330 protein-coding genes, 5 tRNA genes, 1 other RNA gene, 3 pseudogenes and 2 riboswitches (1 of these 341 running past the window's edge) are annotated in these 415,111 nt (G+C 42.8%); of the genes and pseudogenes, 167 read left to right on the forward strand and 172 right to left on the reverse strand.

From position 1 onward, the window contains the following. The 4 genes from IP510_RS05870 to IP510_RS05885 all read right to left on the reverse strand — a co-directional run. Window positions 1-1,049, reverse strand: partial view of a hypothetical protein gene (locus IP510_RS05870; RefSeq protein ID WP_194363847.1) — the 5' portion only. Its footprint begins 391 nt before the window's first position; only the first 1,049 of its 1,440 coding nucleotides appear in the window; it begins with the start codon at window positions 1,047-1,049; its stop codon lies beyond the left edge, outside the window. Window positions 1,050-1,055: 6 nt separating this feature from the next. Then, entirely contained in the window at window positions 1,056-2,225 is a 1,170-nt protein-coding gene (locus IP510_RS05875; protein ID WP_194363848.1) for a hypothetical protein, read from the reverse strand. Further along, window positions 2,222-2,545, reverse strand: coding sequence for a hypothetical protein (locus IP510_RS05880; protein ID WP_194363849.1), 324 nt, complete (start codon window positions 2,543-2,545; stop codon window positions 2,222-2,224). The genes IP510_RS05875 and IP510_RS05880 overlap by 4 nt, the downstream gene beginning before the upstream one ends. A 656-nt stretch (window positions 2,546-3,201) precedes the next feature. Next, window positions 3,202-4,590: a GntP family permease gene (locus tag IP510_RS05885; protein ID WP_194363850.1), complete on the reverse strand. Its 1,389-nt coding sequence runs from the start codon at window positions 4,588-4,590 to the stop codon at window positions 3,202-3,204. A gap of 855 nt (window positions 4,591-5,445) precedes the next feature. On the opposite strand from IP510_RS05885, the gene IP510_RS05890 reads away from it, so the two are divergent. The 6 genes from IP510_RS05890 to IP510_RS05915 all read left to right on the forward strand — a co-directional run bounded on the left by IP510_RS05890 (window position 5,446) and on the right by IP510_RS05915 (window position 15,658). Then, window positions 5,446-6,993, forward strand: a complete 1,548-nt coding sequence (locus IP510_RS05890; RefSeq protein ID WP_194363851.1) for a type I restriction-modification system subunit M — start codon at window positions 5,446-5,448, stop codon at window positions 6,991-6,993. Continuing rightward, window positions 6,983-8,245, forward strand: a complete 1,263-nt coding sequence (locus tag IP510_RS05895) for a restriction endonuclease subunit S (protein WP_194363852.1) — start codon at window positions 6,983-6,985, stop codon at window positions 8,243-8,245. Before IP510_RS05890 ends, IP510_RS05895 begins: the two co-directional genes overlap by 11 nt. Then, the gene (locus IP510_RS05900) at window positions 8,242-9,372 is read left to right on the forward strand and encodes an MBL fold metallo-hydrolase (RefSeq protein ID WP_194363853.1); all 1,131 of its coding nucleotides are present in this window, start codon (window positions 8,242-8,244) and stop codon (window positions 9,370-9,372) included. The genes IP510_RS05895 and IP510_RS05900 overlap by 4 nt, the downstream gene beginning before the upstream one ends. Before the next feature lie 158 nt (window positions 9,373-9,530). Next, window positions 9,531-12,854, forward strand: coding sequence for a type I restriction endonuclease subunit R (locus IP510_RS05905; RefSeq protein WP_194363854.1), 3,324 nt, complete (start codon window positions 9,531-9,533; stop codon window positions 12,852-12,854). Window positions 12,855-12,882: 28 nt separating this feature from the next. Then, window positions 12,883-13,707 (forward strand): M48 family metallopeptidase, encoded by an 825-nt coding sequence (locus IP510_RS05910; RefSeq protein WP_194363855.1) that lies wholly within the window; start codon window positions 12,883-12,885, stop codon window positions 13,705-13,707. A gap of 106 nt (window positions 13,708-13,813) precedes the next feature. Next, complete coding sequence (locus IP510_RS05915; protein WP_194363856.1) at window positions 13,814-15,658, forward strand: DUF262 domain-containing protein; 1,845 nt, start codon at window positions 13,814-13,816, stop codon at window positions 15,656-15,658. 133 nt (window positions 15,659-15,791) lie between these two features. Here IP510_RS05915 and IP510_RS05920 read toward each other — a convergent pair whose 3' ends face one another. Together IP510_RS05920 and IP510_RS05925 are read right to left on the reverse strand one after the other, a co-directional pair. Next, a complete protein-coding gene (locus IP510_RS05920; protein WP_194363857.1) occupies window positions 15,792-16,691 on the reverse strand; it encodes an SMP-30/gluconolactonase/LRE family protein in 900 nt (299 codons plus the stop codon). A 49-nt stretch (window positions 16,692-16,740) separates the two neighbouring features. After that, entirely contained in the window at window positions 16,741-17,904 is a 1,164-nt protein-coding gene (locus IP510_RS05925; protein ID WP_194363858.1) for an iron-containing alcohol dehydrogenase, read from the reverse strand. A 504-nt stretch (window positions 17,905-18,408) separates the two neighbouring features. Here IP510_RS05925 and IP510_RS05930 point away from each other — a divergent pair. Then, window positions 18,409-19,455 (forward strand): TRAP transporter substrate-binding protein, encoded by a 1,047-nt coding sequence (locus IP510_RS05930; protein ID WP_194363859.1) that lies wholly within the window; start codon window positions 18,409-18,411, stop codon window positions 19,453-19,455. A 125-nt stretch (window positions 19,456-19,580) separates the two neighbouring features. Here the strand turns inward: IP510_RS05930 and IP510_RS05935 are convergent, their stop codons facing one another. The 4 genes from IP510_RS05935 to IP510_RS05950 are packed head-to-tail and all read right to left on the reverse strand — an operon-like array spanning window position 19,581 to window position 21,628. After that, window positions 19,581-19,901: a hypothetical protein gene (locus IP510_RS05935; protein WP_194363860.1), complete on the reverse strand. Its 321-nt coding sequence runs from the start codon at window positions 19,899-19,901 to the stop codon at window positions 19,581-19,583. 10 nt (window positions 19,902-19,911) lie between these two features. Next, window positions 19,912-20,202 (reverse strand): hypothetical protein, encoded by a 291-nt coding sequence (locus IP510_RS05940; protein WP_194363861.1) that lies wholly within the window; start codon window positions 20,200-20,202, stop codon window positions 19,912-19,914. Then, complete coding sequence (locus IP510_RS05945; RefSeq protein ID WP_194363862.1) at window positions 20,199-21,401, reverse strand: site-specific integrase; 1,203 nt, start codon at window positions 21,399-21,401, stop codon at window positions 20,199-20,201. Before IP510_RS05945 ends, IP510_RS05940 begins: the two co-directional genes overlap by 4 nt. A gap of 11 nt (window positions 21,402-21,412) precedes the next feature. Continuing rightward, the gene (locus IP510_RS05950) at window positions 21,413-21,628 is read right to left on the reverse strand and encodes a hypothetical protein (protein WP_045447035.1); all 216 of its coding nucleotides are present in this window, start codon (window positions 21,626-21,628) and stop codon (window positions 21,413-21,415) included. Window positions 21,629-21,778: 150 nt separating this feature from the next. Here IP510_RS05950 and IP510_RS05955 point away from each other — a divergent pair, with 150 nt between their 5' ends. Then, a complete protein-coding gene (locus IP510_RS05955) occupies window positions 21,779-22,003 on the forward strand; it encodes a helix-turn-helix domain-containing protein (protein WP_020443849.1) in 225 nt (74 codons plus the stop codon). A gap of 242 nt (window positions 22,004-22,245) precedes the next feature. On the opposite strand, the gene IP510_RS05960 is transcribed toward IP510_RS05955, so the two are convergent. Continuing rightward, window positions 22,246-22,322: transfer RNA gene (locus IP510_RS05960), tRNA-Val, on the reverse strand. Between the two features lie 300 nt (window positions 22,323-22,622). Here IP510_RS05960 and IP510_RS05965 point away from each other — a divergent pair. Then, complete coding sequence (locus tag IP510_RS05965) at window positions 22,623-23,600, forward strand: glutathione S-transferase family protein (protein WP_194363863.1); 978 nt, start codon at window positions 22,623-22,625, stop codon at window positions 23,598-23,600. Window positions 23,601-23,716: 116 nt separating this feature from the next. On the opposite strand, the gene hemB is transcribed toward IP510_RS05965, so the two are convergent. The 5 genes from hemB to IP510_RS05990 all read right to left on the reverse strand — a co-directional run bounded on the left by hemB (window position 23,717) and on the right by IP510_RS05990 (window position 33,400). Beyond that, complete coding sequence (gene hemB, locus IP510_RS05970; protein WP_194363864.1) at window positions 23,717-24,724, reverse strand: porphobilinogen synthase; 1,008 nt, start codon at window positions 24,722-24,724, stop codon at window positions 23,717-23,719. Between the two features lie 368 nt (window positions 24,725-25,092). Continuing rightward, window positions 25,093-26,907: an efflux transporter outer membrane subunit gene (locus IP510_RS05975; protein ID WP_194363865.1), complete on the reverse strand. Its 1,815-nt coding sequence runs from the start codon at window positions 26,905-26,907 to the stop codon at window positions 25,093-25,095. Beyond that, complete coding sequence (locus tag IP510_RS05980) at window positions 26,904-30,128, reverse strand: efflux RND transporter permease subunit (protein WP_194363866.1); 3,225 nt, start codon at window positions 30,126-30,128, stop codon at window positions 26,904-26,906. The genes IP510_RS05975 and IP510_RS05980 overlap by 4 nt, the downstream gene beginning before the upstream one ends. 35 nt (window positions 30,129-30,163) lie before the next feature. Next, the gene (locus tag IP510_RS05985) at window positions 30,164-31,564 is read right to left on the reverse strand and encodes an efflux RND transporter periplasmic adaptor subunit (RefSeq protein ID WP_194363867.1); all 1,401 of its coding nucleotides are present in this window, start codon (window positions 31,562-31,564) and stop codon (window positions 30,164-30,166) included. Window positions 31,565-32,374: 810 nt separating this feature from the next. Further along, window positions 32,375-33,400 carry a polyprenyl synthetase family protein gene (locus tag IP510_RS05990; protein WP_194363868.1) on the reverse strand — a complete coding sequence of 342 codons (1,026 nt, stop codon included), beginning with the start codon at window positions 33,398-33,400 and terminating at the stop codon, window positions 32,375-32,377. Window positions 33,401-33,946: 546 nt separating this feature from the next. Between IP510_RS05990 and rplU the strand changes: the two genes are divergently transcribed. The 3 genes from rplU to lolA all read left to right on the forward strand — a co-directional run bounded on the left by rplU (window position 33,947) and on the right by lolA (window position 35,715). Continuing rightward, window positions 33,947-34,258 (forward strand): 50S ribosomal protein L21, encoded by a 312-nt coding sequence (rplU, locus tag IP510_RS05995; protein WP_194363869.1) that lies wholly within the window; start codon window positions 33,947-33,949, stop codon window positions 34,256-34,258. 91 nt (window positions 34,259-34,349) lie between these two features. Continuing rightward, window positions 34,350-34,607, forward strand: a complete 258-nt coding sequence (gene rpmA / locus IP510_RS06000) for a 50S ribosomal protein L27 (protein WP_021813611.1) — start codon at window positions 34,350-34,352, stop codon at window positions 34,605-34,607. A gap of 421 nt (window positions 34,608-35,028) precedes the next feature. Beyond that, window positions 35,029-35,715: an outer membrane lipoprotein chaperone LolA gene (gene lolA, locus IP510_RS06005; RefSeq protein WP_413786467.1), complete on the forward strand. Its 687-nt coding sequence runs from the start codon at window positions 35,029-35,031 to the stop codon at window positions 35,713-35,715. 125 nt (window positions 35,716-35,840) lie between these two features. Here the strand turns inward: lolA and scpB are convergent, their stop codons facing one another. The 8 genes from scpB to mrdA form a co-directional block, all read right to left on the reverse strand. Continuing rightward, on the reverse strand, window positions 35,841-36,386 hold the full coding sequence (scpB, locus tag IP510_RS06010; RefSeq protein ID WP_227669571.1) for an SMC-Scp complex subunit ScpB: 546 nt from the start codon (window positions 36,384-36,386) through the stop codon (window positions 35,841-35,843). Between the two features lie 136 nt (window positions 36,387-36,522). Continuing rightward, window positions 36,523-37,386, reverse strand: coding sequence for a segregation and condensation protein A (locus IP510_RS06015; RefSeq protein ID WP_194363871.1), 864 nt, complete (start codon window positions 37,384-37,386; stop codon window positions 36,523-36,525). A 28-nt stretch (window positions 37,387-37,414) separates the two neighbouring features. Next, the gene (locus tag IP510_RS06020) at window positions 37,415-38,500 is read right to left on the reverse strand and encodes a tryptophan--tRNA ligase (RefSeq protein WP_194363872.1); all 1,086 of its coding nucleotides are present in this window, start codon (window positions 38,498-38,500) and stop codon (window positions 37,415-37,417) included. A gap of 123 nt (window positions 38,501-38,623) precedes the next feature. Further along, window positions 38,624-39,709 (reverse strand): lysophospholipid acyltransferase family protein, encoded by a 1,086-nt coding sequence (locus IP510_RS06025; protein WP_194363873.1) that lies wholly within the window; start codon window positions 39,707-39,709, stop codon window positions 38,624-38,626. A 334-nt stretch (window positions 39,710-40,043) separates the two neighbouring features. Further along, on the reverse strand, window positions 40,044-40,430 hold the full coding sequence (gene rpsI / locus IP510_RS06030) for a 30S ribosomal protein S9 (protein ID WP_194363874.1): 387 nt from the start codon (window positions 40,428-40,430) through the stop codon (window positions 40,044-40,046). Between the two features lie 10 nt (window positions 40,431-40,440). Next, window positions 40,441-40,869: a 50S ribosomal protein L13 gene (gene rplM, locus IP510_RS06035; RefSeq protein ID WP_194363875.1), complete on the reverse strand. Its 429-nt coding sequence runs from the start codon at window positions 40,867-40,869 to the stop codon at window positions 40,441-40,443. Window positions 40,870-41,079: 210 nt separating this feature from the next. Further along, window positions 41,080-41,766: a 16S rRNA (guanine(966)-N(2))-methyltransferase RsmD gene (rsmD, locus tag IP510_RS06040; RefSeq protein WP_194364155.1), complete on the reverse strand. Its 687-nt coding sequence runs from the start codon at window positions 41,764-41,766 to the stop codon at window positions 41,080-41,082. 204 nt (window positions 41,767-41,970) lie between these two features. Next, on the reverse strand, window positions 41,971-43,956 hold the full coding sequence (gene mrdA, locus IP510_RS06045; RefSeq protein ID WP_194363876.1) for a penicillin-binding protein 2: 1,986 nt from the start codon (window positions 43,954-43,956) through the stop codon (window positions 41,971-41,973). A gap of 504 nt (window positions 43,957-44,460) precedes the next feature. On the opposite strand from mrdA, the gene IP510_RS06050 reads away from it, so the two are divergent. The 6 genes from IP510_RS06050 (at window position 44,461) to adk (ending at window position 51,726) form a co-directional block, all read left to right on the forward strand. Next, entirely contained in the window at window positions 44,461-45,795 is a 1,335-nt protein-coding gene (locus tag IP510_RS06050) for a hypothetical protein (RefSeq protein ID WP_194363877.1), read from the forward strand. Window positions 45,796-46,142: 347 nt separating this feature from the next. After that, on the forward strand, window positions 46,143-48,173 hold the full coding sequence (locus IP510_RS06055; protein WP_194363878.1) for a heme lyase CcmF/NrfE family subunit: 2,031 nt from the start codon (window positions 46,143-46,145) through the stop codon (window positions 48,171-48,173). A 1-nt stretch (window position 48,174) separates the two neighbouring features. After that, the gene (locus IP510_RS06060) at window positions 48,175-48,822 is read left to right on the forward strand and encodes a DsbE family thiol:disulfide interchange protein (RefSeq protein WP_194363879.1); all 648 of its coding nucleotides are present in this window, start codon (window positions 48,175-48,177) and stop codon (window positions 48,820-48,822) included. After that, the gene (locus IP510_RS06065; protein ID WP_194363880.1) at window positions 48,819-49,379 is read left to right on the forward strand and encodes a cytochrome c-type biogenesis protein; all 561 of its coding nucleotides are present in this window, start codon (window positions 48,819-48,821) and stop codon (window positions 49,377-49,379) included. The genes IP510_RS06060 and IP510_RS06065 overlap by 4 nt, the downstream gene beginning before the upstream one ends. Further along, window positions 49,376-50,656, forward strand: a complete 1,281-nt coding sequence (gene ccmI / locus IP510_RS06070; RefSeq protein WP_194363881.1) for a c-type cytochrome biogenesis protein CcmI — start codon at window positions 49,376-49,378, stop codon at window positions 50,654-50,656. Before IP510_RS06065 ends, ccmI begins: the two co-directional genes overlap by 4 nt. Before the next feature lie 413 nt (window positions 50,657-51,069). Continuing rightward, a complete protein-coding gene (adk, locus tag IP510_RS06075; RefSeq protein ID WP_194363882.1) occupies window positions 51,070-51,726 on the forward strand; it encodes an adenylate kinase in 657 nt (218 codons plus the stop codon). 212 nt (window positions 51,727-51,938) lie between these two features. Here the strand turns inward: adk and secB are convergent, their stop codons facing one another. The 4 genes from secB to rsgA all read right to left on the reverse strand — a co-directional run bounded on the left by secB (window position 51,939) and on the right by rsgA (window position 54,912). After that, window positions 51,939-52,394 carry a protein-export chaperone SecB gene (gene secB, locus IP510_RS06080; protein ID WP_194364156.1) on the reverse strand — a complete coding sequence of 152 codons (456 nt, stop codon included), beginning with the start codon at window positions 52,392-52,394 and terminating at the stop codon, window positions 51,939-51,941. Window positions 52,395-52,582: 188 nt separating this feature from the next. Continuing rightward, window positions 52,583-52,846, reverse strand: a complete 264-nt coding sequence (grxC, locus tag IP510_RS06085; protein ID WP_194363883.1) for a glutaredoxin 3 — start codon at window positions 52,844-52,846, stop codon at window positions 52,583-52,585. Window positions 52,847-53,144: 298 nt separating this feature from the next. Further along, window positions 53,145-53,600, reverse strand: a complete 456-nt coding sequence (locus IP510_RS06090; RefSeq protein WP_194363884.1) for a rhodanese-like domain-containing protein — start codon at window positions 53,598-53,600, stop codon at window positions 53,145-53,147. Between the two features lie 208 nt (window positions 53,601-53,808). Continuing rightward, window positions 53,809-54,912, reverse strand: coding sequence for a ribosome small subunit-dependent GTPase A (gene rsgA, locus IP510_RS06095; RefSeq protein ID WP_194363885.1), 1,104 nt, complete (start codon window positions 54,910-54,912; stop codon window positions 53,809-53,811). A gap of 218 nt (window positions 54,913-55,130) precedes the next feature. On the opposite strand from rsgA, the gene orn reads away from it, so the two are divergent. After that, window positions 55,131-55,718 (forward strand): oligoribonuclease, encoded by a 588-nt coding sequence (gene orn, locus IP510_RS06100; RefSeq protein WP_194363886.1) that lies wholly within the window; start codon window positions 55,131-55,133, stop codon window positions 55,716-55,718. Window positions 55,719-55,886: 168 nt separating this feature from the next. On the opposite strand, the gene IP510_RS06105 is transcribed toward orn, so the two are convergent. Then, window positions 55,887-56,762 carry a UDP-2,3-diacylglucosamine diphosphatase gene (locus tag IP510_RS06105; RefSeq protein ID WP_194363887.1) on the reverse strand — a complete coding sequence of 292 codons (876 nt, stop codon included), beginning with the start codon at window positions 56,760-56,762 and terminating at the stop codon, window positions 55,887-55,889. 83 nt (window positions 56,763-56,845) lie between these two features. Beyond that, entirely contained in the window at window positions 56,846-57,361 is a 516-nt protein-coding gene (locus IP510_RS06110; protein ID WP_194363888.1) for a peptidylprolyl isomerase, read from the reverse strand. Window positions 57,362-57,668: 307 nt separating this feature from the next. On the opposite strand from IP510_RS06110, the gene IP510_RS06115 reads away from it, so the two are divergent. The 5 genes from IP510_RS06115 to IP510_RS06135 all read left to right on the forward strand — a co-directional run bounded on the left by IP510_RS06115 (window position 57,669) and on the right by IP510_RS06135 (window position 63,482). Next, window positions 57,669-59,408: a glutamine--tRNA ligase/YqeY domain fusion protein gene (locus IP510_RS06115; RefSeq protein WP_194363889.1), complete on the forward strand. Its 1,740-nt coding sequence runs from the start codon at window positions 57,669-57,671 to the stop codon at window positions 59,406-59,408. 159 nt (window positions 59,409-59,567) lie between these two features. Next, window positions 59,568-60,320: a phospholipase D family protein gene (locus tag IP510_RS06120; RefSeq protein WP_194363890.1), complete on the forward strand. Its 753-nt coding sequence runs from the start codon at window positions 59,568-59,570 to the stop codon at window positions 60,318-60,320. Between the two features lie 242 nt (window positions 60,321-60,562). Further along, window positions 60,563-61,201, forward strand: a complete 639-nt coding sequence (locus IP510_RS06125; protein ID WP_194363891.1) for a peroxiredoxin — start codon at window positions 60,563-60,565, stop codon at window positions 61,199-61,201. Window positions 61,202-61,431: 230 nt separating this feature from the next. Then, window positions 61,432-62,094 carry a glutathione S-transferase family protein gene (locus IP510_RS06130; protein WP_194363892.1) on the forward strand — a complete coding sequence of 221 codons (663 nt, stop codon included), beginning with the start codon at window positions 61,432-61,434 and terminating at the stop codon, window positions 62,092-62,094. A gap of 434 nt (window positions 62,095-62,528) precedes the next feature. Further along, window positions 62,529-63,482: an META domain-containing protein gene (locus tag IP510_RS06135; protein ID WP_227669539.1), complete on the forward strand. Its 954-nt coding sequence runs from the start codon at window positions 62,529-62,531 to the stop codon at window positions 63,480-63,482. A 105-nt stretch (window positions 63,483-63,587) separates the two neighbouring features. Here IP510_RS06135 and ruvC read toward each other — a convergent pair whose 3' ends face one another. Next, on the reverse strand, window positions 63,588-64,172 hold the full coding sequence (gene ruvC, locus IP510_RS06140; RefSeq protein ID WP_068034835.1) for a crossover junction endodeoxyribonuclease RuvC: 585 nt from the start codon (window positions 64,170-64,172) through the stop codon (window positions 63,588-63,590). 153 nt (window positions 64,173-64,325) lie between these two features. Here ruvC and IP510_RS06145 point away from each other — a divergent pair, with 153 nt between their 5' ends. Continuing rightward, window positions 64,326-64,946, forward strand: coding sequence for an FxsA family protein (locus IP510_RS06145; protein WP_194363893.1), 621 nt, complete (start codon window positions 64,326-64,328; stop codon window positions 64,944-64,946). Between the two features lie 110 nt (window positions 64,947-65,056). Here IP510_RS06145 and ssrS read toward each other — a convergent pair. Continuing rightward, window positions 65,057-65,252, reverse strand: a non-coding RNA gene (gene ssrS / locus IP510_RS06150) — 6S RNA. A 247-nt stretch (window positions 65,253-65,499) separates the two neighbouring features. Between ssrS and gpmI the strand changes: the two genes are divergently transcribed. Beyond that, window positions 65,500-67,179 carry a 2,3-bisphosphoglycerate-independent phosphoglycerate mutase gene (gpmI, locus tag IP510_RS06155; protein ID WP_194363894.1) on the forward strand — a complete coding sequence of 560 codons (1,680 nt, stop codon included), beginning with the start codon at window positions 65,500-65,502 and terminating at the stop codon, window positions 67,177-67,179. 458 nt (window positions 67,180-67,637) lie between these two features. Beyond that, the gene (locus IP510_RS06160) at window positions 67,638-69,083 is read left to right on the forward strand and encodes a S41 family peptidase (RefSeq protein WP_194363895.1); all 1,446 of its coding nucleotides are present in this window, start codon (window positions 67,638-67,640) and stop codon (window positions 69,081-69,083) included. Between the two features lie 209 nt (window positions 69,084-69,292). On the opposite strand, the gene IP510_RS06165 is transcribed toward IP510_RS06160, so the two are convergent. The 3 genes from IP510_RS06165 to IP510_RS06175 form a co-directional block, all read right to left on the reverse strand. After that, on the reverse strand, window positions 69,293-71,002 hold the full coding sequence (locus tag IP510_RS06165; RefSeq protein ID WP_194363896.1) for a sigma-54-dependent transcriptional regulator: 1,710 nt from the start codon (window positions 71,000-71,002) through the stop codon (window positions 69,293-69,295). A gap of 132 nt (window positions 71,003-71,134) precedes the next feature. Beyond that, window positions 71,135-72,901: a sensor histidine kinase gene (locus IP510_RS06170; protein ID WP_194363897.1), complete on the reverse strand. Its 1,767-nt coding sequence runs from the start codon at window positions 72,899-72,901 to the stop codon at window positions 71,135-71,137. A gap of 37 nt (window positions 72,902-72,938) precedes the next feature. Next, window positions 72,939-73,574, reverse strand: a complete 636-nt coding sequence (locus tag IP510_RS06175; protein WP_194363898.1) for a response regulator — start codon at window positions 73,572-73,574, stop codon at window positions 72,939-72,941. Between the two features lie 469 nt (window positions 73,575-74,043). Between IP510_RS06175 and IP510_RS06180 the strand changes: the two genes are divergently transcribed. Beyond that, complete coding sequence (locus tag IP510_RS06180) at window positions 74,044-75,126, forward strand: serine hydrolase (RefSeq protein WP_194363899.1); 1,083 nt, start codon at window positions 74,044-74,046, stop codon at window positions 75,124-75,126. A 103-nt stretch (window positions 75,127-75,229) separates the two neighbouring features. Next, entirely contained in the window at window positions 75,230-75,898 is a 669-nt protein-coding gene (locus IP510_RS06185; protein ID WP_194363900.1) for a thiamine phosphate synthase, read from the forward strand. A 27-nt stretch (window positions 75,899-75,925) separates the two neighbouring features. Here the strand turns inward: IP510_RS06185 and IP510_RS06190 are convergent, their stop codons facing one another. After that, complete coding sequence (locus IP510_RS06190; RefSeq protein ID WP_194363901.1) at window positions 75,926-76,255, reverse strand: TraR/DksA family transcriptional regulator; 330 nt, start codon at window positions 76,253-76,255, stop codon at window positions 75,926-75,928. Window positions 76,256-76,676: 421 nt separating this feature from the next. Here IP510_RS06190 and IP510_RS06195 point away from each other — a divergent pair, with 421 nt between their 5' ends. The 5 genes from IP510_RS06195 to ruvB all read left to right on the forward strand — a co-directional run bounded on the left by IP510_RS06195 (window position 76,677) and on the right by ruvB (window position 81,890). After that, on the forward strand, window positions 76,677-77,891 hold the full coding sequence (locus IP510_RS06195; RefSeq protein ID WP_194363902.1) for a phosphoglycerate kinase: 1,215 nt from the start codon (window positions 76,677-76,679) through the stop codon (window positions 77,889-77,891). Between the two features lie 253 nt (window positions 77,892-78,144). Further along, window positions 78,145-78,531, forward strand: coding sequence for a hypothetical protein (locus IP510_RS06200; RefSeq protein ID WP_194363903.1), 387 nt, complete (start codon window positions 78,145-78,147; stop codon window positions 78,529-78,531). 427 nt (window positions 78,532-78,958) lie between these two features. Then, window positions 78,959-79,993 (forward strand): class II fructose-bisphosphate aldolase, encoded by a 1,035-nt coding sequence (gene fba, locus IP510_RS06205; RefSeq protein WP_194363904.1) that lies wholly within the window; start codon window positions 78,959-78,961, stop codon window positions 79,991-79,993. 117 nt (window positions 79,994-80,110) lie between these two features. Next, window positions 80,111-80,734 carry a Holliday junction branch migration protein RuvA gene (gene ruvA, locus IP510_RS06210; RefSeq protein ID WP_194363905.1) on the forward strand — a complete coding sequence of 208 codons (624 nt, stop codon included), beginning with the start codon at window positions 80,111-80,113 and terminating at the stop codon, window positions 80,732-80,734. Window positions 80,735-80,909: 175 nt separating this feature from the next. Continuing rightward, entirely contained in the window at window positions 80,910-81,890 is a 981-nt protein-coding gene (gene ruvB / locus IP510_RS06215; RefSeq protein ID WP_194364158.1) for a Holliday junction branch migration DNA helicase RuvB, read from the forward strand. Between the two features lie 242 nt (window positions 81,891-82,132). Here ruvB and IP510_RS06220 read toward each other — a convergent pair whose 3' ends face one another. From IP510_RS06220 to IP510_RS06235, 4 genes are all read right to left on the reverse strand, one after another. Beyond that, window positions 82,133-83,794 carry an ABC1 kinase family protein gene (locus IP510_RS06220; protein ID WP_194363906.1) on the reverse strand — a complete coding sequence of 554 codons (1,662 nt, stop codon included), beginning with the start codon at window positions 83,792-83,794 and terminating at the stop codon, window positions 82,133-82,135. 118 nt (window positions 83,795-83,912) lie between these two features. Further along, entirely contained in the window at window positions 83,913-84,617 is a 705-nt protein-coding gene (locus tag IP510_RS06225; RefSeq protein WP_194363907.1) for an SCP2 domain-containing protein, read from the reverse strand. A 102-nt stretch (window positions 84,618-84,719) separates the two neighbouring features. Then, window positions 84,720-85,814 carry a bifunctional demethylmenaquinone methyltransferase/2-methoxy-6-polyprenyl-1,4-benzoquinol methylase UbiE gene (ubiE, locus tag IP510_RS06230; RefSeq protein WP_194363908.1) on the reverse strand — a complete coding sequence of 365 codons (1,095 nt, stop codon included), beginning with the start codon at window positions 85,812-85,814 and terminating at the stop codon, window positions 84,720-84,722. 96 nt (window positions 85,815-85,910) lie between these two features. Then, window positions 85,911-86,624, reverse strand: coding sequence for an FFLEELY motif protein (locus IP510_RS06235; RefSeq protein ID WP_194363909.1), 714 nt, complete (start codon window positions 86,622-86,624; stop codon window positions 85,911-85,913). 277 nt (window positions 86,625-86,901) lie between these two features. Here IP510_RS06235 and IP510_RS06240 point away from each other — a divergent pair, with 277 nt between their 5' ends. Together IP510_RS06240 and IP510_RS06245 are read left to right on the forward strand one after the other, a co-directional pair. Next, entirely contained in the window at window positions 86,902-88,623 is a 1,722-nt protein-coding gene (locus IP510_RS06240) for an ATPase (RefSeq protein WP_194363910.1), read from the forward strand. A 527-nt stretch (window positions 88,624-89,150) separates the two neighbouring features. Beyond that, window positions 89,151-90,758: an inorganic phosphate transporter gene (locus IP510_RS06245; RefSeq protein WP_194363911.1), complete on the forward strand. Its 1,608-nt coding sequence runs from the start codon at window positions 89,151-89,153 to the stop codon at window positions 90,756-90,758. Between the two features lie 93 nt (window positions 90,759-90,851). On the opposite strand, the gene IP510_RS06250 is transcribed toward IP510_RS06245, so the two are convergent. After that, window positions 90,852-92,492: an aminotransferase class I/II-fold pyridoxal phosphate-dependent enzyme gene (locus IP510_RS06250; protein ID WP_194363912.1), complete on the reverse strand. Its 1,641-nt coding sequence runs from the start codon at window positions 92,490-92,492 to the stop codon at window positions 90,852-90,854. Between the two features lie 462 nt (window positions 92,493-92,954). On the opposite strand from IP510_RS06250, the gene msrB reads away from it, so the two are divergent. From msrB to IP510_RS06290, 8 genes are all read left to right on the forward strand, one after another. Continuing rightward, window positions 92,955-93,380, forward strand: a complete 426-nt coding sequence (msrB, locus tag IP510_RS06255) for a peptide-methionine (R)-S-oxide reductase MsrB (protein WP_194363913.1) — start codon at window positions 92,955-92,957, stop codon at window positions 93,378-93,380. Between the two features lie 137 nt (window positions 93,381-93,517). Beyond that, window positions 93,518-94,003: a glutathione peroxidase gene (locus tag IP510_RS06260; protein WP_194363914.1), complete on the forward strand. Its 486-nt coding sequence runs from the start codon at window positions 93,518-93,520 to the stop codon at window positions 94,001-94,003. 213 nt (window positions 94,004-94,216) lie between these two features. Next, window positions 94,217-94,292, forward strand: a tRNA-Val gene (locus IP510_RS06265). Window positions 94,293-94,329: 37 nt separating this feature from the next. Beyond that, a tRNA-Asp gene (locus IP510_RS06270) sits at window positions 94,330-94,406 on the forward strand. A 205-nt stretch (window positions 94,407-94,611) separates the two neighbouring features. Next, complete coding sequence (locus tag IP510_RS06275; RefSeq protein WP_194363915.1) at window positions 94,612-94,974, forward strand: ArsR/SmtB family transcription factor; 363 nt, start codon at window positions 94,612-94,614, stop codon at window positions 94,972-94,974. Between the two features lie 44 nt (window positions 94,975-95,018). Next, window positions 95,019-95,426 (forward strand): arsenate reductase (glutaredoxin), encoded by a 408-nt coding sequence (gene arsC, locus IP510_RS06280; protein WP_194363916.1) that lies wholly within the window; start codon window positions 95,019-95,021, stop codon window positions 95,424-95,426. Next, window positions 95,413-96,186 carry an arsenical resistance protein ArsH gene (gene arsH / locus IP510_RS06285; RefSeq protein ID WP_227669540.1) on the forward strand — a complete coding sequence of 258 codons (774 nt, stop codon included), beginning with the start codon at window positions 95,413-95,415 and terminating at the stop codon, window positions 96,184-96,186. The genes arsC and arsH overlap by 14 nt, the downstream gene beginning before the upstream one ends. Window positions 96,187-96,253: 67 nt before the next feature. Next, on the forward strand, window positions 96,254-97,561 hold the full coding sequence (locus IP510_RS06290; protein ID WP_194363917.1) for an arsenic transporter: 1,308 nt from the start codon (window positions 96,254-96,256) through the stop codon (window positions 97,559-97,561). Window positions 97,562-97,792: 231 nt separating this feature from the next. Here IP510_RS06290 and IP510_RS06295 read toward each other — a convergent pair. Further along, window positions 97,793-97,868: transfer RNA gene (locus tag IP510_RS06295), tRNA-Asn, on the reverse strand. A 240-nt stretch (window positions 97,869-98,108) separates the two neighbouring features. Further along, window positions 98,109-99,311, reverse strand: a complete 1,203-nt coding sequence (locus IP510_RS06300; protein WP_194363918.1) for a pyridoxal phosphate-dependent aminotransferase — start codon at window positions 99,309-99,311, stop codon at window positions 98,109-98,111. A gap of 640 nt (window positions 99,312-99,951) precedes the next feature. Between IP510_RS06300 and IP510_RS06305 the strand changes: the two genes are divergently transcribed. The 4 genes from IP510_RS06305 to IP510_RS06320 all read left to right on the forward strand — a co-directional run bounded on the left by IP510_RS06305 (window position 99,952) and on the right by IP510_RS06320 (window position 105,012). Further along, window positions 99,952-100,689 (forward strand): SDR family NAD(P)-dependent oxidoreductase, encoded by a 738-nt coding sequence (locus IP510_RS06305; RefSeq protein WP_194363919.1) that lies wholly within the window; start codon window positions 99,952-99,954, stop codon window positions 100,687-100,689. 57 nt (window positions 100,690-100,746) lie between these two features. Next, window positions 100,747-102,486 carry an NAD(P)/FAD-dependent oxidoreductase gene (locus tag IP510_RS06310; RefSeq protein ID WP_194363920.1) on the forward strand — a complete coding sequence of 580 codons (1,740 nt, stop codon included), beginning with the start codon at window positions 100,747-100,749 and terminating at the stop codon, window positions 102,484-102,486. Next, a complete protein-coding gene (locus IP510_RS06315; RefSeq protein WP_194363921.1) occupies window positions 102,476-103,495 on the forward strand; it encodes a DUF1365 domain-containing protein in 1,020 nt (339 codons plus the stop codon). The genes IP510_RS06310 and IP510_RS06315 overlap by 11 nt, the downstream gene beginning before the upstream one ends. Window positions 103,496-103,629: 134 nt before the next feature. Next, window positions 103,630-105,012: an SAM-dependent methyltransferase gene (locus tag IP510_RS06320; protein WP_194363922.1), complete on the forward strand. Its 1,383-nt coding sequence runs from the start codon at window positions 103,630-103,632 to the stop codon at window positions 105,010-105,012. 159 nt (window positions 105,013-105,171) lie between these two features. Here the strand turns inward: IP510_RS06320 and IP510_RS06325 are convergent, their stop codons facing one another. Beyond that, complete coding sequence (locus IP510_RS06325) at window positions 105,172-106,359, reverse strand: MFS transporter (RefSeq protein WP_194363923.1); 1,188 nt, start codon at window positions 106,357-106,359, stop codon at window positions 105,172-105,174. Between the two features lie 108 nt (window positions 106,360-106,467). On the opposite strand from IP510_RS06325, the gene IP510_RS06330 reads away from it, so the two are divergent. The 4 genes from IP510_RS06330 to IP510_RS06345 all read left to right on the forward strand — a co-directional run bounded on the left by IP510_RS06330 (window position 106,468) and on the right by IP510_RS06345 (window position 109,907). Then, the gene (locus IP510_RS06330) at window positions 106,468-107,352 is read left to right on the forward strand and encodes a LysR family transcriptional regulator (protein WP_265087567.1); all 885 of its coding nucleotides are present in this window, start codon (window positions 106,468-106,470) and stop codon (window positions 107,350-107,352) included. Between the two features lie 38 nt (window positions 107,353-107,390). Beyond that, window positions 107,391-107,801 carry a DUF2177 family protein gene (locus IP510_RS06335; RefSeq protein WP_194363925.1) on the forward strand — a complete coding sequence of 137 codons (411 nt, stop codon included), beginning with the start codon at window positions 107,391-107,393 and terminating at the stop codon, window positions 107,799-107,801. Between the two features lie 197 nt (window positions 107,802-107,998). Next, on the forward strand, window positions 107,999-108,559 hold the full coding sequence (locus IP510_RS06340) for an acyl-CoA thioesterase (RefSeq protein WP_194363926.1): 561 nt from the start codon (window positions 107,999-108,001) through the stop codon (window positions 108,557-108,559). Window positions 108,560-108,818: 259 nt separating this feature from the next. Then, window positions 108,819-109,907: a cation diffusion facilitator family transporter gene (locus IP510_RS06345; RefSeq protein ID WP_194363927.1), complete on the forward strand. Its 1,089-nt coding sequence runs from the start codon at window positions 108,819-108,821 to the stop codon at window positions 109,905-109,907. Between the two features lie 169 nt (window positions 109,908-110,076). Here the strand turns inward: IP510_RS06345 and dps are convergent, their stop codons facing one another. Beyond that, window positions 110,077-110,559 carry a DNA starvation/stationary phase protection protein Dps gene (gene dps / locus IP510_RS06350; protein WP_194363928.1) on the reverse strand — a complete coding sequence of 161 codons (483 nt, stop codon included), beginning with the start codon at window positions 110,557-110,559 and terminating at the stop codon, window positions 110,077-110,079. A gap of 390 nt (window positions 110,560-110,949) precedes the next feature. Between dps and uvrB the strand changes: the two genes are divergently transcribed. The 3 genes from uvrB to IP510_RS06365 all read left to right on the forward strand — a co-directional run bounded on the left by uvrB (window position 110,950) and on the right by IP510_RS06365 (window position 115,067). Then, window positions 110,950-113,061: an excinuclease ABC subunit UvrB gene (gene uvrB / locus IP510_RS06355; RefSeq protein ID WP_194363929.1), complete on the forward strand. Its 2,112-nt coding sequence runs from the start codon at window positions 110,950-110,952 to the stop codon at window positions 113,059-113,061. Window positions 113,062-113,363: 302 nt separating this feature from the next. Further along, window positions 113,364-114,416, forward strand: coding sequence for a histidinol-phosphate transaminase (locus IP510_RS06360; RefSeq protein ID WP_320154181.1), 1,053 nt, complete (start codon window positions 113,364-113,366; stop codon window positions 114,414-114,416). Window positions 114,417-114,689: 273 nt separating this feature from the next. Then, window positions 114,690-115,067: a hypothetical protein gene (locus tag IP510_RS06365; RefSeq protein ID WP_194363930.1), complete on the forward strand. Its 378-nt coding sequence runs from the start codon at window positions 114,690-114,692 to the stop codon at window positions 115,065-115,067. Between the two features lie 162 nt (window positions 115,068-115,229). Here the strand turns inward: IP510_RS06365 and IP510_RS06370 are convergent, their stop codons facing one another. Further along, window positions 115,230-115,628: a hypothetical protein gene (locus IP510_RS06370; protein WP_194363931.1), complete on the reverse strand. Its 399-nt coding sequence runs from the start codon at window positions 115,626-115,628 to the stop codon at window positions 115,230-115,232. 164 nt (window positions 115,629-115,792) lie between these two features. Continuing rightward, a complete protein-coding gene (locus tag IP510_RS06375; RefSeq protein ID WP_194363932.1) occupies window positions 115,793-116,308 on the reverse strand; it encodes a hypothetical protein in 516 nt (171 codons plus the stop codon). A gap of 316 nt (window positions 116,309-116,624) precedes the next feature. Here IP510_RS06375 and recJ point away from each other — a divergent pair, with 316 nt between their 5' ends. Further along, window positions 116,625-118,466, forward strand: coding sequence for a single-stranded-DNA-specific exonuclease RecJ (gene recJ, locus IP510_RS06380; protein ID WP_194363933.1), 1,842 nt, complete (start codon window positions 116,625-116,627; stop codon window positions 118,464-118,466). A gap of 108 nt (window positions 118,467-118,574) precedes the next feature. Here recJ and IP510_RS06385 read toward each other — a convergent pair whose 3' ends face one another. The 6 genes from IP510_RS06385 to IP510_RS06410 form a co-directional block, all read right to left on the reverse strand. Continuing rightward, complete coding sequence (locus tag IP510_RS06385) at window positions 118,575-119,240, reverse strand: trimeric intracellular cation channel family protein (RefSeq protein ID WP_194363934.1); 666 nt, start codon at window positions 119,238-119,240, stop codon at window positions 118,575-118,577. A 90-nt stretch (window positions 119,241-119,330) separates the two neighbouring features. Then, a complete protein-coding gene (locus tag IP510_RS06390; protein ID WP_194363935.1) occupies window positions 119,331-119,966 on the reverse strand; it encodes a trimeric intracellular cation channel family protein in 636 nt (211 codons plus the stop codon). A gap of 90 nt (window positions 119,967-120,056) precedes the next feature. Further along, window positions 120,057-121,202 carry a multidrug resistance efflux transporter family protein gene (locus IP510_RS06395; RefSeq protein ID WP_194363936.1) on the reverse strand — a complete coding sequence of 382 codons (1,146 nt, stop codon included), beginning with the start codon at window positions 121,200-121,202 and terminating at the stop codon, window positions 120,057-120,059. Between the two features lie 61 nt (window positions 121,203-121,263). Continuing rightward, the gene (locus IP510_RS06400; protein ID WP_194363937.1) at window positions 121,264-122,010 is read right to left on the reverse strand and encodes a radical SAM protein; all 747 of its coding nucleotides are present in this window, start codon (window positions 122,008-122,010) and stop codon (window positions 121,264-121,266) included. A gap of 241 nt (window positions 122,011-122,251) precedes the next feature. Then, window positions 122,252-123,073, reverse strand: coding sequence for a 2,3,4,5-tetrahydropyridine-2,6-dicarboxylate N-succinyltransferase (dapD, locus tag IP510_RS06405; RefSeq protein WP_194363938.1), 822 nt, complete (start codon window positions 123,071-123,073; stop codon window positions 122,252-122,254). A gap of 222 nt (window positions 123,074-123,295) precedes the next feature. Beyond that, window positions 123,296-124,240: an alpha/beta fold hydrolase gene (locus IP510_RS06410; protein ID WP_194363939.1), complete on the reverse strand. Its 945-nt coding sequence runs from the start codon at window positions 124,238-124,240 to the stop codon at window positions 123,296-123,298. Between the two features lie 660 nt (window positions 124,241-124,900). Here IP510_RS06410 and IP510_RS06415 point away from each other — a divergent pair. The 6 genes from IP510_RS06415 (at window position 124,901) to IP510_RS06440 (ending at window position 131,022) form a co-directional block, all read left to right on the forward strand. Next, window positions 124,901-126,073, forward strand: coding sequence for an FAD-dependent oxidoreductase (locus IP510_RS06415; RefSeq protein WP_194363940.1), 1,173 nt, complete (start codon window positions 124,901-124,903; stop codon window positions 126,071-126,073). 243 nt (window positions 126,074-126,316) lie between these two features. After that, the gene (arsS, locus tag IP510_RS06420; RefSeq protein ID WP_194363941.1) at window positions 126,317-127,312 is read left to right on the forward strand and encodes an arsenosugar biosynthesis radical SAM (seleno)protein ArsS; all 996 of its coding nucleotides are present in this window, start codon (window positions 126,317-126,319) and stop codon (window positions 127,310-127,312) included. A 125-nt stretch (window positions 127,313-127,437) separates the two neighbouring features. Continuing rightward, window positions 127,438-128,259, forward strand: coding sequence for a DUF547 domain-containing protein (locus tag IP510_RS06425; RefSeq protein WP_194363942.1), 822 nt, complete (start codon window positions 127,438-127,440; stop codon window positions 128,257-128,259). Between the two features lie 70 nt (window positions 128,260-128,329). Beyond that, the gene (locus IP510_RS06430) at window positions 128,330-129,049 is read left to right on the forward strand and encodes a TIGR04283 family arsenosugar biosynthesis glycosyltransferase (RefSeq protein WP_194363943.1); all 720 of its coding nucleotides are present in this window, start codon (window positions 128,330-128,332) and stop codon (window positions 129,047-129,049) included. Between the two features lie 111 nt (window positions 129,050-129,160). Continuing rightward, window positions 129,161-129,829 carry a TIGR04282 family arsenosugar biosynthesis glycosyltransferase gene (locus tag IP510_RS06435; protein WP_194363944.1) on the forward strand — a complete coding sequence of 223 codons (669 nt, stop codon included), beginning with the start codon at window positions 129,161-129,163 and terminating at the stop codon, window positions 129,827-129,829. Between the two features lie 149 nt (window positions 129,830-129,978). Next, window positions 129,979-131,022 carry a methyltransferase domain-containing protein gene (locus IP510_RS06440; RefSeq protein WP_194363945.1) on the forward strand — a complete coding sequence of 348 codons (1,044 nt, stop codon included), beginning with the start codon at window positions 129,979-129,981 and terminating at the stop codon, window positions 131,020-131,022. A gap of 173 nt (window positions 131,023-131,195) precedes the next feature. Here the strand turns inward: IP510_RS06440 and mtnP are convergent, their stop codons facing one another. Next, window positions 131,196-132,098 (reverse strand): S-methyl-5'-thioadenosine phosphorylase, encoded by a 903-nt coding sequence (gene mtnP, locus IP510_RS06445; protein ID WP_194363946.1) that lies wholly within the window; start codon window positions 132,096-132,098, stop codon window positions 131,196-131,198. Window positions 132,099-132,631: 533 nt separating this feature from the next. Here mtnP and IP510_RS06450 point away from each other — a divergent pair. Genes IP510_RS06450 through IP510_RS06460 form a run of 3 tightly spaced genes read left to right on the forward strand, consistent with a single transcriptional unit; the run spans window position 132,632 to window position 136,218 of the window. After that, window positions 132,632-133,666, forward strand: a complete 1,035-nt coding sequence (locus tag IP510_RS06450; RefSeq protein WP_194363947.1) for a TAXI family TRAP transporter solute-binding subunit — start codon at window positions 132,632-132,634, stop codon at window positions 133,664-133,666. Beyond that, window positions 133,644-134,204, forward strand: a complete 561-nt coding sequence (locus IP510_RS06455) for a DUF1850 domain-containing protein (protein WP_194363948.1) — start codon at window positions 133,644-133,646, stop codon at window positions 134,202-134,204. The genes IP510_RS06450 and IP510_RS06455 overlap by 23 nt, the downstream gene beginning before the upstream one ends. Continuing rightward, window positions 134,176-136,218, forward strand: a complete 2,043-nt coding sequence (locus IP510_RS06460) for a TRAP transporter permease (RefSeq protein WP_413786468.1) — start codon at window positions 134,176-134,178, stop codon at window positions 136,216-136,218. The genes IP510_RS06455 and IP510_RS06460 overlap by 29 nt, the downstream gene beginning before the upstream one ends. A 109-nt stretch (window positions 136,219-136,327) precedes the next feature. Here IP510_RS06460 and IP510_RS06465 read toward each other — a convergent pair whose 3' ends face one another. From IP510_RS06465 to IP510_RS06475, 3 genes are all read right to left on the reverse strand, one after another. Continuing rightward, complete coding sequence (locus IP510_RS06465; RefSeq protein ID WP_194363949.1) at window positions 136,328-137,209, reverse strand: IS982 family transposase; 882 nt, start codon at window positions 137,207-137,209, stop codon at window positions 136,328-136,330. 307 nt (window positions 137,210-137,516) lie between these two features. Further along, on the reverse strand, window positions 137,517-138,560 hold the full coding sequence (gene lipA / locus IP510_RS06470; RefSeq protein ID WP_194363950.1) for a lipoyl synthase: 1,044 nt from the start codon (window positions 138,558-138,560) through the stop codon (window positions 137,517-137,519). 148 nt (window positions 138,561-138,708) lie between these two features. Further along, a complete protein-coding gene (locus IP510_RS06475) occupies window positions 138,709-139,104 on the reverse strand; it encodes a carboxymuconolactone decarboxylase family protein (protein ID WP_194363951.1) in 396 nt (131 codons plus the stop codon). A 335-nt stretch (window positions 139,105-139,439) separates the two neighbouring features. On the opposite strand from IP510_RS06475, the gene acnB reads away from it, so the two are divergent. From acnB to IP510_RS06490, 3 genes are all read left to right on the forward strand, one after another. Next, a complete protein-coding gene (gene acnB / locus IP510_RS06480) occupies window positions 139,440-142,043 on the forward strand; it encodes a bifunctional aconitate hydratase 2/2-methylisocitrate dehydratase (RefSeq protein ID WP_194363952.1) in 2,604 nt (867 codons plus the stop codon). Between the two features lie 188 nt (window positions 142,044-142,231). Continuing rightward, window positions 142,232-142,672, forward strand: coding sequence for a DUF805 domain-containing protein (locus tag IP510_RS06485; protein WP_227669541.1), 441 nt, complete (start codon window positions 142,232-142,234; stop codon window positions 142,670-142,672). Between the two features lie 192 nt (window positions 142,673-142,864). Continuing rightward, window positions 142,865-143,308 carry a PACE efflux transporter gene (locus IP510_RS06490; protein ID WP_227669542.1) on the forward strand — a complete coding sequence of 148 codons (444 nt, stop codon included), beginning with the start codon at window positions 142,865-142,867 and terminating at the stop codon, window positions 143,306-143,308. Window positions 143,309-143,440: 132 nt separating this feature from the next. Here the strand turns inward: IP510_RS06490 and IP510_RS06495 are convergent, their stop codons facing one another. Beyond that, window positions 143,441-144,238, reverse strand: coding sequence for an enoyl-CoA hydratase/isomerase family protein (locus IP510_RS06495; protein WP_194363954.1), 798 nt, complete (start codon window positions 144,236-144,238; stop codon window positions 143,441-143,443). A 357-nt stretch (window positions 144,239-144,595) separates the two neighbouring features. Between IP510_RS06495 and IP510_RS06500 the strand changes: the two genes are divergently transcribed. Further along, complete coding sequence (locus IP510_RS06500) at window positions 144,596-145,408, forward strand: alpha/beta fold hydrolase (RefSeq protein WP_194363955.1); 813 nt, start codon at window positions 144,596-144,598, stop codon at window positions 145,406-145,408. A 128-nt stretch (window positions 145,409-145,536) separates the two neighbouring features. Here the strand turns inward: IP510_RS06500 and IP510_RS06505 are convergent, their stop codons facing one another. The 5 genes from IP510_RS06505 to IP510_RS06525 form a co-directional block, all read right to left on the reverse strand. After that, window positions 145,537-146,601: an HpcH/HpaI aldolase/citrate lyase family protein gene (locus tag IP510_RS06505; RefSeq protein WP_194363956.1), complete on the reverse strand. Its 1,065-nt coding sequence runs from the start codon at window positions 146,599-146,601 to the stop codon at window positions 145,537-145,539. A gap of 70 nt (window positions 146,602-146,671) precedes the next feature. Continuing rightward, entirely contained in the window at window positions 146,672-147,853 is a 1,182-nt protein-coding gene (locus IP510_RS06510) for a cysteine protease StiP domain-containing protein (RefSeq protein WP_194363957.1), read from the reverse strand. A 70-nt stretch (window positions 147,854-147,923) separates the two neighbouring features. After that, window positions 147,924-148,754, reverse strand: a complete 831-nt coding sequence (locus IP510_RS06515) for an HAD hydrolase family protein (protein WP_194363958.1) — start codon at window positions 148,752-148,754, stop codon at window positions 147,924-147,926. A gap of 42 nt (window positions 148,755-148,796) precedes the next feature. Next, on the reverse strand, window positions 148,797-150,101 hold the full coding sequence (locus IP510_RS06520; protein WP_194363959.1) for a phosphoribosyltransferase domain-containing protein: 1,305 nt from the start codon (window positions 150,099-150,101) through the stop codon (window positions 148,797-148,799). Window positions 150,102-150,144: 43 nt separating this feature from the next. Further along, on the reverse strand, window positions 150,145-151,383 hold the full coding sequence (locus IP510_RS06525) for a S1 family peptidase (RefSeq protein WP_194363960.1): 1,239 nt from the start codon (window positions 151,381-151,383) through the stop codon (window positions 150,145-150,147). An 824-nt stretch (window positions 151,384-152,207) separates the two neighbouring features. Here IP510_RS06525 and IP510_RS06530 point away from each other — a divergent pair. Both IP510_RS06530 and IP510_RS06535 read left to right on the forward strand, forming a co-directional pair. Then, window positions 152,208-152,921 carry a hypothetical protein gene (locus IP510_RS06530; protein ID WP_194363961.1) on the forward strand — a complete coding sequence of 238 codons (714 nt, stop codon included), beginning with the start codon at window positions 152,208-152,210 and terminating at the stop codon, window positions 152,919-152,921. Window positions 152,922-153,153: 232 nt separating this feature from the next. Further along, window positions 153,154-153,894 carry an MHYT domain-containing protein gene (locus IP510_RS06535; RefSeq protein ID WP_194363962.1) on the forward strand — a complete coding sequence of 247 codons (741 nt, stop codon included), beginning with the start codon at window positions 153,154-153,156 and terminating at the stop codon, window positions 153,892-153,894. Window positions 153,895-154,020: 126 nt separating this feature from the next. Here IP510_RS06535 and IP510_RS06540 read toward each other — a convergent pair whose 3' ends face one another. Beyond that, the gene (locus tag IP510_RS06540; RefSeq protein ID WP_194363963.1) at window positions 154,021-155,160 is read right to left on the reverse strand and encodes an ATP-grasp domain-containing protein; all 1,140 of its coding nucleotides are present in this window, start codon (window positions 155,158-155,160) and stop codon (window positions 154,021-154,023) included. Between the two features lie 285 nt (window positions 155,161-155,445). On the opposite strand from IP510_RS06540, the gene IP510_RS06545 reads away from it, so the two are divergent. After that, window positions 155,446-156,738, forward strand: a complete 1,293-nt coding sequence (locus IP510_RS06545; protein ID WP_194363964.1) for a TerD family protein — start codon at window positions 155,446-155,448, stop codon at window positions 156,736-156,738. Between the two features lie 124 nt (window positions 156,739-156,862). On the opposite strand, the gene IP510_RS06550 is transcribed toward IP510_RS06545, so the two are convergent. The 12 genes from IP510_RS06550 to queC form a co-directional block, all read right to left on the reverse strand. Continuing rightward, window positions 156,863-157,471: a TerD family protein gene (locus IP510_RS06550; protein WP_194363965.1), complete on the reverse strand. Its 609-nt coding sequence runs from the start codon at window positions 157,469-157,471 to the stop codon at window positions 156,863-156,865. 46 nt (window positions 157,472-157,517) lie between these two features. After that, entirely contained in the window at window positions 157,518-158,270 is a 753-nt protein-coding gene (locus tag IP510_RS06555) for a TIGR00266 family protein (RefSeq protein WP_194363966.1), read from the reverse strand. A gap of 203 nt (window positions 158,271-158,473) precedes the next feature. Next, window positions 158,474-159,049, reverse strand: coding sequence for a TerD family protein (locus IP510_RS06560; RefSeq protein ID WP_110922674.1), 576 nt, complete (start codon window positions 159,047-159,049; stop codon window positions 158,474-158,476). 476 nt (window positions 159,050-159,525) lie between these two features. Continuing rightward, a complete protein-coding gene (locus IP510_RS06565) occupies window positions 159,526-160,455 on the reverse strand; it encodes a glutaminase (protein ID WP_227669543.1) in 930 nt (309 codons plus the stop codon). A gap of 275 nt (window positions 160,456-160,730) precedes the next feature. Further along, window positions 160,731-161,792, reverse strand: a complete 1,062-nt coding sequence (locus tag IP510_RS06570) for a DUF475 domain-containing protein (RefSeq protein ID WP_194363967.1) — start codon at window positions 161,790-161,792, stop codon at window positions 160,731-160,733. Between the two features lie 227 nt (window positions 161,793-162,019). Beyond that, window positions 162,020-162,595, reverse strand: coding sequence for a TerD family protein (locus tag IP510_RS06575; protein WP_194363968.1), 576 nt, complete (start codon window positions 162,593-162,595; stop codon window positions 162,020-162,022). A gap of 246 nt (window positions 162,596-162,841) precedes the next feature. Continuing rightward, a complete protein-coding gene (rlmKL, locus tag IP510_RS06580) occupies window positions 162,842-165,148 on the reverse strand; it encodes a bifunctional 23S rRNA (guanine(2069)-N(7))-methyltransferase RlmK/23S rRNA (guanine(2445)-N(2))-methyltransferase RlmL (RefSeq protein WP_194363969.1) in 2,307 nt (768 codons plus the stop codon). Between the two features lie 142 nt (window positions 165,149-165,290). After that, window positions 165,291-166,475, reverse strand: a complete 1,185-nt coding sequence (locus tag IP510_RS06585; protein ID WP_194363970.1) for a mechanosensitive ion channel family protein — start codon at window positions 166,473-166,475, stop codon at window positions 165,291-165,293. Between the two features lie 143 nt (window positions 166,476-166,618). Next, window positions 166,619-168,109 carry a dihydrolipoyl dehydrogenase gene (locus tag IP510_RS06590; RefSeq protein WP_194363971.1) on the reverse strand — a complete coding sequence of 497 codons (1,491 nt, stop codon included), beginning with the start codon at window positions 168,107-168,109 and terminating at the stop codon, window positions 166,619-166,621. Window positions 168,110-168,242: 133 nt separating this feature from the next. Beyond that, on the reverse strand, window positions 168,243-168,740 hold the full coding sequence (locus IP510_RS06595; RefSeq protein WP_194363972.1) for a peroxiredoxin: 498 nt from the start codon (window positions 168,738-168,740) through the stop codon (window positions 168,243-168,245). A 167-nt stretch (window positions 168,741-168,907) separates the two neighbouring features. Next, complete coding sequence (locus IP510_RS06600) at window positions 168,908-169,237, reverse strand: hypothetical protein (protein WP_194363973.1); 330 nt, start codon at window positions 169,235-169,237, stop codon at window positions 168,908-168,910. A gap of 254 nt (window positions 169,238-169,491) precedes the next feature. After that, window positions 169,492-170,259, reverse strand: coding sequence for a 7-cyano-7-deazaguanine synthase QueC (queC, locus tag IP510_RS06605; protein ID WP_265087572.1), 768 nt, complete (start codon window positions 170,257-170,259; stop codon window positions 169,492-169,494). A gap of 313 nt (window positions 170,260-170,572) precedes the next feature. Here queC and ttcA point away from each other — a divergent pair, with 313 nt between their 5' ends. Further along, window positions 170,573-171,739: a tRNA 2-thiocytidine(32) synthetase TtcA gene (ttcA, locus tag IP510_RS06610; protein WP_194363975.1), complete on the forward strand. Its 1,167-nt coding sequence runs from the start codon at window positions 170,573-170,575 to the stop codon at window positions 171,737-171,739. 135 nt (window positions 171,740-171,874) lie between these two features. Here the strand turns inward: ttcA and IP510_RS06615 are convergent, their stop codons facing one another. The 6 genes from IP510_RS06615 to ccoN form a co-directional block, all read right to left on the reverse strand. After that, window positions 171,875-172,456 carry a FixH family protein gene (locus tag IP510_RS06615; RefSeq protein ID WP_194363976.1) on the reverse strand — a complete coding sequence of 194 codons (582 nt, stop codon included), beginning with the start codon at window positions 172,454-172,456 and terminating at the stop codon, window positions 171,875-171,877. Window positions 172,457-172,640: 184 nt separating this feature from the next. Then, on the reverse strand, window positions 172,641-174,050 hold the full coding sequence (ccoG, locus tag IP510_RS06620; protein WP_194363977.1) for a cytochrome c oxidase accessory protein CcoG: 1,410 nt from the start codon (window positions 174,048-174,050) through the stop codon (window positions 172,641-172,643). A 721-nt stretch (window positions 174,051-174,771) separates the two neighbouring features. Continuing rightward, window positions 174,772-175,920, reverse strand: coding sequence for a cytochrome-c oxidase, cbb3-type subunit III (gene ccoP, locus IP510_RS06625; protein WP_194363978.1), 1,149 nt, complete (start codon window positions 175,918-175,920; stop codon window positions 174,772-174,774). Continuing rightward, window positions 175,920-176,099, reverse strand: coding sequence for a CcoQ/FixQ family Cbb3-type cytochrome c oxidase assembly chaperone (locus IP510_RS06630; protein ID WP_057760804.1), 180 nt, complete (start codon window positions 176,097-176,099; stop codon window positions 175,920-175,922). Before IP510_RS06630 ends, ccoP begins: the two co-directional genes overlap by 1 nt. Then, a complete protein-coding gene (ccoO, locus tag IP510_RS06635) occupies window positions 176,099-176,737 on the reverse strand; it encodes a cytochrome-c oxidase, cbb3-type subunit II (protein ID WP_194363979.1) in 639 nt (212 codons plus the stop codon). Before ccoO ends, IP510_RS06630 begins: the two co-directional genes overlap by 1 nt. 9 nt (window positions 176,738-176,746) lie before the next feature. After that, entirely contained in the window at window positions 176,747-178,228 is a 1,482-nt protein-coding gene (ccoN, locus tag IP510_RS06640) for a cytochrome-c oxidase, cbb3-type subunit I (protein WP_194363980.1), read from the reverse strand. Between the two features lie 812 nt (window positions 178,229-179,040). Here ccoN and IP510_RS06645 point away from each other — a divergent pair. Continuing rightward, window positions 179,041-179,430, forward strand: coding sequence for an SCP2 sterol-binding domain-containing protein (locus IP510_RS06645; protein WP_194363981.1), 390 nt, complete (start codon window positions 179,041-179,043; stop codon window positions 179,428-179,430). Window positions 179,431-179,573: 143 nt separating this feature from the next. Here IP510_RS06645 and IP510_RS06650 read toward each other — a convergent pair whose 3' ends face one another. Further along, window positions 179,574-180,548 (reverse strand): hypothetical protein, encoded by a 975-nt coding sequence (locus IP510_RS06650; protein ID WP_194363982.1) that lies wholly within the window; start codon window positions 180,546-180,548, stop codon window positions 179,574-179,576. Window positions 180,549-180,999: 451 nt separating this feature from the next. Here IP510_RS06650 and IP510_RS06655 point away from each other — a divergent pair, with 451 nt between their 5' ends. From IP510_RS06655 to IP510_RS06665, 3 genes are all read left to right on the forward strand, one after another. After that, window positions 181,000-182,235 (forward strand): lipoprotein-releasing ABC transporter permease subunit, encoded by a 1,236-nt coding sequence (locus IP510_RS06655; RefSeq protein WP_194363983.1) that lies wholly within the window; start codon window positions 181,000-181,002, stop codon window positions 182,233-182,235. 45 nt (window positions 182,236-182,280) lie between these two features. Continuing rightward, window positions 182,281-182,961: a lipoprotein-releasing ABC transporter ATP-binding protein LolD gene (lolD, locus tag IP510_RS06660; protein ID WP_194363984.1), complete on the forward strand. Its 681-nt coding sequence runs from the start codon at window positions 182,281-182,283 to the stop codon at window positions 182,959-182,961. Window positions 182,962-183,397: 436 nt separating this feature from the next. Next, a complete protein-coding gene (locus IP510_RS06665; RefSeq protein WP_194363985.1) occupies window positions 183,398-183,703 on the forward strand; it encodes a hypothetical protein in 306 nt (101 codons plus the stop codon). 82 nt (window positions 183,704-183,785) lie between these two features. Here the strand turns inward: IP510_RS06665 and IP510_RS06670 are convergent, their stop codons facing one another. Continuing rightward, on the reverse strand, window positions 183,786-184,361 hold the full coding sequence (locus IP510_RS06670) for a DUF2062 domain-containing protein (protein ID WP_320154182.1): 576 nt from the start codon (window positions 184,359-184,361) through the stop codon (window positions 183,786-183,788). A 479-nt stretch (window positions 184,362-184,840) separates the two neighbouring features. On the opposite strand from IP510_RS06670, the gene IP510_RS06675 reads away from it, so the two are divergent. The 4 genes from IP510_RS06675 (at window position 184,841) to IP510_RS06690 (ending at window position 191,141) form a co-directional block, all read left to right on the forward strand. Continuing rightward, on the forward strand, window positions 184,841-187,828 hold the full coding sequence (locus IP510_RS06675; protein ID WP_320154183.1) for a ComEC/Rec2 family competence protein: 2,988 nt from the start codon (window positions 184,841-184,843) through the stop codon (window positions 187,826-187,828). A 182-nt stretch (window positions 187,829-188,010) separates the two neighbouring features. Next, entirely contained in the window at window positions 188,011-189,066 is a 1,056-nt protein-coding gene (gene sppA / locus IP510_RS06680) for a signal peptide peptidase SppA (RefSeq protein ID WP_194363987.1), read from the forward strand. A 327-nt stretch (window positions 189,067-189,393) separates the two neighbouring features. Then, window positions 189,394-190,284: an alpha/beta fold hydrolase gene (locus IP510_RS06685; protein WP_194363988.1), complete on the forward strand. Its 891-nt coding sequence runs from the start codon at window positions 189,394-189,396 to the stop codon at window positions 190,282-190,284. A 68-nt stretch (window positions 190,285-190,352) separates the two neighbouring features. Beyond that, the gene (locus tag IP510_RS06690; protein WP_227669544.1) at window positions 190,353-191,141 is read left to right on the forward strand and encodes a CPBP family intramembrane glutamic endopeptidase; all 789 of its coding nucleotides are present in this window, start codon (window positions 190,353-190,355) and stop codon (window positions 191,139-191,141) included. 212 nt (window positions 191,142-191,353) lie between these two features. On the opposite strand, the gene dusA is transcribed toward IP510_RS06690, so the two are convergent. The 3 genes from dusA to IP510_RS06705 form a co-directional block, all read right to left on the reverse strand. Further along, window positions 191,354-192,325, reverse strand: a complete 972-nt coding sequence (dusA, locus tag IP510_RS06695) for a tRNA dihydrouridine(20/20a) synthase DusA (protein WP_194363989.1) — start codon at window positions 192,323-192,325, stop codon at window positions 191,354-191,356. Between the two features lie 107 nt (window positions 192,326-192,432). Continuing rightward, window positions 192,433-193,737, reverse strand: a complete 1,305-nt coding sequence (locus tag IP510_RS06700; protein WP_194363990.1) for an MFS transporter — start codon at window positions 193,735-193,737, stop codon at window positions 192,433-192,435. A 426-nt stretch (window positions 193,738-194,163) separates the two neighbouring features. Beyond that, window positions 194,164-195,780 (reverse strand): phospholipase D family protein, encoded by a 1,617-nt coding sequence (locus IP510_RS06705; RefSeq protein ID WP_194363991.1) that lies wholly within the window; start codon window positions 195,778-195,780, stop codon window positions 194,164-194,166. A 434-nt stretch (window positions 195,781-196,214) separates the two neighbouring features. Here IP510_RS06705 and IP510_RS06710 point away from each other — a divergent pair, with 434 nt between their 5' ends. The 4 genes from IP510_RS06710 to IP510_RS06725 all read left to right on the forward strand — a co-directional run bounded on the left by IP510_RS06710 (window position 196,215) and on the right by IP510_RS06725 (window position 200,113). Further along, window positions 196,215-197,507 carry an O-succinylhomoserine sulfhydrylase gene (locus IP510_RS06710; RefSeq protein WP_194363992.1) on the forward strand — a complete coding sequence of 431 codons (1,293 nt, stop codon included), beginning with the start codon at window positions 196,215-196,217 and terminating at the stop codon, window positions 197,505-197,507. Between the two features lie 80 nt (window positions 197,508-197,587). Next, entirely contained in the window at window positions 197,588-197,917 is a 330-nt protein-coding gene (locus IP510_RS06715; RefSeq protein WP_194363993.1) for a YbaB/EbfC family nucleoid-associated protein, read from the forward strand. A gap of 117 nt (window positions 197,918-198,034) precedes the next feature. Then, on the forward strand, window positions 198,035-198,628 hold the full coding sequence (gene recR / locus IP510_RS06720; protein ID WP_194363994.1) for a recombination mediator RecR: 594 nt from the start codon (window positions 198,035-198,037) through the stop codon (window positions 198,626-198,628). 135 nt (window positions 198,629-198,763) lie between these two features. Continuing rightward, the gene (locus tag IP510_RS06725) at window positions 198,764-200,113 is read left to right on the forward strand and encodes a ribonuclease D (RefSeq protein WP_320154184.1); all 1,350 of its coding nucleotides are present in this window, start codon (window positions 198,764-198,766) and stop codon (window positions 200,111-200,113) included. Between the two features lie 68 nt (window positions 200,114-200,181). Here IP510_RS06725 and IP510_RS06730 read toward each other — a convergent pair whose 3' ends face one another. From IP510_RS06730 to gcvT, 5 genes are all read right to left on the reverse strand, one after another. Then, window positions 200,182-200,856 carry an esterase/lipase family protein gene (locus IP510_RS06730; RefSeq protein WP_194363995.1) on the reverse strand — a complete coding sequence of 225 codons (675 nt, stop codon included), beginning with the start codon at window positions 200,854-200,856 and terminating at the stop codon, window positions 200,182-200,184. Between the two features lie 260 nt (window positions 200,857-201,116). Then, window positions 201,117-204,014: an aminomethyl-transferring glycine dehydrogenase gene (gene gcvP / locus IP510_RS06735; RefSeq protein WP_194363996.1), complete on the reverse strand. Its 2,898-nt coding sequence runs from the start codon at window positions 204,012-204,014 to the stop codon at window positions 201,117-201,119. A gap of 159 nt (window positions 204,015-204,173) precedes the next feature. After that, complete coding sequence (locus IP510_RS06740) at window positions 204,174-204,932, reverse strand: nitroreductase family protein (RefSeq protein WP_194363997.1); 759 nt, start codon at window positions 204,930-204,932, stop codon at window positions 204,174-204,176. Window positions 204,933-205,376: 444 nt separating this feature from the next. After that, window positions 205,377-205,757, reverse strand: coding sequence for a glycine cleavage system protein GcvH (gene gcvH, locus IP510_RS06745; RefSeq protein ID WP_194363998.1), 381 nt, complete (start codon window positions 205,755-205,757; stop codon window positions 205,377-205,379). A gap of 69 nt (window positions 205,758-205,826) precedes the next feature. Then, complete coding sequence (gene gcvT, locus IP510_RS06750; RefSeq protein ID WP_194363999.1) at window positions 205,827-207,020, reverse strand: glycine cleavage system aminomethyltransferase GcvT; 1,194 nt, start codon at window positions 207,018-207,020, stop codon at window positions 205,827-205,829. A 168-nt stretch (window positions 207,021-207,188) separates the two neighbouring features. After that, a riboswitch (glycine riboswitch) is annotated at window positions 207,189-207,337 on the reverse strand. A 56-nt stretch (window positions 207,338-207,393) separates the two neighbouring features. Continuing rightward, window positions 207,394-207,532, reverse strand: a riboswitch (glycine riboswitch). A gap of 247 nt (window positions 207,533-207,779) precedes the next feature. Here gcvT and IP510_RS06755 point away from each other — a divergent pair. The 5 genes from IP510_RS06755 (at window position 207,780) to IP510_RS06775 (ending at window position 213,122) form a co-directional block, all read left to right on the forward strand. After that, a complete protein-coding gene (locus IP510_RS06755; RefSeq protein WP_194364000.1) occupies window positions 207,780-208,100 on the forward strand; it encodes a YcgL domain-containing protein in 321 nt (106 codons plus the stop codon). Between the two features lie 378 nt (window positions 208,101-208,478). Then, on the forward strand, window positions 208,479-209,078 hold the full coding sequence (locus tag IP510_RS06760; protein WP_194364001.1) for a hypothetical protein: 600 nt from the start codon (window positions 208,479-208,481) through the stop codon (window positions 209,076-209,078). Window positions 209,079-209,368: 290 nt separating this feature from the next. Next, complete coding sequence (locus tag IP510_RS06765; protein ID WP_194364002.1) at window positions 209,369-210,232, forward strand: AAA family ATPase; 864 nt, start codon at window positions 209,369-209,371, stop codon at window positions 210,230-210,232. Window positions 210,233-210,337: 105 nt separating this feature from the next. Further along, window positions 210,338-211,561: a vWA domain-containing protein gene (locus IP510_RS06770; protein ID WP_194364003.1), complete on the forward strand. Its 1,224-nt coding sequence runs from the start codon at window positions 210,338-210,340 to the stop codon at window positions 211,559-211,561. 364 nt (window positions 211,562-211,925) lie between these two features. Continuing rightward, window positions 211,926-213,122 (forward strand): globin domain-containing protein, encoded by a 1,197-nt coding sequence (locus IP510_RS06775; protein ID WP_194364004.1) that lies wholly within the window; start codon window positions 211,926-211,928, stop codon window positions 213,120-213,122. A 217-nt stretch (window positions 213,123-213,339) separates the two neighbouring features. Here the strand turns inward: IP510_RS06775 and IP510_RS06780 are convergent, their stop codons facing one another. The 8 genes from IP510_RS06780 to IP510_RS06815 form a co-directional block, all read right to left on the reverse strand. Beyond that, on the reverse strand, window positions 213,340-214,152 hold the full coding sequence (locus IP510_RS06780) for a phosphodiester glycosidase family protein (RefSeq protein ID WP_194364005.1): 813 nt from the start codon (window positions 214,150-214,152) through the stop codon (window positions 213,340-213,342). Window positions 214,153-214,245: 93 nt separating this feature from the next. Continuing rightward, complete coding sequence (locus tag IP510_RS06785; RefSeq protein WP_194364006.1) at window positions 214,246-216,060, reverse strand: FMN-binding glutamate synthase family protein; 1,815 nt, start codon at window positions 216,058-216,060, stop codon at window positions 214,246-214,248. 204 nt (window positions 216,061-216,264) lie between these two features. Continuing rightward, window positions 216,265-217,389, reverse strand: coding sequence for an RNA 3'-terminal phosphate cyclase (gene rtcA, locus IP510_RS06790; RefSeq protein WP_194364007.1), 1,125 nt, complete (start codon window positions 217,387-217,389; stop codon window positions 216,265-216,267). A 182-nt stretch (window positions 217,390-217,571) separates the two neighbouring features. Then, entirely contained in the window at window positions 217,572-217,796 is a 225-nt protein-coding gene (locus tag IP510_RS06795; RefSeq protein ID WP_194364008.1) for a hypothetical protein, read from the reverse strand. Window positions 217,797-218,269: 473 nt separating this feature from the next. Next, window positions 218,270-218,728, reverse strand: coding sequence for a DIP1984 family protein (locus tag IP510_RS06800; protein ID WP_194364009.1), 459 nt, complete (start codon window positions 218,726-218,728; stop codon window positions 218,270-218,272). A 21-nt stretch (window positions 218,729-218,749) separates the two neighbouring features. Beyond that, window positions 218,750-219,112: a hypothetical protein gene (locus tag IP510_RS06805; RefSeq protein WP_194364010.1), complete on the reverse strand. Its 363-nt coding sequence runs from the start codon at window positions 219,110-219,112 to the stop codon at window positions 218,750-218,752. 278 nt (window positions 219,113-219,390) lie between these two features. Then, on the reverse strand, window positions 219,391-219,978 hold the full coding sequence (locus tag IP510_RS06810) for a hypothetical protein (protein ID WP_194364011.1): 588 nt from the start codon (window positions 219,976-219,978) through the stop codon (window positions 219,391-219,393). A 20-nt stretch (window positions 219,979-219,998) separates the two neighbouring features. Further along, a complete protein-coding gene (locus IP510_RS06815) occupies window positions 219,999-221,231 on the reverse strand; it encodes an RtcB family protein (protein ID WP_194364012.1) in 1,233 nt (410 codons plus the stop codon). Window positions 221,232-221,527: 296 nt separating this feature from the next. On the opposite strand from IP510_RS06815, the gene rtcR reads away from it, so the two are divergent. Next, window positions 221,528-223,246, forward strand: coding sequence for an RNA repair transcriptional activator RtcR (gene rtcR / locus IP510_RS06820; RefSeq protein ID WP_194364013.1), 1,719 nt, complete (start codon window positions 221,528-221,530; stop codon window positions 223,244-223,246). A gap of 73 nt (window positions 223,247-223,319) precedes the next feature. Here rtcR and IP510_RS06825 read toward each other — a convergent pair whose 3' ends face one another. Then, window positions 223,320-224,147, reverse strand: a complete 828-nt coding sequence (locus IP510_RS06825; RefSeq protein ID WP_194364014.1) for an IclR family transcriptional regulator — start codon at window positions 224,145-224,147, stop codon at window positions 223,320-223,322. A 176-nt stretch (window positions 224,148-224,323) separates the two neighbouring features. Between IP510_RS06825 and IP510_RS06830 the strand changes: the two genes are divergently transcribed. The 3 genes from IP510_RS06830 (at window position 224,324) to IP510_RS06840 (ending at window position 228,088) form a co-directional block, all read left to right on the forward strand. Beyond that, entirely contained in the window at window positions 224,324-225,508 is a 1,185-nt protein-coding gene (locus tag IP510_RS06830; protein ID WP_194364015.1) for an acyl-CoA dehydrogenase, read from the forward strand. 196 nt (window positions 225,509-225,704) lie between these two features. Beyond that, a complete protein-coding gene (locus IP510_RS06835; RefSeq protein WP_194364016.1) occupies window positions 225,705-226,925 on the forward strand; it encodes a CaiB/BaiF CoA transferase family protein in 1,221 nt (406 codons plus the stop codon). A 116-nt stretch (window positions 226,926-227,041) separates the two neighbouring features. Continuing rightward, window positions 227,042-228,088: a histone deacetylase family protein gene (locus tag IP510_RS06840; protein WP_194364017.1), complete on the forward strand. Its 1,047-nt coding sequence runs from the start codon at window positions 227,042-227,044 to the stop codon at window positions 228,086-228,088. Window positions 228,089-228,173: 85 nt separating this feature from the next. On the opposite strand, the gene IP510_RS06845 is transcribed toward IP510_RS06840, so the two are convergent. Then, window positions 228,174-228,938, reverse strand: coding sequence for an IclR family transcriptional regulator (locus IP510_RS06845; protein ID WP_194364018.1), 765 nt, complete (start codon window positions 228,936-228,938; stop codon window positions 228,174-228,176). A 230-nt stretch (window positions 228,939-229,168) separates the two neighbouring features. Between IP510_RS06845 and IP510_RS06850 the strand changes: the two genes are divergently transcribed. The 3 genes from IP510_RS06850 to IP510_RS06860 all read left to right on the forward strand — a co-directional run bounded on the left by IP510_RS06850 (window position 229,169) and on the right by IP510_RS06860 (window position 233,850). Then, window positions 229,169-230,632 (forward strand): NAD-dependent succinate-semialdehyde dehydrogenase, encoded by a 1,464-nt coding sequence (locus tag IP510_RS06850; RefSeq protein ID WP_194364019.1) that lies wholly within the window; start codon window positions 229,169-229,171, stop codon window positions 230,630-230,632. A gap of 186 nt (window positions 230,633-230,818) precedes the next feature. Beyond that, window positions 230,819-232,081, forward strand: coding sequence for a 4-aminobutyrate--2-oxoglutarate transaminase (gabT, locus tag IP510_RS06855; protein WP_194364020.1), 1,263 nt, complete (start codon window positions 230,819-230,821; stop codon window positions 232,079-232,081). Window positions 232,082-232,407: 326 nt separating this feature from the next. Further along, window positions 232,408-233,850, forward strand: coding sequence for an APC family permease (locus tag IP510_RS06860; RefSeq protein WP_194364021.1), 1,443 nt, complete (start codon window positions 232,408-232,410; stop codon window positions 233,848-233,850). 664 nt (window positions 233,851-234,514) lie between these two features. On the opposite strand, the gene IP510_RS06865 is transcribed toward IP510_RS06860, so the two are convergent. The 6 genes from IP510_RS06865 to IP510_RS06890 form a co-directional block, all read right to left on the reverse strand. Further along, window positions 234,515-235,888: an NAD-dependent succinate-semialdehyde dehydrogenase gene (locus IP510_RS06865; RefSeq protein WP_194364022.1), complete on the reverse strand. Its 1,374-nt coding sequence runs from the start codon at window positions 235,886-235,888 to the stop codon at window positions 234,515-234,517. A gap of 128 nt (window positions 235,889-236,016) precedes the next feature. Beyond that, window positions 236,017-237,123, reverse strand: coding sequence for an agmatine deiminase (aguA, locus tag IP510_RS06870; protein WP_194364023.1), 1,107 nt, complete (start codon window positions 237,121-237,123; stop codon window positions 236,017-236,019). 49 nt (window positions 237,124-237,172) lie between these two features. After that, a complete protein-coding gene (gene aguB, locus IP510_RS06875) occupies window positions 237,173-238,042 on the reverse strand; it encodes an N-carbamoylputrescine amidase (RefSeq protein ID WP_194364024.1) in 870 nt (289 codons plus the stop codon). Between the two features lie 161 nt (window positions 238,043-238,203). Then, window positions 238,204-239,697, reverse strand: coding sequence for a Na+/H+ antiporter NhaC family protein (locus tag IP510_RS06880; protein ID WP_194364025.1), 1,494 nt, complete (start codon window positions 239,695-239,697; stop codon window positions 238,204-238,206). A 173-nt stretch (window positions 239,698-239,870) separates the two neighbouring features. After that, window positions 239,871-241,202 carry an NAD(P)/FAD-dependent oxidoreductase gene (locus IP510_RS06885; RefSeq protein WP_227669547.1) on the reverse strand — a complete coding sequence of 444 codons (1,332 nt, stop codon included), beginning with the start codon at window positions 241,200-241,202 and terminating at the stop codon, window positions 239,871-239,873. A gap of 1 nt (window position 241,203) precedes the next feature. Next, window positions 241,204-242,547, reverse strand: coding sequence for a glutamine synthetase family protein (locus tag IP510_RS06890; protein ID WP_194364027.1), 1,344 nt, complete (start codon window positions 242,545-242,547; stop codon window positions 241,204-241,206). A gap of 455 nt (window positions 242,548-243,002) precedes the next feature. On the opposite strand from IP510_RS06890, the gene IP510_RS06895 reads away from it, so the two are divergent. Further along, entirely contained in the window at window positions 243,003-243,743 is a 741-nt protein-coding gene (locus IP510_RS06895; protein ID WP_194364028.1) for a gamma-glutamyl-gamma-aminobutyrate hydrolase family protein, read from the forward strand. After that, a complete protein-coding gene (locus IP510_RS06900) occupies window positions 243,718-244,455 on the forward strand; it encodes a cupin domain-containing protein (protein WP_194364029.1) in 738 nt (245 codons plus the stop codon). Before IP510_RS06895 ends, IP510_RS06900 begins: the two co-directional genes overlap by 26 nt. 123 nt (window positions 244,456-244,578) lie before the next feature. Here the strand turns inward: IP510_RS06900 and IP510_RS06905 are convergent, their stop codons facing one another. The 8 genes from IP510_RS06905 to carA all read right to left on the reverse strand — a co-directional run bounded on the left by IP510_RS06905 (window position 244,579) and on the right by carA (window position 256,320). Then, window positions 244,579-245,910 carry a glycosyltransferase gene (locus tag IP510_RS06905; RefSeq protein ID WP_194364030.1) on the reverse strand — a complete coding sequence of 444 codons (1,332 nt, stop codon included), beginning with the start codon at window positions 245,908-245,910 and terminating at the stop codon, window positions 244,579-244,581. A gap of 153 nt (window positions 245,911-246,063) precedes the next feature. Further along, entirely contained in the window at window positions 246,064-246,936 is an 873-nt protein-coding gene (locus IP510_RS06910; protein WP_194364031.1) for a TIGR03915 family putative DNA repair protein, read from the reverse strand. A 73-nt stretch (window positions 246,937-247,009) separates the two neighbouring features. Further along, the gene (locus IP510_RS06915; RefSeq protein ID WP_194364032.1) at window positions 247,010-248,278 is read right to left on the reverse strand and encodes a putative DNA modification/repair radical SAM protein; all 1,269 of its coding nucleotides are present in this window, start codon (window positions 248,276-248,278) and stop codon (window positions 247,010-247,012) included. 253 nt (window positions 248,279-248,531) lie between these two features. Continuing rightward, window positions 248,532-249,113, reverse strand: a complete 582-nt coding sequence (locus IP510_RS06920) for a hypothetical protein (RefSeq protein WP_194364033.1) — start codon at window positions 249,111-249,113, stop codon at window positions 248,532-248,534. A gap of 202 nt (window positions 249,114-249,315) precedes the next feature. Continuing rightward, the gene (locus tag IP510_RS06925; protein ID WP_194364034.1) at window positions 249,316-250,227 is read right to left on the reverse strand and encodes a hypothetical protein; all 912 of its coding nucleotides are present in this window, start codon (window positions 250,225-250,227) and stop codon (window positions 249,316-249,318) included. A gap of 575 nt (window positions 250,228-250,802) precedes the next feature. Beyond that, complete coding sequence (gene greA, locus IP510_RS06930; RefSeq protein ID WP_194364035.1) at window positions 250,803-251,279, reverse strand: transcription elongation factor GreA; 477 nt, start codon at window positions 251,277-251,279, stop codon at window positions 250,803-250,805. A gap of 376 nt (window positions 251,280-251,655) precedes the next feature. Then, window positions 251,656-254,925, reverse strand: coding sequence for a carbamoyl-phosphate synthase large subunit (carB, locus tag IP510_RS06935; protein ID WP_194364036.1), 3,270 nt, complete (start codon window positions 254,923-254,925; stop codon window positions 251,656-251,658). Between the two features lie 153 nt (window positions 254,926-255,078). Next, the gene (gene carA / locus IP510_RS06940; protein WP_194364037.1) at window positions 255,079-256,320 is read right to left on the reverse strand and encodes a glutamine-hydrolyzing carbamoyl-phosphate synthase small subunit; all 1,242 of its coding nucleotides are present in this window, start codon (window positions 256,318-256,320) and stop codon (window positions 255,079-255,081) included. Window positions 256,321-256,810: 490 nt separating this feature from the next. Here carA and IP510_RS06945 point away from each other — a divergent pair, with 490 nt between their 5' ends. From IP510_RS06945 to IP510_RS07000, 12 genes are all read left to right on the forward strand, one after another. After that, window positions 256,811-257,347, forward strand: a complete 537-nt coding sequence (locus tag IP510_RS06945; protein ID WP_194364038.1) for a gamma carbonic anhydrase family protein — start codon at window positions 256,811-256,813, stop codon at window positions 257,345-257,347. A 159-nt stretch (window positions 257,348-257,506) separates the two neighbouring features. Then, window positions 257,507-258,208, forward strand: coding sequence for an HAD family hydrolase (locus IP510_RS06950; protein ID WP_194364039.1), 702 nt, complete (start codon window positions 257,507-257,509; stop codon window positions 258,206-258,208). A gap of 125 nt (window positions 258,209-258,333) precedes the next feature. Next, a protein-coding gene (prfB, locus tag IP510_RS06955; protein ID WP_197177230.1) for a peptide chain release factor 2 occupies window positions 258,334-259,429 on the forward strand; the annotation gives its coding sequence in 2 pieces (ribosomal slippage) (window positions 258,334-258,405 and window positions 258,407-259,429; 1,095 coding nt in all). Window positions 259,430-259,490: 61 nt separating this feature from the next. Continuing rightward, a complete protein-coding gene (locus IP510_RS06960) occupies window positions 259,491-259,775 on the forward strand; it encodes a pyrimidine/purine nucleoside phosphorylase (RefSeq protein ID WP_057760713.1) in 285 nt (94 codons plus the stop codon). Window positions 259,776-259,985: 210 nt separating this feature from the next. Next, window positions 259,986-261,116 (forward strand): DNA topoisomerase IB, encoded by a 1,131-nt coding sequence (locus tag IP510_RS06965; protein WP_194364040.1) that lies wholly within the window; start codon window positions 259,986-259,988, stop codon window positions 261,114-261,116. 304 nt (window positions 261,117-261,420) lie between these two features. Beyond that, the gene (locus IP510_RS06970; protein WP_194364041.1) at window positions 261,421-263,136 is read left to right on the forward strand and encodes an AMP-binding protein; all 1,716 of its coding nucleotides are present in this window, start codon (window positions 261,421-261,423) and stop codon (window positions 263,134-263,136) included. 72 nt (window positions 263,137-263,208) lie between these two features. Then, a complete protein-coding gene (locus IP510_RS06975) occupies window positions 263,209-264,000 on the forward strand; it encodes an SDR family NAD(P)-dependent oxidoreductase (RefSeq protein ID WP_194364042.1) in 792 nt (263 codons plus the stop codon). Window positions 264,001-264,156: 156 nt separating this feature from the next. Then, on the forward strand, window positions 264,157-264,693 hold the full coding sequence (locus IP510_RS06980) for a L,D-transpeptidase family protein (RefSeq protein WP_194364043.1): 537 nt from the start codon (window positions 264,157-264,159) through the stop codon (window positions 264,691-264,693). A gap of 296 nt (window positions 264,694-264,989) precedes the next feature. After that, complete coding sequence (gene clpB / locus IP510_RS06985; protein WP_194364044.1) at window positions 264,990-267,587, forward strand: ATP-dependent chaperone ClpB; 2,598 nt, start codon at window positions 264,990-264,992, stop codon at window positions 267,585-267,587. Between the two features lie 209 nt (window positions 267,588-267,796). Next, the gene (locus IP510_RS06990; protein ID WP_194364168.1) at window positions 267,797-269,062 is read left to right on the forward strand and encodes a PQQ-dependent sugar dehydrogenase; all 1,266 of its coding nucleotides are present in this window, start codon (window positions 267,797-267,799) and stop codon (window positions 269,060-269,062) included. Window positions 269,063-269,241: 179 nt separating this feature from the next. Continuing rightward, window positions 269,242-270,885 carry a BCCT family transporter gene (locus tag IP510_RS06995; RefSeq protein WP_194364045.1) on the forward strand — a complete coding sequence of 548 codons (1,644 nt, stop codon included), beginning with the start codon at window positions 269,242-269,244 and terminating at the stop codon, window positions 270,883-270,885. Between the two features lie 242 nt (window positions 270,886-271,127). After that, the gene (locus tag IP510_RS07000) at window positions 271,128-272,780 is read left to right on the forward strand and encodes a BCCT family transporter (protein WP_194364046.1); all 1,653 of its coding nucleotides are present in this window, start codon (window positions 271,128-271,130) and stop codon (window positions 272,778-272,780) included. 103 nt (window positions 272,781-272,883) lie between these two features. Here IP510_RS07000 and IP510_RS07005 read toward each other — a convergent pair whose 3' ends face one another. The 8 genes from IP510_RS07005 to dnaQ all read right to left on the reverse strand — a co-directional run bounded on the left by IP510_RS07005 (window position 272,884) and on the right by dnaQ (window position 282,070). Then, complete coding sequence (locus tag IP510_RS07005) at window positions 272,884-273,240, reverse strand: hypothetical protein (RefSeq protein ID WP_194364047.1); 357 nt, start codon at window positions 273,238-273,240, stop codon at window positions 272,884-272,886. A gap of 237 nt (window positions 273,241-273,477) precedes the next feature. Next, on the reverse strand, window positions 273,478-273,837 hold the full coding sequence (locus IP510_RS07010; protein WP_194364048.1) for a DUF3144 domain-containing protein: 360 nt from the start codon (window positions 273,835-273,837) through the stop codon (window positions 273,478-273,480). Window positions 273,838-273,914: 77 nt separating this feature from the next. Further along, on the reverse strand, window positions 273,915-275,081 hold the full coding sequence (metK, locus tag IP510_RS07015) for a methionine adenosyltransferase (RefSeq protein ID WP_194364049.1): 1,167 nt from the start codon (window positions 275,079-275,081) through the stop codon (window positions 273,915-273,917). A 447-nt stretch (window positions 275,082-275,528) separates the two neighbouring features. Continuing rightward, complete coding sequence (gene nth, locus IP510_RS07020; protein WP_194364050.1) at window positions 275,529-276,224, reverse strand: endonuclease III; 696 nt, start codon at window positions 276,222-276,224, stop codon at window positions 275,529-275,531. 109 nt (window positions 276,225-276,333) lie between these two features. After that, window positions 276,334-277,176, reverse strand: coding sequence for an RnfABCDGE type electron transport complex subunit B (locus tag IP510_RS07025; RefSeq protein WP_194364051.1), 843 nt, complete (start codon window positions 277,174-277,176; stop codon window positions 276,334-276,336). Between the two features lie 361 nt (window positions 277,177-277,537). Beyond that, window positions 277,538-278,509: an NAD(+) diphosphatase gene (gene nudC / locus IP510_RS07030; RefSeq protein ID WP_194364052.1), complete on the reverse strand. Its 972-nt coding sequence runs from the start codon at window positions 278,507-278,509 to the stop codon at window positions 277,538-277,540. An 82-nt stretch (window positions 278,510-278,591) separates the two neighbouring features. Continuing rightward, window positions 278,592-280,274, reverse strand: a complete 1,683-nt coding sequence (locus IP510_RS07035; protein WP_194364053.1) for a hypothetical protein — start codon at window positions 280,272-280,274, stop codon at window positions 278,592-278,594. 149 nt (window positions 280,275-280,423) lie between these two features. After that, window positions 280,424-282,070 (reverse strand): DNA polymerase III subunit epsilon, encoded by a 1,647-nt coding sequence (dnaQ, locus tag IP510_RS07040; RefSeq protein ID WP_194364054.1) that lies wholly within the window; start codon window positions 282,068-282,070, stop codon window positions 280,424-280,426. A gap of 282 nt (window positions 282,071-282,352) precedes the next feature. Here dnaQ and IP510_RS07045 point away from each other — a divergent pair, with 282 nt between their 5' ends. Next, the gene (locus IP510_RS07045; protein ID WP_227669548.1) at window positions 282,353-282,898 is read left to right on the forward strand and encodes a hypothetical protein; all 546 of its coding nucleotides are present in this window, start codon (window positions 282,353-282,355) and stop codon (window positions 282,896-282,898) included. Window positions 282,899-283,006: 108 nt separating this feature from the next. Beyond that, a complete protein-coding gene (locus tag IP510_RS07050) occupies window positions 283,007-283,312 on the forward strand; it encodes a hypothetical protein (RefSeq protein WP_194364055.1) in 306 nt (101 codons plus the stop codon). A gap of 110 nt (window positions 283,313-283,422) precedes the next feature. Here the strand turns inward: IP510_RS07050 and IP510_RS07055 are convergent, their stop codons facing one another. Continuing rightward, entirely contained in the window at window positions 283,423-283,902 is a 480-nt protein-coding gene (locus tag IP510_RS07055; RefSeq protein ID WP_194364056.1) for a YkvA family protein, read from the reverse strand. Window positions 283,903-284,104: 202 nt separating this feature from the next. On the opposite strand from IP510_RS07055, the gene IP510_RS07060 reads away from it, so the two are divergent. After that, complete coding sequence (locus IP510_RS07060) at window positions 284,105-285,382, forward strand: LD-carboxypeptidase (RefSeq protein WP_194364057.1); 1,278 nt, start codon at window positions 284,105-284,107, stop codon at window positions 285,380-285,382. A 33-nt stretch (window positions 285,383-285,415) separates the two neighbouring features. Here the strand turns inward: IP510_RS07060 and IP510_RS13895 are convergent, their stop codons facing one another. Next, window positions 285,416-286,438, reverse strand: a complete 1,023-nt coding sequence (locus tag IP510_RS13895; RefSeq protein ID WP_194364058.1) for a GlxA family transcriptional regulator — start codon at window positions 286,436-286,438, stop codon at window positions 285,416-285,418. 182 nt (window positions 286,439-286,620) lie between these two features. On the opposite strand from IP510_RS13895, the gene IP510_RS07070 reads away from it, so the two are divergent. From IP510_RS07070 to arfB, 9 genes are all read left to right on the forward strand, one after another. Then, window positions 286,621-288,426: an acyl-CoA dehydrogenase gene (locus IP510_RS07070; protein ID WP_194364059.1), complete on the forward strand. Its 1,806-nt coding sequence runs from the start codon at window positions 286,621-286,623 to the stop codon at window positions 288,424-288,426. 22 nt (window positions 288,427-288,448) lie between these two features. Continuing rightward, the gene (locus IP510_RS07075; protein ID WP_194364060.1) at window positions 288,449-289,456 is read left to right on the forward strand and encodes an NADP-dependent oxidoreductase; all 1,008 of its coding nucleotides are present in this window, start codon (window positions 288,449-288,451) and stop codon (window positions 289,454-289,456) included. Window positions 289,457-289,459: 3 nt separating this feature from the next. Then, on the forward strand, window positions 289,460-290,242 hold the full coding sequence (locus IP510_RS07080; protein WP_194364061.1) for an SDR family NAD(P)-dependent oxidoreductase: 783 nt from the start codon (window positions 289,460-289,462) through the stop codon (window positions 290,240-290,242). 161 nt (window positions 290,243-290,403) lie between these two features. Next, window positions 290,404-291,168: an SDR family oxidoreductase gene (locus tag IP510_RS07085; protein ID WP_265087568.1), complete on the forward strand. Its 765-nt coding sequence runs from the start codon at window positions 290,404-290,406 to the stop codon at window positions 291,166-291,168. A 222-nt stretch (window positions 291,169-291,390) separates the two neighbouring features. Beyond that, window positions 291,391-292,233 (forward strand): HpcH/HpaI aldolase/citrate lyase family protein, encoded by an 843-nt coding sequence (locus IP510_RS07090; protein ID WP_194364063.1) that lies wholly within the window; start codon window positions 291,391-291,393, stop codon window positions 292,231-292,233. A gap of 242 nt (window positions 292,234-292,475) precedes the next feature. Next, window positions 292,476-293,672, forward strand: coding sequence for an efflux RND transporter periplasmic adaptor subunit (locus tag IP510_RS07095; RefSeq protein ID WP_194364064.1), 1,197 nt, complete (start codon window positions 292,476-292,478; stop codon window positions 293,670-293,672). Continuing rightward, on the forward strand, window positions 293,669-294,892 hold the full coding sequence (locus IP510_RS07100) for an ABC transporter permease (protein WP_194364065.1): 1,224 nt from the start codon (window positions 293,669-293,671) through the stop codon (window positions 294,890-294,892). The genes IP510_RS07095 and IP510_RS07100 overlap by 4 nt, the downstream gene beginning before the upstream one ends. Further along, window positions 294,885-295,610, forward strand: a complete 726-nt coding sequence (locus tag IP510_RS07105) for an ABC transporter ATP-binding protein (protein WP_194364066.1) — start codon at window positions 294,885-294,887, stop codon at window positions 295,608-295,610. The genes IP510_RS07100 and IP510_RS07105 overlap by 8 nt, the downstream gene beginning before the upstream one ends. A gap of 279 nt (window positions 295,611-295,889) precedes the next feature. Further along, complete coding sequence (gene arfB / locus IP510_RS07110; RefSeq protein ID WP_194364067.1) at window positions 295,890-296,303, forward strand: alternative ribosome rescue aminoacyl-tRNA hydrolase ArfB; 414 nt, start codon at window positions 295,890-295,892, stop codon at window positions 296,301-296,303. Window positions 296,304-296,449: 146 nt separating this feature from the next. On the opposite strand, the gene IP510_RS07115 is transcribed toward arfB, so the two are convergent. The 3 genes from IP510_RS07115 to IP510_RS07125 all read right to left on the reverse strand — a co-directional run bounded on the left by IP510_RS07115 (window position 296,450) and on the right by IP510_RS07125 (window position 301,487). Then, window positions 296,450-298,315: an autotransporter domain-containing protein gene (locus IP510_RS07115; protein WP_194364068.1), complete on the reverse strand. Its 1,866-nt coding sequence runs from the start codon at window positions 298,313-298,315 to the stop codon at window positions 296,450-296,452. Window positions 298,316-298,653: 338 nt separating this feature from the next. After that, a complete protein-coding gene (locus IP510_RS07120) occupies window positions 298,654-299,931 on the reverse strand; it encodes a YbfB/YjiJ family MFS transporter (RefSeq protein WP_194364069.1) in 1,278 nt (425 codons plus the stop codon). A 356-nt stretch (window positions 299,932-300,287) separates the two neighbouring features. Further along, complete coding sequence (locus IP510_RS07125) at window positions 300,288-301,487, reverse strand: sugar transporter (protein WP_194364070.1); 1,200 nt, start codon at window positions 301,485-301,487, stop codon at window positions 300,288-300,290. Between the two features lie 444 nt (window positions 301,488-301,931). Between IP510_RS07125 and IP510_RS07130 the strand changes: the two genes are divergently transcribed. From IP510_RS07130 to IP510_RS07155, 6 genes are all read left to right on the forward strand, one after another. Further along, entirely contained in the window at window positions 301,932-302,534 is a 603-nt protein-coding gene (locus IP510_RS07130) for a hypothetical protein (RefSeq protein ID WP_194364071.1), read from the forward strand. A gap of 518 nt (window positions 302,535-303,052) precedes the next feature. Beyond that, window positions 303,053-303,967 carry a hypothetical protein gene (locus IP510_RS07135; protein WP_194364072.1) on the forward strand — a complete coding sequence of 305 codons (915 nt, stop codon included), beginning with the start codon at window positions 303,053-303,055 and terminating at the stop codon, window positions 303,965-303,967. A 56-nt stretch (window positions 303,968-304,023) separates the two neighbouring features. Then, on the forward strand, window positions 304,024-304,608 hold the full coding sequence (locus IP510_RS07140) for a YqiA/YcfP family alpha/beta fold hydrolase (RefSeq protein WP_194364073.1): 585 nt from the start codon (window positions 304,024-304,026) through the stop codon (window positions 304,606-304,608). A gap of 97 nt (window positions 304,609-304,705) precedes the next feature. After that, window positions 304,706-305,338, forward strand: a complete 633-nt coding sequence (locus tag IP510_RS07145; protein ID WP_194364074.1) for a TetR/AcrR family transcriptional regulator — start codon at window positions 304,706-304,708, stop codon at window positions 305,336-305,338. Window positions 305,339-305,416: 78 nt separating this feature from the next. Continuing rightward, window positions 305,417-306,400 carry an MDR family oxidoreductase gene (locus tag IP510_RS07150; protein ID WP_194364075.1) on the forward strand — a complete coding sequence of 328 codons (984 nt, stop codon included), beginning with the start codon at window positions 305,417-305,419 and terminating at the stop codon, window positions 306,398-306,400. 401 nt (window positions 306,401-306,801) lie between these two features. Beyond that, entirely contained in the window at window positions 306,802-307,437 is a 636-nt protein-coding gene (locus IP510_RS07155) for a hypothetical protein (RefSeq protein ID WP_194364076.1), read from the forward strand. Window positions 307,438-307,675: 238 nt separating this feature from the next. On the opposite strand, the gene IP510_RS07160 is transcribed toward IP510_RS07155, so the two are convergent. Beyond that, window positions 307,676-308,314 (reverse strand): TetR/AcrR family transcriptional regulator, encoded by a 639-nt coding sequence (locus IP510_RS07160; RefSeq protein WP_194364077.1) that lies wholly within the window; start codon window positions 308,312-308,314, stop codon window positions 307,676-307,678. A gap of 380 nt (window positions 308,315-308,694) precedes the next feature. On the opposite strand from IP510_RS07160, the gene IP510_RS07165 reads away from it, so the two are divergent. From IP510_RS07165 to IP510_RS07190, 6 genes are all read left to right on the forward strand, one after another. Further along, on the forward strand, window positions 308,695-309,846 hold the full coding sequence (locus IP510_RS07165; RefSeq protein ID WP_194364078.1) for an acyl-CoA dehydrogenase family protein: 1,152 nt from the start codon (window positions 308,695-308,697) through the stop codon (window positions 309,844-309,846). Window positions 309,847-309,951: 105 nt separating this feature from the next. Continuing rightward, entirely contained in the window at window positions 309,952-311,160 is a 1,209-nt protein-coding gene (locus tag IP510_RS07170) for an acetyl-CoA C-acetyltransferase (protein ID WP_194364079.1), read from the forward strand. Window positions 311,161-311,229: 69 nt separating this feature from the next. After that, window positions 311,230-313,419 carry a 3-hydroxyacyl-CoA dehydrogenase NAD-binding domain-containing protein gene (locus IP510_RS07175; protein ID WP_227669550.1) on the forward strand — a complete coding sequence of 730 codons (2,190 nt, stop codon included), beginning with the start codon at window positions 311,230-311,232 and terminating at the stop codon, window positions 313,417-313,419. Next, window positions 313,412-314,539, forward strand: a complete 1,128-nt coding sequence (locus IP510_RS07180) for a CaiB/BaiF CoA transferase family protein (protein ID WP_194364080.1) — start codon at window positions 313,412-313,414, stop codon at window positions 314,537-314,539. Before IP510_RS07175 ends, IP510_RS07180 begins: the two co-directional genes overlap by 8 nt. A 241-nt stretch (window positions 314,540-314,780) precedes the next feature. Beyond that, the gene (locus IP510_RS07185) at window positions 314,781-315,482 is read left to right on the forward strand and encodes a hypothetical protein (RefSeq protein ID WP_194364081.1); all 702 of its coding nucleotides are present in this window, start codon (window positions 314,781-314,783) and stop codon (window positions 315,480-315,482) included. 103 nt (window positions 315,483-315,585) lie between these two features. Further along, window positions 315,586-316,029, forward strand: a complete 444-nt coding sequence (locus tag IP510_RS07190; protein WP_194364082.1) for an SRPBCC family protein — start codon at window positions 315,586-315,588, stop codon at window positions 316,027-316,029. Window positions 316,030-316,116: 87 nt separating this feature from the next. Here the strand turns inward: IP510_RS07190 and IP510_RS07195 are convergent, their stop codons facing one another. The 3 genes from IP510_RS07195 to IP510_RS07205 all read right to left on the reverse strand — a co-directional run bounded on the left by IP510_RS07195 (window position 316,117) and on the right by IP510_RS07205 (window position 319,333). Then, window positions 316,117-316,428, reverse strand: coding sequence for a DUF1244 domain-containing protein (locus IP510_RS07195; RefSeq protein ID WP_194364083.1), 312 nt, complete (start codon window positions 316,426-316,428; stop codon window positions 316,117-316,119). 225 nt (window positions 316,429-316,653) lie between these two features. Further along, window positions 316,654-317,940 carry an aminotransferase class V-fold PLP-dependent enzyme gene (locus IP510_RS07200; protein WP_194364084.1) on the reverse strand — a complete coding sequence of 429 codons (1,287 nt, stop codon included), beginning with the start codon at window positions 317,938-317,940 and terminating at the stop codon, window positions 316,654-316,656. Window positions 317,941-318,061: 121 nt separating this feature from the next. Further along, window positions 318,062-319,333, reverse strand: a complete 1,272-nt coding sequence (locus IP510_RS07205; RefSeq protein ID WP_194364085.1) for a dicarboxylate/amino acid:cation symporter — start codon at window positions 319,331-319,333, stop codon at window positions 318,062-318,064. Between the two features lie 166 nt (window positions 319,334-319,499). On the opposite strand from IP510_RS07205, the gene IP510_RS07210 reads away from it, so the two are divergent. Then, window positions 319,500-320,039 (forward strand): LysR family transcriptional regulator, encoded by a 540-nt coding sequence (locus IP510_RS07210; RefSeq protein ID WP_194364086.1) that lies wholly within the window; start codon window positions 319,500-319,502, stop codon window positions 320,037-320,039. Between the two features lie 314 nt (window positions 320,040-320,353). On the opposite strand, the gene IP510_RS07215 is transcribed toward IP510_RS07210, so the two are convergent. The 11 genes and pseudogenes from IP510_RS07215 to IP510_RS13945 form a co-directional block, all read right to left on the reverse strand. After that, window positions 320,354-323,803: a tyrosine-type recombinase/integrase gene (locus IP510_RS07215; protein WP_194364087.1), complete on the reverse strand. Its 3,450-nt coding sequence runs from the start codon at window positions 323,801-323,803 to the stop codon at window positions 320,354-320,356. Window positions 323,804-323,809: 6 nt separating this feature from the next. Beyond that, window positions 323,810-326,185: a hypothetical protein gene (locus IP510_RS07220; protein WP_194364088.1), complete on the reverse strand. Its 2,376-nt coding sequence runs from the start codon at window positions 326,183-326,185 to the stop codon at window positions 323,810-323,812. Between the two features lie 1,262 nt (window positions 326,186-327,447). Continuing rightward, on the reverse strand, window positions 327,448-328,149 hold the full coding sequence (locus IP510_RS07225) for a HEPN domain-containing protein (protein ID WP_265087569.1): 702 nt from the start codon (window positions 328,147-328,149) through the stop codon (window positions 327,448-327,450). 14 nt (window positions 328,150-328,163) lie between these two features. After that, window positions 328,164-328,535 carry a DUF6985 domain-containing protein gene (locus IP510_RS07230; protein WP_194364089.1) on the reverse strand — a complete coding sequence of 124 codons (372 nt, stop codon included), beginning with the start codon at window positions 328,533-328,535 and terminating at the stop codon, window positions 328,164-328,166. Between the two features lie 14 nt (window positions 328,536-328,549). After that, window positions 328,550-329,176: an HNH endonuclease gene (locus tag IP510_RS07235; RefSeq protein ID WP_194364090.1), complete on the reverse strand. Its 627-nt coding sequence runs from the start codon at window positions 329,174-329,176 to the stop codon at window positions 328,550-328,552. Further along, window positions 329,173-332,421, reverse strand: a complete 3,249-nt coding sequence (locus tag IP510_RS07240; protein ID WP_194364091.1) for a helicase HerA domain-containing protein — start codon at window positions 332,419-332,421, stop codon at window positions 329,173-329,175. Before IP510_RS07240 ends, IP510_RS07235 begins: the two co-directional genes overlap by 4 nt. A gap of 20 nt (window positions 332,422-332,441) precedes the next feature. Beyond that, window positions 332,442-333,422 carry a hypothetical protein gene (locus IP510_RS07245; RefSeq protein WP_194364092.1) on the reverse strand — a complete coding sequence of 327 codons (981 nt, stop codon included), beginning with the start codon at window positions 333,420-333,422 and terminating at the stop codon, window positions 332,442-332,444. Between the two features lie 17 nt (window positions 333,423-333,439). Continuing rightward, window positions 333,440-335,740, reverse strand: a complete 2,301-nt coding sequence (locus IP510_RS07250; protein WP_194364093.1) for a dynamin family protein — start codon at window positions 335,738-335,740, stop codon at window positions 333,440-333,442. Between the two features lie 17 nt (window positions 335,741-335,757). Next, window positions 335,758-336,750: a dynamin family protein gene (locus IP510_RS07255; RefSeq protein ID WP_194364094.1), complete on the reverse strand. Its 993-nt coding sequence runs from the start codon at window positions 336,748-336,750 to the stop codon at window positions 335,758-335,760. Between the two features lie 3 nt (window positions 336,751-336,753). Next, window positions 336,754-337,659 carry a helix-turn-helix transcriptional regulator gene (locus IP510_RS07260; protein ID WP_194364095.1) on the reverse strand — a complete coding sequence of 302 codons (906 nt, stop codon included), beginning with the start codon at window positions 337,657-337,659 and terminating at the stop codon, window positions 336,754-336,756. A 480-nt stretch (window positions 337,660-338,139) separates the two neighbouring features. Then, window positions 338,140-338,321: pseudogene (locus tag IP510_RS13945) on the reverse strand (IS3 family transposase); the annotation flags it as partial. Between the two features lie 318 nt (window positions 338,322-338,639). Between IP510_RS13945 and IP510_RS07265 the strand changes: the two are divergent. The 3 genes from IP510_RS07265 to mcrC all read left to right on the forward strand — a co-directional run bounded on the left by IP510_RS07265 (window position 338,640) and on the right by mcrC (window position 343,407). Further along, window positions 338,640-339,701, forward strand: a complete 1,062-nt coding sequence (locus IP510_RS07265) for an HNH endonuclease (protein WP_194364096.1) — start codon at window positions 338,640-338,642, stop codon at window positions 339,699-339,701. 153 nt (window positions 339,702-339,854) lie between these two features. Further along, window positions 339,855-342,284, forward strand: coding sequence for an AAA family ATPase (locus IP510_RS07270; protein WP_320154185.1), 2,430 nt, complete (start codon window positions 339,855-339,857; stop codon window positions 342,282-342,284). Window positions 342,285-342,288: 4 nt separating this feature from the next. Continuing rightward, window positions 342,289-343,407, forward strand: coding sequence for a 5-methylcytosine-specific restriction endonuclease system specificity protein McrC (mcrC, locus tag IP510_RS07275; protein WP_194364097.1), 1,119 nt, complete (start codon window positions 342,289-342,291; stop codon window positions 343,405-343,407). Between the two features lie 149 nt (window positions 343,408-343,556). Here mcrC and IP510_RS13745 read toward each other — a convergent pair whose 3' ends face one another. The 4 genes from IP510_RS13745 to IP510_RS07290 all read right to left on the reverse strand — a co-directional run bounded on the left by IP510_RS13745 (window position 343,557) and on the right by IP510_RS07290 (window position 346,587). Then, window positions 343,557-343,796 carry a hypothetical protein gene (locus IP510_RS13745; RefSeq protein WP_227669552.1) on the reverse strand — a complete coding sequence of 80 codons (240 nt, stop codon included), beginning with the start codon at window positions 343,794-343,796 and terminating at the stop codon, window positions 343,557-343,559. Then, window positions 343,771-344,040, reverse strand: a complete 270-nt coding sequence (locus tag IP510_RS13750; RefSeq protein ID WP_320154186.1) for a hypothetical protein — start codon at window positions 344,038-344,040, stop codon at window positions 343,771-343,773. Before IP510_RS13750 ends, IP510_RS13745 begins: the two co-directional genes overlap by 26 nt. Before the next feature lie 278 nt (window positions 344,041-344,318). Continuing rightward, window positions 344,319-344,702, reverse strand: a complete 384-nt coding sequence (locus tag IP510_RS07285) for a hypothetical protein (protein ID WP_194364098.1) — start codon at window positions 344,700-344,702, stop codon at window positions 344,319-344,321. Beyond that, a complete protein-coding gene (locus tag IP510_RS07290) occupies window positions 344,695-346,587 on the reverse strand; it encodes a leucine-rich repeat domain-containing protein (RefSeq protein ID WP_194364099.1) in 1,893 nt (630 codons plus the stop codon). Before IP510_RS07290 ends, IP510_RS07285 begins: the two co-directional genes overlap by 8 nt. Window positions 346,588-346,950: 363 nt before the next feature. Between IP510_RS07290 and IP510_RS07295 the strand changes: the two genes are divergently transcribed. From IP510_RS07295 to IP510_RS07350, 12 genes are all read left to right on the forward strand, one after another. Continuing rightward, the gene (locus IP510_RS07295; protein ID WP_194364100.1) at window positions 346,951-350,505 is read left to right on the forward strand and encodes a TM0106 family RecB-like putative nuclease; all 3,555 of its coding nucleotides are present in this window, start codon (window positions 346,951-346,953) and stop codon (window positions 350,503-350,505) included. A 399-nt stretch (window positions 350,506-350,904) separates the two neighbouring features. Then, the gene (locus tag IP510_RS07300) at window positions 350,905-351,912 is read left to right on the forward strand and encodes a WG repeat-containing protein (protein ID WP_194364101.1); all 1,008 of its coding nucleotides are present in this window, start codon (window positions 350,905-350,907) and stop codon (window positions 351,910-351,912) included. 116 nt (window positions 351,913-352,028) lie between these two features. Beyond that, window positions 352,029-352,550, forward strand: a complete 522-nt coding sequence (locus tag IP510_RS07305) for a hypothetical protein (protein ID WP_194364102.1) — start codon at window positions 352,029-352,031, stop codon at window positions 352,548-352,550. Window positions 352,551-352,763: 213 nt separating this feature from the next. After that, window positions 352,764-353,066, forward strand: coding sequence for a hypothetical protein (locus tag IP510_RS07310; RefSeq protein ID WP_227669555.1), 303 nt, complete (start codon window positions 352,764-352,766; stop codon window positions 353,064-353,066). 179 nt (window positions 353,067-353,245) lie between these two features. After that, the gene (locus tag IP510_RS07315; RefSeq protein ID WP_194364103.1) at window positions 353,246-353,923 is read left to right on the forward strand and encodes a hypothetical protein; all 678 of its coding nucleotides are present in this window, start codon (window positions 353,246-353,248) and stop codon (window positions 353,921-353,923) included. Window positions 353,924-354,012: 89 nt separating this feature from the next. Beyond that, a complete protein-coding gene (locus IP510_RS07320; RefSeq protein ID WP_194364104.1) occupies window positions 354,013-354,465 on the forward strand; it encodes a DUF1810 domain-containing protein in 453 nt (150 codons plus the stop codon). A gap of 201 nt (window positions 354,466-354,666) precedes the next feature. Then, window positions 354,667-355,281, forward strand: a complete 615-nt coding sequence (locus IP510_RS07325; protein WP_194364105.1) for a hypothetical protein — start codon at window positions 354,667-354,669, stop codon at window positions 355,279-355,281. A gap of 136 nt (window positions 355,282-355,417) precedes the next feature. Further along, complete coding sequence (locus tag IP510_RS07330; protein ID WP_194364106.1) at window positions 355,418-356,914, forward strand: DUF262 domain-containing protein; 1,497 nt, start codon at window positions 355,418-355,420, stop codon at window positions 356,912-356,914. Between the two features lie 17 nt (window positions 356,915-356,931). After that, entirely contained in the window at window positions 356,932-358,974 is a 2,043-nt protein-coding gene (locus tag IP510_RS07335) for a DUF262 domain-containing protein (RefSeq protein ID WP_194364107.1), read from the forward strand. A 71-nt stretch (window positions 358,975-359,045) separates the two neighbouring features. Beyond that, entirely contained in the window at window positions 359,046-362,585 is a 3,540-nt protein-coding gene (locus IP510_RS07340) for a helicase-related protein (protein WP_194364108.1), read from the forward strand. A 22-nt stretch (window positions 362,586-362,607) separates the two neighbouring features. Then, entirely contained in the window at window positions 362,608-365,532 is a 2,925-nt protein-coding gene (locus IP510_RS07345) for a DUF1156 domain-containing protein (protein ID WP_194364109.1), read from the forward strand. A 132-nt stretch (window positions 365,533-365,664) separates the two neighbouring features. Continuing rightward, entirely contained in the window at window positions 365,665-368,514 is a 2,850-nt protein-coding gene (locus IP510_RS07350; RefSeq protein WP_194364110.1) for an ATP-binding protein, read from the forward strand. A gap of 157 nt (window positions 368,515-368,671) precedes the next feature. Here IP510_RS07350 and IP510_RS07355 read toward each other — a convergent pair whose 3' ends face one another. Genes IP510_RS07355 through IP510_RS07370 form a run of 4 tightly spaced genes read right to left on the reverse strand, consistent with a single transcriptional unit; the run spans window position 368,672 to window position 370,779 of the window. Next, a complete protein-coding gene (locus tag IP510_RS07355) occupies window positions 368,672-368,992 on the reverse strand; it encodes a hypothetical protein (RefSeq protein ID WP_227669558.1) in 321 nt (106 codons plus the stop codon). Window positions 368,993-369,002: 10 nt separating this feature from the next. Then, complete coding sequence (locus IP510_RS07360; RefSeq protein ID WP_194364111.1) at window positions 369,003-369,296, reverse strand: hypothetical protein; 294 nt, start codon at window positions 369,294-369,296, stop codon at window positions 369,003-369,005. Further along, the gene (locus IP510_RS07365) at window positions 369,293-370,537 is read right to left on the reverse strand and encodes an Arm DNA-binding domain-containing protein (RefSeq protein WP_194364112.1); all 1,245 of its coding nucleotides are present in this window, start codon (window positions 370,535-370,537) and stop codon (window positions 369,293-369,295) included. The genes IP510_RS07360 and IP510_RS07365 overlap by 4 nt, the downstream gene beginning before the upstream one ends. A 26-nt stretch (window positions 370,538-370,563) precedes the next feature. Then, window positions 370,564-370,779, reverse strand: coding sequence for a hypothetical protein (locus tag IP510_RS07370; protein ID WP_021815097.1), 216 nt, complete (start codon window positions 370,777-370,779; stop codon window positions 370,564-370,566). 122 nt (window positions 370,780-370,901) lie between these two features. Here IP510_RS07370 and IP510_RS07375 point away from each other — a divergent pair, with 122 nt between their 5' ends. Then, window positions 370,902-371,132, forward strand: coding sequence for a helix-turn-helix domain-containing protein (locus IP510_RS07375; RefSeq protein ID WP_194364113.1), 231 nt, complete (start codon window positions 370,902-370,904; stop codon window positions 371,130-371,132). A 476-nt stretch (window positions 371,133-371,608) separates the two neighbouring features. Here IP510_RS07375 and IP510_RS07380 read toward each other — a convergent pair. After that, window positions 371,609-371,683: transfer RNA gene (locus IP510_RS07380), tRNA-Gly, on the reverse strand. Between the two features lie 261 nt (window positions 371,684-371,944). Between IP510_RS07380 and IP510_RS07385 the strand changes: the two genes are divergently transcribed. From IP510_RS07385 to IP510_RS07395, 3 genes are all read left to right on the forward strand, one after another. Next, window positions 371,945-373,615 carry an alpha-keto acid decarboxylase family protein gene (locus IP510_RS07385; RefSeq protein ID WP_194364114.1) on the forward strand — a complete coding sequence of 557 codons (1,671 nt, stop codon included), beginning with the start codon at window positions 371,945-371,947 and terminating at the stop codon, window positions 373,613-373,615. A gap of 207 nt (window positions 373,616-373,822) precedes the next feature. Further along, entirely contained in the window at window positions 373,823-374,158 is a 336-nt protein-coding gene (locus IP510_RS07390; RefSeq protein ID WP_320154187.1) for a GlpM family protein, read from the forward strand. A 308-nt stretch (window positions 374,159-374,466) separates the two neighbouring features. Continuing rightward, on the forward strand, window positions 374,467-376,260 hold the full coding sequence (locus tag IP510_RS07395; RefSeq protein WP_194364115.1) for a potassium/proton antiporter: 1,794 nt from the start codon (window positions 374,467-374,469) through the stop codon (window positions 376,258-376,260). Window positions 376,261-376,294: 34 nt separating this feature from the next. Here the strand turns inward: IP510_RS07395 and IP510_RS07400 are convergent, their stop codons facing one another. Continuing rightward, on the reverse strand, window positions 376,295-377,197 hold the full coding sequence (locus tag IP510_RS07400) for a LysR family transcriptional regulator (RefSeq protein WP_227669559.1): 903 nt from the start codon (window positions 377,195-377,197) through the stop codon (window positions 376,295-376,297). A gap of 184 nt (window positions 377,198-377,381) precedes the next feature. Here IP510_RS07400 and speB point away from each other — a divergent pair, with 184 nt between their 5' ends. The 9 genes from speB (at window position 377,382) to IP510_RS07445 (ending at window position 389,040) form a co-directional block, all read left to right on the forward strand. Continuing rightward, a complete protein-coding gene (speB, locus tag IP510_RS07405) occupies window positions 377,382-378,350 on the forward strand; it encodes an agmatinase (RefSeq protein WP_194364116.1) in 969 nt (322 codons plus the stop codon). A 137-nt stretch (window positions 378,351-378,487) separates the two neighbouring features. Continuing rightward, entirely contained in the window at window positions 378,488-379,834 is a 1,347-nt protein-coding gene (locus IP510_RS07410) for a purine-cytosine permease family protein (protein ID WP_194364117.1), read from the forward strand. Then, the gene (locus IP510_RS07415; RefSeq protein WP_194364118.1) at window positions 379,831-380,631 is read left to right on the forward strand and encodes a carbon-nitrogen hydrolase family protein; all 801 of its coding nucleotides are present in this window, start codon (window positions 379,831-379,833) and stop codon (window positions 380,629-380,631) included. Before IP510_RS07410 ends, IP510_RS07415 begins: the two co-directional genes overlap by 4 nt. Then, entirely contained in the window at window positions 380,628-381,371 is a 744-nt protein-coding gene (locus IP510_RS07420; protein WP_194364119.1) for an MBL fold metallo-hydrolase, read from the forward strand. The genes IP510_RS07415 and IP510_RS07420 overlap by 4 nt, the downstream gene beginning before the upstream one ends. 92 nt (window positions 381,372-381,463) lie before the next feature. Further along, entirely contained in the window at window positions 381,464-383,176 is a 1,713-nt protein-coding gene (locus tag IP510_RS07425) for a 5-guanidino-2-oxopentanoate decarboxylase (RefSeq protein ID WP_227669560.1), read from the forward strand. Window positions 383,177-383,229: 53 nt separating this feature from the next. Next, window positions 383,230-385,086, forward strand: coding sequence for a D-lactate dehydrogenase (gene dld / locus IP510_RS07430; protein ID WP_194364120.1), 1,857 nt, complete (start codon window positions 383,230-383,232; stop codon window positions 385,084-385,086). Next, window positions 385,067-386,473: a YjiH family protein gene (locus IP510_RS07435; protein ID WP_194364121.1), complete on the forward strand. Its 1,407-nt coding sequence runs from the start codon at window positions 385,067-385,069 to the stop codon at window positions 386,471-386,473. The genes dld and IP510_RS07435 overlap by 20 nt, the downstream gene beginning before the upstream one ends. A gap of 187 nt (window positions 386,474-386,660) precedes the next feature. Next, the gene (locus IP510_RS07440; protein ID WP_227669562.1) at window positions 386,661-388,205 is read left to right on the forward strand and encodes an aldehyde dehydrogenase family protein; all 1,545 of its coding nucleotides are present in this window, start codon (window positions 386,661-386,663) and stop codon (window positions 388,203-388,205) included. 223 nt (window positions 388,206-388,428) lie between these two features. Continuing rightward, window positions 388,429-389,040 carry a TetR/AcrR family transcriptional regulator gene (locus tag IP510_RS07445; protein WP_194364122.1) on the forward strand — a complete coding sequence of 204 codons (612 nt, stop codon included), beginning with the start codon at window positions 388,429-388,431 and terminating at the stop codon, window positions 389,038-389,040. A 112-nt stretch (window positions 389,041-389,152) separates the two neighbouring features. Here IP510_RS07445 and IP510_RS07450 read toward each other — a convergent pair whose 3' ends face one another. From IP510_RS07450 to IP510_RS07480, 7 genes are all read right to left on the reverse strand, one after another. Beyond that, window positions 389,153-389,782, reverse strand: coding sequence for a CDP-alcohol phosphatidyltransferase family protein (locus tag IP510_RS07450; protein WP_194364123.1), 630 nt, complete (start codon window positions 389,780-389,782; stop codon window positions 389,153-389,155). Window positions 389,783-389,853: 71 nt separating this feature from the next. Continuing rightward, a complete protein-coding gene (locus IP510_RS07455; RefSeq protein ID WP_194364124.1) occupies window positions 389,854-390,486 on the reverse strand; it encodes an ATP-binding cassette domain-containing protein in 633 nt (210 codons plus the stop codon). A 79-nt stretch (window positions 390,487-390,565) separates the two neighbouring features. Next, window positions 390,566-392,329, reverse strand: a complete 1,764-nt coding sequence (locus tag IP510_RS07460) for an ABC transporter permease (protein WP_194364125.1) — start codon at window positions 392,327-392,329, stop codon at window positions 390,566-390,568. After that, window positions 392,326-393,624 (reverse strand): ABC transporter substrate-binding protein, encoded by a 1,299-nt coding sequence (locus IP510_RS07465; protein WP_194364126.1) that lies wholly within the window; start codon window positions 393,622-393,624, stop codon window positions 392,326-392,328. Before IP510_RS07465 ends, IP510_RS07460 begins: the two co-directional genes overlap by 4 nt. A 168-nt stretch (window positions 393,625-393,792) precedes the next feature. Then, on the reverse strand, window positions 393,793-395,946 hold the full coding sequence (locus IP510_RS07470; RefSeq protein ID WP_194364127.1) for an FAD-dependent oxidoreductase: 2,154 nt from the start codon (window positions 395,944-395,946) through the stop codon (window positions 393,793-393,795). Between the two features lie 243 nt (window positions 395,947-396,189). Beyond that, window positions 396,190-396,594 carry a hypothetical protein gene (locus IP510_RS07475; RefSeq protein WP_194364128.1) on the reverse strand — a complete coding sequence of 135 codons (405 nt, stop codon included), beginning with the start codon at window positions 396,592-396,594 and terminating at the stop codon, window positions 396,190-396,192. A gap of 445 nt (window positions 396,595-397,039) precedes the next feature. After that, window positions 397,040-398,287 (reverse strand): sugar transferase, encoded by a 1,248-nt coding sequence (locus IP510_RS07480; protein ID WP_227669564.1) that lies wholly within the window; start codon window positions 398,285-398,287, stop codon window positions 397,040-397,042. A gap of 660 nt (window positions 398,288-398,947) precedes the next feature. Here IP510_RS07480 and IP510_RS07485 point away from each other — a divergent pair. Together IP510_RS07485 and IP510_RS13755 are read left to right on the forward strand one after the other, a co-directional pair. Next, the gene (locus IP510_RS07485) at window positions 398,948-399,496 is read left to right on the forward strand and encodes a serine acetyltransferase (protein ID WP_194364129.1); all 549 of its coding nucleotides are present in this window, start codon (window positions 398,948-398,950) and stop codon (window positions 399,494-399,496) included. Between the two features lie 315 nt (window positions 399,497-399,811). Beyond that, a pseudogene (locus IP510_RS13755) lies at window positions 399,812-399,960 on the forward strand (IS5/IS1182 family transposase); the annotation flags it as partial. Window positions 399,961-400,028: 68 nt separating this feature from the next. Here IP510_RS13755 and IP510_RS07490 read toward each other — a convergent pair. The 11 genes from IP510_RS07490 to IP510_RS07540 form a co-directional block, all read right to left on the reverse strand. Continuing rightward, entirely contained in the window at window positions 400,029-401,153 is a 1,125-nt protein-coding gene (locus tag IP510_RS07490; RefSeq protein WP_194364130.1) for a glycosyltransferase family 4 protein, read from the reverse strand. A 32-nt stretch (window positions 401,154-401,185) separates the two neighbouring features. After that, the gene (locus tag IP510_RS07495) at window positions 401,186-402,355 is read right to left on the reverse strand and encodes a hypothetical protein (protein ID WP_194364131.1); all 1,170 of its coding nucleotides are present in this window, start codon (window positions 402,353-402,355) and stop codon (window positions 401,186-401,188) included. Between the two features lie 114 nt (window positions 402,356-402,469). Then, complete coding sequence (locus IP510_RS07500; protein ID WP_194364132.1) at window positions 402,470-403,558, reverse strand: glycosyltransferase; 1,089 nt, start codon at window positions 403,556-403,558, stop codon at window positions 402,470-402,472. Window positions 403,559-403,589: 31 nt separating this feature from the next. Further along, window positions 403,590-404,663, reverse strand: coding sequence for a glycosyltransferase family 4 protein (locus IP510_RS07505; RefSeq protein ID WP_194364133.1), 1,074 nt, complete (start codon window positions 404,661-404,663; stop codon window positions 403,590-403,592). A 34-nt stretch (window positions 404,664-404,697) separates the two neighbouring features. Further along, window positions 404,698-405,723, reverse strand: a complete 1,026-nt coding sequence (locus IP510_RS07510; protein ID WP_194364134.1) for a glycosyltransferase family 2 protein — start codon at window positions 405,721-405,723, stop codon at window positions 404,698-404,700. Window positions 405,724-405,834: 111 nt separating this feature from the next. Continuing rightward, window positions 405,835-406,884 carry a polysaccharide pyruvyl transferase family protein gene (locus IP510_RS07515; protein ID WP_194364135.1) on the reverse strand — a complete coding sequence of 350 codons (1,050 nt, stop codon included), beginning with the start codon at window positions 406,882-406,884 and terminating at the stop codon, window positions 405,835-405,837. 63 nt (window positions 406,885-406,947) lie between these two features. Continuing rightward, window positions 406,948-408,312 carry a Coenzyme F420 hydrogenase/dehydrogenase, beta subunit C-terminal domain gene (locus IP510_RS07520; protein WP_194364136.1) on the reverse strand — a complete coding sequence of 455 codons (1,365 nt, stop codon included), beginning with the start codon at window positions 408,310-408,312 and terminating at the stop codon, window positions 406,948-406,950. Between the two features lie 4 nt (window positions 408,313-408,316). Then, the gene (locus tag IP510_RS07525) at window positions 408,317-409,777 is read right to left on the reverse strand and encodes a lipopolysaccharide biosynthesis protein (protein ID WP_227669565.1); all 1,461 of its coding nucleotides are present in this window, start codon (window positions 409,775-409,777) and stop codon (window positions 408,317-408,319) included. Window positions 409,778-410,150: 373 nt separating this feature from the next. Then, window positions 410,151-412,382 carry a polysaccharide biosynthesis tyrosine autokinase gene (locus tag IP510_RS07530; RefSeq protein WP_194364137.1) on the reverse strand — a complete coding sequence of 744 codons (2,232 nt, stop codon included), beginning with the start codon at window positions 412,380-412,382 and terminating at the stop codon, window positions 410,151-410,153. Between the two features lie 13 nt (window positions 412,383-412,395). Further along, complete coding sequence (locus IP510_RS07535) at window positions 412,396-412,839, reverse strand: low molecular weight phosphotyrosine protein phosphatase (protein WP_194364138.1); 444 nt, start codon at window positions 412,837-412,839, stop codon at window positions 412,396-412,398. Between the two features lie 14 nt (window positions 412,840-412,853). Further along, window positions 412,854-413,942 carry a polysaccharide biosynthesis/export family protein gene (locus tag IP510_RS07540; protein WP_194364139.1) on the reverse strand — a complete coding sequence of 363 codons (1,089 nt, stop codon included), beginning with the start codon at window positions 413,940-413,942 and terminating at the stop codon, window positions 412,854-412,856. Window positions 413,943-414,493: 551 nt separating this feature from the next. Here IP510_RS07540 and IP510_RS07545 point away from each other — a divergent pair. Then, window positions 414,494-415,111, forward strand: a pseudogene (locus IP510_RS07545) (RNA-guided endonuclease TnpB family protein); the annotation flags it as partial.

Below are 415,111 nucleotides of genomic sequence, written 5' to 3' on the forward strand. Positions count from 1 at the left end.
CCTAAACGGATATTATCAATGATAGCGCTGACTTCATGATGACCTTGGTGTTTTGCCTGATAATTAATCAAATACGCTCTATAGTCTGTTAGATGGCGTATAAGTGTAGGGCATAGTGGAATGAGACGATCACTCTTAACTTTCTTAACTGGCTTGTCATTGATGAGCAGCCAACCCATATCAAGATCGATATCGTACATCTTGCCAAGACCATTATTTGGTCGCACGCCCGTTAAAAGGCAAAAGACAAACCATACAAAAATACTGGTTCTATTAAAGTGCTCCTCATCGTTTGAACTTTGATCAGTCCAGTACTTTATCTCATTTACGATGTCGCAAACTGTTTCAATCTTTAGCGAAAACCTTGACCCTACTGTATATTTGCGCCAAGCGGTGATATAAGTCAGGTCAAAATTGCTATTGCTATTAAATATGTTCAGTGCTGATTTATAGTGAGCCATAAGTGCTTCGCTAGTGTGGCTACTATAGTACATTGCAGGAGCATGGGACGCAGGCGTGCGACAGATGATATCGGCGATATGTGCATGACAATCAGGTGTATAACGAGAGAGCACGACATGTAGTGCAGTCTCTATACGATTGACGGACAGGTACGGCAATCCAAGGCTGCTACGTAAGGTGGCAAGATAAGCCGTAAAATCTTCTTTTAATGGCAACTCGCAAGCAAATAAATCATCTATCAGCCACACCGGCAGTGGAACTTTGATGGTATCAGAAGTATTTTCATAATCATTTTCGAGCAATGTTTGGCTTGTGGACTTTTCGGTAATACCTAAGCTGTGTTCGATGTAATACTTTTTACCTTTAATTTTGAAAATATCAGGATGACCGATATAGCCGGGTATTAGTAAGGATTTAACTGGCAGTCCAGTAATCATAGATAACAGTAAAATACCCGCACAGGTTTTATCAGTCTCTGTTTCTGGTAAGGTGCTGGCGTCTTGGTTGAGCGCAGCAAATAACGCTTGATAGCCGGCAAGGGAGAGTAAGCGCGTGTTAGAGTTAAGCGCAAGATTGCGCTGAGACATGTAGTTTTACTGTAGTGATAAATCTATAGTTTGGAGCGGTATAGAGTGTTTGATTAACGGGTCTGGATATTCGCCATAGCTGACATAGGGTGCTTCATAGTGGTCAATACGCTCTTCAAAGCTGGTGGTTAACCCTTCATGGCTTTCAGTATTAGCATCTAAAAATGCAAGATCTATGGCGATATCGCTGTGTTCTATATCATCACGTGTGTAACCCCATGCATTATTGCTGAGTGTAGTAGTGTTCCAGTTGTGACTCGTTGCAGTAGAGTCTAAGGGCAATCTCGATGTGTTATCTGCTAAGTTGATAGCTGTAATTTTAATATGTTTAGGGGGTTTCTTATACTTGGGTTTAGGCTTGCGTAACGTATGCGCATTTTTGTAGGCGGTCGTTATTTTTTCTATTTGGCTCAGTTTATCTTTTGCCACTTTCTTTTCTTCGGCATGAGTAGCTTGCTTATCATTTAACAATTCATATGCACTTTTTTGCTGCTCTAATAGAACAGTGAAAATGGTGTATATGCTTTCCACATTCATGGTCATTTGAGGTAGATCGGGTAGTTCACGCCAAATCCATGTTCGTCTGGAAGATCCTGAAAACTGAGCCTGTTTGAATTGCATCAGTATATTTTTGGTTTGCTGTTTTGGCCAGTGCTGCGTCAGCAGTACGCTTGTGTGCATTGCTATGGCTAGCCAAATTAACCGTTTCTGTAGGTAGTCATGCTGATGTTCATTGATAGAATGTTGCATGAGAATGAGCAATTGCATGATGAGTGGTTTTTTTGCTAATTCTGATCTACTAATAGTCATAGAAAGCTGAGGGACTGGCCTTCTTTGTAATACCTGTAATATTAATCTTAGTAGATTTTGGGGATTATCATCTGGTTGGCTATAGCTATTGTGTACTGCTAAAGTGATCTCAGATATGGCAGTCGATACCGCTTCTGGATATATAAAATTTTGGTCATTATCAATTTTTTTAATAATTTCTGTTAATGCTTTCAGATTAAGCCCACGCTCTTCATGATTATTCTCAGTATTCTCAGTATTCTCAGTATTCTCAGTATTCTCAGTATTCTCAGTATTCTCAGTATTCTCAGTATTCTCAGTATTCTCAGTATTCTCAGTATTCTCAGTATTCTCAGTGTTCTCAGTATTCTCAGCATTCTCAGTCATAAAACACCCTCAGAAGGTCGCTTGTAATAAGTTTGTTCATTTATCTTTATAAGCCGACAAAATGTAGTAATAGCAAAAATATTTTTGCCAAATAATTTTTGATTTATTTCTTGATCCAAGACCTCGTTTAGCTGCGTGTAAATGAGCTTGATATCTATTTTTTTATTGTATTTTGCGATAAGACCAATAAGCTCGTAAAAACTGATGTCAAAATTAAACTGATTCTTTGATATATATTTCACGGCTACTTCTTTTCTTAATACATCAAAATCAATATAAGGGCTTTTTGCTATATGAAATAGCTCAAAGTTATTGAGCAAGAACTACTTTTCCTCCTCTTTTATAAAGCAGGTAAGTTTTGAGCAAGCATTACTTTGCTCAAGTTCGATAGCCTGGCTATTCAGAAGTGGTCTGATATGGCAGGTATAAATATCAAACAGACTAATGATTTTTGGATATACAAGCACGTTGAGTGTTTGTAGCTTAGCGATCGATAGTGATTTCATATCTTTCCCACTAAGATATCGAGTTGATGACTTGGTCGTTATATCCCGTGTATTGACCTCCACTAATAATTTACGAGTATTAGCAAACAATTGAAAGCCAATTTGTGAGGTTTTGAGGCAAAAACTTAAATTAAGCGACAGCTGATGACGTCTTACTACGCTTATGAGCTTTTGTAGACAAAACTGATGACAATTCTATTCATAGACCGAAAATCTCAATGTTAAGAATTTAGAGGGTATTTATGATGAGATAAGAAAACTAGGAGACTTTACTAAACTGGTAAGAAAAGTGTTTTATATGGCTTTGAGACACCATGTTGCTTTGATTTTTGTGATGCTATTTGCCAGCTATCAAGTGATAGTGCGTGCTATTCATTAGTACTTATTGATAGAGCTTTATCGGAAAGAGTAGTTGTAGCTAAGACGTATGGCAAACGTCCATAGCTACATAGACAGGAAATCGCATCTTTCTAAAAAGATCCGAATAGGGTACCGAGTATGATGACTAGAGTGAGAGCAATTAATGGAATGACCACAGCAGTCGCAAATATATCTTTATAAGACTCTCTATGAGTCAAACCACAAATAGTTAGCATTGTTATTATTGCCCCATTATGTGGTAATGAATCCAAACCGCCGGAAGCCAAAGAAGCAATACGATGCATTAATTCGGGGTCAATATTATATTGTTCTGCCAATTGCATATAGCTTGCACCCATAATTTCTAATGCTATACCCAAACCACCTGAAGCTGACCCAGTAATACCTGCTAAAACGTTAACCATAATTGCTTCTGATATGAGAGGGTTTCCAGGCGCAATTCCCATGAGAGACTGTTTGATAATAGCGAAACCTGCAAGAGTTGCAATCACGGAGCCATAGCCTACTTCTGAAGCTGTATTAAAAATAGGCAGTAAAGATCCGGTAGCACCTTTGTTTAAACTTTCTGCCACACTATCTATTCTTTTGAAACTCGAAGCAATAACAAACACACAAGCTAAAAACAACGATAAAATAATGGCCCATATACCAATAACTGAGCTCAAGGCTACGCCACCAAACTTTTCGTCAGCTAAGTAACTGTTGTTCCATAACGGTATTATAATTTTTGAAAAAGCATAGTTGCCTATTATCACAATGAGAATAGGCGATAATGCGAGCCAAAAATTGGGTATGTCGATACCTGAGTAAGGCTCTTTTTCATTTAACGTATGATTTCCATAACCTTCATTATTTGCACTTGCAATACGCGTTTGGCGATTCATCCACAACATACCTCCGCCTAGCATGACTATCGAGGCAATAATGCCTAAACCAGGAGCTGCAAATGCATCGGTCTCAAAATAAGGCATCGGTATAACATTATGAATGGCAGGTGAACCTGGCAATGCTGTCATGGTCAAGGTTAGAGCGCCAATACAAATGGCTCCAGGTATTAATCTTTTAGGTATGTTCGTCTGCTTAAATAAGGCGGCAGCAATGGGATATATTGCGAAAGTAACGACAAAGGCTGATACACCTCCATAAGTCAAGATTGAACATGCTAAGACGACGGCTAACAAAGCATGTTTGTCTCCCAGTTTATCCACTATATTGCGTGCGATGCTATAGGCGTAACCAGAGTCTTCCATCAACTTGCCAAAAATCGCACCTAAGATAAATAGCGGGAAATATTTCACAGCAAAGCCGCCAAGCCCCTGCATAAATACTTCAGTATAAATCCCCATGGTTTGACTGCTATCACCACTTAAAACAACAGCTAAGATAGCGAGTAGGGGCGCTAAAACTAATACGCTAACCCCTCTATAAGCAAAATATATTAAGAGTGACAAAGACAAAAAAATTGCAAAAATACTCATAGTTTAAATTCCCTTCCATGGAAAAATACGCTGTAAAATTATACTGTATGCATCAGATAATGCTTCTTATAAACAAAACTTAGTCTAGTTATTATTAAATAATACTTTCTAGAGTCTTCTCAGTAGTTGATATTTAGACGATGAAATATCGTCATGAATGTCGAATAAATAAAAGCACCTTATGCCATAGCGTAAAGGATCACTGATAGCTAACCATTTCGTAGATAGAGCATTAGAGTTAATGCCTAGCGTATTCACAGCGATATATACGACTCGACTTATTCTCGATATCAAAACGTACTCATAGCATCAAATACACATAACTATGGCTTATAGCTCAAGTTAATACTATTTGATCGGTACCTGAAGAGTTTTGGCTTATAAGAGTGAACTGACTGAATGGTTGTTCATAATAGCTATCCTTAGCATGAATGAAATATGACAAATACAACTGCTATAACAATATGATGTGTGAACACCGTGGGGTTAGCAATTGCTTAAATACAGTTTTATATAAAACGATACATAATGTATCGAGTTAAAATCTAACAGAGATATAAACAAATATCAACTATTAAACTTAACAGTCATTAGATGATCTCAGTGGTTTACTCTGAAAAATAAGACAGTATTATACTGAAACGATCATAGAGACAAATTTGATAAACTGATGATGCAGTGATGAGTGTGCTATGAGTAAGAACAAGCAAAGCGGTAGCTTGGTATTTCCAGTACCGCTACTTTGATAAAGTCTAATAATTAAAAGCCCATCATTTTAAGATATCAACTATATACCCTGCTATCATTACACCACTATAATAACCAGCAATTTTCCAGCGCGTTAAGGAATAACAAATGCCCGACAGTACCGCTAGCCATATTACCCAAATCAATCAAGACGATATCAATAAAGCCGTATGGAACGCCTGCGATACCTTTCGCGGGGTCATCAGCGCCGATACCTATAAAGACTTTATCTTGACCATGCTATTTTTAAAGTATTTATCTGATGTTTACCGCGATGAGTACAACAAGCTGGTCGAGCAGTTTGGCGGTTCTGGTAACGAGAATCCAGAACTGATCCATGCCATGATGTCCAAGCAGCGTTTTGTTTTGCCTAAGGGCGCAAGCTTTTGGGATCTATATGAGCAGCGTCATCAGCCGGGCAATGGTCAACGTATTGACGAGGCGCTACACGCGATTGAAGAAGCCAACGGTACTAAGCTCAAAAACGTTTTCCAAGATATCAGCTTTAATACTGATAAACTCGGTCAAGAAAAGCAAAAGAACGAGCTACTCCGCCACTTGTTAGAAGATTTTGGCAAAGACATCCTTAATCTAAGCGTTGAGCGTGTTGGTAGCCTCGATGTGATTGGTAATGCGTATGAGTTCTTAATCAAGCATTTTGCTGCTAGTAGTGGGGCGACGGCTGGCGAGTTCTATACGCCGCCTGAAGTGTCCAATTTGCTAGCGACTATCCTTGAGCCTGTTGAGGGCGATCAAATCTGTGACCCTGCGTGTGGTTCGGGTTCGCTACTCATCAAGTGCGGGGCTATGGTACGCAAAAACTCAAATTCCAAGAAGTATGCGCTATACGGTCAAGAAGCCATTGGCTCGACATGGGCACTGGCCAAGATGAATATGTTCCTACACGGTGAGGACAACCACCGTATCGAGTGGGGCGATACCATCCGTAATCCGCTGCTACTCGATAAGGACGGCAAGCACTTATTACAGTTCGATGTGGTGACTGCCAATCCGCCGTTTTCACTGGATAAATGGGGTCATGAAGATGCCAGCAGCGATCCCTATGGTCGCTTCCATCGCGGTGTACCGCCCAAGACCAAGGGCGACTATGCCTTTATCAGTCATATGATTGAAACGCTTAAGAACGACACTGGTCGTATGGGTGTGGTCGTACCGCATGGCGTGCTATTCCGTAGCTCTAGTGAAGGCAAAATCCGTCAGCAGCTCATCGAAGAAAACCTGCTCGACACGGTGATTGGTTTACCCGAAAAGCTGTTCTTTGGGACAGGGATTCCTGCTGCTATTTTGCTGTTTAAAAAGAATAAAACCGATGACACGGTGTTATTCATCGATGCTAGCAATGAGTTCAAGTCAGGTAAAAATCAAAACCAGCTCACTGAAGATAATATTAATAAAATCATTGAGACGTATAAGGCGCGGGAAAGCGTCGATAAATACGCTTACCTTGCAACCTTCGATGAGATAGCCGAAAACGACTTTAACCTAAACATTCCGCGCTATGTCGATACCTTTGAAGAAGAGGCGGAGATTGATTTGGATGCGGTGCGTGCTGAGCGTCTTGAATTAAAGGCTGAATTCGATGCACTAGAAACTGAGATGACAGGGTTTTTAAAGGAGCTGGGTTATGGTGCCTAATGGGTGGGAGGTAAAAAAGCTAGAGGATGTTGTATCTAAGACGAGAAAAATAACATACGGAATAGTTGTGCCAGGTCCTTATGAACCTAACGGGAATTTAATGATTCGTGCGAAAGACTATTCTTTTGGATGGCAGCCTATAGAGAGCATCTATCGTGTTTCCGACAAAATGCACCAGTCTTATAAAAGATCTCAAGTTCGAAAAGGAGATGTACTACTAACTATAGTTGGTAGTATTGGAAATACAGCTATAGTGCCTGAAGATTTAGAAGGTGCAAATATAACGCAACAGACAGCTAGACTCTCTTTTGATGAACACGATGCTAATTTTTTCTACTCGGTAATGAGCTCAGAAACTGGTAAAAAAGAAATTTATCGTTATGCAAAATCTGGTGTACAACCTTCTTTAAATTTGGCTGATATTGCTAAATTCAAAGTACCAGTTCCACCCTTTCCAGAGCAACAAAAAATCGCCAAAATTTTATCGACTTGGGATAAAGCGATTAGCATCACCGAGCGTTTAATTGACAATAGTACCCAGCAGAAAAAAGCCTTAATGCAGCAACTTCTGACGGGTAAAAAGCGGTTGCTTGATGAGTCGGGCAAATGGTTTGAGGGTGAGTGGGAAGTGGTAAAATTGCAGTCTGTTCTAGATCTAATGAGAAGTGGACTTTCACGTAAATTAGAAAACGATAATGTAGGGATTGCTGTAATTAGATCAAATAATATGGGTTCAAAATACACTAGTAACGTAGATTTAAAATATTGGTATTTAGATGATCCTCAAGGTGCCAATGTATCTAACTACATACTTGATGATGGCGATCTTTTAGTAAACTTTATCAACAGTTTAAGTCAAATTGGTAAAGCTTGTATATACAGAAAAAATCTAGACGTAGATGCGATTTACACTACAAACATTTTACGTATTAAACCCAATACTGATAAAGTTGATCCTATCTACCTATATCTGCTTACTCAAACTGCTAATTATGATTCATACATTACTTCAATCACCAAACCTGCTGTCAATCAGGCAAGCTTTACTACTAAAGAGTTTGGGAATCTAGAATTTAATTTACCACCACTCAAAGAACAACAAAAAATCGCCACCGTGTTAACCAATGCCGATAAAGAAATCGAGTTGCTTGAGCAGCAATTGGCTGATTTGCAGCAAGAAAAAAAAGCGTTGATGCAAGTGTTGTTAACGGGTAAGAAGCGGGTAGTGGTTGATGGGGATAATTTAGCATGATTCGAACGTTCCATCCTGTTGGACAAGGTGCTTTCTATTCAGAACGCCATATCAACTTTAATATTGTGTATGACTGTGGAACCACTTCTCCAAGGAGGGCAAGACGTGTAGTTGAAAAAGCATTTAAAGATGAAGTAGTAGACATTCTTTTTATATCACATTTTGACAGCGACCATATTTCATCCATACCTGATTTAAAAAAATCAGTAAAACAGATCAGAATTGTTGTTCTACCACTATTAAACAACCAACAAAAGAATTTGTTATTAAACTTCTATAACGAGTTCTCAGCAGATTTAAAAAGTATAATTAATAACCCTGAATCTTATTTTGGCTCTAATACTACTGTCATTAGAGTTCTACCAGCAGCTGTTGCTTACGACATAGAAAGACGGTTTGAACCTCTTGACTTAAGAGAGCTAATAAATAACGATCCAAACGAATCAATTGAAATTGAAAGTGGCACTCCTTTAACTATTCCATGTACTGTTAACGGGCAAACAATAAAATGGGCTTTTATTCCTTATAATTATGAAGATAAAGTACGCAGGATTGTGATAGATAGAGAGCTAAATAAAGCAGGAATTAGTACTAGTATATTGATGAGTAATCCGAACTATGCTCTTAGCAATTTGGAAGACCTTGTCATTCGCAAGCAAAAGACAATGCATACCATCTACGATAAATTAAAAGGAAAAATTAATCAGAATTCTATGTTGTTGTATTCTGGTCCAGATTTACCTAATGATCTGAACGACTGTAAACCTTATCATACCTGTCATTATAGAAGCTTCTCCTCTAATTTAAACTATTACCATACTTGTCTTTGTATGTCTGGTTGTATATATACAGGTGATAGCGACTTCAAATGTTTTAAATTGAAAGATATCTATAAAGGGTATGTCAATAATGTCGATATCGTTCAAGTACCTCATCATGGGTCAAAGCACAATTTCGATTTGCAAGCACTTGAAGGTTTCAGTAACGCGATTTGTCCCATTTCTCATAGCACTAATAATCGTGATAAACATCCTCATGCAGAAGTTGTGAAGAAACTAACTATAAACGGCTTTCATGTCATTTCCGTTAATGAGAATAGAAATTCTGAATTTAGACAATTTATTTAGTTGGTCACTCTACTTGTCTAGTGGAGTAACAAGAGATCTGCCCAAAATTGCTTGCTCTGAAGATAAACAAGCAGATACAGCGTAGTATTAGATTTGCTACTCTGATGACACAATATTAAATACTCAATTGCTTACCCTATTACTCAATGAGTTCGGCTATGAATATTAACTCCAGCATCAACTTTGCAGAAGAGTTCAGCTCAAAAATCCCTGCTTTAACTTTACTCACCACGCTGGGCTACGAATTTATTCCACCCAGTCAATGCAATGCCATGCGCTCAAAAACAGTGTCTAATAAAGCCACTAATCAAGTGGTGCTATTGCCAATCATGCGTGCATTTTTAGCCGAGCAAACTTTTACGTTTGAAGGTAAGGCGCATCATTTATCAGACAGTGCTATTGATAAAATCATGCACGAGCTAAATCCTGCCATGAACTTAGGGATGCAGGCTGCAAATGAAGCGCTATATAACGCCATGCTGTATGGCGTGACCGTAACAGAGTTTATCGACGGCAAAAAAACTTCCCAAACTATCGCTCTGATAGATTGGAATAATATCGATAATAATAGCTTTCACGTTACTGAAGAGTTGGTCGTGCTCAATAGCGAGGGTACGAGTAGTCGTAGGCCTGATATCGTCTGCTTTGTAAATGGGCTGCCGCTAGCAGTGATCGAAGCCAAACGCCCTGACTCCAGTAGAGAGTGGCAATCGACCAATGCTCAAGCAGTGTCCCAGCATATTCGCAATCAAAAGCCGAAAGAAATCCCGCATCTATTTGCCTATAGCCAGTTATTACTGGCGGTCAATGGTAATGATGGGTTGTATGCCACCTGCGGTACGCCTGAGAAGTTTTGGGCAAAATGGGTCGAAGAAGAGATCTCTGAGCCTGAGTTTCATCGTTTAAAGAACCAAGCGCTCAGGCCTAAGCAAATTGAGAATTTGTTTGCTCATCGTCCTACCTCTATCAAAGGTGAATATAAATCATTGATTGCTGGCGGTGATCTAGCCGTCACCGACCAAGACCGCTTAATCATCAGTCTTTTGCAGCCCCAGCGTCTGCTTGAGATGACGCGCATGTTTACTTTGTTTGATAAAAAGGCTGGCAAAATTGTTGCTCGTTATCAGCAAGTCTTTGGTATCAAAGCCTTGATTGAACGTATCAGCACTTTTGACGGCTCTGATGGTAAGTCGGGTAGTCGGCAAGGCGGTGTCATTTGGCATACCACAGGTAGTGGTAAGTCCTTTACGATGGTTTTCTTCTCCAAAGCACTTATTTGGTTAGAGGAGCTCGCCAAGTGCCGTGTCATTATCGTCACCGACCGTGTTGATCTTGAAACTCAGCTTAGTAAAACCTTTGCTTCTGGTGGTGTGCTTAGTGATCGCGACAAAATGGATGCGATGGCAACTTCTGGTCGCCGCCTAGCGCAGCAAATCGGGCATGGTAATGAACGCGTTATCTTCTCTATTATTAATAAGTTTGGCTCAGCCGTTAAGTATGATGAATGTTATAACGACAGTCCAAACATCATCGTCATGGTCGATGAAGGTCACCGTAGCCAAAATGGTGAGAATAATATTCGCATGGCGCAAGCCCTGCCAAACGCGGCTTTTATTGCCTTTACGGGTACGCCATTGCTCAAGGATGACAAGACCGAAAACAAATTCGGTAGCATCATTCACTCTTATACCATGCAGCAAGCGGTCAAAGATAAGACCGTTACCCCACTGTTATACGAAGAGCGTATCCCTGAGCTCAATACCAATGACCAAGCTATTGATGCTTGGTTTGACCGTATTACCCAAAAGCTTACTGATGATCAAAAAACTGACCTCAAACGTAAGTTCTCCCAAAAAGGTCAAATCTATCAGGTTGAAGGTCGTATTGAGCTGATCGCTCATGACATCTCTGATCACTTCCAAAACTTTAAACAGCAGCACCTTAAAGGTCAACTGGCTTGTGATTCTAAAGCCTCAGCTATCCGCTATAAGATGGCGTTAGATAAGATTGGTAAAGTGACCTCAGTGGTCGCTATGTCACCACCTGATACCCGTGAAGGGCATGACACCGTCGATGGTGAGTCAAAAGACATTGTCCAGAATTGGTGGCAAGATAATGTCGCCAATCAGTATGGTGGTGACGAAAAAGCCTATACCAAAGCCATTATAGAAGCCTTTAGTCAAGACGATGGTCCGGATATTATGATTGTCGTTGATAAGCTATTAACGGGCTTTGATGAGCCAAAGAATACCGTGCTGTATATCGATAAACCCCTAAAGCAGCACAACCTCATTCAAGCGATTGCACGGGTAAACCGCTTGCATGAAAAGAAACGCTTTGGTTATCTGATTGACTATCGTGGCATCTTAAAAGAGCTGGATATCACCATTGAGAAATACCAAGACTTAGCCGAGCGTACACAAGGTGGCTTCGATATCGAAGACCTTAAAGGTCTGTATAACGCGATGGATACTGAGTATAAGCAGCTACCCAGACTGCATAGCGAGCTGTGGGCGATATTCTCATCAGTGAAGAATAAACAGGATGGGCAGGCGTTAAGACAAGTGCTTGCACCAAAAATGCAGGAGATAGATGGTAGGGTAGTCGATACCAAGCTCAAAGAACGTGATGATTTCTATGCGGCTTTGACCACATTTTCTAACGCCATGAAAATTGCGTTGCAATCGGCGTCTTTCTTTGAAGATAAATCATTTGATAGCAAGCGTGATCGCTACAAAGCCGATCTAAAAGCCTTTATCAATCTACGTAAGCAAGTGCGCGAGGATGCTGATGAAACCATCGATTACGATGAGTATGAAGCAGATATTCGCAGCTTACTCGATAAGCATATTGCAGGGCTTGAGGTGAAAGAAGCAAAGGGCGTTTATCTAGTCGATAACTTAGGTAAGCTGGGAGAAAATGTTAAGCCTGAAGCGATGAGTGACGATGAAGCACGCAACCAAACCGATAAAATCACTGGTCGTGTCACTAAGATGATTGAGCAGGATTTGGCTGATGACCCTTATGCCCAAGAGTATTTTTCTAAATTGCTCAAGCAAGCGATTGCTGATGCTAAAGCCATGTTCGATGCACCCGTGAAGCAATACATGATGTTTGCTGACTTTGAGCAAGCCGTCAAAGACCGTGATGTCGCTGATGTGCCGAATGCGTTTATCGATGATAGTGGTAAGTTAAACAAACATGCCCAGGCGTATTTTGGTCTGTTTAAGCACTTATTTGATATTGATTTCTTGGTAGATAAAGATTTAGATAACGACAAGCTAGTCGCTTACGCCTTTGAGATTGATAATATCGTTAAAACAGCAGTGGCTGAGTATTCTATTAATCCAGCAGAAATTGAGAATGCTATTAGTGTCAAATTGCTGCCGATGTTATTTATGGATTTGGGTATCGATAAAGCGCAACAGCTCATCGAGGAAGTGCTAAAGATTACCCGTCTTGGACTTTCGAGAGACAAGTAGCCTAAGAGCAGCAAGAGGGTAGTAGGTAATGACTGAGAATGGTGTGTTTTATTATGGTCAAGATAAAATTGACTATGAAGTTGTGCGTAAAGAAGTAACTTATAAAGAAAAGATAAAACAGCTTGAAAGCGATCAGCTGATTGCTAAAAAGACCAAGCCTCGAAAAGTGGTTATCAAGGTACATCCTGATCAGCGTGTGGTTGTGACCGCACCTGTCGATGCTACCGATGAGGTGATTTATGATGCGATAATGAAACGTGCTCGCTGGATATGGCAAAGCCTACAGGACTTTGCCAAGCAACAAGATCATGTATTGCCCAAGCGCTATGTCAGCGGTGAGACCCAATTTTATCTGGGTCGTCGTTACGTGTTAAAAGTGATAACCAATATAGAAACTGCCAATGTAATACATAGCACTGTGAAGCTTAGTCGCGGTAAGTTAAATATAGAATTGTCTGAAGTCGATTCTACATTAAATAGTGAAGAACGAACTGCTATCGTCAAAAGCCTAATTGATGAATGGTATAAAAATAAAGCCAAGCTTATCTTTATAGAACGCCTAGAGGTGGTATTACCTAAAGCAGCGTGGGTAACTGGTACGCCAGCTTTCAGACTGTTAGTTATGAAGAAGCAGTGGGGCAGCTGCTCTACTAAAGGCAATCTAATCCTTAATCCTCATTTGGTTAAAGCACCAAAGGAATGCATCGATTACGTGATACTACATGAGCTGTGTCATATCGCTGAGCACAACCATAGCGAGCACTTCTGGCGGTTACTAATGCAAGTAATGCCGAACTGGAAAGAGGTAAAAGCGAGGCTTGATGGAATGGCTGAGCTTTATTTGAATGAGTGAGCATAGACAGTGTAATGATATACAGTGATAGAAATCTAGATTTAATTTGATATTGTTAGAGCAGAGTGCAACTAATACACTTAAAACTTAATTAAAAGGGATTATTATGGGAAAAAGTCATACTGAAACAGCTAGTTGGACTGTAGCAAACTTAGTAAGTGCAATAACAGACAACTCAAATAATAAAAAAGTTTTGATACCTAAGTTTCAAAGAAACTTAGTATGGCGCCCACACCAAAAAAAAGCTTTCATCGACTCTATTAAGAAAGGTTTCCCCGTTGGAGCGCTTCTTTTATTTGACGCAGGGGCAAGAGATAATATTGTAACCTACAGTCTCATTGATGGTCTGCAGAGAGCGACTACACTAAAGCAATATTCAGAAAAGCCGACAAGCAGTCTATTTTTTGATGATACGAATATTGATTTTAAACTGCTAAAAGATCTGAAAGATGCAATAGATAAAGAAAATTTAGAACTAGATCAATTATCGATGACTATCGTAAGCTGGGTAACCAATCTAAGCGGCTTTCAAGAGTCAGAAGGGTTTAGCTCGTTTGATTTAGTGAGTCATCTAGATGAAAGTTTAGATTTGAATATGGATATGGAAAAGGCAAAAAAGCTACAAAGGAAGATGATATCTTTTATAAAAAAGATAAAAGATGATGCCGATATAAGCTCATTTAATATACCTCTATTGATCTATAGTGGTCCTGACGATAACTTACCAATAATTTTTGAAAGACTCAACTCTAAGGGTACGCAGCTAAGTAAATACCAAATTTATGCTGCGGCATGGAACGACGCACCTTTTGGAATATCAAATACAAAGATAATCGATAAGATTCAGGCGAAATACGAGTCTCTGATTACCGAGGGTTATGAAGTTGATAACTATGATTCAGATACTTTTAATACTTCGAAATTTTCTTGCTTTGAATATATTTTTGGGTTTGGGAAGCTTCTTACAGAAGATTATCCTTTATTGTTTTCAGCTAGCTCTAAAGAGGCACAAGAAGACTCTATAGGTTTCAATATAGTTAATTTATGTTTGGGGAAAGCTTTTAATGAGATGAGAACACTGCCTAAGGATTTTTCAAAATATAAAATCGAAGATTTAGAGACATGTATTTTAGATGCTATTGATTTTGTGAATAACTGTCTAAAAACTCAGCTAGCTTTGAAAATGAATAACAAAAAAACTCCACCTGTTATTCATACTGAAATGCAAATTGTTTCGATGATTGGAAAAGCTTTTCACTCTAAATATGATGAAAATCTCAAAGTTAGAGATTCTTGGAAAGCAAATGGAGTTAAGCTAAAAGAAAATTTAAAGTTTCACTATCTTTTTGATATTTTAAAAGAATCATGGAAGGGTTCAGGAGATACAAAGGCGTATAATGCGATTCATGATGATCATTACTATAAGCCAGTTGATAGAAAGCAGTGGGAAAGTGTGTTTGAAGACTGGTTAGCTAGTGACTTACAAAAAAGAGAAACTAAAAGAATAACTATCAAGCCACAAAGTACATTGTTTTTAAAATATATTTATGTTCGCGTCCTACCAGTAGAACATCAAACATCAGAGCTAACGTTCGATATCGAACATTTAGTTCCTGTAGATAGACTGAAAAAAATTGCGCTAGGGGAAGGAGAAGGGCTTCCAATTAGTGCCTTTCCTAACTTGTGCTTATTGGCCTCAGAGCTTAACAGAAAAAAAGCCGACAAAACCTTCTATGAGTATTATGTAAACTCTGTAGACAATCAAGAGATGACTGATGAGCAAGCGAATAAGCAGATTAATAGTATTGAACAGTATTCCTTTACTACGCGAAATGATCTTGATTTTGTAAAGAATGGTCAATCATTTAATTCTGAAACTTATGAGGAGTTTCTAACAAACAGGTTTAGGCTACTGACGGAAAAATTCTTTGATCTTTATGATATATATTAAACGTCCATTCCTAAAAGTTCCAATAAAAACATATTGAACTCTGTTCAAAAAAAATAAAATGTCAGTTATATACTAATTAAAATAACCCGCATCAGGCGGGTTATTTTAAGTTCAGTTCTGAAAAACTTTCTAATTATGGCGTACCTGCATGCCCCACCTTAACTTGCACAGCTAACATACGTCCTTTAGTTTCTGCCTTGCGAGAGGCCTCATCCCAGTCTGGAGCCGCGCACATAAATAGTGTCTTACCATCTTGTCCACCAAGAGTAACCGCAAAGATACCATCAGGTGCAGTATCGATAGTTTCTAAAATTTCACCACCCTCTGCTATGCGTACCGCTCGCTGATTTATGGTATCTGCGATCCACACAGCACCCTCGGCATCCAAGGTCAAACCATCAGGTAATATGCTAGCATTTTCTATACGTAGACCAAGATTTGGCTCATCACCTAATTCTCCAAAATTAGCAAAGTCACGCTTTTCTCCGAGGCTACCATCCTCCTTGATATCAAACTGCGTGACTTTATTACCAAATAGCTCGTTAACGATCAATGTTTTCTGATCTGCAGAGATAACCATCCCATTTGGAAATGCCAATCCTTCAGCGACAACCTGTGAGCTTCCATCAGGCTTAACCAACACAAGCCCTGTGTTTTCATGGTCAGCGCCACCCATCAAATCAAAACCAAAGTTGCCGACATAAGCATTACCATTGGCTGAAACCACCATGTCATTTGCATGACCACCGCAATGCTCCCAAATATCAGCGTGAACGACCAAGTTACCATCATTTTCTAGTCGTAAGACTTTGCGGTCTTTCATCGACACAACCAGCAAACGCCCATCAGGCAACCATCCTAAACCGGAAGGTTGCTGTTCAACATGGATGATTTTCTCTGCTACTCCTTCATTGTTAACTCGATAAACGCCTTGAGTATAGAAATCGACAAACCATAGCGCATTTTGATACCAGCGAGGTCCTTCTAAATAGTGAAAGCCATCAACAGCAACTTTTATTTCATATTTCGACATAATCATCTTCCTTGATTGATAGACAAAATTATTTAAACAATATTTCTTATCAGGCTATTTCTTCATATATTGCAGTGACTTCCTCTAAAGTCATATCTTTGGGATTGGTCGCGATTAGTCGTGCATAGGTATTGATAACTATGTCGGCTAAGGCAGGAATATCGTTCTTTGTAATATCCAATTCACTCAAATGGTATTTAAGACCACTGTTTTCCAAAAACATTTTTAGTTGACTAATAAATGAAGTCGCTGCGTCTAAATCTGTCATTCCAGCTGTCTGAGTAGGCATGACAGCACGAGCAAGCTCTGCGTATAGAGGAGCAGCTTCTGATAAGTTAAATGTGAAAACACCACACATGACGAGTGCATTAGCATGTCCATGTGGAATGTGGAAGTTAATACTAAGAGGGTAGGAGAGCCCGTGAACAGCGGCTACAGAGGCATTGACGAAGGCGATGCCTGCCAGTGTGGAACCTAACAGCATATCGGCACGAGCATCAATATCGTCACCTTGGTTTAACACTTTTTCAAAATTATTCCAAAGCATCTGTAAGCCTTTTAGGGCTAGTGCATCTGAAATAGGATTCTTTTTAGTACGACTTGTATAGGCCTCAATACAATGCACCATGGCATCAAGCGCGGTTGCTGCAGTGATATGACGTGGTAATTTTAGTGTCAGTGTTGCATCTAAAATGGCGACGTCAGGTAAGATTTTAGGAGTATAAATAGCTTTTTTACTGCCATCTTTTGCGGTAATCACGGAGACAAAGGTAGACTCTGCACCCGTACCAGCAGTGGTCGGTATGGCAAATAGCGGCAGTTTTTTGAACCCACTAATATCTCTATCTAAAATATCGTTAACGGACTGAAAGTCGTTTGGATACAAAGCGACAATCTTCGCTGTATCAATAGAGCTTCCGCCCCCTAAGCCAATGATCAAGTCACATTGATTGTCTCTTGCACGCTCAATAGCGCTTTCAACAATTTCAATGGGCGGGTCTGCAACGACACTATCGAACACAACGACATTAACACCGGCTTCCTGTAAGGATTGCTGAGCGATATCGACATAGCCTAATTCGGAGATACCAGCATCTGTAATAATGATGGCTGATGTTGCAGAATATTGTTTTGCTAAAACACCTAGCTTTTGGCGCATGCTGTCAGCTTCGCTGACAATATGACCATTAGTATAAAATTCAATCCCTGTCATTTTATTCTTCCTTGATATAGGCGCACTTAGATATTGTTTTCTTAAATTCAATCAATGCCATAGTAAGAATGCTTTTATATCGATTAGACTCTTATAAGGCATCAATGCATTTTAATGGTACTAGGTACCTATTTATCTTATTAAACTTCTTTATCTCCAATGCATTTTTTATAAGAAAATCGCTTGTAGTGGGTGACTAAAATAACGCGTTAAAAGAATCTGGATATCAGAAAAATTATGCAACGTCTAAATTTCTTAGATCACCTAACTAGCCGATGTTTGTAAGATATTACATTAGCATAAACATCAGAGAATAGTCATTAAATGATTTGACAGCTATCACTTTAGTTGATAATTTCAGGTGAGTATTTAAGTACACGTTAAGTATATATTGACCTACCTATGTGCAACCATTACTAATGGTGTATTTAACTTACTCGTCAAATACTATAAAAACGTAAGTTAAATTAATGAACTTATGACTACTATCAAAAGGAATTGATAATGAAATTAGCACCCATTTTTTCGATAAGTGTGCTAGCCGCGATGGGCCTTTTAGGTTGTTCAAATCAATCTAGTAATGGTACGACTTCCTCAGAAGAGATAACTGTTTTACGTTTCTCACATTTCTATCCTGCAACCTCTGATATTAATGAGGAGATTTTTGAACCTTGGGCAAAAAAAATCGAAGCTGACTCGGGTGGGCGTCTCAAAGTTGAAGTATATCCTTCGGCCACCATTAGTAAAGCGGATACAGCTTATGAGTCTGCTGTAAAAGGAACCATTGATATTGGCTCACAAGTACAAGGTTATACAAGTGGTCGATTCCCACTATCTCAGATTGCAGAGCTTCCAGGGTTATCTAACTCATCAACACAAACAGGCTGTATGCTACAAACCCTTTATGATAACGGTACGATTGCTGATGAGTATGAGGATTCACACTTGCTCTTTATGTTTGCCACAGGTCCTGGAACCTTGCATAGTACCGACAAATTGATAAGAACTCCTGAGGATATGAGAGGTATGCGTATTCGTAGGCCCTCAGCAGTTGCAGGTGATATCATAGAGAGTATGGGAGCCTCCCCGGTTGGGCTACCTGCCAATGACATATATACTTCTTTACAGCGTGGAGTCGTTGATGGATTGAGCTTTCCATGGGAAGCTATGGAAACTTTCAAACTAAATGAGTTGACGAAGTATCATACCAATATGCCATTTTATAGTTCTGCTTTGATGGTCACTATGAATAGTGATAAGTATGAAAGTCTGCCAGAAGATTTAAAACAAGTTATTGATGACAATTCAGGTATGGCCCTTAGCAAAAAAGTAGGGGCTATGTGGGATAAGACTTATTCGACACAGCTACAAGCAGCCATCGATCAAGGAGACGAAGTTGTCGATATTCTAGACCCACTCAATGACCCAGACTGGAAAGGTCCACTTGAAAAAGGTACAAAGAAATATCTTGATGATGTAGAGTCTTTAGGACTAGATGCTTACGGGGTCTATGATAAGGCTAAAGAAGCTAGCGTAGTCTGTAAAGTGTAATCTTATAAAAATTTTAGTTAAAATATAGCTGAACTGACTAAACTGAAAAAGCCTCAACTTATGAGCTGAGGCTTTTTCTATTTTTCTGATTCAAATCTAGCAGGTACTCATCACTATCTAAAGCTCTACCTACCTAAGACAAGCTGTCCACCAGAAAAGCTGATACACCCGTCACAGAACCAAGAATTTAAACGTCTTGCATAAGGTACATCTGCTGGGACATCTAATTGATAGGGACGACCACAGTACTCACAGTGTATGTCATCTAAATAAACCTGACATTTTGCAAGCGTAGCAAATAATGCATCAAGCTCCATGTCGTGGTCGCAACAAAGTATTTTCAAATGCGCTATATAATCACTAGGGGACACATAAGACCAATACTCATGGCACAAATGCTTTGCTGTATCCTCTAGAGCTAAATCAAAGACGAAGTTCATACTCATAATATCCTCCTTAGTATCCATAGCCAGTTTGTGGTAAAAGTCCGTAAAGCTCACTCTGTAGCTGACTACACATATCATCAACGGCATAGCCGAGATTAGCGTCTAAGCGCTTCTGAACCCATATGCGCAGCGCCATATGATTATCAAAGCAACTATCCACATTTAAGAAACGAGCCAAACCACTACCTGACTGAATACAGAGCTCACAAATGAGATAATTAGCAATATTATCTGCGCCATTACTGACATAGCCACTAGGCTTAAACGTTGCATGCAGCTTATCGTAATCAATCATTTTCATCGTGACGTCTCCTTGTCAGTAGATACCTGAGCAATCTGACTGCGATTGACCAATGCTTCAAATGCACTACCATCCTGCCTAGTCATATTCGGTACGTAACGGCTATACGTGTTGAATAGCATCTTAGTCGTAGAGTGTCCCATTTGGCTGGCTATCCACTCAGGACTTTCGCCAGCAGCTAACCATAACGTCGCTGCAGTATGACGGCTCTGATAGGCATTACGCTTCTTGAGACCCAAGATCTTAAGAGTAGGGTGCCAAACACGCTTATTCACGTTGTTATAGTCAAGTGGTTCACCTGTATGCGCGCAAAACACATAGTCAGATCGCTTATAAGTGATCGTCTGTTGTTCCTTCAGAGCATCATAGACCCAAGGTGACATTTGAATCGCACGGTAAGATTCCTGAGTCTTAGGAGGAACAATCTTGCCTTTGACATAAGCTTGTTTGATCACAATCTCACGTCGATCAAAGTCAATGTTCTCCCATGTCAAACCATCAATCTCACTCGTACGCATCCCTGTGAAAAATCGTACCAGATAATAATTGCGATAGTCTGTTCTCACACCATTAATAAACGTCCAAACCTCATTCAGTGTGAATGGTTGAATATCCGTTTTAGGTTGCTTGAGCGCATTGATATCGTAATAAGGGTTGTCAAACTGATAGCGTTTAGCCGCTTCTTTTAGTATCATACCTAAAGGTACCATGATCGAATTGATGCGTGCCGCTGACAGATGTTTGTTAGCTTTTCCGTACGTTACTTTGGCGAGCGATGAACGGAAGGCTAATACATCTGTCTTTTTTATGAGATGAATGGGCTTAGTCCCAAACTTAACAATCAAGTACATATCAATAATCTCCTTTATTTTGCGCTTATAAGTATCACGCCATTCAATTTCTTTTTCAGAAAACCATAATTTTGCAAACTGCTCAAAGGAAGGTGAATTAGTGTTGATACATTCCTTGCGATCGTTCAACGCTACCATTTCTGCCGCTTTATCACTTTTTGGAAAGTACTTAGCGTAGTTGAATAAACCTAGGATGATTTCTGCTTCCATTTTCTCAATCACTTTTTCAAGCTTTTTGCGATTCGCTGGCGTGTCCGTCAGGTTTGTCGTCTCCCGACAGCGTATACCCATATAATAAAAATCGACGAATAGCATATTGCTACCTCTGCGGGTTCTAATACTAGCCATCCTATTTCTCCTTATTGTAGTGCCATGGCGTTGATGCTACCGGCGATGCCAGTGCGCATATCTTTTTCAATCTCTTCCCAAATGTACAAAATCTTACGACCACCGAACGGGCGTATATAATGAATGCCCTCGATAAGCACACTATCCTTGAGCTCATTACGGATAGTACGAGGGTTATATTTGATGAGCTCAGAAAGCTCTTGGGTAGTTAGGTAGGTATGTGACATAATAAATTCCTTGTAAGCCAATTAAATAACTAGGTTGTTTTATCAAAATAACAAATAATTCTATAAAAGTAATTTGTTATTCGATAGAAGTACTTTACTAGCTATCGTTAGTCGATACAAGTACTTTTTTAGTCTATTAAGGAATTATTAATGATTTTATGTAATTTACCAGTGCTACTAGCTGAACGACGTATGAAGGTTGCAGATCTAATAAGAATGACAGGAATTAGCAAGTCGACAGTGCACAAGATATATAACGAACAGACTTCAAGAATAGATTTTGACACTATGGATAAAATTTGTGAGGCACTAGATATTGAAGTAGGTGATTTATTTACTTATGTACCTAACGAGCCACTAGATAAAGAGAAGTAAATTAATTTTAAAGTGATTTTAGATAATCTAGGGTAGAGGTCGAAAGTGCTACTCTGAAAGAAAGGCAAAATAGAGAGCAGGCGCAACTTAGGCACAATTTAGGCACACACGTTTTTTGATGACGTTTGCGGAAAGTGAGAAAAGAGGAAATTTGCATCGACGTATAGTTTCCTTTTTCGCTACAGCCCATATATTACAGACAAAAAAAGCCCCAATCGTGAGATTGGGGCTTTCTAAATATTTGGTAGGCATAAGCAGACTCGAACTGCTGACCTCTACCATGTCAAGGTAGCGCTCTAACCAACTGAGCTATACGCCTATTTAGGTTGAGCATTTTAGCAAGTTTCTCAGACTTTGCAAGTCTTTTTTATCGTAATTCTAATTTATTATCATAATATTTGGTATTGAGATTTATATTAAGGCTTTTCGTGTATTTTTTCTAAACATTTAATTTAATTGGTGTAGTTTTTCTTGTTAATAAGAGAGCGAACTTTAATGGATAAGAGCCTATAACTGGTATGATATCTCTCTAACTGAAGTGAGAGTCATAATAATAATGACTTAGAGTCAGTCATGCCTAACAGCGTTGAATAGAAACGAGACATAGTCGGAGAATAATATGGGCTTATTGGTCGATGGACAGTGGCAGGACAAATGGTATGACACAAAAGCCAATGGTGGCCGCTTTCAACGTGAGGATGCCGGTTTTAGGAACTGGGTGACCGTGGATGGCAATGCAGGACCAACAGGTATTGAGGGTTTTAAAGCCGAACCTGACCGTTACCATCTATATGTGTCGCTCGCCTGTCCTTGGGCGCATCGTGCTTTGATTTATCGTAAGCTCAAAGGTTTGGAGGATATCATCCCGATATCTGTAGTGCATCCCTTTATGGCAGAGTATGGTTGGACATTTGCAGCGGGCGAAGGTGTGGTTACCGATCCGAATATCCATGCAGACTATGCCTATGAGCTCTATACCAAGGCCAAGCCAGATTATACAGGGCGCGTCACGGTACCTATTTTATGGGACAAGAAGACCAATACGATCGTTAGTAATGAGTCGTCAGAAATCATCCGTATGTTTAATTCAGCTTTTGATGAGGTTGGCGCAGTAGCAGGTAATTTTGTACCATCAGAGCTGTTGAGCAACATCGACGATATCAATACCTTTGTCTATTCTACGATTAATAATGGGGTGTACAAAACTGGATTTTCAACCACACAAGAGGCCTACGAAGAGGCAGTGGTTGAATTGTTTGCAGCGCTAGATACACTTGAAGGTCGCTTAGCAACTCAGCGTTATTTGGTGGGTAATACGATCACTGAGGCCGATTGGCGACTGTTTACCACTTTGGTACGTTTCGACGCCGTTTATGTTGGGCATTTTAAATGTAATCTGCGTCGTATTGTTGATTATCCAAATCTTTGGGGCTATCTACGTGATTTATACCAAGTGCCTGGCATCGCTGAGACGGTGAATATGGTGCACATCAAGCAGCATTATTACACCAGTCACGCCAGTATAAATCCTACGCGTATCGTCCCTGTCGGCCCTGTGATTGATTTTACGACAGCGCATGATCGTGCTCAGTTATAGATGTTTTCTATACATACAACTAAAAACTGTTCATTATAAAAGAATAGCATCATAAAAAAGCCCCAGCTACTCATAAGCAGTTGGGGCTTTTTGACGACATGACAGGTAGTTCAATATTAAGCGTTGTTTAGCTGACGGGCAGCTTCTAGTGCAAAGTAGGTCAAGATACCATCAGCACCTGCACGGCGGAAACCAATCAAAGACTCTAAAATGACTGCATCACTGAGCCAGCCGTTTTGAATAGCTGCCATATGCATGGCGTATTCACCAGATACTTGATAGGCAAAGGTTGGCACGCCAAAAGTGTCTTTAACTTCACGAATCAAATCAAGATACGGCTGACCGGGTTTAATCATGACCATATCAGCGCCTTCATTGATGTCCATGGCCACTTCATGCAATGCTTCAGCACGATTGCCAAAATCCATCTGATATTGCTTTTTGTGTCCGCCTTTTAGGTTGCCAGCACTACCGACAGCATCACGGAACGGGCCGTAGTAAGCAGAAGCATATTTGGCAGAGTAGGCCATGATAGCCGTATTGACAAAACCTTCGGCTTCAAACGCATCACGCATGGCTTTGATACGTCCATCCATCATGTCACTAGGGGAGATGATATCAGCGCCAGCACGAGCATGTACGAGTGCCTGCTTGACCAATACTTCGATAGTCGCATCATTGATGACGTAACCGCTGTCATCGAGTAGACCATCTTGACCGTGTGAGGTATAAGGGTCTAGCGCCACATCAGTCATTACCACCATTTCTGGTACGGCGTCTTTAACCGCTTTTATCGTACGTGCAGTCAGGGCGTTTTCGTCATAAGCAGCTCTGCCGTCCGGTGTCTTTAGTGAGTTATCAATGACAGGGAAAATGTCGATGGTCGTGACACCCTCTGCTAATAGCTCTTTGGCATGTTTAATCAGTAGGTCAATTGATAGACGCTCGACACCTGGCATACTAGCGATGGTTTCGCGCTGATTTTGGCCTTCTAGTACAAAAACGGGTGCGATAAAGTGCTTAGGATGTAGCTCCACTTCACGAATCATGGCACGTACATTGTCGTTATAACGCAGACGGCGCAGGCGAGTGGCAGGGTATTGGCGATTAAAGGTATAGCTCATATGAATTCCTTACTGTTTTTTAATAGTTATGGTGTTGCTTGGTAGAGATGTCGCTATTGATAAGTTGATTCTACAGGGCACTGACTACTGTGTATTAACAGTCATATATTTATAGACAATGTAGTTAAAAAACACGGATGTATAAACGGCTTCTATGTAAACAGATGAGGGCTATACTATACCCAAAAGCGGTGATAAAAACCAAAAAGCCCTACCACGTTCAGCTGGTAGGGCAAGTTGTACTTATCGACTGTCAATATAATGACACCGTGATATCACAAAGTAGTAGTTTCATAAGTGATGATTTCATAAGTGATGATTTCATAACTTCATGAATGACGACTCAATCAACCACAAACCATAAACCCTTATGGCTCAACAATCTGTGTAACAGGAACCGCTTCGACCGTATTGTCATCATAGCGAGTCTCTTCAGTCATCACACCCACTGCTGCATCTTTTCTACCATCATCGTTAACATCAACGATAGCAGTCGGTTTGAAAGTCGTGGTTTCGACCCCTTGCGATTGCTTAATGGCGACAGCCTCTTGCGTAGAGGTCACACGTGCTGAACCCGCTGCCTTGATCGCATTTGTGGCCTTGGTTTTGGCACTCGTCACAGAGCCTGTGACAATTTGAGCCAAATTGCTATGCTGCGGCACAGGGATAGCTGTTGGTACATCCAGATTGGCACCACCACCTAACGCTTGGTATAGCTCGATTTGGCTGACGATTTTTTGTAGCTCTAAATCCAAGATGCCTTGTTGCGTAGAAAACAACGAGCGCTGAGCATCAAGCACGTCTAAGTAATTATCAAGACCCGCTTTAAAACGTGCATCAGCTATTTGATAGGTCTGCTCAAAATTATCTTGCAAGCGGTACTGAGCTTCTAACTGCTCGCCAAGCGTGGCACGGGTGGCCAGTACGTCTGACACTTCACGGAAAGCCGTCTGGATAGAGGCTTCGTAACTTGTCAGCGTTTGGTCACGCTCGATCTGAGCCACGTCGTAATTGGCATCTAGACGTCCTGCATCAAAAATCGGCACGCTAACGCTTGGGCCAAACGACCAACCAACAGAACCATTTTTAAACAAATCATTCAAACTGCCGCTACTGACACCCACGCTACTGGTCAAACTAATAGAGGGGAAGTAAGAGGCGCGTGCCACTTCGATATTGGCACCAGCCGCTTTTAGGCTATATTCTGCTTGTAGCACGTCAGGACGGTAGCGTAGCAGCTCACTTGGCAGACCTGCATTAAAGATCTGCTGATTGGTGATATTGCTGACTGCAGGCGTTGGAATTAGCTCGCTTGGAATCGGACCACCGACCAAGTATTGCAGTGCATTTCGTGCCTTTAAGATACTGCTTTGAGCACGCAATACGGCAAGCTTGGCATTTTCAAGCGACGCACTGGCTTGCAGTGATGGCAGCTTAGGATCAATACCTGCTTCAAAACGCTTGTTTGCGATAAATAACGAACGTTCACGACTCTCAACGGTTGCCTCAGCCAGCTTTAGCTGAGCCAAGCTATAACTTAGATTGGCATAGCTTTGTGAGATATTGCTGACCAGACTGATTTGGGTCGCGTCTTTGGCTGCGGTGGTTGCCAAAAAGTTCTGTAGTGCTTGATCTTTTAGGCTAGATATTTTACCCCAAAAATCTAGCTCGTAATTGGCAAGACCTAGGTTGACGTTGTAGCTACTGCTAGCATTTCGATCCGTACGATTCTGCGCTTGGCGTGTATAACCTGCACTGCCATTGATGGCTGGCAGGTCATTGATATCGGTGATTTGATACTGCGCACGCGCCTTCTCAATCGCTAGACGAGCACTTTCAAAGTCTTTGTTGTTCTCAAGACCCAAGGCGATGAGGCCTTTGAGGCGTTCGTCATTATAAAAGCTCTGCCAGCGTTGACTGGCAATACTTGGCTGTTCGACTGAGCTGACCGTTTCTTTGTCAAATGCGCCATAACTCTGCTGCATTGCAATGTTAGGCTCAACTAGGACAGGACGCATATCCGCTTTTGGGATCGTGTTACAAGCGGCCATACTCATCGCAAGAGCGGTTAGTCCTAGCAAACGACCGCTGTTTCTGCGAATCCGAGATAATGCGGGTTGAGCAAGGGTCGCTGTCATAGCGACCGGTGATGCGTTAGAAGTAATTGTTTTTTGAGCACTCATTGTGTGTTGTCTCCAAGGCTTGCAGGCTGATAACTCTCAGAAGTCGTTGGGTGTGAGTCAGGCGTATCGCCACCGTCTCTGTCATTTGGCTTGTTATTGTCGTATTTGTGCGGGAACGCACTACGTACCCAGACGTAGAACATTGGGATAAAAAAGATACCCAATAGCGTTGCGGTTACCACACCGCCAATCACACTGGTACCGATAGCATTTTGACTGCCTGAACCTGGACCATTTGCCAAGAATAATGGCACAACACCTAACCCAAAGGCAAGTGAGGTCATAATAATCGGACGTAAGCGCTGGCGTGCCGCAGTCATGACAGCTTCTCTTAGACTGTAGCCTTCCTCTTGATGCTCTTTTGCAAACTCAATAATCAAGATGGCATTTTTGGCGGACAGACCGACAACAGTCAATAGACCAACTTGCAGGTAAACATCGTTGGCAAAACCGCGTAGCCACGTAAATATCACCGCACCCAGTACCCCAAGTGGTATCACTAGTAGAACAGAGACGGGGATAGACCAACTCTCATAGAGCGCTGCTAGACACAAGAATACCACTAGGATTGAAAGCGCATAAAGCATCGGCGCCTGGGCACCTGACTTTTGCTCTTCTAGCGACATACCTGTCCACTCGTAACTGATACCCTCAGGGAGCTTGTCTATCATCGCCTCCATCGAGCTCATTGCATCACCAGTACTCAGGCCTGGCGCAGCGCTACCTTGGATATTCATGGATGGTAAGCTGTTGTAGCGAGTGAGACGCGGTGAGCCTGATTGCCATTCACTGCTAGAAAACGCATCGAACGGAATCATACTATTCATGTCATTTCGTACATACCATTTGCCGATATCATCAGGATTGGTACGGCTGCTCGCTTCACCTTGTACATAGACGCGCTTAATACGGCCACGGTCGATGAAATCATTGACGTAGCTTGAGCCCCACGCAGTAGAGATGACACTGTTGATACTACTTAGCGACAAGCCATAAGCGGCGGCTTGCTCTTGATTGATATTGATTTTTAATTGTGGAGAGTCTTCTTGACCATTAGGACGGACACCGGCGACTTGGTCGTTCTGTCCGGCCATACCCAGCAGCATATTACGGGCTTCAAGTAGCCCATCGTGTCCGAGGTTACCGCTATCTTGGAGCATTAAATCAAAACCACTGGCATTACCAAGCTCAGTAATGGCAGGTGGTACAATCGCAAAGACTTGTGCTTCGTTTAACTGGGTAAAGAAATACCCCATTGCTCGTCCAGCCACCGCTTGGGCGGTATTTTCATCACCAGAGCGTTCCTCCCAGTCTGATAAACGAACAAACGCCAGCCCCATGTTTTGTCCTTGTCCGGCAAAACTAAAGCCTGCAATGGTAAAGACAGAAGCGATGTTGTCTGTTTCTTGGGTGTCGTAATAGTTTCTGACTTTATCCAGTACGTCTTGGGTTTCGTCTAATGTAGAACCAGCAGGCAACTGAACCAAGGTAAACATAATACCTTGATCTTCTTCTGGCAAGAATGAACCAGGAATGCGTAAGAATACAACCGCCATGATACCGATGATGGCTGCATAACCAATCATATATAGCCATTTAAAACGAATACTTTTACCAACGAAGTTTTCGTAAGAGCGGCTAAGTTTAAAGAAACCACGGTTGAACCAGCCAAAGAAACCTTTTTGCTTTTCAGTACTGCTTTTTTCATGGCTCTTGCCACGTTTGAGCAGTGTCACACATAGAGCAGGGGTGAACACCAATGCGACCATGGCTGATAGCACCATACTGGTAATCAAAGTGATCGAGAACTGGCGATAAATCACACCTGTTGAGCCGCCAAAGAAGGCCATCGGTACAAAAACTGCAGATAGAATCAGCGCAATACCAATAACGATCTTACTGATCTCACCCATGGATTTGGTGGTCGCGTCTTTGATAGAAATATCAGGATCTTCTTCCAATATTCGCTCGACGTTTTCTACCACAACGATTGCATCATCGACCAGTAGACCAATGGACAATACCATAGCAAACATGGTCAGTACGTTGATACTAAAGCCTGCAATATACAGCACGGCAAACGTACCGAGTAGCACGACAGGTACCGCAAGCGTTGGAATAATCGTGGCACGCCAGTTCTGTAAGAAAATGAACATGACGATGAATACTAAGACAATGGCTTCGATCAGCGTATGTACCACCTGCTCGATAGACAAGCGTACGAAAGGCGTGGTGTCATAAGGAACGACTGAGGCAAGACCCGTTGGGAAGTTCTTTTCAAGCTCTGCCATACGCGCGCCAACGGCCTCGCGAGTTTCTAACGCATTGGCACCGCCAGCAAGTGAGATACCCAAACCAGCTGCTTCTTGTCCATTATACAAAGACAAAACACTGTAATTTTCACTACCGATCTCGACTCTAGCCACATCGCCTAAGCGTACTTGCGCACCAGAGGTGTCTGTTTTTAACAGAATATTTTTGAACTCTTCAGGGGTTTGTAGATAGCTTTGAACGGTAACGGTCGCGTTGATGACCTGTTGGTCGGTATCAGCAGGGGCTTGTCCTAACTGACCCGCAGATACTTGAGCGTTTTGTGCTTGTATCGCACCAACGACATCCGACGGCACCATGTTGTAGCTACGTAAGCGCGAAGGGTCAAGCCAAACACGCATCGCGTAAGTAGAACCAAAGACCTGAACATCACCCACACCTTCTACACGACTGATTGAGTCAAGGATATTGGAGTTAATGTAATCGGCAATATCACTACGATCCATACTGCCATCTTCAGAGATGAATGCCTGAACCATCATAAAGCTACTAGATGATTTATTGACGTTGACACCTTGACGCTGTACCGATTCAGGTAAGGCACTCATTGCCGCTTGTAATTTGTTCTGTACTTGTACCTGAGCGGTATCGGAATCTGTACCGTTTTCAAAGGTCAGCGTCACTGACGCACTACCGTTTGATGAGCTCGATGATGACATGTACATCAGGCCATCAAGCCCTTTCATACGTTGCTCGATAACCTGAATGACTGAGTTTTCAACGGTTTTTGCATTAGCACCAGGATAGTTTGCACTGACCGAAATCGTCGGTGGTGCAATACGTGGATACTGTTCAATCGGCAGATTAAGAACCGATAACACCCCGATGAGCATGACCAATATAGCCAGCACCCATGCAAAAATAGGGCGATTAATAAAAAAACGTGACATAGTATATCCCTAAGTCTTCCTGTCTTTGAATGGAATTAGTTAGCAGCGGCTTCTGTTGATTTTGCGTTAGAAGTCTCATTACCAGCTGGCTTTTTATCCACGGTCTTTGCCGCTTGTTGCGGTGTTTTAGCATTAGGCACAGCTTTTGCAGAGGGTGCTGGATTTGCGCTTTCTAATGGCTTTGCGACCACTTCTTGCTCAGGTTTGACCTTAGATCCGCCAATGATAACCACCTTGTCACCAGCTTTTAAGCCATCAGTGACCACCCATTGTCCGTCATACGTACCATTAATGGTGACTGGACGAACTTGAATTTTGTTGTTTTCATCAACGATATAAACTTGTGTCTCACTCTTAGGCGTACGTGTGACCGCGCTCTGTGGCACGAGGGCTGCATTGGTAATCACGCTCTGTGTCAGACGTGCAGTGACATACATACCGGGCAGCAAGATATTGTTGCTGTTTGGAAAAATAGCACGCAAGGTGACAGCGCCAGTTGACGCATCAACCTTGGCTTCAGACAAAGCAAGCTTGCCGCGTACGGGATAGACTGAGCCATCCTCTAACACCAATTCCACAGAGTTCATACCTGCCTGAGCGCTACCATCAGCAATCTGCTGACGCAGTTTCAACAGCTCAGATGAGGACTGACTGATATCGACATAGATAGGATCTAGGCGTGAGATGGTTACCAGTGGATCAGCTTGACCAGCGCTAACCAGCGTACCAGCGGTCACGCTAGAGCGATCGGTTCGACCAGTAAGAGGCGCACGTACGATAGTACGATTAAGATCCAAGGTGCTGGCATCTAGGCCTGACTTTGCCGTTTGAATACCAGCTTTGGCGCTTTCGATACCGGCTTGTGTCTGTCCAACCGCCGCCGCAGCGCTCTGAACAGCCGCTTGTGCAGTACGAACGGTCGTTTGTGCTTGATCATATTGCTGTTTTGAGATGGCGTCGATGCTGACTAAGCCTTGCAAACGCTGCAAATCGTTTTGTGCTTGTGCTAGCGAGGCTTGACGACTTACCATTTCAGCTTTTGCACTGGCATTGTTGGCCAGTGATGTTTGATAGTTGGCCTCTGCCTGCTGTACTGATGCCTGTCCGCTTGTGACAGAAGACGCATAGTTGTCGGTATTAATACGGTACAGTGGCTGTCCTTTTTTGACGTTGCTTCCTTCACGGAACAACACCTCGTCAATCACCCCATTGACCTGTGGGCGGACATCAGCAGTTTGATAGGCTGCTGTACGTCCAGAAAAAGTCTGTACTTGAGGGACGGTCTCAAAAGTGACGGTCTGAACGTTGACAACTGCAGGAGGCATTTGCTGCTGCGCGGCCTGCTCACCAGCCGCGTCATCGTTTTTGTCACAGCCAACCAGTACCGCTGTAGATAGTACAGATGCTATTACAAGCGCAAGATAAGAATGCTTCATCAAGGTCCTCGGCAATATATAAATAATGACTGTATAAAAAGTGAATCAATAAATTTTGATGTATTGAATATGAAATTTCTATATATAGGCTTTACTTAGACTAAGCGCCAATAACCTCTCTGCCAAGTGCATTTTTGAATAAATGAACTTGGTAGAGAGACGATAATAGGGTATCTAATACTGATATATTAAAGACCCATGCATCAAACACCAATGCGGTATTTTTTAGCAGCGAAGTTGTAGATAAAACCCAAAGTATATTCGTAAATTTGGTGACGTATTATAAACTATTGGGGTAACCCCACAGTCAAGCGATTTAAGAGAGAGGGATTGCGAAGAGACAGCCATATTACATTTTACGGATACAAAAAATACCGCTATGGTAAGTGTCGCGTTAGCTAACAGCTAATAGAAGGCTCTACAAGATACTGTTACCACTTAGTGTAAATTTTTGTTATTTTTATAAAACCCTAGGTGTATAAAGGTCTTTAAGTAGTAAGAATAGTGGTTTGTCAACAAAATGACAATTTTAGCAACCCCTAATTACAGCCATAAAAAGTAACTGTCCGCAAGTCTCTATTAAACGTGATCAAGCATCATCCGAACGTCAGAAAAACACTTACACGATTATAGTACTGCACGGATTTATGAAACTTAAAGAAAGGTAACGATTTAGCTGAAAAATTAGTCTTTGAAGGGCTGGTTTTTTGGTTGTTGACTTTTCATATGATAATCACTAAAAAATGCTACTAAAAAAATGTTGTTAGAAAAGGAGCCGTCTGATCAATAATAAAGACGACCCCTATTTAATTATACTAAGCGTGCACTGGCAAGCTCTGTCAGTTGATATAGACCTTGACGGTAGCGGTTGTCCGGCAAGCTGCTAAGTGCTTGCTGTGCCAGCTTGGTTTCGTCGAGCGCGCGCTGTTTGCAATAGTCTAATGAGCCTGACTTGTTGACCAGCTCGATAAGCTGAGCTGCATTTGGTGTTTTACCTGTTTGCACCGCAATACGGAGCTGCTCATAGCCTTCGGTATCACTGTCTTTTAGTAACTCAAGCGCTTTGATGGTAGGTAACGTAGGCTTGCCTTCTGCCAGATCATCCCCGAGGTTTTTGCCCATCACATCGCTATCACCACTATAATCAAGCACATCATCAATGATTTGAAAAGCATTGCCAAAGTGCTGACCAAAATCACCCAATGCCGCCATGTGCTCTGTTTTATCTTGCAAAATAGCAGCGCCTTGGGTTGCCATCATAAACAGTCGTGAGGTTTTGCCATCGATAATGCGTAAATAATCTTCTTCCGTCGCGGCAGGGTTATGCTGATGCTGTAGCTGTAACACTTCGCCTTCGGCAATGTCACAGGTGCCGTCTGAGAACACTTGCAACAACGGTAAGCTTTGAAAGCCAACCAATAGATTGAACGCACGGGCGATCAGATAATCACCGACCAGTACGGCAGTAGCGTTGTCCCAAGTGGCATTGGCCGTTGGCTTACCACGGCGCTGTCCTGATTCATCAATCACATCGTCATGGACTAAGGTTGCGGTATGTAGCATCTCGGTAATCGCGGCTAGATGCATCGCTTGTTCTGATGGATTGTCATCAAACATGCGAGCACACAACAGCGTGATGAGCGGGCGCATGCGCTTGCCGCCAGCATTAATCACATGCTGAGAGACGCTCATAACGAGTTGTACTTTTGAGTTGAGACTGCCGAATACTTGCTTGTCCATGACCTCAAAGTCATTCGCCACGATACCTTGGATATCAGCATAGCTAGGAGTTGATGGAGATTTGGAAGGGGTGTTATCTAAAGAGATACTGGTCATAATAAGTAGTCATATTAATAATGATAAGGAAAGTTTTTATTGCCTTCACTATGAGCATGCATAAGGAAAGCATTATTTTACTTATGATAGCATAGCTATATCTCGAAATTGTGCGTTAAAACGTCTCATAAATAAAATGAGCGTCTCCTTTTGATAGATATTATTGCTGATAAATCATAACGCAGGCATGACATAGAATGACCAATTAACTAATGGAATAGACTGCTTAATAAATGAGTGATAAAAGGCTGTAAGTAACTGATTGCATAAGTTATAATAGCCCCTGTTGGGCACAGGCTACTATTTTTATTGACTGTTTTATATGTGCTGATGTAGATCGTCATCGATGGCGTCTCTATCATTTATCATATAAGTAGCAGTAATTATGATGCTTCTTTAGATAACCACCTTACAAAAACGAGATGAGCGGCTTGCTTTTTTGAGCAAAAAGCCGTAAAATCTTGCCTTTAATTTTTCCCTGTCGTGTTCGTCGTAAAAGCGTTGGTATAATATCATCCACGGCACACGGGTTAAACGGAGTCATATATGTACGCAGTAATCAAAACTGGTGGTAAACAGCACCGTGTAGTCGTCGATGAATTGCTTAAAGTAGAATTACTAAAAGCAGAAAAAGGCGAAACAATCAAATTTGAAGACGTATTGATGGTTGTTGACGGCGATAACGTCAAAATCGGTCAGCCTGTTGTTGATGGCGCTAGCGTTGAAGTTGAAGTTGTTGAGCATGGTCGCGGCGAAAAAATCCGTATCGTCAAGCACAACCGTCGTAAGCATTATCACAAAGAACAAGGTCACCGCCAATGGTACACCTTGTTAAAAATCAAAGCCATTAATGCCTAATTACCCATTTAGCAATTTTTGCTAAACAGTGCACTAAATGCTTAAGAGTTATCGCATCAGCGGTAAGTCAAATTAACAAGGAGATTTTCTCATGGCACATAAAAAAGCTGCCGGTTCGAGCCGTAACGGTCGTGATTCAAACCCAAAAATGCTAGGCGTAAAAATCTTTGGTGGCCAAGCTATCACAGCTGGTAACATCATCGTTCGTCAACGTGGTACAGAATTCCACGCAGGCGAAGGCGTTGGCATGGGTCGTGACCATACTTTATTTGCACTGAATGATGGTGTTGTAAAGTTTGCGACCAAAGGCAAATTTAACCGTCGTTATGTGACGGTTGAAAACGCATAATTATCTATTTAAATCATTTTCTTCTTTGAATAAAGTGATTGGATAATTAAAAAAGCCCCTGCTGCCTTATGGTAGTAGGGGTTTTTTATGTTTATAAGGTTATTCTTTTTATAGATAATGCTTAATATTGGTACTGTCAAATAGTTAGTATGTCAAAGCGTCCCCTCTCTGTGATAGCTGTTGGTATATATGCAAATTGCTATTGTGTAACGGCATTGGTTACAAGCGTGTATGGCAGCCGTAGTAAAGATTGCAAATCGTGACTAGGCGCGTAATAAAAAAACTGGCACACTGTTGCCATTGCTGATGGTTACCAGTTTTAGCTTGGTAAGGTCAGTATTTATAGAAAACAAAAATTTCAATAGAACATTTTATTTTTAGCAACAACTTTAAAGCGATTATGCTTTTTTAGAGAGGATTTATGATGAACTTATCTACGAAAAAATCAACCAAACAAAAAATGATGAGTGGTGCGCTAGCGGGTGTATTGATGACATCGCTTGGTGTGGCAGCGCCTATGATGGCATTGACCCAGTCTGCTACAGCAGCCCCAGCGGACAATATCACCGCAGCCACACGTTTGAATAAACTGCTGACCAATACGAAAAGCATGACGGCCAATTTTAGCCAAACGACCAAAGGCGCAAGTAGTGGTACGTTTAGCGGCTCTATGAGTGTCCAACGTCCAAACAATTTCCGCTGGGAAACCAAATCACCATCAGAGCAGCTCATTATTGCCAACGGCAACTCTATGTGGGTCTATGACAAAGATCTAGAGCAAGCAACCAAGCAAAATGTAGACAGCCAAGTAGGTAATACGCCAGCGCTATTATTGTCAGGCGACCCAAGTAAACTTGATAAAAACTTTAAGATTACCCAGCCATACGACAACAAAAACTACTATGTGCTGTATCCAAAATCAGACAGTGCCAGTTTTAAGAGCTTATCAATGAGCTTTAGTGGTGGTAAGCCTGTCATGATGGTACTAAACGATACACTTGGTCAAACGACTTCTATCAAGTTTAGTGGTATTAAGCTCAATCCAAGTATCAGCAGCAGCCAGTTTAAATTTACGCCGCCTAAAGGGGTTGATGTTATTAATCAGTAGAGACATGCTAGAGCATATCTTCATATTACTGATTTAATGACGTGATTTAATAAAAAGGACAGATCCTATGCGGTCTGTCCTTTTTTGTGAGATAAGATTTATGTTAGTAGAGGCTGTAACAGTATCTATGGCAATGCTCTGATAGCGTCCATGTTTGGCAGCGGTGGTAACTCATCTAAATGACTGAGCCCAAATGCATCTAAGAATTGCGGCGTGGTATGCAGCAGTGCAGGGCGACCTAAGGTATCTTTATAGCCTTTCTCAATGATCCAGCCTTTATCAAACAGTTGCCGCAATATATTACTCGATAGCGTGACACCGCGTACTTGTTCGATATCACCTCGTGTCACCGGCTGTTTGTAAGCAATGACGCTTAGCGTTTCAAGCAGGGCTTGGCTAAGACGCTCTTGACGCTGCGGGAATATACGCTGAATCAATCGACTATAGTCATCTGCTATTTGCAAACGATAGCCACTGGCAGTCTCATGTAGATGGAGTACACCTGCATCTAGGCGTTGCTGTAGTAGCGTTAATGCCTGCTGCAACTCTTTGGTAGACAGTGACAAGTGCTTTTTTAAGGCCTGGGCAGTGAGCGGCGCTTCTGAGGCATGCAATAGCACTTCAATATGCTTGCTGATGTTCTCTAAATGCTGAAGCTGCCCATCGGTCAATGAGAGTAGTGCTGCTGATGGTGATGCCTGTTTTTCATGACGTTGCTTTGAGTTATATGTATCTGTCATTAGAAGGCGGCTCTTTTTAGATTGTGGTATGTATCAATATTTATATCAGTAAGTACGCTACTGATGATTAGGCAAGCCACTGTAAAGTGAGTGTTGAGGCTTCATTGTCTGAGCTAAGAGCGCCGATTTCATTAGTGTTATCACTACTATCTACATCAGTATATCGGTCTGCTTCAAGGCTGATCACACCAACCAATTGCCGCTTGATTAGCTCAAGCACTGCCACGAAACTCACGACCACACCAATTTTACCTTGTGCTTTATCTAGCAACTCATAAAAGGAGCGCGTACCCTGAGTACTCAGTTGCCGACTGATGTTGGCAATTCGATCAGCAAGTGGTACAGCATCAATCTTAATAGTATGCATTTGATAGTCAGGCTGTAGTTGCATCTTAAACAAGCTATCAATCAGCAGATTGGCCGAGTAGTTTGGTAATTCTGCATTCATGATGTCTTGGCTGGGCATGCTGACCATCGCTAAGAACACATCGCGTTCTAAACGTACTAGATCATCTAAGCGCTGACTAACCACTTTAATTTGCGCATAGGCTTCTAAGCGCTCAATCAACTCTGCTTTTGGGTCGCGCTCATCGGTCGGTGTTTCAGGAGCTGGCAATAGTAGCTCTGTCTTGATGGCAATGAGTGTTGATGCCATCAGCAGATAATCACCTGCCAATTCAAAATGCTCGGTATCCAATTCGCTGATATAGGCTAAGTACTGCTCAGTGATTGGTAAAATTGGCATTTGTGTCAAATCAACATTGTTCTTTTTGACCAAGTACAGCAGAAAATCCAACGGCCCTGCAAATTGCTCTAACCAAATTGCAAAGGCTTGCGGTGGCACATACAGGTCATCTGGCAGGTGATGTACTGGTGTCTGATAGATGCGCAATGACATATCATGAGCACTGTCAACAGATACCGGTTTCATACTTGAAAAATGACTCGTATCCAATGAATTATTTAAGTTTGGCAAGCGGACGAATACCAATAGCGCGGCGAGTCTTGTCTAATTGCTTACGGCTATGGCGACGGGCTTTATCTGCGCCCATCTGCAAGATTTCTTCCAGCTCTTTTGGATTGGCCATGAGTTCCTCATAACGTGCACGGAATGGGGCAATCTCATCATTTATTTTATCAAATAGTGCTTGCTTAGCGTCTCCCCAACCAATACCAGCGGCAAACTTCTCACGCATATCAGCAATCTCTTCTTGGGTGGCAAAGGCTTTATAAATCTCAAAGATGGCTGAGTCATCAGGATCTTTTGGCTCATCAGGCAGCTGAGAGTTGGTGACGATTTTCATAATGGCTTTGTGCATTTGTTTCTCAGCACTCACTTGCGGATTTGAATCACCAAATAGGGGAATGGTGTTGCTATAGCTCTTACTCATCTTACGACCATCGAGCCCCGTTAATAGCGGGATATTATCGTCAACGACCGCTGAAGGGAGAGTAAAGAGCGTTTTGTAACGGTGATTGAACGTACCAGCGATATCACGCGCCATTTCAATGTGCTGAATTTGATCACGACCAACAGGGACGTGCGTGGCATTGAACATCAAGATATCCGCGGCCATCAGTACAGGATAGCCGAATAGCCCCATGTTGATACCTTGGTCAGCATCGACATCTTCTTTTTCCATATTGATATCGACAGCCGCCTTGTAAGCATGGGCACGGTTCATCAGTCCCTTGGCACATGAGCAATTTAACACCCAAGCCAGCTCTGGAATCTCAGGCACATCTGATTGACGATAAAAAGTCACACGCTCAGGGTCGAGACCGCATGCGATCCAAGTCGCGGCAATGGCTTTAGTCGATTCATGAATGATCGCAGGATCATAGCAGCCAATAATGCCATGATAGTCTGCCAAAAAGAAAAACGCTTCATCATCACTATTTTGAATAGCTTGGATGGCAGGACGTATTGCACCAACATAGTTACCCAAATGTAGCGTACCTGTTGGCTTGATGCCCGTCAAAATGCGTTTAACTGGGGCTGAGATATCAGAAGCTTGCTTGTCAGAGGTGCTGTTAGTACTCATGGAAAATCCGTTATTTGGTTTATCAAATTATTATAAGTTCGTTGCTATTTATACGCTATTTAAGGCACTAAATATTAGCTGCAAAGTATAGCAAAATTTACCAGTATTTTTGGGAATAAAGCGCTACTTATAAATATTGCTGCGACCGTTTGGCCCATGTTTAAAGCGACGATGAAACCACATCCACTGGGTGGGATCGATACGAATCAGCCCTTCTAGTACTTCATTGACCCGAGTGGCATCAGCGACCTCGTCATTGCTAGGATACTGATCTAACTCTGGCGTAATCGTTAGATGATAATGTGGACGCTTACCACGTGGCAGATTGTCAGGTGTCTGACGGTAGGTATGTAGTGCCATAATAGCAGGCGGATGTGTCTTGCTACCCAGCTTTGCCATACGACGAGATGCAGTAATCGTTGCTGCAGGCACGCCAAAGAATGGTGCCATGACGCCTTGCTTTAGACCGTAGTCCTGATCAGGAGAGTACCAAATAACGTGTCCTGCCTTAATAGAGGTCACCAAGTTTCGCATGTCTCGGCTGGAGATTTGCTTACCAAATATGTTGGTACGACCATTATAGATAAACCAATCAAGTAAAGGATTGTTTTGCGTGCGATACATACAGTCTACAGGGAAAAACTGCGCACATAGTAATCCGCCCAAATCGAGCATCGTATAGTGTGCACCTAGCAGGATAACTGGACGCTGCTCATTTTGCGCATTGACGAGATGCTGTAGTCCCGAAATAGAAACCGTGCGGGTAAACACATTGGGACGAAACCAAGCACACAAGGTTTCAAACACGCCAATGCCTTGATTGACAAAGACTTGCTTGGCCATCAATTCGCGTTCAGCTTCTGGCTTTTCTGGGAAAGCCAGTTTGAGGTTGATTAGCGTGTCGCGTCTGCGAGAGCCTGCAGCACTATAAATCAAAATACCAAGCTTGCGACCTAACCAGAACTGCCAACGTAGCGGCAGATATATCAGCGGCAGCATGACCAAAAACAGTAACCAAATGCCCCAGTATTTAGGAGATAAAAAATGCCACTGAAAAGGCTTGTGATCTGCCTGAGCAGTACGTTTTTGATTCTGCGTAATCGTTGGAGTGCCAGCTGGTATGGCAGGCGACCTATGAGACTGCTGTTTCTTTGGTGGCACGCCATCGGTAGATGGCTTGCTTGGGTCGTATTGTTCAGGCGCTTTCATAATATCCTTCTACAGCATTGTCTATAACATCGCGGCTAATGATAAAAAGTTATCAATATGATGGGGTAGCGTCAAACGCTTTGCAAGTTAGAATGTGATGGGCTATTGACTGTACCGTACTGATTAATAGCACTCAGCATAAGAAGATAGGATGTGATGAACATTCGACCATCGCATTGCTAGAGACTATTAAGCATAAAAAACTTAGACATAAAAAAACCTTATAAGCTGTGACCAGCTTATAAGGTTTTGCAAAACTGTACTCTTATTCAGTATTGCTGCATTGGCTCCGAGAAAAAGCACACAGCAGCAAAGAAATAAGAGAACGTTTTGATTAACGTTTTGAGAACTGTGGACGTTTACGTGCTTTACGTAGACCCAGTTTCTTACGTTCAACTTGACGTGAATCACGAGTAACAAAACCAGCTGCTTTTAGGGCAGGCTTCAAAGTTTCGTCAGCTTCGATCAATGCACGTGTGATGCCGTGGCGGATTGCGCCAGCTTGACCACTAATACCACCACCTGCAACAGTTACATATAAGTCATATGCGTTGCCAGAGTTTAGTAGTTCTAATGGCTGACGAACAACCATGCGTGAAGTTTCACGGCTGAAGTATTCGTCAAGCGGCTTGCCGTTAACGACGATGCTACCAGTACCTTTTGATAAAAAGACACGAGCAGTAGAAGTCTTACGACGACCAGTTCCGTAATTGCGTTCCATAAGTGTATCCTTAGATGTCTAGTGCTTTAGGTTGCTGTGCTTCATGTGGATGATCAGTACCCGCATAAAGTTTTAGCTTCTTGATCATCGCATAGCCAAGAGGGCCCTTTGGAAGCATACCCTTAACTGCTTTGTGTAGAACATCTTCAGGCTTATGTGCAAGCAACTTACTGAAGTTGGTTTCTTTGATACCACCTGGGTAGCCACTGTGACGATAGTACTTTTTGTCTTGCGCTTTTTTACCCGTTACCGTGATTTTGTCAGCGTTGATGACAACAATGAAGTCACCAGTGTCAACGTGCGGCGTAAAAGAAGGCTTATGCTTGCCACGTAAGCGACTAGCGATTTGAGTGGCTAAGCGACCAAGGGTTTTGCCGTCAGCATCTACGACATACCAGTCATGGGTCACTTCAGCTGGTTTTGCACTAAGTGTTTTCATGATAAAACCTTAAAATTAGAATTCGTTGAGAGTTTAGCTGGGAACGGGGCTCTCAAAAAACAGACTGCACATTATAAGCAGTAGCGCCTACGCTTGCAAGCTGCATTGGGGTTTATTTTCGCCTTATATACATTAAACTGCAGCGTTGGCCAGTTTTTAGCGGTTCTAAACATTTATAAAAGTCGTTAACGGCTTTCATTAACTAGGCAATTATGACGATGATAGGCGATAAAGTCCAGCAACAACTTGTCCGACTTTGGTTTGCTTCAAGCATTCAAAGCGGATTATTTGCTGGGTAGTGCCTGATTGGGTACCTAGATTTTTATTAAGCGTCTCTTCCAATTGCTGCAGCTGCGTGGCCAAATCCTTGTCCGCTTCTAGATAAATGAGCGTGTTTGCATCCACTAAATCATGAGTAATCAAGGTGGTTAAAATAGGCTGCCATAAATCCTGAGCATAAGGTGGATCGATGAACACAATGTCAAAATGACGCGGTGTTAGCTGTTCTTGAGCTAATACCTGTTCGGCAGTACCAACCATGATTTGATAAGCCGTCTCATCGAGCCGTAGTTGTTCAGCACTCTGATGTAACATCTTGGCTTGTGCATTATTTACTTCAATAAAAGTTGTGTGCGCAGCGCCGCGAGACAATGCTTCAAACCCTAATACGCCACTGCCAGCACAGCTATCGAGCACATGGGCACCATGAATATCAGCCAACAGCCAGTTAAATAAAGTTTCACGCAGGCGATCTGGTGTGGGACGCAAGCCATCTGCATCGATAAAACTCACGACACGACGTTTGAACTGCCCACCGATGATACGCACGTCACCTGCCGCTGCTTTTTTGGCGGTAGTGCCATGCTTCGTTGTGCGCCCGTTTGCAGTACCCTTCATGCTTGCGGTTTTTCTCATGATCGTGTCTCGCTCACTTTTTATTACTTATTTTATATTGCTTGACCATGGCTTCTGAGATAACGCTACTTATGTGGTTTCATGCTAGCGCCTCTCAAACTATTTCAATATCTTTAGCTCGGATCAGTAACATTAGTTCAATATCGGTAAATAGAGTTAGTTAGATATCGTGATTATTCAGCACTATTATTCAGCAATGTCTTCTTGCTTTGTTGCTTCTGCAGATTTTTTCTCTTCTAATGCTTTGGCCTCTTTGTCTCGTATGGCATCCCGCAAGGCTTTGTCAAAGGCTTTCTGACGTTTGATAACTTTTAGCTCATCAGCAGAAGGTGGCAGGATAGGGTCGGTTTTGCGCTGCAACATCCAATAGTCAAATAGGGCGCGACCAATAGGGGCGGCAACGGCACTACCACCACCGCCATTTTCGACCAAGACGGCAAGCGCAATCTCGGGGTCTTCTACTGGTGCAAAACCATTGAACCATGCATGATCCCAGTGGCGCTTATCGATCGCTGATTTGTCATAGCGTTTGCCCTGAGCGATAGACTTCACCTGTGCCGTCCCTGTTTTGCCAGCGATACGATAGCGCGGCGTATATATACCGCGCCCTGTACCCTCTTTTACCACGCTCTCCATGGCATCATGCATGCGTAGCCAGTCAGAGGGTTTGCCGTTATAGTTAATTTTGCCATCTGGTTTGGTAATGACTTTAACCTCTGCGGCCCCATCGCTGCTTTTTAATAAATGCGGAGTGATATGATGGCCTTTATTGGCTGTCATGGCGGTTGCATTAGCAATCTGTAGCGGCGTCGCCAAAAAGTAACCCTGCCCAATACTGACGGAGATGGTTTCACCTGGTAGCCAACCCTTACCGTAAGTGTCTTTTTTCCACTGTGGTGATGGCATAATCCCTGATTTTTCGTTAGGCAGATCGATACCTGTTTTTTCACCAAAGCCAAACTGCACCATCCAGTCGTGTAAGCGTTGGATGCCCATCTCATAAGCCAGTTTATAATAATAAGTATCGACCGACATCGCGATAGATTTCTTTAAATTTACCGTGCCGTGACCACCGCGTTTCCAGTCACGGAATCGATGCGAGTCCCCAGGCAAGCTAAAATAGCCTGGATCATAAATGGTAGTATCCCAGTTGCGTAGACCATAATGAATACCGCCCAAACCCTCAAATGGTTTGATGGTAGAGCCCGGTGGGTAAGTGCCTTGCAGGGCACGGTTGTATAGAGGCTGATCAAGATCTTCACGCAGACCGTCATAGTCTTTGAATGAGATGCCAGATATAAAGGGGTTGGGGTCATAGCTTGGGTTACTAACAAACGCTAGTACATCGCCGTTTTTGGGATCTATCGCTACAATCGCGCCGCGCCGACCATCCAGCTGCTGCTGTGCGATCGTCTGTAAACCGTAATCTAGGCTCAATGTGATGTCATTGCCAGCGGTTGGCGGCTTGGTATCTAATTGACGTAATATATTGCCATGAGCATCGGTTTCAACAGATTGATAGCCTGGCTGCCCAAGCAAGATGTCCTCATAGTAGTCTTCGATACCGATTTTACCGATCAGATCTGTACCAGCATAACGGTCTTTATCAATGCGCTTGGACTCTTTATCGTTAATACGGCCGACGTAACCGATGACATGAGCAAACAGCTCATCATAAGGGTAGTCACGTGTCAGCTTACTCTGAATAGAGACACCGCGAAAAAAAGGCTTACGCTCACTAAACTGCGCCAATTGTGCATCGGTCAAGTCAATTTTTATGGTCACGGGATCGTTTTTATTTTTGCTCAGCCGCGCCAAAATATCGGTGATGTCTTCTTCTGTCAAGTCAAAGATAGGGGCGAGCAGATGCAGTGTGCGCTCAGGATTATCGATTTCGTCAGGACTCATCATGGCAGTAAACACAGGCTGATTGTCCGCCAGTATCACGCCATTACGATCATAGATATAGCCACGGCTAGGTGGGGCAGATATCAGTTTAATACGATTGTTGTCTGCTTGCGTGGTGTATTTATCATGAGCATACACCTGCAAATAACCGTAACGCGTTATCAAGCCGCCCAAACCAAGCAATATGACTATGCCAAAAATAATAATACGATTGGTAAAAACACTATTGGCTTGTTCGGTGTTGGGAGTTAACGGTTTATTCATAGAAAGTCAGCGCCCAAACGGTCAGTAGACATGAGTAAATAAAAAAATAGAGGGATGGTTGAGTCAACCAAAGTGCGGCGAGTTTAAAGGATAAATCAAAGGCTTTCAATAACATAGGGTGATTTGAGTCAAAAAGGACAGCATCAGCTTACACACACTAGCGCTTTGTGGCCTCACTACAAATTATAACAGAACAAATGAGAGGGCGCAGTAAGTAGGTTGCTATTTTATACGCCAGTATAGATCGTCGCAGGAGTAGGTGTATTGGAACTTTGCCATAAAGTAGCCATATAGAAAGCACTGATAAAATAGGCACCTGAGTCACAGATGACCATAGCTGTCTAGGCATTACTACAGGGTGCTAATAAATGGCAAAGTATGCTAAAATCAGGCGATTTATTTTATCGTGGTTATTACGAGCAGAGCGTCAATTTGAAACGTTCTAATTTTGCTAAGCACATTTGATTAGCAACGACCATCAACTTGTCAGGGACTAGTTAAGTCATGGACGTAAATTCATTGTGGCAGACGATAGCTGAACACCCAGAGTTTTTCGCCATGCTAACCATTCCACCAGTGACGGCATTCGTCACTTGGATACATGTGTGGATGGCGCTTAAAATGCTGTTTTACCCTGTTAAGTTTTGGGGCATCCGTATTCCTAACTTTCCGTTTTTTGGATTACCGGGTATTGGGTGGCAGGGTATCGTCCCGCGTAAGGCTGGTAAGATATCTGGTGTGATCGTTGATCAGACGCTCTCAAAGCTTGGCTCGCTCGATGAGTTCTTTCAGGCGATGGAGCCTGAGCAAATGGCGATATTTGTCACCGATACCGTGGACAAAAATCTCGAGCCATTGATTGATGAAATTATGCTTGACCACTCACCAGCACTGTGGGGCAACTTGCCTTATGCGTTAAAGCGCCGCGTCTATGCCCAAGCGCATAAAGAGCTGCCTAGCATCATGCAGTCGCTAGTGATAGATTTGACCCACCATGTCGAAGATTTGGTCGATATGCGCAAAATGATCGTCAATACGATGGAAAAAGACCGTCGCTTGATGGTCAATATGTTTTTAAAAGTTGGTCAAAAAGAAATTGATTTTATTTGGCATATCAGTGCATTGATTGGTCTGATATTCGGTATTATCCAAATGTTTATATTTTTGGTGGTGCCGCAGCATTGGACCGTGCCGTTTTTTGCGGCTATTTGGGGATTTCTCACCAACTGGATTGCGATTTGGATGGTTTTTAATCCAGTTGAGCCGCATTTTATCCCTTATTTAAAGTTGTTTACGGTACAGAGTCGTTTCCCCTTTATCAAGCCAGTGATGCCGCATATCGCACGATATCGTTTGCAGGGCGGCTTTATGAAGCGCCAAGAGGAAGTCTCTGAGGTTTTCGCTGAAATCGTCGTACGAGATTTGGTCACTTTAGAGAACATCATGAATGAGATGATGTATGGTGATAAAGCCGCGCAAACCCGTGAGTTGATGAAGTCGCATTTGTACGACGTGCTAGAGTCGCCAGTGATCAGTACCACGCTACGTGTCGGACTGGGCCGGCGTGACTATGGTCAACTGAAGAACACCATCATTGATAAATCGATTGTTGCAACGATGGTGCCATTACGTGATCCTGAGCTAAATGAGAGCCGAGCCAGCAAGATATTTGGTTTGTTCCGCGATAGGATACGTGCGTTGACACCCAATGAGTTTCAGAACCTGTTGCGTCCAGCCTTTCGTGAAGACGAGATGACCTTGATTGTATTGGGCGGCTTGACAGGGTTTTTGGCAGGTTGGTTGCATTTGGTATTGGTGTTTTTTCCTTCAATGCAATGAGGCATTAATCGCCCTTTATTATCGCTTAATTTTACATTGCCGTTTTTTTAGTTTAATACCGTTAGTCGATGACTATTTAACATTGTTGAACGCTGTCGAGCACATTAGTATTAGCACCTCCCTGTCAGTATCATCATTACCCCTGACAGACAAGCAGTTTGTATCAGTTATTCGTATTGATATATCACCATGATAGTAGCGGGTTTTGGGTGCTTCTATAGCCATTGAAACCTCAGTTTTTAATCGTAAACTTATGACCGCATAAAGGACTATTTAGCGTTTACCAGTGGCTCGCAATGCCATCGGTGAGCCTTTAATTGTATCCAAGGTAAACAAGGTTAGACCGTATGTTAATCACAGAATTGGGTTATTTTGCTTTGCTGGCCGCTTTTATATTGGCGATCTTGCAGGTAGTACTACCAACCGTTGGCGTCATGCGTGACCACGTGGCTTGGCAGCGTTTGGCACCAAGCCTAGCATGGGCGCAGTTTGCAGCAATGATTACCTCATTTGCTGCACTGATGGCAGGTTTTTATTACAATGATTTTAGTCTCGTCTATGTCACTCAGCATTCCAACACGCTATTGCCTTGGTATTACAAGCTGTCAGCGACGTGGGGCGGGCATGAAGGATCATTGCTGCTATGGATGACCATCATGGCCACTTGGTGTGCGCTGGTCTCTTATTTTAGCCGTGGTCTACCGTTGTCTATGCGCGCACGCGTGCTGGTGATATTGGCAGGCGTGCAGATGATGATGCTGGCGATGCTGATCTTTACTTCATCGCCCTTTGATCGCACGTTGCCCAATCTACCTGTGGATGGGGCTGATCTAAACCCTGTGCTACAAGATTTTGGTCTTATTATTCACCCACCGATGCTCTATATGGGTTATGTGGGCTTGGTTGTGCCCTTTGCTTTTTGTATGGCGGCACTGTGGGAAGGGCGTTTGGATGCGGTATGGACCCGCTGGTCGCGTCCATGGGCGCTAGCTGCTTGGGGCTTCTTGACAGTTGGTATCGCACTTGGCTCATGGTGGGCTTATTATGAGCTTGGCTGGGGCGGCTGGTGGTTCTGGGATCCAGTAGAGAACGCCTCACTGATGCCGTGGCTGGCAGGTACGGCATTGCTACATTCGATGGCGGTCACCGAAAAGCGCGGGGTATTCAAGGCATGGACGATCATGCTGGCAATCTTTGCTTTTGCACTCAGTTTGCTGGGTACATTCCTAGTACGCTCAGGCGTTATCACCTCCGTGCATTCATTTGCAGCTGACCCAACCCGTGGTCTAGTCATTTTAGCCATACTTGGTGTAATTATCGGCGGTGGTCTATTGATGTTCGCGGTACGCGGCTGGCGTTTGACGGTTGAGAGTCAGTATCGACTGATTTCACGCGAGTCATTCTTAGTGATTAACAACGTCATTATCTTGATTGCAACTTTGGTGGTACTGCTCGGTACGCTATATCCTATTATTGCTGACTCCTTTAACTTGGGTCAGGTATCAGTTGGCCCTCCTTATTTTAATGCGCTGTTTGTTCCTTTAACATGGCTGCTGCTAGTGGCAATGGGTATGGGTTCCAACATCCGCTGGAAAAAAGACAGTCGACCATTACTAGGCGTCGGCATGGTCATTGCGGCGAGCAGTTTGGTATTGGCTGCAATCATTGCCTACTTTACCAGCCCGTCAGCCATGCTCAATATTGGCGTGACCTTGGCGATTAGTTTTTGGGTGTTGCTATGGATGGTGGTCGATTTCAAAGACAAAACCAAAAATGCACCAAGCCGACTGAGGGGCCTACGTCAATTGCATCTCAGCTATTGGGGTCAACAGACTGCCCATATCGGTGTCATCGTGGCAGTCATTGGTATCGCCTTTACGAGCACGTTGAGTATTGAGCGAGATGTAGCGCTAGGGCCAAATGACAGTGTCAATGTCCAAGGCTACGATTTTACGATTAAAGGCTTTAGTGAAGTCAAAGGCAGTAACTTTGATGCCACACAAGCAGAAGTCACGGTCAGCAAAAACGGTCAAGATGTGACTACCTTGCATCCTGAAAAACGCAACTATATTATCAGCATGATGCCGATGACCGAGGCGGCGATTGATGCCAGTCTCATGCGTGATGTCTATGTGGCCCTTGGTGAGCCAATTGCTGAAGACAGCAACCAGTGGGCGTTCCGTATCTACGTCAAACCACTGATTCGCTGGATATGGCTAGGTGCCCTTATTATGGCGTTTGGTGCATTGCTCAGCATGCTAGACCATCGCTATCGTATCAAAAAAACCAAAACACCAGCACAAATCGCTGCCAAAAAAACAGGTTTTGCTACCGCTGAAGATTTGGATACGTCAGTTACAAAGATAGGGGAACGTTAATATGACGACCTCAAACAACACGCCTGATAAGGAAGCGAGTGGTCATACTCAGGTCAAACGCAAAAAGTCACTGAAAATTGGATTTTTGATTCCCTTAGTGATTTTTATTGGTTTGCTTGCCATGCTATATATGCGTTTGGGTAAGCCGACTGATATCGTGACCAATACTGCGCTTGAACGTCCTGTCCCTGCGTTTGAGCTGCCGCTATTGTCAGACACCAGTCGTATCATGACCAATGATAATTTGCCTGATAAGCCGTTTTTGATGAATATTTGGGGCTCATGGTGTCCCACTTGTATCATCGAGCATCCTTTTTTGATGAAGCTTGAGGAGCGCGGTGTCAACTTGGTGGGCATCAATTATAAAGATGAGATTGGGGATGCCTTTGGATACTTGAACCGAGGCGGTGATCCGTTTTCGATGTCTATTCAAGACTTATCTGGTCAGTTTGCGCTCGATTTGGGTCTGACGGGTGCACCTGAGACATTCATTGTCGATGGAGAAGGGATTATTCGTCAGCATATTATTGGTGAGATCAATGAGAGCAATTGGCAAAGTCGTATCGCGCCTTGCTTAATGGTACTCAATGATGCTAGTAGCAATAACGTCAGTCCAGATCCGAGTCAGGTTGCGGAGGCTTGTCAATGATAGCCAATCAAATGAAATCGTTAGCGGTAAAGCTCGCAAGCCTCATCATCGCCTGTCTATTTAGTGTGGCCAGTTTTGCAGCGATTGATGTCTATGATTTTGACTCTGTGCAACAAGAGGCGCAGTATCGTGGCCTTATCGAAGAGCTGCGCTGTCCCAAATGCCAAAATCAAAATCTGGCAGGGTCTGATGCTCCTATTGCTCAAGACTTAAAACAAAAAACCTATGACCTAATAAAAGAGGGTCGTAGTGATGGCGAGATTCGAGCCTACATGCAGGAACGCTACGGTGACTTTATCAGTTATAAGCCGCCTGTACGTCCCTCAACATGGATCCTGTGGTTCTTCCCGCCATTGTTGCTCATCTTTCTATTAGTCGGGTGGTTTTGGCAAAGCAAACGACGTCAGCTGGTCGCTAGTGGCGCAAGCGGAGGCAAGATAGATAGCCCATCAGAAGCACTGTCTGTCGCCGAAAAAGCCGAACTTGATCGTCTATTATCACGTGCTGATAACGATACAGATGATCACGATATTACCAGCCTTGGGGGCAAAAAATGACCATATTTTCTACTATTGGCTTATTCATTGCGTTAAGCTTACTCATGGCTTTAGTGCTCGCTATGATTGCGATCGTACCGTGGCTAAGAGCCCCGCGCACGCATAGCAAGTCTGTCGACAATCAGTTGTTAGACATCAATGTGGCTGTGTTTCGTGAGCGGCTAGCAGAGCTAAAAACAGATAAAGACAGTGGTATCATTGATGACAATCACTATGACAACCAAAAGCTTGAGCTGGAACGCCAGCTATTAGATGCTCAGCGTGAAGTTGCGCCAATGGTCACACCAGGTATCAAAAGCCGTTTGATTATCATGGTCTGGGTACCAGTGCTGGCAGCAATGGCATACCTCATGGTTGGCAATCGTACGCCGGTGTTTGAGTTGTGGGCGGCTGAGGACAAAGTCGGTCAAGTGGCTGATGATTTATTAACGGGTAAAATTGATCAGCCACCGGCTTGGGCCATCGAAGATGGTAATCAACTGATCAGTGCCATGCAGACCAATGTCTATCGCCATGCAGACGATTACAATCGCTGGATGCGCCTCTCAGAGCTTTTCTTATCATTAGAAGCCACCGATTCGGCGCTAGAGGCACTGTCACGTGCTTATCGTCTGTCACCTGACAACGAAGAGATTGCCACGACGTATGCACAGATCAGCTTCTTTGCCAATAAAGGCCAGCTAGATGCCAATACACGCCGCGTATTAGAAGACGTACTGGCTAAGAACCCAGCTCATGAAGGCGCGCAAATGCTGATGGCAATGGGTGAAGCACGTGCCAGTAACTTTGACCAAGCACAGGGCTGGATCAAGCGCTTACGTGATAGTATCTCTGCCAAACCAGGCGATCACACGCAGGCATTGTCAAGCCTAGATGAGCTGAGTGCTAATGTGACGGTTCAGAAGCAGCAAGCCTCTGAAGGCGTCGAGGTAACGGTTAAAATTGATGCAAGTTTATTACCCTTGGTCAGACCTGATGATGTACTGTTTGTGGCCATTCGTGATGTCAACGGTGGTCCGCCATTTGCTGCCAAACGCTTGCCGATTACTGCTATTAAGCAAGGTGAAGTTGTTATTAGCCTAAGTGATCTGGATGCGATGATGCCAGAGCGTACGCTGGGATCTGCTCGCTCAGATAAAGTACAATTAGCGGTCATCGCCCGTATCAGTCATAGTGGAACAGCGAGCGCTGAGTCAGGAGATCTGTCAGGCAATCCTGTCGTGATTAGTGCTGACCAAACTCAGGCCAATGTTGAGATTAATCAACAAATCCCATAGTATGGCTATAGCCAACTTGCTATAAAAGAGTGACGGCGTTACCCTTGAATGAAGTATGAACTCTGCATTCGGTTGATGCTTCATTCTTTTAAATGTGACCGACCACAGGCTTATTGGTTTGTTGCTGATATAGTCAGTTCGAAATAAAATTAATGTACCGATAGTACAGTATTAATTTTGAAGTGACCCAACGACACAACACATGATATTAATAGCCTTGATGCCATTGATTTCATTGCTAAGAGCATCAAGGCGCAACTGCGTTATATGAACAGGTAAGTCATAGACACACACTGCAGCAATAATTAAAATACTTGAGGTTTGCAAAGCCACAAGGTAAGGTAGCCTTGCAAACAACCAATCCCTAAGTTTTATTAATCCCTAAAATCCTATCTATTGAGGAGACTCGTATAATGATGCGTATTATTTTGCTAGGTCCACCAGGCGCCGGTAAAGGTACCCAAGCCCAGTTTATTTCTAAAGAATATGATATTCCGCAGATCTCAACTGGCGATATGCTGCGTGCAGCAATCCAAGAAGGCAGCGAGCTTGGCAAAAAAGCCAAAGATATCATGAACGCTGGTGGTCTGGTTTCTGATGATCTCATTATCAACCTAGTGAAAGAGCGTATCGCTAAGCCTGATTGTGTCAATGGTTGTATTTTTGACGGTTTCCCGCGTACGATTCCACAGGCGCAAGCGCTTGCAGATGCTGACGTTGCAATCAATCACGTGGTAGAAATCAGCGTACCTGATGATGAAATTGTCAACCGTCTCTCTGGTCGTCGCCAACATCCAGGCTCAGGCCGTGTATATCATGTTCATCACAATCCACCAAAGGTCGACGGTATTGATGACGTGACTGGTGAAGCATTAATCCAACGTGAAGATGACAAAGAATCGACCATTCGTGACCGTTTAGCGACGTATCATGAGCAGACATCAGCGCTCGTTGGTTTCTATCAAGACAAAGCTAGCAAAGGTGCTGATGCGCCTAAGTATGACAAGTTTGATGGCACGCAAGGCATTGATGATGTTAAGCAGCAAATCTTGTCTGCACTAAAAGGCTAATGATTGATTGTAGATAGCCTATTAGACATAAAAAAACCCTGTTTATTAGCAGGGTTTTTTTATGCTTAATTTAAAAGCTGTCAAGAGACTCTCGGGTTGAAGCCAAATAACACTCAAATAGCAGCCACAAAAAAACCGCCTACTTATAAAAAGTAAACGGCTTTTTATCAAAACATGCTATTTATAACGCTAGCATACTTATGATTTAAAACTTATGCATTACCTTCAGCATCGATTTGCGCTTGCTGTTGGCTCTGTGCGTAAGCTTGGTCAAAGTTGACAGGGGCTAATAGCAATTGCGGGAAGCTACCACGTGTCACGATGTCACTGATGACTTCACGAGCGTATGGGAATAGCACGTTCGGGCAATATGCACCTAAGATTTGACCGATTTGGTCTTCTGGAATGTCTTTTAGCAAGAAAATACCTGCTTGATGCACTTCAGCGATAAATGCTGCTTCATCAGCATTCTTTGCAGTCACGCTGACGGTCAAGATGACTTGATAGTGATCATCATCCAGTTTTTCTGCATTGCTAGACAAGTTGATATCCAGCTCTGGGTTCCACTCTTTGGTGAATACGCTAGCGCCTGGTACTTCAAGTGATAAATCTTTTACGTAGATACGCTCTAGTGCCAATTGTGGTTGTGCTTGTTCTTCAGCCATGATAAATCCTCTAAAATCGAATCAAATAATTGGGAAAAGGTCACTTTAATCAAAGGTCATTGTAATATAAATAGAGACTATTTTTCGATATTGTCTCGATATTTTTTAGCTTGATGTCTTTGGATGACTTCCATGCTCGCTACTGTCTGTCTTTGTATAAACAAAGACAGACAGTAAAGCAAGGTAGCAGATTAACCTGCCAATAGCTCGTCAAGTTTGCCCTGCTGGTTCATTTGATTGAGTTCATCAAAACCACCAACGAAGGTATCGCCAACGAAGATTTGCGGCACAGTGCGATAGTTATTGGTTTTGGCCATCAGTGCTTGGCGCTCTTCACGGCTCATGTCATGCATGCCGATTTCTTCATAATCAACGCCTTTGGTTTTTAATAGTTGTTTGGCGTTTGAGCAGTATGGGCAGATTGGCGTGGTATAAACTTTAACAGAAACAGTCATGATAAATCCTTATTTATAAATGTGTGCGATAACAGCGAGATTATAGATATAGTCTGTTATCAATCAATAGAGTGCAACGGTATTCGGTGATGCTCATTACTAAAGTGGGGATGGCCATGGCAAATTCAAGACGTCTTAACTTAAAACGTTTTATAGCATAAAAAAAGACACCTTATAAGAAGGTGTCTTTTTTGGTGTCGTCAATGAGCCAGTAGCAATATAAGCTGAGTATCTTGTATAAGCACTTAAATCAAACACTTTATAGAAGACGTTTCATTCAAGCACTTATATCGATTCGCTATTTGCTTAGACTTGGTTTTGTCTTACCTTTGGTTTTCGACTTGGCGTCTTTGATACCCACCAATGGCATACCAGCGCCTTGCCAGCCGCCAATACCGCCCTCTAGGCGATAGACTTCAGCTTTGCCAATCATCTGAATGGCAGCGCCTGCTTGCACGCCCATGTCGCAGATGATGATTACTGGATGCTCAATCGCGCGAATTTCTTCTAAGCGGTCTTTGAGGTCAGTAAAAGGTATGTTGCGGCTGCCTTGAATATAGCCTGATTCAAACTTCTTTTTCGCACGGATGTCAATCAGCTGCGCGTTTTGAGAGTTGACCATCATGCCAAGGGTGTTGGGCGATATTTTTCTGCCGCTACGTTTGTTCTCAATAGTAAAGAACAGTATCGCAAGTACGGCCAATATACCAAATAAAAACGGGTGGTTGCCCACAAATTCCAGCGCACGATCCAAACCATACCTCCAAAAAATAAGTGTTCTGTTAAGCTGAACAGACAGCCTAACGATATCGAACAAGGCGCTATTATACCGATAAGGTCATCTATAGTAAACGGGCGATAACTTAGCAGCAATTTTACCTATGAGTCTCATAAAAATATCGACTAAAAAGCATCTGCTAACAGGCCGCGATTCATTCAGGCGGACACGAATAGAGCAAATATTAATAGGGCTTAGTATCAGCCTCTTCTCTCAATGTAACGAGATTTTCGACGCGCCGCTGCAATACCGTGCCAGCGGCTACCGCTTCCCATAGCGCACAGCCTTTGCTGTTGTGAGTATGGCGACAGTCACGGAACTGGCAGTAACCTGCTAGCGGTGCTAGCTCGACGAAGCCCGATATAATGTCATCTGGACTCAAGTGCCAAATACCGTACTCACGGATACCGGGGGTGTCGACGATGCCACCTTGGGTCAAGTCGTCTGGGTTAAACGGTAATAAACGGCTGGTGGTGGTGGTATGCTGACCGAGCTTCGAGTTTTCAGAGATGATATTTACCACTTGACCAGATTCTGGCAGTAGCGCATTGATTAGACTGCTCTTGCCAACACCAGACTGTCCTGCAAAGATAACCAGCTTTTTATCTATGTAGCGTTTTAGCTCATCTAGTCCTTCTTGCTCATCACTATCCGCGACATTTTCAGGACAATCAACAGAGGTTAAGACGCTCTCGTAGCCCAGTGCGGCATATTGTGCCAATAGCTCATTGGTATCGACGCCGTTTTCTTGCGCCAGTAAATCGGCTTTATTCAGCACCAATAATGGCTTCACATTAGCAAGATGACAAACCACTAGATAGCGATCAATCAGTGTGGGGGCAGCAGCAGGCAGTGGTGCAAAGACAATGGCTAAAATATCGACGTTGGCGGCGACTGGTTTGAGCTTATGATAGCGGTCAGGGCGAGAGACGAGAGAGGTGCGCGGTTTGACGGACTCGATACGGCCAAAGCCTGTATTGGAATCAGCATTCCAGCGCACTTGGTCGCCTGCCGCTAGCATTGGCAGGTTGGTACGCACATGACAACGCCAAATATCACCCAGCTCAAGCGTTTGCCAAAACGGCTCAGGATCATCAGGCCCAATCTCTGGCTGCTCAGGTATCACTGCAGGCAAACTGGTGACTTGCACCTCTAGTTGCTTACCGTAATGCGCCATGACCACACCATCCATCAAGCTGTCGTCGATACTGTCTTGACTTAATAATTGCTGCTTGTCAATGCGACGAATCTGTTGTTTAGTCAGTTTGCGCTGCCGGATTAATGCCATGGGTTTTTGACCTATTATAAAAATATTGCTAAGTGTAGCGTGAAAATTTGCTAACATACAGCCTAAAGCGCCTGTGACAGGCAGTGGTTTTGTAATGTTTTAGATGTCGGCGAGATTTTAGCCACTCATTAACGCTTATCATACTGTCTGAGCACCATACTTTTGCGCCATATGTTTTTCTAAAACTGTCTCACAATTTATTGACCATAGGATATTTTATGACCACCGGTGACCATCCCAATAAGATTAAAATCAGAAATCAAGGCAAAAAAGGGCTGGTGTGGATTGATTTAGAAATGACCGGACTTGATACCTTAAACGATGAGATTATCGAGATTGCTACTGTTGTCACTGACGAAGATTTAAATGTGCTTGCCGAAGGTCCTGTTTTTGCGATCAAAGTATCGGATCAAGTCCTAAATAAGATGGATGATTGGAATACCAAGCAACATGGCCAGTCAGGACTGGTCGACCGTGTGCGCCGTAGTACGGTGACTTTGGCAGAAGCGGAAGCGGAAACCATCAAATTCCTGAATAAATGGGTCGATAGCGGTAAGTCGCCTATGTGTGGCAACTCTATCTGTCAAGATCGCCGGTTTATGGCGCGCCAAATGCCAGAGCTTGAGCGCTTCTTCCATTATCGCAATCTGGATGTGTCGTCGATTAAAGAGCTGTGTTTTCGCTGGCGTCCTGATATCTTAAGAAACTTTGAAAAAGGTGGCAGTCATTTAGCATTGGATGATATTCGCGATTCAATCCGTGAGCTTAAGCACTATCGTCAGCACTTTTTTAAATTGATTGTTTAAATTAATTGTTTAAATTTAGAGTCGAGTTAGAAAAGGTTTAGATGGCAAAGCTGTATGAGTCTCTACTATGACAAACGCAAAAAGGGTCTGTTGAACTGTCAACAGACCCTTTTTGCGTTCAAACAATATTATTTAAAATATCTTATGTTAAAAACAGCCAAACGCTATTTATCTGGTAAGCATTTTAAATTCAAACAGCTCAAACTGAGCGTCGTTATTGTCTAAACCGTCATCTGCTGTCACAGCGCCAATCACAGCGCTTACCTTTGGCTGGCGAGTATCTTTATCTAATAAGCGCCAGTCGCCAAGCACATAGCGTTTTTTATCAGCGGTCGCTTGATGTATGTCTGGACGATGGGTATGTCCGTGTAATAGCGCATCGCTCGCCGTGATGGCTTGACGTACGGCTTTATCGTTCACATCCATGATGTGCGCCGCTTTATTGGCATTGTTCTGCTGACTGCGTTGACGCATGTTGTCTGCGATAGCCAAGCGCTTTTCTAGAGATTTATTGAGCAGGTACCACTGGGTCAAACGGTTACGCATGACTTTGCGGAAAAACTGATACTTTTTATCATCGGTGCATAACGCATCGCCGTGTTCCAAGCGGTAGCTCTGCGTTCCGACAGTCAAGGTGTATGGCTCATAAATCAGCTCACCACCGAACAGATTACAAAACGGCTGACCTAAGAGAAAATCACGATTGCCATGCATGACCAGTATCTCGCACCCATTGATGCGTAACTGCTTGAGCTTTATGATAAGCGGTGTCAGCCAATGCGCTTTTTGTTCACCCTCTGGCTGCTCGTCCTCTGACCCTTTCTCTTTTAATAGGGAAAGATACATATCATCGCCCAGCCATACCTCAAACCAATCACCTAAGATGAATAAGCGTTTGAGCGCTGGCAAGGCGAGACAGTCATCTAGCAGCGCCAAAAAAGCCTGCACTAAGGCAGGCTCTTCAGGTGATAAATGCAAATCGCTAATCAATACCTGCCGCACCTGATGCGGGCGGGTCGTGATTAAATGATTAAAACTTTGCATTTATTGGTGTCCTTATCATGGTTGCTACCTTGGTAACGCTATGTACCTAGGTAGCTGTGGCAATGCTCTTTTAGAAACAATCGTTATTCAGAAACGATGGTCGCTGAAGTGATCACGACTGGCTCTTTTGGCACATCAGCATGCATACCGAAACGACCTGTTGGTACGCCGCGCATTTTTTCGATAACGTCCATACCGCTAGTGACTTTACCAAACACGGTGTAACCCCAACCTTGCATGTTTTTGCCAGTGTGGTTTAGGAAGTCATTGTCTTTTACATTGATAAAAAACTGGCTAGTCGCTGAATGCGGATCTTGCGTACGTGCCATCGCAATCGTACCTTTATCATTCTTTAGGCCGTTGTCCGCTTCGTTTTCAACAGGTGCGTTGGTTGGTTTTTCATTCATCTCAGCGTCCATTCCACCGCCTTGAATCATGAAACCATCAATGATGCGATGGAAAATGGTACCGTCATACTGACCAGATTTTACATAGTTCAAAAAGTTTTCGACAGTCTTTGGTGCCTTTTCTTCGTTGAGTTCGATAACGATCGCACCCATATTGGTTTCAAGTTCTACTACTGGTGGCATGTCTACCATGGGATATTCCTCTTTGATTGCAGCGCCTTAAATGACACTGTCAAGTGGTGGGTAAAAAGTTGATGGATAAAAAGTTACGGGTAGTCTAACGGCTTTTTTATCCCGTGTCATGTATCAGGCTGTTAATGCGTTTGTGAAACCTGATAGAATAACGCAACTTTACCCATTTCTGACGAATTTTGATGATGCGGTCGCACTGTCTGAGTTTTTAATATTTCCATTTTATTTTAATACTTTAGTTTGAATGTCTCGTGCTACGTGATGGCATGTAGCATGAGCTGACAATTTGCGTTAGGAGCAATGCCCGATGAGTGAACACTCAAGCAATAATGCACAAAAAGACGAACCAAAAAACGATTTTATCCGTAATATCATTCGTGATGATGTCAGTGCGCAAAAATACCCACAAATTGTCACGCGCTTTCCCCCTGAGCCAAATGGCTACTTGCACTTAGGTCACGTAAAGTCTATCTGCCTAAACTTTGGGGTGGCCAAAGAGTTCGGCGGTGTGTGCAACCTGCGTTTTGATGACACCAACCCGACTGCCGAAAAGCAAGATTTCATCGATAATATCGAAAACGATGTCAAATGGCTTGGTTTTGAGTGGGCAGGGGATGCGCATCATGCCTCAGGTTACTTTGATCAGTTGCATGCATGGGCAATCCAATTGATTAAGCAAGGTGATGCGTATGTGGATTTACAGTCAGCTGAGCAAATCAAAGAAAACCGTGGCTCATTTACTGAAGCTGGTACTTCGTCTCCGCAGCGTGATGCTAGTGTCGAAGAAAACCTAGCACTTTTCAATGATATGAAAGAGGGCAAGTACGCGGAAGGCAAGGCTATTTTGCGCGCCAAGATTGATATGGCAAGCCCAAACATGAATCTGCGTGACCCTGTCATCTACCGTGTTATGCATCAATCGCATCATCAAACGGGCGACAAATGGTGCATCTATCCGATGTATGACTTTGCGCATCCGCTCTCTGACGCGCTAGAAGGGATTACCCACTCGCTGTGTACGCTTGAGTTTGAAGATCATCGTCCATTCTATGATTGGGTTATCGCAAAAATAGGCTTTGATGTGCCGCCGCATCAGTACGAGTTTAGCCGCTTGAACGTTGATCACACATTGACCAGCAAGCGTAAGCTCAAGCAATTGGTCGATGAAAATATCGTGAGCGGTTGGGATGATCCACGTATGCCGACCGTTGCTGGTATGCGTCGCCGTGGTTATACGCCAGAGGGTTTGCGTGATTTTTGTGAGCGTGTGGGTGTGACCAAAGCCGATAGCGTGGTTGATTTTCGCTTATTGGAATTTAGCGTTCGTCAGTCTTTAGAGACGACAACGGGTCGCGGCATGGCAGTCTTAAAGCCACTAAAAGTGACCATTACGAACTTTGCAGAAGCGGTTAGCAGCTGGGAATCTGAAAAAGCGGATAGCGTTATTGCGCGCTTTGATGATACGACGCAGACGCTTTGGTTGACTCAGCCGAATCATCCTAACGTCGATATGGGCGAGCGTGAAATTCCATTCACTGAGACAATCTATATCGACCAAGGCGATTACGAGATTGAGCCGCCAGCAGGATATAAGCGCTTGTCACCAGAAAAGCCAGAAATCCGCCTGCGCAATACTTATGTGCTTGCAGTGACCGAGCATGTTACTGACGACGCTGGTAATGTCGTTGAGCTAAAAGCAACGATTGACCCAACTACTTTGGGTCAAAATCCTGAAGGTCGCAAGGTGAAAGGTGTGATTCACTGGGTATCGGCCAGTCAAGGCGTCCCAGCGACCGTGCGCATGTATGAGCAGCTATTTAGCGTTGAAGACCCAAGTAGCGTCGCTGACGTCCATCAGGCGTTAAATCCAAACTCATTGACTGAGTTAAATGCTGTGGTTGAGCCGTCGCTAGTCAATGCGGACGCTGGCACGCGCTTCCAGTTCGAGCGTGAAGGCTACTTCATCTCTGACAGTGAAGATCATAGCACTGACAAACCTGTATTTAACCAAATCGTTAGCTTGCGTGACAGCTATAAGCCTACTTAATCTATACTGATTTGGTATAGAAGTATCATTGTTCAAACGAATGTTTTGACATAATACTGAACAATAGTAGTTTGCAAATAAGCCCATTTCTAGTACGCTAGGGATGGGCTTTTTTATGCAACTCTAAAGTGGTTGGTAGTGATCTTTGAGGGAATGACAATGGCAAAATTTCTAAACAGTAGTGGCACGACCTATCATTTAGAAGAGTTGATTAAAAATGCTTCTGATAGGCTAATCATTATTAGTCCGTATTTAAAGCTTAATGAACGTATTAAAGAGCTACTAGAAGACCGTAACCGTCTGAAAATTGATATTAGAATTGTCTATGGCAAAAATGACCTGCATCCTGAAGAGATAAATTGGCTCAAGAATCTGACCTTTATTCGCACCAGCTTTTGTAAAAACCTGCACGCTAAATGCTACCTCAATGAAAATGAATGCATTATCACCAGTTTGAACCTTTACGAGTTTAGCCAAGTCAATAACAACGAGATGGGCGTACTCATTTATCGTAATGACGATGCCAAACTTTATGCCGACACTTATGAAGAAGCGCAACGCATTATTCGTATCAGTGATGAAGTCAGAATGTCCCTTGAGAAAGTAACCGAAACTGAGAGTAAGCCTGAACATAATGTTAAAGCAGCAAACATTGCGACTCATTCGACAGTGACGTCGACTACGCCTACGACAGAAGCCGCACCTAACTATTCTAAGCTGACCACAGCCAAGCTTGCTAAAGAGTTGGGCTTTAAAACTCAAGAGTTAAATGATAAGTTACTTGCAGCAGGTTATTTAGAAGCGCAAGATGGTGAGCTGGTATTGACGGATGCTGGACGTACAGCTGGTGGTACTAGCAAAAAGGGTAAGTTCGGCGAGTTTTGTCTATGGGATGCAGGTATGGTGGTCTAGTTATTGATTCAAACTACTGGTTTCCCAAAGCAACTTTTATCAAAGTATCTGTTCATCTACTTAGAGGTAAATGGAATAACCGCATTACAATCCGTCACAAGACATTCATAACCAGTTTGATAAGATAAAGTCAGTTTTACGGATGTGCTTTGCTTTTTTATGGTGAGCACGTCGATGATAATAATAGAGCGCGAGGCCACAGGTCGATACAAGCGTTCATCAACATAGCTAAGGAATAAAGCATGGCACATTTACGTTTAGGTGATACCGCACCGAATTTTGACGCGGCAACCACAGAAGGTGATATCAATTTCCATGAGTGGGCAGGCGATCATTGGGTGGTATTTTTTTCGCATCCAGCAGACTTTACCCCCGTATGTACCACTGAGCTTGGCCGCGCAGCCGCCCTCAATGGCGAGTTCCAAAAGCGCAATGTCAAGCCGATTTGTATCTCTGTTGATAGCTTAGAAGACCACAAAGCATGGGCGAGTGATATCGGTGAGACCCAAGGGACAGAGATGAATTTTCCAATCATCGCTGATCCAAATAAAAAAGTCGCTGAATTGTATGACATGATGCACCCAAATGCCGATAGCACGCATACCGTACGCAGTGTCTTTATCATTGATCCAAATAAGAAAGTTCGCCTAACGCTCACATACCCTGCTAGCTGTGGCCGTAACTTTGATGAAATTATCCGTGTCATTGATGCGATGCAATTATCAGATGAGTACAACATCGCGACGCCAGTAGATTGGAAAGACGGTGATGATGTCATCATTCCACCAAGTGTCAAAAACGAAGATATCGCCGCGAAGTATCCTAAAGGTTATACCGAGGTGAAGCCTTATCTACGTACCACACCTGCACCAAACAAGTAAGCTGAGTGATCTTATTGTCCTTTAGCTAAAAATAAAAGCCCTGTAACGTGACGTTATGGGGTTTTTTGCTATGAAGGTAAAAAGTCATCAATTATATTTAGGTAATATCGTTTTTGAATGATATATTTTCGATAAGCATTATTTATTATAAGAAAATAGCCATAAAAACGAACCGCTATAAAAACCAACTGCACTGAGTCAATGCTTAATCATCTTACAAGGAGTTTGCCATGAAAAAATTATACGTCACTCGTACGGCACCGAACCCACGCAAAGCACTAATTTTATTAGCATCAAAAGGAATCGATGTTGATGATATGGACGACATTGATGTCATTGATATTGATTTCGCCGCTAATGAGCAAAATTCAGATGAGTTCACTGCAATGAACCCAATGCGTACTGTGCCCGTTTTAAAATTGTCTGATGGTACTGTACTCAATGATTCACAGGCCGTTTGCGAATACCTCGACCGCGTTTATGGCGAGCGCTCGGTGATGGGTAATGATGTCATACAACGCGCGCAAGTCTGCTCTATGCGCCGAATCGCTGAGTTTGAAGTATTGTACAACTTGATGCTGGCATTCCAGCACAGTAACCCAGCCAAAGCCCAACGTGTTGAGCAAGTACCAGAGTTCGTTGCACCCTCTATCGCTCGTGCTGTCAAGGCACTGTCCTATTTTGAGACAGTACTAGAAGGCCATGAGTATTTGGTGGGCGAGCAATTAAGCTTTGCTGACATCGTATTGTACTTGGGATTGGATTTTGGCAAAGTATTGAAAGTCAATCCGAATGAGCAAGGTGAAAACTTGGCCCGTTTTTATCAAATGATGAATGAGCGTTTCAGTATCAAAAATATGGCAAAAGCCAAACCTGCCGTAGCCAACGATTAAATAGATAAATAGACAGACAGCTGGCAAGATTGACTCATCTTTAGAGGATGACTTGTCACAGACAATATCAAGGGGAGCTAACACTTTATGTTGGCTCTCCTTTTTTATTGATGACATAGCATAGCTAACCAATAGATAGATACAGTCAGAGAATTGCTAAACGGCTACGGCGTTATTCTCCCTAGATTTACTACTTGTACAATCTTTGGCCAGCTGCCTTGTATCCACTTTAGACTTCTTTGACTATACCTTTTGAAATATAATAAAACTCAACATTTTATTACATAAGGTAATAGCGTCAAGGTTATAGTGGTTAGTCTATCTCCATTACACTAATGATAATCCAAAGCAGTCATTTGAGAGATGAAAGCAAAGCAAGTATGAGAAACAAGCAACAGAGAAAAGTGATACACGCTTACTAAGAGGTACATCATATGGTAGGTAGAGCCAAACAATCAGCAATGACCCTGTTTTTATTGCCAAGCGTATTGATAGCAAGTTTGATGCTAAGCGCTTGTCAAAAAGAAACAGTACCTGAATCATTATCTAGCGAAGATGACGCATCAGGTATCACTGACCCTAGTGATGTGGTGGCTAGCGAAAGCTTGGCATCTAATGTGAGTCCTGTAACAATTGCAGTTGATTCGACCGAAATCACGTCTGAGAGAAAAATGATAACGATTTTGTCTCAACATCGCTGGACATTGACGAGTGCGATGGATGCGAACCATAATTCTATGGCTGATTTTACAAATATTAAAGATCAGGTAACGCTTGCATTTAACCAATATCAAGGGCAAGACACGCTAAGTTTTAGCGTAGGTTGTAACTTGATTAGTGCAGCCTATCAGCTACAAGGTCAAACTGTGACTATTGAGGATGGCATGAGTACCAAAATGTCTTGTGGCGATCTTGATAAAGCCGAAAACACTTTGAATACGTTGATGGTAGGCAGCAGTGAAATAAAAGTTGAGCAAGGTGAGCATCCAGTATTGACACAGCTTACCAGTAACAATGTCACTTTGGTTTGGAATGGTAGACTGACCTCTCAAGAAAAATACAATAGTAAGGGCGAGACGGTGTTTTTGGCAGTCAGCCTCAAAAAAATCGCTTGTGAAGAGCATGGCAACCAGCAGTGCTTACAAATTAGACCCGTCACCTATAACGATCAAGGCATCAAAATTCATGAAGGAGAATGGCGACTGTTTGCTGGTGAAATTGACGGCTATCAGCATGATAATAGGCATGAAGAAGTGTTACGCGTGCAGCGCTATCAGCTAGATAATGGCAATTTATTAGCCATCGATGAGTCATCAGTAGATGATACCGATGATAAACAGTATGCTTATGTATTAGACGCTGTTATTGAAAGCGAAGTCGCAGAGTGATTTGCTATCATTTAGCATTTTAAAGATTGAAAACTACCATGATTGTTCTCACAAAAAAATACGCGTTCAATAGCGCGTGTTTTTTATTGCCTATCTATTCCAATTTTAGCGTAGGTTACCCAAATCTTCCTCAGTCAAACGCCAGCGTCCCTTTTTCTTAGAACCACCGCGTCCTCGCATAGAGCTGTTGAGTAGTAGTTTATTCATGGAATGGCTTGAGTGTGCGTGACAAATGGCACAGGCCAGACCGTCGGCCGCATCCTGTTGGGGTACAACGTCTAGTGAGAGTATCCGGCAGACCATCTCCTGTACTTGCTCTTTAGCCGCCGCACCATAGCCGCATACCGCTTGCTTAATCTGACGAGCCGTATATTCTGATACTTCTAAATCCAATGCCACCATGGCTGCAATCGCAGCACCCCGTGCTTGCCCAAGCTTAAGCGCAGAATCAGGATTTTCTGCCATAAATACTTGCTCAATTGCCGTATAAATGGGTTCGTCAGCATATTTTAAATGGTGCTGTGTGATGCGCGTTAAGCCATTAAAAATACGCTTGAGACGTTCAGGCATCTCTTTGGTATCTGTGCGAATCGTCCCAGCATCGATGTAGGTGAGCTTATCTCCCGTCTGCTGCACGATGCCATAACCCGTCATGCGTGATCCTGGGTCAATCCCGATAATAATTGCCATAGTATTCCATCTTGCTTACATTTTGTTTTATGGCTTAAAAATTAGCCTTAAGTTTGATAGTATAGCAACCAATCCCCATATACATCATATGTTAGCCATTTTAATTTGCATGGCGCTCAATTTATTGGTTTTTATTTTATAGGACGACACTTTATGGGTCAGATAGTTGGTATAGCCATCGTTTGGTTTATTATCGAGATGCTACTGTGGTATTTGCTTGCTCAATTCATGAGTGGCTGGTGGGTGTTCATGTGGTTTATTATCGCTGCCGTCATTGGTATCTCACTCATACGTAAGGGCATGGCATCGCTCAATCCAATGGCCCAGCAGATGAAAGCGGGTGGCATGATGAATCCTGCGATGCGTCCGCCAGAGACGACCATGATTAAGAGCATCGCGATGGCTGCCGCGGGTATTTTATTACTGATCCCTGGAGTGCTCAGTGATCTGCTCGCACTGTTGGTGATATTGCCACCAGTACAAAAGAAGCTAAAAGATTTTGCCAATAATTACGTCATGAACAATCAACAAAAAATGATGGAAATGATGGCAAAGCAGATGGGTGGAAAAATGGGCGGTCAAAATCCATTTGGTGGCATGGGTGGACAAAACCCATTTGGCGGCGCAAATGGTATGAATAGTCAAAATCCGTTTGGTCAGCAGCAACAAAACCCATTTGGTGATGTGTTCAAACAACATACCACGGTTGATGGCACTGCCAAAAATATTCCTAAAGATGTCAAGAAAATTACGAAGTCTGCCAATGATGAGTAGTCAATAACTCAAATAGCAGACATAAAAAAAGCCCCTTTCGTCAATGACAGAAGGGGCTTTTTAGTGGCGGTAAACATATTGATTATAGGCAATATAGTTACAAACCGAATGAAACAACCGAAGTGCCGCTGTAAGATGGTGACCCATGAACCGTGAAGTTCAGGGCGGATGCGTCATTACCTCTGCAGGTTTCCTGATACACCGCAAGCGGTGCAGGCATACACAATGAGACAATAGGTACCACATCCTGGTAAAGCATTATCGGCTCAGGGAATAAACATCTACTAGCCAACACTTCAGAATATAATTATCTTAACCAATGAAATGAGTGATTGCAAGTATGATTTACAGATTAATACGTAGCGTCACTTATCAGCAGTGTTGGTAGTGCGCTGATTATAGCTATCATGGTATTGCTGCTCTATTGAATCATTCCTATATAAGTGAAAGATTGTCAGTTTTTCAGCTATTTTGAGATTTGTGTTAATATAGAGGGCTTTCGATATCCCAATACAGCACGATAGGCGTTCATTCACGTGAGGAGCGGTAATATATGACCAGTACCAAGCAAGCATCAGAATCTATTAATGATACTCAAGCGCAGCACAGCACTAGCAGTAACAGTGCTAGTAACGATAACAATAGCGCACAGAACAAGAAAACACCGCACGTCTTAATGATTTTGGACGGCTTTGGTCATCGTGAAGAAGATAAAGACAATGCCATTGCGGCGGCAAACATGCCAAATTTAGACAAGATTTATCAGCAGTATCCTCATGGACTTATTTCTGCCTCAGGGGAAGACGTGGGTCTGCCAGATGGTCAGTTTGGTAATTCAGAAGTCGGCCACATGAACTTGGGCGCTGGCCGTGTCCTTTATCAAGACTCTACTCGTATCTCAAGCGAGGTTGTCAATCGTGAGTTTTATAAAAATGAGGCACTGGTCAATGCCGTAAAAGCCGCCAATAAGTTGGGCGGCAATGTGCATATTATGGGTCTGCTCTCTGATGGCGGTGTGCATTCGCACCAAGATCATATTGAAGCGATGTGTCATTCAGCACTCGTCCATGGTGCCAAGAACGTCTTTATCCATTGTTTTTTAGATGGTCGTGACACACCGCCTAAATCGGCTGATAAATATATCAATCGTTTGCGTGAGCACATCAACAAGCTCAATGCACACTATGAAGGTGGACGCGTACAGATTGCCAGTATTATTGGTCGCTATTATGCGATGGATCGAGACAACCGCTGGGATCGAGTACAAAAAGCTTATGAGTTGATCACTGAGGGCAAAGCTGATCGCTTGTCAACTCGAGCAGATGGTGCGGTTCAAGCCGCTTATAAAGCGCGTGAGACAGATGAATTTATCAGTCCAACGACCGTGATTGGTCGTGATGAAGTGCCATATACTGTTGAAGACAATGACGCACTGATATTTATGAATTTTCGTGCTGACCGTGCTCGTGAGTTGGCTCAAGCCTTTGTTTTGCCAGACCATGAGTTTTCAGGATTTGCTCGCCAGAAGCAACCGAAACTTGCGGCATTTGTGATGCTGACTAAGTATTCAGATGTCTTAGCGGATAATGCAAAAACCAGCATTGCTTATTATCCGACGTCTTTGACCAATACATTGGGAGAGTACCTACAGGATCAAGGCAAAACACAGCTACGTATCGCCGAGACTGAAAAATATGCGCATGTGACGTTTTTCTTTAGCGGCGGCCGTGAGGAAGAGTATAAAGGCGAGACACGCATCTTAGTGCCTTCTCCTGATGTTGCCACTTATGATTTGCAGCCTGAAATGAGCGCGCCGGAAGTGACTGATAAACTGGTCGCTGCGATTGAGTCTGGTAAATACGATGTGCTCGTGGTGAATTACGCAAACGGTGATATGGTCGGACATACGGGTATTTTTGATGCTGCAGTAAAAGCAGTAGAAGCTTTAGATGTGTGTGTGGGCCGCATCGAATCAGCGGTGCGAGCCGCCGGTGGCGATATGCTGATCACCGCAGATCACGGCAACTGCGAACAGATGCAAGACTATGAAAGCGGTCAAGTACATACACAGCATACAACCGAGCATGTGCCGCTGATTTATGTGGGTGAGCAAAAACTGCACGTGCGTCAGGGTGGTAAGCTGAGTGATATTGCGCCAACCATTTTAGCGCTTATGAATATCGATGCGCCTGCTGAGATGACTGGAAAGACGCTATTGCTTCCAATGTCGTAATTTGGCTCTCTATGGTCAGAGTAGGTTGGAATGAAAAATAAAAAGGAAGCGATATGAATTATCGCTTCCTTTTTTGTGGTACATTTTATATCGCTATTTCCTCATTGGGCTTATCAAGTATTTCGATGGGCATTATAATGAGGCATGGCCACTCGGTCGCTTTACATGTTACGTATATTGAAGCGACAATATATAATTATAATATAGTCAATCCTCTATAAAAGAGTGACAGCGTTAACCTCATTTGAGGTATCAAAGTTACCTCTGCGCTTGGTTGCCTTGACTCTCTTTTAAGCTGAATCAACTATAGTCAGAGAACTACTAAACGGCTACAGCGTTACTCTCCCTAGATGTACTATTTGTACAATCTTCAGTCGGCTGCCTTGTACCCATTTTAGATTTCTTTGACTATACAATAACCATTACTTCATATTTCTTATTATTTAAATGAGTTTTTTATGTCTTTTATCTGCGTCAAGCGCTCAACGGTCTCTATAGTGACGATACTCTGTCAGCCTGCTTTATTCATTAGCCTGCTTGGCATCAGTGCGCTTGCGATGCATGCCCATGCGGCGACTTCTACAGAGGCCGCTAGCCCTACAGATGGTTTGCAGCTTATTAGCTTGAATGCCGATGAGATCGCTGCAGAGGAGAATGATGACAGCTTATCAGACATCGCAGATATGCTGGATGTCGCTGATGAGCCTGATGATTCAATAGACAGCATCGCCGATGAAAGCGCGTTAACCGATGATGCTAATGAGATTGACACCAGTATTCCAGCAGAAGTGGCACAAGTATCATTGAATGCGATTTCTCCTGAAACGCTCAAGACTTTTGTGGCAGTGGTGGATTTAGTACGCCGTCAGTATGTAGATGCGGTCAATGATGAAGAGCTGTTCAACAATGCAATGAGTGGTATGTTGACCAAGCTTGACAGCCATGCTGAGTTTTTGGATGCAGAGGCTTATGAGAATTTGCGCGCTTTTACAGAGGGTGACGTAGGCGATATCGGTATCAAGGTTGCTTATCAGCCAAGGGATGGATACTGGATCATTACAGACGTTATCGATGACTCACCTGCGGACAAAAAAGGTATCGCTGTTGGTGATTACTTACACCAAGTTGATGAGTTCAAGCTTGATGAGGAACGACAAGTGAATGATGTCGAGCAGCTGTTAACAGGTATTGCTGGGACACAAGTCGACATCGTGACTTCTAAAGCTGGCCGACGTAAGCATACGACCACATTACAGCGAAATAACAGTCATCCTCAGCTTGTTGAGACCAAACTTGTCGACGGCATTGCCATTATTAAACTGCCCGCCTTTCAAAACAATAGCCGTGAAAGAGTGCTAGAGGGTCTGATTAATCTTGATGCGCCTGTGTCAGGTATCTTATTAGACATGCGCGATAACCCAGGTGGCGTACTGACATCAGCGGTGAGTGTCGCCAGTTTGTTTATGAGCGATACGGATGTGGTGCAAGTACAAGCACGTCAGAGTAAAGCGCGCGTGCTATCCACCCAAGGCACTGCGATACTCAAACCGCTACCCGTGGTGGTGTTACAGAACCGCTATTCAGCATCAGCAGCAGAGGTATTATCTAGTAGTTTACAGGCACAAAAACGCGCAATAATCGTCGGTGAAGTCAGTTACGGTAAAGGGTCGGTGCAGTCAGTGATACCACTAAATGATGAGCAAGCGGTCAAACTGACGGTTGCCAACTATGTGACAGCGACAGGCAAACAGATTGATGGTATCGGTGTCACGCCTGATGTGACCTTATCAGGTAGTGAGAGCACGTGGGAGCAGCAGGCGTTAGACTTGTTAAAAGCGCGTGCCCTTGATTCAGGTATTCGATTTATTCGTAAGGCCACGACTATTGATCCGACTGTCAAGTAGCGCATGGCTCACTATCAAAACCGTATTATGACAAATAAGTAGTCGTAGTTTGATGGACAAGATAGTTAAGGGAGCGCTGGCAGGTTTAAACGTAGTGAATAACTCAACAGACCTTAACCTTGTTAATCTGTCTATCAAAAGAGCCTGAATACTATCTCTAGTAATCAGGCTTTTTTTTATTATTCAAATTTTCAATCAAAAGATGGCCATCAAGTTTGATCTTCATCAATATCTAGTTTTTTCATACGGTAGCGCAGAGAGCGAAAAGTGGTTCCTAGCAATTCAGCTGCTTGGGTTTTGTTCCAACCAGTCTGCTTAAGGGCAGTGATGATCAGTTGTTTTTCTTGCTCTTGTAAATAATGTTCTAATCCTTTGGGTGGAAGTTGACCATCTGACAGCTCTTGTAGATTGAGGGTATCATCGACTGCGAATGGAGCCGTTTCAACGGTTGGCTCTTTGTCATCCACCGTTATTGGCTTGGTTGATGCTTCTGAAACATTAGCGTGCGTAGAGGATGAGCGCTGCATCATTGAAGGGTAGTGGTTGGTATTGGTCCGATAGGGATGTAAATTGGTGGTTCTTTGGTTCATATGCGCGCTCATTGCATCGCTGGCAGATTGACTACTGAGAGGATGTGCTGATTGAGAGCTGCTCTGATGGTTTAGGTTTTCTATACTAGGGTCAGCTGGTTGCGTCTGATGAATGGGCGTGACTTCGTTTTGGGGTTGTGGGTTTTCATGCGGTTGCTCAATATCAGCAAGTCCCAACTGACTGACATCAATCTGAGAGGTCTCAGCAAGGGTCACTGCACGTTCCAGCAAGTTTCGAAGCTCACGCACATTGCCAGCAAAGTCGTGACGTTGTAGACGCTCACACGCTTCATGCGTCAACGAGGGCGTTGCATCAAGTTGCCACTCAGCAGCAATCATGGTCAAAAAATGCTCTGCTAAAACAGGTATGTCATCACGGCGTGCATTGAGAGTAGGCAGTTTTAGCTCAATGACATTGATGCGATAATACAAGTCTTGTCGAAATGCAGCATCTTGTACCAGTTGATTCAAATCTTTGTGAGTGGCGGACAAGATACGAATGTCGACGGGTATTTCTTTGGTGTCACCAATGGCTCGAACGGTTTTTTCTTGGATAGCACGCAGTAGTTTAACTTGCATCGCCAATGGCAAATCTGCTACTTCATCTAAAAATAACGTACCACCATTGGCTTGCTGAAACAGTCCTTGTTTGTCAGTAACTGCGCCTGTAAAACTGCCTTTTTTGTGACCAAAAAACTCAGACTCTACTAGCTCAGAGGGTATCGCGCCACAATTGACAGGTACAAAGCTACCATCTCGTCGCGGGCTCAGATCATGAATCAGTCTGGCAACAACTTCCTTACCCGTACCTGAGGCCCCTGATAAAAAAACAGGTGCCTGTGACCGTGCCAGCTTTAAGATAGTGTTTTTGAGTGGGTGCATCACAGCGGAGTTGCCAATCAGCCTAGTGTCTAACATTTTTTGCTCAGGAGAGCATTCGGGCGTGGCTTCTTCATTGTTGTCTTGATGCATAACTTTTAGAGCATTTTCGACTAACTGACGTAAGCGTGGTAGCTCAAGCGGTTTGTTGACAAAGTCAAAAGCCCCAATTTTTAGAGCTTCTATGGCCAGATCCATACTACCATGGGCCGTAATGACAGCGATTGGTGTGTTAGAGCTACTGCTAACCTCTTTGACCAATTCCAAACCTGAGCCATCAGGCAGATTTAGATCGGTCAGACAGAAATCATACTCATTATCCTGCCAGTATGATCTTGCCTGTGACAAAGTATAGGCCACATCACTCTTGATGCCCATTTTGGTCAACGTGATTTGCATCAATCTGCACAGATCTACTTCATCGTCGACGACTAGCGCACGTGTTGTCATACATCATCTCATTATGTTCGATGGTTACAAAATATTGGTACTCAGGGTAGGGCCTGTCATCCATTTACTATAGCAGCACATAATAAAACCCCATCCTGAGTTTTTAAAAATAGCTATATATCAATTAAAAACTCACTCTGATATTTGAGCGTTGTTTTTAGAGTTGACGGCAGGTACCACTAAACGAAAGCAGGATTTTGGATGTTCAGGGATATAGAGTAAGCGTGCTTGATTGGCCTCACAAAATGCCTGTGACAAATACAGTCCCAGCCCTGTACCTGCTTTGTCTGTGGTAAAAAATGGGTCAAATAAATAGGGCAGGTCAGCCTCGCTCACACCATGACCATTATCCAATACATCGATTATAACATCGTTGTCTGCACAGTAAATGTCCATCTCTACGTAGGCATGAGGATGGGCATAGCTGCTGTAACGCAGTCCATTATTGATGAGATTGATTAATATCTGTTCTAGTTGATGCGTGTCAAATGATATAGTTGGCTGGGTCTTGACGCGTAGAAAAATATCATGACCTTGGAAATGATTGTCCAAAAACTCTGGTAGCCACTGCGCCAAAACAATGGACTGCTGAGTGGCGGTTTGCTGGCGCGACAGTTTCAAAATGTCTTCAATAATGCGGTTTACCCGTTTTGTCTGTGAGAATATCATCTCATAAAGCTCATGATTGCCAGCCAGATCAACAGACATGCTGCTTGCCAATAGACCGTCATCTGTTGTGCTTTGTACATCGGCTTGTACGATATCTTCCATCAACAGCTGACTGGCTTGAGAGATGGCTGCTAAGGGGTTTCTAATTTCATGAGCGATACTGGCCGTTAACTGTCCCAAAGAGGCCAGTTTCAGTTGCTGAGCGCTGGCTTGTTCACGGCGCAAATCTTCTAATAGGATTAACTTGCTATCGTCCTTTAGTGGAATAATCTGTACACGTAATTTACCGAATATAGAAGCGTTGGCTATCGCAGGCACATCGTAGGTGAAGGTACGCGACTGTCCTGTCGCAACAGACAAACAGGCTTTGAACAGCTGCGAATGTTGCTGGGTAAGCTGCTGTTCAAAGTGAGATAAAAGCGTGCTTTGCGTGTCGTCTAACACGTCATCTGCATTATTAAACGTACTACGAGTGGCTCGCAGTGGACTGAGTGAAATACTGAGTAATTGGTGAGCGGCCAGATTTGCTAAGACGATATGATGTCGATCAATGACAATGACTCCATTGACCATCTGAGTAATGACTTCTTGATTGATGACATTCAGTCGCTCCACTTCTTTGGCATGGTTGGCCGCGACTTTTTCTAGCTGTACTAAGCGTTGTGAGATCGACCAGCTCAAGCCGCCAACGGCCAGAAAACTGGCTGACATTAATAAGGCATCACCCAAGTTGTTTAAGCTCATGCTATTGGCAATGGCATAAAAAAACTGCTGATAGATAACAAAAATGATCGCAAGCAAGGTAATGACAAGCGCTTGTGAGCTATGCAATAACATAAAGCTTGCGGCAACCACCACCATATATAGCATAGTCAGCTGCAAATCGGGCGCACCTGCTGTATAGAGTAACAAACTTAATATGATGACGTCTAAGACCAGTCCAACTGCTAGCTGACGCCGCATCTGAGTTCTAACCACATAGAACAGACCGAGCAAAATCAAGCTTAAGAGTACATAAAAGCTCAGAGTCGTCTGCTGCAAAAAACTCGGCAAAGATGCGCTACTATCAGCACGTGCTGCAATGTATAGCATGAGCATCGAAAACAGGCTAACGACGAATCGATAACTGCTATAGATGATACCTAGCTTGCGTAATTGCGGCAGCGATAGAGTGTCATCATGATGTGCATAACGAATAATGGCAGAGACAAGGCTGCTAGCAGGCTTCATAGATTGACCATAATAATAGGGTGATGACCAAGCCGATTTATGGCTGAATCAAGCCATGACGAATGGCCAGATGTGTTAGTTTGACATCACTATCAACCCCGACTTTTTCGTAGATACGGTAGCGATAAGTATTGATGGTTTTCACACTAACGAACAGCTGATCGGCGATTTGTTGAGGGCTTTGACAGTTGACAACCATCATGGCCACTTGTTTTTCTCTATCGCTTAATAAGTCAAAAGGAGAATTAGCATTATCAGAGAGTAAGACATCGGCCAGCTGTTCTGCGACATCTTGACTAAAATAACGCCCTCCTTGATAAATCTTGTTGACCGCGCGTATCATCTCATCGAGCGGCGTGCCCTTAGTGATATAACCATTTACCCCTGCCTTAATCAGCATTGAAGGGTAAGGCTGTGCAGACATGCTACTGACCGCCAAGATCTTAATACCCATATCAAGTTGAATCAAACGTTTAGTGGCCTCAAGCCCGCCAATATTAGGCATGTTGACGTCAAGTAATACCACATCAGGACGCAGTTGTTTGGCCATCTTGATCGCCATATCGCCACTATCAGCCTCGCCAACTACTTCGATATCAGCACTGTCTGACAGCATACGGCTGATGCCCATTCGCACCAAATCATGATCGTCAACCACCAATACTTTAATCATAACCATACTCTTTATTATTGTTTGTCAGAATGAATGTTTTATAACTATTAAATGAAATATAAAAAATGTTTAAGCCATCGCAAAACTAAGATACTAAGTATTAATGGTCAGTATATCTGCATACATCGCTTGCAGACTATCCATATTCAGTGCGAAACAGAGTCAGTAATACACTTACAATTACTTGCGACCAGTGTCCATAACATACCAACAAGCATAGCGTTCAACGTTAATTTATATTGCTACGATGTAAATCAATGTTTCTATAACATCAAGTGGTTGTAGCAAAGTTTGAACGACACTAAAAAAAACCGTTAAATCAGTTTGATAGATTAAACTTAAATGTAAACCATGATACACTAAAAATACAAAAACTCTATGTGAGTACTTACAAACACACCTATAAACGCTACGTACGTTCTTGGCGTCAGTCACTGTAACTGGCGTAATAGCGACAGCAGGAGACATTATGAAGCAACTACCATTAACCAAACAGCAATTAATCGCTGCTATGATTTCATTGAGTTTGGGCAGTGTTGCACAAGCGGCACTTACTATTAATGGTAGCGCTGATACAGGCTCTAGCGCCCGTATGAGTTGGGGCGGTGCTGATAGCTTGTCTGAAGCTCGCAACATCATGTATACGTCCAGCGGCTCTGCTATAAAGAAAGTCGATAATGGCTTTGGTACGACCAATATCACAAATACGACCAGCTTTGGTAGCAGTAACAATACCAACAGTAATCGCTATAACACGACCTATCGTGGTGCTTTTGGTAGCAGCGATATGATTCCTATCAGCACGGACTCTCGTAGTGTCGCTGTGATTGATGCGGAAACTGGTGAATCGATCTATGAAAAAGACGCTGATATCGCACGTCCCATGGCCAGTATCACCAAAGTAATGACTGCCATGGTCGTGCTTGATGCTGGTCTTGATATGCGCGAAGAGATTACTTTGGATCCAGAAGATTTTGTCGGTCCTAAGCGTGCCAGCTCGAACCTAAAATCTGGCGATCGCATGAACCGCGCTGAAATTTTATTGATGGCGTTGATGAAGTCTGAAAATCCAGCTGCAAAGAGCCTAGCGCGTAATTATCCAGGTGGTTATGATGCCTTTATGCGTGCCATGAACCGAAAAGCACGAGACTTGGGCATGAATACGGCATTTTTTGGTGATCCAACAGGCTTAGATAAGCGCAACGTTGCCTCATCAAATGACTTGGTAAAAATGGTACGTGCAGCCGGTAACTATGATGTGATTCGTCGTTTTTCGACGACCAAGAGCTATGACTTCTTTGTTTCAAACTACTCAAGTGGTAACCGTACTTACAAAGCCAACAATACCAGCTCGTTGGTTCGTGATGGCAGTTACCCAATTGGTATCTCAAAGACTGGTTTTATCAATGAAGCAGGGCGTTGCGTGGTGATGGAGACCCGTGTGAATAACCGTCCAGCAATTATTGTGATTTTAGGCGCAAACAGCTCAGCGACACGATGGGGCGATGCCAAAAATATTCTAAACAGTTTGGCCACTCGTCGTACGGTATAAGTTTGATGCTTTAAATATCTTGCTATTTCGAATATATGAAAAGCCGTTATATTATATAACGGCTTTTTTATTGTGTTGAACTTAATAAATCAGGACATACATTATGACTCAGTCACCAATCGCATTTACTGCACCGAAGCTCTATCTGCTAACCAACGATGACGATTTTGCTGTTTTGTATCAAAAACTGAATACGGCGCTAGCAACCGGACTGATTGCGCTCTTGCAAATTCGGCGTAAAAAAACGCTTGCTCTACCAAATGGCGCATCGACGCTTTTTAAGGAAGCAGAGCAAATTACCAAATTGGCCAAAATGTATAATGTGCCAGTGGTCATCAATGATGATATCGAGCTGGCGGCAAAGCTTGGTGTTGGTGTGCATTTAGGCCAGACGGACGGACAGATAAATGATGCGTTGCAAGTGCTTGCGCCGCATCAAATCATTGGTCGTACTTGTCATGAGGATGTTGAGCTAATAAGAGCCGCAAAAAACGATGGTGCAAGCTATGCTGCGATGGGCGCTATATTTGCCTCTACCACCAAACCAAATGCCGATACAATCTCGCGCCAGCAGCTCATCGAAGGATGTCAACAAGGCATACCGATATGTGTGATAGGAGGATTAACGGCAGAAAACGTCTTAGAGCTGGCAGGCTTACCAATTGCACTGATCGCCGTCGTGGGAGATATTATGGATTTGCCAGTTGAGAAAATAGCTCAGCGCTGTGATGAATGGCAGCAGGCGTTGTCCAAATGGAATACGCCTGCTTAAGACGTGCTTTTAAAGGAGGATGACGCTTTATTCGGCATGTTCCATACACAAGGTAGCATAGGGTAATGCTTCTAGGCGTTGCTCTTCGATTTGCTTGCCGCATACTTCACATTCACCGTAAGTACCACTTTCAAGACGACTCAAAGCATTTTCGACATAAATTAGACTCTGGCGTGCCTCGGCCATTAAGTTTTTGCGCATGTCATTTTGACGATAAGATATGGCTTGATCTTCCCAGTGCTCATTGAGATCATCTTGTGGGTTTTGGATGTGATCTTCGATTTTGTCAATACGTGACTCATATTCATCTTTGAGTGTTAATAGGTTTTGCTTAGCAGTGTCTAAATTGATACTCATTGTGTTCTCCTAAAGGATTATTTTTATTGTCAACGCATCTATCATAAAGAGCCTGACTGCTGAGTACCACCACGAAATGTTACTGTTTATTGAATCATCGCAACGCTTTTAACTATAATCGTTTCATTGAAATCAGGGTCTAGAAATATCGGCTCAATACAGCATTCTTGCTAAAATTTTGGCAGGTTGTTTATGAGCCTGTGATAGAAAGCTGATAGAATACACCGCCGCTGATTTCTAGTCACTTATTTGATCCAGTAACGTGCGTGGATCATTAGTATGAGAGCACAGTGATAAAAATAGTAAAAGTGAAGCGTAATAAGCCCAATTGTCAAAATACATATGGTAGATGATCGTTAGGTCATATCAATCATAATAGCAATCGTCAATTAACAGATATAGTGATGCATAGGAGCAGGTAATGAATTTTTTGCGTATGAGTGAGCTGAGCTTGACCGATAAAGTGGTATTAATCAGAGAAGACTTAAACGTACCTATCAAAAACGGCAAGGTCACGAGCGATGCTCGCCTACAAGCCAGTCTACCTACGATCAAAATGGCACTGGAAAAAGGTGCGGCTGTCATTGTGTGCTCACATCTAGGACGCCCAACAGAAGGTAATCCTGAAGCCATATACTCATTGGCACCAGTCGCTGATTATTTGACGGACAAATTAGGCTCGCAATTGTCAACACCTGTACGCCTTAATACTGACTATCTGACGCAAGGTGCCGCTGTAAAATCTGGTGAAGTGGTATTGCTAGAAAACGTACGCTTTAATGATGGTGAAAAGAAAAACGATGCGACTTTAGCGAAAAAATATGCTGATTTGTGCGATGTCTTTGTGATGGATGCTTTTGGAACGGCTCACCGTGCGCAGGCTTCGACAGAAGGTGTCACCCAAGCGATGCGTCAAGCAGATAAGACGGTTTGTGCAGGACCGTTATTGGCCGCTGAGCTTGATGCTTTAAGCCTTGCCCTTGAAACACCCGCACAGCCAATGATTGCCATCGTTGGTGGATCGAAAGTGTCTACCAAGTTAGAAGTGTTACATAGCTTGGCTGAAGTCTGTACGCAGATTATCGTTGGTGGCGGTATTGCCAATACTTTCTTAGCAGCGCAAGGACATAGCGTCGGTGCCTCATTATACGAAGCAGATTTGCTCGATACGGCGCGTGACATCATGACCAAGACTGAAATCTTATTGCCTGAGTATGTCGTCGTTGCTGATAAAGGTGATATCGATTTTGCTGATTTTACGGGTTCTTTGCAAAAGGCGGCGGCAACGATCAAGTCTGTTGATGCGATTGGTGACAATGACATGATATTGGATATTGCACCAGAGAGCGCAACACAGCTTGCTGATGCAATTATCAATGCAAAAACCATCTTGTGGAATGGTCCAGTGGGTGTTTTTGAGGTCGATGCTTTTGGTCAAGGCACACAAATACTGGCAACTGCTGTCAAAAATAGCGACGGGTTTTCGATCGCTGGTGGCGGTGATACGTTGGCGGCTATTGATAAATATCAAGTTGCGGATGGCGTCAGTTATATGTCAACAGGCGGCGGTGCATTTTTAGAGTTCGTTGAAGGTAAAGTACTCCCTGCAGTCGCAGCTCTGCAAACCAATGCCTAAATATCTAACAATATTCAAGATTTTGGTAACATTAGACGTACAACTAACCTTTGGTATCTCAGGTAGTCTGTGGAAGTAATGTTTTGACTGGCATTTTGCTGAATTTATTTGGTGAGCAAAAAGTGGTGGTCATTGATTATTAAGCGTTAATTATTTGTTTATATACTGAAAATTATTATTGCATGTCCTATTCGCACTCTATAAAATAGCGCGACCATGTATTTTGACATGCATTCTTTACGAGAGGTTTATTATGTTAAAACGTCATTTATTACTGGCCAGCTTACTTGCTGGTACTTTTGCAATCACTGCATGTAGCCAACAAACAGAAGAAAACACTGAAGCTGCTGTTGAGTCTGCGGGCGACGATGCCGCTGCTAACGCTGATGCTGCTGCCGCTGAAACAGACGCCGCTGCTGCTGAAGCTGAAGCTGCTGCTCAAGACGCTGGTGCTGAAATTGCTGAAGGCGCTGACACTGCTGGTGCTGCTGCAACCGACGCTCTAGCAAACACTGGTGATGCTATTGCTGAAGGCACTAACACTGCCGTTGAAGGCACTGCTTCAGCCGTTGCTGACGGTGCTGCTGCTGTTGCTGATGGCGCAAATGATGTTGCAGTTGATGCAGAGCAACAGTATTAAGCTATACAATGACTAAGCACTATAATGGCTGATTTATTGGGGCGCTATCGATAGCGTACCTTTACGAGTAGTCATTGTTAGTGCTTTATAAGCCTCAAAATACTAAAAAAGCCTTGGTGATTACCAAGGCTTTTTGCGTTATATGTTTTGGTAAAACCAATTAGATAGTCTGTTCGATAAAGACTAATATATAGACTAAATTTGAGCGATAAGACTGTATAGACTGACAAATAGTCAGGCAACTGCTACGAAGATCACGTAATATTTGCTATAATTGACACATAATAATTACAACCAAATCAATTCAGCCATCACGAACCTATATACCATCAGTATGGCTGGGTAGATGTTGACGTGATTATTATTATTATGTATGCCTTTTAAGCATTTTTTAAATACCATTCAAAATCCAATCAGAGAGCGTTTTATGGCCTTAATATCATTACGTCAACTTCTAGATCATGCCGCTGAACACAGCTACGGTGTTCCTGCTTATAACGTCAATAACTTAGAGCAAATGCGTGCAATCATGATGGCGGCGGATGCTTGTGACTCACCTGTTATTGTTCAAGCCAGTGCAGGAGCGCGTAGTTATGCAGGGTCAGCATTTTTGCGTCACTTGATTATTGCTGCTATCGAAGAATGGCCACATATCCCAGTGGTGATGCATCAAGATCATGGTATGTCAGCCGCTATTTGCCAACGCTCAATCCAGCTCGGTTTTTCATCAGTGATGATGGATGGCTCACTTGGTGAAGATGGCAAAACACCAATGGATTATGATTACAATGCGAACGTCACTCGTGAAGTGGTCAAGATGGCTCACGCTTGCGGCGTGTCTGTCGAAGGTGAGATTGGCTGTTTGGGTAGCCTTGAGACAGGCATGGCAGGCGAAGAAGATGGCTCTGGCGCTGAAGGCGTACTAGACCACGAGCAACTATTGACCAGCGCTGATGAAGCTGAGCAGTTCGTAAAAGATACCAATGTTGATGCGCTTGCGATTGCGATTGGTACCAGTCATGGTGCTTATAAGTTTACGCGTCCACCGACAGGCGACATTTTGTCTATTGAGCGTGTAAAAGAGATCCATGCACGCATTCCTAACACCCATTTGGTGATGCATGGTTCGTCATCAGTACCGCAAGAGTGGCTAAAAGTCATCAATGAAAATGGCGGCAATATTGGTGAGACCTATGGTGTGCCAGTTGAGCAGATCGTAGAAGCAATCAAGCACGGTGTTCGTAAAGTCAATATCGATACGGATCTGCGTCTAGCATCGACAGGCGCTATTCGTAAGTTTCTTGCAGAGAATCCGAGCGAATTTGACCCACGTAAATACTTTAAAGCCTCTATGGTCGCGATGTCAGATATCTGTACCAATCGTTTTGAAGCATTCGGTTCGGCAGGTCAAGCGCACAAAATTCGCCCAATTAGCCTAGAAGGTATGGTGAATTTTTACTAGCTCGCCACTAATTTAAGCGATATTGATAGTGAAGCTATGCTGATATAGTTCAGTTATATGTCGTGTAATGGTAGCGAGTGTCATTTTTATAATAATCCCTATAAGAGGTAGCAAGCGATGATTGGATTGATTACTGGGCAGGTGCAGTACTTGATGGCACCGACGGCCTGTATCATGACCACCTCTGGCGTAGGGTATGATATCGAGCTACCATTGCCGTCATTTTGCCAACTACAGCTGAACGAGCAGGCGAGTATCTGGACGCACTTTCATGTGCGTGAAGATGCACAATTGCTTTATGGTTTTATCGACCGTAAAGAGCGCGATGTCTTTCGCCAATTGATCAAGATCAATGGTGTTGGGGCAAAAATGGCATTGGCTATGCTGTCTGCAATGTCAGCGGCTGAGCTAAAAATGCATGTCGAGCAAGACTCAGAAACGGCATTGACTCGCATACCAGGTATTGGTAAAAAAACAGCGCAGCGTTTGCTGATTGAGCTAAAAGATAAGCTAAAAAACATCGAGGTTGATAATAGCTCGCTTGAGCTGACGCCTCAGATGGTAACGGTTTCTCATGAAGGCAGTATCATTGCCGAAGTAGAGGGCGCGCTTATCAGCCTGGGCTACAAAGAAAAAGAAGCGCAGCTAGCGATTAAAGCGGCCAAGAGTAAAGGCGATACTTTCGCTGATACTCAAGGCTTATTAAAAGCCACGTTACAGCAGTTATCAACGTTTAAGTAGTTTTGGCTGCTGATGCTATTAATAATTGCATCAATACATATCGAACAGATAAGCGACATTAAGTGTCGCTTATTTTCGTTTTAGCATCTGCTTAATGAGGTTTTGCATGACTTATGCGCAGCGTTTGGTTATGCTATTTGTTACCTAAACTTTTAATATAATGATAAATTCTATGATGCAAGATCGCTTAATTAACCCGCTAGAAGGCGCAAGTGATGCGCCTGATGCCAATATTCGACCAGCATTGTTGGCTGAATATATTGGTCAGCCGGTCGTACGTGAGCAGATGGAGGTGTTCATTGGGGCTGCTAGAGGCCGAAATGAACCGCTGGATCACACGCTGATATTTGGTCCACCAGGACTGGGGAAAACCACACTGGCAAATATCATTGCTCGTGAAATGGGCGGCAATCTGCGCTCGACTTCAGGACCTGTGCTTGAACGTCCAGGTGATCTGGCAGCCATGCTGACGAACTTAGAAGAGGGCGATGTACTTTTTATCGATGAAATTCATCGCTTGAGCTCAGTTATTGAAGAGATTCTTTATCCAGCGATGGAGGATTTCCAATTGGATATTATGATTGGTGAAGGTCCTTCTGCGCGTTCGATCAAGCTTGATTTACCGCCATTTACTTTGGTGGCAGCAACGACCAGAGCAGGACTATTGACCTCACCCTTACGTGATCGATTCGGTATCGTGCAGCGCCTTGAGTTTTATAATATTGCTGATCTGACGACGATTGTCAGTCGGGCAGCACGCTTGATGCGCGTGCCCATGAGTGAAGATGGTGCGATTGAGATTGCCCGCCGTGCACGTGGTACACCAAGGATTGCCAACCGTTTATTGCGCCGTGTGCGTGACTATGCTGAAGTGAGAGGCGACGGTAGCATCAATGGTGCGATTGCAGGTAGTGCACTAGATATGTTAGCAGTGGATAGACGAGGGCTTGATCACTTAGACAGACGTTATATCGAGATATTACAAGAGCGCTTCGATGGTGGTCCTGCTGGTGTTGAAGCAGTGGCAGCGGCAATGGCTGAGGATCGAGGCACGCTTGAAGATGTGATCGAGCCGTATCTGATTCAGCAAGGCTATGTACTGCGTACTGCTCGCGGTCGCGTATTGACCCAAATGGCGATTGATCAGATGTTATAGTATTCAGTATTCAGTATTCAGTATTCAGTCAAAAAGAAGCCCCTGCTTTTAATCAAAAGCAGGGGCTTCTTTTTGACTCTATAGCTTTAATTTTATTTTCGGATACTGGTTGCTATCGTATGATAAGGAAGCCGTTAAAGCTTCAATTGTGAACGACCATAAAAATGCGCTCAAGCATGTTGATAAGCCTTTAATACAGGCGACTGCTAGGCGTTTAAGCTAACACCTTTAAGCCAACACCTTTAAGCCAAAATTCGCCAAACCACAACTAAGATAGCTAAAATATAAAAGATAGGTGATAGCCAACCGACGACTTGCGTCGCGATAGCAATGAAAATAGCGAATCCTGCCAATGCTAACCAATCGCGGCGACGGTCATTTAGCATGTCGGCGCGTATTTGCTGTATTTCGCGCAGTTGACTGTCTTGACGAGAGCCTTGTGAAGCAAGGCTTTGTAGCCCTTGATCCAGTAGTTTGGGGATATCAGTGGTAGCCAATAGCATTTCAGGTAATTGCTGGCGTAGCTGCTGCAGGTTACGCATAGGATCTAACTGCTCTTTGATCCAACTACTCAAAATCGGTTTGGCCAGTGACCAGATATCTAGATCAGGATATAAATCGCGGCCGAGTCCTTCTACATGTACCAAAGTTTTGAGCAAGAGCATCAGCTGCGGCGGGATACTCATATGATGCCTGCGAGCAATGTCCAAAATTTGCATGAGCACGCCTGCAAAATCAATGTCATTAATTGATTTTTGTAGCATGGGGCCAACGGTGCGTTTCATATCACGCATCAGAGCATGCTTATCGGCATTGGGTGGTATCCATCCTGCACGGCTCACGATATCGACCACTGCAGTAAAGTTATTATTCATCACCGCCAGTAGCATCCGCGCCACGATGAGCTGATCGTCTTTTGATAGTGTGCCCATGATGGCGCAATCAAGCCCGATATAACGTGGCTCATGACCCAAATCAACCGCTGCCATACCTGCATGCAGTGTTTGCACAGGTGGCGTCTCTATGAACACGTTACCCGGATGCATATCGGCATGAAAAAAGTTATCACGAAAGACTTGGGTAAAAAATATCGTTAAGCCTTTTTTTGCAAGTGCTGCACGGTCATAACCTAACTGATCAAACATCTCAACTTGAGAGATAGGCAAACCTTGGATGCGCTCCATGACCATCACATTTTTGGCCGCATCATAGACTTCAGGCACATACATCAATGCCGAACCTAAGAAGTTATTACGCATCTGCGTCGTGTTGTCAGCTTCAAGCGTCAAATCCAGCTCATTAAGCATGACTTGGCGATAGTCTTCGACAATATCGATAATATGCACAGCACGCGCCGCTTCAATACGCGCGGATGCCCAGCTTGCCAATTCGCGTAGCAGCTCAAAATCAGCCACAATCACAGTACGGATATCAGGACGAACCACTTTTACGACCACTTCACGTCCGTCATGCAAGGCTGCGGTATGTACCTGTGCAATAGACGCAGCTGCTAGTGGTTTGATATCGAATCGAGCAAACAATGTGTCGATAGACTGACCGAGACCATGTTTAGGGTGCTGAATCTGAGCGACAGCGATATCAGCGTCAAAAGGCTTTACTTTGTCTTGTAATTGAACCAACTGAGCGATAATCTCAGGCGGTACCAAGTCGCGACGCGTTGAGAGGAGTTGGCCTAATTTTAAAAACAGTGTGCCCATATCTTCAAGTGCGTACTTGATGGCATTTGGTTGGTGTTTCTTACCCCATGCTGCAGGATGCGACCGAATCAAACGCGCTAAAGGTTGTAGCTGCGGTGCTTCTTCGACAGAAAAATGGGTATCAATACGATACGTCGCGGCAATACGCCAAAGTTCAAGTAGACGGGCACGGTGGGATAGTAGCATGAGATTAGGTACTCTGGACAAAAACGAAAATAGGGTAGACGCTGTGTTTAAGCATAGGTAGCACTATCAGTAATAGTGTTTGCCTATGATTAATCAAATACGCTACTAATAAAGCAGATTACTGATGAAACGCATTGTTGAGAAAACGGGCCTGCTCTTCTTTGATAGCAGAAAGCTTGGCTTCTTCACGTTCAACATCAGCACGCAGTTTTAGGAGTTGCTGTTTGAGGTCATTTACTTCAGCGACTTCAGTAGGATCAGGTGTGCTGTTACCTGCCACATCATTGGCCCAATCACTGACATCATCAAAAGCACGTTTGGCACTATGACGCCAACTGCCTTTGAGATGCGAGATGAGCAGATGCAACTGGCTAGCCATTGGTTTGCCAATAAAAGGCTCAAGTTGACCTGCCACATCAGGGTCAAAGCCTGCCACCAGCTGTTTTAGCTGCATCAGTACTTTGTAATCACCCTCGATTGGCAAATTACCCTCCGCGCCGCGCATCAGGTTGAGCAGTTGAGCGGGATTGTCTACGGTGATGGTACAGTCCGGACGGCTATGACCCAAGCGGGCGCGCTCCATACTGGCTTTTTGGCGTTCATTCATCTGGCCACTTGGCTCAAACACGCTCTCCGTTGTAACGGGTTCAAAGCGTAAACGCTCGTGAGTGAATAGTACATCTAAATGAATATCAGGCAGTCCCATATTGAGACGCAACACTTTACCCGCCAGCGGTGCAAGGCCCACTTTGGTAATCTCATCACTAGCAATGGCAATGTTAATCAGCTTTTCGGCACTAGCCAATAGTAAGACAGTCAGCATAAAGCTCTCGCATCGTAAAATGAGCGCCTCTGCATTAGCAGCATCAGCGCATGGGTTATGAGGTATTAAGGTTAGGTCTAATATGGCCTTGCTAATGATGCATTATGCTTTAAAGCCACGATGTACAGCGACGATACCAGCAGTTAAGTTATGATAATCACAGTTCTCAAAACCTGCTTGTTGCATCATCTGTTTGAGCGTCTGTTGATCAGGGTGCATACGAATCGACTCCGCCAAGTATTGATAACTTTCAGAATCATTGGCAATCAGTTTACCCATCACTGGCAACGCGGTAAATGAATACAAGTCATAGGCTTTAGATAGTGGCTCAAATATCGGCTTTGAGAATTCTAAAATCAATAGACGGCCACCTGGCTTTAGGACGCGGTACATGGATTTGAGCGCCGCATCTTTGTCCGTGACATTACGCAGACCAAAGCTAATGGTGACCAAATCAAAGCTGTTATCGTCAAATGGTGCCAATGTCTCAGCATTCGCCAATACAAAATCGACGTTGTTACAGCCTGCATTGATCAGGCGCTCACGGCCCACTTCTAGCATGGCTGCATTGATATCGGATAATACTACATGACCATTTCTACCGACTTCGCGGCTAAACACTTTGGCCAAATCACCTGTACCACCAGCGATATCGAGTACATGCTGTCCTGCACGCACACCTGACAGGCTAATGGCATAGCGCTTCCACAGACGATGAATACCAAATGACATCAAGTCGTTCATGATGTCGTATTTCTTAGCAACAGAAGTAAAGACATCGGCCACACGAGCTTGTTTTTCGGCTTTATTGACCGTTTTATAGCCAAAATGCGTTTCTTCGGCACCATCAGTTTCTAGCGTATGGGGATTATTGATGTCATCACGCTGGTTAAATAGCGCTTGTTTGATGTTTTGCGCAGCACTATTAGTAGAAGTATTGTTTTCACTGCTGTTTGGCATAGTGGTCTGTTGGCCTTGCGGCGTTCCGGTTGGTAGGTCTTGAACTTTGGTAAAGTCGTTGTTGCTAGTAGATTGACCATCATCTGTATGAGATGCCGCTGTCTGAGCACGTAATATTTGCGCGCTGATTTGCTGATTGTGGGCGATACTGTCTTTGACCAGCTTGTCTTGCAGATGGCCATTGGTCGTCACTGAATGTTCAGAGTTAGCAGTGTTGTTACTTGAAGTGTCGGTCATTGCATTGTCCTAGAATTTGTTTTTTATGATTGTCTGTATCAGGTGGTGTGCAAGCTGTTTTATCAGCCGAGCAAACCATAGTATAAGGTATTGACCCTATGATACATCAAACACTACTGGCTTACTGCCATTATCCGTATCATGAACTTGGTCAATAATCATCAGCTCACGCTCACAAAACGGTTCGATGAAATCGCTGACACTTTTGAGCGGCTTCATGGCCTTAAAGCCTGCATCCATAAAATCATAAAGTGGCTGATAGCCATGACGGTAGGCCGTGCTCTTCGCTAATGCAAAGGCTTTTTTGAGCATAAACGAGTTTAAGTGTTTGTCCGTGCGATAGCAGACATCCTTTAGATTGGCAATTTGTACTCGGCGCTCTTTTTTTTCATTGACCGCACGGTAGGCAGCTAGCATGTTGTCTTCATCTACTGGCAAGTTTTGGTCAAGTAGCCACTGCGCCAAATGCAGATCCAACTCAATCGCATAAATCGCTGCTTGTATACCCATGCTTCCCGCCTCTAACGCAGACTCTTTGGCAAGACGTTCTAGCTTTTTGGCTTTTGGGAGAATACGTGCCAATTGCTCGGCCAACAGTTTGAACTCTTCACCACCATATAATTGTGTGAGAAAATATTCTGCCATCAGCTGATTTTTTGGTTGTTCAAATAAGGCACGATGCGTTTTTTTAAGTCGTGCTTGTTGCCATGATTGTACGTCTTTGAGCTTGGTGTTTAGCTCGTCATCTTGATGATGTGGCAAGGCCCAAAAACGAGTCAAATGCTGTTGTAAATCAGCTAAAGCAGTCATGGCAGTAAATCCTATAGAAGTAGATTATTTTTTGAATTAAAGGGTAATTGGCTAAAGTCACTTGATGTACTGGACAGTGTAATAGATTTTTGATTATCTATCCTAATAAGTGTGCAAAATGGTGTTCACCATAAAAGAAAATAAATAAGAATACAAATGCCAAACTGTTACATAGCACTATTATTTACTCGATTGGCTCAGTGCTATGATTAAACGATAGCCAAACAGCTCCATAACCGCTGTTAACTCAACAACAATTACTATGGTGAGTGCAATTATGTCTCAAAAAAATGATACTACTGAACCAAAGGTACCACAAGGGGTGAGTGCACAATTTAGTGAGCAAGTCGTTGAGCGGCGTTTAGTGCCCAATCCGCTCAGTCAGTTTTCGATGGATGAGAACGCCCTAAGACTGGCACTGGTCACCGCACAGTATGCCCTTCGAGCCACTCGCCAACAAACCCCAACAGCCACGCCAAAGACACTAAACAAGCCAACAGGGCTTCTCGTGCTCGTCAATGGTATGGAGCAGGCGGGTAAGGGTATGGCGGTTAAGCAGCTGAGGGAATGGGTCGATCCGAGACTGCTTAAAGTTGAGGCAACCATTGGCCATTCACCGCTAAGTTATCAGCCTATTTGGCAAACCCATACCAGTGAGTTGCCGCGTCACGGTGAGGTAATGGTGTACTTTGGCAATTGGTATGCGGACTTGCTATACAATGTCATGCGACTAGCAACGTCGGATAATAAAAAAGCCAAGAATCAGCCAAAAAATAACAAACAGGTTGATGCGTCCGCATTGCCTAGTGTCAAATGGCAGGACTATCTGCATCAGCAATTAAATGAGCTAAAAGCGTTTGAGAAAGACCTTGCAGCCAATCAAACAAAACTACTGAAATGCTGGTTCCATGTCGATATAGAGATGTTGTGCCGCCGTCTAAAAGACACTGAAGCAGACCCACAGTTTTTGTATCAAATTGACTGGAACAACAAGCAAGTGATTGAAACCTTTAACGAAGTGGCTGCAACACTGCTACAGACGCAGGATGATTGGGTTATCATTGATGGCGACGATAAGTCAACGGCAGCGGATAACTTTTGTCACGAGGTTTTATATGCAATGCAAACAGCATTGGCAAGCAGTGAAATAGCAGCTCATGACACTACAAAAAATCATGCTAAGTCTAAAAATAAGAACAAGCGTAAAGGTAAGTTCAAAGCTGAAAAGTCTGAATCACAATCACAAAAAGACGTGTTTGAGCCTGTACCGATACCTAAGCAACTAACCTCTATTGATGACGCTAAAATAAGTAAGTCCGACTATCGCAAAGCGCTAGCAGAGAAACAAGCGCACCTCGCTGAGCTGTTACGTGCACGTGACGGCCATCATGTGGTCTTTGCTTTTGAGGGCATGGATGCCGCTGGCAAAGGTGGCGCAATCAAAAGGTTGGTGGCGCCGCTCGATCCACGCGAGTATCAGATTTACAATATTGGTGCCCCCATGTTATATGAGACGCAGCATCCTTATCTATGGCGCTTTTGGACAAAGTTGCCTGATGAGCAAACGAATCATATCAGCCGTATCGCTATTTTTGATCGTACGTGGTATGGGCGAGTGCTGGTTGAGCGTGTTGAAGGGTTTGCAACTGATGATGAATGGCAACGCGCTTATGCTGAGATCAATCGTTTTGAAGCAGACTTGGCTGATGCAGGGACAATCGTCATAAAATACTGGCTGGCTATTGATAAAAAAGAACAACTCAAACGCTTTAAATCTCGACAAGCGACACCGCACAAACAATTTAAATTGACTGATGATGATTGGCGCAACCGTGACAAATGGTCGGACTATGTGCAATCTGCCGCTGACATGCTCGCACGTACAGACACAAAGACAGCGCCATGGTGTATAATTGCGACCAACGAAAAATACCAAGCACGCTTGGATGTTTTGGATCATGCTATTGAGCAGCTATCGTTATTGTCTAAAACGATTTGATTTGCTTCATCAAACGAATAGGATGAGCAACATAAACGTGCGGTTACAAATTTTGTAATATCATCATGCATTGTGTGCTTATATTTAATATAATAGGCGCATCGTGGTCTTTTGACGCAACCGATTATCCTAACAGATAGCGGTTGTATTGTTTGATGCAGAAGTATATAAAAATATTGCTGTGTAGACCAATACTAGCAACCTGAAATAATCGTAACACCATAAAGTCGTGAAGCCGCAAGATGCTGTAATCAGATGATTTGGCAATATGACTTGCGGCTTTGTGATATGTGAAATGACGTATTTTAGTAAAGAGCATATATCGACAGCTTAAATCAAACGTCAAATAGTGACGCTTGACTGTGGATACGATAGCAAACAAACATTAAAAGCTCCATTGTTTAAGAAGCATGTTGCGCATTTATATAGTGTTATTTCAGTGTGAGATGTCGACATCCATATTGATAACTGCGCAATGTCATCAATCGCCTATAATTTCAATCAGCTTACGCAGGACGTATTAACGTATGGGTATTAGCAGCAGTTCTACAGAGCCAACCAAATCAGTCGGCTCTATGAGAATAAATCTATTTTTTGCCATTTTATTGATTGCGATGACCAGCTACTTTTTGTGGTGGGGTCTAGATTACACCATGCGTCAGCAAACGACGCTGTTTATTGTAGCGACCGCTTTTGGTGTCTTTATGGCATTCAATATCGGTGGTAACGATGTCGCCAACTCCTTTGGTACGTCAGTGGGTGCAGGGACGTTGACTATTCCGCAAGCATTGGGTATCGCCGCGATATTTGAAGTGTCAGGTGCTGTGCTGGCAGGTGGTGAAGTAACCGATACTATCCGAAGCGGCATTGTCGATCTAGATGGCCTCTCAGTCGAGCCCAATCAGTTTATTTATGTCATGCTCTCAGCACTCATTGCTGCTGCATTTTGGCTGTTATTTGCCACCAAAAAAGGTCTGCCGGTTTCGACCACACACGCGATTATCGGTGGCGTGGTTGGTAGCTCCATTGTATTAGGTATCACCTTAGGTGGTACTGAAATGGCGCTATCAACTGTGAATTGGGGTAAGATTGGCACTATCGCCATCTCTTGGGTTCTATCACCGCTACTAGGCGGCGTCTTGTCCTATTTGCTATATGGACAGATTAAGAAAAATATCATTGAGTATAATGATAAAACAGAAGCGCACATTGCCACGCTAAAAGACAATAAAAAGACGCTAAAACACTCGCATAAAGAGTATCTAGACGCTCTAACTGAGTCTGAGCAGTTGTCTTATACATCAGCGATGTTACGCGACCAAGAAATTTACAAAGATGATGATTGTGTTGTTGAAGATTTAGAGACTGACTATTACAAAGAGCTGTATGAGATTGAGAACGAACGCAGCAATCTCGATACTCTAAAAGCACTGAAGCAATGGGTGCCTATGATTGCAGCTATGGGCGGTGCCGTCATGGCCTCTCTGGTTGTCTTTAAAGGTCTAAAAAACGTCAATAATGGTATGACGACGCTGCAAGGCTTCTTAATCATGGGGATGATTGCAGCGCTAGTATGGCTGGCAACCTATATTTATACTAAGAGTATCCGCGGCAAGCATAAAGAAGATTTGACCAAAGCCACCTTTATTATGTTTAGCTGGATGCAGGTCTTTACGGCATCAGCGTTTGCTTTTAGTCATGGCTCGAACGATATTGCCAATGCGGTTGGTCCTTTTGCAGCAATTATGGATGTTATTCGTACCAATAGCATCTCGACCGAAGCAGCAGTACCACCTGCGGTCATGTTGACCTTTGGCGTCGCATTGATTGTGGGTCTTTGGTTCATCGGTAAAGAAGTGATTCAGACCGTTGGTACCAATCTGGCGAAAATGCATCCAGCTTCTGGATTCTCGGCTGAGCTGGCTGCTGCGGCTGTCGTGATGGGCGCATCAACGATGGGTCTGCCTGTATCAAGCACACATACTTTGGTAGGTGCAGTACTGGGCATTGGTATCGTCAATAGAGATACTAACTGGAAGCTTATGAAACCAATTGGTCTAGCATGGGTTATTACCCTTCCTGCGGCAGCCTCAATGTCTGCAATTAGCTATCTGATATTGGTAAATATTTTTTAAGCTATAGACTCCATTAATAAAGCTTATCTTAGCATCATAAAAAACGCTTATCAGCATCATGCCGATAAGCGTTTTTTAATGACGTATGACGATTTATTCGGTACCAAACTGCTTACGTTTTTTCGCAAAAAATCTGTCCAATCTATCCATCGCATTTTCTAGGTCAAGCAAGTTAGGAAGAAAGACCAAACGAAAATGATCGGGTTTGTCCCAGTTAAACCCTGTGCCTTGTACCATCAATACGTTTTCATCAATCAGTAAATCCATCATAAAGTCCATATCATCGGTGATAGGATAAACGGCTGGATCCATCTTTGGGAAACAATAAAACGCACCTTGAGGCATGGTACAAGAAATACCTTTGATAGCATTAAGGCGTGAGACTGCCATTTCGCGCTGCTTGTATAGACGACCTGTTTCGGAGGTTAAGTCTTGCATACTCTGATGCCCACCCATCGCTGTTTGGATAGCATACTGTCCTTGCACGTTAGAGCAAAGACGCATAGAGGCGAGCATATCCAAGCCTTCGATAAAGTCAGCGGCATGCTGTTTGCGACCAGATACCATCATCCAACCTGAGCGAAACCCTGCGATACGGTGTGACTTTGACAAGCCATTGTAAGAGAGCACCAGCACCTCATCAGTCAAGGTACTCATCGGTGTATGTACATTATCATCATAGAGAATACGGTCGTAAATTTCATCAGCCATGATGATTAAGTCGTGCTCTTTCGCGACTTCAATGATTTGTTTTAGTAATTCATCACTATAAAGCGAGCCTGTCGGGTTATTGGGATTGATAACCACGATGCCCTTTGTTTTGCTCGTAATTTTAGATTTGATGTCTTCGATATCAGGGTGCCAGTTGTCTTCTTCATTGCATCGATAATGCACAGCAGTACCGCCCGCGAGATTGGCCGCAGCCGTCCAAAGTGGATAGTCTGGCATCGGAATCAGCACTTCATCACCATCATTCATCAGTGCCTGCATCGTCATGACAATCAGCTCAGAGACACCATTGCCCAAATAGACGTCACGTACATCAACAGCCGACAGTAACCCCTTTGACTGGTAATACTGCAAAATGGCTTTGCGCGCCGAAAAAATCCCCTGCGAGTCCGAATATCCAGTCGCTTCAGATAAGTTCATAGCCACATCACGCAAGATCTCATGAGGCGCTTCTAAACCAAAAGGCGCTGGATTGCCTACGTTCAATTTCAGTATACGTTTGCCCTCTGCTTCCATTTTATTGGCAGTCTGCAATAGGGGGCCACGAATGTCATAGCAGACGTTTTGCAACTTGTCAGATTTTTTTATGGTCTTCATAGTGTCACTACTTATCGGGTTGTGTTGGGTGTTTTTGCCAGTATCATTGAGGTTTATTGATGGTGTTTTGGCCTGATTTTCTGATTGTTCGGCTACGGTTGTGGCTGTAGCACCTCGCTGGTCTTTATCTTGAGATAAAAAGCTAGGCTTAGATGATATGTCATCAGAGTTTTCATTCTGTAGCTCACCTCGCAGCAAATAGCCTTCGCTACAGCCCAAAATACGAGCAAGCGTTGGTAATTTAGATGAGACAATACCATTGGTACCACGCTCCCAGTTCGAGATTGCACCGCGGCTGACCTTTGCACCTGCTGCGGTCATTGCTTGTGCTAACTGCTCAGCAGTCAGTCCTTTTTTACGGCGTAACTGTACCAGCCGTTCTGCTTGAGTGCTGCTGTCATCAGCCATGATTGTTCAAGCCTTTGTTAAAAAGTGGATTTGCGAAAGAAAAAATATAAACCAGCACTATTTTTATGGAATGGTAATGCAAGATATTATTGCATTATTAGTATGATTACAAGTGGGTATAAAATTATTTATATTCGTGAAAGCAAGGATAACTTGCATTATTGTTGGTTTTAACCATTACTCCCTCTATATTGGGTTTTCGTGATGATAATTGTTATCTAAATACATGTTTACCTACCAAAATTACATCTTTACCCATTCTGTTTTTGAGATAATTTGATATATTTTATGCAGATGAAATTCTATTTAACGACATGCTTATTCCAAAATACAGGCAGCATTACACTCATATGCCTTGAATAGTGCGCTAGTAATCAACAGATAGGGCACGTCGTTTTCATAATAGTGTGGCGATAAACAGTGACAGAGATTAGATAATAAATACTCGAATAAGGATAAACCATGCAAGACAATCAACTAAGTAAAGAAGAGATTAGCCAGTTAACAGAAGCTGATTGGAAAGAGCGATTGAGTGCTGACGAATACCATGTACTGCGTGAGAAGGGCACAGAGCGCCCGTTCACTGGTGTTTATAACGATGCGACTGATGATGGTGTATACCGCTGTAAAGGTTGCGGCGCTAGCTTGTTTGACTCGAGCAATAAATTTGATGCTAGCTGTGGTTGGCCGAGCTTCGACCAAGGTATCGATAATAGCGCAATCGAAGAGCATGTCGATAACTCGCTAGGCATGACACGCACAGAAGTGACCTGCAGTAACTGCGGTGCGCATTTGGGTCATGTATTCCCTGATGGGCCAAGTGAAACGACTGGCATGCGCTATTGCATCAACTCAGTATCTATTGATTTAGATAAAACTGAGAAGTAAGTGGTTTAGGTAGTATTATAAGTATGAGAGGGAAGTACAAAGTGCTTCCTTTTCAATAGTGTTTATTATGTATATGATTAAAAAAAAGTATTGCACAAAAACCTAAAACAATAAAAACCTCAATTTAAGGATAAATAATGAGTACTATCTACGATTTTACCGCTGAGCGCATGGATGGCAGTTCGCAAGCATTTTCAGATTACCAAGATAAAGTATTATTAATCGTTAATACCGCAAGTAAATGTGGGTTTACACCGCAGTTTGAAGGCTTAGAGTCACTATATGAACAGTATAAGGATCAAGGACTGGTAGTTGTCGGTTTTCCTTGTAACCAATTTGGTAGCCAAGACCCAGGTAGCAATGACGAGATTGGTGCGTTTTGCCAAAAGAACTATGGTGTCAGCTTTCCGATGATGGCAAAGACTGATGTCAATGGTGCGAATGCTCATCCTATCTACGAATGGCTCAAAGAGCAAAAGGGTGGCGTGCTGACAGATGGTATCAAATGGAATTTCACCAAGTTCCTAGTCGACAGCAAAGGCCAGGTCATCGACCGTTATGCACCAACGACTAAGCCGGAAGCCATTAAAAGTGATATCGAGCAAGCGCTAGCCAATAAATGAGCATGAAGTCTAAAGATAGTGAATATTTCTAAAAATATAAAATCAATAAAAACATATGCTTGTCATAATAGTGAATAAAATATTAAAGAAAGTGGTAAATACTGTTTGACACGCATCTGTAAACCTATATAATACACACCCACAGCAGCAGAGCTTAGTGACAAACCTAAGAGCTCAGTTGATGTTGAATAAATTGCCTAGCAATTGTTCGAAGGGTGATTAGCTCAGTTGGTAGAGCGTCTGCCTTACACGCAGAATGTCGGCGGTTCGAATCCGTCATCACCCACCACTTCTTAGCAAGTGGCTAAACAAGCTAAGAGACCTAAGCAGCGGTAGTTCAGTTGGTTAGAATACCGGCCTGTCACGCCGGGGGTCGCGGGTTCGAGTCCCGTCCGCTGCGCCATATTTAAAACGAATTTAGACTTTCGAGTCTAAGCAAGTTTCGCCTCAAACATTAGATTGTTTGGGGTTTTTTTGTGTTTGCTTATTTTTCATACGATTGTCTAAGACTTGTATCGCTTAGCCTCAGGACCTTTGCTTTATAAATAGTCCTAATTATTTTAGTGCTAAGTGTTGAATTATTTTTATATGTCTATATTATTAGACATATGGAAATAATTAATGCTATCGCAAGCTTTGCTGCGCTCTCTCAAGATACTCGTCTAAAGGCTTTCAAACTGCTAGTCAGCCATGAGCCTGAAGGCCTACCTGCGGGCGAAATAGCTCGTCAGCTCTCTGTCCCTCATAACACAATGTCAGCCCATCTATCGGTGCTGTCACGGGCAGGGTGGGTGGTCTCACAGCGTCATAGCCGACAGATTATCTATCGTGCTTCGCTCTCACATATGGATAACGTCATTCAGTTCCTGCTGCAAGATTGCTGTGCGGGACATCCAGAATTGTGTGCGTCACTCATGGATAGCCTGAGCGGCTGCGAAGTAAATGAGTCTGCTGAGCAAGGTAATGGTTAAACCAATTATCAATTCAATAAATACATAAAATAGGTATAAATACTATGAAGCCATTAATCTTTCATAATCCTAAATGCGGTACATCTCGCAACACACTTGCTATTATTAAAGCATCAGGTGAAGAGCCAGAAGTGGTGGAATACCTGAAAAATCCACCAACCCGCGATCGTTTAGTTGAGCTATTGGCACAAATGCAGATTTCGCCTAGAGAGCTATTAAGAAGCAAAGAAGCTATCAACGATGAGCTTGGTCTGGATAATCCTGAAATTTCTGACGATCAAATTATCGATGCCATGATTGCGCATCCTATTTTAATCAATCGTCCTATCGTGGTGACGGACAAAGGCGCTGCTCTATGCCGTCCGTCAGAGCGTGTGTTTGAACTACTAGCAAATCCAGTAAGTAGCTTCACCAAAGAAGACGGCGAGGTTATTACTCATGACAAACACTGAGGTTGACCAAGCGTTGGTAGTTGAGCCATCTGCTTTACTTTCACCTGACTTCGATGATTTGCCCAATATTGATATAGATAATCTCCAGCCTATCGATATTGAGTCTTTGGTTGCGCCAAATGACTCACGTCATCCGCCGAAAATATTAGTGCTATACGGTTCTGTCCGTGCGCGCTCGTTTTCTAGATTGGCCGCTGAAGAGTCGAGCCGGTTGCTACGTTGGTATGGTTGTGAAGTAAAAATGTTTGATCCATCCGGTTTGCCGTTGCCTGACGATGTAGACTCAGAACATCCCAAAGTACAAGAATTGAGGGAGCTGGCACAGTGGTCAGAAGGCATGCTGTGGGTGAGTCCAGAGCGTCACGGCAGTATCACCAGTATCATGAAAGCGCAAATCGACTGGATACCGCTTTCACTAGGTGGCGTGCGTCCAACTCAAGGTAAGACACTAGCGCTGATGCAAGTCAGCGGCGGTAGTCAGAGCTTTAATACGGTTAATCAGATGCGTATTCTTGGGCGTTGGATGCGGATGATTACTATCCCTAATCAATCTTCGATACCCAAAGCGTTCTTAGAGTTCAACGACGACAATCGCATGGATATGTCTCCGTTGTATCTGCGCCTTGTCGATGTCTGTGAGGAGCTAGTGAAGTTTACTTGGCTCACACGCGGACGTTCAGACTATCTCACTGATCGCTATTCAGAACGCGTTGAGAGTGCTGAAGAAGTATCGAGCCGCGTCAATAAAAAATCGATCTAACCCTCTAATCGATCTAATTCCCTATATTAAATCGGCTGAATAAAGTCAGCTTAAGTAAGGTTGTACAATGCTTGCATTTGCTATTTTTGTGGTCACTTTAGTCTTAGTTATATGGCAACCTAAAGGATTGGGCATCGGTTGGAGCGCCATGGGGGGCGCCTTAATCGCGTTAGCGCTTGGCGTCGTGCAGCTGTCAGATGTGGGTATCGTTTGGGATATTGTCTGGGATGCGACCTTTACTTTTGTGGCGCTGATCATCATCTCTCTTATCTTAGATAGGGCAGGTTTTTTCGGCTGGGCAGCATTGCATGTGGCACGCCTTGGCAATGGGCAAGGCCGTCTACTATTTCCAATGATTGTCGTGCTCGGCGCCTTTATTTCTGCATTTTTTGCCAATGATGGCGCTGCACTACTATTGACCCCAATTGTCATCGCTATCTTGCTGCGTCTGAATTTTTCGCCACCATCAGCTCTAGCGTTTATCATAGCGACTGGTTTTATCGCTGATACGGCAAGCCTGCCATTAGTCACCTCAAATTTAGTCAACATTGTCAGTGCCAATTATTTCGATATTGGCTTTGGTCGTTATGCGGCGGTGATGGTACCAGTCAATATCGTGTCTGTCTTAGCGACGCTATTGGTGTTGTGGATTGTCTATGCACGTCATATTCCAAAAACCTACTCGACTAGCGAGCTAAGCGCTCCAGAGTCTGCTATTACCGATCCATTAGTCTTTCGAGCTGCTTTTCCACTATTAGGCTTGCTACTGGTCGCCTATTTTGCAACAGAGCCGTTAGGACTACCTATTTCACTGGTCACGGGCATCGCTGCTGTTGTACTAATGGCAATCGCTGGTCGTATATGGCAAGGCGGTCGTGGTGCGGTGGTCTCGGTAAGTGACGTAGTACGTAAAGCACCTTGGCAAATCGTCCTGTTTTCAATCGGGATGTATTTGGTGGTTTATGGTTTGGGCAATGCAGGTCTCACCGACTATAGCGCGCAAGTACTTAACTGGTTGGGTCAACAAGGCGCTGTCATTGCTACCGTCGGAACTGGGTTCTTGTCCGCTATAGTCGCTTCTGTTATGAATAATATGCCAGCGACTTTAGTCGGCGCGCTTGCTATTGATCAAGCACAAGTGCCTACTGCAACGCGAGAGCTGATGATTTATGCCAATGTCATTGGTAATGACTTGGGACCTAAGTTTACGCCGATTGGTAGTCTGGCTACTTTACTATGGCTACATGTGTTGGCAGAGAAGGACTACAAAATTAGCTGGGGGCAGTATATTAAGATTGGATTAGTGATTACACCGCCAGTGTTGTTAGTGACCTTATTAGCATTGGTGTTCTGGTTGCCACTGTTGCCAAGTTAACTGATGAAAAACTTACTACAGTAATATTCTATGGTGACAATGATATTTACTTTTAAATATCATTGTCACCATCAAGTATGAGACAAAATAGTTGTAAGCGTTTATCAAAATGGCAACGGTAATAAATAATATTAAATGAGACACATAAAAAAACCCCCATCAAAGTGATGAGGGTTTTGGCAAATGCCATAATTGAATTAATCATAATTCAAAAAATTTACTACTAAAATGTGGCTCTCCAACCTGGGCTCGAACCAGGGACACACGGATTAACAGTCCGTTGCTCTACCAACTGAGCTATTGGAGAATAAGCTATAAGTACTTGAGACCTTACAACGAGCCTTAACAGTCTCTAACGAGTTCTTGCTAAGTGGGGCGTATTCTAACAAAGATAAAAAATACGTCAAGCCTTTTTTTTGGGTTTTACGCATTTTTTGTGAAAAAAACAGGTAAGTGCTTGTTTTATTAAGCACAAAAAAGACGCCTCATTTAAGGCGTCTTTTGTTAATAGCATCAGATGAGGACACGCCCTAATACAGTTTATACGTTATTCAGCCACGTCTAACTCAGCAACTGCTTGCTCGATACGTGACAAGGCATCTTTTAGGGTAGCTTCATCGGTCGCGTAAGAGATCCGCATATAGCCGCCAAGACCAAAGGCATCACCCGGTACAACGGCAACGCCTACTTTATCTAACAACCATTCTGAAAACTCAGTACAGGATGATAAACCAGCGGCTTTGATCAGTGGCACAATGTTTGGATACACATAGAATGCGCCATCTGGACGCAAGCAAGTGATGCCTTTGATTGCATTTAAGCCATCGACTACAAGATCACAACGCTTCTCGAAAGCTTCTACCATTGGCTCTAGGATGCTTTGGTCACCGCTAATGGCTGCTTCTGCTGCCACTTGGCTGATAGAGGTTGGGCATGAGGTTGACTGTGATTGTACTTTTTTCATCGCGCCGATTAGCTTAGCAGGGCCGCCCGCATAGCCGATGCGCCAGCCTGTCATCGCATACGCTTTAGACACTCCGTTTAAGATGATGGCGCGATCTTTTAGCTCAGGAGCAGCATTCAAGATATTGTAGAACTTATCACCCGTCCAGCGAATGTGCTCATACATATCGTCTGAGGCTACATACACGTGTGGATGCTTTTTGAGTACTTTAGCCAGTGCTTTTAGCTCATCTAAGGTATAAATCATACCCGTTGGGTTAGAGGGACTGTTTAACACCAGCATTTTGGTTTTGTCAGTAATGGCGGCTTCTAACTGCTCAGGAGTGATTTTGAAGTCTTGCTCAGCTGGGCATTTGACGATGACTGGCACGCCTTCTGCGATGATAACCATGTCAGGATAGCTGACCCAGTAGGGGGCTGGAATGATGACTTCATCACCAGGATTGATAAAGGCTTGGGCAAGATTAAAGAAAGACTGTTTGCCACCGACCGATACGAGAATCTCATTTGGCTCATAGCTGATATTGTTGTCACGCTTGAACTTCTCAATGATGGCGGCTTTTAGCTCTGGTGTACCATCGACAGCGGTGTATTTTGTGAATCCGTTATTAATAGCATCGATGGCGGCTTTTTTGATATGTTCTGGGGTGTCAAAATCAGGTTCGCCAGCGCCCAAACCAATAATATCTTTACCAGCCGCTTTTAGCTCTTTTGCTTTATTAGTAATGGCTAGAGTCGGTGATGGCTTGATGTTATTAACGCGGTCAGATAATTGCAACTCGCTCATGAGAGCTCCTTTTTATATGGGAGAGGGGATATAAAATGTCTACTATTCATTGTATAACTATAGTCAATCCTCTATAAAAGAGTTACAGCGTTAACCTCACTTGAGGTATCACATATACATCTGCGCTCGGTTGCCTTGTCTCTCTTTTAAACTGAATCAACTATATTAACGGTATCACGTCTTGACGGTCATCAGTGCACACTGCAGATAGCACGAAAACAAACAGCCATTTATGGGTATCAAAGCCATTTTATGACCAATGATGCGCTGTTAACGGTTTGTGTGACTGATTTTTCATTGTAGCATGTGCTTAGTGGACTGTCTTATGGTGCAAGCCACCAAAATGGAAACATAAGCGGTGTGAGTGTCCATTTAAGCAAAAGCGTGGAAGGTTGCAGAATTTGATATCGTTAATAAATACGGCCAATTGCGAAGTCACAACAATAAACCTGTCACCGACCACTATAATTATTTAGATTTGTTAAATAAAATGGCTTATCGCTTAATGAAATACGACCAATGGTATCTGTAAAAAATAACAATAATAAATAGTTGCTATCAAAGGTCTAAGGTTTCACTAAGCGCTCAGTTTAAGACCATTCATTCTATATTATAACAATACTCAAAAAGGATATTTACAATGACAGACTCATCTAAGAAGCAACATATTCTCATTACGGGTGCAACATCTGGTATCGGTAACCAATTAGCAAAAGATTATTTGCTGGCAGAGCATCATGTATATGCTGTCGGCCGTGATGATGAGGCATTGGCTGAACTCAAATCGCTAGGTGCAGAAACAATTGATTTGGACTTAATGGATCGAGACAAGGTCATTGCAGCTTTTGAGACATTAGAACATGTTGATTTGGCAATTTGCGGGGCTGGTATGTGCGAGTATTTAGACATGCCGAATTTTGATAGCAGTGCGTTTATGAAAGTGATGTCCGTCAATATGGGCACATTATCGCACGCCATCGAAGGGGTATTACCAAAGTTAATCGCCTCAAAAGGTCGTTTGGTTGGTATCGGATCAGCTTCTGCTTATGTGCCTTTTGCTCGTGCTGAGGCTTATGGCAGCTCAAAAGCGGCGATTCATTACTTGATGAAGACCTTACAGATTAGCCTTGCTCCGCACGATGTGTCAGTTAGCTTAGTCGTGCCGGGTTTTGTCGAAACGCCAATGACCAAACAGAATGACTTCCCTATGCCATTTATCCAGACGACAGCGCAGGCAAGCCAAGCCATACGTGATGGTATTGAGAGTGGTCATGACGTGATCGAATTCCCTAAAAAGCTGACTGTGCCATTAAAGGCGTTGGGGGCGTTGCCTGATCTGGTCTGGCAGCAAGTCAGCGAAAAGCTCAATAAAAAATAATTTATCAGCATTAATAGACCTGTCATTTATCATAAAAATACCAAAGGAAATGCTTTTATGCCGTTTACTCGTTTCAAGCGTGCAAACCGTCAAACGACTGCCAATAATGAGATTACCAATAGTGAGACTGCGATAGACTACAAGCAAACCACAGACCAAAAGCGTATCGCCATCATTGGCTCAGGTGTTTCAGGATTAACCTGTGCGCATTATTTAGGCGCGCAGCATGAGGTAACGGTTTTTGAAGCGGACGATTATATCGGTGGGCATGTAAACACGATTGATGTGACCTTACAAGACGGCAAAAAAGCCAAGAGTGGCAAGACAGAAGGCAGTGCGATAGATACAGGATTTATTGTTTTTAACGAACGTACTTATCCTAACTTTTTCCGGTTGCTGCATGAGTTGCAAGTGCCGTTTCAGGCAACGGATATGAGCTTTTCTGTGAAAAATACTGCCCGTAAGTTTGAATATAATGGTCATACGCTCAACACGTTGTTGTCTCAGCGCAAAAACGTGCTATACCCAAGATTTTGGCGATTTCTCAAAGATGTATTGCAGTTTAACAAGCACATCAAGCAGCTGCGCCAAGACTATGATATAGCACGGGCAGAAGGACAAGACGTCAGTGGGTTTACTGAGCAGACCTTAGGTGACTATCTCACACAGCAGAAGTACGGTCAGCTGTTCACCGATAACTATCTGCTGCCGATGGTGTCGGCCATTTGGTCAACCAGTCTCGATGAAGTGCAAGATTTTCCATTGGTATTTTTTGCACAGTTCTTTGACAATCATGGCCTGCTCGATGTGGTCAATCGTCCGCAGTGGTTTACGATCAAAGGCGGCTCAAAACAGTATGTCAATAGACTGATTCCGCGCTTTATCAAAGCGGGCGGTAAGGTGCGAGTCAACAGCCATGTACAATCTGTGGTTCGTGATGGCAAGCAAGTGATTTTGACAGTGCAAGACAAAGATAGTGCTGGCAATCGTGTTGAGACGCTTGTGTTTGACGAAGTGGTTTTTGCGTGTCATGCAGACACGGCGCTCAAAATTTTAGCAGATGCCAGTACTGAAGAGTCTGAGGTACTCAGTCATTTCCGCTTCACCAAAAACACAGCCGTACTGCATACTGATACCAGCGTGCTACCCAAAAAACCATTGGCATGGGCAAGCTGGAATTATCTGATAGATGAATCGGACTCAGGCAGTGTTAAGGGTAAGGAACAAGCAGCTGGAAACAGACAGATACCTGCAAAGCCAGTGCTGACTTATCATATGAATATTCTGCAACGCTTGACCAAAAAGCACAATTATTTGGTGACACTGAATCCAGCTGTAGACAATAAAGGCGTTGATGATAAACAGATAGTTAAAAGTATCGATTATAGTCATCCAGTGTTTGATCTAGCGATGATTGACGCTCAAACAAAATGGGCGAGTATCTCCGGCAACGGTTTGCATACGCATTTCTGCGGGGCTTATTGGTTCAATGGTTTTCATGAAGATGGCGTACGGAGCGGTCTACGAGTGTGTCAGGCGCTCGGACATGACATTGCGATAAAGGACGAAGTGGATCCGGCGCATCTGCCTGATGCCGATAGCGCGCATACGCCATTTCGCTATAAGGACTTACCAATAAAAGCCGATACAAAATCGCGTCAACTCAATAACCGTCAAGTGACGATGGCAATGACCAACCAAGAGCTCGTTGAGTATGCTGAGCGCTTGCAGAATACGGCTATCGATACCAATCAAAAGAAAAAACGCAGTTTGTTCGGTCGTCGTCATGCCAAATAAAACAGCGGCTCAATCCTCTAGTCCTATGCCGAATCATGAGCTCGCTGACGAAGCTGTATTGTCACATCAGTTATTTGAGGGCACGACGTGGCACAGTCGGCTACTGCCTAGCGTGAACAAGTTTGTTTACCCTTATCGTTATTGGGGTGTCAACATCAGCGCATTGGCTGCAGGACAGGCGCTGCCCGAAATAACTACCACAGCCTTGGGCGAGAGCAGCGTCATAAAAAAATGGTCATTGAAAAATATACTACCAAAGACGCTGTTAGTGAAAGGCTTGCCGCTGTTTTCGGTAAAGAAAAAGGCATTGCAACGATTTTGTCCTGATGACTATTTGCAAGGAATACGCCTGGATAAATCAAATAGCCTAAGCGATGACGGTGGTATAAAGATTGATGTGACTCAGAGCGATTTGCCGTCTGTTCAGGCATTGAACCATCGCCTTAAACAAGCATTTAACCAACATGCAGGTAGTGTGCCGACAGGGGATATGTTGGGTCTACTCGTATGCCGTAATATTGGTGTGTACTTCAGCCCAGTCAATTTCTACTTAGGATTTGACGAGCAGCAGACACCCACTCATTTATTGGCTGAGGTGTCCAATACGCCATGGGACAAACGTCATTATTATGGGTTTTTGCTAGATGGCGCTGAGACGGAATTTTGTCATGACAAAGACTTTCATGTGTCGCCTTTTAATCCTATTGACCAGCTATATCGCTGGCAAGTTAAGGTTAGTCAACAATCAGATAACTGTTTGAAAGTTCGTATTGCCATTAACATCAGTGATGAGCGCGGCGAAGTGCTAAAAACGGGCATCAAGATATCAGGCGTGCCGATGACTGATACTACTGTGCGCAAAAGCTTGCGTCAGAATCCACTGATGAACATGACATCTGTGACTCGTATCTATTGGCATGCTTTTAAACTCTACGCCATCAAAAAAGTTCCTTATATCAATTACGATGAAAAGCTGGCCGACAGTCAGCAGAAAAATACCGATGCGTAACAAGCTAGTGTTTGATCATTGAGAATACAGAACTAAAAATGTAAACCCAGAAATAGAAATACATAAATAACAAGTTGCCAGAATTTTTATCTTTCACCCAAAATATAAAGCACTTAGACAAGGACAATCATACGATGTCAGCAAGACCGACCGACCGAGCACCCGTCACCACATTAGCAAAGCTAACCGCCCGCGTGAGTAAAGCTGTGAATCAAAGCACTGTATTGCAGCCAGTGAGCAATAGTGCGAGCCATGTGGCTAGAAAACTGATATTTCGGGCGTTACATCACATTCAATTTGGTAGTCTTACGCTAATTGAAACATTTGGCAAGCAAGCTCCTAAGACCAGTAGCTTTGGTCCTGTGGCGGATAGTGTCATCAGTAGCTCGGCTGTGGGTCGCCATTCGCTACATGTGACGTTGCAGATTCACGATAGCGCTGTCTATCGCCAACTATTACTTGGTGGCTCTATCGCGCTTGCTGACAGTTATATCAATGGCGAATGGGATACGGATGATCTGACAGGGCTGATTCGACTGGCAGCTCGTAACTTAGCAGTATTGAATAAGTTAGAGAACCGTTTTGCTGGCGTGAGCAAAGCCTTTGAAAAAGCCAAGCATCAGCTGCGTAGTAATGATAAATCTGGCTCAAAATCAAACATCCTAGCGCATTATGATCTCGGCAATGAGATGTACGAGCGCTTTTTAGATGAAACGATGATGTACTCTTCTGCAGTGTACAAGACACCTGATGTGACCTTGAGTGACGCGCAGCAGCACAAACTGTCGCTGATATGCCAACGACTACAGCTCAGTGCTGAGGATAACGTAATTGAGATTGGCACAGGTTGGGGCGGTTTTGCGATTTATGCAGCCAAGCATTATGGCTGTCATGTCACCACGACCACCATCTCTGATGCGCAGTATGATGAGGCGCAGCGCCGAGTCGAAGCAGCTGGACTGTCTGACAAGATTACGCTGCTCAAGCAAGATTACCGTGAGCTGACAGGGCAGTACGATAAACTGGTCAGTATTGAGATGATTGAAGCCGTTGGTCATGAGTATCTACCGACATTCTTTGCTAAGTGTAATAGCTTACTCAAGCCAACAGGGCTGATGGTATTACAAGCAATCACCTTCAACGACCAAAACTATCAAGACTATGTAGGGTCGGTCGATTTTATCCAAACCCATATATTCCCAGGTGGTTGTCTTCTCTCAAACCAAGAGCTGACCACACAATTTACCGAACAGACAGACATGGTCGTCAAGCAGTTGCATGACTATGGTTTTGATTATGCCTACACACTGCGTGATTGGCGCACCGCTTTTATGAAGCAGCGCACTGAGATTAAAGACCTTGGCTACGATGAGGCCTTTGTCCGCTTATGGGAGTTTTACTTTTGCTACTGTGAAGGGGGATTCTTGGAGCGTACCATTGGCGTGGTACAAGTGACCGCAGTGAAGCCTGATAACATCGATACGCTACATTTTTCTGATTTGCCAGCGGCTGTCTAACTATTAGGCCGTTTAGATCATTGATTTTATGTCAATAAGCAGAGCAGGGCGAGACGACTGCTCTGTTGGCATCTGGGTTTTCGATGCTCGTATATCAGTGGCTGTATATTTAGTACTACTATATTCACGGTCTCTATTTTTAACACTTGTTTTCAGTAATTATGCTTGGTTAGCCGCTATTTGATGTGCTGCACGTTTGTCTAACATACCTGAATAACGCGTAACGACGAGTGCCAATAGACAGATAACAGCACCTATCCACGCGGTGTCTTGCAGTGACATGTTTTCAACCACGCTGCCACCGATGATAGAACCCAATGCGATACCGATATTAAATGCAGCAATGTTTAGACCAGAGGCGACGTCGACGGCGTTTGGGGTATATTTTTCAGCTTGCTTGACCACGTAGATTTGTAGGCCAGGTACGTTACCAAAGGCAAATGCACCCCAGACCAGAATCGTCAGCACTGCGGTAACTTTGGATTGCATGGTAAAGGTAAAGATTAGCAAAACAATGCTCAGCGCGCTAAAGATAATGCTAAGCGCACTAATAGGGCCGCGTTTATCTGCAAGTTTGCCACCCCAGATATTGCCGATAGCAACGGATACGCCATATACCATCATGATAAGGGCAACAGCAGACGGTGCAAATTTGGTTTGCTGCTCTAGAATAGGCGCAAGGTAAGTAAATGCGGTAAAAGTACCACCATAGCCAAGGATAGTCATGAGATAAACCAGTAGTAATTGTGGTTTTACAATGACCTGTAATTGCTCTTTGAACGATGCAGGTATAGATTGTTTGAGGTTTTTTGGTACCAATAGTGCGCTGCCAATCAAAGCGATTAAACCCAAGACCGACACGACTAAAAACGTAGCGCGCCAACCGAAATGCTGTCCAATCCACGTGCCAAGGGGTACACCAGTGACAAGTGCAACGGTAAGTCCGGTAAACATAATGGCAATTGCGCTGGCTTCTTTTTCTTTACTGACAAGACTAGTGGCAATCATGGAACCAATAGAGAAAAATACGCCGTGTGCCAGACCGGTTAAAATACGCGCCAGTATTAAGGTTTCATAACTGGGTGCTTGCCATGCTACCAAATTACCGATAACGAACAGACCCATCAGGCTCATGAGTACGGCTTTGCGATTCCAGCGGCCAGTGAGTGCTGTGAGTACGGGTGCACCAATGGCCACACCCAGAGCATAAAGACTGACTAGCAGCCCAGCTGACGGCAAGCTCACGCCCAAATCGGTGGCAATGGTTGGCACCAGTCCAACAATGACAAATTCGGTTGTCCCGATTGCAAATGCGCTTAAGGTAAGCGCCCATAAAGCGAGTGGCATAATGACATCCTGATAATTAAATGATGTGCGCAGTTTGACGGATTTATAGTTTGCAAAAAACAGCATAAATGACAAAATATATTTGTCGATTTTGTAAAGGTTAAGATGATGGGGCATGCTAAAACAGAAGATATAGAGATATTTTTGACCGTGGTAGACACGGGTAGCTTTACGGGCGCTGCCAATTTATTGAATCAGCAGGTTGCCAAAGTCTCTCGTGCTGTATCTAGGCTCGAAGACACGCTGCAATGTACGCTGCTCAATAGAACGACACGGCGATTGGAGTTGACGGAGGAAGGGCATGTTTTTATTAGATATGCGCGTGAAAGTTTAAATACCTTATATACGGGTGAAGAGGCGATCAAGCTGCTAAAACAAGCGCCGAGCGGGCACCTACGTATTGATGCTGCCAGCCCGTTTGTGTTGCATCAACTGACGCCCTTGGTCGGCGAGTTTTTGTCGCACTATCCACACATTACACTTGACCTAACCTCTCATGACAATATCATCGATTTGCTTGAGCACAAGACCGATCTGGCCATTAGGATTGGCGACTTAAAAGACTCAAACCTGCACGCGCGTTTGTTGGGACAAAGTAAGCTGCGATTGGTCGCCAGTCCTGATTATTTGTCGCGATATGAGGTTTTAACTCAGATAGAGGGTTTAGCCACTCACAAATTGATTGGTTTTAACGATGCCTCCAAGTTGAATAAGTGGCCTTTGATAAAGTCTGTCATGCTTGATTTCCACATGACAGCCAGTAGCGGCGAGACTTTGCGTCAGCTCTGTTTGTCTCACCAAGGTATTGCCTTGCTCTCGCATTTTATGATTGGTGCTGATTTGGCATCAGGAGGACTCATTGAAGTGTTGCCTGAAGCAATTGTCAGACCGAACCATCGTGAATCGATACAGGCGGTATATTACAAAAACAGTGCCATATCATCACGCATTCTGGCATTTTTGGACTTTATTCAACCACGCCTGACGCTATAACTTTTACTCATTGCGCTTATTTTATTAAGGATATCATTATGGGTTACGTTTTTATTTATCTCGCCGCTGTGGTTATCTTTTTGGGTGTCGATGCCGTTTGGCTGACGACCATGAAAGGAGCCTTTTATGAGTCACGTATCGGGCATCTATTGGCTGATGAGCCAAATATGATGGCTGCCGGCGTGTTCTATATGTTTTACATATTGGCACTCTGCATATTGATTTTATATCCACAAATCAAAGCAGGCGCATCTGTTGGTCATATTTTCTTGCTTGGTGGTTTGATTGGACTGATGGCATATGGAACGTATGACTTTACTAACTTGGCACTGTATAAAGGCTTTACCTTAGATACGGCGTTGGTAGATTTTGTTTGGGGCGGTGTTTTGACAGGTTCAGTGAGCGCGATTGTCGCATGGTTGGCTTATCGTTTTCACTGGTTGAGTTAAAATGATATGGCAGGTATAAAGCGCTTCAATTTATACTGTATTCCCTTAAGCGTCTCTTATTTGTATAGCCTTGATTACACAACCTAGACTATTTACTGACAGAGGTCTGTTTGTGCTATCCCATTACCTGCTGTATAAATGACATATATCATTAAAAGTCTTAAGACCCAATAAGCCCAAACCATCAAGGGATCGTTATGCCGCAATACAATACCAGCTCATCCGCTCAAAAAGCTCCTTTAAACAGTGAGCTATATATGTCAATACTCATGACGCCCGATATGGCAAACTTCATTGGCAATGTGCATGGTGGTGATTTGCTTAAGATGCTTGATCAGGTTGCTTATGCCTGTGCCAGCCGGTATAGCGGTAACTATGTGGTGACACTGTCTGTCGACCAAGTGATGTTTCGAGAGCCTATTTATGTGGGAGAGCTAGTGACCTTTGCTGCCAGTGTCAACTATGTGGGAAATACGTCTATGGAGATTGGCATTCGTGTTGAAGCAGAAGACGTTCGTGCTCGCACAGTGCGCCATACCAATAGCTGCTACTTTACGATGGTCGCTATCGATGATAAGGGCAAGCCAACAGCAGTGCCACCACTTGAGATTAAAAATGATCTGCAACAGTGCCGTGCTGATGCTGCGCTAGAGCGCAAAAACTTGCGTATGCAAAGCTCACATCGTCCAAGCTGCGACTTTGGCGGCATGATTAACGATATAGATAAAAAGGAAGATGCTGAACAAAAAAGTCAGTAGTCTAATTACAGTTGCTATCAATGGCACTATGTAAGGCCTGACTAAAATAAGGCTGAGCCAACATAGAGCATATCTGAGAGCATTTATTTACAGTCAACCTATGTCATATAGTCAGTCTAATATTAAAAAGAGACAGCGAAACTGGGATACATTTTTTGCGTCTGCGTAGGCAAAGCACACTGCGGTCGCTTGTCTTTATCCAATGTACCTGTTTTATTTGAAATTGACTGTATGCACCTGTTCCTTTAGTGAGTCTGGTATGAGCTTAAAACCATCGATTGCCAATCCGCAGCATCATCTAACGCCCTCCCATGGCACCTCCGCGCCTCGTGCGCGTGGGGCTGGCCAGACTGATAGTAGTAGCTCTGTTCTTACTCATGGACCTGACCAAGACCAAAAAAATAGTGACGACGACCATTCAGGTTCGCTTGTTACCGTGCTCATTGCGGTTGGTGCCAATTTTATCATCGCGATTGCCAAGACGGTCGCTGCCTTTATGACCGGTTCGGCCTCTATGATTGCTGAAGCAGCACACTCATGGGCGGACACAGGCAATGGTACCTTGCTGATTGTCGCAGAAAAAAAATCTATCAAACCTGCTGATAAAAGTCACCCGCTAGGCTACGGTAAAGAGTCTTATGTTTGGTCAATGATTGCTGCTTTTGGTGTATTTACCGCCGGCTCCATTGTGTCCATTTATACGGGTATTAAAGAATGGAATGCTGCTGAATCTGAGACCAATTACACGATTGGTTTTATTGTCTTAGCAGTGGCATTTGTGCTCGAAGGGTTTTCGTTGATCCAAGCGTATAGACAGAGCAAAAAACATGGTGAAGCGCTTGATATTAGCGCGCTTGGGTATGTTATGGACACTTCCAACCCGACACTGCGAGGTGTGTTTTTTGAAGATTTGGCCGCTGTTATTGGCTTGGTGATTGCGGCCATGGCAATGGGCATGCATGCTTATACAGGAGAGCCGTATTGGGATGCGCTTGGCTCGATTATTGTCGGCTTGCTACTTGGTGTGGTCGCGATATTTTTGATCAGTCGCAACCGAGATTTTTTGATAGGATATCGGGTAACTGAGCGCATGCATAATTATGTCTTGGAGGAGCTGCTCAATCACCCAGATATCGATAGTGTGTCCTATCTACATCTAGAATGGGTGGGCCCCAAAAAGATATTTATGGTGGCGGCAGTAGATATTGCTGGTAATCAAAAAGAGGCACATATTGCTCAAAAATTTGAAGAGATAGAGAATCTGTTTCGTAGTAACCCCACGTTTCAAGAAGCCATTTTGACACTGTCTGTACCCAATGCGGATATTTTGACTTTGTCAGATGTCTAAATGAAGTAATGGTTAATCAGAAAATCCAAAAACGCGGTCAAGGCAGTTTGCTATTCAGCATAGTGTTGCCTGTCAATGCTTCCTAATCCAAAGCACAAAAAAGCCGTCAATAATGACGGCTTTTTTTATGTCATCCTACTATCTGAGGATGCATCATCTTGTACTACTATTATTTACTTGGGGCGTTAGCACCGATGAACCATGCATCTTTGTCAATGATACGGCTAGCTTCCGTAAATAAATCAGCAGTATCTTCATCACCTGCATCGCCAGCAGAAGCGATTGCTTCGCGCAACGTTTCAGCTACTTTCTTGTAACGGCTGGTCAACTCGCGGACGTGTTGATCGACTTCAGTGATATCTGTTGGATAATCGTCTAGGATAGACTCTTTTACCACACGACTGGCTAGACCATTCGGCTGACCGCCCAAAATGACAATACGTTCGGCAATAGTATCTGACACTTCAAGGATTCGATCTGACGTGTCATCTAATAACTGATGTACACCGATGAAACCAGTACCTTGCAAGTTCCAATGACACTGCTTACCATCTAAGGTTAAATCAATCACATTTGCCAAATTCGCATTTAACAGGTCAATCATTTTTTTGGCGATGTCGTCTGAAATTCCACTTGCGTAACGTTCTCTCATATCTTACTCCATTTTCTATTATTGAATATTTGATTTGTTCTTATTTGACATTCTATATATGAACTACTTGTTGATTCGTTATGAATGATAGCAGCTTAAATCACTGTTGAAACCCTTGAGTGTTAGGCTTTATGAGGTGGTCGTGTAAAGAGTTTGTTAACCATGAAAAGCTTTGTAAATATAGCCAAAATCCTGTGAGTTTTTTATAACTGTCTTAGACTTTTTGCCAAAACAGGCGTATACAATATCGGTCTTATGCACCTCTATATAAGCTAAAACTGGTACCCGTTAGCATCGTATCCAGCTCATGATTGTCCTTTAAAAACCATCATTCAGACCCCATATTGTTTTAAACCTTACCTCATTATAAGAATTAGGAAGAAAGCCATTATGCGTATGCCTGAACCGCGCTCATCGCGTCAGTTAAATCAATTGGCCACTCAGCTCCAAGGCGAAGCTGAAATTAGTGGTGTCAACGCGTCAGGGACGCAAATATCGAGTCGTGCCTTTGAGATGGTCACAGATTTTGAGCCAGCAGGCGATCAGCCGCAAGCGATCAAAAAACTGGTCAACGGTATCAATTCTGGTATGGATGAGCAGTTGCTCTTGGGTGTGACCGGTTCTGGTAAGACGTATACCATGGCGAAGGTCATCGCTGAAACTCAGCGCCCAACAATTATCATGGCGCATAACAAAACGCTTGCCGCGCAGCTATACGGTGAGTTCAAATCATTCTTCCCTAACAACGCGGTTGAATACTTTGTCAGTTATTATGATTATTACCAGCCTGAGGCTTACGTTGCAGCGAGTGATACTTTTATTGAAAAAGACAGCGCCATCAACGATCATATCGATCAGATGCGTCTCTCAGCCACGCGTGCCTTACTAGAGCGTCGTGATGCGATTATCGTGGCGTCAGTATCTTGTATCTATGGTTTGGGTGATCCTGAAAGCTATTTAAAAATGCTATTGCATGTGGTCGTAGGCGATAAAATAGATCGTACGGCGACGATTAAGCGCCTAGTTGAAATGCAGTATATGCGTAACGAGTTGGATTTTGGCCGTGGTACGTATCGTTTGCGTGGTGAGCTGCTAGATATCTATCCGGCTGAGTCTGAGCAATTGGCCGTACGTGTGCATTTATTTGACAATGAAGTGGAGAAGATCACTTGGTTCGATCCATTAACGGGTAAGACCGTGCGTAGCGTGCCACGTATTACCATTTATCCAAAATCGCACTATGTGACGCCGCGTAATAAGCTAGAAGCGGCCAGTCACACCATTCGTGCGGAGCTAGAGCCACGATTGGAATATTTCCGCGAGAATAACAAGCTGATTGAAGCACAGCGCCTCAAAGAGCGTACTCAATATGATCTTGAGATGATTCAGCAGCTCGGCTACTGTAACGGTATCGAAAACTACTCACAGCATCTGTCTGGTCGCCCGTCAGGGGAAGCGCCACCGACCTTGTTCGATTATATTCCAGAGGACGCTTTGCTGTTCCTTGATGAGTCGCACGTGACCGTCTCGCAGATTGGCGCGATGTATAAAGGCGATAGATCACGTAAAGAAAACTTAGTCAATTACGGTTTCCGCCTACCAAGCGCAATGAACAACCGCCCGATGAAGTTTGAAGAGTGGGAGCGTATCAAACCAAAAACCATTTATGTGAGTGCCACGCCAGCCTTATATGAATTAGAGCATAGCGAGCAAGTCGTTGAGCAGGTTGTACGTCCGACTGGTTTGATTGATCCTGAAATTGAGATACGTCCCGTATTGACGCAAGTCGATGATGTGTTATCGGAGATTACCAAACGCCGCGAAAAAGATGAGCGTGTATTGATTACCACGTTGACCAAGCGCATGTCAGAAGATTTGACCAGCTACCTAAAAGAATACGATGTCAAAGTGGCATATTTGCATTCTGATATCGATACTGTCGAGCGTATGCAAATCATTCACGAGCTACGAACTGGCGTGCATGATGTACTGGTCGGTATTAACTTGCTGCGTGAGGGTTTGGATATGCCTGAGGTGTCGTTGGTTGCGATATTTGATGCCGATAAAGAGGGTTTCTTGCGTTCTGAGCGTGCTTTGATTCAGACCATTGGACGCGCCGCGCGTCATATCAATGGTAAAGCCATACTATATGCAGATCGCATCACCAACAGTATGCAAAAAGCGATAGACGAGACGGACCGTCGCCGTGAAAAACAAGTGGCGTTTAACCTTGAGCACAATATTACGCCGAAAGGTGCGCGCCGTAGTATCACGGATAAAATCGATACGGGTGACGATCAGAATGCCAATGACAATCAAGTGATTCCAATCAAGAGTAATCTGCCTGATGTCGATATTAGCATCTTACGTAGTCCTGATTTGCTTGCCAAAGAAATCAGCCGTCTTGAGAAGCTCATGAAACAGATGTCTCGTGACTTGAAGTTTGAAGATGCAGCTAAGACGCGTGACAAAGTATTAGAGTTAAAAGCGCATTTAATCTAAGGTATGATTTGGCTTTTATTCGATGTTAGAAAAGATGAGTTACATATTCTGTAGCTCATTTTTTTGTGCGTCATTTGATATCAGAATCCTTGTAATAATGATCGATGCCACTTACCATATCAGCACTTATGAAAATGAGTCTCTCCATCCATAAATCATATCATTCCAAATAACGAGAGCAGTGATAAACAGTCGTAAGAACTTTCAGTCAAAAGCACTTTGTCTAATAAACTTGGCAAGTCTAACACTGACACTGCGAATTCAATATTTGGTATGGGTACTAACTAGGCGTATTATTCACTGTGCTTACCAATAATTTAATAGAATTAAACTCTAACGAAAACTCACTGGGCATGGCAAAATCTGCCAAGCAAGCAGTCATAGAGTCTTTAGACATCGGTTTTCGTTATCCAGATGACCAGCGTGCAGCGCTGATTACCAAAGTTGCGGATATAAACGGCGTGACAGAGAACCAAATTTCACTAGTCAGTGGCTCTAGTGAAAACATCCGTACGGTCATTCAGATGCTACAAAACCAAGCATTAATATCAGGTAAAAAGTTCCAAGTCATCGTGCCGCATCCAACCTTTGCTTATACTGAGTTGTATGCCACCTCCATCGATGTACCTGTGGTAAAAGTACCGCTAACAGATGAGAGCTATGCCTTTGACTTGCAAAGTATGCAAAAAGTAGCTGCTGACTTCGATGGTATTAGCTTGCTTTATTTCTGCAACCCAAATAACCCAACGGCGACGATTACTGATACCAAGATATTGAAAGACTGGGTAGAGCGCGCGCCAGACAATCACTATTTCTTACTAGATGAAGCTTATTCAGAGTACGTGACAGACCCGAGCTTTGAGAGTGGTGTTACTTGGATAAAAAAGCCGCATTCAGGCAATATCGTTGTGGTGCGGACATTTTCAAAATTGTGCGCCCTCGCTGGCATGCGTGTCGGTTATGCAGTCGCTAGCCCTAAAATGATTGCTAAACTAGAGGCATTTATATCAATTGATAATATCAATTTGTCGGGTGCTGTGGCAGCGTTAGCGACCTTAGATGATGAAGATTTTTTGGCATTGAGCTTGAAAACTGCCAACCAGTCCCGCCAGATGGTCGAGCAGACATTAGATGAGCTTGGTCTACGTTACTTACCATCGCAGGCTAGCTTTATATTCCATGAGATAAAAGGCGATGTGCAGACCTATATCGATAGAATGCGTGAGCATGGTATTGCGGTCGGTCGTGAGTTTGCGCCTATTACTGGTTTCAATCGCTTGACGCTTGGCAGACCTGATGAAATGGCAGTATTCGTTGAGGTACTCAAGTCATTTCGTGAGAAAGGCTGGGTTTAATCAAGCTAGATAAGACGGTTCGATAATATAAAGGGGAAGTTGCTGATTGGCAGCTTCCTTTTTTAATCACTTGCGTTTGAGGTCTCATGTTAGCCTGTCATTTTTACCAACACTAAACGCAGTTTTACATATCGTACCTTAAAAAATCTATTCCTATCTTATAGGATACGTGAACAAAACAAGCATCATTACGCACGCAAAAAAGTACTGAACAATAATCATAAAATTAAGCGTGCTAACGTATCTCATAATTCTAAAGCTAGGGAAGTAACTATGTTCGACATCAAATCATTTTTTAAACGAGAAGTAGAAAAAAAGCTCATCAATGTCGATGACTATATTTTTATGCCGGAGCGCATAGAGATGGAGCTTGAAGGTGGTTTATTGAACTGTGTGTTAAATAGCGATGGGCGCGTGGATATTTTTTATAGTAAGCAAGGTGTGACTGAAGTCGGTTCAGCTTCTCGTAAGCATCCATTTACTGCATTTGAGACAGAGTTATATCATGGTGTATACGATGATGTGATCAATGACTTGACCAAAGAAGTAGATAAAATCATTGATAGCTCTTCTAAGTATTTTCGCCGAGGTAGAGTGTTACCTGTTACAGCGGCCTTATCTTCATCGCCATCTGGTACGGGTAAGTTATAAATCAGTCTGCCCAACCAAATTTATTAAATGACAGAGGCCAATATCTGGCGATAAAAATTTTGGCAATAATTGGCAATAGAAAGTAAGCCAATAGAAAGGGTGCGTTATCTATAACGCACCCTTTTTATTGGTTTACTGATTCTGTTTAGATAACAACTGAATCTATTTGGCAAAACTTGTATAGCAACTCTGGATAGATTTTGCGACGACTTGCGCCACCAATTGGGTGCGGTAGCTTGAGTCAATCGCAGCATTACCTAATTCGACGAGAGTGACCTGCTGAGGTGCTTGCTCACTGACACAACCGCAAACGTTGGTTTTGACAGATTCTTGCTGTGTTTCAGTCATCGCCACACTAGCAACACGCCAAGCAGTTTGTTTTTCGATTTCGCTACGACATTGGTTGTCGATCGCAGCTTTAAATACGTTCATACCGATACCACTTGCGGTCGTTATAGCTGTATTAGCGCTAGTACCAGCAGTCGTACCAGTACCTGTTGATGTACAGCCAGCGAGCGCAAGAGTGGCAAGCATAGCAGTCGAAACGAGAAGTTTTTTCATGTATTAGTCCTTTAATGGGTTATCGGCTCTGCATTTTATCAGTAAAACATATCAATAACACCACTAACCAACACGCTACTTTTCTATTCAAAGGGCGGTCCATAAAAAGAGCTGACCAAAACAGCGTCTTGGCCAGCTCTTTGCGTGTGTATCTGCTTATTTTTCTAAACGTTTTTGCCGTGTTCTTTTTGCTGAATATTTTTTGCGAGTTTATAGCATTCATTGATATGGTCAGTGGCAATTTTCTTAAAAATCGTGTAACCCATGGTTGCTGCGACCAGTTGACCACCCAATGGAATGAACTTTGTCACTTGCTTGGCTGCGATACGACCACCAAAGCCTTGAATGGTTTTTTTAACAATACCACGTGTCGCCATTAGACCCGCAAAATCGACAGTACGGTCTTTAACAGCACTCCAATGAACTTCACGTGATTCTAGATTGATGGCAGACTGGCGGTCTTCAATCAAACCAAATCGTTCACTAATCTCAGGAATCAATTGAGTCAACATGCCAGCATCAACCGCCACATCAAAGAAAGGTACAGGAATGATAGCAACACCAGCAGATACTCTGGCACGTTTTTTTACCATTCCAAGGCATTCTTTTCGGACTTGCTCAAGATCTAAGCTAGGATCGATAGTGTTTGGTAGTTTTTCAGCAGCTGGTGTGGTTTTCATAAAGAATCCTTATAAATAATTAACATGTAAACAATGAAAAGTTCAATAAATAGCAAGTCTCTCAGTTGCCTACTATTTTATGGATTTCTGAGAGCCATACAATCATTGCTTTGTAGCAAAATGCAGAAAATTAGGGTACCTATGCATCCTTTTTGTAAATAAAGGGCTGTATGCAATAGGTATGTACTAAGGGCGTTATTCATTAAAGGTGCTTATTAAACTAAGGATTCTTCAGAATGAATACAACATGGAATGATGTACAGAGATGTTATAGATTGCCGTTGTGGCACTCAGTTAAAGCCAGTAGAATACACCCATGCTAAATTTAACCCCCCGTTATACCAGCACTCGCATCGACGAGTTGCCTACCGCGTTGCAACCACTTGCCGCCCAATCATTGACCCTCGCTCGCCTATACGCGGGGCGAGGTATCACTGTGCCTGATGAGCTTGAGACCAGTCTATCGGGTCTATTACCGGCTGAGGCGCTGCACGGTGTCACAGAAGCAGTGCGTCTATTGGACGTCGCTATCGATGAAGGGCAGCGTATTCTGATCGTTGGCGACTTTGACTGTGACGGTGCAACCAGTACCGCACTGATGATGCGTGCACTCACAAAAATGGGGGCGGTCGTTAACTTCCTAGTGCCAGACCGCTTTAAGTACGGTTATGGTCTGACACCAGAGATTGTAGAGTTAGGCATTAAAACCTATCAACCGGATATGATAGTGACGGTAGATAATGGTATCTCAAGTCATGAAGGTGTGGCTCGCGCCCAAGCGGATGGTATCACTGTGATCATCACTGATCATCATCTCACAACCAAAGAGACGCCACCTGCGGAAGCCGTGGTTAATCCGAATCAACTCGCTTGCGATTTTGCTAGTAAGGCACTGGTTGGAGTAGGAGTGGCGTTCTACGTGCTTGGACGTCTAGCCAAGCTACGCCGAGAGGCTGGTAAGTCTACTGTACAAGTCAGCCAATATTTAGATCTAGTGGCGCTTGGAACCATTGCCGATGTCGGGGTATTGGATAAGAACAACCGCATTTTAGTCCATCATGGGCTGTCGGCAATTCGTCAAGGCCGCTGCTGCATGGGGATATTGGCGCTGCTTGAGCAAGCAGGTCGCGATCCTAAGCAGTTGCATGCACAGGATTTTGGTTTTGTTTTAGGGCCACGTATCAATGCTGCTGGGCGTATGGACAATATGCGTATTGGTATTGAGTGCTTGTTGACAGAAGACTGGAGCACGGCACAGCGATTGGCCCAAGAGCTTGAGCAGCTCAATCGTACACGCCGTCAGGTAGAAGGCGAGATGCGGACGCAAGCAGACAGCATTGTGGCCGCGTTGGCAGCGGGGACGGATAATGATACAGATGAGAGTAGCGATATCATTATTCAAAGTAAGCCTGAAAATAAGGCTGTTAATGGTGCTGATGCTAATAGTGCCAAGCCCAGTGTTGCTAAAAGAAGCATTATTTTGTATCAGGATGACTGGCATCAGGGTGTCATCGGCATCGTCGCTGGTCGATTAAAAGAAAGCCACTATTTGCCTAGCATCGTTTTTGCACCAGCAGATACTGAGCGCACCGATGAAGATAGTGCCATTAAAGGCTCTGCACGTTCTATCGCTGGCGTGCATATTCGTGATGCGATTGAACAAGTGGCCGAGCGTTATCCTGAGTTGATTACTCACTTTGGTGGACATGCGATGGCAGCAGGTTTAACGATTAAGCGTGGTAACTTTGAGAGGTTTGTCACGGCATTTAATGAAGTCATGGCGCAGATGGATGATGAGGTATTTGCTGAGCAGAAATTCACAGATGGGCATTTGCAAGCGAGTGACTTTAGCTTATGGTTCGCTGAACACTTGGCGGATGCCAGTATCTGGGGTCATGGTTTTGCACCGCCGATATTTGATGGTGTCTTTGAAGTATTAAGTTTTAAAGTATTAAAGGATAAACACCTGAAACTCTCGCTGCGTTATCCCGATGTTCAGTATCCGATTGAGGCAATTTGCTTTAACTTTGACAATGATGCATGGGATTACCGTGCCAAAAAAGTGCATGTACTGTTTCAGCTAGATATCAATGAATGGAACGGTAAGCAAAGCTTACAGCTAATGGTAAAAGACTTAGCTGTGGTAGAGCAAGGATAAACAATAGAGTTGAGAAAGCAGAGTTAAGAAAGTAGGACTAAAAGTGAGCAGGCTCAGTGCGTGCAAACTTGAGCGCACTGATATTGATGACTCGTCCTAGATTTACGCTCAGTATTTCCACTCAAGCGTCGGGAACTGCCAGTCATAGCGAATAGCGAGCATACGCAACGTAAAGATCGTCGCCATCGTGGATATATCTGCAATCCAGTCTGTCACGCCTAAATTGGTCAGCGCAAAGTAGAGAATACCACCAGTTAGTGCTGCTGTGATATAAATTTCCTGCTGTAGGACTAATGGAATCTCATTGCAAATCATGTCTCGAATGATACCACCAACGATGATGGTAATCACACCAAGCAATAAAGCCACGGGTACATTGGCACCCATGCTATCAGCGACTTTAATACCGATTAACGTAAAGGCAGATAGGCCAATAGTATCTGATAGTTTGAGAAACTTATCAACGCGTCTAGAGTTGGGATGAAAGAATATCTGCATGACCAATGATGACAGGGTAATAACTGTCAAATAGCTCATATCGACCATCCAAAATAGTGGATGACGATCTAAAATCACATCGCGTACCGTCCCGCCACCGATGGCAGTCACGATAGACACGAGTAGGCAGCCAAACACATCAAAGTTTTTGTGTTTGGCTAATATCGTGCCTGACACACTACAAGCGATGATACCAATCATGTCAAAAACGTATATCAAAGAGCGTGGGTCAAACGTAGTAATCAGTACTGTAGGATCCACAGAGAGGGCCAACATGACAAAGTCTCACAAATTTTCAATGGTTATCAATTGATAAGGTAAGGGCTAATACAAAACCTAAAAATTCGATTAGCCATGATTTCTATCTTAAGCAACTAAGCGGATAGAAGGCAAGTGCCAGTCGAATCTAAGGGCTAGCATACGCACGAAAAAGATAACAAAGAGCATAATAAACTCATTGACCCCAGCACTTACCCCAAAGTACTGTAACACCAGATAAGTGACTGATCCTGCAACGCTGGCCGTGATGTAAATCTCTCGCTGTAGCACCAGTGGTATCTCATTACAGATGATATCCCGTAGCAGCCCACCAAGAATTGCAGTCCATACGCCCATCATCACAGCGATAAGGGGTGCCATGTCTTGTGTCAACGCAATTTTAAAACCAATCACACTAAATGCCGCGAGGCCAATGGCATCAAAGAGTTTGAGCGCATTATCGATCTTATGATACAGATGAAAAAATATTTGTAAAATAAGGGATGTCACAGTGATGACAATCACATAATTGAGGTCGGTCATCCAAAATAATGGATGACGATCCAGCGCCATATCTCGTAGTGTACCGCCGCCAATCGCATTGACCATCGCCACTAAGATACAGCCCGAAATATCGAAGCCTTTATGTTGAGCAAGTAGCGTACCTGCTATCGCGCACGCAATTACGCCCACCATATCTAACAAGTACAATAAAATATCAGGAAAAATTAAAGCATGAGCCATGGTTGTATTACCAAATCTAAATCATCAAAAATAGTAGAATGTTAAATAGCTGAATATAAAACCGCTGGTCATCAAATAGCGGGACATACCCTAACCGTCTTTTGCAAATAGGATCAACCCTACAATAATCAGACCAATACCGAACAATCCCATCGCTGATGGTAGGGTGTTATTGAGCAGTATCATACCGCCAATCAAAGCAAAGATTACCTCACTGGCTTGCGTGGCATCGACACCAGCGACTTCGCTTGAGGTTTCTGCCTTTTCACGGGCATATAAGAAAATACTAGTGGCTGCCACACCTGCCAATAAAGCAACCAGCAGCGTATTAAATACTTGCTTCGTCTCGGGCAATTCAGGATGAACGATCAAACCCAACACTAGCCAAAACGGCACACTGCCCAATGTCATGAGCCATACCTTGTTAAAGGCATTTTGCAGTAAGGTGGTTTGGATAGCGGGAATTTTTGCAATTAAGCCTTGCAGTAGAGAAGGGGTTGGTGCGGCTAAGACAGCATCTGTCGTATGAGCAATACTGATGGAGTCGGCCGGATAGTGAGTATCAATAGCGGATAAAGGCGGCAGCTCAGTTTCCGCCATCTGGCCAGTTGCTTGAGAGGTCGCTTGCGTCGGCGCAGGTGATTCAGTACTTTTCTGCTTGGCATTATAAGAGACCTGCCAAACCAATTGGTTACCAATGGGGTAGCTAAAGGCTGCTACCAACGCAGGCAAAGCACCGTAAAGCAGCATGTCTTTCATAGGGACGGCATCAGCACCCAATACAGAGGCGGCATGTATACCTTCACTAATATTAACCAGCACCACACCGAAAAACACCAATAGTGCATAAGCGATGAATTTCTTATCAAACCGCTGGCCAAATACTATTAAGACGAGCAGACTTGCGACAACGGTAAACATAAAGGTAGCCGCAACGACCCAGCCCGCAGCATGATCAGCCGCGTAGCATATGCCTGTATAGAAAACACCAAAGCCAATACTACCGGTAATGCACCAGAACCCCCAATGTTGACGAAAGATAGTGAGCAGCTCTCTAATACGTCCAAAGCCATGTTGCATAACGATAATGGCGGTGAGAATCAACCACATAAATAAATAGCGAAGGCTGGCTGACCAAAACCAATGTCCACCAGCCGCACTCATCAGCTCATTTAGGATAAACGTCGAGCTAAAAAATGCGCCCGATAATAACCCTAATAAAATGAGTTTGATCATAACTCTATCCTTACACTTGCTTCGCTAGTTATTTAAAGTGTCTATTTACACTTTTATATTGCTATTTGCCCTTGGCATCCGCCCAAATAATTTTGTGCAACTGTAATTGGAAGCGTACAGGTAGCGCATCCACCAACATCCACTCTGCAAGCTCACGTGCTAGTACCGGTACTTCAGGGCTAGGTAAGTTTTTACTAGCATCTTCACTGATGTCATCTGCGACGTTGAACATCGGAGAAAACCATACCGTACCAACTAACTCGTGTAGCTTATGTTTGGTTAACATAGCTTTTGCCCAGTCATAATCAGCGCGGTTCATGATGACAAACTTGATTTGATCGTGCTGAGTCAAATAGTCAAGATTTGACCATAGGTTTTTGTCGACTTCACCTGAGCTTGGTGTTTTGAGATCCATCACCTTACTGACGGCTGGCGGTACATTTTCTACCGTGAGCGCCCCTGCAGTTTCAAGCGAGATTTCATAATCATCGCTTAGCAGTCGCTTCATTAGTTCAATGGCATTTGGCTGGGCTAACGGTTCACCGCCAGTCAGACAAATGCGCTTGCACGGGTGGCTTTTGATGGTGGTGATAATAGCCTCGAGCGACAGGCGCTCACCACCTGTGAATGCGTATTCAGTATCGCAATACACGCAGCGTAACGGGCAACCGGTCAGGCGCACAAATATCGTTGGCAAGCCTGAGGTGATGGCTTCCCCTTGCAAGGAGTAAAAAATCTCTGTCAGGCGTAGACCCGCTTCAGGATCAGTGACAGGGATGGCGGCTGTGCGTAATAGTGATTCACTCATAATATGTCAAATACAGTTAAAGATTGATAAGGCGATTAGGCATCTATCAATCGTAATAAAAAGGCGGGTTCTGATATGGGGATTTTGCGTTTGGATAAAGCCAAACCAAAAAAAGGGATTATAACGCACCACCCTCTATTAAGCTGTAAAAAAGACGCTGAAGTTTTCTTCAGCGTCTTTAATAAAGAGGATCTGTCGCTGTCCGTACTGTTTGGGTACGAGACTATAAGTATTAGAAATACTAGGCTAAGCGTAATAGTTCATTTACTGATGTTTTTGCACGAGTTTGCGCATCTACTTTTTTCACGATGATAGCAGCATACAAGCTGTGTGTGCCATCTTCTGACGGTAAGCTACCTGGTACGACTACTGAGCCAGCTGGTACACGGCCACGATGAATCTCGCCAGTTTCGCGATCATAAATGCGGGTAGATTGACCGATGAACACACCCATAGAGATGACAGAACCTTCTTCAACGATTACGCCTTCAACGATTTCAGAGCGCGCACCGATGAAGCAGTTGTCTTCGATGATGGTCGGGTTGGCTTGCAATGGCTCTAATACACCGCCGATACCAACGCCGCCTGATAGATGGACGTTTTTACCGATTTGGGCACATGACCCAACGGTCGCCCATGTATCAACCATAGCGCCTTGATCAACGTAAGCACCGATATTGACATACGATGGCATCAATACCGCACCAGCTGCGATGAACGAGCCTTTACGAGCAACGGCTGGTGGTACAACGCGTACGCCAGCTTCTTTAAACTGCGCTTCTGTCCAATCAGCAAATTTAGTTGGCACTTTGTCATAGAACTGCACATGCTCACCAGCGGCTTGAACATAGTTGTCGTTCAGACGGAAAGATAGTAAGACTGCCTTTTTCGCCCATTGGTTGACGACCCACTCGCCATCTTTCTTTTCAGCAACACGTAGGCTACCGTTATCTAGTTGCTCAAGCACCTGCTCGACAGCATCACGTACGTCTTGCGGCATAGTGCTTGGGCTATATTCGTTACGGTTTTCAAAAGCTTGTTCGATGGTTTGTTGTAATGACATAAAAAATCCTAACGTTAGTTAAAGGTAATTAAAAAATAAATCGTACTTATAGTTAAATGTTTGCTTAGTTTCAGTTAAATACTTGCTTAAATTTGGACTGAAAAATTACTTGCCGTATTGTCGCTAATTTGACCGCTTTTAGCAAATAAGTTCAGTGTCTCATTATGTCTGTATTATAAAAAATATGAATAGGACTGCTTAAAATGACTCATGCATCGTGGTCTAAGCGTCCGGCGTCGTACTTTTTATCCATGCTAACAGGTCTTGATAGACAACTTTATGGTCTGTTTCATGCAGTACTTCGTGACGCATATTGAGATAAAGCTGAATATCGACTCGGCTAAATTTTTGCTTGTTCAAGCGCGAGACAATCTTACGGATGCCTTTACCCATTTCACCAATCGGATCCTCCTCTCCGCTCACGAATAGCATCGGAAAATCTTTGGCAATCGTTGTCGCCCAGCCCTTGTTTAGCCCTGTATTCATTAAGGTAAATAATGTCATAAAGCCATTGTTAGTAAAGTCAAAGCCCGTTTTTGGGTCGGCTTCATAAGCTGTAATATTGGCCGTGTTTTCACTTAACCAAGCAAACTGTGATGAGGAATCTCGGTCAGACAGCTGACTATTAAGCACTTTATTCATTACGTTGGAAAACACCGTATTTGGCTGTCTTGGCGCCACTTTTGCTAGCAACTTATTAATAGGCAATAAAACCTTGGTTAACGGGTTTGCATCCGCAGTACCCATCAATATCGCCCCTGAAAAATTACGCGCGTGATGCTTGAGCACATTGCGTACGATGAAAGAGCCCATAGAGTGTCCCAGCACAAAGTGCGGTACATTAGGATGACGCGATTTTAGGCTATCGGCCATGACGATCACGTCTTTTAGCAATGACTGTACAGGATGCTCATCTCCAAAAAACCCCAGATCAGCCTCAGTCTTTACGGTTTGCCCATGACCCAAATGATCATAAGTTGCCACCGCGATGCCGTTGTCTGCCAAAAACTGTGCAAAGTCGCTATAGCGCCCACTATGCTCTGCCATGCCATGTACAATCAATAACGTGGCACTGATATCAACGCCTGCATCGCTTGGTTCAAAAAATTTATGGTGCAAGTAGTGAGTATTGTCGGAGGAGAGAATATGGTCGTTACTGGTACTCATGTAGTATTCCTTGACGGGTTTTCAGTCGTTATAATTTTGATGAATAAAATCTGATGAATAAAAAGACAGTGTATCTGAAACATGCTAATAGCCACTATAAATGATATGTCAAAAAATTAAATAATTATAGGGCTTCAAAGAGTCTATTTCATTGAACATGAGTGCATTTTACCTGCTTTTGCTAGGTTAGGTGACCCACACAGGCAGATTATTTTTAATGGTATAGTCAGTCTTCTATAAAAGAGTTACCACGTTGACCTCGCTTGCAGTATCACTTGTACCTCTGAGCTTAGTTGCATTGAGTTGCATTGACGCTCCTTTAAACTGAATAATCTGTCTAAAAGATTAAGCGATTTTTAGACAGTTAATTTTAGATGGCTAGAGGTATGTAGATGCTAATAGACAACATGCCTGCTTTAATACCGTAAATAGTATCGAGACTGAGCAATTAAGTGGCATTGTTTGCGCTATTAATGCTGTCAGCGCACGTTTACAACAGAGCAATCTTAAAGCTGTTTCATTTGTATGGTATTTTTCTATAGAACACCAAAGCGCGGCTTTAATCGTTTAAGTGATTAAAGCCGCGCTTATCTATAAAAACCAGCACAGCTTCTTTTCTATATTAAACTGACTATACCACTGACTGATACAAGATAACCTATGAAACGTATGTCGAAAAAAACACTATTATTAGCAGGAGCAGGGCATGCTCATATCGGACTGCTGCGCCGACTCAGTGCTGATCGCTCAAAAAACAACGCATCGAATGCATTGATAGATACGGACATTCATCTAATTAGTGAGCAACCTCACACGCTTTATTCTGGAATGCTGCCTGGCTGGATGGCAGGGCATTATCAGCTTGATGAAATCAGTATCGACACAAAGTCGCTGTGCTTGCGAGCTGGCGTGCGTTTCATCCAGCAGTCAATTATCAATATAACGGCCGCATCGAATACTGTAGAGACAAGCGGCAATGAGCGTTTTGATTATGATGTGCTGTCCCTAAATACGGGTGCCGATACAGACTTACGCGGGTTAAGCCAAGCATATGATGACATGAGCAACGATACCCGTGATGACATGAGCAATGACGTCATTGCTATCCGGCCATTATCGACATTTACTCTGCAATGGCAGCAGATTTTAGCTGATGCTCGCCAGTCTGAGCAGTATCGACTGGCTGTCGTTGGGGCAGGTGCTGCCGCTACTGAATTGGTGATGGCGGCACAGGTTGCCTTACAGAAAATCAATAACAATCATCAAGTGACACTGGTCTGCGGTGAGAATCTGCTATCAGGGTTTGTGCCGAGTTTTCGGCAGCGAGTGATCAAGCAGTTGCACCGCCACAGCATTACTATCATTGAGGCACGCGCGACAGCATATCGTGATGGTAAGTTGTCAACCTCTAATGACTCGTTTCCGGTGGATGCGGTTATCGCCGCCACTGGCGTGAGGGGCGCGGCATGGACAGTGTCAACGGATTTAGAAACGGTAGATAATGGGTTTGTCGCGGTTAATAGCCAGCAGCAGAGTGTCTCGCACCCCAATGTATTTGCAGTAGGGGATGTGGCAACACGAGTAGACCAATATGTCGCTCACTCAGGTGTCCATGCGGTGCATGGCGGCGCGATAGAAGCAGGTAATATACTGGCTTACCTCCAAAGTAAGATGCTGACAGAGTATCAACCAAAAACACATACGCTGTATTTATTATCTTGCGGTGATAAGTATGCCATTGGCAGCTGGGGGAGTGTGAGCCTACAAGGGCGCTGGGTGTGGTATCTCAAACGTCAAATCGACAAGCGTTTTGTAACATCTTGCGCAGCATAATGTTTAATTTTCATAATTATAAAATGCCCAATATTTTATTTGTCACTGTTCATTCACAATCAGGTAGTATTAGTTAGATAATATGTAAAGTTAAGAATTTTGAAGTATGATACTTTAAGTGACCTAACAGTAAAAAAGCCATTGCTTACGTTGAAGCGTTTACATTGCAATAATGCTTATCTACACGCTGTCTCTACATTGTTATTTTTTTTAGCTGTACAACTAAAAGGATTTTGTACCACTATGAAATCGACTATCGAACTACTTGAGCATACGGACTTTCCTGCTATTAAACGCCAACAATTGACCATATTGCAGGTCAATATGGGTTACTTGTGCAATATGTCGTGCGTACACTGTCATGTGGCGGCCAGTCCTTATCGAACTGAAATGATGTCACGAGAGTTGGTTGAGCTGATACCTAAAGTGCTACAAGCGCAAAATATCGACACGCTTGACCTGACGGGTGGCGCACCTGAGATGCATGAGGACTTTAAGTATTTAGTAAAAGCGGCTCGCGCACTTGGCGTCACAGTAATCGATCGCTGCAATCTGACCATTCTCATGGAGGAGGGTTATGAGGACATGGCGCAGTTTTTGGCAGACAATCAAGTAGAGGTGGTGGCCTCTTTGCCATGCTATTCGCTAGAAAATGTAGACAAACAGCGTGGCAAAGGCGCGTTCGATGACAGTATATTGGGATTGCAAAAGCTCAATAGCTTGGGCTATGGTAAGCCTGACTCAAGCCTGACACTGAACTTGGTCTTCAACCCGCAAGGTGCCACACTGCCGCCCAATCAGCAGCAGTTGGAAGCCGATTATAAGCGGGAGCTAAAAGAGCATTTCGACGTCGAGTTTAATCAACTGTTTGCACTGACTAATATGCCGATTCAGCGTTTTGGTGCGGTGTTACTAGCCAAAGATCAATTCCATCCTTATATGACACTGCTCAAGGACAACTATGTCGCTGCCAATGTAGCTGGGGTTATGTGCCGATCAACCATTAGCGTCAATTGGTTGGGTGAGCTATTTGACTGTGATTTTAATCAGCAGCTTGAGATACCTGTACCCAATAAGTCGCGTCGACATCTAAGCGATCTGTTGACCCAGAACCCTTCTGGCGATGATATTGCTATTGCTGATCATTGTTATGGCTGCACCGCAGGACAGGGCAGTAGCTGCGGTGGCGCGTTAGAGGACGAGAAGGTAGAACACCTAGCAGAAGATACGGTTGTCTAATCATTTATCTCAAATTATCAGACATCCAACATTAGCGACAAATAAACAGTTTTCGCCAGTAAGTACTATGAAAGCCAACAAAAACGAAATAGCCAAACATCATCGATTCAAATGGAGCCAATCTTATGCCAGTGTCTAACTTTTCAGTCAAAAACTTAGTGGTACAGCCAGTACTCGCAACAGCAATTCTATTATCCAGTGTGGCCGCTTATGCTGATTTTAACCATCAAAGCTGGGACAGTTTGCTTAACAAGCACGTCACCATGACCAATGGCGGCAAAGCCTCAGTGGTCAACTATGCTGGCATGAAAGCAGATAGTAGCAAGCTCACAAGCTATTTGGACGCCACGAGCAAGGTGTCTCAGTCTGAATTTAATCGTTGGAACAAAAACGAGCAGTTGGCATTTTTAATCAATGTCTACAATGCGGGTACCGTTGATCTGGTATTGACTAAATATCCTAATATCAAATCTATCAAAGACATTGGTGGGACATTCGGCTCACCATGGAAGCAAAAGTTTATTCCGTTATTGGGCAAGACTCGTTCATTAGATGAGATCGAGCACACCTTAATTCGTGGCTCTAAGCGTTACAACGATCCGCGCATTCACTTCGCCGTTAACTGCGCCAGTATTGGCTGCCCTGCATTACAAGATGATGCTTTCACTGGCAAAGGTTTGGACGGGCAATTAGAGCAAGCCACCTCGAAATTTTTGGCAGACAGTAGCCGTAATCGTCTAAAAGGTAATACGCTGAGTGTATCGCCAATCTTCAAATGGTACAAAGAAGACTTTGCGACCAATTGGCGTAGTACCAACGATTTAGAAGGATTTTTAGGTCGTTACTCTTCATCATTGGGATTGAGCAAAGCCCAAACCGCTGACTTGAAGCAAGGCAAAATCAAAATCAGTTATACCGATTACAATTGGAACTTAAATAAAAAGTAAATCTAGAATTTGGTCGATACAGGTGCTGGTCTTTATCAAAGACAGGCGAAAATGATGATGACTCATCACAATGGTGCATTTATTGAACATCTCTATCATCATTCCATTGCTAAATGAAGCGGACAATATATCGCAGCTCATTGCTCATATTAACAGTCACCATCCACCACCGTTGCAGGTGATAATGGTGGATGGTGGCTCGACGGATGATTCAGTTGGTATTGCTAGACGTTTATTAAACGATTTATCAAGTGTGGCGCAGACTGCTATAGATTGGCATGTTATAGAATCCATAGCTGGGCGTGCACGGCAAATGAATGCAGGTGCCATGTTAGCAACAGGTGATGTTCTATTGTTTTTACATGCCGATACCCAGTTGCCAATTGATGCGATAGATAACATTCAGCAGGCAATGATTCAGTATGACTGGGGACGTTTCGATGTGCGTCTGAATAGCCGTGATCCATTATTAAAAATCGTTGGGCTAATGATAAATCAGCGCTCACGTCTAGTAAGTATAGCCACTGGCGATCAAGCAATTTTTATCAAAAAATCTGTGTTCGGACAGCTTGGCGGTTATGCCGACCAGCCATTGATGGAAGATGTTGAGCTCTGTAAGCGGCTCAAGCGAATTGCCCGACCTGCTTGCTTAAAGAGTAAAGTAACAACATCAGCTCGGCGTTGGCAGCAACATGGTACGTGGCGGACGATTTTCTTGATGTGGTATTTGCGCTTTGATTATTGGCGTGGCGTATCCCCTGAAGTATTAAGGCAGCGCTACTATCGTTGAATCCAAATGACTTCGATACTATACATTTGCACTCGGTTTTCTTGACTCTTGTTTAAACTGAATCAACTATATAAACATTAATACCCCTTTAGATTAAGGATGCGCCCTAGCATGACTGAGCATTCAAGTCCTCACACAACCCGTACGATAACTAATGCACAACACCCAGACACCTGTGTCATTTTGTTTGCCAAATATCCAGCGCGTGATATGGCAAAAACTCGCTTGCAACCAGCCCTAGGCGTAGAGGGTGCTGCGATTATGGCAAGGCAATTGCTGTTGCATAGTGTCGAGCAAGCCGTCGCTACGGATTTTGTCGTTGAGCTATGTGTCAGTCCAGCAGCGACAGAGCATTGCTGGCAAACCCTTAATTTGCCTGACTCACTGCAGTGGTCGACTCAAGCGGATGGCGACTTGGGCACGCGTTTAATCACAGCAAGTCAAGATGCCCTGAAAAGATACCAAAGAGTCGTATTGATAGGGTCTGACTGTCCCAGTCTGACGGCAGAGCGTATTCAAACTGCGGTACAGCAGCTCGATAACTATGATGCGGTTATGATTCCAGCGACTGATGGTGGCTATGTGCTACTCGGGTTTAAGCAAGTTGATGGCAGTCTGTTTTCGGATATTATTTGGAGTACAGCTAGCGTGGCCGCTGTGACCCAGCAGCGTGTGGCGGATTTGGGCTGGACATTGGCATTGTTAGCACCGTTACATGACATTGATGAGCCTCAGGATTTAGAGCATCTACCATCAGATTGGCTTAAGTTTTATCAATAGTTATGACATACGAACGACTAGATGACAGTACGAATGATTAGGTGATAGTCAGCACATGCTTATCATGGATGTATTTATACCGTATCGCTTTATTTTTATGATGTTTACTCAGATTTTAACCAGGTTTTACTCTCAATAAGGATATTGTTATGCATGACGTTGTGCAAAATTACTATGGTAAAGAGTTACAAGGTACTGCCGACCTAAAAACCTCAGCGTGTTGTGATGTGAGCAATATGCCAGAGTGGCTCAAACCATTATTGGCCAATATTCACGATGAAGTATTGAGTCGCTATTATGGCTGCGGGTTAGTATGTCCTGCACTGCTTGAGGGTTGTAGGATTTTGGACTTGGGCAGTGGTTCAGGCCGTGATGTCTATGCATTGGCGCAATTGGTGGGCGAGAGTGGGCATGTGGTCGGTGTCGATATGACCGATGAGCAGCTGGCCGTAGCCAAAGAGCATCAGCAATATCACATCGATAAGTTTGGTTATGACAATGTGACTTTTTTGCATGGCTATATCGAAAAGCTAGATGAGCTGGATCTTGAAGATGGCAGTTTTGATATTATTGTCTCAAACTGCGTCATCAATCTCTCACCTGACAAAGCAGCAGTCATGGCCAGTGTGCAGCGTTTGCTTAAGCCTGGTGGCGAGTTTTATTTTTCTGATGTGTATGCTGATCGCCGTATTCCGCAACATCTGATAGATGATCCGGTCCTGTATGGCGAGTGCTTGAGTGGCGCATTGTACTGGAAAGATTTTACCCGTTTGTCACGAGATGCAGGGTTTTTAGACGTACGTTTGGTTGAGGATCGTCCGCTTGAGATTACTGATCCTGCTTTGGCGGCAAAAATTGGCGATATCCAGTTTTTCTCTGCCACTTATCGTTTGTTTAAGATTGCAGCGCTCGAAGATGCTTGCGAAGATCATGGTCAAGCGGTTATATACAAAGGCTCTATTGCACAGTCACCGCATCGTTTTGATCTCGATAAGCATCATGCTATTGAGGCTGGTCGAGTATTTCCAGTCTGTGGCAACACGTTTAGGATGCTAAAAGAATCTCGCTTTGCACCACATTTTGAGTTCATCGGTGATGACAGTCGTCACTATGGTATTTTTGCCGGCTGCGGTGAGCTGATGCCATTTAACAAGTCTGTGATACCAACCTCTGGATTAGGCGGTTGTTGTTAAAACTAGAGGTAGATAATGGGTTTGCATTCAAGATATAGAGATTAAAATCAGAAAAGGCCATTAATTCACTTAATGGCCTTTTTTATGAGTCATTCGTTGTTGATGTTTGTATATTGGCAGACGCTATAGAAATAGCATTTTACTGTTTAATAGATTGATTTTCGGTTAAATACTCATTTATCGACATGTTTAGGAAGTAATGCCGCCAATCGAGTTTTGGTTGCGTCATCCATCATATCTACCGATGTCACCAGTGCCTGAGCAAGCGCATCATGTGCAATTGAGTCAGGTGATTCAGCGGCAATCAAAGCGACCGCTTCCTTAATCACTTTTTGAGCATTGTCTGCATTTTTCATAAGATTTTTTATCGCATAGTCTGCACTGACGGCTTCTTCAGTCGGATGCCAACAATCAAAATCTGTCACCAGTGCTAAGGTCGCATAGGCAATACTGGCTTCACGTGCCAATTTGGCTTCTGGCATATTGGTCATACCGATGATGTCTGCCTGCATCTGACGATACCACTGGGACTCTGCACGGGTTGAGAACTGTGGCCCTTCAATACAGACATAGGTCGCTTTTGGGTGACTGGTGCCTTCTGCAATATCTGCATTGTCATAGGCACGCGTCAAGATTTCTGCGAGGGCAGGACAAAGCGGGTCGGCCATTGATACATGAGCGACTGCGCCCGCGCCAAAGAAAGTACTCACTCGCTGCTTGGTCATATCAATCATTTGATCTGGAATGACCATATCTAGTGGCTTAAGCGATTCTCGTAGAGAGCCTACTGCTGACACGGACACGATGTAGCGCACCCCAAGCGTTTTTAACGCATAAATATTGGCACGATAAGGCACTTCAGACGGCGTCAGTCTATGACCTTGACCATGCCGCGTCAAAAAAGCAACAGTCACACCTGCTAACTCACCAAGGACAATATCATCAGAGGGGCTGCCAAAGGGCGTGTCAATAGTAATATGACGCTTGTTGATGAGCGCATCCATTTGATACAACCCGCTGCCGCCAATGATGGCGATATCCGCAGAGAGTGATGCTTGTTTTGTAGGGGTTGTCATGAGTGTTATCCAATTTTAGTCGTCAGAGACAACCTTGCTAATATAGAAGAACTTTTTTTTATTGAAGCTGATAAAGGCATAAAGAAAATATCTTAAAATCATACCTCAGACAAAATATAGCAGAAGTTGAGTGATAATAGAAAGCAATCAAAAATAAGTATTTGGTCAGGTTTCATACATTATCTATAACGATATTTTGTCAAAGTAAAAATAGACGCTGCATCAAACATGCAAGATGTGTAATAGATGTTTGTTGTGATAAAGGTTTACAACCCCTTCAAACTCTGCTTAAATAATTAATAATCGAAACTAAGTTCCACTTGGCGGAACTCTATATATATTCAATTATCAGTAATAAAACGTTGGTATGTCCTTAAACGGCTTTGGATATAAGGTATTGAAAGTAAAAGAGAAACCAGTCTACGGTTTATTTTTTGCAAAAATTGCTATATTATTACTCGTCTGTAACGTATTTATGTATAAATACGAATATTATTAAATGTATTAAATCGATTACTTCAAGGATGAATTCAATGATCAGTTCTTTAAAATCCCCATTACTTTTGTCAGCGATGCTGAGTGTCACACTAGGCCTTACCGCATGCTCGTCACCAAGCTCAGAGAGTAGCGATGCCGCTGCTACAGATAGTACTGCAACGGATAGCGCAGCGACTGACACTGCTGCTGATAAGCTAGATACCAAATTTCTTACCATCGCGACCGGCGGTGCATCAGGCCCTTACAACATCATCGGTACGTCATTGTCTGAAGTCTATGTCAAAACCTTTGGGGTTAACTCAAAGACGCAAACCACGGGTGCTTCAGTTGAAAACGTCAATCTATTGACCCAAGGCAAAGTGGACATGGTATTGGCGCTTAGTGACGTGGTCACAGATGCTGTTGAAGGCAAAAACAACTTTGAGAAGCCAATCACTAACATTCAACAGATTGCTGTTCTGTACCCTAATGTCGTGCAAATCGTAACGACGAAAAAATCTGGCATCAAAAATATTGAAGATTTAAAAGGCAAGCGTATTGCTGTTGGTGATCAAGGCTCTGGAACAGAGGTAAATGCTCGTACCTTGCTAGAAGGGTTCGGCATTACATATGATGATGTGACAGTCGATTACCTAGGCTTTGCAGAAGCGGCAGATGGCATGAAAGCGGGTAAAATTGAAGCAGCATTCTTTAGTAGTGGCCTACCAAATTCATCTTTGATGGAGTTAGAGCAAGGCTTAGATTTACAGATTGTCACGATCAACCAAGACAAGCTAAAAGAAATCATCGCGACCAAGCCTTATTTCAAAACTTTTGAGATTCCTGTTGGCACCTATGGTAACGAAGCTGCTATTCCAACTGCTGCAATCATGAATGCGCTATTGGTCAGCTCTGACTTGTCTGAAGCTGATGGTTACAAATTAACCAAAGCGTTATTTGATAATTTAGAGGGTCTAAAAACCGCTCACCAAGCAGCCAACGACATCAGCCTAGCAACCGCTCGTGAAGGCATGGTCGCTCCAATCCATCCTGGTGCTAAAAAATACTATGACGAACAAGCAGCCAAGTAATTCATTAGGGCTAACAGCTGGCGCGGCATTGATTGCCGCGCTGGTTTTTTTTACGTTATGGATGGGCACCGCTTATCAATCTGTTGTCGAAGTACGAGTTGTGGGTTTAGAAGGAGACGATAAGGTATGCTACTTTGTCGAACCTGACTTTCAACTGCGCTGGATACATTCTGTAGAAAAGCAGTGGTGGGAGGAGCAGTACCAGCGTATTGACGAAAGCGGTACGGAAAAAGGTACATTGCTACTGACCACCACGTATTTTGAAGCATTTGGTGCAGGTACTCCTTCTACCGAAACGCTTGCCCCTATACAAAAGCCTGGCTATTTGGGCTATCAAATTAACGAAAAATTGCCAAATCTCAACTGGGTTGTCTCTCGACTGACCAAAGGTGAGATTGATTATGGCAACCATCGTTTTTTGATTCACCAGTGGGTGCCAGACTATTCTGAAGTAATAATCATGCCGAAAATGTATGGTTTCATTGATAGATTTAACAAGGACTTTTGTCATGACCTCCCAAGTGACGGATCACGGTAGCGTAACTACCATGCCAGACGCTCATGTTGATACAGACGCTGAAGCGGCGGCGAACAACAAAGCGGTATTGGAAAAATATGACCGAGAGTCAATCACGCGTCATATTACCCAAGGACCAGTGAAATATTTGATTGCTGGGGTTTGTATACTCTATTCGCTATTTCACCTTTATATCACCTTTAATCCAATGCCAGCATTGCTACAACGCTCTGTACACGTGGGCGTTGGTTTCGCATTGATATTCTTGATCTTCCCTGCTAGCAAAAAAAGTAGCCGAAAAAGTGTGGCATGGTATGACTGGATTTGGTTTGCGCTGTCGCTATCTGGCATGGGCTATCTGATTTATGAATATCAAGATATTGTGACCTCACGTGGCGGCATGGCAAATCAAGTCGATGTGATATTTTCACTGATTACTGTGGTCTGCGTGTTAGAGGGCAGTCGCCGTATCACAGGTTGGATTTTGCCAATATTGGCAGGGATATTCTTGGCTTATCCCTTTGTCAGTCATTTGGATTTTATGCCAGATAGGCTGCTGACTCGTCCTTATGACATGGGTGATATCTTTGGTCAATTATTCTTAAAAACTGAAGGCTTATACTCTGTTGCGATTGGCGCATCGGTCACGTTTATTTTCCTATTCATTCTCTTTGGCGCGTTCTTAGCACGCTCGGGAATGGGACAGCTGTTCAATGATTTGGCACTAGCCATCGCCGGTCATAAAAAGGGCGGGCCTGCAAAAGTAGCGGTCATCTCTAGTGGCTTTATGGGCAGTATCAACGGCTCTGCATTATCGAATGTGGTCAGTACCGGTGCCTTCACCATTCCGTTGATGAAAAAGGTTGGCTATCACAAAGATTTTGCCGGTGCAGTTGAGGCAAGTGCCTCAGTTGGCGGGCAGATATTACCACCGATTATGGGCGCGAGTGCGTTCATCATGGCGGAGACAACAGGATTGCCTTATAGCACGATTGCATTGGCCGCGTTACTGCCTGCGATTTTGTACTATCTTGGTGTGATTGCACAGGTGCATTTTCGCGCTGGACGCCGTGATCTAAAAGGCATCGCCAAAGAAAACTTGCCAGCGGTAAAAGAAGTATTAAAAGCCCGTGGTCATATGCTACTACCGATTGTGTTTTTGGTTTTCTTATTAATCAAAAATGTCCCTGTCGGTTATGCAGCGGCTTATACCATTGGGTTCACCGTTGTGATCAGTATGTTACGTGCTGAGACTCGCATGGGGTTGTCTGATATCTTAGGCGCACTAGAGGATGGCGCTCGCCAGTCACTAGCGGTAATGGCGGCTTGTGCGGTCGTCGGTATTATCATTGGGGTGGTTAGTCTGACCAGCTTTGGTACAGTGATGACATCCTCTATTGTGACATTAGGTGCAGGGTCGTTATTCTTTACGCTCATCTTAACCATGTTAGCATCGATGGTTTTGGGCATGGGTCTACCTTCTATTCCTGCCTATATCATTACGGCGACGATGGCAGCACCTGCCCTAGCTGGCTTTGATATTCCGATTTTATCAGCGCACATGTTTGTTTTCTACTTTGGTATCTTTGCAAATATCACACCGCCTGTCTGTCTAGCAGCCTTTGCGGGTGCGGGTATCTCTGGCGGCGATCCGATGAAGACAGGGTTCTTGTCACTCAAACTGGCACTTGCCGGATTCATCGTACCGTTTATGTTTATCTATAACCCAACGATGTTGATGATTGATCCAACAGGTTTGGCAGTCACAGCGAAAGAGTTCCCATTACCCCCTATTGTAGATATTATCACCGTGGTCGTGACGTCAATCACTGGTGTGATTGCACTCAGCGCTGCGCTTGAGGGATATTTTAGAGGTAATATGAATACTGTGACTCGTATTATCTTAACGATTGGTGCGTTGTTATTGATTTATCCTGAGATGATGACAGGTATCGTTGGAGGCGCTATTGTTCTTGGTATTGCAGTATTTAATATTAAGACGAGTGAAGCACCGAAACCGACTGTTAGTGTGTAGCTGTGAATATCTAGTACCAACCACAAATTATATGAGTAGCTGTGTCGAACAAGTTTATTCTAAATAACCCCAGTTCGGGATAAGCCGATCTGTAAATCATTGATACTATTTATAATGTGGCGACTTGCCTTTGCTGAGTCATGTTTTTAATAGTGGGTTTATAGGGAAACCAGCAATAAGCAATCAAACCTGACAGCAAGTTTGTGATAAAACCCGTGACACTACGATGGCGTGAATGCTCAATCTGACACAAGTTTTTCAGCTCCCCAAACACCGTCTCAACCGAAGAGCGATGATTGAGTAGCACCTCATCCATAGGCTCAAGTACTTGCGGTTTCATATTACACCGCATTTTGGTTATCAGCTTAGTATCACTATTATTTGTAAGCCACGCGCCTAGTGCTTTACTGATATAGCCTCTATCACCGAATAGCTTACCAAACAAAGGCGTTGCCATATCCTTAACAGGTGCTCTATCATCAGTATTACCCGCAGTGACTTTGACGGAGACCAGCTCACCTTTATGATTGATAATGGCGTGTAGCTTAAAACCGTAAAACCAACCCATGCTACTTTTACCTCGGGTTGCAAGTCCTTCAAAGACTTTATGACGGTAAATACGCTTGTTATGACAAACCGCTATCTTGGTTGAATCAATATAACTGATACCCGTACAGTCGCCCATCATGCTTTGCAAGTAGCTACATAAAGGCATGACACTACGCGGCACAAGCTCTATAAATCGCGAGTAGCTCGGCAGATTTGGAAACTCCCGTTTCATCATGCCAAGCATGTGATGGTAGTAAAACGCCTTAAACTGTCGATAACGTAATTGATGAAACAGTATCAAGACCGTCATTATTTCTGCTACACTTATCTTGCATGCTCTTAATCTTTGGTGTCCCGTTGCGATTAAGTGAGCCTCAAACTTAGGTTTGAATTGTTGATAAAAGTCGTCAATATGGCAGTATAGTTCGGTTAGGTTGTCCATGTAAGAAGTCCTTTTTGCTTAAGTGGTCTTGGTAAACTTACTTTAGCAACTTCGGACTTCTTTTTTTATCTTTTTTTTGAGCGCTTATCCCGAACTGGGGTTAAATAAGTAATACTACTACTTGTTTTCATGGCTACTCAAATTTTTGTGAATGGATATAAACGTAGAATGTCTAAGTTTTACACTTAAACATAGATATCTTTTACATTGATACTTTAAATCAGTCATAAAAAAGGGTGAATAACAAATTTGTTATTCACCCTTTTTGTATGCTTAGCGAATACTTTATATCCGCTGTATGGTCAGATTAGCAGCCCAATTTACCTTCTGCTGCTAATGCTTTTTTGCTACGGATAGGTGCAGGGCAGTCTTCGCCGTAGTACTGACGATCGGCAAAGTAGCTTGAGCGTACCATTGGGCCTGCCCAAATATTAAAGAAGCCGATTTTTTTGCCATAGTCCATATAACGTTGGAATTCATCTGGATGGACATAACGATCGACAGGCGCATGGTTTTTGCTAGGTTGTAGATACTGACCAACCGTGATCATATCCACATTATGTGCCTTTAAATCATCAAGCAGCGCATAAATCTCTTCTTCGGTCTCACCAAGGCCAACCATAAAGCCGCATTTGGTCGCGATATCAGGACGGCGCTCTTTATATAGCTTGAGTAAATCAAGTGAATGCTGGTAATCAGAACCCGGACGGAATGCTTTATACAGACGTGGCACCGTTTCGATATTGTGGTTAAACACATCGGGCGGCGTTTCCGTTAGCAAATCTAACGCAACATCCATACGACCACGGAAATCAGGTACCAATATTTCAATTAAGCAGTTCGGGCTAAGCGCTCTAGATTCATTGAGTACTTCGACGAAATGCGCTGCGCCGCCATCTTTGAGATCATCACGATCGACAGAAGTGATAACAGCATATTTGAGTTGTAAGCCCAAGATGGTTTCAGCAGTATGGCGTGGCTCATCAGCATCTAGCTCATTTGGACGACCATGGCCGACATCACAGAACGGGCAGCGACGCGTACAGATATCGCCCATAATCATAAAGGTCGCCGTACCATCAGCGAAGCACTGCGGCAGGTTAGGGCAGGCGGCTTCTTCACAGACCGTATAGAGCTTTTGCTCACGCAGCGTTGACTTGATACGAGCCACTTCAGCAGGTGATGACATTTTTACCCGAATCCAATCTGGCTTTTTCTTAGCCTCAATGGTGGGAATCACTTTAATTGGGATACGGGCAACTTTGTCATAGCCTCGCAGCTTTTCGCCTTGAATGGCTTTTTTTGGTTTGGCTTTAGCAGCAGGTACATGCGTTTGTACGGCAGTTGTCATAATGGAATTATCTCTTAACCCTTTATACTATAAGGGTTTATGGAATTATCAGAATGTTTTATTAATGGCGATATTATAGCAGAAATTTGGCAGTCAATTTTGGAACAATATCGTTAAGATTACTACGACTTGTCTCTTTACCATAGTTTTAAATATCTATGTTAATCTCTAACTCATTCAGTATATCTATAGCGGCGCGAAACGCTTCTTGGGTGGCGGGTGCACCGCAGTAGGGCAAGCTATGCATCAATACTTCTCGAATCTCAGCGACACTGGCACCATTATTAATCGCGCCTCGAATATGGCCTTTTAACTCAGTTGGGCTTTTTTGGGCAATCAAAAAAGCGATAGTGATTAATGATCGATATTTGCGCGGCAGTACTGAGTCATCTTGCCATGTGCTGCCCCAAGCGTGTTCAATGATCCAGTCTTGTAGCGGCTGGGTAAATCCTGTGGCAGCATCAAGTGAGCGCTTCACGTGTGCCTCACCCATGACCTCAGTGCGTACTTTTAGCCCATTGTCATAGTTGGTGCTATCGTCCATATCGGCATCCTTAGTATTTATTGAAGGTATCTCTTACAGAGTTGCATAACAGTCATATGGTGACTGTATGCTCATAAAGCAAGTAATCATTATTAACAATAATCAATGGGACATCACTGATAATGGGGCATGCAACGCTATTGTAGAGGGCACTATTTTTATAATAAATGTTCGATATGGCCTTACTATCCGCCTTTTACTGGCTGAGCCATTAACATTTAGAGCGTTTTAAGCTATGATTGCACCAATAATTATTCCCTATAGTATATCGACGCAGGCAGTCATGCTGACTACCCACGTAATGTGCTAAACCCCAACTAACGAGGACGACTATTGTGTTAGAAGCTTATCGTAAACATGTCGAAGAACGTGCTGAGCTAGGAACGGTTCCGCTACCACTGAACGAAAAACAAGTAGTAGAGTTGGTTGAACTCCTAAAAACGCCACCTACAGGTGAAGATGCGTTTTTGATGAACCTGCTAGAGAACCGTATCCCTGCTGGTGTTGATCAAGCAGCATATGTTAAAGCAGCATTTTTGGCCGCTATCTTGAAAGGTGAAACCTCATCACCACTTATCAGTAAGCAAAAAGCGGTTCAAATCCTAGGTACTATGCAAGGTGGCTACAACGTTCAACCATTGGTTGCAGCACTAGATGACGCGGAAGTAGCACAAGACGCTGCTGAAGCATTGAAAAAGACGTTGCTAGTATTTGACGCGTTCAATGACGTGACTGAAAAAGCAGAAGCGGGCAACACTATTGCAAAAGAAGTGGTTCAGTCTTGGGCTGACGCAGAATGGTTCTTGAACCGTGCTGAAGTACCGAAAAAGACCACGTATACGACATTCAAAATCACTGGTGAGACCAACACCGATGACTTGTCACCTGCGCAAGATGCGTGGAGCCGTCCTGATATTCCATTGCATTCACTAGCCATGCACAAAAACTCTCGTGACGGCATCACTGCTGATGACGAAGGCGTTGTGGGCCCAATGAAGCAGATCGAAGAACTGAAAAAAATAGGCCATCAATTGGCGTATGTTGGTGATGTCGTCGGTACGGGTTCTAGCCGTAAGTCTGCAACCAACTCAGTACTTTGGTTAATGGGCGATGATATCCCTAACGTGCCAAACAAACGTGGTGGCGGTCTGGTATTGGGTAACAACATTGCGCCTATCTTCTTTAACACGATGGAAGATTCTGGTGCATTACCAATCGAAAAAGTGAATGTTGATAATCTAAACATGGGTGATGTGTTTGACATCTATCCGTACGAAGGCAAAATCACTAAGCATGATTCTGATGAAGTACTATCAACTTTCGAGTTAAACTCGCCAACATTGCTTGATGAAGTACGTGCTGGTGGCCGTATTCCATTGATCGTTGGTCGTGGTTTGACTAACCGTGCTCGTGAGTACATGGGTCTTGGACATTCAGATATCTTTGCTAAGCCAGAAGAGCCAGCGGATACTGGTAAAGGCTTCACGCTAGCACAGAAAATGGTTGGTAAAGCTTGTGGCCTGACAGGCGTACGTCCAGGTATGTACTGTGAGCCTAAGATGACTACTGTCGGCTCTCAGGATACGACTGGTCCGATGACGCGTGATGAGCTAAAAGACTTGGCATGTTTGGGTTTCCAAGCGGATCTCGTGATGCAGTCATTCTGTCATACTGCTGCTTATCCAAAGCCAGTTGACGTTGAAACTCAGCACACACTACCTGACTTTATCATGAACCGTGGCGGCGTCAGCTTGCGTCCAGGTGATGGTATCATTCACTCATGGTTGAACCGTATGCTACTTCCAGATACTGTTGGTACTGGTGGTGACTCGCATACTCGTTTCCCAATGGGTATCTCGTTCCCAGCGGGTTCTGGTTTGGTTGCTTTCGCAGCTGCGACTGGTGTGATGCCACTTGATATGCCTGAATCTGTCCGTGTTCGTTTTGTTGGTGAGCGTCAAGCTGGTATCACGCTACGTGACCTAGTACATGCGATCCCTTATCAAGCGATCAAAGAAGGGTACTTGACTGTTGATAAGAAAGGTAAAATCAACGAGTTCAACGGCCGTATTCTTGAGATTGAAGGTCTAGAAGATTTGACTGCTGAGCAAGCGTTTGAATTGTCTGATGCCTCAGCTGAGCGTAGTGCTGCTGGTTGTACCATCACGCTATCTGAAGCGTCAGTGACTGAGTATCTAAACTCAAACATCACGCTGCTTAAGTGGATGATCTCAGAAGGCTATGGCGATGCACGTACGATCAGCCGCCGCGTTGAGCAAATGCAAGAGTGGCTAGCGAATCCAAGCCTATTGCGTGCTGATGCTGATGCTGAATACGCGATTGACATCACGATTGATATGTCAGATATCAAAGAGCCTATCCTTTGCTGCCCGAACGATCCAGATGATGCTAAGACACTAGCAGATGTGGCTGGCGATACCATTGATGAAGTATTCATTGGTTCATGTATGACCAACATTGGTCATTTCCGTGCCGCTGGTAAATTGCTACAAGACGTACCAGCAGGAAGCCTGAAGACTCGTCTATGGATTGCACCGCCTACTAAGATGGATGCACGCCAGTTAATGGAAGAAGGCTACTACAACATCTATGCTCAAGCCGGTGCTCGTACTGAGATGCCAGGTTGTTCACTATGCATGGGTAACCAGGCACGTATCGCACCGAAGTCTACTGCGGTATCGACCTCAACCCGTAACTTCCCGAACCGTTTGGGTCAAGGCGCTAACGTATACCTAGCATCAGCTGAGCTTGCTGCTGTTGCTGCAGTACTTGGTAAATTGCCTACCAACGAAGAGTATCAGCAGTATGCTGGCATGCTAGACAGCATGGGTGAGGAAGTGTATCAATACATGAACTTCGACCGTATGTCAGACTATACTGAAGAAGCAGACAAAATTAACGTTGCTCAATTGAGCTAATGTTGGTTAAAGCTTAAGTGCATTGTTTCTAAGTTTTAAAAAACCCCGTATCGTCATGATGCGGGGTTTTTTGTATAAAATTAAAAAGCGAGTAGTTATTTACAAACTTTTATTGAGTATCTATACTCAACGTTGTGGCTGTTCAACTGTACGATTTTTAATAAGCGAGAGTTTTGAGGACAAATATTATGGAACGTAAAGTTATGCTTGATAAAGCGACACCGCCACCATTACCCAACTCCGTTAGGGCTAATAATAGTGCTGAGGCAAACTATGGCATCATTGACTGGTTTAAAAAGTGCTTACGCAATTATGTGAATTTTTCGGGTCGTGCTCGCCGCAAAGAGTATTGGTACTTTTTTCTAGTACAGATGGGTGTGGTCATCGTTGCTATGTTGTTAGATGCCATCATATTCAGCTCAGAGACAGGTTTATTTTATATAGTCGCGGTGCTTGGTTTATTTTTGCCTGGTCTGGCTGTGACTATCCGCCGCTTACATGACACTAGCCGCTCAGGATGGTGGTTTTTGATAGGTGTGGTGCCACTGATAGGCTCTATTATATTACTGGTATTTTTAGCGAGTGACACCAAGCCTGAAACCAATAAATGGGGTCTGCCAGCAAAATAGTATGTCTTAAAAGAGGCGCTAATCGTTAATAAGAATGCTTACACCTGTTTACAAATGTGCTCACTGATTTTTTACGCGATTTTCTGTATAATATAGGAGCAGGCGGAAACCGTGGCTCTGCACTATATTTATCTTTTCTATCTCGGGACGGACCGATACTTTGATATGCACTTAAGTGCTTTGGAGTCTTGGTTGATTACTTTATCACCGTTCAAACGTCGTATTGTCTATGTGATTGCATTTGAGATTATCGCAATTATTTCTTCTACCTTTGTGCTCATGAAGCTAAGCAATAGTGATGCGTCGGACTCTCTGCCTGTCGCTTTGATGGTATCTCTGGCAGCGATTATTTGGAACTTCTTATATAATACTGCTTTTGAGACTTGGGAGGATCGTCGACAAATAGCAGAGCGCACGCTGCTTATTCGTAGTGTTCATGCATTGATATTTGAAGTCGGTTTGGTTTTGATCTGCTTGCCGTTATATATGGTTTGGTATCATGTAGGTTTGCTTCAAGCATTTATGATGGAAGCGGCTTTACTGGTATTTTTCTTGATTTATAACTTTGTGTTTACCTTTATCTTTGACAAGATATTTACTTTACCTTATCACTATAAGACCGCATCTACCGCTTAGCTAATATCTGTCTTTTAATGAATAATGATGATGTTGACCACAAAAAAGCTGCCTATCTATGGGCAGCTTTTTCGATGATGCTATTCAATAGCAGCGGGGCAGTTATTCAAATTTATTATGCTACAGCATTATTTACTTACCTTGATAAACAGGTTTACGCTTCGCTATGAACGCGCTAACCCCTTCTATAAAGTCATCAGTTTTTGCCATTATCGTCTGTTGTTCTACTTCCGTATCTAGCGCTGCGCTCAAACCAGCGAAAGCATGCACATTGAAGCTCTCTTTCATAGCGGCCAACGCTTTGCCTGGTAATTGGCTCAATCGTAGCGCCAATGCTTGTACGGTGGCATCTAGCTCGTCAGCACTAACCACGTTGTTCACCAGATTTAAGCGCGCCATATCTTCTGCTTTTAGCTTATCACCCAGCATCACAAGTTCAGTGGCTTTTGCGGCCCCAACCAATTGATTCAACAAATAAATACCGCCAGCATCTGGTACTAAACCAATATTGACAAAGGCTTGCACAAACTTTGCATTGTCTGCTGCAATACGAAAGTCACAAGTGAGTGCTAAGTTCATACCAGCACCTGCCACAGCGCCTTCTAACTTGGCAATAATCGGTTTATGGATCTGACGTAGCTTTAAGCTGACTTCTCCTGCGCCTTCTACCATACCTCTCAATTTGGTTGAAACAATGTCCTTATCTAAGCCTTCAGACAGCATCTCTTTGATATCACCGCCGCTTGAAAAATTACCACCAGTGCCTTGTAAAATAATCACTCGTACTTGGTCATCAGCCGCTGCTTTATCGAGCGCTATCAATACGTTGTTTTTTAGGGGGGTACCAAAAGCATTCAGGCTTTTTGGATCGTTAAAAGTAATGGTCGCGATGTGCTGGTCAACTTGATATCCGACTATAGGCTGTGACATCTGAGATTTCCTTATTTTAAATGACTGTTTTAATATCTTGTATCAATGAGAATGGTACGAAATAAAGGTAAAAATGATTCAATGCCAATTACTATAGCAGCTTGCTAGGATTATAAAAGTGCATTTTATGAGCGCTTAAGACACATCTAAATGCTGGTCAGTTTTTTAGACTTGTAATAAAAAATGAATAGTAAAATAACCATGACTAAGTGGACAAAAATTTTGTATGAATAAAACGACTGGTACGTAAAAAGGTTACTCACTAAACCATTGTTGGACTATGCTAGTATTCTAAGGGTAGCATCAGAAACTATCTGATACAGCGCTTAATGTATTTAACCAAACAAGGATGTGGTTATGCCAACTATTAATGTCAATAATGCTGATATCTACTATGAAGACAGCGCACCAAATAACACGCAAAAACCGGTTATCGTGTTTGCCCATGGTCTGCTGTGGAGCTCGCAGATGTATGACAAGCAAGTAGAGTATTTTCAAACAGACTATCGCTGCATTGCTTTTGATTTTCGTGGGCAGGGTCAGTCACAGATTACCAAGTCTGGCTATGATATGGAGACGTTGACCGAAGATACGCTTGGATTGCTTACCGCACTTGATATTGATAAATGTCATTTTGTTGGATTGTCAATGGGCGGATTTGTCGCGCAGCGTATTGCGCTTAAGCGACCTGAGCTTCTGCTGTCTTTGACGCTTTTGGAGACATCTTCTGACCCTGAAGATCCAAAAAATATACCCCAGTATCGCAAGCTTGTAAAAGCCATTCGCTGGCTTGGCATGAAGCGTGTGAGCAATAAAGTCATGTCGATTATGTTTGGCAGTACCTTCTTGGCTGACAAACAGCGTAAATCTGATCGCAAGCAGTGGCTCACGGTGCTTCAAAGCAATCGTAAGGGTGGCGTCGTCAAGGCAACAGCGGGTGTCATTGAGCGAACAGGTACTTATGAGCAGCTGGGTAATATTACCACGCCAACACTCATCGTCGTGGGTGATGAAGATGCAGCAACGCCTTATGCCAAGTCTGAGCGTATGCACTTTGCCATTGCTGGATCTAAGCTTGCCATTATCAAGGGTGCTGGCCATACGTCGACAGTGGAAGAGCCTGCTCAAGTAAATAAAGTGCTCAGTCAGTTTTTAGAAAGTTGTGCTTAATGTAAGGAGTGTTGGACATTCACATATAGACACTGCTGATTGCTAAAGCTGTTATCTATATAAAAAAGCCGCTATCTTTTATTAATAGCGGCTTTTCACGTAGTGTGAATAGATTAAATAGCTGACTGCTACATTCGTGAGCTGTACTGGCTATGACCGTCATCAATCGTTCCAAATGCTTCGGCACGGTTGACGATTTCGGTTGCCCACGCACGATGCGTCGCAGGTTCTAACATCGTATTGTTATACTTAAATACCGCTTTGGCCTCAGAGTGTAGGATCGCTTGCGCCTCGTCTAACGTACTTAGTGGCACGCAGTAGGCTTGCTGTACCAATGCGATTTGGCTGGGGTGAATGACGGTTTTGCCCACCAGACCTAAGCTGACATCTCGGTTTAGCTCTTGCATAAAGAGTGTCGGCTGATCCAAATACTCAAATACGGGCGCGGTGAGATAAAAACCATGCGGTACAAAGCAGCCAAGTAGCTGATAGGCAAGGGTGCCGATAGGCGTGTCATAGACAATGCTATTCTTCGGGCGACGCAAGCGCAGCGCGGCAAATAAATCATTACCACCGATACGTAGCGCAAACACTGGCTGACTAAAGGCTTCTTTAAAAGCGATGGCCAGCTCTTGATTGTGATGCGGATTGAATAGGGCAGCCGTTTCAAGCGTAGGCATCAACAGATGGTCGATTCTCAGGTTCTGACAGGCCATTCGCCAATTGGATAAGCTGTACATATCGACTTTTGGCATGACAAAGCCATCAATCAGATCGATATGGGCATAATCAGCCAGTTGCTGTAGCATCATCGGACTACGCGGACGTACAAAGACCAGCGGGCGCGTTGGATGCTGGGCGTGAATGGCAGCGGCTCTAGATGGGTCATTGATGCTATTGACATGCTCAGCCCACGTATCGAGCAGCGTGCGCAAGCGCTCAAGCGCTAGCTCAACATCCTCATGACTGACCGCATCTTCTAGACAAATAATAATACTATTGATCGTCGGTAGCTTGTCTCGCTTGATCACTTGCCAAATATCTTGGCGAGTGGCAGGCATATATAGGCTAGCACCTAACTGATATGGATGGTGCGTGTGCGGTCTGACCATCGCATGACGCTCAGTGATCAGATGTGTATAAGACTGGGTATCATGGTAAAACTCTGACTCGTGGTTTTTTATATCGGACATAATCGGCATCATAAATAGAGGGATGAAGGGCAAGCGTTCAATAATGCTAGATGTATCAATGCTAAAGGCATTAACTGTCTTTGGAGCGTTGCTTGATAAGCGTGATGGCTTGATAGGGAAGTATTTTATCACCTAATACACTGATTGTGATGTTTCGTTGTGCACATAAATGACGCAGTAGTATGGTATCGGGATGATCAGCAGTAGCGAGCAATATACGCTCTGGATCACGGCGTAATATGGCTCGCGTTGCCTCGGCAATCGTTGGCTTAATCCGATTGCGATTGGTGATGCCGTAGTCTGCTGCGAGGGCATCTATCAAGGCTGCTGTCTGATAGCGCGGCTGCTGATAGGTTGGCAGCCGCTCTGGCAGAATAGCCAATGAACGCCTCGCTGCATCGATATGATCGATAAATGCTAAGCTATGATCTGTGTCTAATAAATCATCATAAAAGACACTGCGATGCAGGCCTGATGAGGGCTCTGTATATAAGCTGCGCGAAATCAGTCCTGATACCGTACTATTTAACAAACCCGATGGGATCAACCAGTCTTCTTCACTAGCAGCCAGCCAAGCAACGCCAGCTGGATCAGCAAGGGTCAGTAGGGGAATGACATCAGCACCTTGGTGAAAAATATTGGCAAAATTAACATGAGTCGTGTCGCTAAATGTCTCTAGACTACGAGCCAGCTCTTTATAAATCGCACCTTTACCTGTCCAGCCATCGACGAATACAATCGGACTGTCTGGATAAGCATTCAATAGCATTTGCAAAGCCACTGGGTCAAGGCCACGATCACGAATGATACTGATACCGTAATGTATGCTTGGTAGAGAGTAGCCCCTATCTGTATCAGTCAGCGCACGCTGCAACAACACCCCAATCGGTAGGCCTGCTCGCACTAAGCTCACTAAAATTAATGGATGCTCATCATTTACTTTACGCTGGAAAACATGATGTAGCGTATGTGCCAAATGAGCGATATCAGTTGCGGCTCTCTCAGTACCTTGCTCTAGTGCCTGCGTGTATAGCTGCTCATGCATGGCAGTAGGTGCTTGCTCTAGTGTCAACATATCAGAGTAATGACGTTGTCCACTTTGAATAAGCGCTTCTTTTTGACTAACGGGCACATCGGCAACGGCGTCTTTATCGACCATATCGAGTAGGACAATCACATCGCTTGCAAGGTAGCTGCCTGAGCCATAGTTTTTTAGAGTAGCTTTTTTTGTCTGTATATTAGGTAAAGTCATAGTATGAATAATAGCACTCGTGATGATAACAGTGGGATTGCGTGGCTATGCTATGGTTTAAACGGATGGTTTAGCCTGACGATTTAGACTGGTATTGCTCATGCAGTTGACCGTGATTAGGCATACCGTACCAGTCTAGCAGTTGCAAAAATGGCAAGTCAGCTAAACTGTCACCGAAGCCAAAACTGGGACGCTGATGGTCTAAATGATTCTCTAATAAAAACTGCACGGCATGTTGCTTATGCACAGCATGGGGCAATATCGCCAAATTATTGGCATTCACATGCACATAAAAATCTTGATCAAAATCACGTATCAATGTTGGCAGTTTTGCTGCTAGATCCACTAATGCTTGATGGTCTTTTTGTGCATGTTTAATCGCCAAATAAATCGTTAATTCTTCATCCACAGAACCATTGTTAAAGCTGTCGAGATGCGGCGTAAATACTAAGTGGCTCTGCTCACTCTTACTGTGATTGGTAAACAGTTGACTGAGTTGATTTAATTTATCCTGCAATGGTGCAAGCTTGCGATACATCCGCTGCTGCCATTCGCTTAAGAGCTGCCCATTAGAAGTCAAAATAATCGCACCATGGGTCAATACTTGCCAGCTATCAAAGGGCAGCTTCACGCGTTTGATTTCACTACGGTCACGTGCCGTCACCACTATCAGCTCAGTGCTAGCAAGTAACCAATTAAAAAGGGTTGCTTGGCGCCGACTCATAAAGCTTAACGGCTCGCCTTGTTTATTGACCGTTGCACACACTAAGTTTTCAGACTCAGTAGTGGGTAAATCCCACGCATCAATTTTACGTTGGGTTTGGAATAGAGTATCGTCTAAATCCATGAGTGCATAAGGTTTTATAATATCTGGGCTGGGCTTAAAAAATGGGGTAGTCATGACATCGTCCATACATAATAGGGTTAAAAATTAAAGAGCAATTTAAAGTGTAGGACTTACTAACAATACATTATCCAAACCTCGCCACATAGCATCCACACTATCAGCGCCCGTCTCCACGCACAGCACAATCAAGTCCCATTCTGTTGGATCGACATTATAAGCAAAATTGGTCATACCAAGCCCATAATTATCGCTAAAGCTCAGCATCGTAGTGATGGCACCGCCAAGCGCAATCGGTGAACGGGTTAACGCGCTAAAATTAACAATAGAATCCATGTTGGAGTTGAGTTTTTCAGACTCTACCTCAAGCCATTCAGCCAATAAAAATGGCAACCAAACAAACTCATTACTACCCAACACCAAGATTCTTTTTGGCAACTGAGTAATATCAAAGCTTTCTTGGCCATCAAGACGCATAAGTGCAGCCTGAAAACTCGAAAGATAGTTATCAAACCCATCTATACTATTAAGCGTTGGAAATCGGCCCCAATTGCCAGTATTGCCAAGCGCTTGACTGCCAGCTGCAGTAGTATCAACTGATGGCATCGTAATGGGTTCAGGGTTGGGTGTATCTGTCCACTGCCATGCGCCAGACAGTAAATGATGACGATGAAACTCAATACCAGTGAGGCGATCTGACATTTTTGCAGGCTTAACGCCATCTGCTTGCTGGTTTTTATTTTCTTGATCTAATGACCAATCAACCAAAGTCGTCAGATGCACTTGCTCTAACTGAGTGAGTCCTGCATTGCGTAAGGCGGTGACGACATTGACGCAGGTATTGCCTGTTGAGGCTTCATCATCAACCATAATCAGCGTTTTGCTGGCCAGTAGCTGCTCCTGAGTCACAGCATCTTGACTTTGATAAATCAAATGCTGGCTGGCATGACTGTGGTCTTCACAAAAAGTCGTCAGCAAAGCGTCAGCACCATTAGCATCACTACTTTCATCGTGCTGTGCATGACGAGTAGAGTTCAATAGCAGGGCGTGTGGATAGCGTGTTTGTAGGGCTTGATGGACACCAGCAGATAGACCGACAGCAGTCTCTGCCATACCAATGACCAAAACTGGCTCAGGTAAATCGCTAGGGACTAAATCGGCTAAGTCAGTAAATGCATGTCGCATGGTGCTGGGTGCGACGGGAATATGACGCCCTAGTACTTTTGAGACAAACAAAAACGCACGTTTTGGGTTAATACGCTGCGCAAATCCAAGCAGATCTTCTAGTTGATAATGGTCATCCTGTTCTAGGCCATTTTTGGTCGTTGCTGAATTGGTCTGATAAGTTAGGTCTAGTTTGCCACGGGGTAGAGTGATGGTCGTGCTGTGTTGCTCATTTAACATTTATATTCCTTGGCGCTTTTAATTTTATATAGGCATAGATTTCTCAACCCTGACAGCCAACCAACCATAAGGCACTGCGACTTTGCTTGCTTAGCTGCGGTGTAGTCAGAGGCATAGTCAGAGAGCTAGCGCTTGACGGCTCAGTCATGTTTTCCAAACTGATTCCAGCGCTTGCTAATAGGGCAGATAATAACTGAAATTTCACCGCATAGTTCATATTTTGTGCATGTTCATGATTCAGGCTAGCCGTCACCATACCGATAACCTCGCCAGTCGGCAATAATAAAGGGCTGCCGCTAGAACCGGGCTGAATAGGTGCAGTAAATTGCATATAACGGATATCATCATTTAAGCCTGTTAGCCCTGAGATGCAACCTTGCGTCACTTGTAGCTGACTACTTAGCCCTGACAAGGGAAATCCCAACGTGGTAACAGTCTCACCCAAGATATCGCTACATCGTTGCACCAACGTGAGGTAACTAGGCAGAGGGTCATTGACTCTGATAATGGCAGAATCACTACCGATATCGCTGAGCACGACTTGTGCTTCAAGATCGGGTTGGCCTTGCTGACGTATACCAATCATCTGAGCCGACTCAATCACATGATAGCAAGTCAGCAGATGGTACGAATCAATAGCGAAGGCCGTTCCGGTCCACGTTTCACCTGCATTGACCTGACGAGGAGGGCGAGCTTCATTATTTGGGTGAGTGCGTTGCTGTTGCTGCGCTGCTTGTATACGTGCGTGCGTATCAGGATGACGAACATCCAGACTGACTTGTACGCGCTGCTCAAGGCTCGCCAGACCTTGGGTTGAGCATTCCCCAAGCGCTCGACATTTTAGCTGTCCATTACGTTGGTATATCTCCAATATAATAGCAGCTTTGACATGACGCTCATTTGCCGTAAAGTCATAGCGCAGCTTACCGTCATCTAGTATTAGACAGACATCTTTTAGCGCTATCGAGGGCGAGTGGGTACTTGGGTCGCTATAAACATAAGCGATAAGCTGTAAAAACATAACACCTTGTTTTTCAAATAACTCCGTTAGGTCGAACTGCCATGTGCTGGGACTGCCTGCATTGTCTATCTTAGCCCACGCTTTAGGCTCATGCAGATACGCAGGACTACACACGGCCTTGCGATTTGCATCTAAAGGCAAACATAATAATCCAAGCTGTTGACCAAACTTAAGCTCATTATTTGTAGAAAAATCGACCGAGCATTGCGCGCTTGTAAGAACCGTGTTGGCACCTAATGCCAATGTCGTATGTGTGCTCATTAGTCCTCTTCAAATCACTTTTCACGTGATTATAGTTATTTTATTATTTTCTCAATATTAGCCTGTGCTTACCGTTTAATCGATGATTATTTAATAATGAGGACATGGGTGAACCTCATTGAGAAGGTCTATTTGGCTCTTGTAATTGGTTCCAATTTAACCTGCTCTACGGTTTGAGATTGTATAAGCTTTAAAGTGGTAAACACTAAGTAGGTAGGATAAAGTGAGTAGCCGTATGAATAAGCCGCGCAAAAAATCGCATAAATTTTTTACACTCTAAATTTCACATTATTTTGAGTTAACTAAGTAAACATTTTTTTACTAATTTACCACCTATCGGACAATGCAACCACCTATCGGACAATGTTTGGTAACATCTTGCTAGAAGGGACAAATCTAGCGATAATGTAGCCAATATCCACCACTGTTTGATGTTTTTATTGTCATTTGTGAGCAGTATGCGAACCAAGCTTTAGCAGCCTCTTTAAGTACTGTGATTTTTTGCCAATCGATTGAACGACTGGCCATATATTTATTGAATAATAAAAACTACTGGCAAGAGTATGGATGGTCTTTTTAGATGGTCAGTAATTATTGCACAGCTAGATTCAAAAACTATTGATAAAAATGTGTTCTACTTCGCAAATATAACAAATTTGATGTTTTCAAATACGGTGTTTCTAACAGTTATTAAATAATAACCCATATAAATAATAACTTATCTATCAAAACAACCTTAAAAACTTTGTCCATATTCATTATTTGGTCTATCGCAGTGGCTTAGTATATCTATGCTTAGCACTAATTTAGTAAAGGAGTGACCTTTGAAATTCTCTTGTGCACTAGAAACGTCTTCTGAACGCATTCGTTTGGTGAATGTTATCTCGCCACTTATTAAAGCCGGCTATCAACTGATTTCTCAGAAACAAGAGTCTTCCGAAAACGGTGGTAATATCATCCGTGTGGTTGCCAAAAGCCAAGAACCTAAGACGCAAGCAGATCTCATCGAAGACTTGTCTTCCATTGAGGGATGTACCCTCTTTAATCTAGAAATCGATGAAGACGACAATGCAGCCTCATCATCAGTACCAGCAAAAAAGGTGCTAGATGAAAAAAGCGTGTTGTCAGCCATTGGCGCCTATTATCCTAAAATCGCAGATATCGTCAGTCAGTATGAGGCCAGTTTGCCTGCTGATCGACGTATGACAGCATTACATGAGTTGGGACGTAAGGTTGGGGGCGGTATCTATCAACGTGACTATGCGCTTGGTAGCCCATTAAAAATGCCTAAGACGATCAGTCGTGAGCTTGTGCCAGCACTAAAAGGGCTTTCTAAAGTTAAAGCCAAAGACAATATCATCTATTTAATTAAATGCCCATTCTGTAAGTCGTCAGACCATAATCACTCAGGATGTCATTTTGTTGTGGGCTATATAGAAGGCTTCTTAGCAAGCAATCCTGCCGTAGACATGATTCAGGTCGAAGAGACTAATTGTGGTGCTGGCAGTACCAATATTTGTGAATTTACCATCCGCTAAAAAATAAATCATAGACTCTCTAACGTCTATCAAAAATGAACGAGTGTGCAAGGCATCGCGGTGCGCCCCAAACAGTATAGTCAATCCTCTATAAAAGAGCTACAGCGTTAATCTCGCTTGAAGTATCGTACATACATCTGCACTCAATTGCCTTGTATCTCTTTTAAATTGAATCAACTATATTGCGACGCTCAATTTTATTACGTTTTTATGGAATATATAAGGCAAAAAAATGATCGAAGTTGAATACAACCTACTACTGGTACTAGTCTCATACGCCATCGCAGTATTTGGCTCTTATGTTGGCCTAAACCTTGCCATTCGAGTGCCGTCTGCAAAGCCGGGAACTGACCTATACTTTTGGGTTGCACTATCTTCTATCGCGATTGGCGGTGCTATTTGGTCGATGCACTATATTGGTATGATGGCAGTCGATATGAAAATGCCGGTCACCTACGATTTAGGTTTGACCATTGTTTCAATGCTGCTAGCCGTTTGTTTTGTCGCGGTCGGTATCGTGATCGTTGGACGCGGTGAATCAAGCATTGGCAAGCTGTTGGGTGGTGGTGTTTTGGCTGGACTTGGTGTTGCAGCCATGCATTACACTGGTATGGCATCAATGCAAATGGACGCAACCATGTCGTACAACATACCACTTCTGATTGCCTCAATCATTATCGCTATTGTGGCTGCGATCGCAGCGCTCTGGTTGGCATTCAATCTACGTGGCACGTTACAGCGTTTTGGTAGTGCGTTCATCATGGGTATTGCTGTTTGCGGTATGCATTACACTGGTATGGCGGCTATGGAAATGACGATGACTGATTATGTGATGTCTATGGACTACACACACGCAGGTGCCATTTCTTCATCGATTATGATTTTTATCGGCTCAGCGCTTGTATTAAGTTTACTATGGGTCATTGCCTCTAAAAATGCACCTAAGCAATCAAACCTTGTATTTGGTGAGTAGGTATCAGTGTTTGTTTTCTAATGATGTTAGCAAATGTCTTAAAAAAGGCTTTTAGATCATAATCTAAAAGCCTTTTTTGTGCCTGACAATATCGGTTATTCGTGAGGTGTATGCTCACTTATTTACTTACTCAGCAGCGTCTTCAATTTTGACACTCATCATAATAGAGCGTACTTGGCAGGCTGTTATTTTCTGAATACTTGCGTCTAAGCTGGGTTTGTCTGTCAGGCCTAGCCAATAAGAAAAACCAGCTTGTGTCAAATCCAAACCGCTGTGAGAGGTATAGCCGATGCCGCCTGATGGTCGACTATTGATCTCAAGGACACGGTGTTGACCGTCATCGTCAGCTTTGGTTTGTACGCTGACAATACCATCACAGCCAAAGGCCTTAATTAATGGAATCACAACCTCCATAACAGAATGCTCATAGCCGATATGTTGGATTTTGCCCGTTTTATGGCGTGTGATGGCGGCCAGTACTTCCCCATATTGACAGACCACATCGATGGAGTATTCTTGTCCTGATAGGTAAGGCATCAACAGCATTGGAATAGGGCTCTCGTGTACCATTTGGCTGTTAGCGTAGGCATTCACAAACTGCGCGGTATTAATTTTTTTCTCTTCTGTGAAGTATAAGTGCTCAAAGCTATCGTAATGCTCGCCACATTCTTTACCGGAGTCTAATCGCCAAAATCCTTGTGCGAAAATCCCGACGACAGGTTTGACGCATAGAGGCTGATGCCCGTGCTCAGCCAGTAATGCTTCAAGCTCAGCGGTATTGTCAAAACGCCATGCATCCGCGACCGGAATATTATGCTGGTGACACTGCTGCATAAAGGCAAACTTATCATCGATTGACTCAAGGGCGGCGACGCTAGTAGCACCTGTCAACAAACGGATACCAGCCGCATTGAACTTTTCGCGGTGCGCTTCATAGTCAATACCATTGCGCCCAGTCAATAGTACTTTTACATTGTTCGTTTTGGCGTGCTCTAATACGAATTGCCAGCGTGGCATAACCGTCTTGCTTGTCTTTTGCGTATCATCCTCTATGGCCGCTTCAGACGGCTCGTAATACATCACGTCAGCAAATTCAAAAATCTCAGGTCTGTTATGACGGTGCGAAGCAATGACATCAAAAGGCTCGTCCGATTTACCCTTTAAGGCCTGTAAGCTCTCTAACATATCGCGCTGGCTGGATTGACCTTCAGCTAACCAAGCAGCGACTGGTGCCGAGTGCAAGCTATCGTTGGTAGGGTTGTTCATAATTTTCTCAGCATTAACATGGTTTATAGGGAATCGGGTCAGTTTATATGGTTATCATAGCGCTAGTGGCAATATGTCAAAGCAAATTTTTAACAACAGACATTATATACAAATGGCACAGGTTATAAATGCCTCTGACAAAATAGTCATCAGTATTTATACAAGTTTTTTTATGGCTTATAACGCAGTTGCTCGATTTAAAATTCTCATGATATCCATGCTACTATACAACGATAGTCAATCTAACAATCACAACGACATAATAAATAATACAGAGGATTTATGATGAGCCAAGCCCAATCTCAACCGTTAGTAGCAGGGGCTAATGCACCACTGCCGGTGGACAATATCAGCATTCGCATCTTAAGCCAAAACGCCATTGATTGTGCTGCGTATCGTCTGACAACAGATGGCAAAGTGCGCGGTGATGGGGACATGATATTTTATGGGCAGACACGCAGCGATGATGGCAGCGTCAGCTTTCGTGGGCATGATAGCGATGGGTTTTTTGATATCAATCTATCAGCACAGCCTGCGAGTATTGAAAAAGTCGCCCTAGCATTCTCCAGTGCGCAAACATTGGCGCAAGTCGGTGATGTGGATGTACAGGTATTGCAAGGCAGTCAGGTATTGATGACTTGTCAGCTCAGTGGCACAGGGCGTAATGAAAAAGCCATTATCTTGGCGGAATGTTATCGTCGGCAGGGCAGCTGGAAGTTTCGATTTATTGCCCAAGGGTTCGAGGGCGGGTTAAAACCTTTGTCTGAGCACTTTGGGGTCGAGATCGCTGATGACACACCAGCCCAAAGCCAGCCACAGAGTCAAGCTCAAAATCCACCACCTGTTCAGGCTCAACCGATCAATACGCAGCGACCTATTAATACACAAAAAGCAGGTAGCACTGCTCAGGCGAGCACACCGCCGCCGATTCCTGTCAGTCCTTCGATTAATCTTAGTAAAGTCACCTTAACCAAAAACCAATCTAGCATCAATCTGAAAAAGCGTGACGACTTTGGTAAAATCTCAGTCAACCTAAACTGGAATCAGCGACCGGATAGCGATAAGCCTGTTGCCAAAAAAGGCATATTAGGCGACCTGTTTAAGCAGCATCAAGCGGGTGGTATCGATCTGGATATCGGTGCCATGATTCATCTAAAAAACGGTGAAAAAACGCTTATCCAAGCACTAGGCAATCGTTTTGGTAGCTTACCCTCTGCACCTTATGTTTGCTTGCGTGCTGATGATAGAACGGGGCAAGTCAGTGGTGGTGAGTGGCTCGATATCAATGGTCAGCAGTGGTCACAGATTGAGGAAGTGTTTATCTTTGCTTTCATTTACGAGGGTGCGCCGAATTGGGCGAAAACCGATGGGGTAGTGACCATTCATGTGCCCGAGCAACCACCGATTGAGACACGTCTGACGGAAGGTGCTGGTAACTTGCCGATGTGTGCTATTGCGCGCCTAGTCAATCAGCAAGGCAGTATCAATGTTGAACGTATCAATCAATACTATAAAGGTCATCAAGAAATGGACAAAGCATTTAACTGGGGCTTTAGCTGGAAGCGTGGTAGCAAGTAACAGTCGATTGTACTAATAGATAAAGTATTATTTTTACAAACTGTCTATAAAAACAGCCCGCCTATGAGTAATAGGCAGGCTGTTTTTTATAGGGTTTTACGCTATCTGCTATTATTCAAATAGTTTAGGCATGCGGTGTGATGGCAGGCATTAAGTCATGGAAGGTGCGACCAGACGCAGTCTCACCAATGGCATGCATTTTCCATTCATTGTTATGACGATAGACTTTTGCCATGACCATAGCAGTGTGTCCACCTTGTGCCGACAAATTATAACGTGCCACTTCGCTATTATTATTAGCATTAACGATACGGCAGAATGCGTTTTCTACGGTTTCAAACGTTTGACCTGTAAAGCTGTTGACTGTGAACACCAGTGAAACCACACTGGCAGGTACTTTTGAGAGGTCAACATTAATGACTTCATCATCACCATCGCCATCACCAGTACGGTTATCACCTGTGTGAACGATGCTGCCATCTTTTGATTTGAGCTGACTGAACCAAATCGCATCGACAGCTTGTTTATTGGCATCGAACATGATGCATGAGGCGTCTAAGTCAATTGAATCGCCGCCACTACCGCCGCCGAACAGCTTACCCAAAAACCCGCCTTTTTTGTTTTGTGGCCCTTGAGCAACGTCCCAGCCTAGACCCAATTTGACTTGAGTAAGCTCGCCGCCAGCTTCTTTGGTTAGTGATATTTTCTGACCCTTTTGTAGACTAACTGCCATGTGAGTGTCCTTATAATAATAGTGAGTAAAATAGTTCGAAAAAGTGCTATAAGATATTATTCAAAAAGCCGCCACCGCCGCCGCGTCCACCAGAGCTACTACCTAAAACGCTCTGTATCCAGCCTTGATAACTGTCACGATTACGCGAGCAAATGATGACTTTTCCGGTACCTGAGAAATTTAAAACCATGCCTTCACCACTGGTGACGGAATTGATGATATTGCTCATGATGCCTTTTTTTTTGCTGGTTGAAACGGACAGTTTGTACTCAAGGGTTGAATCCCAGCAGACGACATGACCATTATCAATAATGACGTCTTTGTCTGGTGTGACATCAATCTCAAACAGTGAACCAAAGCCAGATACCACGACTTGACCTTGTCCTTGTGTCTGCATGACCATAAAGCCACCAGTATCACCAAATACTGCACCGCCTAGGTTGCGCTGAATATTGGCTCTGATATCGACACCCGTCTGTGCCGCGACAAATGCACCATCGCTGAGTGTATATTGCTGCTTGCCGACATCGATGATTTGCATATCGCCATCTAGCGTAGGTGCGAGCAGACAGTCACCTTCACCATGAGTCGCTTCAATCTGTTGTTGAAACAGGGATTCATCATTGGCAAAACGGCGCATCAGAGATTGCATCAGACCACCTTGCAACTTCCCTTTCAGCTCAAGATTGGACTCCATCATCACCATCGCATTGGCTTCACAATAGATTGAATCGCCTTTTTTGAGATTACAATGCAAAAAAGGTTCAATAGTACCAATTAAACTGAAGGTCGCGGCCATGGGCTGTACATCCTTATTCTAATATCTTTGGTTAACGCTTTTATAGTATGTATCTCTACGTTCTTTATAATTTTTTATTGAGCGTCCAATTAAATGTAAAGCCATCAAATGCGTTAAAGGGGCACACTTGATGGCTTTTTAGATCATAACCAGACGTCTGGCTATGATAATTGGCTTGCTAAACGTTTACGTTGGATCAAACGTTAAACATTTACGCCATAAGAACCGGCTAATGGTCCAAGACCACCACTGAAGCCTTGACCAACAGCACGGAATTTCCAATCACCGCTGTGACGATATAACTCACCAAAGATCATGGCCGTTTCAGTGCTGCCGTCTTCTGATAGGTCATAGCGTGCAATTTCACTGCCGCCATTGTCATTGACGATACGGATATAAGCTTCACCTACTTGACCAAAGTTTTGATTACGGGCTTGGCCTTCATAAATGATGGCGCAAAGTGCTACTTTGTTAACGTCAGCTGGAATGCTCGCTAGGTTCACTTTGATCGCTTCATCATCACCATCACCCTCGCCAGTACGGTTGTCGCCTGTGTGCTCGACCGCGCCATTATCTGACTTTAAGTTATTGAAAAAGATAAAGTCTTGATCATTGCGAACCTTGCCTGCTTCATTGACCAAAAAGCCAATCGCATCTAAGTCAAACTCTTGACCGTCAGTGGCACGTGGATCCCAGCCTAGACCGACTGTTATATTGGTTAAACCTGGCGCTTCTTTTGATAAGTTTACGTTGCCGCCTTTCGTTAAGCTAATAGCCATACAAATATCCTTTGGATTAATAGTTAAGTGGATTGATTTACGAAAAATGAAATAAAAGTTGTGCAGTGACTGATATCACAGAGAAAAATGGCAAAAAACTTACCTGTACGCCATACCCTGCATATCATTAGGTTTTACTATACTAAGCGTTTGCTCACTAAGCAAGGCGTATTTTGTGCGCTTACTATATGCTTACCAAGGGACATAGTTCTTGAGCATCTTTGATGGTTTTTAATCAACTTAGCAATAGTCGTTAAGGTATTGTTATGAAAACGTAAATTATTTGACGATTGAAAATGTTGGATAGAAACGCTTAAAGGTAGAGTGGGTAGCAGAGAAGTATTATGACCAAATAGATGGCCTTAAACTAAAAGGGTCACACCAAATATATTGATATGACCTGTTATCAGATTGATAATTTTTAAAAGTAATACTGTGCTGAGTAATCAATCGAGCAAGGCATCTAGAGTCTATCTCTAATCTCCAAAAACCGACCAGCCAGTTTCTTGTACAAACCGCTCTAATGCTCTTGTACCAAGCTTAGAGTTGCCTATATGATCCAGTCCTGGCGACCATACAGCGATTGAACCCTCACCTGGTGCGATCGTTAAAATACCACCGCCAACTCCGCTTTTTCCTGGTAGGCCGACACGATAGGCAAACTCACCAGAGCCATCGTAGTGACCACACATCATCATCAACGAATTAATCCGTCGAGAGCGCTGTGCATTAATCACCCTGACGCCTGTGTGCTCATTAATACCATTGGAAACTAGATAAAGACCAGCTTGGGCCAGCTGTTGGCAATTCATCGCGATTGAGCATTGATGAAAATAAGTTCCCAATACTTTGTCCACGTCATGCTTTAGACGACCAAAGGATTTCATGAAATAGGCGAGCGACGCGTTTCGATCTTTGTGCGCCATTTCGGACGCTGCTACCTTGTGATCAAAACTGATCGAATCATCATCAGCAATAAAACGAACAAATTGCAGTATCTCACCCAATGTCTCTTTTGGCTCATGTCCCATCATAATCGCATCTACCACTGCAATGGCACCTGCATTGATAAAGGGATTACGTGGTCTGCCAGACTCATGTTCTAGCATCATGATTGAGTTAAAAGGGTCGCCGGATGGCTCGCGGCCAACGTGTGTCCAGAGCGCATTACCCAACTTACCAAGGCCAATGGTCAAGGTAAAGACCTTAGAGATACTTTGGATCGAAAACAGTGTACTAGCATCACCTGCTGTATAGACCTGCCCATCTGGTGTCGCAACAGCAATCCCAAACTGGTTCGGATCGACATGGGCCAGTTGCGGAATGTAGTCCGCCACTTTTCCGCGGTCTGTTTCATTTGCCATCTCTGTAGCAATATCATCAAGAATTTTTTGTATATTAATCATGTATTCGTATTTTTAAGGTGTTGTTAGAGGGTAGGGATTTTAACTGAATAAAAGGGGATAGTAATCATCGAATTGTATTTTAATGATGGGTCAGTATCATATACCTATGAATGCCTCATATATTTATAACTTGTCGCTTTAACGTGTCGCCTTAACTAGGGGCCTGTTTAAATATCAAACAGGCCCTAGGCTATAAAAAAAGCAGGTCACATCTGATGATATGACCTGCTCATAACTATGATTGGATACAGAAGACGTAATACTGACGGTGTTTTTTAAGTCAGTTTTGCAGCTTCAGCTTTACGATGCTGTAGTGACGCTAGTAGCGCCCAGCCAATAAAGGCAATACCAATCAAACCAGTAATCACTTCTGGTACATGGAACTTCACAGACAGCAACATGATGAGTGCCAATGCACCGATGGCATAATGCGCGCCATGCTCAAGATAAATGAACTCGTCAAGCGTGCCTTTGTCTACCAAGAAAATAGTCATCGAACGTACGAACATCGCACCAATTGCTAGACCCAGCATGATGACAATGACGTCATTGGTAATCGCAAATGCGCCAATCACACCATCGAAACTGAATGAAGCATCTAGAACTTCTAAGTATAAGAAACCAATGATACCGCCTTTCATGATAGCACTGGTCGCAGCTGCGCCATTTCCTTCGTTTTCTAGGTCTTCTTCGAGATCACCTTCAAGCATGCCAGATACGACCTGTACACCAAGGTAAACTAAGATACCCCAAACACCAGCAATTAAGACAGCACTTGATTGTTCAGCACTGGCCCACGATACCGCGATCATCAAGACAATAAGGGCTACAAATACGCTCATGGCATCGACTTTACCTAGCTTGGCTAAACGGCTCTCTAACCAGTCAAACCAATGCACTTCTTTATCATCAAAGATAAAGTTTAAGAAAACCAGCAATAAGAAAATACCACCAAATGCTGAGATTTCTGCATGGTGTGCCATTAGTCTTGCTGAGTATTCTTTAGGATCGTTCAATGCCAAATCTATCACTTGCATCATACCAAGGTCGGCAGTAACAGCGACGATGACAATAGGGAAGACCAATCGCATACCAAATACGGCGATTAAGATACCAACCGTTAAAAATATCTTTTTCCAAAATTCATCCCAGCCCTTAAGGACTGAGGCATTAACCACCGCATTATCAAAGGATAACGAAATCTCCATGACGGCCAAAATAGCAGTAATGGATAGCGTGGTTATCAAGCCACCCATACCGCCATGTGAATATCCCCACCATGCCGCTACTGCTAAGGCAATCGCGGTGAAGATAAAGTCTAAATAAAAATGTCTCATGACACATCCTGTCTGGTTGCGTAAAGCTAAGGTCTACCTAGTATAGGTATGAACCATAAAAAAGTGGTTATTGCTAACCACTTTTTATGCATAATTTTAAACGAAACGTAGCGCATTACTAGTCATTTGGACATTAAAATTGTGACTATTTGCAACGATACAGACGCGACGTTTTGAATGTGGTAATTGGGGTCTGTACGAGTCCAATTATCACAAAAAACAGTGCCTTAGATATCAACACCGTACTGCTGACACATCGCTTGCAGGCCGCCTGAATAGCCTTGACCTACTGCGCGGAATTTCCACTCTCCATTGTGGCGATATACTTCACCAAACACCATGGCAGTCTCAACAGAATAATCTTCTGCCAGATCAAAACGCACGACTTCAGTACCTGTTTCTTCATTAACGACACGGATAAAGGCATTGGCCACTTGACCAAAGTTTTGGCTACGAGCTGCTGCATCATGGATAGTAACCGTCACGACAATTTTGTCGACATCAGCAGGTACTTGGGTGAGATTTACCTTAACCAATTCATCATCACCATCACCTTCGCCAGTACGGTTGTCACCAGTATGCTCGACCGCGCCATTATCAGATTTAAGCTGATTGTAGAAGATAAAGTCATGATCACCGCGCACTTTACCTGCGCCACTTAGCAAGAAAACACTGGCATCAAGATCAAACTCAGCACCAGAGGTCGCGCGCTCATCCCAACCCAGTCCAATCAGCAGCTTGGTTAGGTTTGGATCCGTTTTGGTTAGCGATAAATTACCGCCTTTATTAAGTGATAAAGCCATGATGTTATCCTTGTTATTAGACATTAGAGGTTTTATTGAATAAAAGGCGATAGGTTTACGCTATAACTGCGTAAATCCATCGCCTAGTAATGCCCTATCATAACAACAAAAAATGACCCAATCAAAGCCGATTGGGTCATTATTGTGTTTCATCGTCATTGGGCAAAAAACCCAAATTTTGAGAAGCTAGACTGCTGAGATGAATTTCTCTATTTGTCTAGCATTCTTGTATCGATAAGCGCTTGATTACAGGCTTTGACGGTGACGAATCTCAAAACTTTGATGGATTGGTTTTTTGATATTAAAATCAAAACCAATCGTTTTTTGGGTGATATCAACGATATCGTAGCGTTCGATCAACTGCTCATCTAGCTCAAAGCGCGTAAAGTTGTTAGAGAAATACAGAACACCATCTGACGTTAGACGGTTCATTGCACGGTTGATGATGGCAGCATGATCACGCTGTACATCAAAGGTACCTTGAAACTTCTTAGAGTTTGAGAAAGTCGGTGGATCAATAAAAATAATATCGAACTGCTCGGTATTTTCTTTGATCCATTCAAAAATATCCGCCGCGACGAATTGATATTTATTGCGGCTGACATCTAGGCCATTAAGCACAAAGTTTTGCTTGCCCCAATCTAGATAGTTCTGTGACAAATCAACGCTGGTCACTTTTTTGGCACCAGCAAGGGCTGCATGCACACTCGCCGTACAAGTATAAGCAAATAGGTTCAATACCGACTTAGCGCGACTATTGTCTTTGATACGAGCACGCATATTACGATGGTCAATGAACAGACCCGTATCTAAATAATCGGTAAAGTTGACATAAAAATACGCACCGTCTTCACGCGCAACATGAAACTTGCCACGTTTTTCAGTGGTATTCTGCTTGCTATACTGATCGTTACCAGACTGGCGAGCACGCGTTTTGATAAAGATTTGTTCACGATTGATATTGAACACTTCACGAATACCCATCAATGCCAAATTAAAGCGTTTTTTGGCAGTCTCAGGTGGGATAGTCTTTGGTGGCGCGTACTCTTGTACATGAGCGTAATCACCATATAAATCAATCGCAACCTTAAAATCAGGTAAGTCAGCATCATAAACACGAATGTTACTTACATTGTCTTTTTTAGCCAGTTTTTTCAGCTTAGCAAGGTTTTTTTGTAGACGGTTGATAAAGTCTTGTCCATCTTCTACGTCGATCTCGTTCTTCTCAAAGCGACTAACGAGGTTGCCCGTTTGCCCAGCGATAAGTGTTCCATAGCGGAAATAAACGGTGATAGCACCATTATGACAGCGCAACGTCTTTGGTTCTTTAATCGGTAGAATATCTACTTGTTCGACATGAGAGGCCAGTATGCCAAGCATAGGGTCAATGCCACTACCGGCAAAGCTGTCTTGCAAGATAAGCCCAATCGCTTGATACAACGGTTTGATCATTTCCTCATCACCCAAACGCTCACCATAAGGTGGGTTGGTGATGACTAAAGGATTGCTCAATCGACCATCACTAACCAAGGGTTTGAGCACACCACTGAGTTGATCAAGCGCACGATGTTCAATATCGAGTAGTGGTAGTAGGTCTTGCAGCCCTGCTGCGATCAGGTTTTTCTCTGTGGCAATAATCGCGCCATTATCAGCATCAAAGCCCAACATAAGCGGCAGAGTATCTGGCTGCTCATTGGCAATCTCTAATGCATCACGAAAACGCGTTTGAGCATCATCGATCATCTCTTGCCATAGCACATCATCATGATGCTGCCATTGGTAAAAGCCAAATTGATTGGCAGCTTTGTCGATACCAACCGCATAATCGCAATGCATCAGTAGTGCTTCGATAAGGAATGTTCCAGAGCCACACATAGGATCGATCAACGCATTATAGTAAGGTGCGTCGCCTGCTTCGTTTTTCTTGTGCCAACCCGCGCTATAAAGTAGGGCGGCCGCCAAGTTTTCTTTTAATGGCGCTTCTGTCATGGCCACGCGATAACCGCGGCGATGCAAACTGGTACCTGATAAATCTAAATATAGCTCGGCTTGCTTGTCGTTGATCGTCGCAAAAATAGAGAAGTCTGGGTTTTTACTATCGACGTTCGGGCGGCTGTCGTAAACTTCGTTAAACGTATCGGCAATCGCATCTTTAATACGTAGCATGGCAAACTGCTGACTGACGGCGACACGCTTATCGACAGATAGACGGATAGCAAAGGTCTGCTCTAAGCTGAATTGCTCAGTCCAATTGACTGATTTTGCCAAACCATAAAGCTGCTCTGCCACGTCGTATTCAGCATTGATATTTTTGCGTTTAATCAGCATCAAGACCCGTGAGGCCACACGTGACCACAAGCAAATCTTATATAGAACAGGCAAGTCTCCAGTCACGGCCAGACGGCCTGTGCTTTTGATTTCGCTATCAATGCCAAAACTGGTCAGCTCAGTCTGCAGTGGTGCCTCAAGCCCATCGGCACAGGTAATAATAAGGTCAAGCGACAACGCTGGTGAAGCTGCTGTTAGAGATGCGGGCGCGGTTTGTTCGGTCATACGGGTACCTGTGGGCTAAATTGACAAAAAAGCAAATAATGAGATAAACGGTGTAACCGGTAATTTTACCATAATTCACGGTAGGATGGTTCAAAGTGGCCGTGTTTAAGATGGGATAGCCGAATAATCAGAAATAGCGTCTCTACTTGTCTTTTGCTAGCGGTAACTCATCTGTTACGATTTGAGTGGTGGTTGCAAAAGGTTTGGTGGCGATAGGGTAATCGACATCCTTTGGCATCAGCAGCCGCATATGGGGATAGGGCGTAGAGATATTGGCCGCATCAAATGCAATTTTTATTTCTTCCTGCAATACTTCTTTAATTTTGGGTATACGGGCAACGGCTGCTGGTTTGACCCAAAAACGTACGATAAAAAATACGCCATATTCTCCGATTTCTGCCACGGTCGCTGAGGTCTCAGGACGATTAAGCACCGCGTCAGTATCGCTGAGCACTTGCAAAATCTCATTACGAGCCGTTTCGATATCATCTTCGAATGCAATGCGCACACGAATATCAAAACGTATAAAGTTTTTGGACGTTAGGTTAATGACTTCAGAGGAGGCAACGTTAGAGTTTGGGATAATGACAGTGATGTTGTCTCGAGTGAGAATATGAGTGGTGCGCAGAGCGATAAGCACCACGCGCCCCTCATTGTCATTGATATGAATCCAATCACCGACCTGAAAGGACTGCTCAAGCAAGATAGTAATACCAGCGATAAAGTTGGCAAGGGTTGATTGAGCGGCGAAACCCACTGCCAAACCAACAATACCCAAACCTGCGACTAAGGATACGATGTCAAAGCCAAATTGTGCCATGACGCTGGCCAGCCCAAGTACCAACAGGAGAACAGACAAAATGTTCTTGAGTAGCTGCTCTATTGAAGCATTTAAGCCATAGTGCTGTAGGACTTTATGAATAATTTGTCCTGACGAAGCCCACAGTACGTAATAAATACCCGCCCAAGTGCTGGCCTTGGCTGTGGCCTTAATGGTTTCTGGTTCAAAGTTTATCTGACTCATGATAGCGATTAAGCTCGCCACTATCCAAATGTAGCGTAATACTGAGCGGGCGATCTTGGTACGGCGCTCGTTTAGGCGAATTTTTGCCCGACTGTGTTTGAGGATATAGTTGGCCAACCAATAAAAAAATCCCAATACGGCAAGTAGTATCAGGATTTTGATACCAGTACTCGCCAGCTCTACTGCTTGAGAAGACCAGTTCATCGACTCTTCATCTATAGAGCCGCCCAGAGACAGATATAAACTGGTGTGCAAATCGCGAATGATTTCTCTAAAAAAGTCAGTAATACTAGCGATTGCCATGTTTGCATCCAGGTAAGCGGTGTTTACATAAATTGATTGGTACGAACAGTTTAATCATAAACAACCTCAAGTTATCATTGCAATGATTGCGTCAAACTAACCATGATAACTTGAATAGGCAGATATTACTCAGCATCTATCTGCTATGAATTATCTTCCTGAGCATCTTGAGACTGAAAAGGTATCTCCATTTTATATTGGACGTCACGTAATGCCGTACGTAGACCCTCTAGTATCGTTGGATGATAAAAAGGCGTATCGAGCAGCGCCTTAACACACAAGTCATTGGTGATGGCAGTTGCAATAATATGTCCGATGTATTCGGCATCAGGACCTACCATGCTAGCCCCTAAGATTCTGTCGGTTTTTTTGCAGCCATAAATGTGCAACAATCCACAATTGACGCCCATCACGCGACTACGTCCTTGATTGTCAAAGCTGGCACTGCCAATGACAAACTCTAAGCTTGAGTCCTGCTGGATATCTGGCAAAGATCTGCCAATATTGACGATTTGAGGTGAACAAAACACAATAGAAAAAGGAGTGGCAGGCGGCCTGATATAGGCAGCTTCTGTATTCTCACAGACCATATTGCCTGCACTATAGCCTTCATCGCTCGCCACATGCAATAATGGAATGTTGGCATTGGCATCACCAACGATATAGACGTTTAAGTCGCCAATTTGACCTGTCTTTTTACTTAAGTCTTTCGGGCGGTTCTTATCGTCTAGCTCGACCCCTAAGTTTTCGATACCTAACTGCTTAATATTGTTGCGACGACCAGTAGCCACTAAGACATATTCACCTTGCCATTGCTGAGACTCACCAGCACTGTCTTCATACTCAACAAAGGCAATTTCATTACCTTCATTCTTCTTTGTGCCAACATCGGTAATCTTACTGCCCAAGTGCATGGTCAGCTCGTGACTGAAGCAGTCGATGGCTTTGTTATTGATGTCATCATCTTTGAGCCCAGCGACACGCTTGGCACGATTGAATATTGTGACGTCCACACCCAACCGCGTAAATGCCTGTGCAAGCTCCAAACCAATAGCCCCAGCACCGATGACGGCCATGGATTTTGGTAAATCTGGAAGCTCAAATACCGTGTCAGAGGTCAGCGTAGTATCACCAAGCTTGTCCGCCCAACCCTCTGGCATAAATGGCGAGCTGCCTGTGGCGACGATGATTTGCTCAGCGTCAATCAACTCGTCATTGACTTCGATTAAACCTTGCTGATTGATATGAGCACGACCATCGATTTTTTTGTGATCAGGCCAGCTATCTACTTGTTTTTTGATATAGCTGGCAAAATGATCGCGTTCATCACGCACGCGCCCCATCACTTGCTTACCGTCGATTTTTGCTGTGGCATGAATACCAAACTCACTAGAATTATTGGCATCGTGTGCACGATCAGCCGCTGCAATCAGTAGCTTACTTGGCATACAGCCTACAGCGATACAAGTAGTGGTCCAAAAACCTTCATTAATAATAACGACATCGTCTTTGATTTTGCTTGCTTGGCGAAATGCATTTTGACCAGCAGTACCAGCACCGATAACGGCAACAGATACTTTGCGCGTGATTTTTTGCTGCGTATCGTCAGTAGTAGTGCTAGGTTGTTTGTTCATATTATTCTCTAATAGGGGAAGGATTATAGTCAGTAATAGACTGAGTTCTTAGCTCATATTTTTTATTTAATTTTTATGGTTCTGATGACGGATAATGATTTAGTGATAGAGCCAATAACCAAGGCTCCAATAATTAAGGCGCTAATATGGTTAGTAAGCGACTGGTATAGTCTTTGGCACGTAGGTTGCGCTGTGCATGAGTCAGTGTGCCATCTTTATCAAATACGAATGCCGAACGGACCAGTCCCAAGCTAACCTTTCCATACATGTTTTTTTCTTTGATCACCTCAAAGTGCTGACAGAGCGTTTCATCAGTGTCACTCACCAGCGGAATCTGTAAGTCATACTTGTCGATGAATTTTTTGTGAGACTCAACACTGTCACGAGAGACGCCAACGATGTCGTAGCCTAACTCATCAAAATCATGAAGATGAGCGGTAAATTCTGTTGCCTGTGTGGTGCAGCCCGGTGTGTTGTCTTTTGGGTAAAAATAGAGAATAAGACCTTTATTTGTATTGGCGACCATCTCTTTTAAGCTGATGTCATCGTGAATAAAACTGCCAGCAATCTTGCGTACAATGCTCACTGGAAAATCAGGCAGGTGAAGGGTTTCCGTCGTTGGCTTTGCCATGGTAAAGTCCTTGTTGATTTTGGTGTTATTGGTTTTAGTATTATTGATAGTGTGCTTATTATAGGCAGATTAATAGCAATAAATAATCACTTTTACATTTTGCGCATTCATTGACAACAAAAAAGACTGGCAATGGCCAGTCTTTTGTATATCAAGTCAGTAATCAGTTAAGCAGGCTTGGTCGGTTGCTTAAGATCCAAACCATCTGTACATTGTTGCAATTCCTTTTGCATCGACTTTACATAAGGCAGACCAGAGGGATCTTTTTTGTCTTTAGCATAGCTCTCGATCTCCCACATTTGACCGATGGTCATTTTGCTGCGGACGCCAATAGTACAATTACACAGTTTGGTCGCATCGCCTTTGTCAGCCACTTTATATTTGACCGCGCCATTCACGCAAGTATTGATATTGTCTTGTTTGATATCGGTCGCATTGGCTTGTGGTATCGCAAAGATGGCCGCTAAGGCTAGGGGTAATATTGGCAAAAGCTTCATAAATGTCCTCTTACAGATGGCGTCAGTTTGTAAATTTTAGTCAATAATCAAGTTATTCACATAAGAATAACTAGGATACGTCTTCATTTTAAAAATATTTAGGACAGGGCCTAGCCTAGTTATTTATGCTTTGGGGTAGACATAATCGTTCATACAATACCAAGTATACGGATTAAAATACAATGGTGACGTGCTGTATTAATGCAAGCGCATGTTGCGCAAATGTTGATTGTATTCACCGCCCAATAATCAGTCTATCCTGCTTGATAGTGAGTAGGGTCAGTGACACCAACTTGAGCGAATCCTTGACGGCGTAGCGAACAGCTGTCACAAACACCGCAAGCAAGACCGTTTGCATCTGCCTGATAACAAGAGATGGTCTGACCATAATCAACGCCTAGTGACAGACCAAGCTCAATGGTTTGAGCCTTTGATAACTGTTGTAATGGGGTTTGGATCGATAGGCGATGGCCTGTGACGCCCGCTTTTGTGGCGAGATTGGCCATGTGCTCAAACGCTGCAATGTACTCTGGACGACAGTCAGGGTAGCCTGAGTAATCGACTGAGCTGACCCCAATTACGATATGGTTGGCATCAGCTACTTCTGCGACGGCTAGCGCATACGATAAAAATATGGTGTTGCGGGCAGGGACATACGTGTTTGGAATGGCGTCATTATCGATTTCGTCGCGATTTTTGCTAGGGAATTTATCCGAATCTCCATCTGGTACGATCATGCTGTGATCGGTCAGCGATGAGCCACCAAGTTGTGCGATGTCAATATCAATAATTCTATGGTTGACCCCTGCGGTATCGGCGATAGTTTTTGCCGCGACCAGCTCACTGTTATGGCGCTGCCCGTAGTTAAAGCTTACGGCGGTTACCGATGCATAGCGCGCTTTTGCCCAATACAAACAAGTCACCGAATCGAGACCACCTGATAACAGCACAACGGCATTTTGATTTTTATTAAGGATATCAAGGTCAGCATTGGAGGTTTGGTTGGTAGAGGTGTTTTGCATAGTTATGTTTGTCATAGTGATATCTATTATTGGTTTACGAAAACGGCTATTTTAGCAAAAATACTGCTATTACAGAACCATGAAGCGCCCAATCAAGCGTCACTAAAGTGACAAAGCGCATTTTAGGGGCTATTTTTTTATCAAACGCTATGTGCCAAAAAATAAATAACGTATTTCGCTCATCTTTTCAAACTGTTAGCAATATTTGTTATAATCGCAGCGTTTAAAGCGCCAGTCAGGTGACGTCATGGGCGATGCTTTATTGCAGACCGCTTTATAGTAAAACCACCCTTATAAAGATATTGAGTAACTTATGACCGCAGCAACTTTATTTACGCCAACCTCAACCGATCAATCAAATGAAGCTTCTACTAATACGGGTATCGATAGTCTTGTCTTAGAAGCTAACAATAGTACTGAAAATTATCAGTATGACGATACCGCTGAAGATGGTAGCCATCTAGATAGCCTTATTGATCATTCTGCTGAGACAGATGCTCCGACGGATTTTGGCAAACTACAAAAAAAGTTGCGTCGCCAAGTCTCTTGGGCGATTCGGGATTTTAATATGATCGAAGATGGCGATGTGGTGATGGTCTGTGTCTCAGGTGGCAAAGACAGCTATACCTTGCTGGATATTTTATTATTATTAAAACGTATTGCCCCCATTCATTTTGACATCGTCGCGGTCAATCTCGATCAAAAGCAGCCAGGCTATCCTGAAGATATCTTGCCTGCTTATCTTAATGAACAAGGGATTGCTCACTATATCTTAGAAAAAGACACCTATAGCATTGTCAAAAGTGTGGTACCAGAGGGCAAAACCTATTGCTCGGCGTGCTCACGTCTGCGCCGCGGCTCGTTGTATGGTTTTGCCAAGCAAATTGGCGCGACCAAAATCGCTCTTGGACATCATCGTGATGACATGCTTGCGACGTTCTTTTTGAATCTATTTCATGGCGGCACACTTAAATCTATGCCGCCCAAATTGCTGAGTGATGACAAGCAAAATATGCTGATTCGCCCATTGGCTTATGTCGAAGAAAAAGACATCATCGAATATGCCAAATTGAAAGCATTCCCAATCATTCCTTGTAACTTATGTGGCAGTCAGACCAATCTACAGCGAGCCATCATCAATGACATGCTACGCGAATGGGATAATGCGCATCCACAGCGTTTGGCCTCTATCTTTAAAGCGATGCAAAACGTGGCCCCATCACAGTTGGCTGACCGTGAGTTGTTTGATTTTGAAACGCTTAGTCTTGATCGTGATGACAATGAGCGTTTGTTTGAAGGCGACAATATTCAAGCAGGGCAGACAGATGATCTTGCTGAAATGGGTTTGCCAGTATCACCCAAGACACAAACCTTTAATCCAAAATTTGCAAGTGATAAGCCGTATGCGCTCGCATCAGAAGATGCCGAGAGCAATGAACGTAGCGCTAAAAAGATACCAACGATCAATCCGGTTATTTAACGTTTTGTGTTTGCGTGTTTTATGATTGAGTGCTTTGTGAGTTAATACTCATTGTACGAACAATAAAAAACCAGCCATTCTGTCATGAATGGCTGGTTTTTTTGAGTCTCAATATTAGGGCATAGCCTAACAAAGTTAGCTTTTAGCAAACACAGGCAGTGGATTAAAGCTAACCTCTGAGCGTGGCAGTTTTGCCACATCTTGCATGCGCCAGTCTTCTTTACCATCGTTACTGACTTGCAAATAGTATTTGGCTCTTACCGAATCGAGCTCTACTTGCGCGCTGTACTTATTGCCCTCGACATGTTTCAAAACGACGTCATGGTCTTTTTTGACATCCGTGGCGTGTGAGATAGAGAGATCTAGCGTATCAGGATAAGTCAGCGGCGTACCATTTAGTAGCTTGCCTGACTGTAGGCTTTGCTCAGGATAATTCAAATAAAACACAATATCACCACTATCTGAAAATTGCATTTTGCCATGCAAGTCTAAGTCGTAAGTCAGCTTGTCACGTGACACGTCATGATAGAGCGTTTTGCCATCCATATACCAGTCGTCTCGTACCACGCTATCACGAATTTGATAAGAGTAATAAACGAAATATATACAGGCAATGACCACAAATGCGGGCATGCCAATCACAAAGATAACCACCATATAGTTCTTGTACCATGGCTGAGTATCTTGATGCTTAAAGTTCGGTGCTGGAGTAGACATAACATACCTATTAATCAAATAATTATTCAGCAGATACCGTTCAGAATATATTTATTCGAGAAGTATCTACAAACGGTAATCTGATGGCAGAATGCTATCAGTTTAAGGATAAATACTCATCCAATAGCCTGTAGCGACTGAAGCCAAGCCACTGATTTCTAATAAGCCACTGACTTCTAAAAATTTACTGACCTTGGGTGGTAAAGACATTTTGTTTACTGACTTTGTATTTACCATCTTCACTGGTCACATTCAACGTCACAGGAGTTTGACCAAACTCAATCGTATCAGGATTACCATAGATACTCACCGGCATATCAAAACTTTCACCTGCCTCTAAAGGCACATCATTGAAACGCAGCTCTAGACTGAGGCCTTTTTGCGGTGCCAGCGTGATTTTATAGGCGTGAGGCTCTTGGGTTTTATTGGTCAGCTTGACGATATAGCTGTTCTCAATCATGCCTTGGCTGTTGATAGAGGATAACTGGTTGCGGTCGCGGCGAATATCAATCTCTAGTGGCACGCGATCTGTTAAAGCATATATAACACCGCCGCATAGCACCAATAATAATGCCAAATAGGCAAATAAGCGGGGACGTAATAACCGACTGGGTTCTTTTTCTGCCAGTTGACGTTCGGTCGTATAGCGAATGAGCCCGCGCGCATAGCCGACTTTGTCCATCACCTCATTACAGGCATCAATACAAGCGGCACACTGAATACAGGCCACTTGTAATCCATCGCGAATATCGATACCAGTGGGGCAGACCTGCACACACATGGTACATTCAATACAGTCACCTAGATGCTCAGGGTTCGTGCCTTTTTTACGAGTACCGCGTGGCTCACCGCGCTCATAATCATAAGAGACGATCAGCGTGTCTTTATCAAACATCACGCTCTGAAAACGACCATAAGGACAGATCTGTACACACATCTGCTCACGCATGTATCCCGCATTGGCATAAGTGGCAAAGGTAAAGATAAACATCGAGACCCATACCCATGTTGGCCAGTCAGGCACAGGAATCATCCCCACTGTCTGCCAACTATGGTAAAGCGAATCTGTCCCTGCCACATAACTGACAAAGGTCGCAGCGGTAATGATAGAGAGCAGCAACCAAATAGAATATACCGTCGTGCGCTTAAATGCTTTGCTCGCACTCATCGGTTCTTTATCAAATTTCATACGCTTATTGCGATCACCAATCACCCATTTTTCGACATATTGGTACAGATGCGTCCAAATCGTTTGTGGACAAGCATAACCGCACCATACACGACCTGCATATACAGTGACCATAAACAACGTAAATGCTGCAATCAGAGCAAATGCTGCTATAAAATAAAAGTCCTGCGTCAAAAATGTCATGCCAAAGATATAGTAATGCTGGGATGGCACATCAAACCATATTGCTTGTCTGTCGTTATAGCGTAGCCATGGTAAAAGCAAAAAAGCAGCCAAAAGCGCATACATCGTGATGACGCGAATATTTTGATAAAAACCTGTCACAAACCTTGGGTGTATACGATGCTTGGTCGCATCAAGATCAATCTGCTGTACAGGTATTTTATTGGATGGTTGTGCTGACATAAACGTGCCTCTTTAAAAAAAGAATCAGTCTGCTGGCATGATGAACAAACATCTTTTATGATCAGATGTATGAGTGTGTGATGTTATCAATGTCAGTAATTAGTGGATAAGGGATTGAGCACAGTGTGAGCCGATCCACCTACTACAGAATACTTAGTTCTATTTGCTAATCATGAGTTTTAAATCACCGATAGAGCGCTATCAAAGCCATTTAAATCTGTTATTAGCAGTCTATTTTAAAACACAGTTATTCTAACATTCTCCCTACTAATAATGGGGGAATGCATGCGAAAAACAATTGATATGATAAAGTATTTTCGCGTGTTTATAATATTCGTTGTTCGTAAAGCTAGGGTCTGTTTGATATTCAAATATTAGGGCTGCTGATCGCTAAAATTGCACCAAACTAGGCGCAAACCGACGATAATGTCGAGACCTTAGCTAGATTTGTAACAACGTTTGGGGTGATTTTAGCATCAGCCTTTCAGGGCAGTACTCTTTTCTGCCAATATATGGCGAAATTGTTTAACCTAGAATGACTAGGCATCAAAAATTTCACTGCATGTTGTCTAAAAAATAGTCACTGCCAGCGTCACATTTGAATATCAAACAGACCCTACATATGAATAAAAGAAAAAGGGAGAACTGTAATGACAGTTCTCCCTTTATCAAATCTCATCCATATATAGCACAGTCGTAGTAATTTAGAATTAGCCGCCGCTTAGTTAGCAGTCGCTTCTTCAGTTGCTACTGGTTGAACCGCAGCAGCTGTTACAGCTGGTGCTTCAGCCGATTTGCCAGTTCTGTCCGATAGTGAGTAGATATAAGCAGCAAGTAGCATAATACGCTCATTACCTAGCTTAGTTTCCCACTGTGGCATTACGCCTGCACGACCATAACGTAATGTATTGCGTACTGTCTCACGCTCACCGCCATATAACCAGATATTATCGGTTAGATTTGGTGCGCCTGCTGAGATCATACCTTTGCCGTTTTCAGAGTGACACAATGCACAATTCTGTTTAAAGATGGCTGCACCTTGGTTTACTAGGGTTTGATCCAGCTTACCATTGCTCTTGCTACCATTATTAGCAGATAGTGACAGCACATATTCTGACGCTGCACGCACACCATCTTCACCGATCTGATCACGCCAAGCAGGCATACCGCCGACACGACCATTATGCAATGTGGTCAAAATGTTGGTGGCTTCGCCGCCATGTAACCAATCATTGTCGGTCAGGTTAGGGTAGCCAGTAGCACCTTTGGCGTTAGAGCCGTGACACACCGCACAGTTCTGTAAGAACAAACGGCTACCCACTTTTAGCGCATTTGGATTTTCAGACAGTTTTTCGACATAAGGAGCAAGTTCTGCCACTTTACCATCGATTTGAGTCTGTAAATCTGCTGGTGGGTTTTCACTACGACGCATGGTCGCTTGTAGCTCATTTAGCGTACCAAGTGTCGCCGTTGCGCCTGCTGCATTAGCTTTCACAAGAATACTTTTTTCAAAGTTATCTGTGAATACTTTGTTATTGCTTTCAAGATCACTGAACAGCTCGTTTTTAGAGGTCCAAGGGACAGTTTCCCCATCGACTTCTACGGTTGCGATACCTTCCCAATGCTTCGGAAACATAGCTGGGAAAAATATCCAATAAGCGACGCCCCAAACGATTGAACCAAAAAATATCACCAACCACCATTTAGGAAGTGGTTTGTCGTATTCTCGGATGCCGTCATATTCATGACCAGTCGTACCGTCTTCTTCTAAGCTTGGCTTGTATTTTATTACAAACAGCAGAACACCAAGAATAAAAAGCCAGCAGCCGATACTGATTAGCGTGATCCAAGAACTCCAAAAAAATGTCATCATTTATCCTTATTGCGCTGCTCTTCAGACAGAGATTTTATATCCTCGTCATCAAGCGCAAGTTGTGCATCTTCTTCGAAGCGTTTTTTGTTTTTTGGCGAATACGCCCACCATGCAACGCCTACGAAGGCAATAAAGGCAGAAACGGTCGCAATTGTTTGTAATTCACCAATACCCATTAGCGCTGTCCTTCCATTGCGGTACCCAGCTGCTGTAAATAAGCAACCAAAGCATCAAGCTCTGTGGCACCTAGGACAGCATCAGGAGCGCCTTCGATGTCTGCTTCAGTATAAGGGACACCAAAGCGATCGCGGAATAGGCGCATTTTGTCTTGAATGTTTTCGCCATCCACTTCGTTTTCAGCAAGCCAAGGGAAACCGGGCATTACTGATTCTGGTACGAGTGAACGTGGATTGATCAAATGTTGCTTTTGCCAATCTTCAGAATAGCGACCGCCAACACGTGCTAAATCAGGTCCAGTACGTTTCGAACCCCATAAAAATGGATGATCCCACGTAGACTCAGCAGCACGCGAATAGGGTCCATAACGTTCAACTTCTGCACGTAGTGGGCGAACCATTTGAGTATGACAAACATGACACCCTTCACGGATGTAAATATCACGACCTTCAAACTCAAGCGCTGTCCAAGGCTCCATTGCTGGAAGTGGCGCATTCACACCACCATCTTCAGGACCCTTGTTATCATATATCAATGGTACGATTTCAACGAGCGTTGCAAAACTAATAGCAATCACGATACCAATGACTAACAGGCCTGTATTTTTTTCAATAATTTCATGCGGTGTACCAGCCATGATCGCTCCTTATACGTTAGCTGTCGAAGGTTTTTCGACACTAGGTTCATGATCCGTTGGATCAGCGACATCTACAGGCTTACCTTCTGGCATCTTGAGTGTTTTATAGCAGTTATAAGCCATAATAAACATACCCGACACATACAAGAAGCCACCAAAAGCACGGCCAATATATGGGAAATGCGAGAATTCAACAGTATCAACGAAGCTATATACCAAAGTACCGTCTGGGTTCGTCGCAAGCCACATCATGCCTTGGCCAATACCTGAGATCCACATAGAAACGATATAGAAAATCGTTCCTGCAGTTGCAAGCCAAAAATGCGTGGTGATTAAGCTGATAGAGTACATCTTTGGTTTGTTATAAATACGAGGTAATAGTACATACAAAGAACCAATCGTGATCATACCAACCCAGCCAAGCGCACCTGAGTGTACGTGACCAATAGTCCAATCGGTATTGTGCGATAGCGCATTGACTGTCTTAATAGACATCATTGGGCCTTCGAACGTCGACATGGCATAGAACGATAGTGCAACAATCATAAAGCGAATGATCGGATCGGTACGTAACTTATCCCAACTGCCTGATAACGTTAGTACACCGTTGATCATACCACCCCAAGAAGGTGCAAATAGGATGATTGAGAATACCATTGCTAATGACTGCGTCCAATCTGGAAGCGCTGAATAATGCAAATGGTGACCACCAGCCCACATGTATGAAGCAATCAATGCCCAAAAGTGAACGATAGACAAACGGTAAGAATAAATAGGGCGGCCAATCTGTACTGGAACGAAGTAATACATCATTCCAAGGAAAGCTGCCGTTAGATAAAAACCTACTGCGTTATGACCATACCACCACTGCACCATGGCATCAGTTGCGCCGCCAAATAGCGAATACGACTTAAAGGCACTAACAGGAATCGCCATACTGTTTACGATATGTAGTAGTGCAATCGTAATGATGAAAGCGGCGAAAAACCAGTTAGCCACATAGATATGTGAGGTTTTACGTTTGATGAGCGTACCAAAAAAGACGATGGCATAAGAGATCCAGACCAACGCGATTAAGATATCGATAGGCCACTCAAGCTCAGCGTATTCTTTACTTGAAGTCAAACCTAGTGGTAAGGTAATGACAGCAGAAACGATCACTGCTTGCCAACCCCAAAAGGTGAACCAAGCCAAATACGGTGCGAACAGGCGTGTTTTACAGGTACGCTGAACGATATAGTAAGACGTTGCGAACAGGGCAGAACCACCGAACGCAAAAATCACCGCATTGGTATGCAGTGGTCTCAAACGACTAAAAGTCAGCCATGGAATGTCAAAGTTGAGTGCTGGCCATGCTAACTGTGAAGCAATGAACACACCAAGACTCATGCCGACGATGCCCCATACTACGGCCATGGTCGTAAAGAATCTTATGACTGTAATTTCATACTCACGGTCATTAGGGTTGGTTGCTGTGTTTTGTAAACTCATTGGATGATTCCTTTACAGCCCGAATTATCAACAGAATTAACCAATAATCCACACAATCTTCATTTGAGATCTCAATTATAGCCATGTATAAGCTGATAATTATCGTGGCACATATTGCTTTTTGGTCTGTTATCACCGTGATGTCATTAACTGTTAATCTAAGCTTTTGCTATGTATCAGTAAACACCAATAAATAGAAGTAAGCGCTTTATGCGCTATGCTCAAAGCCAATTGACAGTAGGATTGTTAATATATCATCAAGGTAAATAAGAAGACGCGCCGTTTTTGGACATCAAACATCTAATGAGGCTAAATATGTATCTTAATTATTACGAAGAAATCTGTACTAATGAAGATAGATACCCTTATCTATAGGGCTATAAAACGCACTAACTATAGATGGATGCTAGCGGCAGCTGACAAAAAACATGTTTATGTAATGTTTGGTTAAAACTCCCGACTCTGTTTAAGGGTATTGTAACGCAATCCTAATAAAATATCATCAGAACTATGCGGCAAAATACAAACTCTTTGGTATAAATGTGAGCAGGCAACTTATTATTGCGGTGCCACTCCTGTATTTTATACACAATGTTGTCACTATTCTAGCTGCTCGTTTCAAACCCTTACGGTAAAAGCCAACTTGTAAAGGAGTTTTGTAACAGAGCTATTGCTTGGCCTATAAATAGATTTTACTTATTATCAGGTCGACCCTTATAATGACCTTCGAGCTAGGGATACCCCAATAGACCAATCACTGGTATATTGACGAGTAGTGTCCGTCCAATAAAATACCAATTAAGGGTAATAAGATGGCAGTTTTTTTGAGCAATGAATGGTTTGAGCAAGTAGAAACAATGGGTAATGAAGCGGGCGAATTGAATCTGCCGCCAGCACTTGCCAATATGATCGTGAACCTAAAAGTCTCTGATGCTGAACAAGACATCGAAGCCAATTTCACCAATGGCTTGTTGCATCGCGGTTTAAATGATGCGGCAACGACTACCTTGTTGCTTGACCGCAGTATTCTGCAGTCTATCATCACAGATTTTGATACCAATCAGATCATGGGTGCCTTTATGAGCGGTAAAATCCGCGTCGAAGGCGATATGTCACAGTTGATGGCGGTACAGACTGCTCGCCCAAGTGCTGAGCAAAAAGAACTGTATACCCGTATCAAATCCATGACCACAATGGCTTAATTGATACTTAGTCGACAGTTTGGTGCATGTGTCATGCATGACAGTCGCTGAATTAATAAGTTCATGAAATGTAAAAAGCCTCTAATATAAATTAGAGGCTTTTTACATTTCATGACTGTGACAGCTAGATAGCCGTTATTTAATTAGCTGGCTTTTGATGACTGTGAAACGGTTTTTTGATTTTCTTTATATATGGCCGCCTGTAGCCAGACATTGGCTTGTACATAATCATGCACGTTAATACTGGCAGTCTCTGCAGTATTAAGCGCGCCAATACGCACAACAAACGGATCTGCATCTTGCTCGCGTAGCGTCACGACATCAAACAAAATAATAGACTTGCCATTGAATACGGTTTCTTGTTTGCCAAGCACCTGACCTTGGCACCATGCTTCGTCCTCTTGACCCAAGGTATCACCAAACAAGTACGCACACATGTGACCCAAATTGATTTCAATAGGTGCCATTTGCTCTTTGGTTTCAGATTTCCATTTGGCTATCTGCTCTTGTAAATCGTCTGGGATATTTCCGTCATTCGCCGCAACAATATCATTAAAGGCACGGTGATAGCGGATAGATTCTTGATCCTCCACCATGATGACCTCGTTTTGTTCACTGAGCTTAATCTCGTGCGCCCATGCGCTGAAGTTCACGTAATAATAGGCGTCACGCTGATATAAGTGGCGATTGGCCGTATAAAGCTGATCAAATGCATAAATGATACTGCCATCAGCCGTACGTAAGCGTAAAACGGCATCATGAGAGTTGTCATTGGCAATGACACGCTCAATTTTGCAATTGAGTCCATAAGGGCTGTCCACACAAGGGTAGGCATTAATAAAGCATTCAGGCTTACCATCTTTCATCGCCAGTACTTGATTGATGTGGCATGGTTGATCTTCTGACAGCAACAAGCAGCTGTCTTGCGCGCTCACATTATTGTTGAGACCTTTAGGCATTGCTGCGACTTCAATCATTTTTTGTAGCCATTCTGGCACATCATGACTCATGTCATCGGTCAGGATACGCCAGTGATCAGCGTGACCGGCAGACTGCTCATCGGTCAGCGTGATCTTGGTCGGCGCTTGAATGTTTTTATATTGATAGTTTATGGTCATGAAAATACTCAAAATTAAGTCAGCTTGGGGTTTTAATCTAATACGGCGGTCGCTTATGCATTATCCAATACGCTGAGCGCTTGGTGTATGAGGGTCAGCAGCCTAGCTCGCAAAAGATCAGAAACCGCAATGAGGGGTTAATGACAATTGTCTTTAGCCTATAATATATAGGTATTGACACACCTAATAGCAAGACCCCTATAAAAAATAATAACAACAAAACCCAGTTTTTTGGTGAATAATACGCTCAGTTTTAGCTAATGACTGGCACATATCCGCCAAATTGTGTCAAACTAGCTCCCTTTTGATGGCCGTTTTTGGCTCGTCTGAACCCCTGTTTTTGTGTTCGATTTATATGTGCGTAAGGCAAGCGCAGGCTTGTGATGCATTTGTTGCTGCTCGTTTTGTAGCCTATATAAAGTCGCACGTAGATAAGATAAAGAGTTTGAATATGTTTCGTCCTTTAGCGTTATTTATTGGCTTACGATACACCCGAGCAGAGCGCAGTAATGGCTTTATCTCATTTATATCACTCATCTCAATGATTGGTCTGACGCTTGGGGTTGCCGTATTGATTACGGTGCTATCGGTGATGAATGGTTTTGATCGTGAATTAAAAACTCGTATTTTGGGCATGGTGCCGCAGGCGACTGTGGTCTCAAGCGAGATCATCAGTGATTGGGAACAATTGGCTGATAAGATTAAAGAAGATCCAGAAGTGGCGGCGGTTGCCCCTTTTATCCAATTGCAAGGGATGCTGACATCAAACGGTCAGGTCGCAGGGATTATGGTGACAGGTGTCGAGCCTGAGTACGAAAAAAATGTCTCTATCATCAATGAGCATATGGTTGAAGGTAGCATTGATACCTTGAAAAGCGGTGATTTCAGCATTGTGTTAGGCGAGGAGATGGTACAGTCTTTAGGCTTGCAGATAGGGGACAAGGTAACTTTAGTGTTGCCAGAAGCGTCACCATCACCTGCAGGTGTGATACCACGGTTCAAGCGTTTTACCTTAACCGGTATCTTTACCATCAGCCCAGAAGTTGATAGCCTCATGGCGTTTATCCCGATGGGTGATGCAGCAAAACTGCTGCGTTTGCCAGAAGGAGCGCAGGGCGTACGTATGAAGCTCAATGATATCTTCACAGCGCCAGTGGCTGCAGAGAAAGCGGCTGCCATTGCACCTCAGCAGTTGTATCCTAATGATTGGACGCAAACGCATGGCAATCTATTTGGTGCGATTCAAATGGAAAAAGCCATGGTCGGCTTGCTATTGTTTTTGATTATCTTAGTGGCTGCTTTTAACATTGTCTCAAGCCTTGTAATGCTCGTTACTGATAAAAAATCCGATATTGCGATTTTGAAAACCTTTGGTGCTTCTCCTCGATTGATTACCCAAGTGTTTATGGTTCAAGGTGTGGTCATCGGTGTCATCGGTACGGTTGCTGGCACGATATTGGGTGTGATATTTGCCCTCACGGTCAGTGATATTTTGGGTTTTATCAATCAAGTCTTTAACCTGAACCTATTTGATGCGTATTTTGTGAATTATTTGCCGTCAGAGCTGCGTTTGTTAGATGTGGTATTGATTACGGGTGCGTCGTTTGTACTGAGCTTTTTGGCCACTATTTACCCAGCACGCCGAGCGGCTAAGATTCAGCCTGCCCAAACACTACGTTATGAGTAATCCCAAACGCCTAAATATCGAAATAAATAAAATAAAGGAAGCGCTATGTCTGCCATTTTAAAGGCGACCAATATCAATAAGATATATGATGAAGGGGCGGTCAGTACACAGGTATTGACGGGCCTTGATATTACGGTTAATGCTGGTGAGCGTATTGCCATCGTTGGCACCAGTGGTTCAGGAAAAAGTACCTTGCTGCACTTGCTTGGCGGACTGGATACGCCAACGAGCGGTGAAGTCTGGTTGCATGGTCAATTATTAAACAGCATGAATGAGACTGAACGAGGTGCCATGCGTAACAAGCACTTGGGTTTTATTTATCAGTTTCACCATTTGTTAGCAGAGTTCACGGCTATCGAGAACGTTGCAATGCCTCTGCTCATGCGTCCAGAAGTATCGACGAAAGACGCCCGTAAGCAAGCCATTGAGATTTTGGAAAACGTTGGTCTTGAGCATCGATTGATGCATAGACCTGGTGAGTTATCAGGCGGTGAGCGCCAGCGTGTCGCCATTGCACGTGCGCTAGTGACCAAACCATCGCTTATTTTGGCAGATGAGCCGACGGGTAACTTGGATTATGACAACGCACAAAGTGTTTTTGGTCTGTTGTCAGAACTACAAAACACCATGCAAACGGCGCTATTGATGGTGACCCATGATCGCAATTTGGCAGCGCTTGCTGATCGTCAGTTATTGCTGCGTAATGGTCATTGGGCACAGTATTAACAATTTTGTGTACAGAGAATATAAGGCTGACGTAAATGCTGTTTATTAGCGCTTATGATGTCTTTTCTGATGAAGTGTATTGTTGTATGATTAGGGCGTGTTGAACATTCAAATGTGGTGCTGGCAGTGACTATTTTTTAGACAATATGCAGTGAAATTTTTGAAGCCTAGTCATTCTAGGTTAAACAATTTCGCCATATATTGGCAAAAAATAGTACTGCCCTGAAAGGCTGATGCTAAAATCACCCCAAACGTTGTTGCAAGCTTAGCTAAGGTCTCGACATTATCGTCGGTTTGCGCCTAGTTTGGTGCAATTTTAGCAATCAGCATCCCTAATATTTGAATGTTCAACACGCCCTAAGTAAATATGCCATAGCAACAGATATATAGGCGGCTATCAATTGGCCGCCATGTCCACTTTATAGGAACACATGCAATGACTGCAGATGAAAATCCAATCGCCGCTTTTGGCAGTGCTGAAGAAGGTGATGAGCCATTAAAGCCATATATCGATCCGAGCCTGTTTGAAACCATTGATAGACAGTCGCAAATGGATCTGCTTGCACCTGTATTTGACGCCATTACTTTGGCTGGGGTTGATTTTGATCTGAAGGTTCAAGACAGTGCCACTGGCAAGCGATACACCTTATGTAAAAACGATAAAGTTATCGAAATTGTACCGATGGATATGGATTTTACTGACAAGGTATTGGCTGCGATAGAAAAAAACAAAGAAATATGACTTGTATAGGCGTGTCTGAGATATTCAGTCAGAGCGTCGATTGCTAGTTTTAGACACTTAACCACATCAAAGCCTGATCCTATCAAGAAGTAGGCGGTTCAACCGAAGATTTTTTCTGGCGCTTTTGCCAACTTGCGACAGTTCTATAACGCCAAACAGCCTTAAATACCAGTCCGCAAATAATACTCGTCACCACTGCCAAAATCGTCAATCCAATACAAAATGCGGCAATCGAGACAGTGCCGCGATAGGTAATAAATGGATTGGCACCATTTGACAATACCCATAAACTAAAGTCAGCAATCATCCTGCCGATGAGTCGCAAACTGATCATTGGTGCATCTAAAATCTTTGCACCAATATAGTATCCGGCATAAAAAATAGGCAAGCTGGTAAGCGGATTGGTAATCCACGTCAGACCAAGTGCCATCGGGACATTGGCTCGAAAAATAAGCGAGCCAATCAAGGCCAGTAACATCTGTCCTGGTAATGGGAAAAATGCACTAAGCACACCAATATAGACCGCTTTATTTAGGCTGTGACGATTGAAATGCCATAATCGTGGATCTGCCAAATGCGGTGCAAATAATTTTAAGGTGCGACTTTCTAGGACTTTTTCTGGTGTAGGAAGTAAATCTTTTAGACGTTTTTTGGGCACAAGATTGCCTTTAATCATTAACGATAGCCCGCTCAATCAGTTTGATGGACTGCTATAGAGTAATATGATGAATAAAAATGGTGAATAACGATAGATAGGATACTGATGTCAGACAATCAGCCTCTCAATATCTGTCATCAGTATAGGGCAATATAAATATAAATGCTATTGAACGATGTGCCAGTTATTGTTATTGATAGGGTGCTGTATTCATGCTTATATCTATAATCAAAATATTAAAATCTAGGGTGTGTCATCAATTAACACATGAATACATTTAGTGGCTTTAAAATGGCTAAATTTTGCTAAACATCGTCAGTAATTTTTTCAATATGTTCATATTAACGGCCATTTCTTCCTTGTTTATCTACAATTTTTCTCATTTTAAGCCTCACAATTTAATTGATGACACGCCTTAGCTGACTCGTTATAAAGTTGATACCGTCTTATGTCGTTAAACCATCAAGCAAGGAGTGCTGGTGTACTGGTTAATTGGCAGCCTAATAATTATCATTATGATGGGCGTTTTGGCAGTCGCAGACGATGCGTTGGTGCCAGTCGACCTGTTTTTATTAGACATGGTCAGTGTCTCTAAACTCTCTCTGCTACTCATCGTATTAGCTGTTATTCTGATGGTCAGCGCTCAATTTAATTCTCCACCAGTAGTCATTCAAAAAGTCGTCAAAGACCACGCCACATACCTGCCTTATAACAATAACCTTTCCTTACGCATCATCAAGTATTTACTGTTTGCTATTTTGACGATCGCATTGGTAATCGGTAGTGCGTTACAAGCCTTGGTCAGCCATCAACAGGCAGAATCTGCCAAAATCATCGACCCAATACGAGTACAAGCCTTGGTTCGTATTGAGGGAGTAAGTGACAGTGTTTATGATACCAGTACAGATAGTGGCTATCGACAAGTTGCCGTGGTCACAAACTTATCACCATTGATCGCTGAGTTAGATGCTCAAGACTTGGCGGAGAGTACGGCAAACCATCTAGAAAATAAGCAAAATAGCCTAAGCAGTCATACTCTGAGTAGTAATCGCAATATCGAATATCGGGTACTGCTCAATGCTTATCCAAAACCATCATCAAGTGGTGACTCACTAGCAGCATTGAATGACCTACAGCCCGGAGATCAATTGTTTATGAGCTTGGCGCTGACACCATTGGCGAGCTCTGAGCAAGTACTGAACAATCCTTCTGGGTTTGACAGCTATCGATGGCTACGAGGTCGCCACATTGATGGTGCGGCTAATATATTGGCGGTCAGTACGTCGACCGTGAGTTATGAGGCGTTGCCAAAGCAAGTAGTGACCTCTCAATCGTATCTGCAACGCTTCCGTACTTATATTGACCGAGGCCGTTGGCAGCTGCGTCAGCATTTTTATAAAAACTGGTCGCTACATTCTACCGCGAAGCAGCAAGCAAAAGCGGTCACATTGAGCTTGCTTACTGGTGATCGCAGTTTAATCAGCCGTGATACCAAAGACTTATACCAGTTGGCAGGTATCTCGCATTTACTGGCTATTTCAGGGACTCATGTGCTGTTTTTGGCCATTGTTATGGCAGGTACTGCGGTGCTGTTCTTTGATAGATTTTGTCCAATAGTTTATCGCTATATTCCGCGCTGGCAAGTGCGATGGTGGGTCATGATTGGGGCGGCTTTTATTTATGCGCTATTCACAGGGTTTGATGTGCCGGCTGCACGGACGGCTTGGATGTTACTGGCGATAGGTTTGGTTAGATTGACAATGTTGCCTACCAGTACCATGAAGGTATTATTGGTATTGGCCATACTGATGGCATGGCGTGATCCTTATGTGTTATGGCAAGCAGGATACTGGTTGTCCTTTATCGCAGTGGCGCTATTGCTCAAATACGAGGATACCTCCTATCAGCAGGATACTACTGCATTAGTACCACGCCCTGTCACTTTAGGCACGAATAGCAATAATGTCCGTACCAAACACACCATATTTAACCGCGCTTGGCAAGTTGTGAGACGCATCGCCAAATTACAGTTTTGGCTATTTATTACGTTACTACCAATCACATTGCTCTTATTTGGCAAAGCATCGCTATGGGGTCTTGTGATCAACCTATTTGCCATCGGTTTGTTTGGATGGGTGATTGTGCCGTTGAATTTATTGGCAGGGCTGTGTTATCTGCTATCCCCTGTGATAGCGGATAGTATCTGGATGTTGGTCATTGCAATCGTTGGCGCTTTGCATGAGTTAATTGCATGGCTAACATCGTTGTCATTACTGTCAGATGCTTGGCTGTATATACCAGTCAATATGGCCATCGTGTTCATGGTGTTTTTGTTTATGCTGCCTTGGCTATTACCGCGAGGTTTTATCAGTCGATGGCTGGCGCTGACGCCTTTGACGCTGTTAATAATGACGGTGTACGCTAACCAACAGTCGCTCACAACCGTACCGACTTTATATGTCTTGCCTACTGGGGACTCGTATATTAGTGCTTCATTATTACAATATCCTATTGCTCATAATGCGGCTCGATCAGGCATAAATAATCGTCAAAAAAGCACCCATTGGCTATTTTTGGCAGATCATAGACCAACAACCGCGCGCACGATGACCAGTAGCCTGACAGCAGATACGTTGTCTGCAACTTTAGAACAGCAACTGGGCAGTTTATCAGTCAATCATTTAGACGGTATCATTGTACAAAGTAACAGTACCGGACTGACGGATACGCTTAATACTAACGATCAACGCGTTGAGTCTGATATCGGAACGTCCGAATTATTGCCAATGACCGTGGCTCAGTTAAGTCAGCAATTACCTGTCAGTCAATACTGGCAAGCGGGACGCTCTGATAGATGGTCTATACTGCAGCAAGCCTATCAAGTCACCAGTAAAGCCGATAGGGCATCAAGTATCAGTGCCCAGCGCTGCGATCAGGATAAAATATGGCAATTGCCTAGTGGCGGCTTGGCGATAAAGGTGTTGACGGGCTGGAGTACTATTAATGATGCCAGTGTCTGGGACTGCAGTATCGCTATCGATACTGATTTGCCCATACAAGTGCTAAGGTATAACGCAGCAAACCCTCTGAAGTCATCCGATATGACAACTCAGATGGATATGGAACATGCACGTTTGGCAGATGCCAAGCTGAAGAGCAGTCAAGAGACCGAGCATCAAGAAATTCCTGCAGTATCACGGCTCATACTAAATATCGATACCCATCAGCGGGTTTGGCAGATGTGGGCGTTACTGTGCTCGGATGAAGGGTTTAATAAGATCATCGCCTCAAACCAAACGACATGGCTTGGTCATAGTACCTCACATATAACCGCTGATATAATGCGTCATAAAAATATTAATAACGTCATAACCTTGGATGATAAACCTTTAGATGCAGCATCATCTCTAAATAAGCATGACGATGTGGCCAATACCAATACCAATACCAATATCAAAAGTCCTTAAAATATCGCTCATCCAATCTGCGTTACAATATGGTGATATTTCACAGTTATACTATTGAACCCTTATTAAAATACCACCATACTTAGCAGCCTATTAATACCGGTGATTGATACCGTCAGAAAGCCTCTGACTGTTTTTATCATCTTTTATTGTTTTAGATTGTTTCTGACTTAGGAAGTTATATGCCCAACTGGCCACCAGACCCTAACAAACGTCCCGATAATTCGGCCAATCAGCCAACGCAAATGCAGCAACCAAACTCGCCGAGTGGACAAGAATGGAAGGTGCTCGAAAACACCTTATTGGCTAGTGTGGTTGAGCAGCGCCGCGCTCGTCGCTGGAGCATCTTTTTTAAACTACTGACCTTTGGTTATATCTTGTTGATATTTTTGACCCTTGGTCGTGGGTGCAGTAGTTCGCCGACGGGTATGGACGCGGTCGATACCAGCGAGCCGCATTTGGCCGTGGTTGAACTGCAAGGCGTCATCAGTAGTGACGATGTGGCCAATGCCTATGATGTCAATGAAGCACTGAGAGACGCTTTTGCAAACAGTAACTCAAAAGCGGTGGCGCTAGATATTAACTCACCTGGTGGTTCACCGGTACAGTCTGATGAAATTTGGCAGACAATGATGGAGTTGCGCAAAGAGTACCCAGATAAAAAACTGTACGCGGTTATCGGTGATATCGGTGCTTCAGGTGCTTATTATATCGCGTCTGCTGCAGATGAGATTTATGTCAATCCATCAAGTTTGGTTGGCTCTATTGGGGTCATTATGCCAAGCTATAACGTCAAGGGCTTAATGGATAAAATTGGCGTAGAAGATCGTACTATCACTGCGGGTGAATACAAAGACATCTTGAGCTTGTCACGTCCATTGACTGACTACGAAGAAAACCATGTTGAAAAGGTGTTGGCGAATACGCATAAGCATTTCATCAACGCTGTCAAAGAAGGTCGCGGCGACCGTCTGAAAAATCCTGAACAAAACAAACTGTTTTCAGGACTGTTTTGGACAGGTGAGCAATCTATCGAGCTAGGGTTGGCTGATAAAAAGGGTAGTATTACTAGCCTTAGCAAGCAGCTGGAGCTGGATACAATCATTAGTTATAGTCCGAACGATCCGTTCCAATCGTTTATGGATCGTTTTGCCGTGCAACTGGGTGCAGGCATTGGCTCTAGCGTTAGTCTTGATGGTTTTTTACCACAAGAAGAAGGTAACGTAAAGATGCGTTAAGCGTTTAATGTTTTAGATATACTGTGTATGATTGTTGGGGCTGAGCATATAATTGTGCTCAGCCTTAATTGTATGTAATGCTAAATAAAATCCTTGTTTAAGACTATAGTCAGCGAACTACTAAACCGCTACGGTGTTACCCTCCCTAGAGGTACTATATGTACAATCTGCGGTCGGCTGCCTTGTAGCTGTTTTAGACTTCTTTGACTATAAGTCGCTATCAATGCCGCGATAGTTATGAATTTTGCTATATTAGCGATGTTTGGCTGAATGATGCTACAGCCCCAAAAATAATATATAACATAAACTATTCTACGAGAGCCTGTTATGAGTGATGAAGTAAATTTGCAGACCTTTGCTGCACTACCTGTCTCTAAAATAACCAATAAGCCTGTGCTTCATTTTGCTCATGCCAATGGAATGCCAAGTGCTGTCTACGAGCCATTTTTTGAAGGTTTGTCAGAGTTTTTTACGATTGAGTATATCGCGATGCTGGGCGACACGCCAGGCTATCCCGTAGATGACCATTGGCGCAGTCTGACTAAACAAGTCATCGATAGCGTAAAAAGTGCCTGCGAGAAGCATGGTGTTGCGCAGGTGGTAGGGGTAGGTCATTCGCTGGGCGCTATGTGTACCTTGCAGGCCACGTATCGTCAGCCTGAACTGTTTGCTCAAGCAGTGCTCATGGATCCACCTTGGCTGTATGGCAAGGTCAGTTTGACGTGGCATTTAGCAAAGACAGCAGACAGATTACCCCTCATGAACAATCGTCTGATGGATAAACTGTCACCCGCTGGCGTGTCCAAGCATCGCCGCGATGTATGGGATAGCCGCGCAGACGCGTATGAGAAAATGCGTCATAAGGGGTTTTTCAAAAACTTTGACGAGCGCAGTTTTCAAGGGTATATCGATCACGGCTTGCATGAGCGTGCGGATGGCAAAGTGACATTGGCTATTCCTAAAGCCAGTGAAGTCGCTGTGTTCCGTACCAATCCTTCTTGGTATTGGCTGGCACCAAATCGAGGGCCCAAAGTACCTGTTACATTGATTATTGGTCAAGATAGTATCTTTTTAAAGCGCCGCTTTCCGCAGCAAATCAAGTCACGTTTGGGTATTCCTTATGAAACGCATGAAGGGGGCCATATGTTCCCACTTGAGCATCCACAGTCTGTCTCAACGCAGGTGCTAGGATTGATCAAGCAGCAACTGTCGAAATAAAAGCAACATATCATTAGTCATGCTCGTAATGGATATGAGCTGCCAGAGTATTTTTAAGTGATACCCTTATGCCAAAAAACGTAACTGCTCCATCTGATATGACTGCCTCACCTAAGTCTCCGCCCATCTTTTCACGCTTGGGTACATTTCTGCTAACAGTAGGGATGGTGTTTGCATTTTTTGTCAGTCAGTTGATAGGCATCTATGTCGCGGGCAAGCTAGTATTACCTGCTACCCAAAACGCATCGATAGGGAATATATTCTTTTTTGGCGGTAATGATGGAACGGTTGTGAGCCTCTCCATAATGGTAGGTTGCGTGCTGCTGTTGGCAGCCAGCATTTTTATCATTCGCTTAAAAGGCGGCGATTGGCGGCAATATTTGGCAATAAAGCCGTTTTCACTGTCGGTGGGTATGGGAATGCTTGGGCTGTTATTGATCTTTATGATTGTCAGTCAGGTGCTCACGTATCTGCTGGATATGACGCCGCTGGACTTTGTAGATCCTCTCTATCAGTCAGTCAGCTCGGTATGGCTATTGGTTTTTGCGATGGTCATCGTTGCACCCATTTATGAAGAGGTGGTCTTTCGCGGTATATTATGGTCAGCCATTGCAGAACAGTTCACAGCACCATCATATTCAGCGAATTATGGTGCGATAGTTGCGAGTATGATAACGAGTTTGATATTTGCCATTATTCATGTGCAGTACGGCATTTATGAAATCAGTACCATCGTTGTGTTGGCATTGATATTTTGCTACGCACGTATTAAGTCCGGCTCGCTACTACTGCCAATCGTGTTACACATCGTCAATAACGGTGCAGCGATGTGGCAGTATGTCGCGCAAGCAGCCTAAGGTTTGAATATCAAACAGACCCTAACTAAGATACATGCCAATATGATGATTGGCATATGAATTCTGTCAAGCCAGCTATAGTCGATTCAATTTAAAAATAGTACAAGGCAACCGAGCGTAGATGTATATTTAATACTTCAAGCGAGTTTAACGCAGTAATACTTTTATAGTGGAATGACTATACATGTAGCCAATAATAGATAGAGATTGGGCTAGGCATCAGGATTGAGCGCCAACACTTCATCGGCCGCTCGTTTAACATCATCAAGCGTTAGTTGAGGTTTACCACTCAACGCTTGTCGCCATTTGCGCGCACCCGTCAGCCCTTGAAACAGTCCTAAGTAGTGTCTCGTCATCGTGGGTAGCGCTTCGCCTTTCTCGATTTGCTTTTGTATATAAGGATAAAGCCGCGCCAAAATGTCCGAGCGTTTGGGTATTGCCTCGCCCCATAAGCTGTTGGCTTCTGCTAGCAGGTAAGGGTTGTGATAAAACGCGCGCCCAATCATCACGCCATCGACATGCTGCAAGTGTGTTTTGATGTCTTCAATCGTATCAATTCCGCCATTGATTTCGATATCCAGTTCAGGAAAGTCCTGTTTTAAACGGTACACATCCTCATAACGTAGCGGCGGTATTTCGCGATTTTGCTTTGGGCTCAGCCCTTGCAGCCATGCGGTACGCGCATGTACGGTGAATCGCGTACAGCCAGCGTCTGCCACTGTCTGCACAAAATCCACCATAAACTCATAGCTATCAAAATCATCAATACCAATACGATGCTTTACGGTCACTGGTATGTCGACGGCGGCTTGCATATGCTTGACCAAATCAGCAACGGTCTTAGGCTCTGCCATCAGACAGGCACCTATTTTGTTATGCTGTACGCGATCCGAGGGGCAACCAACATTAATGTTGACTTCATCATAGCCATATTTCTGAGCAAACTCGGTGCACTGTGTCATCTCATCAATATCAGCGCCGCCAAGCTGCAAGACAAGTGGGTGCTCAAGCGTATCAAAGCGCAAGTGCCGTGCGCGATTACCATGAATCAATGCACCAGTGCTGATCATCTCGGTATATAAATACGTATGCGGGTTAAACAGTCGCGCAAAGTAGCGATAGTCTGTTGTAGTCCAGTCGATCATAGGAGCGACTGAGAGGCGTTTGTTGGTCATATCAACCATGGTTATTGAGCCTTAATATTCGTGTCTTAAATAAATGGATAAGGTGCAATGGATGAGCGATACCATTGCACCTTAGTGTCAATCATTGTACGTATACCGTCTGATATTTATGTGACGACGTGATCAATCTTTTTGAATTCAGGAAGATTATAAAAATACATGCCCATAATGATACCGATAAAGCCAATAAACACAATGTAGAGTGCAGGTGAAAAGCTGATCAATGTGGTGGCATAGCCAAGTCCAAAAGGTATCAGTACTCCAACGACACCGTAAGTAATATTATAGCAAAAAGCGATACCCGTCAGTCGTACATTGGTGGGAAACAATTGTACTAAGATGGCTGGCACCATACCGACGATACCTGAACAGAATCCTAAAAGCGCATACATGATCAAGATATAATCGCCGCCTGCTTGCAGATGATAAAAGAAGGCTAGTATTTGGGCGATTAAGAGAGTAGAGCCAATGACCAGTATTTTGCCAAAATTTTCGTGGTTAGAGATCATTCCATAAAATATGCAGCCGATAATCATGAATACGATACCCAAGCTATGGGAAAAACCAAATAAATCACTGTCTAAGGTAAAGTTAAGCTCTATCAGATCCGGTAGTAGTAGTACGATGACAGAAGTCACGCTGGATATCACCAAAGTGAGTACCATGCCCACAAATATACTGTGCTTACAGCGTTTAAAAAGCATGGTGAGCGGTTGGCGTGCCGCTTTGCCAAGCTTAGGCTTATCTAATGCAAGGAAAAATGGTGTCTCTCCAACCAGTCGCCAGAACGCTAGTGGCAAAAAGCTCAATACCGCAGCAACCAAAAACGGTAAACGCCAGCCATAATCAGCCAACTGTACCGACGTCATAAAGCTAGACAGCCACATAAAAAATGCATTAGAGAAGAGCACACCTACCAAAAAGCTGGCCGTCACGTAGCTACAGGCCACCGACAGATACTGCCGAGGTACGTGCTCTGCGACAAACACCCAAGACAAGGGCACATAAAGACCAAATGCCATGCCCTGTATGATTCTGAGTAAAATAAACAAAATGGGTGCAATAACGCCCCACTGCGCATAAGTTGGCAACGCCGCCATGGCGAGCAAACTACAAGCGGTTACGAGTATGCTGAACAATAGTGTCGGTTTTCGACCAATGATATCGCCATATCGACCAAATAAAATACCACCAAAGGGACGAGCCAAATAACCGACGACAAACAGCCCCAACCCTTGTAGCTTAGCCACATTTGGATCGGTATCAATAGGAAAAAACGCGGCCGACACGATATCTGCAATGTACAAATAAATCAAAAAATCAAAAAACACCACAGCACTGATAGAGCTAATAAACAGTACCGTGTTTTTGTCTTTGGTCGACATTAACGCATATTGAGAACGAGATGGCATAATAGATTACGTATCCACAGAGTAAAGTGGTCATTAAATCGGTGGCCGCTTGGACAACCGATCATGATAAAAAACTGGCAAATCATTCGGTTATAAAGAATGACTTGCCAAAACAATAGGTCTAGAAATAGTAAATTTTGGTGTTTTAGACTGAAGTATGTCCGAGAAACGGTTGACGTACTCAGTTCAATACGTGCAACTCAACACTTCCAATTTAATATAATCAGGACAAGAAGATCTGTGCACTATAAAAAGGAAAACAAGGTAAGTTTCCAGCAGTCTTTAGCAATATAGATACAGCATGCAAAAAACGTACCGTATTCGCATGCCGTCGCAAAATCTCTGATTAAATAAGTGTTATTCGCTTAAGTAGTGTTATTAATAGGGATAGCGTTTTGTCATTAAGGATATGGCAGGTTAATGGGGTTATAGTAACCAGTCAATTGGCAGCCAAGACATAATGGTCAGCCAAACATGGTCACTTATACCGACTTTAGGTTCTGAGTCATAGACGACTTCTTTGTCATTTTCCATGGTGTGCCATTGCAAGCTGCCATCATCTAATAGCTTGACCTCGTACGCTTGATTCAACAAATCATCGCTTAAAGCACCATGTAGCTGTTTGGCAAGTTCATCATCATTGATAATGACACCCATTTCAGTATTGATGTTAGCAGAGCGAGGGTCAACGTTGTATGAGCCAATAAACACTTGATAGTCATCAACGGCAAACGTTTTTGCATGCAAGCTGGTCGATGACTGACTACGTGCGCGCCACAGCTTATTATCACGTTTTTCTTCAGCAGCGGTTGATTTTAGCTCGTATATTTTGACACCTGAGCGCAACAGATTCGGTCGCCATTGGCTATAGCCAGAATGCACAGCGGTGACATCGGTTGCATCAAATGAGTTGGTCAAAATCTTGATATCGACACCCGATTCAGCCAGTTTTACCAAGGTATCGACGCCATCTTTGGTCGGTACAAAATAGGATGAGATAATCGTTAGTTTCTTGGTTGGACTACCGAGCAACGTCCGCAATTGGTGTACCAAGTTGCTGTCGGTAGGGACGCTTTTGCTCAGTTTGCCGACGTCATCACTCAAGAACTGCATATCCGTCCAGCGAAAGGGTACCCGTTTATTGATCAGATCACTGTCTATCGTAGAGTCTTTGATGGCCGCTTTATAGACTGTCAAGCTACTACCTTCATTGTTTTCTTCATCAAGCCCCAGCTTGTCCAATGCGGCTGGAAAATTAAGGGTCACATCCTTATCAACTTTGGCCAATGTCTCAATATCAAACGACAAAGAAGATGACCAATAACTGTCAAAGCTGTTGTCAATATCGGCGACCACTTTACCGATTAGCAGCACATCCAAATCTGCAAACTGGCTACTTTGGTCATTACTTAGGTATTCATTGCCAATGTTGCGACCACCAATGATGGTAATCTGCTTATCAAAGGTCATGCTCTTGTTGTGCATCCGGCGATTGATTCGTGGCAACCCTGTGACGTAATTCAACGTCGGAATTTTACGATGCATCAGCGGATTAATAATGCGTACAGCGATATTAGGATGACTGGCAAAACGTAGTAGGTGCTGGTCAAACTTGGCACTGTTATTAAAATCATCCAACAATAAACGCACGATAACACCGCGCTCAGCGGCATCCCATAAGTCTTTTAAGAGCAGTTGACCGGCCTGATCATTATGCCAAATATAATACTGTGCATCGATATTGCGCGTGGCCATATCAGTCAAGATACTACGAGCGGCAAACGCGTTGGCGCCAGTCACTATCGGATGATAACCTGACAAATCGGGGTGGATATCACTCTGAGCACTGATGGCGGACACCAGATCCGTCTGAATCGTCTCACTATTATCGTTTTGATATAGCTCATGTACACGTTCTGATAACGCTTGGCTTTCAGGCAGATGCGGCTGCTTGGGCAAGCTTTGGCATGCACTCAAGGCCAAGGTCAGCCCTAGTGTTAGACTCAATAATAAGTGGCTTGATTCTAGACTGAACAGTGACATAACAAATTTACCTTAGTGAGCCTAAACATACTGATAAACAACTTATTAAAGGGTTTGCGCAATTTTCAAACATGACAATGGTGACGGTTCTACCCTAATATCAATTAAGGCTGCGTCCAAATCGTCGCTAGCTTAACAGCTGTTGTGATATCTGCCTATTATAAATACGTTATTTTTGTTAGGTTTTACTCACGAAACCATTGTTTTTTAAGTAGTGTTTAAATATATATGTGGAGAAATTTAATCGTTAGCATTTGGGGTTTTTAGGTATGCAAAAATAATATTTAGGTGCTATCTGAAACCAGCTGTGCGGAATAAGTCGACATGATATGATAACGCTGAGGAATTCGGTCGATAATCAGAAGAATAAGCAGTCATTTTACCTTAATTAAAATACCATCCAATAACATATTAACCAAAGTAACGGAACGTTTATGAGTCAGTCGCAAAACCACGATGAGAATAGTTTGAACCAAAAAAAATCAAACGATGGGTTAGATTCAAACTGGCGCAACGATGCGCTAGATTTAGATCTGGACTATGGCATGCAAACCATTGCAGTGCGGGCAGGTCAACATCGCACGGATGAGGGCGAACACTCAGAAGCTATTTTTACCACCAGCTCTTATGTTTACACTTCAGCTGCCGATGCCGCCGCGCATTTCAATGGAGAGAAGACGGGCAATGTCTACTCTCGTCATACCAATCCAAGCGTGCGCACCTTTGAGCGTCGTTTGGCCGCACTAGAGAACGGCGCGCGTGCGGTGGCAACTGCTTCTGGTATGGGTGCAATTTTGACCATGTGCTTGGCATATCTCAAATCAGGCGACCATCTGCTCGCAGCCAACCAGTTATTTGGCTCATCTATCGGTCTGTTCAACAACTATATGGCCAAATTCGGTGTTGAAGTCAGCTATGTTGATTGCTTCGACAATGACGCATGGGCCAATGCGGTTCAACCGAATACCAAGGTGATCTATTGTGAAAGTCCAAGTAATCCATTGGCGCAGATTTGCGATATTGGTTATCTGAGTCAGCTATGCAAAGCAAATGATATATTACTCGTCGTCGATAACTGCTTTGCGACACCAGCCTTGCAGCGCCCATTAGACTTGGGTGCGGATGTGGTGATTCACTCTGCGACCAAATACTTGGATGGACAGGGTCGAGTGCTGGGCGGTGCGTTAGTTGGCAGTGATGAGCTGATGCAAGAAGCGTTTACTGTTGTGCGCTCAGGCGGTATCAGCATGAGTCCGTTTAATGCTTGGGTATTTACCAAGGGGCTTGAAACACTTAAATTACGTATGCAAGCACACTGTCAAAATGCCAATCAAGTCGCAGAATTCTTGGTCAATCACCCTAATGTGAGCACGGTACATTTCTCCGGCCTGAGTGACCATCCTGCGCACGAGCTTGCCACACGTCAGCATCATATGAAAGGTGGCTATGGTGCTATCATGGGTTTTGAAGTTAAGCCATCTGCTAGCCTTGACTCAAAAGCGGCTGCGTGGCACGTGATTGACTCAACTCGAATGGTTTCTATCACCAATAATTTGGGTGATGCCAAAACCACGATTACCCATCCTGCGACGACCACTCACTTTCGCCTGACTGCTGAGGCTAGAGCAGAAGCTGGCGTCAAAGATGGTCTGATTCGTCTGTCGGTAGGTCTAGAAGATGTAGACGATATTATCAAAGACTTAGCACGTGGTTTAGACAGTTTGTAAAGATAGCGGTATAATGCCGTCAGTATTTTATTTTAAACTTTAAAGTATCCCATTTATTATTATAAGACAAAGAGGCAACTATGAACATTCAAGCATTGATGCAACAAGCACAAACGATGCAAAAGAAAGTAGAAGCAAACGTTGAAAATGCCAAAAAAGAGCTAAGCAACAAAGAAGTGCATGCAGAATCGGGTAGTGGTCTGGTCAGAGTTACCATGACCGGTCGCCATGTGGTCAAGCGTTTGACTATTGATCCAAGCTTGCTCGAAGATGAGCCAGATATGATCGAAGACTTAATTGCTGCTGCGATCAATGATGCGGTTCGTCAAGCGGATGCACTATACGAAGAAACCATGGCTGGCGCGACTTCAGGCATGGGTCTGCCACCAGGTATGCAGGGCATGTTCTAAGCGTTAAATACTTCATACTGAAGACAAAAATGGGGTTGTTATCGACACGATACGACCCCATTTTTATAGCTACGATTTATAAATTCAGTTAGATAAAGTCAACTAAAGGAAGCTACTTTGCTTACAGCCAAATTTGATCAGCTTGTCAAACAGCTGCGTATCTTGCCTGGTGTCGGTCAAAAAAGTGCCCAACGAATGGCATTGCATCTACTCAGCAAAAAACGCCCGCAAGGACTGTCACTGGCCCAAGCGCTTGATGATGCCATGCGTGATATTGTTGAATGTCAGCGTTGTCATAGCTTCAGCGATGATGCGGTTTGTCCACTATGCCAAGACCCTAGGCGTGATGACACTTTATTATGTGTGGTCGAGACCGCAGCAGATGTGATGGCGATTGAGCAAACCGCTGGCTATCGCGGCCGTTACTTTGTGCTGGGCGGGCATTTATCGCCGATTGACGGTATCAGTGCTGACGACTTAAATATTGATCAGCTGGTCTGGCGAGTCAAGCAAGAGCCTGTGGAGGAGTTGATATTGGCCACAGGGACGACCGTTGAGGGGCAGACCACCGCTCACTTTATCCGTGAGGCAGTGAGTCGTCATGTCAATAAAGTGACACGTCTGGCGCAAGGCGTGCCGATGGGCGGCGAGCTTGAGTATCTTGATAGTATGACGCTTGGTCAAGCCATGCAAAATCGCTCTTTCTTATAATCTCTTTATATTCTACTTATCTCATCAAAGTGTCGACCACTTTATTGCCTGAAATTGCTATAATTGTTTTCCCTCTTTATTTTATTAAGACGCCGTTTAGCGTTTTATTTTTTCTATTTATGCAGGTATCTGCCCGTGTCCAACAACACTTCAAACGCTACAGCTTATTCAAACCCTTCTGATATCAATGATGGTCTATTACAGGAAGTAGCCAATACTGAGTTAATGTCAGCATCACCATCAGAGCCAGACGTTCATACGCCTGATATTGCGGCGCTTGATCTTGATGTAATTGATATCGATGCATTATTGGATATTGCTGATGACGTTGCTATTACTTGGGTACGTAAGCAAAGTGAACTGGCTGAGGTCATCGATGCCTTGGCCACTTGCGGACGAGTGGCATTGGATACTGAGTTTATCAAGCGCGATACCTATTATCCACGTTTGGCACTCGTACAGTTGAATACAGGTGACCATGTTTATTTATTAGACGCCCCGCAGCTGCAATTGGCTGAGCTGTGGGAAGCGCTACGCAAAGTAGATGTGGCGATTTGGCATGCTTGTGGTGAGGATTTAGGGATTTTTTATCTGCTGTCTGGTTGTCCACCGCTGACCAACATTTTCGATACGCAGATTGCATTGTCTTACTTAACAGGACAGTTGCAAATGGGCTATCAGCAGGCATTGGCAGATCAGCTAGATATGCATATTGATAAAGAGCAGAGCCAGTCTGACTGGCTCCAGCGTCCCTTATCAGAAGAGCAAGAGCAGTATGCGATCGATGACGTGCGTTATTTGCCAGCGTTGTATCTTAGCATCGAGCACGCCCTGAAATCGCAAGGGCTATACGATTATGTATGGGCTGATTGTCAGCTTTATGCCAGTGATTTATATAACACGCAGCATATTGAAGATGAAGCGGTATACCTGACGATGGCAGATTACCGCTACAACTCACAAGAAATGGCAATACTAAAAGACGTTGCCACATGGCGTGAGGAGTTGGCGCGCGCGACCAACCAGCCGCGTACGTTTGTGATTAAAAAGCAAGCCGTCCGTGAGATTGTTACCGAAAAGCCAAACAGCATGCGCGAGTTGTCAAATAAAACGACCATGCACCGTAGTATGCTACGAGTCTATGGTGAAGAGTTGCTTAAGATCGTCAGAGAAGCCAAAGCGTTGCCATCTGCTGAGCATCCTGCTTGTCTGTTGCCGCCATATCGATCAAAAAACAAAATACTCTCAAAAGCGGTGCAGCAGGCGATTGATGATCATGCACAAACGATCGGCGTACCTGCCAGCGTGTTAATGCGCAAAAAATGGCTAGGACAACTGTATGAAGTTGTGGCTTTTGATAAAGATATCAGCGAACTACCGCAAGGACTCAAAGGCTGGCGCAATGATTGGGTGATTCAAACCTTAATTCCAGTCATTAATAAACACAAAACCGAGCTACAGCAGGGTATGGGCATCCATGCTTGATAAGGCAAAGATCAATAAGATAACACTCGATAAGAGTGAGCACCTCTGTCTAAGCGTCTTTTCAGGTTTTAGCGTTTAAATCGTCCATGTTCTAAAAAGTATCTGGTCTGCTCAGCGACCTCTGGGTTCACGAGCATCCCAGTATGCGAGGCGAGTAGGACGATATGGTCCGCTGCGGCCTCAATCTTGGTTTCCTCTATATACACGGTCCCGTCATGCACAAGCTGCTCGTTAAGGGGTGGCTTGTCAGATTTGCGCAGCTTGCTATTATGATATTGCAAAAACAGCTGACCCATACCATAAGGACGGTTGCCTGCAATCACGCCTAGCGTAATATGAGCTGGTAAGGGCGCAACGGTTCCATCCAAAGCATCGACATAGGATCGACCTACGACAGCAGGAGTCAGTCGCCAGATATAATCGGCACAGACACTGCCTACGTGCGGTGTCCCTAGGGTCACACAACGTCCAATTTGCCATTTAGGATACTGAGCGACGAAATCACGAATAATCAAACCGCCTAAGCTGTGTCCGACCAGATCTATGGGCTGATCTGGGTGATGGTTGTTTTCTAGCCAATCATTTAGACGTGCGCTATTGGTTTTGATACCATCACGCATACTACGGTAGCCAAACTGATGAGTATCAAATCCTGCTGCTTGCAGGCGCTTAGCCAATGGCCGCATAATCCATGCGGTTTGATGCAGGCCATGTATCAGAATGACGCGAGTTTTTGGTGGCATAGCTGCTCCGACATAGTGAAATTGATTTTGTAATTTTGGTAAATGCTATAGTCAAAGAAGTCTAAAATGGATACAAGGCAGCCGACCGAAGATTGTACCAGTAGTACCTCTAGGGAGGGTAGCACTGTAGCCATTGAGTGGTTCTCTGAATATATCAGTGTTTAGGTATGCTATTTAACACTATACATAAAATAAAACCTCCAAGTCAGCTGCTGACTTGGAGGTTTTTTATTACAGAAAATAACTATCGAAAATGATGATTACAGATAGTTTTCGATACTTGGGCAAGAGCACATTAGATTCTTATCACCGTACGCATCATCGACACGTGCCACGCTTGGCCAGAACTTGTTTGCACGGATATAAGGCAGTGGGAATGCAGCCGTATCACGGCTGTACGGATGCGCCCATTCGCTACTAGTGATCATAGCAGCCGTATGTGGCGCATTGACCAATGGATTGTCTTCTAGCGTCCAACCATTCTCGCCAGCTTTTGCTTTCATCGCTTCTGCTTTGATAGACTTTAGCGCACTGATAAAGCGATCCAACTCTTCTTTTGACTCAGACTCTGTTGGCTCAATCATAAGCGTACCAGCAACTGGGAAACTCATAGTTGGTGAATGGAAACCATAATCCATCAAGCGCTTGGCGATATCGCTTTCACTGATGCCAGTCTCTTCTTTTAGTGGACGAATATCGATGATACATTCGTGAGCCACACGGCCGTTTTTGCCAGCATATAGGACAGGGTAATGGCCTTTTAACTCAGCAGCGACGTAGTTGGCGTTCAATAATGCCAATTCAGTGGCTTTTAATAGACCATCGCGGCCCATCATAGCAATGTACATCCATGAGATAGGCAAAATGCTCGCTGAGCCATAAGGTGCTGCTGATACGGCTGAGCAGTCTTTTTGTGCATTATGCACAGGGCTTAGCGTATGGTTGGCCATAAATGGTGCCAAATGCGCCTTCATGCCGATAGGACCCATACCTGGGCCACCGCCGCCATGCGGAATACAGAAAGTCTTGTGCAAGTTCATGTGAAGTACATCAGCGCCAACGTCTGCAGGCTGCATCATGCCTACCTGAGCGTTCATGTTCGCGCCGTCCATATAGACCTGACCACCATGCTTGTGGGTCAAATCACAGATATGACGGATGCCTTCTTCAAACACGCCATGCGTCGATGGATAGGTAATCATCAAAGCACCCAAACGCTCGCTGTGCTCTTCACATTTAGCGGTCAAATCATCGATATCTACGTTGCCGTTTTCATCGGTTTTGACCACGACTACTTTCATGCCCATCATCATGGCAGTCGCTGGGTTAGTACCATGCGCCGACATTGGAATCAAGCAAACATCACGATCGGTCTCACCCAATGACTCATGATAGCGACGGATGGCAAGCAGACCAGCATACTCACCAGAAGCACCAGAGTTTGGCTGCATAGACACATCATCGAAACCAGTAATGGCTTTGAGTTGGTCTTGTAAGCTATCAATCATGGCGATATAACCGGTGACCTGATCACGCGGTGCAAAAGGATGCACATTGGCGAATTCAGGCCAAGTGATGGGTAGCATCTCACTGGTGGCGTTGAGCTTCATGGTGCAGCTGCCCAGTGAAATCATGCTGCGGTTCATCGCTAGATCTTTGTCTTCAAGCGACTTTAGATAGCGCAGCATCTCGTGCTCGGTGTGATGCGAGTTGAATACAGGATGGCTCAAAATATCGTCAGTACGCAAATGCGCGCTATCGAGTGAGATACGAGCGGTTTCAGGCAAGTCATGTGACTTATTGACGAACAATTGAGTCAAGGTGTTGAAGTCTTGCTGATCACTGGTTTCACTAAAAGCGACGCTCAATTTGGTTTCGCTTATACGCCACAAGTTGTAGCCAACATTGTCTGCATTTTTGAAGATTTGTGTGGCAAGCTTTTCTGAACCACAATCAACCACAACTGTATCAAAGAATTGATCGTGTACCACATTCAAGCTGCTGTCATTGGCTGCGGTGATGGCATCAGCAAAGGCAGTTGCAAAGGCATGGATACGAGTCGCGATACGTTTGACACCGCTTGGGCCATGGTATACAGCGTACATACCAGCGAGGTTCGCTAGCAATACCTGTGACGTACAGATGTTTGAGTTGGCTTTTTCGCGGCGGATATGCTGCTCACGAGTTTGTAGTGCCATACGTAGGGCAGTATTGCCTTGCGAGTCTTTTGACACACCAATGATACGACCAGGTGCTGAGCGTTTGGCTTTGTCAGAGAACGCAAAGTAGGCGGCATGTGGACCACCAAAGCCCATTGGGATACCGAAACGCTGCGTACTACCTAGCGCCACATCGGCACCCATATCGGCTGGTGATTTCAATAGCACCAAGCTCATGATATCACTGACAACGCTCACGTAGGTTTTGTTTGCTTTTACGGCAGCGATAACGTCTGTTAAATCTTTAACATCGCCTTCTGCGCCGACATACTGAAACAGCGCACCGAAATAGTCACCAGATTTGGCGGTTTCAAAATCACCAACGATGACTTCCCAACCAAAGTATTTGGCACGAGTATTGATAACATCTAGCGTCTGCGGATAGACACGCTCATCAACGAAATACTGCGTTGATTTGCTTTTGCTCACACGCTTTGACATCGCCATGGCTTCTGCCGCTGCCGTGGCTTCGTCAAGTAGTGACGCACCAGCCAACTCAAGACCAGTCAGGTCGATACAGACTTGTTGGAAGTTCAGCAATGCTTCTAGACGACCTTGCGCGATTTCAGCTTGATAAGGCGTATAAGCGGTATACCAGCCTGGATTTTCAAGGACGTTGCGCTGAATGACAGCAGGCATACGCACAGGCGAGTAGCCTTGACCGATATAGCTTTTGTTAACAGTGATGTCGTCTGCCATCGTACGCAGTTTGGCAAGTGCTGCATGCTCACTCATTGCCAATGGCAAATCCAATTCTTTGTGCAAACGTACTGGCTCAGGTACCGTGTCATTGATAAAGCTTTGCATGTCCTTATAACCAACGGCACTGAGTAGGTCAGCTTGCTTGGTGTCATTTGAACCTAAATGGCGATAGACAAATTCAGCTTCGTTGAACAAGCCTTGAAAGGTATCAAACGATGGGTTTTGAGAGATAGTCATGACAATCCTTGGTTAGGGGAGTAATAAAAAAATAGCTATAGCCAATCCTCTATGAATTAGATACGGTGTCAGTCTCGTTTAGTCTACTATTTGTAGTACTTTCACTCGGCTTCCTTGTATTTAAATCATATTGAACCGACTATAAAATAATAGAGTGCGTTATACGTAATGTACAAACTGTGTCTGATCAAAGCGGAATTGGCTGTTATAAACACCGTTATCAGCACGTTCGCCAGCACCAATCATCATAATGATATGTTGATCGCTGCCTAACTTTAGCAATCGCTTCATGGCAGGCTCATCGAAGCCGCCCATGGCACAGCTGTCAAAACCATGAGCACGTAGTGCTAGCATCAGGTTTTCGGCGGCAAGCGAGGTGTTATTGGTTGCCCAGTTTTTGGTATCTTCAAAGGTATAGTAAGGCGATTTTATTGGGCCTTTTACCCGTCTAACCACTTGCGTCGCGCCCCATTTTGCGGCCGAAACCACATTGGCCGGTCCTCGCAAAAAGTCCATCGTGACGACTTTGGTGTAGTAGTCTTTCACTTTCTTTGGCACTGGCTGGTCAGGGTATTCGCGCAGTACTTGCTGGGCGTGATCTTGCCAAACATCGGTACGAGCAACGATTGCGATTAAGCGTGCTGCTGTTTTTGCAGCGTTTTGATTCATGCAGTTTTTGATGGCACGTTTGCGATTGTCAGCATCATCGATAACATAAAACTCCCACGGCTGTAGGTTGCTAGAGTTCGGCGCTAGCATAGCCAAACGCAGACAGTCTGCTAGCACATCGTCAGGTATTGGCGTATCAGTGAAGCGGCGTACTGAGCGGCGCGACTCTACAATATCGCGAAACGCTTGAAGCTGCGGCGTATGAGTGGGCGTGGCAACGCTGTCTGTATTATCGGTGTTGGTGGTCATATTGGGATCCATGCTGGGAGTTGGGTTATCGGTATGAGATCGTGTTTTCAGATTCACTATGACAAATGCCTGTTTAATAGGCTTTGCACCAGTGGTGACGATTCAATGTGACAACGCTTGAGAGCAATAACATCGGGCGATAATGATTGGTGACGGTCTATATATAAAGCTGCTTTCAAATAATAAGCGTATCCAATGAGCAGATGCTTTTGATAAGAAAGGGTTTTCAAATAGGGGGTATGGATACCAGTCAGTACCAGTATCCAAAATAATTAGTTAGGTCTCATATCTTATAAGCGCGAGTGTCTTACCAGTGCTAATTTCTTACAAATACTAGTGCAGCGGCAAATAGCGATGTACTTTGATTATCGCTATTCGCTATTCGCTATTCGCTATTCGCTATTCGCTATTCGCTATTCGCTATTCGCTGAGAGCATGCTTAGCTTATAGGTCGCTTTCGTACTCATCAGCTGTCAACAGTGCTTCGTAGTCAGCGATGTTGTCAGGCTTCATTCTAAAGAACCAACCTTCGCCGTATGGGTCAGAGTTGATGATTTCAGGATCGTCTTCTAGGCCTTCATTGATAGCAACCACTTCACCTGAGATCGGTGCATAAACGTCAGAAGCCGCTTTTACTGATTCAACAACAGAGATTTCGTCATCGACAGCGATGATGTCGCCCACATCTGGCAATTCAACGAATACCACATCACCCAATAGGTCTTGAGCATGGTCTGTGATACCAACAGTGATCGTACCGTCGTCTTCTAAGCGTAACCACTCGTGGCTGGCAATATATTTTAGATCTGCTGGGATGTTGCTCATGGTCTCTCTCCTAAGTGATAGAGGTTAATTAACAAAAGTAATGGAAGCCAATAATAGAATTTATAGTGCCTACGAGTCAAACTGCTGTTTGCCATTACGGACAAAAGGCAGCTTAAGTACGCGTACGTCAACGAATTTACCTTTGCCGCGTAGATCGACCTGTACATTATCATCGTCTGATAAGCTGGCAGGAACACGGGCAATCGCGATTGAGTTTTTTAGGCTAGGAGAGAATGTACCACTGGTGATAATGCCAGTTTGTTCATTGTCTGTGCCTTGATTGATGGTGACCGTCATGCCTTCACGTAACACGCCGCGTGTCGTCAATAGCAGACCCACTTGCTTCATAGCCGTGTTGTCATCTTTTGACTGCTTACGTTTGCTGACTAGGGCTTCGCGGCCGACAAACTCGCGCTCGTCTTTAAGTGCAAGCGTCCAGCCCATGTTGCACTCATAAGGACTGATGGTTTCGTCCATGTCATGACCATACAGGTTCATACCCGCTTCCATACGCAAGGTATCACGTGCGCCAAGACCAGCAGGTTTGATGCCATTCTCTTTTAATTGCTCAAAGAAAGCAGGCGCATCATCGGCATGCATAATGACTTCGACACCATCTTCACCAGTATAACCAGTACGAGCCACGAACCAATCAGTGCCTTCGATATCGGTCAAGTCAGCCCCAACGAAAGGCTTAAGTGCTGCCAAGGTGTCGGCCCAGCTTGGTTTGGCTTGAGCCAGTTTTGCAATAGCATTTGGACCTTGCACGGCAAGCATAGCAAGCTCAGGACGCTCGGTAATCTCAATATCAAAGCCTTCAGCGACTTTGTTAAACTGTGTTAAGTCTTTATCACGAGTGGCTGCGTTAGAGACGATGCGGTATTCGGTTTCATCAGCATTGGTCAGATATACGATCAAATCATCGATGACACCGCCTTGCTCATTGAGCATACCAGAGTACAGTGCTTTACCAGGTGTGGTGAGTTTGTTGACATCGTTGGCGAGCAGTTTCTGTAGCCATGCTTTGGTATCAGCGCCTTTGATATCGGTCACAACCATATGTGAGACATCAAACATACCCGCATCTGTGCGTACGGCTTCGTGCTCTTCGATTTGTGAGCCGTAATGAATCGGCAATTCCCAACCAGAGAAGTCGACCAGCTTGCCCTCACTATCAATGTGAGACTGGTAAAAAGGGGTGCGCTGAGGGGCTTGGCTTTGCTCGTTTTGAGAAGTGATGTCTTGAGAATGGGTATCAGTCATAACAAATCCTTATGTGTACATCAGTGGTACTCGGTAGAGTAGGCCTTGATGCGCAACGTAAAAGTAGCGAGAAGCAATATTGCAAGGTGCAAATATTACATCAAAGGGTGACACAGAAAACAAAGATGAAGACATGAGCCAAACGGACGCTAAACGTCGGTTTGGGCAGTAGCCCTATCTGTCCTGTGACCTGAGATTTTCAACACGAATCATCATTAATGGGCAGTTGTATGAGCCCTACAGCTGATGATAGCGTATTTTCTCCCCTTCGGTGGGTAAGACGTCGTCCGTGCTTACCACTCTCCAGATTTGTTATGCCTTATGTTTGAAGATGTAGTGCGCTATAGGCATCATACGACCAAACAAAAATGACATGCGTTTTTCAGTCCTTTTACCTGAGCGATTGGCAGGGTGGATGCGCCTTCGGTGGCTTGTAGCAATTGATGTTTTTGTATGACCAATGCGGTTTAATACAAAATCTATGCTTACAAACGCTCTCCTGAAAAACGCTTTTATTATGAAAGGTTCAAAGCGCTTTTACAAGTCATCAACGCCATTAAAATAAATAAATTTGGCAAAAATAACGTTTTGCTAGGATAGTCCGCTAAATAAGATGTATTTTATAATAGTATTTTCTCTCTTAATCAGCATGTCACCTGCATTTTTTGACAAAAATTACGATAGCAAAACGCAAAGCGACTACTGGTATTTGCGTGAAATATGCTAACCTACGGCCATAGTTTCTGATAGGTGATTTTTATGCATTGTGATATTTATAAGTTTCCCAAACATGACGATATGTACGTCTATATCGCTCGTCCCGATTATCCTAATGATACCGATGAGATCAAGGACTGGCTTGGCGTGTTACCAAAAGACTTTCGTGCAGGCTTAGGTCGTAGCAAGTTTGTCATGCATCTGGATTTGGCGACAACGGCTACGCTTGCTCGTGTCAATAAGGAAGAGGTACTGGCCAAGCTACAATCACAAGGCTACTTTGTGCAGATGCCGCCGCAGGATGTCATGCGCCGCCAAGCTGAGCTACGCGCCCGTGAAGCGCAAGATAATATTTACGACTAGTAGCGCTATAGCCGAATCATTAGGTTTATATAGGGTGTGTGGCAAGTTGGTTTTGAGCGTTGTTGATAGACTGAGAAAGACGCTATAGTTGATTCAGTTTAAAAGACAGTCAAGGCAACCGAGTGTAGATGTATAGGTGATACTTCAAGTGAGGTTAACGCTGTCCTTCTTTTATAGAGGATTGACTATATAACACATTTGGTCACATGCATTTAGGCATAGAGTCATGATAAACTGGCAGTCACGAAATCCATATAGAGACGTGCGTCATGTGCGCGTCGATGATGTATTCGGTCTTATTTGAGTGCTGTAAAACGTACCCTATGCCGCTTGGCACACAACGTGTCACCGATGACAAACGCAGGTAATTAAATACGCATGGACTGGTTAAAAAATATCTTACACAGCTTACCGTTAGAATCTATCAGTGACATTCTCGGTGAGATTGCCATTTGGTGGGGCCAAATGGTAAAGGATGTCCCACCTGCCGATCTGCCAATGTATGCTTATCTTGGCGGCGCTATTTTGGTATTGGTCTTATGGGTGCTGGTCGCTCGAGTATTGCCCAAGCCGCTAGGCGGAATGAGTTGGATGATTCTGTTTGCAGTGTTATTGGCACCCGGTACGGCGCTTGGTGATCCAAGTGAGCTGGCACCAGCCAGTATCAGCGTGGTTTACGGCATTATGATGAAAGACTATGCTGGCGCTATAGCCAGTATGTTGCCTATCTTGGTGGTATTGGTCGCAGGCTTGTTTGTCGGGTTTGTATGGCAGCTGATACGTAGCGCATTTGCTTCTAGCTTAGACAAAGCCCGTAGCCGCAGCGCAGAAGATACACAAGCAACGTTGCAAATGACGACAGGTAGTTATTTACCAGAAGGCGCTAGCGTAACCGAACAGCCTGAAACCAATGTGAGCTTAAAAAAAGAAAGTACATTGGCCAAAAATCCTAAGAATGATATGTCTAACAAGCAGTAAAAAATTCTAAGTATTTAGAAAATACCGTTATCTTAATAGATCTTAATACTCAAATAAAAAGACACCAATGCGTGTCTTTTTTTATGTCGAAAGGTTTATCCACTATATAAAAAACTGGGGGTTGTTCGCCATACATAACATTTGTTAATAATGGCGAACGCATGAGTATTTTGGCAATGCCTCAGGCTGTGCTAATCTAATTTGATAACCAGCTATTTCTAGATGATTACTTCGCCTGTTTGTGACCTATTTATCTATAACAATAACTCAACCATAACTGAGATTTGACTATGAGTACGACTGACACGACTAAAAAAAGCTTCACTGGCACACAAAGCTATATTGCCACAGATGATTTACAACTGGCAGTCAATGCCGCTATTACGTTGCAAAAGCCGCTACTGATCAAAGGTGAGCCGGGCACCGGTAAGACATTACTGGCCGAAGAAGTTGCCGAGAGTTTAGGTATGCCGCTCATCACGTGGCACGTCAAATCGACGACTAAGGCTGAGCAGGGTCTGTATGAATATGATGCAGTGTCACGCCTGCGGGATTCGCAGTTGGGCGATGATAAGGTCTATGACATTGCCAACTATATCAAACCAGGTAAGCTATGGGATGCGTTTACCAGTAAAGAGCGTACGGTACTATTGATTGATGAGATTGACAAAGCAGATATCGAGTTTCCAAACGATCTGCTGCATGAGCTAGATAAAATGTCGTTTTATGTGTATGAAACGGGCGAAACCATCACCGCAGCGCAGCGCCCAGTGGTGATCATTACATCGAATAATGAAAAAGAGTTGCCGGATGCATTTTTGCGTCGTTGTTTCTTCCATTATATTGACTTCCCAGAAGAAGAAACCATGCGTCAAATCATTGAGGTGCATTTTCCTGATATCCAAGAAAAACTGGTCAATAACGCACTCGATATCTTTTATAAGCTGCGTAATATTCAAGGTCTTAAAAAGCCACCATCAACGTCTGAATTGGTCGATTGGTTAACGCTATTACTCGCTGACGATATGGCGCAAGAAGAGCTAGAAGAAAATCTGCGTGGTGAAAAGTCTATTCCACCACTATATGGTGCGCTGCTTAAAAACGAGGCCGATGTGAGTCTATTGCAGCGCTTTGCCAATATGATGCGTCGCTAGCCTGTCAGCATTAGAGGGCAACTCAACTGCCTTGTCATCATGGCTTGAGCCTATCAATACTAGGCTCAGTCATAACCCAATCAGCCAATAAGTGATGCGACTCTTATGTTTATTAAACTGTTTTATACCTTGCGTACTTACGGCGTGCCAGTCAGTACGCGTGAGCTGCTTGATCTAAATGCTGCGCTTGAGCAGGGTTTGATGATGCAGCCGCACCCAGAAGACCCAAGCCTGACCACCTTTGCCAGTCGCGAAGACATGTATCGATTGATTCGGCTATGTATGGTCAAAGATGAGCGCCATTTTGATAAATTTGATCGTGCGATGGCGGATTATTTCGAAGGTGCCGACAGTTTGGATATGGAGGAGCTATTGGCTAAGCTGACGGACGTGCCTAAGGAATGGTTGGATTTAAAGCTTGATCCGAAAAACTTAACAGAAGAGCAGCGTCGACTACTCAAAAAATATGGCTCGCTAGAGGAGCTGATGAAGGCTTTAGAAGAGCGTCTGAAAGAGCAAAAGGAGCGTCATCAAGGTGGCAGCAAATGGGTTGGCACAGGTGGCACATCACCATTTGGTGCCTATGGCGATCATCCAGAAGGCGTTCGGGTCGGTGGCGAGTCACGTAAGCGCAGCGCTGCCAAAGTCTGGGAGCAGCGTAAGTATCGCAATTTAGACGACGATAGTCAGCTTGGTACGCGTCAAATTCAGATGGCGCTACGCAATCTACGCCAGTTTGCACGTACTGGCAGTGCTGATGAGCTTGATATCAAAGAGACCATTAGGCGTACAGCGAAGAAAGGCGTGCTCGATATACATATGCAGGCGGAGCGCCGCAACCGTGTGAAAGTGCTGATGCTGTTTGATGTGGGCGGTAGTATGGACGTCCATGTCGAAGCGCTTGAAAAACTATTTTCTGCGGCAAAAAATGAGTTTAAAACCTTAGAGTTCTTTTATTTTCACAACTGTCTTTATGATTATGTGTGGAAAGACAATAACCGTCGTCATAGCGCACCGATGCCAACGTATGAGCTGCTGAATAAGTATGGGCGGGAGTATCGAGTTATATTTGTGGGTGATGCATCAATGTCGCCATATGAGTTGATGACGGTGGGCGGCAGTGTCGAGTATATGAATAACGAGGCGGGTATCGTATGGCTGAAACGGGTACTGGATCATTTTGATAAAGTCGCTTGGCTCAATCCGGAAAATCCTACATATTGGCAATATACTCAAACCATCGTTGAAATCAAAAAACTCGTGGATAACAAGATGTATCCGATGACCTTGCATGGCGTGGAAGAGATGACCAGTTACTTGGCACGATAGTTTTGACGTTTATGCTATAGTCAGTCCTCTATAAACTAGATATGGTGTCAGTCTCGTTTAGTCTACTACTTGTAGTACTTTCACTCGCCTTCCGTGTATCCAAATTATATTGAATCGACTATCACTTATAAAATCTATTAGTTCTGATTGAATCCTTATGAAAGCAGCCGTTATGACAACATAATGGCTGCTTTTTTTTGTTTAAAAATAAGCAGTATGACAATTCGGCATTGGTATGCTGAGTAAAACATGATAAGATTCATTTAAAATGAATCTTATAGGTGTTCTTATTTAAGATGTTTACTTAAAGATTCTTATCTCCTGTTTTTTAATATATCCATTCGACCACACACTGAGAAATAACATGGCTTCATCAAAAACATTAGAAATCGTCACCGCAACTGTGCCCGTACTTGAACAACATGGCGTTGCGATTACCACTGTATTTTATAAAAATATGTTTAATGAGCATCCTGAGCTGTTAGATATTTTTAATGAGACCAATCAAAAATTGGGACGTCAGCAGACGGCATTGGCTATGACGGTATTGGCCGCTGCTAAGCATTTAGATAAATTGGCTACGCTATTGCCGCAAGTGACCCAGATTAGCCATAAACATAGAGCGTTACAGATATTGCCTGAGCATTATCCTATCGTAGGTAAGCATTTGATCGGTGCGATAAAAGAAGTGCTAGGAGAGGCAGCCACTGACGACATCATTACCGCTTGGAAGGAAGCTTATGATGAGATCGCCTCGGTATTTATTCAGATTGAACATGGCATGTATAAAGAGGCGATGTGGAAAAGTTTCGCGCCTTTTAAAGTGATCGAAAAGGTAGCGGCTGCTACGGATATCGCAGCTTTTACAGTAGTGCCAGTGAACGATAATGAAGATAGTAATCAAGATATTGACCTGAGTAAATTGAAGTTAACCGCTGGTCAGTATATTACGGTGAAAACAGATCCGGCAGACAGCGACCATATTGCGCTGCGTCATTATTCTTTATACTCTGCCAGTACCGATGCAGGTATTCAGTTTGCTGTTCGACGTGATAACCGTAATGAGCATCATGGGTTGGTCTCTAACTATATGCATGATCAATTAGAAGTGGGTGACACGGTTTTATTGTCGGCTCCAGCTGGTGACTTCGCGCTTAATCAAGATTTGGTACAGCAGAATGAAATTCCATTGGTATTGATGAGTGCTGGGGTCGGGGTTACGCCTGTGCTGTCTATGTTAGAGGCGCAGGTACTGGCCAATCCTAAACGACCTATTATCTGGGTTTATGCGTGCCAAAATGCCACACATCATGCTTTTTCTGATCAGGTAGAGGCATTACTCGCAAAGGCTGAGAGCGTAGAAAAACATATCTTTTACTTTGAATCAGGACAGTTGTTAGATGCTGCATGGCTTGAAACATTGCCTAAGCCTGCTGATATCTATGTATGCGGATCAATGCCATTTATGGAAAGTATGATTGATGGGTTAGTGGGATTAGATCATGGTGTCGATAGCGTTCACTATGAACCGTTTGGCCCTAAAATGAGCTTGGGCGGTTAAGTTTTTAACATATAGTTGGTGAACTACTAAACCGCTACGGCGTTACCTATCCTTAGATGTACTACTTGTATAATCTGCAGTCGGCTACCTTGTACCCATTTTAGAGTTCTTTGACTATAATATTAAAAATAAACGTTTATAAAAAAGCACTTAGCGTGAAATAATCATGCTAAGTGCTTTTTTAATCTTAGTTGACAATAAATAGTATCAGGGCACATTACTCTTTATTTTCAACCACACCAATCATGACGCCCATCTCTTTTTTATCCTGCTTATCGATGCTAGGCGCATATAATGCCGACGCAATCCCACCATCTAAAAACAGTGCATTCGGGCAGTTTAAATTGTCTCTAAATAGGGATGCAAACTGATAAAACGTGACTGGTTCATCGCTATTGACGAACTGTATCGTGCCATCATCACACACGCCTGCACCATTACGAATCTTGAGTGAGGTGCTATCAGGTTTGAATTGTGGATGTATCTCATTATTAATGACCAGCATAGGGCCTGATTGAGTGGCATACCAGGGCTGCGCTTTGTCCTCTGACAGTAACTCACTCAAAGCATTACTTTCCGTAATCTGTACCTTGCCAGCTTTATCCCACCACATGACCCCATTAGGTAACAGATGAAAATTGCCACCACCTTCTTTTAAATTTAATGACTTGATCTCTTTACCTTCGATAACCGTATAGCCAATCGGTGCGTATTTTTGATTGTACATCCCAGCATTCATCGCAAAGTTGAGTGTCTTATCTGTTGGTAATGTTGACAACAACGCATCAAAGGTAAGCATGGGCTGACTACTATCAGATGACTGCCAAAATAACTTTAATGCGTAGCGTTCATCAGTCAATGCTTCCGCTGTAATTCGGCACGCACTGTAAGAAAATGGCATATTCTGAGACTGGCACGACCAGCTGTCTGTATCGCTGCTAGCCGTGTCAGTATTTGATTGCTGGCAAGCGCTAAGGCTTAGCACAAGCACTATCGTTGATAGAGCTAAGGTAAAAAGGGAACTTGGCATTAATCACGCGTCTTTTAACATAGAGGTTATTTAAAGGTTGCTACTGCTTGCTGCTTAATCGCATCTTTATCAATCATTCTCGAGGACTGTTTTTTAGTCACTCGTCGGTGGAAAATCACGGAATGTATTATTGACGTTACCGATCATGATACCAGTAGTATTATTGTTTACTTTATCGTCCGTTGCTTGATCACCTGCTTTTAAAGTTGGCGCTTCGGTTTGTTTACCTGTATCTCGCGAGTCTTTGTTGTAGGCAATCAGCGCATCATTATCGGCAAGGAAGCTATCCGCTGTCGACATCACCCACATCTGATTGAACACGTCTGCCCGGGCACTTTGATCAAGTAAGGCGCCTCTATCTGTAAAGTAAAAGAACTTCGACAGTAGTTTGATTTGTCCATCGTCTAAGCGGCGTGCGATGTGATAAGGCTGTAGTTGACTTGGATGCTGTAAACCAACTGCGCCTACGATGCTAGCAAGCGATTTTAGCGTGTTTTTATGGAAGCTGGCAACGCGCTCGGCTTTACTTGGGACATCAAGCGCTTTTTGGCGATATGGATCTTGGGTAGCGACACCTGTTGGGCAAGTGTTGGTATGACAAGAGCGCGACTGGATACAACCGACCGCAAACATAAAGCCACGTGCTGAGTTACACCAGTCTGCACCCAAAGCAATCATACGAGCAATATCAAAACCAGAGACGATTTTGCCACTTACGCCAAGCATAACCTTGTCACGAATACCTGCACCGACTAAAGTGTTATGAACCAATAGAAAGCCATCAACCATCGGCATGCCGACATTATCCATAAACTCGACAGGTGCGGCACCAGTACCACCCTCAGCACCATCAATGACGATAAAATCAGGATAGTTATCCGTCTCTATCATGGCTTTGACAATCGCCATAAACTGCCACGGCTGACCAATACAAAGTTTAAAACCAACAGGCTTGCCACCAGATAGTTCACGTAACTGCTGCCAAAACGCCACGAGCTCACGCGGGGTACTAAATGCAGTATGCGAAGAGGGTGAGATGCAGTCTTGACCAAGTGGTACTTGACGCGTGTCAGCAATCTCTTGGGTGATTTTACTAGAGGGTAGGACACCGCCTTTACCTGGCTTAGCGCCTTGCGATAGTTTGATTTCGATCATTTTTACTTGTGGATCAACGGCTTTTTCTGCAAAGGATTGTGCATCAAAATCACCATTGGCATCGCGGCAACCGAAATAACCCGTACCCAACTCCCAAATTAAATCACCGCCAAATTTTCGATGATGAGGGCTGATCGCACCTTCGCCCGTATCATGCGTAAACCCGCCTATTTTCGCGCCTTGATTCAGCGCCATAATAGCGTTGGCAGACAAGCTACCAAAGCTCATGGCAGAGATATTAAATACCGACATATCATGTGGCTGTGTGCAACGCTCACCGCCCACCATGATACGAAAATCTTTGTTTTCTAGCGGCGCACTGATGGCCGATTGCAAAAACCATTCTTTGCCATGCGTATATAAATTATCTAGCGTCCCAAAGGCATTGGTATCACTGACGTTCTTAGCACGCTGATAAACAAGGGCTCGCTGCTGACGTGAGAATGGCACTTGTTCTTTGTCATCCTCTAACAAGTATTGACGAATCTCAGGACGAAAGTCCTCTAACACGTAGCGGATGTGACCTGCAACTGGATAGTTGCTCAATATGGCATGCTTGGTTTGAATCAAGTCATAAATACCCAAACCAACCCCAAATCCACCAATGAGAATCAACCACCAGTTCAGCAATAATAGCCCTGCTAAAAACAGCAATATTGCGGCAGCAAAGGTGCTGTAGCGTAATAAAACACCTGTTAGATAAGGCGAATTGTTGGTAGGTTCGGGATTCAGATTGGTACGAGATTGGGGCATAGCGAGGCTCGGTAATAAAACATGAAAATTAAAAAACGCGGTAATTATATATAACAGATAAAAAGAATATGTCTCAAGCATCCATACGTATGATGTCGACGACAGATAATATTTATCTTAACTTATAATTAACGCGCATATTGTACGGTTATGATATCACGGCTTAGAGGGAATTGAGTAAGGTGTGCTTATGCCATGGCTTTCTCAACAAATCACCCGCACCAAAGTTTTCTGCTCATCAATGGTTTCAAACTTAATGTCAACGGACAAAAACTGCTCAATCAGCCATGCTTGGGTCTCGGTATGTTGGCTGATGATTCGTGCCGTAAATTCGCCACCACCAGATAACGCCAGTGGCAACAACAACTGGTCTGTTAAGTACTCATCGACCAGCGCATTGGTTTTAAAGAGATAACGTTTGACCAAACCTGCTAAGCGATGGCCCATTTTCTCAGCTGAGCTGCGTTTTTCACCCAACAGCGTAAATATTTCGTGATGCAGATGATCGCCACATTCATGAGTAACCTGTGCATAGCACGTATTGCCTTCACCGATACCGTCCAGCTTATTGGCTTTGGTGGTAATAAGTGCGCCATCTACTCCGCTTTCAAGCAGTACGGCTTTAGCGCTGGCAATCTCGCGTTTGCCAATGTCATATTCCAAATTTAGGACACTGGCTACTAATGCGATATTTGTTAACGCTCCACGTTCGGTTAGGTGTAGTGGCTTGGAATCAGCACGGCGCATAAACGGTGTAATGGTTGCTTTAATCACGCCGCCACCAATGGGCGCAAAGCCTGCTTGCACACATTTAATATCAATTTTCATGCCTAATTTCGTTAAAGCAGGGACGAATGCGTGTTGCAAAAAGTCCGTGGTTGGCGCTAATGGATTATGCGTACCGCCTTTTATACTCACGGTTGAATGAACGTTTTGATCTGTATTGGCAAAAAGCAGGGCAGGGAGTAGCGTTTGTAACACAAGACTGGTACTGCCAGCTGAACCAATATTAAAGTTATAGTCACCTGATTTGATAACATTAGGGGCAAAGCGAAACGATGTGCTGCCCAACGCTGCACCTGTCACAGCGGCATTTGATATTTGCTGCGAGGCTTGTACGCACATCAGGTGTTGACGCATCAACCCAGGTTTGGCTCGCCCAGCGCGGATATTGGTCATTTCGATGGGTATGCCTGTCAGCATCGATAATGAGAGAGCGGTACGAATGATTTGTCCGCCACCTTCGCCAGTGCTGCCATCTATTTTTAGGGTCGCGCGCTTGGTGCTCGTAGTATGGGCACTGGCATTACTGGCGCTTTGGTTGGGCATAAAGCTCATTGGTACACTCTCAAAGTTTAATTTTTTGTAAAGCGGGATATGATTATTTTATCGTGCGTGCTTAAGTTGCTATCAATTATTATCAAATAAAAGAGCCTAAAAAATATGGTATGACGCATATTTTTTAGGCCCTGTTGATCAATCAATCAAAGTTTAGCTTTAGATATCAACGTTTAGCTGTTGAATTTTTTCGCTAATAACTCTTTGATAAATGTCACGACGGCTGCGCTGTGCTCAGAGTTTTTGATTTCATCTAATAGCTCAGCTTTTGACATGCTTTGGTATCTCTGTATGTCTTCGCTGCTGATGTTTTTTGCGCTGTCGATCAAGCCTGATAGGCCATTGTCATCGTTATCACCGCCTGTTACAGCGCCTAACATATCGTTCATATTTAACATCGGTATTTCCTCATATAAAAGTAATTATCAAATGCTTCAATGTGAAAATCATTATAAATCTGTGCCGTGGTCACATACCACGCACATCTTAGTCTACCGTATCTATATTCGTTTAGGGGTATTAAAGTCGCCCTTTTTAGATAATGATTATGCGTCGGGAAGATGGGTTTTAATCAAGATTTCTCCATGGCTTATGATCAATGGCTTTAAAAATAAGATTGAAACCGACTGTCAGTGTCTGGTGATAAGGTCTAAATAGTGTGGTGTAACAAGTGACGAGTAGAGGCATGAATAGTAAAAAAGACGTTTGCCCGCAACGCCAAGTAGCCACTGCAGTATTTGTTCAACCCCCTGTTGTGGAGTGCGGGGTCTTAACACTCGCCCAGTCGGTTCCAAAAGGGTGTTCTATAGTTATTTCACTATAAAAGTAGTCATTTAAAAGTAGTCATTTAAAAGTAGTGATTTAAAAGGAACTATTCTGCTAAATCGATTTGCCAGTTATTGGACTGAATTACAATATTGATTTGACGCAGTTTCATGGCAATATCGTCCGCTTGCTTCTGTAAACCAACCACTGACACCATGACATTATATTTAATCTCACGATGGCTATAACGGTCTGTTTCGGTATGCGTGGCAGCTATGGCATCGATCAATAGTTTATGGCGCATCTCTAAGGTATCGCGCTCTACCAACAGCGTTAGCATCGATTGACCGTTATCCGTCTTAGCAATCGCGTTGGTACAGTGAATGCGTTCAATCAGGTTTGACAGCTCAGCGATGATTTGGCTGGCATCAACCATCAATGCGTTTGGGTCCTCAGATGGCGTATCGCCTTCTTGGACTTTAATATTGGCGTTAATACGGCCCTTTAGTTGAGCCAACTTCTTTTGCATATCGCTACGGATAAGTAGGGCTTCTGCGAGTTTCATTTTGGTTCTCTCTTATTATAATCAGGATTCAATATCGCCCCAAAAATCAATATGATTTGGCGTATCGATTATTGGAAATTTATCTGACAATTCAAAACGAAATTCATGAGAAAAATAGTGTGCTAAATCGTATCCATAGTAAATGATGTCTGTCTGATAAATAGAAAAGACAGGGTTACCAGTTTTATGTAGTTCACTAGGAATGTATCGGTGCGAGTAAATGGGTATCATTTTAGGATAAGTCTCATAATAAATTTTAGCGACCATAATATTTTTATTAAGATCATTAGACTTTTCACCCCATTCTTCCATCCAGAATGCATTATGTTCTATATCAAACACTATGCCACTAAATGGCCAATCTATTCTTTTACGAATATCCATGGCCTCAATTTTTGACTGTAAACCTAGTCGCCAGTTAACAAAACCATTAGATATGGGCAGCTCTTTTTGTAAAAAATATTGTAAATCAGGAGGAAACCTTAAATTGAATTTACTTTCAATTTGTTGAACTTCTTCATCAGATAGCCCATGTTCAAATTTGACTTTTTTGCTTTAAGTTTTCGTATAATTTCTATAGTTTGAGCATGTTTCATGATGTTTGCTTCCAATTTTAAAAGCTGATTTCAAAATAATTAAATGAGGCACTTATTACCAATCTTTTAATCTTCCCAATAAAAAAGCCCATCGTAATAAGAGAGATAATTATCAACCAGCACAGAAGGTATTTTTTCAGCTATTTCCAATGATGTAGTCAGTGCAAGTGTATTCAAACGAATTAAGCCTTTGCGAGTCAAAATTTTTTCTACTTTCTGAGCAAGATTCTTCACCGCACTATTGGTCAAGTTATCTAGCATTTTACGGCTTGGTAGATAATGAGAACACATTGAAGGGTCATGAATAGGCCATGACTTTGAACCTTGCATAAAGACATAGTAAGGTAGCATTCGATGAAATAGAATTATAAGCCCTTCATAGCTCTCAAGACTTTCGAGAGGATCACTAGTAAAGTCAGAAGTCTGCTGGTAAAACCATGCATCACAGTAAGAGGCATAACCTGAACCATAATGATCTACTTCTAGTTGAAATAGAGTTTGAGTATGACTTTTTATCTCTTCACAGAGGCCTCTATAATAACCTTCTATCGTAGACTCTTCTCCTGTATTGAAAGGATGCCCGTGCCAAACAATCTCTTTTTTTTCAACATGAATTTGGTGGATCAAATCATATAGATTAATAGTTTGTTTCATAATAATCTCCTTTTAAAAGTTTAACCCTTCACACACACCACCTGACGCAAAGTATGTACCACTTCTACCAAATCACTTTGCGCTTGCATTACGTCATCAATATTTTTATAAGCCGCTGGAATCTCATCAATCACATCCGCGTCCTTTCGGCATTCTACGCCCGCAGTCTGCGCAATTTGATCGGCGACCGTAAATACCTTTTTGGCTTCAGTACGTGACATGATACGACCTGCGCCATGCGAGCAAGAGCAAAACGATTCTTCGTTCCCTTTACCGCGCACGATGAATGATTTGGCACCCATTGACCCCGGAATAATGCCGTATTCACCAACGCGGGCACGGACAGCGCCTTTACGGGTCACAAATACTTCTTCGCCGTAATGTTGTTCTTTTTCTACATAGTTATGATGACAGTTCACCGCTTTTACGGCTGCATCAAACGGCTTATGTATGATTTGGCGTAGCGCTTTGATGGCTTTTTCCATCATGATTTCGCGGTTTTTAAAGGCAAAACGCTGCGCCCAGCCAACGGCAAACCAATAATCATCGAAATGCTCTGTACCCTCGGCAAAGTAGGCCAAATCTTTATCTGGCAAGTTGATAAACCACTTGCGCATGTCCTCACGTGCCAGCTCAATAAAGTAGCGACCGATGGCATTACCCACACCGCGTGAGCCTGAGTGCAGCATGATCCAAACTTGGTTGGTCTCATCAAGGCACACCTCGACGAAATGGTTTCCCGTACCCAGCGTACCCAAATGATTGAGGTTGTTGGTGTTTTTAAGCTTAGGGTGCTTTTGGGTTATATAGTTAAAGTCATCAACCAGCGTTCCCCAACCGTTCATTACGGTATCATCAGGGTTTGCCCATGCGCCGATATCGCGGCGTGACCCGCGACCACGCGTTTTACTACGACCATGTGGAATCGCTTTTTCCAGTTCGGTACGCAGACCGAGCAAGCTATCTGGCAAATCGTTCGCGGTTAGGGTGGTTTGCACTGCCATCATCCCGCAGCCGATATCGACGCCAACGGCAGCCGGAATAATCGCTTCTTTGGTTGGCAATACCGTACCGATAGTCGCGCCAATACCAACATGCACATCGGGCATCACCGCAAGCCATTTATATACAAACGGCATCTTTGAGGCTTTGATCAATTGATCGTGTGCTTTTGGATCAACAGGCACGCCCTTAGTCCAAAGTCTAATAGGCGTTCCACCGTCTTGAATGATGTTATGAGTAGTTGGTTGCATGTTATGTTCCTTAGCATTCCAAAGTTTGTTTATTATGAAAGACAATTCTTACTTTATATAATGCTAAGGGCGTGCCAAGTTTTTAATATGCTCAAAATTTAATCGTAAGTATTTGATATTAATGATTTAAGTAATATTATTTTTATACATTTAAAGTAGGTTAGTAAAAACATTGAAAAATAAATTTATAAAATATTCTATTGGTATAGTATTTATTCTATATATTAATATTTTTATCCTATAATGCTCATACTAAATTTTCGTACACGCACCAATATTTTGGATGATTGAACCTTATGTCTAACAAAACCGCCGTCATCGGCTTCCTCGGCACCACTTTAGATAATGGCTTTAATGATAAGCGTTGGCAAAGATGGCGACCAACCGTCAGTTTGGGTCTGCATGACGAGCTGCTCGTTGATGAGCTGCATATCTTATATAGCAAGCGCGATAAACGGCTGTTTAAAATAATTGTCGATGACGTGGCACAAGTTAGTCCGAACACTACCGTTATTGGTCATCATGTGGCGTTGACCAGTCCGTGGGATTTTGCCGACGTTTATGCTGAGCTGTATGACTTTGCCGCAGGGTTTGATTTTCAGGACAATACCGATTACTTGCTGCATCTGACCACAGGTACGCACGTGGCGCAGATTTGCTGGTTTTTATTGGTAGAGGCGGGCTTTATTCCTGCAGATTTGATTCAGACATCGCCTTGCCCAAGACCTGACCAAGCCGATCCGCAAGGTCGCTATCAAGTGATTGATTTGGACGTCTCGCGCTATGATGGCTTGCGCGAGCGTTTTGAAGCAGAAAAACAGCAACATTGGCAAACCTTGCAAGCTAATCTAATCACCCAAAATGCCGCTTATCAAAAGCTCATCTCCGATATCGAAAAGGTCGCCACCCGCTCAACCGCACCCATACTACTGATGGGCGCAACAGGGGCAGGCAAGTCACAATTAGCAGGCCAAATCTACGCGCTCAAAAAAGCCAAAGTTAGCAGTACGCAAGGCAAAAACACGCTTGATGCGTTCGTCGAGGTAAACTGCGCCACGCTGCGTGGTGACACTGCCATGAGTGTATTATTCGGTCATGTCAAAGGCGCATTTACGGGCGCTGCGTCGAGTCGTGATGGGCTACTAAAATCAGCCGATGGTGGCTTATTATTCTTAGATGAAATCGGTGAGTTGGGGCTTGATGAGCAAGCGATGCTATTAACCGCACTGGAGGAGCAGCGCTTTTATCCGCTCGGTAGTGATACGCCGATTAGCGTGTCGTTTCAGCTAATGGCAGGCACCAATAAAGACTTGCGGCAAGCGGTCGCTAATGGCGAGTTTCGGGCAGATTTATTTGCGCGTCTTAATACATGGACGTTCTTTTTGCCATCACTCAAAGATAGGCTAGAGGATTTACCTGCCAATATCGACTATGAATTGGCGCGTTTGGGTAGCGAGCAACAGCAGCAATATCGATTTACGTCAGAAGCAAGGCAATTGTATGAAGCTTTTGCGATGAGTGCGGATGCGACATGGCAAGGGAACTTTCGTGATTTGACGGCCAGTATGATTCGTCTGACCACGCTGGCTGAGAGTAAAGTGATTCGCAATGATGATGTACAAGCGGAGATTGAGCGCTTAACGCATCTTTGGGAATTGCCTGATCGTTTAAATGGATTGAATAGGTTAGGTAGTGATAGTAAAGGCAATAACGCGAATAAAAATAGCCTAAGTAATAACAGCCTCGATACTACTTTAGATAGTGAAACCATCGAGAAGGGTAGTCATTATATTTTAATAAAATATCTCGATGAAGATATGCTGACAACTATTGATCCGTTTGATGCGGTGCAACTGGCGTATGTGATTGAGATTTGTATTAACCATAAAAACCAAGCAGCAGCAGGCCGCTATCTATATGCGAATTCGCGCGATAAGCTAAAAAGCCCGAACGATAGCGATAGATTGCGTAAATATCTGCTAAAGTTTGGGCTTAGGTTTGATGAGTTAAAATGAAGTATCTTCCATAAGATAAAACCCATCAACTAAGTCAAGATACTTATACTATAGTTTTATGGTTTATTCTCTTTTAAACGCCCGAACCAATCCGCTCCGCCAACGCCTGCAATTTTGGCACTATCATGGCAGCATAGTCATCCGCTTCCCAGTTGGCACTTGGCACGCTGGCATTGAGCGAGTATGTATATTGTCCAGTCGCAACATCAAACACGCCAATGGCGACTGCCAATATGTCAGTAGAGAATTCCCCATCAGACACGGTATAGCCGTATTTTTCATAATGCTCTGCCGCGCTGTCTAGGGCAGTTTGTGCATCGTTATATTCTTCAACAGACAAATTCTCTTGGAGATTACTAATGATGACCGCCTGTCTCGCTTGCGTACTTACCGCATAAAAAGCACGTCCAATGGCAGTGCGTGCGATAGGTACAGCGGAGCCAACTTGTAAGTTGACCGATAGGCGTGCAGGGCTACGGCAGCAGGCGTGATAGCGCATTTCCCCTTCAACTTCGGTTGCCAAATTCACGGATACTTCATTTTCGCTAGCGAACTGTCGCAGTAAAGGTTCAGCCGTTGCGACCATATCGTGACGACTCCATGCAGTCGCACTGAGACGTACAGCACTACTGCCCAATTGATACTGTCCGTGCTCAGTGACACGTAAAAACCCAAGCGTGGTTAAAGTATGGATCAGCCGAGTAATGGTTGCTTTTGGCAGATCTGTCATTTGACACAGTTGCTGATGGGTGAGCCTATCATCATGTTCAAATGCTGCGAGTATCGTCAGTCCACGACCCAGTGCTGTGACGAACTGTCGGTCGTTATCTTCCTTGCTCTGGCTCATAATTCCATGTATGCGTTCGAGTAGCGGAGTAGCTGTTGATAAGGGTTTCGTCATTTTATACTCATCTTTTTTGGATAAAGGTTTACAGCGCGGCGAAAGTTTGCTTAAATGGTTTTAAATTATGAAACTAAGTTTCGCACAGCGGAATAATGAAGTCAATGACTTGTTAGACCAAATGATGTATCAAACACTATTCGTCAGTCAGGATGACTGATACCAAGGAGATCCACATGGCAACATCTACCAGCCCACGCTTTGATTGGGAAGATCCTTTCTTATTACGTGACCAGCTCACTGAAGAAGAACGCATGGTCACCGACAGCGCCCGTCAGTTTTTTCAAAAAGAGCTGATGCCTGGCATTGTTGAGGCCAATCGCAACGAGAATTTTGATCGTAATATCATGCGTCAAATGGGTGAAATGGGTCTGCTTGGTGTCACGATTGAGGGCTATGGCTGTGCTGGCTTATCAAGTGTTGCCTATGGTCTGATTGCTAAGGAAGTGGAAGCCGTTGATTCGGGCTACCGTTCAGCAATGAGTGTGCAGTCAAGCTTGGTCATGCATCCTATTTGGGCATACGGTACTGAAGAGCAGAGAGAGCGTTATTTGCCTAAGCTTGCTTCGGGTGAGTATGTTGGCTGCTTTGGTTTGACTGAGCCAGACTCTGGGTCAGATCCTTCATCGATGTCGACTCGTGCGCGCGCTGTGGATGGCGGTTATGAGTTGACGGGTAATAAAATGTGGATCACCAACAGTCCTATCGCTGACGTGTTTGTCGTGTGGGCAAAAGATGATGCTGGCGAGATTCGAGGTCTTGTTTTAGACAAAGGTATGAAAGGCTTATCAGCACCGAAAATCGAAGGCAAGTTCTCACTACGTGCGTCAGTCACGGGTGAGATTGTCATGGACAAAGTATTCGTTCCTGAGGCCAATGCTTTCCCAGATATCCGTGGTCTAAAAGGGCCATTTGGCTGCTTAAATAAAGCCCGTTATGGTATCGCTTGGGGTTCGATGGGTGCGGCTGAATTCTGCTGGAAAGCGGCTCGTCAATACACGCTCGATCGTAAGCAGTTTGGTCGTCCGCTAGCGGCAACGCAGTTGGTACAGTTGAAGCTTGCCAATATGCAAACTGAAATCACCTTAGGTTTACAAGCAGCGCTACGCGTGGGTCGTTTGATGGATGAAGACAATGCAGCGCCTGAAATGATCTCACTCATTAAACGTAATAACTGCGGTAAGGCACTGGATATCGCTCGTATCGCCCGTGATATGCATGGCGGCAACGGTATCTCTGATGAGTTCCATATCATCCGTCACGTCATGAACTTAGAGGCTGTTAACACTTATGAAGGTACGCATGATATCCACGCGCTTATCTTAGGCCGTGCGCAGACAGGCATTCAAGCGTTCTTTTAAACTGAATTTAAGTTAAATGTTCAGATTTAGCACATGCCCTAACGTACGTTATTGTTTGGCTTTTTACGAAGCATATATAAGCAGTAGCGTACGTTTTTCAGTTGTTCTTCATGATTTAACGGTTAAATAGCTAAATCATGAAGAACAATTTTATAATTAAAAAATCAAAAAATACGCGACACAATAAGGGATGATTATGACAGTCGATAGCAATACCGATAATGACGTGGCCAAAGGCGCATTGCATGGTATCAAGGTGCTTGATTTGTCGAGAGTGTTGGCAGGGCCTTCTTGTACGCAAGTGTTAGCTGATCTTGGTGCCGAAGTCATCAAAGTTGAGCGTCCTCATATCGGTGATGAGACGCGTCATTGGGCACCGCCAACATTCAGTGATGACACCTCCGCTTATTACGCTACGATTAACCGCAATAAAAAATCGCTGACGGTAGATATCACCACGCCTAAAGGACAAGACATCATTAAGCAGCTAATTGCTGAGAGTGATATTTTGGTTGAGAACTTTAAAGTCGGTGGCCTGAAAAAATACGGCTTAGACTATGACAGCCTAAAACAGTCCAATCCGCGGCTGATTTATGCGTCGTTGACGGGGTTTGGGCAGACAGGACCAGATGCCGCGCGCCCCGGTTATGATTATATTATCCAAGGATTGTCAGGGCTGATGAGTATCACGGGTCCTAGTGATGGCGAACCGCACAAAGTTGGCGTCGCAGTCGTCGATTTGTTTGCAGGTTTACAGTTGACGATAGGTATACAAGCGGCACTGCTGGCACGTCAAAATACTGGACTTGGACAACATGTCGATGTGGCATTGCTTGATAGTGCACTTGCCATGCTAGCCAATGTCGGTATGAACCATTTGGCTTCAGATAAGATACCGCCAAGACTGGGCAATCAGCATCCTAATATCGTGCCGTATCAAGTGTTTGCAGGTCAGGGTGAACAGCACTTTATCTTAGCCTGTGGGAATGACAGTCAGTTTGCCAAGCTATGTCATGTGTTGAATGCTGATTGGCATACCGATGAGCGTTTTACGACCAATCCACAACGCGTTGCCAATCGCGAATTGTTGTGCAGCGATCTGACTAAGCATTTTGCTAATCAGCCACGCGCCTATTGGCTAAAGGTTTTAGATCAAGCAGGCATTCCATGCGGCGCTATTCATAACGTGGCTGAAGCCTTGGCCATGCCGCAAGCGCAAGCCCGTGAGATGATCGTTAATTTCACCGAGCAAGACAGTCCGGTAAGAGCACTTGGCAATCCTATTAAGTTGTCCGCATCACCGGTCACTTACCGTACGCCACCACCACAATTGAGCGAACATACTGACAGTACGCTGGCAAATTTAGGCTATGATAAGGCTACGATAGCCAAGCTAAAAGCCGATGGGATTATTTAAAGCAATGCTTGCAGCCGTATATTTACAGTGATAAAAGCTAAAAATAAAAGCTAGGAAATAGAATTTTTCAAACAAAAAATCTAAAACCAAGTAGTCTCAAACAAGGAATGTGACGCATGAAAATCTATAGTCATGAAAACCTAAACCTGCACAGACCACTCCCTTATTTTTCTTATGGAAAGATGCATGAGCCGTTAGAAGTACCAGAGCGCATGGTTGAGTTTTTAAAAGCGCCAGCAGCGTTAGGCTTAGAGGTGACCGCAGCGACCGATATTGGCATTGGGCCAATATTAGCGGTACATGATTTTGGTTATGTTGAGTTTCTCAAGCATGGCTATGATGACTGGATGGCAGTTGAGGAAGACTTGGGCGCGCAGGTGCAGACGGGAATTTTTGTGCCGTATGATAATCCTGGTATTGGCATCATGGCAAAAGCTGCGAAGTATCAAGCGGATGACAGTGCGCCCATCAGCGAGCATTCTTGGACGTCTATCTATTGGTCGGCACAGACTGCGCTCAATGCAGCTGAAGCACTGTTAAATGATGAGAAGCCAGAGACAGAGCGTGCCGACAGTCATATACAGCTTTGCTTTTCACGGCCGCCTGGTCATCATGCTCGAAAAAGTGCTGCGGGTGGATTTTGTTATCTGAATAACGCCGCCATCATCGCTGAACATCTACGCCAGAAATACGCAAAGATAGCCATTATTGATACGGATATGCACCATGGACAGGGTATCCAAGAGATATTTTACGACCGTAAAGACGTGCTTTATACTTCAGTACATGGTGATCCTGTTAACTTTTATCCAGCAGTGACTGGCCATGCATTTGAAAAAGGTATAGGCGAAGGTGGGGGCTACAATATCAATTTCCCGATGCCACATGGCACCGATGAAGCGGGCTTTTTTGAATATGTTGATAAGTCTATTGAGGCAATGACACTATTTGACCCTGATGTGATAGTTCATGTCTTGGGGTTTGATGTTTATGAGAATGACCCAGAAGCGAGATGCGCCGTGAGTACGGAAGGCTTCAAGGTGTTGGCACAGAGGATGAAAGCGCTAAACAAGCCATTGATTGTTTTAGTTGAGGGTGGTTATTACATTCAAAAGCTCAATGATAATTTGCAAGCATTTTTATCGGGGCTCATTGCAGAGTAGCGCTGAAATTATTAAAAGCTCATCAGCGTTAGAGAGCAAGAAAATTGGTTGCAGGGTTCGTCGTAACAGACCCTGCATCTACTGCTTATGAATGAGTAATTAACCCCAAACGCTGCTCAATTTGCTCTGCCAACTCAATTAAGACCGCACTCACTTCCTCGCGTTTGCTTTCATACTCTCCTTGTAAAAAACTCACCGCCATACCAGCAATCGCAACACCTGATGCATTACGAATATAGGTCCCTAAGCAATACATGCCATCACGTAATTGCCCATCATCGAGAGACACTCGGCTTTCTTGTATCGCTGCAAGCTCAGTGGCCAAATCGGTAAAATTATTGACCCCATGCTGGGTCATCGGCGTCGGAAATGCATCTTTATACAATGATTTAATACTGTCCATCGACAACGTCGATAGCATGGCTTTGCCTGTCGCCGAAAATACGGCAGGTACGCGAACGCCTGCACGAAAAGTAAAGCCAAGCGGCGCAGGGGACTCATGGCATGCCAAAAATACCACTTCGCCCAAATCAAGTTTTGACAAGGTCACCGTGTGCTGAAGAAGTACCGGATACTGCACAATCAAATCTTTAAACAACTGCACCACGCCTTGCTGCTGCTCGTACTTGCCTGCCCAATACATCAAATATGAACCCAAATAAAAACGGCTTTCAGGGTCTTTATAAATGACATGTTTGCCAAGTAAGCTTTGTAAAATATTATGAGTGGAACTACGAGGCAGCCCAAGCTCTTTTGCGATATGAGCCGCTGTCAGAGGCTGTGAGCTATCGGTAATCAAGTCCAAAATCTGAAACGTTTTGTCTAGCGCAGGTACGGCAGTCGAGCTCATAAGTAACCTATAAAAGTAAATAAAATGAAATAAAAGAAAGAAGTACAAGATAATTTTTAAAATAATGAGATTAAGGGTTGCAAATCGCGTCATATCGTTCTTATAATGACGTCTCGTATATAGAATACGTGTTCATTATATTGAACAAAAAATAAATTATCAATAATTATTTATGACTTACTATTTTATCCATTCTTATAAATAAACCCTACATGACAAGGAGCGTCAACATGTCACACGCGCTGCAGTTATCAAATCCAGATTTACTCAAACAATCTTGCTTCATCAAAGACGGCTGGCATGCTGCTAGTGATGAAGCTTCGCTCGATGTAAACAATCCTTTTAATGGCGAGCTCATTGGTACTGTACCCAGCCTCACCACAGAAGATGTCAACGAAGCTGTTGCTTATGCTCATGACGTTCAAGCAGACTGGGCAGCAAAAACCGCCAAAGAGCGTGCAGAGTTATTGCAAAAGTGGGCTGATCTGATCGATGCCAACAAAGAAGACTTGGCCATCATCATGACTGCTGAGCAAGGTAAGCCGCTGACTGAGTCACGCGGTGAAGTAGGCTACGCCAACAGCTTTATCCGCTGGTTTGCCGAAGAAGGCAAGCGCGTCTATGGTGATGTGATTCCTGCTAATAGCGCGCAGCTACGTCATGTCGTTCTTAAGCAGCCGGTCGGTGTTTGTGCCGCTATCACGCCTTGGAACTTCCCAGCCGCGATGATCACGCGCAAAGTTGCTCCTGCACTAGCAGCAGGCTGTACGATTATCGTCAAACCTGCTACCGAGACACCATACTCTGCATTGGCACTGGGTGTATTGGCAGAACAAGCGGGTATTCCAGCTGGTGTTATTCAAGTCGTCACTGGTAAGTCTTCTGTCATCGGCGACATCTTAACGGGTGATGCACGCATTCATAAGCTGTCATTTACAGGCTCTACAGAAGTAGGCCGTACGCTGATGGCACAATGCGCGCCGACTATTAAGAAGTTATCGTTAGAGCTGGGTGGCAATGCGCCATTTATCGTCTTTGATGATGCCGATCTAGAAAAAGCCGCTACTGGCCTAATCGCTTCTAAATATCGTAATGCTGGTCAGACTTGTGTCTGCGCCAACCGCGTATATGTTCAAGACAGTATCAAAGATAAATTCTTAGAGATCTTTGTCAAAAAAGTCGCTGAGCTAAAAGTGGGTAATGGCTTAGAAGAAGGCGTCGATATCGGTCCTCTTATCAACAAAAAAGCGTTAGATAAAGTACAAGCCTTGCTAAAAGACGCGCTAGATAAAGGTGCAAAGCTGGTCACTGGTGGTAGTGTCAATGACGCATCAGAGCTGACTTATAACCCAACGGTTATCACAGATATTAGCAGTGAGATGGACATCGCTTCTGAAGAAATCTTCGGACCGATTGCGACCATCTTTACCTTCAAAGATGAAGCAGAAGTTATCCGTGCTGCTAACGATACTATCTATGGCTTGGCCGCTTACTTCTATAGTAGTGACTATGCACGTTCATGGCGCGTCACCGAAGGTCTTGAGTACGGCATCATCGGCCACAACACGGGTTTGATTTCTACAGAAGTTGCCCCATTTGGCGGTGTGAAGCAGTCTGGCTTTGGCCGCGAAGGCTCAAAATACGGCATCGAAGACTACATCACGACCAAATACTGGTGCTCTGATATCACTTGATAGCCGCAACGTAATTAGTTGGCTACCTAGTCAGAAAAGCAAAAACTAGCGCAAATTTTTAGATATCTGTGGTGTTTTAAGTCAAACAAGCACCATTTGATATCTACTGAGTATAAAGATAAACATCAAATAAACCGCCAATCCCTAGATGGCACTTATGTTACGAACAAAGAAAAGGACATTCCCATGACGACTACCAACCAATCATTACTTGAGCGCCGCAAAGCTGTTTTACCAACAGGACTTGGGGTTGCCTTTCCTATCTTTGCAGAAAGAGCAAAGAACTCAGAAATCTGGGACATCGAAGGCAAGCGTTATATCGACTTCGTCGGTGGTATCTCAGTATTGAACACCGGTCATAGCCATCCAAAAATCACCCAACGTGTGCATGAGCAGCTAGACAAGTTTACGCATACTGCGGCACAAATGATCAACTATGAGTGCTATGTAGATTTGGCTGAAAAGCTGTGTGAAAAAGCGCCTATTACTGGTCCGACAAAAGCGTTCTTTTTGACCACTGGCGCAGAAGCGGTCGAAAACTGCATCAAGATTGCTCGTGCTAAAACCCGTCGTCCAGGCATTATCTCTTTCGTTGGCGGCTGGCATGGTCGTACCATGATGTGTATGAGCTTGACTGGTAAAGTATTGCCATACAAAAAGAACTTTGGCCCGATGCCAGGACCTGTGTTCCATGCATTGTTCCCTGCAGAAGAATTGAACGTAACAGAAGCACAAGCGCTACATAGCCTTGACATGATTTTCCAAGCGGACATCGACCCTAGTGAAGTCGCTGCAATGATCATCGAGCCAGTCCAAGGTGAAGGCGGTTTCCATCAAGTAACGCCATCATTTGCCAAAGCGCTACGCGACATCTGTGATGAGCATGGCATCGTGCTTATTTTTGATGAAGTACAGTGTGGTTTCGCCAGAACCGGTACGCTATTTGCGGGTGAGCAGTTAGGTGTGGAGCCTGACCTTATGACGACTGCCAAGAGTTTAGCAGGCGGATATCCTATCTCTGCGGTCATCGGCCGTGCTGATATCATGGATGCCCCGCAAGTAGGCGGCTTGGGCGGTACTTACTCTGGTAATCCACTAGCCTGTGTGGCTGCACTCGCTGTCATGGAAGTCATTGAAGAAGAAAACTTGCTTGAGCGTAGTGTTGTGATTGGTGATACCATCGCCGCGTTCTTAAAAGGCTTAGACCTAAGCAGCATCGGTCATATTCGTTATAAAGGCGCTATGCTAGCGTTTGAATTGATCGATAGCGAAGGCAAACCTGATGCAGCCGCTGCAAACAATCTAAAAGCCAAATCATTTGAGCAAGGTTTGCTACTAGCGTCTTGTGGCATGTATGGCAACGCCATTCGTGTGATGGTGCCATTGACGGTTGAAGATGAAATCTTACAAGAAGGCCTTGATATCATTGGCGGCATATTAACTGCTTAATTTGAACAGCGATATTTTAAAGGCAGTGATTTAAAAGCAATGGTAAGCCTGTCCTGATAGTACTTAAGAGTACTTACTCTGAGTGATTGAATGAATAACGGCGCCTTGCATGACAAGACGCCGTTATTTTTTTGAGCTGGCTTTTTATTGTGACCTATATACAGGGTCAGTACAGGGAATGAATAAAGCGATTTAAGCCCATTCATAGGTGTGCCCTATGAATGGGTAAGTACGGAAAATAACGATAATGGGCTATGCCCGAACACACTAAAGCCAGTTTAGTTTTGACGGATTAATCTGGGTGACACATAGACAAGGAGTAAGTTATGTCTGGACTAAAAAAATCGCTAGGGATGTTTGATATTATAGCCTTAGCATTTGGTGCTATGGTAGGTTGGGGTTGGGTAGTACTGGCTGGCGGCTGGATCTTATCTGCTGGTACATGGGGCGCGATGTTAGCGTTCTTTCTAGGTGGTTTGGCAGTGATACTGATAGGTGTGACTTATGCTGAGCTTGCGTCATCAATGCCCATCACAGGGGGTGAGCATACTTATACCCACCGAGCGTTAGGGGTAAATGTCTCATTTATCTGCTCATGGAGTATTCTATTTGGTTATTTTTCAGTAGTCGCATTTGAGGCAGTCGCATTGCCGACGGTGGTTGAGTATTTTATTCCCAATTATAACCAAGGTTATCTCTGGACGATAGCTGGCTGGGATGTCTATGCCACTTGGGTTGGTGTGGGGATGCTAGGGTCAGTGATTGTGACATGGCTGAATATACGAGGCATGGAAGTCAGTGCATGGTTCCAAAAAACAGCGGTTGTAGGGATCTTGTTTGTCGGTATATTGCTATTCATTGGTGCAGCATTATATAATCCTGCAACATCGACTGCGATACAAGCCCCAGCGTTTATTGGTGGTGCTGCTGGTGTGATGGCAGTTATCGTGATGGTTCCCTTTATGTTCGTCGGCTTTGATGTGATTCCACAGGCAGCTGAAGAGATTGATTTAACCCGTCCTAATATCGGCAAATTCCTAATCGTATCAATAACGATTGCAGTACTTTGGTACATCGCAGTGGCGTGGAGTGTCGGTACCACATTGCCATTGATTCAAGCAGAAAACTCTACGTTGGCGACCGCTGATGCAATGACCAATGCGTGGCATGGTAAATGGGCTGGTATTTTACTGGTTATCGGTGGTGTATTAGGTATTTTATCAAGCTGGAATGCGTTCTTGATTGGTGGTAGTCGTCTACTATATGCAATGTCAAAAGCGCATATGTTGCCAGCATTTTTAAGCAAATTACATCCAAAATATAACACACCTGTTAATGCGATTTTATTGATTGGTGGTCTAGCAACGCTTGCGCCATTATTTGGTCGCAAAATGCTCGTGTGGATTGTTGATGCTGGTGGCTTTGGTATCGTCATTGCTTATACTTGTGTTGCTATCTCTTTCTTAGTACTGCGCTACCGTGAGCCTGATATGGTACGTCCATTCAAGATACCTGCAGGTAAACTGGTGGGTATGATCACGATCGCACTAAGCTTTGGCTTATTGGCACTATACATGCCAGGTATGCCTTCTGCGCTGACCGCTATCGAGTGGTGGATTTTCTTTGGTTGGACGGTATTAGGTGTGGCGCTATATGGTTATGCAACCATTAAGTACCCTGGCAAAAGTGAAGCCATCATGGCAGAAGAATTGCGCGAGTTAAAAATCGTGAATCAGCTGTGGTTAAAAGAAAATCCCTATAAAAAATAGCATTATTTTGGACAATGAATTGTTTATAAAAAAGCCTAACGTAAAACGTTAGGCTTTTTCGTTGTCTTTGTTCTGTTCGAGAATGAGTTAATAATCAGCCAGCATAATATTCGTATATTGACATTTAATAATAAAGAGGTAAAATAAATAACTTTTGTTTGCTATTATCATTATTGTGGAAGTGGACTGTATGATCAGAAGTGGGGATAAACTAAAATGTACCTGTGGCAACGATTTTTTTGTGGAAGGTTCGGTTTACACTGTCGGCAATATTATAAGCAATAAGTTTTTTCAAATAAATATTGGTGCAAACGACGAGTATTGGTATGCAACAAAAGACAGTGAAGGGATATACGTTCGCTTCAATGAAGAAAACCATCTAGTCAATGATGCTTTTTTCGCTTTAGAAAAATCTCAGTACTAGCTTTTTATTGAGAAAGCTATGAGATTCAAGTGCCAGATGATTGATTGAAGCATTGCGACTGGCTGACACCATGACCAATGAGCAGCAAGACATTTTTCTAGACTTTGGCAGTGTACTCGACATCGCATCATCTAGCTATATAAAGACAATTTAGCATGAAAATAATGCATAAGAATTTTCCAATAAAAAAGGCCTAATATTCGATACTAGGCCTTTTTTTGGAGTAAATCAATAATAGGATTAAGATTTATCACGAATCAGCTTGTAGTTTAAGAACTCAGTGATACCTAGTGTACCAAGCTCGCGACCAAAGCCTGAGCGCTTGACCCCGCCAAATGGGGTATTTGCTTCACTACCAGACGGCGCATTGATAGTGACCATACCCACTTCTAGTTTGTCCGCAATTTCAGCAGCCAGTGCTGCATCTTGTGTCTGAATAGAAGCACCTAGACCAAAGGGTACGTCGTTGGCAATCTTGATAGCGTGTTCGATGTCATTTGCTTTGTAAATCACAGCCACCGGACCAAACAGCTCTTCACGGTACACATCCATTGATTCAGTCACATCTGTCAGAACAGCAGGCGCAAACCAAGCACCCGGCTTGTCTTTTACCATGCCGCCCTCTACGAGCACGGTTGCCCCTGCTTGAATGGCACTATCTAGCTGCGCTTGTAGATTGACGGCAGCGGCTTTTGAGGACATGGGACCCATAAATGTATCTTCGTTAAGAGGATCGGTCAAGGTGATGCCATTTACCACAGCGGTGAAGCCCTCAACAAACTTGTCATAGACAGACTCAATGATAATCAAGCGTTTAGCAGCGTTACAGGCTTGTCCTGTATTACCAAAACGACCAGAGATGGCGCCTTGAATGGCTTGTTCGATATCAGCATCGGCTGCGACGATAAAGGCATCTGAACCACCCAATTCTAGCACGACTTTTTTGAGTGCGCCGCCAGCTTCTTTTGCCACTGCTTGTCCAGCGCGTTCAGAACCTGTTAACGAAATACCTTGTACGCGTGTATCGTTAATGATGGTCGCTGATTGCTCATTGGTGGCAAAAATATTGTTATAAACGCCCTCAGGTACGCCCGCATCTTTGAAAATATCGACGATGATTTCTGCTGTCTTAGGGCACTGCGGCGCGTGTTTTAGAATAATGGTATTACCTGCCATAAAGTTTGGCGCGACAAAACGAGCTACTTGGTAATGCGGATAGTTCCACGGCATGATGCCTAATAGGGCGCCCACAGGATGTTTCTCTACCGAGGCTGATCCGCTATCAACATCAATGGTGCTAGGCGCTAGTAGCTGTTCAGCATTGTCTGCATAGTAGCGATAGATATCAGCCACCAGACCGATCTCGCCTTTCGCTTGTGCAACTGGTTTGCCCATCTCATTGGCGACGATACGGGATAGCTCGTCTTGGCGCTCAAGATAGCTGTCGGCGATTTTGTGCAGTAGTGCGCTGCGCTCATTTAATGAAACGTGACGCCAGTCTTGATAGGCATTGTCAGCCTTCTCAATCACTTGCTGAATTTCTTGCTCAGTGGCGGTCGGGTAAGTGGCTTCTACTTCACCAGTGGCTGGGTTGTTAACTTGATAATCGCTCATAATCTGTCCTGTAGTTTAAAATATTATTGGGTTCAAAATCCGTTTTGGGTTGTTATTGATACTACATGGTTCTAGTCAGTATTGCTGTTATGACAAGTGCGTTGTCATCATAAGTATTTTTTAAGACATTACTTTTTCATTGCTGCTGGCTGCTGCTGAGTAATACAGTGAATATTGCCACCACCAAACACAATCTCTCTCGTTCGTACTCCCACTACCTGATGCTGAGGAAAGATTTTTTCAAGCTGCTCGATAGCGAGAGCATCATTTATATCATCATATTGCGGTACAATGACAGCGTCATTACAAATTAAAAAGTTGGCGTAGGAGGCGATACAAATATCGTCCGTATTACGAGACTTGGCATCGCCAGACTGGGTAATATCAGCATTGTCAGGCAAGGTGACAGGATGCTTGGTACAACACAGTTTATGCACTTTTAACTGCCGGCCTTTTGCATCAGTCATCTCTGAAAGCTGCTGATACGCCTTTTGCGTGGCTTCATAAAATGGATGCTCAGTATCATCCGTAAATAAGCAGACCACTTCGCCAGGTCGCGCAAAGCAAGCAATATCATCAATGTGCCCAGTGGTTTCATCGGGATCGATACCGTCATCAACCCACAGCACTTTTTCGACATTGAGATACGATTTCAGCATATCTTCGATTTGTGCTTCATTTAAGTGAGGGTTGCGCCCAGGACTGAGCAAGCACATACGGGTGGTCAATACGGTACCTTCACCATCGACATGAAACGCACCGCCTTCCAACACAAAATCGTCAGTACGATAGCGCTCAATATTCAAATGTTCGCACAGTCTCTCAGCGAGCTTGTCATCATCATCCCAAGGCGTATAAAGACCATCGTAATCGCCGCCCCATGCATTAAATGTCCAATCGCAAGCACGTATATCACCGGCATCATTGATTAAGAATGTCGGAACGGTATCACGCGCCCACGCATCATTGCTTGGCATGGCTATCACATCGATATTATCGGGCAGTTGCGCACGGCAACTATCAAAATCATCAGCGTTGACCAAGACACCAACCTCACTGAACTGTCTGATGGCAGTAGCAACATCTGCATAGGCTGCTTGCGCGGGGACGGCTTTCTGTCGCCAATTGTCTTCTCGATACGGCCATACCATCCAGACTTTTTGTATAGGTGCAAATTCTGCAGGCATATAAAAGCCATCTTGTTTGGGAGTTGAACCTGTCAGTAATCTGGACATAAAGTCACCTTATTGCACTCAAGCAGTTATAGAAATAGGAAGAATGGAGTTAGCCGTGCGTGAGCAATGTGCCATACATTGATGGACGACGGTCACGGAACACACCCCATTGACGACGCTGTTCCGCTAGTGCATCCAGATCAAACGTGGCCATGATAAATTCGCTTTTATCGGTTGAGGCTTCTTGTATAATTTCGCCGCGCCCATCAGTGATAAACGAACTGCCATAAAACTGCATCGTGCTGTCGTTACCATTTTGGCTGATGGTTTCTTCGCCAATACGGTTGGAGGCGATAACCGGCATGAGGTTAGCCGCAGAGTGTCCTTGCATACAGCGCTGCCAGTGGCCAGTTGAGTTAATGTTTAGGGTTGGCTCATCACCAATCGCGGTCGGATATAGCAGCATCTCTGCACCCATCAATGCCATGCTACGTGCGCATTCAGGGAACCATTGATCCCAGCAAATACCCACACCAATTTTTCCGTACTTAGTGTTCCAAACTTTAAAGCCAGTGTCACCAGGCGTAAAGTAGAATTTCTCTGCGTAAGGGATGCCATCTGGAATGTGCGTCTTACGGTAGGTGCCCAGTATTTCGCCATCGGCATCAATAATGGTCACGCTATTAAACAAGGTGTTGCCTGATTTTTCATAAAAGCTGATAGGCAGTACCACTTCAAGCGACTTTGCCAGCTCTTTGAAATGATTGATGGCCGTATTGTGCTCGACTTCGGTAGCCAAGTTGAAATATTCAAAATCATGTACTTGGCAAAAATAAGGGGTTTCGAATAACTCTTGTAGCAAGATAATGTTGGCACCAGCTTTCGCAGCTTTAGTGACCAATGCGGTTGCTTTATCGATGTTTTCTTGTTTGTCCCAAGTGCAGGCTATTTGAGTGCTGGCAACAGTAACGGATCGCATGGTGTAGCTCCTTGATTATAATTTATCTTTTGTATGAATAAAATAAAGCGTCACAAAAGTGAGGTTTGGTCATAGTAACGGCTTAAATAGTGATGTATTTAAACCGTATTGTGGTTAAGAAGTTATTTAGCAGTAGCAGCTTCTTTACTCACTATCTAGCGTTAAGCCATCATGAAACCAAGTCCTAAGAAGGTAGCAACCGATAGCACAGCACCAAGCATCGCATAAGGGAACTGCGTGAAGGCATGCTGCATGGGTGAACAACCAGCACCTTGTGCGGCTAATAGTGATGAATCACTAAAGAAGCAAGCATGACTACCAAATGAAGAGGCTGATAATAAAGCACCGATGACCAATGGCGTGCTAACACCTAGCGCGGCTGCTACTGGGAATACAATCGGCATGGCAAGGACGTATAGGCCCCAGCTTGATGAGGTCGCAAAAGTTAAGAAAGCCATGACAGCGAAAATAACAGCAGGGAAGATAATAATCGTCATGTGCGGTGAGATAGCGTCAATGACATACATGGTCATACCAAGCTCGTCGTTAATGGCTTTCAAAAAGAAACCACCAATAACGGTCGATAATGGATACAACATGACCTTAAAGCCTGTAAAAATCGACTCTACTTGCGTCTCAAAACTCAAAAGACCTTGTGCCCAATAGACCATAACGGTCACAAAACAGGTAAGCAATGCGCCTCTTAATAAATCCACTTCAAAGTAAATAGTTGAGACGATAAGCAAAATCATTGGGAATGCAAAGTTAAAAATATTGGCTTTGAACGATAACGTGCGTTTGGCTTTGACATTTGAAACCAATTGTTCATCGACAAAGTCTTCTGGAACAGGATTCCCTTCTTTCGCGCGTTTCTCTGCACGCTTCATCGGACCCCAGTCGCCTAAGATACCGTAAGCCACCAAAAACACGATAAGTAGGGCAAACCAAGCATAAGCCATAAAAGGGATAGAGCTGATATAAAGAGACATACCAGCGCCGTCTGCTGCCACGCCGTTTTCTTCTAGTAGGCCTGAAAAGTAGACTGCCCATGTAGAGATAGGAACGATTACACACATAGGTGCAGCAGTAGAATCGACAATATAGGCGAGTTTTTCACGTGATACGCCATAAGTATCCGTGAGCTTTTTCACTGATGTCGAAACGGCCAAACAGTTTAGATAGTCATCAATGAAGACCACAACGCCCAATGCAAAAGTCGCCAGTAACGACTGTCTACGTGATTTAATGATTCTTTTGAGCCATTCACTAAAGCCATCTAAGCAACCACTCACTTCGAGCAACTGAATCAGACCACCCATGAGACCACAAACGAGCACGATCCAAATAATGGTTTCGTTACCGAGTACGGCTGAGATATTATCTGCAAAAGGAGAGACCAGATCGAATGGGTTGAGCATCACAAGACCAGCAACACAGCCTGCGATCATTGACTCAAAGGGACGTCTCGACACGATAGCAATGATGAGTACTAGCATGGTCGGTAGTAGGGAGAGGATACCCCAAGATTCTGATGGATCTCGGGTGGATGATAACCAGACAAAGGCAAGATAGATGGCTATTCCCACTACGACAGTGAGAAAAACTCGCTTGTTGTGATACTGTCCTTCGACAGCATCCTTGAGCTTCATGTTCATGGTGACGTTCCTTGTGTGACATTATGGCTTATATAGAGAAGATCCTGTTTTAAGATAATGATCGATAGGAAGTGCGAGTGGACTTCCTATTGAGTTAGTAATAACAATCTGTTGCATGAATAGCTTCAAAGTCTTGCTTATCATTAAGCAGAAAATTGAAGCCATCACATTATTTATAAGCCAGTCGTGTCTTTTAGCGCATACCACCATGAGCCCATCATGGAGTAGGGCACGCGTAGCGCGCGGCCACCTGGGAAAGGAATCCATGGGATTTGTGCAAAGGTGTCGAACTCTTTGGTATTGCCATTGATTGCATCAGCCAATATCTGTCCGAATAGATGTGAGCCTGTCACGCCATGACCACTATAACCATGGGCAAAATATACGCGATCATGTAGCTTGCCCATTTGCGGTACGCGTGAAAACGACAAGGCAAAGTTACCACTCCATGCATAGTCGATTTTGACATCACGCAGCTCTGGGAAAATCTTATTCATGTTTGGTCTGATTTTGGCAGTGATATCAGAGGGATCTTGACCACCGTAGACCGTACCACCACCAAACAACATGCGTTTATCTGCTGAGAGGCGATAGTAATCAAGGATATAGCGAACATCTTCGACACAGACGTCAGTTGGGAGCAGCTTATCTGCTAAGTCACCTAATGGTTCGGTGGCGATAATTTGCGTCGATACGGGCATGACTCGGTCAGTCAGCTTAGGAATGACTTTGTTTAAGTACGCATTACCGCACATAACGGCTTGCTTACAAGTGACCGTGCCAAACTCAGTGATGACCTTGATATGGTCGTCAGCATATTCAACATCAACGACTAGCGTGTTTTCATAAATAGTACCGCCACGTGATTCAATGGCAGCGGCTTCGCCAAGTGCAAGATTTAGCGGATGGAAATGTCCACCTGAGTGATCGATAACCCCGCCTACATAGGCCTCTGACTTGATATGCTCTTGCATGCCGTATTTGTCTAGCATTTCGCGATCATGCATACCATGGCTTTCCCACAGTGCATGCGTTTTCTGCAAGTCTCTTAACTGCCCGTTGTTTAAGGCAGCAAAGATATTCTTTTCTTTCAAATCGCAGCTGATGTCGTAGTCTTGGATTAGTCGACGAATGATTTTGCCACCACGTGTGACGAGCTGACCGACAAAATCGGCGTTTTGTTGACCATAAGAGCTTTTGATTTTTTCTAAGCTGGCATTTAGACCGTTGACAATCTGACCACCATTGCGGCCCGATGCACCCCAACCAATCTGTGCGCCTTCCAGCACGACCACTTCGTGATCTGTCTCCATGAGATGCAGCGCCGTTGATAGGCCACTATAGCCACCACCCACCACGCAAATCTCAACATGAATATCATTTTCTAGCCTTGGTCTATCTGGTTTAGGATTACGACTGGCAGCATAGTAGCTATCAGGATACTGTCCTTTGTCTGAATAATGCGGGATATTGCGCGTGTTGTTAGACGGCTTGCTATTTGACATATTAGACATCCTGTAAATAGGTGAGGTATTCAAGGTTGGTGACTTGCTGAGAGAAGCGTTTGGCTTCTTGTTTTTTAACCGCAATCAGCAGTTCAATCATCTCGCTTGGGAATAGTGCATCAATGACGTCACTGTTTTCAAACTGCCGAATGGCTGATAGCCAATCTAACGGTAAGGTTTTGAGATCTTCTTCGTTATAAGTAATGCTATTGATGGGCTCGGGCGCCTCTAACTTGTTTTCAATGCCATATAACATGCCTGCCAATACTGCGCTACAGACTAAGTAAGGATTGGCATCAGCACCTGACACACGGTGCTCGATACGGCGTGCTTTTGAGTCCCCACCAGGGATACGTACAGCGGCAGTACGGTTCTCATAACCCCATGACACATTGTTTGGTGCCAAGGTACCGGGTGCAAAACGGCGATAAGAGTTCACGTGTGGCGCAAACAATAAGGTGCAATCTGACATGGTTTTTAATAGTCCAGCAACGGCATGACGCAGCATATCTGAGCCTTCCGCTGAGCCATCATCAAAGACATTGTTGCCGTCTTTGTCTAATAAGCTGCAATGTACATGAAAGCCATTACCTGATTGTAGGCCGAACGGTTTTGCCATAAAGGTCGCGGTGAGCTTGCGACGAGTGGCCACTGCTTTGACCACTTGCTTAAACAAAATCGCATCGTCGGCGGCTTTTAGTGGGTCATCTACGTGTAGTAGGTTAATCTCAAACTGGCCACAGCCATTTTCAGCCAAAGCGGCATCGACAGGAATGTCGAGCTTTTTGCACTGGGCGTAGACTTCGTCTAAAAACTCATCGAATTGCAATAAGTCATTGATGCTTAGAATAGAGGTTTTGTTTAATCTCAGACCGCTCTTGGGGCGAATAGGTGGTTTTGGCGTCTCGCCTTCTGTGTAGTCAACCAAATAAAACTCAAGCTCAGTCGCCATCACTGGTGTCAAACCAAGCGCTTTGAATTTTTTGCTGATAAAGTCTAAAACGTGTCTGGCATCACCGTAATACGGCTCATTGTCTTCGGTATAGAGCCAGATAGGTAGGAGTGAGGAAGGTGCGCTGGTGTTCAGAAGTGGATAAGCGGCACGACCAGTAGGGCGAGCAATGGCATCGATATCACCATTACACTGAGAGGATTCAATCACGTCAGCACCCCAGATGTCGACACCCAAAATAGACAATGGCAGTCGTATCGCTCCGTCTTTTGCCTTCTCCATTTGATTGGCGGGGATGCGCTTACCACGAAGTAAGCCATTGATATCACCTGCTGCCACATAAACGTACTCTGTGTCGTTTGCAGATTCGCCCATTCCATTGGTTATCGTCATGTCTATTCTTCCTATGAATTTGTAGAATTACTGGGTTTGTTGCTGCTGCTACGTTTTGGATGTTGTGTCTAAATTTTCTATTAGTGGCATTTATAACTAACACTTGAAAGATAAGCATTTGATAAATGACTGGTTGAATAGGGCATGTTTTTATTTTTTGTCAACGATATTAGTGACTTATAGTCTGTACTCTCAAGCGTTTTTACTAAGCCTAAAAGTTAAACTCTGTTTAGTATCATTGCTGATGACTTTTAATATATGGATGAAAACTATAATTGTCAATTTTTATTTAAAATTATATTAAAACAACTCAAATACAGCTTTTTAATACAAATACCGATATTAATGAAGTTTATAGTTTACATTTTGTGAGACCTTGTGTTAAATTTTAGCTAAATAAGGGATTAGACAACATAGACGGCCTAGGTCTATTTGCTATAACAAGAGAAAATGATATGAAAAATTCCAAACCTATTATTGCTATTGTGTCTTGTCATAAGATGGTTGACGGACAGCCCGCACAGGCGGTATATCAAAAATACATCGATGCTGTAAATTTCTATGGCGGTAACCCTATACTGCTGCCAAACACAGCTGCCGATAGCGAAAACTTTGATGCACTGCTCGAAATGGCGGATGGGATTTTATTGACGGGCAGTTACAGCAATGTCGCACCAATGCGTTATGGCGCGACGCATACCGAAGCCAAACAAGATCTAGGCCGTGATGAGCTAAGCTTCAAATTGTTGGCTTATGCAGACAGAACAGGGACTCCGCTATTGGCCGTTTGCCGAGGCTTACAAGAGATGAATGTGTATTTCGAGGGGACGTTGCATCCTGACTGGCGTGAGGTAGAAGGGTTTTATGAGCCACATCTGGAAGACAATACCCAACCGCTTGAGGTGCAGTATCAGCCAGTACATGACGTTATCATTCAACCCAAGGGTAGGCTGGCGGCGTTCGGTGAAACATGGCACGTCAACTCACTACATAAGCAGGCCATCAACAAAGTTGGCACACGTCTATTTGTCGAAGCGTTAGCACGCGATGGCTTGGTAGAGGCTATCAGCTTATTACAACATCCATTTATGATTGGTGTACAATGGCATCCTGAGTTAAATTATGCGCAAGACAGCTTGTCCAAATTTCTATTCACGGAATTTATTCACCATGCCAGAGAACCACAAACCGAATAGCACGACTAAAAGTAAGGCAGAAACTGCTGTCACTGATATTGAGAATGATGTTGATAGTGTCGATGACAAAAAGGTAGCTGATATTGAAATAGACGATATCGATGATGATGAACTGAATGATTCTGAAACAGCGTCAACTTCTGAAGCAGATGAATCGTTGAAGGAAGACATTGGTAAAAAGATTAACCAGCTGCGTTTAGCAAAAGGTTACTCACAACGTAAGCTGGCAAAACTGTCAGGATTGACGAACACGTCTATCAGCTCGATCGAGCGCAACAAGGTCAGTCCAGCGGTCAATACGTTAAAGGCGATTTTGACAGTATTGGGTTCTGATCTGACCACGTTCTTTAGTGACGAGTGGAAAGAACCAAAGGCTAGAGTGATCGTAACGCCAAAAGATCTATTAGAGCTTAATGAACCCAATAGCAAAGTGTCGCTAAAGCAGGTCTATAACTGTAGCACTACCAGAAACTTGGGGTTTTTGATCGAGACCTATCAGCCTAACAGCTCAACCGAAGAAAAAATCGCTCATGAGGGTGAGGAGATTGGTACGGTCATCGAGGGCAAGATTATTATCCGTATTGAAGATAGCACCTATTTGCTCAACCAAGGTGATAGCTATGTGATTGATACCATTCAGCCGCATACCTTTATCAATCCTACCGATAGTATCACTCGTATTGTCAGTGCACACACACCGACGACTTATTAAACCTAAGCTTGGCTTCGGAGTGTGGGTATATTAAAGTTCTAAATCGTTAACAAAAAAGGCGACTTCAATGAGAAGTGGCCTTTTTTTTGATTATAAAGTTAGGTATCGAATGAAAGGCTTAGCTTATGGCTGTTGATTATTTTCAGTTTTTTCAGTTGTATCTATTGTATCCGCTGTCTTAGGTTTTTCTTTAATGAGCTTTATGTTTGGATTTTTAGCAACAGGCTCGATATTTTTCACAGCGACGTTTAGGGCAGGCTTCGCCGCTTTTTTAAGGCTTTTTTGGATTCTGCGCACGGCCAATGCATCGGCCTGTGCTTGCTCTTGTGCCAATGCCATGTCATTCAAGTTTTGATAGGCCTCAAGCGTTTTGTCAATCATTTCACGCATTGTGAATTTATTTGTCATCTCAGGCCGAGTCACACTCTCTAGCTGGTTTTTGACCGCTTTACAAAGTGAGCTGGCATTGTGTTTTTTGACCAGTCCTTGTGGATAGAGTGGTTGCAGAATTTCACTAAAGGCGGCCTGATCCCAGCCGATCACTGGCGTACCTAGATGGATGGCTTGCAGCGCATTAATACCGATGGATTCAGGTTCATTGGCGAGCGCCATCACAATATTGGCCGCTGATAGCCACTCACGCATATCATTGCGTTTGCTACCCACATAAGTGATACGCTCAGCGAGTCCCAAACTATTGCTACGCTGACGGAAGTCTTCGTGAGCGACATCACCATCTTTATAATCATCATCCATAATAATGACATGAATATTTGGGAACTGTTCTTGCAGATTGCCTAAGATGTCAATGAGCCACTCTTGGCCATACTCATTGCCAATGACGGTTGGGAATATCAGCCATTTTTTATGCTCAAGCTCAGGGTACTCAGCAAAGGTATGACGCAGCCAATAGACAGAAGGGTTATGCCGATAAGGGTAGCGCCGAGTATCGATACCGCGATAGATACGCGTAATGACTTTGGGGTCAGCATCTTCAAGGCGCAGGCCTTTTTTTAGATATTGAGTGACGCTGTCTGACACGGTGATAATCGTATCGACATTGAGTAGCGCTTGGGAGTATTTATTAATGGGATAAAAACCATACATGGTCGAGACGATTTTTGGCAGACGCTTGACGCGGGCACGGCGCAGTGCCAAATGCAATATCCATGCAGGGGTGCGCGAGTGTACATGAATGACATCCGGCTCATATTTTTCGATCAGATGCCGCAGCGATGAGACCTGTAGCAACGACAGCCAAGATTTTTTGTTCATGTATAGCTGATGGTAGTGATTACCGTCACGCTTTAGGCGTCTGACCAAATCATTATTTTCATCGGCGCTAGACACAATAATGGAGGTGTGGCCGTTTTTGACCAATGCGCGCCCAAGATGAAAAATGCCGCGCTCGGATTCATCATGCTTCAAAGACGACAGTAGGCGCATAATTTTCATAATAGCGAGGGTCACCAGTTAATATTATCAAGCTGCTATTGTCAGTGAAAAGCGATTAAAACTCAACCATCAAGATAAAAAGAGGAGACAAGGACTGGGGTTTTTTGAAGACACAGCAATAAGCACATTCAATGGCAAAATCGATAGAGTGTGTTAGCGACGTTTTTGTAGGTGTTCGGCATTGGGCAATACTTGCTTTTCACTTAAGTATTTCCAATAGCGCTGCGGTAGGTACTGTTTATGCAGCTTGGGGTTTTTGCGCTCTTTGATATTGACGTTGGTAAAATACCCTTGCCAAAACTTCTGATAACGCTGCTCATCAGGACTGTGAATACTGGCAGGATTACGGAGTACCGCGTCATCAAGATCAGTGATGGTTTGCAGTGCAGCAGGACGCGTAGGTGTGCTAGTACTCTTATCATAATAAATGCCATAGCCGCGAGTCAGATCGTAGATGGCCCAATGCTGATCTTGATAACGCTGACGAAAATGCTCCCCAATGAGTGGTAACACATTGAAGTCCGGTTCAACACGCGCAAAATAAATATCATCAGTGGTATGCTCAAAACGTACAAATGCCTCCATACGGTGCTTCTCGCGACCGACAGATTTGACTGTCTGCACCAGCTCAAGCACGTCCAAATTACCCAAATCCTGCATGATTTGGCGATTGGGATAGTCGATGGCGTATTTGACCAACCGAAACAATGTCGTGCCGATATCGTCCTTCTCTGATAAAAATCCCCACAAGATATTGCGCATACCTGAACGACCCAGCAGCGTATTTAGCTTTACCAAGACGCGCTCGGCTTGTTCTGCATCAGTGACTACGTTAGTTGCTTGGGCAATCAATGAGGGCACATAACAATCTTGCGCCGTGAGCTTTAGCGCCATATCGTCTTGTAGTTTGTTGGCATAAACATAAAATACCGCACTCAGCCAACCCTCAAAGCTAGGCTCATACAGGATGATACTAGGCGTTAACTGACCGACAGTGTAAGCGTTGTTTCGGATAAGTTCTGACATGTTTTATCCTACATTTCTATACTAGACACAGGTGTGAGGTGGCAAAGTTTTTAGTATGTTTTTAAGCGTCATTTTAAAACAAAGCCAGCTGCCCGCTACGCTGATCTTTAAACTTGGTCTGCGTTTGCGCCAGTACATATTGACGAAAATTATCGCGAGTCAAATGGGCAAGATGCTCGTTTTTACCCGTCGTTGCGATAAAGTATTTGGCACGGTTAACTGCTGCGCCCATCTTTTTTAAATGGTATAGCGTCAACTGATTAAACTTGCGCGCTTTGACGATTTTTTTAGCCGTCTTTGTACCGATACCTGGGATACGCACGATCATCTCATAAGTCGCTGTCTGGATATTAACTGGGAAATGCTCACGATGGCGTATCGCCCAAGCAAGCTTTGGGTCGCAATCTAAGTCCAAAAAAGGCGACTCCGGCTCGACAATCTCGTGCGCACCAAAACCATAAAAACGCATTAACCAATCTGCTTGATATAGACGATTCTCTCGCACCATCGGCACCGGTGTGCCAATCGCTGGGAGGCGACTGTCAGAGAGCATCGGCACGTAGCCTGAGTAGTAGACGCGCTTGAGATCATAGGTTTTGTAGAAGTGGCTCGATAGCTGAATCACTTGCAAATCAGTCTCATTGCTGGCGCCCACTATCATTTGACTGGTTTGACCGGCTGGCGTGAACTTAGGCGCTTTTTTGTGGGTTTTACGACTCTCACGGATGGTGATAATTTCTTCTTTTACCGTTTCCATCGGCGCTTTTAATTGGTCATGCGATTTTTCTGGCGCGAGCAAAGCGAGTCCTGATTTGGTCGGAATCTCGATATTGACGCTCAAACGGTCAGCATATAACCCTGCTTCTAGCAGCAGTTCTTTTGAGGCGCCGGGTATGGTTTTTAGATGAATATACCCATTGAAGCGCTCACGGGTGCGTAAGAGTTTGGCGACTTCGACCAGTCGTTCCATCGTATAGTCGCCACTCTTGAAGATACCAGAGCTGAGGAATAACCCCTCAATGTAGTTACGGCGGTAAAACTGCATGGTCAAATCAACCACTTCTTCGACACTGAATGCAGCGCGTGGGGTATCATTGCTTTTACGCGAGGTGCAATAAGCACAGTCATAAATACAATGATTGGTCAAAAGAATTTTTAGCAAGCTGACGCAGCGCCCATCTTCGGTATAGCTGTGACAGATACCCGTTGCTGAGGCATCGCCTAGACCGCCGCCTTGGTTTTTGCGAGTACCAGCGGAGGATGAGCAGGAGACATCATACTTGGCAGCATCGGCCAAGATATTGAGTTTGCCCTGTAATCTTTCATAATTGATGTTTGCCATAAGTCGCGTATTACCAATGAATGAACAGGGTGTTATTTTATCAAAATACACAGTAAGCTATTGTATTTATTGATTAAATATAAATAATAAACGACAACTGTTGTCGCCCGATCTATATGATTTCAGGATAGATGTGATGAGGGTTTTTAGAAGTGAGTTAGGACAATCTATTAAGAAGACAGGGTGTTTTAAGAAAAGCCAACGCTGTCAGTATTAGATAGCGGGTCACTGTTTAACATATGACTGTCTAAACCTATAACGATATAAATATTTGCTCGGCTAATAATCCCATGACTAAACCGCCAATTATAAATGCACCACCAAGTAGCATCAGTGGAATAGATAGTATCGTTAGCACCTGTGATTGGCTTTCTCTAATTTCAATAGAGTATTGGCTCAAATCAATATCTGCCAAAGGTATGGCACCTCCTATCATCGCTTGCAATCTAAAAGTGCTCGAACCCGATATTAGCTCTAATTCGTAATGACCAACGTCAGCTCTAAAGATAAATAGCTCCATGTTGCCAGTGGCAAAATTATTTGAGCGCGGAGATAGGAGTGAGCTGTGAAGTTTGCTTTCTTTATTGGTAGACGTATTTATAATGTGAGGGCGAAACTGTGCAAGTGGCGTTCTTTTAGACAGAGGGCCTTTGTGCCAAACGGCATAAGCCCCTGATTTTGAGACCGTAAAACGCCCTATATTAACCCGATACGGCAGCGTGAATAGTACATCGCCATTGAATGCGTTTCTTAATAGTTTAATCGCTCTAAACAAGACAAATAGGCCTATCGGAATCAGGCAGAATAGCAGTACTCTAATAGACAATATGCTCATGGTTCGTTTTACGCAGATATTGAGTTTGCGATAATTTTATAATAAAAAGGATGCCTAGAGTATGACTATCTAAAAAGTGAGTTTTTTAAGGATAAAATGCGGGCAGGTGTTGATCAGAAAAAGGTCTTGCCAACTATTAAACCAGAGGGCAAGACCTTTTATCAAATTCAATAGTTTTTAAGTTTCAAACTCAGAATTATTTTTACTGAACTTTGGCGCGTATGACCACCGTTTGAGCACTATTGGCATTAATATTTGCCAAGTCCCACTTAAGTCCAGAGTAACTTTCTTGCACCATCACGGTATTGCCAACTTGACCGATGGTCTGATAGGTGTCGCCGCCCATGGTCGCAAACGTCGGTAATGAGCTGTTTAACGACACCATTTGTACACCACTTGGTAGTGATACGATGGCATTTACACTGCTGACAGGTTGCGCTGTGATGTTGGTATAGGTGGTGTGATATTCAATGATGTCACCAGGGGCGATATGATTGGCAGGTACGGCCACTTCACGTCCATCGGCATTTTTTAGAATTTTCATGACTTTGGTATTTGCATTGACGACACCAGGTGTACTAAAAGTAGGGGACAACTGTAAGGTATCTAAAGTCGTCGTCGTGATTTGATTGGTTACAGGCTGGCTTGTGATGACAGTCGTTGGTGCGTTCATCACAGGTAACTGAGTAGCTGCTGCGACAGGAAGTACTTGCGTCACGGTGCTGATAGGGGTAGTAATCACGTCTACTTTGGTGACACTATTGGTCGCCCGATTGGTCACTGGCACGCTAGTGACAGTCGTACTACCTTGAGTGACGACAGTATTGTTTATACCATTACTGACACCTTGACGAACGACATATCGTGGCACAGTGGTCGTTTGGGTCACCGCATAGGGCATGCCATCTTGCATCGTGATACCGTTTGGCGTCGCAGTAATAGTGGCTGTTTTGCCATCAGAGTATTGCTCGACCACAGTGGTGCTACCACCAGCCGATGCGCTAACGGCAATCTCGGGCGCTGCGTGAGCTGAAGAGGCCGCAAGTATCATGCCCGTTAATATGGCAGATAATGTAGTATGCAGTGCTGTCGGCTTATAAAACATCATGGTCATAAAATATTCCTCAAAAATAGCAGTAAGTGAAACGACAAAAATACAACGGTAGATATAAAAAATCCCCGCTAGATGACACCAAAAAGCATGCCACATAACGGGGGTATCAGTACTGACAATAGCTAGTGTTTATGATCAGATAATCATTATTTTGAGTAAAAGTGCGACAGAATTAACTGACATCAAATCGTCTAATCTTAAAGATTTTTGGCAGCAAGTTATTTCTTACCAAAGCCCCGTTGCACTAAAAACTAAAACGATTATGCGCCAAAACAAATCATGTATAAAAGCAGCATTGTGTAACCAGAACGGTATAATTGCTACCAATACGTAATACCGATTTTATCCAACAGATTAAGGGCTTAGGCGATCAGTTGTATCTATCACTGTTAACATCATTGCCGTTTTCAAAATATTAGCTGATTAAGACAGCTGTCATTTAGAGAAGCAATTGTTCAAAGTTGCCGCTATTTAGAGAGTCTCTTATCTATAACGCTATGATGTAAAAGGCTACTTATCAAACTGTCTATTATTAAGAACATCAAGTTTATAAAAGATCAAAACAGCACATTCTACTAATCGTAGATCACTTTCATGACTTCGTATTCGACCACACCTTTTGGCGTCTCGATACGTACTTCATCGCCTTCAAACTTGCCAATCAGACCACGAGCGATCGGTGAGTTGACTGAGATTTTGCCAGCTTTAAAGTCAGCCTCATCATCGCCAACGATTTTGTACTGTTTTTCTTCTTCGGTGTCCATGTTTTCGATCACGACACTGACGCCAAACACGATACGGCCTTCTTTGGTCAATGTCGCAGGGTCTATGACCTGTGCGCCACCAAGCTTGGCTTCGATATCGCGAATACGTGCTTCACAAAACCCTTGTTGCTCACGGGCAGCATGGTATTCAGCGTTTTCTTTTAGATCGCCGTGTTCACGTGCTTCAGCAATCGATGCGGTGATGCGTGGACGATCGATGCTTTTTAACTGTTTTAATTCGGCTTCTAAAGCCGCGTGTCCTTGCGGAGTCATTGGGTAACGTTGCATGTTTTTTCCTTAAGCCAATAACACCACACCACCTCCTACTCTTAGTGAATAGTGAGATGGTGTCAGTATTGTTGCAATGGGTATGAATATAAAAAGAATGATAATTAAGATGGCGAAATGAACAAATGGGTTGCCATGAATCAGCAGGCCTCACCTTAATACAAAAATAGACGCATATAATCTTACGTAATAAAAAGCATAGTCGCAGTTTAGCCACTATGCTTTTTGGGTCTGTCAGGTTTGAGTCTATTACAGTAAAGGTGTCGCAGATTTTGCATCACTGAATCACAAATAAACAGTGATGCTTGAATCGGCGTTTAGGCAAGCCTAATGGTTATGCCTAATCTACTGAAATTATTCAATCAAGTCAATAGAACTACGCAATAGTCTTTGCTTGTTCATGTAAGTCTTGTAGTTTATAGACTTCAAATGGCAATTCAATCGCATAAGACTTACAGATGGCATCAGCCGCACCTAAAGTGGTGACGTAGAAAACTTTGCCTTGTAGCGCGCTACGGCGGATAGAGAATGAATCCTCTTGCGCCTGTTTGCCTTCTGTCGTATTGATAATCAAATCAATGTTGCCGTTCTTTAAAGCATCGACGATATGCGGGCGACCTTCGGTTACTTTGTTGATTTGCTTGCACTCAATACCAGCGTCGCTCAGTACTTTTTGCGTACCCGTGGTTGAGACGATGTTAAAACCAAAGTCAGCAAGCTGGCGAGCGATAGGGGCAATTTGCGCTTTGTCACTGTCACGAACTGAGATAAAGACCGTTTTGATCTCACCTTCAATTGGTAAGCCTGGCAAGCGCTCGTTACTACCGATAATGGCTTTGTAGAATGCTTCACCAAAGGTTTTGCCCACGCCCATGACTTCGCCGGTTGACTTCATCTCAGGACTCAAGATAGGGTCAACACCAGGGAACTTAGCAAATGGGAATACCGCTTCTTTGACCGCATAGAATGCAGGAACGATCTCAGTGGTAAAGCCTTGGTCTTTGAGCGAGGTGCCAGCCATACAGCGAGCAGCAATCTGTGCCAATGACGTGCCAATACATTTAGAGACAAATGGCACGGTACGTGCGGCACGTGGGTTGACCTCAAGAATATAGACGGTTTCGCCTTTTACAGCGAACTGTACGTTCATCAGGCCAATCACGCCTAGCTCTTTTGCCATGGCAACCGTTTGGGCGCGCATGACATCACAAAGCTCATCAGATAACGAGTAAGGCGGCAATGAACAGGCTGAGTCACCTGAGTGAACGCCAGCTTGTTCGATATGCTGCATGATACCGCCAATCACCACATCGGTGCCATCACTCACGCAGTCAACATCGACTTCGATAGCGTCATCTAAGAAGCGATCTAGTAGGACAGGTGCTTCGTTAGAGGCTTGTACCGCAGTACGTAGGTAATGTCTTAGCTCGTCTTCGTTATAGACGATTTCCATCGCGCGGCCACCTAAGACATACGATGGGCGTACGACCAATGGATAACCAACGTCTTTTGCTTTGACCAAACCATCTTCTAAGCTAGTCGCTAGCGCATTGGTTGGTTGAACCAAGTTCAATTGCTGAATCATGTGCTGGAAGCGTTCACGGTCTTCTGCACGGTCAATCGCATCAGGGCTAGTACCAATGATTTTGACCCCAGCGGCTTCTAGAGCGCGAGCCAGTTTCAATGGGGTTTGACCACCAAACTGTACGATCACACCATCAGGGTTTTCGATACGGACGATTTCTAGCACGTCTTCTAGCGTGATTGGCTCAAAGTAGAGACGGTCAGAGGTATCATAATCGGTTGAAACCGTTTCAGGGTTACAGTTGACCATGATGGTCTCGTAGCCGTCTTCACGCATTGCAAGGGCAGCGTGTACACAGCAATAGTCAAATTCGATGCCTTGACCGATACGGTTAGGACCGCCACCGATGACCATGATCTTTTTGTTATTGGTTGGGTTGGCTTCACATTCGCTGTCGTACGTTGAGTACATATAAGCGGTGCTGGTGGCGAATTCTGCTGCACAGGTATCCACACGCTTATAGACTGGATAAACGTTTAGATCCCAACGTTTTTTGCGTAGCTGTTTCTGAGAGACACCAAGCAATTTGGCCAAACGCAAATCTGACAAACCTTTACGTTTAAAGCTACGTAAGTTTTTCTCGTTCAGTCCACCAAAACCAAGTGATTTCACAGTGGCTTCTGTTTTAACAATGTCTTCTATTTGTACCAAGAACCACGGGTCAATCTTGGTGAAATTGAACACTTCATCGACACTCATACCGATGCGGAAGGCATCTGCAATATAATAAATGCGTTCAGGGGTTGGAATGGTTAAACGATTAACAATCTCGCTGCGTGCTTTGTCAGTACTAAGATTACCGTCTTTGATAGCGGCAAAGTCAATTTGCTCATCAAAACCATCATTGCCAGTTTCCATACCGCGTAATGCTTTTTGCATGGACTCTTGGAAGTTACGACCAATCGCCATAACTTCACCAACTGACTTCATTTGTGTTGATAGCACATTATCTGCTTGAGCGAATTTCTCAAAGTTAAAACGAGGAATCTTGGTCACGACATAATCAAGCGCAGGCTCAAAGCTAGCTGGCGTTTTGCCACCAGTGATATCGTTTTGCAACTCATCTAGGGTATAACCAATCGCCAGTTTGGCCGCGATTTTGGCAATCGGGAAGCCAGTGGCTTTTGAGGCTAGGGCAGACGAGCGTGATACACGTGGGTTCATCTCGATGACGACCATGCGGCCCGTATCAGGGTTGATGCCGAACTGGACGTTTGAGCCACCCGTTTCTACACCAATCTCACGTAGGACTGCTAATGACGCATTACGCATGATTTGATATTCTTTATCCGTCAGGGTTTGTGCTGGCGCAACGGTGATTGAATCGCCTGTATGCACACCCATTGGGTCAAAGTTTTCGATGGCACAGATGATGATACAGTTGTCGTTTTTGTCACGAACCACTTCCATCTCATACTCTTTCCAACCGATTAATGACTCATCAATAAGCAATTGATGGTTAGGAGACAAGTCAAAACCGCGCTCACAGATTTCAATGAACTCATCGCGGTTATAGGCGATACCGCCGCCTGAACCACCCATCGTGAATGAAGGACGAATGATACACGGATAGCCCATTTTTTCTTGAGTCGCAAACGCTTCTTCCATGGTTTCAGCCGTTTCAGCGCGTGGGCACTCAAGACCGATACGCTTCATGGCTTTATCAAACAAGTTGCGGTCTTCTGCCATCTCGATTGAGTCTTTGGTCGCGCCAATCAACTCGCAGTTATACTTGGTCAATACACCATGCTTATCTAAATCTAATGCACAGTTTAGCGCGGTCTGTCCGCCCATCGTTGGCAAGATAGCATCAGGACGCTCTTTGGCAATGATTTGCTCAACCGTCTGCCAAGTAATCGGCTCGATATAGGTCGCGTCAGCCATGACAGGGTCAGTCATGATGGTCGCAGGGTTTGAGTTGACCAAGATGACACGGTAGCCTTCTTCTTTTAGTGCTTTACACGCCTGTGCGCCTGAATAGTCAAACTCACACGCTTGGCCGATGACGATAGGGCCTGCGCCAATGATAAGAATGCTTTTTATGTCGGTACGTTTTGGCATAATTAGAGCTACCTTCGTTTGGGTGATAATTTGAGTAATCTTTATTTTTGATAACGCTCGTGGCGTTTTATGCTTACCGTGCTTTATTTAATGCCGCTTGAACCGCTATGGGCAATTCAAGCGTTTACTTATTATTTAATTATGATCAACCATTTACGCTTGGGCAGTTTTAGACTGTGCCATCATATCCGCAAACTTATCAAACAATGGCGCGCAGTCATGTGGGCCAGGGCTGGCTTCTGGGTGACCTTGGAAGCTAAATACAGGCTTATTGGTCAGCTCGATACCTTGGTTGGTACCATCAAATAATGAACGGTGAGTAGATTTAACGTTGTCAGGTAGGGTGTCTTCATCAACCGCGAAACCATGGTTTTGACTGGTGATCATCACCGTACCGGTCGCTAGATCTTGTACTGGATGGTTGGCACCATGATGGCCAGTTTTCATTTTGATGGTATCTGCACCGCTAGCCAGACCAATCAGTTGATGGCCTAAGCAGATGCCAAACGTTGGCACATCAGTTTGTTCAATGATGTGACGTACCGCATCGATAGCGTAATCACAGGCAGCAGGGTCGCCAGGGCCGTTTGATAAGAAGATGCCATCTGGGTTTAACGCTAGCACATCCGCGATAGGGGTCTGTGCTGGCACGACAGTTACGTGACAACCGCGGTCGACGAGCATGCGTAAGATGTTGGTCTTGCTACCGAAGTCATAAGCGACGACGTTGTATTTAGAATCGATGTGAGTGCCGAGTTGCTTAAAGAAGCCGCCAGTACCGCTATCATGACTGCCAGGAATATCACGGTTGAGTAGGGTGTCTGACAAATCCCATGTGCCCGCTGTCCATTCGAATTTTTCTTTAGTACAGCACTCTTTTGCCAAGTCCATACCCTTGAGGCCTGCAAACCCTTGTGCCAGCTCAATCGCTTTTTGCTCATCAGCAGCGCTGATTGTCTCGCCATCTGAGGCGGTCATGATACAGCCGTTCTGTGCACCTTTATCACGTAATAGGCGAGTCAACTGACGCGTATCAATTTCAGCGATGGCCACTGTCTCGTTACGTTGTAGATAGTCGCTAAGTGACTCTGAGTTACGAAAGTTAGAGGTTGCCATGGTGGCGTCACGGATAATAAGACCGTCTGCCCATACTTTGTGGCCGTTGCCAGATTCGGTGTCCTCACTATTGGTGCCTGTATTACCGATATGAGGGTAAGTCAAAGTCACCAGCTGGCGGGCATAACTTGGATCGGTTAGGATTTCTTGATACCCTGTCATGGCTGTGTTAAATACCACTTCACCAATACGATGACCTAGGCTGCCGATACTGACACCGCGAAAGATTGTACCGTCTGCTAGTGCCAAAATTGCTTGTATTTCTGCCGATGAATTCAAGGATTGCCTCCGCTGTTATTGGTGAGTGCCATCATGTTTTGTTGGTCTAAAATTGCTCCGTATCCTTTTATTTACGGCATTTGACTATTGTCATATAAAGGTAGTAAAAGGGCGATACACAAAAATTTTCCACAAAAAAGCGAGAAGACATTATTGATGAAAACTACAAAACCCACTAGATAGTGAATAGGTAACTTGCATCATGTCCGCTCGCTTAGGCACAGATTTTGCGTATTATATACAAAATAGACAGTTATAGCTAGCCGATTTACTGGATTAATAGTCATTTCATGGCTAATAACAAGGACTTTATAAAGATACTTACGTTATAAAAATAGCCTAAGCAGATATAAGCTACCTTTTCTTTTATCAAATTCGACATCGAGCGTATATTAATAGCGCTGGATTTTCACAGTTGGCTTTGCCACAATGGACAGCGCAGCACTAAACCCAATTTTTATAACTATAATGAAGATGACAAGGAATCGTTATGATTTATCAGTATTTAGACAAAACCCCTGAGTTTGCTGTGCCATTCAACGGTTGGGTGGCAGATTCAGCGCAAGTGATGGGCGATGTATATTTAGGTCATCAAGCCAATGTGTGGTTTGGTGCGGTGATACGCGGTGACAATGATCGTATTCATATCGGTGACTATAGTAATGTCCAAGAGAATAGCGTGATTCATACCGATGCAGGTGTCAAGGTGACCATTGGTAATTACGTCACTATCGGCCATCTGGCTATGCTACACGGTTGTGAGATTGGTGATAATAGTTTGATTGGTATTGGTGCTGTAGTACTCAATAATGCCAAGATCGGTAAAAATTGCCTGATAGGGGCGAAAGCCTTGATTACTGAAGGTCAGGTTATCCCAGATAACTCGCTGGTGATGGGCGCGCCTGCAAAAGTGGTCAAGACGCTAACAGATGAGCAAGCCGCTATGCTAAAAATGTCAGCGCTACATTATGCTGAGCGTTGCCAAAAATTCAAAACAGGCTTAACAGAAATAGCGATGCCTGACTAAGGGTAAGTACACGAGCTAATTTTAAATAGATAGACTATAGGGTGCGCGCTGTATTTAATTGATGTGCTATTTAAATGATGTACTCATCCTTAATACACAACTGTACCCAGTTTTATTAAACGATTCATATTTTTTTGCAACTAACGATAAGGTCTCATCATGCAGGCAAATCAAGCACAAACACAACAAAAGCAACTGGCATTATTTGATTTAGATCATACCTTACTTGATGTCGATAGTGATTATCTCTGGGGCGAGTATATCGTAAAGCATGACCTTGTCGATGAGGCGCAGTACCGCACTGCCAATCAGAAGTTTTATAATGACTATATCGAAGGCACACTAGACGCGACAGAGTACAATGAGTTTGTCGCACAGTTTTTGAGCAGTTTGCCGCTTGATAGACTTGATGAGCTAAGAGAAGACTATATCAAAAGCGAAATCGAGCCACATATTCGCCCAAAAGCGATGGAAGTGTTGTGTCAGCACATTGAGCAAGGACACGAAGTCGTGATTATTTCTGCGACCAATGATTTTGTGGTCTCTGCCATTGCCAAACGTTTTGGTATAGAAGCCGCCAATGTGTTATCAACACCGCTCGAGATAAAAGACAATCGCTATACAGGTGAGTTAGCGGACAAGCCCAATTTTAAAGAAGGTAAGATATATCATCTAGACAAATGGGTGAATAAGCAGCAGTTAGCTGGTGTTACCTTTGAAAAAACGTATGCGTATTCAGATTCTAAGAACGACATCCCATTGCTCGAATGGGCAGATGTGGCCGTTTGCGTGTCACCTGATGACGCGCTGCATGCGCATGCTCTGGCGCATCGCTGGGCAGTAGAAGATTGGTCAATATAGGCTGTCCAATCCAGTAATAGTAGCAACATTAGCAATAGCGATAATTAGCGAACCATTTAGCCTCAATCTCATTTAAAATAGCGCCACATTCGTTATTTATTTTTATTAGAAAAACAGGAATATTTATGGAAATCAATCCGTATCAAGAACAGATTAAAGATTTATCAGAGCGTGGGCAGGATTTGCGGAGGTATCTTTGACTTCGATGGTAAGCAAGAGCGCTTAGAAGAAGTCAATTTGGAGTTAGAAAACCCAGAGCTATGGAACGATCCAGAGCGTGCGACCAAGATTAACAAAGAAAAAAGCCATCTTGATGGTGTCATCGATGTAGTGGTCTCTCTTGAAACTACGCTAGAAGATGCATCTGCTATGCTAGAGCTGGCGGTAGAGGAAGACGATGAGTCATTGCTCGCCGATGTGCAGACTGAGCTGGACAATGCTGAAAAACGTGTGGCTGACCTAGAGTTCCGCCGTATGTTCAGCGGTGAGATGGACCCAAACAACTGCTACCTAGATATTCAGTCGGGTAGTGGTGGTACTGAAGCGCAAGATTGGGCAGAGATGCTACTTCGCATGTATACACGCTGGGCAGAAGCACATGGCTTCAAAGTAGACGTGATTGAAGTGTCGTCTGGTAGTGTGGCTGGTATTAAGTCGGCAACGATTGAGATCAAAGGCGACTATGCGTTTGGTTGGTTGCGTACCGAGATTGGCGTTCACCGTTTAGTGCGTAAATCACCATTTGATAGTAATAATGGTCGTCATACCTCGTTTGCTGCGGTGTTTGTCTCGCCTGAAATCGATGACAACGTCGAGATTGATATCAATCCAGCAGATTTGCGTATCGATACCTATCGCTCATCTGGGGCTGGTGGTCAGCACGTAAACACGACAGATTCTGCGGTACGTATTACTCATGAACCATCGGGCGTAGTAGTGACCTGTCAGAATGAGCGTAGTCAACATGGTAACAAGGCCACGGCGATGAAGATGCTACGTGCTAAGCTCTATGAGCTAGAAATGCAAAAACGTATGGAATCACAGCAAGCAGTTGAAGATGGTAAATCTGATGTCGGCTGGGGCAGTCAAATTCGCTCGTACGTGCTTGATGACTCACGTATCAAAGACTTGCGTACCGGTGTTGAGACCTTTAACACGGGTGCTGTGCTAGATGGTGACCTTGATCAGTTTATTGAAGCGAGTCTAAAAGCAGGATTGTAAGCAGCAGTTTTAAACAAGCAGCCGTTTTAAAATAGTAATCAATATTTAATTAAGGAAAATTATGCCAAGCGTTAATAATTATTTTGATGATAAAGTGACTTCTATTGCCTTTCAAACGGCTACTAAGCCTGCGACTGTCGGTGTCATGGAAATTGGTGAGTATGAGTTTGGCACCAGCGAATTCGAAACCATGAGTGTGGTGAGCGGTGCATTGACGGTCAAGCTACCAGAAAGTGATGAGTGGCAAACCTTTAACGCTGGCGAGCAGTTTACCGTTGAAGCCAACCAAAAGTTCCAAGTAAAAGTAGACGTCGAAACTGCTTATCTATGTGTATACGGTAAATAACGACTTCTAAGTTATAGCAATATCAAAACGAAAAACGCCAAGTATTTTATGCTTGGCGTTTTTTGTGTGTCATATTTCAGATGAATTTTAATCTACTATCCTGAAAATTATGTTTTACACAGCATTACACTTTGTCTGTGCCAAATAAACAGCAAAAATTATTGTCATTAACTATGCTAAAACCATGAATTCTCAAAGGTGTATGACTTTATGGCAAAGGTAAAAGTAAAGACAAGCGAGCAGGCGAGTACAAGAGATGTGCGCCATGATTATGAGCATCTCGCACGCCGTGCCAATTTACGTTATGTGAGTGACGACGAACCAGGCTACGAGCGCAGACGTTGGGGTCGCGGCTTTACTTATCGTGATGCGACGGGCAAAACCATAAAAGACAAAGCGCTGCGTCAGCGTTTTGATGCGTTGGTGATACCGCCTATGTGGTCAGAGGTGTGGATATGCCAAGATGAAAAAGGCCATCTGCAATCGACCGGAAGAGACGAGAAATCTCGTAAGCAATACTTGTATCATCCGTCATGGAACAATATTCGTGACCAAGCAAAGTTTGATGCGATGATAGGATTTGCAGAAGTGCTACCCAACCTACGCGCACAAGTCGAGATAGATTTAGAGACTGAATCCCTGTCACGTACCAATGTTTTGGCAGCCATCGTCAAATTGCTTGAGACGACACTGATTCGTATCGGTAACAGTCGCTACGCCAAGCAAAATAAAAGCTATGGCCTGAGTACGCTACGCAGCAAGCATGTCAGTGAAACCGACAATGGACTGGCGTTTGATTTCGTCGGAAAAAGCGCAAAAGAGCATCATATTGAGCTACAAGACGAGCGTTTGATTGATATCGTGCAGGCATGTTCTGAGCTGCCAGGCTATCAGATATTCAAATATCTAGATGACAACGGACATAAGCAAGTCGTCGACAGTAGCGATATCAATGACTACTTACGCATGCATACGTGCGGCATGGACTGTGAAAGCAAGCTATACAGCGCAAAGGATTTTCGCACATGGATGGCGAGTGTGCTTGCGGCAAGCTACCTATATGACGAACTACAAACGTCTGCAGGCGCTAGCATACTAGATAGTGCACCAGAAAGCACTGAGCGACAGCAATTAGTTACTGATATGGTAAAAAGTGTGGCAGCAGAGCTGGGTAACACGCCGACCGTATGCCGTGCCTCTTATATTCACCCCATTGTCATTGAGCGTTTTTTGGCAGGGCAGTTTTTTGAGACTTACAAACAAGCACGCCGCGGTCGAACCAAGAAATACCAAAGCTGTGAAGAGAAAGCATTGTTAGTGTTTTTAAGGGCTGATGTTTAAGGGTGAGGTTTTAGATAGTAATAGTAGAGTGCTAGTTCTTCAACAAAAAGTCAAAAACTTGCTATGAAACATTGGTTATTGTAGATGTTCATATTGGCTTGTAGCGAATTAATGATAATTAGTTATAGATTGTCTTTATTTCTATAAAATAAAAATGATACGTTATGTATTGAAATAAACGTAAAAATGCGTTACTAATAGAACATGATAAGTACGAATCTATGAAACGGTCTATAGGATGTGACCGTTTTACAATCATAAATACCATTTTACCAGTTACCTGCTATTGCTAAAGGATTAGCTTATGAACACCGCCTCTCAAACTCCTATGAATATTGATACAGACACTACCGTCACACCAAAAAACTATACCGATTACTATAATAATTTTGATATGAATGCACTGCTGTCAGAAATTTTTGGCGAGCAGGTGGACGATCGTTTAAATGCTTATATGGCTTGTTGTGGTCGTCACGTACGTGATGGCCGCGCTGACAATGCCGCGCTAGTACACGAAGATACCGTAGGAAATATAACGCGCATGAGTTTTGGTGAGCTTGACAAAGCAAGTGCCCAAATCGCTAACTTGCTACAGTCGTATGGGGTAAAAGCAGGAGATAAGGTAGCGACGATGCTACCGCGCACGCCAGAGCTGCTAACCGTTGTATTGGCGACATGGCGTATCGGAGCGGTATATCAGCCGCTATTTACCGCATTTGGCTATGATTCAATCAAATATCGGATGGACAAAGCCGATACCAAAGTCGTTTTTACTAATTTAGAAAATCGCAGCAAGTTTGAAGATTTGGCTGAGCAAACCAAAATGGTATTGGTCGGCAGTATAGAAGATGCTCAGACATGGGGTGACGATCACTATATCCAGTCCATGGCAGCACAGTCGCAAACGATCGAACCCGTGATGCTCGATACTGATGCGCCATTTTTGCAAATGTTTACCTCTGGTACGGTTGGTAAATCAAAAGGTGTCAGTGTTCCATTGGCCGCATTACCTGCTTTTTACCTATATATGCGTTATGCCATCGACCTACGCGAAGATGATCAATATTGGAACATGGCAGATCCAGGCTGGGCATATGGCTTGTACTATGCCATCACAGGGCCATTGCTACTGGGCATCACCACTTATTTTAATGAAGCAGGATTCGATGCGACCCATACCCGTGAATTTATGGTACGTCATAAGATTACCAATTTGGCCTCTTCACCAACTGCGTTTCGAATGATGAAATCTAGCGGCGTGTTTGATAGTGTTAATGAAGAGACTCATAACGATACCAATGCCAAGCTGTCTTTACGCTGTGCCAACTCGGCAGGAGAGACACTGAATACTGAAGTGGTCAACTGGGTCGAAACCTATCTAGAATGCCAAGTCAAAGACCAATATGGGCAAACAGAAACTGGCATGACTTGCTGTGCACATCATGCACTGGCGCATGAATGTCCTGTTGGCTCGATGGGTATGGCACTACCAGGTCATACGCTAGTCGTACTAGATGATGATATGAATGTGTTGCCAGATGGTGAGCAAGGGCAGTTAGCGGTCGTGGTCAGTCAGTCACCTGCGTTTTATTTCCGTGGTTATAGCTGGAATGAAAAACAAGCCTTTGTAGATGATTACTATCTGACAGGCGACGTGGTTGAGCGTCATAGTGATGGCAGCTACTGGTTCTCAGGACGCGATGATGACATCATTATTACCGCAGGTTACCGTGTAGGGCCTACTGATGTCGAAAACACTGTATTAGAGCATGACGCAGTAGCAGAGTCTGCGGCAGTAGGCGTGCCAGACGAAGTGCGCGGCCATACCATCAAGTCTTATGTGGTACTAAAAGATGGCATTGAAGGCAGTGAGCAAATCGCCAAAGAAATCCAAGAGCTAGTACGCAAACGCCTATCCACTCATGCGTATCCACGCGAGGTTGAGTTTGTGACCGAGTTACCAAAAACGCCAAGTGGTAAGATTCAACGCTTTTTGCTGCGTAGTCTGTCTGCTACATAAATGAGTTGGTAAAGCATCCATAAATTTAATAGAAAAATATCTAATAAGAAGCAAAAATTTAAAGGAATAATCATGCAAGTTAAAGAAAACAGCTTTTTGGTCACAGGCGGTGCATCGGGTTTGGGTGAGTCAGTGGCTCGCGCGATTGTAGGTCAAGGCGGTAACGTCGTTATCGCTGATTTAAATGAATCAGCAGGGCAAGCACTAGTCGCTGAGCTAGGTGATGGCGCACGTTTTGTGCGCTGTGATATTACTAACGGTGATGAAGTGCAATCAGCGGTTAAAATGGCAGAATCAGCTTTTGGCGGCCTACAAGGTTCAATCAACTGTGCTGGTATCGTAGTGGTACAAAAGCTGCTAGATCGTGATAACAATCCAGCAGACCTTGAGGCATTTAGCCGCGGGGTCAATATCAATCTGGTCGGTTCATTTAACGTCGCCCGCTTGGTCGCTGCTAGCATTGCCAAGCGCATAGCTAATGATAGCAAGGCAGGCGACCATGTAGAGAAGAATGTAGATCAAGGTATTATTATTAATACAGCCTCTATCGCGGCCTTTGACGGTCAAGTAGGTCAAGCCAGCTATTCTTCATCCAAGGCAGGCGTGGTTGGTCTGACCTTGCCACTTGCTCGCGAGCTGGCACGTCATGGCATCCGCGTGATGACTATCGCACCAGGTGTCTTTGCTACGCCGATGATGGACAGTATTCCTGAAAAGGCACGCGAACAATTAGAAGCAGGCGTGCCATATCCTAAACGTTTGGGCGATCCCAATGAGTTTGCCAAATTGGTGACTCATATCATCGATAATGCTTATCTAAATGGTGAAGTTATTCGCTTAGATGGTGCGATTCGCATGGTGTAACAGTCTCGTGAGTGATTCATCACTTTTGCACAAAACGTATCTACAGAATCTGGCATAGTACTTTGATACATATGATTAATGACAAAAAATTAATTATGGGAATCAAAGCCTATGCTATTTTTTTATAAAAAATCTTACTCATCAAATGAGCAGCGTATGCCTTGGCTGCCTATTACTATTGTTCTTAGTCTTGCTGCCATTGTCAGCACCAGCGCTATTGCTTATGTCAAAAGCACCTCAAAACCCAAGAATCCTATTCCTCCTTCTATAGTGATTGATCGAGTCTTCGTCGACAAATCAGATCGTGTCTTAAAACTGATGAGCGATGGTAAAGCCATTAAGTCGTATCGTATTGCGCTAGGGGGTAGTCCAGTGGGTCATAAGCAACAAGAAGGTGATCAGCGTACGCCAGTTGGAGTTTATACACTAGATTATAAGAATGAAAATTCCATTGCCCATCGTTCTATTCATATCAGCTATCCCAATACTGCTGACAAAGCATATGCTAAAAAACTAGGAGTCAGTGCAGGCGGAGACATTATGATTCATGGGCAAATGAACGGCTTTGGATACTTGGCATTATTTAACCAACGACGCGATTGGACAGATGGTTGTATCGCTGTCACTAATGACGAGATGGATGAAATAATGGCAGCGGTGACACTTGGCACTCCTATTAGAATCGTGGAGTAACACCGTTAAGTTTATGACAAATAAGTGCATTGCTCATTACTATTTTCGGCAGAAATTTATCATTTGTTTACACCAATAAGGGGCTTTATTACCCTCTTGATTTATTTTATCTATGATTAATAGCCTATTTAAATATTATTAATAATAAATATCATTGTTTTAAGTAAGGTTTTATTTGGTAATCTTCTTGAAATAGGTGTATATATACCTTATATAGATGACAGATAACAGTGGCACTAGACTAAGAGAGGTCTTAGAGGGGCGACTGAAAATACTAATTATAAAAGGATATAGACATGAGATTTGAGAAGTTTACTCAAAAATTGCAATCCGCCATCCAAGAAGCACAGAGCCTAGCATTAGGTCGCGATCATACGGGTATCGATCCTGTGCATTTGCTTGCAGTATTACTACAAGATGAGTCAAATTTATCTATCTGCCAACAAGCAGGTGCTTCTATTCCAGCGTTAAAAAATGGCGTTGCAAAAGCATTGGACAATCAAGCGACCATTTCGGAGCCGACAGGTGACGTCAACCTAAACCCAAACTCGGTAAAAATCTTGAACTTGGCAGATCGTCAGGCGCAAAAAGAAGGCGATGATTTTATCGCGACTGAATGGGTCATGTTGGCACTTGCTGAGCAGGGTGAAACCAAAAAGATATTTGAAAGTGCAGGCGTAACGGCTAGCAAACTAAAAGCTGTGATTGAGCAGCTGCGTGGCGATGATACGGTGAATAACCAAAACGCAGAAGATCAGCGTGATGCACTCAACAAATATACGATCAACCTGACTGAACAAGCGGAGCTTGGCAAGCTAGATCCAGTGATTGGCCGTGACGAAGAGATTCGCCGTACCATTCAGGTGCTGTCACGCCGTACCAAGAATAACCCTGTGCTCATCGGTGAGCCGGGTGTCGGTAAGACGGCTATCGTTGAAGGCTTGGCGCAAAAAATCATCAATGGTGACGTGCCAGAAGGTCTGCGCCGTAAAGAAGTGCTGTCGTTAGACTTAGGCGCACTGATTGCAGGGGCGAAATTCCGCGGTGAGTTTGAAGAGCGCCTCAAAAGCGTATTGAGTGACTTGGCCAAGCAAGAAGGCAACGTCATTTTATTCATCGATGAGCTGCATACGATGGTCGGGGCAGGTAAATCTGAAGGCGCGATGGATGCTGGCAATATGCTAAAACCTGCACTAGCACGTGGTGAGCTGCATTGTGTCGGAGCGACGACATTAGATGAGTACCGCAAGTATATTGAAAAAGATGCGGCACTTGAGCGTCGTTTTCAAAAAGTACTGGTCGATGAGCCAACGGTTGAAGACACCATTGCGATATTACGTGGTCTCAAAGAGCGATACGAGCTGCATCACGGCGTCGATATTCAAGACAGTGCGATCATCGCTGCTGCGCGAATGAGCCATCGCTATATCACTGATCGCAAGTTGCCAGATAAGGCGATTGACTTAATTGATGAAGCAGCCAGTCGCTTGCGTATGGAGATGGACAGCAAGCCTGAAGCACTGGGTAAGCTCGACAGTCGTTTGATTCAGTTAAAAATGCAGCGTGAAGTACTCAAAAATGAAGAAGATGCTGGCGCGCAAGCAGAGCGTAAAGTACTGAATGCGCAAATTGAAGAGCTTGAAAAAGAGTACGCTGATCTCAATGAAATTTGGCAAGCAGAGAAAGCACTGGTCAAAGGCAGTCAGCAGCTAAAAGACGAGCTAGATAAAGCCCGTATTGCCTATGACAAAGCCAGCCGCGAAGGCGATTATGAGACTATGAGCAAGCTGCAATATGAAACCATCCCGCAGCTAGAGCGCCGTATCACTGAATCTGACTTGGCAGAACAAAAAGAGCAGACAGGCGAAGGTAGCGGTATCAAATTGCTACGTAACAAGGTGACAGACAACGAAATCGCAGAAGTGGTTGCGGCCGCGACTGGTATTCCAGTCAATAAAATGATGCAGGGCGAGCGTGAAAAAATGCTAGCAATGGAAGAAAAACTCCATGAGCGCGTCATCGGTCAAAACGAAGCGGTCGAAGCGGTGGCCAATGCAGTACGTCGTAGCCGTGCTGGCTTGTCTGATCCCAATCGTCCTTCTGGTTCGTTCTTGTTCTTGGGGCCTACAGGGGTCGGTAAAACTGAGCTGACTAAGTCACTGGCAAACTTCTTATTTGACTCTGAAGATGCGATCGTACGTATCGACATGAGTGAATATATGGAAAAACACAGTGTCAGCCGTTTGGTAGGCGCGCCTCCAGGTTATGTCGGTTACGAAGAAGGTGGCACGCTGACTGAGGCGGTACGCCGTAAGCCGTATAGTGTCATACTGTTTGATGAGGTGGAAAAAGCGCATCCTGATGTGTTCAATATCTTATTGCAAGTATTGGACGATGGTCGTCTAACCGACTCACAAGGTCGTGTCGTTGATTTCAAGAATACTGTGATTATCATGACCAGTAACTTGGGTTCGCATAAGATTCAAGAAATGGTTGGCGAAAGCTACGAGGATATCAAAGTGGAGGTAATGGATTCTGTTGGGCAGCATTTCCGTCCAGAGTTCGTCAACCGTATTGATGAAATTGTGGTTTTCCATCCGCTTGGTATGTCGCAGATGGCAGGTATTGCTGATATTCAGTTGGATCGTTTGCGTCAACGTATCCAAGAGCGTGAAATGGATATAGAGCTGTCAGTAGATGCGATGAATAAATTGGTTGCCGTGGGTTATGATCCTGTTTATGGCGCGCGTCCACTCAAACGGGCCATTCAACAAGAGATCGAAAACCCATTATCATTGAAACTATTAGCAGGTGATTTTGTCGCTGGCGATATCATCAAAGTCGACGTTGGCGCAGACGATAGATTGTCTTTTAATAAGCTTAGAATGAGCTAATCAATATCACTTTGAGGTCTGTGTGACCTAATGATACTCTTAAAATCAGCCTCTTATCTGCAAGCGTAGATAAGGGGTTTCTCATTTGAGAAAGCGCGTTTTACGCTATTATTCTTTTACCATTTAAATATCTCTTAAATATCAAGACTATGCTATAAATAAATGGACGACTAATCATATAAGTGCAAACTGGATAAAGAGGAAAGATGATGACGATCTATATTGAACGTGTAAGCCTCCCCTTAACATCGCCGTTAATAATCGCGGCTCTATTGTTCAGCACCTCGGCTTGCTCCAATCCTTCGACAGTGAACACCAGCAACGAAACCGTAGAATACAAAGAAGCGCAGGCCTCTGACGCCGATGTGCAGATAAGTGATGCTCAAGTCAGCATAGACAAACCTGACTTTACGACCAAAGCGGTTGCTACCTTTGATGAGCCTTGGGCCATGACGGCGCTACCCAGTACAGATGGCAAAGCGCCAAAATTACTGGTGACACAAAAAACGGGTGAGCTGTTCATTGTGGATACAGCAACAGGTAATAAGACAAAAATCGAAGGCGTTCCTACAGTGGCTTACGGTGGTCAAGGCGGCTTAGGAGACATCATCGTGTCGCCAGATTTTGCTACGTCTAATACCGTCTATCTTAGCTACGTGGAAGCAGGAACGGGAGATGATAGTAATAAATTTGGGGCTAAAGTCATCAAGGCAACACTTTCAGGATTAGAGACAGCCACGCCCACGTTACAAGCTATTACGCCAATCTGGGAGCAGTCTCCAAAAGTAAAAGGGCAAGGGCATTACAGTCATCGTCTCTTATTTTCACCTGATGGGCAATATTTATACATCAGTTCAGGCGAGCGCCAAGAAAAAACCCCAGCTCAAGATATGAGTGTCAATTTGGGTAAAATCATACGTCTAAATGCTGACGGGTCTATTCCAGCAGACAATCCATTTTCGAATGATACAAATGACATTGCCAAGCAGTTTTGGACGATAGGTCATCGTAATATATTGGGCATGGCATTCGATGATAGCGGTAAGTTATGGGCGCACGAGATGGGTCCAAGAGGCGGAGATGAGTTTAATTTGATTGAAAAAGGCAAAAATTACGGCTGGCCACTCGTGTCCAATGGTCGCAATTACTCAGGTCTCGATATTCCTGATCATGATACAAAGCCAGAGTTTGTGGCACCCAAAATTACTTGGACACCTGTCATATCCCCATCTGCTATGAGCATCTATACGGCTGGTACTCATAATGATTTTCCGAGCTGGCAAGGCAATGCGCTTATCAGTGGCTTATCGTCTAAGGCGCTTATCGTAGTGGGCATAAGCGACGACAATATCGCCGCTGAGCGTTACCGTTATGACATGGGTGAGCGTGTACGCAGTGTGCTAGCAGTAGATGGACAAGTGTGGACACTTGAAGACGGTAATGATGCAAAATTGCTCAGATTATTGCCTAAATAACATCGAAACAATATCGAAATAACATCGAATTAACGACGTATTTACCTACCTGTATATTTAATTATTTTAATAAAACTATTCAAATCTTTTAGAGTAAATTAATAGTTTTATTTTGTAATATATTGATAGTTAATGGCTATTTTGTTAAGGTAATGTTCCTTAAGATTTGAGACTTGCACATGGAAGAAGTAAAAGTAGGCAGATTAGGACCTTTTCCACGGGTGAGTAAACCTGTGTTTATTACATCGTCACTGCTGATTGTTGGATTTATTATTTTCGGTGCACTTTTCACCGAAACAGCAGGGGCTGTCTTTAGTTTTTTACAGAATTTTATTACCGATAAGTTCGGTTGGCTATTTATTATATTAGTCAACGCAGCACTCGCGCTTTGTATCTACCTAGCAATGAGTCGCTATGGCGACATTCGGTTAGGCAAACAAACAGAACGACCGCAGTACAATCTGTTTTCGTGGATTGGCATGTTATTCTCTGCCGGCATCGGTATTGGTTTGGTCTATTGGGGTACAGCGGAGCCGTTGTATCACTTCATGGCACCACCGATGGGCGAGGCCGAAACGGTTGAAGCTGCCAAACAAGCAATGAATATCTCGTTCATGCATTGGGGTCTACACGCTTGGGCGCTTTATACTATCGTGGCCTTGTCGTTGGCTTATTTCCACTTTCGCCGTGGCCTGCCATTGTCGATTCGATCGACCTTATATCCTATATTAGGTAAAAAGATTTATGGCGGTTGGGGACACACGGTCGATGTCTTGGCCGTATTTGGTACGATGTTTGGTGTGGTCACCTCGCTCGGTCTTGGGGTTATGCAGATCAATGCTGGACTAGAAAAATTGTTTGGTACGCCTAACAGTCTTACTGTACAGTTTGGTTTGATTGCCTTTATCACCGCACTGGCTGCTGCCTCTGTAATGATGGGTTTGGATAAGGGTATCAAGCGCCTTAGTGACGTCAATATTGGTTTTACCATTGTCTTATTGGCGTTTATGGTGATCTTGGGGCCAACGCTCTTTATTTTCGATAGCTTTATTGAAAACATTGGTAACTATCTGACAGTGATCGTGCCACTAGGTACATGGGGCGAGTCTTATAGCGGTACAGACTGGCAGAGTGGTTGGACGATATTTTATTGGGCATGGTGGGTTAGCTGGGCACCATTCGTTGGTATCTTTATTGCTCGTATCTCTCGTGGCCGTACCATTCGCGAATTCACACTTGGGGTGTTATTGATCCCAATGTTGATTTTATTCTTTTGGTTCACCACCTTCGGCGGCGTTGCTATCCACATGGAGCTTGCCTCTGCTGTGTCAGGCATCAGCCCAGGATTGGTAGAAGCGGTACAAGCAGATACTGGTAGTGCCATCTTCAAGTTAGTTGAGTACTATCCATTAGCAAAACCGATCACACTACTGATCGTCGTTATGATTATGCTGTGGTTTGTAACCTCATCAGATTCGGCCAGTTTTGTGATTGACATGCTGACAGCTGGTGGAGATACCAATCCACCAAAAATCCAGCGCTTGTTTTGGGCAACCACAGAAGGTGTTATCGCTGCTATCTTACTAGCGGCTGGTGGGCTCTCTGCCCTGCAGGCTGCTGCTATTGTCGCAGGACTACCGTTTGCCTTAGTCATATTTGTGATGATGTATGCGCTGTTACGTGGTCTGAGCCGTGATCGCTTGATTCTATATCGAGCGCAGCAGAGCTTTATTACAGATGAATCAGCCGATCACAATTCGGCAGACGAGTTCGTTGATGAGCATCTACTCAAAGGACCCCCTAAGATTGTCAAAGGTGACTGAAAAGTAAGCCAAAGTAAGACAGTTACTTAAGCTTTTAGTAAAAGAAGCCCCAATTTATTTTAAATTGGGGCTTCTTTATTGGATAAAGATATTTAGATTTATTCAGTACAAATTCGAATTTTTGAAAATTATTACCGAAGTGTTACTACCATTTCTATACATTTAGCAGTGTTTACAAGGTGTTATATTTGATAATTCGTTCATACCTTGGTATGGTTACGCACTTTTTTGGGGATATACCTATGGATCATGTGAAAGTTGGCCGATTAGGCCCTTTTCCGCGGGTAAGTAAACCTGTATTTTTAACGTCAGCGATTTTGATTCTTGCATTCATTATTTTTGGCGCATTATTCAATGAACAAGCGGAAGTAGTGTTTAACCAAGCCAAAGCATTTGTCTCTTTGCGCTTTGGTTGGTTCTTTATTGTCGTGGTCAATTTAACGTTGGTCATGAGTATTTATATGATATTTAGCCGTTATGGCGATATCAGGCTCGGTCATCAAAATGAGCGGCCAGAGTATAACTTGGTCTCTTGGATTGGGATGTTGTTCTCAGCAGGCATTGGTATTGGGCTGCTTTATTGGGGTACCGCTGAGCCGCTATATCACTTCATGGCGCCGCCACTGGGCGAAGCGGAGACAGTCGCTGCTGCCAAGCAAGCAATGAATATCTCGTTTTTGCATTATGGTCTACATGTTTGGGCACTCTATGGCATGGTTGCGCTGTCGCTCGCGTACTTTCATTACCGAGTGGGTTTGCCACTGGCCATACGCTCAACGCTGTATCCTATACTGGGCAAAAAAATCTATGGTGGTTGGGGTCATACGGTGGATACGCTCGCCGTATTCGGTACGATGTTTGGGGTAGTGACCACGTTAGGTCTTGGTGTCTTACAGATTAACTCAGGCCTCGAGACGTTATTTGGTGTACCCAATAATATTACGGTGCAGATTATTTTGATTGGCTTTATCACCATGCTAGCAGGGTTGTCTCTGTTTATGGGTCTGGATAAAGGCATTAAGCGTCTGAGTGATACCAATATATTGTTCACTGTGATATTGCTCAGTTTTGTGATTATCTTTGGGCCGACGCAATTTATTTTTAATAGCTTTGTAGAAAACATCGGCAACTATTTACATGAAATTGTACCCTTGGGTCTTTGGACTGAGTCTTATAGAGGTGAGGAAAACTGGCAAGCCTCATGGACGATTTTTTATTGGGCATGGTGGATCAGCTGGTCACCATTCGTTGGGGTGTTTGTTGCGCGTATTTCTCGTGGCCGTACCATTCGTGAGTTCATACTAGGTGTATTATTAATTCCTATCACGATCTTGTTTTTGTGGTTTACCGCCTTTGGTGGTTCTGCGGTAAATATGGAACTGATGGCTGCGGCAGATCCTAATCTCGTTAGTCCAGGTCTGATCGAAGCCGTCAAAGCAGATACAGGCAGTGCTATCTTTAAGCTTATGGAGTCTTATCCACTGACAGATGCGGTCAATCTGCTTATTGTCGTCATGATTGTACTGTGGTTTGTCACGTCATCAGATTCAGCCAGTTTTGTCATCGACATGCTGACCTCAGGTGGTGATACCAATCCACCGAAGATTCAGCGTTTGTTTTGGGCAGGTGCTGAAGGTGTTATCGCTGCGGTACTATTGGCAGCAGGTGGTTTGAGTGCATTACAAGCCGCCTCTATCGTGTCAGGTTTTCCTTTTGCCATTGTAATCGTCGTGATGATGTATTCGCTATTGCGTGGATTGAGTCGAGATCGTTTGATTCTGTATCGCAATCAGCAATGGTTCACCACTGAGGAGTCAGCAGAGCACAATTCTGCCAATGAGTTCCGTGATGAAGATTTGCTAAAAGGTCCACCCGCACTTGAGAAAGATGCTTAAGCGCTAGAGTTTATTTTTAGCTAAAAGAAATACCCAGCTTGTCATAGGCTGGGTATTTTTATGGATGCTCAAAACCTATTTGGTAATAACACAGCTTAATAGCTTAACGACATTCACCTTTTGCATAACCAATGGCTTCAGGGGTATTACAGGCTGAGCAAGCATTACTAGCAGTTTGATAGCTAATAATTGCTCCGACCTTTGTCTTCACACAGACCGGCTCATACTGTGCTGTACAGATATTGTTGGCGGGGTTAGTAGATGGACATTGAGTGAGAGCATCTTCAAATTGCTGGGTGATATCAGGACTGGGTGGGGTAGGTGATTGACCAGACGTGCCCATATCAGACATAGAGCTACAGCCAGTCAATAGTAGAACTAAAGTGAGTATGAGTGATGATGGTCTGAGCGAAGATTGGTTAAGCACGGAAAGTTGTGGATTGAATAGAGTTTGTTTCATAATAAAATATCCTTATGAATTAGTAGTATACGATAGCACTATACTATCGCTGATAGATTTTGCTATTAAATTGATGAGATATTTATCTACTCATAATATCTAATCTAAAGCCATTTACCCAATCCTCTTCCATAAAAAACCCAAGCTCAATTAAGCTTGGGTTTTTGTTTGCTTCTATTAGAAGCTGTTTTGCAGATAAGGTCTCTAACAGAATGTATCTACATTGACGAAAGTCGCTTATTTAGCTGATTTATCGTCTTGGTTTAGCTGTACATACTTATCGAAGTTCTGTGCATAGTCAGTCAAATTATCGCTAAGCATTTGGCGGTATTGTTTGACATAAAACTCGACGATGTCATCTTTTTCTTTGGCAAAGTCATCGCCTTGCACAAAACCAATAGAAGCCACTGATGCGCTGTAGCGTGCTGCTGCATACAGTAATGAAGCGCCTACTTGTCCTGAATGTGCTTCAGGGCTCAACTGGCTATTTGCCATGCCAATGATGGCATCAGCACGTTGGTAAAATGCTTGCATTTCAGGAGTGATTTCGATGTTAGTATCGATATTTTCGTCTTGAGTGTTGATGTCTTGAGACATAAGCTATTCCTAATAATAAGTTTCAGTAATTTTAATATATAAATAGGGTTTGCACGCGTTTTGTAGAGTAATACCGTTTATAAACCAGCATCCGCTTTTAAGATATCGGCTTTGTCTGTTTTTTCCCAAGTAAAGGCAGTCTCTGAGCCTGGACGACCAAAATGTCCAAAGGTAGCGGTCTGCTGATACATAGGCTGCAATAAGTTAAGCATACGAGTGATGCCATAAGGACGCAAATCAAAATGCGTACGAATCAGGCGAATGATCTCATCGTTGCTAATTTTGCTGGTGCCAAACGTATTGACTGAGATAGAGGTGGGTTCAGCGACACCGATGGCGTAGCTTACTTGTACTTCACAGCGATCAGCAAGTCCTGCGGCCACGATATTTTTGGCAACATAACGTACAGCATAAGCAGCACTGCGATCCACTTTTGATGGATCTTTACCACTGAATGCACCGCCGCCATGACGCGCCATACCACCGTAAGTGTCAACGATGATTTTGCGACCCGTCAGGCCTGCATCACCAACCGGACCACCAATCACAAACTTGCCCGTTGGGTTGATGTGGTAGCGAGTACCTGCATGCAATAGCTCAGATGGTAGTACTTGCTTGATGATAGATTCCATCACCGCTTCTTGCAAATCTGACTGCGAGATACTTGGGTCATGCTGCGTTGATAATACTACTGCATCAATCGCTACTGGTTTATTACCATCATATTTTAGGGTTACTTGAGCTTTGGCATCTGGGCGTAACCATGGCAGATCTCCTGCACGGCGTAGCTCAGACTGACGCTCCATCAAACGATGCGCATATTCGATAGGCGCTGGCATTAATACTTCAGTTTCGTTACTGGCATAACCAAACATAAGACCTTGATCGCCTGCACCTTGCTCTTCAGGATCGCTACGATCGACACCTTGGGCGATTTCAGGCGATTGCTTACCTAGCATGTTGATGACGGCACAGGTTTCGCCATCAAACCCTAAGTCTGAATGGTGATAACCAATACCGTTTACAGTATCGCGAACCAGACGCTCCAAATCGATATTTGCAGTTGTGGTAATCTCACCTGCGAGTATGACCGCACCAGTCTTGACCAACGTTTCGCAGGCGACACGTGCATTCAAGTCTTCATGTAAGATAGCATCAAGGATAGCATCTGAGATTTGGTCAGCCATTTTATCAGGATGGCCTTCGCTTACAGATTCTGAGGTAAATAAGTTGTATTCACGCATAATGGGATCGCTTAATTGAATCAATCAGGGTAGGAAAAGCATCACGTCTTGGATGCTACTTTAATTAATGTCAGCCGCGCATTCACACGGCAGATAATCGATACTTCTTAATACTAAAAATCGGTTTTGAGCAGGATTCTTGGTCATCACTTTAGTGAAACATGAGCATGGTTAGCCATCAAATCGTCCAATATAGGACGCCACTGACAAGCCCTGATGGCTGTGTTTATGGGCAGCCAAATCAAGGTTGTCTCTAATAAGTTACGGCGAATGTGCAGATGACCTTATTAGAAGCATGGTAATAGCCACAATCTCTTAACACAAAAATAGGGTTATTCTACCTTGAAATACCATAAAACTCTAGTGAGCTGCACTTGCTTGGGTATAAGAAATGTGCAACATGCCTTGTTTCAATTGGCTGTGCCATTTATTAAAATCAGCAATAGGCTATAACTCTAAAAATGTCGCCTTGTCTTTGAACATGCATTCTTCATAGACAGGGCAAGCGCCGCATTTAGGCGTGCGTGCTTGGCAGGTATAACGACCGTGCAAAATGAGATAATGATGGGCATCTACGATGAAGTCATCTGGTATACGTTCGACCAGTTTATTTTCAACGATCAACACGTTTTTACCCGTAGCAAGCCCCGTACGATTCCCCACGCGAAAGATATGGGTGTCAACCGCCATGGTTGGCTGACCAAAAGCCGTGTTCAAAACAACATTGGCAGTCTTGCGCCCAACACCAGCCAGTGACTCTAGGTCTTTGCGATTATCGGGGACGGTGCTGTTAAATTTTTCAATCAAATCATGACAGGTCTTGATGACGTTTTTGGCCTTGGCATTGTATAAGCCAATGTTCTTAATATAAGACTTTAGACCATCTTCGCCTAATGCCAGTATCGCCTCTGGTGTGTTGGCCACTGGATACAATTGCTGGGTGGCAATATTGACGCTCACATCGGTCGCCTGAGCAGATAAAATCACTGCGATTAGCAGCTCAAAATTGCTTTTATAGTTTAATTCAGTGACTGGCTCGTCAATCGTTGCAGCTAGCTTCTCAAAAAAAGGCCGCACATCGCGATTGGGCATGCGTCTAGAGGGCGGCGTGTCTGCTGTTTTGTGTTTGACCGTTTTACTCATGGGATTTTGACTATTATTTTAGTGATTGGTTATACAAAATTATGCGCTTGCAATTACTCTTTTAGCTACTCAGTTATCAAAAAATCAATCATGTAAGTAGTCATTACTATCAAAGAGCTATCTGCAAAGACTCAAGCTCTGCTTTTAACGTTTCCAGCTCTATCTGTTTTTGCTCATTGGCACGGACACTTAACTGCTTCTCTAACTTTTTGATTTTGGTACGCAGCTTGGCGGTAGCAATGGTATTTTTTGCTTGTGCTTCACTGATGTTTAGAGATTGGCTAGCCGCATTGTTTAGTTTGGCTTCTACCATACTGACCACAGGTCTGCTGTTACTAGTGTCCGCTAACTGCTCTGTGACACGTCTGAGATGCGTATGATAGCGCTGTTTTAAATCCTCTTGCTCTGCGATTCGTGCAGGCATGGATATCTCGCGCTCTATTGTGACCAAATCAATACAGTCAACAGGACAGGGCGCGATACATAACTCGCAGCCAGTGCACAAGTCCGTAAAAATAGTATGCATATGCTTGCCAGTACCAATGATAGCATCGACTGGACAAGCAGGAATGCATTTGGTACAGCCGATACAGTCGTCCTCACGGATAACGGCACGAACCTCGGTAGGTCGCTCAGATGTGATATCTATTGGCCATTGAGAGGGTGCTGCAGGGAGTATCATATCAGCATCTATACCCATAATCTGAGCAATAGCATCCGTCACTGGTTGACCACCAGGTACGCATTTATTATAAGGCTCGTCATCCAGTACGATAGCCGCTGCATAGGGCAGGCAGCCATCTGGATGCTCACACAAACCGCACTGCGTCTGCGGTAGACACGCATCAATTTGTGAGATTTTCGTCTGTACATCGATAGGTAGCGTCTCGATGTGCAGGGCATCAAACAAGATAGGCAGGTTGACTAGGCGTATATTGGTACTACTTTGCATGTAATTAAAGACCTTGGTACCAATGGTAAAGTTGGTATGAGTGTGAGCAGTTTTTTATAAAAGAGTGATAGCGTTACTCTTGATGGAAGTATCGGATGGATATCAATATAAAGTTGCTAATACAAAATTGCTTTGACGCTTTTTATGAAAAGTCAGCTATATAGTAAGTGTAGACATAAGATGCTAAGACATCAGGCGCTAATATATCAGTACGGCTAATTGAGGCGCTAATTTTAAAGGGATAAGCGCAAAATCACAACGTCGATGTGATGTATGGTTCAATGATATTGAAATGTTAAGGGTTGGCAAGATATTTTATAGTTTGCGGTATCTCCATATCTTGCCATATCCGTATACGTCACTACACCTCAATACCATGTTCCCTCGCGACCTGCGCAATCAGCTCATGAGCGATGCTACCTTTCGGTGGTATTTTGGGCAAATTAGAGAGATCAAAAAATGCGGCATGCGACAGCTCTTCTTCTTCAATGACAATATCACCGCCGGCGTAAGCGGCGCGAAACCCTAGCATTAAGTTGGAGGGGAAAGGCCACGGCTGACTACTCACGTAGCGGATATCCGACACACTAATATTGACCTCTTCGGCAACTTCACGAACAACGGCATGCTCTAGACTCTCACCAACTTCCACAAAACCTGCAATCAGACCGTACATGGGCGGCATTTTCTGCTGCCCATGACGGTGATGATGTGCTAGCAAAATTTGCATATCACCCGTTGCTGGATTGGGTCTGGTAATGGCAGTAATGACACAAGGCTGCACACGCGGATACTGATGTAGCTGACATACTGGACAGACCATAGCACGCTCTGAGCGAGCGGCATGAACGGCAGGACTGCCACAGCGACTACAAAATTGTGTGTCTGCTTGCCAGCGTAATAACTGGATGGCTTGACTGATTTGATCTGACAATGCCACAGGCATCTGGATCATCAGCTGACGATAATGGAGAAATGCATTGCCATGGATTGCGTCATCACTGCTTTCATCAATAGTAGGTAACGGTACATGGTGAGCGCGCGCATAGTCATAAGTCATGGCATTGGTCGCTTGTGCAATGCCAGCGTTTGCCATGTCATCTTGCGCTATCTCATTTTTCGCTATATCACTAGTATCACCCGTCTCGCTAAGCTCATTGGCTAGCCAATGACTCGGCGGTAGGCTCTCATGTAGCGCCACATAACCAAGTTGATAGGACGGCTCATCTACGTTGCTATTGTCTTGTGGACATTGGATACGTAATGGCCACCAGCCATCTGAGGTTTGATGACATAAGATTGTGTCACCATCAAATACAAAGGTATGGGCCATACGTAAAATTCCAAACAGTCGAGGTAAAGTCTATACCGATTTAGATACAGACCTATTTACAGTAAATTGAATTAATGAATAATTATGCAGTAAGCAAATGACTTAAGCTCTGCTGACCGACATCAAGCGCTTGTTTACTGACTGGGCGATTGTGCTCAAACCCATCTAAATGATGATCCACCGCCATCATGACATCAGCGATACAGGCCAGCGTATTGTCTTCAATACGTCGTCCACCTTCGATACGTTGCTCGATATAGTTGGCCAGTTGACTGAGCATGCTGGCAGGGGTTGGCAGTTGTAAAAACCGTACCGCGCCCGCCACTTGGCGCATCATGCTAGGTATGTTTTGAATATTGAGCATATCTCGTTCAGGTTCTGCCAGATAATCATTGATAGCTTGCTCTGCACTGGCAATAGCGCTACGGCTTTCTTGGATAAGAGTGTCATTGGCAGTGTTGAGCTGATGCAATGAGATATGCGGATTGTTCAGTGGCAAATAGATCGCACCCGGCGTGTGCATCTCCGCCATGGCAATAGTGGCGTTTTCTGCATGCATTAAGGCCAATAACAAATGATCGAAATCGTCAGGTGAGGGTGCTTTCCAATGTTTGACAGCCTCGGCCCCAGTATCCAGACTATCGGCTGCATTTGTGAGCCCCAATAGACGCAGCGCTGAACCAAGCTCAGTCAGCTCTGTGATGATTTGTGTGGTCTGCAGTTCAATAGGATGGATAGAATCGCCGCGTGCATAGCTGTCTACGTTTTCCTTAATGATATTGATTTGGTCTTGAATAATAACGTTTAAAGTATCAGTCAATTCGCGATTTGGGCCAAACAGAAATCGCTTCATTTGTTCGAGCTGCGGGCCTTCTAAGTGATTGTTTGCATACTGCTCCCGTAGCTGCTCTGCCTCTGCGGTATCACGCTGACAAGCAAAACTCACCAAATCAGCAAAGCGAGTGTCCATTACTGGCAAGTAGCTTTGGAACTGCTGCTCTAAATATATAAGGGTATGCTTTTGGCGTAAGTTTAGCGGAAAAACGGCTGCGATATCAGTGACGGCTGCTGTGGCGGCCTGCCAAAATAGGCTACTGGTATTCGAGGCAATTAGGGCACAAGCCGCGCTCATGGCATCGAGTTTTTTCTGATCACCTGAATCAACCTGGCCATCGCTATTGAGTAGGGCAACGCCCAAGCCGCTACGATAGGCAAAGGTTAGCAGCTCGGTGTCTAGATTAAGCGCACTCAATGGCTCAAAGTTTTGTTCAGGATTGGCAATGATGACACTACTACTACCAAATGCTGAAAAGTAGTCTGTGGTGATAGGGGTGGTTTGACTGTGGGCATTTAGCTTGTTGATCACAGGTATCAATAGGCTTGGTTCAACTGACTCCGTCAGCAGTACAAACTCGACATAGCGATCCAAGGTCATGATGGCTTCTGACAAATCCATGATTAAGTCGGTGTCATTATTATCGCCGTTTTCATAGAGACGTTGCAGGCCATTGGCAATAGCCGTATTTAACGATTCTGCGCCAACCAATGCAATCAATTCAAAAATACAAGATAGCTGTCTTAATACTTCAATAGAATCTAATAATAAAGGCGCTTGATGGCTATCATCATTGAACTCGCTCAAATGAATTTCAGTGTCTTTGAGTGTTGCCTTAACCTCATCATGCAATAAATGTAGTGAGGGTAAGTTAAAATCAGTAACACTAAGCGTTGGTGCAGTTAATTTCATTTGCGCAGACTGATCCATAAGTATTCTTCCATAATGTACTAATGACAATAGCAGTGGTTTAAATGATGACTCAAAGAGCGTTTATTAGTGATGTTTTAACGCTTTATAAAACAATAATCAAGACTATATTATATAAGGGTTAGTATAGTGTCCAAATTATAAAGGGATTACATATGGGTTTTAAGCTCAGGATAATTGTCTACTAGCGCAGCATACCAGCTTTGATTGGCAGTCTCATCCGATGTCGATGCTAGCAATAGATTCGCCAAACTAGCAAAACTGGCATGAGCCGTCTGCCCACCATCGGCCTGCGTGTCCTCTTCGATAGCGAGCGTGACTTGTCCACCCGTCATCGCCAGATAGACTTCTGCTAAAATCTCTGAATCGAGTAAGGCCCCATGAAAGGTACGATCTTGCTTACCAACGTTTAAGCGCCGCACTAACGCATCAAGGGTGTTTTTCTGTCCAGGATATTGCTGCTTTGCCATGACTAGGGAGTCAGTCACTTTTACACGCTGGGCAAAATCGTTCAGACCGACTTTAGCAAACTCCATGTTCAAAAAGTTCATATCAAACGTGGCATTGTGAGCGATAACCTCGGCACCGTCCATAAAGTCGTACAAAGACTGAGCGACCTGATCAAAGGTCGGTTTATCAGCCAAAAATGCCTCTGAGATACCATGAATACGAATAACCTCTTCATCCATACCGCGCTGCGGGTTGATATAGACGTGCAGTTTTTCACCTGTAAATTTACGCCCGACCATCTCGACGATACCGACTTCTACGATACGATCGCCTTTTAGGGCATCAAGTCCTGTGGTCTCGGTATCCATAATAAGCTGACGATTTGTCTCGTGACGATGGATAGGTTTTGGTAATAGGGGCGTAAAGTAGGGGTTGGCACGGCTGGTATCACCATCGAACTTAGGGGTGTCCGATTCTAAGTCTGCAATATTGCTATGTATGTTGGTATCGGTCATAAAGGTTTGAACCTCTGATAGTTCTGTATGATTCATTGGTGTGCTACTGTCATTAGAATTGGTTGGTACAGCCGCATTGGTCTTAGTGGTATTGTCGATTTTGTTATCAGTCTCATCTATTACGGAGTACGTTTCTAGTGACTCGTCATCACGCTCATCATTATGTTCATCTTCATGGTCACTTTCGTCATCGATTATATCGAGCCCTAGCGGATCGAACTTTAACCAATCATCATTAGAGGTGTCTGGTGCTTTAGCAGTCATTAGGGTGACTTTTTTTTTAGCGATGTCTGATTCGTTTACTGCCGAATGGCCACTGTTCGATGTAACGCCTAAGTTTGCCAGCTCGTCCGCTTTTTCGTTGCCTGCATGCCCTGCGTGGCCTTTGACCCAATGCCAATCGACATCGCGCTGTTGACAGAGCGCATCTAAGCGTTGCCACAAGTCTTGATTGGCGACTGGTTTTTTGCTGGCCGTTTTCCAGCCTCTTTTTTTCCAGCCCTCGATCCACTCAGTGATGCCTTTTTTGACATAACTGGAATCGGTCCAAATCTCAAGATTGTGCTCATGCGGGCTATGAGTCAGCGCTTGTATCGCGCCCATGAGCTCCATACGATTGTTGGTGGTTTCTTTATCACCGCCATACATATCTTGTGTGCTGCCATCACTAAATATCAGGTGCGCGCCCCAGCCACCCGCGCCAGGATTGCCTTTGCAAGCACCGTCAGTATAGGCCACTGTAGTATTGGTTTTTGCGGCTAACGGATCAACACCATTATCTTGTGCGTAACCTTTATGGGTATGTGATGCTGGATGACGATTTTCTGACATAAAAATGTATGGACCTGATAAATGAAGGATATAGAGTGACGCGCGAGCATCTTGCATATACGGTTTGAACACCGAGAATGCCGCTGTGAGTATAACAAATCTATCGCAGATATGGGCAGTCGTGACGCACAAAGTCGCAAAACCGTTTAGGGCAGTTTATAACGTCGTAGTCACGGACTGGTTTTCTGTTAAAATAGCCCTCATAACAAGTCTTCGGACGTTAATATCTATAGCAATACCTACCATAAAATCTCTAACGCATGACTGCAGGATAACCCTATTATGTCCTTACGCTCAAATGTCCTCCATAAAAAAATGACGTATCTGATGCTTGGTGTGACGGCCAGTAGCGCGATATTTTTGAGCGCTTGCAACGATACCAGTAGCACTCAAGTAAATACTGAAGTGGCAGATTTATCTGTGTTTGCGGGTTGTTATACCGTGAGCCCAGATGAGCCTGCACAGATTCGAGTCAGTGAACAAGATGGTGCATGGGTCATGCAAATGAAAGAGCCTGCCACTGCTAAGCGTGTTTGGGACAATCCTGAGGCGCTCGAGGTGATTGAAAATAGCGAGATACCCCAGTTTTTCTCTATTGATCCTGACAATGTCGATGCAGTGATTGGTCGTCCTGATCGTGTGCTGGTGTTGGCTCATGTCAAGCCTGCCTACGCAAATATCGATCCACTTTTGGATAGTGAGTATCTGTCTTATATTTACCGAGGGGCCAATACTATCTACCGTGTAGAGTGTGATGACATCAATACCGATATTTTGGCCAATCCACATGCCGATATTATCATCGATAATGTCAATGAGAGCAGTTAGATAAGCGCTTTCTACCCTTATTATTTATGACCAATGTATTTTGTGATAGATGTATTTATGATCGATCGTCTGTCGTTATAAACGGTTTTGTCAGTAGAGTTAAGCAATATGAATTTTTTTAGTTATGTGGTGTTGGGCGGATTTTCTTATGCAGCGGGTTGGGCGATTAGAACCTACGTATTAGAAAAACAGCCCACACCTCAGAAGCCTTACAATCTAAAGCACCCTACTATTTTGGCCTATTTGGGCGCGTTTTTTATTATTATGCTGATTGTCTCGTGGCTGATTGGTCGCTATGCATTGGGACACGCTGCCATAGATTTACCCTTTATTATTATCAATAGTCTGGTTGCGACCTTTGTCTACTCATTTGGTCTTAATCCTGAAAAAGCCAATTATGAAGTGCCCGATTAAATTATAGTATTGAATGCACTGAAAATAACAAAAGCCACGACCGAAAAATTAATTCGCGGTCGTGGCTTTTTTGATGCTGCACTTTTTTTAACCTTCTAGGGTATTAACATTCACGAAGCTTTCTTAAGATTAGTATCAGTCTCGTCGTTATCTTTTTCATCAGGACTAGTCTTGTCGTCATCAGTCTTATCAGTGTCGTTCTTATCTTCTAATTTATTTTTAGTATTCGATTGTTCCTGTTTCCACTCTTTGTATTTTTGCAGATCTTTTTTGGCCTGTTTTAAACAAAATTTAAGTACCAGCGCATCATCGATATGGCCGATAAATGGAATAGAGTCAGGAATGAGGTCAATTGGATTTAGTACATAGAGCGCACCAATAACGCCAGCTGAGATAGTTTTAAAAGGAATCTTACGGTAGTCACCTTTGTAATAATCTTTGATAAGACTCATAAATAACATTAAATCATCACTAAAAGGCTCAAGATAGCCGCTGTCCTCCAGTTTTTCTTTGAGTTTACTTTCTTTGCTGAGTAAGTATTCCAAATTAGAGTCGAGTGCTTTGTTTTTGTCCGTTTTTTTGTTAAACATAATTATTACCTTTTTCCTTTGCGATGAATTTGTATTTACAGTAACAAATCTAGTCGGCCTATATTGTGTGTCTCAGTAGCGAAAAAGTAAATATCGGTAAAGATTGGGCAACCATCAACGCTGAAAAAGCGTCTACAATATACTGCCACAAGGTTTAAGAAAACAAATCATAAAAATAAAAGCGATAAGGTAGTAGCGAGATATGGGTATTGAGACTCAGTCATGTAAAGATGATAAAAATAGTCATTCAACTGAAACGACATCTGGGCTAAACCGTCGGCAGTTTTTACATCGAATAGGCGTGAGTGCAGGCACAGCGGTACTAGCGAGCCAAGGTATTTCTCAAGCACTCGCGGCCAGTCCTATTGATTCTGGTAATAGCTCGCAGCTGACTAAAGATGATCTGCCCACTGCGCTGATAAATGAAAGCTCGCTATCGCAAACGTCACAGGCGTCGTTAACGCAGACAAGCTGTATCACGCCCACGATTGAAACACGACTTTTTGCTAGCTCCAACGTCGGTGGTAGTGACGAGCGTAATCAGTTGGCATTAGATCGGGTGGCTTGTGCTGGGTTTAAAGTAGAAAATCCTGCTATTACCAATCGTCAGTATTTACGCTTTGCTGGAACGGACTCACAACGTGCTAGTGACCTGCAAAACATCGCTACGGGTGCTATTGCAGCGCCCAAATTGCTGCTTGGTGTACGTGGTGGCTATGGCGCCATGCGTTTGTTACCGATGGTCGACTGGGCAACGCTGGGACGTATTATGAAGGAGCGCGGTACGATACTCGCAGGTTTCAGTGATGTGACCGCTATTCAGTGCGCATTATTGGCAAAGGGAGATATGAGTTCGCTTGCGGCACCGATGCTCTATAGTGAATTTGGCAAGACTAAACCTGACGAGGTCAGCTGTCGGCAGTTCGTTGAAGCAATAACCAATCCTAATCTGGCTATCAACATATCAGAGGCTACATTAACCAGTCCTAATTTGCCCAGTATTCTAACAAGTACTGAACCGAAAAATATAACTGGCACTATTTGGGGCGGCAATCTGAGCGTGGTGTCAGCGCTGGCAGGTAGTGAGTATTTACCGCGTATTGATGGCGGCATTGTATTCTTAGAAGACGTCGGCGAGCAAGCCTATCGTATTGAACGCATGCTGTATGATTTGTACTTAGCGGGCGTGTTCAAAGGGCAGCAAGCGATTGTGTTTGGGGCATTATCTGGTGCAGGTGAGGACAGCTATGACAAGCGCTATGATGTCGCTACTGTGATTCGTCAGCTGCATGAGTTGACTGGATTACCCATTTATAGTGGTATGCGTTTTGGTCATATTGGACGAAAATACAGCTTTCCACTCGGGGCGACTTGTCAGCTAACACCTAATACTGACGGCGGCTATCAGCTAGCATTTACCGACTATCCAACCATCAATGCTGATGCTATCCAAGCAGAAGGCTTGTGGCAAACTGATTAAATGCTAATCTCTAACTAATATTCACTGCCATGACTAAATAGCCAACCGCGAAAACTTGTCTTGATATTCTTTTGGCGTCAGTTCAGTCGCGCGTTTGAACAAACGCGTGAAGGAAGAGATATCATCATAGCCGACTTGTTCAGCAAGCGATTTTATCGTTACATCTCCCAATTCTAGCAGGCGCTTTGCCTGCTCAATCCTGACAGCTTGAATATACTCAATCGGCCGCATCGCTACAGAGGACTGAAAGCGTCTATTTAAAGTACGCGGGGTGATATTTATCATAGCTGCCAGAGCGCTGACCTGTAGTGGCTGGTGGAAATTTTCTTCGATATAGTCTTGGACTTGTTTAATTAAGTGATCCGAATGTGGTTTGTGCAGGGTCACGTTGGTATAGCTATTCTGACTGCCTCTTTTGCTATCGATAATTTGGGTTTTGGCTACTTGAGTAGAAATCTCACGTCCACAGTAGCGCTCTATTAATAATAACCCCAAATCATAAAAGGCGCTGCCACCTGCCGCACAAAATATGTTGCCTGATTGGTTTGTTGAGTTGCTTTTTGAATGAGTAACAAACTGGTTTTCTTGTAAATCCACTAGTGGGAAATCTGCCTTAAACTTATTCGCATAGCCCCAGTGCGTGGTGGCGATTTTATAATCTAGCAGTCCTGCTTTTGCCAAAAAGAAAGCACCGCTACAGTTACTGGCAATGTCTGACTTAGTATCTGCCAACCGTTTCAAATGTGGTATTAATTCTGCATTTCGGCTCAGTACTTTATCGATTGAATCACCAATAGTCGGAATCAATAGCAAGTCGCATTCCGCTACTTCCTGAATATCGCAATGCGCTTGCATGATTAAGCGATTGCTACACCTGATATCCACGCCACCAACGCTTGCTATCTGCACATTAAATCGTGGTTCTACGGGTTCATCTAAAAATCGTTGCCAACTGACACCAGTGAATGAGAATAAATCTAATGCGCCTGTTAATGCGCTGCCGAGCACACCATCGAATCCAATAATAATGACTTTAAACGGTTTGAAATAGGGCACAGGTGTCTATCCTTCTTTTAATTATAAGACTGAAAATATCAATTTTTTATCTGAATTTTCTAAATATAAGTACTATTTATGTCGTATTTGACCATAATTATGTCATAAATGACAATACGGTAAGGCGTTAAATTAGCTTAATATCGATTGATAACCAAATTTAATCAGCTAACGAGAATACTATGGCAGCAGATACGCTTATCAACGACTTTGAGTTACCGTTCCAATTATATGATGTATTGGGCACTGAAAATTTAACCGAGCATGCTAAGTTTGCAGAGCATAGCCGCGAAACGTTTGATGCCGTGTTAGACACGGCCAATAAGATTGCGACCCAATTGTTTTTGCCGCATAACCATGTAGCAGATAAGAACGAGCCACAGTTTGATGGCAAAAAAGTCAGCATGATAAGCGATGTAAAAGTCGCTTTTGATGCATTCCGTGAGTCAGGATTTATCGCTGGTCGTTATAGTTTTGAAGACGGCGGCATGCAGTTGCCTGAAACAGTGATGACAGCAGTGGCAGGCTACTTTATGGCTGCCAATCCATCAACGACTGCCTATCCATTTTTGACCACTGCTGCGATTAATGTGATTTCACATTTTGCCAGTGATGAGATTAAAGCCGCCTTTATGCCACGAATGCTAACAGGTGAATTCACTGGAACCATGGCATTAACAGAGCCACATGCAGGTTCATCACTTGCTGACATCAAAACCACTGCGGTAAAACAAGACGATGGTTCTTACCGCGTCAAAGGCAGCAAAATTTATATCTCAGGCGGTGATCACGAACTGTCTGACAATATCGTCCATCTCGTATTGGCCAAAGTGCCAGGTGGTCCAGGTGGTGTGAAAGGCATCTCTCTATTTGCGGTACCCAAGTATCGCTTAAACGAGGATGCATCGGTGGGCGAGCGCAATGACGTACATTTGACAGGACTCATTCATAAGCTGGGCTATAGAGGAACAACATCTACGGCATTGAGCTTCGGTGACGAAGGTGCATGCCATGGTTATCTAATCGGTGAAGAGCATTTTGGTCTGCGCTATATGTTCAAAATGATGAATGAAGCGCGCATCGCTGTCGGTTTTGGCGCATCGATGGTGGGTTATCGCGGTTATCAGTATTCACTTGATTATGCCAAAGACAGAACGCAAGGCAGAATCGCCCCGAAGAATAAACCTGAAGATGCAGCAACCGCTATCATCAATCATGGTGACGTAAAGCGCATGTTACTCGCGCAAAAAGCTTACTCTGAAGGTGGTATCTCATTATGTCTATATGGCTCAAACTTGATTGACCGTATCAACACTTGTGAAGACGAGACCCTAAAAAATGAGCTAACAGAATTATTAGACCTGCTCACCCCAGTATTAAAAGCATGGCCATCTGAGTATGGGCCAAAAGCCAATGATTTGGGTATTCAAGTATTGGGCGGTGCAGGTTATACACGTGAGTATCAAGCCGAGCAGTTTTGGCGTGACAATCGCCTGAATCCCATCCATGAAGGCACAAATGGTGTGCAGGCATTGGATTTGTCATTTCGTAAGTTGTGGCAAAAAGGTGGTTTGGGTATTCAAATTCTTAAACGTGAAATCACGCAGGATTTAGAAAGCATCACTACACCAGAAACGGCTCAATTGGCAGGTAAGCTGATGCCTTACATGGGTCATCTGCATGAAGTGTTGGTGCATCTCAGCAAAGTTTTACAAACCGAAGAAGCCGTGACATTGACGGGCAACGCGCAAGCACTGATGAATATCTTTGCCTCAATTGTGCTGAGCTGGATTTGGATTCGTCAAGCGAGTAAAGCTGAGCAGCTACTAAGTACGACGCAAGATGCTGAGCAACAGAATTTCTATAAAGGCAAGATACAAGCGGCCAAATACTTCATTGATTGGGAATTACCATTAGTTAAACGCGACATCGAATTATTAACCAACACCAACTCGGTTTGCACTGATATGCAAACGGAATGGTTCTAAGGACAACTCTAAGGAAAGAGACATGACAAAAATTAATAAACAGTGGCGATTAAAAGCAAGACCGGTAGGCGAGCCTAGTGCTGAGACTTGGGATTATACCGAAACAGAAATACCGACTATCACCGATGGTCAGCTACTGATTAAGGTTGAATACATCTCTATCGATCCGGCGATGCGTGGTTGGCTGAACGACGCCAAATCTTATATTGCACCGGTACAGATTGGTGAAGTTATGCGTGCCGGTACTGTGGGCGAAGTGATAGAAAGCAAGCATGAGAAATTTGCCGTTGGTGACTATGTCGCAGGTCACGATGGCGTGCAGTCCTATGCCGTCAGTGATGGTGCTAATCTGTATAAAGTTGATCCAAAACTGGCACCATTGTCTTACTACTTGGGCGTCCTAGGTATGCCAGGTATGACAGGGTATTTTGGTCTGCTAAAAACTGGTCAGCCAAAAGCGGGTGAGACCGTGGTCGTCTCTGGTGCAGCTGGTGCCGTTGGTAGCTTGGTTGGTCAAATTGCCAAAATTAAAGGCTGCCGTGTCGTTGGTATCGCGGGTGGCGCAGAGAAATGTAAATTCTTAGTCGATGAGCTTGGGTTTGATGCGACGATTGACTACAAAAATGAAGATGTGAAAAAAGCACTGAAGAAAACCTGTCCTGATGGCGTCGATGTGTACTTTGACAACGTAGGCGGTGATATCTTAAATGACGTGCTCACACAAATAAACCTGCATGCGCGTATCGTTATTTGCGGTGCGATTAGTCAGTATAACAACACCACAGAAGTCAAAGGCCCATCGAACTATTTATCATTATTGGTCAATCGTGCCCGCATGGAAGGCATCGTGGTATTCGATAATCTCAAAGAATATCCAGTCGCCATGAAAGACATCGCTGGCTGGATTCAGGCAGGTGAAATGAAAGTAAAAGACCATATCGTTGAAGGTATCGAGACGTTCCCAGATACCTTGATGATGCTCTTTAACGGTGAAAACTTCGGCAAACTAGTACTTAAGGTAGAGGGATAGATCATGACACTGAATACAAACGGAATTGCATCAGATGTAACGGGTAAACGAATTTTAATCACGGGCGGTGCGTCAGGCATCGGCGCCGCAAGTGCGTTATTGCTGGCCAGTCGCGGCGCAAAAGTCGTGATCGGTGATATGGCAGAAGAGATGGGCGAAGCGGTTGCCAAACAAGGTCAAGATGCTGGCAACAGTATCGTCTTCAAAAAAGTAGACGTGACCAGTGGCGATGAAGTACGTGCGTTGTTTGACTTTGCAGTAGAAACGCTTGGCGGCTTAGATGTTGTGGTAAACAACGCTGGTATCGATCATAAGCCTTCTCCGATGCATGAGCTAAGCGATGATGACTTTGATCGCAATATCGCAGTGAACTTAAAAGGCGTTTGGCACTGTATGCGTGCCGCTGTCAATTGTATGATACCTAATGGCGGCGGTCATGTGATTAACGTGGCATCTATTGCTGGTCTACGTTCAGCGCCTATGATTTCAGCTTATAGCGCTGCTAAACATGGCGTTATGGGTCTTACCAAATCTGCTGCCCATGAGTATGCTCGCGCCAATATTCGTTTTAACGCGGTATGCCCAAGTTTCATTGACACGCCGATGGTACGCAATACCATGGCAACCATGGATGAGCGTACGCAGCAAGCAACGATTAAGGCCAGTCCACTGCGCCGTCTAGGAGATGTGAATGAAATCTCTAGTGCGATTGCATGGCTAGCCAGCGATGAGAGCACCTTTATGAACGGTCATGCCTTTACACTCGATGGTGGTATGCTAGCGTAACTGCGACTGTTGAGCGCTCATTATTCATTTGCTAGTGCTCGATAATCGCTGTTAGGTATGACAGCGATTATCTGCGTTTAGTTATCCAATTTTAGATACATGAATTCAGTGTTCAAAAACGATTGTTTAAAAATAGTTAGTTTATAAAAATATAAGGAATCATGATGAAAGATTTATTTGATTTAACCGGTAAGGTTGCTTTGGTTACTGGCGCTAGCCGCGGTATTGGCGAGTCTATTGCCCGTCTATTGGCATCACGAGGCGCGCATGTGATCGTCTCTAGCCGTAAGATTGATGCCTGCCAAGCAGTCGCTGATAGCATCGTCGCTGATGGTCATAAAGCCAGCGCCTTTGCTTGTCATGTGGGTGAGATGGCGCAGATTGACGCAATTTTTGAGCATATCAAAAGTGAATTTGGCCAAATTGATATTTTAGTTAATAATGCCGCGGCAAATCCTTACTATGGTCATATTTTAGATACAGATTTAGCCGCTTTTGATAAGACCGTTGAAGTCAATATCCGCGGTTACTTCTTTATGTCGACGGCCGCTGGCAAAATGATGAAAGAGCAAGGTGGTGGCGTCATCTTGAATACTGCCTCGGTCAACGGTTTAGTAGCGGGCGACAAACAAGGCATCTACTCAATTACCAAAGCGGCGGTCATTAGCATGACCAAAGCCTTTGCTAAAGAATGTGGCCCATTGAATATCCGTGTCAACGCGCTATTGCCAGGTTTAACCGATACCAAGTTTGCCTCTGCTTTGACGACCAATGATAAAGTCTTAAAAATGGCACTACATTCGATTCCACTAGGGCGCGTTGCGAATCCTGATGAAATGGCTGGCACAGTATTGTATCTAGTGTCTGATGCATCAAGTTATACCACAGGTGCGACTATCGTTGTCGACGGTGGTATGCTGGCTTAATTAGCCGATCAGAAAGCTTGGAATATAAATTCAAGAAAAGTTAATTAAAAACCGCATGAGATTTATTTTCATGCGGTTTTTTTGGTTTGGTTTTTTAATAGAATGTCTAAGTAATCTTGGTTTTGTACTAACGAATAAATTGCTAATTTTAAATGAGCATCAGCTGTATAGTGGCATAATAAATGTGCTAATAGCTACTTGGACAATATAATGGAGTCACGCATGGATTCAGTTATCAAAAATAAAATAAAAACGATTTCTCAAAATAAAACATGGCTATTCGTGCCAGCGACTCGCATCGATAGAGTGGCGAAAGCTTTTGATAGTGGCGCAGATGCAGTTATTGTCGATTTAGAGGATGCCGTTGCGCCAGAAGATAAAGCATCCGGACGCGAAGTATTACAACAATATCATGACAGTAAAGATTATCAGCCGATTTGGCTACGTATTAATAAGGCAGGTAGTGAAGAGTTTTTCAAAGACATAGTGCTCTGTCAGAAAATGCCAAATTTAGCCGGCGTGTTACTGGCCAAAGCTGAGCAAGTCGCCGACATTGAGAGCGTGCACCAACTTATCAATTTGCCTGTGATTGCATTGATTGAGAGTGCGATTGGTTTGTATCAAATCGATAGTATGGCAAAAGCAGTCGGGTTGGCCGCGTTTAGTTATGGTTTTTTAGATCTGTGCAATGATTTGCGGGTACAAGTAGGTACGCCTGCCGCAGATATCGTTGCCAATCAGATTCGTTATCAATTAATGCTGATATCTAAAGTACATGAGCTAGCAGCGCCGATTGATACGGTTTATCCTGATTTTAATGATAAAGCCGGATTAAGCACGCGAGTAAATTTATGGTCACAGATGGGTATGTCTGGAATGCTTTGCATTCATCCTAAGCAAGTAGCAGTCGTGCAACAGACGTTACAACCGACAGACGAAGCATTGTCATTTGCTCAGCGCGTGGTTGAGGAGTATGAGCGCAGTGGGCAGGCCGTATTTAAAGTAAATGGTCAAATGGTAGATGCACCAGTGATTGAGCGCAGCCGTCAACTATTGGATAAGTAGCTAAAGTTTGTTAAATCAACACTACTATTATTGATATAATGATTTTCTCACTTGATATTACTGTGCATAAAATATTTCTATAGTCGGTTCAATATAATTTGGATACAAGGAAGGCGAGTGAAAGTACTACAACTAGTAGACTAAGCAAGACTGACACCGTACCAATTTATAGAGGATTGACTATACATAGACCATATTGCCCGTCAGTATCAAACGCTCTTACTCAAAATCGGAGAAACTCATTGCGAGCTGTCAACTATAAGTATTTGATTGTGATTGTTCTGCTAGTGCTTGCAGTGGGCTTTGCTATCTTTCGTTGGTGGCGAGGACCACTGTTGCCTAGCTATACAGTCTCATCTATGCCATTGGTACAAACGGTGGTTGCGACTGGACGTGTCGTGACGACATCACGTACTCAAATTGGTAGTGAGGTGACGGGGGTCGTGCTTGAGCGCTTGGTACAAGAAGGTGACCAAGTGGCAAAAGGCGATTTATTATTGGTACTCAGCTCGGATGATGTGGCTGCACAAGTACGTCAAGCAGAGGCTGAATTGGCTGAGCTTGTGACCAGTAGGCGCCCACAAGCAAAGGTTGACCTATCAAAAGCTGAGGTGCAGCTTGCACAAGCCACTCGTAATGTGTCGCGTCGACGTGAATTGGCAGCGATTTCAGCGATATCGGATGAAGAGATGGAGCAGGCGGAGCAGTCCCAGAGCCAAGCTCGTAATGATTTGGAAGCGGCGCGTCTAAGAGCAAAGGCATTGGCTTCTGGCGGTGTTGAAGAGGCGCTACTACGTGAACGTATTGCGGCATTGCAGGCTCAATTGGCTAAGACAGAAGTGCGCAGCAAGGTTGCTGGTACAGTACTGACTCGTGACGTGGAGCCGGGCGATCTGGTACAGCCCGGTAAAACCTTATTTACTATCGCGCTTGCTGGCAATACAGAGGTACATGTGCCGCTTGATGAGCGTAATTTATCACGTTTGGCATTGCAACAAGAAGCACTTGCCATCGCTGATGCGTATCCAGACCAGCCTTTTCCTACTCGTATTAATTTCATCGCACCGAGTATCGATTCGCAGCGAGGTACTGTAGAGGTTCGCCTCTTGGTTGATCCTGTGCCTGAGTTTCTACGACAAGACATGACCGTTTCAGTAAATATTGAAACAGGTCGCCGTGAGCAGGCATTGGTGCTTCCCAATGATGCTTTAGCGAATATCCAAGAGGATACGGCTCAAGTATGGTTATTACGTGATGGTAAAGTACAGCGTCAAAAAATAATGCTAGGGCTTCGTGGTCTGGCTATGTCGGAAGTAATAGCAGGGTTGGATAACGGAGATCAAGTGCTGGCCGATGCAACTGCATCTTTGGTCGATGGTGAGCGAGTGCGCACTGATGAGTCAACAACCCGTAATGAACCAGCGGTAACATCCAAGTGAAAAATTTGTTCGGGCGCTTATGGATCGACGCGGTCATTGCGATCAGTTTTTTACGCGAGGGACGGGTACAGTCGCTGATGATTACATTAGGTGTGGCTATTGGTGTGGCTGTTATCGTGTTTATCACAGCATTGATTCAAGGTTTACAAACCAATTTAATTGATAAAACGCTTGGCAGCCAATCTCATATTCAATTGGTATCACCAGATGAAGTTAATCTAGTGGCACCAGTAGCAGCGGGAACCGCACAGCTGATACAAGAAGACAAGCGTCCTCAGCGGCTACGATCAATCAATAACTGGCAACAGATTACCGCTACCTTAGATCAACTACCATTACTGACAGCAGTATCGCCTGTGGTATCAGGACCTGCGTTTGTTCGGCGTGGAGAAGCGTTAGAGTCGGTGGTATTGATCGGAACAGAACTCGAAAGATACCAGAAAATCATACCGCTTGATGAGTATCTAATCAGTGGTGATCTGCGAGTAGGCGCTGATAATGTGCTCATCGGTAGTGAGCTTGCCAATAATCTCGGTGTTCAAGTGGGTAGCAAACTGCGACTAGACACTGGTGAGCAGGACAATACCGTGGTAAATGTCGCTGGGATATTTGAGTTGGGTGTCCGTGAGCTGGATGCGCGTTACGTCTATCTGGACTTAAAGCAAGCACAGTCATTGCTCAGCTTGCCAGGAGGTGTCACCGTGATTGACCTCACGGTTGCCGATATCTTTGAGGCGGACAATATTGCTGAGCAAGTAGGACGTCTGACATCATTGCAGGCAGAGAGCTGGATCGAGACCAATGCACAATTAATGAGTGGGCTATCAGCACAGAGCCTGTCTACTAATATGATTATTGTGTTTGTGGGTATCTCGGTCGCCTTTGGTATTGCGAGCGTACTATCGGTCAGTGTGGTACAGCGTACTCGAGAAATTGGAATCTTACGTGCCACTGGTGCGACTCGTCAGCAAATCTTATGGATATTTTTGATTCAGGGCGCTGTGTTTGGTTTACTGGGTTCTGTTTTGGGTAGTGCGGTGAGTTATGTTCTAGTGTGGGCGTTCAACACTTTTGGCCCAAGTTTATTTTATATTCCAGTGTCTATAGAGCTTATCTTACTAGCAATGTTGCTAGCGACGCTAACCGGTGTATTGGCTGCTGCTATACCAGCGCGCCGAGCTGCCGCATTGGATCCAGTGGTGGCTATTCGTTATGTCTAATAATAACTCTCATGAAGTGCTGCGTTTAGAGGCACTAAAAAAATCTTATAATATTGGCCAACCCAATGAGATTGAAGTGCTACATGGTATCGATTTGTGCATCGATAATAATGATTTTGCTGCGCTCATTGGTCCCTCTGGCTCTGGTAAAAGCACCTTGTTGAATGTGCTTGGCTTGCTAGACAAACCGACCAGTGGTGAGCTGTACCTGCTCGGGCAGGCAACGAGTAATATGGATGATGCTGGTCGCACGGCACTGCGAGGCAATAGTATTGGCTTTGTATTTCAGTTTCATCATCTTATTCAGGCATTTACTGTGTTAGATAACGTATTAATGCCATTGATGCTGACCAAGGGTCGCCCGAATCAATCTGCCATACAAAAAGCGCGCGAGTTACTGGCTTCGGTGGGTCTGGAGAAGTTTGCTAATACCAAACCAAATGAGCTTTCAGGTGGCCAGCAACAACGAGTGGCTATTGCTCGCGCGCTCATCACAGAGCCTGCATTGTTATTAGCGGATGAACCCACAGGTAATCTAGATACGGTAACGGCTGCCGAAGTGTTCGAGCTGTTTCGTAAAGTCAACCGCGAGCGTGATTGCGGTGTGTTATTGGTTACCCATGATCCACGTCTATCAGCATCCTGTGATCGGACTATCAATCTGGTAGACGGTCTTATCGAAAGCGATTCGCTAAATGTTAATAGATCTGAATCCTAATATCTCAAAGTATAGTGGATTCAGTTTAAAAGAGATGCAAGGCAACCGAGTGCAGATGTATATGTGATACTTCAAGCGAGGTTAACGCTGTAGCTCTTTTATAAAGGATTGACTATAGCGCTACAAAAACTTTGCGAATATATCATCGCTATCTCTAATAGTAAGCGTCTAAAAGCTGTCGACGCGTCAGTGATTGAGCGTAGCCGTCAACAATTGGCAAAGTAGCAGACAAATCCATAATGCTTTATCATACTGACTCATAATTTATAAAAGCAGCCTATGATTTTTATTAATAACACGATTAGCCTCAATGATAATGAGGTAGAGATCAGCGCCATACGAGCACAAGGCGCTGGTGGACAGAATGTCAATAAAGTGTCTTCTGCCATTCACCTGCGTTTTGCGATTCATGAATCAAGCTTAAGTGATGAGTACAAACAGAGGCTGCTAGACAGCAAAGACAGTCGAATAACCAAAGAGGGTGTGCTGGTCATCAAGGCGCAGCAGTTTCGTACGCAAGAACGCAACAAAATAGATGCGCTTGAGCGGCTACAAAGCTTTATAAACAAAGCCACTCACGTGAATAAAACCAGAAAATCCACCAAACCCAGCAGAAATGCAAAACGTAAACGGGTGGATCAGAAAACCCAGCGCGGCAAAACGAAAGTATTGCGCGGTAAAGTTGACTTTTAGAAATATGGGTATAGCAGATGTGAGTGTTAAAGGCTATTTGCAGTAGAGGGTATTGAAGGGTAAACGCTATGATAGCTATTGCTAAATGTAAATCGGTATAGGCGATAGTGAATCGCCTATACCGTAATGATAAATTCGTTACTTATTTAGAATTCGCCGCTAAGACCAACGAATAGGCTGGTTGAGTCGTCATCATCACCTTGTGAATGTGTGACACCCACATTGGCGTTCAACAAACTGAAGCTTTTAGACAGACCAAGCGTCATTGCAAAATTATCATCGTCAGTTTCGATCGTAGGCGTCTCAAAGCTGATATTCGGTAGCGTGTTCAAGCGTGCGGTTACCGCTTCACGATTGTCACTCAGCTGCTTTTGGTAATGAAGATCACCAAATACATTGAGGTCCTCCATCAAGGTATGGTTGGCTTTTAGCCCAAGCTTGCCATATGTCGTAGAGTATTTTTGCTCATCGAACTGCATGGCAATGCCAGACATCTCTTTTTCATTAAGTCCAGATATTTTTACACGGCTCGCTGTTGCACCGATATAAGGTGTGATAGCAAGACTGCTTACCTGCATCGGGTAGCCTGCCTGCACATTGGCATAGTAACGCTTACCATCAGCATTTGACTTAAACTGTTGTTGGTTGCTGCCAAGCGTGACTGCACGAGTGACATCGACATCCATGTTGCCAAACCCTGCAGCACCATTGATCTGTAAGCCGCCAAATTTGTTGCTATGGTAGACACCAAAACCGATCTCTCCTAGATCAATATCACTTAAACCTGTGCCGACATCTGAGTTTTCAAAGTCTTTTTGGGTGATATTGCCATACAAGCCTGTGACTGCATTGGCTGAGTTCGGATGAGCAAAATCTACGCCCAATAATACCTGTGTATTACTATCACCATCGAATCCTGCAATTTCTTGATTGGCCACTTCACCGACAGCCCATAGTGTACGGGCAGGCTTTTGCGCACTGCTTTGGATTTGATTGACGTGCGACTGTAATCGCTCATTGGTCGCAAGTCCGGTTGTGGTCGCAATATGAGGCAGTACACCGATTAGGCTAGGTGCAGTGACGACAGCATTTGCATAGTCTGCAATCAGTTGATGCGCTTGACCGGTTGGGTGAATACCATCTGCGAAGAAATAGGTTTCGTTGGCATCTGTTTCTACAAGCGTATCACGTCCACAAGTGAGAGAGCTGCTATCTCCGCAGGCTTCATCAGTGACGTTAGTGAAACCATACTGAGCAGGCGACGCAATGATCTCTTGGGTCAAGCTAAACATATCTAGCGGTATGATATTAGCACCAGTATTTGCTGCTGCACTAAGCATGAATTGATTGTATAGACGAGTAGCACCAGTACTTTGCGCTTGTGCTACAGCCCCTTGTTCAATAGCTCTAGGGGTTAGACCAACATCAGGAATATTGGGTACTAAAATATATTTTGCACCATTGTCTTTTAGGGTATTGATAGTTTCAGTTTGACTGGCTACTGCACCTAGTATGGTAGCTTGAGCATTAGCAGGATCGGCCGCTGCAGCAAGCAGGTCATTTGCCCCTGCCCAGACGACATATAGCCCATTAGGATCTACTTTGTTATTGGCGATATAGCTGTCGACTTGGCTATTAGCAGAAGCCACTGGAATATCAAAAGCAGTAACATCTACGCCTGCTCTTGCACCGCCGATAGCGTAGTTATTGCCCGTTTGACTGCCATCAAAAGTATTGGCAACAGCAGTCGTACCCAGTTGTTCAGCGAATGAGGTTGCCCATGTGTTATCAGGATTGGTAGTGAACTGACCTGATTCAGCAACCCCAAAGGCACCTTGAGTCAAAGGACTAAAATATCCACCGTCGGTCAAGCTGTCACCAAAAAAGGTCACACTGTCATAGGCATTTGCGTGAGCCATAGCAGCGACAGATAAGCTAATAGCAAGCACACTTTTTGTAAAAGTTTTGAGAGTAGTAGGATTGATAATAGGGCGAGTGGTGTTACGAGGCATAGCGACTTCCTTGTCGTAAATGTAATAGTTTGTCAATCAAGTGTAACCACTTTTTGAAAACCTAGCAATCGTTTTGATTGTAAAATCGCAATAAAACCGCCTGATCATAAATGGCATCAATATAGTATCCGAAGCAGTACAACTAGGCGAAATGCTTGCCTATGTATAGTCGAAGAAATTTAAAATTGCTACAAGGCAGTCGACTGCAGATTGTACAAATAGTACATCTAGGAAGACTAATACCGTAGCAGTTTAGTCGTTCTCTGACTATAGTATAGATATCACTGCTAAGAGTAGAGTGAGTATAGATACCATAATCAATATCTTAGAGCTTAGCCTTAAGCTAATTTTTGCGGACGTAATAACAAGGAAAGTCCAAGCGCTACAAAGGCTGCGATGCCAGCTACCATATAGCTGATACTAAAGTCCCCAGTGATTCCTGCAAGATAACCTGCAGCCACTGGCCCGAGAGCCTGTCCACCTGAAAAGGCAAAAGTCAGTGCCGCTAGTGCACTTGCCGCTGCTGCAGGCCCGAAATAATCACCCGCTGAGGCCGACATAATGACAGGCACACTCCATACCACTGTCCCAAACAGGATAATTGACAAATACAGTCCTGAATGCCAATCAGTGAGTCCGACCAATAGGTAAGCGATAGCAAGGAAGAAAAAGGCCAAGGCAAGACCAAGGCGTCTGCCAATATGGTCAGAAATCCAGCCAAACAATATACCTGAGAAGACACTTAGCAGTCCAATCCATGCCCAAATGCCACCCGCAGTCGCTTCACTCAGTTGATACGAGCCCACCATGCTAGTGACGATGAAGGTGACATAAACCATGTAAGTGGCACCATAAATGGCAAAGATAATACCCAAATGTACGAGTAGCTTAATATTGCTGCGTTCTAGTTTTTTCTTGTTTTTGACAGGCAGAGTAGGTGCGCGCCCAAAAGGACTTTGACTGACATCGTCTGGATGGTTACGTATCAAAGTGAAAGTAAGCCAAGCCACCGCAATGTTAATAACGGCAAAAATTAGCCAGCCTGTCTGCCAAGACAGTAGGGTAGAGATGGGTAAGAGTTTGGGTACAACGAAGCCCGATAAAATGATACCAAACCCAGGACCCGCCATGACCAGTCCTAGAGCAAGCCCGCGGTGTGAAGGAAAAAACCAATGAGACATGACGCTCATCATCGGTAAGACCACGCCGCCGCTACCGATACCTGTCAGCACATAGAGTGCGCAGAGTATCGGAAAACTGGTGGTAAAAGCCATACCGAGCATAGAGACGGCAATGAGGAGTAGGCTAGCTGTCGCAGTTGCTCGAGTACCAAACCGAGGTAGAACGAGAGGACTTAGAAGCACCGCCACGAGATATCCTGTCAGGTTGGTGAATCCCAATATACCGCTTTGGGTATAATTTAATCCCAAAGAAGCCGACATGGATGGTAGTAACATGCCAAATGCAAATCGTCCTAGCCCAAGTCCGCAGAACATCGCCACAGAGCCTGTCGCAGCGACCATCCAAGCATAATGTAACCTGCCTAGCTTAAGAGGAGCAGAGCTATCCTGATTTCCTTGATCTTGACTATCTTGTTGAATCGTTTCACCAGACATCACGAATCTCCGACCAGTTGAAGGTTGGTGATATCCATCGTCACTAAATTTAGACCGGAGGTAATGACTTCCTTGTTTTGAATAGTATCCATTTCACACTCATCCTTTTGTGCTTAATCTCTATCAGGCTTTTATTACATATACTGATAGCCTAAGTATACTTATGTCCAATAAAATTAGTATAACTGCACCTGAACGTTCGTTCAATGAGTATCTAAGCAATCCTTAATATGATTCATATGCTACATCGTTGTATTGACGCATAAGCAGAATGCCAGCCCATTTACATGGCTGGCATTCTGCTTGTTATTTCCTGACTGCTATTTTTTGGCTCTTCTTCGATATTGGCTTATTAGTTAGCCAAGTCGTTTACTCAACTCAGGAAAACGCTTTATCATAAATAGCATGAGGAGTAGCGCGATACTAGCGAACGCTGCACCTGTGTATCCCACGCTAGAGAGCGAAATATGCGTCACAGCATAACCACCAAATAACGCACCCGTACCAATCCCTAGATTGATAATACCTGAGAACATCGACATCAGCATATCTTGCGCATTGACATCGACCATGATGACTTTGGCCTGCATCGAGATAATCAGTAGCATGAGCGCTGCACCCCAGAGAAGTGCAATCAGGCTCAGTGCCCATATAGAAGACACTGCCAAGAGTAGGGTGAGCATAGATACGAGTATCAAGATCGTAGAGATGAGCATCAATCTGGTATTGAATCTATCACCCCAACGACTGAATATCACACTGCCTGCAATGCCTGCCGCACCGAATAGTAACAGTACGAAAGTCGCAGCGTTTTCACTAATATTACCGACCTGACGCATGAATGGTTCTATATAAGAGTAAGCCGTGTAGTGCGCTGTAAAGACCAATAAAATAAGCAGGTACAGACAGACCAATAAGGGATTTTTTAGTAGCTCTGGAATCTTTCTAAAAGACCCTTCAAACATACTAGGCAGTGTCGGCAATAGCCTTGCTTGTAGGATGAATACAACTAAGGCAATCACGCCGATACCGCCAAATGTCGCCCGCCAGCCAAACCATTGGCCGACTAAGCGACCCAATGGCACACCCAGTACCATTGCTAATGACGTACCAGTTGCCAGTACACTAAGCGCCATGGCTTTTTTGCCTTCAGGTGCGACACGTATCGCGATTGCGGCTGTAATGGACCAAAAAATAGCATGCGATAACGCAATCCCAACCCGACTAATGAGGAGCACGTCAAAGCTCCATGCAAATACGGATAGCACGTGACTGGCAATGAATACCACAAAAAGCCCCAAGAGCAAACGTTTGCGCTCAAATCGACTGGTGAGTAGCATCAGCGGCAATGACATCGCCGCGACAATCCAAGCATAGAGCGTCAACATCCAGCCAGTTTCTGCCGTCGTGATAGAAAAGTCTTGGGCAATGTCGCTCAACAGCGCCACAGGGACAAATTCTGTGGTGTTCATAATAAAGGCACTAACGCCCATCAAAAATACTTGAAAATACTGAGTTCGGCGAGCGTTTGAGCTGGCCTCAATGTTATGTGTCATAAAATCCAATACAGATGCAGATACTACGTGTGATAGGTCAAAGTGGGGCAGGCTTTGTTAGAATACAAGGTTTGCGGGGCAAGATAGCAAGTCCACGTCGATCGTGGAAGTTGTTTTTTGATAAGGATTGTTAATTGGGCATTTATTCGAAAAATTTATTACCGCTTAACTATTATGCTAAGCCCCTCCTTAATTATTCAAATTTTATTCGCGTAAATATAAGCGACAGTTATTGTCGTCTCATATCGAAGCCCATCTAGACATATATTGATAAGCCTTGCTACTATATAAGCACATCGTGGGTTTAAGGCTACTTCCAGCACGATGAAAAACAACAACTGGTAAAACGCACAACACCTTATTACTCTGCAACTTTCAGCAAGGTAACTGTGCTTTTACCTTTATCGGCATAGTTAAATAGGCCAGAGTATAAGGAAGCATCCCATGACGATTACTGGTCACCATGCAATGACATTGCAGTCTTTAATCCTACAGCGCATTGAACAACAAAATCTATCATACGCCCAAATTGTCCAATTTATGGGCTATCAGACTAATGTCAAAACTCAAACTAGCGCTCTAAAACGTCTAGAGCATGTCTTGTCGTCTTCAGAATTAGGCCTGACCAAAACCAGTTATGATTTCAAATACTCATCTGCTGAGTTTATTCATGCTCTGTGCGAAGTGTTGGAGATTGATAGAAGTGAGTATTTACCACTTTTACAACAGCTGGAGCAGTACGCTCACAAGGTATTAAATGCTATTAAGCCCATTGTCTATGCAGATGTCACTTTTAGCGACGATTTCAAACCTTCATTTATGAGTATGATGGCGGTTTCTAAGTTTACGAGAATAGGGTTGCACGATGAGATACGCCTACTGGATAGATACCGACAGCGACAAGTGATTGAAGGATTAATTAGAGCACATTACATGGCTATGACAGGAAATATTCCATTTGATGGGGTAATCAATGGCTATCGAGTGTCATTCCAAAATGAGGATGGACAAAAGCAATACTTCTATATCACTGCTGACTTTGCCTAGCCATAATAAGTCTATGTTAAGCGCCCTATTAAATTAGGATAGGCGACACCAGTTGTCGTATAGGCTTCCAAACTACTTTATTTTTATATGGGTTTATATTATAGTTATTGGGCCAGGCAAAAATAACGCGGCAGACAGTTAACCTTCGGGGCGCAACGCTTCATTTCTTAACTGAGTTGTCTTTAGCATGCTACCTTCGCAATGTTATTTTCGTTTATTCTAAACTTCTTCGTCTGTACAAATTCTACAAACCATCATTGTTAATAAATAGAAAAAATGCTCGTTGGCATTGCCAAAGTATTGGCAATGCGACAATGAAAAGCTGTGGCTAAAAACCAATCAATATTAAAAAAAATCCTGCCTTGCCAAGTCGATTAATTTACTTAATTCTATAGATAGTGACGTCATTTAAACACAATGGCGAATAGATTCGGTTGGCTTGAAATCAGTGCTCAGAATAAAACAACAACGAAGGACTGCAGCTAAAAAACCAAAATCAAAATAATAAGGATATAAATATGACGAGATTAACGTATCAATTTGAGCAAAAACGGTTAGACAATATGCAATGGTCGGATGGCTCAAAGCTATCTGGTATAACGGCACTAGCAAATGATGAGAAAGGCCGAGTACGAAAACAGCCATTGTTTTACCTCGAAACGGTCTCTCTAGACAATTATGAAGATGATATTTATTTCGTGAATAATACTGATGAGACGCTCAGTTGGGTAGCACCCTTTAAACCCTATCGAAACATAGAAGAAGCAAGAGCAAAGCTAGGCGATGTCAGTGATGAAAACTTGCATAAAGTGAAGCTTTATAGTGATGGCATGGATAGCGTATATCAGGATGTACTGCCTAAGCAGGGCGTGTGGATTGGTAGTACTCATATTATGTATGACAGTGATGCGATGATGCAGTGGTTCATACATGTGCCTTACGAGGGGCCAGATACTCATTATGCAATTTGGCGTTTTAATATAGTAGAAAAAGGCGGAATTCGCGGAACTTATCCACTGCTATGGGATGATTTTAGTAAGCCCTCGCACATGGTGAGTTGTGATTGTCTGTTTGAGCAAGCTGATATGCCGATAGAGGTCAGTATTTACGAAGAGCGCTGTGCAATGCTAGAGAGGCTTATTGGCTCATTTGGTGTCTCAAATGCCATATTCATATTGGCCATTAATGATGTGCTCTATCGTTATTGTGTGGGCTGGAGCGCGCCCTATAACGAGTCGGATATACAGGCACAAGACATTGCGATGAAACTAACAGAACAAAAGCCAGAAAATACGGAGGCAGTGAAAGCCATTGTCCAAGCAGTTTATGATTTTTGGTTTAACGAAGGTTTTGCAAAAAATATCTCAATGCAGGCTTGTGATGAGATTTTGAGCTTGTATCAAGCGCAGATTGCTAGCCAAAAATCGGTTTAATTTATAGCCAAATTATTAAGAATAAACCTAAATAATAATTAAAAAAGGAGAACCTTATGATGTTTCCTATCGAAAACAACGATACTTTTTTACTGTTTTTTCATGGCCTTGATTCAAGCAATGAGACCAGTAAATATACCTGTATCACGCGTGAGCCTAAATACTGTCAAACGGTTAATTATCGAGACAATTTTGCAGAAATATTTGAGATTTATGATGCTTTGATTCGTGAAAAAATGGCACAGTACCCGCGAGTGGTGTTGGCAGGGCATTCGCTTGGCGGCTGGTTTGCCAATCATTTTGCGCATAAATACAACTTGCGGGCACTGTTAATTGCGCCTTGTATCTATCCAAATGAGGTATTGGCGGACCGTATCCCTGACATGGCTGATATGAAGCTGTCGTTCCCTACCTCTAACACTCAGATGGTACGAGTTATGGTAGAAGTCGACGATGAAAGCTTGGATGTGGCAGTTGCTAGGCGAACCTTAGTAAATCTGCCTGACAGCTGGGAAGTCGATTATTTTGCAGGCGGTCATCACCGTATCGCTCGTAGTAGTGATATCTGGTATCACTTAACTCATTTGTGTGAAGATCCCATCGTTTGGATGGACGAAGCGACATATCATGGTGAAGACTGATAGCGATGACAGTCAAAAAACTAGAGCGGCTAATGGATAAATAAACCGCTAAAAATAATTTATTGACATTAAAGACGATCGGTCATAATATCTATGCATGACAATTACTAAGCTAAAAGCCCGTCGAGGGCGTCCACCCAATGTTGAACGAGAGTTTACGGATACCCGTGAGGCTCTTTTAAGATCTGGGATGGAGATGCTGACAGAGCAAGGCTTTGCGACTACTGGTATCGATGCCATACTCAAACGTATCAATGTACCTAAAGGTTCCTTCTACAATTACTTCAAAAACAAAGAAGCGTTTGGGCAGGAAGTGTTGCGGCAATACGCGTTATATTTTGCTCGCAAGCTAGATCATTTTTTTTTGAATGAGCAAGTATCTCCTATGCAGCGTATCAATGACTTCGTTGAGGATGCTAAATCGGGAATGATTAAGTATGAATTTCGACGCGGCTGCTTAGTAGGCAACTTAGGTCAAGAAGTTACAGTGTTGCCTGAGAGTTTTCGTTGTGAGTTAGAAAACATATTGCTTGATTGGCAGAAGCGTTTAGCGGTTTGCTTGAGTCTTGCAGTACAACAAGGGCAAATACATTCTAATAGTGATTGTGATGAGCTTGCTGCTTTTTTTTGGATTGGTTGGGAAGGTGCGGTTTTGCGTGCTAAGTTGACACAAGATGTCAGTCCATTAGATACTTTTTTCCGAGGATTTGCAGCAGGGATGCAGAAGTAATTTTTTTATTTATATTTTTAGACGACCGGTCTAAATTTTTTAACCATTTATAGACGATTGGTCTAAATAGGAGCTACCATGTTTAATGCAATATTAATTGAAAAAAATGACGATGTTTATCAGTCTAACCTGACTGAGATACAGGACACGCAATTGCCAGAAGGGGACGTCAAGGTTCGTGTCTCATATAGCACGCTCAATTACAAAGATGGACTGGCTATCACGGGTCGTAGTCCTGTGGTACGCACATTCCCCATGGTTCCAGGGATAGATTTAGCGGGCACCGTCGAAACAAGCAGCCATCCTCGCTACAAAGCTGGCGACAAGGTGTTGTTAAATGGTTGGAGTGTGGGTGAGAAGTATTGGGGCGGTCTGTCACAAAAAGCGCGATTAAACGGTGACTGGCTGATCCCGCTCCCTGAATCGATGACTGAACGTCAGGCGATGGCGATAGGTACAGCAGGATATACTGCGATGCTTTGCTTAATCGCATTAGAGCGTCATGGACTGACGCCAGAGAGTGGCGAAGTATTGGTGACGGGTGCTAATGGCGGTGTTGGTAGCTTTGCCATCGCACTTTTAGCAAACCAAGGTTACTCTGTCACCGCCTCTACGGGACGTCTGGAAGAAGCCGAATACTTAAAAAGCCTTGGTGCAACGACGATCATTGACCGTGCTGAACTGAGTAGTCCGGGACGCGCGCTTGGTAAGGAGAGATGGGCTGCCGCAATTGATTCTGTTGGCAGTCATACGCTGGCCAATGTATGTGCCAGTACGTGTGAGGATGGTCTAGTCGCTACTTGTGGATTGGCTCAAGGCATGGATTTCCCTGCTACTGTTGCGCCATTTATTTTACGCGGTGTCAGTTTGCTTGGTATCAATAGTGTGACGCGACCTTATGATGAGCGGGTAGAAGCGTGGCAACGTTTGAGTACAAGTTTGGATATGACGCAATTAGATGCAATCACAAGAGAGATTGGCCTGAGTGAAGTGATTACGGCGGCAAGCGAATTATTGGACGGTAAAGTTCGTGGTCGAATAGTCGTTGACGTCAATCGTTAAGCCATCGGTAATATACTTAAATGCTTCAACACTGACTTTTCGATATTTAGTCTCGTGTTAGCACCTGAATAAGTAGTGTATAGAGGTGTCCGAGATTGAGTGCGTAAAGTGAAAAGGAGTTATTCACAAACGCTCACAAATATCAGTATTTATTTTTTGGCACATGATGTGCTATCATCGTTGAACGATTTATCGTGGGTTTAACAGTTTTGTTATCGCCAACCATGACAACAGTCTAATGGTAGCGTGACAAACCTTGCAACTTCCAGCACGATATAAAACAACTCTGGTAAAGCGCATGAGCCTGTACTCCGACAACCTCATTTGTGCCTGATTTTTGCCTATTTGGGTGTATTTCAACCTTTTCGTCGGAGTAACAGGAGTTTAAGGTGTTCAATATCATGAGCCACATTACCAATCAATCCAAATATACCCGCCGTTACCAACCGCGCCATTCTCTAGCGAAATATATCATCGAGCAAATAGAGTTGTCTGAGCTGCGCCCGCAGAACATCGTTAAAAAAATGGGCTATCCGCTTAAGCACACCATACCTGCCTGTGACCGCCTGCGCCATGTACTGTGCAATAGATATCTTGGACTTGATGGTAGTTACATGGACAAATACCTTACGGCTGATGAGTTTTTAGCCAAGCTATTTGAAGTGCTGGAAATACCGTATCAGCCATTCGCAGAAGACATTGCTCAGATCAAATATGGCTTAACGAATGATGCTGACGTTACGCCTAGCTATCGTTTGCGAGCGGAAGTGGATTTTACGTTTACAGGTGGCGCAAATTGGATGTCTCGCGGTGCTGCCTCAAGTTTAGCAAAAGTCACGCTGCCTAATAACGTTGCCAAACTGGGCAAGGTTGCACGTGAGTCAGTGATTCAAGAAAGCATTTGCGAGCATTATCAGCAGTATGACGGCAATCTACCATATGACGGTATTATCAAAGGCTATCGACTGACGATTGAACAAGACAATCATGTGCTCGACCGTGCAGAGTATGGACTGCCAAAATCTAGCAGTATCTAAAAAATTTTGAGCGTATAAGCAGCGTCACCTGTTAATTATGTTGACTGCATAATCCCATTTACCGAAAAATAAGTATAAAAAAGCCTCACTTTATTGTGGGGCTTTTTAGTGTTTACGTTATAGTCAAAGAAGTCAGAAACGGATACAAGGCAGCCGACTGCAGATTGTACAAATAGTACTTCTAAGGAGAATAACGCCATAGCCGTTTAGTAGTTCTCTGACTATAGTTTGTTAAAGATCAGACATCAGGCTTTGAAATAGCCCGCCACAAAATCACAAACAGTGCATCAAATTCTGCATTTAATGGCGTTTCTGTTTGGCGAATGGTATGCATCAAACCGAGTCGGCTGATAAAGCCCATAAACACATCAAACAGTATGTGTAGCGGTACAGTGTTATTGAGCACACCGCGATTTTGACCATCTTCCAACACGGCCAAAAACGCGCCAATCAGCTCTTTGTTTTCATAGATCGCGATATTGCGTATCCGTGATACCGAGACCGAAGAAAGCACCATCACGGCATCTGGATGCGCATCGACAAAGTCGAAACAGACCCACAGCGTCTTACGTAAGCGCTCCTGCACGCTATCAATCCCTTGCAAATGATCCATGATGCGAGCGGCCAATCTGCCCAGCACGATATCCATAATGGTATAAAACAGGGTTTGCTTGTCTCCAAAGTACTTGTAGAGCGTTTGCAGGGAGACGTTTGCAGATTTTGCAATCTGCGCCATGGTGACCTCATTGGCATCGAATCCTGCAAATACCTTACGAACGGCTTTTTCTATTTTTTCTAAAGTCGCAGGGCGCATATCGGATAGAGGGGCTAAAGATCGAGTTTGCGTGATGCTATCTGACTGACTGAAGTTTTTCATATCTATTCATTCTTAGAGTATTGGTTATTCGATGCGGCTTACCAGTTTAATGGCTTATTTGTTAATCCATCATCATTAAATCAATAAGTAATATGAATTACCATTTTTATTTAATTGATTGCGAAGTGGTTTTTCCTGTCCTAGTATAAGACTTCTATATTAAAGAATACAAAGAATTTCCAGTATATCTATAACGGTAATATAAATTACCATAAACTTTTTAAAACGACTTAGCTATAGTCAGTTCAATATAATTTCGATACAAGGAAACCGAGTACAAGTTATACATTAGTATGCTTAGCGAGGATGACGATGTAGCGGATTTATATAGACTTGATTATATAGTTGTTATTTACTTCACCTTGTCAAGGATAGACACCATGAGTATTGAAAAATTCACACCCAATTGGATGACCGAAGAACATCAAATGGTGCACGATAGCGCCCTGAAAATGTTTCAATCTTGGGATCCCAAGGACGAGCAGTGGCGCAAAAACGGTATGATTGATCGCGCTGCATGGGAGGAGGCAGGCGAGATGGGGTTCTTGTGTGCGGCGATACCAAGCGAGTATGGCGGCGGTGGCGGGGATTTCGGTCATGAAGCGGCGCTTATCTACGCACAGACTGAGGCCAATCAATCAGGCTTTGGCGGTATGGTGCATTCAGGTATCGTCGCGCCGTATATTTTATACCACGGTACTGAGGAACAAAAACAGGCGTGGCTACCCAAAATGGCAACGGGTGAATATATTGGTGCTATCGCCATGACTGAGCCTGGTACTGGCTCTGACCTACAAAACATCAAGACTTATGCGGTAAAAGAGGGTGACGATTATATTATCAATGGTTCAAAAACCTTTATCACCAATGGTCAGCATGCCAACCTTATCTTACTCGCTTGCAAAACAGACCGCGAACAAGGCGCGCAAGGCGTCTCACTTATCATTGTAGAAACGGATAAAGTAGAAGGGTTTGAACGTGGACGCAATCTTGACAAGATTGGTCTGACCTCTCAAGACACCTCAGAACTGTTCTTTAGCAATGTCCGTGTGCCCCAAACCAACCTGCTGGGCACGGTAGAAGGCATGGGTTTTATCCAGATGATGCAGGAGCTACCACGTGAGCGCTTAATCATTGCGTTGTCTGGGGTTGGCTCGATGAAGCTGGCGATCAATCTAACCTTAGATTATGTAAAAGGCCGTGAAGCCTTTGGCAAACCTATTTGGAAGTTTCAAAATACGCGCTTTAAGATGGCAGAATGCTATGCCGATTATCTAGCGGCCAGCACTATGTGTGATGCAGCAGTCGATGCGATGTTAGATGGCAAACTGTCCGTACCGCATGCGTCATTGATCAAATACTGGGTCACAGAAAAGCAGTGTGAAGTGATTGATGAGTGTGTGCAGCTGTTTGGTGGCTATGGCTATATGACAGAGTATCCTATTGCACGTTTGTATGCCGATGCGCGCGTGCAAAAAATCTATGGCGGTACCAATGAGATTATGAAAGAGTTGGCATCACGCTTTATGTAGCCGCGTAGCTTATTGATTGGTTACAAGCCCATGTCCTATCTAGCAAGCTAAATAGGACGTCAGCGTATTATTTACAGAATTTACAAAATAAAAAAAGGATTTTTTATGACTGAGACCGCTTACATTTATGACGCCATCCGCACGCCACGTGGCAAAGGAAAAAAGGACGGTTCATTGTATCAGGCATCACCGATTTGGCTGACGCGAACTTTGTTAAAAGAGATGCAGCAGCGCCATAATTTGGACACCAGTTTGGTCGATGATGTGGTGCTTGGCTGCGTGACGCCAGTGGGTGAGCAAGGCTCTGATATAGCCCGCATTGCCGCTATTGATGCTGGCTGGGCGCAAAGTGTGGCAGGGCTTACCTTGTCGCGCTTTTGTGCCTCTGGTCTGGAGTCTATTAACTTAGCAGCGGCCAAGATCATGTCAGGTATGGAAGACCTGGTCGTGGCAGGCGGTGTGGAGTCTATGAGCCGTGTGCCGATGGGCTCCGATGGCGGTGCTTGGTACATGGATCCACGTGTCAATGAAGCCACGCACTTTGTACCACAAGGGGTGGGCGCGGATACCATAGCGACGCTCAAAGGCTTTAGTCGTACGGATGTTGATGCCTTTGCCACTGAGTCGCATCGCCGCGCGGCACAGGCTTGGGAGAACGGTTATTATGATAAGTCTGTCGTCCCTGTCACCGATATCAATGGCATGATGCTATTGGATAAAGACGAAACCATCCGGCCCAATACCAATGTCGAGACCTTAGCTGGCCTAAAGCCTTCCTTTATCATGCCGGGCAAAATGGGCTTTGATAGCGTTATCTTGGACAGATATACCACGATTGAAACGGTGAATCACGTACACCATGCGGGTAACTCCTCTGGCATCGTCGACGGGGCAGCAATTTGCTTGATTGGTAGCGCGGCCGCGGGCAAAAAAGCAGGTCTCAAACCACGCGCCAAAATCACAATGGCATCAGTTGTTGGTTCAGAGCCTGCCATCATGCTGACCGGCCCAACGCCTGCCTGCCAAAAAGCCCTTGCCAAAGCGGGTATGCAAGCCTCTGACATAGACCTTTGGGAGATTAATGAGGCATTTGCTGCCGTACCGCTTAATACTGCTGACGACTTCGGGATTTCGCTCGATATTGTTAACGTCAATGGCGGTGCAATATCTATGGGTCATCCGCTTGGAGCAACAGGTGCGATGCTGATGACGACGGTCCTCGATGAGCTAGAGCGCCGCGACTTAAGGACGGCCATGATTACGTTATGCGTGGGTGGTGGTATGGGTATTGCGACCATTATTGAACGCGTTTGACCTCTGTCTCAAATAGACTGAAAAAATTAGGCCAAAAATAATATATAAAGAATCATTTAAGGGATAAAAATGATGACAAACAATCAGACAGCAGATAGCGCAAACACAATTAACGAACAAGAAGGTTTTTCAGCCCAGCGTGACGATGCAGGCATCGTCACTGTGATGATAGATCAAATTAACCGCAAAATGAATGTCATCGGTGAGGGTTTTGCAGAGGCGTTTGCAGCGATGGTCAATGCTTTCATCAATGATAAGGCAGCCATAGGCCTAATTCTCACATCGGCCAAAGACACCTTCGTAGTCGGGGCAGATCTTAATCAGTTGTCTGCCATCAAGACAGCTGAGCAAGCATTTACATTGACTGAAGGGCTCAAAGGCAGTATGCGTCAGCTTGAAACCTCAGGGAAACCTGTCGTCGCTGCCATGACAGGCACCGCATTGGGTGGCGGTTTAGAGCTTGCGTTAGCGTGTCATTACCGTATCGCTATTGAGGCACCCAAAACCAAGCTTGGTCTACCTGAGGTTAAGTTGGGCTTGTTGCCAGGTGGCGGTGGTACGCAGCGTTTGCCTCGATTGGTGGGTATTCAAGCAGCACTGGAACTGATGACCCAAGGTCGTGATCTGGGCCCAATAGCGGCAAAAGGTATCGGTCTCATCGATGCCACTGCCACTGACCGAACAGACATGATGTTGCAGGCTAAAAACTGGATTCAGGATAATCCAAGCGCGCAGCAGCCATGGGATAAAAAAGGCTTTAAAATCCCCGGCGGTGATAGCAAGCATGCTAGCGTCGTACCGATTTTTTCTATCGCACCCGCTATGGCGAATCAAAAATCACACGGCAACTATCCTGCGATCACTCATATTATGTCTTGTGTGTTTGAAGGCTGCTTAGTGGATATCGATACAGGGCTTGAGATTGAGTCACGTTATTTCGCAGCTTGTGTGCTGTCTGCTGAATCTAGAAACATGATCAATACCCTGTGGACTCAGCTCAATAGCATCAAAAAGGGTCAGTCTCGCCCTCAAGGATTTGCACGCACAACCACCAAAAAAGTCGGTATCTTGGGTGCTGGCATGATGGGTGCTGGCATCGCTTATGTCACTGCCAAAGCTGGTATCGATGTCGTTCTGCTAGACACTGACATGGCAGGCGCTGAAAAAGGCAAAGCGTACTCTGCCAATATTTTGGACAAAGCGATCAGCCGTAAACGCTCAACAGAAGAGAAAAAACAAGCCCTTCTACAACGTATCAAGCCAACAGTCTCTTATGAGGATTTGGCTGATTGCGATCTTATCATCGAAGCGGTGTTTGAAAACCGAGAGGTTAAAGCCAAGTGTACCCAGCAAAGTGAAGCGGTGATTTCAGATACTGCCGTTTATGCGTCTAATACTTCAACACTGCCGATCACAGGACTGGCAAAAGCCAGTACACGCCCAAATCAATTCATTGGTCTACATTTCTTCTCGCCAGTAGACAAGATGCCATTGGTCGAGATTATCATGGGTGAGCAAACAGACGATGCGACGTTGGCCAAAGCGTTTGACTATGTATTACAAATCGGCAAAACGCCTATCGTCGTCAATGACAGTCGCGGTTTTTATACGTCGCGGGTATTTGGCACCTATGTATCAGAGGGTATTGCGATGCTAGGAGAGGGCGTGCATCCGCGCAGCATTGAAGTCGCTGGTATAAAAACAGGCATGCCGATGCCGCCATTAGCATTACAAGATGAGGTGTCGTTAAGTCTAGCACTGCATGTCAGCGAACAGCAACAGTTTGATATGGCAGCAGAAGGCAAGCCGATGGCGGTACGTCCTTCATACGAGATACTCAAAACACTGGTCAATGAGCATGGGCGTGAAGGCAAAAAAAATGGCAAAGGCTTTTATGAGTATCCCTCAGGAAGCGACAAGCATTTATGGCCTGAGCTGATGACTTTATACCCACCAAAATCAGAGCAACCCTCGCAGCAAGATTTGGTCGATCGTTTGATGTTTATTCAAGCCAATGAATCTGCCAAGTGTTATGAAGAAAACGTGGTGCGCTCGGTTGCCGATACCAACATAGGGTCGATCTTTGGCTGGGGGTTTGCACCGCATCAGGGCGGGACCCTACAGTTCATCAATTCGATGGGCGTGAGTGCGTTTGTTGAACGTAGTCGTGAGCTGGCTGCAAGTTATGGCGAACGTTTTGAGCCTGCTCAGATATTGTTAGACATGGCAGCAAAAGGTGAGGCGTTTTCTGATGACTGATAGGCATGTATCAAATCATGATCAAATGGGGGACTGTCTACAAGGGTTACGAGTGGTCGATCTGACTCGTAATCTACCTGGGCCTTTTGCCACGCGCTTGCTTGCCGATTTGGGTGCCGATATCCTTAAAATTGAACCCAAGCAGGGCGACCCTGCCAGAGTGTTTGGCGAATTATTCGCGGCTCTCAATCACGGCAAGACGACCGAAAAACATGATTTCAATGATCCCAAAGCGATTGAAGCTATTAAGGCACATCTGACCCATGCCGATGTGATGCTAGACAGTTTTCGGCCGGGTGTCTTAGCCGATATGGGGCTAGATGCTAAGACACTCCATACTATTAACCCAAAACTAGTAATGGTATCTATTACTGGCTATGGCGTAGCAGGTAGCTACTTAGAAAAGGCTACTTACTCAGAAGACGGTGATCCAGTCAGTCATCATTGGGCCGATAAAGCGGGTCATGACATCAATTTTATGGCGATGAGTGGTGTACTCGACCAGCTAAAAACAGCGCAGGGCGAGCAGGCCATGCCCAATATTCAGTTTGCGGATTTGGCAGGTGGGAGTGACACCGCAGTGATTGCGCTACTGGCTGCTGTATTTGCCGCGCAGCGCACAAGTCAAGGACGCCACATTTTTATTAGCATGACGCATAGCCTATATAATCACATGGTCATGCCAAAGGTCACAGGCAAACTGATTAATCGCCTTTCAGGACATGGCCTAAACGACACGCTACTGCCGCAGCATGATTTTTTGGGCGGTGCGCTGCCTTGCTATCGACTGTATCAAACCTCAGACCATCGTTATATGGCCGTTGGTGCTTTGGAGTTGAAGTTTTGGCAAGGTCTGTGTGAAGTACTTGAGCTGCCCGCACTCAAAAAAATACATTGGCAGCTGGGTATGCTGCCTAATATGGCTGATAGCCTATCAGCGATAGAGACGCTTACGGAGATATTTGCTACGCAAACGCTTGAACATTGGCAGCGTGTGTTTGCGGCAACTGATGTCTGTGTGACGCCTGTACTGAGTTTGCAAGAAGCCCAAGCGCATCCTTTATTTGCACATCAAGATGAGCATCATACAACGTCAGGATGGCAGCAAGTAAATGAATAACTGACATGGAAATAGCCTTAGATGTAGACGATAGCATAATCAGCACCTTGGCCTGAAATGAGTTAAACGGTTTTATCTCTAAACAGTATTATCATTGCATAGGTGATTAGCCAAAATCGACTTTCTATCAACCGGAATTAACCTTGTATGTCTATAATCGGCTATCTAAAATTGCCTGAATAAGAGACAATATATAGTATAGATGTTTAACAACGCTCACCAGATCACAAGGCCGTTCCGAATGACCGATAATAACCCGTATAATTTTTTACCTTTGCAGCCTACCGGTAGAAACGAGACTGATACTGCCAATACCTATCATCCTGAAGATATGATAAAAATACACGAGCAGCAGTTTCTCATTCAAGTGCCTGAAGAGAAGCTGACAGAGTTTTTGCCAGCACTGAAAGCATTCTACGACATTGATAACAATACCTTAGATGTCAGTGCTATTATTTTTGATGCAATCGCAGATGCTGCTATTATTTACAATCACAAAGTCAAAGTAGGCGGCTATCAACTGCTAGGTGGGTTGGTAGAGGAGTCGATTGAATATGATGAAGATAATAACAGTGAGGAAGGCGTTGAAGATAAAGATATCAAAGCATATACACTAGAATGCCAACGCACTTTTTTCATTAACGATGTAGAGATACCTTATCATTTCAATCTATTTATCTATGGTGATGGTTACTCTACTTTGACCAAAAAAGACACCGTGCTAGAAAAAATGTATTGGTTCGTCAGAGGAAGGTTCGAAGAGGACTTATTGGACGCTTCTGAAGATAACGATACGTTGGAGTCTATCAATGAGCAATTGGCCAGTTTAGATATACGTACAATGGATTTAACGACTGTAGATGAGATAATAAGCTATGTAGAGGACAGTATCATAGACGATGCTATGATAGATGAGCTCAACAAGTTATTAGATGCTAAGTAATGTGAAAGATGAGTTTGTAAGTTGATTAATGCAGATTTTGCTCAGATGCTGAGAACAAACATTCAACAGATCCTAATCTAAATAACCTTAACAGGACAATATCATGTTTAAAATAAAAGTAGAACGAATTGTCAAAAAACCGATTGATGAGGTGTTTGAGGCACTGAGTGACCATGCCAGTTATGGCTCATTTAAGGCGGTAGGGGTTGCTAAGTTGGTGAATGAAGGTGACGAGGAGCGCAATGGCGTTGGAGCTTTACGTACCATTCAAACGGGACCTGTTAAATTTTGGGAGCGAATTACGGCGTTTGAGCGTCCCACTCATATGCAATACAAAATCGAAAAATCTAAACCTGTAAAAATGCAACATGATAAAGGCGTCATTGATTTAAAAGATTTGGGCGATGGCACCACACATGTGACTTGGGTATCTGAGGGTCGAATAACTATACCATTGCCATTAATCGGTCGTCTATTTGATCGTCAAATGCAGAAACAAGGAACCATAGGGTTTAGTAGCATACTCAAATCCATAGAAAGCCGCTAAATTAGCGGCAATGTTTGGTTGTTCGATATATTTATTTAGGACATGCCCTAGTGATGGCTTACTTTATTTAAGCCATCACGGTCAGTTTTAATCCGCTTTATTCTTGGCCGCTTCAATCTCGTTAAAGCGTGCTAACTGCTCTGGCGTTGCTTTCTGTTGATACTTCTCTTTCCACTCAGCATAAGGCATGCCATAAACAAGCTCGCGCGCATCTTCGTATTCGATTTCAATACCACGCTCTTCACCAGCTGCTTTATACCATTTGGATAAACAGTTGCGACAAAAGTCGGCAAGGTTCATTAGCTCAATATTTTGTACATCTTTACGCTCGTCTAAATGAGCCAATAAGCGACGAAATGCCGCTGCTTCTAATTCGATATTTGATTCTAATTTTGCCATAAGGTTTTTCCTAGTTATAATTGAGTCATTTCAAAACTGAAATGATACTAACGATATAAATATTGCGCAACCTATGTCGTTCTATATTAAAAAAGGTATACAAGAAAACTTGGCAAACTCGTTGTATTAGCTATATTTTAAATAAAATGAGGGGAATAATATCACCTCATTTTAGTCAAAATTGTTATATGTCGGAATGATTAAAAGCCTTTAAGCTAAGTTAAATTACTGCATCTGACAAAGTGTTTTAGTGACTTCTAAAAACTCCTCTATATCTTGTAGATTATGGCAGTGGATGGGTGATACACGAATTGAACCTTTCAAACCAAATGATTCCAACATTCTTGATGAGTAAGGGCTTGATAATAAACGTTCGAAAGTGACTACCCCTGCGGCTTCATAATGATCTACCGCTTTTTTATATTCTAAATTGTCAAAACCAATAGCCATAATAAAGTCTTTTTGGGTCAAGTCTTTGCAATCTAAATAGACATTTACGCCGTCTATATGCCTTAATCCTTGTACATTTTCAGTGCCTTCTAACATTGCGTGCATTAATGCTCTTTCATGCAATTTGATACGGGTCATACCTTCTACAAAAAGCTCTCTTCTTTTCGTTGACGTAATGAATTGCTCTCCTAACCAACACACATAATTGACGACTTCAGTGACTGCTGCAAAATGTGCTGGGGCAGGGCTACCAAGTTGCCAATAATCGTGTGGTTTCGCAATTAACTTATTGTGTGGTAATTTCGCCAATCGCTCTGATACGTAACCAACTCCAAAACCACGTGGACCAAAAAACTTATAAGGCGCAAAATTAATCCCGTCAACGGGGACTTTGCTCACATCGATAATCCCATGTGGTGCATGTTGTACGGCATCAGCCACAATATACAGATCAGGTTTAATCTTTCTTGCTTCGGCCACTATTTTGGCTTCATCCAATAAGGCACCAGACACATTTGATGCATACATAAAACTTAATAGACAGGTATCTTGGTCAATCAGTTTGATCACATCCTCAACATCGACGCCACCCGTCACAGGGTTAGTCTTAGCCACTCTTAATTCTTTCCCTGTCGCTTTGGCATAAGAAGCCATTGCGTCATAAGCCGAAGGGTGTTCTAACAAGGTTGTCACCACATTACTGCCAGGTACATTCTCCATCACGGTTCTGACTATATCAAACATGACCATAGAGGCAGTGAGCGATGTAACGATACTGCCTTTATCAATATTTAAGATGGTTTCTATGGAACGATACCCTTCTTCTTGGATATCCATCAGCCATTTCGCAGTTGTATTACCATGTTCCGGACAGTCTGGTAATTCATCTAATTCTTTAAAAATATTACTGGCCGCTTTCAATCTAAACGAGCCGCCTGAGTTATCGAAAAAAAGCCTTTTTGTTTTATTAATTGGGTCGATATCCACGTGATAAAATTTGTCTTTAATCATCTCACTCAAGGACTCACTAAAAAGCTCACCTTGTTCAATGTTGTATTTCATGACGATTATCCTATTATTTTTAAAAAATTAAGAGTGCGCAAGCAAAGCAGATAATAAAATCACAACACCGTATTCTCTGCTTTGTTTAATAGTTTTAGCTCTATTGTTTAATGTAAGAGAGTTATGTTTTGGCTGATTTTACTTCTTGATTGGGTTCAATCTCGTCTTCAAATAAGTTTTCTATTCTGGCAATACAAAGCGTTGAAACCATATCGCCTGTTACGTTGAGTGTGGTATGTCCCATATCAATTATTCTGTAGATTGCCGCAATTAAGCCGATAATATCAGCAGGTAAACCAATTGAGTCCAATAGAATAACCATCATCACGATGCCACCACCTGGAATCCCCGGTGAACCAATTGCTATTAGCGTTGCCATAGTGATGGTCATAAATTGTTGAAAGAGTGTCATCTCGATGCCATATATCTGAGCGACAAACATAGTCCCAACGGCGAAATAAACAGCTGCGCCATTCATATTAATCGTTGCGCCCAGAGGAAGAGAAAAACCTGCTAGCTCTTTTGTCACACCAAATTTTTCTTCTGCGACTTTCATAGTGACGGGAAGAGAGCCTGAACTACTTGTTGTGCTCGCCGTAATAGCCCAAACGGCAGGGATATGTTTGAAAAATTCTTTTAAACTTACTTTAGCTACGAACTTTAATAGGAAAATATATAAGAATAGAACAACGCAGATCATCGCTACATAATCAGCCAAAATAAATTTAGCCAACGGTCCAAATATCTCAAAACCATACTCACCAACTGAGGCAGCGATTAGTGCAGCAACACCATAAGGAGAAAATCCCATAATAATGTCAGTAACCTTAAGCATTATTTCCGTTCCACTATCAACAACCTTCTTGAAGGGCTCGCTTTGTTTGCCTAGTATTGTCATCCCAATACCAAAAAAGGAAGAGAAGATAATAATTTGCATCAAATTACCCTCAGCGAGCGCTTGAATAGGGTTAGTCGGTACCATGCTTAGCAGAGTTTCAGAAACACTAGCCATCTCTTTTACTGCCACTGGATCTGTTGAAATAATATTCATCTCAAAACCTTGTCCAGGCATCAATAAATTTGCAACAATAAGTCCAATGACTCCTGATAACAAAGTGGTTACGACATAAAATAGTAACGTTTTACTACCCACACGTTTTAACTTCTGTATGTCTCCCATATTGGAGATTCCACTTGCTATTGAGAAAGCCACGAGTGGTACAACTATCATCTTGATTAGGTTTAAGAACAGATCTCCAATGGGCTTTGCGATCAGCGCTTGCTCTTTAAAGAAGATGCCTGCGGCTATACCTATGGCAAATCCAATGAACACTTTCGTACTTAGTTGCATCTTTTTTTTCGCATAATGACACTTCCTATGTGTTACGTTCATGTGAGGTTCTAACCTGCAAGGCTAGTTAATGCTGTAGGAACAATGTTGCAACTATTGGTACAAAATTTATCCACTCCTAAATCTACCATTACAGTTAATATTATAATAATGAATTAAAACGGTTAGATATATTCAAACTATTAATATATAAACATGAGGTAATCTAATGAAGACTGAGCAAATAGAAACATTTTTGATGATCACAGAAACAAAGAACTTATCTTTAGCGAGCAAAAACCTGTTCATCTCTCAATCGGCAGTTAGTCATCGTTTGCGCGCTCTAGAGGAACATCTTGACTGTGAGTTATTCATACGTGGACGTGGTGAAAAGCTAGTCACCTTGACACAAAAGGGAGAGGAGTTTGTTGAAATAGCAATGCGTTGGAAAGCATTATGGCGGGAAACAAGAATATGGGCATTACAAGAGTCTAAAATGAACTTAAGTGTAGCTAGTATTGATAGTTTAAATACTTGTGTGTTTTCAAATCTATATAAAGAATTGATTAATAACAATAATACAGATAATAAGAAAGCTAGTGAAAGCAGCAATGGGATTACTTTAAATGTGAGTTCTCACTGGAGCAAAACTATTTATGACCTCATTGAGAATAACCCCAACCTTGGCAATGTTGACCACTCGATTTTTATTGAGATATGCAATACTACATTAACCTGCATCTCTTTATATATAAGGTCTTCAAGATAGATAATAAATTATACCTTTAAGGGTGGATTAAGTAAACGTATTTTTTAGTCTGAACATGGTCACCCTAATATTAGGGTCTTTTGACCACTTACCCCTACTCGATGGGTAAGCGAAATCTACTGCAATATTAGTTATATTTGATGACTTGATTAGTATTTTCCCTAAGAAGCAGTGAATCTTTGATTTTTTACTTGCCGTTTCTGGCCTTAAATGCATCGAGATATATTTAAATGATAATTATTATGCAAATGCATGTCCGTCCAATTGAGTATCATATGGCTGTATATCTACCGTATTTTCTTATGGAATATTTATCAGACTTCATCATCCACTATCATAAAAAGGTGTACTAAAAACTTTAGCAAGCCAGAAAATTCTTTACCATTTGATGCCTGTTCGTTAGTAATACAAATGCCAAATCTGATAGTGCTAGAGTTATAAGGCTTGAAAATAATTTTTGAGGTCTCTGGTTTTTTATCAGTAGTTCTATAGATATCGTTAAGAGCCGCTTTTACATGTTTATTACCTGCAATCATCCACGACTGTGCAGGTAAAAGCCTCACACTGATCTGTGCAAACCTTAGAAATTCTTCTATATCTTTTACTGGAAATGAAAGATAAGCATTATTAATAGTGATTTTTTGTCTAACTATCTGTAGAAACCACAGGTAATCTGCATGTTGCTGATCACGTAAGCTCCAAACTGACTTTAATATGAATGGTAGCAGCTCATAACTTTCTCTACTTTTAATACTCTTTGGTTGTCGTTGATCAGTTGTTTCAATGAAGCGACACTTCCCCTGGCTAGTAGTAATATGGGCTATTTGCTCAGCGCGTTTGGCAAATATCTGCCCATCTTCTAACTTTATAAATGAATGGTTTGACGATAGTTTGATATCGCCACTTTCCTCTAGCAGCTGTAAGAATTTGATTAGTTGATTGATGCCATAGCGGTGAACTCTATCATCTGCCATGTTAGTAGTGAACACATCACTTTCCTTGAACCGATCAGCAATATCAATAGCAAGATTCACTGGAATATCTCGACTTTGATTTAAGGTTAGTTTTTTTGTCAACTTGCGAGTATCGGAGATAGATATCTTGTTATTGATAATTGGAATACTATTGGACTTGAGCCTGTCTTTACTAATATCAGTAATATTTTTAAAGATAACGTAATCTAATTGCATTTCTGTATTGGCAATAGCGTATGTAGTCATAAGCATTGCTGAATGAATATAATACTCAAAGCTTCGGTTAGGAGACACATGCCCAGCTATTCCTGAAATGGCATACCATTTATCTTGAGCATCATGATTAACTCCCAACAGCCCAATTTTGATCTTGGCAATATGTTGATCACTGTAACCAGTTAATGTTTTCACAAGCTGATCGTCAGCATTCAAAATCAGTGATAAATTGGTAATTGCTGTATGTCTAAATGCGTGAAATGTATGGTCCTTTGCTTCGAGTAAGCTCAATATTTTTCTCAGTACTGCAAGAGGTTCTGCATCATCAATTGGGTATTTATCGTATGAAGGACTAAATATATAATCTGTTTTGTTGAGCTTATTTAGTTGTACGTATCGATTAAAGAAATTCAGTTCCTCATCAGATAGTAATGAAAAGGCTGCTACTCGGCGAATACTACCTTGAGTTTTTGTGCTGCGGTAAATATTTGGACGAATAACTAGCGACGGTTCGCCAAGGGTGAATCCCTCAATATCTGCATACCTCAATCCAAGCAATTCTTTCTTCCGCATGCCTGTACGATATGCTAGAACAAACAGTAGCTTGTACATATCTACTTCGAGTGGATCAACAAGCTTTGGTATGTTTAATAGGATTGCTTGATACGCTAGTGGTGAAATCCATTCGCTACGTACCACTCTTTGTGTTTGAGCTTCTTTAATACTTACTTTAGGGAAATGATAGTACTTAACCCCTATGTCATGTAGACGCTGCAGCAGCTTTGCTGAATATTGAATGTCTTTGTTATTACGATAGACAGCTTTATGCTCTAAAATCTCTTCGTAGCATTCTTCAAAATCCTCACTACTATAAGTATTTAAAGGCTGTCCTGATAGGAAATAAAGCCATTCATAAGCTACCGAGCTCAAATAGCCTTGAATAGTTTCTTTTTTGGGACGAGGCGTTGCATTAGATCTAGATAATACAAACTTTATTAAAATATTTTCAGCAATATCACGTTCTTCATTTAACATGTTCGTTAAAGAGTAGTTGATATCATATTCGTTGTCTTTGATTCTTTCTTTTTGTTGACGAGTGCTGTAATGATTGTCTAATTCTTTATAAATACGTTTAACGATATCTATCTTGCGGACTTCGGCCAGCTCAGCATACCTTACGGTATTTTTGCTGACTTTGGATAGAGGTGCCTCGACTGATAAAGATGGTTTGTTAGTTTTATACTCTTTATTTATCAAGGTGGAAAAATCATCTGTGAGTAGACCTGTGGTTTTACGCTTGCCTTGTGCAACTCCTATTAGTGCTTGATCAACAAAGACATTGGGCATCATTTCCCAATGATAACTTGCATGACTTAGCCACCATGGTAGAGAAGGAACCTTGTTTTTAGATACTTGCAAAACCTCACTTAAATGATTCCTTAGTAATCTTTCAATATCTGTGCTTGTCCTAACCTTGAAAATATCGTTAAATTTTCTACATCGGTACAACCAGCATTGGCTGATGACGTCTAGAGAGACTTGCTGAGTAATGTATAAAGAACTCTTTTTTACATTAGGAGACTCCACTCTTTCATTACCATAATTTTTTGTAGGGTAACGTACAGAAACAATGACATGATGATCATTGAAAGCAGTTAAGACTGGTTGATCTAACAGAGTATTGACTAAAGCAGCCAGTAGTTCTTTATCGTTAATTCCGCCAAAAGCTATTAGTGAAAACACAAGCGACGCTAAGGACTGATTTTGATCTTTACTTGCCGCCGCCCAGTCTGCCATCACTGCTTTAGTTATTTCATTAAAAAGTTTGCCATTTTTTACCCAGTTTTCATCAATTGAGAGTGGATTTTCCTTTACTAGAACAGGCTCGCTAGGTAAGGGGTAGTGATACTCCGATTGCATATAAAACGTGTTGTAGTAGCTAACAAATTTAGTCAAAACCTCCCAAGCATAGCGAAATTGAGCCATTGAAGTATAAATTTTAGAACAGACTTGATGTATCAGTTTTTTTGCTTGTTTTAAAAAACCTTCGAAGTACTGTTCATCAAGTGGGTATGTGATTAATGCTAATTGCTCTAAATAATCAGCATAATCTACTTCCCATTGCTTTAGTTTATTATCATCAGTTGGCTTGGGGTGTCTTTCTAGGTAGATCTTTTTGTATTTCTCTGTTGAAAGTATCTTGTAGTCGTAAAATTTTTTATCTACGTTCGTTTGATTGACTAGATCTTGAAAGTGTTGGAACGCTTGTTTTTGGATGTCGTCCCATAAAGTTTGAAATATATTCAGCAATTCATACTTTTGATAAAAGCATATTGATACGTCACTTTGATTTACGCTCAATATGCTTTTATCGCCTTTTCGTTCGGTAAACCCAGCAATGATTTTAGGTGGAAAAATATCTTTATTTATGATTGACGGATTAATGGGCTGTTTTGTTATATCACGAGTCCTACCTTTTTTCTTAGGTTTAGGTCTCTTAGTTTGATGCGGCTTTGCTAATTCTTTGCGCGACCTGTGGCTGTCGTTATTTGATTTATTTTTTAATGGCTTCATTTGCTATCACATTCTTAAATTCATTTGTTGTGCGATCTTCTCTAAAGTATCACGCACTCGCCAGATTTGTTGCTTGTTTACTGATGAGAATTGACCCAATGCCTCTTGTCGGTTTTTCTCATGACCAATCACTGTGTTGATCAAGATCATTGAGACGTTAAGTTTTTCAAGTTGGGTACGTAAGAAGTGCCGTGTCCAATAAGAGTCCTCAAAAGGCATGTAATCTGATAATAATTTTGAGATATGGCTTCGCTTAATTTTAATAAGTTCATCGTAACTATCTGATAGCATATTAAGCAGGGTTAACTCATCTTGTTCTTGTGTAATCTGATGAATAAGTTTATCGACCTTGGCAGTCGCATAAGGCTGATAATCGATAAGAAATAATTGGTATTGTTTTAAAATTGCCAAAAGAGTAGGGCACAATGGGATTAGCCGATGGTTTTTGGCCACCTTATTAGGTTTATCTGCAACTTCATACCAACCTACCTCTAAGTCAATATCTTTAACATTAGTCAGTCCATTATTTGGACGAGTACCAGTCAGCAAACAAAATTGGATCCAAATGAGAGCGCTATACCTGTTGAAGTGCTCCTCTCTATTGTCGTCATCATCAACCCACCCCGATAAATTCTGTAAAAAAATATTGACGTATTCTAATGTCAATGCAAACCCAGAGCCGGTAGTAAAATCTGTTCGGGTGCTGGGCTGGTTAATAAAACTATCGTCTAATTGATTGTCATAGTTAAGTAGCTCTATCGCTTGATGATAATGCTTAATAAGAAATTCGTTACTATGACTGCTGTAGTAGGTAGAAGGTGCAAGAGAGGCTGGTATTCGACAAATCAGATCGGCAATATGTTGATTACTACCATGAATATATCTGTGTAAAATAATATGTAAAGCGGTTTCAATACGTACTACTGATAGATAAGGCAGATATATCTCTTCTTTTATAGTGTGGATATAGTCTAGAATGTCCTCTTTATTTGGTAAGTTTCTTGCATGAGAAAGAAATTTTATTAACCCCATTGGCATAGGTAGGCGGATGATGCTTTTTTGATTTTCATGAATACTTTCATCATAACCCTGCTTACGATCAGTGATTTGTAGCTGATACTGCAAATATGCAGTATTTTCTAAAACAGTGAATAACCCAGAATCTGCAATGAAACCAGTTGTTATCAAAAACTCTACAGGAACAGCTGTCATCATTGATAAAAGTAAGATTAAAGAGGCTTTATTGTGTTTATAGTCGTGTCGATGTGAATCTATCGCTAATCTGCCAAAAACCTGTTTTAAGCCTGCTACAGAAAGCGTTCTGACATTAGAGTTAAGCTCTAACTCTCGCTGACTAATATAGCTGTGATGAACGTTTTTCTCTATTCTTTGTAAGGGTTGCATGTAACGAACTTTCTTATCAGGTAAATCTAAACTGACAATTAGTGGACGTTCTAAGGTATCCATGTACTCTTCAATATTTCTAGGTTTTCTGGAGTTTGGTGAATACAGTTCATAATCAAAATTTAATATTGCAGGATACTGATAGTATAAATGTGGCGCATCGCTTTCAATATCATATTTATTTTGATTCCAATAACTATTCCCTACCCAAGTTGAACCATCCACAAAATCAGCTAACTGTTCGGTGGCTTCGCTTTTAAAAGGATCTAAATATTTATCTTTCTTTTTACGCTGGCGAGTAATTTTCTTATTAGGATAGTAGGCTTGCTCAAAGCATTTAACAATCGCATCAAGCTGTTTAAATTTCGTACTGCGAAATTTGACTGTTGCTTCACTTTCCTCAGTGTTTGTTAGTAGCTCTTTTCGTACTTCTTGTTCGTACGCTACTATTCTCAATTGTCCTACAAAGAATAAATAGATGAAGTCTACTGTATTTGATAACCCTTCTAGATCGTCAAGTTTTGGTAATATCTCCCAAATCCATCGATTGTTCTTAGAGTTGGAAAATACGGGTAATTTGAATCGGTTAATTATATTCTTTAAATGCGTCTTTGCTTTTTTGTGATGTGATAATAATAAATAAGTGTGAATGGATATGCACAACCATATTATTTCTTTGTGCTCATCATCACTTAAGTTAGCTAACAAGAAAAGTGGTTGTAGAATCGGAGGTAATGCATTAAGCGTCTTTTTACCGACTTCTTCTTGAAAAAGTAAACCATTTTTTATAGCTATTAATTGCTGTATTAAAGGTGGCGATCGTCGTTGAATGCTTAAATTAATTGAAGTGGCAATTTCCTTTAGTGAGGCTATCCAGTCCTCACTGTAGTTATATGGATATTCAACGCTTAAAAAATCAACTTGTTCAATAAGTTGGTCATCAGTCAACAGAACAATTTGATCACTATCATCAGGCATTATATTTCTCACTATTTTTTGACTTATTCCGTGCGTTATCGTATGTATTTTGATGGATGTTCATATGTGAGCAAAAGAGTATTATGGGATAATTGTTAAGACCAAATAAGTGTTGGCATTGCTTTTCAGTTAGAGCTTTTTTTAGATCTTGATGGACTTTATAATAATTTAGATTTTCTTGGCTACGAATGGCTCTATTGAGAAAGTTAATAAGTTCATAAAAAACACTTTCTAACCTATGAAATTCAGGGAGTTCGTTGGTATTAATACAGATACAGTGTACTTGCTTAACTGTAGCCTGCTGGATGTATCTCTTGCAAAAGAATGCCAAAATGTAGTTGTTCAAAAAAATGAAATCTTGATCTATGATTATGATGAATGTAGTAGCTGCTAGAGCTCTTTCGATCTCCATCTCAAGAAAATCATTTTCTAGTTTTGATGATACCTCATGAGTTAGCATGTATAGCTGCTTAAAATCGTCATGGTAAGTAATAAAATGCTCTGATATATAACTGAGTGAGTATTGTTTTGTTTTCACTTTATAATCCATAATCTGATAGTGTTTTAGGATATATGCCAAGTAATCAGGGGAAGGGTATAGTCGAAGTAAGGTTTTATATTAGAAGCAATCAAGGACTGAACGGTTAATGTATCTAATCTGAAAAAGGCTCCCAGCATAAGCGTGGTAACTTCAACAGGTTGGAGTGGATAAAGCTAAACAAGAACTAGAATAAGTAGATAACACATTTCTCATATGTTCAAGTTGAGATTCATAATGCTGCTCTGCACGAATTTCAGCTTCATACTGACTGCGCAATTTTACATTATAAAAAACTGAGGTATCTTTGTATTGGCGAAAACATAATACATAAATACTATCTTGAAACAGAAGTTTGTTTTGAATTTCATCGTCAATTTGTGCGTATAGTATTGGATCTTTAAGTAATTCTTTTACACTTTTCTCAAAATCATCTATGTAATAATTTATAGATATTTTAAATAAAGTTTTGCGTTTAGGTGCCAGGTATTCACCAACATACAGGGCTTGAACCTATACTCTATATGTGTGTGAGTTTATAGTTAGTGTGACATGCTTAAATGATTTAAAATCTTTCTTGCGTAATGTGTAATGCCGCTCTGCTACATTCTTTTTAGATTGTGATGTTGCAACAGCTTCATTATATGACTCGTAATATTTTCTTGCCATCTGGCATTGCTCAGTACTAATCTTGCAAGTTAAGATTATATAGGATGTTCCAGTTTTATAGTGGGCTGACTATATATTTTTCTTTATCTATTACTGGATAGAAAGGTTTGCCCCAATCCATCTTGCTATGATGCGCCATCATAATCTCTAGCATTAATGGCAAAATAGAGGACAAAATAGCGCCACTATCCTTGATTTGAGCCCGGTTTACTTTGCCATTATGCGTAGCGCCGCCATGAATAATTTGATTACGTAACGTATATAAGCGGTCGAAAACTACCGCTAGTACTGTATCGGTATCCTTGTTACTCAGTGCGCGATGTACTTTATCTTTTGCGCGTTTAAAGTCCTCTTCCCAAGCCTGTTGACTGATTTGTCCGTTATGGTAGTCCCAAAATGGCTGAAAAGTATACTGGTTTTCTAACAGTATACGAATGCTACCAGAATACGTTTCCCACACTAGTTTATAAATTTTCTGGTCAGTATCTAATCGGCATATTAATTGCAAAAAGCGCCGAAACTCACTGCGCTCAGAGCTACTCGCAAATAGCGCCACTTCACGAGCGTAAGCGGCATTAAAGGCTATCCATAAGGTAATAAAGCGAATATCATCATCATTAACACTGACCGCTTTAGCAAGCCAGCTCAAAGAGCGGTGCATACGTAAGCGAAAAGGGTCAGAGAATTCAGACTTTTGGGATTGGTAGCGGTTCAACATTACATCAGGCATTTGATTGGTACCATCTATAGTTTTCATGGTTAAAAACCGACTTATAGAAAGTCGTCTTGCATAGTCACTTTCTGCTGAGGATAAAGGATAACTGCTATACCATGTTCCTCATCCCAAGAACAATTACATAGTAAGGCAAACTCTCCATCACGGTTAAATTGTAATGCAGTAGGTTGGACCACCGAATTAGTAATATTGTTTGTCCCTGTATAATCGTTTAACAGTTCTAAAACTTTTAACTCAAAGTCTGAATGATTGTTATCGAAAATTTTGTAGGATTGCTCTTGCTCATTAGTAACTTGCTCTCCTTGAAACGCACTGAAAACGCAATCTATTACAAAATCCTGTTCATTAAGCTTAAATTTAATAGGTTTCCGCCAGCCATATTTAAATGATAGATTTGAAATATCCATTTGATAATCCTTAGTTATTTGGTAGTTACCAGTTGTTTTTTGGCAACAGATATACCGCCTTCATGAGGGATGTTATTGTGAACTTCAGAAGGAACAAGTTGCATAGTTTGACAGTCTTTACATTCATGCCAAGTATAACCATTTTCTTTACGCCAATTAGCAACCTCTCTAGGTGTACACTCCCACTTTTCAGCAAGTTTTTCATCAGCTTGAGGAAAGTTCATATTTCTTTCAGTTGTGAAGTTGTCTATTTTTACCTCATCTTTCATTACTTCTGAAAAATCAGGGTCACCATCCTCAAAAGATATTCCATTGATATCATATTTTTCTTTGAGCTCACCCCAAGTTAAGTTATCTGGATTTGCTTTTAAAGGTACAAAATCATCATCAGGATTCCATACTGAGTTGCCTACTTCATCTATCCACTCACCATTACTTACTGGTAGATAGGTGCTAGATGGAAAAATTTCGACAGACTTTGGATGATGCTCTGTAGGCCAAGGCTGATCATTAGCAAAGATGTCACCTTCTTTATTAGAGGGAAAGGTATCCCAGCACTCATCTTTAGAGAATATTGTTTCATTAAGAATAGACTTATCAAGTGTTTTGAAAACCTCAGTTTGTTTAATAAAATCCATCATAAAATCATATCCTTAGAACTTTTTTTCCAGGCAGTGCTTAAATCACTATGAATACTGCGTGTCATATTATCTGATAGTTGAGTTAAATGATTTTTTAGTAAAGTATCCGCTAATACGTTCAGCTCCACCTCACTTGACATACGAGTTAACTGAGAACTAATCGTTTCTCGTATACCTAACACAGAAAGCAACAAGTTTATTGCATTAGTATGATCAGACCAAATTGTTGTATGACCAGTTTTTTCAACTTGTTGTATCGAATTAAGCAACCCAATCTTATAATTAGTAGCTATGTTATATTTTTTAGCACCATCTTTGAGTATCTGTAAGTCAAAAGGCTCTGTCTCATCCATTCGTTTATGCAGTAGTAACCTTGCTAAGTGAAGATTAAACTCTTTACGCTGATTGCACACAGTAACTTGTGTAGTAGTGGAACACTCATATGTTTTTTCTTCCCCACTAAAACGGTTGATTTTACAAAGGACAGGCTCTAACCAGTTATTTTGATAAATAACAGCAACGCCTCTAGGTAGCCTTGCAATTTCTTCAAGCTGATCGTCGCTGACTGCCGCTGCTTTACCGATCAAGCGACGATCTTGTTCATCAGGCAGTCTCAAAATAATTTTAGTATTGGTATTACGTATCGCTGAGCTGTCTACCGCACTTGGTGATTGGTCAGCTATAATAAAGCCTTCACCGTAAGTACGCATCTCAGCGATAGAATTTGAAAGCATCTCAACGGCTTTACCAGCCACATTTGAACCTTCAGAGCTTTGTTCAGTAGATGTTCGCTTTAAAAGATGATGAGCTTCTTCAAGGATAGTGACGTGTTTAAGAGGTTGATTCATGTCAGAGAATGCCATACGGCGCTCATTAAGGCGCATGATCAATATACCCATAATCAGAGATTTTGTCTCTTGTGAACCAACTCGACTTAAGTCAATAATAACGTTAGAGTCAAAAAGTATATCATTATCAATCTCATCAGAAGCAAAAATCTGACCATTTAAACCGTTGGTCAAACTTTTAACCCGCGTTGCAAGGGAACCAATATAATTACTCTTAACTTCGTCTGAATATGCGGACGTATTAATAACGTTGTTAATTGATTCTAACAAGTCAGTGAAGTTTGGGAAAATATCTTCGGAATAATAATTATATGAGTTATTTATATTCCAACCACTGGCTTCATAAGCTTGAAGAATAGCATCTTTTAGTACAGAAGGCATCGCAGCATACATCGACCAACACACGTTAAATATTTCAACCAGTCTGTCGATATGTTCTAAAACATGAATGCTTTTCGGGAATTTAAAAGGATTAATTTTTAATAGGGGAGCTTGAGAAGGGTTGGTTGAAAAAACATGAACATTATCTAGATGACCAAAGACGTGTTTATATTCACCTTTAGTAGGCTCAATAACCAGAAATGGAATGTTTTTTTTCTTTAGCTGGTATATTAACTCATAGACCGTATTACTTTTGCCTGATCCTGTTGAGCCTGAGATAAATACATGACTGGTTAAATTATCGATATCTAAGCTAACTTTTTGTGGTAAGTCATTCCACAAGTGTCGAATAACACCTAGCTCGATACTTTTATTAGTAGCAATGTTATGACCATCCAATGATTTGACTTGCCTACCAAATGCCTGAGTTTCGACCACAGCAGTGCTAGAAGTAGAGCGGCGTGGCATACTAAGCTGAATAGCCATCTCTTTACCAGAGACTAATGTTGCTGGAGTTAGATATTTAAGTGGTAAGGTGTTAAAAAAATTAGCGTTAAGCCTAGGGTGGTTAAGAACCTTCAACCATTCAAGCACACTTTTCATTTTACTATTGTTAGATTTATCCCATGTAGTCAAAGCAAAGTCTTCAGTATCTGAGTTGCCACCACGCATTAAACCTAAGAAGATACTAGCTAGCGTTTCAGATGAGGCAGTGCTATTTCCAATGAAGTACGCAGCTGTTTGCCAGCCACCATAGCGAGATGCTTCATCGACACGCTCTAACTGTTTATCAATTTTCTTAAGCATTTGCTCAATACTCTTATCGGTCATGTCAAGGGTTAGTTGACGGCTTGACCCTATAGTCTGCGTATCCGATTTAGCCGTAGTTTTACTATCAGTGCTTGTTTCACCAGTTGTTCGACCTGCTGCACTGCTAAAGCTAGTACCTTTATTAATTCCTTGCGACTCTGTATAGCTAGTACCAGCTGTTTTATTTTCAGTGAATGGATCACTTAGCATTCTACCTATATTACTACCTACCATTGAGCCGATAGCAGCGCCTGCTACGTTACCCATTGCGCCACCTATAATTGTAGCGCCTAATGTAATAGCAGTTCCACCAAAAGACGCTACTTTAGATTTATTGGTTTGTTCAGAAAGTGATTCTGAAGTCCCATAAGCTTTAGAGGTGTTTGTTCCTTCTGTAACGCCAGAGGTTTCAGTTTGGCTCAAGCTATCACTTAATGACTGGCTGAGCCCATGACTGATAGATAAGCTCATAGCTTCACTATCATTTTCACCATAAGATACTTGCTGTCTTAGTAATGGGGAGAGTTGAGTGGCGACACTTTCGTAACCAGACCGAATATGAGAAAGCTGAGTAGGGGTAACTGGCTCAGCTAGAATAATTGCAGAATAATTATGTCCTTCGGCAGCATCAATGAAGCGCTCGAGCCCTTGCATAAAGTGCTCTCTTTCTTCTACAGATAGGGAAGGAACACCAGTAACTGCAGTGACTGACTGGACAGTAGATGTTCCATCATGATTTTCGCAGTATAGACCATCCATTAAGACTTTAGTTTCTGAACCATTTAGTGGCAAAAGCTCACTACCAGAAAAATGACCCTTAAAAGTCTCTTGTAATAGTTGGCCTGCTGTACTGCCTTGAACACGACCTGACTGCCCACGAGTACCTAGGTATAAATGGGTTTCAGAACCATCACAGTCTAAGTATATAAATACAGAAAAACCAGCCGCACCTAACGCATTATAAGCTGCTGTCATACTTTCTAAAACTGATTGCTTATTTTCAAGGACGATGCGCTCAACTTTAAAGATTCTAACGTCAGAGCTCAAGTTAATTTTGTGATCAAATCGTGGCGCAATATCGCAATATCGCAATTCCGATAGATAGCTTTTATTGATAAGATTACTAGCATCTTGCAGGGCATTGAATGCTTGTTGTCGTATAAGTTCAGCTTCTGTTTTAGTAGCAAGTGCTATCTGGTTAGTCATATTTCATCCTATCTTTATAGTTATCTTAACTTCGCTATCAAAGCCCGTATGTGTTCTAGAACAGCACCACCTATTTTCATAGCTGTCTTTATAAAGCCATCTTCCTGCTTTCTCTGAGACGACTGTCTATTATTTGAGCAACTGCGGTCTGAATCCGAGTTGTTGCGGTGTGCGCTATTACTGGAAGTATGGTTAGGATGAGGCTTTATCTTAGATTTTGGATTAGCCTGGGTTTGAGGTGTTGGCTGAACCTTTATCTGCTCAAAACCTTCCACACCTTGCTGTGCAAAATATTCACGCACATTAATGAGATGCATCAATCTTTCCATAGAGAAGTTATGGTTAAGATAGCTTTGCTGTAAATAAAAATAATCTGTGTCCCATTCCTCTTGAATCTCTTGAATAGCAGGAGTAATTTCATCTACTTTATAACCCTCAAATGCTTCTGGCAGCGTCTTATACACATATAGAATATTTTTAACAATATCGGTTATTAACATTCTATAATTGTTAAGATTTGAGTCTAATATTAGCTGTATTTCCTGATAATATTTTTGCTGTATCGCCTGCTCTAAATCATTGGCTGGGATATACTTACTCAGTAAGTTATCTGAATCTAATAAAAAATCTTCATTATTCTCTTCTAGATTGTCTTCAATTATTCTCTTACCAACTACCCCCCTTTCATTTGAGATATTTTCAGACACTGTGTCATCTATGCGAAAACCTTCAATGTTATTATCTTGCAAGTATTTTTTTACCTTCAAAATATGTTCAGCTCTCTTTTTTGAGAATTCTCGTCGATTTAAGGTACTCAGTTGTTCTAAAAAATAATTTTCATGCCACTTATTTTCGTTAGTTTCAATCGGAGCAATTTTATCATTAAAATTTTCAAAATCAGAGTCAGGCATTTCTTGAAGAATTGACTCTATTTCATTAGTATTTACTGAACCATCGGAAATACTATTTATAAGATTTTCTCTATTAAAATTATTTTTCATTATTAGTCCTTAGTAGGTTAGATGTGCAATACGTTATTAATTTTTGTTTTAAAAGACCCTATTTTCTTCAATTGATCCTCTGCGTCGGCAATCGCTATCTTGCGTTGGTCTGCATCAGAAATTTTTGTCTTTAAGTCCGCCATCAAATCATTGAATTTATCTTCAAACTGTTCACTCATAAAATTAATATACATATGAGTGAGCGTATTATTATTATTTTCAGCTTTCTCGATGGCGCTTTTAGTTAGTTGTTGAAAATTCCCTCTTATATCTTTTTCACGGTTTTTCCAAACATCTACAAAATCGACATATTCTTCCTCAACTGTCTTATACTCATTAACTTCTTCTGTACTGCCCCAAGACCAAGGCTTATACCATTTAGAGGTTTTAACTGTTCTTGTGCCAGTTAATACTTCTATATACTCAGTTTGTACCTCATTATCTTCTAAAGAAAAATCAAAGTTATTTATTTGGTTTTCTAAACCTTGTAAAACAGGAAGTTCTAGGTTAGCCACATCGCTGAATAAGTCACTTACGTATCTTCGATACTCGTTTGTTAAGTGCTCTTTGATATGCTGTTGACTTACACTGATAATTTCTTCTAAATCGATAATCATTCTACGATATTCATTTTCTACATCACTAGAAAGTCTTTCCAGTTGTCTATTTGCTTCAGACTGTGTACCTTTACCATCAAAACCTTTGCCAAAGTCAGCAAGTAATTTACGAATCCCTGCTTGCTTAGACATAAAGCTTTGCATGGCATTATTTGGTAAGCTTTTCTTCTGCTTTTTAAGCTTGGTAATGTAACCATCTGTTTGAGAGCTTTTTTTGTGTTTAGCTTCTAATAAGTTTATTGTTTCTTCGAGAGTCTGTAATTCTTGTTGATCAATCTCAAGCGACTTTTGTAGTTCAGCAGCATTAGTGCATTGTTGTATTATCTGACTGAGTGCTTGATTGGCTCGTGTTACACGGTTAGGGAGGCTATATTTTTCGATATAGTCGTCTATCATCATTTCAACTGCGGGTAGGCCACTACGATATAACGCTGTTGGATATTTCTTATTATTTATTTTTTCCTGAGTTTTTTTAGATAAGGGCATATATTGAACCAAATCCATTAGTGATTCCTCATTGAATAAATCCTCCATTGCTACTAATTGATTACGCTCTGTACGTGTTAATAAGTCAATACTAAGCTCTCGCTTACGAAATAGGGAGGTTAAGTTGGCAGATACTGGATATACCAAAGGATTAGCGATACCATTGTTTTTTAGATACTGTTTGGCACGTGTAACGACATCTTTAACGAACTCTCCTTTTTCTGGATCGAAAACATCTGCTTTATTAATGACAAAAATAAAGCGATCTTTACTTTGCTTGCCTCCTTTGCTCATAACATCAGCAATTTGTTTTAACAGACTTTGATCGTCATTAATACCAAGTTGCTGTCCATTTAGGATGTATAGAACTAAGGGATTACGATCAGAATCACCAATATACCGCATAGTTGTTAGGTTGTGTTCGATGTCTTGACTGTTATTAGGTCCTGGGGTATCTGTTAAAACTAAGCGAACACTCTCTCGTTCTTCTATTGCAGGTATTTTCCCCTCTACATTAATTTGGAATACATCAGGTGATTTGTTCCACTCGCTCATTAGCTTAGATGCCGAGTCAGCACCTATTTTTGTTGTAAGATTTAATTCTTGTTTCTCACTGACTATATATTCTTCATTATCCGTACAACTTACCGTAAAGTGACCTTGTGGCATATGGTCGTTATCAGTAATTTTAGCAATCGTAGCTGTGGTTGCTTCGTTTAACGCTGGCAATAAGTCACAACCTAACATAGCATTAATCAAGGTAGACTTACCAGATGACATGGTTGCCACTACATAGACATCAAAATTTTTGTCAAACGCCGTATCAAACTTCTTGAGTATATCGGGAGTATTAACATACTGTTTGAACAACGGATCTTGCTTGGCTTCTAACACAAGTTGTTGAATGTTTTCTAGGCGCTCTTCTGAACCTGGTACTATTTCACACGACATCTTGACATCTAAGCCATCCTTGTTGGCTTGCTTAACTGCTTCTTCCATATCAGTACAGTCTGCTTCAACTCCTTTAAAATGGACCCTATACTCTTTTTCACAATTGAATATATCATATAGCTTCTGAAAAAAACCTTCAATCCATAGCTGTAAACGTTGATTTTCATATTCAGCAAACTGAGAATTACTCTCAGGTTTTTGGTCGTCGATTAGGAAATAAGTTTCAACTGTAAAAGGGTTATGTGTGATCTCTACTTTAATCATGAAATACTCCGTTAATGTTATAAAATAGTTTCTTGAAATTTATAATTAATAATGCTTTCTAACAGTGGTAAACCACTAAAATAAACTAGATTTTCGATTTGATTCCTTGGTATCTGTAATCCGTCTTTTATTATAATTGGAGTGTCTTTTCTCTCTTTATTAGGTAGTGATAGTACTTTGATTTTATCAGTTACATTATGAGCTGCTTTTATAAGTCTATCGTTATTAAGATCATTTAAGTTTTGTTGTAGCGTGTTGCGCTCCCGTCGAGTAAGAGGCTGTTGGTTCAATGCTTTTCTGGCATTTAATGCTGCAAGTGCAGATACTGGTATAACAATAGGGTTTATGAACCCAATATTTTTTAAGTATAAAACTATGTTCTCTACAATAATTTCAATATTCTCACCTTTTTCTGCATCTAAAATATCTGCTTTATTAAGTATGAATATAATATTTTTACGACTGTCAGCTTTCAAAACCTTAGCTATTTGTGATAAAAATAATTTATCATCATTAATGCCGATTTGAGTAGCGTTTAATACATACACAATCATACCGTAACGACCATCGGATACTAAATTAAGAGTTAAGGCTTCGTGAGTATTATCTTGGCTATTATTAGGGCCTGGTGAGTCATATAAAACAATATTCTTATTAGAGTTTTTTATAGAAGGGATGTTGCCTGTTATGCTAATGTAATTAATTTTTTCATCTGCGTTCCATGTCTTCAATATATTGCTATCGATATTTTTTTCATAACTTACAAATTTCAATATGGCTTTTTCATTTAAGTTTATAGTTTTAAAATTATATGCAGAACCAATAAAGTGAGGCTGTTGATCCTTATTATGTATTCTAGTTATAGTTGCTGTTGTTGCTTCATTGGCACAATGAAGCAGTTCCTGTCCTAACATCGAGTTGATTAGTGTGGATTTCCCAGAACTCATAGTTGCTACAACAATAAGTTCAAAAAAACTTACTATTGACTTGCTTCTTTTATTTTTTGTCATCGTTTAAAATCCCATTAAATACTTGCTTATAGTAGCTTCTAAATCTTTCTTAATAGCACTCGGACTAATCACCCGAATATGCGGTATCCAGTACTGCACGATAGGGATGACTTCTCTTGGATGAATATTTTTGCATGCCAGTAGCAAATCTCCATTATCAAGTTGGCGTATCAACTCTTGATTGGGTAGTAGATTACGGCGCTCAAAGTAGCCAGCAACTTTGGCATCAACTTGCACGATAATTTCACTGATCTGATTACCGAAGAACAGGCTATCTGTAGCAATAATTTCTGTCTTAACGTCTTCACAGCATTTAAAGGTTTCAGTATTCACTTGTAAGTTACTAATTTGAGTAAAGCAAAAAGTCCGTGTTTGTCCATGACAGCGACCGACTACGTACCAAATGCCGTTTTTATTTAGTAGATGATAAGGTTCTAATAGGTAGTGTTTACTATTATTATTAGCGGCATGGTCAATTACCTTACGGTAATCAAATTCAATATATTGGAAACTATTTATGGCTTGGTTTACGGTTCTAAAGTCGTCTGTACGCTCGCTTATATTTTCATAAGCGAAGCCCTTAACGAAAACGCTTTGGTTGAGTTTTTCTTGGAAAAACTGACGATCCATTTTCGGTAGTAAGCCTTGTACGCTAGCAAAGCTAGCAAAGCGCTGAATATCTGCTATATCTAGATATCCAATATTATTAGGGTGCAAGCGATAAAACTGTGGACCTTCTTCATAGAGCTCTAATAAAGTCAAACGATCCTGAAAATCTCTCTTTAAAGTGCGAATAGAGACCTTATAGGTGTCTGCTAATTCAAAAATATTCAAACGCTCACCGGCGTTGAGTCTAACGATAATGTCAGATAGTCGATACGCAAGTCTCTCATGTTTTCCAAATTTCATAATTACTCAATTTGCAAGGTAACTCTGCTTTCAGTTGCGCTAAGTTACTAAAAAATAACAAAAATGTAATTATGCACTATAATCGGTACTTATCAATTACTTTTGAACTTTATCTGACTATAACTACAGCAAGTGTTTGATAATATTGTTAATATATTTTCAGAATAAAAAAGTATCTGCCAAAAAGTAGGCATGGTTTAAGAAATTTAGTAGTTCAGTATAATTAATATTATGGCTTTATCGCTACAATCCATATGATTTGTTCTTTAATTGTATTGTACTAAAGACTAGTTTAGTCAAAGGAAGTGACAGGTTGTGTCATAGAATCCAATATTTCTTAGCTATGAAATAAATCTATATAGTGGATTTTCTCTAAGTGAGATAGGTGTTATGACGAGCTATGCTGTTAAGTCTATAGACATTAACTTAGGGGGAAGGTTAATCAAACAGCTTGATAATAAAAATCAAATCACATCACATCTATTCTGGAGTCTTGTAGCTCAAACCTTTTAAATTTTAGTTTGGTTATACTTAAGTTCAATGTGCTGAGCGATATCATTGATGGCGCCAAATTTTGTTTTATAGTCTTGGTGATAAGCCATCTCGTTCTTTAATACGCTCCAAAAAATTCCTATGAGAGCATTGTCAAAGAAATTGCTACGTTATGATATAGTGATCTTGAATAATCTACCTAAGCTGTTCCATGATATGGGTTGTACTAATTTTATTGTGGACTGACTGTATTCGGTTAAGGAGCTAATGTTGTTGAAATGATGCGCTGTAGTTATACCGCCTCTAAATACAACTAATAAACGACTTGATTTGTTTATAAGATAAAAAACCGAGCCTGAAAAATTGGACTCTAAAACATTAAAAAACTCTTGTTCGGCGAAATTCTACCAATTTGACATAGATATTTTTGACAGTATAAGTAGTAATTTTATTAGAATGAGCTACTGTATTTTTAAAGGATTATTATAGTGCCCACGGCAGAATTCCAGCTCAACTTTTTAAGACGTATTCAGTGGATGCTTGAATCCAGCTCCTATACCTCGACCTATAAATTTGCCTTATTAATGGCAATGGTCAATCTGTCTATAGAGTCTGGAATTAATGATGATAGTGAACACAGTATTTCTTATGAGCAGTTAGCAGAGCAGTTTATACAGCTTTATTGGACACAAGCTTTACCATACTCGGATCAAAGTAGTGATTCTGTACTCAGACAAAGCAGTACAACAGGGCAGGCTAGTGTTATTAATAGCATTCTAGATTTGCAGCATAAAACTAAGACAACCAGTCTGACTATGGCTCGCACACAAAATATCAAACTATGGCAATCCACTATTAAAGATATTTCCTCAACTATCAAAAAGTACCCTGCAAGATATCTGCAAAGTGCGGAGGACAAAGTTAGTCGTGAGTTCTTATATGTCTATGACTCAAAATCAAAGGTAATAACTTTAAAGCCTAGTATTGCATACTGTTTTACACGCTTTAGTAAAATAATTAACAAGTTATGCCAGCAATACTGGACAGAGTTCGTACGTAAGAACAGTCGTAACCAAATACATTTTAGTGATGATATTGATTTGCAGCAGTTCTTGTTTGACCAATCACGCCAAAGTCTAAAAGTATTAATACCTATCCTGATTGATACTCAGCAAGGAAAATGCTTCTATTGTCATAGACCCTTGAGAAACAATATCGAAGTTGATCACTTTATTCCTTGGTCGAAATATCCAATTGATACGACTCATAATTTCGTACTTACAGATCATAGCTGCAATAATAGTAAGCGTGATTATCTGGCTGAAGAGCTATTTTATGAAAAGTGGCTAGAACGCAATCAACAACATGGCCATACGATTGAGCAGGAAGCAAAAATTATAGGCTTTACGACTAGTCAACTTCGCTCTGAAACAATTAGCCAGTGGGCTTATCAAATAGCAGTGGAACATGAGGATCTAGTCTGGTCACCAAAGCCAAGTATCAAACTACGAACTATTAACCCTGGCTTACTGCCCAGGCTTAGAGGCTGACAAGTAATGTAAATGTATTTCTAAATTTGCTTATGCCGTTTAGTCATTTAAGTAGATCACCGATTATGCATAATAAATATACTAATAGTAGTAATGCTCATCGAGCTTACTAGCCAGTACTTTAAAAACTATCGTTTTTTTAAGGAAGAATAAGTGAGTAATAATTCAAATGTAACTGAGACACAGTCTTATTGGTTCGTTGGCTCTATCTACAATGATCAAGACCATACTGAAAGATTCATTGAAGACGGAGTTTGGGAGTTCAATTCTGAAGCTAAACCAATTGATTCAATAAAATCTATCAAGGCTGGCGATAGAATTGCTATCAAGTCAGCTTATACCAGAAAAAACGAACTACCTTTTGATAACCGAGGACATTCTGTTTCTGTGATGTTGATTAAAGCTATCGGTACAGTAGTAGAGAATTTAGGGAATGGCAAAAATTTAAAAGTAGACTGGGAAGCAGATTCTGCCCTTAGAGAGTGGTATTTCTTCACAAGTCGAAATACGGTTTGGAAGGTTATTCCTGAGACTGCACTAAGGGCTGGTTTGATAGATTTTACATTTCATGGCAAAGCTCAGGATATTGACATGTTTCGCAATGATCCATATTGGCGAGAAAGATTTGGTGATAATACTAAAGAAAATTCATCATTTAAGTGGACGAGTTTCTATGAGGAGATGGCATCAAAACTGATTACTTTTAGAGATCGACGTGATGAGCTTGTTACTGGCGTACATAAAATAGCAGAAAAGAGCGATGTTATGTCAGTGCTCAATGACCAGTATGAGGAGGATATTGTAGGAGGGCTTTTAAAAGATATATGCCCATTTACAGTCATGGCTCTTTTCAATCGTGGTATTACTGATGCTAATCGTAAAATAATAGCTAAAGAATTGGCTGATTTACTTGGTGTATCGCAGCCAGTGCCAGAATCGTTCGATGGCATTCCTATTGTCAATAATAGGGGAACATGGTTCTTCGGTTATAGTTACAAGCGTAAACCAAATGATATAGATAACTTATGGGAAATGTTTTCTAGTGCTGTCTCATTTGCTGATTTAAATGAAAATGGTGAGGAGAGTTATACTCATTTCGCTACTGCATATAATAATACAATGAGTATTTATGGAGTTGGTTGGAATCTTACTATAGGTTTATACTGGATCAGACCTTGGAGTTTCTTGACACTAGATGGTCAGTCTCAAGAATATATCAATAAGAAGCTTAATATTGAGATTAGTATGAACGGTCCAAAGGGACGTTGTAATGCGAATGACTATTTAGAATTGATGGCTAATCTTGATATACGATTCAAAGAAGACAGTTATCCTGTACATTCGTTTCCAGCATTGTCATATGCCGCATATAAGTATCAGCCAGATAATTCGGAAAAATCATCTAATATGACTTGGAAAGATATAGTTTTATCTCAAGTGAAACAGCTTTGTCATGACAAACAGTCTAATGAATTTACGGTAGATGAATTTTTAGAAAGATTTACCAATGAGCTTGAAGAAAGATTTCCTAATAGGAGCGATGTTGAAGGAACCATTAAATACCTATTAAGAGAAATGGTTAGGGACGAGAAAATAGAGTTACTTAGCAAAGGAGTATATAACTTGCTAGATGAGGCGCTGGTCAGTGATTCTAGTGTCGAAACATCTGCTAAGTTTTATACCCAAGTAGTTCCTGATAGATACTCTGTTGATGATATTGCAGCTGACGGATGTTTTTTATCCCAATCTAAGATTGAGATGGTACTTAAGCGTCTTCAAGCTAAGAAAAATATCATACTTCAAGGTCCTCCAGGAACGGGTAAGACTTGGCTCGCTAAAAGACTAGCCTTTGCTTTGATCGGACATCAAGACAATAGTAAAATTAGAGCGGTACAGTTTCATCCAAACCTTTCATATGAAGATTTTATACGTGGTTGGAGACCATCTGGTGAAGGTAAGCTGACATTGGTAGATGGCCCTTTTATGGAAATGATTAAGGTCGCTATAGAAGACCCTGAATCAAAATATGTTATTGTTATTGAAGAGATTAACCGAGGCAATCCCGCTCAGGTTTTTGGTGAGATGCTTACGCTTTTAGAGACAGACAAGAGAACACCAAATGAAGCGTTAGAGCTATCTTATAAGAAAGGAAATGGTGAGCGTGTTTTTATACCAGATAACCTCTATGTTGTGGGCACGATGAATATCGCTGACCGTTCTCTTGCTTTAGTGGATCTTGCGCTGCGTCGTCGTTTCGCTTTCATTGATCTTGAACCTACACTTGGTAAAGCTTGGCGTAACTGGGTACAAGATAAAAACGGAATTGATGCAGATTTTCTATATGACATCGAGAAGCGTATCAACGCTTTGAATGATGAGATATCTACAGATGCAAGTCTTGGTGCTCAATTTCAAGTAGGTCATAGCTACGTGACACCTGCTGTAGGTATGAATATTACGGATGCTAAAGAATGGTTTAGTGAGGTCGTAGAAACGGAGATAGGTCCTTTGCTAGATGAGTACTGGTTCGATAATTTAGACAAGTCTCAGAGCGCACAGAAACGCTTGATTGCGGGTCTATAAGCAGATGTCTTTTGAAGTCGATCACTTGTCTGAGTCTTATGAAGAAGTCGAGCGAATAGGTGAGATACCTATTCGTAATCTTTGGTTGCTCATTTTGTATGCATCGGAGCTCTACAGGGAGCTTGATGCAGCCAAAGTAGCAGTTGAAGACAATCCTGATGACATCCCAGATTTAGTTGCAGAAATACTTTGTCGACGGGTTGAGCATCGTATTCAGCGCAATTTAAGCTACAGTTACCAGTCACGTGATGCGATGCTCAATCGTGTACGTGGAAGAATAGACTTGCTTAGCACTGAGAGAAATAGGTTGCTTGACCGTGGTAAAGTCGCTTGCCATTTTGATGAATTAACGATTGATACACCACGTAATAGATATGTCAGAGCCGCTCTTGAAACGATTTCTAAGATTGTTAAAAGCAAGGAGTTGGCTCATAGATGCCGATCATTGGATGTGCGCTTAAGGCGCATGGGAGTCAGTCAGGTACGCCCTAGTCGGAGTGAAGTTTCTGTAGACCGGTTTGGAAGACATGACGTTGAAGATAAACCAATGATTGCTGCAGCACACTTAGCTTTTAATCTAGCACTGCCAACTGAGTCTGCCGGTACAAGGCAGCTGTCTTTACCAGCAAGAGATAATCTACCGTGGCTTCGTAAGCTCTTTGAAAAAGGGATTGCTGGGTTTTATCATACCGTCCTTTCAAAAAGTGTCTGGCGTGTCAGTGCTGGCAAAACGCTTAAGTGGCAAATCGATGATAAGAGCTCAGGCATCGATAAGATACTTCCTAACATGAAGACAGATATTATTATCGACAATAAAGAGGTAAGGCATCGTACAGTTATTGATACTAAATTCAATGCTGTGGTTACACGTGGTTGGTATAGAGATGAGACGTTACGTAGTGGCTATCTCTATCAAATGTATGCCTACTTAAGATCTCAAGAGGGTAGTGAAGACTTGCTTAACGATACCCCTTCTGGTCTGCTACTTCATCCTTCAGTCGGTGAAGATGTTAATGAGTATGTTGTCATGCAGAATCACAAGATTCAATTCGCTACTGTGGATTTGGGAGCGACTGCATTAGAGATTCGAGAACAGCTGCTGAATATTATTGGAGCTTATTAAAATTAGAATCCAAGTCTTATCTCACTATTTATAGAAGACTTCAATAAATCTAGAGCTCTTATAGCCTTGTCAAATAGAGCTCTGGGCTAACAGTATAAATATAAATAGGTTTATATCGACTCTAATACTTGCTGGCAAGCCTGAGCTAACTAAGGGTTAACATTATCTTGTTTAAGTAGCCATTTGAGATAGCCAGCACACTCAGAACTATCTGCTAAATCTACGATAGTCTCCCCCTTATGTTTGCCAAAGCTCAAATGCGTCAGTACACGTGCCATTTCACTAAACTCATATAGGCTGTTCACATCAATTATTTCATGATCCCGACTATGGGCCATATCAATCAAACTACCAAGCACCAGCTCAGTGAATATCGGCAATGGCAGCATGTGCATCCTTTGCCTGAGTTCGGGATATATCCCAGTGAAAGTGAAAGTGATAGAGAAGAGATACTAGCTTATGGCTCTCAAGCGTAGGAAGAAGGTAGTTAGCCATCGCATTGGTACAAATAAGATTAGGTATATGTGTCTCGCCAGCATTTTTGAGAACGGCCATATCAAAATCAATATTGTGACCAATCAAGTGCTCAACACTGTCAGGCAGTCTAAAATCAGTATGAGGTGGTTCATCCACCACATCCTCACTCATTACAGATATGTGATATTGCCATAGAGCTCAAGCTAATTTCTTTCAGAGGATTAAAGCGCTTAGATCTTGGCTCCTGTAGCACTGCTACCTTACCATTGATGATATTAACAATAGAGTATGCTGCCTCAGTTATGCGTGGCTCAATGACTCCTGTTGTTTCGGTGTCGAGTATATACGTGGTCATGATTAGCCCCAAGATTGTCATCGTCTCTTAACATTGAGCTTTCGACAATCTGGTGACATTTCAGTAAGTGCTAATTTACTCAGCTGTTGATATACATGAAAGGAGCCATATTTCCTTTTTTGAAATAATGCTTTACTGATTTAAGTTTGTATTTGTTTCTAACTGTATCTTCAGCAATATTACCAATGAATTCAAAACGGCCATTATTTTTTTCATGAGCCGTTGGGTCCGCTTCCTGCCATGCTGTTATCAGATATACTTCACGTACAATACCCTTATATACTGATAGGGCATATTCAACATTGTTGGCTCGATTAAGACTCACTCTCCAGCTACTCCGAGTGGCATTATAAAGCTCTTCAGCTGACATATCGTCTCGAAACAGCTCATTAATTCGTATTAGCATTGAAGGCTCAGTAATTTCTAATGAATCTTCTTTACTAGTCAGATTGAGATTACGCATTTTTATCTCCATCAATATTCACATCCCAACCATCTAGATACTCTTCGAAAGTATCTCTTACATCAAATCCATTTTTTATCAAAGCTGTACCTACAAATCTAACAGACTGATAGTAAATTCTATCTAACATGTCATGCTGTATACGATCATAATTCTCATCTAAATCATGGTCTAGATTGAAAATAGATTCTGGATACTGTTGTAATGTATATAGTAATCTAGCATATTGCGATCTATTTAAGAATTTCTGATAATGACCGTCTTCATGCATAATATAATGTACTAAGCTCTGTAAGCTCATGTCAAATGAACCATCAACAAAATCTAAATAAAACTTATCATAACCATAACCTGGACGTACCTTGTAACCTACGTCTTGATCAAAACCAGTAATATTATCCCTAATAATTTTATCAAGAACATTTGTAACTTCTTTTTCTATTGCTTCAATAGTGTCATCATTTAACTTTACTTCATCAATAGCAACAGTATCAGGAACTTCATCTAAATAAATTTCATAACGAGGCTCTTGTGCTACAGCTAAATCGTAAGTATCTGGTTTCCAATCATCAACAGTGTCTCCTAATTCTTCCAAGAATTGAGTAACTTTTATAGATAAACCGGTTAGGTAGTTATCACAAAGTGATAACGAATATAGATCCTTTAGCTTGGTAATGCTATCAGGTAGCATATTTAGTATATTATTGTTAAGAATCAAATATTCTAGATTTACAAGATCGCCAATACTTTCTGGAATTACCTTAAGTTCGTTACCTTCTAAGCTAAGTGACTTCAAATTTTTTATTTGACCAATGCTATCAGGCAAGGCGTTTAACGTATTATAGGCAATTGTCAGATACTCTAGGCTTGAGAGGTCACTAATACTTTTCGGAAACATCTTAAGTTTATTACTTTGTAAGTTGAGCGTTCTCAAGCTTTTTACTTTGCCAATATTATCAGGTAACGTACTCAATAGATTATCGTTAAGACTCAATTCTTCAAGGTTTGCCAGACTACCAATACTTTCTGGAAGTGTCTTAAGTTTGTTGCCGTCTAAATTAAATTCTTTCAAGTTTCTTAATTTGCCGACGCTATCAGGTAATATGCTTAAAGTATTATTATATTCAATTGTCAAGTATTTTAAGTTCTCAAGATTACCAATACTTTCTGGAAGCGTCTTAAGTTTGTTGCCGTTTAAACTGAGCTTCTCCAAGTTTTTCATTTGAGCAATACTTTCTGGAAGTGTCTTAAGTTTGTTAACTCCTAAGCCAAGTATCTTCAAGTCTTTCATTTGACCAATATTATCAGGTAGCGTACTCAACCCATTATCGTCAAGATTCAACTCTTCTAGGTTCACAAGATCACCAATACTTTCTGGAAGTATCTTAAGTTTGTTACCGACTAAATTAAACTCTTTTAAACTTCTTAGTTTGCCAATGCTATCAGGTAACGCATTCAATGCATTGTAATGAAGTGATAATTTTTCTAGGTTCGAAAGATTACCAATACTTTCTGGAAGTACCTTAAGTTTGTTACCATCTAAATTAAACTCTTTTAAATTTCTTAGTTTGCCAATGCTATCAGGTAACGCATTCAATGCATTGTAATAAAGTGATAATTCTTCTAGATTCACAAGATCGCCAATACTTTCTGGAAGTGCTTTTAGCTTATAGTTCTCACTAAGACTAAGGACTTTAAGGTTCTTAAGGTTACCTATAGAATCTGGTACTTCGGTGATATTTTTTTCAATTAGTATTAATTCAGTCAAGGCCAGTAAAGCATTAATATCACGAGGCATTAGCTCTTCTGAGAGCTCAAGCTTATCTGCCCATACCCAGATTTCTTCCATCCACGGCTTGATAGTTGGATCTTTTTTAATTGTCATTTTGCTCTTCCTAAGTAGTTAACTTTTAAGTTTGAAATTTCCATGGCATTCACGAATGGTTGGCTAGTTTGGATTCATGTTACTGTCTAAACATCACTTACAAGCCTTAAATCATTTAAGTGTCCAACCTAATAGTCTTTCAATATTTGAAATATTATCCGTGTTTTAAAATGAAAAATATCGAGAGATTTTTATTGACTATATTATCAAGCTAGGATAAAAAACCTGATAAGTAGACATCTTTTCATTAATATCTACTATAACCATAAAAATTGCAATACGAATACTTATTTCCGCGACAATCAGTGTCGCGGAAATAAGTATGATTAATATACTTATAAATTTCGAAAAACAGGATATTTCATGTATAAAAAAGAGCATATGTATTACTCCCCATCTGATCTAACCAAATATATGGAAAGTCCTTTCGCTTCATGGATGGATAGGTTTGCTCAAGAATATCCAGAGTTAGCACCAAAGCAAGATCCCAACGATGATCTTATGGTAATGCTGCAACAAAAAGGTTATCAGCATGAGGATAAGCTGGAGGCAATGTTTATAGCCGAAGGTAAGAATCTAATAAAAATTGAGGGGGAGAACAATGATGAAAGATATGCTAAAACTTTGGAAGCAATGCAAAGTGGTGTTGAAATAATTGTGCAAGCAAGGCTGGAACTGGGTCAGTTTGCAGGATTTTCTGACTTCTTGGTCAAGGTGAATCATGAGCCAGAGCATCTACCAAGTAGTTTTGGTAATTGGCATTATGAGGTATGGGATACTAAGCTTGCCAGTAGAGTAAAGCCGACATTTATCATTCAGTTATGTTGCTATGCTCAAATGCTTGAGTCTATTCAAGGATGTTTACCTCAGTATATTACGGTTGCTCTTGGCAATGGTGAGGTACAAGTATTAAGGACTTATGACTTTTACTATTATTACCTAAAATTGAAAGACACCTTTCTAAAAGAGCATGCTGAATTCCACATAGATCATTGTCCAAACCCTGCTGATTCTGAAAGTTGGGGTAACTGGAGTAACCATGCCGAACAGATTTTGCTCAGTAAAGATCATTTATGCCAAGTAGCAAGTATTACCAAAGGACAAATTAAGAAGCTTAATAAGGTAGGTATATATACTATGCAGCAGCTTGCAGACCCATCTATATTTTCTGTGGGTGGTATGCATTCTACGATATTTACTAAACTTAAAGCTCAAGCGAGTATACAAATAAAGAGTAAGTTAAAAAGTCAAAGACCAGAGGTGATGATTGATAGCGCTAGACCAGAGTTTGAAATAATAAAACCTGCGCAAGGTGAGAAAAAAGGACTGGCATTACTGCCACCTGATTCTCCGATGGACGTATTCTTTGATATTGAAGGTTTCCCGCTCGATGTAGGTGGGCTGGAATATCTATGGGGTAATAACTATTTGGATGAGGACGGCAACCGTCAGTTCAAGGACTTTTGGGCTCACAATCGTGAACAGGAAAAACAGTGTTTCCAAGATTTCATCCATTGGGCTTACGATAGATGGCAACAAGACCCCAGTATGCATATTTACCACTATGCCAGTTACGAAGTTACAGCTTGTCGTAAGCTGATGGGACGCTATGGTGTCTGTGAATTTGAAGTTGATCAACTACTAAGAAACGAAGTATTTGTCGATTTATACAAGGTAGTAAAGGGTGGCTTGCGATTAGGTGCTCCTCGGTACTCGATTAAAAATGTGGAGCTTTTATACCGTAGTAAGCGTAATACCGAAGTGGGTAACGGCAGTGATTCGATCATTGTTTATGATCAGTGGCGAGAATTATACCAACGGGGCGAGGAAGGAGATACTTGGCAAACTTCAAAAATACTTAGTGATATTCGAGATTATAACATTGATGATTGTAACTCTACGCAAGAGCTAGCGGTATGGTTAAGAGAACAACAAACAATTCATAAGATTGACTATTTAGGTAAAGCTGAAGTTATTAAGCCAGAAATATCTGAAGAAGCAACCATGGTTACTGCACTGCGTGACCGTCTATTAGCCCAAGCCCAAACAGAGTTGCTAGTCGACTCTAAGCAAGCACAACTCACTGAGAATCTAGCATGGATGTTAGAGTTTCATCGCCGCGAGGCCAAGCCTTTATTTTGGAAGCTATTTGATCGGCTTGGCTCAGAGGAGGTGATGCTTATGGATGACCTAGACTGTCTTGCTCTTTGCGAGCGTACACAAAGAGTGCCATTCAAATCATCACCAAAAGATAGAAATCTAAGTTACGAATACCGATTCGATATTAATCAAGAATTCAAAGGCGCTGCAAACAATTTTTATGTGCTTGGGGTAGAAACATCTGAAGGTAAAAACGTAAAAGTAGGGTTGGTGACAGATGATAGTGATTTAGGAAATGGGGTAATTGTACTCAAAGCTAAAGATGAACCACCAAGTATAGTGTCGCTCATTCCCGATCAACTTGTGCCTAGCAAGGTGATTGCAGAAGCAATATTCAAAACGGTGGCCGAGTATGAACAAAGTTTATTTAGACAGAAAAAATCTGCCATTATGGATTTTTTAACGGGTGTAAAGCCAAGAATATTAAATCACAAAGGTGGTGATATCGTCAGCAGTGAGGAACCAGATGCTCGCTTAAAGCAAGTCATCGTAGCCATTAGCAATCTCGATAGTAGTTACCTGCCGATACAAGGTCCTCCGGGTTCAGGTAAAACTTACACAGGGAAATATGCAATCGCTCATTTGCTTAAGTCAGGGGCGAAAATTGGTATCTCAAGTAATAGCCATAAAGCGATCAACAATCTATTACTTAGCACGGCCAAGCACTGTAAACAGAATAATATAAAAGCATCGTCTTTCTGCACCAAAGAAACAGATGATGAACTTTCTGATTATGACGTGACCATAATAAGCAACAATCAATTAGCCAATCATATTCAGCCAGCATGTGTTATCGGCACGACTGCATGGGGATTTGCTCGTGAGGACATGACAGATCAGCTCGATTATCTTTTTGTTGATGAAGCAGGTCAAGTATCAACAGCCAACTTAGTTGCTATGAGTCGTAGCGCTAGAAATCTGGTATTGATGGGTGATCAGATGCAACTAGGTCAACCTTCACAAGGTACGCATCCTGCTGAAAGCGGGCTATCTATACTGGACTATTTATTACATGATACACCAACCATATCTGCAGATATGGGCGTGTTCTTAGACATGACCTATCGTATGCATAGTAAGGTAAACACAGTTATCAGTCAGCTAATCTATGAAAGCAAATTAAGATCTCACCTTGATAATGATAAGCGTATTTTAAAAGTATTAGAACCCACAGCCAGTCATAGTATGGCCCCCCAAACGTTAGATATGCACGTAAACACCGAGGCAGGCATTATTTTTGTTCCTGTAGAGCATGAGGGTAATACTCAAGCTTCTGATGAGGAAGTGGCAATGATTGAGCAATTGGCTAAGTCGCTACTGGGTCGTATGCTTCATGCTGGTTCGACTAAAGATAATGGAGAGGCAGTTGTTCGACCAATCACATGGGACGATATGTTGTTTGTCGCCCCATACAATCATCAAGTTAGTAAGCTAAAAAACGTCTTGGGCAAACAAGCAAAAGTTGGAAGCGTAGATAAATTTCAAGGCCAAGAGTCTCCAATCGTATTTTTGAGTATGTGTGCTAGTGATGCCAATGAGTCGCCTCGAGGTATGGACTTCTTATTCGATAAAAACCGCATTAATGTGGCGATTTCTAGAGCGCAAACATTGGCTATCGTAGTAGCAAATCCTAATCTTGGTAATACCTCTGTTAACAGTGTCGAGCAGCTAAGAAAAGTAAATTTATTTAATGCAGTCATGTATATGAGTAGCGATACAAACGCTACATATACAGAACAAGCTATATTTCTACATTAATAATATTTTATTAACGAAGTAGATATAACTGGTCGAGTGAAATAATATATTTTTTGAGTTCTAAAAATTTTGAGGATAGATAAAGTAGACTGTTTATGAATTTCAAAAATGATATTAACAGTCTGAACAGTAAACCCTAAATCTTTTATTATGTCAGAGCGAAGCCATAGTAAACATTCATAAAATATACAGAAGGACATAACGATGACGTTGTGTCCTTTTTTATGCTTATAGATTCTTCAAGACTATTTAAAATTACTGCATCGGATAACATATATATTGATTATTGAAATAAAGTTGACTACTATTGTTTATTAAATCAGTGACATCTATTTGCTGTATATCATAGATATATTTGTGGATTACAGAGAGCATTTATACTTTACAAACGAGACTTAAATGAAAAAATATAATAGTAAAGCGACCATAGTATTAGGTCTATGTGCAGCATTTGGCGCAGGTAGTGCAACCGCTGGCTTACAAGCCTTTGAGTTGGAGAATACGGAGCAACCTCAGTGTGGCTACAAAGATGCCGGAGGAAAAGTCATCGTACCTCCAAAATATGATAGCTGCGGTGGCTTCTCTGAAGGCATGGCTCGTGTCGCAATCATGAAAATGGGTATGGTCAAAGGCTATGACGGCGGTGAGGACTACGAAGACTATCTGTACTGGCAAGGCTATATTAACGAAACGGGCAAATTAGTCATACCTGTTGAGCATCAAGCACCGATGACTGGTGGATATTACATTGATTTTCGAGATTTCCAAGAAGGTATGGTAGCCGCATATAAAGACGGTAAATATGGCTATATGAATAAGTCAGGGAAAATGACCATACCTTACTTATATCAGAGTGCTGGTGATTTCAATGATGGGCTGGCAGTGGTCAGTAAGGACGATAAATTTGGAGCAATTGATAAAACAGGTAAAACAGTCGTGCCATTTAAATTTAATTGGCTAGATGACTATTCAGAAGGGTTGGCCAGATATAACACGTCTACATTGGGTGATGAAGATAGCAAAACAGGCTTTGTGGATACCACTGGCAAAACCGTGATAGCAGCCAAATGGGATGAGGCAATGGAGTTTTTAGAAGGATTGTCTGCTGTCAAGATTGGAGATTATAGAAGTGGTAAATGGGGCGTCATCGATAAAACAGGTAAGGTCATTGTTTCACCAAAATATGACATGGCTTATATAGAACCAATGGGGGATGCGGTAGATGTCGATGGCGGCCGCTATGAAAATGGAAAGCTCGATGTTTATAACCTAAATACCAAAGGTGCTAATGCTTATGATGAGGGCTATGACAGTATCACGCGCTATACGCTAGACCACCAAGGCAAAGTGCTCTCCAAAAAAACCTATACAGATTGGAGTGAGATAGATCAAGAACGCTATCCGTAAAACGATCAGTAACTTCTAAAATATATCATCAAAGATGCATATTTACTGAGATCTAAAAGTGAGCCACATAGAAAAATAACAGTACTCAATCTATTTAAATTTATAGGAAAAATCTCATGTTCAAAAAGACAAGCATGCTATTAGCAGCATCGATAATTATCTTAGGTCTATCCTCTACGGCTAATGCAGCACCTAAAACGAAATATGGTGTCACAGTGGTTGAGTGTGATTTTGATTATGAGGACGAGAAATTTTGCACAGACAGTCGTTTGAAAAGCTATGCAACCGTTATGAAAGAACGTAAGCCTAACTTCAATGGTAATCAGGTTATCTATATCTTTGACACCAATATCACAGGGTACGTCAACAAAAAACCTTATCGCTTAGTCGTGATTGACCCTGCTAAGAAGACAGTAGTGCCTTTTGGTTATTCATTATCAGCGGCAACTGGATCAAATGGTAAGCCAATAATTGTTAACAAGAAAGGTGATACGATTGATTTTGATTTTAGTATCAAATCTAACCGCTTTTGTTTTTCTGGTGATATCGATGCTTATAGAATGTCTGACAGCTATGTAGATCAACCTTTTTGCTTTAAATACGATAAAGCTCAAAAAGATATGATGAGAGAGTATTAAAACTCACTGTCCTCAAATAATGTATAGAAGGTGATGAGCGAAACGTTCATCGCCTTTTTATTTATAGAAAGCAACTCTGTATTACTCTCATGCTATTTAAGTGATTTTATAATCGAACCTAGAAAATAAAATTATATGTAGTCAGATATACTAACCTTTATGATAAATATATAGGTTTGATCTATCACGTGCGGTTTGGTATTTATCGATAACATGATGTATCTGACAGGCTTTTATCCAGTAAACGATCATATCGATAATAAGGAGTTGTTAAAAGCACATCGCAATTTTGCAATTAACCGTATTACCCAAGCTAGCATAATAAATAAGTTAATACCTGACTGGGTAGGGCGTGACGTTTTTACATTAAATAGCTTACAGAAGCTAGGCAAGCTAGAGTTTGGTAAAAATGTTGAAATCAACTTGGTTTTAAAAGTACAGAAATATGCCTGTCAGCATCTTTATGAGCGCCCACTATCGATAAATCAGCAAATTACTATTATCGATGACACTTAGAATCAGGTCAGCGCTACGGTTGCTAATACTACTCGTCTGCAAGATTGGCTGGTAAGTATGTCGCAATTGTCCGTCGTCATTGAACCATTAGAGTTAAAGATAGTTATTCTTGAGCATCTAGAAAGTGGTATGCAGCTTTATAATAACGATTAATGATGTCACCCAACGAGGAACCATGTATGACAGTAAATAGTATATCTAAAGATCAAGAGTCTCTAACAAATAATATTGCTCAAGAGCCTGATAACGAGCTTCGGATAAAACCTATCTCTTTTACCATGTTATACACACTGCAGGCAGGTGATTATCGCTTGTCTGAGGTTGGATTTATTATCATTGATGATGGTTGGAGTGAAAACTCACTGCTAGACCTAAAACATAAAACAGGTTTGGGAACACTGTTTGCTCTGCAAACTACGGACAAGCTCATTAATAAGTTCGAGGTGATAGACGGTATTATTATTTGTGAATCTGATGAAGTCGAGCAGGTGATGACAGTCTTCGAATCGGTACTATCGGTGCAAGATAAAGTTGGTATAGATGTTAACGATATCAAAAGATCCTGCGGGGCTGAAAAGTCTGCCAAGTTTATACAGACTACTGTAATGGGTGCAGCTGATTCAGAGCAATTAGAGACAGCCGTTAATCATCTGCTCAATCAAATTCCTGAAGGTCTTAGTATCGAGTATATGATGCTTGATATTGAAAGCGATCATAAACTATCTCTTGATGAGTTTTTTATCGTCATAACTGCTATTGAAAGTCGGATTGCTGATGATGCAGAAGTGTTTTACGGTAATAGGATGGTTGATAAACCTGACCATTGCTGGGTAGGAGCGATGTATGTGGCTGGTTAGCCTAGCATTAACTATACATGGTTTTACTCACGTTGTGAGCGTGTCAGGTAAATGAGAGTTCATTACTTAAATTGCAAGGAGTGCAGAAAATGACAACGACAGATAAAGATTTATTTGATGATTTTATTCAAGCTCAAAATACTATCTATTCACAAGTGATTGAAGAGCTGACCCATGGTCACAAGCGCACGCATTGGATGTGGTTTATTTTTCCACAGATAAAAGGGTTAGGTCACAGTAAAATGTCTCGACGATTTGCAATAGGGAGTCTGGAGCAAGCGAAAGCGTATTTGCAGCATGAGGTGCTTGGAGCACGGCTAATAGAGTGTACTGAAATACTGCTGTTGCATCCTGATAAAAGCGCTTTAAACATCTTTGGTTCACCGGACAATTTGAAGCTGCAATCTTCGCTAACATTATTTGCTTTTGCCGCTGGTAACAAGTGTGTATTTGAGCAGCTTTTATATCAGTTTTATGCAGGCAGTTACGATATAAACACTATCAATATGCTAAGGCAAATGAATGACCAGCAATATAAGTAGACAAAACGGAATAATTTTTAACTAGCACTAAAACTTGATACTTCCAACCATACCAAGAAACATTAATTATCGGTGAGTATAGTCAGTTCAATATAATTTCGATACAAGGAAACCGAGTGCAAGTTATACATTAGTATGCTTAGCGAGGTTAACGCTGTCATTCTTTTATAGAGGATTGACTATATAGCGATGAAATGCCATATGGACGAATCATATATAGATGACACACCTAATGCATTCCTATACCAACGAATTATGGATCGTTACCCTAAGTCTGCTATTGGTTGTTTTATTATCAGCGAGGATTGGGATGAGCAGGCGCTACTAGAGCTAAAAAAGGAGTCAGAGGCTTGGTTTTTAGTGGGATTGCAAATAGATAATAGTGAATTTGAGCACTTAAATATCATAGAGGGCATTATTAGATGTCAGCCTGATGAAGTAAAAGATGTTACCGAGCTACTTGATGTAAACGCTGCAAGTACCATCATCGGTATAGATGTTGTAGATATTAAAAGTTTATTTGAGTGTGGCAATTTATTCCAGTTCATTCAAGCAAGTGCCACAGGTGAATCTGAATCAGATTTAATAAAAGTAACAACACATAAGCTAGTGAATCAACTTTCAACAGCACGCCATACTAAAGGGTTGTTTATTGGAATGGAGAGCGTTCAAAGCTTACTAATGGAAGCTTTTGCTTACGTAGCAGATGCTGTTGAAGGATTTTTATCTAATATTGGTGAATCTATATATTACCGCTCAAGTATGACTGATGAGCTCAATATTTTTCATTTAAAAGCGATTTATGCTTTGGCTTAGCTGATACTATTTATATAAAACCGTTTAATTTTAATTATTGTTACCTTTAAATATCTTAGAGTTGCACTTGAAGAATAAAAAAATAGCTATGTAATCTCAGTAGCAGAAAAAATTTAAATCTAATAGGTATAGATTAATGACTCCATCGAATGTTAATAATGCAGGCTACAAAGTAATAAAAATTTCAGAGTTTTTATCTAAAGAAGAGTATCTAGATAAAAAATTAGTAATACCAGTCTATCAACGACCTTATCGCTGGACAGCAACAAACATAGTTGATTTACTGTCAGATCTGTACTACCAGTGTAAAAGAATGGGTCATAGGTTAGGCAGTCCTGATAATCCAGATAATTTTTATCGCTTAGGAACTGTGGTTTTACACCAATATGTTAATAATAGAAGTCATCAGACAAATGCTGACTTAGTTGATGGTCAGCAACGTACATTAACGTTGCTGTTAATAATGAAATCAGCTTTTGAATCAAACAGGTTCGCAGAGCAGTTTAATAGTTTTATGCCTTTAGAAATAGAGCTCCCTGACTGTAGTGAAACTCAGGAAAACTTAAGTAAAAATTATGAACTTATTAGAAGACATGTGAATAGTCCAGAATTTACTCCTGAAGTTTTAGATTTTCTACTTAATCATTGTGAAGTAGTTCAAGTAACACTTCACGATTTATCAGAAGCTTTTCAGTTCTTCGATTCACAGAATGCACGTGGACTTGATTTAAATCCTCACGACTTGCTAAAAGCATTCCACTTACGCGAGTTTCCTGATTCTGAAAGTCTTTTAAAACAGAGCGTTGTTGAATTTTGGGAGCAGCAAAACACTAAAAGTCTAGAGCTTTTATTTGCTAACTATCTTTACCCTATTCGCCGCTGGAGTCTTGGAAAGCAAGCTGTACACTTCTCTAAGTCTGAGGTTAATGTCTTCAAAGGTATGAAATTAGATAGCGATAGTTATCCTTTTCAACAAAATTTAAAGATAATTCACAATACGGTCGACAGCTATAACCATCATGCACATCGATTGCTTGATCAACAAACAATGGCATACCCATTTCAATTAACTCAAACCTTAATTAATGGACGCCGTTTTTTTGAGTGGGTTGCGCATTATCAGAAGATGATCCAGCCATTATTGAACAAAAATATAGGTAGCAATTCTCAGGAATGGCTCTATACCATAACAAGTAACCACCACACTGAAACAGGAATATCTATTAAAGAAATAGCAAAAAGACCAACAGCATTTAATATTTTTTTAGTGCTTAACACCGATTTGCCTGGGTATTCTTACAAGGGACGCTCAAGAAGAGGCGACCAATATGTACGGCGTATGTTTGATGCATTAGTCCTATGCTACTACGATCGTTTTGGAAGTCATAATTTACCGCGAGCCATAGAATATATATTTATTTGGGCTTATTCATTACGTTTAGAGAAGAAAAGTGTTTACTTAGAAAGTATTGAAAAGCATATTGGGACAGATAATTTATTTGAGCGTTTACAGCAATCATTATCTTCCGTCGATTTCTTGAGTAAACCCTTACCACAGCCTAAAAAGGTAGATGTAACGAATGTTGAGGGTATCAGAGAGCTGTTTACAAAGCTTGGCTACCTGCCAACTTAATAAAAAAGGATAAAAAAATGAGTAGTAACAAAGAATATAGCCTGACAATACAAACACTACTCAACGAAGATAATTACAGAATTCCTGTTTATCAACGTAACTATGACTGGGAAGAGGCTCAAATTAGACAGCTCATAAATGATATTCAGGATTTTTCTTTAAAAGTTAACTCTCAAACATACTATTTAGGTAGTCTAGTAGTACACAAACAAGCAGATTTTTTTGAAATACTAGATGGACAGCAACGTTTCACAACTTTAAGCTTGATTGCGTGTTATTTGAAATATCGACTTCCCTCAATTTTTCCTGAATATAAGCGACCTAATTTATGTTTTGAAAGTCGACCAAAATCAGATTTAGCTATAAATAGAATTTTTGAAGTGTTTAATAGTCAAACCAGTACTGATAATATATTTTCGAATTTGATTGAAACTAGCTATAGTAAGGAGTTTAACAGCTCAATATTTAATGGTTTTAAAATTATCGAAAGAGTGATTTCAGAAACATTTAAACAGGAAAATAAATTAGAAGTTTTTGCGAGTTATCTATTAAATAATGTTCAAATTTTTAGAATAATAGTACCAAAAAATACTGATGTTACTCACTACTTTGAAGTGATGAATAATCGTGGTGAACAGTTAGAGAAGCATGAGGTTGTTAAAGCTCACCTACTGTCTATTATCCAAGAAAGTGATTTACATAACAAAGACATAGCTATGGCTACCCTCCAAAAAGTGTGGCTTGCTTGCGCAGATATGAATAGTTATGTGCAAACAGGTTTTTCAGTTGCTGAACGAAAAGCGATATTTGGTTCAAGTGCAGAAAATTTTATAATTGATAGCTTTGATAAGATTGCAATTGCCGTTTTGGGTAAAGATTATAAGAATAGTTCTGACGGAGAGAATAATAAATTTGAACCATTATCGTTAGCTACCTCTATTTATAAAGGTGCAATACATAGAACAGATAAACAACAAATAACTGATACTCGAGATATTAAACAAGAGCGTTTTGATAGTGTAATAGATTTTCCTAACTTTTTAATGCATGTACTGCGTATTTATCATAGCCCTTCATCAAATTCTATTCAGGAACTTCCGGCATTAGATGATAAAAATCTACTCTCAGCATTTGATAATTTCAAAGATCCACAAGCTATTAAAGTAAAGGAGTTTATTTTCATTTTGCTCAAAACTCGCTATCTTTTTGATCGTTATATTATTAAAAGAGATAATGCTAGTAATAGAGAAAGTTGGGCTTTGAAGCGCTATAAATTGTATGAGAGCAGCTCAAGCAATTATGTAGATAGTTTTAGTGGTGACGAAGATCATCTGAATGATAGTACGTTATCTTGCTTGATGCTTATATCAGCATTTCATGTTTCTTACCCAACCAACTCTCGCAAAAATTGGTTATCTGCAGTACTGTATTGGTTAAGCCAAGATAAGTCCTCAGTACCAATTAATGCAGAAAATTATTTAGGGTTTTTAGAAAGTCTTGCGCAAGCTTTCATGGCGAATCGATACCTGATAGCTAAACCCAATGATTACTCAAAATTTATGTATGCTGATTGTGCAGAGCTCAGTGTACTACCATATGAACTAAGCGATCCAAATTATGATTTTGAAAGTCACTTAGGGTATGACAAGGTTGCTGTTTTTGTTTTTAATTACTTAGATTATTTATTATGGAAAGACAGCAATGTTTCTATTCCGAAGAAAAAAGAATTTAGATTTAGTTTCAAGAGTTCTAAAGAGCACTTCTCACCTCAGACTTCTAGAATCGATGAGATATTACCTCAAGCTAAATTGCACAGTTTTGGCAATCTATGTTTAATGGGTAGCAGTGAGAATTCATCATTAAGTAACGATACTCCTAAACAGAAGACTGAGATACTAAATAGCCAACGTAATAGAATGGCGCCACTGAGTCTAAAGTTAGAGTTAATGATGCAAACTGCTCAAGAAAACTGGAACATTAAGACTATCGATTCACATAGATATGATATGGTCAAAATCCTGCAGGAAGATATAGAACAAAAATTAAAACGTATAGCTTAATATGCTTGTTTCATTATTTTTAAATCTTCGGAATTTGTTGTTATATAAAAAAAGTAGATTAAGGAACAGTAATGCTAAAGCTCGAAAGTATCAAAAAAGATGCTCAGATACGTGGTATTCAATCTGACGAAATTGTTCGTATTGTTCAGGTTGAACGAGTGGGTGAACATGCTGTTACTGTCTACTATAAAGATAGCCAGGGTAAATTAGGTGAGCAGATGTTGTTTCGTTCTGATGAAGCCCGCTTAGAATTGGCGACAGTAGGCCGAGCATGGGGATTCGACGCTCCAGGCGCAGATTTCCAGTTAGGGCTAGAGGCGTATCGGATTAGCCAAGCAGCTTTATTTGATCCTATGATGGCAGTTCATACTTCTAACGTCGAGCCCTTACCGCATCAGATTTCAGCTGTTTATGAAGTGATGTTGCCTAAGCAACCACTGCGTTTTGTGCTGGCTGATGACCCAGGCGCAGGTAAAACTATTATGGCAGGTTTGTTGATTTGTGAGTTATTAATGAGAGCCGATGCAAGGCGAATCCTTATTGTTTCCCCGGGATCACTGACTGAACAATGGCAAGATGAGCTTCTCGAAAAATTTGGTGTTGTATTCGATATTTTTAGTCGTGAAAAACAAGAGCAATGCGCATCTGGTAATTACTTTGATGAGTCAAATCAGCTGATTTGCAGACTCGATCAATTATCTCGAAGTGAAGAGCTACAAGACAAACTTAGAAATACTGAGTGGGATCTAATTATCGTTGATGAGGCACATAAGTTATCTGCGAACTATTTTGGCAATGAGATAAAGAAAACTAAGCGTTTTGTTCTTGGGGAGCTTCTAGGCTCTATTACACGACACTATCTACTAATGACGGCAACGCCGCACAATGGTAAAGAAGAAGACTTTCAAATTTGGCTATCATTATTGGATGGTGATCGTTTTTATGGAAAGTTCCGTGAAGGTGCGCATAAAGTAGATGTGTCTGACATAATGCGCCGTATGGTAAAAGAAGAGTTACTTAAGTTTGATGGTACACCATTATTTCCTGAGCGCCGTGCCTATACTGCAAACTATCAGCTTTCTGACATGGAGGCGTTACTTTATGACGAAGTGACAACCTACGTTCGTGAAGAAATGAACCGAGCTGATCGTCTTGGAGGTCAAAAGAAAAATAATATTGGTTTTGCATTGACTATGTTACAGCGTCGTTTGGCTTCAAGCCCTGAGGCAATATACCAATCTCTAAAACGTCGTCGTAAGCGCTTAGAGTCTCGCTTAGAAGAAACTAAGCATCTAGTACGTGGAGGTTCTAAGGGTACAAATACAGTGGCTGAAACGTTCGTTGAATACAACGTACAAAAAAGAATCGACTTACCAGATAATCTCGACGAACTTGATGAGGATTTAACGGCAGAAGAGTATGAGATGTATACAGAGCAAGTTGTTGACCGAGCATCTGCTGCTGAAACTATTCCTGAGTTTGAGGCAGAAATAGCTAGCCTTAAGAGTCTCGAACATCAGGCATTGGTCATTGTACAATCTGGTAACGATAAAAAATGGGAAGAGTTGTCTTATTTACTTCAGGACACCCCTGAAATGTTTACATCTAATGGAACTCGTCGCAAGTTGATTATATTCACTGAGCATAAAGACACTTTGAAGTATTTAGTGGAACGTATTAAAGATATGCTTGGTAATGACAAAGCTGTAAGAACTATTTCTGGTAGCACGAGTCGAGATAAACGGCGTCAGACACAAGAAGAGTTCCGATTCGATCCAGAAGTCATTGTATTGGTAGCCACTGATGCAGCAGGAGAAGGGGTTAACCTTCAAAACGCCAATTTAATGGTGAATTACGATTTACCATGGAATCCAAACCGACTAGAGCAAAGGTTTGGTCGGATTCACCGAATTGGGCAGACGGAAATATGTCATTTATGGAATATCGTAGCGGATGAAACACGTGAAGGAGCAGTATTCCAAAAGCTGTTTGAGAAAATAGAAATAGAGAAAAAAGCCTTAGGTGGAAAGGTTTTTGACGTCTTGGGGGAGGCTTTTGATAATATCTCACTTAAAGAGCTGCTCATAGAAGCGATTCGCTATGGTGACGACCCTGAAATAAAGGCTAAGATGCAGGAGGTAATCGAGGGCGCACTTGATACAAACCATCTTAAAGAAATTATTAAACGAAATGCTTTAGTAGATCAGCATATGGGTCTTGATGGTTTATACGCCATTAAAGAGGAGATGGAAAAAGCAGAAGCCCGAAAACTACAACCATATTTCATCAGAGCATTTTTTACAGAGGCGTTTAAGTCTTTAGGTGGTGACTTAAGGTCACGCGAATCAGGCCGTTATGAAGTAAGTCATGTACCAGCTGCTATTCGTGAACGTGATCGAATTATTGGTGAAAGCCGTACACCAGTCTTAAAGAAATACGAAAGAATATGCTTTGAAAAACGATATATCAATCAACCTGGCAAGCCAATGTCAGACATGATTCATCCTATTCATCCTTTGATGCACGCTACCACTGATTTAATATTACAAGCGCACCGATCGAAGCTTAAGCAAGGTGCTGTATTGGTCGATCCAAATGACGATAGTACTGAAGTTAAGATACTGTTTATGATAGATCACACTGTACGAGAATCCAGTAATGAAGCACTTATAGCCTCACGACGATTACAATTCATTAAAGTGAATGAAAAAGGCGAAGCGACTAATGCAGGATGGGCGCCACATTTAGATTTAAAGCCTATAGAAGATTATGACTATCAGCTTATAAGTGATATTCTGCATGCAGATTGGCTAAGCCACAATCTTGAAGTTTTAGCCGTGGGCTATGCTTCCAATAAGATGGCACCTGAACACTTTGATGTTGTAAAATACCGGCGAGAGCTTCAATCAGACAAAACACTTGCTGCAGTGAATGAACGTTTGGTAAAAGAAATTAACTATTGGTCAGATCGTTATATTACGCTCCAAGATGCTGTAAAAGTTGGAAAACAACCTCGAATGCAACCAGAAATGGCACGTCGTCGCGTAGATGACCTAAGCGCAAGACTACAGCAGCGTACTAAGGAGCTAATAGAGCTCAAAGAAGTAGTATCAAGTACGCCAGTAGTGATTGGTGGTGCATTAGTAATCCCGCAAGGGTTATTGGCCCAGCGAAAAGGTGATACAGGGTTCATTGTAGATGCTGCTGCTCGCGCTCGAGTAGAGCGCGTAGCTATGAATGCTGTTATAAAAGCTGAACAAGAGATGGGTCATGAAGTGACCGATATGAGTGCAGAAAAATGTGGGTGGGACATTACTGCTCGTCCCAATATTAATCCTGATGGATCTATCTTACCTGATCGGCATATCGAAGTAAAAGGTCGCTCCAAAGGACAGACTACTATTACTGTTAGTCGTAATGAGATTATTTATGGCTTAAACCAAGCAGATAAATTTATTCTTGCTATTGTGGTTGTAGATAATAATGACTATGAAGGACCGTACTATATCAGGACCCCATTTACGACTGAGCCAGAATTTGGTGTTGCCAGTATTAACTATGACTTAAGTGATCTGCTATCAAAAGCCGTTTCACCAAGTGAAACTATCTAAGATTTATATATAAGAGTATTCAATGTCAAACCCAAACGAGTTCAAAATCTATAGCCCCAAAAAACTGATTGAAGTAGCACTGCCACTAGATGAAATTAATGCAGCAGCATCACGTGAGAAATCTATACGTCATGGTCATCCAAGTACGCTGCATCTGTGGTGGGCTCGTCGACCTCTTGCTGCTGCACGTGCAGTAATTTTCGCACAAATGGTTAATGATCCTGGTTATCAGCAAGATGATGGCTTCAAGTACGGTGTTAATAAAAAAGAAGCCGAAATAAAAAGAGAGAAGTTGTTTGATATTATTCGTGACCTCGTGAAGTGGGAAAATACCAATAACGAAGAGGTGCTGAACCGCGCACGTGAGGCCATAAGAGAAAGCTGGCGTGAGACTTGCTACTTAAATCGCAAGCATCCACAGGCTGCTGAATTATTTAATCCTGAAGAGTTACCTGCATTTCATGATCCATTTGCTGGTGGCGGTGCTATTCCTTTGGAAGCACAACGTTTGGGGCTAGAAAGTCATGCGTCAGATTTAAATCCAGTAGCAGTCATGATCAACAAGGCAATGATAGAAATTCCACCAAAGTTTGCGGGACAAGTTCCAGTAGGGCCAATACCTGAAGGTGATAAGCAACAAAATCTACTCGAAGATTGGCAAGGGTCTAAAGGTTTAGCGGAAGATGTACGTCGATATGGACATTGGATGCGTGAAGAAGCTATTAAACGCATTGGCCATCTATATCCTAAAGTAAAAATTACGGATGATATGGTTACTGAGCGTCCTGATCTTGAAAAATATAAAGGGGAAGAGCTAACTGTTATTGCTTGGCTTTGGGCACGAACGGTTAAAAGTCCTAACCCGGCATTCAATCATGTTGACGTGCCACTTGTCTCTAGTTTTATATTGTCTAGCAAAAAAGGCAAAGAAGCTTATGTTCAACCGGTAATCGATGGTGACAAATACAGGTTTGATGTTAAGGTTGGAACGTTTTCAGTTGAAGCAAAAAAAGGAACTAAAGCAGCTAGAGGACCAAATTTTGTATGCATTATTTCAGGATCACCACTTGATGGCAAATATATCAAAGCTGAAGGTATAGCGGGCCGTATGAATGCTAAGCTTATGGCCATTATTGTAGAAGGTAAGGGTGGGCGTGTATATTTATCACCAACCCAAGATATTGAAGATATATCAGAGCAAGCTATACCGACATGGGCTCCTGAAACAGATATTCCGCATGATAAAAGATCGATGTTTACACCATTATATGGCTTAACTAAATTTTCACATCTGTTTACATCTCGCCAACTTGTTGCAATCACTACCTTTTCTGATCTGATTCAAGAAGCTCGAGAAAAAGCTATCTATGATGCCGAGATAGCTGGAATTAAAGATGATTGCCTGAGAATAGATAAAAATGGTAATAGTGCGACGGCTTATGGGGATGCGTTAGCGGTTTACTTAAGTTTTATAACGGATAAAGTTTCTGACTATTGGTCATCGATTTGTAGCTGGCACTCGTCTGGTGAGAAAATGAGAAATACATTTGGTAGACAAGCTATACCTATGGTCTGGGACTATGCTGAAGCTAATCCATTTTGTAGATCTTCGGGTAATTGGATAGCAATGACAGATTGGACAGTAAAAGCCTTAGCTCATACACCATGTAATAGCGAAGGTTTTGCATTTCAAAGAGATGCTGCAACCCAAGATATCAGTATTAATAAAGTAGTTTCTACTGATCCGCCTTATTATGACAATATCGGCTATGCCGACTTATCTGATTTCTTTTATGTTTGGATGCGCCGTTCGCTTAGAACGATTTATCCTGATCTATTTTCTACTATGGCAGTACCAAAAGCAGAAGAGCTTGTAGCCACACCTTATCGTCATGGTAGTAAAGAAAAAGCGGAAGTTTTCTTTTTAGATGGTATGACTAAAGCTATAAGTAATCTAGCTGAAAAAGCACATCCTGCATTTCCTGTGACTATCTATTACGCTTTTAAACAATCTGAAACGAAAGAAGGTAGTACCTCTAGTACAGGTTGGGAGACATTTTTGGAAGCCATTATTCGTGCTGGATTTTCTATTGATGGTACTTGGCCTATGCGAACTGAGATGGCTAATAGAATGATTGGATCAGGAACTAACGCCTTAGCCTCATCAGTAGTGCTAGTCTGTAAAAAACGTAAGATTGAAGCTGAATCTATCTCACGACGTGAGTTTCAACGTGAATTACGTGAGCAAATGCCTGAAGCGCTAGAGGCGATGGTCGGTGGTGAAACTGGAGCGACCCCTATTGCACCAGTAGATTTAGCTCAAGCAGCTATTGGTCCTGGTATGGCTATTTACTCCAAGTACGCGGATGTTCTCAATCAAGATGGTAGTAAGCTAAGTGTACATGAAGCACTAGTGCTAATTAACCGTTCTATAACTGATTATTTAAATCCTGATAGTGGTAACTTCGATGCCGATACCTTATTTTGTGATAATTGGTTTAGTCAATACGGCTGGGGAGAGGGCCCATTTGGTGAAGCTGATACGCTTGCTCGGGCTAAAGGTACTTCTGTGGATGGCGTACATAGTGCAGGTGTAATTGAAGCCGCAGGAGGCAAGGTGCGACTATTACAATGGGGTGAATACCCAAAGGACTGGAATCCCCATACTGACACTCGTACGCCGATTTGGGAAGCATGTCATCAGTTGATTAGAGCGTTGAAGCAAGATAGTGAAAGCGCAGCTGGTGCACTTTTGGCAAATATGCCCGAGCGTGGTGAGCCAATTCGTCAGTTAGCTTATCATTTGTATACTTTATGTGAACGTAAAAAGTGGGCGGAAGAAGCTCGAGCCTATAACGAACTTATTGGCTCTTGGCATGCTATTGTCGCAGCATCGCATGAAGCAGGTGTAAGACATTATGGCACCACACAAGAATTGGATTTTTAGGGGTCAAGAATTAATAATCAAACTGAAATATTTCAGAAAATAGGAGCAAGCTGAAAGGCTGTTCGGCTCAATCATGCTTAACTAAATAAATTCGGTTACACACTTATCAAAGATAATTAAAAGGGTTTGGTTATGAGTTTAAGACCTTGGCGTGAAATAGCACGTCCACATAAAGATGTTTTAGAAGGTACATTCAAGCAATCGGAATTCGCAGCAGATATTACGCAAGTTGCTAATGGAACGGCGCCACCTGAATATCAGGATGCCGAAAAGTTTTTTGCACGTACGTTCATCACTGAAGGCATGAGGTTATTGCTGATGTCAGTCGCTCAACGCCTAGTAGGCAAGGGTGGTGATCCAGTTATTCAGCTCCAAACCTCATTTGGTGGTGGTAAAACACATACTATGTTGACTGTTTTGCACTTGGCAAGTCGTGAGGTTAGTACTGATAAGTTACAAGGTATTCCACCTTTACTAGATGAAGCAGGTATTAACGATTTACCTAGAGCTAACATTGCCATTCTAGACGGCATTGCTTTATCAGTGAGTCAAGGTAAACAACATGGTGAAATTTGTGCAAACACTCTATGGGGAGAAATGGCTTGGCAACTATTAGGAGAAGAAGGTTATGCACTAGTCGCAGCTTCTGATCGTGATGGAACAGCACCGGGTAAAGATGTATTGACTTACTTACTTACTAAAGCCGCTCCTTGTGTCGTACTGATAGATGAGTTACAGAAGTTTTTCAGTGACTTAACACCAGGAAAACCTCTTAATGCTGGTACATATGAAGCTAACTTAAAGTTTATACAAGCCTTAACAGAGGCATTTAAAACCGTGCCCAATGCTGTATTATTAGCATCGCTCCCAGAATCTGAAACTGAAGTTGGCGATACATTTGGTCAAAATACCTTAAATGCTTTAGAAAAGCATTTTGGCCGTGTCGAATCTGTTTGGAAGCCTGTCGCGGCTGAAGAGGCATTTGAAATTGTTCGTCGGCGTCTATTCGAGTCAGCTGGTGAAAGAAATCAAATTGAAAGTACCTGTCAAAACTTTAGTAGTTTCTATCAAGAAAATGCACGATATTTCCCAGAAGAAACAATAACTCACCTTTACTACGAACGAATGTGCTCTTCTTACCCTATTCATCCAGAGATTTTTGATCGCCTGTATGAAGACTGGTCTACATTAGATAAGTTTCAACGTACAAGGGGGGTACTTCAGTATATGGCAGTTATTATTCATCGCTTATGGAATGATAATAATCAGGATGCCATGATTATGCCAGGCTCTATTCCCTTAAGTGATAGTACAGTTCGCCATAAAAGTATCCATTATTTGCCACAAGGATGGGAGCCTGTAATTGAACGTGAAGTAGACGGCGATCGTTCAGAACCATACCGTATAGATGGAGATGATACTCGTTTTGGTAGTGTGCAAGCAGCGAAACGTACTATGCGCTCTATATTCTTAGGCAGTGCACCAAGTTCACGTAATCAAGTCATAAAAGGTATTCAGTTAGAAAGAATTATATTAGGCTCTGCTCAGCCTGGACAGAATATCGGAGTATTTGATGATGTACTTAAACGCTTACGAGATAGGTTGCATTATCTTTACTCAGATCAAGATCGTTTCTGGTTAGATACTAAGCCTAACTTACGACGGGAAATGGAAAGCCGTAAGCAAAATATAGATGAACTTGTTCTAAATAGTGAATTAAAAAGTCATATAACGGCTATGTTTGCTAAAAAAGGTTTTTTTGCAGGTGTTCATGTATTTACGAACTCAAGTGACGTACCAGATGAATGGGGAGTTGGCCCAAGATTGGTAGTTTTACCTCCCCATGAAAGCTACGCGAAAAGAGACGGTAATGATGCTATTGCTGCTGCTGAAAATATTTTATCCTACCGTGGAGAACAACCTCGCCAGAAACGTAATCGTTTAATTTTCTTCGCAGCAGATAAAGATGTTGTTGGTCGTTTGAAAGATGCTGCTCGTACATATTTAGCTTGGCGCGCTATTGTTTCAGATATTAATGAAGGTAAGTTAAACCTTGATTTATTTCAAGTAAAACTTGCAGAGAACAGTGCAAATGAGGCTCAAGTTAGCCTTAAACAAATGGCCCGTGAAGCTTATAAATGGGTGCTTTGTCCAGAGCAACCTAAAGCGACTGATAAAAATATAGAGTGGCAAACTGTTTCTGTCTCAACTAATTCTTCAAATTTAATTCAGGAAATCGAAAATCGATTACACGAGGAAGAGTGGATTATTACAGAGTGGTCACCTATACATTTGAAAAAACTGCTAGAACAGCTGTATTTCAAAAAAGGTACACCTGATTCTAAGTCTGATATAAGTGCATTACAGGTTTATCGCGATATTTGTCAGTACCTATATTTGCCAAGACTTCTTAATGAACAAGTATATAAAAATGCTATCGTTAATGGTTTAGAAAATGAAGATTTCTTTGGTTTTGCCTCTGGTAAGGATAGCGATCAATATTTAGGTTTTTGTTTTGGTAATGGTGGATTACCTTATTTAGATGATACTGCATTGTTGATTGAAAAGGATACTGCGCTAAGTTATCGAGAAAAAATAAAGCCTGCACCTGAATTAGAAACTACTAATCAACCAGACGACGATAACATCGGTGGCTATGCTGGTACCGATATTGACTTGGTGTCAACTGCTATACCACAATCGACATTACCTGTATCTGCAGGAGTATTGTCAGAACCGACTGCCATTAAAAAACAGTTTTATGGCAGTGTTGACCTTGATTCAGTAAAAGCCAAGATGGATTTTGCGACTATTGTTGATGAAGTTGTTCAGCAATTTACAGCTAAGCTAGGTATTGAAGTAACTATTTCAGTTGAGATACAAGCTAAATCTCAGGATGGCTTCGATGAATCTTTACAGCGTACAATTAAAGAAAATTGTAATGTTTTAGGGTTCAATAATTCGGAGTTTGAAGAAGAGTAGAGTCAGTTTTTGTTAATGTTTTTAATAAATAAGAAAACTTAACTATCAAAATCGATATTTATATCCCTCAACTAACGGAACACAAAATAAGTATTCGAATGATATATGCGGAAAAGCCAGACAACTTAAGCTGTCTGGCTTTTTGGATGATTAATGCTCATTTGTTTGCTTGATCTGTCCGCCATAAAGCATGCTCACATATTATGCATAACCAACTATTTTTGGCACGCATATAAGGAATATCAGCAGGTACTTCAATCTGACAAGCATAACCGCAGTACTCACATACAACATCGTCCAAGTAGGCATAACACTGAGTGACTGTCTCAAAGAATACTTGAGGACTTACCTCATACTTCTCACAAAGCGTCTTCACATGTTTAATAAAACCGCTTTTATTATCGTATGCCCAGTAATCCTCACATATTTTGATATCGTATGGGCTCTGCGTCATATTCGGCTGAAGTTTTACACTCATCATACTCTCCTTAGTAGCTGCCATAATCAGAGTGCGGTAATAGCTCATAGAGCTCTGCTTGAAGCTTAATGCTTATATCTTCCACAAAGTACCCATCCTGAGCATCCAAGCGCTTCTGCACCCACACACGCATCGCCATATCGTTACCAAAGCAACGCTTCACTCCTAAAAAGCGTGCTAGGTTATGATTAGATGAAATATACAACTCACGTATCAATGAATTAGCGATAAGATTTGCATCTTCACTGATAGCACCATCCTGTTTAAACTCACCAAATAGCTGCTCATAATTGATAATTTTCATCGTGACGTCTCCTTGTCAGTCTGCGAGTTTGTGATGAGTCCTTCAGTGTCAAAGCTATGCGATGCACCTGCTAACTTCTCCTTGCTTGCTAGTAGCAAGTTATCCATCGCTGAGCCATCTTGACGGGTAATATCAGGGACATAGCGGCTGTAGACCCGAAACAACATCTCCGTACTACTGTGACCCATCTGCCGAGCAATCCACTCAGGGTTCTCACCAGCAGCGAGCCAAAGCGTCGCTGCGGTATGCCGAGTCTGATAAGCACGCCTATGTTTCAGACCGAGTAGGGCAAGCGTGGGTTTCCATACCCGTCTATTCACATTGCGATACTCCATTGGATTGCCTTGTGAATTGCAGAATATAAACTCTGACTTACCAAAGGTGCGCGTCTTCTGCTCTAATAAGGCGTCATACACTAACTGTGACATCGCAATATCGCGTTGTGAGCCTAACGTCTTAGTCGGACCCATCTCACCATTCACTAACGCACCGCGTATACTGATCTCACGGCGATCAAAATTGATGCAGTCCCACTTAAGCCCATCAATCTCACTGGTACGCATCCCTGTAAAAAAGCGGATGGTGTAGTAGGGCTTATAGTCAGCGCGGACATGCTTTAAAAATAACCATACCTCAGCCAGCGTAAAAGGATTTACATCAGGACGAGATTGCTTGAGATTCTTAATGTTTTTATAAGGCATCTCAAAATCATGGCGATCTGACGCTTCTTCTAGTATCATACGAAGAAGTATCATGATCTGATTGATTCGTGCTACTGACAGACTTGACTGACCATCTTTACCGTAACAAACTTTGGCGAGGGAGCTACGGAAGGTCAGCAAGTCTGTTTTTTTTATGGTATGTACTGCTTTACCACCAAACGCCGGTAATAAGTACTTATTTAAAATAATCTGTATCTTTTGCCGATAGCTCGGTCGCCACTCAATCTTCCTCTCCTCAAAAAACGTTTCCGAAAACTCTTTAAAGGTCGGATTGCGACTGATACAAGCTTCGGCTCTATCAGCCAGTGCCGTCATCTCCTGCGCTCGTTCACTCTTTGGGAAGTAAGCAGCATAGTCAAAGATGCCTAAAGTTATTTCTGCTTCCATTTTTTCGATAATTTTAGCCAGCTTCTTTCGATTAGCTGGAGTGTCTGTGAGATTAGTCGTCTCACGGCAACGCATATTCATATATCGAAAATCTACGAATAGCTTGCCACGTCTCGATCTTATTGACGCCATTATTTGACTCCTTGTTTAAATAAAACTTACTGTAAAGCCATACCGTTGATCGCACTCATGACAGGCTTACACATATCTTCTTCGATACGCTCCCAAACGTACAAAATCTTGCGACCGCCAAAAGGACGAATGTAATGGATGTTTTCAATCAAAACAGTGTCCTTAAGTTGGTTACGGATAGTACGTGCATCGTATTTGATACGATCGGCTAATTCTTGAGTAGTGAGATAAGTCTGTGACATAATAGTTCTCCATGTGAAATAAATTTACTATTAGTGAATGATTAGTTATCACTAATGAGTACATATTATCTATAAATATTATCACTTGCAAGCACTTTTTTATCACTTTAGGGATTTTGTAAATGATTAAGCTTAATTTACCTGTTTTATTTGCACAAAGAGGCATCCGTGTAGCTGATGCTGACAGGATGTCTAAACTAGGAAGATCTACTTTGTATCGAATGTACAATAATGAAGTCACTAGAATAGACTTTGATTCATTAAATGAGCTTTGTAAGCTTTTAGATTGCACACCCGGCGATATTATCCTCTATGAAGAAGATTGTGAGGAAGGGGGTTCAGAAGAAAGTTAGAATGCTTATTAGAATAGTTCTTTGGAGTGTCTCGGGAATCATCAAGCTTAGCGCTGATAAATATTCTACTCGTCCTTATTGTTTTCAAATATCAGGTTGTGGTCGTTACTGTTTAAACGACAATTAATTTTGGATGTTATAAAGCTAAAATTCATTTTAGAGAAATTAGACCTCTGAAAAACACGTTTTTTGTTGAATTGAGGTTGGGTTCAAAAATCATCATAGTGCCAAATTTACTAGGTTAGGTGTCATGATGGTTTTTTAGCCAAAAATAGCTAGGTTGTGGTCAGTTATGTATGTGAGGTTTTAGGGCAGGGCACAGTTTGGGCACCAAATGGGCACCGTCATGAAAACGGGATTTTTATTTGAGTAGTTATACTTAACTATATTCAAAAAGATATTTCGATAAATCTTCTACAAGCCCCGAAAATTAGACAAAAAAAAGCCTCACTGTTAAGTGAGGCTTTTTAAGTATTTGGAGCGGGAAAAGAGATTCGAACTCTCGACCCCAACCTTGGCAAGGTTATGCTCTACCACTGAGCTATTCCCGCTAATTATCAATTAACTATCGTCAGTTGATGATGGCGTATTATACGCAGTTTTTTTGGTGTGTCAACACCCAAAACGAAAAAAACCAAAGTTAATAAAATAGGCGTTTTCTAAGGCCGTGTATGTATGTTATAACGGTTTATTATGATATGTATTCCAAAAGCTTTGTATTGCATAAATAAGCTGGGATACATTTCATAATTTAATCTTAAATCACATTCACAATTATTAATGCTTATAAAGATAAGTCATAGGGATATACAATGAGTCAACACTATACCATCGCCGATTATTTGTTTGATCGTGTCGCAGAAGCAGGTGCTTCTGAGATATTTGGCGTACCTGGTGATTTCAACTTAACTTTTCTAGATAATGTGCTAGCCTCTGATAAGCTACGCTGGGTGGGTAATACCAATGAGCTAAATGCAGGTTATGCAGCTGATGGCTATGCTCGTGAGCGTGGGTTTGCGGCTATGGTCACGACTTTTGGTGTGGGTGAGTTGTCTGCGATTAATGCGACGGCAGGCTCTTTTGCAGAGTATGCACCAGTACTTCATATCGTGGGCGCGCCAAGTACGGCAGTGCAAGACTCAAAACGCCGTATTCATCATTCGCTTGGTGATGGGGTGTTCAATCATTTTATTAAGATGGTTGAGCCAGTAACTGTGGCACGGGCACAGCTTACACCAGAAAACGCTGCCTCAGAGATTGACCGTGTCATTCGTCTGATTCTTAAAAAACACCGCCCTGGTTACTTATTGTTATCGCCTGATGTGGCAAAAATGCCAATTTATCCACCAACGACTAAGCTGATTGATAGCCAAGAAGATATTACCAGTCAAGCAGCACTGGCGGATTTTAAAAAAGCGTTAATAGAGTTTTTGCCAAACAAGACCACGACGCTGATGGCAGATTTGATGGTGCATCGTTTAGGGCTGCAAAATCAGCTCAAAGCACTCATTGCTGATACCGATATTCCTTATACTACGCTGTCTTGGGGTAAGACATTACTCGATGAAAACAGCGAGCGCTGGGCAGGGACTTATGCAGGGGTTGCTTCACGTCCTGTCGTCAAAGATGCGGTAGAGAACTGCGAATGTCTGATCAAAATAGGGGTGCAGTATACCGACACCACCACCGCAGGATTTAGCCAAGATATCAACGAAGATGCCGTAGTAGACTTGCATTATGAACGGGCTTCTATCAGTGGTCAAAACTTTGCACCGATTGCCTTGAAGGACGCGCTGCAAGCGTTGCATGAAGTCATGACCTCTGGTATCAATATCGTGCCAAAGGTCTTTTGTGAGCCGGTCAACCCACATGAGCAAAATGGCAAAGATGATGAAGCCATCCGCCAAGACGATCTTTGGCACATCATTGCTGATCGCTTAGACCACAACAACTTGGTGTTTTCTGAACAAGGAACGGCCTATTTTGGTATCAGTGATGTGCGTCTACCAGAAGGGGTGACGTCATATGGTCAGCCGATGTGGGGATCAATTGGCTATACCTTGCCAGCCAGCCTAGGCGCTGCTATTGCCTCGCCAAACAAGCGCAGTGTTTTATTGATTGGTGATGGTTCAGCATTATTGACCATTCAAGAGATAGCGGTGATGATTCAAGAGCGTATCAACCCAGTCATTGTCCTAATCAATAACGATGGCTATACGGTAGAGCGTGCGATTCATGGTGAAAACCAATACTACAACGATATTCCTAAATGTGACTGGCAGATCATGCCGCAAGCATTTGGTGCCACCAAAGAAAACAGTCTCATGCTGAAAGTCGAAACCGCAGGAGAACTCAAAGCGGCGTTTGATACGGCCGCCGCCACCACCGATAAGCTTATTATGATAGAGGTCATTGCCGATAAGCATGATATTCCGCCACTGCTTGCCGACATCAGCGCTGCACTAAAACCAAAATCCGATTAAACAATGCGCAGATAAAACAATGCGCAAATAACACAGACAACAGAATCAAATCACCCCATCTAGCATATTGTTAGGTGGGGTTTTTTTGGTATCTTTACTATATGAATGAATTAAACCAATATCGCTCTTACGTCTGTCTACAGACTTTAGTATCATGGCGGATTGGGCTACGTTCAGCCTTTATATTCAATAGGAGATGGACCCGACGTGATTTGGTTAAAAATGCTTATCGGCGCATTGATGGTACTGGCGATTCAATTATTCGCCCAAACCCGATTTTTTTATTTGGCTGCACTTGCGCCACTATTTCCCACATTTACGTTAATCAGCCACTTCATCGTCGGCACTGAGCGTAGTCCTGCTGATTTAAGAGTAGCACTAATATTTAGCATGCTCGGTGTCATACCGCATTTGATTTATACCTTTGTGGTGTTTTTCAGTATTGGCTATATGAGCTTATATAAGGCTTTACTATTGGGCGTCGTCGCTTGGATGATAGCCGCGGCTATCTTAGTACTGACATGGCAATACATTCAAGCTTAAGCATTCAGGCTTAGATTAGCTGATACAGATGACAATTATCGTTGAATAAAAGTTGACGTTTACATGAGGTAGTACAGACAGCTTTCATCTATGAATTGATATGATTTGGCTAAAATATCTTTTATAAAATTTGATAGTAGGTGTTACGCTTGGCAGTGTCCGATTGACCATCGCGGATAGGCGCTTATCTGGTGTGATATCTACTGACAGTGCGACAACGTAAATTTTTTTTGAATCAAGTAATATCTCACTCATTATAAATATAACCACAAATATAATCACGATAACGACAAAATAGGGCTTAAAAAATGGATACCTTAAATATCCTCTACTTGGTAGGCGCGATATTAATTTTTGCCAGTATTATGGCAAGCACCTTATCAGCACGTTTGGGTGTACCTTTGCTATTGCTGTTTTTGATAGTGGGCATGCTGGCAGGTGAGCAAGGTATCTTGGGTATTGAGTTCTCGCAATACGCGTTAGCCAATTTTGTTGGACAGGCAGCCCTTGCCTGTATCTTGTTAGATGGTGGTTTACGCACCTCGTTTAAGTCGTTTCGCGTCGGACTCAAGCCCGCGATTACCTTAGCCACATGGGGTGTCTTGGTCACGGTGATGGTGCTTGGGGTATTCGTCACTTGGTTGCTCGATGTCGACTGGCGTTTTGGGTTGCTGATGGCTGCCATCGTTGGTTCGACTGATGCGGCAGCAGTATTTTCTCTATTACGAAATGGCGGCGTCAAACTCAACGATCGTGTCCAAGCCACGCTTGAGCTAGAGTCTGGTGCCAATGATCCGCTGGCCATTTTATTGGTCACGGGTTTGATTGCGCTCAATGTTGATCCTGATGGTCAGACAGTATTTGGCTTCCTCGTTTTGCTGGTGCAGCAGCTAAGCTTTGGGCTAGGAATGGGCCTACTGTTTGGGTATTTTCTATCTCGGCTACTACCAAAAATCCATTTGGCAGAAGGCATGTATGCAATCTTAATCCTCTCTGCAGGCTTGGCTGTTTTTGCCGCGACCAACCTAATAGGCGGTAGTGGGTTTTTGGCGGTATATCTTACTGGTGTCTTAATCGGTAACCATAAAGTGCGCTCGACTGAGCATGTCATGCGAGTGATGGACAGCTTTGCTTGGCTATCACAAGCGGTACTGTTTGTCGTATTAGGGCTATTGGTCACGCCGTCAAATGTGCTAAATGTTTGGCATTATTCGGTGGCCATTGCCGCCTTTATGATTTTTGTCGCTCGCCCCATCGCTGTCTACACGAGCGTCAAACCCTTTAAGTTTAAAGACAGAGAGATTGGGTTTATCTCTTGGGTCGGTCTGCGCGGTGCCGTGCCTATTACGCTTGCTATCTTGCCCGTCATGGCGGGGATAGATAATGCCTTTATGTTGTTTGATATCGCCTTTGGCGTCGTAGTACTATCGCTAATTTTGCAAGGTACGACCATCCCGACGATGGCAAATTTATTTAGAGTACGTATTCCAACCAATAAAGATCCTAAAGAAGAGCATGAAGTATGGGTATCAGATAAGGCAAGTATCACGCTATATGAGTTTGAGGCAAAATCTGGCGCATTTGCAATTGGTCGACACCCAAAAGGCATCTCTAAGAGCATCAGCTCTAATGAGATCAGTGTCTTTGCATTGGTGCGTGGTCAGCAGATCGTGGTCGTAGATGAGAATACCAAACTGAAATTTGGCGATAGTGTTTGGTATGCGATGAGAGGCAATCATGCTAGCAAAATTGCCAAGATTTTTAATGACACTACCCTAGATCGTAAGGCTATTGATGACTTTTATGGCGATTGGTTGCTATCACCCAATGTTAAGCTTGGGGATTTGCCATTTTTTACGGAAGCAATGACATCTGAAACACTGGTAAAAACCTTAAAGACGACAGACGAAGACCTTGCAAAAAATATGTGGGAGCAGACGGTCGCTGAATATGTGACATCACATTTGGGTACAGCGCCCGTCTCAGGCGATACAGTCGTGATAAGTAATGAATGGTCATTGGTTATCAAAGAAGTAGATGACAAAGGTAAGCTCAGAAACATTGGTCTAAAATACCAAGAGCCTGTAGCAGTTACATCGTAATATCAGTAGTTTTTAGGGCGTGTACAAACACGCCCTATAGCAGATTCATCATTTTATTCAAAAAATCAGCGATGTGTTTGTGCTGGTTTTCTCGGTATGCCCAGTGGTGCTCGACAGCATAACTGGCTTCCTCTCGCAGTAGAACTTTCATTAGTCCCATTTTCTCATAACGGGCTGCCAGATCACGAGGTAGATAGCCAACATGGTGACCGGCTAGAATCAACTGTGCGGTTGCCTCCATATGATATGTGGTGGCACTCAAGGTTTTGGGGCGCACATGATGGATGCTGACATCAGTGATATAGCCTCTTTTTATCCAAGGATGGTTTTGTTCTAAGTCCTCTAATGTCAAACCTTCTGCATTATAAAACAACCGATGCTCGCGTCCGCAGCACACGACCTGTCTTTCTACAAAGGCGGGCTTAAACGTCAGTAGCGGTGGAAAGCTACCAAAATAACCAACGCCAATATCGCTTTCATTACTGAGCAGTTTCTCTAACATGCTTTCAGGGCTTTGCACGTCGATAGAAAAGTGTATCAATGGGTTATTACGGTAGCTGTTAGCAAGCCGTTGTCTAAGCACGTCATAAAAAAAGTTGGGCATTTGATCGGTTAGGCACAGTCTGATATGGCCGCCATGAACGGAGTCTAGTTGCTGAATATAATGCAGCTGATGTTGGAAATTGGCGACTGACTCAGTAAAGGCGACGCAAGCCTCATAAACCGCTGCGCCATCCTCTGTCAGCTTAAACCCTGCGCGACCACGATGACATAATGTCATGCCCAGCCGATCTTCTAAATGCGTTAAATGACCGCTGATTACTGAAGGTGTGACGTTTAGGCGTGTCTGCGCGGCTGTCACCCCTTGACAGTCTACAATAGCCATAAAGCTACGCAGCGTTTTTACGTCTATTTTTATCAACTCATCTAATATCAAGAACCATCCTCCAATAAATACTCTGTTCAACAAACTTCTGCTAATAACGTATAAGTCTGTTTTACTACGAAAAACCAGAAGTTTACTTCTGAATTTTACCATGGTTCATGCGCTTATATTTATGTATTGTCAATGGCATGTAGCAAATTGTGTACTTAAACCAAATAGAACAAGGAAGTAATGTATGAGCTTCAATCAACCACTCAGCGGTAATGAGATGCCAAGATTTGGCGGTTTCGCCACTATGATGCGCCTGCCAACCCAAGCAGATGCCGAAGGGTTAGACGTGGCGTTTGTTGGCGTACCTTTAGATATTGGTGCATCGAACCGTAGTGGCGCAAGACTAGGCCCAAGACAGATTCGTGATGAATCAAGAATGATTCGTCCCTACAACGTGGCCACACGCGCCGCACCCTTTGAGTCACTACAAGTTGCTGATATCGGCGATGTTCCTATCAACACGTTCAACTTGCTAAAAAGCGTTGATATCATCGAAAAATTCTATACCGATAAAATCGTCAAACATGGCGCGATTCCTTTAACACTGGGCGGCGACCATACCATCGCATTGCCTATTCTACGTGCCCTTGCCAAAAAACATGGCCCTGTCGGTATGGTACATATCGATGCTCATGCTGATATCAATGATGATATGTTTGGTGAAAAAATCGCTCATGGTACACCGTTCCGCCGCGCGGTCGAAGAAAACCTCATCGACGGTAATCGTGTGGTACAAATTGGTCTGCGCGGTACAGGCTATAGCGCAGAAGAGTTTGATTGGTCAACCCAGCAAGGATTTCGCGTGGTACCTGCTGAGGAGTGCTGGTACAAGTCATTGGCGCCGCTCATGGCAGAAGTTCGCGAAAAGCTAGGCGATGGCCCTGTCTACTTGAGCTTTGATATCGATGGTATCGACCCTGCGTTTGCACCAGGTACGGGTACTGCTGAGATCGGTGGTCTAACATCTACTCAAGGTATCGAAATCATTCGCGGTATGCGCGGTCTTGATGTGGTTGGCGGTGATTTGGTAGAAGTATCGCCACCTTATGACCCATTTGGCAACACCTCTGTACTGGCTGCAAACTTATTGTTTGAGATGCTATGTATCCTGCCGGGCGTACGCTATGACGATAAGGTCAAAGCAGTTTATTAAGCGCAGCTGCTTATTGGCTAGATTTGACGAGTAGGGCAGTTATCCAAGTACCGTATATGAGTGGATAGCTGCATGGACATGGTCACCAGTGTTCTTGAGTTGCTGGTATGAATATAATTCGGTTAAGGAAGACCCCGATGAGTAAACCTTCTTCATTTTTTGGTCAAGATACACTCTCCCCCAATGAGGCTGGACACAGTCTAGGATCGATTGGTACGTTTGCACTATGGTTTGGTGCCAATATCGTCGTGACGACTATTTTAACGGGAATGTTATTAGTACCTGACCTACGGTTTACCACGGCTATCACCACCGTACTCATTGGCTCGTTGATCGGGGCAATCCCGCTGTTGTTGGTTGGTTTGATGGGTCAGCGTACAGGTCTCCCCTCTATGGCACTGACGCGTAGAGCTTATGGACCATTTGGCAGTCAGCTGATCTCAGTAGTGAATATGGGCGTACTGATTGCGTGGAGTTGTATTCAGGCGCTGCTGGCTGGTATGAGTCTCGACTATGCGATCGAAACCACCACAGGTTATAGCAATCTGCCGCTATTTGTTATTTTGTGCGAGACGGTCGTGGTGCTGATCGTGCTACGCGGTCACCTGGGCATTGAGCTTGTCGAACGCTGGGCAGCATTGGCCATGGCTGCGCTTACTGTCATAGTGCTCTATCAACTTAACCAACATTATGACGTTTCAACATTGTTTGAGATGCCTGTTGAGTCGCGTAATGGAATCACCTTAGGTATCGCCTTTGACATAGTCATCGCCACCGCCTTTTCTTGGATGTCTTCGGCAGCCGATTATAATCGCAATTGCAAGTCCCCAAAAGTTGCCATATGGGGAACCTATTTTGGTTATATCGTAGCAGCCATTGTTGCTATGGGCTTGGGCGCTACGATCTCAGGTCTGTCTATCATGTATGGCATGGAGCAGACTTACGATCCGACACGTTTGCTCGCTGACTTTGGCTTTGGTTTGCCAGCAGCATTGGTTATTTTCTTCTCAGTAATGACCACCAATGTCATGGCAGTTTATAGTGCAACGCTTTCATGTATGAACATCAAGCCTAATATGAGCTTTTGGAAACCTGCTTTGATCATTGGTCTGGTCACTATCTTTGGGGCGCTAATTCCAGGTATTTTAGATCAATTCCAAAACTTTTTGTTAGTTGTAGGTGCGCTATTCATCCCAGCATTCTCTGTCATGATTGTCGATTATTACCTTGTCGGTAAAGAAGGCTATACGGCAAAGCTGCTCGATGCCACTCATCAGTTGGGACGTCCTACCGCAAAGATTGCTATCGGTGCTTATATAATTGGTGCGGCTCTTGCTGCTTACTGGACTTTAATCGCTCCACCATCTTTTGGCGCTTCATTGCCTGTCTTTATCATCACGGGCGGACTCTACTGGTTAGGTGTCACTTTATTTACCCGTCCTAGTAATGCGATTGCTGCAGCTCAAGAGGAGCGGTCATTATGAAACTGATGGTTGCTCAAACCAATCCTCTATGGGCTGAAGTTACGGCCAACCTAGAAGCTTTAGAGTCGCTTTGTCGCCTAGCAGTAGAGGCAAAAGTAGATCTGCTCGCATTACCAGAGCTTGCATTCACAGGCTACAATATCTTTGAACGTCTCGATCACTTAGCGGAAGCGATCGACGGCCCAATCGTCACTGAGGTTGCTAGGTTGGCTAGTAAGTACAATTTACACTTATTGTTCGGGCTTGCTGAACGGCGACTGGGTGGCGAATTGAGCAATTCTGCCATCCTCATAGACGATAACGGGCAGCATCTCGCGACTTACGATAAGCGTCATTTGTGGGATCGTGAACACCAGTTCTTTACAGCAGGTAAAAAGTCCTGCGTGGTCGATACTCGTTTTGGCAAATTGGGATTGATGATTTGTTATGACAACGAGTTTCCAGAGGTGGCAAGAGAGCTGGCTCAAGCAGGCGCACAAATTATCCTGTCACCGACAGCAAATATGCTGCCAAATTCAGAGCGTCAAGTATTACAAATACGCGCTCGAGCCATGGACAATCAATGCTTTGTCGCTTGTATCAATCGCTCAGGCGAGGAAGGTGCATTGCATTATTGTGGCAGTAGCATCATCGCCGGTCCCGATGGTGAGGTGCTCGGCAGACTTGGCTTAGCGGCTGGCACCGTGATAGTAGATATCGATCTCGCCCGTATTGATGAGAGTCGTACGCACCAAGACTATCTTAAAGACCTGCGTGTTCTTAAGGATACGCATGTTGTTAATGGAGCAGACTCATGAGTGAGAATTCATTACCACGTATTAAACCAGAGAACTGGTATCGAACCACCACGCTCAGCGATGGTATTACGCTCATCGATGAACCATGGATCAAGCCGTTTTTTCGTTGTAACTTGTGGCACGTGCGAGGGAGTGAGCGCGATTTATTAGTAGATTTCGGGTTAGGTGCTGTACCATTGCGCCGCCATGTTGCTTTGCTCACAGATCGCGATATCGTTGGCGTTGCCAGTCACACCCATTTTGACCATATTGGTGCTGCGAGCGAGTTCGACTGCTGTCATGTCCATTCTGCTGAAGCCCATATTCTCGCTGAACCAGACAATGCCCGTACTTTAGCGGATATGTTTGTCAATGACGAGATGTTTGACGCACTACCGCCTGAGCCTTATGCCCATTGTGGCTATAAAATCGTTGCTCCAGCAAAAATCATGCAACTGGAAGATGGCGACATGATTGATTTAGGCAATCGTCAATTTGAAGTGATCCACACACCCGGTCACTCTCCAGGTGGCATTGCTTTGTGGGAAGCTGCCAGCGAAACGCTGATTTCTGGCGATCTTATCTATGACGGTCCATTAATCGAAGATACATGGCACAGCAACATGTCTGACTACGCCAAGAGTATGCGACGCTTAAATGCACTGCCGGTGCGTATCGTTCATGGCGGCCACTTTCCTAGCTTTTCAGGTAAACGCTTAAATTTGATGATTGATGATTGGTTACGGCACCATGACTTGTAATTTGTCGCACTTGAGAATGATTAAAAATAAATAACTACTGTAAATAAAAAGCTTAACCCAATACTTATTAAAATTTTTAGGATGACTGACCTATGACCCAATTAATGCAAATGCCTGACTCATCGCCTGTTAATGCTCTTGACAACACCTCTCTGACCTGTGGCGAGCTGCTGGTACAGTGGCTAGAGTATTATGGGGTAGAGACGGTGTTTGGTATCCCTGGTGTGCATACGGTCGAGCTGTATCGCGGTCTACCTAATACCAATATTCGTCATGTGACACCGCGCCACGAGCAGGGCGCTGGGTTTATGGCTGATGGCTACTACCGTGCTTCTGGAAAAATCGGTGTGTGTTTTATTATCACAGGCCCTGGCATGACCAATATCATGACAGCGATGGCGCAAGCATTGGCTGATTCGATACCGATGCTGGTCATCTCTAGCGTCAATAAAGTTAAAGACACTGGCAGCGGTGAAGGGCATTTGCATGAGCTGCATGATCAGCAGGGCATGGTCAGTAAAGTAGCACTCACTAGTAAAACCATCTGGCAGCCTGAATCGCTACCGAAAGTCATCGCAGAAGCTTTTGCTTTATTTAATGGTGCACGTCCAGGGCCCGTACATATTCAATTGCCTATTGACATCATCACCGCTGATGCTAGTCATGTTGATAAACCACCTACAAAAACTCATACAGAGACGTTAACGCTATCACAGGTCACAAGACCACTGCCGAATCCTACGCAATTAGATCTCATCGTACAGTCATTAAAAACCGCGAAAAACCCTGTAATACTTTATGGTGGCGGCTGTGTCGATGTCGACCACGATGCACAACGATTAGCAGAACTGATAGATGCACCAACATTTTTGACGATTAATGCCAAAGGTCTACTACCACCTAGTCATCCGTTAAGTCTGGGTAGTAATCAGTCATTAGACGCAGGCCGCGCCGTTATTACAGAAGCAGACTGGGTGTTAGCGATTGGGACTGAGCTTGGTGAGACTGACTATGATGTGTTCTTTAACGGTGGGTTTAAGATAAATGGCACATTGGTGCGTATCGACTGCGATGCTCAGCAATTGCAGCGTCCCTTTATCGCCGATATTGCGGTATTGTCCGACGCACAGATGGCGATTAGTGGTTTATGTAGTCGCTTAAAAGGTCAGGCATTCGATCATCAAGCGCTGTCACGAGTGAATGAGGCAAAACAAGCATTATTAAACAATGCGACGCCGGACTTTGCAGGTCAAAATGCTCTACTTAAACTGATTCGTGATGAGGTAGAAGACGTCATTTTCGTTGGTGATTCAACGCAACCTGTCTATAGCGGCAACCTTGGTCTTGAAGCCTTAGCGACGCGTAAGTGGTTTAACTCGTCGACAGGTTTTGGCACATTAGGCTATGGTCTGCCTGCTGCTATCGGTGCCATGATTGGCTCGAATCTACCAGTAGTCAGCCTAATGGGTGATGGTGGTATTCAATTTACGATTGCTGAGCTTATCTGTGCAGCCGAGCTTGAGCTCCCATTGATTATTTTATTATGGAACAACCAAGGCTACGGTGAGATTCGCCGTTATATGGAGGAGGGCGGTTTACCCCTGATCGGTGTCAATATCAAAACACCTAACTTTGAGCCATTAGCGGCAGGATTTGGCGCAGGTTATCGCAGAATCACCGACAAGCAGCAACTGCTAGACGCATTGAAAACAGATATCAATGGCAAGCAGCCTTTCATCTATGAAGTTGACGAAGCCGATGACTTTCTCAAAGAGATGGGCAAGACGATGACCTATTTTAGTTAAGCGTACAGACACACCCAAATTCAAGGCTGGTCATTCAAGGAAGAACGTCCCTCATGTCAAATGTGTCACATATTACAAGCGTCTCAAAAGCCAAGCATAAGCAGCTACCAAATCTACTATCGGATTTGGCAGCTGCGGTTGGCGTGAGCAATGTGCTGACCAGTCCCAGCCAGCAGCAAGCTTATGTGCAAGGCGCGATTGATACGATCACGAATGCGACCATAACAGTTGTGACACCGCCCACACTTGTGGCACTATGGCGCGCCATCAATGTCTGTGCTACGGCCGATGTGATTATCATTGCTCAAGCGGCAAACACTGGATTGACGGGTGGTTCAACGCCGTATGGTGAGTATGACCGACCGCTGGTTATCATCTCGATGCAGCTATTAGATGGTATTTATCTGCTCAATGACGCGACAGAGCTTGTTGCTTTGCCCGCTGCCACGCTGCAGCAATTAGAGTCTACCCTTGCGCCATTAGGCCGTGAGCCGCACTCAGTATTGGGCTCTAGTTGTGTGGGTGCCTCGGTGATTGGCGGTATCTGCAACAGCTCAGGCGGCATGTTGGTGCAGCGTGGCCCTGCTTATACTGAGATGGCGCTGTTTGCCAGACGTAACAGCTCAGGTCATTTTGAGTTGATCAACCATCTAGGCATTGAGTTGGGGACGCAGCCAGAGGAGATGCTTGAGACTCTGCAAAATGGCACATTTGATAAAGCCTCAACACTTGCTAGTAGTTCTAGCGCTACTGACGACACTCACCATATCAGCCAGAGCAATACTTGTAGCAATCATCATTACCAGCATAAAGTACGTGACTGTGATGCCGATACGCCAGCCAGATTTAACAATGATCCTAATGGCTTGTATGAGGCATCAGGATCGGCTGGCAAGGTCATCGTGTTTGCAGTGAGAGTGGCGACCTTTGCCAAACCTAAGCGAGAGAAAACCTTTTATATCTCGACCAACGATGCAGATACCTTGACTGCTCTGCGTCAGCAGTGGCTAAAAAGTGAGCTAAACCTACCAGTGTTTGCTGAGTATATGCATAGAGACTATAACGACATCACCCTGCGTTATGGCCGTGACACTTGTTTGAGTATGCGGAGATTACCTGCAAGTCAGATAGGCGCGCTGTACCGTCTCCAAGCCAGAATTGGCTATTACTTGAATAAATGGCGCTTGCCCAAGACATTGCCCGATCGAATATTACAAATGGCATCGAGGTTTATGCCGCCATCATTACCTGCGCCTTTGAGCACGCAAGCGCTCTCATACCGTTATCATTTGATCATAAAAGTAGCAGATGGCGTTGCTACAGATACCGGCCATAATGATAGCAAAGATAAAAAAGACCCTATTGCCGCAGCTAAAGCTTTTTTGCAAAACCACATACGGCAGTATAAAGGCGCATTGCATCTGTGTACTGAAACAGAGGCCCAAGCATTATTGGTATTTCGCAGTGCCGCCACTGCCGCTATGTTTCGCTACCATAATCTCAACCACACAGAGTTTGGTGAGCTGTTAGCGACTGATATTGCCTTACCAAGAAACGCGACAGATTGGGATGAGACTTTACCTCATCACCTAAAAGAACAAGTCAGTAAAACCTTTTATCTGGGGCATTTTTTCTGCCATGTCATGCACCAAGACTATTTTTTAAATCCCAAAACGGATGCCAAGCAGTTCAAGGAAGACCTGCTGGCATTTTATGATAAGCGTCATATTGAGTATCCCGCTGAACACAATGTGGGGCACGTATACCCTGCAAAAACGGCACTACATTATTTTTATAAAAAACTGGATCCAACCAATTCGCTTAACCCAGGTATTGGTCAGACAGAGAAATGGAAAAACTGGCAATCATCGCCCATTAAGGAGAAATTAAATGACGAGTTATATGGATAAGTCGCAGCAGCCGATTTTAGGGAATAATACGGTCGATCCAGAAACGCCAAAAGCAGGACAGTGGCGTGCAGCAATGTGGAAGTTCCTATTGTTTTCAGCATTGGGTATTGCGCTATTTATCATTCCCTTTCAATGGGGTGGTAAGGTCACGATTTTATTGGGTGTGTTGACCGATACGCTACAAGCGGCGTTGGGCGGTTTTGTGGTCTATATCACCATGGCCATCGTGTCGGTCTCCTTTATTGGGGCGTTGGCAGTCAAGGTGCTTAGACCCAATTTGCCTGCAGACTCACTGGTCAAAAAGCTGTTCGATGTTGATTGGTTTTGGTTGACCACGCGATTTTTGGGTACGCTGTTTGTTTGGATGATTTATCTGCAAGTCGGCCCTGAGTTTATTATTAACCGTAATACGGGTGGCGTCATTTTCGAAGATTTGATTCCTATTCTGATTCCTTTGTTTTTCTTTGCCATTTTATCGCTGCCATTTTTGACAGACTTTGGCTTGATGGAGTTTTTGGGTACTTTAGCCAGTAAAGTGTTTATCAAGCTGTTTAAGTTGCCGGGTCGTTCTGCCGTTGATGCGATGTCTTCTTGGTTTGGGGCGGCCTCTATCGGTTTGCTGGTCACCATGCAAGAATATGACAAGAGTTTTTATAGCCAGCGCGAAGCGGCAATCATTGCAACCACCTTTTCCGTTACCTCCATTGCTTTCACTTATGTGGTGGCCAAAACCATCGGCGTGGACAATAACTTCGTCTATTTTTATCTGACCATTGCGCTGACGGGCTTTATCGCTGCGATCATCATGCCGCGTATCCCGCCATTATCGCTCAAGCCTGATACCTATCACTCTGGTAAAAGTATGCTGGATGAAGGTATTCCTGCTGAGTACACCACGTATCAGTGGGCAGTCAACCGTGCTGTGACGCGCGCGCATTCTATGCCAAGCTTGGGTCAGGTATTCAAACGCAGCCTACACAATCTATTTGATATCTATTTTGGCCTCATCCCTGTTATTTTTGCGATTGGTACTATCGGTCTTGGTTTGGCTGAGTACACGCCTGTCTTTAACTGGTTGGCCACGCCATTAGTACCAGTCCTTGAATGGTTACAGATTCCAGAGGCGGCAAAAGCAGCTCCTGCCATGATTATGGGCTTTGCGGATATGTATCTGCCAGCATTGGTCGGCAAAAGTATCGAGAGTGAGATGACACGATTCATCGTTGGTGCTGCCTCAATCACCCAGATTATCTATATGTCTGAAGTGGGTGCGCTGATTTTGAAATCTAATATCAAACTGAATGTGCTAGAGCTGTTCTTCATCTTCGTACTTCGTACACTCATCAGCTTGGTAGTTATCACATCCGTAGCGCATCTGCTCTATTAGTGTTGCGTTTACTATCAATAGAGCATCTCGCATAAAAACAATCGGTTTTTCTGTAGGTAGGAAAACCGATTGTTTGACTCAGTATTTTACGCGCGCTATGTACAGCAACTGTCATATTAATAAAAGAGACATGATTCGTAGCGCAGCATATCAAGACCATTTAATTTAAGAATAAAGGTGATTGACCATGATGGATACGCTGAACCCTGAAAGCTTGACCCGAGAAAGTGCCATACAAACAGCTCAAAATGAAGTTGTGTTAAACGCTGCTTATATCAATGGCGACTGGATTATGATTGAAGCACTGGCGACTGATTCTGTTGTCATGTCTTCTAATAATATAGGCTCTGATAACGCAAACGAGCATGCGTTGTATGATCCAAACTCAGGCGAGGTGATTGCAACGACGCGTCTGTGTACCAGTGCTCATGTAGCATTGGCAGTTAGCGCTGCTTCTGAGGCTGCTGTTAGCTGGTCTCAAACCACGGTAAGCGAACGCGCAGGGTATCTCAATAAGATTGCAGATAGGATGGAGCAGCGATTTGATACCTTGGTTGGATTGTCTGTGCTAAATAACGGCAAGCCAATTGAGGAAGCGAAGATAGACGTCGGTGATGCTATCGCTTGCTATCGTTATTATGCCAACCTCATCACGGAGCAGGCCACATGGTCTGAAGTGTCCACACTTGAGTCAGGCATACGATTGTTAAAGACATATGCGCCTGTTGGTATCTGCGCGCTGATTACGCCTTGGAATTTCCCGATGGTGACGACTTCTTGGAAGCTAGCACCTGCGTTAGCAGCAGGTTGTACTGTATTATTAAAACCGTCTGAGGTGACGCTACTACCAGAGCTCATGCTAGGTAATATCTTATCTGAGATAGGCTTGCCAAAAGGGGTGGTCAATATTTTACCGGGCGCGGCTGAAGTAGGCGCTGCCATGACCAGTCACCCATTCATTGATAAAGTCTCTTTTACGGGTAGTAACGTGGTTGGTGAAAAGGTTATGAGCCAAGCTGCGAAAAGTGTCAAAGACATTAGCCTAGAGTTGGGCGGTAAGTCTGCTATCGTGGTATGCGCAGATGCTGATATTGACCATGCTTGTGATTTAATCATTGGTGGAATATTTACCAATGCAGGTCAGATATGCTCGGCCACTTCGCGATTGGTTGTACATCAAAATATCGCTACACAGCTGTTTGATGCATTAAAAGTCAAAACGGAAAATTTGCAAATTGGTGATGGTTTTGCGACAGATACGCAAATGGGCCCACTGGTCAGCGCGCAGCAATTAACCCAAGTTAAAAAGTATTTTGATATTGCGACGGCTGAAAATCTGGATTGTTTAACGGGTGGCGAGATAGTTGATGGCGCAGGATATTTTGCCCGTCCAACGATTTATACCAATGTGCCAACGACCAGTCAGTTGTGGATGGAGGAAGTGTTTGGGCCTGTATTAGTCAGTACAACGTTTACCGACAATATAGAGGCAATTCGACTCGCGAACGACAGTAAGTATGCCTTGGCGGCGACCATCGTCAGTGCGGATGAAACGGCTGCGCTAGAAATGGCATTACAAATCCAAGCGGGTCATATTTGGATCAATGAGCAACAGATTGTATTGCCTGAGGCTGGATGGGGCGGGTTTAAACACAGCGGTATCGGACGTGAGCTGGGTAGTGACGGTCTATCCGCTTATCAAAAGAGTAAGCATGTATTATTGACTCATTAACCAGATTTTCACGTTTCTCGCTAGCTGTTATTAAGATTTGCACCTAGCTATCATTAAGGTTGTTGATAGCTAGGTCGCGCTCTAACATTACGTTTGTTTACCAGACCGTTTCTTATATTAACTTTACTGTTATGCCCATTCAGGATAAAATTGAGCAATCATTCAAGTTTTCTAGCCGTGCTCATTTTTATATGAGGTCACGGCTTTTTAAATGGGGCACATTATGTCACGCACCGCACTTTACAATCGTCAGGATGCCTTGGAGCGCGCGCTACAGCTTTTTTGGCAAAAAGGTTTTCATGCCACCTCATTGAAGGATATCGAGCAAGCGCTTGATATGCGTCCAGGCAGCATTTATGCCGCTTTTGGAAGCAAAGACGGCTTGTTTCAAGAGGCCCTAGAATACTATGCGCGTCTAGGACTGACTGAGCTTGAGCGCGTATTAAGCCATCACTCAACGCCATTGCTAGGTCTGGCAGCTTATATCAGACAGCTTGGGGGGATTCTTGATAAAGCGTTACCGAGCCGAGCTTGTATGTTGGTTAAAAGCTTATTAGAGCTCGGTACTCGTGAGCAAACGGCATTGGATAAGGTTGAGATGCTGCTGGCTGGTATGGAGACGCGCTTTATAGAATGCTTTAGAGCTGCTCAAGAGATGGGCGAGCTAGATAATCAGCTAGATGCCGTGAGGCTCGGACGAAGACTACAAGCGGAAGTCATGGGTCTGCGTGCTTTTGCGCAGCGTAATGTCGATAGCTCGGCGGTACATGAGCTCGCTGAGGATATGGCATTGTCGATAGAGGCCATGCGAGTGGATGATTTTGCTCAGGTGTAGCATGTTTACATGTTAGCTAACTTAGCGATTTTTGAATTCAGTTTTTGAACTGAATCTTTTATCTTGAGGCCTATTAACCTAAATTCAGTCAATAATATCTTGTCATAGCATACTACCGCTGCGCCGTTTCTAACTGCTTGAGGGTATGATAGCCACCATGTATACGGGTAAAAATTGTAATAGCGCAAGCTGCGGCAAAAATACTGGCAAGCCATACAAAATGCTGTGGCCAAATGCAGAAGGCGATGAATAACACTATGGTTTCGGTGCCTTCAGTGAGGCCATTGAGGTAATAAAAGCTTTTATATTTAAACTGAGGCTTGTCTAGTGCAAACTTTTCTGCAGCGATTGCAAAGGCCAAAAAGCTCGAACCTGTACCGATAAATGCCGCCAGTAGTAATGCACCTGCAATAGCGTTTTGTGCAGGATTGGCCAAGATAAATCCAAGCGGTACGGCTGCGTAAAACAGAAAGTCGAGGGTAATATCGAGATAACCGCCTGCACTTGAGCTTTGCTGTGCATATCGTGCCATCGCACCATCTAGCCCATCGAAAACACGATTGAGAATAATCGCGGCCAATGCACCATACCATAGCTCAAATGCCAGTAGTGGCAGGGCCAGCATCCCAATCAAAAATCCCACTACCGTCAGCTGATCAGCAGTAACGCCGAGCTTATGCAATGTCGCTACTATTGGGGTTAGCAGCGGCTTGATAACGGGCGTGATAAACTTATCTAACATGCGAGCTGCCTTTTGTATTTTGATACTTTGGTTTGGTATTTAGCGTTGATATTTGGCTTTGATACTCGAAACTATCGTCCTACCTGAATAACCTTGCCATTTGCTGCTTCGGCATCGCTTTGATCGTGCGTGACCATGATAGCAGGCAACTTATGAGTACGAATTTGCTCAAACACCAATTGCCGCGTATCCATTCTCAGCTGGGTATCGAGCTTGCTAAAGGGCTCATCAAGTAGTATCGCTTTGGGCTCACTCAGTAGCGTTCGTAGTAGGGCGACACGCGCTTGTTGACCGCCTGATAGGTTATCAGGGTGACGATCTCCCATCCCTTCTAATCCCACTTGAGCTAACGCCTGCGCTATTTTTTCAACTCGCTGCTTTTTATTTCCTTTTGGCATGGCAAAAGCAATGTTGCCCGCGACTGATAGGTGCGAGAACAGCAGGGCATCTTGATACAGCACACCAATACGGCGCAAATGTGCTGGCAGGTGAGTCACGTTTTCATCGTTCAACCAGACAGTACCAGACGCGGTAAAATCGCTCGCCAAAGTGCCTGTCAGCCAGTTTAGTAGACTGGACTTACCACTACCAGAAGGCCCCATCACGGTTAGAATGTCACCACCAGCGATGTCTTCGTTGATACTCAATAACTGCTCGTTTTGACGAAACAGTTGTAAGTCTTTTATCTGTAAAGATGATGGCATCAGGAACCCTTTGGTTGCGTTTTTTAAGACTGATTATTTTAATGTTTGATAACGTTTGCTTTCGTTTATGATTAGCGTGCTATCGAGTGCCACTTCTAAAAAAGTATTTGGGTAGCATCCAAGCCAATACAAAACCGATGAGCGGTAGCGCCATTTGCATAATGGCATAGACAGCACTGGTACGCCTACTGGCGCCATTCGCCAGTGTCACTGCTTCCGTCGTGATAGTGGCAATACGTCCGCCGCCCGCCAATAGAGTTGGTAAATACTGACCAAAGCTGATCGCTAGACCGAGAGCAATGGCAATCAAAATAGGGGCAAATAACTGCGGCAGCTTTATCTGAAAGAATACCTTGATAGGGGCAGCGCCAAGGCTTGCGGCCACATGAGCAAAACGAGGATCTAGGCGTCGATAGCTACTGGCCAGTGATAAAAACACGTACGGCAGCACGAATAAAAGATGCGCAAATGCCACGTTAAAAAATGCTGACTGATGATTGGCCAACTGCTGTAACCATACTAAGCCAAACAGAAACGCAATACTTGGCACCAAGAGCGGTAAGTAAATAATAAAGCTGGTGAAGTGTGATAGTGGCTTAGCACTCAGTTGCTCAGCTTCCAAGCATAACAAAGTCAGAAAAACAGCAAAGGCGGTACTGACGGCACCAATGCTAAGCGTATTGACCAATGGTGTGCTCATTTGGGTAAAGGCACTTTGAAAATGTAATAGCACAAATTGCTCTGGTAGCATCGCCGGAAACCGCCAAAATCCTGCAAATGCCCATAGTACAAGCCCAGCGAGCGACAATATCATAAAACCAATCACGCCTACGGTAAGAATAGCGGTGATTTTTTGCCAGATAGCGTCTGCATAATGACGCTTGCCATTGATTGAAGAAACACTAAACATGGCTTTGATAGCTTTTTCGCCGCCCAGCCAAAAGCCGACTAAACCTGCTGTCAGTACAAGCTGTAATAATGCGCCTGCTGATGCTTTAATACGTAGGGTAAGATCGACATCGTTAAACCATTGTATGATAGATACAGCAAGCGTTGGCGGTGTATTAGGACCCAAGATCAATGGCATCTCGACACTTGCGCTGGCATAGGCAAGCACTGCTAAAATCGGTAAACGTAGAAAAGGATATAACAGAGGCAAGACCGCCTTAAAAAAAGCAGTAATTGGGTAATAACCTAAATTGAGCGCAACGGTATATTGTTGACGCAGTTTTTTGCCAAGTTCAGGCTGAGCAAGCGCGCCCAAAGCCATTAATAGCAAAAACGGCAGCTCTTTTAAGGTTAAGCCTAAGATGATACTAATACCGTACGGATCATGCGGAAACATGCCATCGGGTGCCATCTCCCAACCAGTTAGCCACGGGGAGATGAGCCGTGCAAACATACCTGACGGCGCAATCAAAAACCCAACGGCAATGGCTGCAGCTGCATGAGGAATGACTAAGATGGGACTTAATAAATGCTCAATACGCTGCAACCAAACACTGTTAAAGAACGCGGCTAATATCATCAGGGCAATGACAAAAGCAAGTAGGGTGCTGATAAGTCCTGTAGCGAGACTTAATGCAGCCATTTGCGTGATGCCAGGCGTTTGCCACAGGTCTATAAACCCTTGCAGGTTCAAGGTCGTTTTCTCTAAAGCAGGCACCCAGCTCAGGGCAGGCAGCAGTACACAGATTAGGCCACAGAGTACCGGCAGTATTAATATGAGAATTAAGAGTTTGGGACTAAAGGATACGATACGCGTAAACAGATCTTTTTTCTCAAGCGTAATAGGTCTAAGGCTATCACCTTTTTTCGTTATTTTATCAAAACCTTGGTTCATGGACTCACCCCATAACGTGCTTGCCAGCCCTGCATGATGGCCTCCACCCAACTTGGATGCGGCTCACTCACTGTACGCTTGACACTGTCAAAGGGCAGGGCGCTTGGATGAGGTTGCTTGGTTTTGAATAATGCTTGTTGTGCAGGGCTAAGCGTAGATTGGACCAGTACGGTTTTATCACCCCATACAGAAGGGGTTTGTTTTTTTGCTTGGGCTTCCGGACTCATCAAAAAGTTGGCTACCAATTGCGCTGCTTGAGAATGACTAGCGTTATAAGGAATGGCAACGAAATGAGTATTGCTTAAGCTGCCGTCACTCATCGCATAGCTGCGAATGCTTTCGGGTAAGTCATAACGCTGCACAGCCGCAGGAACCTCTGGTGCCGAAAAAGTAAAGGCGAGACTCAGATCCGTATCATCGACCAAGCGCCGCATCTGCGCGCCTGTCTGTACAAACTGCTCGCCATTACGCCATAAGGTTGGATGAAAATCATCCAAAAACGCCCACAGCGGATCTAATACGAGCGCAGTATTTTCTTCAGTAGCCGGTAGACCTAATTGAGCGCTCGTATTCCTACCTGTACTGGCATCTTGTTGCTCATGTAGCATGACTAAGACATATTTTAAGAAACTCATACCCAAAAAATCTGGCGGCTTTGGGTAGCTAAAACGGCCAGGGTTTTGTGCTGTCCAAGCGGTCAACTCATTTAGCGTTGTTGGCGGTTTACTGGTTGATAAGCTGTCGTAATAAAACGTCAGAGAGGCTTGTCCCCAGGGTGCTTCCATCCCATCGGTTGGTACACCAAAGTCAAAATTAACCGTTGGGTTGTTTTTCGGATCTGTCAGCGCAAAATTCGGCAGCTTGTTTGCCCATTGCTTAAGTAACAATGAGTTCTCACTCATGGTGGCAAAGTTAGCACCATTAATCCAGACCAAATCAACACTGCCTTGATCGTCATTATGAGCAGACTTTTCTGCGAGTACCCGACTGACTGCTTCGCTGGTGTCGCTCAATTTAACATGGACTAAGTTGATATTATATTTATCATCAACTTGATCGGCGACCCACTGTAGATAAGCATTAATCTGTGGATCACCGCCCCATGCATAGAAATAAACGTCTTGATTGCTACCTTGGGCTTCTATCTGCTGCCAAGGTGATAGGTCTTGGCTAATATTAGCAGTAGTAGGTGATGCCGTGCTTGCTGATATACCAATACAAATGCTCATCACCATAGCGTAAGTGCTATAGCGCGTAAGACGTTTGAGCATCGGTAAAGCGGTAATAACGTGCATTCAAGTTTCCGTTATGATTTAAATGTTAGTAAAGCCGGTAAAGATCTCGTAGTCTGCCATGTCAAACCAAACAGATACTACGAAATCTAAACCAGCTTTATTGGAGTCTTTTAGAGCTTTCCTACCAGTCGCATTATTTAACGATGCTTACCAGCAAACTGCCATTAACTAACCGCGACGCCAAGTATGGTATTTCTCCAGCCAGTTTAATACGGTCTCAGGGGCATGAGCACGTTTCCACTCACCAGCGGCATATTTGTTGCCTTCTGCCCAAGTAGGGTAGCTATGAATGGTGCCCAATATTTTATTGAGACCCAGACCGTGTTTCATTGCTAATACAAACTCAGCGATTAGGTCGCCTGCATGTTCAGACACGACCGTCACACCCAATATTTTGTCTTTACCTTTTGGTGTGATGACTTTGATAAAGCCTTTAGCCGCGCTATCCGTAATGGCGCGATCGAGCTCTTCAAACTCAAAACGAGTAATCTCGTAATCGATGCCTTTATCAATGGCCTCTTGCTCGTTAATACCGACACGAGCGACTTCTGGGTCGATAAACGTAACCCAAGGAATGACACGATAATCTACTTTAAACTTCTTCAGATTACCAAACAGCCCATTCACTGCGGCGTACCAACCCTGATGGGCAGCGACATGAGTGAACTGGTAGGGACCGACGATATCGCCTGCGGCAAAAATATTGGGATATAACGTCTCTAGGTATTCGTTGGTTACGATGGTACGATTGGTTTCGATACCTAGCGCCTCTAAACCATAACCTTCTAGGCGTGCGCTACGACCAACGGCACAAAGTAGCTCATCATACTCGATATCGATTTCTGTTTCATTGTGTTTGACGATAATGTATTTTTTACCATCACGCATCTCGCAGCGCATCGCTTGATGTGAGGTCAAAATATTGACGCCGCTATCAGTGAGCGATTGGTGAGCAAAGGTAGAGACTTCAAGATCTTCTTTACCCATAATGCGATCGCTCATTTCAATTTGCGTCACATTAGAACCCAATCGAGCAAAGCTTTGAGCAAGCTCGCTACCGATTGGTCCACCGCCCAGTACGACAAGCTTTTTCGGGGCTTCTTCTAGCTCAGCAAACTTCGTCCATAGCGTGTCACTGGTTACGTATCCTGTTTCTTCTATGCCTGGCAGAGGCGGTACAAATGGACGGGCGCCCGTGGCAATGACAATGGTACGCGCTGTTAGGGTCTGCATGCCGCCGTCATTCAGTTGAATCTCTACTGTCCACGGGTCAATCAATTTGGCATAGCCTTTGACCACATCGACGCCCAGATTGGTATAACGCTCAACGCTATCGTGCGGTGCGATATCAGCCACTACTTGCTGCACGCGTGCCATCACTTTTTTGAACGAAAACTGCGGTACGGTGTTCTCTAGACCGTAGTTTTCCCCATGACGAATTTGGTCAGCGATTTTTGCGCTCTTAATTATGGCTTTACTAGGTACACAGCCATAATTGAGACAATCACCGCCCATCTCACCTGCTTCAATCAGTGTGACTTTTGCTTTGACGGCAGCAGCGATGTAGCTTGTGACCAATCCGCCAGCGCCTGCGCCAATCACAATCATATTGCGATCGAACTTTTTAGGTTTGGTGTGGTTTTTATAAACACGGCGCTTTTTAAACATGTTCAACACTCCTTTTGCTATTAATGGGAAGAAACCTAATAACGCAAACGAGACAATTAAGTTGAAAGATAAAATACCCGATAAGCTGTCTATCTGTGCCAGCTGTGTCCCTGCATTGACGAAGACAAACGTTCCAGCCAGCATACCGATTTGACTGACCCAGTAATAAGTCCATGTTTTAATAGACGTTACACCCATCAATAGGTTAATCAAAAAGAATGGAAATATGGGTACCAGACGTAAGGTAAATAAATAAAACCCACCTTCTTTTTCGACGCCTGCATCAATAGCTGCCAACCGCTCAGGAAAGCGCTGTTTGATGGTGTCACGCAGTAGATATCGCGATGCCAAGAAAGCAATCGTAGCACCAATACTCGATGCAAATGAGGCAACGAGTAAGCCCTGAACCAAACCAAATAGTGCACCCGCGGCTAGCGTCAAAATCGCAGCGCCTGGTAAGGAGAGGGCAGTGACGACAACATATAGTAAGAAAAACCCACCGATAATCAATAGCGGTGACTGCGCTTTGTATTCATTAAATTGCGCCATCGACCCTTTTAAGCCATCAAGCGTCAATAATTGATTTAGGTCAAAGTAAAAAAAGCTTGCCGCTAATATCAATATTAATAGTATTAAAAATATTCTTTTAATCATGGAAAATCCGGCCAAATAAGGGAGCAAAGGCTAAAATCGTAGTTATTACTCAGACTGTAGAATACTCATCATCTGAATAACTAAACTTAAGTAACAATATTTGAGTAACGTGGCGATCAAATCGAATTGTCTGAATCGCTTAACTACGATAAAAAATTTAAGTCGGCAGTCTTAATAGTATATAAATTATGTCTTGTTGTCTGATGTTTATACTACTGTAGCAATAAGCACTGCTATCGACGTTTATACTGGGAGATTATTTTTACCCAATGTTAGGGTGTCATAGTCTCTCATTAAGAACAGTGCCAAACAGGCTGCCAGCATTGGCCATGCCGCAAAGAACAGCAAGTTATCAAAAGGCGTTAGATAAAGACCAAAAGAGGCAAATGTAGAAGCGGCATGTAGTAATAAAATGATGCCGTAGGTCCATTTTTTGAATAAACCCATGACAAATGAGAAGATAAGAATGATTTGTAAGCTACCAATGGCGTAAACAATACTGGTGCCTAAGCCTTCTAGTGCATAAAATTTAGCAAATACATTGGCGGTGTGCTCAGGGTTTATAAATTTGTCGAGCGTCCAAAAAAAGAACACAATGAAGATACCAAGGCGAAGCAATAATAGGGAAAGGGGTAGGTGTTTTGGCATAAATAATCTCTTGTTGAGAAAAACTGAAAGTGAATTGAAACAAGCTAAGCAAATAAAACGGGCACTATGGCACTGGACTATCAGATAGCAAACACAGGTAAAATACGAACAATATTGAGTGATTACTCAAAAACAAACAAAGTATTACCACCAGAAGTGCTAAAAACGCATTGTAGTGGTTATTGAATGGCTGTTCAAGTTGATATATTCAAATTAGGGCAATTAGAGGATTGAGTTACCTTTTTCGACCAAACCAGCAATACTGGCTTAAAGGAGGCCGACTCTAGGTACGTTTTATGGGATAGGCTGATACAAAATATGGTGGTAAATAACGAGACCAATGATAAGAACCCCACATAGAGTAGGCACTCTATGTGGGGTTCTTATCAAATGATCATTTATGCTCTGTAATGTTCAACGGATTTAGGATACTTGGTGAGCGGTGTTACCGCGAACCGAAACCCGTAAAGGTCGTATGAATGGTCCTAAAGAAAATCAGTAAATCCAATGTGAATGATATGTGCTTTATATAGTAAAAATCATATTCAATTTTCAATTTGGTTTCTTCTGCACCAGTTGCATACCCTTGATTGACTTGAGCCCAACCAGATATACCAGGTTTTACAATATGACGATAATTGAAAAAAGGCACTTGTTGCTCAAGCTTAAGGGCAAAATCAATAAACTCAGCTCTAGGACCGATAAGACTCATTTCACCTCTAATGACATTTAGGAACTGAGGAAGCTCATCCACTCTCGTTTTACGGATGAATCGACCAACTTTGGTAATACGATCATCGTTATCTACGGTTAAGACTTCCTTCGCCTTTTCACGCATACTACGGAATTTATAAACTTTGATAGCCTTTCCTCGGTGCCCAACTCGTAGTTGGGTATAGAAAACCTTACCATTGTCTTCAAGTTTAATCGCGATTGCCGTAAATAGGCAAATGATGAGAGTGGCTGGCAATAGCGCTAAAATAATTAAAAAATCAAAGCAATATTTTATCAACATATAGTTTTCACAAGGCAAGAGAGAGCCGAGCTCATTCTCATACATATGGTTGATTTTAACTCTACCAGTCAGTGACTCACGAATATGACGATGATGATATACCGGTATACCTTGCAAAGTCTTATGAGCAATAAACTCCTGCCAGTCATCAGTCAAATCATAACTATGAAGGTCTGCCACTATACCGTTTACGTTCTTAGCTAGAGTCGTTGTGTCTAATTTTAACCACTCGGCAGACGGTACTTGTTCGGGCATGTCTATGGCTCTTCCTATTGGAATATAGGCAAGCGTTTGTACTTTATAATAACGGTTAATGATATTGACAATGAAGATATAACTGAGCAAGCATATGCTACTGATAAAATAATAGATCAAGTAAAATGGAAAGTAACTTGCTTCAGCCAGCCCAAATACGATAGCAAACCAGAAAATGAAAACAGGAATTATGTAAGAAGTAGAATTAATGCCTGGAAACTGATGTATCAAATTCAGAGTAAATAAAGTCAATAAGGTAAGCATACCGCTTGCAATAATATTGAACGTACTGGTCTTATTAAGCCCTTGGTCTAGGTAGCCCCAGTCTAAAAATATATACGGAATCCAATTGCACAGTAACAAACCTACAAATATCTGAACCGGTAAAAACTTTAAAGATACTAAGATTCTTTTATTGAACATAAATAAATTCTTTCACTCTGAGATCACTGGAGATTGGGAAAAACTCGACAATTATAACGTATATATAAAATAAAAGAACGGTAATTATTCAGTAACATAAGTAACATAAGTAACATAAGTAACATAAGTAACATAAGTAACATTTTACCAAAGATTGTCTATAGTTAATTATTTATAAGATCGATACAGCCCATATCATGAAATAGTTTAGGTAGATTAGTCTCCATCCATCCTTGGCATAGAAACTTAGCCTATACCTATTTTTCTCGATAAGGTTCAAATCACGGCTACAAGTTGGTATAGATAACAGACGATGACTATCTCTATTGAGTAATCTTTGAACGTGTTTATAAAAGCTTATCACTCAGGCGTGGCCTTCGTCTTGCGCTCGGGCAAAACACTACCTTGCTTAAGCCTGAAATCAGTGTGTATTTGCACCAATCGTAGAAGATGTCACCATTAATATTTTTATCAAAGTAATTCAGTACTAATAGCGTCTTTGCATAGAAAGCACCAATGACGTTAGTACGCTTTTTTGCTTGCCAGTTGTAATCAGGTGTCTCTCGATTGTGCCTATCTTTAATTAAAATTTTGAATGCTCAATAAGTCTTGGTATAGTATGTGATTTTTTGCATGTGATTATATTAAGGATAAAACAAGATGGTATTAGATTACATTAAAAGCGATTTATGTCGTTATGTAGGGATAGATAATGTAAATTTGTATAATTTTTCTAAATACTATATTTTTCATACAGGGTTTAAATTTAGTTTTTGGTTGAGATTAACTAAGTCAGAAAATCGTCTTGTCTCAACAGTTGCTAGGGTTCAACGTAGGCGTCTTGGTACTAAGTATTTTTTAAGCATTCCAAGCAGTACTAAGATTGGTTATGGTTTGTATATTGGTCACGGCCAAAATATTGTAGTTAACCATACTGCTCAAATCGGGAACAATGTAAATCTTAGTCAGTTCACATCAATTGGCTCTAATCACGATAACGCTGCAACTATTGGAGATAATGTATATATCGGTCCTAATGTTTGCATTGTTGAAAATGTTATCATTGGTAACAACGTTCAAATTGGAGCAGGTGCTGTTGTTACAAAAGATATTCCTGAAAGTGCTATTGCTGCTGGTGTTCCCGCTAGAGTTATAAAGATAAATGATCTCCCTAACTATTACTCGCACAATAGGTGGCCATTAAATTAAGAAAAACGAAGTCGGTATTTCCTCCCACCCCTCAAAAGTGCCTTTCATTTTTGTTTGGTGCGCTATACGATCTTCTATCTACAGGTTTTATCCCAATACCTATAGTATTTTCTCGTCTACCACATACTAACCTAAATTTTTTTATTAACAATTTCGATCAGTTTATTATCTACAGAATTTTTTTTCTATGTGTTATCTAGGGCGTGTTGGTCTATATGGTTTTATGCCATGATTGTAGAGTTTTCAGGCTTATCGTCAATCTTTGATGCTACGGCCTGAAAGGTTGATCATGTGAAGGGATAAATCGCTTGCCACTTCGATAATATTCCTCGAGAAAAGAACACTAAGGTCACTAATAACCATATGGACGGGCACTTGTCAAAAGCCCACACTTAGTAGTAAATGCTTTTACTAAGTCAAAAAAATACATAGCGGTTGTAACTAAATTCGATAAGTTAAAGTAGAGTTATGCAAATACGGTGACTCTCGATTGTACCTATCTTTAATTAAAACTTTGAATGTTCAATAAGTCCTAATCTACAAGCAGCGACATTAAAACCTTATTAACCTTCTTTGCATCAAATCTTTCTTGGGCAAGGCGATAACTCTCTTTACCCATTTGTTCAATAAGTTCTGGTTGCTCTATAAAGTGAATCATTTTTTGAGCGAGCAGCTCGGCTGACCAGGGCGGAACTATAAAGCCATTAACACCATCTATGACAGTCTCACGGCAACCTGGGACATTTGTAGTGATTATTGCTCGACCAATAGCCATTGCCTCCTGCGTACTACGTGGCATACCCTCACGATATGAAGGTAGGACAAATACGCTAGAGTTGGTGAGCCATTCATCAACGTTATCGACATGTCCTCTATAAATAATAGCGCCTTGCGCAACCAGCTTATCTAATGAATTACTAGTCAATGCACCCGGATTTGCATGGTCAAGACCACCTAGCATTATAAATTCAGTGTCAGGGTACTGTCGCTTAACTATCTGAGCTGCTGCTGTATACTCACTAACCCCTTTTTCAGCTAACAGGCGCCCAATAAAAATAAAACGAATAGGATTGGATGTTGGCTTACTATAAGGGTAATCATCAAGATTTAAACCTATACCACCGAGTATGCTTACATTACGTACTTTAACTTTATAGTGCTCAATCAAGTCGATGGGATCATCATGATTTAAAAATACAATGCGGTCTACAAATCGGAATGCTATTTTATATAGCATAACTTGAATTTGTCTTACTATTTTCGTTTTGAGCTTTTGACCAGTCGGTTGATTTGTAAATAAAAACCCTAATCCTTCTAACATAGCCACTCGTTTTGGAACCTTAGCTAAGGCAGCAGCTAAAGTGCCATAAATAACAGGTTTGGAAAAGTATGAAAAAACTAAATCAGGTTGAATGCTATTAAGGAGCTTCTTAAGCTGTAATACGGTTTTGAGATCAGAAAACGGATTCAACCCCGAATTACTTAATTTGTAATCAATAGGGTGAGCGCCGAGACTTTCAACTTGCTGTTTTTGTTCCAATGTGTAGTCTACTGCAAGAGCATAGACAGTATGCTCATTCTGAATTAAAGACAAGATTAAGTCGGAACGAAATTTTAACAATGTAAAAGCTGTAGTGCCTATAATAACTATTTTCAAAATAATACACCTTCGGTTTTTATTAGTATTAGCTAGGGCTTACTATAGTTAGACTTTAATTTTTTTCGCTCATAAATTTGATTAACATTACAATCAGCACAGACAAACAAGACATAAATCATGACAAATGGATAACGATAACGGACAGCAGTACCATAGTTAAATACAACCAGACCATATACTGACATAGCTAACATCATAAATAGTAACCAAAAGATAAGTTTATCAGGAAATATTTTCCAAGCTTGTCGGGTTATTAAGAATAAGATGGCTAATATGATTAGGTTTTCTAACGATTGCACCAGTTGTAGAGCATTGCTAGCTTCCCATGGTAAAGGTTTGGCTAAAAAGTACACTGCTGCGGTTAGACCTTGAAATACAAAGTCACCAGCGCCTGATATAATGCTAACTTTGTCTGCCTCACCACCATCTTCGACAAACATAGCTACTCTATAATAGTTCACTAAGGGAAGAGTAACAGGAGCAGAGAGAAGTAATCCAACCAAAGCAATAGCACTGATAACCAATGCCTTGGTTATCCCCATGCCTTTTTTTGCAACATTAAATATAAAATATAGTAAGACTATAGGACCTAAAATAAAAAAGTTTTGGAATTTTATTAGGTATAAGGGAGCGATACAGATAGTACTTTTAAACACTTTAGATTCGCGGGCGTAGATTACAGTGAAAATCATAAAGAAAAATATCAGAGTTTCTCTTAAGGTTAAAGCAGTATATAAAGCAGTACTCGGGAATAGTAAATAAAACCACACAGATACTTTGGTAAATATTTTTTTTGCGTACAGGATAAAAAACAGTATTATATAAAGCAGAGTATTGTAGAACCCTAAGCTTATGATTGAGACAGGTGTTGGGAGTGGAATCAACGCTAGCAGAGCACTGGCTGTCAAAACAGTACCACCATTTGCTAGTACTTCAGTAAAACCTAATTCTCCACTTCTTAGCGCATTAACACCATGCCAGTACTTAAATTGATCTGGCATATAAGAGGCACTAAATAGCACATCATTTAAAACAAAAGGTAAAAAGCAATGTAAGGCTAATATAATCTGATATTTATATGAGACTTGAAACTTATATCCGAGCATGGATATTGATAATAAGCATATAAGTAGACTGGGCAATTCAAAAAGCCTAGTTCCTAAAAAACCATAGGTATTAATCCAACTTAAGTCTGACATCTAGTTATCTCTATGATTGGATAGTGGTTTTAATAAATTACCACCTTTCTCTTATGGCACTTTGTTAATGACTTATCGCTGCAACTTAGTATTCTTTGTTAAAGCTACAGTTTTTCACTGGTTATATAAGTTAAGATAAGCTTCAACATTCGCATCTAACGAATAGTGATCGATAATACGCTTACGTGCAGCAGCTCCAATGTTAGAACGCTCGACATCACTTAAACGCAAAGCTTTATCAAGAGCCTGTGCTAAAACAGTTTCATTTTTTGACTCAACCAGTAAACCTTGTGAGCCAACCGCTTCACTTATACCACCACAATCTGTTGCAACAATCAAACGTTCGCATGCCATAGCTTCTAAAATAACCATTGGCAAACCTTCCCATGCTGAAGACATTACATAAATATCAGCGGCTGACATCAGCTCTTTAACATCATTGCGTACACCTAGAAACCTTACACATGAATCAATTTTTAGATCTTTTGTTAGCTTATAAAGCGTATCTTTATAAGGTCCATCACCTACTATAAAAACTTTAAAGTCTTGACGTTCAATTTTAAGTAGTGTGATTGCATTTAACAAATTAGAATAATCTTTTGCAGCATCAAGCCGACCCACTGCTAAAATTACTTTCTCATTATTGATAGAAAGCTGAGATCTTAACTTTATTCTAGAGCTGTCATTAAATTTAAATTTATCAGTATCAATGCCATTGGCAATAGTAATCATGCGTCCCGGCTTGACAGCACCTTTATTGATAAACTCTTCAACCGCTGATTGACTCACATTGACAGAAATATCAGCTAATTTGTCAGTAAGTCGATAGGCCAACATTCTAAGTTTCCCACCCTCGTTACTACTATGAGCAGTACTTATCACTTTAGGTATTCTAATAGTCAAACGTAGCAGCCGCGATATAATATTTGCATGGACCATATGACTATGTACCACATCGGGTTTGAAGTCTTTAACTAACTTTCTTAACCTTATATAAGCCTTTACAAAATCTTTAGAGCCATGCATTCCGATAGATATTAGCTCTACTTCGGGATTTTCTGGTGAAACCTTAACTGCAATTTCGCCATTCAGATAAGCTAACTTCACTTCGTGTCCCAGTGTGGCAAGCTCATCTGCCAGATTAATGACAACGTGTTCAGCACCGCCCATACCTAGACCAGTTATTATCATCAATATTTTCATAAAACATGCCTAAAATAAACTTACTGTAAACTCACTTGATATCTTCAATTAGATTTATCCATTGACTCATTATGTTTTCAGGTTGGTAAACCTCAGCCTTTTCTTTACTTTTCAAACTAATACTTTTTCGTTGCTCATCATTGCTCATCATTTTAATTAAGGATGAGGTAAGCTCACTAGTATCATTCTGAGGCACTAGAATAGATCCTGTATCTTGCAAGATCTCCGCTGGGCCAACTTCACAATCGAAGCTTACAATAGGTAAACCAAAAGCTAAAGCTTCAATTAAAACCATGCCAAACCCCTCAAAACGAGAACTTAAGCAAAATATCTCAGCTTCTTTGTAGTATTCGCTAATATTATTAGTATTACCTACTAGCTCAACACTTTCTTTTAGTTCGTTTTCTTCAATAAATCGAGCTAGTGTAACTCTGTCTTCACCTTCACCAACTATTTTTAGTTTCCAGTCTGGCATAGACTTATGTACTTCAAGCCAAGACTGGAGGAGTAAGTCAAACCCTTTCTGATAAGTTAGACGGCCAACAGCCAATACTATTTTCGTGTGCTCTGGCTTATCATAATATTGCACTGGAAATGGACAAGGATTGGCTATTGCTGTTATTTGTGATTTATGACGAGTACCTCTTAGCCAATATGCTTTATCTCTTTCTGTTAAGGTAACCACTGAGTCGCAGTACCGCGCAGCCAATTGACGAGCTAAGCGTCTACGTGGCTTCCCTAAATCAGTATTAAAATTAAAATGCTCCCAACATATATGTTTAACTGGCAAGCCTAAAGTAGCTGGTAAAGTAAACATAACAGACATTGTTTCAACTACTATTAAAGTATCGATATTCTTTTCTTTTAATAGCTTTCTTATTTTATAAATAATACTTGGGGTGCGAGATACATTATGACCTGTTGCATCAAATAATGAACAAACTTCAATTTCTTTATTTAAGGGGAAGAAAGGCTTATAACCACACCAGATACTGGCGAGAGTTATATCATAACCTGCCTCTGATAAGCCGTTAGCGAGCATAGAACCTACGCGCTCAGTACCACCAGCGTTGTCAAAATTACCGCCTAGTATTAAAACTTTCATAAATGATTTTTCCAGTAAATCTATATAAAATAGTTTAAAAAACCTTATAAAACTTTACTAAACTAATGGTTAAAGAAGGGAAGAAGTAGAACATAAAACATAATATTTTTACTTTCGCACTTAACTCATTTCTTGCTAATATAATATTATTATGTATAGTTTCCTTTATAGAACCAATAATGAATTTATCTACTTTGCTATCGGGACTAACTATCATTCTATTTATGTAGTACAGCACTTCAAATCTAATTTTCCTACTTGCAAGTAACCTATGACTATTTTTAAGCTGAATTTCTTTAAGTGCTTTCTTTTCAAAAGCGACCCAACCGTTATGAAACTTCATGAACTCTTTTCTATCAAAGGCCTTCCTAGTCAAGCTATTAGAATCGGTTTTGTCAAAAATATAAAGAGTCGAATCGATTTTAAAAACCGATTTAGCATTGATAAATATATCTAGATTATATAAAGCGTCTTCTGACACTATCAAATCTGGGAATCTAAAACTTTTAGCTAAATCAGCCTCAATACATTTACCCCAAGGAGCAGATATGATCTTGTCTGATAGGTATTCTTTAATAGGATTGCATATTACATTAGCTATGTTTGAATCCTTTGTTAAAGCTATAATCTCATTTGTACTCTCTATCATTTGATAGTTGTATGTCAATACATCAGGCATATTATTTGATTTTATAGCATTATATAAAATATCAAGTGTGCACTCTATAAAATAGTCATCTGCATCAAGAAATAAGATATACTTGCCTTTAGCAACATCAAGCCCTTTATTTCTAGATATTGCAGGACCGCTATTCGACAAATTACTTAAGAATATTATATTAAAGCTAGATATACTGATCCCTAATTGCTGTGCCAGTATAAATGACTCATCTGTAGAACAATCATCGACAATGATATGTTCAAAAGAAACGGCATTATTTGTAATACTTTTTATAGCTCTTACTAGCTTATCTCCAGAGTTATAGTTGGGAGTTATTATTGAAAAAAAACATTCCTTCTCAACTTCAATATGATAATTGTCACATCTTACTTGAATCATTTATCTTATCTCTAAGTATCAATTAAAAAATAATTTTGTAGTTCGGTTAGTAGCATTCAATATTTACATAAGATGTATAAAAGAGACTCTATTACTTGTAAATATTTTTTGTCAATTTAGCATCATTGTATTACATCGCTCTAAATAATTTCTACTTTCATTTATTTTCGGATTTAAAATTGCTTCGAGATTAGAGTAAGTAGTATCAATGGTATTATCATTCGATAAGTATCCTACTTCAACTAAAGATTTTTCTAAACCTAGAGATTCTAACAAATACTTAACTTTTGGTTTATTCCCACCATAACTAATAAAGTTTTTCCTATATTTAATTGCAAATATTGAACCATGAAAAGTATCTGTTATAACACTGTCTGCATTTCTTACAATAGAAAGAAATTCAAATGGATTACACGCAATATTTTTATCAGCCCATGAATGATAGAACCCTGCAGAAAGAATTAAGAGTTTATTTCTTCTGGCATAAGCCTTAACTTCTTTAACAATATTTTTTTCAAAACCATATGTGTAAACAAGTATATACGGTTTACTTATATCGTATTTTTCTTCATTCTTTACAAAATCATGGAGAAAGGTTGGATCTAATACCATTGATATATCTTTGTCTATACTTGCTTTTTTTGCTACTTCTAATGACTCAATATCTCTTACACTGATCATGCTCAGCTCAGATATACCCTGAACATATTTTGGATAACTATTTAAGTCTTCAACATTAGAACTTCCCACACTAGGGGCATATGAAAACTTTAATGATTTAGGTAGGTTTATTCCAAAGAATTCTGGAGCACTATTAAAGGAACCGTTAGTAACGCTCCAAACCTCATCAGAGCCAATAAATACGACTTTAAATCTTGATAAGTTTCCTCGTGGAACAATAGTAAGTTTTTTTTCGTATTTCTTAAAGGCTAGTAGTTTACGAATGTTGAAAATATAACTTTGTGGTGTATTCTTAATCCCACCAAATAAATGCTTATACCTTTTTATATTATTCTCTTTATCATATATATCTAAAAAACTTACTTGGTATCCATAAGTGGTAAGAATTTCCTGCAAAGCAAATGCTTGTAGATAAGCTCCGTAATTTAAAGACTTACAAAGTGTCACAATTAGGCATGGTGTGTTTTTAAGGTTATTCATAATATTATCCTTTCAACTATACTTTTTAGGATGTCCGTTAACTAAAACAAGCACTTCCTACATTTACTTTAATTTTTTTAGCTTTTGAATAGTTTTGCGCTTTTTATGAGTGAATAAAGTTGCTATCTTTAAATATAGTAAGATATTTTTCATTTTTTTGTTAAAAGCTTTAGCTGATTTATTTTTCTGCCATATCTTTAAACTACTTTTTCGAGTGATTCTTCTCAATTTTTGTATAGCTATCACGTCTATTGAAACTGACTTATTCCCATATCTCTTATCAGAGATATTTATACCTTTCTTCCTTGCTTCTTCTAATCGTACAGATAAAGCATCGTGTCTATGATAATAACTACTCTGTTGTGAAGCTACCATTGATTCAGGGCTTACTTTCTCTAAAAACAGCTCTGAGTTATTTATACCATCCTGCATTATAGAATCTGCTAATGGACTTCTAGTAATTACTACATTTGTACCCCTACTATCTTCTTTATATGGTTGAATCCAAGCATCTCCAAAAGTGATGTCTGCAAGCTCTGCTACTATGTCCTCACAAAAGTCACAAGCATTTGCTTTGAATAGGCCAGTACCCCACATATCTCCCAAACTTACCATTTTAATAAATTTATTTTCATTAGTAGATTTATCTACACAACCAAATGAATAATCACCAGCATTACTATTAATGTTTTCTATTCTATACTCAGGAGAGTCAATATTTGTAATATTTACATCTACTTCTGATGCAAGGTATTCTGTGAAGAATTTGCTTTTCATACCTCCACATATTATTCCTGCGACAAAAGGTATTTTTTCTTTTAGATAAGGGTCTTGGTATTGTGCTAAACGGATCGCTTTGACGAAGCAAGGTACTCCAATTATAGCGACTTTGCCTTCAAGTTCATTCAGCTTTGGTAGTACATTAGCTAAGGTTACTGGAAAATATCTAGTTTTAGATGTTTTTCTCAAATCTTCTTCACTGCTAGATACAATATATTGATAATGTGAACTATCATTAGCTGAAAGTTTGACAGAGAATATGTGATCAACAACTCCTCGTTTGAGAAGCTGATCAAGAACGTATGTTGCTAACCCACCCGATGTAGATGTTTCTCGAAATTCATTTGAATAGCTTGCGTATATATCTATTAGCCTGCCAAGTTTATCATACGTTTTAGTTCCCTCGGAAAGAAACATATCTGCTATAGTAGTCTCATTCTTTACCGCTTCAATAGGCTCTGGGTTAAACGGACAAACACTAATGCATGATGAATCGTTATCACAATTCCCTGTCAATTCAGGGACTAAAAATCCTTCTTCATTCCAACTCATAGTCAATGCGTTTGATGAGCAGGAATAAGTACAAACACCACATCCTGTACATAGATCATTATCGACTACTTTAGCTATTACCTGAGGTTTATTCATAATACTACTGCCATACCTTTTGTTTTATTTTGAAGAACCCTTTACTCAACATAATACGTTCATCTTTCTTTAATCCAACCATTAATACTGCAATAATAACTAAAGCACCTGAAACAAATACTGAAAGAAAAAAACCTATCAATGAATTTGTAAATTTTTCTTCCAAAAAATAGTTGATCACAAATACGATAGTAACGACTGAAAGTATGGGAATCATAGAGTCAACCAAATACATCTTTTTCTTCATCTTTGTCAAATTTGATATCAAATAAACTCTAGCCAATAATGCCAACATAGATAGTCCAATAGCTACATAAAACACTGTATATGGAGCGCCTCCCATCTTAAGTACGATATAAGAAGCCGGAACATTAATTAGCAACAGACCACCTACCACGAACTGATACAGCTTGATCCGACCGGTAGCTTGTGCAGCAGTCATTAACGATGGCGAAAGACTATCTATCAATATATTAATGATAATAAGTTTAGTAAATATAGCAGTGCTTTCAGGCACAACTCCCAACCACACAGGAAGAATCAACTCTATATTATTTAGAACTGGTAGAGCCAGTAATAGCAACACAAAAAAGTTATATTTTGCTCCATAGCAAACTAACTTATGCATATAATCCATGTCTTGCGCTGCATAAGATTTTATAATTTGCGGATTTATCGCTACTTGTAAATTCTGTACAAAGCTATTTAAAGCACTAGATACCTGCATCGCAATCGCTCTCGCAGCATTCACTGTTGGACCAAAAAAAATATTTAAAAGTACATTTATTCCTTGTCCACTCATCACTGTAGCGATATTACCCCACAGATTCCAACCCGTATAAGAAAGCATAATATTGAATAAACGTCTATCCCAATATAATCTAAACCTTGATTCTATAAACTTAGATTTACAATAGCTTCGATACACTAAAAATATAGCAAAAACTACAGCGAGACTAAGTAACGCATATAGAATAAGCTTGTCCATACCGAACCAACTAAGCATAAACACAATCAGCAGCTTGAGCGTCACATCTAAAATACTAACTAAAGCAAATATACTCATCTTTTCATGAGCAATGATAAGCGCGTTGTAAGGAACGCTAACTATACTCACCATAAATGACAATAATGCCAAATGGAAAACCCACTCTGCAGCTACCATCTTATCTATAGGTATCGTCAACTGTGTCCTGACAAACCATAAGCCAAGCGTTTCACCCATTAATAGTACAAGCACAGCAATAAGGATATGAATATTCATACTCATACTGAATATGCCTCTCATATCCTTCTTACCTGACTGACCTAGTTCAAAAGCAAGAAAGCGCTGAGTAGCCGAAGACATTGCACTATTCAAGAACCCTAACATCGTCACAAAACCAGCAACTACGTTATAAATACCGAAATTCTCAATTCCAAGAGTCTGTAATATAACTCTTGAAGTATAGAGTGCAACTGCCATAGTGAGCAGCATACGAAAGTACAGCATGCCTGCGTTTTTCGCCATGCGCTTGTATTTATTACTCTCGGTATTAGCCAATTGTATTAACTTTTGTTAGATGAAATAGCATTAACTTTACTTTAATTATTAATATATTTTTAATTTTTTCATATGGAAATTTTACTTGTATTGGAATCATAATTAATTGTCTTATTATCTAAGTATTTATAAGCTGATATTAGCTCAATCGTATAACGAATATTGATATTTAGAATATGTCACCATGATTTTATACTGGCCTTAGCGAGAAGCATAAAGCTAATCCTAGTTAGCTTTAAGATACTAAGGCTCATCATATAGTTTTTATAAGCATTATAAATAACTGATGCAATATCTATTTGTTATTGCCATAGGCATAGCTGTAGTGATAACTGTATTTATCCATCACGCCTCGTTGTACATCATTCACGACAATGCCATCTACACGCACATGGTCTTTAGTCAACTGATTAATAGCATAGACCAATTGTCTTTCTATCGAGCTGTTGTATCTTGTCACCATCAGTAGTTTATCCGCATACTGTGACAGGATAATCGCATCCGAAGCCGCTAGTATCGGTGGAGAGTCTACGACAATATAATCGTAATGTGCACTTAACTGCGACATCATGTCATTGAACTTTTTGCTAGCGAGCAGAGTAGTTGGCTGTTTAGGGTGCTGGCCTCTAGGCATAAAGTCGATATTATCCATACCAGTAGCATGCACATATTCAGTAATCGATTGACTGGTGGTAGATTCATTATCTTTCTGTGATAAATAATCAGCCAAACCAAAGTTTTGTTCTATATTAAACATCTTGTGCAGCTCACCCATGCGCATGTCCGCATCTATAATCAAAACCTTCTGATCAAGCTGTGCGAATACCTCTGATAAGTTAGCTGCGATAAAGGTTTTCCCAACCCCTGGACTTTCGCCTGAGATGAGTATGACTTTAGCTCGCTGATCAGATTTACCGTGCTCTGGCATACCAAATATCAGGTGTGTTCTCAGGCTTTTTATGGCCTCGTAGCTCAGACTGTTATGATCGATATAGGCCAACAGACGATTAGGTGTCTTCTTATTTTTTGACAGTCTTGTGAGTGGAGATGAGCGTGGAATCGTAGCAATGACGGGCACGCCTGTTTTGATTTCCAAGCGATCTGGATCTTTGACAGTGTTTTTGAGCATGCTTTTGAGAAATACCAGCAGTATACCGAACAATATACCTGACAGTATTGATAGCATGACGATTAGCTGTTTTTTCGGGGCAATGGTTCGATAGGTACTGATAGGCATATCGATAATACGCGCAAAGCCTATTTGACCTGCTTTAACAATCTTTAATTGCTCATAGTTCTTGAGCATAGTGAGATAAATCTCTCTATTAATGGTTGTATCTGCTGATAATTTCAAAAACTCTCTTTGGGTACCAGGAAGTTTGGCAATATCACCTTTGATTGACTGCTTTCTATTATTAAGGACTTTAAGCTGATCATTGATCTGCAGAACTAACGGATGCTCTTCGGTATAATACGTCGTCAAATCCGCTTTTTTAAGTTTCAGTTCATTTATTTGAGAGTCGATCTGTGAGCTTTCTGCGACGAGTAGTCCAGACTCTTGACTGATATCGATACTGCCAGATCTTTCACGAAAATCATTAAAGGTAGCTTCAGACGCTTCTAGCTTCTGTTTGAGCAAAGGTATCTGCGTTTCCATAAAGCTAAGCGTTTTAGTCGTTTCTTCAGATCCTCGAGATTTGTTCTTATCGATATAAGACTCAACAATTTGCTTAAGTATCAAGGTGATTTGTTGTTGGTCTGAACCAACCAAGGAAAGCTGAATAATCCCCGTTTTATCGTTCAGTTCGGTCACTGTCAACGCACCATTGATGGCATCGGTCGTGTTTTGCAATGATTGTTTAGCGATAGTGATAGGGTGCCGATTATCAGGTAAGTCATTGACGGTAATTTGGATAATACCGTCTGTTCCTCTGAAGTAGTTTGCTTTATTTAGCTGACCTTTAAAGTCATCAAAGCCATTGCTTAGTGTGAAGTTATTGTCAGTACCAGATCTTACTAAAGTAAAAGATTGATCTAAGTAGGCTTGTGAGACATTTAACTGGCTGATCTGTACTTGCCCATCTGCAGTTTTAAGTGCTACACCTTCTGGTGTATTAATTTGGGTATGAGTGCGATCACTGTTTATCTTATCTAATGCGTTTATTGAAGGATCATTCAATCGAATGTCTAAGTGCAGCAGGTCAACCACAGGTTTTAAGATCATACGCGACTTTATCAGTAGCGCCTCTGTCTGAGCGGGGCTAACATCCGTCGAAACCAGATCCGAGATATTGCTACCAAGGGCCGAAACTCCTTGTGATGTCGTGTCAATCTGTATCAACGCATCTGACTTATAAGTAGGGTTTTCATATCGGCTATATAGCACGCCTATGATCAATCCTAATAATGCAAAAAAAAGTACAATTTTCCAGCCACGTAGTAACACGAACACTAAAGCTAGTAAATCAACATCATTACTACTTTTTTCGGTAGTCGATTTTGATAAGTTATTTGAATCTGTATTCATAAATGTTCACTATTTAACGGATTTTATTAAACCATGGACCCAAACTGTCGATAATGTTTTGTTTGGCAGTCTCAAATGCTCGTTCGTCGTGTCCGTAAGGATCAGCAATATCTTGATCAATCCAGTATCCGATTCTGAACGTTTTGCCACGACAGTGTGGCCATCTGTCTTCAATCCATTTGCTCTGACTGGTTGACATGGTCAAAATCAAATCTGCTTTCACTGTCAGCTCTTCGCTAATCTGCTTAGCGATATGTTTGTTCATATTTGCATTAATTGTTGGATTGAATGCAGTCATAACGTCCAGCGCCTTTGAATCAGCACCATGGCCAATCACTGCTGACAATCCTGCTGATTCAATGTGCTTGTCTGGATATGCATCCATTAAAAAAGTAGCAGCTATTGGGCTACGGCATATATTACCCACACAAACCACCAAGATATTATTAAACCCCATAATACGATCTTCCTTTATAGACCTGAAATAGATCTAATGGCCGATGAAGAGGGTAGTAATGAGCTGATGATACGATTCCAGCGAGTCAAGCCAGTAGGATCGACATAGACAATATCGTTAGGGTGCATCTCAAAGCGATTGGCGAGAGAAAAGCTGGTAATAGATTGCATATCGACATAATAGATATTGGTCATCGGATAATTAGGATTATCGCGCACAACATATATTTTAGTAGCGTTGGCTGTATTGGAGTTTAGACCATTAGATTCGCCCAATACCTGCGCCAAACTGATACCGTGCTCAAGAATAGGAACAGGTGCCACTTTGCCAAACTCGCCTAATACATAGATTTTATTGCGACTCTGGCTATTCACATGGATTGAGTCACCGTTTTTGATATATATTTGATTGGCTGATGACCCCATTTCTCTCAATGTTTGTAACCCAATATCGTAGCTGACGCCGTTACGGTTCAATACTATATTGTCAGAGTCTCCGGTCGGTGTTGCGCCGCCTGCCATCGAGATCGCGCTGTATAAAGACACAGGCGTATCGGCAATATTGAATTCACCAGATTTACTGACTTCACCGTCAATAAAGAACTTGTTGCCACGATATTCAGCCACTTTTACTTGTGGATCTGGATACTTGAGGTAACGCTTTAACTGTCCACTTAAATTTGCAGTAAACTGTGGCACGCTCATCCCACTTGCCTTGATACGTCCAATTAGTGGAAACTGGATGAAGCCCTGCTGATCAACTGGGTAACCTGCAGCTCCTGCAGTAGTAATATCAGGATAACCTACCAAGATAATGCTTAGAACATCGGCTTGAGCAATACGGTAGTCCGTTCGACCAGAATTTTTGATTAATTGAGCCAACTCACTACTAGGTCTTGCCGTGGTTTGTTTGGGCGGTAGAGTTGATAGGCTGAGCGGCTGGACATTAAATTGAATGCCATTATCTGCTTGAAACACACCACTAGGAGGCAATTCACCAGCCTGCAGTCCAGTGTTTATACTTGCACATCCCGTCGTCAACCCAATCGTAAATGTTAAGGCAATAGTGACAAGCAGTGATTGCCTATTTTTTGAAAAAACCATGGAAACCTTTACCTTAAATGATGACGTGACGAGTGCTTGAGTCTTTTAAAAATTTAAAAGCAGCAGTTTAGCATATTAAATTTATAAATTGAGTGGCTGCCCATATATTTAATGCACTATTGTTTTTATTTTGTATAAGATGTTTTATACGTATTCTTTTTAGAAGGTGGGCGTAAGGCTTGATTTCGTTTAAGGTACGGTTTGCGCACTGTATTTGCTAATAAAACCAATCAATATAGGACAATCCTTGATGCGTAATGGTTGGTTTACAGCTGAACATTAGGCTGAGGTTGTTGATTTTTGATAGCAAAGTGCTTTAAAAGTGTTCTTTGACCACGCAAAAAATAAAATATTGAGAGTCAATAAATATTTAGTTCAAGTTAAGCATGGAATATTGGAAAACGATCATTCATCATTGCAAGTTTTTGACATTTATCAAATAGCGCCGTAAAACCACGTCACTTCTAGGGCGTGGATATCAGGCGTCAGCAGTTGTCACATAGCGGTTAATGGCTATTGATTTTGATATAACACACAATCATACTTAACTCATGAAAACACTCAAACTACGCATCAAAGACAAACACGCCAATCAGCTAAATATATTGGCTGGTGCGGTTAATTTTGTCTGGAATTATGTCAATGAGTTGAGTTTCAAACACCTTAAGCGCACATCTTATTTCTTTTCAGCTTATGATCTAGCTGCTTATACCAAAGGCGCAGGTGAATACCTGAACCTGCACAGCCAAACCTTGCAAGCTATAACTGAAACCCACGCTAAGTCTCGTAAACAGTTTAAAAAAGCGAAACTCAATTGGCGCACCAATAACCCAAAAGCCAAACGCAAGTCACTTGGTTGGATTCCTTTTAAAAAGACGGCTATCAAAAACTTGGCAACCCGTCAATCAGGTAAGAAAAGCTTGAAAACCACCCTGCAATTCAGCTTAGCTAAAGGTCAAAAGCTGATCATTGATTTGTGGGACAGCTACAATCTCTCGCTCTACAGCATCAATACGTGTGAATTAGTGCAAGATTCTCGCGGCAACTGGTACGCCTGCATCACTGTTAAAGAGTTTCCAAAAACTGCTTGTGGTGGTACTGGTCAAGTTGGTATTGATTTAGGCTGTAAAGATTCAGCAGTCACCAGTGATGGTGATGTTTTGACCACT

The sequence above is a fragment of the Psychrobacter sp. NG254 genome (assembly GCF_015277735.1).
Classification (GTDB): domain Bacteria; phylum Pseudomonadota; class Gammaproteobacteria; order Pseudomonadales; family Moraxellaceae; genus Psychrobacter.

What these genes read in the sequence shown, in the direction of transcription:
- adk (WP_194363882.1), top strand. Translation starts at nt 51,070, where the DNA reads ATGATGCGTATTATTTTGCTAGGTCCACCAGGCGCCGGTAAAGGTACC.
- gcvH (WP_194363998.1), bottom strand. Translation starts at nt 205,757, where the DNA reads ATGAGCAACATCCCAGCAGATCTAAAATATATTGCCAGCCACGAGTGG.
- IP510_RS07120 (WP_194364069.1), bottom strand. Translation starts at nt 299,931, where the DNA reads ATGTCTGGTGAAACGATTCAACAAGATAGTCAAGATCAAGGAAATCAG.
- queC (WP_265087572.1), bottom strand. Translation starts at nt 170,259, where the DNA reads ATGCAAAACACCTCTACCAACCAAACCTCCAATGCTGACCTTGATATC.
- IP510_RS06335 (WP_194363925.1), top strand. Translation starts at nt 107,391, where the DNA reads ATGGGTTACGTTTTTATTTATCTCGCCGCTGTGGTTATCTTTTTGGGT.
- IP510_RS06865 (WP_194364022.1), bottom strand. Translation starts at nt 235,888, where the DNA reads ATGAGCGATTATCAAGTTAACAACCCAGCCACTGGTGAAGTAGAAGCC.
- IP510_RS07160 (WP_194364077.1), bottom strand. Translation starts at nt 308,314, where the DNA reads ATGAAAAACTTCAGTCAGTCAGATAGCATCACGCAAACTCGATCTTTA.
- IP510_RS06235 (WP_194363909.1), bottom strand. Translation starts at nt 86,624, where the DNA reads ATGACTGCTTTAGCTGATTTACAACAGCATTTGACTCGTTTTTGGGCC.
- IP510_RS06950 (WP_194364039.1), top strand. Translation starts at nt 257,507, where the DNA reads ATGCAGGCAAATCAAGCACAAACACAACAAAAGCAACTGGCATTATTT.
- IP510_RS06840 (WP_194364017.1), top strand. Translation starts at nt 227,042, where the DNA reads ATGAAAATCTATAGTCATGAAAACCTAAACCTGCACAGACCACTCCCT.
- IP510_RS07460 (WP_194364125.1), bottom strand. Translation starts at nt 392,329, where the DNA reads ATGAACCAAGGTTTTGATAAAATAACGAAAAAAGGTGATAGCCTTAGA.
- mcrC (WP_194364097.1), top strand. Translation starts at nt 342,289, where the DNA reads ATGTCTTTTGAAGTCGATCACTTGTCTGAGTCTTATGAAGAAGTCGAG.
- IP510_RS06325 (WP_194363923.1), bottom strand. Translation starts at nt 106,359, where the DNA reads ATGCCACTCGCTTTATGGGCGCTTACCTTAAGCGCATTTGCAATCGGG.
- rpmA (WP_021813611.1), top strand. Translation starts at nt 34,350, where the DNA reads ATGGCACATAAAAAAGCTGCCGGTTCGAGCCGTAACGGTCGTGATTCA.
- IP510_RS06860 (WP_194364021.1), top strand. Translation starts at nt 232,408, where the DNA reads ATGTCTGGACTAAAAAAATCGCTAGGGATGTTTGATATTATAGCCTTA.
- IP510_RS07290 (WP_194364099.1), bottom strand. Translation starts at nt 346,587, where the DNA reads ATGACAATTAAAAAAGATCCAACTATCAAGCCGTGGATGGAAGAAATC.
- IP510_RS07000 (WP_194364046.1), top strand. Translation starts at nt 271,128, where the DNA reads ATGGATCATGTGAAAGTTGGCCGATTAGGCCCTTTTCCGCGGGTAAGT.
- IP510_RS06830 (WP_194364015.1), top strand. Translation starts at nt 224,324, where the DNA reads ATGGCAACATCTACCAGCCCACGCTTTGATTGGGAAGATCCTTTCTTA.
- IP510_RS06685 (WP_194363988.1), top strand. Translation starts at nt 189,394, where the DNA reads ATGAGTGATGAAGTAAATTTGCAGACCTTTGCTGCACTACCTGTCTCT.
- IP510_RS06765 (WP_194364002.1), top strand. Translation starts at nt 209,369, where the DNA reads ATGAGTACGACTGACACGACTAAAAAAAGCTTCACTGGCACACAAAGC.
- IP510_RS05935 (WP_194363860.1), bottom strand. Translation starts at nt 19,901, where the DNA reads ATGAGTATGAACTTCGTCTTTGATTTAGCTCTAGAGGATACAGCAAAG.
- IP510_RS06885 (WP_227669547.1), bottom strand. Translation starts at nt 241,202, where the DNA reads ATGTCAAATAGCAAGCCGTCTAACAACACGCGCAATATCCCGCATTAT.
- IP510_RS06540 (WP_194363963.1), bottom strand. Translation starts at nt 155,160, where the DNA reads ATGAACAACCCTACCAACGATAGCTTGCACTCGGCACCAGTCGCTGCT.
- IP510_RS06020 (WP_194363872.1), bottom strand. Translation starts at nt 38,500, where the DNA reads ATGAGTACTAACAGCACCTCTGACAAGCAAGCTTCTGATATCTCAGCC.
- IP510_RS07355 (WP_227669558.1), bottom strand. Translation starts at nt 368,992, where the DNA reads ATGAGTGTAAAACTTCAGCCGAATATGACGCAGAGCCCATACGATATC.
- IP510_RS05875 (WP_194363848.1), bottom strand. Translation starts at nt 2,225, where the DNA reads ATGACTGAGAATGCTGAGAATACTGAGAACACTGAGAATACTGAGAAT.
- IP510_RS07340 (WP_194364108.1), top strand. Translation starts at nt 359,046, where the DNA reads ATGCTAAAGCTCGAAAGTATCAAAAAAGATGCTCAGATACGTGGTATT.
- dps (WP_194363928.1), bottom strand. Translation starts at nt 110,559, where the DNA reads ATGAGAGAACGTTACGCAAGTGGAATTTCAGACGACATCGCCAAAAAA.
- IP510_RS06570 (WP_194363967.1), bottom strand. Translation starts at nt 161,792, where the DNA reads ATGAGACATTTTTATTTAGACTTTATCTTCACCGCGATTGCCTTAGCA.
- IP510_RS06185 (WP_194363900.1), top strand. Translation starts at nt 75,230, where the DNA reads ATGACTCAGTCACCAATCGCATTTACTGCACCGAAGCTCTATCTGCTA.
- IP510_RS06800 (WP_194364009.1), bottom strand. Translation starts at nt 218,728, where the DNA reads ATGAAACTCGCAGAAGCCCTACTTATCCGTAGCGATATGCAAAAGAAG.
- IP510_RS05955 (WP_020443849.1), top strand. Translation starts at nt 21,779, where the DNA reads ATGATTTTATGTAATTTACCAGTGCTACTAGCTGAACGACGTATGAAG.
- IP510_RS07455 (WP_194364124.1), bottom strand. Translation starts at nt 390,486, where the DNA reads ATGCCATCATCTTTACAGATAAAAGACTTACAACTGTTTCGTCAAAAC.
- IP510_RS07500 (WP_194364132.1), bottom strand. Translation starts at nt 403,558, where the DNA reads ATGAAAATATTGATGATAATAACTGGTCTAGGTATGGGCGGTGCTGAA.
- carB (WP_194364036.1), bottom strand. Translation starts at nt 254,925, where the DNA reads ATGCCAAAACGTACCGACATAAAAAGCATTCTTATCATTGGCGCAGGC.
- IP510_RS07240 (WP_194364091.1), bottom strand. Translation starts at nt 332,421, where the DNA reads ATGACTAACCAGATAGCACTTGCTACTAAAACAGAAGCTGAACTTATA.
- rsgA (WP_194363885.1), bottom strand. Translation starts at nt 54,912, where the DNA reads ATGGCATTAATCCGGCAGCGCAAACTGACTAAACAACAGATTCGTCGC.
- IP510_RS06015 (WP_194363871.1), bottom strand. Translation starts at nt 37,386, where the DNA reads ATGAAACCGGTATCTGTTGACAGTGCTCATGATATGTCATTGCGCATC.
- IP510_RS06525 (WP_194363960.1), bottom strand. Translation starts at nt 151,383, where the DNA reads ATGAGCACACATACGACATTGGCATTAGGTGCCAACACGGTTCTTACA.
- IP510_RS06505 (WP_194363956.1), bottom strand. Translation starts at nt 146,601, where the DNA reads ATGTCCGATATAAAAAACCACGAGTCAGAGTTTTACCATGATACCCAG.
- IP510_RS06485 (WP_227669541.1), top strand. Translation starts at nt 142,232, where the DNA reads ATGGAACGTAAAGTTATGCTTGATAAAGCGACACCGCCACCATTACCC.
- lipA (WP_194363950.1), bottom strand. Translation starts at nt 138,560, where the DNA reads ATGACAACTGCCGTACAAACGCATGTACCTGCTGCTAAAGCCAAACCA.
- IP510_RS06850 (WP_194364019.1), top strand. Translation starts at nt 229,169, where the DNA reads ATGTCACACGCGCTGCAGTTATCAAATCCAGATTTACTCAAACAATCT.
- IP510_RS06455 (WP_194363948.1), top strand. Translation starts at nt 133,644, where the DNA reads ATGACGAACAAGCAGCCAAGTAATTCATTAGGGCTAACAGCTGGCGCG.
- IP510_RS06975 (WP_194364042.1), top strand. Translation starts at nt 263,209, where the DNA reads ATGCAAGTTAAAGAAAACAGCTTTTTGGTCACAGGCGGTGCATCGGGT.
- dnaQ (WP_194364054.1), bottom strand. Translation starts at nt 282,070, where the DNA reads ATGTCAGAAAATCGTCATCCAGCATCACATACCCATAAAGGTTACGCA.
- IP510_RS07420 (WP_194364119.1), top strand. Translation starts at nt 380,628, where the DNA reads ATGAGTGAGAATTCATTACCACGTATTAAACCAGAGAACTGGTATCGA.
- IP510_RS07535 (WP_194364138.1), bottom strand. Translation starts at nt 412,839, where the DNA reads ATGGGGTTTAATAATATCTTGGTGGTTTGTGTGGGTAATATATGCCGT.
- IP510_RS05945 (WP_194363862.1), bottom strand. Translation starts at nt 21,401, where the DNA reads ATGGCTAGTATTAGAACCCGCAGAGGTAGCAATATGCTATTCGTCGAT.
- IP510_RS06565 (WP_227669543.1), bottom strand. Translation starts at nt 160,455, where the DNA reads ATGATTAATATACAAAAAATTCTTGATGATATTGCTACAGAGATGGCA.
- IP510_RS07060 (WP_194364057.1), top strand. Translation starts at nt 284,105, where the DNA reads ATGGGTATTGAGACTCAGTCATGTAAAGATGATAAAAATAGTCATTCA.
- IP510_RS06590 (WP_194363971.1), bottom strand. Translation starts at nt 168,109, where the DNA reads ATGAACAAACAACCTAGCACTACTACTGACGATACGCAGCAAAAAATC.
- IP510_RS06370 (WP_194363931.1), bottom strand. Translation starts at nt 115,628, where the DNA reads ATGAAAAAACTTCTCGTTTCGACTGCTATGCTTGCCACTCTTGCGCTC.
- mrdA (WP_194363876.1), bottom strand. Translation starts at nt 43,956, where the DNA reads ATGAATAAACCGTTAACTCCCAACACCGAACAAGCCAATAGTGTTTTT.
- IP510_RS05920 (WP_194363857.1), bottom strand. Translation starts at nt 16,691, where the DNA reads ATGTCGAAATATGAAATAAAAGTTGCTGTTGATGGCTTTCACTATTTA.
- rpsI (WP_194363874.1), bottom strand. Translation starts at nt 40,430, where the DNA reads ATGGAACGCAATTACGGAACTGGTCGTCGTAAGACTTCTACTGCTCGT.
- IP510_RS07425 (WP_227669560.1), top strand. Translation starts at nt 381,464, where the DNA reads ATGACCCAATTAATGCAAATGCCTGACTCATCGCCTGTTAATGCTCTT.
- IP510_RS06665 (WP_194363985.1), top strand. Translation starts at nt 183,398, where the DNA reads ATGACTGCAGATGAAAATCCAATCGCCGCTTTTGGCAGTGCTGAAGAA.
- IP510_RS07080 (WP_194364061.1), top strand. Translation starts at nt 289,460, where the DNA reads ATGACACTGAATACAAACGGAATTGCATCAGATGTAACGGGTAAACGA.
- IP510_RS06555 (WP_194363966.1), bottom strand. Translation starts at nt 158,270, where the DNA reads ATGGCCGCGACCTTCAGTTTAATTGGTACTATTGAACCTTTTTTGCAT.
- IP510_RS06425 (WP_194363942.1), top strand. Translation starts at nt 127,438, where the DNA reads ATGCCAGTGTCTAACTTTTCAGTCAAAAACTTAGTGGTACAGCCAGTA.
- IP510_RS05915 (WP_194363856.1), top strand. Translation starts at nt 13,814, where the DNA reads ATGGGAAAAAGTCATACTGAAACAGCTAGTTGGACTGTAGCAAACTTA.
- IP510_RS06055 (WP_194363878.1), top strand. Translation starts at nt 46,143, where the DNA reads ATGTTAATCACAGAATTGGGTTATTTTGCTTTGCTGGCCGCTTTTATA.
- IP510_RS06410 (WP_194363939.1), bottom strand. Translation starts at nt 124,240, where the DNA reads ATGAGTACCAGTAACGACCATATTCTCTCCTCCGACAATACTCACTAC.
- IP510_RS06915 (WP_194364032.1), bottom strand. Translation starts at nt 248,278, where the DNA reads ATGGCAAACATCAATTATGAAAGATTACAGGGCAAACTCAATATCTTG.
- IP510_RS07485 (WP_194364129.1), top strand. Translation starts at nt 398,948, where the DNA reads ATGGTATTAGATTACATTAAAAGCGATTTATGTCGTTATGTAGGGATA.
- IP510_RS07495 (WP_194364131.1), bottom strand. Translation starts at nt 402,355, where the DNA reads ATGTCAGACTTAAGTTGGATTAATACCTATGGTTTTTTAGGAACTAGG.
- IP510_RS06825 (WP_194364014.1), bottom strand. Translation starts at nt 224,147, where the DNA reads ATGACGAAACCCTTATCAACAGCTACTCCGCTACTCGAACGCATACAT.
- IP510_RS06550 (WP_194363965.1), bottom strand. Translation starts at nt 157,471, where the DNA reads ATGGCAGTTAGTCTACAAAAGGGTCAGAAAATATCACTAACCAAAGAA.
- IP510_RS07475 (WP_194364128.1), bottom strand. Translation starts at nt 396,594, where the DNA reads ATGCCAAAACACCTACCCCTTTCCCTATTATTGCTTCGCCTTGGTATC.
- IP510_RS07395 (WP_194364115.1), top strand. Translation starts at nt 374,467, where the DNA reads ATGGATACCTTAAATATCCTCTACTTGGTAGGCGCGATATTAATTTTT.
- IP510_RS06315 (WP_194363921.1), top strand. Translation starts at nt 102,476, where the DNA reads ATGCCAAATAAAACAGCGGCTCAATCCTCTAGTCCTATGCCGAATCAT.
- IP510_RS07050 (WP_194364055.1), top strand. Translation starts at nt 283,007, where the DNA reads ATGAATTTTTTTAGTTATGTGGTGTTGGGCGGATTTTCTTATGCAGCG.
- orn (WP_194363886.1), top strand. Translation starts at nt 55,131, where the DNA reads ATGACCACCGGTGACCATCCCAATAAGATTAAAATCAGAAATCAAGGC.
- IP510_RS07305 (WP_194364102.1), top strand. Translation starts at nt 352,029, where the DNA reads ATGTTCAAAAAGACAAGCATGCTATTAGCAGCATCGATAATTATCTTA.
- aguB (WP_194364024.1), bottom strand. Translation starts at nt 238,042, where the DNA reads ATGCGATCCGTTACTGTTGCCAGCACTCAAATAGCCTGCACTTGGGAC.
- IP510_RS07055 (WP_194364056.1), bottom strand. Translation starts at nt 283,902, where the DNA reads ATGTTTAACAAAAAAACGGACAAAAACAAAGCACTCGACTCTAATTTG.
- rplU (WP_194363869.1), top strand. Translation starts at nt 33,947, where the DNA reads ATGTACGCAGTAATCAAAACTGGTGGTAAACAGCACCGTGTAGTCGTC.
- IP510_RS06145 (WP_194363893.1), top strand. Translation starts at nt 64,326, where the DNA reads ATGGGTCAGATAGTTGGTATAGCCATCGTTTGGTTTATTATCGAGATG.
- IP510_RS07170 (WP_194364079.1), top strand. Translation starts at nt 309,952, where the DNA reads ATGACTGAGACCGCTTACATTTATGACGCCATCCGCACGCCACGTGGC.
- ruvC (WP_068034835.1), bottom strand. Translation starts at nt 64,172, where the DNA reads ATGGCAATTATTATCGGGATTGACCCAGGATCACGCATGACGGGTTAT.
- IP510_RS07075 (WP_194364060.1), top strand. Translation starts at nt 288,449, where the DNA reads ATGACAAAAATTAATAAACAGTGGCGATTAAAAGCAAGACCGGTAGGC.
- IP510_RS06835 (WP_194364016.1), top strand. Translation starts at nt 225,705, where the DNA reads ATGACAGTCGATAGCAATACCGATAATGACGTGGCCAAAGGCGCATTG.
- IP510_RS06260 (WP_194363914.1), top strand. Translation starts at nt 93,518, where the DNA reads ATGAGTACTATCTACGATTTTACCGCTGAGCGCATGGATGGCAGTTCG.
- IP510_RS06300 (WP_194363918.1), bottom strand. Translation starts at nt 99,311, where the DNA reads ATGAGCGAGTTGCAATTATCTGACCGCGTTAATAACATCAAGCCATCA.
- IP510_RS07190 (WP_194364082.1), top strand. Translation starts at nt 315,586, where the DNA reads ATGTTTAAAATAAAAGTAGAACGAATTGTCAAAAAACCGATTGATGAG.
- IP510_RS07520 (WP_194364136.1), bottom strand. Translation starts at nt 408,312, where the DNA reads ATGAATAAACCTCAGGTAATAGCTAAAGTAGTCGATAATGATCTATGT.
- IP510_RS07350 (WP_194364110.1), top strand. Translation starts at nt 365,665, where the DNA reads ATGAGTTTAAGACCTTGGCGTGAAATAGCACGTCCACATAAAGATGTT.
- IP510_RS06795 (WP_194364008.1), bottom strand. Translation starts at nt 217,796, where the DNA reads ATGTTAAATATGAACGATATGTTAGGCGCTGTAACAGGCGGTGATAAC.
- IP510_RS06460 (WP_413786468.1), top strand. Translation starts at nt 134,176, where the DNA reads ATGACCTCCCAAGTGACGGATCACGGTAGCGTAACTACCATGCCAGAC.
- IP510_RS06385 (WP_194363934.1), bottom strand. Translation starts at nt 119,240, where the DNA reads ATGTTGGCCCTCTCTGTGGATCCTACAGTACTGATTACTACGTTTGAC.
- IP510_RS05975 (WP_194363865.1), bottom strand. Translation starts at nt 26,907, where the DNA reads ATGAGTGCTCAAAAAACAATTACTTCTAACGCATCACCGGTCGCTATG.
- IP510_RS06785 (WP_194364006.1), bottom strand. Translation starts at nt 216,060, where the DNA reads ATGCCCCAATCTCGTACCAATCTGAATCCCGAACCTACCAACAATTCG.
- IP510_RS06960 (WP_057760713.1), top strand. Translation starts at nt 259,491, where the DNA reads ATGCCAAGCGTTAATAATTATTTTGATGATAAAGTGACTTCTATTGCC.
- IP510_RS06515 (WP_194363958.1), bottom strand. Translation starts at nt 148,754, where the DNA reads ATGACTACCCCATTTTTTAAGCCCAGCCCAGATATTATAAAACCTTAT.
- IP510_RS07480 (WP_227669564.1), bottom strand. Translation starts at nt 398,287, where the DNA reads ATGTTCAATAAAAGAATCTTAGTATCTTTAAAGTTTTTACCGGTTCAG.
- IP510_RS06815 (WP_194364012.1), bottom strand. Translation starts at nt 221,231, where the DNA reads ATGCAACCAACTACTCATAACATCATTCAAGACGGTGGAACGCCTATT.
- IP510_RS06760 (WP_194364001.1), top strand. Translation starts at nt 208,479, where the DNA reads ATGGACTGGTTAAAAAATATCTTACACAGCTTACCGTTAGAATCTATC.
- sppA (WP_194363987.1), top strand. Translation starts at nt 188,011, where the DNA reads ATGCCCAACTGGCCACCAGACCCTAACAAACGTCCCGATAATTCGGCC.
- IP510_RS07330 (WP_194364106.1), top strand. Translation starts at nt 355,418, where the DNA reads ATGACTCCATCGAATGTTAATAATGCAGGCTACAAAGTAATAAAAATT.
- IP510_RS06510 (WP_194363957.1), bottom strand. Translation starts at nt 147,853, where the DNA reads ATGACTTTACCTAATATACAGACAAAAAAAGCTACTCTAAAAAACTAT.
- IP510_RS07540 (WP_194364139.1), bottom strand. Translation starts at nt 413,942, where the DNA reads ATGGTTTTTTCAAAAAATAGGCAATCACTGCTTGTCACTATTGCCTTA.
- IP510_RS06060 (WP_194363879.1), top strand. Translation starts at nt 48,175, where the DNA reads ATGACGACCTCAAACAACACGCCTGATAAGGAAGCGAGTGGTCATACT.
- IP510_RS06340 (WP_194363926.1), top strand. Translation starts at nt 107,999, where the DNA reads ATGCCGCAATACAATACCAGCTCATCCGCTCAAAAAGCTCCTTTAAAC.
- IP510_RS07445 (WP_194364122.1), top strand. Translation starts at nt 388,429, where the DNA reads ATGTCACGCACCGCACTTTACAATCGTCAGGATGCCTTGGAGCGCGCG.
- IP510_RS07210 (WP_194364086.1), top strand. Translation starts at nt 319,500, where the DNA reads ATGAAGACTGAGCAAATAGAAACATTTTTGATGATCACAGAAACAAAG.
- IP510_RS06650 (WP_194363982.1), bottom strand. Translation starts at nt 180,548, where the DNA reads ATGACCATAAACTATCAATATAAAAACATTCAAGCGCCGACCAAGATC.
- metK (WP_194364049.1), bottom strand. Translation starts at nt 275,081, where the DNA reads ATGCGTGAATACAACTTATTTACCTCAGAATCTGTAAGCGAAGGCCAT.
- IP510_RS06520 (WP_194363959.1), bottom strand. Translation starts at nt 150,101, where the DNA reads ATGTTAAATGAGCAACACAGCACGACCATCACTCTACCCCGTGGCAAA.
- IP510_RS06310 (WP_194363920.1), top strand. Translation starts at nt 100,747, where the DNA reads ATGCCGTTTACTCGTTTCAAGCGTGCAAACCGTCAAACGACTGCCAAT.
- arfB (WP_194364067.1), top strand. Translation starts at nt 295,890, where the DNA reads ATGATTTTTATTAATAACACGATTAGCCTCAATGATAATGAGGTAGAG.
- IP510_RS07195 (WP_194364083.1), bottom strand. Translation starts at nt 316,428, where the DNA reads ATGGCAAAATTAGAATCAAATATCGAATTAGAAGCAGCGGCATTTCGT.
- IP510_RS06465 (WP_194363949.1), bottom strand. Translation starts at nt 137,209, where the DNA reads ATGGACAACCTAACCGAACTATACTGCCATATTGACGACTTTTATCAA.
- IP510_RS06375 (WP_194363932.1), bottom strand. Translation starts at nt 116,308, where the DNA reads ATGAAAACCACACCAGCTGCTGAAAAACTACCAAACACTATCGATCCT.
- IP510_RS05930 (WP_194363859.1), top strand. Translation starts at nt 18,409, where the DNA reads ATGAAATTAGCACCCATTTTTTCGATAAGTGTGCTAGCCGCGATGGGC.
- IP510_RS06780 (WP_194364005.1), bottom strand. Translation starts at nt 214,152, where the DNA reads ATGCCAAGTTCCCTTTTTACCTTAGCTCTATCAACGATAGTGCTTGTG.
- IP510_RS06330 (WP_265087567.1), top strand. Translation starts at nt 106,468, where the DNA reads ATGGGGCATGCTAAAACAGAAGATATAGAGATATTTTTGACCGTGGTA.
- recJ (WP_194363933.1), top strand. Translation starts at nt 116,625, where the DNA reads ATGCTAAATTTAACCCCCCGTTATACCAGCACTCGCATCGACGAGTTG.
- IP510_RS07155 (WP_194364076.1), top strand. Translation starts at nt 306,802, where the DNA reads ATGAGCCACATTACCAATCAATCCAAATATACCCGCCGTTACCAACCG.
- IP510_RS06435 (WP_194363944.1), top strand. Translation starts at nt 129,161, where the DNA reads ATGACTGAGCATTCAAGTCCTCACACAACCCGTACGATAACTAATGCA.
- IP510_RS06700 (WP_194363990.1), bottom strand. Translation starts at nt 193,737, where the DNA reads ATGCCATCTCGTTCTCAATATGCGTTAATGTCGACCAAAGACAAAAAC.
- IP510_RS05950 (WP_045447035.1), bottom strand. Translation starts at nt 21,628, where the DNA reads ATGTCACATACCTACCTAACTACCCAAGAGCTTTCTGAGCTCATCAAA.
- IP510_RS06175 (WP_194363898.1), bottom strand. Translation starts at nt 73,574, where the DNA reads ATGATTAAAGTATTGGTGGTTGACGATCATGATTTGGTGCGAATGGGC.
- IP510_RS06440 (WP_194363945.1), top strand. Translation starts at nt 129,979, where the DNA reads ATGCATGACGTTGTGCAAAATTACTATGGTAAAGAGTTACAAGGTACT.
- IP510_RS06125 (WP_194363891.1), top strand. Translation starts at nt 60,563, where the DNA reads ATGGCACATTTACGTTTAGGTGATACCGCACCGAATTTTGACGCGGCA.
- IP510_RS07335 (WP_194364107.1), top strand. Translation starts at nt 356,932, where the DNA reads ATGAGTAGTAACAAAGAATATAGCCTGACAATACAAACACTACTCAAC.
- IP510_RS07165 (WP_194364078.1), top strand. Translation starts at nt 308,695, where the DNA reads ATGAGTATTGAAAAATTCACACCCAATTGGATGACCGAAGAACATCAA.
- IP510_RS06180 (WP_194363899.1), top strand. Translation starts at nt 74,044, where the DNA reads ATGAAGCAACTACCATTAACCAAACAGCAATTAATCGCTGCTATGATT.
- rsmD (WP_194364155.1), bottom strand. Translation starts at nt 41,766, where the DNA reads ATGAAGGGTACTGCAAACGGGCGCACAACGAAGCATGGCACTACCGCC.
- IP510_RS07285 (WP_194364098.1), bottom strand. Translation starts at nt 344,702, where the DNA reads ATGCGTAATCTCAATCTGACTAGTAAAGAAGATTCATTAGAAATTACT.
- IP510_RS06740 (WP_194363997.1), bottom strand. Translation starts at nt 204,932, where the DNA reads ATGACCACCAACACCGATAATACAGACAGCGTTGCCACGCCCACTCAT.
- IP510_RS06110 (WP_194363888.1), bottom strand. Translation starts at nt 57,361, where the DNA reads ATGGTAGACATGCCACCAGTAGTAGAACTTGAAACCAATATGGGTGCG.
- IP510_RS07125 (WP_194364070.1), bottom strand. Translation starts at nt 301,487, where the DNA reads ATGACACATAACATTGAGGCCAGCTCAAACGCTCGCCGAACTCAGTAT.
- IP510_RS07150 (WP_194364075.1), top strand. Translation starts at nt 305,417, where the DNA reads ATGTTTAATGCAATATTAATTGAAAAAAATGACGATGTTTATCAGTCT.
- IP510_RS06715 (WP_194363993.1), top strand. Translation starts at nt 197,588, where the DNA reads ATGAACATTCAAGCATTGATGCAACAAGCACAAACGATGCAAAAGAAA.
- IP510_RS06810 (WP_194364011.1), bottom strand. Translation starts at nt 219,978, where the DNA reads ATGAAACAAACTATTAATCTATATGATTTGATCCACCAAATTCATGTT.
- IP510_RS06905 (WP_194364030.1), bottom strand. Translation starts at nt 245,910, where the DNA reads ATGAAAATTATGCGCCTACTGTCGTCTTTGAAGCATGATGAATCCGAG.
- uvrB (WP_194363929.1), top strand. Translation starts at nt 110,950, where the DNA reads ATGCGTATGCCTGAACCGCGCTCATCGCGTCAGTTAAATCAATTGGCC.
- clpB (WP_194364044.1), top strand. Translation starts at nt 264,990, where the DNA reads ATGAGATTTGAGAAGTTTACTCAAAAATTGCAATCCGCCATCCAAGAA.
- grxC (WP_194363883.1), bottom strand. Translation starts at nt 52,846, where the DNA reads ATGACTGTTTCTGTTAAAGTTTATACCACGCCAATCTGCCCATACTGC.
- IP510_RS07310 (WP_227669555.1), top strand. Translation starts at nt 352,764, where the DNA reads ATGATGTATCTGACAGGCTTTTATCCAGTAAACGATCATATCGATAAT.
- IP510_RS06655 (WP_194363983.1), top strand. Translation starts at nt 181,000, where the DNA reads ATGTTTCGTCCTTTAGCGTTATTTATTGGCTTACGATACACCCGAGCA.
- IP510_RS05885 (WP_194363850.1), bottom strand. Translation starts at nt 4,590, where the DNA reads ATGAGTATTTTTGCAATTTTTTTGTCTTTGTCACTCTTAATATATTTT.
- IP510_RS07315 (WP_194364103.1), top strand. Translation starts at nt 353,246, where the DNA reads ATGACAGTAAATAGTATATCTAAAGATCAAGAGTCTCTAACAAATAAT.
- IP510_RS07295 (WP_194364100.1), top strand. Translation starts at nt 346,951, where the DNA reads ATGTATAAAAAAGAGCATATGTATTACTCCCCATCTGATCTAACCAAA.
- IP510_RS06900 (WP_194364029.1), top strand. Translation starts at nt 243,718, where the DNA reads ATGCCAGAGAACCACAAACCGAATAGCACGACTAAAAGTAAGGCAGAA.
- IP510_RS06120 (WP_194363890.1), top strand. Translation starts at nt 59,568, where the DNA reads ATGGCAAAATTTCTAAACAGTAGTGGCACGACCTATCATTTAGAAGAG.
- IP510_RS06275 (WP_194363915.1), top strand. Translation starts at nt 94,612, where the DNA reads ATGGAAATAATTAATGCTATCGCAAGCTTTGCTGCGCTCTCTCAAGAT.
- rtcR (WP_194364013.1), top strand. Translation starts at nt 221,528, where the DNA reads ATGTCTAACAAAACCGCCGTCATCGGCTTCCTCGGCACCACTTTAGAT.
- rlmKL (WP_194363969.1), bottom strand. Translation starts at nt 165,148, where the DNA reads ATGACCGAACAAACCGCGCCCGCATCTCTAACAGCAGCTTCACCAGCG.
- IP510_RS06220 (WP_194363906.1), bottom strand. Translation starts at nt 83,794, where the DNA reads ATGCTACTATCCCACCGTGCCCGTCTACTTGAACTTTGGCGTATTGCC.
- IP510_RS07245 (WP_194364092.1), bottom strand. Translation starts at nt 333,422, where the DNA reads ATGAAAAATAATTTTAATAGAGAAAATCTTATAAATAGTATTTCCGAT.
- IP510_RS05925 (WP_194363858.1), bottom strand. Translation starts at nt 17,904, where the DNA reads ATGACAGGGATTGAATTTTATACTAATGGTCATATTGTCAGCGAAGCT.
- IP510_RS07365 (WP_194364112.1), bottom strand. Translation starts at nt 370,537, where the DNA reads ATGGCGTCAATAAGATCGAGACGTGGCAAGCTATTCGTAGATTTTCGA.
- IP510_RS07105 (WP_194364066.1), top strand. Translation starts at nt 294,885, where the DNA reads ATGTCTAATAATAACTCTCATGAAGTGCTGCGTTTAGAGGCACTAAAA.
- IP510_RS05990 (WP_194363868.1), bottom strand. Translation starts at nt 33,400, where the DNA reads ATGACCAGTATCTCTTTAGATAACACCCCTTCCAAATCTCCATCAACT.
- IP510_RS06970 (WP_194364041.1), top strand. Translation starts at nt 261,421, where the DNA reads ATGAACACCGCCTCTCAAACTCCTATGAATATTGATACAGACACTACC.
- IP510_RS07530 (WP_194364137.1), bottom strand. Translation starts at nt 412,382, where the DNA reads ATGAATACAGATTCAAATAACTTATCAAAATCGACTACCGAAAAAAGT.
- IP510_RS07140 (WP_194364073.1), top strand. Translation starts at nt 304,024, where the DNA reads ATGATGTTTCCTATCGAAAACAACGATACTTTTTTACTGTTTTTTCAT.
- IP510_RS06545 (WP_194363964.1), top strand. Translation starts at nt 155,446, where the DNA reads ATGAGCCAAGCCCAATCTCAACCGTTAGTAGCAGGGGCTAATGCACCA.
- IP510_RS07235 (WP_194364090.1), bottom strand. Translation starts at nt 329,176, where the DNA reads ATGATGGATTTTATTAAACAAACTGAGGTTTTCAAAACACTTGATAAG.
- IP510_RS06225 (WP_194363907.1), bottom strand. Translation starts at nt 84,617, where the DNA reads ATGCTGACTGTCTTACTATTGGCTAGTGCCGAAAAGCTGATTAACATT.
- IP510_RS07470 (WP_194364127.1), bottom strand. Translation starts at nt 395,946, where the DNA reads ATGATTAAAAGAATATTTTTAATACTATTAATATTGATATTAGCGGCA.
- IP510_RS06845 (WP_194364018.1), bottom strand. Translation starts at nt 228,938, where the DNA reads ATGAGCTCGACTGCCGTACCTGCGCTAGACAAAACGTTTCAGATTTTG.
- IP510_RS07465 (WP_194364126.1), bottom strand. Translation starts at nt 393,624, where the DNA reads ATGCACGTTATTACCGCTTTACCGATGCTCAAACGTCTTACGCGCTAT.
- IP510_RS07185 (WP_194364081.1), top strand. Translation starts at nt 314,781, where the DNA reads ATGACCGATAATAACCCGTATAATTTTTTACCTTTGCAGCCTACCGGT.
- hemB (WP_194363864.1), bottom strand. Translation starts at nt 24,724, where the DNA reads ATGAGCTATACCTTTAATCGCCAATACCCTGCCACTCGCCTGCGCCGT.
- IP510_RS07215 (WP_194364087.1), bottom strand. Translation starts at nt 323,803, where the DNA reads ATGAAGCCATTAAAAAATAAATCAAATAACGACAGCCACAGGTCGCGC.
- IP510_RS06250 (WP_194363912.1), bottom strand. Translation starts at nt 92,492, where the DNA reads ATGGCTGATGACAGCAGCACTCAAGCAGAACGGCTGGTACAGTTACGC.
- IP510_RS06710 (WP_194363992.1), top strand. Translation starts at nt 196,215, where the DNA reads ATGAGTCAGTCGCAAAACCACGATGAGAATAGTTTGAACCAAAAAAAA.
- ccoN (WP_194363980.1), bottom strand. Translation starts at nt 178,228, where the DNA reads ATGAGTTTACAAAACACAGCAACCAACCCTAATGACCGTGAGTATGAA.
- IP510_RS07370 (WP_021815097.1), bottom strand. Translation starts at nt 370,779, where the DNA reads ATGTCACAGACTTATCTCACTACTCAAGAATTAGCCGATCGTATCAAA.
- IP510_RS06755 (WP_194364000.1), top strand. Translation starts at nt 207,780, where the DNA reads ATGCATTGTGATATTTATAAGTTTCCCAAACATGACGATATGTACGTC.
- ruvB (WP_194364158.1), top strand. Translation starts at nt 80,910, where the DNA reads ATGCAAGATCGCTTAATTAACCCGCTAGAAGGCGCAAGTGATGCGCCT.
- IP510_RS06880 (WP_194364025.1), bottom strand. Translation starts at nt 239,697, where the DNA reads ATGAACATGAAGCTCAAGGATGCTGTCGAAGGACAGTATCACAACAAG.
- IP510_RS06500 (WP_194363955.1), top strand. Translation starts at nt 144,596, where the DNA reads ATGCCAACTATTAATGTCAATAATGCTGATATCTACTATGAAGACAGC.
- IP510_RS06025 (WP_194363873.1), bottom strand. Translation starts at nt 39,709, where the DNA reads ATGAAAGCGCCTGAACAATACGACCCAAGCAAGCCATCTACCGATGGC.
- IP510_RS06495 (WP_194363954.1), bottom strand. Translation starts at nt 144,238, where the DNA reads ATGTCACAGCCTATAGTCGGATATCAAGTTGACCAGCACATCGCGACC.
- IP510_RS05895 (WP_194363852.1), top strand. Translation starts at nt 6,983, where the DNA reads ATGGTGCCTAATGGGTGGGAGGTAAAAAAGCTAGAGGATGTTGTATCT.
- IP510_RS06305 (WP_194363919.1), top strand. Translation starts at nt 99,952, where the DNA reads ATGACAGACTCATCTAAGAAGCAACATATTCTCATTACGGGTGCAACA.
- ccoG (WP_194363977.1), bottom strand. Translation starts at nt 174,050, where the DNA reads ATGTCAGCACAACCATCCAATAAAATACCTGTACAGCAGATTGATCTT.
- IP510_RS07505 (WP_194364133.1), bottom strand. Translation starts at nt 404,663, where the DNA reads ATGAAAGTTTTAATACTAGGCGGTAATTTTGACAACGCTGGTGGTACT.
- IP510_RS06190 (WP_194363901.1), bottom strand. Translation starts at nt 76,255, where the DNA reads ATGAGTATCAATTTAGACACTGCTAAGCAAAACCTATTAACACTCAAA.
- IP510_RS07205 (WP_194364085.1), bottom strand. Translation starts at nt 319,333, where the DNA reads ATGAACGTAACACATAGGAAGTGTCATTATGCGAAAAAAAAGATGCAA.
- IP510_RS06615 (WP_194363976.1), bottom strand. Translation starts at nt 172,456, where the DNA reads ATGTCTACTCCAGCACCGAACTTTAAGCATCAAGATACTCAGCCATGG.
- IP510_RS07385 (WP_194364114.1), top strand. Translation starts at nt 371,945, where the DNA reads ATGAGTCAACACTATACCATCGCCGATTATTTGTTTGATCGTGTCGCA.
- IP510_RS06600 (WP_194363973.1), bottom strand. Translation starts at nt 169,237, where the DNA reads ATGAAGCTTTTGCCAATATTACCCCTAGCCTTAGCGGCCATCTTTGCG.
- IP510_RS07525 (WP_227669565.1), bottom strand. Translation starts at nt 409,777, where the DNA reads ATGGCAGTTGCACTCTATACTTCAAGAGTTATATTACAGACTCTTGGA.
- IP510_RS07325 (WP_194364105.1), top strand. Translation starts at nt 354,667, where the DNA reads ATGGACGAATCATATATAGATGACACACCTAATGCATTCCTATACCAA.
- IP510_RS07415 (WP_194364118.1), top strand. Translation starts at nt 379,831, where the DNA reads ATGAAACTGATGGTTGCTCAAACCAATCCTCTATGGGCTGAAGTTACG.
- IP510_RS06575 (WP_194363968.1), bottom strand. Translation starts at nt 162,595, where the DNA reads ATGGCTTTATCACTTAATAAAGGCGGTAATTTATCGCTAACCAAAACG.
- dapD (WP_194363938.1), bottom strand. Translation starts at nt 123,073, where the DNA reads ATGTCATTACAACAAACCATCGAACAAGCTTTTGAAAACCGTAACGAA.
- IP510_RS06105 (WP_194363887.1), bottom strand. Translation starts at nt 56,762, where the DNA reads ATGCAAAGTTTTAATCATTTAATCACGACCCGCCCGCATCAGGTGCGG.
- IP510_RS05905 (WP_194363854.1), top strand. Translation starts at nt 9,531, where the DNA reads ATGAATATTAACTCCAGCATCAACTTTGCAGAAGAGTTCAGCTCAAAA.
- rplM (WP_194363875.1), bottom strand. Translation starts at nt 40,869, where the DNA reads ATGAAAACACTTAGTGCAAAACCAGCTGAAGTGACCCATGACTGGTAT.
- IP510_RS06065 (WP_194363880.1), top strand. Translation starts at nt 48,819, where the DNA reads ATGATAGCCAATCAAATGAAATCGTTAGCGGTAAAGCTCGCAAGCCTC.
- IP510_RS07515 (WP_194364135.1), bottom strand. Translation starts at nt 406,884, where the DNA reads ATGAATAACCTTAAAAACACACCATGCCTAATTGTGACACTTTGTAAG.
- IP510_RS07345 (WP_194364109.1), top strand. Translation starts at nt 362,608, where the DNA reads ATGTCAAACCCAAACGAGTTCAAAATCTATAGCCCCAAAAAACTGATT.
- IP510_RS07225 (WP_265087569.1), bottom strand. Translation starts at nt 328,149, where the DNA reads ATGAAAACTATAGATGGTACCAATCAAATGCCTGATGTAATGTTGAAC.
- IP510_RS06965 (WP_194364040.1), top strand. Translation starts at nt 259,986, where the DNA reads ATGGCAAAGGTAAAAGTAAAGACAAGCGAGCAGGCGAGTACAAGAGAT.
- IP510_RS06390 (WP_194363935.1), bottom strand. Translation starts at nt 119,966, where the DNA reads ATGGCTCATGCTTTAATTTTTCCTGATATTTTATTGTACTTGTTAGAT.
- ubiE (WP_194363908.1), bottom strand. Translation starts at nt 85,814, where the DNA reads ATGACCGACACTTCAAGTAACAACACTGCTAACTCTGAACATTCAGTG.
- IP510_RS06560 (WP_110922674.1), bottom strand. Translation starts at nt 159,049, where the DNA reads ATGGCTATTAGCTTAACGAAAGGCGGCAACGTAAACTTATCAAAAGAA.
- ccoP (WP_194363978.1), bottom strand. Translation starts at nt 175,920, where the DNA reads ATGACATTTTTTTGGAGTTCTTGGATCACGCTAATCAGTATCGGCTGC.
- IP510_RS06115 (WP_194363889.1), top strand. Translation starts at nt 57,669, where the DNA reads ATGAGTGAACACTCAAGCAATAATGCACAAAAAGACGAACCAAAAAAC.
- IP510_RS06165 (WP_194363896.1), bottom strand. Translation starts at nt 71,002, where the DNA reads ATGACAACACGTGCGCTAGTCGTCGACGATGAAGTAGATCTGTGCAGA.
- greA (WP_194364035.1), bottom strand. Translation starts at nt 251,279, where the DNA reads ATGCAACGTTACCCAATGACTCCGCAAGGACACGCGGCTTTAGAAGCC.
- IP510_RS07070 (WP_194364059.1), top strand. Translation starts at nt 286,621, where the DNA reads ATGGCAGCAGATACGCTTATCAACGACTTTGAGTTACCGTTCCAATTA.
- IP510_RS06730 (WP_194363995.1), bottom strand. Translation starts at nt 200,856, where the DNA reads ATGCCACCAAAAACTCGCGTCATTCTGATACATGGCCTGCATCAAACC.
- IP510_RS05980 (WP_194363866.1), bottom strand. Translation starts at nt 30,128, where the DNA reads ATGTCACGTTTTTTTATTAATCGCCCTATTTTTGCATGGGTGCTGGCT.
- nth (WP_194364050.1), bottom strand. Translation starts at nt 276,224, where the DNA reads ATGAGTAAAACGGTCAAACACAAAACAGCAGACACGCCGCCCTCTAGA.
- IP510_RS06890 (WP_194364027.1), bottom strand. Translation starts at nt 242,547, where the DNA reads ATGACGATAACCAATGGAATGGGCGAATCTGCAAACGACACAGAGTAC.
- IP510_RS06770 (WP_194364003.1), top strand. Translation starts at nt 210,338, where the DNA reads ATGTTTATTAAACTGTTTTATACCTTGCGTACTTACGGCGTGCCAGTC.
- IP510_RS06705 (WP_194363991.1), bottom strand. Translation starts at nt 195,780, where the DNA reads ATGTCACTGTTCAGTCTAGAATCAAGCCACTTATTATTGAGTCTAACA.
- IP510_RS07025 (WP_194364051.1), bottom strand. Translation starts at nt 277,176, where the DNA reads ATGCAAAGTAGTACCAATATACGCCTAGTCAACCTGCCTATCTTGTTT.
- IP510_RS07250 (WP_194364093.1), bottom strand. Translation starts at nt 335,740, where the DNA reads ATGATTAAAGTAGAGATCACACATAACCCTTTTACAGTTGAAACTTAT.
- IP510_RS07130 (WP_194364071.1), top strand. Translation starts at nt 301,932, where the DNA reads ATGACGATTACTGGTCACCATGCAATGACATTGCAGTCTTTAATCCTA.
- IP510_RS05910 (WP_194363855.1), top strand. Translation starts at nt 12,883, where the DNA reads ATGACTGAGAATGGTGTGTTTTATTATGGTCAAGATAAAATTGACTAT.
- gcvP (WP_194363996.1), bottom strand. Translation starts at nt 204,014, where the DNA reads ATGACTATCTCTCAAAACCCATCGTTTGATACCTTTCAAGGCTTGTTC.
- IP510_RS06925 (WP_194364034.1), bottom strand. Translation starts at nt 250,227, where the DNA reads ATGACCATGATGTTTTATAAGCCGACAGCACTGCATACTACATTATCT.
- arsS (WP_194363941.1), top strand. Translation starts at nt 126,317, where the DNA reads ATGAAATCGACTATCGAACTACTTGAGCATACGGACTTTCCTGCTATT.
- ruvA (WP_194363905.1), top strand. Translation starts at nt 80,111, where the DNA reads ATGATTGGATTGATTACTGGGCAGGTGCAGTACTTGATGGCACCGACG.
- IP510_RS07255 (WP_194364094.1), bottom strand. Translation starts at nt 336,750, where the DNA reads ATGACAAAAAATAAAAGAAGCAAGTCAATAGTAAGTTTTTTTGAACTT.
- IP510_RS06775 (WP_194364004.1), top strand. Translation starts at nt 211,926, where the DNA reads ATGGCTTCATCAAAAACATTAGAAATCGTCACCGCAACTGTGCCCGTA.
- IP510_RS05940 (WP_194363861.1), bottom strand. Translation starts at nt 20,202, where the DNA reads ATGAAAATGATTGATTACGATAAGCTGCATGCAACGTTTAAGCCTAGT.
- IP510_RS07510 (WP_194364134.1), bottom strand. Translation starts at nt 405,723, where the DNA reads ATGATTCAAGTAAGATGTGACAATTATCATATTGAAGTTGAGAAGGAA.
- IP510_RS07005 (WP_194364047.1), bottom strand. Translation starts at nt 273,240, where the DNA reads ATGAAACAAACTCTATTCAATCCACAACTTTCCGTGCTTAACCAATCT.
- IP510_RS07230 (WP_194364089.1), bottom strand. Translation starts at nt 328,535, where the DNA reads ATGGATATTTCAAATCTATCATTTAAATATGGCTGGCGGAAACCTATT.
- IP510_RS06910 (WP_194364031.1), bottom strand. Translation starts at nt 246,936, where the DNA reads ATGTCAGAACTTATCCGAAACAACGCTTACACTGTCGGTCAGTTAACG.
- IP510_RS06130 (WP_194363892.1), top strand. Translation starts at nt 61,432, where the DNA reads ATGAAAAAATTATACGTCACTCGTACGGCACCGAACCCACGCAAAGCA.
- IP510_RS07035 (WP_194364053.1), bottom strand. Translation starts at nt 280,274, where the DNA reads ATGGATCAGTCTGCGCAAATGAAATTAACTGCACCAACGCTTAGTGTT.
- lolA (WP_413786467.1), top strand. Translation starts at nt 35,029, where the DNA reads ATGATGAACTTATCTACGAAAAAATCAACCAAACAAAAAATGATGAGT.
- IP510_RS07440 (WP_227669562.1), top strand. Translation starts at nt 386,661, where the DNA reads ATGATGGATACGCTGAACCCTGAAAGCTTGACCCGAGAAAGTGCCATA.
- IP510_RS05965 (WP_194363863.1), top strand. Translation starts at nt 22,623, where the DNA reads ATGGGCTTATTGGTCGATGGACAGTGGCAGGACAAATGGTATGACACA.
- IP510_RS07010 (WP_194364048.1), bottom strand. Translation starts at nt 273,837, where the DNA reads ATGTCTCAAGACATCAACACTCAAGACGAAAATATCGATACTAACATC.
- IP510_RS05985 (WP_194363867.1), bottom strand. Translation starts at nt 31,564, where the DNA reads ATGAAGCATTCTTATCTTGCGCTTGTAATAGCATCTGTACTATCTACA.
- IP510_RS06050 (WP_194363877.1), top strand. Translation starts at nt 44,461, where the DNA reads ATGGACGTAAATTCATTGTGGCAGACGATAGCTGAACACCCAGAGTTT.
- IP510_RS06645 (WP_194363981.1), top strand. Translation starts at nt 179,041, where the DNA reads ATGGCAGTTTTTTTGAGCAATGAATGGTTTGAGCAAGTAGAAACAATG.
- IP510_RS07410 (WP_194364117.1), top strand. Translation starts at nt 378,488, where the DNA reads ATGAGTAAACCTTCTTCATTTTTTGGTCAAGATACACTCTCCCCCAAT.
- gabT (WP_194364020.1), top strand. Translation starts at nt 230,819, where the DNA reads ATGACGACTACCAACCAATCATTACTTGAGCGCCGCAAAGCTGTTTTA.
- IP510_RS06805 (WP_194364010.1), bottom strand. Translation starts at nt 219,112, where the DNA reads ATGGATATTCGTAAAAGAATAGATTGGCCATTTAGTGGCATAGTGTTT.
- IP510_RS06475 (WP_194363951.1), bottom strand. Translation starts at nt 139,104, where the DNA reads ATGGACGATAGCACCAACTATGACAATGGGCTAAAAGTACGCACTGAG.
- IP510_RS07085 (WP_265087568.1), top strand. Translation starts at nt 290,404, where the DNA reads ATGATGAAAGATTTATTTGATTTAACCGGTAAGGTTGCTTTGGTTACT.
- IP510_RS06945 (WP_194364038.1), top strand. Translation starts at nt 256,811, where the DNA reads ATGATTTATCAGTATTTAGACAAAACCCCTGAGTTTGCTGTGCCATTC.
- IP510_RS07145 (WP_194364074.1), top strand. Translation starts at nt 304,706, where the DNA reads ATGACAATTACTAAGCTAAAAGCCCGTCGAGGGCGTCCACCCAATGTT.
- IP510_RS06170 (WP_194363897.1), bottom strand. Translation starts at nt 72,901, where the DNA reads ATGAAGCCTGCTAGCAGCCTTGTCTCTGCCATTATTCGTTATGCACAT.
- gpmI (WP_194363894.1), top strand. Translation starts at nt 65,500, where the DNA reads ATGACCAGTACCAAGCAAGCATCAGAATCTATTAATGATACTCAAGCG.
- IP510_RS06415 (WP_194363940.1), top strand. Translation starts at nt 124,901, where the DNA reads ATGAAACGTATGTCGAAAAAAACACTATTATTAGCAGGAGCAGGGCAT.
- IP510_RS07300 (WP_194364101.1), top strand. Translation starts at nt 350,905, where the DNA reads ATGAAAAAATATAATAGTAAAGCGACCATAGTATTAGGTCTATGTGCA.
- IP510_RS06345 (WP_194363927.1), top strand. Translation starts at nt 108,819, where the DNA reads ATGAGCTTAAAACCATCGATTGCCAATCCGCAGCATCATCTAACGCCC.
- IP510_RS06365 (WP_194363930.1), top strand. Translation starts at nt 114,690, where the DNA reads ATGTTCGACATCAAATCATTTTTTAAACGAGAAGTAGAAAAAAAGCTC.
- IP510_RS06895 (WP_194364028.1), top strand. Translation starts at nt 243,003, where the DNA reads ATGAAAAATTCCAAACCTATTATTGCTATTGTGTCTTGTCATAAGATG.
- IP510_RS06535 (WP_194363962.1), top strand. Translation starts at nt 153,154, where the DNA reads ATGATCGAAGTTGAATACAACCTACTACTGGTACTAGTCTCATACGCC.
- IP510_RS06200 (WP_194363903.1), top strand. Translation starts at nt 78,145, where the DNA reads ATGTTAAAACGTCATTTATTACTGGCCAGCTTACTTGCTGGTACTTTT.
- ccmI (WP_194363881.1), top strand. Translation starts at nt 49,376, where the DNA reads ATGACCATATTTTCTACTATTGGCTTATTCATTGCGTTAAGCTTACTC.
- dld (WP_194364120.1), top strand. Translation starts at nt 383,230, where the DNA reads ATGTCAAATGTGTCACATATTACAAGCGTCTCAAAAGCCAAGCATAAG.
- IP510_RS07260 (WP_194364095.1), bottom strand. Translation starts at nt 337,659, where the DNA reads ATGAAATTTGGAAAACATGAGAGACTTGCGTATCGACTATCTGACATT.
- arsH (WP_227669540.1), top strand. Translation starts at nt 95,413, where the DNA reads ATGACAAACACTGAGGTTGACCAAGCGTTGGTAGTTGAGCCATCTGCT.
- IP510_RS06135 (WP_227669539.1), top strand. Translation starts at nt 62,529, where the DNA reads ATGGTAGGTAGAGCCAAACAATCAGCAATGACCCTGTTTTTATTGCCA.
- msrB (WP_194363913.1), top strand. Translation starts at nt 92,955, where the DNA reads ATGCAAGACAATCAACTAAGTAAAGAAGAGATTAGCCAGTTAACAGAA.
- IP510_RS06980 (WP_194364043.1), top strand. Translation starts at nt 264,157, where the DNA reads ATGCCTTGGCTGCCTATTACTATTGTTCTTAGTCTTGCTGCCATTGTC.
- IP510_RS13745 (WP_227669552.1), bottom strand. Translation starts at nt 343,796, where the DNA reads ATGCTGCCATTGCCGATATTCACTGAGCTGGTGCTTGGTAGTTTGATT.
- IP510_RS06240 (WP_194363910.1), top strand. Translation starts at nt 86,902, where the DNA reads ATGTCTCAAAAAAATGATACTACTGAACCAAAGGTACCACAAGGGGTG.
- IP510_RS07360 (WP_194364111.1), bottom strand. Translation starts at nt 369,296, where the DNA reads ATGAAAATTATCAATTATGAGCAGCTATTTGGTGAGTTTAAACAGGAT.
- IP510_RS06690 (WP_227669544.1), top strand. Translation starts at nt 190,353, where the DNA reads ATGCCAAAAAACGTAACTGCTCCATCTGATATGACTGCCTCACCTAAG.
- IP510_RS06995 (WP_194364045.1), top strand. Translation starts at nt 269,242, where the DNA reads ATGGAAGAAGTAAAAGTAGGCAGATTAGGACCTTTTCCACGGGTGAGT.
- IP510_RS06245 (WP_194363911.1), top strand. Translation starts at nt 89,151, where the DNA reads ATGGGTATTAGCAGCAGTTCTACAGAGCCAACCAAATCAGTCGGCTCT.
- IP510_RS06920 (WP_194364033.1), bottom strand. Translation starts at nt 249,113, where the DNA reads ATGAGCATATTGTCTATTAGAGTACTGCTATTCTGCCTGATTCCGATA.
- aguA (WP_194364023.1), bottom strand. Translation starts at nt 237,123, where the DNA reads ATGTCCAGATTACTGACAGGTTCAACTCCCAAACAAGATGGCTTTTAT.
- fba (WP_194363904.1), top strand. Translation starts at nt 78,959, where the DNA reads ATGGCCTTAATATCATTACGTCAACTTCTAGATCATGCCGCTGAACAC.
- IP510_RS06160 (WP_194363895.1), top strand. Translation starts at nt 67,638, where the DNA reads ATGTCTTTTATCTGCGTCAAGCGCTCAACGGTCTCTATAGTGACGATA.
- arsC (WP_194363916.1), top strand. Translation starts at nt 95,019, where the DNA reads ATGAAGCCATTAATCTTTCATAATCCTAAATGCGGTACATCTCGCAAC.
- IP510_RS06195 (WP_194363902.1), top strand. Translation starts at nt 76,677, where the DNA reads ATGAATTTTTTGCGTATGAGTGAGCTGAGCTTGACCGATAAAGTGGTA.
- IP510_RS06585 (WP_194363970.1), bottom strand. Translation starts at nt 166,475, where the DNA reads ATGGCAATCGCTAGTATTACTGACTTTTTTAGAGAAATCATTCGCGAT.
- IP510_RS05900 (WP_194363853.1), top strand. Translation starts at nt 8,242, where the DNA reads ATGATTCGAACGTTCCATCCTGTTGGACAAGGTGCTTTCTATTCAGAA.
- IP510_RS07220 (WP_194364088.1), bottom strand. Translation starts at nt 326,185, where the DNA reads ATGCCTGATGATAGTGATCAAATTGTTCTGTTGACTGATGACCAACTT.
- IP510_RS07320 (WP_194364104.1), top strand. Translation starts at nt 354,013, where the DNA reads ATGACAACGACAGATAAAGATTTATTTGATGATTTTATTCAAGCTCAA.
- IP510_RS07045 (WP_227669548.1), top strand. Translation starts at nt 282,353, where the DNA reads ATGTCCTTACGCTCAAATGTCCTCCATAAAAAAATGACGTATCTGATG.
- mtnP (WP_194363946.1), bottom strand. Translation starts at nt 132,098, where the DNA reads ATGACAACCCCTACAAAACAAGCATCACTCTCTGCGGATATCGCCATC.
- IP510_RS07375 (WP_194364113.1), top strand. Translation starts at nt 370,902, where the DNA reads ATGATTAAGCTTAATTTACCTGTTTTATTTGCACAAAGAGGCATCCGT.
- ttcA (WP_194363975.1), top strand. Translation starts at nt 170,573, where the DNA reads ATGACCGCAGCAACTTTATTTACGCCAACCTCAACCGATCAATCAAAT.
- IP510_RS07090 (WP_194364063.1), top strand. Translation starts at nt 291,391, where the DNA reads ATGGATTCAGTTATCAAAAATAAAATAAAAACGATTTCTCAAAATAAA.
- ccoO (WP_194363979.1), bottom strand. Translation starts at nt 176,737, where the DNA reads ATGGCTGGTACACCGCATGAAATTATTGAAAAAAATACAGGCCTGTTA.
- IP510_RS07175 (WP_227669550.1), top strand. Translation starts at nt 311,230, where the DNA reads ATGATGACAAACAATCAGACAGCAGATAGCGCAAACACAATTAACGAA.
- IP510_RS05890 (WP_194363851.1), top strand. Translation starts at nt 5,446, where the DNA reads ATGCCCGACAGTACCGCTAGCCATATTACCCAAATCAATCAAGACGAT.
- IP510_RS06320 (WP_194363922.1), top strand. Translation starts at nt 103,630, where the DNA reads ATGTCAGCAAGACCGACCGACCGAGCACCCGTCACCACATTAGCAAAG.
- IP510_RS07450 (WP_194364123.1), bottom strand. Translation starts at nt 389,782, where the DNA reads ATGTTAGATAAGTTTATCACGCCCGTTATCAAGCCGCTGCTAACCCCA.
- rtcA (WP_194364007.1), bottom strand. Translation starts at nt 217,389, where the DNA reads ATGCCCAACCAAAGCGCCAGTAATGCCAGTGCCCATACTACGAGCACC.
- IP510_RS06395 (WP_194363936.1), bottom strand. Translation starts at nt 121,202, where the DNA reads ATGATCAAACTCATTTTATTAGGGTTATTATCGGGCGCATTTTTTAGC.
- IP510_RS06400 (WP_194363937.1), bottom strand. Translation starts at nt 122,010, where the DNA reads ATGAGTGAATCACTATTACGCACAGCCGCCATCCCTGTCACTGATCCT.
- nudC (WP_194364052.1), bottom strand. Translation starts at nt 278,509, where the DNA reads ATGGCCCATACCTTTGTATTTGATGGTGACACAATCTTATGTCATCAA.
- dusA (WP_194363989.1), bottom strand. Translation starts at nt 192,325, where the DNA reads ATGGTTGATATGACCAACAAACGCCTCTCAGTCGCTCCTATGATCGAC.
- IP510_RS06430 (WP_194363943.1), top strand. Translation starts at nt 128,330, where the DNA reads ATGGTGCATTTATTGAACATCTCTATCATCATTCCATTGCTAAATGAA.
- IP510_RS07435 (WP_194364121.1), top strand. Translation starts at nt 385,067, where the DNA reads ATGACGAGTTATATGGATAAGTCGCAGCAGCCGATTTTAGGGAATAAT.
- IP510_RS06595 (WP_194363972.1), bottom strand. Translation starts at nt 168,740, where the DNA reads ATGGCAAAGCCAACGACGGAAACCCTTCACCTGCCTGATTTTCCAGTG.
- IP510_RS06630 (WP_057760804.1), bottom strand. Translation starts at nt 176,099, where the DNA reads ATGGGTATTGGTGAATTACAAACAATTGCGACCGTTTCTGCCTTTATT.
- IP510_RS06990 (WP_194364168.1), top strand. Translation starts at nt 267,797, where the DNA reads ATGACGATCTATATTGAACGTGTAAGCCTCCCCTTAACATCGCCGTTA.
- IP510_RS07200 (WP_194364084.1), bottom strand. Translation starts at nt 317,940, where the DNA reads ATGAAATACAACATTGAACAAGGTGAGCTTTTTAGTGAGTCCTTGAGT.
- lolD (WP_194363984.1), top strand. Translation starts at nt 182,281, where the DNA reads ATGTCTGCCATTTTAAAGGCGACCAATATCAATAAGATATATGATGAA.
- IP510_RS06450 (WP_194363947.1), top strand. Translation starts at nt 132,632, where the DNA reads ATGATCAGTTCTTTAAAATCCCCATTACTTTTGTCAGCGATGCTGAGT.
- IP510_RS07115 (WP_194364068.1), bottom strand. Translation starts at nt 298,315, where the DNA reads ATGCCTCGTAACACCACTCGCCCTATTATCAATCCTACTACTCTCAAA.
- IP510_RS07135 (WP_194364072.1), top strand. Translation starts at nt 303,053, where the DNA reads ATGACGAGATTAACGTATCAATTTGAGCAAAAACGGTTAGACAATATG.
- IP510_RS06290 (WP_194363917.1), top strand. Translation starts at nt 96,254, where the DNA reads ATGCTTGCATTTGCTATTTTTGTGGTCACTTTAGTCTTAGTTATATGG.
- speB (WP_194364116.1), top strand. Translation starts at nt 377,382, where the DNA reads ATGAGCTTCAATCAACCACTCAGCGGTAATGAGATGCCAAGATTTGGC.
- gcvT (WP_194363999.1), bottom strand. Translation starts at nt 207,020, where the DNA reads ATGACTGATACCCATTCTCAAGACATCACTTCTCAAAACGAGCAAAGC.
- IP510_RS07180 (WP_194364080.1), top strand. Translation starts at nt 313,412, where the DNA reads ATGACTGATAGGCATGTATCAAATCATGATCAAATGGGGGACTGTCTA.